Source organism: Herbaspirillum sp. GW822-FHT03A08 (genome assembly GCF_058801885.1).
Genome location: NZ_JBXANR010000003.1, coordinates 284,503 through 745,875 on the forward strand (window position 1 = coordinate 284,503; position 461,373 = coordinate 745,875).

Sequence of the window (461,373 nt, forward strand, 5' to 3'; positions counted from 1 at the left end):
CCGCCGTCACGGTACGGCCTGATTCCAGTAGTGCAGTAATGTGAAGTATTCAAGCCGGTTTCCCCCGCGGCGTGGCGGGGAGGCCGGCTGCTCAGGTTTTATCGCAGTACCCGTCATGGAATCGTCATGACGGCATTTTTAGTATGTTTATTAACCACGAAGACATTATGAAATCCATCAAAGTAGGTTTGCTCGGCATCGGCACCGTGGGTTCCGGTACTTTCAATGTATTGAAGCGCAATCAGGAAGAAATTGCGCGGCGCGCAGGGCGCGGCATTGAAATTACCATGGTGGCCGATCTGAACACAGAGCGCGCCACCGAGCTGACCAATGGACAAGTCAAGGTGGTTAACGACGCCAATCTGGTCGTCAACGATCCGGACATCGATATCGTCATCGAACTGATCGGCGGCTACGGCCTCGCCAAGGATCTGGTTCTGAAGGCGATCGCCAACGGCAAGCACGTGGTCACCGCCAACAAGGCGCTGATTGCCACACACGGCAACGAGATCTTCAAGGCAGCGCAGGAAAAGGGCGTCATGGTCGCGTTTGAAGCGGCAGTGGCCGGCGGCATCCCGATCATCAAGGCCTTGCGCGAAGGCCTGACCGCCAACCGCATTCAGTGGATCGCCGGCATCATCAACGGCACCACCAACTTCATCCTGTCCGAGATGCGCGACAAGGGTCTGGACTTCGACGTCGTCCTCAAGGAAGCACAACGTCTCGGCTATGCGGAAGCGGATCCGACCTTCGACATCGAAGGCGTCGATGCGGCCCACAAGCTGACCATCATGGCGTCGATAGCGTTCGGCATTCCAGTGCAGTTCGACAAGGCTCACGTGGAAGGCATCACCAAGCTGCAGGCAACCGACATCCGCTATGCGGAGCAACTCGGTTACCGCATCAAGCTATTGGGCATCACGCGTCAGACCGCTAGCGGCATCGAGCTGCGCGTGCATCCGACACTGATTCCATCGGGCCGTCTGATCGCCAACGTTGAAGGCGCGATGAACGCCGTCATGGTGCGCGGCGATGCCGTGGGTGAAACGCTGTACTACGGCAAAGGTGCCGGTTCCGAACCGACCGCTTCGGCCGTGATCGCCGATCTGGTCGATATCACCCGTCTGGCAACCGCCGATCCGGAACACCGTGTGCCTTATCTGGCGTTCCAGCCGCACGCCATGGCCAGCACACCGGTGCTGCCGATTCAGGACGTCACCACCAGCTACTATCTGCGCATGCATGTGGCCGACAAGCCGGGCGTACTGGCGGACGTCACACGCATCCTGGCGGACTCGTCGATTTCCATTGACGCCATGCTGCAAAAGGAACCATCGGAAGGTGAAACCCAGACCGACATCATCATGCTCACACACCAGACACAAGAGCGCAACATCGAGGCCGCCATCGCCAAGATCGAAGCCTTGTCGACAGTGGTCGGTACAGTGATGAAAATTCGACTGGAAGAGCTGGGCTGATCTGGCTGCTGTAGTAAGAAATAAAAAGGGAGTCCTCGGACTCCCTTTTTTATTCTCAGTCATCTTCGCGTGATCGGGGCGATTTCTCCATCGCCCCAGACGGGGCAAATAGAAACGGGTGCCACATGCCCCCGTTTCTATGGAAAGCCGGCATCAGCCAAAATTTTATTTTTTCGCGGCAGGAATCTCGTGGCCGCAGACCAGTTGCATCATCGCGTCGGCAACGGATAATGGTTTCGGTTTGGTGAACTGCATGTTCTTCAACGCATCGGAGTGATCGCGCTTGGCGCCCTTGCCGTCGTTTTCGGCGTAAATGATTTCTTTGGTCAACTTCATCGACTGATCTTTGCAGTTGTACTGATGCATGTCTTTATAGGACATCAGCGTCGGGAAAGACGTATCGTTATTGGGACGTGCTTCCTTGAAATTCCACAGAGACCATGCTTCACGGATGCCTTTGCTTTCCGTGATCGAATCGACATCGATTGATAATTCTGCTGCATCGGAGCTGCCGACACTTTGCCAGTTTTCTGCGTGCGCTGCACCGGCGCTGATCAGGCACAACATCAAAATCCATTTTTTCATCATGTATCCATTTCTCTTCGGAGTGGAGCGCGTGCATGGCATTACCGCCGGCGATCCGTGAGTAAATATGCAAAAAACCAAGGCTGCATACGCTTCAGGGCAGTCAGCATAGCGCGCCGGAAGGTTGCTTACAACCCTGGTAACGTTTTATTTCACTTCGTCTGAAAAGGAGGCAAGACGAGAGATGGGGCACAACGCAGCAGGCCTCCAAGAGATGCAGGCTTGCACGCCGGTACCGTTCTAGCAAAGTCTTCGACGGACGCCGATGCAGCGTCGGCTCGCTCATCCCCGAAAATCGTGGGTTCTGGCAGCGAGCCAGCTATAATGGCTGTCTTCGTGCAACCTGCTGCAAGACTTATCTCATATACGCTATGCAATACGTTTCCACTCGCGGTCACTCTGCAACACCTTCCTTTTCCGAAATCCTGCTGGGCGGCCTGGCTCCCGATGGCGGCCTGTACTTGCCTGCGGTCTATCCGCAAGTGACCGGCGACGAGCTGGACCAGTGGCGCAAGCTGTCATATGCCGATCTGGCGTATGAAGTGCTGAAAAAATTCGCAACGGACATTCCAGACGCCGATCTCAAAGCGCTGACGCACAAGACCTATACGGCCGACGTCTATCGCAACGCGCGCGCCGGCGAGGATGCCTCGCAGATCACGCCGCTGCGCACACTGGAAGACAAGGACGGCAAGAAGCTGGTGCTGCAAGGTTTGTCGAACGGCCCGACGCTGGCGTTCAAGGACATGGCCATGCAGTTACTCGGCAACCTGTTTGAATATGCGCTGGCGAAGAAGAGCGCTGAGCTGAACATCGTCGGCGCCACTTCGGGCGACACTGGCAGCGCGGCTGAATACGCCATGCGCGGCAAGAAGGGCATCCGCGTTTTCATGCTGTCGCCGCACAAGAAGATGAGCGCTTTCCAGACTGCGCAGATGTTCAGCCTGCAGGATCCGAACATTTTCAATCTGGCCGTGGAAGGCGTGTTCGACGATTGCCAGGATATCGTCAAGGCGATTTCCAACGACCTCGATTACAAGGCCACGCAAAAGATCGGCACCGTCAATTCGATTAACTGGGCACGCGTGGTTGCGCAGGTGGTCTACTACTTCCGCGGTTATCTTGCAGCGACAACGAGCAATGAGCAGAAGGTGTCTTTCACAGTCCCATCGGGCAACTTCGGCAACATCTGCGCCGGTCATATTGCACGCATGATGGGTCTGCCGATCGACAAACTGGTGGTCGCCACCAATGAGAACGACGTGCTCGACGAATTCTTCCGCACCGGTATCTATCGCGTGCGCAAGTCGGCCGAGACTTACCACACCAGCAGCCCGAGCATGGACATCAGCAAGGCGTCCAACTTCGAACGTTTCATCTACGATCTGCTCGGCCGCGACAGCGGCCGTGTGAAATCCTTGTTCCACAAGGTCGAGACAGCGGGCGGCTTTGACCTGACGGGCGCAGCCGGCAGTGATGGCAACGAATTCGCCAGCGTGATTCGTTACGGTTTTGCATCGGGAAAATCGACTCACGCCGATCGCCTGGACATCATCCGTTTTGCAGAAAAGACCTACGGCATTACCGTCGACACGCACACCGCCGACGGCATCAAGGTCGCGCGTGAAAATCTGACGGCAGGCGTTACCATGATCGTGCTGGAAACAGCGCTGCCGGCCAAGTTCAACGAAACCATCCGAGAAGCGTTGGGCCGCGATGCGGAGCGTCCGTCCGGTTTTGAAAACATCGAAGCGTTGCCGCAGCGTTTTGAAGTGATGCCGGCTGATGCTGCGAAGGTGAAGACTTTCGTGGCCGGACATACCGGGCTGTAATTTGTCGTTTGCCATGCGCCGCTGCGTCTTGATGAAGATCGGGACTCAGCGGCGTTTTCATTTCAGCGGCGAAAATCTCTTCGCTTAGCTGCGCCAGTAATTCGGCTGTGCATAAGCATGCCGCAAGAAATCCACGAAGGCGCGGATACGCAATGGCAGATGTCTGCGTTGAGCGAAGACAGCATAAATCGCCGGCGCCGGCGCGATGAACTTGTCCAGAACCGTCACCAGTTCGCCCGATTCAATCGCTGCACCGACTTCCCACATGGAACGCCAGGCGAGGCCTTTGCCGTTGAGCGCCCAGTTATGCAGTACCTCACCGTCGTTGCAGACCATGTTGCCGCCGACTTTGTACACACTGACTTTGCCATGTTGCTTGAGCGTCCAGCCGCGCTGGCTGCCTTCGCTGCTGATCGCCAGGCAATTGTGGCGGCTCAGGTCGTCCGGGGTTTGCGGCGTGCCGTGACGGCGCAGGTAAGTCGGCGCGGCGACGATTACGCGATCGTTGTCGGCCAGTTTGACGCTGATCAGATTGGAATCGGTCAGATCGGCAATACGTATGGCGACGTCAATGCCTTCGCCGATCAGGTCGACGATGCGGTCATTCAGGTTAAGGGTGAGGGTGACGTCGCGGTGTTCCGCCAGAAAAGAGGGCACCAGCGGCGCCACGTGCTGGCGGCCGAAGCCGGCTGGTGCGGAGATCAGCAGGCTGCCGCTGGCCTTGGCGCTGCGTTCTGAGACCGACGATTCGGCGTCTTCCAGATCGGTCAGGATGCGTTGGCAGTCTTCCAGGAAGGCTGTGCCTTCGTTGGTCAGCACGATCTTGCGCGTGGTGCGCTGAAGCAACTTGACACCCAGCCTCTCTTCCAGTGCATCGAGGCGGCGGCCGATCATGGCGGGGGCGATCCCTTCGGCGCGGGCGGCGGCCGACAGGCTGCCCTTGGCTGCTACGTCGACGAAGGTGGAAATTTGCTTGAACTGATCCATAGGGGTACTCTCGAAAGCACTTGGGTTGATTCCGTGATTATCCGGCCACTTGTGACTAAAACGCAAAGATAAAGTGATAAAACGTTTTACTCATAGCCATTTAGTTTAAATATACTGAGTGCACAAAAATACAATCTGACAATGAATTTTCTTACCTGAATTCTTTACTATTAGGAGCACAGCATGACGCAATTGACACTGCCGGCCGGGATGCAGATTTCTGGTGAAATCAAGCCTGGTTATGAACAGATCCTGACGCCCGACGCGCTGGCGCTGGTAGCAAAATTAAGCCGCGCTTTCGAGTCGCGCCGCCAGGAATTGCTGGCCGCCCGCGTTGAGCGTGTGAAGCGTCTGGACGCCGGCGAGCGTCCCGACTTCCTGCCGGAAACTGCGAACATCCGCAGCGGCGACTGGAAGATCGCCCCTATCCCTGAAGCGCTGAAATGCCGTCGTGTGGAAATCACCGGCCCGGTCGAGCGCAAGATGGTCATCAACGCCTTCAATTCAGGCGCCGACAGCTACATGACCGACTTCGAAGATTCGAACTCGCCGGTCTGGGACAACCAGGTCACCGGTCAGATCAATCTGTTCGACGCGATCCGCCGCACCATTTCGCTGGAATCGAACGGCAAGAGCTACAAGCTCAACGACAAGATCGCTACACTGGTTGTGCGTCCACGCGGCTGGCATCTGGACGAGAAGCACGTCACCATCGACGGCAAGCGCATTTCCGGCGGTATCTTCGACTTCGCGCTGTTCCTGTTTCATAACGCCAAAGAACAACTGGCGCGCGGCGCCGGTCCGTACTTCTACCTGCCGAAGATGGAATCGCATCTGGAAGCGCGTCTGTGGAACGACATCTTCGTGATGGCGCAAAACGAAATCGGCTTGCCGCAAGGCACCATCAAGGCGACCGTACTGATTGAAACAATCACCGCCGCTTTCGAAATGGAAGAAATCCTGTACGAACTGCGCGAGCACAGCTCGGGTTTGAACGCCGGTCGTTGGGACTACATCTTCTCTTGCATCAAGAAGTTCAAGAACGACAAGGATTTCTGCCTGGCCGACCGCGCCAAGGTCACCATGACCGCGCCGTTCATGCGCGCTTACGCCTTGCTGCTGCTGAAGACCTGCCACAAGCGTGGCGCGCCGGCTATCGGCGGCATGAGCGCGCTGATCCCGATCAAGAACGATCCGGAAAAGAATGCTATCGCGATGCAAGGCATCATCAATGACAAGCGCCGTGATGCGACCGACGGCTACGACGGCGGCTGGGTTGCTCACCCGGGCCTGGTCGAAGCATCGATGAAGGAATTCGTTGACGTACTGGGCGACAAGCCGAACCAGTTCGAGAAGCAACGTCCCGACGTCGACGTCAAGGCATCCGATCTGCTCGATTTCAAGCCGGAAACACCGATTACCGAAGCCGGTCTGCGTTATAACATCAACGTCGGTATCCATTATCTGGGCGCCTGGCTGGCCGGAAACGGTTGCGTGCCTATCCACAATCTGATGGAAGATGCGGCAACAGCAGAAATCAGCCGTGCGCAAGTCTGGCAGTGGATCCGCAGCAGCAAGGGCAACCTGGAAGACGGCCGTAAGGTTACCGCCGACATGGTGCGCGCGATGATTCCGGAAGAGCTGGCCAAGGTCAAGGAAGTCGCCGGCAACGGTCCGACCTATGATCGCGCTGCGAAGATCTTTGAAGAAATGTCGACTTCGGAAACCTTTGCCGAATTCCTGACATTGCCGCTGTACGAAGAGATCTGATGTAAGCAAAGAATGGCAGCGGCAGGGTGCATTGTCGCTGTGAATCAGGTCTGCAGAAATAAGAACGCCCGCTGCTTGCGGGCGTTTTTTATGGATTCCGAGCTTAACTAGTATGTATATTTAATACGTAATTATAGTTACGTCGCATCCAAGCGCGCCAATACGCAGCGATTGCTGCCGGCAGTTGCGTATTGCGGGAAGGATCACGAAACGTACAGACGAAAAAAATCCCCGACATGTCGGGGATTTTTTCTTCATCTAGCTTGCTAAGCGATGCTTAGATTGCTTGGATGTTCGAAGCTTGCTTGCCCTTAGGACCAGTAGTCACTTCGAAAGAAACGCGTTGGTTTTCTTTCAGGGACTTGAAGCCGTTCGATTGAATAGCCGAGAAGTGAGCGAACAGATCTTCGCCGCCTTCATCAGGAGTAATGAAGCCGAAGCCCTTCGAGTCGTTGAACCACTTTACGATACCAGTTGCCATGTTAATTCCTAAATAAGTTAATGTGGGCTTTGCCCGTTATTATCGTTTAAACCTAGAGAGGAATGACAGACTAATACCGCACTACCAGCTCGAATCTTAACGACCTTTTAATTATACCGATTAAATAGCCAATGCAAGTGGTTTTCACTCGCGAGGAACAATTTAATTTGCAGTCGGTTTGTATACCAAAACTACCGCCTCGGCGGCGATTCCTTCCTCACGGCCCAGATAGCCGAGCTTTTCATTGGTTTTGGCCTTGATATTCACTTGCTCGACGGCAATGCCAAGGTCTGCTGCAATGTTTGCCGTCATCTGCGGTATGTGGGGTGCCATCTTGGGTGCCTGCGCGATGATCGTCGCGTCAACATTGCCAATTGCGTAACCTACGGCGGCCACACGCTTGACGGCTTCGCGCAGCAACACGCGCGAATCGGCTCCCTTGAATTCAGCCGCGGTATCGGGAAAATGCCGGCCGATATCGCCCAATCCGGCCGAGCCGAACAGCGCATCGGTAATCGCATGCAACAGCACGTCGGCATCCGAATGGCCCAGCAGGCCGGTTTTATGCGGGATATCGACGCCGCCGATAATCAGTTTGCGGCCGGTGACGAGCGCGTGGCAGTCGTAGCCCTGGCCAATGCGGAAGGGAAAAGTCATGCTTGTCCTTGTAAAAATAATTCAGCCAGCGCGACGTCGTGCGCCAGCGTGACCTTGAAATTGCGCGGGCTGCCTTCCACCAGTTTCGGTCGCAGTCCCAGCATCTCGATGGCGCTGGCGTCATCGGTGATGTCGCCTACGCGCCCTTGCTGCTGCGCGGCATCCAGCGCGCGTTGCAGCAGAGAGTAGCGAAACATCTGCGGCGTTTGCGCCGCCCATAAATCGTTGCGCGGCACGGTTTCAACGACAAGTGAACCAGTGCTGCGCTTGAGCGTATCGACGATAGGCAAGGCCAGCAAGCCGCCGACTTCGTCGTCATGCAAGGCTGCGATCAGCTTGTCGAGCAGGGTGTCATTCAGGCCGGGGCGGGCGGCGTCGTGCACCAGCACCCAGTCGTCGTCGCCGACTTGCGCGCGGATTGCCAGCAGGCCGTTGCGCACGCTTTCCTGGCGCGTCTCGCCGCCGTGACGCAGGATCGTTACCTTGCCGGTCAGTTGCGGTTGTGCCGTGAGAAAGTCTTCGATATAGCCGTCTGCGGCGCTGACGACGATAAACGTGTGCGCAATGGCCGGATTGCCGGCGAAGGTGTCGAGCGCGTATTGCAGCATCGGTTTGCCGGCCAGCGGCATGTATTGCTTGGGAATTGCGCCTCCCAGGCGCGCGCCGACACCCGCAGCGGGGATCAGCGCGAAATGCCGGGCGGGGCGGGCGGTATTCTGTGAAATCGGAGCGCTCATGCAAGATGCGCCATGACAGCAAGAAGCAGGAAATGCCTGCCGGACACGCCCGAAGATGGGAAGGGTGCGACCTTGTCTGCAGAGGGCTTCGTTTATAATGTGAGGCTGAATTCTAAAGCTAAATTTGGCGCCTGATAACAAATCATTGTTAAGCAGGCCTTGGCTTGTCCAGCAGCATTTTGTCGTATTTTGCGCGCTTCGGTGCGCCTCCCAATCCAGCCAATGTCTTTTGACCTGAAAAAAATCCTCCCCAAGCCGGGCGTGCGTTTCGTTCCTCCTGCCGTGCACGGTTCCGCTGACGCTTATTTGCTGGCGCAGGCCGCCATTGCGCTCAAGGCCGACAAGCGCATGCTGACCGTGGTGGTCGCCAATGCTACCGACGCGCAGCGTTTGCTGGCGGAAATCCCTTGGTTCCAGCGCGATTCCGGTGATGGCAATGCCGAGAGCAAATTACGCTGCCATTTGCTGCCGGACTGGGAAACCCTGCCTTACGACGCATTCTCACCGCACCAGGACCTGGTGTCCGAGCGTCTGGCGACCCTGTATGAAGTGCAAAACGGCCAGTGCGACGTGCTCATCGTGCCGGCCACGACGGCTTTGCTGCGTATGGCGCCGCCGGGCTTTCTGGCGGCGTATACCTTCTTCTTCAAGCAGGGCGAGCGGCTTGATGAAGCACGCCTGAAAACGCAGCTTACACTGGCCGGCTACACCCACGTCACGCAAGTCATGTCGCCCGGCGAATATTCGGTGCGCGGCGGGCTGATCGACATCTTCCCGATGGGCTCCGCCTTGCCATACCGGCTGGATCTGTTCGGTGACACCATCGAAACCATCCGCACCTTTGACGCCGATACCCAGCGCTCGCTGTACCCCGTGCGTGAGGTGCGCTTGCTGCCGGGCCGCGAATTCCCGATGGACGAGACTTCGCGCACCGCGTTCCGCAGCCGCTGGCGTGAAGTGTTCGAAGGCGATCCATCGCGCTCGGCAATCTACAAGGATATAGGCAACGGCATCGCCTCGGCTGGTATCGAGTATTACCTGCCGCTGTTCTTCGAAGAGACAGCGACCTTGTTTCGCTATCTGCCTGACACCACGTTGTTCGCCACCGTCGGCGATATCGATCAGGCCATCAAGCGTTTCTGGAGCGATACGCGCTCGCGCCACAACTTCCTCAAGGCTGACCGCGAGCGTCCGGTGCTGCCGCCGGAACAGGTCTTCCTGACCGATGAAGATTTTTTCACGCTGGTCAAGCCATACGGTCGCCTCGCGTTACAGACCGACGATGCGCCGTCGGACTTGTCGGCGCCGATACCGAATATCGCCGTCAATCGCCGCAGCGAAGATCCGCTGATCAATCTGCGCGCCTATCTGCTCAAAACGGGCAAGCGCGTCATGCTCTGCGCCGAATCCAATGGCCGCCGGGAAACCCTGCAGCAGTATTTCAAAGAGTACGACCTGCATCCGGCACTATGCGACGGTTATGAGAGCTTCATCGCCAACAACGAGCCGCTGATGCTGGGCGTGGCGCCGCTGCATGCCGGCTTCGAACTGGCCGGCGCAGAAGTCAGCTTCATCACCGAGACCGAGCTGTATGCCGGCTCAGGCCGACGCGCAGGACGCAAGAAGCAGGAGGCCGTGACGCAGGTCGAGCACATGGTGCGCGATCTGTCAGAGCTGAAGATAGGCGATCCGGTGGTGCATGCCAATCACGGCATCGGCCGCTACATGGGTTTGCTCAGTATGGATCTGGGCGAAGGCGAGACCGAGTTCCTGCATCTTGAATACGCCAAGGAAACCAAGCTCTACGTTCCGGTATCGCAGCTGCATGTGATTTCGCGCTACTCCGGCGCTTCGCCGGACGATGCACCCTTGCACTCGCTCGGTTCGGGTCAATGGGAAAAAGCCAAGCGCAAGGCCGCACAGCAGGTGCGCGACACCGCTGCCGAATTGCTGAATCTGTACGCGCGCCGCGCCTTGCGCCAGGGCCACGCCTTCCAGTATTCGGCACGCGATTACGAAACCTTCGCCGAGAGCTTCGGCTTTGAAGAAACGCCCGATCAGGCCGCCGCCATCAACGCCGTTATCGGCGACATGACCAGCGGCAAACCGATGGATCGCCTCATTTGCGGCGACGTCGGTTTCGGCAAAACCGAGGTCGCCTTGCGCGCAGCCTTTGTCGCCGTCATGGGCGGCAAGCAGGTTGCGATTCTCGCACCGACGACCTTGCTGGCTGAACAGCACGCGCAGACCTTTGCTGATCGCTTCGCCAACTGGCCGGTGCGCATCGCCGAGCTGTCACGTTTCCGCAGCGGCAAGGAAATCACACAAGCGATCAAGGGCATGGGCGACGGCACGCTCGATATCGTTATCGGCACACACAAGCTGCTGTCCGACGACATCAAGTTCTCACGTCTCGGCCTGGTCATCATCGATGAAGAGCACCGTTTTGGCGTGCGCCAGAAAGAAGCGCTCAAAGCCTTGCGCGCCGAAGTCGACGTCCTCACGCTGACCGCCACGCCGATCCCGCGTACGCTGGGCATGGCGCTGGAAGGCTTGCGTGATTTTTCCATCATCGCCACCGCGCCGCAGAAGCGTCTGGCCATCAAGACCTTTGTGCGCGCCGAGGGCGAATCGACCATCCGCGAAGCCTGCCTGCGCGAGCTCAAGCGCGGCGGACAAGTCTACTTCCTGCACAACGAAGTCGAGACCATCGAAAACCGCAAGGCCATGCTGGAAGCCTTGCTGCCGGAAGCGCGCGTGGTCATCGCCCATGGTCAGATGCACGAGCGCGACCTGGAAAAGGTCATGCGCGATTTCGTGGCGCAGCGTTCCAATATTCTGCTCTGTACGACGATCATCGAAACCGGCATTGACGTACCGACCGCCAACACCATCATCATGCACCGCGCCGACAAATTCGGTCTGGCGCAGCTGCATCAGTTGCGCGGCCGCGTCGGCCGTTCGCATCATCAGGCCTATGCTTATTTGCTGGTCAACGACGTCAAGGGCCTGACCAAGCAGGCGCAGCGCCGTCTGGAAGCGATCCAGCAGATGGAAGAGCTGGGCAGCGGTTTCTATCTTGCCATGCACGATCTGGAAATCCGCGGCGCCGGCGAAGTGCTGGGCGACAATCAATCCGGCGAGATGCACGAGATCGGTTTCCAGATGTATTCCGACATGCTCAACGAAGCCGTGCGTTCGCTCAAGAACGGCAAGGAACCGGATCTCGCTGCACCGCTGGCCAGCACCACGGAAATCAACCTGCATGTGCCGGCGCTGTTGCCGAGCGACTATTGCGGCGACGTGCACGAGCGTCTGTCGCTGTACAAGCGCTTCGCCAATTGCACCTCGCAAGACACCATTGATGGCTTGCAGGAAGAACTGATCGACCGTTTCGGTAAGTTGCCGGAAGTGGCCAAGGCGCTGGTCGAAACGCATCGCCTGCGCATCGCCGCCAAGCCGCTCGGCATCATCAAGATCGACGCGCATGCCGAATCGGCTTTGCTGCAATTCGTGCCGAATCCGCCGGTCGACGCCATGCGCATCATCGAGCTGATCCAGAAAAACCGTCACATCAAGCTCAACGGTCAGGACAAGCTGCGCATCACCGCCAACATGCCGGATCTCAACGCGCGCGTGACCCAGATCAAGGCCACCATGCGCTCGCTGGTAGGATGACGATGAGTGATGATAAAGCGTGACGGCAGGACGATTTTTTGCTAACGATTTACGACATTAAAACAAGACTGAACATGAACCTGATTCTCCAAGGACTCCATACTGAACGCACCGCAGTTGAAGCCATCATTCAACTGGCGCAGCCTGCGCGCGTGGTCGATATCAATGCCCATGCCTGGCGTTGCGAAGGCGTGACGTACAGCGATGCGCTCAAGACTCAGATCGATGCGGCGTGCCTGGCGCAGCAGGTTGACTACGCCTTCGTCGAAGCCGGCCGTACGCTGGCCGACTTCAAGCTGGTGGCGATGGATATGGATTCCACGCTGATCACCATCGAATGCATCGACGAGATCGCCGACATGCAAGGTCTCAAGCCGCAGGTTTCCGAAATCACCGAAGCAGCCATGCGCGGTGAGATTGAATTCAATGAAAGCCTCACGCGCCGTGTCGCCTTGCTCAAGGGCTTAGATGCCGGCGCTTTGCAACGCGTCTATGACGAGCGTCTGCAATTGTCGCCGGGTGCGGAGAAGATGCTGAATGCAATTCAGGCTGCCGGTCTGAAAACCTTGCTGGTGTCCGGCGGTTTTACCTTCTTCACCGACCGCATGAAGACGCGCCTCAATCTCGACTACACCCATTCAAATCAATTGGAAATCATCGACGGCAAACTCACCGGCAAAGTCGTAGGCGGCATTGTCAACGCGGAAGAAAAACGTCTGACCGTCGAGCGCGTCTGTGCTGAACTCGGCGTGCCGGCATCGCAGGCCATCGTCATGGGCGACGGCGCCAACGATCTCAAAATGATGGGTGTCAGTGGTTTGTCGGTGGCGTTCCGCGCCAAGCCGGTGGTGCGTGCGCAAGCGAGCGTGGCATTGAACTTTGTGGGACTCGACGGCATCTTGAATATATTGGCATAACGCAAAGGAGAGGCGCATGAGCATGAGTCAAGACGTTGTTCTGGACGCAGACCTGCAGTCGACCAAGGATCTGGCATGGTGGCTGTACATCTTCCACGGCCTGAGTCTGGTGTTGTCGCTGGGCATGTTGTCGTGGCTGCCGCTGATCGTCAACTACATCAAGCGCGGCGACGCCGCCGATACCTTTGTCTACAGCCATCACCGCTGGCAGATCCGCTCGTTCTGGTGGTATCTGTTCTGGATGTTTGCCGGTGGCGTGATCTGGATGACCATCATCGGCATTCCGTTGGCAATCCTGATCTGGTCGCTGGCATGGATCTGGAAAGCGTATCGCATCATCAAGGGCTGGCTGGACCTGAACGATAACAAGGCCATGCCGGTATAACAGCACAGGAACGCTCTTGTCACATAGTTGGATTAGAATGTCCCGGCAGGTTTTCAGCACACCAGAAAGAAGAGAGGCGGCAGAATGAATAAAGTCTATCCCGACGCGTCCAGCGCGTTATCCGGCATCGTCAAGGACGGCCAGACGATTGCGGTCGGCGGCTTCGGCCTGTGCGGCATTCCTGAAGCGCTGATCGCCGCCTTGCGCGACTCCGGCGTACAGAATCTGACGGCCATCTCCAACAACGCCGGCGTTGACGGTTTCGGCCTCGGCCAATTACTCACAACGCGCCAGATCAAGAAGATGATCGCCTCCTATGTGGGTGAAAACAAAGAGTTCGAACGCCAATACCTGGCCGGCGAACTGGAACTGGAATTCACCCCGCAAGGCACGCTGGCAGAAAAGCTGCGTGCAGGCGGCGCCGGCATCCCGGCCTTCTTCACCAAGACCGGTGTCGGCACGCTGGTGGCCGAAGGCAAGGAAATCCGCGACTTCGACGGCGCCAGGTACGTCATGGAACGCTCTTTGGTCGCCGACATCTCGCTGGTCAAGGCACAGAAGGCCGACAAGGCAGGCAACCTGGTCTTCAACAAGACCGCGCGCAACTTCAATCCCAACGTCGCCATGGCCGGCAAGATCACCATCGTCGAAGTCGAAGAACTGGTCGAAGTCGGCCAGCTCGACCCGGACCAGATTCACACCGCCGGTATCTTCGTGCACCGCATCGTGGTCAACGCCACGCCGGAAAAGCGGATTGAACAACGTACGGTTTCTGCTGCGGCGAAATAAGGAGAAATAATCATGGCATGGACCAGAGACGAAATGGCTGCGCGCGCAGCCAAGGAATTGCAGGACGGCTTCTACGTCAATCTCGGCATCGGCTTGCCGACCTTAGTCGCCAATCACGTTCCCAACAACATTGAAGTCTGGCTGCAATCGGAAAACGGCCTGCTCGGCATCGGCCCGTTCCCGACCGAAGACAAGGTCGACGCCGACCTGATCAACGCCGGCAAACAGACCGTCACCACCATCCCGGGCTCGTCCTTCTTCAGCTCGGCGGACTCCTTCGGCATGATCCGCGGCGGCAAGATCAACATCGCGATTCTGGGCGCGATGCAGGTCTCGCAACAGGGCGACCTGGCCAACTGGATGATCCCCGGCAAGATGGTCAAGGGCATGGGCGGCGCGATGGATCTGGTGGCCGGCGTAGGCCGGGTGGTGGTGCTCATGGAGCATGTCGCCAAGGGCAAGGACGGCAGCATTTCGCAAAAGATCCTCAAGCAATGCAACCTGCCGCTGACCGGCGTGGGCGTGGTCAATCGCATCATCACCGACCTGGGCGTGATCGATGTGACGCCAAGCGGATTGAAGCTGATCGAGCTGGCCACGGGCGTGACCAAGGAAGAGGTGATCGCCAATACCGAGGCTGTACTGGACGTGAGCGCGGTGTAGATGTTGCAGTGAGCAACGGCAATGGCGTCGGCTGAAGAATCAGCCGACGCTTTTTTTATGATTTTTTCAAAAAAGCAAACAAGGAAACCCATGCGCGAAATCGCAAGCATCGAAGCACTCAATGAGCTGGTTGGGCAGGAAGTTGCCGTCAGCGACTGGATTGAAGTCACGCAGGAGCAGGTCAATTTGTTCGCCGATGCCACCGGCGATCATCAATGGATTCACGTCGACGTTGAGCGCAGCAAGCGTGAGTTGCCATTCGGAGGCACGGTGGCGCACGGTTTCCTGACGCTGGCGTTGCTACCTAAAATCATGGGACAGAGCATCTCCATGGGCAACGTCAAGATGCTGCTCAACTATGGTCTTAACCGCGTACGTTTCCCTTCACCGCTGCCAGTCGGAAGCCAGGTGCGCGGTCGCATCACTTTGCAGTCGGTGGAAGAGATTCCCGGTGGGGCCCAAGTGGTGTGGGAAATCACCATGGAACGCGAAGACAGCGAAAAGCCGGTGTGCGTAGCTGAGTTCATCGTTCGCCGCTATTGATCAGACTTCGTTGATCTTATTGTGCCGTCGCCGGCGATGCCGGTTCCGGCTCCGGGATCACCAGCGGCCCGCAATTGGCGTCGGCGACAAAGATGGCAAGCAGCTGTGCTGGTTTGACCGGATCCGGATTCCCGGCAAGCACGTGCAGGGCACGCGGCGCTTCTATCCAGGTTTCGCCTTGCTGGTAGTTGATGACAGGGCCGCCTTCCATCTGTGAGCGGACGACACCTTGCAATACGATCGCGGTAACCGATCCGGGATGGCGATGAGGCGCTGAGTAGGCCAGCGGCGGGAAGTCCACCATCATCGTCGTAATGGATTTGCCGGGAACGTTGGGCAGAGGTTCGCAAGAGATCACCTTGACCGAGGCCGCCGGGCGCGCGGCGGTTGAGGATGATGGCGAGACTGGTGACGATGCGGACATCATCTGCTTCGGACCGGAGAAGGGTAAGTCCCTCGCATCGCTTGTACGGCAAATGTCCGCCATCCATTGCACTGCGGCGTGCGGCACCGATGATTGCGTCAACAGGAGGCCAACTGCCAGGCTCAGTAAGAGCCGGCGATAACCAAGGCGGCGCGCTGACAAAGCCGGCACGGACAGATTCACGATCCGGCACCGTTTTTGGCAACTGGCTGCCGGCGAAATGCGGGATCCCACGCGAGTTGCTTGCGCGCTTTGGCACTGCTGACTTCCGTATTGTCTTCCGTGATATTGAATACGCCGACGGTTTCTTTTTGCAGCGCAAGCAATGTGGCTTGCGCCGCTGCGTCGACATGCACCGGGCTGACGCCTTTTGCTTCCGTGTTCCAGGTGCCGGGGCCGTACAGTTGGCCATAGCGTAATACCGTTCCCGTCAAGCCTGGCGTTTGCAGCACTTGCGTCTCCAATGCGACGACGCCGTCGATACTGATGCGTCGCGCCCCTTCGGCGTTGATATCCAGTGGGCTTTCTTCTACGTAAGGTTGGTTGCCGTTGGCATAAGCCCAGGCGATGCTTTGAGCGATCATGCGTTTGGCGCCTGCTGCGAGAGCGGCGGCAATCAGGTTGTGTGTGCCTGCGTTGCGTACGCGCGCATTGCGTTGCCCGGCCTCGGCCATGGCTTGCGGATCAAGCTGTTGCGGAAGATCGGTGAGCTGATGGATCACTACGGACGGTGCAATCCGCATCAGCTCAGCGGCAAGTGCTTTCGCATCGAAGACATCGACCACGACCGGAATCGCGCCCAGCGATTTCAGCTTCTCGGTGCGGGCCTGCTGGCGCGTGCTGCCGTACACCATATATCCTGCATTTACCAGTAGCGGAACCAGCACGGTACCGATGGCGCCTGTCGCGCCGGCCAGAAATATTTTTTCGCTCATCATGTTTCCTCGTCATTGGAGCGTTCAGTCTAAGGCGATGATTGGTTCTAAAAAAGAGCCAAAAATGCATTAAACGACTAGGCCATGATTGCAGATGGCGAGAAGCGTGAGCGAAGCTGTGGATGAGAAAGAGAAGGGGGCGGAGAAGGGAATGGACAAGGGAATGGAGAAGAGGACGGACAGCCCAGCCGGCTGTCCGCCAAAACGGTCAATGCGCGGGCATCAACGCTTCTGGTATTGCGTATTGCCGAACAAGATGTCTTTCGCCTTGTCGTCGGTCAGTGCCTTGCGTTTGTCAGCCAGCACGGTGACGCCGCGTTGCACGGCAGGGCGCGCGTCGATGGCGTCGAACCAGCGTTGTACGTTGGGGAAATCGCTCAGTTCGATACCCTGGTTTTTCCACGAGCGCGTCCAGGGAAAGCAGGCGATATCAGCGATGGTATATTCGTCGCCGGCGAGGTAAGCAGTTTTCGACAATTGCTTGTCGAGTACGCCATACAAACGCTTGGCTTCATTGCTGTAGCGATTGACGGCATATTCGATTTTTTCCGGCGCATAGATGCGGAAATGGTGTGCCTGACCGAGCATCGGGCCGAGGCCGCCCATCTGGAACATTACCCATTGCAGGACATTGAATTTTTCACGGTCGGTGGTGCCGAGGAACTTGCCGGTCTTGCCCGCCAGATAAATCAGGATCGCGCCCGATTCGAACATGGAAATCGGCTTGCCGTCCGGGCCGTCAGAATCGACGATGGCGGGGATTTTATTGTTCGGTGAAATCTTCAGAAATGCATCGGTGAACTGGTCGCCGGCGCCGATGTCGATGGCGTGTGCGCGATAGTCCAGGCCGCATTCTTCCAGCATGATGTGGACCTTGTGGCCGTTCGGCGTGGCCCAGCTGTAAACGTCAATCATGGTCTTCCTTTGTGTGTCGGATGAGTGTTCGGACGGCTGCATAAAAACGGCATCTGCCCGAGGGTTTAAATGTGCCGGGCTAGTGTAGCCGAAGGGATAAAAACGCGCAGAGAGGAGGCGATTCTCGGCAGGCGGATTTGGGGCCGGATTCTATTTTTTACGCGAGACGCGATGCATGACGGGATAGCTGCGCAGATGCGTGTAAGCCTTGAATAGGAAAGCGGAGCGCAGGCGCGGCGAAATCTGGATGGCGTTGTGCTGGATCGCCTCCAGCGGCTGCCAGCGCAGTTTGGACTGATCTCTGCCGGTGGACAGATTGACGCATTCTACGTCGTGTGCGATTGCCCATTGCATGATGTGGATCATCAGCGTGGTCATGATGCTGTATTTACCCCAGGCAGCGTCATAACCGGAATAGTAAAGATAGAGCTGGCGTTTGCTCAGGAAGCCGATCCGGCTGGCCACTACGGCGCCGTTCACGCTGAGCTGAAAAATGCGCAGTTGTCCTTGTGCCGATGCTGCGCCTGCATAGGACGATAAGAAGTGACGGCTTCTTCGGTCACGGAAAACATTGGGATGCGGAACGCCTGCCGGGTTTTTGGCACGCAGCTTGTGCAGCCGCAAAAACGTCATTAGCGCCGGCGCGACGTCAGCGGTGTGTTCGACGACAGAAAACACATGCTGATGCCCGTCACGCTTGAGTGAGTTGAAGCATTTACGGATTGCTTCTTTCATATTGCGCGACAAGCCGCTTTTGAGTTCTTCCCAGCTTTGCGGCAGCGGCAGATAGCACATCACGCGTGCCTTCGGTTGCGGCACGCCTGGTGCAGAAAGTTTTTCAGCCTGTACCGATGACAAGCCTTGCCACTCGATCCAGTCCCAGCATTGCCTGTGTTCTTCGAGATGCTTTCGTACTACCGCGATAGCGGCATCCGCGTGATCGGGATGGCAGATCATGCCGCGTATTTCGGTGATGTTGGGATCGGCGCCGAAGAACTGCAGCACCCTGACGCCGCAGTCGGCGATGCCGGGGCGGATGCTGACAATCATCGGTGCGATGGCGATGAGTTTTCCTTGCTGATCGCGCAGTACGAATACTTGCAGTCGATCACGAATCAGCATGCGTGCGGCGTGCAGATGCTGCCACCAGAGGACGTTCCATGACGCTGTCGCGAAGGGGACCTGAAAAGGCAGTATATCGCTCAATGCATCCCATTCCGGCGCCAACGCCGTCAGATCATCGGCGCTACGGATGATGTCCAGATGCAGCTGCCCGGCGGCAGGCGCGCCGAGGGGATCCGGCGCCTCGAGGTCAGGCTTCCGGTAATTGTCTTGCGCATTCTTCTGACTCATTGGGGACAATGCCGTCATCGTGAAGAAGGTGGAGACCAATATCGAAGTCAGCCTTTGATGCGTTGGTGCAGGCCGGATCCGGAAACGGGACTAAGCCGCGCCGGGGCGTTTTGTGAGCAAACGATGTCTTTCTGAAGAGAAAGACTCGGTCAGTGTAGTACCGGATGCATTGCCGAGCAATGTCTTGAGTTGTTCAAACGCGGCCGGAGAAGATGCCAGCGATGCCGACAGTTGTTCCGCCCAGGCCAGCGCCTTGTCCAGTGCGGTGCCGTCGGCGCTCAGCTTGTTGACCAGTCCGGCGGCGTGCAGCCGCGCTGCACCGAGCGGTTTTGCATCGAGCAGGATTTCTGCCACCCATTGTTGTGGCAGACGTTGCGGCAGGAGCCAGCCTGCACCGCCAACGGCCCAGGTGCCGATTTGTGCAGGCGAGACGCCGAAGCTGGCGTTCTGACCGGCGATGACCAGATCGCAGGCCAGCGCCAGTGAAAAGCCGGCATCGATGGCGACACCTTCGACTGCAGCGATGATCGGCTTGGGAAAGCTGCGCATGGTTTCGATCAGATTCTGCAGGTTTTCCAGAATGACAACTTGCGTTTCCAGATCTTTGCTTGCTTCCACTCCGTTGCAAAAGCACTGGTCGGCGCCGGTCAGCACCAGAGTGCTGACGGAATCGTCACGCTCGGCTTTGGACAGCGTCTCAATGGCGGCGGCGAGAACGCTGCTGTCGAGCGCATTCTGCTGGCCCGGATTGGCAAATGTCAGAACCAGTGTAGCGTCGTGGCGGCTTGCTTTGAGTTCGGCGGTCATGGAGTCGCGCTTTTCGTTGTTGTTATCGTTTTTGTGATGGTAATGGCAGCTTACAGTTTCGCCAGCCGGTCCAGTGCCAGGCGCAGGGTTTCGTCTTTCTTGGCGAAGCAGAAGCGCACGATGCCGGATTCTTTCGGCGTGTTGTAGAAGGCTGAAACGGGGATGGCGGCAACGCCGATTTCCGTGGTCAGCCATTTGGAAAATTCTGCTTCCGGCAAATCCGAGATCGCACCATATTCCACGCACTGGAAGTAAGTGCCTTCCGAGGGGAGCAGCTTGAAGCGCGTGTTTTTCAGCCCTTCGCGGAACAGGTCGCGCTTGTGCTGGTAGAAGGCCGGCAGCTGGACATAGGGCGCGGGATTTTTCATGTACTCCGTCAGGCCGTATTGCACCGGCGTGTTGACGGTGAAGACGTTGAACTGATGCACCTTGCGGAATTCTGCGGTCATGGCGGCGGGCGCAGCGACGAAGCCGACCTTCCATCCGGTGACGTGATAGGTCTTGCCGAAGCTGGAGTTGATAAAAGTGCGTGGCGCCAGTTCCGGATGGCGGCACAGTGACTCATGGCTCTGGCCGTCGTAGACCATGTGTTCATACACTTCATCGGACAGGATCAGGATGCCAGTGTTGCGCACGATGTCGGCCAGCGCGTTGATGTCGGCTTTCTTCAGGATGGAGCCGGTCGGATTGTGCGGCGTGTTGACCATGATCAGGCGCGTCTTGCTGGTGACCGCAGCGGCAACCTTGTCCCACGGTACGCTGTAGCCTTCGCTGCTGACCGTCATCTGGACGAACACGGGAATGCCGCCGGCCAGTTCGATCGCCGGCACGTAGCAGTCGTAGGCAGGTTCGATTACGATCACTTCGTCGCCGGCGTGAACCGCGCACAGGATCGAGGTCAGGATGCCTTGGGTGGCGCCGGCGGTGACCGTTATTTCACTGACCGGATCATAAGTATGGCCATGCAACGCCTGGATCTTTTTCGCAATCGCTTCACGCAGCACCGGCACGCCGGCCATTGGCGGATACTGGTTCAGGCCGGTCTTCATGGCATGCGTGACGGCATCGACCAGTGCCGGGTCGCAATCGAAGTCGGGGAAGCCCTGACCGAGATTGACCGCGCCTTTTTCACTGGCGAGCGCCGACATGACGGTGAAGATGGTAGTGCCGACGTTGGGCAGTTTGGAAACGATATTGACGGGCTGGCTCATTGCGGAAATCTGTGAAATAGATAAAAAAGCGAAGCGAACGGGATGGCAAACAGACAGAGTTGGCATTTTAGCCGGATTTGACGCGCTGTTCCGACTTGGTGCACGGTATGGCATTGATGTTGTTCGGGTATCCCGCTTTTATCCCGCTTAGGTCCTGCTTATGGCGCTGCCGCTTGCGTCGCACCGGCGGCAAGGGATGCGTGCCAGGTTTGCGGCGTCATGATGGCGAACATGCTCTTGCGGGCCGTTTTTTTCGCAAGCTTGAGCAGGGCCTTGTCCTTGGTGATGAGCACTTCGGCTTCGGCTTGCAGCGACAACTCCAGGAATTTCTGATCGTCGGGATCGGTGCAGATCGGCAGGCCAAAGGTATTGACGGCATCGTTCGGCAGACAGGTGATCAGGCGATCGAACTCGGCGCGGATGCCGGGCTTGTCCTCTTCCGTCAGCGGCAGGTGAGGGTAGTTGAGCACCACCAGCCATTCCATGCGGCAGTCTTCACGGGTGACGGCGTGGACTTCCCGGTTTTCCATGGCTTGCAGCAAACCGGCCCAGCGCGGATCGCGAAATACGAACAGGTCCAGGCAGACATTGGTGTCGAGGACGATGCGGGGCGTCTTGCCGGCAACGAAGGAGGCAGACACGCCGCCGGAAGAGGTGTTGGTTGTTTCTGTACTAATTGTCAAAACCGCGTGCTTTCGTTGTATCTGCCGGATTGGCGGGGGCATTCAGGTCATTGCCGGCGTCGAGGACGTCGTAACCCTGATCGCTGACGCGCCAGAATTGATGTATGTCGACGGCCACCAGGCCGCGGTCATGCAACAGGCGCAGATGGTGCAGGATTAACTCCGGCGGGGTGTTCTGGGTGGCGAGATTGCTCTGGATCTTTTCGACGTCGCCGTAAGACGTGCCGAACGAGGACAAGGTTTTAAGGATGTCCGCCATTAATGATTTGTCGCGTTTCATATCTCCTCCTGTGTGGTCGGGGTGTGCAGGAATTGTTCGTCAATTCACTTCGCCGCTTGTTATCGTTTTCACATTCCAGATGGTTCGTGTTGCGATAGTGTGGGCGAGGTGCGATTGCGTTCTTCCTTACGCTTTGGGTACGCGATTCCTGCATCGTTCCATAACCAGATACTAATCTATGTCCGCAGCATCTGCTTAACTGGAACGCCATCCTGCTTATCGGTTGCTTGCTGATGAATCTTCAATGCTGAATTGATTGCCGGCAGAAAAAGACCGCACTGGATTACGTGCGGTCTCGTTTAGGGCGGTAAAGAGAGGCGGGGAGGTCAGAATTGCTCCCAGGAGCCGCCATCATCTGTGGCGGGTTGTTTGATCTGGCGCGGTGTCTGCGGTTCGGGCGCACGTACGGCGAGCTTGGCCGGTTGTGTTGTCCTGACTGCGGTCGTCATTGGCTTGTGGGCTGTCGGTTTGACGATGGGGGAGGCCCTGACGTGCGAGCTGTCCAGTTTGAAGACGCTGACGACTTCGGCCAGTTTCGATGCCTGATCCTGCAGCGACTGCGCGGCAGCGGCGGCTTCTTCAACCAGTGCGGCATTTTGCTGGGTCACTTCGTCCATCTGTGTAATGGCTTGATTGACCTCGCCGATGCCGGTGCTTTGTTCCTGGCTGGCGGCGCTGATCTCGCCGACGATGTCGGTGACGCGTTTGACGCTGCTGACGACTTCGCTCATGGTGGAGCCCGCTTGCGCGACGAGCTTGCTGCCGGTGTCGACTTTCTCCACCGAGTCGTCGATCAGGGCTTTGATTTCTTTGGCGGCGCTGGCGGAACGCTGCGCCAGGCTGCGCACTTCCGACGCCACGACAGCGAAGCCGCGACCTTGCTCACCGGCGCGCGCTGCTTCGACGGCGGCGTTGAGCGCGAGAATGTTGGTCTGGAAGGCGATGCCGTCGATGACGCTGATGATGTCGACGATCTTCTTTGAAGAGTCGTTGATCGAGCCCATGGTGCTGACCACTTGTTCCACCACGCTGCCGCCCTGAATTGCTACTTCGGATGCAGAGACTGCCAACTGGTTGGCCTGGCGCGCGTTGTCGGCATTTTGCTTGACGGTGGAGGTGAGTTCCTCCATCGAGGAGGCGGTTTCTTCGAGCGAACTGGCTTGCTGTTCGGTGCGGCTGGACAGGTCCAGGTTACCGACGGCGATTTCATTGGAGGCGGTGGCGATGGTGTCAGTGCCCTGGCGAACCTGGCTGACGATTTTGAAGAGGCTGTCGTTCATGGCCTTGAGCGAGGTCATCAACTGGCCGGTTTCATCCTTGCTGGCCGGATGGATGTCGGCGGTAAGATCGCCATCGGCAACACGCTGGGCCACATCGACGGCCAGGCGCAGCGGATTGGAGACGATGCGCGCAACCCAGATCGCCATCAGCATGCCGATGACGATGCAACCCGCGAGCATGCCGACGATGAGCACGCGCGACGAGCGATAAGTGTTTTCGGCTGCCTGGTCGGCTTCCTTGGCGCCTTCCTGATTGACCGAGACAAGCTTGTCGGCGTTGGCGAACATGGCCAGGTAAATGGGAGTGGCTTCCTTCACGATGACATCGCGCGCTTCCTCATTCTTGTTGGCGCGCGATAGTTCGAGAATCTTCTTTTGCAGGATGAGGAAGGCGTCGAGGTTTTTGACGAACTGCGGGAAGACGGCTTTTTCAGCATCCGTGTCAACAAGTTTTTCATAGTCCGCCAGTTTCTTCTTGATGGCGGGGACCATGTCGTCGAGCAGCTTTTCATTGCTGACGAAATCGTCTTCCTTACTCGAGAGTACGTGCTGCAGCTGTACCGTGCGAATGCGCACCAGCAGCACCTTTAGCTCCAGGGAGGTCGTGACGCTGGGCATCCAGTTGGTGGCGATATCGGTAGAGGCCTGATTGACCTTGCCGAGCTGGACAATGGAGAAGATGCCGAGCGTGGTGGTCAGAGCGAGAACGATGATGAACGAGATCAACAGCTTCTTGGAAATCTGCAAATCGTAGAACCACTTCATAGAGCCTCCCTGTCAGTGAATATAGCGGCTTGCTTCGATGGAGCAATGCAATTCCTGTTGCTTTTGTTGTGCAGCAAATGCGGGAGCGGAGGGCTTGTTTGCTTGACTTGCTTTGATTGTTTGCCCCATACCGCGTATGACCGTGAACGACTATTCTATGAATAAGTTTAGGAAGCGGGAGAATTAGTTTTTGCTTTGGTGAATTAGCAACACTTCATTGTTGCTACCGGGGAGACGCCGGTTGGTGTAAGGGCAGCGCCTGTTTTATGCACGTTAAGACGGCTTGCGCCGGTTTCGGTATCATTACGAAAAATTCAAACGGATCCATTCATGCTCATCGTTTTATCGCCCGCCAAATCCCTCGATTACGACACTCCGCCAACCACAGACCTGCATACCAAGCCCGATTTCATCGCCCGCTCGGCTGAGTTGATCGAGGTATTGAAAGAAAAATCGCCGGCGCAGATTTCCACGCTGATGGGAATTTCCGACCAGCTGGCGGCCTTGAATGTCGAGCGCTACGTCTCATGGTCGCGCAAGTTCACGACCAAAAACAGCAAGCAAGCCGTGCTGGCGTTCAACGGTGACGTCTATGAAGGTCTGGACGCTGCCTCGCTTTCCGCCAAGCAACTTGACTATGTGCAAACACATGTGCGCATCTTGTCCGGCCTCTACGGCGCTTTGCGTCCGCTCGACCTGATGCAGCCCTATCGCCTGGAAATGGGTACCAGGCTGCCGAATCCGCGCGGCAAGGACTTGTACGCCTTCTGGGGCGAAGACGTCACCAAGGCGCTGAATGTCGAACTGGCGCAGCACAAATCCAAGGTGCTGGTGAATCTGGCCTCCGAGGAGTATTTCAAGGTGGTTAAGCCGAAGGTGCTTGACGCCAAGGTGATTTCGCCCGTGTTTGAAGACTGGAAGGGCGGCAAGTACAAGATCATTTCCTTCTATGCAAAACGTGCGCGCGGTCTGATGGCGCGATACGCGGCGCTCAAAGGAATCAATCAGGCGGAAAAGTTGAAGAACTTCGATCTGGATGGTTATGCTTTCGATGAGGCGGTTTCCAGCGAGACGTCATGGGTGTTCCGTCGTCGCATTGCGGAGTAAGGTTCTGCGGCGTTTCACCATGATCCGGATATCGCGCCGGAAATAAAAAAGCCTCGCAATGCGAGGCTTTTTCATGTCGGCAACCAGGAATGATTACCAGATTTTCCACCAAGGCTTGGCTTTGACGTCTTTCGGACCGCCGGTGTAGTACGGGCTGTTCGGGTAAGTCGCCTGAATGACGCGCTCGGTGTCTTCGCGCAATTGCGTCTGCCCCATTGCTTCGTAAGAACGCATCATGATGAACAGCGCTTCTTCGACTGCCGGCGCATCAGGGTAGTCCTTGATCGCAGCCTGGGAGCGATTGACCGCCGACACGTAGGCGCCGCGACGATAGTAATACTTGGCGACGTGGACGTCGTACTGCGCCATCGCATTGACCAGATACTTCATGCGGGCCATGGCGTCAGGGGTGTAAGTACTGTCAGGGAAGCGCTCCGCCAGCAGCTTGAACGAATCAAACGCATCGCGCACAGCCTTGGGGTCGCGCTCGGTGTTGTCCTGATCGGTGAAGGTATCGAAAATGCTGGTGCGGTCGTTGAAATTGATCAAGCCGCGCAGATAGTACATGTAGTCGACGTTAGGATGATTCGGGTGCAGCTTGATGAAGCGATCAACGGCTGCCAGACCCTGTGGCTGGTCGTTCAGGCGGTAGTAGGCGTAGGCGATATCCATCTGCGCCTGTTGCGCGTAGGTGCCGAACGGATAGCGCGATTCGAGTTTCTCAAAGTACTTGATTGACTTCTCGTAACCGCCGGCGGTCAGTTCTTCCTTGGCTTCCGAGTATAATTTGGACGCGGACCACCCAGCCGTCTCGTCTTTTTGTTCAGGCAGCAAGCCGCATGCGGACAAAGACAGGATGAATGCGACGGTAAGCAACTTCAATAAGATTTTTTGCATGACGTATGAGCAGTTTGAGCGGGTGCAAAGAAACAAGAAATTTCAATCCACTGATTATAGCTGATGTCACGTACCACTCCCCCTAAGGTTGTAAAAGCTTTTGCAACCGAACCTATCGAAACAGACGCGGGAGATGACGCGCTCGACGAAATCGTCGACGAGGTTGCCGAAGGCAACGAACCGATTACCCTCAAGCTGACCGACGACGACTGCGGCAGCAGGCTCGACAAGGTTGTGTCTTCGCTTGTGCCGCAATTTTCGCGAAGCCGCATCCAGCAATGGATTGAGGCTGGTTTTGTGACTGTGGACGGCAATCCTGCCCGCACCAAAATGACGGTGCTGGGCGACGAAGTCGTGGTCATTACACCCCAGGCCGCGCCGGAGGATACCGCCTTCCAGCCGGAGCCCATGGACCTGGACATCGTGCATGAAGACAAGGCGATTCTGGTGGTCAACAAGCCCGCCGGACTGGTGGTTCACCCCGCAGCGGGTAACTGGTCGGGTACGCTTCTTAACGGTTTATTACATCATTTTCCAGCATTGGGCGGGGTGCCGCGCGCCGGTATCGTGCACCGGCTGGACAAAGACACCAGCGGTTTGATGGTGGTCGCCAAGACTCTGGCGGCGCAGACCGATCTGGTGCGCCAGTTGCAGGCTCGTACGGTCAAACGCCGCTATCTGGCGCTGGTCTGGGGCACGCCACAGCTGTCGGGCACCATCGACGGCGCCATGGCCCGTCATCCGCGCGATCGCATCAAAATGGCGGTATCCGAAAGCATGAGCGCTAAACCGGCCATCACGCATTATCAGCGCGTTGCCGTGGGGGCATTGGACGGTCGTGCCGTCAGCCTGATGCATTGCCAGCTGGAAACAGGTCGTACGCATCAGATCCGCGTACATATGCAGTCGCTGGGTTTTGCATTGGTTGGCGATGCGTTGTACGGCAAGACCCATCTCATGCCATTTTTCCCGCGTCAGGCGCTGCAGGCTTGGCGACTGGGGCTGGTGCACCCGACCAGCGGCAAGGCATGCCAGTGGGAAGTCGCATTGCCGGAGGATTTCACCGAGCTGCTTGGTCGCGCAGGCATTAATGTCGACGCCCTCAAAGCATTGGACGAGTGAGTTTATGGAGCTGCTGATTCCGGACTGGAACGATCGGCCAGGCAATGTAGGCGCTCTGACGACCATGCGCCGGGGCGGCGCGAGCCTGGGGCCGTATGGTGATGGGCAAGGCGGTGGCGGACTGAATCTGGGCGTGCATGTGCAGGATGCGCCCGAACACGTTACCCATAATCGCCGTCTGCTGCGCAGTATTCTGCCGTCCGAGCCGGCCTGGCTCACGCAAGTGCACGGCGTCAACGTCGCCGATGCGGCTGACGTGCAAGGTGCTCCGGAGGCGGATGCCTGTGTGGCGACGCAAGTCGGTGCTGTTTGCGCGATGATGACCGCCGACTGTCTGCCTGTGTTGTTTTGCGATGCGGCCGGCACGGTGGTTGGTTCTGCTCATGCCGGCTGGCGCGGTTTAGCCTCGGGTGTGCTGGAGCGTACGGTGGATGCCATGCGCCAGCGAGGTGCCGGCGAGATACTTGCCTGGCTAGGTCCGGCCATTGGTCCGGAGAAATTTGAAGTGGGACAGGATGTGATCGACGCTTTTGTCTTGCATGATGCCGCCAGCCGCAGCGCCTTCGTCGCAATTGCCGATCGTGAAGGCAAATTCCTTGCCGATATTTATCAGCTTGCTCGTCTGCGGCTGGGGAAAGCTGATGTGACGCGCGTTTCCGGCGGTGGTTTTTGTACTGTCAGCGATAAGCGGTTTTATTCTTATCGCCGCGACAAAGTGACCGGCCGTATGGCCTCGCTTATCTGGCTTCGATAGCTGCTCAGGATCACGCTTGCTGCTGTAGCTGCTCCAACAATTGCCGTGTGTGCCCCGGTAGTTCCAGTTCATTTCTGACGCAAATCAAGAGTTGACGCTTCGCCCAGGCATCGCTGAGCGGGATGCACTTGATCTCCATCGTTTTCTGGCAGCGCAATGCCGCCGTGGCCGGAAGCACGCCAATACCCACTCCACGCTCCACCATGCGGCAGATGCCGTCGAAGCTGCGCAGGCGCACGCGGTACTGCAAGCGTTTGCCCGCGCGGACCGCATGTCCGGAAAGGTGTTCTTGCAAGGCGCTGCCGCCGCTCAGGCCGACAAAATTTTCCGCAACGATTTCTGTGAATGCCAACTGCTTGCGGCGTGCGAGCGCATGTTTGCGCGGTGTCACCACCATCAGGCGATCTTCGCGAAACGGCAAGGTTTGCAAATGCCCGGAATCGGCTGAATCGGCAACGATGCCAATGTCGGCAATGCCGTCGATGATCGCCTGGATGATTTCATGGCTGGGACGTTCTTCCAGATCGATGTCGATGTAAGGGTTTTGTTCCAGGAAAGCGCCAAGCGTGTCCGGCAGGAATTCAGTGATGGCGGCAGTATTGCCCAGCAGGCGGATATGACCTTTGAGGCCGTGCGCATATTCGCTGAGTTCATCGCGCATCCGATCCATTTGCTGTAGCACTGTGCGCGCATGGTGCTGTAAGGCGCGGCCGGCATCGGTCAGTTGCACGCCGCGCCGTTCGCGCGTCAGCAGTGCGACGCCCAGCGCATCTTCCATGCTGCGAACACGTGCGCTCGCTGACGCCAGCGCAAGATGAGATCGTTCTGCGCCGGCGGTGATGCTGCCGGTTTCCGCAACGTGCAGGAAGAGGCGCAGGTCATTCAAGTCGAGTCGAGTGCTCATCGTGTTTGCTATCCGGACAGATGGGGATGACGTATCAGCCTCAGGCACAGCCGAAGGCTGGCTCAGTGTATTCCAGATTTTCTACCGTGACGATAGCTGGCAGACTTGCGTCATGTTGAGAGGAGGAGCGATGCAGACAATCTTGTCTTTTGATGCTGCGCATGTGGCGTTGCTGTCGGCCGTGACGGCCATTTTCTTGTTGGCGGGCTTTGTCAAAGGCGTCGTCGGTCTCGGTCTGCCGACAGTCGCGGTCGGGTTGCTGGGGCTGTTCATGCCTCCGGTGCAGGCGGCGGCGTTGTTGATCGTGCCATCGCTGGTCACCAACGTATGGCAGTTACTGGCGGGAGGGCGTTTTGTCTGGCTGCTGCGTCGGCTCTGGCTGATGCTGATCGGCATCGTTGCCGGCACTCTGCTTGGGGCTCGCTGGATGACCGGAGATAACAGCGGGCAGGCGACGGCAGCCTTGGGGGCGGCGCTGATCGTGTATGCAGTGCTGGGATTGGCGGCGGTCAAGTTCTCGGTATCGGCCAGAACGGAAAAATGGCTGTCTCCTGTCATCGGACTGATAACCGGATTGGTCACTGCGGCGACGGCGGTCTTCGTCATTCCGGCGGTACCGTATTTGCAGGCGCTGAATCTGGAGAAGGACGAGCTGATTCAGGCGCTCGGCTTGTCGTTCACGATATCTACTATCGCGATGGCGATCGGTTTGGCGCAGGGAGGAGCGCTGCAGATGACGGGGGCGGCAGTGTCATTGATGGCGTTGGTGTCGGCCTTGGGAGGCATGTTCATCGGCCAGTGGCTGAGAGGGAAAATTTCGGCTGCACTGTTTCGCCGCTGCTTTTTCATCGGCTTGCTGCTGCTGGGTTTGCATCTGACATCGCATCTCTGGCTGTGAGTCCGATGCCGCAGCCGCTCCCGGGCGACTTGCGATTCGATCTCGAAAAGAGGGCGGATGGGATGCGGATTTACGCCAGATACGGCAATGAGGTCGTCGGAGGACTGGATGCCGAATCTTATGGAGCGTATCTGGCTATTTCAGCAGTCTACGTTGCGCCACTGTGGCGCAACATGGCAATCGAGGAAGCATTGCAGGTACAGTTTTTTCGTTGTCTCGAAATATCTTGGACGAATAAATAGTCTCGCCCGGCTTGATCAGGCCGGCAGCCGGGATAAACATCTAACCGAGCATTGGCCGGAAATTTCGAAACTCTTCTATTGGCGCTTTCTCGCCGTCATGTAATTCTCGCAACCCATTGATGGCCCCGCCAATTCAGGCGGTGTTTGCGATTCAGGACTCGCTTTTATTGTCGGCGCTTGCCTCGCTGACCGGCCCCGGTCCTGCGTCTTGCGCGGCTTTCAATTTTTCCTTCATTTGACGATTCCGCTTGCGTTGCGGTGTACCCATCAGGTATAAAACAATTGTCAACGGAAATACGCCGTACAGGAAAAACGTCACGATTCCAGCAATGGCGGACTGTTCGGTAATCGACATCATGAAGACGACATATAACCAAGCGATTGCGACGATGTACATTGTGGTTTCTGGTTTTTCAGACTGAGCGACAAACCGTAACAATACGCGAAAATTGTAGAAGCGAGCATGAATAAGCAGAACCCGCAGAATGTTCCTCCCGTCTTTTCAGCATGGCTAAACCAGTTGTCTGATCCCAAGGTGTGGCAATCGTGGCCGATGCCGACGGCGCCGCTCGATGCGTCATCGATACAGGCAAAACTGGGCGACCTTGGCGCCACGCTCGATCCCGCTGATGTTCTTCGCCTGCAGCAAGATTATGCTGATCAGTTTGCCGGTTTGTGGCAGACGGTCATGAGCTCCAAAGTTCCTTCCATCTCCGATCGGCGCATGTCGGCGCCGGCGTGGCAATCCAATCCGTTTTTTGCATTTCAGGCTGCGGCCTATCAGCTCAATGCGCGGTTTTTGACGTCGCTCGTTGATGCGGTGCAGTCGACGGACAAGGTCAAACAAAAATTGCGTTTTGCAGTGCAGCAAATGATCGATGCGCTGTCACCCGCGAACTTCCTTGCGACCAATCCGGAAGCGCAGCAAAAGATCATCGACACCAACGGCGAAAGCCTGACGCGCGGGATTGCGCAGTTGTTCACCGATCTGCAAAAAGGCCGCGTGTCTCAGACTGACGAAACAGCATTCGAAGTCGGTAAGGATGTGGCGACAACCGAAGGCTCGGTGGTGTTTGAGAATGCCCTGTTTCAGCTTATCCAATACAAGCCGCTGACCAAAACGGTGCACGCGCGTCCGCTGCTGATCGTGCCGCCCTGCATCAACAAGTTTTATATTCTTGACCTGCAGCCGCAAAATTCGCTGGTGCGCTACGCGGTGGAGCAGGGCAATACTGTTTTCCTGGTGTCCTGGCGCAATGCAGATGCGTCGTTGGAAACGACCACCTGGGACCAATATGTTGACGACGCCGTAGTGCGCGCGATTCACGTGGCTCAGGAAATCTCGGGGCAAGAACAGATCAATGCGCTGGGATTTTGCGTCGGCGGCACGATTCTTTCCTGCGCGCTGGCGGTGCTTGCTGCGCGCGGCGAAGAGCCTGTCGCAAGTCTGACCTTGTTGACGGCCTTCCTCAATTTTCTGGACACCGGCGCGATCGACGTCTATATCGACGACGTCCAGATCCAGATGCGTGAGCAGATGATCGGCAAGAGCGGCCTGATGTCCGGACGCGATTTCGCGACGGCTTTCTCCAGCCTGCGTCCGAACGATCTGCTGTGGAATTATGTCGAGTCGAATTACCTCAAAGGCGAGACGCCGCAAGCTTTCGATCTGCTGTATTGGAACGCCGACAGCACCAATCTGCCTGGGCCAATGTTCTGCTATTACTTGCGTCACATGTATCTGGAGAACGCGCTCAAGGATCCGGGCAAGCTGACTATCGCCGGCGAGAAGATTGATCTCTACAAGCTCAATGTGCCGTCGTTCATCTATGCATCGCGTGAGGACCACATCGTGCCGTGGGCGTCGGCATATGCATCGACCGCGATTCTGAATTCCAAGAAGCCTGCAAACAACCGTTTTGTGCTGGGCGCTTCCGGTCACATTGCCGGCGTGATCAATCCGCCGTCGAAGAACAAGCGCAGCTACTGGACCAACGACAAGATCGGCGCCGATCCTGACGCTTGGTTTGCTGGCGCCAAAGAACATCCCGGCAGCTGGTGGACGGAATGGTCAGCCTTCCTCGCCAAACATGCTGGCAAGCAAATTGCTGCGCCGAAGAGTGCAGGCAATGCAAAGTACAAAGTGATTGAACCGGCACCAGGGAGGTACGTCAAAGTCAGAGCTGAATAAAAAGACCCTGAAAGTTCAACAACAAAGAGGATGCGGTTGCATAAAGACTCCTGCATGAGCGAAGCAAGTGAAAGCGCGAAATAGCAGGTGGTCGTCATCCTTGGTAATTATCCACCCGACACAAATTAGGAGGCAGGACATGGTTAAGCGAATCGCATATGTGACAGGCGGCATGGGAGGTATCGGTAGTCCAATTTGTGCGCGTCTTTGCAAAGACGGCTATACAGTGGTTGCCGGCTGCGGCCCCAATTCGACGCGCAAGGACAAATGGCTGGCCTCCATGCGCGAACAAGGTTTTGACATTCACGCGTCTGAAGGCAATGTCGCCGATTGGGAATCAACCAAGGCGGCTTTTGAAAAGGTCCGCGCCGAAGTCGGCGAAGTCGATATTCTGGTCAACAACGCCGGTATTACACGTGACGGCCAGTTCCGTAAGATGACCAAATCCGATTGGGACGCCGTCATCGACACCAACCTGAACTCGCTCTTCAACGTGACCAAGCAGGTCATTGAAGGCATGGTCGACCGCGGTTGGGGTCGTATCATCAATATCTCTTCCGTCAACGGCCAGAAAGGCCAGTTCGGTCAGACCAACTATTCCACGGCCAAGGCCGGCATTCATGGTTTTACCATGGCGCTGGCGCAGGAAGTCGCCACCAAGGGCGTGACAGTCAACACCGTGTCGCCAGGCTATGTCGGTACCGACATGGTGCGCGCGATCCGTCCTGAAGTCCTGGAAAAAATCGTGGCAGGTATTCCGGTCAAGCGTCTCGCGGAGCCGGAAGAAATTGCTTCGATCGTTGCATGGATTGCCTCGCAGGAAGGTGGCTACGCTACTGGTTCCGACTTTTCGCTGAACGGTGGTTTGCACATGGGTTAAGTTGTCCGGACGGCGGGTCTTCCAATTCGCCATTCTTTTGGGACAGGTTTTAAGGGAAACTGCGTACTTGTATCTATTCGCAGTTTCCCGCCTATAATGCGATACGCCGGCGGGCCGCCATCACTACACAATAATATGAGCCCGTTTAATAGCTGAAAACAGACTGGAATTTCAGATGACAAGTGCAAAAAACTCTGCAGAGCGTTTAATTAAAAAATATCCTAATCGCCGCCTGTACGATACTCAAACAAGTTCTTACATTACCTTGACCGACGTGAAGCAACTGGTCCTCGACAACGAGGAATTTGCTGTCGTCGATGCCAAGAACGGTGACGATCTGACGCGCAGCATTCTGCTGCAAATCATCCTGGAGGAGGAGTCGCATGGCGCGCCCATGTTCTCCAGTGCGGCGCTGTCGCAGATCATTCGATACTACGGCCATGCGATGCAAGGCATGATGGGATCGTATCTGGAGAAAAACATCCAGGCCTTTATCGACATTCAGAACAAACTGGCGGAGAACTCCAAAGGTTTCTATGAAGGCAAGCCTTTCAGCCCCGAAATGTGGACCCAGTTCATGAATGTTCAGGGCCCGATGATGCAAGGCATGATGAGCAACTACATCGAACAGAGCAAGAGCCTGTTCATCCAGATGCAGGAGCAAATGCAAAGCCAGACCAAAAATATGTTTGGCACATTCCCGTTCGTTCCTACCGATCCGGGTAAAAAATAGACATTCTGTCAAGGTGGGCTGGCCGTTTTACGGTCGGTCTGCCTATCCAAGGGTACAATAGCGGCTTCGTCTGAATCTCGCTTTTACGCCCGTCTATCATGTCCAATGTTTCTTCCGTCGTACCCCCGGTTGCCCCCAAGGTCGGCTTCGTTTCGCTCGGCTGTCCCAAAGCTCTGGTGGACTCCGAACAAATCCTGACGCAATTGCGCGCCGAAGGCTACGATACCGCCAAGTCCTATGATGGCGCGGATCTGGTCATCGTCAATACCTGCGGCTTTATCGATGCCGCGGTGCAGGAGTCGCTGGACGCCATCGGCGAAGCATTGAGCGAAAACGGCAGAGTCATCGTGACAGGTTGCCTGGGCGCCAAGAAAGACGGCGACGGCGACGATCTTATCCAGAAGATCCATCCCAAAGTGCTGGAAGTTACCGGCCCGCACGCGGTCGGTGAAGTCATGCAGGCGGTGCACAAGCATCTGCCCAAACCACATGCGCCGTTCATCGATCTGGTGCCGGCCCAAGGCGTTAAGCTGACGCCCAAGCATTTTGCGTATCTCAAGATTTCCGAAGGCTGCAATCATCGCTGCAGCTTTTGCATCATCCCGTCCATGCGCGGCGATCTGGTGTCGCGCCCGATTGCCGACGTCATGCTCGAGGCAGAAAATCTGTTCAAGGCCGGCGTTAAGGAGTTGCTGGTCATTTCCCAAGACACCAGCGCTTATGGTGTAGACGTGAAATTCCGCATGGGCTTCTGGAACGGCAAGCCCGTCAAGACGCACATGACGCAGCTGGTCGAGGCCCTTGGTGAACTGGCTCGCCAATACGGTGCGTGGGTCCGTCTGCATTACGTTTACCCGTATCCACACGTTGACCACATCATTCCGTTCATGGCGCAAGGCCACGTATTGCCGTATCTGGACGTGCCTCTGCAGCACGCGCATCCTGACGTGCTCAAGCGCATGAAGCGTCCGGCAAGCGGTGAAAAGAATATTGAACGTATTCAGGCCTGGCGCAAGATGTGTCCGGATCTGACGATCCGCTCCACGTTCATCGCCGGTTTCCCGGGCGAGACAGAAGCGGAATTCGAGTATCTGCTCGACTTCCTGAAAGAAGCGGAAATCGATCGCCTGGGCTGCTTTGCCTATTCTCCGGTGGAAGGTGCGACGGCCAATCTGCTCGACAACCCGGTTCCGGAAGAAGTGCGTGAAGAGCGTCGCGCGCGCGTCATGCAGTTGCAGGAAGAGATTTCCAAGAAGCGCCTGCAAGCCAAGGTCGGCAAAACCCTGCGCGTGCTGATCGATGAAGTTGATCGTAGCGGCGGCATTGGCCGCTCCTACGCCGATGCACCGGAAATCGACGGCGTTGTCTACGTCAAGCCACCTTTCGAGCCGCACAAGAAGCTGGTCGTCGGCGAATTTGTTGACGTCGTGGTGACGGCTGCCGATGCGCACGATTTGTGGGCGGCGGCGCAATGAAGCTTGGCGTGCTGAAGTTAGTGCTGCCGCTGGTTCTGCTGATTTCCACACAAGCCAGTGCGCAACAGCCTGGCGCCGCAGCGGCGACGACTATCGTGGCGGGAAGCTTGCAGGATATCGTCCGCAAGCCCGTTGTATTGCGCGGTACGTTGGGCGACGACAAGATTCAACTCAGCCTGCACCCTAAGGTGGATGAGGACGGTCTGGAAGGTCAGTACTTCATTTTCGGACAGGGATCGCAGATCTTGCTGGCCGGCGAAGTCGATCAGAACGATTTGATGATGGAAGAATCTCATAACGGCAAAGACGTTTCAGGCCAGTGGGAAGGCAGTTTCAAGAACGGCGTGTTGAGCGGGACCTGGTCAACGCTGGATGGTTCGGTCACCAAGCCGTTTTCCCTTAAGGCCGGGGCGCAATAAGTCTTGTGCGATTGCCGTGCGATACTTAGAGTCAAAGAGCAATCAAAAAAACAATCCGAGGTAATTGAGGTAATTCGTGGCAGACAAACTCTCCCCGCAAACAGCGCTGGTGCACAGCGCTTATGTTCCTCCAGATAATTTTGGCGCGCTGCCGGTCGGTATTCACCATGCATCGACAGTGCTTTTTCCTAGCGTCGCCGCAATGCGCGCGCGCAACTGGAAAGAGAAGAGCGGCTACACCTACGGGCTGCACGGTACCCCGACCACGTTCACACTGGAAGCGCGTCTTGCCGAAATTGAAGGCGGCCGCCATTGCCGAATCGCGCCAAGCGGCCTGGCAGCAATTTCACTGGTTAATTTCGCGCTTCTTAAAACAGGCGATGATGTTCTGTTGCCGGACAACGTGTATGGTCCGAACAAGGACCAGGCTATGTGGCTGGAACGCGATTTCGGCGTGACGGCGCGTTTCTACGACCCGCTCATCGGTGCCGGCATTGCTGATCTGATTCAGGACAATACCCGCCTGATCTGGACGGAAGCGCCAGGATCAGTGTCCATGGAGGTTTCCGACGTACCTGCAATCTGCAAGGCCGCGCATGCGAAGGGCGTGCCGGTGGCGCTGGATAACACCTGGTCCGCCGGTCTGGCCTTCCCGGCCTTTGAACATGGTGTCGACATCGTGATGCAGGCGCTGACCAAGTATCAGTCTGGTGGTTCGGACGTGCTCATGGGCGCTGTCATCACGAATGACGATGACATTAATCACAAGATCGAGCTGGCGCACATGCGGCTCGGCTTGGGCGTCGGCATGGATGACGTCTATATGGTATTGCGCAGTCTCTCTTCGATGCGTCTGCGTTTCGACGCGCATGATGCCGCCGCACGCCGGGTTGCGACCTGGCTCAAACAGCGCCCTGAAATCAGTAAGGTGCTGCATCCTGCCTTGCCGGATTGCCCAGGGCACGATATCTGGCTGCGTGATTTCTCGGGTGCTGGTGGTTTGTTTTCCGTGACATTCGATCCGCGGTTCAGCGAAGAGCAGATCGATCGCTTCGTCGATGGTCTGCGCTTATTCAAGATCGGCTTCAGTTGGGGCGGAGCACACAGTCTGTGCGTGCCGTATCGGATGCAGACCATGCGCAAAACCTGGACGGAGCAGGGCGGGTTGGTTCGTTTTAATATCGGGCTTGAAACGGTGGAAGACCTGATTGCGGATATCGAACAAAGTCTGAAAGCGATGGCAACATAGTCGTCGATGTCATCAACTTGTTGACGGGAAATTCTTTGGTGACGTCTGCTTTACAAAAACACGCTGAGCTTAGGCAAGGCGTAATAAATTGTAAAAAATAAGGTATTCTTGGCGGGTTTCTTGTTACAAGGCTGTTACATGGCATCTTTTCACGGTTTTTGTAGTCGCTTGTGGACAACAAAGTAGGAAAACATGCCGATTTTTAAATGCGTAAAATATTAGTATAAATTCAATTTTTACTCTAATTTCTTTGCGGAAATTTTTTAAATCGATGTAATGCCAATCAGCTTAAGAATGAATGCCAGCAACGACCTTAGAAAAAAATCTTGATTTTCTGAATATTTTTGCGGTGTTTTTGTAGGACAAAATCCTACTTGTTACGTAGGTCGTTGCTGACGAAAAATACCGACAACCACTAATTTCCCGCCTTTCCTCGCCCCCTCAGAATCAGCCTTACCGGTAAGAAAAAGTAACCGGTTGTAAATTGATTTTGAGCGGGGGTGCAAATGAATACCAATGACATGATGGCTGAAATTCGGGATGCAAATCTGAGTTATTTGATGTTGGCTCAGCAAATGATTCGTTCTGACAAGGCTACAGCCATATTTCGTCTTGGTATCAGCGACGAAATTGCCGACCTGATTCAAGGGTTGAGCAACGCGCAGATCCTCAAGCTCGCCGGCACTAACATGATGCTGACGCGTTTTCGTTTCGACGACGGCGCCATCCTCGGTATGCTGACCAATTACAACAAAGATAAAGGCTTGGCGCAGTCTCATGCAGCCATTCTCATGGCTTGTCAGCCAGTCGAACAAATTTCCTGACGCTATTCGCATTCTTCGTGGTATGTTGGGGTTGCGAGGTCAACCCGGGAGAGTGACTCGGCGTTGACTGTTCGAAGTCGAGTTAGTAGGTTGATCAGGTCGTAACGAAAAAATATCGGGGGTTGTTCATGGCTAAGAAGAGCGTGATAACAGAGGCGCAAGAGATTCAATTGGCGATCGAGCTGATTAATCTGGGGGCGCGTCTTCAATTGCTGGAGTCTGAAACCTCCTTGTCGCGTGAGCGTCTTCTCAAACTTTATAAGGAGTTGAAAGGTGTGTCGCCGCCAAAGGGTATGTTGCCTTTCTCGACAGACTGGTTCATCACCTGGCAGCCGAACATTCATTCTTCGTTGTTCATCAATATCCACAAGTATCTCGTCGGGTACGCCAAAATTTCCGGTATCGAAGCAGTCATGAAGGCCTACAAGCTCTATCTGGAGCAGGCCGGACAGGTTGCGGAGGGCGATGAATCGGTATTGTCGCTGACACGCGCATGGACGCTGGTGCGCTTCTTTGAAAGCAAGATGCTGACGACGACGCCTTGCAGCAAATGCGGCGGCCATTTTGTCGTGCATCGTCTGGACTTGCATCAGGATTATCTCTGCGGTCTGTGCCACATGCCGTCGCGCGCCGGCAAGACCAAGAAGGCCAAAGACGCAATCGCTGCACCGATGGTCGAGGCGTTACCGATGGTTGCTGCCGTCGCCTGAATCTGAATCTGGTTTGATCGTCGTAAAATAGTCGGCTTTAATGAGGGCTTGGAGGCCGATATGGAGTCGGGGCAGCGCAGATCTCTGCTGCAGGCGCCCGCTGTACAAGCTTTAATCGTCTTATGCGCAGCGCTGGTTCTGGCGTTGCTGGCCAAGCAGGCGTGCGAGCATGCTTTCGGCATCGACGTATCTCCCATTCCTTTTGCTGTTCTGCATGGCGCGTTGGCGGCCGGTATTGCCTATGTCCGCCGCATGGCGTCCTGGTGGATGCCGATACTCTTCTTTTTTCCGCCTGCTGCCGTATTGGTCAACTCCTTGCAGTTGCCGCCGGCGCTGTTTCTGGTCATTTTCCTGTTTTTGTTGCTGCTGTTCTGGTCGACGTTTCGTAGTCAGGTGCCGTTTTATCCTTCCGGTCGTCCGGTGTGGGATGCGGTAGCTGAGCTACTGCCGGCGGGCAAGCCGCTGAAGGTCATCGATATCGGCAGCGGCTTGGGTGGCGCGGTTCTGTATTTGTCGCGTATTCGACAGGACAGCCGTTTTATCGGAATTGAGCTGGCGCCCTTGCCATGGTTGGTGAGTCATCTGCGAGCGTTGTTGACCGGCAGCCGCGGTGGTTTTATCCGCGGAGACTATACCTTGCTCGATTTTGCGGATTACGACGTGATTTTTGCGTACTTGTCGCCGGCGGCGATGACCGCCTTGTGGAACAAGGCGAGGGCGGAAATGCGCTCCGGAACTGTATTGCTGAGCTACGAATTCATTATTGAAGACGTGAAACCTGACATTGCCGTGCAGCCGAAAGAAAACGGCCCGGTTTTATACGGTTGGCATATGTGAAACAAAAAAGAGCTGTGTTACATTCAGCTCACGTTATCAAGTTTTTATCTTTGGTGTCGTAATTGAAAATGAAAGCCCTCTTTCGGTCATGTATTCCATCATTTGTTTGAGAAGATTGCATGTAATCTGATAGCAGGTAAAAAACACTGAACGCCACTGGGACGGGAGTAGGCACTTGTTAGTCATAATTGGATATGTGATCGTCATGGCGTCCGTCTTCGGCGGATTTGCAATGGCCGGGGGGCATCTAGGGGCACTCTTTCAACCTATCGAACTGCTGATGATCGGCGGAGCGGCAGGCGGTGCTTTTCTTGTCGGTAATAATAATAAGGCGATCAAGGCGACCATCAAGGCGTTGCCGACGGTGTTCAAGGGTTCGACCTACACCAAAGCTCTGTACATGGAGCTGATGTCGTTGCTGTTCGAAATTCTGACCAAGTCGCGTAAAGAAGGTCTGATGTCGATCGAAGGCGATATCGAAGAACCGGAATCCAGCCCGATTTTCAGCAAATATCCCGGCGTTCTGGCGGATCATCATCTGATCGAGTTCATGACCGACTACCTGCGCTTGATGGTGTCGGGGAATATGGATGCGTTCCAGATTGAAAATCTGATGGACAACGAAATCGAAACGCATCATCACGAAGGCGAAATCCCGGTCCATTGTATTGCCAAGCTCGGTGACGGTATGCCGGCGTTTGGTATTGTGGCGGCGGTGATGGGCGTGGTGCACACGATGGAATCGGTGGGTATCCCGCCATCCGAACTGGGTATGCTGATTGCGCATGCGCTGGTCGGTACCTTCCTCGGTATTCTGCTTGCATACGGCTTTGTGGGTCCGCTGTCGAGCTTGCTGGAGCAAAAACTCCATGAGTCGACCAAGATCTATCAATGCGTCAAAGTCACTTTGCTCGCCAGTCTGAATGGTTATGCTCCTGCCTTGTCGATCGAGTTCGGTCGTAAGGTCCTGTTCTCGACAGAACGTCCGTCCTTCCTCGAACTGGAAGAGCACGTCAAACAGGCAAAAAGCAAGTAATCCGACATGACCAGTAATCAGGGGGAGTAAGGCATGGCCGACGAAGGGCTACGTCCCATTATTGTAAAACGCATCAAGAAGGGCGGCGGCGGACATCACGGCGGCGCCTGGAAGATCGCCTATGCCGACTTCGTGACGGCGATGATGGCGTTCTTCCTGCTGATGTGGCTGCTTGGTTCGACCGCCAAGGGCGACCTCAACGGTATCGCCGAATATTTCAAGACTCCTCTCAAAGTGGCGATGGCCGGCGGTTCCGGTAGCGGCGACGCCAACACGGTGCTGCCTGGCGGCGGTAAAGATCTGACGCGTCAGGAAGGCCAGTTGCGCAAGGGCGAGAATGAAGTCGTCAACAAGCGCAGCGTGAGGGCTGCTCAGGCAGAACTTGAAAAGGCTGAGCGTCAGCGTCTTGACGAGCTGAAAAAGCGCATCGAAACCGCCATCGACAGTAGCCCGACCTTGAAGCAATTCAAGAATCAACTGTTGATCGACATCACCTCAGAGGGTTTGCGTATCCAGATCGTGGACGAGAAGAACCGCCCGATGTTTGCGTTAGCCAGCGCGCAGTTGCAACCGTATACGCGTGAAATTTTGCGTGAAATCGGCAAGACGCTGAACGACGTGCCAAACAAGATCAGTCTTTCCGGACACACTGACGCGACCCCGTATTCCAGTGGTGAAAAGGGATACAGCAACTGGGAATTGTCAGCTGACCGGGCTAACGCATCGCGTCGCGAATTGATTTCCGGCGGGATGGATGAATCGAAGGTGCTGCGCGTGGTGGGTTTGTCCTCAGCGGTACTTTTGGATAAGGAAGATCCTTTCAATCCGATCAACCGCCGTATCAGCATTATCGTCATGAACAAGAAGGCTGAAGAGCTGGTGCAAAATGGTGGGTCGTCATCTCTGGATGTAACGTCCGATTCGGACGTGAAAGATGGTCTCAGCGAGCAGCCTGCGAAGAATTAACTGGATTTTAAACACTAGGCCCAATTGAAAAGGAGGGCTTTGTATGTCGACACCTAAAATGCGGCAAGAACTTAAGCGCTTGTTGCTCGATACGGCAAGCGGCGGAAGCAGGCAATTGACGGAAGTCGAGACGGATCTGGTGCAGACCAATATCCTGCTCGGCGAAGCCATCGAAAAGCTGGGATCCAGCTTCATGGAATTGCACACCGCCGTCCTCGCGCAGCAAAAAGAACTCGAAGTCGTCATGGCCGGCAAGGGCACCTTGTCCGCCGACGATGTCGGCCGTCTTAAGGTGATGCAGGATGAGATCACCGTGCATGTCAACGCGGCAGTCACTGGCCTGCAATTCCAGGATATGACCAGCCAGCTGCTGGAGCGTATCGTGCGCCGTGTCATCGGCTTGCGTGATGCGCTGGGCGTGTTGAGCGCCAACAGTTTTGAAATTACTCCGGATAGTTCGCAATCGATTGAGGAGTTGGAAGGCCTGCTGAAAAATACTGTCGAGTCCATGGAGGAGCGTCTGACTGCGCTTGAAAATGGCCTGTGGAAAACAGTGCGGCAAACACGGATGGAGAGCGGCGATATTGAATTGTTTTGATGCGACGCCGCCTCAATATGCAGATTCGGCCAGATCCGCTGATGATCTGAGAAGTAAGCCGAATTTACACGTGTGATAGTAATTTTTGATAATGAATGCGGCATAATGAGTTGGCTAAACTCAGACCCGCAAACAAAGAACAGGGAGTAAAAATGTCTAAAACAATTCTTGCGGTAGACGACTCGGGGTCATTGCGCCAGATGGTGGTGTTCAGCCTGAAGGCAGCCGGCTATCAGGTTACCGAAGCGGTAGACGGGCAAGATGCGCTGGACAAAGCGAAGTTGCAGACGTTCGATCTGGTGTTGACCGATCAGAATATGCCGCGCATGGATGGTCTGACTCTGATTCGTTCCCTGCGCGCGCTGACCAGTTATCAACGCGTACCAATTCTTATGCTGACGACAGAGTTCAGCGACGAAATGAAGGCCAAGGGCAAGGCCGCCGGCGCCAATGGTTGGCTGGTGAAGCCTTTCGATCCGCAGCGTTTGACGGAAGTGGTTAAAAAAGTCATCGGCTAGTGTCAATAATCAACGATAAAAAATACACCTAAAGCATCTATGACGGAGCCCAATCATGACCATTGATATGAGCCAGTTTTTCCAGGTGTTTTTCGACGAGGCCGAGGAAGGCCTTGCCGAAATGGAAAAGCTTTTGCTGGCCGTTAATGTGTCGGATCCCGACGACGAAGATCTCAATGCGATCTTTCGTGCGGCCCATTCGATCAAGGGTGGATCGGCTACGTTTGGCCTGACAGACATTACCGAAGTTACGCACGTACTCGAGTCTTTGCTGGACCGTATTCGCCAGGGGCAGATGGCGCTGACCAGTCAGCACGTCGATGCATTCCTGGCCGCAAAGGACATTTTGAAGTCCATGCTTGACGGTCATCGCCATGGAGCGACCGTTGATCTGGATGCAGTCGCCGATGTCCGGATGCTGTTGCAATCCTTGTCTGAAGGCGCCGGTAAAAAAGCCGCTGCGCCGCAGGCACTGGTAGGTCCCGCTGGTGTAAGCCGCTTTCGCATTGAATTGCCGCAGTTGGCCGAGCGTGAGCTCGACGCCTTGCAGCAAGAGCTCGGCCTGCTCGGAAAAATCGAGAAGGCAGATGCAGAAGAAGGGCGCTGCGTCTTTATTCTGGATACTGCCAAAGGTGCGGACAGCATTCATGAAATTTGCTCCTTCCTGGTGAACGCCGACGATCTGAAGATTTCTCAGGCAGTTGCCGCACGTTCCAAAGAGGAAGAGCAGGGTTACGGGTTCTTTGCGCCATTCGTCCCGCAGGATGCGACCGATGAAGAGCGTGGTTATGGTTTCTTCGCGCCGTTTGTGCCGATGAATGCGACGGAGAAGGAGCGCGGCTACGGTTTCTTCGAGCCGTTCGTGCCGCAGGGCGATATTGAGCAAGCCAAGCAGGCTGCGGAAGCCGCTGCGCATGTCGATCATGACGAGCCTCCTGCGTTGGCCGTGACGGAACACGCAGGTGAAAAGAAGGCCAAGGGCGAAAAGCCGGCAGTCCATGAGTCGTCTTCCATTCGCGTCGGCATCGAAAAGGTCGATCAACTGATTAATCTCGTCGGTGAACTGGTCATCACGCAAGCCATGATTGAGCAGCGCACCGGCACGCTCGATCCGATGCTGCACGAACATTTGCTCAACAGCGTCAGCCAGCTCACGCGCAATACCCGCGATCTGCAGGAATCGGTCATGTCGATTCGCATGATGCCGATGGATTATGTGTTCTCGCGTTTCCCGCGCATGGTGCGCGATCTGGCCGCGAAACTGAACAAGCGCGTCGAGTTTGTCACGCATGGTGCAGCGACTGAATTGGATAAAGGTCTGATCGAGCGCATCGTTGATCCGTTGACCCACTTGGTGCGCAATAGTATCGACCATGGCATTGAAATTCCTGAAACTCGTCTTGCAGCAGGCAAGACGGATTACGGAACGCTGTCTTTGTCGGCCGAGCATCAGGGCGGCAACATCATCATCGAAGTGACGGATGACGGCGGCGGTCTGAACCGTGAGCGGATTCTGGCCAAGGCCAAACAGCAAGGCATGGCGGTGTCCGACAATCTCAGCGACAGCGACGTCTGGCAGTTGATTTTTGAACCCGGTTTTTCGACCGCCGAGCAAGTAACGGATGTTTCCGGTCGCGGCGTCGGCATGGACGTGGTCAAGCGCAATATTCTGGCCATGGGCGGCGCTGTCGATATTCGTTCCAGCAAGGGATTCGGTACGACGATTTCGATTTCCCTGCCGTTGACCCTGGCGATTCTGGATGGCATGTCGATTCGCATCGGTCACGAAATTTATATCTTGCCGCTCGGCTACGTGGTCGAGTCGTTGCAACCGGCAACGCAAGATGTCAAAGAGATCAGCGGGCAGGGCAAAGTCATTAAAGTTCGTGGTGAATATTTGCCGTTATTGCCGCTGTATCAGATCTTCAATATCGAATCGACGTTTACCGACCCATCAGAAGGTCTGGTGGTTATTTTAGAATCCGATGGCAAGAAAGCTGCACTATTTGTCGATGATTTGATTGGCCAGCAGCAAATTGTTGTCAAGAACCTGGAATCCAATTATCGTAAGGTTGCAGGGATTTCTGGTGCTACTATTCTGGGTGACGGCGGCGTTGCCTTAATCATAGATGTTGCCGCTTTGCTACGATCAACTCGTCAGCTGAGCGATGAATCCGTATTTTCCTGATTTTTTATAAGGGCCATTTATCATGTCAGACAACATGTCGAAAACAATTTCCGGCTTTGGCGAAAAAGCCGACAGCACTGGGAATGAATTCCTCGCCTTTACCTTGGGCAAGGAAGAGTACGGTATCGATATCCTGAAAGTTCAGGAAATCCGCGGTTACGAAGCAGTGACCCGCATTGCCAACTCGCCCGATTTCATCAAGGGTGTCGTCAATCTGCGCGGCATCATTGTTCCTATCGTCGACATGCGCATCAAGTTCCAGCTGGGCGAACCGACCTACGATCAATTCACCGTCGTGATCATCCTGAACATCTCCGGCCGCGTGGTTGGTATGGTCGTGGACAGCGTTTCCGACGTGATCACACTGTCGCCAGAGCAAATCAAGCCGGCGCCTGAAATGGGCACCACGTTTGACTCCGACTACCTGATTGGTCTGGGCACACTGGATGAGCGCATGCTGATTCTGGTCGATATTGACAAGCTGATGTCGAGCGCCGATATGGGTCTGATCGAGAAGCTGGCAGCGTAAGCACCAGTTATCAAGGCTCCGGATACGGGCACACGCCGCATGGCTCTGCGGCGTGTGCCCGTATTCTTTTGTGGGGCGGGAATTGACGAATTGCGTGATCCGAGATTGTTGGCGACGACTAGGATCTCAGGTCTCGACCGATATGCGCGGAAGATCTCGCACCTCGGTCGAGTAGGGCTGATGCTGCCGGCGGATGTCTGCGCAGCAGCAGTTTGACTCAATGGAAATGTTCGGTCGACGCGGGTGCGTCTTCCGGCATCTCCGCATGCACCAGATCACCGTCCGGCGCCGGGAACAACGGCGTGCCGCAATCGTCGCAGAATTCCATCGTGTAGCGTTCCGCATGCAGCTTGATGTTGACAATGCCGCACTCGCGCAAGACCTCCAGAATCTCTTCTATCGGTGTTTTCGCGCTGTCAGGCGTTGATAAGTCACGCACTTCATCGCCGTCTTCCTGCTCGTACAGCGGCCATACGATGCCGTAGACGATGCCGTCATCATCGGCCAGATTGAACCCAATGCGGTACTCGTCGATCTGGCCGTTGATGTTTTCGCAGAAGCTGCCGATGTTGGCATGCAGTTCCGACGATGCGACACCCAGCGTCTGCGTCAGGTAATGATCTGCAGCGCGAATGGCGGCGGGGCGGATGCGTTTGTCCGCTTCGCGGCATGCGAAATAGTAGGGCTGCGGCAGCAGCAGCTCCACATTGCAGCCGGGCAGAAAACGCGTCAGCAGTGGCGTCGCCTGTGTCGTCCAGGCCTTGAGTGCAGCTTCCTTTTCGTGAATGACTGAAGCGTTTTCGTCCATCTGCCAGCGGAACAACGGCGCACCCGAAGGCACCGCGACAGCAGCGATCATGTAGCGCGTGTCGGCCAGGAAAGGCGCGGTCGGTGTTTGCTCCAGCGAGAGCTGCGGCTGGCTTTGTTTCAGGGCGGCCTGGCCCATGCGTTGCGCCAGCGCGAAAACGTCTGCGTGATGACGGGGCAATTGCTCGATGGCGTACAAGGTGGGCGCCAATGCCAGATGGGCGTTGTCGGCCAGCACATGCGCGTGCAGGTGCGCGAACAGGCCGTTGCGTACTTCCGTCGGCAGGTTGCCGGAGGCAATGCTGAAGCGCGTCCAGGCCAGCACTGGCAGCGCCAGCAATTGCACGCTATAGAGCTTGCCGTCATATTCGAGCGCGCAGGCTTCGCTGTTGGCTTCAACAGCTTCGACCAGTACGTCGTAAGCTTCCAGATCGGATTTGAACAGGTGATCCAGCGCAGCATCAATCATGCCTTGATGGGCGCTTTTCAGTTGTTTGTGCAACAGCAGATCGAGGGATCGCTCCCAAGCTCTTTCTTCCAGGCGACTGGTGGAGCCGGCGACCGCTTGCGATGAATTGACCAGGCGCTGGCTTTCAGCGGACAACCTGGAGGAGGAACGTTTGGCGGGGCGGCGCATGATGAAATATTGACAATCAAATGGTAGGAATCCCTATTGTAGTTGATTCGACATCGCATCGGGGATTGCCTTCCGGCATCTGTCTTTGCTTAGATCAGAGCACGCTTTCACGATGTACCTTGACAATAAAAAACGCCGGTCGAAACCGGCGTTTTTTGTTTTCTGCACACCCCGCGCGCGAAGCGGAGAGTGGCATTTTTGCTGGAAGCTTATTGAAAGCTGATTAAGCAGCCAGCAATTGACGCAACACGAATGGCAGAATGCCGCCGTGCTTGTAGTAGTCCACTTCGATCGGTGTATCGATGCGCAGCAGCAGTTTGACTTCCTTGGTTTCGCCGTTCTTGCGGTGGATCACCAGGGTTGCTTCTTGCTGTGGCTTGATCTCGCCTTCCAGGCCCTTCAGGTCGAAAGTTTCTTCACCTGTGATGCCCAGAGTCTGGACGCTGTCGTTGCCGATGAATTGCAGCGGCAATACGCCCATACCGACCAGGTTCGAGCGGTGGATACGTTCGAAGGAGCGGGTGATCACAGCCTTCACGCCCAGCAGTTGCGTACCCTTGGCAGCCCAGTCACGCGAGGAGCCTGTACCGTACTCTTCGCCGCCGAACACCATGGTTGGCACGCCATCGTTGACGTATTTCATGGCTGCATCATAGATCGCCATTTGTTCGCCGGTTGGCTGGTGAACAGTCACGCCGCCTTCAACGCCTGGCACCATCAGGTTCTTGATACGCACGTTGGCGAATGTGCCGCGCATCATGATCTCGTGGTTACCGCGGCGCGAACCGTAGGAGTTGAAGTCAGCCTTCAACACGCCGTTGGCTTGCAGCCACTTGCCGGCTGGGCTGGAGTCCTTGATCGAACCGGCCGGGGAGATGTGGTCGGTAGTGATCGAGTCGCCGAACACGCCCAGAGCACGTGCGCCGGTGATGCCGGTTGCAGCAGCTGTCGGCACTTCGGTGAAGTTTTCGAAGAACGGTGGTTCAGCGATGTAAGTCGATGTCGGCCAGTTGTAGACTTCGCCCTTGGCGACGCCCTTGATGGCTTCCCACAGCTTGCCTGGTGCGCCCTTGACGTCGGCGTAGTTCTCTTTGAAGACCTTCGCATTCATCGCGAACTTCAACAGCTTTTCGATTTCTTGCGAAGTCGGCCAGATGTCGCCCAGGAAAATTTCCTTGCCGCCCTTACCCTTGCCGACCGGTTGCGTCATCAGGTCGACGTTGACGTTGCCGGCGATGGCGTAAGCCACGACCAGCGGAGGCGATGCCAGGAAGTTCGAACGGATGTTCGGGTGAATACGCGCTTCGAAGTTGCGGTTGCCGGACAGCACGGCGGAAGCCACGATGTCGTTCTTGACGATCGCTTCGTTCATTGCTGGTGTCAGGTCGCCGGCGTTACCGATGCAAGTGGTGCAACCGTAAGCGGTCACGCCAAAGCCCAGTTTTTCCAGATAGCCCAACAAGCCGGCTGCTTCCAGGTACTTGGTCACAACGCGGGAGCCAGGCGCCAGCGAAGTTTTGATGTGCGGAGCAACCTTCAGGCCGGCTTCAACCGCCTTCTTGGCCAGCAAGCCTGCTGCCAGCAGCACGCTTGGGTTCGATGTGTTGGTGCACGATGTGATCGCCGCGATCAGCACATCGCCGTTCTTGACATCGACGCCATCGGCATTGGTGTAGGCCTTTGGCAGATCTTCGATCTTCTTGTTGAAGCCGTTTTCAGCCACCGGCTTGACGAACAGGTCGGCGAAGGTCGATTTGACGTTGCCGATTTCGATGCGGTCTTGCGGGCGCTTGGGACCAGCCAGCGAAGGTGCAACGGTGCCCAGATCCAGCGACACTTCGCTGGTGTAGTCGATGTCGCCTGCCTTTGGAATGCCGAACAGATTCTGTGCCTTGAAGTAGGATTCGAACGCGTCGATTTCCGCCTTGGTGCGGCCAGTGCCCTTGAAGTAGTCGATGGTTGCTTCGTCGACCGGGAAGAAGCCCATGGTGGCGCCGTATTCAGGCGCCATGTTGGCGATAGTGGCGCGGTCGGTCAGCGACAGCGACTTGGTGCCTTCGCCGAAGAATTCGACAAACTTGCCCACAACCTTGGTCTTGCGCAGCAGTTCGGTGATGGTCAGAACCAGATCGGTTGCGGTGCAGCCTTCGCGCAGCGCGCCGGTCAGGTTCACGCCGACCACGTCAGGTGTCAGGAAGTAGACCGGTTGGCCCAGCATGCCGGCTTCTGCTTCGATGCCGCCCACGCCCCAGCCGACTACGCCGATACCATTGATCATGGTGGTGTGCGAGTCAGTGCCGACCAGGGTGTCTGGGTAGTAGACGCCGGTCTTGTTGTGCACGCCGCGCGCCAGGTATTCCAGGTTAACCTGGTGGACGATACCGAAGCCCGGAGGCACGACGCCGAAGGTGTCGAATGCCTGCATGCCCCATTTCATGAACTGGTAGCGCTCGTTATTGCGCTCGAATTCCAGTTTCATGTTCAGGTCCAGCGCTTTCTTTTCGCGGAAATGGTCGATTTGCACGGAGTGATCGACAACCAGATCCACCGGAACCAGCGGTTCGATGTTCTTCGGGTTCTTGCCCAGCTTGTTGGCGACGTTACGCATCGCGGCCAGGTCGGCCAGCAGTGGAACGCCGGTGAAGTCTTGCAGCACTACGCGTGCAACCACGAACGGGATTTCGTCAACGCGGGCAGCCTTGGCGCCCCAGCTCGCCAATTGCTTGACGTGCTCTTCAGTCACTTTTTGACCGTCGCAGTTACGCAGGACGGATTCCAGCACGATACGGATCGACACTGGCAGGCGGGAGATGTTGATCCCGAGTTTCTTTTCCAGGGCGGGCAGGGAGTAGAACTTGCCTTTCTTGGAACCAGAAATCTTGAATTCCTTTAGGGTGTTCAATGTGTTGCGGGACATGGCCTCTTCTCCTTAGATTACGGATGGTATAAGTGTTTGCTTGCGCTGCGAAACCTGTGAAACCAGCAAAACCAGGCTTCGCAGCAAATGCGGGACTGCTGTACTGATAAATTCGTGCTGAATCTTGTTACTGTTTGCTGCTTAGCTCTTCGGTGCCGCTGCTGCCGGCGCCTGAGCCGTCGGCAGTTCTACGTTCTTGCATTCGTTCGCCAGTTGCTGTCCCTTCTTGGAGTCCAGCAGGATGCCCTTGGCAGGAATACCGATCCAGACCAGGCCGACCTTGCGATTTTCAAAACGGTTGGCGCCGGTGGTGGTCACGACGCGAGTCAGGCGGTTGATGCGCTTGTTCCAGCGAATGGCGATGTGCTTGTCGTCATCGTCGTTTTTGTAGATGGTCAGCTTGTTGCCCATTTCGCAGTTGAAATCAGCCGACTTGGTACCGCCGATTTCCGGTTCGCTTTCATCGTCGTCGGCATCGGAAGAAAACGGCATTTTTTCAACAGGTGTGGCAGCAGCCTTGGCGGGCGCTTTCTTCTTGGCGGTCTTTTTTGCTTTTGTGGTGGCCGGTGCTGTTTCAGCAAATGCTTGCGGCATGCCGACAGCGAAGAGGGCGCTTACGAGTGTCAGGGCGGTCAGGTATTTTTTCATCGTGCGTCGATTTATATATTCAATGTTGCTGGGTGGTTGAAATCGGAGTGGCCGTTGTCGCTGTTTTGGTCTCTGCAAACCAGTCTGCAACTGCCGCGGGTAAGGCAGCGCCACCGGCATGGCCGCGCTGCAGAATGCTCCAGTAATAACGATAACTTGCTCGGTCGTGCAAGGTGCCGTCATGTTGTATCGGTCCCCATTGCACGTCCCTGGCTTTAAGCAGGATTTGTGCCGCTTCACCGATTTCATCGTCGGCCGGGGACAGGGTTTGCACGATCGCTTTGATCTGATTCGGATGGATGCTCCACATCCGGGTGTAACCGAATTCCTGCGCTGCGCGGCCGGCGTCTCCGGTCACCACGGCAGCATCCTTGATGTCGGTGGTGACGTTATGCGACGGCACTTTGCCGTGTGCGTGGCAGGCGGCGGAAATTTCAAGTTTGGCGCGCGCTACCAGCGGATGCGTGAACTGGCCGGGCGAGCGCATCGCGGCGCTCGGGATCGCACCGTAGTGCGCCGACACAAAATCCATCACGCCGAAGGACAGCGATTCAACCTGTGGCAACGCTGCGATCTGGTGCACGTCTTCCAGTGCGCCGTGAGTCTCGATCAGCACATGCAGCGGTGGCGTGCGGCGGCCGGTTTCGCTGGTGTGGCGAGAGATGGTGGCAATGGCGCGTTGCACGTCGGCCAGACCGTCCGCCTTGGGCAGCATCAGGTAAGCCAGTCGCGGCGCAGCGGTAGCGCAGATCGTCGCGACATCTTGTTCGAAAAAGGGGCTGCTCACATCATGCACGCGGGCGCCGATGCGGCCAAAGCGATTGTCATCGCCGGCGATCAAGGCGCCAACCAGTTGCGCGTGTTCGGCTTCGTTGCCGGCGCTGGCGCCGTCTTCGCAGTCGAGGGTGATATCAAAAATCGGGCCGAGCTCCTGTTGCAGGGCAATCGACTTGCGCATCAGCTTTTCAGAGCCGGCGTAATGATCGCAGACCGGTATCGAGACCGGTTGTCGGGTGCCTGGGAACAAGACCTGGGTGGGATGCATTGCTGCTGAATTCCGAATGTATGCAAAATGACGCGGCGGCTATGCAAGCCCGCCGCGTGCTGGTCAATTAGCCGACCAGGTGTTTGACGCCTTCGCGCTCTTCCGACAATTCCTTGAGCGTGATGTTGATGCGCTCTTGGGAGAATTCGTCGATTTCGAGGCCTTGGACAATCTTGTATTCGCCGTTTTCGGTAGTGACCGGAAAGCCGAACATGGTGCCTTCAGGAATGCCATAAGAACCGTCCGATGGAACGCCCATGGTGGTCCACTTGCCGTTGGTGCCCAGGATCCAGTCATGCACGTGATCGATCGCTGCATTGGCTGCCGAAGCTGCCGAGGACAGGCCGCGTGCTTCGATGATCGCTGCACCGCGCTTGCCGACTGTCGGCAGGAAAGTGTCTTTGTTCCAGACCTGGTCGTTGATCAGATCCTTGACTGCCTTGCCGTTTGCTGTAGCGAAACGGTAGTCGGCGTACATGGTTGGCGAGTGGTTGCCCCAGACGCACAGCTTTTCGATTGCCGAAACCGGTTGGCCGATCTTGGCCGCAACTTGCGACAGCGCGCGGTTGTGGTCCAGACGCAGCATAGCGGTGAAGTTCTTGGCCGGCAGATTTGGTGCCGACTTCATGGCGATGTAAGCATTGGTGTTGGCTGGGTTGCCGACAACCAGAACCTTGACGTCGCGCGAAGCAACTGCGTCCAGCGCCTTGCCTTGCACAGTGAAGATTTGCGCGTTGGCTTCCAGCAGGTCCTTGCGTTCCATGCCTGGACCGCGTGGGCGTGCGCCAACCAGCAGAGCAATGTCGGCATCCTTGAATGCTGTCATCGGGTCGCTGTGCGCGGTCACGCCGGCCAGCAATGGGAATGCACAGTCATCGATTTCCATGATGACGCCCTTGAGGGCCTTTTGCGCTTTTTCATCCGGGATTTCCAGCAATTGCAGGATCACTGGCTGGTCTTTACCGAGCAGGTCGCCGTTAGCAATGCGGAAGAGAAGGGAGTAACCGATTTGACCGGCGGCGCCGGTAACGGCAACACGCTTGGGGGCTTTAGCCATGTTGAATCTCCAAAGTGGTGATAGAAAGCGTTTAATGCTGCTATGAAGCCTCGAATTGATCCGAACTTCGCAGTTACGGCTGCTTCCGGGCTTCTTGTCGGCATCTCGGAAGACGCCGACAATTACTTCGTATTCTTTATAGAGACTGTAATCATACCGTCGAAAAGCGCAGGTGGTCAGCATGTTTTGCCGATTTTCGGCAGAGAACCGACAGTGCAAATCGCGTCGATGCCGTGCGCGGTGATGCAAGTGCCGGCCGCTCTGCTGATACATGTGCCTCTTCGGGGCGTGCTCGTCGCCGAATATGCCCGCGAGTGTAGGCTTGCCCGAGTGGTGTGTCAATCACTATCTTATGTCTTATATAAGACATCTTATTGAATACTTTTTGCTGGACGAGAGTAGGGTTTTTGTGGTCCAATTTGGGGTTATGAGCTCCAGCCTGCCTAATCTGAACAACAGCGACGCGCAAAGCGTGGGCACCAGTGTTGCCGGAGCCGCTCCTACCTTTAGTCCCCTCTATCAGCAAATCAAGGCTTTGATCACGCAGCGTCTGGAATCAGGCGAGTGGAAGCCTGGTGAATTGATTCCCAGCGAAGTTGAGCTTGGCAGCCGTTTCAAGGTGAGTCAGGGAACCGTGCGCAAAGCGATCGATGAGCTTGCCGCCGAAAATCTGGTCGTGCGCCGGCAGGGGAAGGGTACATTTGTTGCCACGCATCATGAAACGCATGCGCAGTTCCGCTTTTTGCGCCTGACGGCAGATGTGGAAGAGCCGCAACGTGCGGAAAACAAGATTATTGAAGTCAAGCGCATGCGTGCGCCCGCTGAAGTGGCGCGCCAGCTTGATATTAAATCGGGTGACTCCGTCATCTTTATCAAACGGGTAAAATCCTTTAACGGCGTTCCGACCATACTTGAAGATATCTGGTTGCCCGGTCTGATTTTCAAAGGGCTGACCGCGGAACGTTTAATGGAATATAAAGGGCCGCTGTACGGCCTGTTTGAAACGGAATTCGGGACACGCATGATTCGCGCTGCAGAGCAGATTCGTGCCGTGGGGGCGGATCCGGAGTCTGCGGGATTTCTGGGGGTCCCGCCCCAAACGCCTTTGTTGAGTGTCGATCGCGCCTCGTATACGTATGGCGACAAGCCTGTCGAAATGCGACGCGGCTTGTATTTGACGTTGAATCATCATTATCAGAGTGAGCTGAATTAAGCGGGCAGGAACTCTGTCTTTGCTCGCATCTGTCTGCTGTCTGGGAAAAAGCCTAATTTGCTGCGAAGCAGAATAAGTGTTGGTGAACGTTCATGAAATCGGCGAAAATTGCAGGATTGTTTTAAATCTGAGGAGAACCTTGTTATGTCTGAAGCCGCTAAACCACCACGGCCACAATTTCGTAACATTAATATTACCCAAATTGCTGGTTACCGTATGCCGCTGGCTGCTCTGGTGTCGATCATGCACCGTGTCAGTGGGTTGTTTTTGTTCCTGATGTTGCCGTTCATTCTGTATTTGCTGGATAACAGTCTGCTCTCCGAGGGCACCTTCGACTACCTGAAGGGCTTTGCTTCCAACTGGTTCGTCAAGCTGATCATTCTGGCCCTGTCCTGGGCTTATCTCCACCACTTCTGTGCCGGCATCCGCCATCTGATCATGGATAACCATATCGGTCTGGACAAGGACAGCGCACGCAAGTCGTCGAGCGGCGTTCTGGTCGTCAGCATTGCGCTGGTGATCGTCGTGGCATTGAAACTGTTCGGAGCATTCTAAAAATGGCAAACAATAATATCGGATCGAAGCGCCTCGTCGTGGGTGCTCACTACGGCATGCGCGACTGGCTGGCGCAGCGCGCTACCGCTGTCGTCATGGCTTTGTACACCGTCGTTCTGCTGGTGTGCTTTCTGACTTCCAGCGGTTTTTCTTACGACGGCTGGGCGGCAATGTTCTCGCATCAGTGGTTCAAGATGGCGACGTTCGCAGCCTTCATGGCCTTGTTCTACCACGCCTGGATTGGCGTGCGTGATATCTGGATGGATTATGTCAAGCCGGTCGCCGTGCGCCTGGTCTTGCAAGTTGCCACGATCCTGTGGCTGATCGTATGTGCCGGATGGGCGGCGCAGATTTTGTGGAGAATGTAATCGTGGCTGCTATCAAATCCACAATCCCTACACGCCGCTTTGATGCGGTTATCGTCGGCGCCGGCGGATCCGGTATGCGCGCTTCGTTGCAACTGGCTGAAGCCGGTCTGAACGTCGCGGTGTTGTCCAAAGTTTTTCCGACCCGCTCGCATACGGTCGCTGCTCAAGGCGGCATCGGTGCATCGCTGGGTAACATGTCGGAAGATAATTGGTACTGGCACATGTTCGACACCGTCAAGGGCTCGGACTACCTGGGCGACCAGGACGCCATCGAATTCATGTGCCGCGAAGCACCGAAGGCCGTCTACGAGCTGGAACACTTCGGTATGCCTTTCGACCGCAATCCGGACGGCACGATTTATCAGCGTCCGTTCGGCGGCCATACTGCAAACTTCGGCGAAAAGCCGGTGCAGCGCGCCTGTGCGGCAGCGGACCGTACCGGTCACGCACTGCTGCATACGCTGTATCAGCGCAACGTGCGCGCCAAAACGCATTTCTTCGTTGAATGGATGGCGATCGACATCATCCGCGATCAAGAGGGCACTGTCCTCGGCGTCGTCGCGCTGGAAATGGAAACCGGCGAAGTCATGATGCTGCAAGCCAAAACAACCTTGTTCGCCACGGGCGGTGCAGGCCGTATCTGGGCCGCATCGACCAACGCCTTCATCAATACCGGCGACGGCATGGGTATGGCGGCGCGTGCCGGTCTGCCGCTGCAAGATATGGAATTCTGGCAGTTCCACCCGACCGGCGTAGCCGGCGCGGGCGTGCTGATTACTGAAGGCGTGCGCGGCGAAGGCGGCATCCTGATCAACAGCAACGGCGAACGTTTCATGGAGCGCTATGCGCCGACGCTGAAGGATCTGGCACCGCGCGATTTCGTTTCGCGTTCGATGGACCAGGAAATCAAGGAAGGCCGCGGCGTTGGTCCAAACAAGGATCACGTGCTGCTGGATCTGCGCCATATCGGCGCCGACACGATTCAAAAGCGTCTGCCGTCGATTCTGGAAATCGCCCACAAGTTCGCCAACGTCGATGCGACCAAGGAACCTATCCCAGTCGTGCCGACCATTCACTATCAGATGGGCGGTATTCCGACCAACGTGTATGGTCAGGTCGTTGTGCCGAAGAATGGTTCGTACAAGGAAGTCGTGCAGGGTATGTATGCGATCGGCGAATGCGCTTGCGTGTCGGTCCACGGCGCCAACCGTCTGGGTACCAACTCGCTGCTGGATCTGGTGGTGTTCGGTCGTGCTGCCGGCAATCACATTGTCGAGAGCAAGCTGCAAGACCGTAGTCATCAGGACCTGCCGGCAGATGCTGCCGACCGTGCGCTGGAGCGTCTGGCGCATCTGGAAAACAGCACTGGTTCCGAACGCGTCCAGGATGTCGCCAACGATATTCGCGCCACCATGCAGAAGTATTGCGGCGTGTTCCGTACCGATGCATTGCTCAATGAAGGTCGTGAAAAGATCATGGAGCTGGACGAACGCCGCAAGCATGTCTCGTTCAAGGACAAGTCCAAGGTGTTCAACACTGCGCGCGTCGAAGCGTTGGAGCTGGGCAATCTGATCGAAACCGCCAAGGCCACCATTACATCGGCTGCCGCTCGCAAGGAATCCCGCGGCGCCCACGCGCACAGCGATTACGAAAAGCGCGATGACGAAAATTGGCTGAAGCACACACTGTGGTTTTCCGAGGGGAATCGTCTCGACTACAAACCAGTCAACATGCAACCGTTGACAGTCGAAACATTTAAACCTAAAGCACGTACTTTCTAAAAGGTCAGAACATGACACGTACTCTGAAATTTAAAATCTACCGCTACGATCCGGACAAGGACGAAAAGCCGTACATGCAAGATCTGACCGTCGAGTTGAAGCCGACCGACAAGATGCTGCTGGATGCTCTGCAACGTATCAAGTCCGACGTGGATGATTCGCTGGCGCTGCGCCGCTCCTGCCGTGAAGGCGTGTGCGGTTCCGACGCGATGAACATCAACGGCAAGAACGGTCTGGCCTGCACCACCAACCTGAACGAACTGTCGGAGCCTATCGTTCTGAAGCCGTTGCCAGGTTTGCCGGTGATTCGCGATCTGATCGTCGACATGACCAACTTTTTCAAGCAATACGATTCGATCAAGCCTTATCTGATCAACGACAGTATTCCCCCTGAAAAAGAGCGTCTGCAATCGCCTGAACAGCGTGAAGAACTCGATGGCGTGTATGAGTGCATCCTGTGCGCATGCTGCTCGACATCGTGCCCATCGTTCTGGTGGAATCCGGACAAGTTCGTCGGCCCGGCAGGTCTGCTGCAGGCATACCGCTTCATCGCGGACAGCCGCGACGAAGCGACCGGCCAACGTCTGGACGATCTGGAAGATCCGTATCGCCTGTTCCGTTGCCGTTCCATCATGAACTGCGTCGATGTCTGCCCTAAGGGTCTGAACCCGAACAAGGCGATCGGCAAGATCAAGGAGCTGATGGTTCGCCGCGCAGTATAAGAAGTAAGTTGTTGAAAAGGCGGGAGGTGTCTCCCGCCTTTGAATTGCACTTTCGTGCCGGTCTGATTTTTGGTCGCAAGTGTTGAAATTAGTGCTCGTTGTATCAGTCGCACCAGTTGTACTACTTAGAAGTGAATTGAATCCATGTCCCAAAGCCATCAAGACGATCCTGCCAAACGTGCACGCCTGCGCTGGCGCGCTCGTCGCGGATTGCTGGAAAACGATCTCATCCTGACGCGTTTTCTCGACGCGAACGAAGAGAGCATGACTGACGACGAAGTCGATGCATTTTCCCGTCTGATGGATCTTGGCGACAACGACCTGATGGACTTGCTCCTTGTGCGCAAGGAGCCTGAAGCAGCAGTGGACTTGCCTCAAGTCCATGCTTTGCTCAAAAAATTGCGTAGCGCCTGAACGTTCTCCAGAGTTCTGGCAATATTGGTTCAAAAGCGGCCGACGTTGTATTAGAGGCTGTTGCAAAGTGAAGTTGGCGAGCATCCGGAAGAGCAGGGTGCCGACAGTGCAAAGTTCATTTTGCAACAGGCTCTAAAGCGGTTGATTTGCGATTTTTGATTAACGATTCATCATCACAGCTGAAGGAAGAACTATGCCCACCTCAGATATCAAAGCGACCCTGTCGTTTTCCGACGGTACGCCATCCCTGGATTTCCCCGTCTACAAGGGCACGATCGGTCCGGATGTCATCGACATCCGCAAACTGTACGGCGCCACTGGCAAGTTCACTTACGACCCGGGCTTCATGTCGACAGCGGCATGTAACTCGTCGATCACCTACATCGACGGCGACAAGGGCGAGCTGCTGTACCGCGGTTACCCGATCGAGCAACTGGCCGTCAATTGCGACTTCCTGGAAACCTGCTACCTGCTGTTGCACGGTGAGCTGCCGACTGCAGCGCAAAAAGAAGAGTTTGTCGGTACTGTGACTCAGCACACCATGGTGCATGAGCAAATGAACTTCTTCTTCCGCGGCTTCCGTCGCGATGCTCACCCGATGGCTGTGTTGACCGGTTCGGTCGGCGCCTTGTCGGCGTTCTACCATGACTCGCTGGATATCAGCAATCCTGTGCATCGCGACGTTTCCGCGATTCGCATGATCGCCAAGCTGCCGACTCTGGTAGCCATGGCGTACAAGTACAACATCGGCCAGCCGTTCGTGTACCCGCGCAACGACCTGTCGTACAGCGCTAACTTCATGCGCATGATGTTCGCTAACCCGTGCGAAGAGTACAAGGTCAACGAAGTGCTGGTGCGCGCGCTGGATCGCATCCTGATCCTGCACGCTGACCACGAACAAAATGCATCGACATCGACCGTCCGTCTGGCTGGTTCGTCGGGCGCCAATCCGTTCGCCTGTATCGCTGCCGGTATCGCTTGCCTGTGGGGCCCTGCTCACGGCGGCGCCAATGAAGCGGCACTGACCATGCTGGAAAGCATCGGCTCGGTCGAGAAGATTCCTGAGTTCATCAAGCAAGTCAAGGACAAGAACTCCGGCGTCAAGCTGATGGGCTTCGGTCACCGCGTCTACAAGAACTACGATCCACGCGCCAAGCTGATGCGTGAAACCTGCTACGAAGTCCTGAATGAACTGGGACTGCACGACGACCCGCTGTTCAAGCTGGCCATGGAGCTGGAAAAGATCGCGCTGGAAGACGAATACTTCGTGTCCCGCAAGCTGTATCCGAACGTCGATTTCTACTCCGGTATCGTTCAGCGCGCGCTGGGCATCCCGACTTCGATGTTCACTTGCATTTTTGCAATGGCGCGTACCGTGGGCTGGATTGCGCAATGGAACGAAATGATCTCCGATCCGGAACAAAAGATCGGTCGTCCACGCCAGTTGTTCGTCGGCTCCGAAAAGCGCGACGTTCCAGCGATCGACAAGCGTTAACTGGTGTTGTCTGAAGTCGGTGGTGGCAGGTCCGGACGGGCTTGTCATCAAGTCGTCATCAGGCTGTCATCAACTTGTTGTTAGTTTCCCGGCGGCTATGGCAGTGCCTCGCCGCTGGTTACAACAAACAACAGAAATAAAAAAGCGAATCTTCAGGATTCGCTTTTTTATTGGAAATAAGGATATATAATTCCGGCTATGCTTACTGGATAACCCAAACGTTCAGGTAGACATGGTCCTTCCCCACAACTTGATGTGCAATCCGCTAATCGGTCAGGCCGTGTCGCGGAAGGTTAGATTAACCCGCTAATCTCGCGAAACGCGAAGAAAGGTGAGCAAGATATGACACAGCTCTACGAGCAATACAATCTCAATTCCTACCTTTTTGGTGGAAATGCGCCGTACCTGGAAGAACTGTACGAGGCGTACCTCAATAATCCCGGATCCGTACCAGACAATTGGCGTGCTTATTTCGACGCGGTGCAACACGTGCCTGCAGTTGATGGCTCCAATCGCCCTGATGTCGCCCATGCACCGGTCATCGCTTCGTTCGCCGAGCGCGCCAAGCAAGGTCCGATTCGCACCGTCGTCGCTTCCGCTGATACCGAAATGGGTCGCAAGCGCGTCGCTGCAACACAACTGATCGCCGGCTACCGCGATATGGGTTCGCGTTACGCCAACCTGGATCCGCTGCAACGCCAGGAACGTCCAACCATTCCAGAACTGGAGCCCAGCTTCTACGGTTTCAGCGATTCTGATATGGACATCGTATTCAATATCAGCAACACCTACTTCGGTGGTGAAACCGCGTCCCTGCGCGATCTGTTGCAATCGCTGCGCGATACATATTGCCGTTCGATCGGCGCCGAATTCACTTACATCAGCGACCCGGCCGAAGTGCGCTGGATCGAAGAACGCCTGGAGCCGACACGCGCGCTGCCGCAGTTCTCCACTGAAAAGAAAAAGCATATCCTCGACCGCCTGACCGCGGCCGAAGGCCTGGAGCGTTACCTCCATACTAAATACGTCGGCCAAAAGCGTTTCTCGCTGGAAGGCGGCGAGAGCTTCATCGCTTCCCTGGATGAAACCATCCAGCGCGCAGGTGAAAAGGGTGTGCAGGAAATCGTTATCGGTATGGCTCACCGCGGCCGTCTGAACGTCCTGGTGAACACACTGGGCAAGACTCCGCAAGAGCTGTTCTCGGAGTTTGAAGGCCATCATGCCGACGACCTGCCGGCTGGCGACGTCAAGTACCACCAAGGTTTCTCGTCCGACATCAGCACTCCAGGCGGCCCGGTCCACCTGTCGCTGGCGTTCAACCCGTCCCATCTGGAAATCGTCAACCCTGTGGTTGAAGGTTCGGTCAAGGCGCGTATGGATCGCCGCGGCGACAAGGACGGTTCGCAAGTGCTGCCTATCCTGGTTCACGGCGATGCCGCCTTTGCAGGTCAGGGCGTCGTGATGGAAACGCTGAATCTGGCGCAGACTCGCGGCTACGGCACCGGCGGTACCGTGCATATCGTGATCAACAACCAGATCGGTTTCACCACCTCCGATCCACGCGACTCCCGTTCGACTCTGTACTGCTCGGACGTGGTCAAGATGATCGAAGCACCTGTGCTGCACGTCAACGGCGACGATCCTGAAGCCGTCGTGTTTGCAACGCAGATTGCGGTTGATTACCGCATGCAGTTCAAGAAAGACATCGTCGTCGACATCATCTGCTTCCGCAAGCTGGGTCACAACGAGCAAGATACACCGGCGCTGACACAGCCGCTGATGTACAAGAAGATCGCGCAACATCCAGGCACACGTAAGCTGTACGCAGAACGCCTCGCAGCACAAGGCACTATCCCTGCAGATGGCGGCGACGCGATGGTCAAGGCCTATCGCGATGCGATGGACGCCGGCAAGCATACTGTCGATCCGGTCATCACCAACTTCAAGAGCAAGTATGCCGTCGATTGGTTGCCCTTCCTGAACCGCAAGTGGACCGACGCTGCCGACACTGCAGTGCCGCTGGCGGAACTGAAGCGCCTGGCAACACGCATCACGACAATCCCGGAAGGCTTCAAGCCGCACGCGCTGGTTGAGAAGGTCATCAACGATCGCGCAGCAATGGGTCGTGGCGATCTGAATCTGGACTGGGGCATGGGCGAACATCTGGCCTACGCTTCGCTGGTCGCATCCGGTTACGCGATTCGCCTGACTGGTCAGGATGCTGGTCGCGGCACCTTCGTTCACCGCCACGCTGTCTTGCATGATCAAAACCGTGAGCGTTGGGATGCAGGTACTTACATTCCTCTGCAAAACGTCGCAGAAAATCAAGCTCCTTATACCGTGATCGACTCGGTTCTGTCCGAAGAAGCGGTGCTGGGATTTGAATACGGTTACTCGACTGCAGAGCCAAACACACTGACTATCTGGGAAGCCCAGTTCGGCGACTTCGCCAACGGCGCTCAGGTTGTCATGGACCAATTCATCAGCTCCGGCGAAGTGAAGTGGGGCCGTGCTTCCGGTCTGGTGCAAATGCTGCCGCACGGCTACGAAGGCCAGGGTCCTGAGCACTCGTCGGCACGTCTGGAGCGTTACCTCCAGCTGTGCGCTGACAACAACATGCAAGTTGTTCAGCCAACGACCGCCGCGCAGATTTTCCACTTGCTGCGCCGTCAGATGATCCGTCTGTTCCGCAAGCCGCTGATCATCCTGACACCGAAGTCGCTGCTGCGTAACAAGGATGCCGGTTCGCCGCTGGCTGATCTGGCCAAGGGTTCGTTCCAGACCGTTATTCCTGAACTGGATGACAAGATCGACGCCAAGAAGGTCAAGCGTGTGATCGCTTGCTCCGGCAAGGTGTACTACGATCTGGTCAACGCCCGCAAGGAACGCGGTCAGTCCGATACAGCCATCATCCGCGTCGAACAACTGTATCCGTTCCCGCACAAGGCATTTGCTGCTGCGCTCAAGCAATTCCCGAACTTCCAGGAATTGGTCTGGACTCAAGATGAGCCGCAAAACCAAGGTGCATGGCTGCAAATCCAGCACAACATCTTTGAAAATCTGACTGACGGTCAAAAGCTTGCTTATGCAGGTCGTCCAGCCAGCGCATCGCCAGCGGTCGGTTACTACGACAAGCACTATGCGCAACAAAAAGCGCTGATCGACACCGCGTTTTCAAAGCTCAAAGGCTTTGTCCTGACTAAGTAATCAGATCTTGCACGGCGCGCATCGCGAGGGCGATGCGCGCTGATGTTTATTGAATAACCCGAATCGGAGAAGTTACATGGCACAAATCGAAGTAAAAGTCCCGCAATTATCAGAATCCGTTGCAGAAGCGACATTGCTGCAATGGCATAAAAAAGTGGGCGAAGCCGTCGCGCGCGACGAAAACCTGATCGACGTCGAAACTGACAAGGTCGTGCTGGAATTGCCGGCGCCTGAAGCGGGCGTCATCACCCAAATCATCAAGGCCGACGGTTCGACCGTGGTCGCTGGTGAAGTCATCGCGATCCTGGATACCGACGCATCCGCGCAAGTGAGCCCGCTGGAAATCAAGGCTGCTCCTGCGCCGCAATCGACCAATGAACCGACTCCTGTTGCCGCTCCTGAGCTGGCCAACAAGTCCAACGTCGCCATGCCGGCTGCCGCCAAGATCCTGGCAGACAACAATCTGTCGACCTCGCAAGTATCGGGCACAGGCAAGGACGGCCGCGTCACCAAGGGCGACGTGCTGGCTTCCCTGGCAACACCGAAGGCAGCTGCTCCTGCTGCCGCTGCTGCCAAGCCGGCGCTGCAACAAGTTGCAGCTCCTGGCAAGACAAGCCTGGAAAACCGTCCTGAAGAGCGCGTGCCGATGAGCCGTCTGCGTGCACGCGTGGCCGAGCGTCTGCTGCAATCGCAAGCAACCAACGCAATTCTGACGACTTTCAACGAAGTCAACATGCAACCTGTGCTGGACCTGCGCGCCAAGTACAAGGACAAGTTCGAAAAAGAACACGGCGTCAAGCTGGGCTTCATGTCCTTCTTCGTCAAGGCAGTTGTTCACGCACTGAAGAAGTACCCGATCGTCAACGCGTCGGTTGATGGCAACGACATCGTCTACCACGGCTACTTCGACGTCGGCGTCGCTGTCGGTTCGCCACGCGGTCTGGTGGTTCCGGTTCTGCGCGATGCAGATCAGATGTCCATCGCCGACATCGAAAAGAAGATCGGTGAATTCGGTCAAAAAGCCAAGGACGGCAAGCTGTCCATCGAAGAACTGACCGGCGGCACCTTTACCGTGTCCAACGGCGGCACCTTCGGTTCGATGCTGTCGACACCGATCATCAACCCACCGCAATCGGCGATTCTGGGCATCCACGCCACCAAGGATCGCGCAGTGGTTGAAAACGGTCAGATCGTCATCCGTCCGATGAACTACTTCGCCATGTCCTACGATCACCGCATCATCGACGGCCGCGAAGCCGTTCTGAGCCTGGTCGCGATCAAGGAAGCGCTGGAAGATCCAGCCCGCCTGTTGCTGGATCTCTAATCATCAGGACCTGAAACAAGGCGCAGGGAAAACAGAGAAGCCGGATCATCGTCCCTCTGTTCTCTCGGCGCCTTTTTTCTCTTTTGCATTGGTGCCGGACCGTGACCGGTCTGTGCACATTCAAAAACGCACTAGGATAAAACTATGAGCAAAAATTTTGACGTGGTCGTCATCGGCGGCGGCCCTGGCGGCTACATCGCTGCAATTCGCGCAGCACAACTGGGCTTCAACACCGCGTGTATCGATGAATGGAAAAACGAAAAGGGCGGTCCTGCACCTGGCGGCACTTGCACCAACGTTGGTTGCATTCCATCGAAGGCACTGCTGCAATCGTCGGAGCACTACGAGCACGCCAGCCACTCCTTTGCCGATCACGGTATCGAAGTCAAAGGTCTGGGTCTGAACCTGGAAAAAATGCTGGGTCGCAAGAACACCGTCGTCAAGCAAAACAACGACGGCATCCTGTACCTGTTCAAGAAGAACAAGGTCACCTTCTTCCACGGTCGCGGCAGCTTCGTCAAGGGCGATGCCAACGGCTACGAAATCAAGGTTGCCGGTGCAACTGAAGAGTCGATCACTGCCAAGCAAGTCATCGTCGCAACAGGTTCCAATGCACGCGCGTTGCCTGGCGCAGCGTTCGATGAAGAACTGATCCTGTCGAACACCGGCGCACTGGCGATCACTGAAGTGCCGAAGAAGCTGGGCGTTATCGGCGCCGGCGTGATCGGTCTGGAAATGGGTTCGGTCTGGCGTCGCCTGGGCGCGGAAGTCACCGTGCTGGAAGCACTGCCGACATTCCTGGGCGCAGTGGACGAACAAATCGCCAAGGAAGCGCAAAAGCTGCTGGCCAAGCAAGGTCTGGTAGTGAATCTGGGCGTCAAGATCGGCGACATCAAGGCTGGTAAAAAAGACGTTACCGTCGACTACACCGACGACAAGGGCAATGCGCAAAAGGCTGTGTTCGACAAGCTGATCGTATCGATCGGCCGTACACCGAACACCACCGGTCTGAACGCTGAAGGCGTTGGCCTGAAGCTGGACGAGCGCGGCTTCATCGCCGTTGACGGCGAGTGCAAGACCAACCTGCCGAACGTATGGGCAGTGGGTGACGTCGTGCGCGGCCCGATGCTGGCGCACAAGGCGGAAGAAGAAGGCGTTGCCGTTGCCGAGCGTATCGCCGGTCAACACGGTCACGTCAACTTCAACACCATCCCTTGGGTCATCTACACCTCGCCGGAAATCGCGTGGGTTGGCAAGACCGAACAGCAACTGAAGGCTGACGGCGTTGCGTACAAGGCTGGCACTTTCCCATTCCTGGCAAACGGCCGTGCGCGCGCACTGGGCGATACCTCGGGTATGGTCAAGTTCCTGGCGGATGCGACGACTGATGAAATCCTCGGCGTGCATATCGTCGGCCCAATGGCATCGGAGCTGATTTCCGAAGCCGTCGTGGCGATGGAATTCCGTGCCTCCGCAGAAGACATCGCACGTATCTGCCACGCTCACCCATCGTTGTCCGAAGCAACGAAGGAAGCCGCACTGGCAGTCGACAAGCGCGCGCTGAACTTCTGATGAATCGGGTTTACCTTTACTGGTAAACTCCGGTCATCATCGATGGGCGAGCCTGGCTCGCCCATTTTGTTTTAGCAGTCCCGTTTTCACAAAGTCGGCGTCATGTTTTATCTCGGCCGATTGCGCTCATTCCGGATGCTCCGGATGACCCGAACTAAAAATAAAGATCAACCATGGATGTCCGCGAATTCTACGATCATGCGCTAAGCGAGCGTGGTTTCAAATCAGACGAGGCACAGCAGCGCGCGATCGATCGCCTGCAGCGTGCCTACGAAGAATGGGTCGCGTTCAAATCGCAGCGCTCCAGCACCTTCAAGCGGCTGATCAATCGCCCTGACGTGCCGCGCGGCGTGTACATGTGGGGCGGGGTGGGGCGCGGAAAATCCTTCCTGATGGACAGCTTTTACTCAGTCGTCCCGGTGGTGCGCAAGACGCGTCTGCATTTCCATGAATTCATGCGCGATGTCCATCGGCAGCTCGATGAGCTCAAGGGCATCGCCAATCCGCTGGATGAAGTCGCGCGCCGCATCGCCAAGAAATATCGCCTGATCTGCTTCGACGAATTCCACGTCTCGGATATCGCCGATGCGATGATCTTGTATAACCTGTTGACCGGTTTGTTCGACAACGGCGTATCGTTCATCATGACCTCGAATTACCAGCCGGAGACGCTGTATCCGGACGGCCTGCATCGCGATCGCATGCTGCCTACCATCAGACTGCTCAACGACAAACTCGATGTGATGAACATCGATGCCGGCGTCGACTACCGCAAGCGCGCGCTGGAGCAGGTCAAGATTTACCATTCGCCGCTCAACGCCACGACCGACAGCGAATTGCGCGAAGCTTTCGCCGCCGTTGCAGAAACCGCCGACGAAGATACCCGTGTGCATATCGAGGCGCGCGAGATTCGCGCCTTGCGACGTGCGGGCAGCGCGATCTGGTTTGATTTCGCGACCTTATGCGGCGGTCCGCGCTCGCAGAATGATTATCTGGAAATCGCCAGCCGTTTCCAGACCGTGATCTTGTCAGGCATCCCGCGCATGTCAGCGGCAATGTCGTCTGAAGCGCGCCGTTTTACCTGGCTGATTGACGTGTTCTACGACCACAAGGTCAAGCTGATCATGTCCGCAGAGGTCGAGCCGGAAGAGCTTTACACCGCCGGCACGCTGTCAAATGAGTTCCACCGCACGGTTTCACGTATCATTGAAATGCAATCGCGCGAATATATGGATTCCGAGCGCCGTCTGGCCGCCGATAAGCTCGCTTGAATATGGATAAGGGTTACATGCAATTATTTTTTGAACATTCCTCCCGCAAATTGCTTGCCTGCGCCGCCGTGTTGCTGGCGCTGTTGCCATTTGCGGCGTCGGCAGCCGAGAAGGCCTACGGGACACCGGGACAGCCGACGTTCGATCAGCGTTATCCATCGGGATCGATTCAAACCGTGGACTCCGCCGACAGCATTCTTCTTGAAGCCGATAAGGAACGTCAGGTCATCAACGATCAATACATTGATGATCAGCGCGCTTGTTATCATCGATTTTTTGTGTCTTCTTGCCTGGAAGATGCCAAGGAACGCAATCGCGTCGCAGTGAGACAAGTGCGCGATGTAGAGGTGGAGGCGAATGCCTACAAGCGCCAGGCCAAGGCCGACGATCGCGACAAGTCGCTGGCCGAACAGCATGCGAATGATGAGCAGGAAGCCGCCCGACGTGCGCAGGATCAAAAGGAAAAGGCGGCAGCCTCGCAGCGCAAGATTCAGGAAAGCATGGCCAAGCAGAAGCAGGTCGCTGATCGTGAAAGCCAGAGTGAAGGCCAGGCGGATCTGCGCGTGAAGGCCCACGAAGCGCAAGTGCGCAAGACGCAAGCGGAAGAAGCAGCAAAGGCGCCACAGCGGGCAGCCAACGAGCAGGCCTACAAAGAAAAAGTAAAACAGGCAGAAGCTCATCGCAAGGAAGTCGAAGCCAAGAAGGCGGAGAAAGAGCGCGAGCGTGCCGCCAAGCAACAGCAGACACCTGCTGCGCCAACCGCTCCGGCTACGGCAGCACCGGTCACGACACCTGCCAGGTAAGCTCTTCGCCGCCGGTCGATGTCGGCAACGATTGTTGACCTGCGGCAGGTGGATTACACTGTCAGCAGTCCGTTTCCTTGGCAGCGGCCGTGAGTGCCAGCGCCAATTTTGCAATAGAAGCCACCATGACCATGACGCACCGCGAAGATATACAGCGCCGTATTATCGAATTGGAAGTCGAACATCGTGACCTTGACGCGGTGATCGACATGCTTTCGCAAGGAACCCGTCATGAAGAATTACAATTGCGTCGTTTGAAGAAGCGCAAGCTGCAATTGAAAGATCATATCGTGTTGCTGAAAATGCAATTGATGCCCGATATTCCGGCCTGAGTTCCGCCGCACGCTTCTGCTCGATTCGGCGTGTGAAGCAGCCGCTGCAGTGGCTGCGCGGTAAGTTTCGCTGGCGGCCCGTACTCTTCATGCTGACGATCCTCCGTCTGCGTTTCTTTTATTTATTCTTTTGTTGTCCGGTTTAACCTCTTTACAGGCGTCAGTCAGTGAGTTCCATCGAAGATACCGCAGCACCCGTTCCACATGGTATCCATGATGCCGAGGTTGAGCAGCTTTTTGGCGAAGGCGGCCCGCTGGGCGGCCAGGTAGGCAGTTACCGCCCGCGCCATTCGCAAACCGAAATGGCGAAGGCCATCGCCGACGCCATCGCCGGTCAGCGCACGCTGATCGCAGAGGCGGGTACCGGCACCGGCAAGACTTTTGCCTATCTGGTTCCAGCCTTGCTTTGGGGCGGTAAAGTCATCGTGTCGACCGGCACCAAGAACCTGCAGGATCAGCTTTACTTGCGTGACATCCCCACCGTGCGCAAAGCCTTGAGCGCGCCGGTATCAGTTGCGCTGCTCAAGGGGCGATCCAACTACGTCTGCCATTTCCATCTCGAACGCACGCTGCAAAACGGTCGCATGACTTCGCGTGATGACGTCGGCTATTTGCGCGAAATTTCGCGCTTCATGAAGACGACATCATCCGGCGACAAGGCCGAATTATCCAAGGTGCCGGAGACTGCTCTGATCTGGAATCTGGTCACGTCAACCCGGGATACCTGCTTCGGCGCCGAGTGCCAGTACTACCAGGACTGTTTCGTCATGAAGGCGCGCAAGGAAGCGCAGCAGGCCGATATTGTGGTGGTGAATCATCACTTGTTCTTTGCAGACGTCGCGCTCAAGGATACCGGCGTGGCGGAGTTGCTGCCCACCGCCAATACCGTGATCTTCGACGAAGCGCATCAACTGCCGGAAACCGCGACGATGTTCTTCGGCGATACCGTCTCGACTTCGCAAGTGCTGGAGCTGTGCCGCGATGTGCTGGCGGAAGGCTTGTCGCACGCGCGTGACGGCGCCGACTGGGCCAAGGTTGTGTCGCCGGTCGAGAAAGCGGCGCGCGATTTGCGTCTGGCTTTCCCGGAAGATATCGTGCGCCTGGCGGTCAATCAAATCGCTCCGTCGAGCGTTTTCTTTCCGGCACTGGAAACCTTGCGCGACAACATAGACGACATGATCGCCGTGCTGGAAAAGCAGGCCGAGCGCGCCGAAACCATCGAACAATGCCGTACCCGTGCCATTGAGTTATCAAATCAGCTCGACAACTGGAACGGCGCCCAGGACAAAGCCGCCAGCGAGGATGGGCAGACGTACGTGCTGTGGGTTGAAGCCTTCACCTCGTCGCTGCAACTGCATCGTACGCCGCTGTCGATTGCGCCGATTTTCAACAAGCAACGCGAAGGCGTGCCGCGCGCCTGGATCTTTACGTCGGCGACGCTGGCGGTGAAGAATGATTTCAATCACTATACCTCGCAAATGGGCTTGTGGGACGAGCCGGCGCAGTCATGGCCGAGTCCGTTCAACTATGAACAGCAAGGCTTGCTGTACGTGCCGAACAATCTGCCGCAACCGAATTCGTTTGAATACACTGATGCAGTGATCGATGCTGCCTTGCCGGCGATCATTGCTGCCGGCGGCCGTACCTTCCTGCTGTGCACGACGATACGCGCCGTCAATCGCGCGGCAGAACGTCTGCGCGAAGAGTTCGAAACGCGCGGCTTGCCTTTCCCTTTGATGGTGCAGGGCGAAGCGGGGCGAACCGAGTTGCTGGATCGCTTCCGCGCGTCCGGCAATGGCGTGCTGATCGGCAGCCAGAGTTTCTGGGAAGGCGTCGACGTGCGTGGCGATGCCTTGTCGCTGGTGATCATCGACAAGCTGCCGTTTTCGCCACCCGATGATCCAGTGCTGGCAGCGCGTATTGCAGAGCTGGAGAAAAAAGGCCTGAACGGCTTTGTACATCATCAGTTGCCATCGGCCATCATCAATCTGAAGCAGGGCGCCGGGCGCCTGATTCGGGATGAGAGCGATCGTGGCGTACTGATGATTTGCGACCCGCGCCTGATTTCCAAGGGATATGGCCGGCGCATCTGGCAGAGCTTGCCGCCGTTCAAGCGCACACGCGAGATCGCAGCGGTAGAAGAGTTTTTCCTTCGTCGTGCAGAGCTGGCGGCAGCCGCCGACGAAACTTGATTTGATCTTGAACGATCTGGAAATAACGATCGCACCGACGCGATCTGCATGGTGAATAACCCATACAGAGGATAGGCATGGCGAGTTTAAGCGCATCGACTGCATTAGTACCGGTACGTGCCAGCGAGCTCATTGTCGGGCAGCGTGCACCATGGCCGATTTACAACGAAGCCGGTGATTTGCTGCTGGCGCGCGGCAGCATGGTGGAAACACAAGGGCAGCTCGACGGCTTGCTGGAGCACGGCCTGTTTCGCAACGAAAAATGGGGAACGGAACCAGACACCGACTCGGTGCCGTTGCCGCAATCGCGCGATGTGCTGCAAAAGCGCCGCCGCTCTAAAGGTTTGCGTCCGCCTGCGCCAGGCCGCGGGCAGGAAAGTATCGTCAGCATGGATGAGGTGCGCTGGCGTATCGGCGACGCCTTGTCGCTACAACTGAAAGAGGCACCCGACGTCCGCTACAACATCAGCCTGATGGGTAGTCTCGCGGGTAAAAGCGTGCTGGTTTCGGCGCCGGTGAAAGACGGCAAATACATGCACATGCGCGATGGCCAGATCGTCGTGGTGCGCGCCTTGTCGGGACGGCGCGCTTACGCTTTCGTCGCCAGCGTTCTCAAGTACCAGAACCTGCCTTACCCCTATGTCCATCTGTCGTGCCCGCGTGAAGTGCGCTGCACCGTGATCCGCCAGGATGCACGGGTGGAAGTGGATGTCGACGCCTTCCTGACGATTGGTTCTGCGCCGCCTGCGGCACTCAACCTGCTCGATCTGAGCGTCGGCGGGGTGTCCGGCATCAGCAATTTCCTCGGCTGCACCAAGGATGCGAAGGGGCGACTCAAGTTCATCATCAATGTTGCCGGCGAAGAACGGGGATTGGACCTCGATGTCGTGCTGCGAACGGTTGAGGCCGACAGTGATCCCAGTTACGCCAAGTACGGTCTGGAGTTCATCGACGTATCCGCACGCGATCGCCTCATTTTGTCCGCATTCGTCTATCAGACCGTCAGCGAAACCGATTGATCTGCCGCTTGCGGCGGGGCGTAATTGCCGTTCGACTGCCTCTAAGTTTTACGATGCTTCGCCACATTTCTCTGCGAATTTGGCAGGGGGCTTCGGGTAAAATGGCGGGATGAAAATCTTAATCAGTAACGACGACGGCTATCAGGCTCCAGGTATCCTGGCGCTGGCTGACGCCTTGTCCGCCATCGCCGAGATCACGGTGGTGGCACCAGACAGCAATCGTTCAGGCAGTTCCAACTCGCTGACGCTTGATCGCCCTTTGTGGGTTGAGCGCGCCGGCAACGGTTTTTATTATCTCAATGGCACCCCATCGGACTGCGTGCACGTCGCCTTGACCGGTTTGTTGCCGGAGCGTCCGGACCTGATCGTCTCTGGCATCAACCAGGGGCAGAACATGGGTGACGACACGTTGTACTCCGGTACGGTGGCGGCGGCGACCGAGGGGTTCCTGTTCGGCATCCCGGCGATTGCCTTTTCACAGTTGCACAAGGGCTGGGCACATCTCGACAGCGCGGCACGCATTGCACGCGAAATCGTCGAGCGCCAGTTCGAAGAACTTGCCAAGCCCTATCTGCTGAACGTCAATATTCCCAATCTGCCGTACGAAGAACTCAAGCCTTGCACCGCTACACGGCTGGGCAAGCGGCACACCTCGGAGCCGGTCTACAAGATGCGCGATCCGCACGGCAAGGACATCTACTGGATCGGCCCGGCCGGTGCCGTCAAGGATGCCGGCGAGGGCACCGATTTTCATGCAACGGCACAAGGGCACGTATCGATCACGCCGCTGCAAATTGACCTGACGCATACGGCGCAGCTGGCCAATCTGAAGAAGGCATTGGCATGACCGGTAAATCCAGCCGTTTCCCCTTGTCCTTGTCTTCCGTAGTTGAGAAGAAAGGCAAGTCATCGGCGACAGCTTCCGGCCGGACGACCCCGCAGTTTGCTGCGCCGGCACGCACCGTCGTGACGCCGCAGACAGCAACCAGAAATGCCGCCCAGGATTCCGGCCGTCAGGCTGCCAAAGCACAAGCCGCACAATCTGCGCAGCCGGCCAGCAAACCTGCTGCGCGCAACGCCTTGCCGACACCGATCCCGACTGCCAATCGTCAGGCGTCTCTGGTATCGGACGCTGTTCGCAAAGCCATGGTGGCGCGCGTGGCCAAGCAGGGTGTGAGCGATCCCAAGGTATTGGCAGCGATGGAAGCGGTGCCTCGGCATATGTTCATGGATCCGGGGCTGTCGAGCCAGGCTTACATTGATGCTTCATTGCCGATCGGACATCATCAGACGATTTCACAGCCCTATATCGTTGCGCGCATGATCGAAATCATGCGCGACAACAATAAGGGCAAAGTGCTCGATCGCGTGCTGGAAATCGGCACGGGCTGCGGATATCAGGCCGCAGTGTTGTCGCTGGTGGCGAAAGACGTGTATTCGATTGAGCGCATCAAACCGTTGCATGAACTGGCCAAAATCAATTTGCGGCCGCTGCGTATTGCCAACATCCGCTTGCATTACGGAGATGGTATGCTAGGTCTGCCGCAGGTGGCGCCGTTCGACGGTATCATTCTTGCTGCGGCCGGCCTGGAAGTGCCTCAGGCTCTGTTGGAGCAGTTGGCGATAGGCGGGCGCCTGGTGGCGCCTGTCGGGGGACGTCAGCAAATGCTGCAGCTGATCGAGCGCATCAGCAAGTTTGAGTGGACCAGCGAAACCTTGGAAGAATGCCATTTCGTGCCGCTGCGTCCGGGCACGGTGTAACAAGAAATAGAATAAGCAGAGTAAGCAGCACAGCCAATGGCAACAAGGTGCATGATCAGGCCTTGCTTGTCCCGATGAACTTCTCGCGCAAGGCGCGGGTCAACGTTATCGTTGTACAAAATTAATGTAATGAGCATGAAAAAAATTCGTTTGGTGTGGTTGGGGATTACCGTCAGTCTGCTTGCAGCGTGTTCGACTACGCCGCGTACCGCGGCGCCTGTGGTGGACCGCACGGGGAATTCCTCCCAGCCTGTTGCCGATGCAAGCAAGTCCGCCGCAACTGTCGCAGCAGCGCGTCCGGATGGAAAAGGTTATTACACCGTGAAGAAGGGCGATACGTTGTACCGTATCGCGCTGGAGTCGGGGCAGAGCTATCGCGATATCGTCGCCTGGAACAATCTGACCAATCCGAATGACATCAAGGTCGATCAGGTGCTGCGCGTGTCGCCGCCTGATGGCGTGCAAACCGGCGCGGTAGTGGTCGGCGGCACATCGGGTGGTATCGAGGTCAAACCGCTGGGTGCGTCGACGGCGGCGAACAATGGCGTTGCGGCCCCGGTCGCCGGCGTCGGCAGCAACAAGATTGGTCCGCGCGGCGACAAGCGCGCTTATTCGGACAGCACGCTGGCCGAGATGGAAAAGCCGGATACGGCACCGACCAGTGCACCTGCTGCGGCAGCGCCGGCAGCAAACGCGCAAGCAGCGGTGGCGCCGGCCAAGACGGAGCCTGCACATGCGGCAGATAAGCCTGCACCTGCAGCAGCGGCACCTGCGGCTGACGACGACGCAGTCTCCTGGATGTGGCCTGCAGAAGGCAAGGTTGTGGGTACGTTTGACGGCGGCAAGAAAGGCGTCGACATCGCCGGCAAGAGTGGTCAGCCGGTACTGGCGGCAGGTGCGGGCAAGGTCATGTATGCCGGTAGCGGCATCCGAGGCTACGGCAATCTGGTGATCGTCAAGCACACGAATAATCTGCTGTCGGCTTATGCACACAACAAGACAATACTGGTGAAGGAAGGGCAAGCTGTAACCAAGGGACAGAAGATTGCCGAGATGGGGAATTCGGATAGCGACAGCGTCAAGTTGCACTTCGAAATTCGTCAGCAAGGCAAACCTGTCGATCCGTCGAAATACCTACCTCCACGTTAGCGTATGAGCCCACGCCCTCAAGATCACCTGCCAGATGACGAGTCCCGATCGGACGACCCAGTCGAGCCAATGGATGCTGCCGACGATCTGGAAGTGATTGATGAGGGCGATCCGGCAGAAGGTGACGGCGATGGCGAAGCGGAAGTTGTCGTCGCCGTCGAGGGCGTCGAAGAGCTGAAAAAGGTTCTCGCCGCAGAACTCTCCACCGACACTACTCAGCATTACCTCAATCAGATCGGTACCCGGCCGTTACTGACCGCTCCGGAAGAGCTGTACTTTGCCACGCTGGCTAAGCAGGGTGATTTCGCTTCCCGGCAAAAAATGATCGAACACAACCTGCGTCTGGTGGTGTCGATCGCCAAGCACTACATCAATCGCGGCGTGGCTTTGCTGGATCTCATCGAAGAAGGCAATCTCGGCCTGATGCGAGCTATCGACAAGTTCGAGCCGGAGCGCGGTTTCCGTTTTTCGACCTACGCCACCTGGTGGATACGCCAGAGCATTGAGCGCGCCATCATGAACCAGGCGCGCACGGTGCGTTTGCCGGTGCACATGGTGCGCGAGCTCAACCAGATTCTGCGCGCCAAATACCATTTAGAAGCGCAGCAGCACGACGGCCGCGATGCTACTGCCGAAGACATCGCCCATCTGGTGGATCGGCCGGTGGAAGACGTGCAGGACGTATTGACGCTGTCCGAACATGCCGCGTCGCTCGACACGCCGCTCGACAACGATCCTCAGGCCAGCCTGATTGACCTGCTGCCGGGGTCGACGGATGAAAATCCTGATACGCAGGCGGAATCGCATGAAATGTCGATCCTGATCCGCGACTGGCTCAAAAACTTGCCGGATAAGCAAAGAATCGTCATCACGCGCCGTTTCGGCCTGGACAACGATGACCCGTCAACGCTGGAGCAACTCGCTACGGAAATGGGCATTACCCGCGAGCGCGTACGCCAGGTCCAGCAAGAAGCGCTCATCAAGCTCAAACGCACTCTGGTGTCGCGCGGCGTCAGCAAGGACGCGCTGTTCTGATAGCGCTGGTGGCGTTTTAGCTTCCCTCAGCTCCCCGGATCGCCGACAATAGCGGTTTTAGTTTTTTAGGCTGCGACGGCGGCCGCATCTATAGTTTCTATGCAGCAAAATATTATCGATATCAAAGCTCTCGACATGGACGGGCGCGGCGTCGGCCATCTGGCGAACGAAGATGGCACTCAAGGCAAGGTCGTGTTCGTCGAAGGCGCGTTGCCGGGAGAGCAGGTCAGCTTCCATTCCTATCGCAAGAAGCCGAAGTGGGAAGCCGCGACGATGACGGCCTTGCATCGCGAATCGTCGTTGCGCGTCAAGCCTCAATGCGACTATTTCGGCATTTGCGGTGGCTGCGCCATGCAGCATCTGGAGCCTTCCGCCCAGGTAGCGATGAAGCAGCGGGTGCTGGAAGACAATCTCTGGCATCTCAGCAAACTCAAGGCCGAAACCATGTTGCGCCCGATTTATGGGCCAACCTGGGGCTACCGCTATCGTGCCCGGATTTCGGTCAAGAACGTGGTCAAAAAAGGCACCGTGCTGGTCGGCTTTCATGAGAAAAAATCGCCCTTCGTGAGCGACATGAAAACCTGCGAAATCCTGCCGCCGCATGTCTCCGCGATGCTGGTGCCGCTGCGCCATCTGATCGGTTCTCTGTCGATCATTGAGCGCTTGCCGCAGATTGAGCTGGCGATTGGCGAAGGCGATGACGGGCAGAAGACGACGGTGATGGTGCTGCGCGTGATGGAGCCGCCAAGCGCTGACGATGAGGTCAAGCTGAAGGCTTTCTCGGACGAACACAAGGTCGAGTGGTGGCTGCAGCCTAAAGGCCCGGACACCGCTTATCCATACTATCCGCCGCAGTCGAACTTGCACTACACCTTGCCGGAATTCGGCATCCGCATGCCTTTCAAACCGACCGACTTCACGCAGGTCAACCATCAGATCAATCGTGTGCTGGTGGCGCGCGCCTTGCGCTTGCTGGATGCGCAGCCGGAAGACCGTGTTGCCGACTTGTTCTGCGGCTTGGGCAACTTCACTTTGCCGATTGCCACAATGGCAAAAGAGGTGATTGGTATTGAGGGAAGTACTGCGCTGACTGAGCGTGCGGCTGAAAATGCCAAGGTCAACAATGTCGCCGAAAAGACGTCGTTCTATTGCCGCAATCTGTTTGAGGCGACGACGGAAGATTTCGTCGCATTGGGCAAGTTCGATCGCATGCTGATCGATCCACCGCGCGAAGGCGCATTGGAAGTGTGTAAGGCGATCGCCGGTCTTGGTGAGCAGCACGCGCATCTGAAGCCCAAGCGCATCGTGTATGTGTCATGCAATCCAGCGACGCTGGCACGGGACTCCGGTGAGTTGGTAAATGGCGGCGGTTACCGTCTGAAGCTGGCTGGCGTGGTCAACATGTTTCCACATACGGCGCACGTGGAATCGATGGCGGTTTTTGATTTGGACGAGTGTATCAATTCGTCGCGTGGTTGAATTGAGGGCGTAAAAAAAGCCGACCAGAAGGTCGGCTTTTTTATTGGAAATTTACGGATCAGTCGCGGTTGCCGCCAAAGATGCCGAGAATCGACAGCAGGTTGACGAACACGTTGTAGACATCCAGGTAAATGCGCAGCGTTGCCGAAATGTAATTAGTTTCGCCGCCGTTGATCACTTGCTGTACGTCAAACAGAATGTAAGCAGAGAAGATTGCGATAGCAACCACGGAAATCGTCAGTTGCAGTGCCGGCAATTGCAGGAAAATATTCGCCAGCGATGCGACGACAATCACTAGCAGGCCGGCAAACAGCCATTTGCTCATGCCAGAGAAGTCACGCTTGGAAACCGTGGCAACAGTCGCCATCACGCCAAAAATCAGTGCGGTTCCGCCGAACGCGGTCATGATCAGCGTTCCGCCGTTGGAAAATCCCAGCGTGTATTCAATCAGGCGCGACAGCATCAGGCCCATGAAGAAGGTGAAGCCGAGCAGTACGGCGACGCCCAGACCCGAATTCTTGGTTTTTTCGATGGCATAGAAGAAACCGAATGCTACCGCCATGAACACGACGAAGCCGATCATCGGGCTGCCGGCGAACATGCTGAAGTGCATTTGTACGCCCAGCCATGCGCCCAGTACGGTCGGGATCATGGACAATGCGAGCAGCCAGTAAGTGTTGCGCAGCACGCGGTTGCGCGCGACGACGCCGGTGCCGACAGTTTCAAATGCGTTTTGTGGGTATTGACTCATTCTTCCTCCAGTTGCGATAAATGCGAACCAAGCATAGCACGACAGTCCTGTGTAGGACAGGTTCCGGGTCACTAAGTTCGGCGGAGGATTTTCTCCTGCATTTGTCAAAATGGCATGCTTTGCAGCAAATTAGGCTGATAAATAGCCTTTTCGTGCTAGAATCAAAGGTTGATTGAATTGTTGATTAACGGCTTAACCCTTTCTTTTTATTGGAGTTTTTACACATGGCAATTGAACGCACCCTGTCGATTATCAAACCGGACGCAGTTGCGAAAAACGTGATCGGTCAGATTTATTCCCGTTTCGAAAACGCCGGCCTGAAAATCATCGCTGCGCGCATGATTCACTTGTCGCGTGCGGAAGCTGAAGGTTTCTACGCGGTTCACCGCGAGCGTCCTTTCTTCAAGGATCTGGTTGACTTCATGGTCTCCGGTCCTGTGATCGTGCAAGCTCTGGAAGGCGAAAACGCCATTCTGAAGCACCGTGACCTGATGGGCGCAACCGATCCGAAGAAAGCAGAAAAAGGCACAATCCGCGCCGATTTCGCTGATTCGATCGATGCTAACGCAGTGCACGGTTCCGACGCAGCTGAAACAGCCAAGGTTGAAATCTCGTATTTCTTCCCAGCGCTGAACATCTATTCGCGTTAATTTGTAGCAAGTTGTCCTTGATGTTTAGTGATCTATGCATCAAGGTTAACGAAAAGTGGTACATGTCATGACAACAGCTCTCACCAATCTGCTGGATCTGGATCCCGCGCAACTCGTCGCTTACTGTGGCGAGTTGGGTGAGAAGCCGTTTCGCGCCAAACAATTGCAACGTTGGATACACCAGTACGGTGTGGCCGACTTTGCCGAGATGACCGATCTCGCCAAATCACTGCGTGAAAAGCTGTCCACGCGCGCGTTCGTCGCTGCGCCGGCAATCATCAGTGATCACACTTCTACCGATGGCACCCGCAAATGGCTGGTGGACGTCGGCAACGGCAATGCCGTTGAAACCGTATTCATTCCCGAAGAAACCCGCGGCACCCTGTGTATTTCGACCCAGGCGGGCTGTGCGGTGAATTGCCGTTTTTGTTCGACCGGCAAGCAGGGCTTCAACCGCAATCTGAGCGTCGGCGAAATCATCGGCCAGCTCTGGATGGCCGAGTTTGAATTGCGTAAAACCAAAGGCATCGAGCCCGGCCCGAAAGGCGAGCGCCAGATCACCAATGTGGTGATGATGGGCATGGGCGAGCCTTTGTTGAACTTTGAGCCTACCGTTACCGCGCTGAAGCTGATGCTCGACGATAACGCGTATGGCTTGTCGCGCCGCCGCGTGACCTTGTCGACCAGTGGCGTGGTGCCGATGATCGACAAGTTGTCGCAGGAATGCCCCGTGGCCTTGGCTGTGTCGCTGCACGCATCGAACGATACCTTGCGCGATGGCCTGATCCCTCTGAATAAAAAATATCCACTGCACGAACTGATGGCGGCCTGCAAGCGTTATCTGGAATTCGCGCCGCGTGACTTCGTTACCTTTGAATATTGCATGCTGGATGGCGTCAACGACAGCGACGCGCATGCGCGTGAACTGGTTGCGCTGGTGCAGGGCGGTGGCGACAGCAAGGCTGCCGTGCCGTGCAAATTCAATCTGATTCCTTTCAATCCTTTCCCTGAGTCGGGACTGAAGCGTTCGCACAATCCCCGGATCAAGGCGTTTGCCCAGATTCTGATGGATGCCGGCATCGTGACGACCATTCGCAAGACGCGCGGCGATGATATCGACGCGGCATGCGGTCAATTGGCCGGCGAAGTGAAAGATCGTACACGCGTGCAGGAGCGCATGCAGAAGATGACCGAATACCAGCAAAAATTCGGCAAGGATTTCGGCCGCATCGTGGAGATATCCGGGTGAGGGGAAACTGGCAGAAAAGCGTTGTTGCTTTTGCGCTGGCGCCTGCTTTGCTGCTGACTGGATGTGCTTCTTCCAAATCGGACAAGGCTGCCGCTGTCGCTCCCGCTCCGGATAATTCTGTTTCCAGTCTTCCCCGTGTCGCGGTGCGTGCTGATGCGCAAACGCGTGCGGACATTCGCTTGCAACTGGCGATCGGCTACTACGATCAGCGTCAGTTTGGCGTGGTTGTGGAAGAGGCTGGGCTGGCTTTGCAGGCGGTTCCCGATTTTGCCGATGCCTATAGCATGAGAGCGTTGGCTTACATGGAAATGGGGCAGGGGAAGCTGGCGGAGAACGATTTTTTGCGGGCCATGAAGCTGGCACCGGGTAATCCGGACTTTGCCAACAATTACGGCTGGTTTTTGTGCAATGACGGACGCGCTGCCGAGGCGATGCCGTTTTTTGAATCGGCCATTGGCAATCGCTCGTACCAGTCTCCCGGCAAGGCGCTTGCCAATGCCGGCGCCTGCAGTATGAAACTGCAGGACGCGCAGGCTGCGGAGCGCTATTTTGCGCGTGCTTTTCAGTATGAGCCGGCCAGTCTTGCGACGAATGTGAATCTGACCAGATTGTATTTCGACCGGCATGAATTTGAGCGCGCTCGCTTTCATATCGGTCTTGCAGCAAAGAATAATGTCCTGGATGTTCAAGCACTATGGCTTGCCATCAAGATTGAACGTAAACTAGGCAATCAATCAGCCGAAAATGATCTGGCGGTGCAGTTGCGCCGCCGCTATCCGTCTTCGTCAGAATACGCGGCTTATCAACGTGGAGCATTTGATGAGTGATCAGCAGGGAAATGAAGCGCCAGTCCCCGAATTTGTATCGGGAACAGAAGAGGTAAAGCAGGTCGCATTACCCGGAGCGCTATTGGCGGCACAACGCCAGGCCAAAGGCTGGTCTGTAGAACATGCTGCCAGTCAGCTGAAGTTTGCAACCCGGCAAGTGATTGCCCTGGAAGCCGACAACTATGCTGCATTGCCGGGCCAGGTCATCGTGCGGGGTTTTGTCCGTGCCTACGCCAAATTGCTGGGGCTGGATGCCAATGCTCTGGTGGCGATGTTGCCGCAGGAAGGGCCGGCCCGCAACGAGCCAATCGTGCCGCAACGCACTTTGTCGACACCGTTTTCGGAATCGCCGCTGCCGCTGGGGAATCGCAGCACAGTATCGCCTGGATTGATCGTTGGTGGCATTTTGGCGGTCATTCTGGCCGGCGCAGCAATCGCTATCCATGAAACGGATTTGTTAAGCGGCGTGCCGCAAATGGCGTGGCTGAAGTCTGCGGCTAACAAGGCAGGCGCTGCAGATGAGCCGCAAGCGTCGGTACAGGGCCAGGCGGCAGAGACGCAGGATTTGCCTCCCGAAGTCCAGGATGGCTCGGACAAAAGCAAGCTGGAAAAAGTTGAGTCGGCAGTGGCAAGCGCAGCAAGTGCAACCAACTCGGCGATCACGAATGTGTCCGAGCGCGTGGCCAATGTAGTGTCGGCGCCGGCGTCTCAGCCTGAAACTGCTCCAGCAGAGAAGCCTGCTGCGTCTGCGCCACCTGCGCAACCTGCCGCAACAGTTGCCTCGGCGCCGGTGAATCCGACGTCTCCCGTGACCGGCGGGTTGAATATCAGCAACAGCAAAGATTTGCTGCGACTGACTTTCCGTGAAGACTCTTGGGTTGAGATTCGCCGCAACGACAAGACGACCATGATTTCCCGTCTGTTGAAGGCAGGCACTTCGGAGTCGTTCGATATTACGGAGCCGGTAACGCTGGTGATCGGCAATGCTGCCGGTGTTGATGCCAGCTTGCGCGGTTCCAGGCTGGATTTGCAGGCTGCCGGCAACAATGTAGCTCGTCTGAGTTTGAAATAAACACGTATGTCATCTTCATCTTTTCCGATTGCATCAGGCCCGCTGGCTCGCCGCCAGCGCCGTCGTGCCGTCATCAGCTATGGTGACCGGCAAGTTGTCGTAGGTGGCGGCGCGCCGGTCATGGTGCAGTCGATGACCAATACGGATACCGCCGATGCCATCGGCACCGCGATCCAGATCAAGGATCTTGCGCGCGCGGGGTCGGAAGTGGTGCGTATTACCGTCAATTCACCCGAGGCCGCAGCTGCCGTGCCGGCGATCCGCGAGCAACTGGATCGCATGGGCGTGGATGTGCCGCTGGTCGGCGACTTCCACTACAACGGCCATACGCTGTTAAACGACTATCCCGATTGCGCGCAGGCGCTGTCGAAGTACCGTATAAACCCGGGCAATGTAGGCAAGGGCGCCAAGCGCGACACCCAGTTTGCGCAGATGATCGAAGTCGCCTGCCGCTACGATAAGCCGGTGCGTATCGGCGTCAACTGGGGCAGTCTCGACCAGGCGCTGCTGGCGCGCATCATGGATGAAAATGCCCAGCGCAAAGAGCCTTGGCCGGCACAGGCGGTGATGTACGAAGCGCTTGTGACGTCGGCAATTGAAAATGCCCAGCGTGCCGAAGAACTCGGCATGGACGGCAACAAGATTATTTTGTCCTGCAAGGTTTCAGGCGTGCAGGATCTGATTGCGGTGTATCGCGAACTGGCCCGCCGTTGCGATTATCCTCTGCATTTGGGCTTGACCGAAGCCGGCATGGGCAGCAAAGGTATCGTCGCTTCGACTGCGGCCTTGTCGGTGTTGCTGCAGGAAGGCATCGGCGACACCATCCGTATTTCGCTGACGCCGGAACCGGGCGGCGACCGTACCCGTGAAGTCATCGTCGGTCAGGAAATTCTGCAGACCATGGGCTTGCGCAAGTTCACGCCGATGGTGATTGCTTGTCCCGGCTGCGGTCGGACGACATCGACGGTGTTTCAGGATCTGGCAGACAAGATCCAGACCTATCTGCGCGAGCAGATGCCGGTCTGGAAGGGCGTCTATCCCGGCGTCGAAAGCATGAACGTCGCCGTCATGGGTTGTATTGTCAACGGTCCAGGTGAATCCAAGCATGCAAACATCGGCATCAGTTTGCCGGGGACCGGCGAGTCGCCTGCGGCGCCAGTTTTCATCGATGGCGAGAAGCGCATGACGCTGCGCGGCGAGCGTATTGCAGAAGAATTCCAGTCCATCGTTCTGGAATACGTGCAATCGCATTACAGCAAACAATCCGCGGCCTGAGGTCGCACTGATCGTTGGTATCCCGGGCAAGCCTGTGTTAAAGCTCTTCCGTTGCCGGCGACATAACCTTACTGAATACAAGCATGTCTGAAAACAAGAAAATCGAAAAAATCGTCGGCGTCAAAGGAATGAACGACATTCTTCCTGCCGATGCGCCGTTGTGGGAACTGTTTGAGAACACCGTGCATTCGGTGCTGAAGAGCTACGGCTTCCAGCAAATTCGTACGCCTATCGTTGAACCGACCGCCTTGTTCTCGCGCGGTCTGGGTGAAGTCACCGACATCGTTGAGAAGGAAATGTATTCCTTCACAGATTCGTTGAATGGCGACAACCTGACATTGCGTCCGGAAAGTACTGCCAGTGTGGTGCGCGCGGCGCTTGAGCACAACCTGACTTATGACGGCCCCAAGCGTCTGTGGTACACAGGGCCAATGTTTCGCCACGAAAAGCCGCAACGTGGGCGTTATCGCCAGTTTCATCAGGTTGGCGCCGAAGCGCTGGGTTTTACCGGCCCGGATATCGACGCCGAGCTGATCATGATGTGCCAGCGCCTGTGGGACGATCTTGGTCTGGAAGACATCCGCCTCGAACTCAATTCCATCGGCAACGCCGAGGAGCGCAATAAGCATCGCACCGATCTGATTGCGTATTTCGAACAGCACAAAGAGCTGCTCGATACGGACGCGCAACGCCGGTTGCACTCGAACCCGCTGCGCATTCTGGATACTAAGAATCCAACGATGCAAGACATGGTCAATGCGGCGCCCAAGTTGCTGGATTATCTGGGTGAAGAGTCGCGCGCGCATTTCGAAGGCGTGCAAAAGATTCTGAACCATAACAACATTCCGTTCACCATCAATCCGCGCCTGGTGCGCGGCATGGATTATTACAACCGCACCGTGTTCGAATGGGTGACTGACCAGCTCGGCTCGCAAGGTACCGTTTGCGGCGGCGGTCGTTACGATCCGCTGATCGAAATGTTCGGCGGCAAGCCCACTCCGGCCTGCGGTTTTGCCATGGGTGTCGAGCGTCTGCTGGAGCTGATGAAAGCCAGCGGAGAGCAGTATGCACCGAACCAATGCGACGTCTATCTGGTCCATCAGGGCGAGGCAGCGCAATTGCAATCCTTTGTAATGGCGGAAAGATTGCGCGGTGCCGGGCTGGATGTTGTGCTACATTGCGCATCGGCGAGCGCCGGTGGCAGCTTCAAGTCGCAAATGAAGAAGGCCGATGCCAGCGGCGCGGCGTTTGCAGTCATCATCGGCGAAGATGAAATGGCAAATGCAACGGCAACGGTCAAGAGCTTGCGCGCGGAAGAAGGCGAAAGCCAGCAGGTCACGATTCCATTCGACGGCGTGCCCGACTATGTGGTGGACCAGATTGTCGGCGACCACGACCATGATCACGACCACGTTCATTATCACCCTTAATTTTTAGACATATTTCATGGCATACGATCTCGAAGAACAAGAACAGTTGGCTTCCATCAAGGCTTGGTGGAGCAAGTACGGCAATCTTCTGACCTGGGTATTGATCATCGCATTGGCAGCTTATGCAGCCTGGAGCGGCTGGAATATTTATCAGAACAAGCAATCCCAGCAAGCGTCGCAGCTTTACGATGAGCAGCAACGCGCCGTCGAAGCCAAGGATAACGCCAAGGTGTTGCGCGCAGCAACCGATATGCAGGACAAATTCAGCGGTACTGCTTACGCGCAGATGAGCGCGCTGGTGTCCGCCAAGGTTGCGTTTGACGCCAATGACACTGAAACAGCCAAGAAGCAATTGCAATGGGTGATCGATCACGGTCGCGATGCAGAGTACAAGGCGATTGCTTCGATTCGCCTGGCGGGTGTACTGCTTGACGCCAAGGCATACGACGACGCGCTCAAGCTGCTGGCCGGTGATTTCCCTGCGCAGTTTGCCGGCGCAGTCGCTGACCGCAAGGGTGACATTCTGGTGGCGCAAGACAAGCGTGATGATGCCCGTGCCGCATATCAGCTGGCGCTGGACAAAACCGACCAGCGCAGCCCGGGCCGTCAATTGATTCAATTGAAACTCGACGCTATCGGCGGCGCCCCAGTCAAGGCTGCGGCCTGATCATTGCGATAACCGCACTCCAACATCGTGAAATTCGGTAAGAGGAAAAACAATATGCGTCGTGAGTCACAAGTCGTTTCCATGCGTGCAGGTTCGTTGGCTGTCAAACTGAGCGCATTGGCTGCAGTTGCTCTGTTGTCGGGCTGCTCGCTGTTTTCCAGCAAGAAGGAAGTGAACCCGCCGGCAGCACTCGTTGAGTTCAAGCAAACCTTGCGCACCAAGACCGTCTGGACTGCTTCGGTGGGCAAGGCAGGCAATTTCGTGTTCAGCCCGGTTTATGCTGCTGACAGCGTTTTTGCTGCTGGTGCCGATGGCACGGTCACACGCCTGAATGCGGCGACTGGCCAGTCCATGTGGCGCATCAGCGCCGGTTCGCTGACCGCCGGTGTCGGCAGCGACGGAACCACGGTTGCTGTGGTCGGTGAGAAGGGCGTTGTTCAGGCTTTTGACGCCAGCGGCAAGTCGCTGTGGAAGGCTTCGGCGCCAACTGAGGTGTTGTCTGCACCCGCAGTCGGCTATGGTTTGGTAGTGGTGCGTAGTATCGATAACCGCATCACTGCCTTCGATGCGGAAAGTGGTGCTCGTCGCTGGAGTATCCTGCGTCCGCTGCCGTCGCTGACCCTGCGTACTGCGCCGGGTATTGTGCTTGACTCGCAGAGCGCCTACGTCGCCTTGCCGGGCGGTCGTTTGTCCGCACTGGCATTGAATAACGGTGGTCCGCGATGGGAAGTCGCGGTCGGCGATCCGCGCGGTACGACGGAGCTCGAGCGCATTGCCGATGTGTCCGGCGTGCCTGCTCTGGGCGTCCGTGACGTGTGCGCCGTGGCGTATCAAGGCCGTATTGGCTGCTTCGATGTCGGCAATGGCAACGTGCGCTGGGGCAAGGAATTCTCGAGCGACTCCGGTGTGACGCTGGATGACCGTTACGTTTTCTCCGCGGATGACAAGGGTGGTGTCACCGAATTTGCGCGCGATACGGGCGCATCCATGTGGCACAACACCAAATTGTCTTATCGCCGTCTGTCCGCGCCGATTGCTGTTGGCAAAGCGGTCGCAGTGGGCGATTATCAGGGTTACATCCATTTCTTGTCGCTTGACGATGGTTCTTTCGTCGCCCGTACAAGCACTGACGGCAGCCCGATTCAAGTGACGCCGATTGCCGCTGGGCAAAACGTCGTTTTTCAAACTCAAGCAGGAACACTGGTCGCCTTGGCGGCAGAATAATATTTAATGAAGCCGGTTATTGCACTTGTTGGTCGTCCCAATGTCGGTAAGTCGACATTGTTTAATCGGCTCACCCGTTCACGTGATGCGCTGGTCGCAGACTTGCCCGGGTTGACCCGGGATCGTCACTACGGCGAAGGCCGGGTCGGCGAACGCCCCTTTTTGGTGATTGATACCGGCGGTTTCGAGCCGGTCGCCAAAGAGGGCATCATGTATGAAATGGCCAAACAGACCAAGCAAGCAGTGGTCGAGGCCGATGTTGTGATCTTTATCGTCGATGGTCGCCAGGGGCTGACCCCGCACGACAAAACCATCACTGATTTCCTGCGCAAGTCCGGTCGCTCGGTCATGCTGGTGGTCAATAAAGCCGAGGGCATGAAGTACACCTCGGTGACCGCCGATTTCTATGAGCTTGGTCTTGGCGATCCTTACGTTATCTCTGCAGCGCATGGCGACGGCGTCGCCGATCTGGTCGATGAGGCATTGGATATCGCCGTTGCCCAGCGCCCTGATCTCGGTGAAGAAGTCGATGTCGCACGCGGCATCAAAATCGCCATCGTCGGTCGTCCGAACGTCGGTAAGTCGACGCTGGTCAATACCTTGCTCGGCGAAGAACGCGTCATCGCATTCGACATGCCGGGCACCACGCGCGACTCGATCGAAATTCCATTTGAGCGCGACGGCAAGCAATATACGCTGATCGACACGGCGGGTATCCGTCGCCGCGGTAAAGTATTCGAAGCGATTGAGAAATTTTCCGTCGTGAAGACACTGCAATCGATCTCGGAAACCAACGTCGTCTTGCTGCTGCTCGATGCGCAACAGGATATCTCCGAGCAGGATGCCCATATCGCCGGTTTCGTGTTGGAGTCGGGGCGCGCGCTGGTAGTTGGCGTCAACAAGTGGGACGGTCTGCAAAGCGATCGCCGCGACGAGATCAAGATGGATCTGGAGCGCAAGCTCAGTTTCCTGTCGTTTGCTAAATTCCATTTCATCTCGGCACTGAAGTCGACCGGTATCGGTCCGCTGATGAAATCCATCGATTCAGCCTACGCTGCAGCGATGTCCAACCTCACCACGCCGAAGCTTACGCGTGCACTGATTGAAGCGGTCGAACATCAGCAACCGCGCCGCAAGGGATCGATCCGTCCGAAACTGCGCTACGCGCATCAGGGCGGTATGAATCCCCCGGTCGTGGTGATCCACGGCAATGCGCTTGAAGGCGTGGATGAGAGCTACAAACGTTATCTCGAAAAACATTTTCGTGAAACTTTCTCGCTGGTTGGCACTCCACTCCGTATCGAGTTCCGCTCGAGCAAGAATCCTTTCATTCGCCAAGATAAATAGTCACGAATCTTGGCGGTAGGTAGGAAATCGTTTACATTCATAACGCATAGATTGGTAAAGCACTTGAAATTTTGTCAGGTGCCTCCAAATCCTAATCACAACAACACAGTGGAGCTGCCATGAGCAACAAAGGGCAATTGTTACAAGACCCATTTCTTAACGCCTTAAGAAAAGAACACGTCCCCGTTTCCATCTATTTGGTAAACGGCATCAAACTGCAAGGTCACGTGGAGTCGTTCGACCAGTACGTCGTCCTGCTGCGCAACACCGTCACACAAATGGTATACAAACACGCCATTTCCACCGTCGTTCCAGCCCGTGCCGTCAATTTGAGTCTCGATTCGGCAGAATCGGAATAATGGCTTATTCAGCCGGCTTTACGCCGTGTGCATTTTGATATGCGTGCCGCGCTAGTCGGCCTGGATTTCGGCAAGAGCGATTTTGCCGCTAGTCTGGATGAGCTGTTTTTGCTGGCAAAGTCCGCTGGCGCCGAGCCCGTTACCACCATTACGGGCAAGCGCGCCAGTCCGGATGCTGCTTTATTTGTCGGTTCTGGCAAGGCTCAGGAAGTCGCTGACGCCGTCGCCGATCTGCAACTCGACATTGTCATCTTCAATCACGCTTTGTCCCCCGCCCAGCAGCGCAATCTTGAGCGTGTGTTGAAGACGCGCGTGCTCGATCGCACCAGCCTGATTCTCGATATCTTTGCACAACGCGCTAAAAGCCATGAAGGTAAGGTTCAGGTGGAGTTGGCGCAGCTGCAACATCTGGCGACGCGCCTGATTCGCGGCTGGACTCACTTGGAACGGCAAAAGGGTGGTATCGGCCTGCGCGGCCCGGGTGAAACCCAGTTGGAAACTGATCGTCGCTTGCTCGGCGACAGGGTCAAGGCATTGCGCGGGCAGTTGGACAAATTGCATCGTCAGCATGCCACGCAACGCCGCGCGCGCGGTCGCAACGACACATTTTCCGTTTCCCTCGTCGGCTATACGAATGCGGGCAAGTCGACAGTCTTCAACGCCATGGCCAAGGCTGGGGTGTATGCGGCAAATCAGCTGTTTGCAACGCTGGATACGACCTCGCGCCGTGTTTATCTGGGCGAAGTCGGTCATGTCGTGATTTCAGACACAGTCGGCTTCATCCGTGAACTGCCTCACCAATTGGTGGCGGCTTTCCGGGCGACATTGGAAGAAACCATTCACGCCGATCTGCTGCTGCACGTTGTCGATGCGGCAAGCCCGGTCCGGATGGAGCAGATTGAGCAGGTCAACCTGGTACTCAAAGAGATCGGCGCGGATCATATTCCGCAGATTCTGATCTGGAACAAGATCGACGCTGCCGAGCTGGAGCCGGCGGTTGAGTATGACGAGTATGGTAGAATCCACCGGGTTTTTATTAGTGCGAAAACCGGTGCGGGCCTGGATTTGTTGCGGCAAGTAATTGCCGATTCACTCAGGTCTTCGATCGAGGCGCGCAGAGGTGCGCAGTCTCAGGTTGTCGATTCTCAAGATGTGCACGCGCATTAGGTCGCTGCAGTCGTTCGTCGGGCGCTTCAATCGGGCCTGATAAGCCAGATTAAGCAGTTCCCGAAGTTGGCGGGCATTCCCTTTTGATTCAATTTAATAATTAAGCCGGATCGCAACGCATGCTTGTTTCTCTATTCAAAAAACTCGGTTTGAAATTCTCGCTGAACGACCCTCAATGGGGGCGCGGTTCGCAAGACGACAACAACCGTCAAAATCAGAATAACGGCGGTAATGGCAACAAGAAGCCGGAAGACGGGCCTCCGGATCTTGATCAGCTCTGGCGTGACTTCAACCAGCGCGTAAGCCGTTTGTTCGGCAAACGCGGCGGTGGCGGTTCCGACAATGGCGACGGCAATTTCAATCGCGGCGACATCAAGGGCGCAGGCATCGGTGTCGGTGTCATCGCGGTGATCGTTGCCTTCCTCTGGCTGGCGAGCGGATTCTTCATCGTGCAGGAAGGTCAGACCGCAGTCGTCATGACCTTCGGCAAATACAGCCATACCACGCTGCCGGGCTTCAACTGGCGCTGGCCGTATCCGGTGCAAAGCCACGAAATCGTCAACGTCTCGCAAGTGCGTACGGCGGAAATCGGTTATCGCAGCAATGCCAAGAACAAGCAACTCAAAGAAGCGCTGATGCTGACCGATGATGAAAACATCATCGACATTCAGTTCGCAGTGCAATACAAGCTCAAGAACGCCGCCGAGTGGCTGTTCAACAATCGCGACCAGGATGAAACTGTGCGCCAGGTTGCTGAAACTGCGATTCGCGAAATCGTCGGCCGCAGCAAAATGGACTTCGTTCTCTACGAAGGCCGTGAAAAGGTGGCGCTCGATGTCGGTCAACTGATGCAACAGATTCTGGATCGTTACAAGTCCGGCGTGCAGATCACCAATGTCACCATGCAAGGCGTGCAACCGCCGGAACAAGTGCAGGCAGCATTTGATGATGCAGTCAAAGCTGGCCAGGATCGCGAGCGCCAGAAGAATGAAGGCCAGGCTTACGCCAATGACGTGATTCCGAAGGCCAGCGGCGCGGCATCGCGCTTGCTGGAAGAGGCTGAAGCTTACCGTTCGCGCATTGTCGCCAACGCAGAGGGTGACGGCGCGCGCTTTAAGCAGGTTTTGGACGAATACCAGAAAGCGCCGGCGGTGACGCGTGATCGTATGTATCTGGAAACCATGCAGCAGATCTTCACCAACACGACCAAGGTCATGGTAGACGCCAAGAGCGGCAATAATCTGTTGTATCTGCCATTGGACAAACTGATTCAGCAAACCGACAGCGCTAATGCCACCAATGCTGCCAAGCCCGCAACAGCGCCGGCCGCTGCAGGGGCCGCACCAACACTTCCAGGAAGCGATACAGTGTATTCAGTCGATGTTCAGCGTGATTCCCGCAACCGGGATGCACGTGATTCCCGTGATCGCGAGGTGCGCTAATGAGCCGCCTGATCACTAGCGTTATTGCCGTCATCGTTGCCCTGTGGCTGCTGTCTTCGACCATCTTCGTCGTCGAGCAACGCCAGTCGGCAATCGTGTTCGCCCTCGGTGAGGTCAAGCAGGTTGTGACTGAGCCTGGCTTGCATTTCAAGCTGCCGCCGCCGTTCCAGAACGTGATTTACCTCGACAAGCGCATCCAGACCCTGGATACGCCTGACGCCGACCGTTTCATCACGGCTGAGAAGAAAAACGTGCTGGTCGACTCCTTCGTCAAATGGCGTATCGTTGATCCACGTCTGTACTTCATCAGCTTCGGTGGCGATGACCGTCGCGCTCAGGACCGTTTGTCGCAGATCGTCAAAGCCGCCTTGAACGAAGAAATCACCAAGCGCACCGTGCGTGAAGTGATTTCCGGCGAGCGCGGCAAGGTCATGGATGCGATCCAGCGCAAGGTCGCGATCGAAGCCAAGCAGATCGGCGCCGAGATTATCGATGTGCGTCTGCGCCGCGTTGATTATGTCGACCAGATCAATAACTCGGTCTACGACCGCATGAAGTCCGAGCGCGCCCGAGTCGCCAACGAATTGCGTTCCACCGGCGCTGCCGAGTCGGAAAAGATTCGCGCCGATGCCGATCGTCAACGTGTGGTGATTCTGGCGGAAGCATATCGTGACGCTGAAAAGATCCGCGGCGCCGGCGATGCCAAGGCTTCGCAGATTTATGCCCAGGCGTTCGGGCAGAATCCCGAGTTTTACAAGTTCTACCGTAGTCTTGAGGCGTACCGCGCCAGTTTCAAGAACCGGCATGACTTGATGGTGGTGGATCCCAATTCCGAGTTCTTCAAATATTTCAAGGGTGTGGGAGGCATCAGCACCAAGAAATAAGGCAAGACCGAGAGCAAGATCGTAATATGTAGGGTTGGGATGTCGAGGACTGATGCTGCTTGTTGAGGGCATCTTTCCATTTTGTAGCCCGCATATTTGTTTCCCTGATTGAATGCGATTTTTACAAGGCATGCACGTCTTTTGACGTGTGTGCCTTGCCGCGTGTAAGAAGGGCGTTGCTTGAATGCATTGTTAAACACATTTTTCTGATTGATTTGTTTTATGCCGAACTGGCTTCTTCCTGAAAATATCGCCGATGTCTTGCCATCCGAAGCGCGCAAGATTGAGGAATTGCGTCGCCGCATGCTCGACAATTTCCGCCTGTACGGCTACGAAATGGTCATGCCGCCGCTGCTCGAATATCTTGAATCCCTGCTGACAGGCGCAGGACAGGATACTGATCTGCGCACCTTCAAGCTGGTCGACCAGCTGTCGGGGCGTACGCTGGGCGTGCGCGCCGACATGACGACGCAAGTGGCGCGCATCGATGCGCATTTGCTCAATCGCGATTCCGTGACCCGCCTGTGCTACGCCGGCAGTGTGCTGCATACGCGTCCTTCCGGCCTGCATGCGACGCGCGAGCCGTTGCAGATCGGCGCCGAGATCTACGGTCACGCCGGACTGGAAGCCGATGCGGAGATTCAGGAGCTGGCGCTGGCTTCGCTGGCGCTGGCCGGCATCGCAAAAGTCCGTCTGGATTTGTGCCACGTCGGTGTGCTGCGCGCGATCATCGCCAATGATGACAAGGCCAACAAGCAAGCGGCGCAACTGTTCGGTTTGCTGGAAGCCAAGGATATTCCCGGCCTGCAAGTATTGACCAAAGACTATCAGCCCGCCACGCGCGATGCCTTGCTCGCGCTGCCTGGCCTGTATGGCGACAGTGAAGTCATTGAGCGTGCGCGCAAGGCTTTGCCCTCGTTGCCGGGCATCACGCAGGCGCTGGACGAACTGCAAGCGCTGGCGAAACTGGCCGGCGAAGCCAACGTCACCATCGATCTGGCGGATTTGCGCGGTTACCACTATCACAGCGGCGTGATGTTTGCCGCTTATGTGCCGGGCCTGCCCAATGCGGTGGTGCGCGGCGGCCGTTATGACCACGTCGGCGAGGCATTCGGACGTGCACGTCCGGCGACCGGTTTTTCCATGGATTTGCGCGAACTGGCACGTCTGATGCCCGGCGCGGAAAGAAAACGTGCAATTCGCGCGCCATGGGGGACCGAGGCCGGTTTGCGTGAGAAAATAGCGGAATTGCGTCGGGCCGGGGAAATTGTGATTCAGAGCCTCCCCGGACACGAAAACGACCAGGACGAGTTTGATTGCGATCGCGCAGTGGAACTCAGCAATGGAAATTGGATTATCAAAAACTTAGGTTAAGCCATGTTACAGAAAAGCAATGCAAAGAACGTCGTCGTCATTGGTACCCAGTGGGGCGATGAAGGTAAGGGTAAGATCGTCGATTGGCTGACCGATCACGCGCAAGGCGTGGTGCGTTTCCAAGGTGGTCACAATGCAGGCCATACGCTGGTCATCGGCGGCAAGAAGACTGCTCTGCAATTGATTCCGTCGGGCATCATGCGTGCCGGCGTGGCTTGCTATATCGGCAATGGCGTGGTCCTGTCCGTGCCTGATCTGCTGCGTGAAATCGACAAGCTGGAAGCCGCGGGCGTTGAAGTGGCTTCGCGCCTGAAAGTGTCCGAAGCCTGTCCGCTGATCCTCCCTTACCACGTTGCATTGGATGTTGCGCGCGAAGCCGCCCGCGGCGCCGCCAAGATCGGCACCACCGGCAAGGGCATCGGCCCGGCCTACGAAGACAAGGTTGCCCGCCGCGCGATCCGCGTTGCCGATCTGCTCAACGAAAAGCGTTTTGCCGAAAAGCTGCTGGAAAATCTGGACTACCATAATTTTGTCCTGACCCAATACCTGAAGACCCAGCCGGTCGACTTCCAGAAGACCCTGGATGACGCGCTGGCCAACGTGCCGCGCCTGAAGCCGATGGTTGCCGACGTCTCCAACGACCTGCACATCGCCAATCAAAAGGGGGCCAACCTGCTGTTCGAAGGCGCGCAAGGCAGCTTGCTGGACGTCGACCACGGTACTTACCCGTTCGTGACCTCCAGCAACTGCGTGGCCGGTAACGCCGCCGCGGGCGCCGGCGTCGGTCCTGACATGCTGCACTACATCATGGGCATCACCAAGGCTTACACGACCCGTGTCGGCTCCGGCCCGTTCCCGGCAGAACTGCCTACCGACGCCGGCGTCGGCAAGCATCTGGCGTCCGTCGGCCACGAGTTCGGCACCGTGACTGGCCGCGCGCGTCGCTGCGGCTGGTTCGATGCAGCGCTGCTGAAGCGTTCGGTGCAGATCAATGGCGTGTCCGGCATGTGTCTGACCAAGCTCGACGTGCTGGACGGCCTTGAGTCGCTCAAGCTGTGCACCGGCTACACCCTCAACGGCAAGACCGTGGACATCTTCCCGGTCGGCGCTGAAGAAGCCGCCGCCTGCCAGCCGATCTACGAAGAAATGCCGGGCTGGAAAGAATCCACCGTCGGCGTACAATCGCTGGACGGCCTGCCGGCCAATGCACGTGCTTACATCAAGCGCATTGAAGAACTGGTCGGCGTACCTATCGACATGATTTCCACCGGCCCTGACCGCGAAGAAACCATCGTTTTGCGCCATCCGTTCAAGTAATCCAGTAATCCAGCAATTCAGTACGAACGGCGAACAACCTGTTGTTCGCCGTTCTCACAAGAAAAGCAATTCCGTAAGACGAGTACTCAAAAATGAAAATATCCGACGATAAAGACCTGTGGGTCTCCTGGGATGACTACAACCGCAGCATCGAAAAACTGGCCTTGAAAGTCTATGAATCGGGCTGGCAGTTCGATCAGGTGTTGTGTCTGGCGCGTGGCGGCTTGCGTCCCGGCGATGTGTTCTCGCGCATCTTCGACGTGCCGCTGGCGATCCTCTCGACCAGCTCCTACCGCGAAGCGGCCGGCACCATTCGCAGCAGCCTGGACATCGCCAAGTACATCACCATCACCAAGGGCAGCCTGTCGGGCCGCGTCTTGCTGGTGGACGATCTGGTCGATTCCGGCGTGACCCTGCAAAAGGTCCAGATGCACCTCAAGGAACACTATCCGGCCGTGACCGAAATCAAATCGGCCGTGCTGTGGTGGAAGGCGTGTTCCATCGTTGAGCCGGATTATCACCTCGACTATCTGCCGACCAATCCGTGGATTCATCAGCCGTTTGAAGACTACGACGGCCTTGGCCCGCATCAGTTGGCGGCATGGATCAAGAAGGGCGAGTCGAAGTAATTACTTCGCCGTTCTGCAGCAGCAAAGAAAAAGAGCTTACGCATTCACGTAAGCTCTTTTTTTATGTCTTCAGGATTTTGCCACGGCCTCAAGGAATGACTTTGCGTCGGCGGAAATCGTCAAAGATCGCCATGAACATCGCCTCGGTCTCCACATATTCATGAAATCCGAAACGCCGCGCCTTGGAGCCGTCGCCGAACATGTCGTAGTCCCAGGAGAAGACGAAATCGCCGAACTCCCACGACGACAGGTCGGCGAAGCTATGCGGCGACAGATCGTATTTCTCGACGATCTGTTGCCACAGGTCGGCCTTATCGGCCATGACCGAGCTCAGCGACAACGGTAGCGGCGCCACCACCTCCATATCGAAGTAACGCGCAATCTTCGGCCACATCTCGCTCCAGCGGAACAGGTCTCCGTTGCCGATGTTGAAGGCCTGATTACCGCAGCGTGGATCGGTCGCCGCCCACACCGTGGCCTTCGCCAGCAGTCCGGCATCGGTCATCTCCAGCAGTTTGTCATAGGCACCCGGTTTGCCGGGGAAGCGCAACGGCAGACCGAGTTCTTTTGAGACCGATGCATACACCGCAATCGCCAGCGCCAGATTCATCGGATTGCCCAGCGCAAAACCACCGACCACCGCCGGCCGGATGCCGGACCATGTCCACGATTTACCTATCTGGCGCTGCTCCAGACAGGTCTGCTGGTCGAACATGAATTCCGGCGGCATGAAATGCGCATCAGTTTCGCGCGCCGGTGTTTTGAATGGACCGAGATGACCGCCGTACACCTTGTAGCCCTGCATCAGGCTGACATGCTGCAAATTGTTCGCCGCGGCCTCAACGCTTTCCAGCGTATTCACCAGCATGGCAAGATTCGGCGCTACCAGCCCGGCCCAGGTCGGGCGATGCTGATAGGCAGCATAGAAGATGTGCGTGACTTGCGTCAGGCCGCCCAATTTGGCGCGGGCGTCGGCTGCGTCGAGCAGATCGACGGCGATGTGCTGCACACGTTCGTCCGACTCGCCCCCGCGGCGCGACAGGCCGATGATGTTCCAGTCTTCCAGGCCGCGCAGATGATCGATCAGATTGCGGCCGATGACGCCTTGGGCGCCGACTACCAGAGCTACTTTTTGAGTGTTCATGGCGGATACCCGGATCAGGTTTTCGTATGGAGGGTGCTTAGCAAACGTCGTTGGCCGCCTTCAGCGAGACCGCCGGGACGGCTTTGCGGTCCAGCTTCCAGCTGATCAGCGCCACCACCAGTCCGCCTGCGGTGATCAACGCTGCGACCAGCGACACCGAATGCAAGCCGGGACCGTGATCGATGGTGACACCGCCCAGCCATGCTCCCAAAGCGTTGCCCAGATTGAAGGCTGCGATGTTGACCGACGACGCCAGGTTCGGCGCGCCGGTAGCCTTCTCAAGCACCCGCATTTGCAGTGGCGGCACGGTCGCGAAGGCGGCGGCGCCGAGCAGGCCAACGGTGATCACGGCAGCGAGCTTGTAATGGCTGGTGAAGGAGAACAGCACCAATACGCCGGCCAGTAACACCAGACTTATCACGAGCGTCGGCATCAGATACTTGTCGGCAAATTTGCCGCCCAGCAGATTACCACCTACCAGGCCGACGCCGAACAGCAACAGGATCGGCGATACAGCGCCAGGCTGGAAGCCGGTGATGTCGGTCAGGATGGGGGCGATGTAGGTGAATGCGGCAAACACGCCACCGAAGCCCAGCACGGTCATCAGCAGGCCGAGCAACACTTGCGGACGACCCAGCACACGCAGTTCGCTGCTGAAATCGGCATCCTGCTTGTCATCCGAACGCGGCACCAGATACGCAGTTGCCAGCAAGGCCACAACACCGATGGCGCTGACCGCCCAGAAGGTCGAACGCCAGCCGTAAGCTTGGCCCAGCCAGGTGCCGAAAGGCACGCCGAGCACGTTAGCCACGGTCAAACCGGTGAACATCAGTGCAATAGCGGAAGCCTGCTTTTCCTTGGCGACCAGACCGGTGGCGACCACCGAGCCGACACCGAAGAAGGCGCCATGCGAGAACGAAGCAATGATGCGCGAAATCATGAGCGTGGCGTAGTCCGGCGCAATCGCACAGCCGACGTTACCGATGACGAACAGCACCATCAGGCTGACCAGCAAGGTTTTACGCGGCAATTTTCCGGTGGTGGCGGTGACCAGCGGGGCGCCGACGAACACGCCCAGCGCGTAGCCCGTGACCAGCAGGCCGGCCGAAGACAAGGTCGTGCCCAGATTGGCGGCGACCTCGGGCAACAGGCCCATGATGACAAATTCGGTGGTTCCTATCGCAAATGCGCTGATGGCCAGCGCCCATAAAGCAATCGGCATGATTCAACTCCTAGTAGTAGTTTGTTTGACGTGTGCCATTGTGACGGCTATCTTTGTTGAGAAAAATACCGTTAAAATCAAAAAATATTTGAATTGGAGTCAACAATGACCATGCAATCGGACGAAATGCGCATTTTCATCGCCGTTGTCGAGGCCGGCAGTCTGAGCGCAGCGGCAGAAGTGCTGGAACAGACGACATCGGGCATCAGCCGAGCGCTGACGCGATTGGAAGAGAAGCTTGGCACCAGCCTGCTGACGCGCACGACGCGGCGCATGGAGCTGACGGAAGAGGGGCAGGTATTCCTGGCGCAGGCGCGCGACATCATCGCCGCCATGGAGCGCGCCGAAGAGTCGATCCGCATCCGCAGCCAGAAGCCGGTCGGCAAGCTGCGCGTGGATGCCTCGGCACCGTTCATGCTGCACTGTATCGTGCCGCACGTCGCAGCCTTTCGCGAAGCCTACCCCGACATCGAGCTCGATCTGACGACCAATGACCGTTTCATCGATCTGGTGGAGCAGCGCACCGACATTGCGATTCGCATCGGCGAGTTGCAGGACTCGACCTTGCACGCCAAGCCGCTGACCTCGGCGCGGTTGCAACTGCTGGCCAGCCCGGAATATCTGCGCCGCCACGGCACGCCCAAGACGGTCAAGGACCTCGACAATCACCAGTTGATCGGTTTCACGCAGCCGGAAGGATTGAACCACTGGCCGCTGCAGCACGAAGACGGTGACCGCTATCCGATCAAGCCCGCATTCCGCGCTTCCAGCGGCGAGACGATCCGCCATCTGGCGCTCCACGGGCAAGGCATCGCTTGCTTATCCAATTTCATGTCGGATGCCGACGTAGCGGACGGACGCCTGGTGCGCGTGCTGGAAAAATCACACACGGCATTTCGTCAGAAGATTCATGCTGTGTATTATCGGAATACGCAAATTTCGAGACGCATCAGCTGCTTTCTCGATTTTTTGCAGTGCAAGCTATGAGTCCGGTCTGCAACGCAGAACCAACCGAGTCGCAATCTGTCTTGATCGTGTCACAAGGCTTCGTCACCATGAAGCATTGCCGAAGAACTGATTAAAAAGATAACGGAGCAAGCATGTCCCTGATTCCCCGGACTTCACAATGGATCTCAATGCTGGCAAATACCTTGGCCGCAGCAGTGGTGATCAGCGTGCCGTCGCTGTCGGTTGCCGCCAATGTTGCCGGCTTCTCGCCGCAAGGCGACGTCGCTCAGATTCGCCAGGCACGTGCGACGTTTTCCGAGCCGCTGGTCAAGTTTGGCGATCCCAAGGCCGCAGCGCCTTTCGACATCAACTGCGCCGTAGCCGGCACTTCGCGCTGGGCCGACGGCAAGAACTGGGTCTATGACTTCGAGCGCGATCTGCCGCCCGGCACGCGTTGTTCATTTACGCTGAAGCCCGGCGTCAAGGCCGTGTCCGGTGCTGCAATCACCGGCAAGAGCGTGTTCCAGTTCAACACCGGCGGACCTGCGATTGTGCGGCACATGCCCGAAGGAAATGAGATTGAGGAAGAGCAGGCTTTCATCCTGTTCCAGAACGGCGCTGCAAATCAGGACAGCGTGCGCGATCATGTGTATTGCGAGGCGGAAGGCATTCATGAACGCATTCCGGTCAAGTTCGTGAGCGATGCAATGCGCAAGGACTTGCTGAAGGAATTCGCCAGGAAAATCGACCCGTCGCTGGTCACCATCGTGCAATGCCAGCAGCGCTTGCCCAACGATGCCGCCGTCAAGCTGACCTGGGACAAGGGCATCACCACGCTCAACGGCATCGCGACGACGATCCCGCAAACCTTCACATTCAAGGTCCGCAAGGAATTCAGCGCCAGCCTCAGTTGCGAGCGCGAGAACGCCAATGCCGCGTGCTCGCCGATTCTGCCGGTGACGATGTCGTTCTCGTCCGCCGTGCCGCGCAAGCTGGCCGAAGCGGTAGAACTCAAGAGCAGTAACGGCAAGCTCAAACCTTTCTTCGAAAAGAACAATACGGATGAACTGGTCTATAACCTGATCTTCAAACCGCCGTTCCCCGAGAACGGCGAATTCACCATCAATCTGCCATCCGGCTTCAAGGACGAAAGCGGTCGCGCGCTCAGCAATGCTTCGGCTTTTCCGCTGAAATCGCGCACCGCTGGTTATCCACCACTGGCAAAATTCCCGGCGGCGCCGTTCGGCATCATTGAGCTCAATGCCGATGCCACCTTGCCCGTCACCTTGCGCCGCGTCGAAGCGAACATGGTGGTACGCGGTACCGATGGAAAAGCCTTGCCGGGCAAGGTCGCCAATCTCAAAGTCGATGGCGACAAAGGCGTGATCGCTTGGCTGACGCGTCTCAATCGTTTTCATGAACGCTGGGGCGACACGACGGGGAAAACGCCCGACACGCGTGCCATCGGTTTGCTGGCCAAAGAACCGGGCGTGAAGACTCTGAACCTGCCGGCCTTGTCGGAAGCGAAGGATGGCGAGCGGCCGTTCGAAGTGGTCGGCATTCCGTTGAAGGATCCGGGATTCTATGTGGTCGAACTGGAGTCGCAAAAACTCGGTGCTTCCCTGCTCGGCAAACCGGCGCCGATGTATGTGCGCACCAGCACGCTGGTGACCAACCTGTCGGTGCACGTCAAGCTCGGGCGCGAGAACAATGCGGTGTGGGTGACCACACTCGATACGGCCAAGCCGGTGGCGGATGCCGACGTACGCATCTCCAATTGCCGGGGCGATGAGCTATGGCGCGGCAAGACCAATGCGATCGGCGTGGCGATGATCGCCACACCGATTGAAGATAGTTGCGCCAGCCGGCAGAACGAGGACGGCGCCATCAACGGCTTGTTTGTCAGCGCGCGCAAGACCGATGAGAAGGGCCGCGCCGACATGGCGTTTGCGCTGACCTCGTGGAGTGACGGCATCGAATCGTGGCGCTTCAATCTGCCGACGGATCGCTCGTCCGGCGCCAACGCACGAGCACATACGATATTCGACCGCACCTTGTTCCGCGCCGGCGAGACGGTATCGATGAAGCATGTATTCCGCCTGGAAAGCATGACCGGTTTTGCGCTGGCCGGCAAAGACAAATTGCCGACACGCGTGCGCATCATCCATCAGGGCAGCGGACAGGAGTTCCAGTTTCCGCTCAAATGGCGCAATCAAAAAAATGCCGAGACTGTCTTTGCCATTCCGAAAGAAGCCAAACTCGGCAGCTATGACGTCATGCTCGACAGCGGTGCAGCAAAGAGCGGCAGCGACAGCAACAGTGAAGGTGACGGCGATGCTGAAGAAGGCGGTTCTGCGCAAGGTAGCTACAGCACCGGGAGTTTTCGCGTCGAAGAATTCCGCCTGCCGCTGATGCAGGGGCGTATTACGCCTGTGACCGGCGGCAAAGGCGCGAGCCTCGTCGCACCGAAAGAAGTTCCAGTCGACGTCCAGCTCAACTACATCAATGGCGGCGGCGCTTCAGGACAGGCGGTGCGGATCAGCAGCCTGATGCGCGCGAAGGCGGTCAGCTTTCCGGGCTATGACGGCTATTCATTCGGTGCCGGTAATTACGGCGGTGAAGATGGCGATACCGGTAGCGATGATCAGAAAATCGTTGCCGACAAATTGCCGGTGACGTTGGATAAGAATGGCGCCGGCCGCACCACGGTCAAGTCCATGCCTGTCGTCAAGACGCCGCGCGAGTTGCTGACCGAGATGACCTACAGCGATCCGAACGGCGAGATTCAGACCATCTCCAACCTGGTGACTGTGTGGCCGTCGGCGGTGGTCATCGGCATCAAGGGTGGCGACTGGGTTTCGGTGAAGAAGAAACTGGCCTTGAACATGGTTGTGCTCAACGCGGCGGGCCAGCCGCAAGCCGACGTGCCTGTGGAAGTCACTGCCCTGAGCAGGCAAACCAACTCGCATCGCAAGCGTATGGTTGGCGGTTTCTACGCGTATGAAAATACCCGCTCGTCGCAAAACCTCGGCACGCTGTGCAGCGGCAAGAGCGACAAACATGGTGTCCTGATTTGCGACGTATCGCTGTCGGAGGCCGGCAACGTTGAACTGACCGCCACTGCCAAAGACGGCAACGGCAACGCCTCGTTCGCACAGACCTCGGTATGGGTGACGCGCCAGGGCGAGTTGTGGTTCGATGGCGAGAATCAGGATCGCATCGATATCCTGCCGGAGAAGAAGACCTATCAAGCCGGCGAGACCGCCAAATTCCAGGTGCGCATGCCGTTCCGCTACGCGACTGCTCTGGTCGCCGTGGAACGTGAAGGCGTGATTGAAACGCAGGTCGTGCAACTGAACGGACAGGATCCGACCATCAGCCTGCCGATCAAGGGAGGCTTTGCGCCTAATGTCTACGTCTCGGTGCTGGCCGTGCGCGGCCGCATGCGCGAAGTGCCGTGGTATTCCTTCTTCAGCTGGGGGTGGAAAGAACCGATCAACTGGTGGCACGAGTTCAAGGAATATCAGGCGCCCGGCACCATGGTCGATCTGGCCAAGCCGGCCTACAAATTCGGCGTCGCCGAGATTTCCGTCGGCAGCGGTGCGCATCTGCTGAAGGTCGCGGTGACTGCTGACAAGCCGACGTATCCGATCCGTTCGACCGCCAAGGTCAGCGTGCAGGTTACGCTGCCTGACGGCAAGCCTGCCGCCGGCGCTGAGATCGCACTGGCGGCGGTGGATGAAGCCTTGCTGGAACTGCAACCCAACACCAGCTGGAATCTGCTCTCCGCCATGCTGCAACGGCGCAGCTATGGCATCGAGACGTCGACGGCGCAGATGCAGGTGATCGGCAAGCGCCATTACGGTAAGAAGGCAACGCCGGCAGGTGGCGGCGGCGGTAAATCGCCGACGCGCGAGTTGTTCGATACTTTGCTGCTGTGGAAGCCGTACGTGGTGCTCGACGCCAGCGGCAGGGCGCAGATCGATGTACCGCTCAACGATGCGTTGACCGCGTTCCGTATCGTTGCAATAGCGGAGAGCGGCGCCGGCCTGTTCGGCACCGGCTCGGCCAGCATCCGCTCGTCGCAGGACGTGCAGGTCATCTCCGGCCTGCCGCCGCTGGTGCGTGAAGGCGATCAGTTCAACGCCATGGTCACGGTACGCAACACCACCACGCGCGCCATGCAGCTTCGCCTGAACGCGAAAGCGACGGGGCCGACGCCATCTGCGACGATTGCCTTGCAGGATAAGGACGTCTCGATTCCTGCCGGCGAAGCGCGTGAAGTGATGTGGCCGGTGACGGTGCCCGCAGACATCTCGCAACTGAGCTGGGAGATCGGTGCGCAGGAGCAATCTGGCGCTGTCGCGAAAGATGCCATTAAATTCGTCCAGCGCGTCGTGCCGGCGATTCCGGTGACGGTGCAGCAGGCTAGCTTGTTCCAGCTCGACAAGGTGTCGTCGATCAGCGTCGCGCAGCCGGCCGACAGTTTGCCGGGACGCGGCGGACTGAGCATCTCCCTCAAGCCGAGTCTGGCCGGCGGTAGCGAAGGTATCCGCAAATATTTCGCCGACTATCCATTCTCTTGCCTGGAGCAGCGCACCTCCAAGGCCATCGGTCTGCGTGACGACGCAATGTGGCAGAAGATCGTAACCGACTTGCCGACTTATCTTGATGCAGATGGTCTGGCGTATTACTTCCCGCCGAGCGAATCCAATGCGCGGCGCGGCAGCGATACCCTGACGGCCTATCTGTTGGCGGCATCGAATGAAGCAGCCTATGTCTTGCCAACGCAGAGCCGCGACAAGATGCTCGACGGTCTGGCGGCGTTTGTAGACGGCAAGCTCACACGCGACTTCTGGTCACCGAAGAAGGATCTCGACGTGCGCAAGCTGGCGGCGCTGGAAGCGCTGTCGCGCTATCACCGCGTGCAGCCGTCCATGCTCGGGTCAATTCAAATCAATCCGAACGTCTGGCCGACGTCAGCGGTGCTCGACTGGATCGCCATCCTGCAGCGCGTCACGACGATCCCCGAACGTGACAAGCGTCTGGTGGAAGCTGATCAGATTATCCGTTCGCGCCTGAACTATCAGGGCACGCGCATGGGCTTCTCGGACGAGGCGAACGATTACTGGTGGTGGCTGATGGCCAGCGGTGACAGCAACGCCAATCGTCTTGTGTTGACCATGCTGAACAATCCAGCCTGGCGCGAAGACATGCCCAAGCTGATAAGCGGAGCCATCCAGCGTCAACAGCGCGGTCACTGGGGCACGACCACCGCGAACGTCTGGGGCAGCCTGGCGCTGGAGAAATTCAGCCGTGCATTTGAAGCGGAAAAGGTCGCAGGTACGACGCGCATCGTGTCCGATGCGGGCAGCAATGCCTATGCATGGAGCGGCGCAGGCGCAGCCGGCGGAAAAGTGCAGATTCCTTGGGGCACACCTGCGCCAGGTGCGCTGAAGTTCATGCAGGAAGGCAGCGGCAAACCATGGATCACCATGCAAAGCCTGGCAGCCGTGGCATTGAAGGCGCCATTCTCCAGCGGCTATCGCATCACCAAGACAGTCGTCCCGGTCGAACAGAAGCAGAAGGGTATCTATAGCCGCGGCGATGTGTTGCGTGTGACGCTGGATATCGATGCGCAGACCGATATGACCTGGGTCGTGCTGAACGATCCGATTCCTGGCGGCGCCAGTTTGCTGGGTTCCGGATTGGCGCGCGACTCGGCGATTACGCGTAGCGGCGAGGATGACGGCCGCTCGCGCAGCAGCGCGTGGTTGGCGTATGAAGAGCGCAGCTTCGAGGGCTATCGCGCTTACTACGAGCGTATGCCGAAGGGGCGTTCCAGCATCTCCTACACGGTGCGGCTGAACAACGCCGGCGAGTTCAGTTTACCGCCGACGCGGGTGGAGGCGATGTACGCGCCGGAAATGTTCGGCGAAATTCCGAACGCCAGGCTGAGTATCAAGGCGCCGTGATGGAGGCGACTGTGCGACGGTATATGGCAGCGGTATTGTTTGCTGCGACGACGGCGCTTCTGGCGGTAGTGCCGGACGTCGCACATGCGGTCCCAAGCTTTGGCGAGGTGCAGCAATCGTTTCGCTCATCGGACGCCACGATGTATGACCGGCATGGCGAGCTGATCCAGCAATTGCGGCTCAATCCCAATGAGCGCCGTCTGTCTTGGATCGCGTTGGAAGATGTGTCGCCGGCGCTGCGCAATGCCCTGATCGCTTCCGAAGACCGGCGCTTTTATCAGCACAGCGGCGTCGACTGGAACGCCGTGGCGGCGTCGGCATGGGGCAATCTGTGGAATACCAAAACGCGCGGCGCCTCGACCATCACGATGCAACTGGCGGGTTTGATCTATGACGATCTGCGCCGCAAGTCTTCGGCGCGGTCGATGACGCAGAAAGTGTCGCAGGTTTTCATCGCGCAATCGCTGGAGCGCAACTGGCGCAAGGATCAGATTCTGGAGGCCTATCTGAATCTGGTCAGTTTCCGCGGAGAGCTCGTCGGCGTGCATGCCTTGTCACGCGTGCTGTTCGGCAAACATCCCAGCGGCCTGAATCAGAGCGAGGCGGCCATTGCAGTGGCATTGATTCGCGCGCCCAACGCCAAACCGGCAAAAGTATCGGAGCGTGCCTGCGCCATCCTGAAAGAGCAGGGCGCGCCGCAGGAATGCAATGGCTTGCAGGGACGGACAGAACTGGTGCTGGCGCGCGCCACGGCCAAGGGCGAAATCAGCGGCGCTGCTACCGCGCCGCAACTTGCTCCGCATCTGGGGCGCAAGTTGCTCAAGGAAGCAGGCAAGCCCGTGTATTCGACCATCGATGCAGCGACGCAGCGTTTCGCCAGTGACGCTTTGCGTCGACAGTTATCGGCGTTGGTGGACAGAAATATCGAAGACGGCGCCGTGGTCGTGATCGACAACGTCAGTGGCGACGTCCTGGCCTGGATAGGGTCGAGCGGTTCACTTTCCGGTGCGGCGCAGGTCGATGGCGTGCAGGTTTTGCGTCAGGCCGGGTCAACCCTGAAACCGTTTCTGTATGAAATGGCGATCGAGAAAAAGTGGCTGACGGCAGCTTCGCTGCTCGACGATTCGCCGGTCAATCTGGCGACCTCTGCCGGTCTCTATATTCCGCAGAATTACGACCGGCAATTCAAGGGACTGGTGAGCCTGCGTACGGCGCTGGGATCCTCGCTCAATATTCCGGCGGTACGCACGCTGGTGACGGTGACGCCGGAGCGTTTCTTCCGGCGTTTGCAGGCGCTCGGTTTCAATCTGCGCGAATCGGGCGATTACTACGGCTACAGCCTCGCGCTCGGTAGCGCCGACATCAGTCTGCTGTCACTGACCAATGCCTATCGCGCCTTGGCGAATCAAGGGCGTTACAGCGGCGTGCGCACCACGATGAGCGATCCGCGCGTGATGTATCAGCAGGCGATGGATGGCGGCGCCTCTTTTATCGTCGGCGACATCCTGTCTGACCGCAGTGCGCGGGCGCGAACCTTCGGTCTGGAGAATGCCTTGTCGACACGCATCTGGACGGCGGTCAAAACGGGGACGTCGAAGGATATGCGCGACAACTGGTGCGTGGGATTCTCATCGCGCTATACCGTCGGCGTCTGGGTCGGCAATGCCTCCGGTGCGCCGATGTGGGATGTATCGGGCGTTACCGGGGCCGCTCCGGTCTGGCAGGAGGTGATGCAGTATCTGCACCGTCAATCAGGCTCGCAGGAGCCGGCGAAGCCGGCATCGGTGATCGCCCAGCCGGTGCAATTTGAAAATAATCTGGAGGCAACGCGCACTGAATACTTTTTGCCCGACACCAGTCAGCGCGTGTTGCAGGTGGCAAAGTCAGGCGAGATCGCGCCCATGATCACCTATCCCACGCCGGGCATGCTGGTCGCGATTGATCCGGATATTCCGCCGACGCATCAGCGCTTGCGCTTTACCGCACAAGGTGCGAAGCAGGGCGTGTGGCTGCTTGATGGGAAAACGTTGAAAACGGCAGGTAAAAAATCCGCCGATCTGGGGTTTGACTGGATGCCTTGGCCCGGGAAGCACAAGCTGGTTTTGCAGGATGTGAATGGTGCAGTGCTGGATCAGTTGCAGTTTGAGGTGCGTGGGGCGTTGGTGCGGCCGCCTGAGAGCAAACCTGTGAAAAGCAAGGTGAGTCTGCCCGCGAGATAAAAGCGGTCCCCAAAACGCAAAAGGTCGATTGATTTTCATCAATCGACCTTTTATGTTTTGGTGCCCACGGAGGGACTCGAACCCCCACACCTTGCGGCACATGGACCTGAACCATGCGCGTCTACCAATTCCGCCACGTGGGCCTAAAACGTCTTCACACAAAAGTGCGTAGCGCTTAGAAGGGCTGAATAATACTGATATTGAATCTGGTGGTCAACAAAATAATGCGTAAAAACGAAACATGATGAGAGGCTATTCGTTTGATCTGAATTTCATCGGTCATGATGAGATTCTGGGAATACGGAAAACAAAAAAGGGGCTTGCCCACGAAATTAGCAGGGTGATTCCACGCGAGATAAATACATGGAAATGCGCGAAGAAATGTATTCGAGTTCGCCGCGAAAGGCGCTCGGATTTTTTACGGCCTTAAAAAACGCAAAAATGGCCGGTTGATTGTCATCAACGGCCTCTTACGTCTTTGATGCCCATGGAGGGAGTTCGGTCACGTACCGCGACCCCGTTTGGCGTTGCAAGGCCGAACTTTCGAGTCCCACCCGCAAGGCGCACAGGCAGGCGCCTTGCTCGCGGTCCCCAAAACGCAAAAGGCCGATTGATTTTCATCAATCGACCTTTTATGTTTTGGTGCCCACGGAGGGACTCGAACCCCCACACCTTGCGGCACATGGACCTGAACCATGCGCGTCTACCAATTCCGCCACGTGGGCAATACCGCGAAAGAAAGAGATTATAGCCCATTTTCAGAACTTGTCAATCACTTGGGGTGCCGGCACCTATTTATTTTCGGACGGCGGTTGCTGACGGTGCTATCGGGGCCGCATGTTAGGTAAATACCGGGAACCTCCGTTACACTAGGGCATGTTGCACCCTGGGCCGAGGCCCTGTAGTCGTATTCCAGCAGCTCGCCAGACGGATCCGCTGTCGCGAAACTGATGAATAACAATTTACCTGATTACACTTTTGAGCCAATTTCCCTATACCATTCCCAGCCGCGAGGAAATTCTCGGCATCCTGCGCACCTCTTCGGGCGCGCAAAACGCAATGACACTGGCTTCTGCGCTCAGCGTCAAGCCGGAAGAGATGGATGGCCTGACGCGACGCCTGAATGCGATGGAACGTGACGGTCAGATCAAGCCGGACCGCGCCGGCAACTACAAGCTGACCCATTCCCCCGATTTCATCGAAGGCCGCGTCAGCAGCCACCGCGACGGTTTTGGTTTCCTTTTGCCGGAAGACGGCAGCGCCGACATTTTCCTGCCCGAGAAAGAAATGCAGAAGGTCTTGCATGGCGACCGCGTCCAGGCTCGCATCATCGGCACCGATCGCCGCGGACGTCCGGAAGGCACCATCGTTGAAGTGGTGTCGCGCGCCAATACTCACGTCATCGGCCGTTTGCTCAATGAGAATGGCGTCTGGGTAGTCGCGCCTGAAGACAAGCGCATCGGCCAGGATGTGATCCTCGCCGGTTCGCCGGGCAAGGCCAAGGCGGGGCAGGTAGTCAGCGTCGAGTTGACCGAACAGCCTTCTCGTTACACGCAGCCGGTCGGCAAGATCGCAGAAATCCTCGGCGATATCGACGATCCGGGTATGGAAATCGAAATCGCCGTGCGCAAGTACGGCGTGCCGCATGAATTTTCCGAAGCCGCCAAGAAGCTGGCCGCAAAGTTGCCGGGCGAAGTCAAGCCGGCCGACCTGAATGACCGGGTCGATTTGCGCGATGTGCCGCTGGTGACTATCGATGGCGAAGACGCGCGCGATTTCGACGATGCGGTCTATTGCGAACCGATCAAGATCGGCCGCGCCAAGGGTTATCGTCTGATCGTTGCGATCGCCGACGTCAGCCATTACGTGAAGCCGAACGACGCACTCGACGTGGATGCGCTGGAGCGCAGCACTTCGGTGTATTTCCCGCGTCGCGTGATCCCGATGCTGCCGGAAAAATTGTCGAACGGCTTGTGCTCGCTCAACCCCGACGTCGATCGTCTGACGCTGGTGTGCGATGCCGTGATTACCGCCAAGGGCGAGATCAAGGCTTACCAGTTCTACCCGGCGGTGATCCACTCCGCTGCGCGTCTGACGTACACCGAAGTCGCGGCAGTTCTGGCCAATACCAAGGGCCCCGAAGCCGCCAAGCGCGCCGGTCTGGTGCCGCATCTGCTGCATCTGTATGAAGTCTTCCAGGCGCTGTTGCAAGCGCGTCATGCACGCGGTGCGATCGACTTTGAAACGACCGAGACCTACATCGTCTGCAACGCCGTCGGCAAGATTGAAAAGATCCTGCCGCGCACCCGCAATGATGCGCATCGCCTGATCGAAGAATGTATGCTAGCGGCCAACGTCTGCGCCGCCGATCTGTTGAAGCGTCATGAGCATCCAGGTTTATATCGCGTCCACGCCGGACCGACCAAGGAACGTCTGAATCAGTTGCGTACCTTCCTCAAGCAAATCGGCCTGAGCCTTGGTGGCGGCGATAGCCCGAGCGCATCCGATTACGCCGAACTGATGCCGAAGATCAAGTCGCGTCCGGATGCTTTACTGATCCAGACCATGCTGTTGCGTTCCATGCAGCAAGCCGTGTACAGTCCGGAAAACATCGGTCACTTCGGTTTGTCCTATGAATCGTATGCCCACTTCACCAGCCCGATCCGCCGTTATCCGGATCTGCTGACGCATCGCGTCATCAAGGCGATCCTGCTGGGCAAACGCTATGATCCCAAGGGTATCGACACCAGCGTGCTCAACACCATGCTGTCGCCCGCTGCACGCAAGGCGCAGGCATTGGATCGTGCCAACGGCAAGAAGAAGCCGGAAAGCAGCGTCGCCATCTGGGAAGCGCTGGGCATTCACTGTTCCGCCAATGAGCGCCGTGCCGATGAAGCATCGCGCGACGTTGAGGCATGGCTCAAGTGCTACTTCATTCGCGACAAACTTGGTGAGGAATTCACCGGTACGATTTCCGGTGTGGCTACGTTCGGCATCTTCGTTCAGCTCGATGCCTTGTACATCGAAGGCATGGTCCACGTCACAGAACTGGGTGCGGATTACTTCCAGTACGACGAAGCACGTCACGAATTGCGCGGCGAGCGCACCGGAATCCGCTACCAGTTGACCGACCGCGTAACGGTGCAGGTCAGCCGCGTCGACCTGGATGCGCGCAAGATCGATCTGCGCCTGGTGACCGAGCCGGGCATTCGTACGATTCTGAAGAACGAAGCGCGTCGTGCTGAGAATGCGCAACAGGCGCGCAGCAAGACAGGCGCTGGCAAGGGCGCGCCAGCTGGCCGATCAGGTGGTGCTGCCAAGACAGCGCCAGCATCCGCGCCAGCGGCTACAAAAAACGCCAAGGGTGCGAAAACACCGAAGGCAGCAAGCAAATCCGGCAAGGCTTTGCCGCGTGTAAAGGGCGGGATTGAGTCGGACCGCAAGCGTCCGGCCAAGGGCTTTTCCCGGCCGAGTAAGAAAAATCGCTAACGCCGACGGCGCCGTGTTTTCTTGACGCGGCGTCCCGGCACCGGCGTTCTACATGCGCTGAAGGAGGCTGAGCCGTCAGGTTTAGTCTTTTCAGCGCCGACTTATTTGGTGAATTATTTAGTGAAGCAGTATTTAGTGAAGAAGCAGGGCACATGAAAAGTAAAATGATTTTTGGCTTCCACGCCGTCACCTCGCGTATTCGTCACGAGGCATCGTCGGTCGAGGAATTGTATGTCGATGCGGAGCGTAACGACGCGCGCATGCGCGATCTGCTGCACGCAGCCAAGGCTGCCGGCGTACGCATCATCCAGGCTGACGACCAGCGCCTGTCGAACATTGTCGGCACGCGCCGCCATCAGGGCGTTGTCGCCAAGGCCGGCGAGCTGTCGCTGGCGCGCAATCTGGATGAGCTGCTCGATGTCGTTGAAGGTCCGCCATTGCTGTTGATCCTCGACGGCATCACCGATCCGCACAACCTCGGCGCTTGCCTGCGGGTGGCTGACGGCGCCGGCGCACATGCCGTGATCGCACCGAAGGATCGCGCAGTCGGCCTGAATGCGACCGCCGCCAAAGTCGCCAGCGGCGCAGCCGAAACGGTTCCTTACATCACTGTGACCAACCTGGCGCGCACCATGCGCGACCTCAAGGACCGCGGTGTCTGGCTGATCGGCATGGCCGACGATGCGGACAAGGATTTGTACGCGGGCGATTTCTCCGGCCCGACTGCACTCGTGATGGGCTCGGAAGGCGAAGGTATGCGCCGCCTGACGCGTGAAACCTGCGATATTCTGGTCAGCATCCCCATGTTCGGTTCGGTCGAGAGCCTGAATGTCTCCGTCGCTTCCGGCGTCTGTCTGTACGAAGCGCGCCGGCAGCGTCTGCCCAAGTAATATCGGGCAAGCCCGCCGGGATCCTCGGCGGGTAACATCCCCTCGTGTGATCCCATTCTTGACGCCAGGAAAGCCAGTCTGTCTTCGGCAAGCCTGACGGTAAACGATTAAGATTGCACATTCCGTATTTACAGCCACATTATGTTTACTCAACTTCGAGAAGATATTTCCAGCATCATTGAACGCGATCCTGCTGCGCGCAACGCCTGGGAAGTCTTAACCTGTTATCCGGGCTTGCACGCGGTGGTATTTCACCGTATCGCTCATAGCTGCTGGAATAACGGCTTGAAGTGGCTGGGGCGCTTCATCTCCCAGCTGGCGCGCTGGTTCACCGGCATCGAAATTCATCCGGGTGCGACCATCGGCCGGCGTGTCTTCATCGACCATGGCTTCGGCGTCGTGATCGGCGAGACGGCGGAAATCGGTGACGACTGTACGATCTATCAGGGCGTGACGCTGGGCGGCACCTCGCTGAACAAGGGCGCCAAGCGCCATCCTACGCTGGGCCGCGGTGTGATCATCGGCGCTGGCGCACAGGTGTTGGGCGGCTTTACCGTCGGCGATGGCGCCAAGGTGGGTTCCAATGCGGTGGTTGTCAAAGAAGTACCTCCTGGCGCAACGGCGATCGGAAATCCGGCGCGCGTGGTGCAAAAGGCTGCGCAGGATCCTCGTGAACAAGCTGCTGCGCGCATGTTTGCAGCTTACGGCGTGACGCCGAACGGCGACGATCCTTTGTCGAAGGCATTACACGGCTTGATCGATCAGGCCGCTGCGCAAGAGCATCAGATTGAAGTGATTCTTGCCGCGATCAAATCAGCCGGCATTGGTTGTGAGAAGCTGAAGGAGTTGGAGAAATTCGACGCGGCGCAGTTGAATAAACTGGTGGAGTAGTCAGCTTAGAAGCGAGTCTGCAATCGAACGCAGGAATAAAAAAGAGGAGCAGATTTGCTCCTCTTTTTTTGTTCGTAACGACAGGGCTGACTTGCTCAGCAATACCTACTTCAACTCAGTACCGACAGCATCGAAGCGATGCAGCACGCCATCGGCAGTCAGACTCATCCAGCCGCCGCGTTCAGGTTCCACGTCGTACTCCCAATCCGGCAAGACATAACGCAGACGCGTTGCTGCGCCGGATTCATCGATATGCAGGGCGGGACGATGCGTGTGTCCATGAATCAGGGTCTGTGTGCCGGTCTGCTCGTACACTCCGCGTATGGCATCGGCATTGACGTCCATGATTTCGTAGGACTTCTCCTTGTTGGCGTCCTTGCTATTCTGGCGCACGCCTTCAATGATGGCTTTGCGCTGGGCCAGCGGCATGCCGAGAAATTGCTGCTGCCAGGCTGGTTGGCGCACCTGTGCGCGAAACGCCATGTAGGCCGTGTCGTCGGTACATTGCGCATCGCCATGCGCCAGCGTGATGTCGCGGCCAACGAGATGAATGACGTGCGGGTCTTCAAGAATCGTCAGCCCGGCGGCTTCTGCAAATGCGGGACCGACCAGAAAATCACGATTGCCCGCAATCCAGTAGACAGCCACGCCGCTGTCGCTGACGCGGCGCAGTGCATTGACGATGTCGCGGTTGTAGGGCGTTTCGATATCGTCGTCACCGGCCCAGTATTCGAAGATGTCGCCGAGCAGGTAAAGCTGTTCGGCCCGGCTCGCATGCTGGTCGAGAAAGTCGTAAAACGCCTGCGTCGTGCACGGCAGGCTGGCCTGCAAATGCAGGTCGGAAATAAAAAGCGCAACCGCTTGGGGTTGCGCTGCTTGTACAGATGAAGTGTTCGTCATCGGAGAAAGTGAAAGGCGCCGACTTAGACGACTTCAGCTTTTTCGATCACGACGTCTTCAACCGGCACATCGGCGAACATGCCGGAGCGTGTGGTCTTGACAGCCTTGATCTTGTCGACGATGTCCATGCCTTCGACGACCTTGCCGAATACACAGTAGCCCCAGCCGTCCTGGCCTGGGAAGTCGAGGAAGCTGTTGTTCTTGACGTTGATGAAGAACTGCGCCGATGCCGAATGCGGCGCCGAAGTACGGGCCATGGCCAGTGTATAAGGCTCGTTCTTGAGGCCGTTCTTGGCTTCGTTCTCAACCGGGTCGTTGGTTGGTTTTTGCTTCATGCCTGGCTCGAAACCGCCGCCTTGCACCATGAAGCCATCGATCACGCGGTGGAAAATGGTGCCGGTGTAGTGACCGGAATTGACGTAGGCGAGGAAATTTTCAACAGTCTTTGGCGCTTTTTCTGCGTCCAGTTCGACCTTGAAGTTACCGTGGTTGGTGGTGAAGAGAACAGCCATGAGAATCCCTTTTGTGTAGATAATAAAAATGAAATACTAAAAACCGGCGCAGAGGCAAACGCCTGTCTGAACTTGACCTAGCTTGCTTGAGCTTACTTCAGCACAGTCGCCGACTGGATGACGACCGGCGTCACAGGCACATCGTCAAACATGCCGCTGCTGCCGGTGCGCACTTGCTTGATCTTGTCGACCACGTCGGTGCCTTGCACCACTTTGCCGAACACCGCGTAGCCCCAGCCGTCACGGCTCGGATAGTCGAGCGGACGGTTGTTGGCGACGTTGATGAAGAATTGCGCGGCCGCGGATTGCGGGTCGGACGTGCGCGCCATGGCGATAGTATACGCCTCGTTTTTCAAACCGTTCTTGGCTTCGTTCTTGATCGGGGCCTGAGTCGGTTTTTCGCGCATGTTCTGGTCGAAGCCGCCGCCCTGGATCATGAAGCTGCCGATCACGCGATGGAAGATGGTGCCGTTGTACTGGCCGCTCTTGACGTACTTCAGGAAGTTGGCGACGGTGATCGGCGCCTTGTCCGCATCCAGTTCAAGGACGATGTCGCCCATGCTGGTCTTGAGCTGCACGCGCGGCGCGTCGGCGGCATGCGCCATCAGAGCAGCGCCGGACAACGACAGGGCGGCGATGCATTGCAGCAGCTTGCGGCGGGACAGGGCTTGAATCATGGTGCTTCCTTGCTAAGTGAATGTGGTGAAAGACGGCTTGGCTTGCCGTCAATGCGCGGATCGCTCTGGTGCGGCGACGATCCGCGATGACGCTGGCGTCCGGATATGCCGATCAGGCGGCGCCTTCGTAGACGATCTTCCATTGCGATCCCTCTTTTTGCCAGTACTGGCGCTTGCGGACCGCGTTCTTGTTCTTGCCCACGGAAGTTTCCTGAACGAAGGTGCTGACGATCATCTCGTCTTTGCCTGGATAACGGTACAGGCTCAGATCACGCACTTTGACACTGGAAGGGCGCGCGCCGTTCAGGTTTTTTTGCTGGCGGCCAAACCAGGTGCTCAGGCTTTCGCCGAGGTTGGAGCGGAAAGCCGGGGAATAATTTGTCAATACCTTGTCGGCGTCAGAGGCTTCCATGTCCTGCTGCCACTGATCCATGAACTTGCTGGCGAAGCTGCGCTCCTTGTCCCATTCCGACTTGTCGACGAACTGCACGCCGTCACTGATGACGACGACCGTCTTGCCGACTTCCGCCGTCGCATACAGGCTTTGCAGATCCGGGTTGGCCAGCACTACGCAGCCGTCGGACGACAGCGGCGGGCGGCTGAAATTGTCGGATGGCGTACCGTGCAGCCAGATGCCGGAACCGCTGCGGCCGTTACGCTTGTCCCATTCGTTCGGATAATTGAGCGGCAGGGCGCCGGTACCGTAGAAATCAGGCAGTTTCGGGCCGGGGATGCGTGCGTTGACGTAGTACACGCCGATCGGTGTGCGCTGATCGCCTTCACGCGACTTGTTGACGCCGTAGCGGCCCTGCGAAATGTAATAGTCGGTCATGAACTTGAGCTGACCGCCCTGATTTTCGTAGACGTACATGCGCGAACGCGAAGTGTCGACCACCAGCACGTTCTTCTGGTCGTCGCCTACCTGCAGGACCGGCTTGGGAATCAGGCTGGGATTGGGACGCTCCTGCAGCGAACGGATGCGCACCATGGCTTCGGCGCGCAGGTCTTTCAGCTTGTCGGCAGGCGCATCGGCGATGGCGCCGAAGCTTTTGACCGGGCGTACATGCATCATCAGCAGGTCGCCGCGTACCAGATGGCCCAGACGGAAGTGCGGATAAGCCGCAACCAGCGCATCAGCCTTGGCCTGCGCTTCCTGCAGACGGTTGTTGCCGAGGTCTTTATAAACTTCGATCAGCAAGGCTTCCGGGTCGGGCTTGCGCATCTCCGACTGCAAGGCTTGCGGCGGTATTGCCGAAGAGGAAGCAACGCTGCCTGCAACCGGCGTCAATGCCAGGCAAGCCAGAATCAGCCGTACAAGAGCTGATGGCAAGGGCAGACCCTTGCCTTGATGTGCAGCGAAACGAACCATTACCCTCCCGAGCGCTCCTGTTTGATCAGCCACTTATTGCCCTGTTTGACCAGGATCAGTGTCTTGCGGCTGTTTACTGTCAGACGGTTGGAATTATATATCTGACGGAAGCGGACGGTGGCGGTGTCGTTTTTAATCGTGACTTGCGGGACGTCGACCTTGACGCTGATATGGCCTTTTTCCTCGATACGGGCGCGGCGTTCGTCAGCCCATTCCTTGCGCGATTCACCCTTCGGCGTCTGGAAATCACCGGCGTAAGCCGCCAGGTAGGACTTCACATCCATATCACTCCAGGCTTTGGCCCAGTTATTGACGGCGCTGATGACGACAGCCTTGTCTTTGTCGGCACGGGCGGCTTCGGCGGCTTTTTCAGCTTTCTCGGCGGCCTTCTCAGCAGCTTTGTCTGCTTTGCTTGGCTTTTCCGTCTTGTCTGCCGGCTTTTCAGCAGGTTTCTCAACAGGCTTTTCGACCGGCTTCTCTACCGGTTTTTCAACTGGCTTCGGTTTTTCGACAGGAGCAGGCGCCGGTTTCACCGGGGCGACAGGCTCAGGTTTTGGTTCCGGCTTCTTTACTTCAGGCGCCGGAGCTGGTGTCGGCACCGGATTAACCGGATTAGCCGGTGCTGCAGGCGCAGTTGCAGCCGGCGACTTGCTGCCGTTTGTATTGGCGCTCGCCAGCTTGGGAATGGTGCCGCCGGTGATATTGCCGGTCAGGGTGCGCACCAGCGTCAGTTTCGGCTGCGGCACATTGCTGCCCGGATCGATCTGCAAGGCCTTGTCGTAGGCCTGGCTAGCCAGCTTGGCGTAGACGTCGCCGAGATTTTCCAGCGCCGTGGCGTACGTAGGGTTGGTGTGAATGGCCATGTCCAGCGTGGCGCGCGCCTTGTCGTACTGACCATTGGCAGCGTACAGCACGGCCAGATTGTTATACGGTTCGGGCAGATCGGGGAAGTCTTCGGTCAGCTTGCTGAAGATGGCGATTGCCTCGGCGGACTTGTTCTGTTCTGCTAAGATCAGGCCTTTCACAAAGCGCATTTGCGCGTCGCGCGGGTGCTTTGCCAGAACGGCGTCGGTTTTTGCCAGCGCTTCGGGGTATTGCCCTGCACGCATGAGTTTGCTGATGTCTGAGACTTCGCTTGCTTGCGCCGAGTAGATTGCGGCGATCAGGCCGGATAGAATGACGGTCTTGCTCAAAATGCCACGCAATGCATTGCGATATGGGTGCGGAGATGCAAGAAGCATGGTTTTCATCAATGCTATACTCAAACGAAAAGACGCATTTTATCAAAGAAGCACTACAAAAAGGGTTTTGGCAATCGTGTTGTATTCATGTTGTTTACCGCTATAAAAGAATAAGCGCGGGCGCATTGAACCGTGCTGGCCGATGGCGATCAGCGCCGTCCCCTCAGCATGACGAAATACACTACGAATAACTGCCGGAACCGATATTTCCCATCCATGAGCAATCTGAAAATCTACAACACGCTGGCGCGTGATAAGCAGGTCTTTTCCCCAATCGAACCAGGCAAAGTCCGTCTTTACGTGTGCGGCATGACGGTCTACGACTATTGCCACCTTGGCCACGCGCGCGTGATGGTGGTGTTCGACATGGTGCAGCGCTGGCTGCGCGCGACCGGCTTTGACGTAACTTATGTGCGCAACATCACCGATATCGACGACAAGATCATTCATCGCGCCATCGAAAATCGCGAAACCATCGGCCAGCTGACCCAGCGTTTCATCGACGCCATGGACGAAGACTCGGCCGCGCTCGGCGTGCAAAGACCGGATCACGAGCCTCGTGCTACTGCCTACGTGCCGCAGATGCTGGAATTGATCCAGAAGCTGCAAAAGAACGGTCTGGCCTATCAGGGGAGCGACGGCGACGTGAACTATTCCGTACGCGATTTCCCGGGTTACGGAAAATTGTCCGGAAAATCTCTGGACGACCTGCGCGCCGGCGAGCGCGTCGACGTCAACACCGGCAAGCGCGATCCGCTCGACTTCGTCTTGTGGAAAGCCTCCAAGGAAAACGAACCCGCCGAAGTGAAATGGGACTCGCCCTGGGGCAAGGGACGTCCGGGCTGGCATATCGAATGTTCGGCCATGGCCAACGATTTGCTGGGTGATCATTTTGACATCCACGGTGGCGGCCAGGATTTGCAATTCCCGCATCATGAGAACGAAATCGCCCAGTCGGAAGGTGCGCACCAGCACGGCTTCGTCAATTATTGGATGCACAATGGATTTGTACGTGTCGACAATGAAAAAATGTCGAAATCGCTCGGCAATTTCTTTACCATTCGGGATGTGCTGAAAAAGTATGATCCTGAAGTGGTACGCTTTTTCATCCTGCGCGCGCACTATCGCAGCCCGCTGAATTATTCGGATGCGCATCTGGATGATGCACGGGTGGCCTTAACCAGGTTTTACACGGCATTGAAAGATGTCGCCGTAGACGATGTGGCGACGGTGGATCAGACTGAAGTGCATGCAGTACGTTTTGCCGAAGCGATGAATGATGATTTCAATACGCCGGTCGCGATTGCGGTATTGTTCGATCTCGCCAATGAAGTCAACAAGACCAAATCGCCTGCGCATGCACGGCAATTGAAGGCATTGGCCGGCGTTATCGGGTTGTTGCAGCGTCCGGCAGAGGATTTTCTGAAGGCCCGTGTCGGCGGTAATGCAGACGGACTTTCCGAAGCGGAGATTGAAGAAAAGATCGCGGCGCGCGTCGCCGCCAAAAAAGCTAAGAATTTCGCTGAAGCAGACGGCATCCGTGCCGAACTCGCTGCGGCAGGCGTGATTCTCGAAGACAAACCAGGCGGTCTTACCGAATGGCGACGAGGCTGACAAGAATGACAAAAAACAATCCGGCTGATCAGGCGATCAGCGTACCGGCGTACTGGGAGGACGCCAAGGCCGAGCTGATGAAGCGCGATCGCATCATGCGCAAGCTGATTCCGCAGTTCGGAGACTTGCAGCTGACCGGTCGCGGCGATGCGTTTACCACGCTGGCGCGCTCCATCATCGGCCAACAGATTTCCACCAAGACCGCGCAAGCGGTGTGGCAGCGTTTCCTGGAAGAATGTCCAAAATGCACGCCGTTGCAGGTTTTAAAGGCAGGCCCTGAGAATCTTGTCGCCTGCGGCCTGTCCAAACGCAAGGCGGAATACATTCTCGACCTCGCCAATCACTTCAAGGCCAAGACCGTCCATCCCGACAAATGGGCGGAGATGGAAGACGAAGACGTCATTGCCGAGATGCTGCAGATCCGCGGCCTGGGCCGCTGGACAGCCGAGATGTTTTTGATATTTAATCTGCTGCGACCGAATGTCCTGCCTCTGGATGATCCGGGGTTGCTCAAGGGCATCAGCAACAGTTATTTTTCCGGCGAACCGGTGTCGCGCAGCGATGCGCGCGAAGTCGCCGCCAATTGGGAGCCGTGGCGCACTGTTGCCACGTGGTATCTGTGGCGCAGCCTGGATTCCACTGCCTCCTGAAGAACTAGCCAAGCGGCTGCTGCGATCGCCATGTTGACGATGCGGCAACGCGAATAGGGCGGCGAGGGCTGTTATACTCCCGCCTGTTCATGAAAATGCGTAAAGGAATACGATGAGCAAGTCGACAACGACATTTCTGGGTTTCGAGCAGGCAATTGCCGAGCTGGACGCCAAAATCGAGGAGTTGCGCTTTGTGCAAGACGACTCGGCAGTCGATATCTCGGAAGAGATTGAGCGCCTGGTCAAGAAGAGCCAGCAACTGACCAAAGATATCTACGCCAAGCTGACCCCATGGCAAGTGTCGCAAATCGCACGTCATCCGCAGCGTCCCTACACCATGGACTACGTGAATGAAATCTTTACCGACTTTCACGAGTTGCACGGCGATCGTACTTACGCCGATGACTTGTCGATCGTTGGCGGTCTGGCGCGTTTCAACGGCCAGGCCTGCATGGTGATCGGTCACCAAAAGGGACGCGATACCAAAGAACGCGCCATGCGCAATTTCGGCATGCCGAAACCAGAAGGCTATCGCAAGGCCATGCGCCTGATGAAGGTCGCCGAAAAATTCAATCTGCCGATCTTTACCTTCGTCGACACGCCGGGCGCATTCCCGGGCATCGATGCGGAAGAGCGCGGCCAGTCCGAAGCGATCGGCCACAACCTCTACGTCATGGCTGAACTGAAAGTTCCGCTGATCGCCACCATCATCGGTGAAGGCGGTTCCGGCGGCGCGCTGGCGATTGCCGTCGGCGACTCGGTCCTGATGCTGCAATACGCGACGTATTCGGTGATCTCGCCGGAAGGCTGCGCATCGATCCTGTGGAAGACCGCCGACCGCGCCTCCGACGCCGCCGAAGCGCTCGGTCTGACTGCGCATCGTCTGAAGGCCATGGGCCTGATCGACAAGATCGTCAACGAACCGCTGGGCGGCGCCCATCGCGATCCTAAGCAAATGGCGTCGCTGCTCAAGCGCGCGCTGGCCGACACGCTGCGTCAGTTCCAGGGCGTCAAGACCAAGGAACTGATGGCGGCTCGTCACGAAAAGCTGATGAGCTACGGCAAGTTCAAGGAATTGAATACGCAAGAGTAAGACGCGTATGGCCGTGCAGTGAGCTGAGAAGGCATCGCCGTTCAGCAAACGCAGCAGGCACAGCAACATCCGCATGGCGGCATAAACTCTGGTTTGTGCCGCCATTGCAGTTTCTAAGCAGTGCGAATTTGTTGGCTGCGTATTGATCGCCTCGCTTGCAATTTCCATCTTCCGTTTGCACGAAAGCTCTACATGTCTGCCTCTGCCTCCTCCGGCGCCAAGCTCACCCTCGGGCAAGAACTGACGCAAGCATTGCAGGCGCTGGTTTCGGCCGGCAACGGCGATGCAGAGTTCTCTGCCGCGTTTTCCAGCGCATTCCCGGCGATCGCCATTGCTTATAGCGGCGGCCTGGATTCCAGCGTGCTGCTAGATCTTGCTGCCGTCTTTGCGCGCGAGCAAGGCGTGCGCCTGTTTGCGTTTCATATTCATCACGGCATCAGCGTCAACGCCGACAGCTGGCAGGAACATTGCCGTCGCCAATGTGAACAGGTCGGCGCCGTTTTCGATACGCGCAATATCGCGCTCAAGGACCTCGACAAGAGCGGCGTCGAAGAGGCCGCCCGCATCGGTCGCTATCACGCGCTCGGCGAGCTGTGCCGCGTGCATGGCGTCACCTTGCTGCTGACGGCGCATCATCAGGACGATCAGGCGGAAACCATCTTGCTGCAGCTGTTGCGCGGCTCCGGGGTGGCAGGGATGTCGGGTATGGATCAGGCCAATGCCGCAGCGAACTTGCTCGGCAATGATCGGCTGTTGCTGGCGCGGCCGTTGCTCAATGCATCACGTGCGCAGCTGGAACACTACGCTGAGGTGCAGTCGCTGCCGTTCGTCGATGACGAATCGAACAACGACACGCGCTATGTACGCAATGCTTTACGGCATCGGATCATGCCGGCGCTGGCCGAACTGTTTCCCGGTTTTCAGGAGCGCTTTACGCGTTCCGCCAGTCACGCGCAATCGGCGCAGCGCTTGCTGGTGACGCTCGCGCAGCAAGATCTGGTTGCGTGTCTGGATGGTGAATACCTGAGCGTGCCGGCCCTGCGCAAGCTCGACATTGATCGAATCGACAATCTCTTGCGGCACTGGTTTGCCTTGCGCAATTTGCGTATGCCTTCATCGGCATGGTTGCTGGAATTGCGCACGCAATTGCTGGAAGCGAAGTCCGATGCGCAATTGTGCGTCACGCATCCGGATTGCCATATCCGGCGTTATCGTGATCGTGTCTTTCTGACGCCGCGCCGTCCGGCCTTTGACGAGAATGCGGATCCATTGGAATTCGTCTGGCGCGGTGAGCCGAAACTGCATTTTCCGCACTTTGCCGGCAGCTTGTTTTTCGATGTCGCCGATGTGGGATTCGATGCGGGGTGGTTGCGCGAGCAGCAGTTGTCCGTGCGCCTGCGCAGCGGTGGCGAGCGCGTCAAGCTGGCGTGGAATCGTCCGACCAAGAGCGTCAAGTATCACTATCAGGCGATGGATATTCCTGCGTGGGAGCGTCCGTATTTGCCAATGGTGTTTGTCGGCGAGCAGATCTTGTACGCGGCGGGCATCGGTATGGATTACCATGCACAGCGTGAAACGATAGGCGGAGAGAGTGCCCCTCAGGAGGCGCGCATCGCTTTGCGATGGCAGGCAGATCTGAACTGACGTCGTCACATCGGATGCGCACCGGTAAGCAAGCGCAAACAGCTAACCGCAGACAACAAAACGGCTTGCCATGTTCAGTGGCAAGCCGTTTTGTTTTTACTCCCTGAGCTTTTATTTCACGGCATTCACGCCATGAGGATGTCTACCCAGACTTACTTAGTCTTGGCAGGAGCAGCATCAGTTGCAGGCTTGGCCGCGGGTGCTTCTGCAGCCTTTTCCTTCTTGGCAGTGTGCTTCACTTTCTTATGCTTGGCCGCATGTTCAGCCTTTGGTGCGGCTGTTGTCGCTGCTGGCGCCGTAGTTGCGGCTGGTGTTGCCGGAGCCGCAGGCGCGCCGGTTTGGGCGAACACTGGCAGAGCCAAAGCGGAGAGCAGGGTAGCGACGATGATGGATGTCGATTTCATGGTGGTTTTCCTTTAATAAGTTTCTTGAATCAAGCTGTTAGTTCAGCTCATGCGTGTTTGGTTGAGACTGCTTGTGCTTACTTACTCTTAGTTGCTCTTACTTGGTCTTGGCTGGAGCAGCTTCACTTGTCGAAGCAGGTTTGGCGGCTGTCGTTTCAGCGGCCTTCGCCTTCTTAGCAGTGTGCTTTGCCTTGGTGTGCTTGGCTGTTGCCTTCGGTGCTGCGGTTGCAGCAGCAGGCGTGGTCGCAGCAGGAGCGGCTGCTGGTGCGGCAGGCGCGCCGGTTTGAGCGAACACTGGCAGTGTCAGAGCGGAGAGCAGAGCAGCAACGATGATGGATTTCGAGTTCATGGCAATTTTCCTTAAAGAGAAGTTTTTCAGTCTCGGCGTTTGCTTGATCAGCTTGTTTGCTGCGCCTTACTTCCATTAACGAACCTGCCACCGAAGCGACGACGTCAAAGTGTTTCAAAAGATGTCATATTTGTAAGCGTCTGTTGCTGACGTTTTTCACCGCTCATTTGTTACTGGACGCGCATCATGAAAACGGCCATCCATGTGAACCGAACAAGCCGACCAGCCCGATCACGATCAGGTAGATGGCGATGATGAAGTTGAGCAGGCGCGGCATCACCAGGATCAGAATGCCGGCAATCAGCGCCACCAGCGGGCCGAAGGAAAGATGGATGTTCATGTCGTACTCCTTATTGATTTATTCGGATTCATTTTTAAATGGAACAACGATATCCGTCAGATGACAATCCGGCCGCGGAGTTCAGATCAGGCGAGCAGGTGTTTAGCGAATTGCTGCCGTAGTCCTTATAATGCTGGTCTGATTATTTGCTGAAAGTAGGGCATGGCTTTTCAAACGTGGTTTGCATTTTTTCTGGCGGCTTGCCTGATTGCTATCTCTCCCGGCTCGGGCGCAGTCTTGTCAATGAGTCATGGATTGAACTACGGCGTACGCAGAACCAGCGCCACGATTCTCGGCCTGGAAATCGCGCTGGTGCTGATTCTCGTGATTGCCGGCGCCGGCGTCGGTTCGCTGCTGGTGGCATCGGAAGCTGCTTTCAACACCATCAAGATTCTTGGCGCGGCCTATCTGATTTATCTCGGCTGGTCACAATGGCGCGCGCCGGTGCATATCGATGAAAAGAAAGCGGTGCGTCCGGTGGTCGCCACGGCTTGGTGGCAGCGCGCCATGACCGGTTTCCTGACCAATGCCACAAATCCGAAAGGTATCGTTTTCATGGTCGCGGTGTTGCCGCAGTTCATTAATCATGACCAGCCGCTGTGGCTGCAATTGCTTCTGATGGCGATCACCATGGTTGCTGTTGATCTGGTGGTGATGCATGGCTATGCCTTCGCGGCGAGCCGCATGCAACGCTTCTTCCGCGATGCGAAGGCGGTCAAGGTGCAGAACCGCTTTTTCGGAGGTGTGCTGATGCTGGTTGGTGCAGGCTTGTTCTTTTTCAAGCGCAGCCAGTCCTGAGCGGCGATGGTGTGCGAGTAATCACGTCGTAATCGCGGTCGTAGTCGCTTGGACAAAAAAAGCCCGTATGAGACAGAGTCTGATACGGGCTTTTTGCTGTGCGCCCGGCAGGCGGGCGCTGGTGCTGCAGAAATACGTGCCGAAGTGCCGGCGACGTATCGCATTACTTGCACTTACTTGTCTTTTTTCAAGCATTCTTTCATGAAGGCTTTGCGATCATCGCCTTTCTTGCCGGTGGCGTCCTTGTTGCAGCTCTTCATCTTGTCTTGTTGAGTCACTGGTGCGGCTGGCGCAGCAGGCTTGTTGGACAAACAATCTTTCATGAAAGCTTTACGCTCATCGCCTTTTTTACCGGTGGCGTCCTTGTTACAGGAGGTCATTTTGCTCTGTTGGGCCGTTTGCGCCATGGCGACAGGGCTGAACAGGAAGACGGGAGCGATGATGGTGACGGCGGCGATGGCGGCGAGCAGCTTTTTCATGGGTTTCTCCAATAAGGGATAACGTGGTTGGTGCGATTCTGATACCGTGTTCTGCGCTTTGAGGCATTACAGCATGAAATGTATTGCCTGCCTATGAACGTTTGCCAAACCGCCTGCGTTGACAGCCTCCAGGGCTAGCGTGGGCAAGTGATGTCGCCCTCGGGGCAGGACGACAGTGCTTTGAGCTCCTTGGTGCGTTCCTGGGTCTTCTGGGTCAGGCAGGATTGCAGCGCCATGCCGTGCGCCGAGCTGCCGGTGCCGGAACTGGCATACTTGCAGGAAAGATCGCGGTATTTGATCCATGCCAGCTGGACATCGCGGATCTGGTTTTGCTGAGCCTTATTGAGGCGATTACGGTAATCGATGTAGGTCTGGTTCAGTTCGGCATCGGCTTTGTTCAGCGCTTGCGAGCTGCATGCATCCATATCGCTTTGCGTCGTGGCCTTGTCGCAATCGAGTGCGTGGGCGGCGATGCTCAGTGTCGATAGTGATAGCAGGGCGGCAATGCGCCATAAAGATAATTTCATTTCTTTCCTCAACTTTGACTGGTGATGAGTGTCTACCCGATAGGCGACATTGGCAAGTTGTCTGCGAGCTGCAACGTGTAAATGTACAGGCATGCAGACTGGCGTCGGTGTCACTTGTACGACGCGGCAGGTTCTTAGAAGGTTCGTACTGTATTGAGTTCAATCAAAGATGGAGCAGAGAAATGTCAATTAACTGGATCGCAGCGCTCAAACTGATACCTTGGTCGGACGTCGTGCAGGCGACCCCTACGGTCGTCCAAGGCGCAAAAGACTTATGGTCCCGCACCAAGAGATCAAAGGCCAAAGCTGTTCGCACCGAAGAAGAAAATCCGGTCAAAGCCGGCAGTATCGAGGATCTGGCGCAACGCGTCGCCCAGCTGGAATCCGAGCAACTGGAAGCATCCGCCCTGATCAATACGCTCGCGGAACAAAACGCGCAGCTGGTCGCTGCATTGGACAATCTGCGGACGCGAATGAAGACGTTGTACGCCATATGCGTCTTGCTGGCGCTGGGCGGCGTCGCGCTGTGGCTGCGATAGCCGGCGTGCGGCGCGTGCATCGCATGGTGCCCGTCAGCAAGGATTTTTCAACAGGATTACCATAGCCGGGCGTTGTTATCCGCATCATCACCTCAACTTTGATCACCGTCACTGTTTCTCCTCCGGCAGCAGACTCAGGCTGCAAACTCGGTTTTATAGAAATTGCAGCAGCGCTGCCGTATTGTGCATGTCTTCCATCGGCCTCCCGAACAGAAAGGATTCATCATGTTGACATCCCTAGGTTATGCAGCGAAAACCGCAGAGTCCGCTCTCGCGCCTTACAAGTTTGAACGCCGCGATCCCGGCGCCCACGATGTGCAAATCGAGATCATGTATTGCGGCGTTTGCCATTCCGATCTTCATACAGCACGCAATGAATGGCACAACACGGTCTACCCGGTCGTGCCCGGCCATGAAATCATCGGCCGCGTCACCAAGGTCGGTTCCCACGTCAAGCAGTTCAAGGAAGGGCAAGTGGTCGGTGTCGGCTGTATGGTCGATTCCTGTCAATCCTGCGCCAGCTGCGCCGAAGGGCTGGAGCAATATTGTGAGAACGGTTTCACCGGCACTTATAACGCCGAGGAAAAACACATCGGCGGCGTAACCTACGGCGGTTACGCCAACAACATCGTGGTCAGCGAAAAATTCGTGCTGCATGTTTCCGAAAAACTCGATCCGGCAGCCGTTGCGCCTTTGTTGTGCGCAGGCATTACCACTTATTCGCCGCTGCGGCACTGGAAGGTCGGCAAGGGCCACAAGGTCGGCATCGTCGGTCTCGGCGGTCTTGGTCATATGGGCGTCAAGATCGCCCACGCCATGGGGGCACATGTCGTGCTCTTCACCACATCGCCGGGCAAGGCCGCGGATGCGCTAAAGCTCGGCGCCGACGAAGTCGTGATTTCAAAAGACGCCGATCAGATGGCGCAGCATCTGAACAGCTTCGACTTCATCCTCAACACCGTGGCGGCCCCGCATGACCTCGATGCCTTCATGGTGCTGCTCAAGCGCGACGGCACCATGACGCTGGTCGGCGTGCCTGAGCTGCCGCATCCTTCGCCATCGGTCGGCAACCTGATCTTCAAGCGCCGCCATCTGGCCGGCTCGCTCATCGGCGGCATCAAGGAAACGCAAGAGATGCTGGATTTCTGCGCCGAACATGACATCACCTCCGAGATCGAGATGATCAAGATCCAGGATATCAACACCGCCTATGAGCGCATGCTCAAAAGCGACGTCAAGTATCGTTTTGTGATCGATATGGCATCGCTGGCCGCCTGACGAGTTAAGACAGGATAGTGCTGCGGTGATGTGGCATGCGCTATCCTGTCGACAAATTTGCTTTCACTTCATTTCCGTTTCTTTACTTTCCTCCCGGGCAGGACCTGCATGTTTTCTTTATCGTTGCGTATGACGCGCCGTGACTGGCGCGCCGGCGAATTGCGTTTCCTTCTGATTGCCTTGATCGTCGCCGTCGCGGCCTTGTCCTCGGTCGGTTTTTTTGTCGATCGCATGCGCGCAGGATTGGTCCGGGACGCACATCAACTGCTGGGAGCCGATTTGCTGGTCGGAGCGGATCAACCCCTGCGGCCCGAGTGGCAGGACAAGGCGGTGCAGTCCAACCTTCACATGGCGCAAACCGTGGTTTTCCCCAGCATGGCGATCGCGGGCGAGGGGGATGTGGCGCGTTCCATCCTGTCGTCGATCAAGGCGGTCTCAGATGCTTACCCCTTGCGCGGCCAGCTCAAACTTGCCGATGCGGCAGGTGGTGTGGACCGCGTCGCTGACGGCGTGCCGCCGGCAGGCAGCGTCTGGGTCGATCCGAATATTCTCTCCGCTTTGCAGGTCAAGGTAGGCGACATGCTCAAGCTGGGCGACAAATCATTTCGCATTGCGGCGGCTATTGCTGTGGAGCCGGACCGCGGGAGTGCCTTCGTCAACTTTGCGCCGCGCGTGATGCTGGCCATGCCTGACCTTGCGGCGACCGGTCTGGTGCAATACGGTTCGCGTGTCACCTATCGTCTGCTGCTGTCCGGCACACCTGCATCTGTGCAGTCGTATCAGCAGTGGCTGCAAAAGACTATCGACGACAGCAACATCAAAGGCGTGCGCATCGAATCGTTGGAATCCGGTCGTCCCGAAATGCGCGCTACGCTGGATCGCGCCGAGCAATTCCTCTCGCTGGTCGGTTTGTTGTCGGCGCTGCTGGCGGCAGTCGCAGTGGCGATGGCAGCGCGCCGTTTCATGCTGCGCCATCTCGATGCCTGCGCCATGCTGCGTTGTTTCGGCATGACGCAAAATCAGGTCACGCTGATGTACCTGCAAGAATTCATTCTGGTCGGTCTGGTCGGTAGTGCGCTGGGTGTGCTGCTGGGCTTTGCCGCCCATTTCGTCTTGCTGGAATGGCTGGGGCGTTTCATGCCGACAGCCTTGCCGCCCGCCAGCTGGTGGCCGGCAGTACAGGGGATCGCGATTGGATTGCTGCTACTGGTGGGCTTCGCCTTGCCGCCGCTTTTGCAGCTGCGCAACGTGCCGCACAACCGGGTTATCCGGCGCGAATCGTCGGCGCCCAAAGCAATGAGCATCGCGACCTATATCCTGGGCGTGGCCGTCTTCACTGGTTTGTTGCTGTGGCAGGCGGGCGACGTCAAGCTGGGCGCCATGACGGCAGCGGGTTTCCTCGGCGGTTTCGCTTTGTTTGCGTTGATCGCGTGGGCTTGCCTCAAGAGCGTGCAGTCGTTGCGCGGCTTGTTAGATAACCAGAGCTGGCGGTTTGCGATTGACGGCCTGCAGCGCCGTCCGGGCGCCACCACGATGCAGATCGTCGCATTGGGATTGGGTTTGATGGCACTGCTGCTGCTCACGGTGATCCGTGGCGACCTGATCGGCGCATGGCGCCAGTCGACGCCGGCCGATGCACCGAATCGCTTCGTGATCAACATCCAGCCCGACCAGAAAGACATCGTCGAGCAAAAGCTGGTGCAGGAAGGATTGCAAAAGGTGCAGCTGTATCCGATGATCCGCGGTCGTCTGGTGCAGATCAACGGCAAACCGGTGACCAACGACACTTATCAGGAAGACCGCGCCAAGCGTCTGGTCGATCGCGAATTCAATCTGTCCACCATGCGCGACGTGCCGGCGCAAAACACGATTGTCGGCGGCAAATGGTACGACGACAGCAAGCCGGAAGCCTCGGTGGAAGAGGGCCTGGCAAAGACGCTCAAGCTGAAGCTGGGCGATCAGTTGCAGTTCGATATCGCAGGCCAGTTGGCGACCGTGCCGATCACGAGCATTCGCAAGCTGGAGTGGGGTTCGTTGCGTGTCAATTTCTTCGTGATCATCAATCCGGCGGCGATGAAAGACATGCCGCAGACCTGGATCACCGCCTTCCATTTGCCAGACGCCAAGGCGGGTCTCGGCAATGTGCTCACGCGCGACTATCCCAATCTGACGGTTGTCGATATCGGCAGCGTGCTCAAGCAGATTCAGGACATCGTCGACCAGGTGATTGCCGCAGTGGAATTCCTGTTTTTGTTCACGCTGACGGCCGGTGTGCTGGTCTTGTATGCCGCGCTGGTCGGCACTCAGGATGAGCGGGTACGCGAGGCCGGCTTGCTGCGTGCGCTGGGCGCCACGCGCAAGGAGCTGGCGAGAGCGCAGCGCATCGAGGTCATGCTGATCGGCAGCGTGGCCGGTTTGCTGGCTTCCAGCGGGGCCGCCGGCATCGGCTGGGCGCTGGCGCATTACGTGTTCGACTTCGAATGGAGCTTCAGCCCCTGGCTGTGGGTTACGGGCGGTGCGATCGGGATTGCCTGCGCGGTGTTTGGCGGCTGGGCCGGATTGCGTAGCGTTCTGGCAAGACCGCCGCTTCAGACCTTGCGCGAAGCATAAATATCGCCCGCAAAGACCGGGCTGAACGGGCAGCCGGACGGCAGCTGCGCTATCATCTCGGTCTATGCAAATTGAAGACCCCAATCAACCGACTGTCTACGACATGATCGGCGGCGCGGACAAGCTGCGCGAAATGGTGGATCGTTTTTACGATCTGATGGACCTTGAGCCGGAGTTCGCCGGCATCCGCGCGCTGCACCCACTCTCACTGGACGGATCGCGCGACAAAACCTACTGGTTCTTGTCCGGCTGGAGCGGTGGCCCCAATCTGTATATTGAGCGTTTCGGCCATCCTTTTTTGCGGGCTCGTCATTTGCCGTTCGCCATCGGTATTTCTGAACGCGATCAATGGCTGCGCTGCATGGCGTGGGCGATGGAAGACACCGGTCTCGACGAAACACTGCGCACCAGGCTGATGGAGTCTTTCTTCCAGACAGCCGACTGGATGAGAAACAAGCCTGAATAAGCGTTATTTGAAGCAATAATCAGAAACATACATGACACAAACTGAACTGATCCTCATCGCCCTCATAGCTGTCGGCATCGTGCTGCAAGTGCTGATCCTGATGCGCAGCCGCGGCGGCGTTGATATCGCCACGCCCCTGCAGCAGGTGAAAAGCGAACTGCAACGCCACCAGCAAGACCTGGCCGAACGCAGCGAACGCGAATTGCGCGAGCAGATGCAGAGTAATGCACAGAACACGCGCCAGGAACTCGGCAGCAATTTCGGCCAGTTGCAACAGACGCTGGCGGCGCAGATGACCAGCGTGGCGACCTTGCAGAACAACCAGATCGACAGCTTTGCTCAGCAACTGGTCAAGCTTAACGAGACCAATGCGCAGCAACTCGACGGCATGCGCCAGACCATGAATTTGCAGGCGCAAGCCAGCCGCGAAGAGCAGGCCGCTTCGCTCAAGCGTTTCGGCGACACGCTCAATCAGACGCTGTCTACGCTGACCGAATCTAACGCGCAGCGCATGGCGGAAGTACGCGCGACGCTGGAAGCGAAGATCAAAGACCTGCAGCTCGACAACGGCAATCGCCTTGAAGAGATGCGCAAAACCGTCGACGAAAAACTGCACGCGACATTGGAACAGCGTTTGGGCGAATCCTTCAAGCTGGTGTCCGACCGTCTCGACAAGGTGCATCAGGGCCTGGGCGAGATGCAGCAGCTGGCCATCGGCGTCGGCGATCTGAAGCGCGTTCTGACCAACGTCAAGACGCGCGGCACCTGGGGGGAAGTCCAACTGGAAATGCTGCTGGAACAAATGCTCACGCCCGATCAGTACGCCAAGAACGTCGAGACCGTACCCAACACCGGCGAGCGCGTCGAATTCGCCATCAAGCTGCCCGGCAACGACGACGGCGGCACGCCGGTCTGGATGCCGATCGACGCCAAATTCCCGAAAGAACAGTACGAACGCCTGGCAGAAGCCGCTGATCGTGCGGATGCTGAAGGCGTGGCGCAGGCAGGGCGCGAGCTGGAACGGGCAGTGCGGGGCGAAGCCAAAACCATCGCCGAAAAATATCTGTCGCCGCCACTTACTACCGACTTCGCGATTCTGTTCCTGCCGACCGAAGGTCTGTATGCCGAAGTCATGCGTCGTCCCGGCTTGTCGGATGATCTGCAGCGCACCCATCGCGTCAGCATCGCCGGTCCGTCGACTTTGTCTGCCTTGCTGAATAGCTTGCAGATGGGCTTCCGCACACTGGCGCTGGAAAAGCGTTCGTCGGAAGTGTGGCAAGTGCTGGGCGCAGTGAAGACCGAATTCACCAAGTTTGGCGACGTGCTGGCCGCAACCAAGAGCACGCTGGAACGCGCCGCCAAAAATATCGAGCAGGCCGAAACGCGGACCCGCCAGATGTCGCGCAAGCTGAAATCGGTAGAGGCTTTGCCGAGCGACACTGCGCAGAAGTTGCTGGGTACGGCAGAGCCGGAAGTCGACGGCGACGGTCAGAGCGAATTGCTGTAACTACAGTCTGTCGTCCCAGCGAAGGCCAGGACCCAGTGTCGTATGGGCCTTGTGAGACCGATAAAGACTCAGCGAATCAACAACTTCATCAACAGCGCAAACGCCTTGCCATAAGGCGGGCTGAACAGCCGCATCGCATTGATGCGGCTCTGTCTGAACACCGGCTTCATGTGTGAAAAACGCCGGAAGCCTTCTTCCCCATGATACGCACCGATGCCGGACGCGCCGACGCCACCGAAGGGCAAGTCCTCCTGCGCTATATGCAGCAGCGTGTCGTTGACGGTGACGCCGCCGGAGACGGTTTGTTGCAGCACCCGGTCAATGATGCGTGAGTCCTGATCGAATACATACAGCGCCAGCGGGCGCGGCCCGGCGTTGACTGCAGCAATGGCGTCGCCGATCTTTTCATAAGTGACCAGCGGCAGCAGCGGGCCGAAAATTTCTTCCTGCATGATGCGCGCATCGGCTGCGGCCTGCATCACCACAAGTGGCGGCAGCAGGCGCGTCGATGCGTGCGGCGCGCGTTGGCTCAGTGGAGTCAGCACTGCGCCACGCTGCTGGGCATCGCTGCACAGCAATGCCAGACGGTCGTAGTGGCGCTGATTGACGATGCTGGTGTAGTCGTCGGTGGGCAGGCGTTCGTCATTGAGGGACGGATAAATCCGCGCCACCACATCGCGCGCGCAATCGATGAAGGCTTGCTCGCGCCCTTTAGGCAGGAGTACATAGTCGGGAGCGATGCAGGTCTGGCCGGCGTTCAGCAACTTGCCGCTGATGATGCGCGTGACCGCATGGCGGAAGTCGGCGGACGGCCCGATGATGGCAGGCGACTTGCCGCCCAGTTCCAGTGTCACCGGCGTCAGGTTGGCGCTGGCGGCGCGCATGACTTCACGGCCAACAGCCGTCGAGCCGGTAAAGACCAGATGGTCGAAGGGCAGGGTGCAGAATTCTTGCGCCAGCGCGACGTCGCCATCACCGTCTCCATGAATGACGGCGATTTCATCGTCGGAAAAGGATTGCCGGATCAACTGATCGAACAGCGCGCCGAATGCAGGCGTGTATTCCGACAGTTTGATCATGGCCAGATTGCCGGCCGCAAGCGCGCAACTGAGCGGACCGATGGTCAGCAGCAGCGGGTAATTCCACGGTGTGATAATGCCGACGACACCCAGAGGCTGCGGTAGCAAGGTATTGCGCGCGGGCTTGTACCAGATGGACGTGCGCCGCGATTGCGGCTGCATCCAGATATGGCCGTGCGCCAGCGCATGATCGATGGCTTGCAGGCTGGTGAAGACTTCCAGGAATTGGGTTTCGTGCTGCGAGCGGTTGCCGAAGTCATGGCTGATGGCTGTGGCGACATCGTGCTTGTGGCGGATCAGCAGATGGCGCAGGCGCTGCAATCTGTCGCGGCGCAACTCCCATGAGACAGTTAATTCGGCACGCGCATGGTCGTGCAGTTGGCGAAAGCGCAAGGGCAGCGACATCGCCGGCTCTCCTTACGTCAAGCCGTCGAACAGTACGACCTGCACCGCATCGCCGGCGGTCACGTCGCCTTGCGCATCGTCCAGCACGATGATGCAGTTGGCGTCCGACATGGAGCGCAAGATGCCAGAACCCTGGGCTCCGGTCAGCCGCACTTTCCATTCGCCGTCATCGCCAGCCGCCAGAATGCCGCGCTGGTATTCGGTGCGGCCCGGTTTCTTGCGGATGGCGGACAAGGATTTTACTTTCAGACGCGGCAGCGGACTGGCGTTGGCGCCCGACATGCGCAGCAAGGCGTCGCGCACGAAGAAATAGAAGCTGACCATGACTGCCACCGGATTGCCGGGCAAGCCGAACAGATAGGCGCCGCGGCCTTGCGAGGCGATGCGGCCGAAGGCCATGGGACGGCCCGGACGCATGCCGATTTTCCAGAACAGCATGTCGCCCAGCTTCGTCATGGTCGGCTTGGTGTAGTCGGCGGCGCCGACCGACACGCCGCCGGAGGTGATGACGGCGTCGGCATGTTCGCAGGCGCTGCGGAACGCTGCCTCCATCGCAACCGGATCGTCCTTCACCACGCCCATGTCGATAATGTCGCAACCCAGGCGCGTCAGCATGCCGTAGAGCGTGTAGCGATTTGAGTCGTAGACGCAGCCCGGTTCAAGCGGCTCGCCGACGGAACGCAATTCGTCGCCGGTGGAAAAGAACGCCACGCGCAGGCGTCGCTTGACGCCGATTTCGGCTACGCCCAGAGATGCCAGCAAGCCGATATCGGCCGGACGCAGGATCTTGCCGGCGCGCAGCGCGACCTGGCCATCGCGCAAATCTTCTCCGCGCAGACGGCGGTTGTCGCCGCGGCGTACGCGCCCGGCAGGAATGGTCACGGACGTATCGTCGGCGTTCTCGGTAAATTCTTGTGGGATCACCGTATCGCAATCGGCAGGCATGGCTGCACCGGTCATGATGCGTACGCATTCGCCGCTGGCGACGGCACCGTCAAAGCGCTGTCCGGCATGAACACTGGCAACAATGCGCAAATTCAATGTTTTACCGTCGGCCAGATCGTCGCCGCGCAGGGCGTAACCGTCCATGGCGGAATTGTCGTTGGCCGGCACATCGATGGTGGAGACGATGTCGGTCGCCAGCGTGCGGTCAAGAGCGCTGCGGATGGCGACTTGCTCGACCGATTCGATCGGCTGTACGAAGTCGTGGATGATCTTCTGTGCTTGCGGCACGGTCATGGCGTCGGGGTCGTAACCCGAAACGCAGCTGACGATGTCGGACAGGGAGAGTTGAGTCATTTATTCTGATTCCAGTTTTTCGATTTTGCCGTTCGATTCCAACTCAATTCCAAGGTCTGCAGTTCTTGCAAGGTGTTGACGTTGCTGAAGGCTGCTTCGTCATCGAAGTGGACTTCGGCGGTACGGATACAGGCAAACCAGCGTTCCATCTTGCGGCCGTCGTCTTGCAAAAATTGCGTCAGCGAAGGCAGCAGCGTTTTTTTCAGTAGGCAGAACACCGGATGGCGCTGTTGTTGGTCATGAAGGCCGGTAACGGCAAGCGCCGCATCGGCGTTGTTTTGTTCCAGTCCCTCAGCGAGTCTGGCAACCAGATCAGCGGGCAGTAACGGCGAATCGCACGGTACGGCAGCCAGGTAATCGGTAGCGCAATGCGTCAGGCCGCTGTGCAGCCCTGCCAGCGGGCCGGGGAAGTCTGCCAGCAGGTCCTTCCACACCGGGGCGTCAAAAGCAGCGCCAAGCGCTGCATAGTCGTTTTCATGGCGATTGGCATTGATGGCGAGGCGGTCAACCTGCGGAGAAAGGCATTCCAACGCATGTGCCGCCAGCGCTTTGCCATGAAACGTCTGCAAACCTTTGTCGACGTGCCCCATACGGCTGCCGCGTCCGCCTGCCAGTACCAGTCCCGTAATTTGTGGGGCGGCGATGGACACGGCCATCACCCGCCGATATACGACATTTCCACCTTACGGACTTGCGGCATCGATGTCGTGGATGTGTCCTTGTTCTCGCTACGCAGTTCAGAATAGCGATCGCCGCGCTGGCGCCACAGGCTGGCGATAGCGGAAGAGATTTCTGCATCGCTGCGCTCCCCGCGCAACAGGCCGCGCAGGTCGTGGCCTTCACTGGCGAACAGGCAGGTGTAGATTTTTCCTTCGGTGGAGAGGCGTGCGCGGCTGCAATCTTGGCAGAAAGCCTGCGTCACGCTGGAGATGACGCCGATTTCATTGCCACCCTTGCCGTTGCCGTCTTTGTAGCGCCAGCGCTGTGCAGTTTCGCCGGCATAGTTGGCGTCGATCGCTTCCAGCGGCATCTCGGCGTTGATGCGCGCGATCACCTCGCTGGAAGGCACGACTTCATCCATGCGCCAGCCGTTGGAGCTGCCGACGTCCATGTATTCGATGAAACGCAGGACAAACGGCGAGTTCTTGAAATACCGCGCCATCGGCAGGATTTCGTGATCGTTGACGCCTTTTTTGACCACCATGTTGATCTTGATCGGACCCAGGCCGACTTTGTGGGCGACTTCCAGTCCATGCAGGATTTGCGAGACTGATACGTCGACGTCGTTCATGCGTTTGAAGTTGGCATCGTCCAGCGAGTCCAGCGAAACAGTGACGCGCTTCAGGCCTGCGTCTTTCAAGGCCTGCGCTTTTTGCGCCAGCAGGGTGCCGTTGGTAGTCAGGGTCAGGTCGAGTTCGCGGCCATCGGGCGTTTTGATTGCATGCAGCATACCGATCAGGCGTTCCAGATGCTTGCGCAGCAGCGGTTCGCCGCCGGTCAGGCGGATCTTTTCAACGCCATGGGCGACGAACAGTGTGGCGAGACGGGTAATTTCTTCAAAAGACAGCAAAGAGGAGTGCGGCAGGAAGCTGTAGTCCTTGTCGAACACTTCCTTGGGCATGCAGTAGACGCAGCGGAAGTTGCAGCGGTCGGTGACCGAAATGCGCAGGTCGTGCAGCGGACGCATCAGGGCATCGCTCAGAAAGCCGGTCGGTGCTTCCAGCAGCGCGGGAATGGCTGCGAAGCCGCCGATCGGGCGTTCGTCGAAGATGGGGATGATGCGCTTGTTCATACTCGCTACGATAGCACGAGGCAAGGGATTAGACAGTGTACAGAACCAATATCCGCAACAAGGCACAGCGTATAGTTTGGCTGTATTTTTTGTTTCTGGCGGGAAAAACGCCGACTGCGGCAATTGTCCTGCGTGAGCGGCCTTTAGCTTGTTTTATTACCGAAACAGCAGACGAGAAAAAAGGGAGTTTTCACTCCCTTTTTTCATTCTGGTGCAACGTCGGCATCAGTGCATGCCGACGCGAGTGCATCAACGACGGGTTTCGACCTGAACCAGAGGCTCTGTCGATTGCGGCGGCAATGGCTTGCGTTCGCGCGGGACGCGTGCCGGCGGCACGATCTGGGCTGCGGCAGCTTGGGCGGCGCGCAGTTTTTCCGGATCGGTGCTTGCCAGGGTCAGACCGGCCGACGACAGCATGTCATGCAGGTCATTCCATTGCTGCTTGCCGTTGGCGGCTGGTGCGGTTGCCTGAGCCGGCGCAGGAGCAGCTGCAACCGGTGCCGGTTCCACGGCTGCCGGAGCGGCTGCTTCAGGCAGCAAGCTGATTTGTTGCGGTGCCGTAGCAGCTACCGGTGCTTCTGCAACGACAGGAGCCGGGGCAGGTGCGACTGGCGCGGTTTCAACAACAGGTTCTGCAATGACCGGAGCAGTAGCGACCGGCGCCGGAGCAGCAGGCGTTTCTGCAGCGATCGCGACTGGTTCCTGAACAGGAGCAGGTGCAGGTGTCGGGGCTGCTTCAGCTGCAGATGCTGCTGCAACAGGCTCGGCGGCAGGAGCTGCAACAGGAGCAACTGCGGGAACTGCCACTTCAGCAGCCGTATTCACCACTGCTGGTGCTGTCGGTGCTGCAGGTGCTGCGGGTGCTGCGGGTGCTTTTTCGTACCAGGGACGTTCTGCTGCATCGTCAGCCGGTGCTGCCGCTTGTGCTGCAACTGGAGCCGGCTCTTCGCCATCGGCCAGTTCGCCTTCAGCGTTTTCACCGCCGACGTTATCGCCTTGTTCGCGATCACGGCGATTACGGTTGCGGCCACCGCGACGGCGACGACGGCGTGGTTCGCCTTCTTCAGCCGCGCCTTCGACTTGATTGCCGACGACTTGTGCGGATTCGGCGCCTTCAACCGCGACGGCTGCGACACCGGTTGCCAGTGCGGCTTCCAATGGCAATGCCTCGTCAGCTTTCGGCAGATCCTTGCGTTCTTCGCGTGGTGGACGCGGCTGGCGTGGCTGACGCGGTTCGCGTGCTTCGCTTCCTTCGCGCGGCTCGCGGGTTTCACGGCCTTCGCGTGGTTGGCGAGGCTCGCGCGATTCACGCGGTTCGCGGTCGCCACGGCCTTCTGCGCCTTCGCGCGATTCACGTGGCTCGCGTGGTTCACGTGCTTCCTTCGGTTCACGTGGCGGGCGCGGCGGACGTGCTGGTTTGCCTTCGACGTCCTGCTTGCCGGACTCTTCGCGGGCATTTTTCTCCGGCGCTGCGCCGTCACGCTCTTCGCGCTCGTTGCGGTTGCGGCCGTTGCGGTTGCGGCCATTGCGGTTACGGCTGTTGCGGTCGGCGTGGTCGCGCTTTTGCGGTGTCTTGGTTTCGGCCGGGGCGACGACAGGAGCCGGTTCTGCCGGCTTGGCGCGGAAGAAGCTCCAGATCTTGCTGAAGAAGCCCGATTCCGGCGCCAGCGTCGGTACCGGTTCTGCCGGAGCGGCGACCTTGCGTTCGACGATAGGAGCAGGCTGGTCAGGGGTGATGCCCTTGACGACGGCTTCCTGACGCGGCTTGACGTCTTCCTTCTGGCGCTTGCTGTAACCGATGTCGGTTTCGGCTTGTTCGGCCATGGCGTAGCTGGCTTGCGCGTCGTCCAGGCGCGGATCGTCGTGCTTGATGCGTTCGAGCTTGTAGTGCGGCGTTTCCAGATGCTTGTTCGGAATCATGATGACCGTCACGCGGTGGCGTGTTTCGATCTTCAGGATTTCGCCGCGCTTTTCGTTGAGCAGGAAAGCGGCGACATCGACCGGTGCCTGCACGTGGATGGCGGCGGAGTTTTCCTTCATTGCTTCTTCCTGGATGATGCGCAGGACTTGCAATGCGGACGATTCGGTATCGCGGATGTGGCCGGTGCCGTTGCAGCGCGGGCAGGTCACGTGGCTGCCTTCGGACAGCGACGGACGCAGGCGCTGGCGCGACAGTTCCATCAGACCGAAGCGCGAAATCTTGCCCATCTGGACGCGGGCACGGTCGTGGTGCAGGGCGTCTTTCAGGCGGGATTCGACTTCACGCTGGTTCTTGGCGTTTTCCATGTCGATGAAGTCGATGACGATCAGGCCGCCCAGATCGCGCAAGCGCAATTGGCGGGCCACTTCGTCGGCAGCTTCAAGATTGGTGTAGAACGCGGTGGTTTCGATGTCGGAACCGCGGGTGGCGCGGGCCGAGTTGACGTCGACCGAAACCAGGGCTTCGGTATGGTCGATCACGATGGCGCCGCCCGATGGCAGCGGCACGGTGCGCGAGTAGGCGGTTTCGATCTGGTGTTCGATCTGGAAGCGCGAGAACAGCGGCACGTCGTCGTGGTAGCGCTTGACGCGGTGAACCATGTCCGGCATCACGTGCGCCATGAACTGCTGGGCTTGTTCGTGGATGTCGTCGGTGTCGATCAGGATTTCGCCGATGTCAGGCTGGAAATAATCGCGGATCGCGCGGATCACCAGCGAGGACTCCTGATAAATCAGGAAAGCGCCGGAACCGGACTGGCCGGCGCCTTCGATGGCGCGCCAGAGTTGCATCAGGTAGTTCAAGTCCCATTGCAGTTCGTCGACGTTGCGGCCGATGCCTGCAGTGCGGGCGATGACGGACATGCCGTTTGGCAGGTCCAGCTTGTCCATGGTTTCGCGCAGTTCCTGGCGGTCTTCGCCTTCGACACGGCGGGAGACGCCGCCGCCGCGCGGATTGTTTGGCATCAGGACCAGGTAGCGGCCTGCCAGGGAGATGAACGAGGTCAGGGCTGCGCCCTTGTTGCCGCGTTCTTCCTTCTCAACCTGGACGATGATTTCCTGGCCTTCGCGCAGGGCTTCCTTGATGGAAGCGTTGCGGACATCAATGCCTTCCTTGAAGTAGGTGCGGGCAACTTCCTTGAACGGCAAGAAGCCGTGGCGCTCTTCGCCGTAATTGACGAAGCAGGCTTCCAGGGAAGGTTCGATGCGGGTGATGACGCCTTTGTAAATGTTGGATTTACGCTGTTCGCGTCCGGTGGCTTCAATATCGATGTCGATCAGTTTTTGACCGTCAACGATGGCTACGCGCAATTCTTCCTGCTGCGTAGCGTTGAACAACATACGTTTCATGTTTCACTCCGTGGCACTGAGGCCGTAATGGCGCTTTTTAAAAGTACGCCATAAGTACAAGGATGTACGCGAGAACGAAGTGATTGGGGGAGGGAATTGCCTTAGTGTGTGAAGTGCGCCTTGATGGCGGCGGCACTCATGCACAACGGGGCGCGGATGCGGTGAACCGGGAAGCCGAGCAACTCCGTATCCACGCTTGCCGTTCCGCATGAGGCGGTCACGGTCGCTGTGGACGGTAAGTTGTCATTAAGAGCCAAACGAAGCATTTTTCTAAAAGTTGGCAAATCGGCGAATCGGGTTCAACTGCATCAACCGGCAAGCACTTCGTTTTTCAACTGAAGGTCTTGCCAGACTTTATCCTGATAATCCAAGCACATCTGTTCAACATCCAAGTGCGTTATCCGATTGCAACTGCGGTGCAAACTGGACTCGCGCAGGGATGATGCGTACACGTTTTTGAGGAACCGTCCAATCCGCGCGGAGAAATGTCGCGTCCACAATGTCTTCGTAGGGTGTACGAGGCTTGCCGACAGGACCCTGTCGCCGCATGCTGCGATTTTTCGTGGTTCCCCCCATCAAATTTGCAAATTAGCGAGGCTGATGAAGACGCCTCTGTGTAGAATGGTCTTTTTTATTCTTACACTGACACCGGTTTTCTGACCAGCGTCGAGCGATTATATATTCAAAATGAAGGACTTAGCGAGATTTTCTGGGAAGACGCCTGAAAAGCCTGAATCACCAGCGTCTACCCAATCTGCACCTGCTTCGCCGCAAGTCCAGCTGCTCACGATTTCGGAAGAGGAAGCCGGTCAACGCATTGACAATTTCCTCTTGCGCGTCTGCAAGGGCGTGCCCAAAAGCCATATCTACCGTGTCCTGCGCTCCGGCGAAGTACGTGTCAACAAGGGCCGTATCGACCAGACTTATCGTCTGCAAGACGGGGACGTCCTGCGCGTGCCGCCGATCCGCATTGCCGAAAAGGCGTCTGCCGCAGTCGCCCCCGGCGCAGAGTTTAAAATATTGCTGGAAGACAATCATCTGCTGGTGATCGACAAGCCCGCCGGCGTTGCCGTGCATGGCGGCTCGGGCGTCAGTTATGGCGTCATCGAGCAACTTCGGGCCTCGCGTCCGGACGCCAAATTTCTGGAGCTGGTGCATCGCCTTGATCGCGATACGTCGGGGATTTTGTTGCTGGCAAAGAAACGTTCTGCGCTGACCAACCTGCACGAGCAGATCCGCGACGGCCTGACTGACAAGCGTTATCTGACGCTGGTGCACGGCGACTGGAAGAATGCGCGCCAGCATATCAAGCTGCCGCTGCACAAATACAGCACCGCCGACGGCGAACGCCGCGTGCGGGTGCAGGAAGACGGCCAGGCTTCGCATACCGTGTTTTCGCTGATTCGCCGTTATGGTGAATTTGCCTTGCTGGAAGCGGAACTGAAAACCGGCCGCACACACCAAATACGCGTGCACTTGTCGGCCAGCGGTTTTGCGATCGTCGGCGACGACAAGTACGGCGATTTCACGCTGAATAAAGCATTGCAGAAGGCGGACGGCGAACGCGCCGCCTTCAAGCGCATGTTTTTGCATGCGCACCAGATCAGTTTCACGCATCCGGACAGCGGCAAGACGGTGACACTCAAGGCAGGTCTGCCGCCGGAATGCCAGCGCTTCCTGAAAAGCCTGGATGCAACTGACACCGGGGCGGAAACCTCCTGATCAGTACGATGGCCAGCCACCCGTACACCCATTTTGATTATGTTGAAAAGTGAAACATGGCAAGAAAGCAATTTGATTTAATCGTGTTCGATTGGGACGGCACGCTGATGGATAGCACGTCGACCATCGTCAGGTGCATTCAGGCAGCCGCCCGCGATCTGGGTTTGCCCATTCCCGACAAAAGCGCTGCTTCCTACGTGATCGGCCTGGGTTTGCAGGATGCCATGCAGGCGGCGATTCCCGATGTCGATCCCAAGTATTACCCGCGCATCGTGGAGCGCTATCGCCATCACTATCTCGGACAGGACAAGGATCTGACCCTGTTCGACGGCGTCAAAGAAATGCTGGACGACCTCGGGCAGCAAGGCTATTTTCTGGCGGTCGCTACCGGCAAGAGCCGCGTCGGCCTGAACCGCGCGCTCAACAGCACCAAGCTGCTGTCGATGTTCGATGCCACGCGTTGTGCCGATGAAACTTTTTCCAAGCCGCATCCTGCCATGCTGCAAGAACTCACGCGCGAGCTGGGGCAGGAGATGAGCCGCACACTGATGATCGGCGACACCACGCATGACCTGCAAATGGCCATTAATGCAGGTGCGGCCGGGGTTGCGGTAGAATTCGGCGCGCATCCGGTCGAGCAGTTGCAGGCGCTGAACCCGTTGTATAGCGCCGGTTCGATCAAGGTACTGCATCAGTGGCTCAATGAAAACGCGTAGCAACGCATAGAAACACCAGGGAAACCTCCAATGGACGAAGTGGCGATTCCGGTATGTGATTCGGCAGATATCGAAGAAGGCGGCAAGGGCAAGCGTTTTTCGGTGTCGGTGCACGGTGACGATGCCACCGGCTTCGTGGTGCGCTATGGCGGCGCTGTGTACGGTTATCTGAATCGCTGTGCGCACGTGCCGATTGAACTCGACTGGGCCGAAGGCGAGTTCTTCGAGTCCAGCGGTTTATACATCATGTGCGCTACCCATGGCGCCGTATATGCCCCCGACACCGGCAAATGCGAAGGCGGTCCTTGCCGCGGCGCGCGTTTGCGTAAGATCATGGTGTTTGAGAAAGACGGCGGCATCTTCTGGACGCCCGATGACTATGTAAGGCCCGCGCTGGCATAAGCCATGCGGGAACCCAGGCAGCCGAAGCCGGCACGTTGGCTTTCTTCGGGCTGCCTATCAGAGTGACGATATGAGCAATAACGAATTCGAAAATCCTCAGGCGCAACCGCCACAATCGCCGCCACCGGTGCCGCCGGCTGCCGTCCCGCCTACGACCGGCGCATCGGCCTCAGCCGATGACAAGAAGGGCGGCTGGGAACGCGACGTGCTGGAAAAGCTGGCGCTGTTCGCCGTCAAGGAGCAACGCGCGCGCCGCCGCTGGAGCATTTTCTTCAAAATCGCCGGGCTGGCCGTGTTTGTTTTCGTGATCTGGTCGGCATTCAACTACACCAAGTCGGATGCGGAGCCGGTCGGCACGCATACTGCGCTGGTTGAAATCAACGGCACCATCGAGGCCGAAGGCCGCGGTTCGGCAGCAGCCGTCATCCCGGCGCTGGATAAGGCATTCGCCGCCGACGATTCGATGGGGGTCATTCTCAAGATAAACAGCCCCGGCGGCAGCCCGGTACAAGCCGGCATGATCAACGACGAGATCGTGCGCCTGCGCAAGGAATACCCAAAGAAGCCGCTGTACGTGGTGGTGGAAGAAATGTGCGCATCCGGCGGTTATTACATCGCGGCGGCGGCAGACAAGATTTACGTTAACAAGGCCAGCATCGTCGGTTCCATCGGCGTGTTGATGGATGGCTTCGGCTTCACCGGTCTGATGGACAAGGTGGGCGTTGAGCGCCGTCTGCTGACTGCCGGCGAGAACAAGGGTTTCATGGATCCGTTCAGCCCGCAAAACGCCAAGCAAAAAGAATATGCCCAACAAATGCTGAGCGACATTCACCAGCAGTTCATCGATGCCGTGCGCAAGGGTCGTGGCCAGCGATTGAAGGAAACGCCGGAAACTTTCTCCGGCCTGTTCTGGATCGGCTCCAAAGCGGTTGAGATGGGCTTGGCCGATGGTTACGGCACCGTCGACAGCGTGGCGCGCGACGTGATCAAGGCGGAAGATCTGGTCGACTACACACAGACCGAAGGTCTGCCTGAGCGCGTGCTGAAGAAGTTCGGCGTGGCGGTCGGCAGCGGCGTCGCCAAGTCGATGCTGTCTGGCGGCGCGATTCAACTGCGGTAATTTGTTCGCAGGAAAAAATTAAAAAGGCGGCGGCTTCGTCGCCTTTTTTTATCGGTAATGACAATCGAGTGCGGGAGACGGCGATGCATGCAATCAGACACCCGGGAAATCTGATCTCTATCGTCTGGCGTGTAGCCAAGCGTGCGTTTCAAGCGCTCATCCTGAGCTTGTTGCTTGCACCGCTCGTCGTCGAGACGGCGTGGTCGCAGATAAATCCGGCGGTGCAATTTTCCCGACAGGTGGTCGACGTGCCGACGCGTCCCGGCGTCACGCAGCGCTTTGTCTATCTGGTTCCGCAGCATCCGCTCGCGACAGTGATTCTGTTTGCCGGCGGGCAGGGTGGATTACAGATTTCAGCCGAGGGCGACTTCAAGGGCGGTGGCGGTAACTTCCTCGTGCGATCGCGTCAGTTGTTTGTCGAGCACGGTTTTGCCGTCGCGGTCGTCGATGCGCCGTCAGACCGGCAATCTTTTCCGTTTCTCGGCGGCTTTCGCCAGACCTCCCAGCATGTGGAAGACATCAAGGCGGTGATGACGTGGCTACGGCAGCAGCCGGCAGGAATGCCCGTCTGGCTGATCGGCACCAGCCGCGGTACGCAATCCGCAGCTTTCATTGCAACGCAGCTAGACCGCGCCAATGGCGGGCCGGACGGGTTGGTGCTGACGTCGACCATTCTGCGCGACAACAAAGGCGGCCGCGCCGTGCCTGACATGCAACTCCAGCGCTTGCGTATTCCTGTGTTGGTCGTGCACCACGAGCAGGACGGATGCAAGCTGTGTGCGTTCAGTGACATCCCTCGCCTGATGGATGCGCTCAGTCCGGTGTCGCAAAAGGAGTTGATCAGCGTGCGCGGTGGAACAAGCCAGGGCGATCCTTGCGAGGCCATGGCCTATCACGGCTATAACGGTATCGAGCTGGAGGTGGTGACGCGCATCGCCGACTGGATCACCGCCAGTGTCGGCCGCAAGGAGTGATGTGTTTGCGACGGCTTAATCTGCCAGCAGCAAGAACACAGTTGGCTTCTTGTGAAAGTCGGGTGTCTTGCCGGCAGCGATATCGCTTTTCCATCTGCTCGCCGTTTGCGTTCTGATGGCTTCGCTGGCCAGCGTCAGATCGGTTGCAACGCTGATGAGCGTGGTGCCGTTGCAGGCATTGGCCAGCGCTTCCAGCATGGCGCCGTTGCGGTAGGGGGTTTCGATCAGCAATTGCGTCTGCTTTTCCTGGCGCGAGCGTTCTTCCAATTGCTTGATGCGCTTGGCGCGTTGCGCCGCGTCGGTCGGCAGATAGCCGTTGAAGGCAAAGCTCTGACCGTTCAGGCCGCTGCTCATCACCGCCAGCAACAAGGACGAGGGACCGACCAGCGGACGCACCTGTATGCCTTGCTGATGCGCCAGTCGAACCAGATTGGCTCCGGGGTCCGCCACTGCCGGTACGCCGGCTTCCGAAATCAATCCCGCATCTTGTCCCGCCAGCAATGGCGCCAGCAAGACCGGTAATGCGGCTGCTTCGGTGTTGACGTTGAGTTCGGCGATCTTGATTTCCTGTAAAGGTTTGGCCAAGGGATAATTGGCGTTGATCAGTTTCAGGAAGGCGCGCGTGGTCTTGGCGTTTTCCGCAACAAAATAATCGAGGCGGGCGGCAAGCGCCTGCACTTCGGCCGGCAGGATGGAGGCGAGCACGTCGCCGTCCACTGTGTCGGACGGACCCAGAGTATTGGGCACGAGATAAAGAATACCGGGCATGTTTAAATCGTTAAAATAAGGGCTGGCGCTATTAGACCTTATTTCACCGTTGACCGCGAGCATGTTTGTGTTGCCTGATGTATGCAAGGCCGTGTATTTGCAGGCTTTTCAAGATAACGAGAAGGTCTTTGGCGACGTGTTGTCAGATTCGTGCGGATGTCATGAAACTGTCATGCTAGGCAACTATTGTGTCAGTTCGTCAGCATTTTTAAAAATTTGCTAAATAATTTCCGGTAATACCCCCGATTGAAAGGGATTGAATGTTTGCAGCAGTAGATCTTGGTTCCAACAGCTTCCGTATGCACATAGGCAAGCATGAGGGCGATTCGATACGCGTGATCAAGAGCGCGCGCGACCCCATTCGCCTGGCAGCCGGCTTGGACAAGAACGGGAAGCTGACGCCGCAGGCGATTGCCAGCGCGGTCGATTCCCTGGCGCGTTTCCGCACGATCTTGCGCGATTACCAGCTGGATGCGGTACGCGTGGTGGCCACCAATACCTTGCGCGTGGCCAAAAATGCACACGAATTTTTGCCCGACGCTGAGCGCGCCATCGGCTATCCGGTGGAAATTATTTCCGGCGAGGAAGAGGGGCGCCTGATTTACATGGGGGTCGCCGGTGCTTTGGCGCTGCCGGATGAAGATCGTCTGGTGATCGATATCGGAGGTGGTTCCACCGAAGTCATTCTGGGTCGCGGTAGTGATATCAAGCGCGTGGAGTCCTTCGGCATCGGTACGGTGAATCAGAGTCAGGCGTTTTTCCCGGACGGCGTCATCAATGAAGAATCCTTTGAACGCGCCATTCTGTCGGCGCGCTCGCACGTGGAAGACGCTGTCGTACCATTCGGCGCACAGCATCGCAGCAAGGTCTATGGATCGTCGGGCACCATGCGCGCGATTGCCGATACGATTGCCCGCAATGGCATGGGTGATGGTCGCGTCACACCGGCCAGCGTCGAAGAACTGAAGCAGCGCCTGATCGCCTTCGGTCATGCCGGCAATATCGAGCTCGCCGGCATGAAGTCGGACCGCGCGCTAGTCATCATGGGTGGTCTGGCCGTGTTGATCGGTTTGATGCAGGAACTGAACATCTCCGTGATCACTCCGGTGGAAGCCGGTTTGCGCATGGGTGTGATGTGGGACTTGCAGTTGCGCGCCACGCAGCGTGATCGCCGCGAACAATCCGTGGATGATTTCAGCCGCCGTTTCCACATCGACGAGTTGCGCGCGCGTCAGGTTGCAGAGACGGCGCTTGGTTTCTTCGAAATGCTCAAGCCCGGCAACGAGGTCTACGCAAAGTACCTGAACTGGAGCGCCTTGCTGCACGAAGCCGGTCTGGTCGTGTCGCAAAGCAGCTATCACAAACATTCTTCCTACCTGATCGCCAACGCCGATCTGCCCGGCTTCACTACCCGCGAGCAGCGCGTGATGAGCACACTGATCCTCGGCCAGAAAGGCAATCTGCGCAAAATCGGGGAGGTGCTGTCCGATGCCGACTTCGCCAAGGCGGTGCTGGCTTTGCGTCTGGCGGTGATGTTCATGCACTCGCATATCACCCTGGACTGGGATGACATTCGCCTGAAGATGAAAAATCGCATCGATCTGGAAATCAAACGCGACTGGGTACGTGATCATCCGACCGTGTCGTACTGGATGCAGAAAGAGCAGGAATGGTGGAGCGGCATCGGCGTCGATTTCTCGATTCGCGTCAACGCTTGATGAGCACCTGATGCTTTGATTGTCTCGTACGTATCTCACCGGAAATAAAAAATCCCCGCATCTGGCGGGGATTTTTTATTGCAACACGGGCAGACCCGATGCGCTTAATCCAGCTTGGCAGCGTGTTCGCGTGTCGCGTGGAAGGTGACTTCCGGCCAGCGTTCCTGCGTCAGGCGCAGGTTCACACCCGAGGTCGCCAGGTACGCGAGGTTGCCGGCGGCATCATGCGCCAGGTTGAAACCGGCCGAGGATTTTTCGAAATCGGCCAGCATCTTCTTGTCTTCGCAGGTCACCCAGCGCGCGCTGCTGATGCTGGTGCCTTCGAACACGGCGTCGACGCCGTATTCATTCAGCAAGCGGCTGGCCACGACTTCAAACTGCAGCACGCCGACCGCGCCGAGGATGAGGTCGCTGTTGTTGGTCGGCTTGAAGACCTGCACCGCGCCTTCTTCGCCGAGCTGCTGCAAGCCCTTGTGCAATTGCTTGATCTTGAGCGGATTGCGGATACGCGCAACGCGAAAGAAATCCGGCGCGAAGTAGGGGATGCCGGTGAACTGCAGCAGTTCGCCTTCGGAGAAGCTGTCGCCGATCTGCATGTTGCCGTGGTTCGGCAAGCCGATGATGTCGCCGGCGTAGGCTTCTTCCACCTGCTCGCGGCTCGATGCCATGAAGGTCACGACGGACGACACCTTGATCTCGCGGTTCAGGCGCAGATGCTTGAGTTTCATGCCGCGTTCGAAGCGGCCGGAACACACGCGCAGGAAGGCGATACGGTCGCGGTGAGCGGGGTCCATATTGGCCTGGATCTTGAACACGAAGCCCGAGAATGGCGCTTCGTTCGGCTCCACGCTGCGCACGGTGGCGTCGCGTCCACCGGGACCCGGAGCCCAGTCGAGCAGGGCGTTGAGGATTTCGCGCACGCCGAAGTTGTTGATCGCCGAACCGAAAAACACCGGTGTCTGGATGCCGGCCAGGAAGTCTTCCAGGCTGAACGGATGTGATGCGCCATGCACCAGTTCGACTTCCATCTTGAGCTGTTCGATTTCCAGCGGGAACATTTCCACCAGCTTGGGATTGTCGATGCCCTTGATGATTTCAACGTTGCCGTCGGCGCGTTCCTCGCCTGCCTTGAACAGCATGATTTCGTCGCGCAGCAGGTGATACACGCCGCGGAAGTTCTTGCCCATGCCGATCGGCCAGGTGACCGGCGCGCATTGAATCTTCAGCACCGATTCCAGTTCATCCAACAGTTCAAGCGGGTCGCGTGTTTCGCGGTCCATCTTGTTCATGAAGGTGATGATGGGCGTGTTGCGCATGCGGCAAACGTTGAGCAGCTTGATGGTCTGTTCTTCCACACCCTTGGCGGCATCGATCACCATCAACGCCGAGTCGACCGCCGTCAGCACACGGTAGGTATCTTCCGAGAAGTCCTGGTGGCCGGGGGTGTCGAGCAGGTTGACGACGTGGTCGCGGTACTCGAACTGCATCACCGAGCTTGCCACCGAGATGCCGCGCTGCTTTTCGATTTCCATCCAGTCGGACGTCGCATGGCGGCCGCTCTTGCGCGCCTTGACGGTACCGGCCAACTGAATTGCTCCTGAGAACAGCAGTAGCTTTTCGGTCAGCGTCGTCTTACCCGCATCCGGGTGGGAAATAATGCCGAAGGTGCGGCGTCGCGCCACTTCGCGAGCGATCAGCTCAAGCGGAGCCTTGCTGCGCGAGCCAGTGTCTTCGTTCTCGGAATCGGAAGTAATGTCTTGCATCGTAATTCGGTGGGTCGTAAGGCGTTAGCGATGAGAGCCATGAGCGGACTGTGCGCTCATTGAGAGCGAGGTCGCCTGATGGATGTGACGGAAACGAAAAAGGGCTGGAAGATCCAACCCTTCGGATAGCGTCCGGTCACGTCTCGGAAGCCGAGATTATAGCGTATTCAGGGCCATATTCGGCCAAGTTCATGGATGCGCCGGACAGCCGGCCTGCCTATGTTGCAGCCAGGCATTGCTTATCCCTTACTTGTCGTCATGGCGATTGGGGCGCTCTTCACGTTGTTGAGGCCTTGGCTCCGGCCGGGGCGCCGACTCGTGTCTTTCAGGAGGACGCGGCGGCGCTGTGCGAACTTCCGGCGCGGGTCTTTGTTGTTGCTGTTGCTGCTGGATGTGTTGTGCCTGGCGTTCCTGACGATGTTCGTTTTCCTGGCGAACTGGGCGAACGACAGGCATCTGCGGCGCCGGTGGGGCTGCATGTACTTGCGGCACCGGTTGCGGACGCGGAACAGCTTGCTGCGGTTGCGGTGGATTGTTCGGCGCCATGAGCGCTTGTGGAGGCCGTGCCTGCGGTGGCCGTTGGTCGTTTTGTGGATTGCGGTCAGGGCGGTCGCGATGGTCACGATTGTCGCGATTGTTAGGATTCTCGCGCTCGGCGGCAACCGGCGGCTGGCCGGGGCGTTGTTCGGGACGCGGCGCAACTGCAGGTGCTACGGCCTGCATGGGTGCATTCTGGGCACGGGGTGCCGGCGCGGCAGGCGCGATATTGAGGCGCGACACATTGCCCACGTCCGGACGGCGATCATTCGGGCCATTGCGGCGATTGTGCTGCCACACGACGGGTTGATTGTTGACGGTGACATTTCTGGTCACGTTGTTGGTGACATTGACGTTATTGATGCGGACATTGTTGACTAGCACATGATGCTGCCGCCAGTCGGGACGTGCATCGCTGTAGACCGAGCGGACGATACCGGTTCCCGCGCCGAAGAAGATACCCGTATTGATCGATACGTTATAGCTGGGCGGACGATAGCGCGGCGGCGGCGCCCAATATACCGGCGGGCGTTGCGGCCACCACCAGCCGCCGTATACGATGGTCGGATTGTAATAAGGCACATAGATCACCTGCGGATTGACCGGCTCGATCACGATGACCTGATCCTGTTCCAGGATGCGTTGCTGATTAGTCGATTGCAGGTTGCCGGCGATTTGCGCTTTGACGCGCAGGTTTTGTACGGTATCCATCACATTGGCCTGTTGCGACAGAAAGGCATCACCCAGGCGCTGCGTCCAATCCAGCTTGTCATTCATCATCGCCAGCACGGAAGGAAATTGCGCCAGCGACTTGACGCTGGGATCCCACGGCATGGGTGCAATGGCGCGCGCAAGACCGTCGCCTTGCAGGCCAGGGCGGCTGTCCATGAAGCGGGCGGCTTGCACAACTTCCAGAGGATAAGTCGCCGCCATCAACACTTGCGCCAACAGAGAATCAGGGTACAAGGCGATCGGCGCCAGCATCTGATCAAGGTCTTCCTGGGTAAATACTGCCGGAGGACGATTCATGTCTTGTGCGGAGACTTGCGACATGCCTGACGCCAGCGAGAAAATTGCAGTGGCGATCCAGGCGAGGCTTTTTTTATTCACGATGTTTCTCCTGACGTTGCGGGTGGTGCGAAAGAATCAGTCATCCATTCATGTCTATTTCGGAAATTCGCGCAGCAAAAAATGCAGGAAGTTGCGGGGGTCGAAATCGAACAATGATTATTGATCGCATGCATGTACTTATCTTCGATCAGGAAAGCGAAACAAGGTGTAACCAAACTGCAAGGAGTGTTTCAGCTTTCAAACGTAGATGGAGATTGAGATTGCGCGGGATGAGGAATGTCGGAGATGTCTGACGGACAAACAAGTGAGGGGCTTGTGCAGAGAAAAAAGTAAAATATTTGAAGAAAAATGTGAAGAAGGTGTTGACCGAATACCCCTATCGGGATATTATCTCGCTTCTCGGAGTGTAGCGCAGCCCGGTAGCGCACCTGGTTTGGGACCAGGGGGTCCAAGGTTCGAATCCTTGTACTCCGACCACACATAAACGGGCTGTCGAAAGACAGCCCGTTTTCATTTCCGAAGACGATTTCAAGTAGTGTATTTTTACCTGGATCCTCTTGATCTGCCCTTAGCTCAACCGGATAGAGCAACGGCCTTCTAAGCCGTAGGTTAGGGGTTCGATTCCCTTAGGGCAGGCCACTTCACTTCTTCTAAATAATTTCCGGTTTTTATTCAATTCGACGCGTCCTGCGATTCGATTCTGTTTCTTCCTTTTATTTGTCCGGTGGCTGATTTTGTCAGCAACGCAGTTCAATTCGTAATCTTGTCCGTGGGATAGCGGAGCGAATCGCGCAGCATGTAACTCATCGGTATGTTCAGCGATTTGCGATCGGGCCCGATTGGTTGCATGAACCAGTGGTTATAAAGTTTGACGATTTCTCCACTGGCGACAAGTTTGGCCATCTGTTTGTCCACCATTTTCTTGAATGCGGGGTCATCTTTGCGAAGCATGATGGCATAAGGTTCGACGGAAAGCGCCGTCCCCGCAATAGCTAGTTTATCGGGTTTTTCAGCACTGGAGCGCGCTGCATATAGCAGAACTTCGTCCATGATGAACGCATCGGCCAGGCCGCGTTCCAGCATTTTTATGCAATCCAGATCAGACTCGAGTTCAGTGACGGCCAGATCAAGGGCTGCGATGTTGCTGTTCTTACTGATGACGTCGGTCATCGCGGTTCCCTTGGTTGTGACGACGCGTTTATTGCGCAGGTCACTCCAATTCTTGATACCTGAATTTGTGCGTACCAGCATGCGGACGCTCGTGAAAAAATGCGGAATGGTAAAAGAAACTTTCTTGCGCCGTTCGGCATTGTTGGTGCTGACGCTGCATTCAAGATCAGCGCGATTGTAGAGCAGGGCGGTGAAGCGCGTCCTGGTATTGACCGGCACAAATTGAATTTTGAGATTTGGAAGTCGCATTTCCTGTTTAATGCCCTGAACGATCTTCAGGCAAATATCGATGGAGTAGCCGCTGACTTCGCCATCAGGCTCGATTTGGACGAATGGAGACAAGTTGTCGATCATCCCCATGAATGCCACGTTCACGGTTCGATTGTCCTGGATTTTTTTGAGCGTTTCACTTGCGCCGGCAGGAACGGAAAGTGCGCCGACCGACAACAACCATGGAAGGATTTTGAGGCCAAATGAGGAACAGGGGATTGGAGTCTGACTGCGCATTTCAAAGACCATTTATTGACGAGATTGCCAATTGATCTTAGGGGGCGCATGTAAAATATTCAAGCCATGTGATGCTGATCGTGTCCCGAGTACAAAAACAAGTCTGATGATTAGAACTACTTCGAGACCAATGAGTTGTTTGTTTGCATCAATAGGCGCCGTTCGGTGCCCTTCCGCGACAGATGGCTGCAAAAATTGTTATCTGGGGTGAAGAAGCTTAGCGATAAACATCAAATAAAAAGCCGTGTCACTTTAAGTGAGCACGGCTTTGATCTGTATTGCTCTTTATATGGCGCTGCAGTTTTCCCTGCAGTTATTAACCGCGACCGGTCAGATGGCCATTGACGACACGGACCTGATCGCCGACGCGCCAGCCTTCACCCGATTGCGGGAACGAGCGGACGCTGCCGTTTTCCATACGCACGTCAACGACGTAGGTGGTTGTAGTGCGAGTGCGTTTTTCAACTTCGTTACCTGCGTAACCGCCTGCGCCAGCACCGGCGACTGTTGCGAGGGTGCGGCCGTTGCCGTTACCGATCTGATTGCCCAGAACTCCGCCTAGCACTGCGCCGGCAACAATGCCGACACCGCTGGCCTTTGGTGTGTGTTGAACGGCACGCACGGCCTGGACTTCGCCGCAGCTGGAGCAGCGTGCAACTGGCGCCGGGGCCGGTGTGCCGTAGCCGCTGCTTTGTTGCGGTTGTGCTGCATAGTTTGGTTTCGGTGCAGATTGTGGAATAGGTTGCGCATTATTTTGCGCTTGCTGCATTGCCTGTTGTGACTGCGGCGCTGCCGTGTCCAGCATGGCTTGTTGCGGCGCATTGTTGCTGTTCGATGTCGGAAGCAGGCCGGTAATGGCAGCGACGCCAACCAGACTGACCAAAGTGATGGCCACTGCTGCAGTGGCGACTAAGGGGTGAATGCGGCTGGGTGATTTGACGACTTCCATGATGGCCTCTTTATATTGGTGTTGTGATGTTGGTATGAGGCGATTATGGGGGGCAAAGTTCAGTGAAGAAATGCGGATAGTGTGTCAGTTGTAAAAACTTGTAAGGCGTTTGTAAGACAAAAGGAAACAGCCCGTAGGAACACGTGAAGTGCGCCTACGGGCTGCTGATCTGGCTGCTGATTTCTTGCCTGAATGCCCAGAAACATCTGCTTTCTGGGCGTCCCTTTTGGTGTTTAGTCTTCGCGGCGCAGGTGAGGGAAGAGGATCACGTCACGGATGTTCGGGGAGTCAGTGATCAACATCATCAGGCGATCGATGCCGATGCCGCAACCGCCGGCCGGCGGCATGCCGTATTCAAGTGCACGGATGTAATCGGCATCGTAATACATGGCTTCTTCATCGCCCGCATCCTTCGCGGCGACTTGCGCCTGGAAGCGTGCGGCCTGGTCTTCGGCGTCATTCAGCTCGGAGAAGCCGTTCGCGATTTCGCGGCCGGTGATGAACAGTTCAAAGCGTTCGGTGATGCCCGCAACGGTATCGGATGCACGCGCCAGCGGCGACACTTCGACCGGGTAGTCGATGATGTAGGTCGGTTCCCACAATTGCGATTCTGCGGTTTCTTCAAACAGCGCCAGTTGCAGCGCGCCGATGCCGGCTTTTGCCAATGGCGCCTGATCGGTCTTGACGCCGAACTTCTTCAGCGCAGTGCGCAGGAAGTCGATGTCGTTCAGTTGTTCGTCGGTGTATTCGGGTGCGTACTTCTTGATCGCGCCGGTGATGGTCAGGCGCTGGAACGGCTTGGCCAGATCCAGTTCACGGCCCTGATAGGTCAGCGTGGCGGTGCCGTGCGCATCGATCGCAGCCTGGCGGATCACTTGTTCGGTAAAAGTCATCAGCCATTGGTAATCGACATAGGCCGCATAGAATTCCATCATCGTGAATTCAGGATTGTGACGCGGCGAAACACCTTCGTTGCGGAAGTTGCGGTTGACTTCAAACACGCGGTTAAAGCCGCCGACCACCAAGCGCTTCAGGTACAGCTCAGGCGCGATACGCAGGAACATCTGCATGTCCAGCGCATTGTGATGCGTGATGAAAGGCTTGGCCGCTGCGCCGCCGGGGATGGTGTGCAGCATTGGCGTTTCGACTTCCATGAAGTCGTTCTTTTCCATGAAGCGGCGGATCGATGACATCGCAGCGGTACGCGCCTTGAAGGTGCGGCGTGTTTCCTCGCTCATGATCAGGTCGACGTAGCGCTGGCGGTATTTGGTCTCCTGGTCCGACAGGCCGTGGAACTTGTCCGGCAGCGGGCGCAGCGACTTGGTGATCAGGCGCAGGCCGGTTACCTTGACCGACAACTCGCCGGTCTTGGTCCTGAACAGCGTGCCTTCGGCACCGAGGATATCGCCCAGGTCGTAATGCTTGAAGGCGCCGTGCGCTTCCGGGCCGGTGACGTCGTTGGTGATGTAGAGCTGCATGCGGCCGTCGGCGCGCGGACCGGATGAGTCTTGCAGTGTCGCGAACGAGGCCTTGCCCATCACGCGTTTCAACATCATGCGGCCGGCGATCGAGACTTTGACCGGATTGGCTTCCAGCGCTTCGTTATCCAGCTCCCCATATTGCGCGTGCAATTCGGCGGCCTTGTGTTCAGGACGGAAATCGTTGGGGAAGGCGACGCCTTGCTCGCGGATCGCATTCAGCTTGGAGCGGCGCTCGGCGATGATGGTGTTTTCATCTACTGGCGGCTGTTGTTGCGCTGGCTGAGCGGCGTTATCGTTTTGTGTGGTCATGATGTCGAGAATTCGTTAATAAGCGTGGGTGCTGGAGGCGCTAAAAAGCCGGCTTCGATGATTGCATCCGGCGGCCATGTATGGACGCCGGATGCTACCGGAATCAGACGCCCTGTTTCAGCGAGGCGGCAATGAAACCGTCCAGATCGCCATCCAGCACTGCCTTGGTGTTGCCCATTTCAAAGTTGGTGCGCAAGTCCTTGATGCGCGACTGGTCCAGCACATAAGAGCGGATCTGGTGGCCCCAGCCGACGTCGGTCTTGGAGTCTTCCAGTTTTTGTTGTTCGCTCATGCGCTTGCGCAGTTCCAGTTCGAACAGTTTGGCGCGCAGCATGTCCCACGCTTCGGCGCGGTTGCGGTGCTGGCTGCGATCGTTCTGGCATTGCACGACGATGCCGCTGGGGCCGTGGGTCAGGCGTACCGCGGAATCGGTTTTATTGATGTGCTGACCACCGGCGCCGGAAGCGCGATAGGTATCCACGCGCACGTCGGCCGGATTGATGTCGATCTCGAAGGATTCATCCACTTCCGGATAGACGAACAAGCTCGAAAACGAAGTGTGGCGACCGTTGGCGGAGTCGAACGGCGACTTGCGCACGAGGCGGTGCACGCCGGTTTCAGTGCGCAGGAAGCCGTAGGCGTATTCGCCCTCAACCTTGATGGTTGCAGTCTTGATGCCGGCAACTTCGCCGTCGGACTGTTCCATGATTTCAGCCTTGAAGCCTTTGCGCTCGCAGTAGCGCAGATACTGGCGCAGCAGCATGGACGCCCAGTCTTGGGCTTCGGTGCCGCCGGCGCCGGCCTGGATGTCGATGAAGCAGTTGTTCGGATCCATCGGGTTGCTGAACATGCGGCGGAATTCCATGCCCTCGACCAGACCCTTCAGGGTTTCTGCATCGGCTTCGATGGCGATCAGCGTGTCTTCGTCTTTTTCCTCGCGCGCCATGGCGAACAGGTCGCGCGTGTCGCTCAGGTCGCCGTCAATCTTGATCAGCGTGTGGACGATGTTTTCCAGCGATTTTTTTTCTTTGCCGAGATCTTGCGCGCGCTTGGGGTCGTTCCAGACTTCCGGATCTTCCAATTCGCCGTTGACCTGGTCGAGTTTCTCTGACTTCACATCGAAGTCAAAGATACCTCCGTAATTCAGCTGCACGCACCGCGAGGTCGTCCAGCAGGGATTGGAGGGAATTGAGGCGTTCTGCTTCCATGATTATGTCTTTTGCAAACCAAACCTCGCATTATACAAGACTGGAAGGGCTATTCCTCTGTCACAAAGCGGTCATGTTGGTCGATTAGCATCACGCGATTGCTGTCAGGTATCTGTCAGCTTGAATTGTCAGCTCGTTATCTCAAAGGAAAAATCGCCATGAAACTCGCCAGAATTGCCTCTGAAGTCCAGCCAAAACGTCGCGATTTGCTCAAGGCCTTCGCCAGCGCGCCGCTGTTGCCATTGGCGCTGACCGCCTCCGGCCTGCTGGCAGGTTGCGCCACAGCATCCAATCGCAGTGGTTTCGCCTCGGCCACCTTCAGCAGCATGCCGGCGCCCTCGCTGGCGAATCCGGCGGCAATGGCGGCCACGACCGTGCAATCGAGCCTGGACGTGGTGTTCAACAGTGGGGCCAAGCAAAGCTATCAACTGGCTTATCAGCCGTTTTTCATGACCGGCGATATGGTGCCGGACGGCAAGGGCGGCAAGATGCTGGCCGGTGGTTACTACGACATCAACAATCAGCCGATCATCGATCGCTCGGTGCCCGGCAGAGAGCGTCACTTTTTCTCGGATTGTCCCGACGGCTCGTCTTTGCTGACAATGAAGGGGGCGCAAGTCGCCGGCGTTAAGGGTAATGCCGTGTTCGCCGTGGTCCAGTTCGAATACACCACGCGCGACCAGAAGCAGGCCGCCATGTACGGCCAGTTGCCGTCGCCGATTGCCGTGCTGACGCTGGATCAGGATCCGCAGACCGGCAAATTGTCGCTCGTTAAATATCACAACGTCGACACCTCGTCGGTCAATGGCCTGTGGATCACCTGCGGCGCCAGCCTGTCGCCGTGGAATACTCATCTGTCGAGCGAAGAGTACGAACCGGACGCTGCGGCCATTGCCAGCAACGTCCAGTTCCAGGCTTTCAGCAAGAACCTGTTCGGCGATGCCGCCAAAGCCAATCCTTACCACTACGGCCATCTGCCGGAAATCACCGTCCACGCCGACGGTAGCGGCAGCGTGGTCAAGCATTTCTGCCTCGGCCGCATTTCTCACGAACTGGTGCAAGTCATGCCGGATCGCCGCACGGTGCTGATGGGCGACGACGCCACCAACGGCGGATTGTTCATGTTCATCGCCGACCGTGAAGCGGACCTGTCGGCCGGCACGCTCTACGTCGCAAAATGGACACAGACTTCCGGTGTCGGCCCAGGTGCAGGTACGCTCAACTGGGTCAAGCTGGGCCACGCCAGCAGCGCAGAGATCAAAGCCCTGGCCGACAAGCTCAAGGTCGCCGACATCATGGACGTCAAGACCAGCGACCCGCAGGATGCTTCTTATACCAAGATCCCGTTCAACGGTAAAACCAACTGGGTCAAGCTCAAGCCAGGCATGGAGCAAGCCGCCGCTTTCCTCGAAACCCATCGCTATGCTGCGCTCAAAGGCGGCAGCCTCGGCTTCACCAAGATGGAAGGCACCACCGTCAACGCCAGAGACAAGATCGCCTACTCGGCCATGTCTTATGTGCAGACCTCGATGCTAGATGGTTCCGGCGGCATCAAGGTGCAAGGCCCGAAGGCCGGTGCCGTGTATGCGCTGAACATGAAGGGCGGCCAGAACGACCTGTCCGGTAGCGCCATCGACAGCGCCTGGGTGCCGGTCGACATGGCGCCGCCGGCAGCTCTGATCGGCGAGGACCTGAAGCAGCCCGACGCGCTGGGCAATCTGGCGCACGCGGACAGGATCGCCAATCCGGACAACATCAAGTTCTCGGAAAAGCTGCGCACGCTCTTCATCGGCGAAGACAGCGGCATGCACGTCAATAACTTCCTGTGGGCCTACAACGTCGACAGCAAGCAGCTCTCGCGCATCCTGTCCTGTCCGGCAGGGGCCGAATCGACCGGCCTGCACGCCGTCGACGAAATCAACGGCTGGACCTACGTCATGAGCAATTTTCAGCATGCCGGCGATTGGGAAAAACCGCTGCACGATAAGGTCAAGGATGCATTGGATCCGTTGGTGCGCGCCAACTACAAAGACCGCTTCGGCGCCACGGTCGGCTATCTGACCGGGATGCAATTGCCGGCGCAGGCCTGATCAGGCCGGTTGATTGAGCGAAGAAAGAGAGGCTGCGGCCTCTCTTTTTTACGTCCGTTTTTGCGTCCGTTTGCAGGGACAGCGGCAGATTTCCAAAAAAGTCAGCGAATTCTCAGCATGTCGTTATATGCTGGCGGACATTATCCGGCGAGAGTAAACATTTGCTTATGAGGCACAAGCGTTGCTCCGGCCGGCATGTCGATGGATGTTGCTTTCTGGAGTGCTGATCGCCACGGAGACAATCGCGGTCGAACTCCTTTCAGCATCCGATAGTCATAGCGGGATGCAAAAAATGAGACCAACCGCCGCCGCGCGCTCGTCCGTATTGTCCGTCGTTACGCTGATGGCTGCATTGGCGGCCATGTTAGCCGCCTGTTCTTCGGCGCCTACCAACCATGGCGAAGTCAAAGGCGCCTCCGCCAGCTCGCGAGAAATGGGACAGTCCGACGCCAACCGCATGGCGACATTGGCCATGCGCGACAACCTTGAGAGCCTCTATCTGCTGATGGACAAGCTCTACCGCCGCAATCCTGCCGAGTGGAAGAAGTCCGGCGCCAGCCGCGAAGAAGTCGTCAAACGCGTGCGCGAGGCCGTCGAAAAGCGCCAGACCTGGGTCGATCTGCAGGGCAAGCACGACATCGCCGCCATGTCGCTGGCCCTGTCGCCAGATTTCAAGGGGGATCGCGTGGCTGCGTTCATCTACGCCACGGCCGACATGATCATCACGGCCCATGGCGGCAAGATCGAATTCTTCCTCATCGACGGTCTCGACGCCCAATATCTCTACAATGCCGCGCGCAATATCGAAATCGCCGTCTGGATGCTCTCCAATCGCCGCAACACCGCCGGCCAGCCTTTGCTGCTGTCCGACGAGATCAATGCAACTGAGCGCAACCTCAGTTTTGAGCGCGAGTTCGGCAAGATAGTCGGCCGACTGGATCTGCTGGCGGAGTTCGTTACTGAAAAATACCGCCGTGCCGGCATCAGCTACGTGCAAAACCTGCTGGGCGGATCGTTTCTGCAGTTTCTGCCGGTGCGCTGATCCGGGCTGATCGGCTGGAGATCGGCGAACATCCGGCGCATATCGTTATGCGAAAAAATTTGTTTCGTATTTGACGCCCAGCCTCGACACTTCCGCTCACTGAAATTTGCCGAAAGCTTCGCCATGACCCATTGGACCCTGGACATCATTCACGCCGCCTTGCCGGCCATCGAAGAAGAGCTGGCGCGCACCGCCGCCGAGCGCGACAGGGCAGGCGGTCACGCAGCTGAACAAAAGGAGCTGCTGCGCCAGAACGGTTTGCTGCTGCTGGTGGTGCCGAAAGAATACGGCGGTATCGGCGCGTCGTGGAGCGAGACTTTCGCCATTGTGCGCCGCATCGCCCGCGTCGACAGCGCGATGGCGCATCTGCTGGCATTCCAGACCTTGCAATTGTCGGGCGTGCTGTCTTACGGCTCTGATGAACAGCGGGCGCTTTATCTGAGCGAAACGGTCGCCCTGAATCACTGGTGGGGCAATTCCGCCAATCCCGCCGACCCGCGTCTGACCGCCGCTGAGCAGGATGGTGGTCTGGTCCTGCAGGGCGTTAAAGGATTCTGTTCCGGCACGCTTGGCTCGCATCGCCTGCTGACCACTGCCTTGCACCAGCCCAGCGGAAAGATACTGATCGCCGTACTCCCGACTGCACGCAAAGGCATCTCCATCCATGATGACTGGGATCCGATCGGGCAACGCCAGACCGACAGTACTTCCGTCAGTTACGAGCAGGTGCGCCTGGAGTGGAGCGAGGTACTGTTCCGGCCCGACGGCGTATCAACGCCTTTCCTCTCGCTGCGTGGCGTGGTGGCGCAATTGATTCTGGTTAATCTTTATCTCGGCATGGCCGAAGGCGCATTCGAACAGGCGCGTGACTACACGCTCAATCAGGGGCGGCCATGGTTTGCCGCCGGCGTACAGCGCGCGGCGGACGATCCTTATGTGATTCATCGCTATGCCGAAATGCATCTGCAGATTCGCGCCGCCCGCGCGTTAGCCGATGAGGCCGGTGTGGAGCTGGACAAAGTGTGGCGCATCGGTCCGCAACTCGTCGCCGAACAGCGCGGCAGGGCGGCGCTGGCAGTTGCCGAAGCCAAGGTGCTCGCGCATCGCGCGGCGTTGGCGGTGGGGCAAGACGTGTTCGACGTTTGCGGCGCGCGCGCCACCAAGGCAAGCTTGGGATTGGACCGCTTCTGGCGCAACGCCCGCACGCATACCTTGCATGACCCCATCGACTACAAGCTGCGTGATGTCGGCCGCTACGCGCTTGAGCATCTGTTGCCGGAACCTACGCTGTACTCCTGATCCGCATAGAAATTGATTTTATGTGATGGCTGAATTTGTCCGGTCTTTGTCCTCGGCAGGCGTGGCTGGAGAGATGCACATGCGATACCATGGTTTCCTACGTCTCACCGGCAGAGGGAATCATGGAACAGACAGCAACTCGGGGCGCCACCATCCCGGTTTATTTCTTGCTGCGAGAATCAGCGCTCACGCTTGACCTGATCGGTCCGGCGGAAGTATTGCGCTACGCCAACCGCTTCGCCGAGAAATCCGATTGCCCACCATACTTCGATCTGCGTTTCATCAGCGCCCATCGTGAAGTGGCGACCTCGGTGGGTCTGACATTGACCGGCATCGAGCCCTTGCCGGACGGCTTGCCCGACAACGCCATGCTGGTCCTCAGCGGCTGTATCGACAAGGACGACGACTTCAGCAATCACGCCGATCAGGCCGCCGTACGCTGGTTACAACAGCACTACCGGCCGTATCACCGGCTGGTCTGTATCTGCACCGGTGCTTTGCTGGCGGCGTACGCGGGTTTGCTGGTTAAGCGCAAATGCACTACCCACCATAGCCATATCAACGAATTGCGCGGTTTTGCACCGCAGGCGGATGTGCTGGAAAACCGCATCTTCGTGGAAGACGGCCCTGTCTACACCAGCGCCGGGGTGACCACCGGTATTGACCTCGCTCTGCATATCGTCGCCCAGATTGCCGGCCACGCTTGCAGCGCATCGGTGGCGCGGTCATTGGTGGTCTACCTGCGCCGTACCGGCAGCGATCCGCAATTGTCGCCCTGGCTGACGGCGCGCAATCACTTGCACCCGGCGGTGCATCGCGTACAGAACGCCGTGATCAAGGATCCCGCACAAGACTGGAGCGTGGCGCAATTGGCCGACATCGCCTGCACCAGCGAACGCCATCTGACGCGTTTGTTTCGCGAACACACCGGCGACAGCCTGATTGACTACATCCATCGTATTCGCATTGCACTGGCGCGCGACCTGCTGGCGCAATCGCCGCTGGACATCGAGCGTGTCGCTGAAAAATCCGGATTCCATTCCGGTCGCCAGTTGCGGCGCGTGTGGAAGAAGTTTGAAACGCATTCACCGTCGGCACATCGGGAATTGGCCGGAGTACATGCCAGCTAGCAGGGGAGTTGGCGGGAAAGAATGCATTCCGGTGATCGCTGCATGACGATCACCGGATAGGATTGCGATTTCAAAAAAGAGACGTAAGCCTTATTCGTAAGCACTAGCGAGCTTGTCCGGCAGCGGCACATTAAGCCACTTCTTGACCAGTGCGTTGAGCTCGCCGGACTTCTTCGCCTTGGTCAGGATGTCGTTGACCTTGGCTTGCAAAGCCGGTTCACTCTTGTTCAGCCCGACCACGCAGCGTGATTCCTGGATGACGTACTTGAAGACCGGTTTGTGCGCCGGATCTTTTTCACCCAAGGTGATCGCCACGAAGTCGCCGGTGCCGATCAGCTTGACCTGGCCGGATACATAGGCCGAGATCAGCGTATTGTTGTCTTCATAGCGCTTGATGGTGGCGCTTGCCGGCACAGAAGCGGTCAGCTGAATATCTTCAAACGTGCCGCGCGCTACGCCCACGACCTGCGAGGCCAGATCGGCAGGGCCGCTGACCTTGATGTCGGCGGCGCCGAAAACGCTATTGTTGAAAGGCGCATACGGCTGCGAAAAGTCCAGTACCTTGTCGCGTTCCGCATTGCGTCCCAGCGTTGAAATCACCAGATCGACCTTGTGCGTCTGCAGATAGGGAATGCGGTTGGCACTGGCGACCGGAACCAGTTCCACTTTCACGCCCATGCCCTTGGCGATGAGCTTGGAGACATCAATATCCAGGCCTTGCAGCTGCATCTCGGAATTGACGGAACCGTAAGGTTGAAAGTCCTGAGGGACCGCAATGCGAATGGTCCCGGATTTGGTGATGTCAGTCAGCGCATCGGCGTTGGCGTTGGATGCGGCGAATGCAGCGATCATCAGTGTGGTAACAGAACAGCGCGCCAGGAATTTCGCAAATTTCATTTTCTCTCCCAATTAAACGTGTCGACTTGTATTGCGTATGCAGCGGATGGAGCAGGACGCACTCGTACGGACGTGCACGGATCGAACAAAGAATCGAACAAAGTAACGGAAGACGCAAACAGCGGAGGGCGCGTCAGGCTTCATGCTGATTGCGTCGGCAGCCTGAATAGTCTCATCACGGCCTGCTGCTTGCGTGCCGGACATCGGCTCTGCCGTCAAAAGTATAAGTCAGATTGCCCGGAAAGCTTTGTCCATACTGGAGAAAATGAGAATTAGACGTGCACCGTTTTATGCGGTTTTCACGTCTTTTTCTGTTCCATGTCAGTGCGTTTCAAGAGGGGCGTGCGATTGCTCTGCATCATTTTCAGGCGAGACCGAATTGCGGAGACGTTGCGATATGTCGATGTGGGTTCGTGGATACAGAAAGACATGCGGTGGGCGGTGATGACGATGCCCGGTAATCCGGTTTTATCGGTTGGCGGCGTGTCCTCGGTTTCAGGCTTCAGCTTCTTTCCCGCATCTTGACGAGGCATTTCGACTGGCGTTGCTTTGGTATGCAACGGTGAATTCCGCGACACCGTTTCCTCCTTGTTGCGCAAATTCAGACAGGTCTGTTGCTCGCAAGCCCTCTCGCCAGCGGGTGTATGAGTCATGCAACATAACGCGTAGAATTTAGTGGTTGAGAATGAAAATGGTAATTGTTATCAATTATAATTCGTGAAAACTCGTCAATTCCCATCCTCTACCGGCCTTCGCTCATCACGGAACGGTCAGTTCCAGAGGCCTCTCAAAGGATTTTATGTACCCACGTCTTTCCCCCATGGCTTTGGCCCTGGCGCTAGCTTTCATCGTTCCTGTGTCGCTTCCGCAATTCGCATCAGCACAGACCGCCGCTGCAGGTAACAGTGAGCCGGCCAAAGCGGAAGGGAGCTTGCCTTCCGTGACGGTGAATGCTTCTGCCGACGCTTCGGCGGCAGGTCTGTCGGAAGCGTATGCGGGCGGCCAGGTAGCCCGTGGTGGACGGGTCGGATTTCTGGGGACACAGGATTTTCTGGACACGCCATTCAAGAGCACCATTTACACGCAAGAGCTGATCAAGGACCAGCAGGCTCGCGGTGTCGGCGACGTGCTCAAAAACGATCCGGCGGTGCGCGTCACACGCGGCTTCGGCAACTATCAGGAGTCGTACATGATCCGTGGCTTCATCGCCAATTCGGATGACCTGTCCTATAACGGTTTGTACGGTATCCTGCCGCGCCAGTATGTCGCGGCGGAAATGGTCGAACGCGTTGAAGTCTTTCTGGGCGCCAGCGCCTTCCTGAATGGCGCAGCTCCCGGCGACGGCGGCCTCGGCGGTACGATCAATTTGCTGCCCAAGCGCGCCGGTTCGGAACCGGTGACGCAATTCACCACCGGCTATGAAACCGGCGGCCAGACCTACGTTGCTGCGGATATCGGCCGCCGTTTCGGTCCGGACGATCGCATCGGCATCCGTATCAACGGTGTGCGCCGCGAAGGCGGTACTGCAGTCAACGGCGAAAATCGCGAAGTCAATCTGATGACTGTCGGCCTCGACTATCGCGGCAACAGTTTCCGTCTGTCCGCAGACATGGGCTATCAGGAAAACAACCTGACCAATCCGCGACCGAGCGTCTCGGTTCCGACCACCTTGACCTCCGTGCCGAGGGCGCCAAGCGGCTCCACCAATTTCGGACAACCTTGGGTGTTTTCGAATGAGCGCGACAAGTTCGGCACGCTCCGCGGCGAATGGGATCTGAACGACAAGACCATGGCGTGGGCGGCGCTGGGAACGCGCTACGGCACGGAAAACAATTCACTCTCCGGTCCGACGGTCGCCAATCTGAATGGCGCGGCAACCGCACGCCGTTTCGACAATGCGCGTGAAGATACTGTGCGTACCGGTGAAATCGGCCTGCGCACCAAATTCAACACCGGACCGGTAGCCCATACGATCAGCTCCACGGCGTCGAGCTATTGGCAGGATTCCCGCAACGCCTTTGCCACCAGCACCACCGGCGGCTTGAGCACCAACATCTATTCGCCGGTCTACAGCGCGATACCGGTATTGACCTCGACCACCGGCGGTAATTTGTCCAGCCCGCAAACGACCAGTAAGACACAATTATGGAGTGTGGCGATCGCCGACACGATGTCCTTTTACGACGACATGATTTCGTTGACGCTGGGTGCGCGCAATCAGAATCTGAAGGCCAATGCCTATTCCTACGTCACAAAATTGTCGACCACGAGCTACAACCAAAGCGCCGTGACGCCGGTGGCTGGCCTTGTCGTGAAGCCGATCAAAAATCTCTCCCTGTACGCAAACTATATTGAAGGTCTGCAGCAAGGCAAACAGATCACCGATACGACAGCCGCCAATTTCGGCCAGGTCCTGTCGCCGTACAAGTCCAAGCAAAAGGAGATCGGCGCCAAATATGATGCCGGCAAGGTGGCATTGGGCGTGGCCTTCTTCACAACAACGAAACCGCTGGCGTACAAGGACACTACAACCAATATCGAAAGCACCAACGGCGAGCAGCGCAATCGTGGCGTCGAATTTACCGCAGTCGGCGAACCGCTCAAGAGCGTCCGTGTGCTGGCTGGCCTGACCTTCTTGCGAGCCAGGCAGGAACAGACTTCTGTCAGCGCCAATAACGGCAACTACGCCATTGGTGTTCCGAAGACGCAAGCCAATGTTGGTGCAGAGTGGGACATTCCAGGTGTGAAGGGCTTGACCATCAACGGCCGCACTACCTACACCTCCACGCAGTATCTGGATGCCGCCAACAAGCAGCAAGTGCCATCATGGGTTCGTTACGATCTCGGCGCGCGCTACATCACGCAGATCGCGGGGCAGGTTGTGACCTTCCGCGGTTCTGTGGAAAACCTGACCAACAAGAATTACTGGGAATCCGCCGGCGGTGCATCCAATTCCGGCTACCTGGTGTTGAGCACGCCGCGTACTTTCGTCACGACGATGTCGGTCGACTTCTGATGAATGCCTTGTAATACCTGATTTTTTCACACCGCCCCGGCATGTCATTGCGACGTGCCGGGGCGGTTTGCTATTGAGCGGCGTCTAAGGTTTTCCGGAAAAATCCGACCACCGACTGATTGAACATCGCATGAAATTCGCGCCGGTCAAAACCGGAAGCACTGCGGCAGATTTCCGGTACGCGTGCCGCCAGCACGTCGTTGCAAGGCGCCAGAAAATCGAAATGTCCTGCTTTGGCGACAACGTGATATTCAGGCGTCTGCGACAGCGCAAGGCGGACAGCTTCCGCGTACGACGGCTGAGGCAGGATGTCGTCGTCTTCGGCGCGCCACAACTGGATCGGAACATTAACATCGCGCAGGCCGTTGGGCGAGAAGGTGAACCCAAGGGCTGGTGCTGCGACCACGGCGGCTTTGATACGGACATCTTTTGATCCATTCTTGCTGACGGGCGCTGTATTCACATCTGCGGGATTGGTTGCATCACGACTGCGCGCGATCAACCGACAGGCGAAATCCATTGTGTGCGTCAGGCAGAACGGCGCGATTTTGGCCATGTCGGGATGGCCGCCGATACTGACCAGCGTCGTGAATCCCCCCGCGGAAAAGCCAAACATGCCGATCTTCTGCCCATCGATATGATCGCGTCCACTCCACGCAGTCAGCAGGTAGTCGAGCATGCGGCTGATATGGCGCGGACGTTCCATGATGAAAAGACTGCGACTCTGGTCGGCAAAATTGTCGCCCGTGTGTGTCACCGCCGCCACCACAAAACCGGCTTCGGCCAGCGCAATGGCCGTATCGTAATGTCCGAGATAGGAGCCGCCTGTTCCATGGGAAATGACGATCAGGGGAAACTTTGCGCCATCGACGGGGGCGTCGACGGCGACAGTCTGCGTCACTGCTCTCATGGAGACAGGCTTAGGTACAGCGGTGCTCGGATACCAGATGCCGACCTCCAGCGGCGCGCCATCTGGATCCGCCGCCGTGACATGCTGAAAGCCGACGGCGCCGGCATAAGGGGCGCAGCAGAGAAGCATGCCCGTGATGGAAATCAGCAGTGCGCGCAGCGGCGATATTGTCTTCATGGTTTTTATGTTCATGCGCGGGTGGAGAGGTGCAGGGGGCGAACAGGGATCAGCAAGCCGGTATGCAACGCAGCTGGTGCAACGGTGCGGGGATTGTTGCGATAACGCTCGATTAATGGCCGATCGTCCGGCTCGTAACCACTATAGGGCAGCCACAGTGAATACAGCGCGGAGATGGTGGCGTTGATCTGCGTGTACGGCCCCATCAGCGTATGCGAGGCATAGGGCCCGGCGGGAATATCCAGCTGCTCAAGCTCGCCGGAAATCAGACCGTCGTCGGCGAGCGCCGCAGCGGCAAAATAGACAAAGCCCTCGTCCGCCTCGGGGTCGCCGTAGCTGATCCCCAGCCATTGCGTGGCCTGCCTGCTTCCAACCAGTTGTCGCAGATGACGATGCGTATGAGGAATGGTGCCGGCCGGACCGTGATGCCTCAGGGCCTGAATGCGAAATGCCGCTTGTTCGACGAGCCGGGCTTCCGGGGTGCTCGATGTCCGAGAGTCTGGGGACGCGGCTTCTTTGTCGGCGATGACATGGATCTTTTTCTGGAATTCGCGCGGCGATATGCCGGCGTACTGGAGGAAGGCGCGCGTGAAAGCTTGGGGGCTTTCGTAACCGGCTTCAAGGCTGATATCGGTGACGCTGCGCCGGTTTTCGGCCAGCAAAGTGGCGGCATGGGCAAGCCGCATGCGGCGCACGGTGTCCATCACGGTTTCACCCATCAGGCTACGATAAATGCGATGGAAATGAAACGGCGAGAAATGCGCCATCGCAGCCAGGTCTTCGAGGCGGTGCTGCGCCATGGGATCTGCGGCGATCGCCGCGACCACCCGGGCCATGCGGCTCCGATAATTTTTTTCTGAATGCTCTCGTCTCATTGCCGCAGTTTAACCGGCTCGAAGGTGGCAAACTTAGCCGCATTTGCTGAATCGATGTTGGATCGTACGGCTGAATGGAGGGGGACGCGCATGCAAATGCGCGTGCAGTTTATTTTCCCTGTTTCAGAAGTTGTTCTCTGACCCAAGGAAGTTTGTCGCTGACGGCTTGCAGGGCTTCTTGCTCGCTGCGGTAGACCGTCTTTGAATAGTCGGTGACCAGCGTCCACTTTCCTTCATCTTCCGGATCCTTGCGAAAGGTCTTGAAGGAGAAGGCGCCGTCGGCATGCTGCGCAATGTCGACGCAGTGCATGCCGGTATCGTCTTCGATGCTATGTATGACAGCTTTATTCATGGCGTTCTCCGTGGCGGATCAGACGCAAGCGTTACCCGGAGCGATCACGTAGCAGCCGCGCCCCCGGCTTTTGGCGTCGTACATGGCCTTGTCTGCCGCCTGCAGCAAGGTGTCCGGATCGCAATCGCTGTCGCAGACGGCGATGCCGATGGAGACGCCCAGTTGATAATCGCCTTGCTGCAGTTTCAGCGGTTCGGCGACGACGTTGATGCATTTTTCTGCGAGTGCGCGTGCACCATGGGCGAGCGGGCTCCCCAGATCGGTCGCCAGTAGCACGAATTCATCGCCACCGACCCGGGCGAGGGTGTCGCTGTGGCGCGCCACGCGCAGGAGCCGTTGAGTGATTTCCTGCAGCACCTGGTCGCCGGCTTTATGACCCAGCGTGTCGTTGATCGGTTTGAACCCGTCCAGATCAAGGAACAGCAAGGCCACGCCGGTGTGATCGCGATTGGCGTGCGCAATGGCTTGTCGCATGCGGTCGGCCAGCATGACGCGATTGGGCAGGCCGGTGAGGATGTCATGGTGTGCCTGGTGCTGGAGCTCGGCCTGATGCACTTTCAATCGTGACAGCAGGCGATTGAACGCCATTGTCAGATCGCCGACTTCGTCCGCGCGCGCCACCGGCAACGGCGTCAGCGGCAAGTCGCCGCGTGTCATGCGTTCGGCCTGATCGGCAGCGCGTCGTAGCGGCTGGAAGAACCACACTACCACCAGGATGATCAGCAGGAAAATGACCAGCGCCTGCGCCATCCCGCCGCGCAAGATGAAGGCCTGCACATGTTCGACGGTCGGCAGGGCGGCCGAGACCGGCAGGCGCACGGCGACGAACCAGCCGGTGCTCGGCACCGGTGCGATGGCCTTGATTTCTTCGACGGTGCCGTTGCTGCCGATGCCGGTGCCGCGATAACCGGCGACGGCTTTATCCAGTACCGGGTCGACGCCAACTTGCGGCAACGGTTTGAGTACGGTGTGCGGATCATTGGCGGCAATGATGATGCGCCTGGCCGGGGACACGAGGATAAAGCTGCCGGATTCTCCCAGGCGCGCCTGCTGCAGATGGTCCAGGAAGCCGGCTGCGGTCAGTCCAGTGGTGCCGCCCAGGACGCCGACCAGTTTGCCGCTGTGATCCCTCAGCGGCGCCAGCATGGGGATGATGGCTTGCTGCGATGCCGGGCTTAGCAGCGGCTCGCCGATGATGAACTTGCCACCCTTGGCCAGATGAAAGTCGGGAAAGCCGCTGATCGACAAGCCGGTACGTCCAACGGTCGCGGGATAGTCGACGAGGATGACACCGTCTGCATTGGTGACGAACAATCCTTGCGAAAACAGCGGTTGCAACTCTTGCCGTTCGCGCAGCCAGTTGCCCAGTTTTTCCGGTTGAGCGATCAGTTCCGTCGGCAGCGAAGTGGCCAGTTGTTCCAGATAGTGGCGGCGCTCCATGATGCGGTGATTGATGTCTTGCGCCAGATAGCTGGCGATGGTGCTTTGCTGTTCGGCGGCGACTTCGGTCAGGTCTTCGTGCAGGAAATTGGTCAATACGTAATAGCGCGCAATGCCGCTGGCGAAGACGACGAGGGTGCCGAAAAGCACCAGGCGGGTGACGAGGCTGTTCGTGAAGCGTTTGAATTTCATTGCGTAGGCAGAGATGTTGTTGTTATTTCGCGTTGATGCGCGGCTTCACTGATGCGGTCACGGACTACGCGTATCGCTTGCTTGAGCGCGTAGACGTCGCCGTAGTAGCGCTGAGGAATATCGATCTGGTTGGCGTTGGCGTCGATCTCTTCGATTTCCTGATGCCACTCGGCGAGCTTGTCTTCCGAGGGCGATTCGGTATTCCAGATTTCTTCTTCCAGCAAATGGATTTCCTTGTACCAGACCACCAGCCGCTTTTTCATGCTGGCTTCATAGATGCGGGGCACGGCTTGAATCAGACCGAACAGCACCGCAATGAACGGCAGCAGGATCGTGAAGCGGCGCTCGATGAAGTTGGCCAGCCAGAACGGCAGGTAGCGTTGCAGGAAAGGACGGCCGGATTTGAAATAGCGGCGCGTCTCGTCGGAGATGGTGAAGTCTTCGATGTTTTGATTGGGGAAGTAATTGCGCGGCGTGAAAAAATCCGGCGCATTGTGGATCACGTTGGCGGCGTCCAGCAACAGATAGGCCAGCGCCGGGTGCAGACTTTCCTTGGACACCAGCATGGCTGTTGCCGCCAGCAGCGTGACGTCGCGCGACGGGTTGTCGTTGATCAGGCTGGTGGCGCCGCGCGGATAGATGATCTTCGACAGTGACGGGAATTTTTGCACCATCGCGTCGGCTTGCGAAAAGCTCATCAGCTTGATACCGCTGTTGAGCAGGGTATGGATCAGCTCACTGTCGGCGCGGCCGATGAAGAAGGCGGCATCGATCTTGTTGTTGAGCAGTTGTTCGTAGGCAGTGTTGCCGTTCAATTCCACCAGCGTGGAATTGTTTGTCGTGATGCCGTTTTCCGTCAGCAGATCGTTGGCGACGATACGCAGACCGCTTCCGGGCAATCCGAGCGAGATACGTTTGCCACGCAGTTGCGACAGGCGGTCATAGGTCGCTGAGCCCTGATAGAACACCCAGATCGGTTCGTAAGAGATGGCGGCGATGGTCTGGATGCCGGGAGCCTGTTCGCTGTTGCCGGTGCCGGACTGGATAAAGCCGACCTGGAATTCATTGTCTTCTTCGCGCAGGCGCTGGAAGTTTTCCACCGAGCCCGAAGACGGCCGGATGTCGAGCGTGATGCCGTCGCGTTTAAGAATTTGCGCGTAGCGCTCGGCGTAGTTGTAGTAGATGCCGCCCGGAGCGCCGGCGGTGACGACGATCTTGCCCTGAGTCGCGGGCTTGAGCATGGCCAGCACCGACCAGCAAACTGCCAGCAGCACCAGCGACCCGATCAGCATCAGGCGGCGCAGGCGTTGCGGCGTCATCGGCGGCTTTTGAATGCGATGGAGCGGAAGAGGTGTCTTGGACATAAGTTGCTGCTTGGTTTGCCTATGTTACCTGCGCTGCTGATTATGTTTTACGCCCCATGCATCCGGGCACTTCGTTTTATTCTGTCGCCGCCAAGCTGGCATCCATCCGCTTGCTGTCAGTTTGCTGACGGTTGGCGAATCGGCTAAGCCGGTTCCGCGTGTTCCACCATCAACTGTACCTTGGTTGTACCGTTATATTCGTTGGCATCCAATCTAAAAGCAACTGTAGCGTAATCGGGCAACGCATCGGCGTGGCCGAACCAGATCGCATCGTATTTCTGTCCGTCTTTTTCCAACAGCAGTTTAAGGTGTTTTTCCTTGAGTATGCGTTGATTCACCACGCGGAAGCGATCGCAGAACACCGGCGGCGCAAAACCCTGGCCCCAGACCTGCTCATCCATCAGGCTGATGAAATTGACCGAATAGTAGGCGTCTTCCAGTGCGCCGTCGGTTTCCACCACGCGCTCAAGCTGGTTCTGGCTTAACCAATCTTTACCTACTTCTTCAAATGCATCGGCAAAGGCGTCGAAGGCTTCGGCGCGGATCGTCAGGCCGGCGGCCATGGCATGGCCGCCGAATTTGGTGATCACCGACGGCGCGTGTTTGGATACGAGATCGAGTGCGTCGCGCAGGTGGAAGCCGGCGATCGAGCGGCCGGATCCTTTGATCAGGCCTTCGTCGCCGGGTGCAAAGGTAATGGTCGGCCGATAGAACTTGTCCTTCAGGCGCGAGGCCACGATGCCGATCACGCCCTGATGCCACGAAGCGTCAAACACGCTGATGGTGCGGCGATCCTGCGGGTTGAAGTCGTCCAGCAACAGCAGGGCGGTGTCTTGCATGCCGGCTTCGATGTCACGGCGCTCGCGATTGATGGCGTCGAGCTGCTGAGCAATCTCCCAGGCGCGGCCTTCGTCGTCGGTGGTCAGGCATTCGATGCCGAGCGCCATGTCGGCCAGACGGCCGGCGGCGTTCAGGCGCGGACCGACGGCAAAGCCGAGGTCGAACGGCGTGGCTCGGCGGGCTTCACGGCCGGCGGCGCGGAACAGTGCGGCAATGCCGGCGTGCATGCGACCGGCGCGCATGCGTTTCAATCCTTGCGCGACGAGAATGCGATTGTTGGCGTCGAGTTTGACAACATCGGCGACCGTGCCGAGCGCAACCAGATCGAGCAAGGTATCGAGTTTGGGTTGGGTCTGGGCGTCGAAGATGCCGCGCTTGCGCATCTCGGCGCGCAAGGCCAGCAGCACGTAAAACATCACGCCTACGCCCGCCAGATTCTTGCTGGGAAAGCCGCAGGACGGCTGGTTCGGATTCACGATCACGCGCGCGTCCGGCAGGCTGTCGCCGGGCAAGTGATGGTCGGTGACGACGACGTCAATGCCGCGCGCTTTGGCGGCGGCGACGCCGTCGATGCTGGCGATGCCGTTGTCGACGGTGACGATGATGTCGGGTGACTTTTCGCGGATGGTCAGTTCGACGATTTCCGGCGTCAGACCGTAGCCGTATTCAAAACGGTTCGGCACGATGTAATCGACCTGTGCGCCAAGACTGCGCAAGCCGCGCAGGCCGACCGCGCAGGCGGTGGCGCCGTCGCAATCGTAGTCAGCGACGATCACCATCTTCTTGTTGGCGGCGATGGCGTCGGCCAGATAGACAGCGGCGGCATCGATATGCAGCAAGCCGGACGGCGCAATCAGCGCGCCCAGTTCGCTCGACAGGTCTTTGGCGTTGAGCAGGCCGCGGGCGGCGTAGACACGCGCCAGCACGGGGTGGATGCCGCTGTGGATCAGGTCGTCCACATGGCGCGGGTCGTAGGAGCGGGTAGTGATACGGATCATGTGCTTAACCTTGCGCAGCCAGTTTGCTCAGCGAAGGCTTAATCCAGAGCCCCCGGAGCCGGCTCAGCGACGAGGCCGTGGCGGTCAGATGCAGCAGCTTGTCCTGGCCGGTCAGGATCAGCGACAGGCTGTCCAGACGTTTTTCTCGCAGCGCTTGCAGCAGCGGCGCGAACCAGGCGGAGTCGAGCGCTTCCACGCGCTGCAGCCAGACACCCCATTCATCGGCGAGGCCTGCTTCCAGCAAGTCATCCAGCATGAGCAGGCCACGTTCGACCGGTGCGGCGAGGATGGTTTCGGGAGTGATGTCGGCTGGCTGAGATGTGCTGGGCGCCAACGCTTGCGGCCAGCCATTCAGCTTAAAAGCGGCCTGATAAGCCGATGCTGCGGTGATCGCGGAAGTTGCCACTACATCGGCGCCGCCCCAGATCCACAAAGAGTTGACCGGTTTCTTGCCGCGCATTTCGCGCTCTTCGTTCAGAGATTCGGAGAACCACTGCATCTGCACTTCATTTTGCAGCTTGCGCCAGGCCAGTTCACCCGGGCCTTCGGGCATCCAGATATCGATGTTGCGGCCGCTGGCTGCTTGCGGAGACGAAGTGCGCAGGCCGGCCCAGTCGTCGGCCCGCATCATCCACGTCGCGGCATCGATGTAGATCAGCGTGCGGCCGATTTCTTCAAACAGCGGGAGGGCGGACTGGAACAGGCGGCGCGAGTGCGCCTCGTCCAGTTCCAGTTGGCCGATGTCGGTCAGCACCAGATGATCGCGGGCAATATGGATGTGCGCCGGTTGCAGGACAAACCAATGGCCTTCCATCGCTTGCTGGCCGTGCGCCTGCAACATCGCGGCAGACGCCGGCGGGCTGTTGCTGGGTTCATCCTTGCCGTCGGCCGCAGTCAGACCGTATTGACGGCTGATCCAGTGCTCATGCGGCAAGGCGCGTGAAAATGGATCAAGACTTTGCAGGGGGTAGAGATTCTTGCTGCGCGCCAACAACGTGGCAAGTGCGGGGGCTTTGCATTGGCGTGTCAGGTCGCGCGCCAGCTCGGCTTGCGGCAGGCCGAAAGGGATGAGGATGTCGAGATGATTCATGCCGCGATTGTAGGCGAAAACCCTCGGTTCGTTCCAAAAGCAGCTATGACCAAGCGTAACCGAAAGGTAAATAAACGCGTGCAACAAAACTAAGTCCGTGTTTCGCAATCTGAGTTGACGGCCCGGGACGCGGTGACAGGCCCTGAACGACAACAGTGAAAGATGCCGGAGAGTGTGGCAAACTGGCGCATTGTCGTTCGGCATCGTTTTTACCGTGTTTTCGCAGGTTTTTCTTGCGAACTTCCCCGTTTTGCATCGTTGTTGCCGCCGTTCCGGCAATCCTCCTTCGAGAAAAGTGAGTCAAAGTTTGAGTCTGATTAAAAATTTACCCTTCGAATGGCTGGTCGGCATTCGTTACACGCGAGCCGGCAAACGCAGCGGCCGCAATAGTTTCATTTCCTTCATTTCCCTGATTTCCATGGCCGGCATTGCGCTCGGCGTCGCCGCGCTGATCGTTGTGCTGTCAGTGATGAACGGCTTCCAGAAAGAGGTGCGCGACCGCATGCTGTCGGTGCTCTCGCATATCGAAGTATTTGATGCTTCCGGCGCCATGCCGGACTGGCAGTCGGTCGCGAAGCAGACTTTTCAGAACAAGGAAGTCATCGGCGCAGCGCCGTACGTGGCCGCGCAAGCCATGATGACACGCGACGACAATGTGCGCGGTGTGGTGATTCGCGGCGTGCTGCCCTCGGAAGAACCCAAGGTGTCGGATGTGGCCGGTCAGGTCAAGCAGGGTAAATTTTCCGATCTCAAGCCGGGCGAATTCAACATTGTGGTCGGAGGCGAGCTGGCTCGCAGTTTGCGCGTCGGCCTCGGCGACAAAGTCACGCTGATCGCGCCACAAGGGCAGGTGACGCCGGCCGGCGTGCTGCCGCGGTTGAAACAGTTCACTGTGGTCGGCATCTTTGAAGCGGGCCACTACGAGTTCGACTCGTCGCTGGCCTTCATCCAGATCGAGGATGCGGAGCGGCTGTTCCGTCTCGATGCGCCGTCCGGCGTGCGCTTGCGCATCAAGGACATGCTGCAGGCGCCGCAGGTGACGTATGAGCTGTCGAAGACGCTGAACGGCAATCTGTATTTGCGCGACTGGTCGCAGCAGAACAGCAACTGGTTTGCCGCGGTGAAAACCGAGAAACGAATGATGTTCATCATCCTGACGCTGATCATTGCGGTAGCGGCGTTCAATCTGGTCTCCACGCTGGTGATGACAGTGACCGACAAGCAGGCCGACATCGCCATCCTGCGTACGCTTGGCGCATCGCCGGGATCGATCATGAAGATCTTCGTGATTCAGGGGGCGCTGGTCGGGCTGATCGGCACCGGTCTTGGCGTTGGCTTTGGCGTGCTGGTGGCGTTGAACATCGACGTGATCGTACCCTTCATCGAACGCTTGCTGCACGTACAGTTCTTGCCCAAGAGCATCTACGTGATTTCCGAATTGCCGTCCGACCTGATCTGGTCGGACGTGTGGACCATAGGTGGCGTAGCGGTAGTGCTGGCCTTCCTGGCGACGCTGTACCCAAGCTGGGCTGCAGCGCGCGTCAAACCGGCGGAGGCCCTGCGCTATGAATAATCAGAATAACCCCATCATAAACAATCAGACGGTGTTGTCCTGCCGCGGACTGGGCAAGACTTTTACCCAGGGTAAATATTCGGTCAAGGTGCTCAACGGTGTCGATATCGACGTCAAGGCCGGCGAGCAGGTTGCCATCGTTGGCGCATCCGGCTCCGGCAAATCGACACTGCTGCATCTGTTGGGCGGCCTCGACACGCCGACCGGCGGCACCGTCACGCTGCAAGGCAAGGATTTTGCTACGCTCGGCGAAGCTGCACGCGGCGACCTGCGCAATGCGGCGCTGGGTTTCGTTTATCAGTTCCATCATCTGCTGCCGGAGTTTTCTGCACTGGACAACGTCGCCATGCCGCTTATGATCCGCCGCGTCAAGCGCGATCAGGCACAGGAACAGGCGCGCGAAATTCTCAAGCGCGTCGGTCTGGAAAATCGTGTACGCCACGTTCCGGGCGAACTGTCCGGCGGCGAGCGCCAACGCGTCGCCCTGGCGCGCGCGCTGGTCACCAAACCGGCCTGCGTGCTGGCCGACGAACCAACCGGCAACCTCGACCGCTCGACCGCGGACAAGACGTTTGAATTGATGATTGAATTGTCGCAAACCCTGGGTACGGCGTTTGTCATCGTTACTCATGACATCGAGCTGGCGCGCCGCTGCGGCCGCGTGTTGCGATTATCTGAGAATGGCTTGCAACTCTGGGAATAAGGGGAAGGCAGTGAATAAGAAAAATATCGGGGGAATGCTGGTCGCGAGCATGCTGTTGCTGAGTTCTCTGGCGCAGGCAAAAGAGACATTGCGGGTACAGGTACCGGCTGTGTTCGACGAACAGATGCCGATAGAGCCTAGCGTCAAGGAACAGTGTGCGGTCGACAGAATTCTGGGAAATCACGTCTTTCAGAAAGTCGCCGACAAGTACCCAGGCGCCTTGCAGGTGTCGGATCCGGCCAAGATGGAAAAGGGCAAGGTCCTGAAGTTGACCGTCTTGAGTGTGCAAGGCATCGGTGGCGGCGGGTGGACCGGTGCCAAAGCGGTCACGGTGCGCGCCGATCTGGTACAGGATGGAGAAGTCGTGCAGACCGTGGTCAAGCGAGAGCATTCGCGGGGAGGCGTCTTGGGCGGCATGCGCGGCACATGCTCGATTCTCGAAATCGTGGCAGAGTCACTGGGTCGCCAGGTCGCGACCTGGCTTGTGAAGCTGGACGGTACTGGTCCGATCGGGCAGCCGACGTCGGCAGCACAAATCGATCAAAGCGTGCAAACTAAGCAAATAACTGAGGCAGCGGACGAGGCAAAACCGAAGTCGGAAGCAAAGCCTGAAGCGAAGCCGGAATAATTCACGCCGCGAGGTTGAGTCACGCGGTGTTTTACCTATTTAACCCTTTATTGAAGTACTGAGATCATCATGAATACACGTCAATGGCTCGAAAAGCTGGTCGCCTTCGACACCACCAGCCGCAATTCCAATCTGGAACTGATCACCACCGTGCGCGACAGTCTGCAAGCGCAAGGAATCACACCCTGGTTTGCACATAACAAGGAGCGTACCAAGGCCAATCTGTTCGCCACGCTGCCGGCCACGCAAGGTCCGGAAGCCGGTAATACACAAGGCGGCATCGTGTTGTCGGGACACACCGACGTGGTGCCGGTCGACGGTCAGAACTGGGACAGCGATCCGTTCAAGCTGACCGAGCGTGATGGTCTGCTGTACGGTCGCGGCAGCTGCGACATGAAGGGCTATATCGCCGCTTCGCTGGCGCTGGTGCCGGAGTTCCTCGCGATGCCGCGCACCAAGCCGCTGCATCTGGCGTTTTCCTATGACGAAGAAATCGGCTGTGCGGGTGCGCCGTCGATGCTGGCGGAGTTGCAGGAGCGCGGCATCCATCCTGAAGGCTGCGTCGTCGGCGAGCCGACCAATATGCAAGTAGTGGTCGCGCACAAGGGCATCAATGTTTTCTCTTGCAGCGTACACGGCAAGTCGGCGCATTCGTCGCTGACGCCGCAGGGCTGCAATGCCATCGAATACGCGGCGCGCCTGATCTGCGCCATTCGCGATTTCGCCGATGCCTACAAGGTCAACGGTCCGTACGACACGCTGTATGACGTGCCGTTTTCGACCATGACGACCAACCAGATCCGTGGCGGCATCGCGATCAACACGATTCCGAATCTGTGCGAATTTACCTATGAGTTCCGCAATCTGCCGGGCATGTCGCCGGACAAGATTCAGGAACAGATCACGCATTATGTGCACGATCATCTGCTGCCGAAGATGCAAGCGGAATATCCGGAAGCCAAGATCGACATCGGCGTCATTGCCGGCAGCCCGGCGCTGGAAACAGCGGAGCAGGAAGCCATTACCTCGCTGGTGCGCGCCCTGACGCAGGACAACGAGAAGCGCAAGGTGGCCTATGCAACCGAAGCCGGCTTGTTCCAGCGCATCGGTATCCCGACTATCGTATGCGGCCCCGGCGACATCATCCAGGCACACAAGCCGAACGAGTTCGTTGCGATTGCTCAGCTCGAACGTTGCGAAGAGTTTCTGCGCAAGCTGGGACGTTCGATGCAGGCTGCCTGAGCGCGTTCTGAGCATGATATAAGGGACGTCGGACCCATTCGGGTCTGTCGTCATTGATCGTTCCTGAGCGCGGCTGTCATACCTATGTGGATCGATACGCACTGCCATCTTGATGCCGGGGAATTTGCCGGCGAAGAACTTGCTGTCGCCGACGAGGCGGCCGGGCAGGGCGTCGGCATGATCGTGGTGCCGGCGGTGGCCACGTTCAATTTTCAGGCGGTGGCGCATCTGGCGGCGCAGCGCAGCAATTGCGTCTACGCACTCGGGATTCATCCTCTGTACGTTCCCAAGGCGGAAGAGAGCGATCTGGACGCTTTGCGCCAGGCGATCGAAACGGCGCTGGAAGACAAGCGCTTCGTCGCCATCGGCGAGATCGGCCTCGACTTTTTCGTCCCAGAATTGAAAGAAGGCGTTCTGCGCGACAAGCAAGAACACTTCTACAGCGAGCAGCTCAAGCTGGCGCGCGAATACTCTTTGCCGGTGCTGCTGCATGTCCGGCGCTCGCAAGACATTATCCTCAAATACCTGCGCCGCATCACGGTGCCCGGCGGTATCGCCCACGCTTTCAACGGTAGCCACCAGCAGGCGCAGACTTTCATCGAGCTGGGCTTCAAGCTGGGATTCGGCGGTGCGATGACTTTCCCGCGCTCGCTGCAGATTCGCCGTCTGGCTGCCGAAATGCCGTTGGAAGCGATCGTACTGGAAACCGATGCGCCCGATATTTCCCCTGCCTGGCTGCATCCTGCGCGCAATACGCCGGACCAGATTCCGCGTATCGGCAAGGTGTTGGCTGAATTGCGCGGGATGAGCGCCGAGGAAGTCGCATTGGCGACGGCCGCCAATGCGCTTGCGGCGATGCCGCGTCTGGCCGCGGTCTCTGAGGTTTCTTAAGCGATGCGCAGCGCCATTCTTGGTTTTGCCGCAGGAATAGCCTTGCTGCAAATGCAGGCCGAGCTGCTGGCTTTCCAGTGGCATATGGGCTTGCTGGCGATGGCTACGGTATTACTGCTGATGGCCTGGCGGCTGAGGAGGACCGGCTTCGGTATGGTGTTGCGGATTGCTGTCTTCAATATCGCCGGAATTTGCATCGGCTTCGCCTGGGGCGGCTTGTACGCCCAGTACTATCTGGATCAGGAGTTGCCGCCGGCGTGGGAGGGGCAGGATGTCACAGTAGTCGGCACCGTCGATAGCTTGCCGTACCGTTTCGACCGTGGCGTGCGCTTTAACTTCCTGGTCGAAACGATTGCCCCGCAAGTCAACGGGATACCGCCGGTTCCTTCCCATCTGTCGCTGTCCTGGTATGCGGCAGGACCCTTTGAGAAAAAAGACGCGATCTCGCCGGCTGCCGTTCCCTGGATACAGCCGGGTGAGCGCTGGCAATTCACCATCCGATTAAAGCGTCCGCACGGCACGGCCAATCCCAATGGATTCGACTATGAAGTCTGGCTGCTGGAACAGGGAATACGCGCGACCGGCACAGTCCGTCCGGATGCTCAACTGGCTTATAAAAATCAGCGCCTGCAAGCGTTCGTCCAGACGCCGGGGAACATCGTCCAATATTGCCGCGGCTGGCTGCGCGATCGCATTCTGGCGGCTTTGCCCAAGCAGAAATATGCCAGCGTGATCGTTGCGTTGGTCATCGGCGATCAGCGGGCCATTGACCAGTCCGACTGGGAGATTTTCAATCGCACCGGCATCGGCCATCTGGTGGCGATTTCGGGGTTGCACATTACGATGATTGCCGGGTTGTTCGCGTCATTCTTCAGTTTCTTGTGGCGTCGTTCTTTCTTCACCAGAGCGCAGCTGCCCTTGATCTTGCCCGCGCCCAAGGTCGCCGTGCTGGCGGGTCTGGCAGCTGCCCTGATTTATGTCTTGCTGGCAGGTTTCGGCGTTCCTGCACAGCGCACGCTGTACATGCTGGCAGTCGTCGGCGTGGCGTTCTGGATGGGGCGGCTGACGCATATTTCGTATGTGATGTGCCTTGCGCTGGGCGTGGTGCTGCTGGCCGATCCCTGGGCTTTGCTGTGGCCGGGTTTCTGGCTGTCGTTCGGTGCGGTGGCTATCATTCTGTTTGCTTCGTCGGGGCGTGTCGGCAGCGATGCGGCTACCGAGCCGGTCGTGATGACTGCCGTCGAACGTCACCGTAAACCGTCGCGCGCGGTCATGCTGTGGCGGGCGATACGCGCCGGCGCTTACACCCAATATGTCGTGACGCTGGGCTTGCTGCCGCTGACTTTGCTGTTGTTTGGACAGTATTCGCTGGTGAGTCCGCTGGCCAATGCAATTGCGATTCCCCTGATTACGCTGGTGGTGGCGCCATTGTCGCTGCTCGGCAGTATTTTGCCGCCGCCCTTGTCTGACTGGGTATTGTGGTCGGCACACGCCATGGTCGAGTGGCTGGTCGGTGTGCTGAGCTGGATGAGCAGTCAGCCGTTTGCGGTCTGGCAAACGCCGCTGCCGGCGATGTGGATGTTCTTGCTGGCGCTGGCAGGAACCTTCTTGTTGCTGGCGCCGCGCGGCTGGCCGGCGCGCTGGCTAGGTTTGTTCGGCTGGTTGCCGTTGTTGTTGAATACGCCGGCCTGGCCGGAAGAGGGCAAGATGCAGGTCACCGCCTTCGACGTCGGACAGGGGATGGCGCTGCTGGTGGAAACGGCGGAGCACCGCCTGCTTTACGACACCGGCCCGGCTTATTCGCCGGAATCCGACGGCGGCAACCGCGTTATTGTTCCGTATCTCAAATCGCGCGGCATCAACCATCTGGACGTGATGGTGATTTCGCATAGCGACAGCGACCACTCCGGTGGCGCGTTGTCAGTGTTGAAAGACATTGCGGTCGACCGTGTGTATTCGTCCTTGCCGCTTGCCAGCCCCATTGTGCAGGCAGCGCCCGATCATCGGCGCTGTCTGGCAGGGCAGCACTGGCGCTGGGACGGGGCGGAGTTCAGCATGTTGTACCCGGTACAATCCATCTACGATAGCGATAAATGGAAGCCGAACGCACACAGTTGCGTGCTGAAAGTGGCTTTGGGCAAGAATTCCATCCTGCTGCCCGGCGATATCGAGGCGATACAGGAGGACGAGCTCGTCAACAGTCCTGCGGTCGCCAATCTGCGCGCCACCGTTTTGCTGGCGCCGCATCACGGCAGCGGCACATCGTCGACGGAGGCCTTCCTGCGCGCGGTCAATCCGGAGGTGGCGCTGTTCCAGGTCGGCTATCGCAACCGCTTCAATCATCCCAAGCCGGAAGTTTTTGAGCGCTACGCCAAGATGGGCATTCGCCGCATGCGCAACGATGAATCCGGCGCGGTTACCGTTTCTTTCGACAAGGGTGTCAGCGTGGCGGAATATCGGCGGGAGCATGCCAGGTACTGGTACGGGCGTTAAACGTTCCAGCGCGTGCTATTTTGGCCGCGGTACGGGAAGATACTCTAGAATTCCAGCATGAATACTAGTATCCGCTCAGCCCACACATGAACAAACCGATCTTGCATTTTGCCCACGCCAACAGCTATCCGGCGGGAACTTACGGCATGTTTTTCGACCAGTTGCGCGAGCACTATGATGTGCGCGCCTTGCCGATGCATGCCCATAATCCCAAATATCCGGTCGACGACGGCTGGCGCAAGCTGGGCAAGGAACTGGGTGAGGAGCTGGCGCAGCGCTATAACGAACCGGTGATCCTGGTCGGCCACTCCATGGGCGGGATCCTGAGTCTGCTGGCGGGGCGAAAGCGGCCGGATCTGGTGCGCTGCGTGGTGTTGCTGGACTCGCCTATCGTCGCGGGGTGGCGCGCTTCTGCGCTGCATCTGTTCAAACTGTTCAAGATCGAGAGCAAACGCTCGCCGGCGGTGGCGTCCATCAAGCGCCGCAACGCCTGGCCGGATATGGAAGCGGCCTATCAGCACTATGCCGCCAAGGCGATGTTCGCCGCCTGGCCGGAGCGCGTGTTGCGCGACTACGTCACTGCCGGTGTGGAGCCGGAACCATCCGGCGGCGTCAAGCTGCGCTTCACCCGTGAGACCGAGACTGCTGTCTATCGGACAATTCCGCATCACCTCGGCGCATTGACGCGCCGTCAATATCCGGTGCCGGTCGGCTTTGTTGGCGGCACCGAGTCGGTGGAGTGCCGCCTGGCCGGACTGGCGGCTACCAAAAGGCTGGTGGGGTCGCATTTCAGGCAGATTCCGGGCGGCCATCTGTTTCCCATGGAGTCTCCCGATGCCGCAGCGGGAGCCACCCATGAAATGATTCAGGCCTTGCTTTCCGGGAAATAAAATTACGGGTTTTCCGGCGGGAAATCTGGCGGCTCCTGAAAACAGGGGGATCAAAAGCGGGCGGTTTGGGGTATAATTTGAATTTCCCGCACGTGCCGTTCGGCACTTCTTTGTAATGACCAAGTTTGTATTTGTCACTGGCGGCGTCGTGTCTTCCCTGGGTAAGGGAATTGCCGCCGCGTCTCTCGCCGCGATCCTCGAATCGCGCGGCCTCCGAGTCACCCTTCTTAAGCTCGATCCCTACATCAACGTTGATCCGGGAACGATGAGCCCATTCCAGCACGGCGAAGTCTTCGTTACCGACGACGGCGCCGAAACCGATCTGGATCTCGGCCACTACGAGCGTTTCATCACCGCCAAGATGAAGAAGGTGAACAATTTCACCACCGGCCAGATTTATGAGTCCGTGATCCGCAAGGAACGCCGTGGCGAGTATCTGGGCAAGACCGTTCAGGTCATCCCGCATATCACCAACGAAATCCAGGATTTCATCCATCGCGGCGCCGAAGGTTTCGACGTGGCGCTGGTGGAAATCGGCGGCACCGTCGGCGATATCGAATCCCTGCCGTTCCTCGAAGCCGCGCGTCAGCTGAGCCTGCGCGCCGGCCGTAACGCTGCCGCTTTCGTGCATCTGACGCTGGTGCCTTACCTGGCTTCGGCCGGCGAGCTCAAGACCAAGCCGACCCAGCACAGCGTGCAAAAGCTGCGTGAAATCGGTATTTCGCCGGACGCCTTGCTGTGCCGCGCGGACCGCCGCATTCCCGACGACGAGCGCGACAAGATTTCGCTGTTCTCCAACGTGGTCGCCGACGCAGTGATTTCGGTGTGGGATGCAGATAGCATCTATAAGATTCCGCAGATGTTGCACGACCAGGGATTGGATAACATCATCTGCGAAAAATTGGCGTTGTCGCCGCAGCCGGCAGATCTGTCGGTCTGGGACAAGCTGATCCACGCACAAGAGAATCCGTCGCACGAAGTCACCATCGGCATGGTCGGCAAATACGTCGATCTGACCGAGTCGTACAAGTCGCTGACTGAAGCATTGCGCCACGCCGGCATCCATACCGGCAGCCGTGTCAATATCGAGTACCTGGATTCGGAAGAAATCGAAACCGCCGGTACCGCAGGACTGGCCAAGTACGACGCGATTCTGGTGCCGGGCGGCTTCGGCAAGCGCGGCGTGGAAGGCAAGATCGCCGCAGCGAAATTCGCGCGTGAAAACAAGGTGCCTTACCTGGGCATCTGCCTCGGCATGCAAGTGGCGTTGCTGGAATATGCGCGCAACAAGGCCGGCCTGACCAAGGCCAACTCCACCGAGTTCGATCCGGAAACGGAACAGCCGGTTGTGGCCCTGATTGACGAGTGGCAAAACCACGACGGCAAGGTTGAAAAGCGCGATGCCAATTCGGATCTGGGCGGCACCATGCGTCTGGGCGCGCAAACCTGTGACGTCAAGCCGGGTACGCTGGCGGCAGAGATTTACGGCAACAAGGTAACGGAGCGTCATCGCCACCGTTACGAAGCGAACAATTTCTACCTGCCGCGCGTTGAAGACGCCGGCCTGGTGGTGTCGGCGCGGACGCCGAGCGAAGATCTGTGCGAGATCATGGAATTGCCACGCACCGGCGGCGACAATGCGCACCCTTGGTATCTGGGCGTGCAATATCACCCGGAGTTCAAGTCGACTCCGCGCGATGGCCATCCGTTGTTCATTTCGTACATCAAGGCTGCGCTGGCGCACCATGACGCGACTGCAGCCAATGTCGCAAAAGGAAAAGCATGAAACTGTGCGGTTTTGACATCGGCCTCGATCAGCCATTCTTCCTGATCGCCGGCACCTGCGTGATCGAATCGGAACAAATGGCGCTGGATACAGCCGGCACCTTGAAAGAGATCACGACGGAACTGGGTATCCCGTTCATCTACAAGTCGTCCTTCGACAAGGCCAACCGTTCGTCCGGTACTTCGTTCCGCGGCCTCGGCATGGAAAAGGGTCTGGAGATCCTGGCCAAGGTCAAGAAGCAGATCGGCGTGCCGGTGTTGACCGACATCCATGAGATCGACGAAATCAAGCCGGTTTCGGAAGTCGTCGACGTGCTGCAGACACCGGCCTTTTTGTGCCGCCAGACTGACTTCATCCGCGCCTGCGCGCAGTCGGGTCGTCCGGTCAACATCAAGAAGGGCCAGTTCCTGGCGCCGCACGACATGGTCAACGTGATCGCCAAGGCGCGCGCAGCGGCCAAGGAAGCCGGCCTGCCGGAAGACAATTTCATGGCATGCGAACGCGGCGTGTCGTTTGGTTATAACAACCTGGTTTCGGACATGCGCAGCCTTGCGATCATGCGCGAAACCGGCGCACCGGTGGTGTTCGATGCGACCCACTCGGTGCAGTTGCCGGGCGGGCAGGGCACGTCCTCCGGCGGCCAGCGCGAATTTGTACCCGTACTCGCCCGCGCGGCGATTGCGGCAGGTATTGCCGGCGTGTTTATGGAAACACATCCGAACCCGGCCGAGGCCAAATCCGATGGCCCCAACGCTGTTCCACTGGCTCGTATCAAGGAGCTGCTGGGCACGATGATCGAACTGGATCGCATCGTGAAGAAGTCGGTTTTCCTGGAAAACGATTTTTCCTGAAGCTGAACGGGCGGCGTGTCTTACCGGTAGCCGGTGAGGCGCAAAGCCCGGACTTCTCTCTATAAAAATTTGCTAAAACCTTGCTTGATGGAGATGTTTGAATGAGTGCAATCGTTGATATTATCGGTCGTGAAATAATCGACTCGCGCGGCAATCCTACTGTCGAATGCGACGTCCTGCTGGAATCCGGCGTGTTGGGCCGTGCGGCCGTTCCGTCCGGCGCCTCGACCGGTTCGCGCGAAGCGATCGAACTGCGTGACGGCGACAAGAGCCGTTACTTCGGCAAAGGCGTGCTGCAAGCCTGCGAAAATATCAACACCGAGATCTCCGAAGCCATCATGGGCCTGGACGCCAACGAGCAGGCGTTCCTGGATCGCACCCTGATCGACCTCGACGGCACCGAAAACAAGGCGCGCCTGGGCGCCAACGCCACGCTGGCGGTGTCTATGGCTGTCGCCAAGGCTGCTGCTGAAGAAGCCGGCCTGCCCCTGTATCGCTATTTCGGCGGCAGCGGTTCGATGCAAATGCCGGTACCGATGATGAACGTCATCAACGGCGGCGCGCACGCAGACAACAATCTCGATCTGCAAGAATTCATGATCATTCCGGTCGGCGCACCGAGCTTCCGCGAAGCGATTCGCTACGGCGCTGAAGTGTTCCACACCCTGAAGAAGATCCTGCACGCCAAGGGCCTGGCGACTTCGGTCGGCGACGAAGGCGGCTTTGCGCCTAACGTGGCCAGCCACGAAGCAGCCATCCAGCTGATCCTGCAAGCGATCGAAGAAGCCGGCTACGAGCCGGGCACGCAGATCGCCCTGGGCCTGGACTGCGCTGCCAGCGAGTACTACAAGGACGGCAACTACCATCTGGCTGGCGAAAACATGGTGCTGACACCGGCGCAAAAGACCGGCCTGCTTGCATCGTGGTGCGACAAGTACCCGATCATCAGCATCGAAGACGGCATGGCTGAAAACGACTGGGCCGGCTGGAAGCTGCTGACCGAAACACTGGGCAAGAAGGTCCAGCTGGTCGGCGACGATCTGTTCGTCACCAACACCAAGATCCTGAAAGAAGGCATCGACAAGAACATCGCCAACTCGATCCTGATCAAGATCAACCAGATCGGTACGTTGACCGAGACTTTCGCTGCCATCGAAATGGCCAAGCGTGCCGGCTACACCGCCGTGATCTCGCACCGTTCGGGCGAAACCGAAGACTCGACCATCGCCGACATCGCCGTCGGCACCAACGCGCTGCAAATCAAGACCGGTTCGATGTCGCGTTCGGACCGTATGGCCAAGTACAACCAGTTGCTGCGTATCGAGGAAGACCTCGGCGATATCGCCAGCTATCCTGGCCGCTCGGCTTTCTACAATCTGAAGTAAGCAAGATGTCCGGCAGCATTCGCCTGCCGGACAATCACCCGGCATTCTTCCGATGCGCCTGATCATCCTCTGCCTCACAGCACTTCTTGTGCTGATCCAATATCCGCTTTGGTTGGGCAAAGGCGGATGGTTGCGGGTATGGGACCTGGACAAACAAGTCCAGCAGGCGCAAAAGAAGAATGACGAACTCAAGGCCCGCAACGCCAAGCTCGAATCCGAAGTGGAAGACCTGAAGCAGGGTACCGGTTCGGTGGAAGAGCGCGCGCGTTACGAGCTGGGCATGATCAAGCAGAATGAGGTGTTCATTCAGGTGCTGGACGGTAACCCTGCCGGCGCCAGAACGCCTCCCGCTTCGCCTGTTGCTTCCGCTCCCTCTGCTACCGTCGCATCAGGTTCGGTCGGTACCGCAAAACCGGCATCGTCGTCCTCTTCCGCTGTATCTTCCTCGTCGTCCTCCCGCTAGGACTGACAGTCTACATGTCGCTCAACGATAGTCTGCCGTTGCTCGGCTTCGTCACGACGCCGCTGGAGCTCATTTCATTTTTGCTGGCGATCATTACCGTCGCCCTCAACATTCGCCAGAACCATTGGGCCTGGCTGTTTTCGATCTTGTCCTCGGCGTTGTACGGCGTTGTTTTCGTCAACTCGCGCCTGTATGGCGACGCCGGCTTGCAATGCGTGTTTGTCGCGGTATCGGTGTGGGGCTGGTATCAATGGCTGCGCGGCGGCAACGAGCATCAGCCCTTGCAGGTGTCAGGCCTGGATAAGCGCAGCGTGTTGTGGTCTGCGCTGGCGTGGTTGGCGGGATTCGTCGTCTTGTCTGCTTTCCTGCATCGTTTTACCGATACGGACGTGCCGCACATGGACGGTTTCCTTACTGCGGGCAGTCTGGTCGGACAATTTCTGCTGTCGCGCAAGAAGATCGAGAACTGGCTGGTGTGGATCGCTGTTGACGTGCTTTACGTCGGCCTGTATCTCTACAAGCATCTGACGCTGACGGCGGTGCTATACGGCTTGTTCGTGCTGCTGGCGGTTGCCGGCTGGCGTGCGTGGCGCCAGCCTCAGATGGTGCAATCCGCTTAAACGTTTCCGATGGTCGTAACCGACTGAATCAGTCGGCGAGAATCACACGATTCTTGCCTGCGTTCTTTGCCTTGTAAAGCGCCACGTCCGCACGCTTGATCAGGTCGGCCTGTCCTTCGCCCGGGGCGCGATACGCGATACCGGCACTGAAAGTGATCAGCAGGCGTTGTGTGTTGTGCATGAAGATGCGCTTGGTCAGTTCACGCTGCACACGTGTGATGATCTGCATGGCTTCGGTCGGTTCTGTCTCCGGCAACAACACCAAAAACTCTTCACCACCGAAACGCGCAATCACGTCCAGCTTGCGCAGCGTTTCCTTGACCACATTGACCAGATGCACCAGCACTTCGTCACCGGTGGCGTGGCCATGGGTGTCGTTGATACGCTTGAAATCGTCAAGGTCGAGCAGGGCGATGCACAGCGGCGTATTACGGCGCTCGGCGTTGATGACTTCCCGCTCCAGCGATTCATCCATGCCGCGGCGATTCAGGCTGCCGGTCAGTTGGTCTTCGCGCACCAGTTCACCCATGTGCACCAGCTGCGACTCCAGCGCCTGGATGCGCGCTTCGGCCTTTTGCATTTCCTGACGCGCGTTGATCATCTCGTCGCGCGAGCGCAGGGCTTCGTCCTGCGCTTCCTTGGTGGCGTTCATGATGCCGGTCAGCACTGAGTTCAGATCGCTGATATCGGATGCCTGGCTGATCTGCTGCGAAAAGCCGGTAATCGTCTTGTGATAGTTGTCGGTTGTCGACACCATCGCGCTCAGGCGGTCGACGAAGGTCAGCATCAGATTCTTGGCCGTGACCTTTTCTTCGGACAGCGTGTTCTTCAGCAAGCCTTGCTTGTAGATGACTTCCTTGAGCGTCTTGGTGGCGTCGGCCAGCGACGTTTTGCTGATCGGGCCGGTAATCAGTTCCTGGACGGCGGTGATCTGGCTGCTCAGCCACGAACCTTTTTCCAGCAGTCCGTGGATGTTTTCCAGCAGCAGCTGGAACAGGCGCATCAGCAGTTCCTGCTGCTGGGCGATGTCTTCGCTTTTCAGCTCGATCTGGAAGCTCATCTGCTTGATGCGGCCGATGACGTCGTTCATGGCCTGTTCAGAGAAGGCTGTTTTCAGATCGTTGCCGAGGGTCTTGGCTTCGAGCACCAGATCGGGGGCATCCTGCAGCAAGGACGCCAGGTTGAAAATCAGCAGGCGCGCCAATACTTCGCGCAGCATCTTTTCTTTCTTGCTGTCGCGGATGAACTGGCGTTCCATATCGATGGGGACCAGTTCGCCGTGAGGCACCAGATTGCGCGAAGGAAAGTACTGTTCGACAAAGTGGTCCAATTCATCACCGTACTCTTTCCAGTCGCTGCTATCGATGGATGTGGAGAGGCGCTGTCCCAGCTTGCCGATATCACCGGGTTGCTGCGTCAGATGGACGGCGAAGGCGGCGAGCACCGTTTCGGGCTTGACGCCGGTATTGGTGCCGGCGATTTCTTCGTAGGCTTCGCGGTAAGCTTCAGGGGTGGGAGCAACGCGCCGCGTAGCAAGCTGCTGGAACGCTTCACGCGCGATATCGACGGGACTTTGAGCTGGCTTTTTGGACATGCCTGATGTGCGGCTTCTTATTCAAACGGATTGAGAATAGGGCTGCCGGAGCTCTGTCGCCATATCCTCCATCTTGTCATTCTTTACATCCGTCAAGAACGAGAGATGGTGCAGGATAGGGCAGGGTTTGAGGCTGCGGCCAGACGTCTTCCTTTAACGCATTTTACCGTCAGGTGGTGTACTCAGGGCGGGGCTTTATCCGCTTTTATTCAACTAAGTTGTTTTTCAATGCGTAGTGCGTCAACTCTGCGTTGTGGCGCAGTTTCATCTTTGCCAGCACGCGGGAGCGGTACATGCTGATGGTTTTGACTGACAGCAATAATTCCGAGGCAATATCGCTTACGGTTTTGCCCGAGGCGATCATGACCATCGTCTGATATTCACGGTCCGACAAGGTTTCATGCAGCGGTGTTTCGTGGTCGAATCCGATCTGGTTGGCGAGTTCCTGTGCCAGCGACGGACTGATGTATTTGCGGCCGGCAGCCGCCTGGCGGATGGCATTGATCAGATCGGCCGGCGCTGCCTGCTTGCTCAGAAACCCTGCCGCACCTGCCTTCAGCGCGCGGATTGCGTACTGGTCTTCGCGGTGGATCGACAGAATCAGTACCGGCAGCTTCGGCATTTCTTTCTTGATTTGCTTGAGCACATCAATGCCGGTGCGGTCCGGCAGCACGATGTCGAGCAGCAGCACGTCGCAGTTGCCCAGGCGGCAGAGCTTGATGGTTTCCAGACCGTTTTCGGCGCTGCCGACGACGACGATGTCTTTGGTGCTGCTGCAGATTTGTTTGAGGCCTTCTCGTACGATCGCATGATCGTCGGCGATGGCGACTTTAATGGCAGCACTGTTTTTTTTCGTCATGGGCTTAAGAAGCGTCTCTCGTCGGACTGAATGTGAGCGCTATTTTATAAGGTTAGCGGCCGATAGGACAGGAAGCGTTACACGGAGTTTTAAGCCGCCTTGCCCGGCAGGCAGCAGCGTCAGTGAGGCGCCGATGGCGGCGGCGCGATGCTGCATGCCGCGGATGCCGGATGATTCAGCCTTTGTTGCTGCGTCCGTGCCGTTTGCGAAGCCGACACCGTCATCGGCGATTTCCATGACGACCAATCCGGGCGTATGGAACAGACCGATGTCAACCTTGCTGGCGCCTGCGTGACGGCTGGCGTTGTGCAAGGCTTCGCGGGCGATGCGATAAAGGCTGATCAGTTGAAACGAATCGAGCAGCGTTTCGGGCAAGTCCTCTTCGGTGAGCATGCGATACGGAACGCCGGTTTGTCTGGAATATGTTCTGGCAAGCCACTCCAGCGCAGCACACAAGCCAAGATCCAGCACGGCAGGGCGCAAGTCGTCGATGATGTCGTGCATGGCGGCAATGGCGTCATCGATGAGTTGGTCGGCGAATTGCCGCTGTTCTTGTGCAGACGCTTCGCGCGACGCTGCGTCTTGTCCGAGCTGCGCCACCGCCATTTTGAGGGCAGTAAGGCGGCTGCCCAGTTCGTCGTGTAAATCCCTGGCGATACGTTCGCGCTCGGCTTCTTTGATGCGTTCCCCGGTGGAATCGGTCTGGCGCCCGGGTACGGTACTGTCGCTCATATCGGCAAGTTCCACGGTGGCGATGAATCAAGGTGAAATCATAAGATAGATAGGCCAGGGCAGGGCCTCAAGGGCCGTCTAAATGCCGAAAAGTTAATTACACGGGCCATTTTCGGAAGTTTTTGGGTGCGCCTCTTCCTTTTTGGTCTAAAGTGGTGCTATAATTTCATTTTTCGCGGCTGTAGCTCAGCTGGATAGAGTACTTGGCTACGAACCAAGGGGTCGTGGGTTCGATTCCTGCCAGCCGCACCAGATATAAAGGGTCCATCGCAAGATGGGCCCTTTTTTCTTTTCTACTCCCCCTAAAGCAAGTCATCACCTGTTCACAGTACTTTCGGGTAGGCTGGCGCTCGCCAAATAGATCGGAGAATCTTCGTCTTTCAAAGCTCTCGGTGTTATGGCTCTGACATTGCGAGACATGGTTTTAATTTTTATTCTTGACCCGGCTTTACTTTTGTTGCGCGATTTCCACCCCGGAATATCAAAGAAGATAGCCCAAATCATTCGCATAAAAAAATTGTTGATGTGGTTGGTAACACCGCCGTCACTTACAAGGGGAATGTCATGTCTATTTCAAAATGGCTTGTCGCCATCTATCTGTTTTTCATTTCGCTATCCAGTTTTGCGGAGGCCACTTGCAATGTCATTTCTCAAGATGTTCTGAAGACCTCGATCACTGCATGCGATAAAACGAAATGGAATGCCTGCATCCTCCAGATTCTGACGTGCGAATCCGGTAGGGCTCAGTCTCTGGCTTCTTCCATGGATATCAAAGCTCTTTTTTCAAATGCAAACAACAGCAGCTATAAGGAAGACGTTAACTATCTCAGGTTTATCGATGTCGAAAACGAGGATGGCATTTTCCGCGTCGGTGTCGGCTACGGCATCATTGCCAAGCAAAGTGCCGCCAAATTGGATGCCTCTGGTTCGGTGAACGGCATCGGCATAGAAGCCAAACCATCGGGGAGTGACACCGAAATTCGTCTGGATGTATTTGGAATTCACAGCGACAGCACCACTGAAATTTATCAGACGATGCCGTCAAGTATTGATGTTGACGACAAAGCGATTCGCAAAATTGTAGATAGCTTCGGTAAGGCGGTGAAAAAGCAAGTGGGATTGATTGGTGACGGGAGTGGCGATACCTCGAAGATGACCTTGTGTCCACAGGTAGTGAAAATCGTTGAAGATAAGAAGCCGGACAACGATCCTGACCACGACTTGAAGAAATCGATTGCTTTGCAGGCGCAAATAACTGCGAGTTCTCCCGACGCGACCAGTTCAATTGGTTGTAACAACAAATATCCGAATGCCACTTTACTTTTTCGAAATACCGACAGCGCGCTTGGCGGGGCGATAAGTGTGCCGGCTACCGCGACAGGAAAGGCAAATGGCGATGATAGACTGGTTACTCAGAGCTATCGTCGATATCGTTATATCCTGATTGGCCAAGCAGTCGCGATCGAAGGATCTGGCGCGGCGCTCTATCTTCGCGCAAGCGGGCTGGATGCGTCTGTAGACTCATTGATGAGTGCGCTATTTTCCATCAAGTATTCAAGGAAGGGGACCGGCGTTCAGTTTGACTATTTTGGCGGCGGCAATCCGGCATTTTTGATGGCGGATGTGATTGCCTCCGAGGCAATCGGCACTGCGACTTATTTTACCGACATGAGCGATCGCTTCAAGCAAGTGATGGCAAACATCAATGACGGAAAAGGTGTTCCATCCAAGATCGCCATTGGTGCGCCAGCCAATGCGCAAGCCGGAGCAGAGCCTGCAAAAACTACTGCGCTGATCGGGAAGCCGTCAGGTATAGAAGGAGCGCTTTCCGAGATTGTTGCGCCAAAATCACCATCCGGGCAACGTGCGCCTCTTGCTGCACCAAAAGCATCGCAACTACGTCTGTACTAATATTTTTCTCGTCTTGGCCGCGTGTTGCTTTGCTCAGTGGCATCGACACAGAGCTGCAACCGCAAAATCTTGGGTATGAAGATCTTGCAGCTTCAGGTAGCTCAGCGGATGCTGCCGCGGATGTGACTGCTGAGTTTCTTAGAAACAGGACTTTTCCGAATGATGTACTCGTGGATCAAAGCATTTCACATCGCATCCGTCATGACCTGGATCGGCGGCATGCTGATCATGGCGCTGGCGCTGAACATCACGCAGCGTTCCGCGCTCGACCGCTCGCGGGTGGAAATGCGTCTGCTGCAAGCCATCCGTCAATGGGATCGGCGCGTCACGTCGCCCGCAATGGGCCTGGCCTGGATGCTCGGTGTGGCACTGGTGTATTTCGGGCAATGGCATGCGGCCGGATGGCTGGTCGTAAAGCTGGTGATCGTGCTGATGTTGTCGGCATTGCACGGCATGCAGTCAGGCTATATACGCCGACTTGCCGACACGCCCGATCTGGAGGCTTCGGCGCTGTTGAAGCACTCAGGATCGCTGACCATTATTGGTGTGGCGGCGATTGCGTGCATGGTCGTGCTCAAGCCGTTTTAATGGCATGATGAGGGACGGATGAAAAAACACTTGCAGCAATCGAAAATCCCTATATAATCTCGCCTCTTACGCGGCTGTAGCTCAGCTGGATAGAGTACTTGGCTACGAACCAAGGGGTCGTGGGTTCGATTCCTGCCAGCCGCACCAAAACATGAAGGGTCCGTCGAAAGACGGGCCCTTTTGTTTTTTATCGTCGCATTTATGTGTAGTGCACGCGCCCGTACGCGGAATGCAATCAGTGGAGAATCACATGACTTCAGAACACAAACTGCCTTACAAGGGGCACGCCATCTTCCCGCAAGTCGTACTCCTGGAAAACGGCCAATACGCAGCTTGTTTCACCATCAAGGCCGGCTATGACGGCAGCGGTGAAGTTCGCTATGTGCGCGAATTGCCGACCACCGAGTTTTCGAACGAAGACGACGCGACTGCCTACATCCTCGACTTTTCCGCAGACTGGATCGATCAGAACATGATCTGATCGAGTGCCGGCGCGATTCTCTCTTCAGGCCAGCAGGACCATGTCCCGCGATGAAGACACTTTGAAAGTGTTGACCACCTTCACCAGCGAACCCGCCTGATCCAGCAGCGATTGCGCGGCGGCGGTTGCTTCTTCCACCAGCGCTGCATTGTGCTGCGTGACGTCGTCCATTTGCATGATGGCCTGATTGACCTGTTCAATGCCGGTGCTTTGCTCGGCGCTGGCGTTGCTGATGTCGGCGACGAACTGACTCAGAGTCTGAATGCTTTCCACCACCTGGCCGATGGTTGAGCCGGCTTCTTCCACCAGTGTCCGGCCGGACACGATCTTGCCGACCGAGTCGTCAATCAATCCCTTGATTTCTTTTGCTGCACTCGCCGAGCGTTGGGCGAGGGCGCGCACTTCAGTGGCAACGACGGCAAAGCCGCGGCCTTGTTCGCCGGCGCGCGCAGCTTCCACTGCTGCATTGAGTGCCAGGATGTTGGTCTGGAAGGCGATGCCGTTGATCACTGAAATGATGTCCACGATTTTGCGCGAGGATTCATTGATCGTCGCCATCGTTCCTACCATCTGATTCACCGCGTTGCCGCCGGCGATAGCGACTTGCGACGCGGATGCCGCCAGCTGATTAGCATGCTGGGCGTTTTCCGCATTCTTCTTCACCACCGAAGTAAGCTGCTGCATGACGGATGCCGTTTCCTGCAAAGATCCTGCCTGCCGTTCCGTGCGCGAAGACAGGTTGAGATTGCCGACTGAAATTTCCTTCGACGCCGTGCCGATGGTTTCCGCCGATTGCTTGATGTGATCGACCGAGTGCGCAAGGTTGGCCTGCATGGTCTTCATCGCATGCATCAGGCTGAAGTCGTCATTGGCGCCAAGCGGAATATGTTCGGTGAGATCGCCGGCAGCAATGCGGTCGGCGACGTGTACCGCATGAGCCGGTTCTCCACCCAGTTGCCGGAGCAGGCTGCGTGTCAGCAGCATTGCGGCAAGCAATCCGCACAACAGCGCTACACCGGTCAGCGTCAGCAAGATCAGGCGGCTGGAGCGATAGGTCGCATCAATGCCGACAGCGACGTCGTTGATGCCTTGTCTTTGCAGGCGCAGCAGTTTGTCGATGGAAGCCTGATAGCGTGTCGCGCTGGGAAGGTAATCCTTCTCGAAAGCGTTCTTCGCCTGAAACAATTTTCCTTCGGCGCGCAACGCCAGGATATTGCTGCCGGCAGCCTGATAAGCTTTGCGGCCGGCATCGATATCTGCGAACAGCTTTTGCTCTTCAGGGGTGCGTAGCAGGCCTTGTACTTTGCTTTGCAACTCGCCGGCGCGTTTGGCAGAGTCGCTGACGGCCGCTTCGAAATACGTGGCCAGGCTGAGATCGGTGCTGCGTGCAATGGCTGTCGTGCGTGTGATGGACGTGGAAATGTTCGAATACCAGTCGCTGATCAGGCGCTCCTTTGCCAGCGGCATTTGCATCATCGCGTTGGTGGCGTCGGCGACTGATTGCAAGCGCCAGATTCCCATCGCAGCGACAATCACCATCAATACAAGCACCACACCAAAGCCTGCGGCAAGGCGTGTCCCGACTTTCCAGTTTTTCATGCGTCTCTCGTTCCCATTTTTCGTTCTTGTGCCTGCCTGCTGCGACGAATCGCTCGCGCGTCGGCGTTGCGGCTATTGGACTGGAGGCGATGCTAGCACCGGCAAACGATCCCGAATAATGAAAAAAAACTGAAAGCCAATATCAAAACCGGCGAAATAATTTCCACTTTGCCAATATTGAATGTGTGTTGTCGGAAGAAAGGAACGGGCAAAAGAGCCTCGTACAGAAGAGGCTCTTTTTCTCAGGCATCAATCCATGGCTTGATGCCGTGCGAGCGCGGCTGGTCGCTGTTATGAAAATCGTTCGGAAGAGGTCGCAGCGTCGAAATGATCAGCGGCCGCTGCCGGCACCGCCACCCGCACCGCCGGCGTTGCCGCCCGACGCCGATCCTGCGCCTCCACCGGTGCCTGCGCCTCCACCGGTGCCGCTTGCACCGCTAGCGCCGCCGCCAGCGGAACCGCCGCTGGTCATGCCGCCATTGGAACCGTTCGGTGTCGTGGTGCCATTTATGCTGCCGTTGGTCTGGCCGGAGCGCTGGCTGTTGTTGTTCGATTTCGATTTCGATTTGCTGTTGCTGCCTGATTGATTCACAGAGCCGGAACTGTTTGTGCCTGTTGAATTGCTGCTGCCGGTAGCGCTGCTGGTACCGGACGAACCATTGTTCATTCCGCTGCCGGACTGGCTTGATGTTTGCGCATAGGCGGCCGTACTGAATGCGGCGACGGCGATGACGGCGATCAATTTATGTTTCATTGTCTGCTCCTTGAAGTAGGGTCGGCAGCCAGGCGGGCGACGTCTTCAAATCCTATGCTTTCGTTGTCGACATGGCAGTCGGAGGTCGCCGTGATATGGCGTCGGACAGCGTGACTAACACGTGTCGGCAGAGTGATGCGTTCAGGTAGGGAAGCGGGAAGAAGCGGGGGCGAAGCTGGAATAGGCAGGCGCAGGAGATGTCAGAGCACGTCAATATCGACGCAAAAGCTATAACCCTGGCCATGTTCGGTGCGCAGCGGGAGTTTCTCCCCGGTGCGGCTTTGCCAGCGGCGGCGCAAGCGGCTGACCAGTTGATCGAGATGGCGTTCGTCGTAGTCGATCCAGTTGCTGCCGAAGGCTTTGGCGATGGCAGGGCGGTGGACCACCTGGCCGGCATTGCGCGCCAATAATTCCAGCAGCGTCATCTCCAGCGCGCTCATGTTTTCCGCGTGGCCGCCGGGGGCGTACAGACAGCGTTCGATCAGATTCAATTGCCAGGTGGTGCGCGCGACACGGCGCACGATCGCGCCGACATAAGCAGAAAGTTCGCTGAGTCGTACCGGCTTGATCAGGTACTGATCTGCGCCTTTTTTTAAACCCTTGATTTTGTCGTCGATGCTGCCGCGTGCGGTCAGCATGATGGTGCCGATTTGCGGATGCGATTTGCGCAAATCTTCTGCGACATCAAAACCGTCGCCGTCAGGCAGGCCCACATCGATGATGGCGATATCCGCCATGTCGATCTGAGGGCAAAACTCCGCCACGTTGCCGGCTTCCAGTACCTGATGCCCTTCGCTATGGAGAAAGTCGGCCACCTCTGCACGCAGATCGGCCTCGTCTTCCAGCAGCAAAACCCTCGCCATATTCCTACCCCTGAGCTCCTAAGCGTCTCCGGCGTTTTCTCTTTATTTGGGGCGAATGTTACCACTGCCTGACCGGACGCGTTTGATCGCGTCAGGATTTGTCAGAAGTTGTCAGGGGGCGTCGGAATTTGTCAGAAAAATCTGAGGAATTTCTATCAGAATCCCGGCGTTCAGAAGTATTTGCATGTGCTGCGGCAACATGCTGCGCGAGGCTGCGGGACCGGACAACCGGAGGGATACGCAGCAGTCTATTTAATTAATAATAAAACATCAAGTTCGTCATGCGTCGTTTGTTTTTTGTCGGCCGATTTGCCGGCTTCCTTGGTTGCACGGATATTGCGAATAATGCAGGCGCCGTTGCTGAGCGCGGCATCGTCGCCGTGCGCACCTTTGCGTCGCTGGTGCTTGCGTTCGCCTCTTTGACCTTTGCCGGGCAGGCACAAGCGGCGCTCGATGTGTCGATGAACATCACGCCAACTTACGGCAACCCGATCAATCCCGGCGACGTGACGGCGTTCCGCATCACGCTGACCAACAGCAACCCCTTATCGGATGTGACGGGCGTCAGTTTTGTCGACACCATGCCTTCGCAAATCAAGGTCGCCGGCGTCGGCGTCAAGTCGATTACCTGCGTGGACGGCAACGGCGTGACCACGAATCCTCCGCTGAGTCTGGTGACGGCCCCTCTGGGCGGCAACACGATCGCTTTCGCCGGTGGCACGGTGCCGATTGCGCTGTCAGGTGGCAGCAGCGGCAAGTGCGACATCGATGTTGAAGTCACTTCGCTGGTGCGCAATAACGCATTCGTCAACACTATCGGCGTGCATGCGGTCACCGGCAACGACAATACCGGCGCCGTCGACAACTCCAGCGCGGCGCAACAGTCGATCACCATCAATGACATGGCGTTGCCGACCATCAGCAAGAATTTCTCCGCCGGCAGCGTTGTGCGCGGCAAGACGGTGCGCCTGAGCATGGTCATTGCCAACGGCAGCACTACGGTCAATCTGCCGCTCAACAGCGGCGGCGATACGCCGGCCTACGCCTTGCGCGACGTATTGCCTGCCGGACTGGAAGTCGCCGCCACGCCGAACGCCGCTGCGACATGTACGGGCGCCGGTGTGGCGCCGGCATTTGCACCGGCGGCCGGTGCGACCACACTGCTGGCCAGCGGCGGCACCGTTGCCGCCGGTGGATCATGTACGCTGGCGGTGGATGTGGTCGGCACCAGCACCAACGGCGTCTATAGCAATACGGTACAAAACAGAATCGACCGCACCAACGATTTCGGCAACAAGCGCGGACTGGTGCCGGGCGGCGATGCGACTGCCAACCTCGACATCAACTCCGTGCTGCGCGTATTTAAACGCTTTGTCTTGGGCACCGTCAGCGCCGGTCAGCAATCGACATTGCAGATTACGCTCGACAATGACGGGCTTGCGCCAATCACGCTGACCAGTTTGCCGGACAATCTGATCGATAGCATCGGCAACGCCGCCTACGGTCTGAAAATTACCGGCGCCCCCAGCAGCACCTGTGGCGGCACGTTCGTGGTCAACGGCGCCAATACCGGTTTCACCATGAACGGCGGCACTATTGCTGCCGGGGGCAATTGCCAGATCAGTGTACCGTTCACTGGTTCCTTGCAAACCGCAGGGCAACCGCAGACCTTCACCAATACCATCGCGCAAGGGGCGGTCACCACTACCGACAACACCATCATCAGCCAGCAGACGGCTGCCAGCGTCACCGTGGTGGATCAGTTGTTGATCAACAAGGATGTCAGCCCGACCAATGTTGCACCGGGCAATCCGATTCAGTACAGCGTCCGCATCAGCAACTACGCTGCACAAGTGCTGAACAACGTGGTGCTGACCGACCCCTTGCCGGCGGGGGTGTTCGCCTTGCCGACCCTGCCTTCGCCACCGGTCTTATCGGGTGCCGGATGTACCGGTTTGTCGAGCAATATTCCCGGCTTGCCGGCGTCGCAAACCAATCCGCAGTTCACGATCGGGACCGTGCCGGCCGGCACCGGCGCCGACGCAGCGGTGTGTACCGTCACTTTCTGGGCCATGGCGCCCAAGAACTCCGGCATTAACGTCACGCTGAACAACACGATTCCCGCCAACAACGCCGGCACCGGTGCAGTGAAAAATACGGCGGCTTCCAATGCGGCGGTATCGACCACCAACTCCGGCATCACCATCGCCAAGAACTTCAACCCGGCCACAGCAGGCGAGGGCACGGTCTCGCTGCTGACTCTCACGCTGACCAACATCACTGCGCAAGCCATCACCAACGCCGGCTTCACCGATAATTTGCCGGGTGCCGCCGGACAGCAGATCGTGATCGCCAACCCGGCAAGCGCTTCAACCACCTGTGCCGGCGCCACCCTGACGGCAACGCCCGGTGCGACCAGCATCACCATGAGCGGCGGAACGATTCCGGCACGTGCCGGCAATGGCACCGGCGCTTTCGGCACCTGCCAGGTGCAGGTCAAGGTGATCGGTCCTGCGGGAACCTACATCAATACCTTGCCGGCCGGTGCGCTGGCGGGCACGCAGACCTATGCGGACGGCAACACCGCCGCCATCAGCAGCCCAGGTCCGGTCAGCGCTAGTCTGACCTATACGTCGGCACTCAGCAGCAGCAAGTTTTTTACGCCCAATACGATTCGCTCCGGCGGCCGGTCAACGGTGCGCATTAATTTAAGCAACGTGGATACGGGTACGCTGAATAATGTCAGCGCAATCGATACGTTCCCCGCCGGCATGGTGGTGGCGACGCCGTCGAATGCCTATAACACCTGCGGCGGTTCGCCCGTCATTAGTGCAACAGCCGGAGCAAGTTCGGCATCGATCAGCGGCGTGGTGCTGCAAGGACATGGCGCCTGCGATTTGCTGTTCGATATCGTGGCGACAGGCAGCGGCAACTGGGTCAATACGCTTGCGGTGGGAGATGTGACCGCCACCGGCGGCGTGCGCAACGTACTGCCGGTGACGGCGACGCTGAACAATACGACGGCGGGTTCCGTGACCGTCACCAACAACACGACGCCGAACAATCTGCCGGCACCCGGTGCGACCAGCGTACTGACGGTGACGATCAATAACGGCACGCTGGCAGTCACCAATCTGAGCTTGTCCAACTACTTCACGGTCGATGGTTCGTCGGGCGGCGCCCTGACGGGGATGCGACTGGCCGCTTCTCCCAACCTTGCCACCACCTGCGCCAGCGGCATTGTGACCGGCGCTGCCGGCGGCACCACCGTGAATCTGACGAATGCATCGATTGCCGCCAGTGGTTCGTGCACGATCACCGCCAATGTCACCTTGAACACGTCGGGCACTGTGCAAGACACGATTCCTGTCGGCGCGGTGACGACCAGCCAGGGCATCAGCAACACCACCGCAACGGTGACCAGTCTTGCAGCCGGCGGCAACATCGGCGTGATCAAGAGCTTTAACCCTGCGGTCACCAAGCCGGGCGACCGTACGCGTTTACGCCTGACCTTCATCAATCCGGGTGCAATCGCGCTGACCAACCTGAGCGCGGTCGACAATTTCCCGGCCGGCATCACGGTGCCGGCCAGCGCCAATCCGTCGACGACCTGTACCGGCGCCATCGTCACTGCGCCGACGCCGACGACGCTGAGCATCACCGGCGGTACGCTGGCTGCAGCAGCCACCGGCACCTCGACGACGTGCGACGTCGAGATCGATGTGGTGGCGGGTACGGCAGGCAGCTTCGTCAATACGATTCAGGTTGGCGACTTCACCGGCGTTGTCGGCGGCAGCCCGGTCTCTAATCCGGTTGCCAGCTCAGCGACACTGGAAGTGCGCCAGCCGGTGACGGTCGTCAAGACGTTTTCACCGGCGTCGGTCCGGCCCGGTATACCGTCCACTGTCACGATCACCATGAGCAACGGCAACAACGTCGCGCTGACCAGCGCTGTGTTGACCGACGTGCTGCCGGCCAATCTCGTGGTCGCGCAAACGCCCAACGCTTCGGCCACCAACTGTGGCGGGGCATTGGTCTCGGCGCCGGTTTCCGCCACCTTCGTGGCACTGACCGGTGCGACCTTGCCGGCGACCGGCGGAGCCGTCTGTACCCTCAAGTTCGATGTCGTCAGCAATATCAGCGGCGTCTACGTCAATACCATCCCGGCAGGGACGATGACGACCGCGCAAGGCGTGACGAATACCGCACCGGCCAGCGCAACGCTGAGTCTGCTCGATCCGCCGACGGTCAACAAGCAATTCAATCCGGTGGCAATTGCCGCCAATGACAAGTCGACGCTGACCATCGTCCTCGGCAACACCAATCCGACGGCCGTCACATTGAGCTCGGCGCTGACCGACACCTTGCCGACATCGCCCGGCAACATCGTCGTGGCGGCGCCTAATAATCTGAGCGGCACCTGCACCATGGGCAGCGTGACCGCTGTCGCCGGCAGCGGCACGGTGACCTACGCGAATGGCGCCAGCATTCCTGCCGGCGGTTGCACGATCAACGTCGACGTCACGGGCGCCACGCTGGGCTCGTACAACAATTTCATTCCCAGTGGCGCGCTGACCACCAGCGTCGGCAACAGCGTGCAACCGGCGACGGCCAATCTGGACATCACGCCGCTGGGCTCGATCACCGGCAAAGTGTTCAAGGACAACAACGTCGTACCCAACGGCACCTTTGAGCTCGGTACGGACACTGCGCTGGCGTCGGTATCCATCACGCTGACCGGCACCAGCTACGGCGCCAATGGCGTGGCGGGCGGCGGCGATGACACTGCCATTGCGCCGCTGACCGCCACCACCGACGCGCTGGGCAACTATGTTTTCAATGCGCTCTCGGCAGGCAGCTACACCGTCACGGAAACGACACAGCCGGCCGGCACCACCAACGGCATCACAACCAGCGGCGCGCTGACCAATGCCGGTTTCGGCACGCCCGGCGTCGCCACTAATGTCGCCACCACGCCAAGCCGGATTGCCAACATCATCCTGCTCAAGGATGGCAGCGGCAAGGTGACGTCCTCGAACGGCAACAACTTCGCCGAAGTCGTGCTGTCGTCGATCAGCGGCAAGGTGTTTCTGGATCTGGACAACAATGGTGTGCAGGATCTGGCCGACACGGCCATCGCCGGCGTGACGGTTCAGCTGCTCAACAATCTCAGTGCAGTCGTAGCGACAACCACGACCGATGCAACCGGCGCCTACAGTTTCACCAATCTCGCGCCAGGGACGTATTCCGTCCGCGAACCGACGCAACCGGCCGGCACCGTCGGCGGACGCACCATTGCCGGCGCAGTCGGCAACGGCGGCACCGCCGGTACGCCGACCGCCGTCACCGTCGCCCCCAGCGTGATCGCAAATATCGTGCTGCCGCCGGCAACCAATAGCAGCGGCAACAATTTTGCGGAGGTGCCGAGCGGTCGTCAGGTGTCCGGCCGTGTATTCGGCGATGCCAATAATGACGGATTGTTCAATAGCGCCGACAGCGCTCTTGCCAATGTCACGCTGACGCTGACCGGCACCGATATCAACGGCGTGGCGATTGCTCCGCGCAGTATCGTTAGCGGCTCCGACGGCCGCTATACCTTTACCGGCCTGGCCGAAGGCACCTATATCGTTACCGAGCCGACGCAACCGGCGCGCACCACCAACGGCATTACCACCGCCGGATCGACCGGCGGTACGGCGACGGCAACCGGCGTAACGCCGTCGGTGATCTCGGCGGTCAACCTGACCGGCGCCAATACGATCTCCGTAGACAACAACTTCGGTGAAATTCCTGTCCTGATCGGCGTCGTCTCCGGCAAGGTCTATATCGATGCCAACAACAACGGTGCTGTCGATGCCGGGGAGCTGGGCATCGCCGGTGTGTCAATGGTGCTGAGCGGCACCGACATCAATGGCGCCACCGTCAATGTTGCAACCACTACGGCGGCTGACGGCAGCTACAACTTTGCCAGCCTGCAGCCGAGCAATGCAGCCGGTTATGTCATTACCGAAATACAGCCGTCGCTGTACAAAGACGGCCGCACCACTGTCGCCGGCGGCAACCCCGGCAGCGCATCCTCGGGCAAGCCGGTACTGTCGAGCAATATCGACGTCATTCGCAACGTGGTGGTCATCGCCGGCGACGTACTGCCTAATTACAACTTCGGCGAGTTGAGCGCGGCGACGGTGATGCAGCCTATCGTCAACGGCTATGTCTATCTGGACCGCGATCATTCGCGCAATCGTCCGATCGACGGCAGCGCAGCCGGCCAGTTCGGCTGGACGGTGCAGTTGTCGCAGGGCGGGGTGCCGATCTGTACCGTCACCACCGACGCCAACGGCTTCTATCAGTTCGACAATTTGCATTGCCCGGGTTACGAAACCAGCGGCTTGCCGACCGGCGCCAATTTCACAATCACTTTCAATAAGGACGGTAATCAGTTGCCGGCCGTGCCCACCTCCGGCGGCAATCGCGGCATCATCCCGGCCACCGGCGGCGCGATCACCAACATCACCATCGCGGCAGTGGATCAGGTGATCGAGCAAAACCTGCCGCTGGATCCGTCCGGCGTGATCTATGACTCTGTGACGCGTGTACCGGTTGCGGGCGCCGTCATCCGCATCACCGGTCCCGCAGGGTTCGACGCGAGCGTGCATCTGGTCGGCGGAACGGCGTTGCAGACACAGACCGTCGGCAGCGACGGCTTTTACCAGTTCTTGCTCCAGAATGCTTTCCCGAGCGGCGCCTACACGTTGACGGTGACAGCGCCACCGGGCTATCTGCCCGCGCCATCGACAGCCATGCCTCCTTGCACCGGTACGGCCATTGTCGGCGCCATCCCCAATCCAGCCGCCGTGCAGGCCAGTGGCACCGCGCCCGGGGTATCGGTGCCGACCGCCAATCCGGGGGCTTGCGTCGGCATTGTCGCGGGCGGTGCGGCGACCACGCAGTATTACTTCAGCTTCAACATCACCAACGGCGTATCGGCGCCGATCCTGAACAATCACATTCCGCTCGATCCGGGCAACACCAGCACGATACTGGTGACCAAGACCACGCCGCTGGTGAACGTCGCGCGCGGCGACCTGGTGCCCTATACCGTCACAGCAACCAATATGCTGTCGGGCGCGATCTCCAGCGTCGATATCCGCGACCAGATTCCTCCCGGATTCAAGTACCGCCTGGGCAGTGCGACCTTGAACGGCGCCGCAGCAGAGCCTGTCGTCAACGGTCGTCTTCTGACCTGGCCGCGGCAGAACTTCGCGCCCAAGGAGAAGAAGACCTATCGCCTGATTCTGACGGTCGGCTCCGGCGTCGGCGAAGGCTCGTACACCAATCAGGCATGGGCGCTGAGCAATCCCGGCAATCTGATGTTGTCGCAGCTGGCGACGGCGACGGTACGCATCGTTCCGGATCCTACCTTCGATTGTCCGGACATCATCGGCAAAGTGTTCGACGACCGTAACGCCAACGGCTACCAGGATCAGGGCGAGCCGGGCATTCCCTCTGTGCGCGTGGTGACGCCGCGCGGTTTGCTGGTGACCACCGATTCGGAAGGGCGCTTCCATGTGCCGTGTCCGGATATCCCGAACGAAGATCGTGGTTCCAATTTTGTGATGAAGCTCGACGAGCGCTCCTTGCCGACCGGCTATCGCGTCACGACCGAAAACCCGCGTGACGTCCGCCTCACGCGCGGCAAGGTCACGCGTCTGAATTTCGGCGCCACGATTCATCGCGTGATTCGTCTGGAACTCAGCGACAGCGCTTTTCAACCGGGCGAGACTGCTTTGCAGCCGCAATGGCAGAAGCAATTCGACGCCTTGCCTGCGCAACTCAGGCTAAAGCCATCGGTGGTGCGGCTTGCTTATCAGGCCGGCAGTGACGATGCCGCATTGGTCCGGCAGCGCATGGCGGCAATCCGTCAGCAACTGCGCAAACGCTGGGAGAGCCAGAAAGCCGAGTACACCCTCAACATCGAAACCGAGGGTGAGCAATGAAAACCAGACGCCGCTTTAATCTTCGCGCCAAGCGACTGGCGATCCTGTTGAGCGCACTGGGCATGACGTATCTGCCGATTCGCGCACAGGAAGTTGCGGGTACACAGGACGACACGCTCAATATTCGCGGCAAGATGATCGATCACAGCCGCGTGCGGGAAGTCGCAGTGTCGCCCAACAGTGAGAAACAGTCGGGAGTTTTCGACAACCTGCAACCGTCTGCGCTGAGTCTCGGCGAGCGCAAGCTCATGCTCGGCAACGCCGTGCCGGAAGGTGATGCGCAGCGCGCTGTCGTGATCCAGGATGCCGTCGAGTTCAGCTACTTCGAGTCTGGCAAAGCGGCCTTGCTGCCGCGTTCAAGAGAGGTGCTGGGCAGCCTGATCCAAAGCCTGCAGAACAAACGCGACATCCGTATCGCCATCGTCGGCCATACCGACAGCCAACGGATCGCGCCCGCGCTACGGCCTACGTATCGCGATAACCAGGCATTGTCGGAGGCACGTGCATTGGCCGTGGCCGCCTACCTGAAGCAAGGTTTGCTGATTCCGGCGGAAGCTTTTGCCGCCAGCGGCAAGGGTGAAACCGAGCCGGTCGCCGGCAATGATGATCCGGCGGGGATGGCAAAGAATCGCCGTGTGGAAATCCGTGTCTGGTACAGCGAAGCGGTTGAGCCGGCCATGCGTGAGCAAGCGGTGCAGCAGAACCCATGCGGAGTCAATCCGGCTGCCGGCGAGTTGCCGTTCTCTATTACGGTCGATGGCCAGCCGATGAATCTGGACGCCGGCATGCAAGAAGCTGATCGTCAACGCTGCGTCGATGTCGCGCTGGAAAAAGCCGATATCCAGATCAAGTTCGATCCGCTCAACGTGTCGCCGGCGCTCAACATCTGGGCCGTATCGGGCACGGCGGTACGCGGCCGGGAGATCTATTTCGGCAGCTACACCAACTACGCGTGGTGGCTGCGCCGCGCCGAGTTGCGGGTGTTCGTCAAAGGACAGTCCACGCAAGAGACGCCGCTGGCGGTTGTCCCGTTCAACGTGGGCGATGCCGTGCAATGGCAGGCACCGGATGATGCACCTGACGACCTCGTGTATCTGGTGCGTGTCTATGACGCCGGCGGCCGCTTCGATGAAACGCTGCTCAAGCCTTTGCACTTGCTGGACCGGGCCGATCCCTTGTTTGATGCCCAGCGCTTCGAGCGCGAAAAACTATCCGGCTGGGGCGAATCCAGCCTGCATCTGAAAAATATCGCAGCACGCGGCGGTGCCGTCACCATCAGCGGAGAAAAGATCAAAGCGGATGAAACCGTGACCGCGATGGGCATGCATGTGCCGGTCGACGACAAGGGCAAGTTCGTGTTGCGCCAGATTTTGCCGCCGGGACCGCATCAGGTCGAGGTGGCAGTCAGGAATGCCGCAGGCGAGGGCGCCAGCTTCCGCCGCAACCTGTCGATTGCGGACAAGGACTGGTTCTATTTCGCCGTTGCTGATCTCACCATGGGCCGGGATCGTACCAGCGGCCCGGCGCAGCTTGTCACCACGGATACCTCGCATTACAACAACGAGACCTGGGTCGATGGCCGTGGCGCGTTCTACCTCAAAGGCAAGGTCAAGGGCGACTACTTGCTGACCGCCAGCGCCGATACGCGCGAGCAGCCGTTGCGCGATTTGTTCAGCAACTTCCAGACCAAGGATCCGAACTATCTGTTGCGCCGCATTGATCCTGATCGTTACTATCCGGTCTATGGCGACGACAGCACCATCGTTGATGACGCGCCGACGCAGGGCAAGTTCTTCGTCAAGATCGAGAACGACAATTCCTACGCCATGTGGGGCAATTTCCAGACCGCATGGACCGGCACTGAACTGACGCAATACAGCCGCGGTCTGTACGGTGCGAATGTGCTGTGGAATGACAGGGAGACCACCAGTTACGGGGAGAAGCGCACCACGGTCAATGCCTTCGTGGCGGACCCCGGCACCTTGCAGTCGCGCGAAGAATTCCGCGGCACCGGCGGTTCGCTGTATTACCTGCATCATCTGGATGCGACCGAAGGCTCCGAGCGCCTGTGGATCGAAGTGCGCGACAAGGATTCCGGCCTTGCGATTCAACGCACGCCGCTGACGCCTGCGCAGGATTATGAGATCGATTACCTGCAGGGACGATTGACCTTGCGCGCGCCGTTGCCGTCGGTGTCGGACGGCAGCACGCTGGTCCAGACCGCAACTGCCAACGGCAATCCGGTCTATCTGATTGCGACCTATGAATACGTGCCGGGTCTGACGGAGGTCAGCTCCAGCGCGATCGGTTTGCGCGCCAGTCATTGGTTCAACGACAATCTGCGCGTAGGCACCAGTTTGTACCGCCAGGGCGAAAGCGGCCGCGACCAGAACCTCAAAGGCGTCGACGCCACGCTGCGTTATAAACCGGGCACCTGGCTCAAGGCTGAAGTGGCGCGCTCCAGCGGTCTCGGCACGACGGCGCTGACATCGCAGACCGGCGGTTACGATTTTGCTCAGAGCCTGATGAGCAGCCAGACCGCCAATGCCGAGCGTCTTGATGCTGCCGTCGATCTGGCCGACATCGGCGACATGAAGGGACGTTTGTCGGCGTACTGGCAGCAGCGTGGCGCAGGTTTCTCCGGTCCCGGGCTGGCGATGCCGGGCGGCGAGGCGACCAGGCAGCAGGGCTTTACCGGTACGGTGCCGGTGACGGATACTACGGAGGTGAGCGCCAAGGTTGATGACCGCAACGCCGCCAGTCAAAGCGCCAACGCCGCCGAAGCCGCGGTGCGGCACAAAATTGATGCGGAGTGGGGTATTTCGGCCGGCATACGCCGCGACCAGCGCGCCACGACCAATGCCAATGGCGTGATTCTCAACGCCAGTCCGCTGCTCAGCCAGAACGGTACGCGCAGCGACGTCATCGTCCGTGTGGACTATCGGCCGCTGGAAGATGGCGAGCAGGAAAAGCTGGTGGCGATGTTGGCTGCGCAGCCGCAGTCGCCTGCTTTCATGACAGTGCCGGCAGGGAGGTCTGTTCAGACTGTTGCTGCATCCGATGGCAATGGCGTGAAGATGCCGGCGCCGACGCCACCGGCCAGCAACGGCGTGTTGCCGTTGTCCGGCATGCAGACGGGGCCGGCATCGACCTTGCTGCCGTCGGGGAGCATTGGTACGGCGGAAACGCGGGCAACCGCCGATGCGGCGTCGGCCGCCGGTGTAGCCGCAGCGCGCGTGCCGGGATTGAAGTACAAATCCTGGGATAGCTACGGCTTCGTACAGGGAACGGTATCGCGTTCCGGCGATCGTGGCGAAAATGACCGCGCCGGCATTGGCGGCAGCTGGCAGGCTACCAATCGCTTGCGGTTGGGCGCGGAGGGGTCCGGCGGCAGCGGCGGTGTCGGTGGACGTCTCTCGGGTGATTATCAGGTCGATGACCGTAGCACGGTCTATCTGACCTATACGATGGAAACCGAGAGCAATGACAACAACTATGCAGGCAGGCAGGGCACACTGGCGGCCGGTACGCATTACCGCTACAGCGATCAGATCGGCATGTTCGGCGAAACACGCTGGTCCAGCGGTGCCGGTCCCAAGAGCCTGACGCACGCCTTCGGTGTCGATTTCTCGCCGGAAAAGCGCTGGACCTTCGGCGTCAAATACGAAACCGGCACCTTGTCCGATCCGGTGTCGGGCGATCTCAAGCGTGACGCCATCGGCCTGAGCGCGGCGTATAAAGATGATCGTCTGAAATATTCCACAGCGCTCGAATTCCGCAATGACAAGACATCGACTCTGGGGACGGCGGCGGGAACCTGTCTGACTACCGACATCAACGGCAACTGTGCCGGCGTTGCTACCGCCGGCGACAATAGCCGCCGCACCTGGCTGCTGAAGAATTCGGCGCAATACCAATGGACACCGGCATGGCGTCTGCTCGGCAAGTTCAACCTGTCGCGCAGCAGCAATAGCCAGGGGGCGTTCTACGATGGCGACTATACGGAAACCGTACTGGGTGCAGCCTATCGTCCGGTCAACAATGACCGCTGGAATACCTTGTTCAAGTACACCTACTTCTACAACCTGCCGTCGCCGGGGCAGGTCGACAGCGTCTCCGGAGGCGCGCTCGACTATTCGCAGAAGAGCCATGTGCTCAATATCGACACGACGTACGATGTGGTCAAATGGCTATCGGTGGGTGTCAAGTACGGTATGCGCCTGGGACAATTGCGGGCTTCCAAGACAGAAGGCGACTGGTTCTCCAGCCGTGCCGATTTGTGGGTGGTGCGCGCCGATCTGCATCTCGTGAAGGAATGGGATGCCTTGGTCGAAGCACGCCGTCTGCGTGTGAAGGAAGCCGGGGACGCGCGTTCGGGCTATCTGGTGGGGGTGTATCGCCACGTTGCGGAACACGTCAAAATCGGTGTGGGTTACAACTTCACCAACTTCTCGGACGACCTGACCGATATGTCGTATCGGAGCAAGGGCTGGTTCGTGAATGCGCTGGCGACGTTCTGACCGCAGACTTGCTATGATGCGGCGTTGTCTACTTCATGGACGGGCGCAAAGACCCGTCCCGTGGCGCTTCTTTTCGCTTTTTCGGCTCTTTTCGTGTGACTGGCTCTGTTCGTGAAACCCGGGCGTCGTCTTTTCCTGCTGATATTGTTTCTGGTGTGCTTGCCCTCCTGGGCGGCGGCGCCGGTCGTGCTCGACCACAGCCGGGAGGAACTGGCAGGGCATCTGGACATCCTGATCGACGCCGGCAAGAAGATGACTTTCGATGAGGTCTCGTCGCGGGCCAACAGCGACCGTTTTGTTCCCTTGCGCGGCGAACTCAACGAAGGCCTGCTCAAGGCCGACGTCTGGCTGCGCTTCGATGCGCGCCGCGCGCCGCGCCGGCAGGCGACCTGGCTGCTGGAAGTACAACCGGCAACGCTGGAACATCTGACGCTTTACATGCCCAATCCCGATGGCAGCTACAGCATCCGCGAAGCGGGCATGATGGTGCCTTTCGCGCAGCGCGAAGTTGCTTACAAAAATCCGGTGTTCCGTCTGAGTATTCCCATCACCGGTGCACAGACTTTCTATCTCAAGATTCGTACTCACAACACCGTAGCTGCACGCCTGACCCTGTGGCTGCCATCCGAATTCGTCGCTGCGGTGGGGCGCGAACAGATGATGCTTGGGCTGTTCCTTGGCGTGTACGGCATGCTCATGCTGGCCAGTCTGTGGTTCGAGCTGGCAGTGCGTGACGGCGTCTACCGCGCGTTCGGCATCTATGTGTTCAGCAGCATCCTGTTGACGCTGGGCGAGACCGGTTTGCTGTATCAATACATCTTCCCCGATCATCCTGAGTGGGCTGAGCCGATGCTGGGACTGGCGTTTGCTTTCAGCATGCCGGCCTGTATCGATTTCCTGTTCCGTTTTCTCGGCATGCCGCAGCAGTATCCCAAGCTGTCGCGGCGCTATGTGGGCGCCGTCCGTCTGTATGCGATTGTGCTGGCGGTCGCGATCCTGATGGGGCATAACGCTGCGGCGATGGCCAACATGCTGGTGGTGGTGACTTTCCTGGTCGCGCCGCTGACTTTCGGTGTATTGCTCAAGCCGGCGCTCAAGAGCACCAGCGAGATTCGCTACGCCTTCTTCATCACAGGGGTGTTGCTGTTTGCCGGATTGTTTGTACGCTTTTTGCAGGTTCTGGGTTATGTGGAACGCAGCGGGCTGACGGAATATTCGGTCTTCATCAGCTCCATGGTGTTCTTTCTGATCGTCTACTACGCAATCAGCCGGCGCTATTACGCCTTGCGCACGGCTAAAGATCAGGCGCAGAAGCAGTTGCTGGTAATGTCGCAGCGTGCCGAGCAGGAGCTGGAACGTGAAGTCGCCGCGCGCACCGACGACTTGTTGCAGGCCATGAAAACCGTCGAGACCGCGCTATCGCATGAGCGTGCCGCCTATGAGGAGCAGCGACAGTTCATCGCAACGGTATCGCATGAACTGCGTACGCCGCTGGCCGTGATCGACGCAACGACGCAGAACCTGTCGCGCGAAGCGATTGCCGGGAACGCGTCGGTAAAGACGCAGGCGCGGTTGGAGAAAATCCGCCAGGCGACGGATCGTCTTTCTTCCCTGTTCGACAACTACCTGAGCAGCAACCGGCTGGACATTTTTTCTTATGGCGTGCGCGCCGAAGAGACCTTGCTGCTGCCCTTGCTGGAAGACGCCATTGCTGCTGCGCAGCCGCTGGCGGACGGGCACATGTTCGTATTGAACAAGGAGAGTGTTCCTGAGTTCATCTGGGCCGATCGTGATTTGCTGCGCTTGTCCTTGCGTACGCTCGCAGACAATGCCGTGAAGTACACCCAACCGGATGCGGAAATACGCATTACCGCATTGACGGCGGAGGATGGCTGGACCATCGATGTTGCCGACAACGGTCCCGGCATTCCACCGGAAGAGCGGGCGCTGATTTTCGAGCGTTATTACCGTGGTCGCGCCGTATCCGGTCAATCAGGAACAGGCCTGGGACTGGCGCTGGCCAAGCGCCTGATCGAGATGCACAAGGGTACGCTGATGCTGATCGATACCGATGAAGCTGGATGCACCTTCCGCATCTGGCTGCCGCGTCCGATGGATGGGCTCAGGGGTTGAGTGCGCGCAGCACATCGTCGTGAATGGTCCCCGCGGTTGCCACAATTGAGGTTGCACCGATAGGCGTGCTGCCCTGCCAGTCGGTGATGCGTCCACCGGCGCCTTCGATGATCGGAATGAAGGACATGATGTCCCAGATCTTCAGTACTGGATCGAGCATGATGTCGGCGCCGCCGGTCGCCAGCTGAAAGTAGCCGTGGCAGTCGCCCCAGCCGCGATACAGACGGGCCTGCCGCGACAATGCTTCGAAGGCCGGCCCATTGTGATATTTGAAGATGTCCCAGTGATCGGTGGCCAGCAGCATGGCGTCGCCGATGGCGCTGCAGCGGCGCATGCCGACCGGCTTGCCGTTGAGCGTGGTGCCGGCAGCGGTGCCGATTAGCAAGTGCTCCATCAGCGGACTGTGCAATGCGCCGATGATCGGCCGTCCCCGGTACGTCAGTGAAATCAGTGTGCCGAAGATATAGCAGTTGGTGACGAAAGCCTTGGTGCCGTCGATGGGATCGAGGATCCAGCAATACTCCGCGTCCTGCTGATAGGGACCGAACTCTTCGCCGACAATGCCGTGCTGTGGATAGCGCGCCATGATTGCAGCGCGCAGCGCTTGCTCGGTCTCGCGGTCTGCGGCGGTGACCGGCGACTGATCCGGCTTTGATTCGACCGCAGTGCCGCTGAGGTAGTGGCTGCGAATGATGGCGCCGCTGATCTTGCTCAGTTCGGCAATGAAGGCGCTGAATTCTTGCAGTTGCGCGGCGTCGGCGGCCAGGGTGAACAGCGGGGCGGGCGGCAGGAAAGACATGATGCCTGGCGAGAAGAATTTATCGGAGCAGCATCAGACGCGCGCGCACTGCGCGACGTAGTGCGAGAAATGCGCATAGTCAGGCGTGACGTAGTCGGCTTTCTTGGCGAGGTCATCCCAGCGTCGTAGCCGTACGGCATCGGCGGCGTAAGGCATGGCGATGAAGTCTTGCGCCTGTTGCGCGTCGAAGATGCCGCCTTGCAGTTTCAGGCTGCGCACGGAGTCGGCCGACAGCGCAGAGAAATACGCCGGATCGACAGCGCACAGATAGCGCTTGGCGTCCACGTGCAAACGGATCGGCGCGAGTACATCTTCGTCGAACAGATGGCGCAGGAAGGGCAGGATGCGGTATTGATGCAAGTCGTCGATACCGGCGATGGTCGGCGTGCCGCCGTTGTCTTCCAGCATATGGCCGAGATCATGCAGGAAGCTGGCGACGATCAGGCTGGACGGCGCGTCTTCTTGTTCCGCCAGTGCGGCAGTTTGCAGCGCATGTTCCAGTTGCGTGACCGGTTCGCCGGTGTATTGCGTGTCGCCGTGCTGGCGAAAGAGGCGATCAATGTCTTCCAGATTTAGTGCCATAAAAACAACCTCATGCGGACAATGTCATGTGTGAGCAATTCTGACGAATCAAGCCGACGCTATCGTATCAGCAGTATCAATACGGGCGCCACTTCGCCATCATGCAGCGTTTCTTTTCTTTGTTGCGGCCGCGGCAACATGATTAAGCGCCAGATCGAAGGCATCGAAATTGCGCAGCCTGCGATTGCTGGCGACGCCTTCAACCTTGCGGTTCAGGATCAGCGGAACCTGTTGCTCCGACAGGCCGCCGTGCGAGCGCAGGGGGACGTCCAGGCCGGAGAGATCGTGGCGCGCCGCTGCCGTTCCCAACACGGTGTCGCGTTGCGAGACGATGACGATGTCGCCGATGCGATCTGGCGGCAGCTCAAAGCGCTGAGCGGCATCCGCGCGGTTCAATACGATTTCTACACCTGGCAATGCAGCCAGGCGGGCAATCAGCTCCTGTGCGTTGAGATCGCCCGGCAAATGGATCGTGGCATAGGAGCCAAGCGCGCCGTGATGCACAACATAGGGATCGGTGATCGGCAGGATCACGCGGGTTTTACCTTCACCCAGCCATCCGTCAAGCACGTCTTGCAGGTAGATCACGTTCGGTGACCCGTCGTTGGCATGCTTGGCGTTCATGCCGTGGTCGGCGGTCAATGCGATGACAGCGCCCATGTCGTTCAGCTGTTGCAGGTAGCCGTCCATCATCTGATAGAAGGCATTGGCGTCCGGCGTGCCGGGCGCAGCCTTGTGCTGAACATAGTCGGTGGTCGACAGATACATCAGGTCGGGGCGATAGCGCTGCATCAGCTTGACGCCGGAGGCAAACACGAATTCGGATAAGCCGGCGCTGTACACCGACGGTACCGGCAAGCCGACCATATCGAGCACATCGTCAATGCCATTCTCGGCCATGCTGACCTGATCCGACTTCTCTGACGAATAGCAGATGCCGTTCAGCTTGTGGCCGAGCAGTTTGCGCAGTTTGTCTTTGGCGGTGACGACGGCAACCTTGGCGCCGGCATCGGCGAAGGCGGCAAGCAGAGTGTCGGCGCGCAGATATTTCGGATCGTTCATCATCACTTCTTCGCCGCTGGCAGGGTCGAAGAAATAGTTGCCGCAGATGCCGTGCACGGCGGGTGGCGCACCAGTGACGATAGACAGGTTGTTCGGGTTTGTGAAGGTGGGCACCACGCTGTCGGCGATGAAACGGCTGCCGTCGCTGAGCATGCTGCCGATGAAGGGTGCTACGCCGGCGTCTACGGCTGCCGCCAGATAATCGAATGCGCAGCCATCGACGCACACCACAACTACCGGCGCATCGGGCCAGCGGTAGCTGCGGCGATTGACATTCACATTGTTGGGCATAACGTCTTCCTTAATTGGGTGAGCCGTTGGCCGCGCGATGCATGCGCGCGCGGCTCAACTCGGAATGGCGGCGCAGCATGGCGCCGGCCTTTTCCACATCGCGCGCGGCGATGGCGTTATAGATCTCGCGATGCTCCTTGCTGGAGACGTCCATGCCGCCGCCGGCCGAGAGACCGCGCAAGCGGAACAGCATTAACTCTTTGGTGAGTTTGCGATACACAGCAATCAGCTTGCTGTTGCCGGTGAAGCTCACCAGCGTGTCGTGGAATTGCAGATTGAGCGGATGGTAGAGCGCGGCGTCCTTGCCGGCAGAGACTTTTTCCATCTGTTCGACCTGGCGCTTGAGTTCGGCCAATTGTTCTTCTGAAATACGCTGGGCCAGCTTGCGGCCGATGAGGTCTTCCATGGCTTCGCGCAGGTCATAGATTTCATCCGCTTCGGCAACCGAGATCTCGCGCACAAAGGCGCCGCGATTTTTTTCCTGGCGCACCAGGCCGGATTCCTCCAGTCCGCGAAACGCTTCGCGGATCGGACCGCGGCTGATGCCGAAGTGCTGGGCCAGATCGCTCTCGTTCAGACGTCCGCCGGCGTTGATTTCGCCACGCAGGATCATTTTCTCCACTTCGCCCTGAATGATCATCGTCAGTGAGTTGGACTGCACGAGTTGCAGCGGGGTGAGTTTGTCCATGGTGTCTTGGCGGCGGAATCAAGGTGAGGTGATCCGCCAACTGGGTTTGAATGAACAGATTTTTGCACATGGACCATTAATTGTAAACTGTAGATTGTTAACAATTTAGATATTTGTGTTTAAATGTGGATATGAACCGTTCTTTATCGTTGAAATATCGGTTTGGGGAAAAGTGGGCCCGGCCGGCTAGACCGGCGTCCAGTCATCGACCTGGGAATCCCTCAGTAACGGCTACTGGTACGCTTGTGCACCGGTCGGCCCGGACATCAAGACTTGTTAATATCCGTAACACTTTGTAAGAGACCTAGAAGTGGGGCGAGGGCGGGTATATCTTTGCATCTCCCCCCTCTAATTCATCCCCTGAATTAGATTTAACCCGCGCCGCAAGGTGCGGGTTTTTTATTGCCCGTCGCTTTTTCAGCAGGACTTCCGGTCACTTGCTCGCTCAGGTTTTCTTATGCTTCTCATACGATGGTATGAGGTGCGTTACCTCAGATGATGCTATACTTTAATGGTAATCATTATCATCTAACGAGTCGGAGAGAAATCATATGATCGGTATCAAAAAAATCGCAGTCGCCGCCGCCATGTTTGCAGCCATGGCTGCTGCCAGCGCAGCCGAATATCCTATCGGCAAACCGCAGATTCAGGGCGGCATGGAAGTCAGCGCGGTGTACCTGCAGCCGATCAAGATGGAACCGGACGGCATGATGCGTAAAGCCGAAGAATCGGACGTCCATCTGGAAGCCGATATCCGCGCCGTCGCCAAGAATCCTAACGGCTTTGCCGAAGGCGACTGGATGCCTTACCTGAACATCAAGTTCGAACTGACCAAGGCCGGTTCGGCCAAGGTCATCAAGGGCGACATGATGGCAATGGTGGCCAGTGACGGTCCTCACTATGGCGACAACGTCAAGCTCGACGGTCCGGGCAAGTACAAACTGAAACTGACTATCGCTCCACCATCGGGGCATTTCGGCCGTCACGTCGATAAGGAAACCGGCGTCGGCCCATGGTTCAAGCCATTTGAACTGACGTATGACTTCACTTTCGCCGGCGTCGGCAAAAAGGGCGGTTACTAATCCGCAGTCCTGAGCTGAAAGAGACATGAGCAGGGCGCAAGTCCTGCCCATGCCATGCTGACCCGGTCCTTGCATCCGCCAAGCGCGGATGCGGGGCCTTGCAAATGCTACGTAGGAGCAAAGGATGTCTTTGCGTAAAACGCGTAAAACACAATTCGTGGCCGGTTTGATCGGTCTGGTATGCAGTTTGTTTGCCGCGGGCGTCTTCGCTGCAGACATTTTGACTTTCAAGCTTGAAATGCAGGACGGCAAGTTCATTCCTGCGCGCATTGATGTACCGGCAGGGCAGCGCATCAAGATCGAAATTCACAACATCGGTAAAACTGCCGCCGAATTCGAAAGCGTCGAGCTGCGCAAGGAGAAAGTCCTCGCGCCCGGCGCCCAGTCTTTTGTCGTGATTGCGCCGCTGCGTCCCGGCGAATACAAGTTCTTTGACGACTTCCATCTGAACATGCCGCAAGGCGTGATCGTCGCCAAATAAAGCGTAATTGAAAGGAAAGTAATGGGCCAGGTCCTGTTTATTGTCTGGCGCGAAAGCGTCGAGGCCTTGCTGGTGGTCGGTATTTTGTATGCCTGGCTGAACAACGGCGATGCCGCTGCGCGTCGCGGTTTGCCTTATCTGTGGGCCGGCGTGGCGGCAGGTATCGTCAGCGCCGTGGCGTTGGGTGCAGCTTTGCTGGGTTTCAGCGAATTGCTGTCCGGCGATGCGCAGACTTACTTTCAGATCGGCATGGTGCTGATCGCGGCCGTCCTGATCGTGCAAATGGTGTTCTGGATGCGCAAGCACGGCCGCACGCTCAAGAAGGATATGGAGTCGTCCCTCAAGGCCAGTACGGAAGCGGGCAACTGGTGGGGCGTGTTTGTACTGGTGGCGCTGGCGATCGCGCGTGAGGGGAGCGAGACTGCCGTTTTCCTGTACGGCATCGGCATGGGCGAGCAGGATGCCAGCCGCGGTGCGCTGATCTTTGCCGGCGTCATCGGTTTTGCTCTGGCGTTCCTGACCTTCTATCTGTTGCAGCTGGGCGGCAAGGTATTTTCGTGGCGCCGCTTCTTCCAGGTCACCGAAATCATTCTGCTGCTGCTGGCTGCGGGTTTGCTGCTGACCGGCGTCGAGAAGCTGCTCGATTTGCTGCTGGAAAGCTCGGACTGGTTCTCGTCGCTGAGTTTCGTTTCTTCGCTGACGGCGCCGGTGTGGGATACCAGTTGGCTGCTTGACGATTCGAGCACCTTCGGCAGCCTGGTGTCGACGCTGACGGGCTACCGCGCGCGCCCTGCATTGATGAGTGTTGCCATTTATGTCATTTACTGGCTTGTGGTATCCTCCGCGCTTGGCAAGATGAAGACAACGCAAGTTAACAAGCAAGCTGCATAAGACGATATGAGCACCTGTACGCTTCCCAACACCCGCCTGGCGCGTACGGGTGACTGGATGCGCCGCAATGGCGCATTGATCCGCGGTATCCAGTGGGTCGTCGTACTGGTGTATGCCATCCTCATCCTGGTTCCCATTTTTCTCCCGTTGCCGGACGAAACCGCGCACATCTGGTCCAACCTGACATTGATTTCGCAATTCTGTTTCTGGGGCATCTGGTGGCCGTTCGTGCTGGTCAGCATGGTCCTGATGGGCCGAGTCTGGTGCGGCGTGCTGTGTCCGGAAGGCGCGCTGACGGAATTCGCCAGCAAGTTCGGCCGCGGCAGGGCGATCCCGCACTGGATGCGCTGGGGCGGCTGGCCTTTCGTCGCTTTCGCACTGACGACGGTGTACGGCCAGATGGTCAGCGTCTATCAATATCCCAAGGCAGTGCTGCTGGTGCTCGGCGGTTCCACGCTGGGTGCAATGATCGTCGGCTATCTCTATGGCCGTGAAAAGCGCGTCTGGTGCAAATATCTTTGCCCGGTCAACGGCGTATTCGGCCTGCTGGCCAAGCTGGCGCCATTCCATTACAAAGTCAACGAAGACGCCTGGCGCGCCTCTTACGACACGCATGGCAAGAAGACGATTCCCGTCAATTGTGCGCCGCTGGTGCCGCTGCGTAATATGAAGGGCGCTGCCGATTGCCATATGTGCGGACGTTGCAGCGGTCATCGTGACGCCATCGCGCTGACATGGCGTCCACCGACCGTCGAGATCGTCAAGGTCGGCCGCAAGAACAACAACCTGTGGGAAAGCACTCTGGTGCTGTTCGGCCTGTTCGGCATCGCGATCGGCGCCTTCCACTGGAGCGCCAGCCCATGGTTCATCGAAGCCAAACAATTCATCGCCACCTGGCTGATTGATCGCGACATCATGTGGCCGTTCGATACCAATGCGCCATGGTGGCTGCTGACCAACTATCCGCAACAAAGCGATGTGTTCACATGGCTGGATGGCACGATGGTGGTGTCCTATATCATGACGACGGCCCTGGTGCTTGGTACGGCATTGACGGCCTTGTTCGCGATCAGCAACCTGATCCTGGGTAAATGGGATCGCTCCCGTTTCAACCATCTGGTGCAATCGGCGATTCCGCTGGCCGGCTGCGGCGTGTTCATCGGCTTGTCGGCGACAACCATCAGTCTGCTGCGCGCCGAACACTGGCCGGTGGACTGGGCCAACGATGTGCGTGCATCGTTGTTGAGCGTCATGACGATCTGGAGTGTCTGGCTGGCCTGGAAGGTTATCGGCGAGCATTCCAAATCACTCCCGCAGCGTTTGCTGGCGCTGGTGCCGGTCGTCGGTGCGCTGGCGCTGGTCAACTATGCCTGGCTGCTGATGTTCTGGATCTGGTAGGAAATTTCAAGTCGGATCCGGGTTTGGCGACCATGAAGTAATGCTTGCCTGGCAGTAGCAGTTCCACCTCTTTTGCTTGCCCATTGCGTCCGCGTCAGCAGACAACTCTGCCGAGTGGCGTAAAATAGCGGGTTTCGTCCGCCACGGACGGTAATCAGAACAACTCAGCAGATATCCCTATGGCCCGCCCTCGCTTTTTGCCCGACAACCTGACGCTCATGCTGCTGGCTGTCGTGATCACCGCCAGTTTTTTCCCCGCAACCGGTACGGTCGCAGTCGGTTTCGACTGGCTGACGACCTTCATGATCGGTTTGCTGTTCTTCATGCACGGCGCCAAATTGTCGCGCCAGGCCGTGGTGGCCGGCATGGTGCACTGGCGTTTGCATGTGACGGTCCTGCTGTGCACGTTCGCCGTTTTCCCTTTGCTGGGCCTGATTCTGAAACCTGCATTGCTGCTGGTGATTACGCCCGATCTGTATCTCGGCATTCTGTTCCTGTGCGTGTTGCCGTCGACGGTGCAGTCGTCGATCGCCTTTACCTCGGTCGCGCGTGGCAATGTGCCGGCGGCGATTTGCAGCGCGTCGGCCTCCAACTTGCTGGGCATCTTCCTGACGCCGCTGATGGTGAGCGTGATTGTGGTGGCGCATAACGCCCAGCATTCCTCGCTCGATTCCATTCTGAAGATCGTTTATCAATTGTTGCTGCCTTTCGTGGCAGGGCAGATCGCGCGTCCTTGGATCGGCGCCTGGATGGACAGAAACAAATCCTGGTTGCGCTGGGTGGATCAGAGCTCGGTACTGCTGGTGGTCTATGTGGCGTTCAGCGAGGCAGTCAATCAGGGTTTGTGGCGTCAGGTACCGGCGACGATGCTGATCAGCCTGATCGTGATCAGCGCCTTGCTGCTGGCGATCATCATGGCGCTGACGACATACGGCAGCCGCCGTATGGGTTTCAACAAGGAAGATGAAATCACCATCGTCTTTTGCGGGTCGAAGAAGAGTCTTGCAAGCGGTGTGCCGATGGCGAAAGTGTTGTTCGCCAGCCAGACCGTCGGCATGGTGTTGTTGCCGCTGATGTTGTTTCATCAGATTCAATTGATGGTCTGCGCCTTCCTGGCGCAACGTTACCGCAGCCGCCCGGAAGAGGGCGATGCGATCGCCCCGGCGAGCCAGGCACGATAATCCCGGCCTCCAAAAGACAAGAAAAGCCCGCAATCGCGGGCTTTTTTGTCAGCGCGAACCAACAGCTCTCAGGCTTTACGCCGATGCTTCGAGAAAAACGCCAGCATCAGCTTCCCCGCATCCGGTCCCTTGGCGTGAAACGGCAGCTTGTCGTCGCCACCGCTCCAGGCATGGCCGAGTCGGGCGATGTGGATCGAGCGGATCAGGACCGATTTGCCCGCGACGAAATCGCGGATCTGCATGGAATTTTTGCGTGGATGTTTTTTCGACACGCGTCCGAATTCTTTGACAACGAGAGGTAAGGGCGTGAGGTCGGCCGCATGGTTGAGCTGGATGAACTGTCCGACCAGTTGCACCTGATTGAGTGCTCGCACCACCTTGTCATCGTCGCCGGTGATGAGAATTGCAGGCATCGGAGGAAAGGCTGGAATCTTTTTCAATACGCTTGCAATCGGCGCCAGTGAATTTGCGCTGCCGTGTTGCATGACGCCGTAGGCACTCATCGCGGTCCTGCTGGTGCCGAATACCGGCCCGGAATGCATGCCGACCGCGGCGATCAGTTCCGGATGCGTGAGGGCCAGGATCTGCGCCATGGCCGCGCCCGCCGAGATGCCGCACGCATAGATGCGGCGCGGATCGATACCGTGCTCGGCGACGACATCGCGGATCATGCGCGCGATCATCGCAATATCGCCGCCGCCGCGCTGTGTGGCCGGGTCATACCATTTCCAGCAGCGGTTCGGATGCGCGCGCAGCGACTGCTGCGGATACAGCACGGCATAACCTTTGTCACCCGCAATCCGGTTCATGCGCGTTCCCTCGGCGATATCGGTGGCGCTTTGCTCGCAGCCGTGCAGCATCACGATCAGCGGCTTGCCGATAGCCGTTGCCGTCGCCATTGTCGATGTCGATGTCGATGCAGCCGGCGGAAGATAGAGCCAATAGCGCATCCGATGCACCGGCATCGTGTCGGTCGTGCAATATGCGCTGCTCCAGGTGCCGGGCAAGGCCGTCGCCTTTGCCTTCGCAGCAGCGGTCGTTTTGCGATGCGACGTGAGAGAGGACGTTTTTTTGGGCGCCGCCCTGGCGAGCTTGGCCGGCTTTGGTGTCGCCAGCATGGCCTTGAACATTTTCGTCGTTCGGGCTTGCTGCGCCTTGCCGGCTTTTCGGACGCCGCTGAGCCACAGGCGATTGAGTGTTTTTAACATATCGGCCTGTCGGGAAAGAGATATCTTGCTCGGTTATGTGCGGCTGCTTCAGGAAGACGCGGTGAATGCTTGAATGTTCCCCAAAAATTGCAGCGCAGCAGTAAGCCGCGGTTGCAAATAGTTAAATATGTATCAATACTTGCGAAATTATCGCTTCGCCAGCGATGTGCTATCGATATGTTGTCGATGCGGTGTCGATGGACTGTACTCGACGCCGTCGGAATGTCGCTGCGCCATCAATCACCAGTCAGGGAGACTTCGGATGGATCTGGTCATACGCAATGCAACGCTGCCGGACGGCAGCCGACACGTCAACATCGGCGTCGAGTCCGGGCGCATCGTTGCCCTCGGCACCGGTATCGATCTGCAGGCCGCGCAGGAAATCGACGCCGGCGGCGATCTGGTGACGCCGCCGTTTGTCGATGCGCATTTTCATATGGACGCCACGCTGAGCTACGGCCTGCCGCGGGTCAATGCGTCCGGCACGCTGCTCGAAGGCATTGCATTGTGGGGTGAACTCAAACCGGAGCTGACGCAGGAAGCGCTGGTTGAGCGTGCTTTGCAGTACTGCGACTGGGCCGTGGCGCGTGGGTTGCTGGCGATCCGCTCGCATGTCGATATCTGCGACGACCGCTTGCTGGCGGTCGAAGCATTGCTGCACGTCCGTGAAAAGGTCGCGCCGTATCTCGACCTGCAACTGGTGGCGTTCCCGCAAGACGGCGTGCTGCGCAGTCCGACCGCCTTCGCCAACCTGAAGCGCGCGATCGGCATGGGCGTCGACGTGGTCGGCGGCATCCCGCATTTCGAACGCACCATGGCCGACGGCGCCGAGTCGGTCCGATTGCTGTGCGAATTTGCCGCAGAAAAAGGCTTGCGAGTGGACATGCACTGCGACGAATCGGACGACCCGCTGTCGCGCCACATCGAGACGCTGGCCTACCACGCACAGCGGCTCGGCATGCAGGGCAGAGTGGCCGGTTCGCACCTGACCTCGATGCATTCCATGGACAACTATTACGTCAGCAAACTGCTGCCGCTGATCAAAGAAGCCGGCGTCGCCGCCATCGCGAATCCACTCATCAACATCACCTTGCAAGGCCGTCACGACACCTATCCCAAACGCCGTGGCATGACGCGCGTGCCGGAGATGCTGGCGGCCGGCATCGACGTCGCTTTCGGCCACGATTGTGTGATGGATCCGTGGTACAGCCTTGGTTCGGGAGACATGCTCGAAGTCGCGCACATGGGTTTGCACGTAGCCCAGATGACGGGGCAGCAGGCGATGCGAGACTGCTTCAACTCGGTGACCGAAACGCCGGCGCGCATCCTCGGTCTGGAAGGATATGGATTGCAGGTCGGCTGCCATGCCGACCTGGTGGTGCTGGATGCCGGCGATCCGGTTGAGGCGATTCGTTTGCGTGCAGCACGACGATTTGTCATTCGCCGCGGAAAAATCGTCAGCCAGGCGCCGGCATCACATGCACATCTGAGTTTGCCGGGACGACCGGATCGGGTGGACTTCAAGCTGCACGGTCCGGGCGGATGACTTTGGTCAGCCATCAAGTTCCGGCGAACGAATGATGTCGCATATCCATATCCATCCGGTCGGCAGGTTTCAGTGCCGTTGGCCTGTCCATATCGACAATTCGATGTCGTCGGCGAAAGCCATCGACAGGTAACCGCTGTCAGGCGAACGCACGCGCTGCAGGTAGTCGGGGCTGTAGTCAGCGTTGTCGGCAACGATGCATGCTCCCGGTCTCAGATGGTTTTCCACCAGGCTCAGGATGTCGGGGTAGAGCGCCTTGGCGCCGTCGAGCAGCAGCAGGTCGACGGTTTCCGGCAGATTGGCGCTCAGCGTCTGCAAGGCATCGCCCTCGCGGATTTCCACCAGATCGAGCAAGCCGCCGGCCATCAGATTGGCGCGCGCCTGCAATACCTTCGACGGTTCGAATTCGCTGGTGATCAATTGACCGCCGCCGTTGTCGCGCAAGGCTGCAGCCAGGTGCAGGGTGGAGATGCCGAACGAGGTGCCGAATTCGACGATGCTGCGTGCGCGGCAGTTGCGCGCCAACATGTAAAGCAGCGTGCCGGTCTCACGCGAGACCGGCAGTCCGACATGTCTGAAGCGCGCATACAGATCGCGGTATTCGGTTTTGCTATGCATCAGGCGGGTGCGTTCCGACTCGGAGAGATCTGCCACGGCGGCCATCACTTCTGTCGAAGCAGTTTTGGCTTCGTCAAACAGGCGGGACAGCAAGGGAGCAAGCGGGGTACTGGTTAAGGTCGTCATAGCGATAAATGTGGTTGAAATGGGAGTAGGTATAATACGAATAAGTCTTCAGGTTTTCTATTCGCATTGCCATTTCACTTATGACCGATCGCCGAAAATCCCAGCTCTCCTCTAGAAAACAGCCCAAGCAGGCGCGCTCGAACGACCTCGTTGCAGCGGTCCTCGAAGCAGCTATTCAGGTTTTGGCACAGGAAGGCGCACAGCGTTTCACGACCACGCGCGTGGCCGAGCGGGCCGGCGTCAGCGTCGGCTCGCTGTATCAGTATTTCCCGAACAAGGCGGCGATCCTGTTCCGGCTGCAAAGCGACGAGTGGCAGCAAACCACCGATTTGCTGCGCACGATACTGGAAGATGTCCGCAAGCCGCCGCTGACGCGTTTACGGATACTGGTGCACGCCTTTATCCGCTCTGAATGCGATGAAGCAGCCATGCGCGTGGCACTCAGCGATGCTGCGCCGCTGTATCGCGATGCTCCCGAAGTGCAGGCCGCAAAGGCTGAAGGCGAGCGCATCATTCAGCGCTTCATGCTGGAGGTGTTGCCTGATGCGTCGAAAAAGGCGCGCGCCATGGCCGGCGACCTGATCACCGCCACGCTGAGCGCGGTGGGCAAGGATTTTTCAGAAAGTGCGCGCACGCCGGCGCAGATCAAGGTTTACGCCGACGCCATGGCCGACATGTTTTGCGCCTACCTCCGCAGCTGCCAGGGTAGCGCATCATCGAAGTGAGCCCTGATATCAGCGATGCGCTTTCCACGGCACCAGCTTGTGCTCCAGACGGCGCATGACCAGATCGAACAGATAAGCCACGATGCCGATCAGCACGATGCCCATGATCACGATGTCGGTGCGCAGGAAGTTGGAAGCGTTCAAGACCAGTTGGCCGACACCGGCCGTGGCCGCCACCATTTCCGCGGCGACCAGCGTGGTCCAGCCGAAGCCGATGGCGATGCGCAGGCCGGTCAGGATGTCGGGCAGCGCAGCCGGCAGAATCACATGCCGCAACAGCTGCCAACGGCTGGCGCCCATCGACAGCGCCGCGTGCAATTGTTCCGACAGTACGCCCGTGACGCCCGCGCGGGTGGCCACGGCGATAGGCGCAAAGCAGGCGAGAAAGATCAGCAGAATCTTCGCCGTCTCATCGATGCCGAACCAGATCACGATCAGCGGCAGGTAGGCCAGCGGCGGCAGCGGACGATAAAACTCCAGCAGCGGATCGAAGATGCCGCGCACGATTCTGCTGGTGCCCATCAGCAGGCCGAGCGGCACGGCGGTCAAGGCCGCAAGCACAAAGGCGCCGAACACGCGCAGCAGGCTCCATGCCAGATGCTGCCACAGCGGCAAGCCGCCTTGCACGTTGCCGTTCCATGCTTGTACTGCGGCGTTCCACACCGCTGACGGCGACGGCAGGAACAGCGGCGGAATCCACGCCTGCGCAGTGATTGCCCACCATGCCAGAAAAAGAATCACGATGGTGGCGATGGTGACGCCCAGCGTCTTGCCGCTGCCGGGGCGTGGATACACTTTGGCAGCCGGCAGCAGCGTGGTTGCCGCAGGGAGTTGAGAAGGCGTCGGCGTGTCGCTCCAGACAGTATCGGGAACGGCAGGCGACGAGGAAGGAGGAGTCATGATCTGGAACCTGGGGTATTTTTGACTATCAGGAAGTGTGATGCACGAGCTGCAAAAGCCGTTCGCGCCACGCGATGAAATCCGGCGACGACTTGACGGCGCGGGCATCGCCGGAAGCCAGATAGTCCCGTGAAAATGGCAGCTCGAATTGATGGTCGACACGACCGGGACGCGGCGACATGACGATGACGCGAGAACCCAGAAACAAGGCTTCTTCCACGCTGTGCGTAATGAAGAAGATGGTTTTTCCGGTGCGCTGCCAGACCTTGACCAGCAGTTCCTGTATCGACTCGCGCGTCAAGGCGTCGAGCGCACCCATAGGCTCATCCATCAATAGCACGCGCGGATCGTTGGCCAGTGCGCGGGCGATGCCGACGCGCTGCTGCATGCCGCCCGAGAGTTGATATACCGGCGATTGCGCGAATTGCTCCAGCCCGACCAGGCGCAGTTTTTCCAGCGCGAGGGTGATGCGTTCGCTGCGCGCGATGCCGCGAAAGCGCAAACCAAGCGCAACATTGTCGACCACGTTCAGCCATGGCAACAAAGCATGTTTCTGAAACACTACGCCCAGTTCGGGACTCGGGCCGCTGATCGCCACGCCGTCAAGCAAGGCTTCGCCTTGCGACGCCTGCACAAAGCCGGCGAGGCAATTCAGCAGCGTGGTCTTGCCGCAGCCGGAAGGCCCCAGTGCGACCACGAACTCTCCCGGTGCGATAGCCAGATCGACATGGGATAAGGCCAGCGCCTCGTCCCGGGCCGCCGATGCAAAACGCACCGACAGCCGGCGTATGTCGAGCCGGCCGCCGGTCTGCGTCTGCACCTCAGCCGGAGGGATCAGCGTGCTGCTGCTTTGCGTACCCATGTGGCATTCACTCCTGTACTGTAATCCGGCAAGACGGTCTGGATGGTGCCCTGCGTTTTCAGGAACGCGGCAGTGGCAGCCAGCGATTTGGCTGCGCCGCCGCCCAGCCATTGGGCCGAGGCCTGTTGTTCCAGTGTGGGGAACTCATACAGCGCCAGGCTGGCAGGCACTTCCGCAGCTTCCGCGCCGGACCATTTCGCCACGGCTTTCACCTGGACTGAATCAGCTGTCCACGCCGCCTTGTTGCGGCGATAGCTTTCGTCGGTCGCGGCCAGCGTCTTCACAAATTCGGTCAGGAAGGCATCGTTCTGGCGGGAGAATGCCTTGCTCACAACGATGCCGTCAAAGGTGGCTTTGCCGGTTTGCCTGGCGATCTCGCCGGAGGTGATCAGCACCTGGCCATTCTTCTTTACCTTCGCCAGTACCGGATCCCAGATGAAGGTGCCGTCGATGTCGCCGCGCTCCCATGCTGCAGCAATTTCAGGTGGGCGCATGTTCAGAATCTTGACGCTCCGCGGATCGACCTTGGCGTTTTCCAGCGCCAGCAGAGTATGGAAGTGCGAAGTGGAAACGAACGGCACCGCGATACGCTTGTCCTTCAGATCCGCCAGGCTCTTGACGTTGCTGCCATTGCGTACGACCAGCGCTTCCGCGTCGTTGATGTTGTCGAGGATCCAGAACAGTTCGATCTCCAGGCCTTGAGACAAGCCGGAGGCAATCGGCGCCGAACCGGCTTCGCCGATCTGCACCGAGCCGGATGCCAGCGCGCGAATCACATCGGCGCCGCTGGCCAGCTTGCGGAAAGTGACCTTGTAGCCGGTCTTCTGCTCCAGCGTTTGCGCGTCCTGGGCGTAGCGCCATGGCACCACCATGTCCTGATAGGCGATGACCACTTCCTTGGTTTGTGCGACGGCATTTCCCGTCAGGACGGCGGAGGCGGCGATTGTGGAAATTGCGGTGAAGAGCAGAGCATGCAGAGTTTTTTTCATTTTTATACGTGACGAGGTGGATGGTTATCCGAGTATAAAAGTCGCGTTTGCGCGGCAATACGAATATTTCCGGCTATGCATATGCGACGGCTGCGCGAAGCGGCAACCTGCGTAGAATCTTATTGAAGGAAGAGCGGGGAGGAAATGCACAGGAATGAAAAAACGCGGTCACGTCCGGAGACATGACCGCGTCGAAAACAGACTGGAGTTCAGCCTGCTCGCCGTTGTGAGGCGAGCCTTCTGATGACCGTCGCAAGACGGTCGATTTCGTCGAAGGTATTGTAAAAAGCCAGTGACGGCCGCACCGTCGTTTCAACGCCGAAGCGGCGCAGAATCGGTTGGGCGCAATGATGGCCGGTACGCACGGCGATGCCTTCTTCGTTGAGCGCGTGGCCGACTTCCTCAGTGCTGTAGCCGGCCAGCACGAAGGACATAACACTGGCCTTGTCGTCGGCCGTGCCGATCAGGCGCACGCCTTTGATTTCGCGCAGTTGCTGCATGCCGTAGACCAGCAGGTCGTGTTCGTAGCGGGCAATGTTTTCGATGCCGATCTTGTTGACGTAGTCGATGGCTGCGCCTAGTCCCACCGCATCGGCGATGTTGCCCGTGCCTGCTTCAAACTTGTTGGGAATAGGCTGGAACACAGTTTTCTCGAACGTCACGTCGGCGATCATGTTGCCGCCGCCTTGCCATGGCGGCATGTCTTCCAGCACTTCGCGCTTGCCCCAGACTACGCCGATGCCGGTCGGGCCGAATACCTTATGGCCCGAGAAAACAAAGAAATCCGCGCCCAGATCCTGCACGTCGACGCGCATGTGCGACACCGACTGCGCACCGTCGACCAGCGCCTTGGCGCCGGCGCGATGGGCCAGTTCGACGATTTCCTTGACCGGCGTGACGGTGCCGAGCGCATTCGAAACCTGCGTGATCGCGACGATCTTGGTGCGATCGTTGAGCAGCTTGCGATATTCGTCGAGCAACACCTGGCCCGAATCATCCACAGGGATCACGCGCAGCTTCGCGCCCTTGGCGGCGGCCAGCTGCTGCCACGGCACGATGTTGGCGTGGTGTTCGAGATTTGACACGATGATCTCGTCGCCTTCGCCGACATGCTGCGTGCCCCAGCTCTTGGCCACCAGGTTGATGGCCTCGGTGGTGCCGCGCACGAAAATGACTTCGTTGACGTCAGGTGCGTTGATGAAGCGGCGCACCCGTTCACGCGCACCTTCGTAGGCATCGGTGGCGCGTGCGGCCAGTTCATGCGCAGCGCGATGGATGTTCGAGTTTTCGTGCTCGTAGAAATAACTGATGCGGTCGATCACGGATTGTGGCTTGTGCGTCGTTGCCGCATTGTCGAACCAGACCAGTTGGCGGCCGTTGACGCGCTCCTGCAGAATCGGGAAATCGCGCCGCACCGCATGCACGTCGAACGGCGGATGGCGATCGCCGCCTGCCAGCGGCACGGTCGCGTGCGGTTGTGCCTTGGCCGGCGTGACGTAGCCGCTCGGCAGCACCACCGAGTCCACGAAGTAATACTGGGGCGTCGTGGATGGTGGTGGCGACTGTGCCGGTGCAGGCGCAGACGTTGCACCGGGAATCCCGGTGGCCGGCGGTGCAGTCAGGCTGCGATGTTCCGGGATCGAGGGCGAGGGCAGATGCACTTCCGGCGTCGCCGTTGGTGCTGCGGCTGCACCGGGCTGTCCATAGGCATCGCTCAAAAAATAATACAGCGATGCGCCGGCTTGCGGTCGCGCGCTGCCTGCCGCTTCCGGTACGCCTAGCAAGGCGCCGCCGCTGCGTGGTTCATAGGCGGGAATGGCGCTGAGGATTTTGTCCGGGACGCCGTTGCCGGCCGGTGCAACAGGCGCCAGCGCCGGTGCGCGGTTGCCCAGCGACAGTACCTGCGTCGGTGATGCCGGGATCAGGTTGGTGCCGGGAATCTGTCCTTGCGGAATCGGCGTGCCGGGAACGCTGGGGCCGAAACCTGCCGGACTCACCAGTGGCGAACCCGGCGGCGCGATATTGCCGGGCGCCTGCACGCCGTGCGGCGCAAACGGCGGTGCCGGCGGGGCCGCAAAGAACTCGGTCGCCAGGCGCGCCAGCACGGCCGGATCGAACGGTGCGCCGGACGGCTCTGGAACGCCGGCAGGCTGGCTTGCCGGCAGGGAGGTGGAGGGCGAAAGTAGGCTCACGTCGCGGCTTATTTGTAGGTGTCAGGATAGTCGTGGTACTTGCCGATTTCGACATCGTCGAGCACCGCCAGCGCATCGGTGGTCAACACCGCCAGCGAGCAGTAGAGCGAGATCAGGTACGACGAAATCGCATGGTTGTTGATACCCATGAAGCGTACCGACAGACCCGGACTTTGCTCGCCCGGCAGACCCGGCTGGAACAGACCGACCACACCCTGGCGCTTGTCGCCTACGCGCAGCAGCAGGATTTTGCTCTTGCCGTCGGCAACCGGCACCTTGTCCGACGGAATCAGCGGGATGCCGCGCCAGGTGATGAATTGCGAACCGAACAGGCTGATGGTCGGCGGCGGCGTGCCGCGGCGTGTGGCTTCGCGGCCGAATGCGGCGATTGCCAGCGGATGCGTAAGGAAGAAGGCCGGTTCTTTCCAGACCTTGGTCAACAGTTCATCGAGGTCGTCCGGCGTCGGCGCGCCGGTCAGCGGGAAGATGCGCTGTTCGTCCGTGACTTGCGCCAGCAGGCCATAGTCGGGATTGTTGATCAGTTCGCTTTCCTGATTTTCCTTGATGGTCTCGATCGTCAGGCGCAACTGTTCCTTGATCTGGTCGTGCGGGCTGCTGTACAGATCGGAGACGCGGGTGTGCACGTCCAGCACGGTCGACACCGCATTGAGGTAATACTCGCGCGGATTTTCTTCGTAGTCGACGAAGGTGCGCGGCAGCTGGTTTTCTTCTTCGCGCGCGGTGCATGTGACCTTGATCGATTCGGGATTCTTGACCTTGTTGAGCCGATAGATACCGGCCTCGACAGGCACCCATTGCAACAGATGCGTCAGCCAGCGCGGGCTGATGGTTTCCAGCTGAGGTACGGTTTTGGTTGCGTTTGCTAGTTGCCTTGCTGCGTTATCGCCAAGCGCGGTGGTACCGCCAACTGTTGCCGACATCGTGACTCCAATTCATGTGGGTTAAGAAAAATAAGGCGGGAAAAGCATCCCGGAAATGACTTGCAGAGTGTGGCGTCTCAGTGCCTGTGCCTCAACATGCTATAGCCATCAACTTGATGCCGCGCACCAGATTCATCTGGCTGATGGCTTCGCCGCGCGTGACCAGGGCAGAGGGCGTGAGCTTGAGTGCGGAGGCCAGCTTCTCGACCGTCACCAGAGAGGCAATGGCGCAGCCGCGTTCTATTTCGCCGATATAGGAACGGTTCAGGTTCGAGTTTTCGGCCAGGCGTTCCTGTGACCACCCCTGCGCCTCGCGCAACTGCCTTACACCGATACCGAAGCTTTGCACCAGCGCGCTGGCGGCGCTGTCGCCGCCTTCGGGAAAGGCGGATTTCGGGTCGGCGGAGGGCGGCTTTCTGGAATAATTTTTCTCGCTCATGTCAGGCATTCCTCATCGCGTTGTTCAGGTTGCGCCGATGCTGTTGGCGAAGGCGCCTTCGCGCGATTCGGCCTGGGCAATCCGGCCGCCCGGCGGGACGTCATGCGTGAGCCAGACATTGCCGCCGATGACCGCGCCTTTGCCGAGCGTGATGCGGCCAAGGATGGTCGCGCCGGCATAGATCACCACGTCGTCTTCCACCACCGGATGACGCGGGAGGCCTTTTTGCAGGTTGCCTTCGGCATCGGTCGGGAAGCGTTTGGCGCCCAGCGTCACCGCCTGATACAAGCGCACGCGCTCGCCGATGACGGCAGTCTCGCCGATGACGACGCCGGTGCCGTGGTCGATGAAGAAGCCGGCGCCGATCCTGGCGCCGGGATGGATATCGATGCCGGTGGCGGCGTGCGCCAGCTCTGCGACGATGCGCGCCAGCAGGGGCAGACCGAGAGCGTAGAGCTGATGCGCCAGACGATAGTGAATCATCGCCAGCACGCCGGGATAGCACAGCAAGACTTCATCCACGCTGCGTGCGGCGGGATCGCCCTGATAGGCCGCCAGCACATCGCTGTCGAGAAGCGTGCGGATGGCCGGCAGGGCGGCGCCAAAAGTTCTGGTCGCAGCCAGTGCGTCTTCGTCGATGTTTCGATCCGTTGCAGCGTTCAGTCCGGCGCTGTACTTCAGTTCCAGATGAACCTGTTTCAACAGGGCATGCAGCGCGGCGTCGAGCGCATGCGCGACATGAAAGTCCTCGCTCTCCTGACGCAGGTCCGGCGGTCCAAGGCGCATGGGGAAAAGTACGCCCTTGAGGCTCTCGATGATGGCGGCGAGCGCGTCGCGCGAGGGAAACTCGCGTCCGCCCGGTTCGCTGGCGCGGCGTTGCGCCTGGCGCCAGCTGTGCCGTGCCTCGTGCAAAGACTGCACGATGTCGGTGATGTCAAAAGTTGCCACAGAATTCCTTTATGCAAAAACGGGTGTGCCGATCATGCGGCCGGTGTTCTCAAGTGCAGAGGTCTGTTGCAATCAGGCGGTCATGCCGGGAGCGTCATTAGTCCTGAACCCAAGGCAGACCATGAAAGCGCCAGCCGTCCGATTTGCCGCGCTGTTGCTGTGCATCGATCTCTCCTTCGAAACCTTCCAGCACATTGAAAATACAGGTGAAGCCCGCCTTGGTTGCCGCTTCAGCCGCCAGGGCGGAGCGCTTGCCGCTGCGGCACAGCAGCAGCGCGGGGATATCCTTGCCGCCGATCTTGCTTTCCAGTTCGCGCACGAAACGCGGATTGCGCGTGAGTGCAGTGCCGGTCGCCCAGGCGACGTGCAGGCTCTCCGGAATATGGCCGACGAACTTGCGCTCTTCATTCGAACGCACATCCACCAGTAATACCTTGTGTTCGGAAAAAAGCTTCCAGGCAAGCGCAGGTGGAACGCCGCCGGCAAAGGCCGAGCCGGAAGAGATTGCTTGAGATTGGATGGAGACGAGCTCTTCGGGCAGGGCGAGCGTATCGGCAAGCGCCGGTGCATCAAGGACAGGCATAGGGAAACCTCAGTGATTGTTCTGACAGTACGCAATTGCGGTCATTCTGATGGCGATAGACAACAGCCGACCGTGGATACGACTGTACGATTCGCCCAGTTGAAATAAAACGAATAAAAACGAGTTCGTAAAATCTGAAAACGAATAAGGAGGGAGGGGGCTCGGCTATTTCAACGTGCGTGAAAAAACGCAGAACTCTTATTACAAAACGAAATAAGCATCGACATATTTATGCGTTCACGCGCCATTTTGGGGCTGCTAGACTGGCGCCTATCTTATTTACTTATGCCCAGTCCCAGTGATCCGCATCGAGCATCTCCATAAAACTTATCACGTTGCCAACCGGGACATCACAGCACTGACCGACATCAACCTGCAGATCGAAGCAGGCGAAGTATTCGGCATCATCGGTCGCTCCGGCGCAGGGAAAAGTACGCTGATTCGTACGCTGAATCTGCTTGAACGTCCCACGTCGGGAAGCATCTTCATCGAAGACGAAGACATCACGCAATTCGACAGCACCGATCTGTACAAGCTGCGTCAGCGCGTCGGCATGATCTTCCAGCACTTCAACCTGCTCAACGCCAAGACCGTCGCCGCCAACATCGACTGGCCGCTGAAGGTTACCGGAAAATACACGCCTGAGCAGCGCCGCCAGCGCGTGGCGGAACTGCTGGAGCTGGTCGGCCTGAGCGAGCATCGCGACAAGTATCCCTCGCAGTTGTCGGGCGGACAAAAGCAGCGCGTCGGCATCGCCCGCGCGCTCGCCAACTATCCGCATCTGCTGCTGTGCGACGAGGCGACTTCCGCACTCGATCCGGAAACCACGCAAGCTATCCTGCGCCTGCTGCTTGACATCAATCGCAAACTGGGTCTGACGATTGTGCTGATCACGCACGAGATGCAGATCATTCGCACCATCTGCGACCGCGTCGCGGTCATTGACGACACCCGCATCGTGGAGACGGGGAAGGTGGCCGATGTCTTCCTGCATCCGCAGCATCCGGTGACGCAGAAGCTGGTGGCCGAAAGCCATACCTTCGACAATGAGTCCGGTCTTCAACCCGACCAGTTCAAAGGAAAACTGGTGCGCCTGACGTTTGTCGGCGACATCACTTATCAGCCTATCCTGACTAACATCACCGCCGCCACGCAGGCATTGATCACCATCCTGCAAGGCACGATCTCGCGCATCAAGGACACGCCCTACGGGCAATTACTGGTGGAACTCAACGGCAGCGAGGAAGACATCCGCCGCGTGTTCGCCCATTTCGATGAGTATCAGATTCATCATGAGGTGTTGTCATGATCGACTTTTCCGTTGTCGACTGGAGCGACGTCTGGCAGGCCACGCTGGAAACGCTTGTCATGACCGGTGCCTCGCTGTTCTTCACTGTGCTGATCGGCCTGCCGCTGGGGATCTTGCTGTTCATCACCGCGCGCCGGCAGTTGCTTCCGCAGCGCGGCGTCTACGTCGTGCTGTCTTTTGTGATCAACGTGCTGCGTTCAGTGCCTTTCCTGATCCTGCTGATCGTGCTGATTCCCGTGACGCTGGTGCTGGTCGGCACCTCGCTCGGCGTCGAAGGATCGATCCCGCCGCTGGTCCTCGGCACCGCGCCGTTCTTTGCCCGCCTGGTCGAGAATGTTTTGCGCGAAATCGACCGCGGCGTGATCGAAGCCTGCCAGGCGATGGGTGCGCGCACGTATCAGATCATCTTCGGCGCCTTGCTGCCGGAGGCGCTTCCCGGCTTGCTGGCAGCCGTTACGATTACCGCCATCACGCTGATGTCCTATGCCTCCATGTCGGGAGTGATCGGCGGCGGCGGCCTGGGCGACCTTGCCATTCGCTTCGGCTATCAACGGTTCCAGACCGAGGTGATGATCGTCACCGTCGCGGTCCTGGTAGTACTGGTGCAGTTACTGCAGTTCTTAGGCGATCGCCTGGTTCTGCATTTCACACGTAAATAAAAAAGGAGTCTTACATGTCCCGCAAATTATCCCTTCTGCTCGCAGCATCGTTGTCTTACCTCGCCATCAGCGGGGCACAAGCCGCCGACAAGCTGGTGATCGCCGCCACGCCGGTCCCACATGCCGAAATCCTGGAATTCCTCAAGCCGACTCTGGCCAAGGAAGGTGTCGATCTGCAGGTGAAGGTGTTCACCGACTACGTCCAGCCGGCCGCGCAAACCAATGAAAAGCAGGTTGACGGCAATTTCTTCCTGCATCAGCCTTACCTCAATGAATTCAAGAAGAGCCACAAGAACGATATCGAAGTGCCGATCACCAAGGTGCACGTCGAACCATTCGCGGCGTATTCGCTGAAATACAAGAAGACAGCCGACATCCCGGACGGCGCTACCATCGCGATCCCGAACGATCCATCGAACTCCGGCCGCGCATTGCTGCTGCTGGCGCGTAACGGCCTGATCAAGCTGAAGGACACCAGCAACATCTCCTCCACGCAAAAGGACATCACCGACAATCCGAAGAAGCTGAAATTCCGCGCACTGGAAGCAGCGACATTGCCGCGCGTGCTGAATCAGGTTGACGTGGCGCTGATCAATACCAATTACGCCATCGAAGCCAAGCTGAATCCGGTCAAGGATTCTTTGTTCATCGAAGATGCCAATTCTCCTTACGCCAACCTGCTGGTGGCGCGCGAAGACAACAAGGACAGCCCTGCATTCAAGAAGCTGGCCGCAGCGCTGAACTCGCCTGAAGTGAAGAAATTCATTGAAGAGAAATACAAGGGCGCTGTGGTTCCTGCGTTCTGATATCCAGCATCATCACCATCCGATGACGTGAAAAAGCCTGGCAAGCCGGGCTTTTTTTATTTCCGGACATGAACTGCGGAGAGGCCCTCGGTGCCGGTGGTGTGGATCACACATCGACAATCACCAGGCAACCGTCACTGCCGGGCAATACTGCATGGGCGACGCCAGCTTCGGCGATATAGAGTTCGCCGGCGCTGACGATCACCGTTTCTCCTGCGACTTCCAGCAACATGCGGCCGCTCACGACCAGCAGGCCTTCGTTGTAGTCGTGTACCTCCTCCTCATACGGCGTCTCGTTCATTCTGAGCACTTTAATACGTGCCGGACCGATCTGGCCGAGGATGGCGGACTTCCAGGGGGCCGATAGATCAGAGGCAATATTCGGTAAGTTAAAAAGGGGCATGACTTGTCGTTCCCGGGAAATGTAGATGATGCTGTTCAATGTAGATCAAGGCAGATTTCGCCCGATGAAGACAATCTGTCCGGGCAATCGTTGCTGATTACTGGGTAGTGTGGACGAAACCGCCTTTGACGAAGCGTACCGGCTCTGCATCCATCGCGGCGATCAGACTATCGAGACCACTGCTGGCGCCGGATGTCTTCATGGTTGCCGGGGCGCGACAGAGAATGTCGGACTCCGACCAGTTGCTATTACCGTCGTTCGCCAGCTTGCGCGCACGCAGCCAGCCGTCGCGATCGGTCAGCAGTTGCGTGCCAGCCAGCTTGTCGCTGTCGATGCCGGTGATGATGGACAGAGCCATCCATGCGTCGTCCGAGCGCATCATGCAATCGATGGCGGGCGTACCTGCCTGTGAGACCGGGAGGGAGAGCGCACCGTTAGCCAGGATCACGCTGCGCAAGCGGGGATCATCGAGGGGGAGGGACGCCGGTTGCCTTGCCGATGCCAGGATCAGGCGCACACGTTGGCCGCGCCATGAATCCCTATCGTTGCGTTGTTGCGCTGTCGATATTGATGATGTATGTAGGGCACGACCGCAGTCGACCGCTACGGACGGCAATGCCACCGGTTGATCCCACGCGCCAATCTCGCGGATGCTGGTGCCGGCGGCATTGGCTTTCATGAAATCGATGAGCGACCAGACATCGGCATCGTTCAATTGACGCGCGAAGCCGGGCATGGTCGCCGCGCCGTGCCGGTCGTGCATGCCGTAGGCGATCTTCCAGAACAGATCGCCGTCGGCGCGCCGCCAGAGCAACCCGCTTGCCAGGTTGGGCGGCGCCAGCGGCAACGACAGCGCCAGCGGTGTGTCGCCTTTGCCATCGGTGGCATGGCAGCGCGCGCAGCGCTGTGCGTACACTTCGCGTCCATGCACGATGGCGGCCGCGCTGAAGCCGGAGGACGAAACATGGAAACTGGTCGGCTCCGCAGGCGCGAGCAGCAGCTTGCTGTCCGGCCAGGGAGCGAAGAAAAGAAGGGCGGCGGCGGTCGGCAGCATCACGATGCGTCCACGCCGCCAGAGCAGGGCGATAATCAGCGAGAGCAGAGCCGCAGCAGTCAGTCCCAGCGCGTTCAGCAATTGCCGCGCCACGCCGCGATCGATCAGCAGTACGTCGCCGCTCAGGCGTTGGGCAAACGGCCAGGCCGGCTGGCCGTGACTGGTTTGCGCCAGCCCCAGCACCGCCAGCAGATGCAGGAAGCCCTCTTGCAGACTCTGGATCGAACTCAGCAGCAGATTGATCCAGTCGGACAGCGACAACAGACTCACCAGGAGGCATCCAATCCCAGATGGCGCAAGGCTTCATGGCGCAATTCCGCGAGCCGTGGATCGCCGCGATGGCGAGGATACGGCAGGTCAACCTTGATCTCGGTGCGGATGCGGGCCGGGCGGTCGCTGAAGACGATCACCCGGTTGGCGAGAAACAAGGCTTCCTCCACGTCATGCGTGACCAGCAGCGCAGAAAAACCGTTGCGTTGCCATAGCGAGACCAGTTCGCTTTGCATCTGCAGCCGTGTGAGCGAGTCGAGCTTGCCCAGCGGTTCATCCAGCACCAGCAATTGCGGATCATTGACCAGAGCGCGCGCCAGCGCCACGCGTTGCGCCATGCCGCCGGACAACTGATGCGGGAAGGCATCGGCAAATTCGCTCAGGCCGACCAGCGCCAGCGCATCGTCGACGCGCTGGCGGTGTTCCTTGAGCAGGCCGCGCGCTTGCAAGCCGAGCGCCACGTTGTCCCAGACTTTGCGCCACGGATAGAGCGTAGGATCCTGAAACACCACAATGCGCGACGGATCGGGATGCGTGATTTTTTCCGCGTTCTGCAGGATGTGTCCGGTGGTCGCCGGCTCCAGTCCTGCAACCAGTCGCAGCAAAGTGGATTTGCCGCAGCCGCTGGGACCTAGCAGGGCGACGAATTCGCCCGGCGCTACCGTCAGAGAAATATCGTCCAGCACCTGCAGCACACCATTGGGCAGCTTGAACCAATGGCTGACGTGTTCGATATCGATGCGGGCGCCGGCTTTGTTTTGTGATGCTGCCTGTGGCTGCGGGTTGTCCAGCGTTGCGTTTACCATTTGACGGTTCCTTTCTGCCATGACAGCGCGCGGTCGCGCACCTTGAACAACAGTGTGATCAGGCTTGAGCACAGGATCGCCATCACGATCAGCGCCGCATACATGTTGCTGTACGCCGCCCAGCCTTGCGCCCATTGCAGATACCAGCCGAGACCGGCTTTCACGCCCATCATTTCTGCGGTCACCAATACCGAGAATGCGGCGCCCAGTCCCATAAACAGGCCGACGAAGACTTGCGGCAAGGCGGCCGGAATCGCTACCCGCAGAATCAGGAAGCGCTCGGATGCACCCAGGGTGCGCGCCACGTCGTAGTAACTTTTGCTGACCGACGCCACGCCGGACCAGGTCAATACCGCCACCGGAAACGCCGTCGCCAGTGCGATCAGAAACACTGCCGCGGCATAGCTCGACGGCGCAAAGAAAAACGCCAGCGGCAGCAATGCCGAGGCCGGCACGGGGCCGAGAAAACGCAATACCGGATGTACCCAGTAGCCGGCGATGCGCGACCAGCCGATCGTCACGCCGACCAGAAAACCCACCAGTCCGCCGGCGGCAAATCCATGCACCAGAAGACGCAGTGAATAGCCGGTACTGATGCCGAGGCGACGCCAGTCTTCGCTGTACACCTCGATCAGGCTTTGCGGCGGCGCGAAAAACGGCGAGGGCAGCACACCGAGCTTCGCCGTCAGAATTTCCCATAGGGCCAGCAGCAAGGGTGCTGCGACCAGCCATTGCCCTGCAGGGCGCAATAGCTGGACGGTGCGGCCTGCGCGTTCGCCGGCGAGGGCAAGAACTGCCAGCAGTACGGCGATCGCGACCGTGGCGTAGCCAAATTCGTCGGTGAAGGCCCAGTCGCTGAAGCCGACTTCCTTGTTGGGCCAGCGCAGCGTGATCACACCCAGCAGCAGCCAGGTCGTCGCTGCCAGCAAGCCGGTGCGCCAGATGCCGAAGACGCGCACGCCGTCGAACAGACCGGCCTGATTGGCGCGGAGTAAAACATCGTTGGTCGTGGAAGTTGTCATGTTGAACTCCGTTTGCATTGCGGGTTATGTTGCATGTTCCATTGCAGACCGGGCCGGACTGGCCCGGGTTTAGTCTGGATTCACGCGAGCGGATCGAAGGTGACGTGATTAGCCAGCTTGACGGGATCAGTCGATTTCTTCAGCACGCCGGCGGTATGGAAATCGCGGGCGAAGAATTCGACTTCGTCGCGCAGCGGTTTTCCGGTCGGGTGATTGTGATAGGTCAGGCTGGTCAGCAAGGCGCGCAGATCTTCGACCGGTACTTTCGGTGAATACTTGGCGTAGATCTTGGCGGCCTCGTTGGGATTCTCGGCGACGTACTCGGATGCTTGCACGATGGAACGCACGACCGCCGCAGCAGCCGGTTTGTCGTTGCGCACCAGGTCGCCGCGGGCACCCAGAATGCAGCAGATCTTGTCCTTGTATTCGCCGACGGCGCTGTTGCCGATTTCAGTGAAGACACCCTTGTTGCGCTTCTCGATCAGGAAGATATTCGGATCGCCGTCGGCGATAGCCTGAATCTCGCCTTTCTTGACAGCGACGTCGAGCAGATCGGCAGGATAGACACGCCATTCCACATCCTTCTCGACATTGAAGCCTTTTTTGGCCAGATGGATGGCAAAGAAATTCTTGGCCGGGCTGTTCTGGTCCGACACGCCGATGACCTTGCCCTTGAGGCTGTTGATGTCCTTCACGCCGGCCTGATTGGCACCCACCATGCGCAGGCATCCGCCGTGTGCGCTGCCGACGATCTTGACGTCGAAACCGGCTTCCAGCGGTTTGAGCCAGCGATGGATCAGGCCGACGCCGACGTCGGCCTTGCCGGTCGCCAGCGCTTCGAGCAATTGATCGGTGGAGCCGCCCCAGTTCAGCAACTCGACATCGAGGCCGTTCTTCTCGAAGAAGCCGCGCTCCTGCGCGACCACCACCGGTGAGAGGCAGAATGAAATGGCGCTCCAGGCGAAGGTCAGCTTGCGCGGCGGTGCGGACCACGCGTTGCGCGAGGCGAGCGAAGCGCCTGCGCCAACCAGCGCGGCGGCTGCACCGGCACGCAATACGTCGCGGCGCGACCATGACGACAGGACATCGGACTCTTGCGAAATGCTATTTTTTTTCATTGTTGGTAACTCCCACTTGGTTGACCGGAGCGGCTGAATGAACTCTGCAGATGCCTTGGCAATGCAGATGCGCCGCTGACAAAACAAGTGAAGACTAATGACGCCGCTCAACGCGGTCAAAGAATAAGAATGCGTTTATTTATGCGCAGAGTGCGTGTTGCAGTGAGTGTCGGCCCGGTGAATATGGATATGTAAAAACCTTCGTTGCCGCGGGTCTCCGGCGGCGGGAGACTACGGATTGCTGACGCCATATCCGCGCGTCGAATCGGGATTTCCTCATTCAAAGAAAGAAACCATGACTACGCTCAACCACTATCTTTCCGAAAAGCGCAGCGCCGTGCTGGCGCGCGAAGCACTGATCAATGCAGGCGATGCGGGGCCTGCTGCGCTGACGGCAAAAGTCAGCGCGGAAGGACGCAGCGGCGTGCGCCGCATTCGCATCCGCGATCACCAGGTCATCAGCGATAGCCCGCCGGATTTCGCCGGTTACAACCTCGGGCCGAGTTCACCCGAGTTGCAACTGGGCGTACTCGGTTCCTGCGTGACACATATCTTTTTGATCCATGCGGCGCATCTGCAGGTGCCGGTCGATTCGCTCGAAGTGGAAGTGACGGGCAAGATAGATCCACGCGGTGGCAAGCCGGGATATGAAGATATTCCGATTTATCCCCACGACATCGGCTACACCGTTCATCTGGTGTCGCCGGCGAGCAAAGAGAGCGTGCAGGCTTTGTTTGAGACTGTCGAAAAGACTTGCCCGATTTTGAACCTGCTGAAGAATCCGCAAACGATTCGTGCAGAAATTCGCCATACCACCAGCACGTGGGACAAGCTGGAAGAAGAGCATGCGATCGCCGGATAAGGCCGCTTGATTCAGGTCAACACGTCCGGCTGCTCCATGCCCGCAGGGCGATGCGGAGTAGCCGGAGAGTGCGATCGGAAAGTCGCGACGGCGGTATTCAGAAGGCGTGCGCTTCGTGCAATTCCGACAGCGCTTCCGCCTTGAACGCGCCGAGGCGAGCATCGGTGCGTTGCCGCGGTTGCGGCAAGTCGACGCCGATGATGTTGCGGATGTTGCCGGGACGGCTTCCCATGACGAGTACGCGGTCGCCGAGATAGAGCGATTCGTCGATGTCGTGCGTGACCAGCAGCAGTGATATCTGATGTTGCCGTGCGAGGCTGAGCAGCAGGTCTTGCAGCTTCATGCGGGTAAAGGCATCGACCGCGCTGAAGGGTTCATCCAGCAACAAGACGCGCGGACGCGAATAGAGGCCGCGCGCGATGGCTACGCGTTGCGCCATGCCGCCGGAGAGTTGCTTGGGCAGACTGTTTTCCCAGCCGGCGAGTCCGACTTCCTCCAGAAGCTGCGAAATCCATTTCAGATCTGCGCGCTCGCCATCGGCAAAGCCGACGTTCTGCGCGACGGTCAGCCAAGGCATCAGGCGCGGTTCCTGAAATACAAAAGCGACACCGCCATTGCGCTGGCCGGCCAGATCCTGGTCGCGCGTGACGGAGCCTTTGAAGTCATTGTCCAGGCCAGCGGCAATGCGCAGCAATGTGCTTTTCCCGCAACCGCTGGGGCCGAGCAGGGCGACGATTTCGTGTTCCGCCAGCGTCAGCTCGACGCCTTGCAGCACAGTATCGCCGCCAAAGGATTTACGTTCGACCTTGATGTCGAGAATGGTGTTCATGATGTTCCCTTACTTGGCCTGCTCGCCCGTGAATGCATCGCGCCATGACAGGCTGCGGCTTTCCCAGAATTTGAGGATGGAGTCGCTTAGTTTTCCCATCACTGCCAGCGTGACGATCGCCACCAGAACAAGATCGGGGCGCGATACCTCGCGGCCGTCAGTAAGCAGATAACCAATGCCTTGTGTCGCGGCCAGCAGTTCTGCCGCGACCACGCATAGCCAGGCCATCGACAATCCATTGCGCAGGCCGGTGAACAGATAAGGTTTGGCTGCGGGAATGAAGATCTTGCGGATCAGTTCAATGCGGCTGAAACCATACATCGTGCCGACTTCCACCAGCTTGCGGTCGACATTGCGAATGCCGGCCACAAGATTCATGTAGACCGGAAAGAAGGATCCGATGGCGATCAACACGATCTTCGATGTTTCGTCGATGCCGAGCCAGATCAACAGCAGCGGCACCCATGCCAGTCCGGGCACCGCGCGCAGCGCCTGGAAAATCGGCTCGATATAGTCTTCCGCCAGCGTACTCAGTCCGACCCAGGCGCCGAATATCAACGCCAGCACCGCGCCGATGCCGAAACCTGCCGCTACGCGCAACGTGCTTGCAGTGATGTGTTTCCATAGAGGTCCTTCCGCCAGCTCCAGCAACGTCGCCAGCAGATCGCTGGGCATGGGCATCAGATAACCGGGAACCCAGCCGGCGCGGCCGGCAATTTCCAGCGCTGCCAGCAGCACAACCGGAATCGCAAAACCGCGCAGCAGGGCCGGGCGCAGTTTCAGACGTGTTCCGAGTCCCGTTGCTGCTGCATGCTCGATCTTGACCGAAGCGTCAAGCTTGCTGTCGATAGAGGCGGAACCCGGCATGTCTATTTCTCCGCGACGACTTCCGTCGCGATGCGTGCGTTGATGAGCGAATTCAACGGACCGTCCACTTCAGCGTTGCGGCGCAGGATGCCATCTTTCAGCAACAGCGGAATCACCGGCTTGATCGCATCCAGATGCGCGGCGCCCGGGATCGGACGGCTGAAATCGTAACGCGCCAGTTGCAGGCCGATGACATCTGCCGGCAGTTTGGTTTCTTCTGCAAGGAGCGCTGCAGTTTGTTGAGGATTGGCGATGATCCAGCGACGTGCGCGTTCATAGGCTTTGAGCACGGTGCGGACAGCTTCAGGGTGTTCGTTGAGGAAGGACTCGCTGGTGTTGAGGAAGGCCGCCAGTCCGAAAGACGGATTGCGATAAACGAAGCGTGCTCCGGCTGCCTGTGCACCAGCCATGTGCGGATCGAGACCCGCCCAGACGTCAACGCGGCCCTGTTCCAGAGCGACGCGCCCATCGGGATGCTGGAGATGGACAATTTCAACGTCGGACGGCTTCAGTCCATTTGCATCGAGCGCACGCAACAGGAAGAAGTAAGGATCAGTACCTTTGGTGGCGGCGATTTTCTTGCCTTTGATATCGGCCACCGTTTTGATCGGCGAGTTGTTCAGCACTACGAGTGCACTCGGTTCTGACCATAGATAGCTATAGACGGCTTTTACCGGTTGTCCGTTGACGCGCGCGACCAATGCCGAGATGCTGGAGGTGAGCGCAAAATTGGAAGCGCCGCTGTTAAGAAACTCGAGCGAATTATTGCTGCCGCGCGAGAACACCCATTGCACAGTCGTACCTTGCGCCTTGAAGGTTTCTTCAAGCCAGCCGTTGCGCTTGATGATCAGGCTTTCGGGTGAGTAGTAGGCATAGTCGAGCTTGATTTCTTTAAGTGGGGCGGCGTGAGCAGCATGACTGAAAGCACCTGCGGCGCCGACTACGCCAATGGCGAAGGTCAGGCCGGTCTTGAATTTCTTGAGAGTGGAGAGCATTGTTCTTGTCTTTATCGGGAAGTGGAATCAACGAAGTATCGTAATTCCAAAGCACAGCGCTGACAAAGATCGTTACTGTATATGCAAGCGCATTTTCCGCATGTGCAGAGAGCGTATGCAGATCAGTTCCGTGGGCGAAGAGACAGGAGTAAACTGGGTGCCATTGCTTGCCCATGTGGCTTTTTATTTTTTACCTCTCACATACCTGAAAATAATGAAGGATCTGAATGCCGCGTCAATTTCCGACGATTCGCACATCGATGACACGTCGATCCGCCGGCGCTCGCTGATCGCCGCTTGCAGCGCGCACGCCATCCATGACGGGCTGACGGATCTTATTTATGTGCTGTTGCCGATCTGGCAGGCGCAGTTTTCCATCAGCTATGCATTGGTCGGTTTGTTACGCGGTTCTTACTCCGGCACGATGGCGGCTTTTCAATTGCTTGCCAGCAGAATGGCAAAACGCTGGGGCAGGGAGCGCATGCTGGTGGGCGGCACGGCGCTGGCAGGCGTCGCGTATCTGATCGCCGGGCAGGCAGGTGGGCTCACCGTGCTGATGATTGCTCTGGTGCTGGGAGGCCTGGGAGCCAGTACGCAACATCCACTTGCTTCGTCGCTGGTGACGGACGCGCACCATGCCGGCGGCGGCGTCAAGGAAGCGCTGTCGCAATACAACTTTGCCGGCGACATCGGCAAGACCTTGATTCCGGGACTGGTGGGCCTGTCGCTCGTGGTGATGAGTTGGCAAACCAGCGTGACCCTGATGGGCTTGCTCGGGCTGGCTGCGGCGGGCCTGCTCTGGTGGCTGATCCCTGAGCGGGATGAGCAGGCATTGAGCAAGGCAAAAACGGCAAAGACCTCGATTGGTACAGGCTCTCGCAGCGGTCTGCGCGCCTTGCTGTTGACCGGCACACTCGATAGCTCGGTACGGATGGGCTTTCTGACCTTCTTGCCGTTTCTCTTGCAAAGCAAGGGCGCCGGCACGGCAGGTATCGGATTGGCGCTGTCGTTGTTGTTTGTCGGCGGGGCATTCGGAAAGTTATTGTGCGGTTATCTTGGCGCACGCATCGGCATGATGAAGACGGTGTGGCTGACTGAGACTGCGACTTCTGCGCTGATCGTGGCTGCGGTCTTTTTTCCGCTCTCCGGCGTCATGCTCATGTTGCCGCTACTGGGACTGGCTTTGAACGGAACCTCTTCCGTACTTTATGGCGTGGTGCCGGAACTGGCAGAGCCGGGCAAGCATGAACATGCGTTTGCGTTGTTCTATACCGGCACCATCGCCGGCGGCGCAGTGGCGCCTGTGGTGTTCGGCCGTTTGGGTGACGCTGCCGGGATTCCTTCTGCGCTGATGACCCTGGCGGTGATTCTGTTGCTCACCTTGCCGTTGTCATGGCAGGTGCAGAAAGGCTTGCATAACAGTCGCTAAAACAGCTGCTAAGCCAGGGGGCAGCGGCCTGCGAGCAGAATAATTTATAATGCCCGGCTACTGCGACCAAGCCGTCCTTACCCATAGAAAGATAAAAATGAAGCGAGCATTTGCCTGGATCTTGCCGGCGCTGACCGTTGTTTTATTCGGCATACAGCCCGCCATGTCGGCGCCGCTTGAAGTCGGTTATATGCCGATCCTTCCCGATGCCCAGTTGTTTATCGCGATGGAACAGGGGATTTTCCCGAAAGACGCCGGTGCGCCGAAGCTGGTGCAATTTCAGAGCGGGCCGGCCATGGTGCAGGCTTTGCTGGCTGGGCAGCTTGACATCGCTTATGTCGGCATCGGCCCGGCGCTGGTGGCGCGTGCCAAGGGCGCCGATATCAAGGTAGTGGCATCCAACATCGTTGAACAGGTCAGCTTTGTCGCGCTGGGCAATCTGGCGCCGTACTTCGCTTCGGGTGATCCCGCTTCTGCATTCACCCGCTTCGCCAAAGACAAGGGGCGTCAGGCGGTCATCGCCAGCTATCCGAAAGGGGCAGTGCCGGAGGCGGCTTTGCAGTATTGGCTGCGCAACCGCGTGCGTGCCGACACGTCTCAACTGAAATTGATTTACCAGGGCGAATCGCAGATTCAGGAATCCCTGCTGACCGGCGCTATCGACGGCGCCGTCATTCTTGAGCCGACGACGACCAATGTCCTGAACAAGTCGCCTAAATCCAAGGTGATTGCGCGTGGCTCCGATCTGTTCCCCAAGCAACCTGGCGCCGTGTTGCTGGTTCGTGAAAAGCTGTTGCGCGAACAGCCTGCGTTAGTGAAGTCTTTGCTGAGCGCGCACATTGCGGCAACCAAGATGCTGGACAACGATCCCGTCAAGGCCGCACCGATGGTGCAGAAATATGTGGGCGGCGGTCGCTTGCCGGTCAAGCTGGTGGAGCAGGCGATCCGCAATTCCAAAGGCCAGTTTGTGGCTGACCCGAATCTGATCATTCCTGCCACGCTGGCGTTGCAGAAATTCCAGGCCGAAACCGGCACCTTGTCCGGACCGGCGGTGGATGTGCCGAAGATGTTCAACACCACTTTCTATGACGCCGCAGCACACTGATATTTTCTTGCCGATACCGATACGCCGATGCTGACACGATCTTATTCTCTACCGGCGCGTATCGGCTATGGTGTTGCCGGCGTCGTCCTGTTCGTGCTGCTGTGGAAGGCAGTCGGCGTGTTCGGCTGGGTGAATCCCGGCATTCTTCCTGATCCGTTCCTGCTGCCAGAAACCTTTCTCCTCGAATGGCAAAGCGACCGGCTGCTGCCAGCCATCGGCTCCAGTCTGATTCACTATGTCTGGGGACTCGGGCTTGGTGCGGTGTGCGGCATTGTGGTCGGATTGGCTGCCGCGACGATACAACGCTTCGATATGTTGCAGTCGTATGTGTCGCGCATCTTGCGGCCGATTCCACCGCTGGCCTGGGTGGTGTTTGCGATTGCGTGGTTCAAGGTTAGTCACGCCGGTGCCGCGTTCGTGATCGCCATCGGCGTATTCTGGGTCAACTATTTCGCGACCTACAGCGCGGTGCGCAACATTGATCCGCGTTTCTACGAGTTGGCGCGCAGTTTCGGGCAGGGCGGCTATTGGCGCCGCTCCATCAGCATCACGTTGCCGGCGATTGCACCTGGGCTGTTGTCCGGGATCCGCACCGGCATCGGGCAAGCCTGGATGACGCTGATTGCGGCAGAACTGCTCGGCGTACCCGGCATGGGACAGGAAATGAACGCGGCAGCCGGCGTCGGCGCTTACGACGCGGTGGTGGTGTACATGCTTACCATCTCTGCCGTGTACGCCGCCACCGATCTTTTGTACACGCTGGTTGAAAGGAGGGTGCTGTCTTGGCGTCCGTAATCGAGTTCGATCGCCTCTCCTACACGCATCCCGGCGCCGCTGCACCGGTGATTCAGGACCTTTCACTGGATATCGAGGCGGGGAGCTTTATCGCCGTGGTCGGCGGCTCCGGCGTCGGCAAATCGACGTTGCTGCGAACCGCTGCCGGTCTGCTGATGCCGGGATCCGGCGAGATGCGTTTTAATCTGCCGCAACGGCCCGGCCGCCGGCGGCGCGCGATCGTCTTCCAGGATAGCCGTCTGCTGCCTTGGCGCACGGTAGAGGCTAACATCGCCTACGGCCTGGAAACGCTTGGCATCGATAAGACTCAAAGCGCTGCACGCGTGGCAGAGGCGTTACGGCTCACCGGCCTGGAAGAACTGCATGACCGTTGGCCGCATCAGCTTTCCGGGGGGCAGGCGCAGCGTGTCGGCATCGCACGGGCGCTCGCCGTCGAGCCGGATATTTTATTGATGGACGAGCCGTTCAGCGCTGTTGATGCGCTGACCCGGCGCAAGTTGCAGACCGAGCTGATCCGCATTTGGGAAACAACCCATACAGCAGTCATGTTCGTCACGCACGATATCGATGAGGCGGTGTATCTGGCGGATCGTGTTGTCGTGCTGGGGAACCGGCCTGCGACCGTCGTCGAGAATCTGAAAATCGATTTGCCGCGTCCACGGGACCGCAGCTCGACTCAGTTCGCGGACTACGTGACACATCTGTCGTCGTGGCTGGGCGTGGAATAGCGTTTTATCTCAGAGAACCACTTCTCATTATTTATTCAAAGTCCGATATGGAAACCTTGCGGCTACTCATTCATGCACCGACTGCAACAGCCCTTGAGCGCGGCCGCCGCAATCTCGCCAATTTGCTGAAGATGGCGCCTGGCGCCGAAGTGGAGTTGGTAGTCAATGCCGGCGCCGTAGCCGCAGCTCTGAGCCAGCCGGATGCCCTTGACGGATATCTGCGCGTTTGCCGTAATACGCTGACAGCCAACCAGCTCACTGCACCCGAAGGCATCGTAGTCGTGCCGGCAGCGGTGTTGCATATCGCGCAGCGGCAGGCCGAGGGTTGGAGTTATATGCGGGCGTGAAGGCAGAGTCTTGAATCGAGTCTCAAATAAAAAACGCCCGCGATTGCGGGCGTTTTTAGGATTCCGCAGTTAATCCGCAGTACGCCGAATTCCAGAAATAGAAAAGCGCCCCGAAAGGCGCTTAGCTATTAACTTCCACGAACTAAATCATTGGCGGAGACGGGAGGATTATGTGCGCTCCGCTGAATCGCTTGCAAGCGATTCCCTTCGGATTCCTCGCTATTGGAACTCGTATCCCCAAAGAAAAAGCCCCTGACTTGCGTCAGGGGCTTTGATCCTTTGGCGGAGACGGAGGGATTCGTATTTAGCTCGTAAGTAATTGAAAAATAAGAGTCTATTTCAATACGAACTTAATTTTAACCAACAATTTAACCAGCATTTAATAAATTGTCGCGTTCCAACTTTCTTTCCTGAATCCACTTGTCCACCTCGCTTTCGAGCCATCCCTTCGCTCGGTCACCGAGTGATATGGGGGCAGGAAACGTCTTTTCGCCGACCTTCTTGTACACGTTCGTCTTGCCGAGGGCAGTTCGCTTCATTACCTCGTTGATACGTAAAACGGCATCGGACATCATTGTACCCCCTTCGTCGATGCGACCTGTTGTGGCTGATCCTGCTTTGCATCGGCCAAGAGCGCAGACCATCTACTAAAGCCATGCCGACGAGCCAGTTCTTCAAGCGCCTGGCAGTGGCTCAGGGTCGAATTCTTGCTCATGTGGCGCGCTTCGAGTTTTAGGGATTCGATTTGTTGGGGCGTCATGGTTTATTCTCCGTTGTGGAGCTTTTCTTGGCTGCTGCTACCAGCTCACGGGTAGTCAAGACCATGGCATCGATATGGTGGCGCTTGTTTCTGATCGTGCCATCAAACGCAATCAGTTCGCGCTCCCACGCCCTCGCATACATTTCCGCACTGGCATCGCAACTCTTGACCGTCTCTCTCAGATCCGCGTTGTCCCTCTTGAGAATTGCAATTTCCCTCTTAAGCGCGTCGGTTTCAGGTAGCGCCACGTTGCGAACAGTGACATGCTGAATTTGTGTCGAGGGCGCGGCGATGGCCAGCCTGACCATGGCATCAGCGTGTTTTTGAGCGTAGAAATGCATTTCCAAGCGGTCCCACATAGGACCGAGCTTTGGGTGCTTGAAGACCGATAGCGGCATTTCTGGGAATACGCGCTCCGCTACCGACCTCGCCTCGTGTGCAATTTCCGCAGAATCTTGCACACGTTCCGCCGATGTGTTCGCGGCGCATACATCTGGCTTCGCCTCTTGGGTCGCCGCTGCAACATCGTCTTTGCTACCGCTTCCGCCGCAATGCTGGCAGTATTCATCTTCGGGCTGCGAGCCGTCATTGCGCAGGACGATTGGCTGCGCCGTTGGTGCGTCAGTGCCGGTTGGAGTCTGTCTTGCCAGAGCGATCAACTTCATCACCATGTTTGGCGAGAACAGCGATATGAACTCGTCCTGCGCTTGCGTCAGGTCTGCGACGGAAAAATAGCCTTTGTCCCTTGGCGGATGTGACGGGATTTTGCTGGTTGCCCGCGCAGCTTCCTCAAGGGCGTCCAGCAGCGCCGGGGTAACGGAGTCATCCCATTCGTCTTCAGGATCCTGCGATTCGGTTGCTGTTGCGATTGACACCACCAGCTGCGTCTCAACCGGCTCTCGACCCAGAGCGACGCGAATGAGGTCGCGCTGCGTCTTCGTAGATGCGAGTCCGAGATCCTCTGGGTTGAGGATCCGTGAGAGAGCTTCCTCGATGCGATTGTCGTTGCTCATTGCGCGGCCTCCTGTACTGCGCGGGACAGGCCGTCCGCGTGGTTAAGGGTCATGCGCAGCGATTCGCTGCGCAGCAACGGCAAAGACTCGCGGACAAGCTCGGCATCCGAAGGGAAGATCATCACACCATACTTGAATTTATTCGCCAACTGACGCAGCGGGGCAGTGGGCATGTCACGCCCGACAGTCTCGGCGTGGAGCTCGAAAAAGCGTGCTGTGCCTTCCAATGCGGGCGCGATGTCAAACCACTCGTGACGGTCGGGCGCTTGAAATACCGGCTCGCCCTTGATCGTGTCGATGTCGCCGGTCGATTCAAGGCGCTTAAGAATCCCTTCGATCATGCTGAACGTCTTGTCGACTTTCCAAGGCATCGTGGCGAGCACTGCGTTTCCCAAGTCGAGGCGTTTGTGGGAGCGTCGGTCGGAGCGGCGATGGCGACTCATTTCGCATCCTTTCCTGTTGCGGTCTTAGCGGCAGGGGCGGTCTTCGTGGCAGCAGCCTTTGGCTTGGCGGTCTTGGGAGTTGCCTTCGATTTCGCCTTTGGCTTGGCCTTCGTATCGCCAGTAGGAACCGTGAAAGGCCATGCCTTTGCTGGCGGCGTCTTCGGCGCAGGAGGCGCGACCGGCGCGAGCTCGAAGTGCTCCGCGCCTTGGGTGCGTTCATGAGCAGCGCGGCGAGCGCGGCCCACGTTCCAGTAGTCGTGCTCGGATTCGTTCGATGGGTACGGGTTCGCGGTGGTCATGTCGACGCATGCGTAGCCTTCTTTGTACGCAGGCTGTTCTTGTACGTCGCCTGTAGACTGCGGGGCATCAGAGACTGACACCGGGGCGGGCGTCGCGGTAGGTGTAGTCGTGGGCTTTGCCTTTGGTCGCGCAACGGATTTCGCCTTGACGCTTGGCGCAGTCTTGGTAGGTTTCTCTGCTTTTGCGGGTGCGGCAACTTTCTTCTCTGCCTTTGGTGTCGGCGCTGGTGTCTTTGCCTTTGCGGTCGCGACTGCCTTCGCTTCGGCGGTGATTTCTGCTTTCACTTCTTTTGCGTCGACGCCGTGCCGCTTTGCGGCGGCATGCAGCTCTGGCGCTTCATTGGTGTAATGGACTGCTACCAGTGAGGAGCTGAACAGTGACACGGTAAAGATGATGTCCGCGAGCTCGACCGCACTCAGGCCCTTGAGCTTTTCGGCGCGAGCGGCCTTGCCATCGTACGCGGCAAGGCCAATGTCCCATCCAAGGAATGGCAGGAGCTTGCGCATTGTGTTGTTGTCGCAGCGATGGAGGGCGTGTGCGGCAATCATTTGCCAGTCTTCGAGTGTCAGGCCACCTGCCTGCGCATTGGCCCTGACGCGGGTCAGCAGCTCAACGTGATATTGATTGGCGAACTTCGCCTTCTTTGCCGCCTCGCGGTCCTGTTCGCTCATGCTCGTGGCTTTGGCGATGCCCAAATCCTTCAGCGCGGTTTTGAGGTCATCTTCGCCAAGCACTTCAACGAGCACTTCCTGAGTGGGATGGACGATGGCGATGGGATTCACGCCCGCTGCCTTGGCGATCTGCCGGTATGTGCGGCGTTTGCTATCTTGATGACAAGTCGAGTCAAGGAGTTCATAGTTCCCATTGGGTGACGAATGGGCGTATGGGAAGATCTTCTTTGCCTCTGCGTCGGCGATGACCTTGATGCCGTTCTCCTTGGCTTTGGCGATGCCGTTTGCCGTCCATGTGGAACGCTTTGCACTGAAGCACGCGGTATCAGTGCAGACGTCTGCACTGGTGACGTCTGGGTAGTCCGCCTGATTATTGCCGGAGCGCTTGGGGCATGTTGTGCATGGACCGGCTTCGGGCAGCAAAAACGCATCCGCTTGATCGAATGGTGCGTCTTTCAGCTTGGTCATGAAGTTGCGCTGAATGTGAGCGATGGCAGTACGCTGCGACATTGCATCGGTGGTATCGGTGGCGCTGATCTCTACGCACGCTTGCGTTTGGAGTTTTTGCCCCGGAATCCGCGCAATCAGGAGCGCCAGAGATGTCGTGATCTTCTCATCGTAGAACGCCTTGCGCGCTGCCTCGCAGAGATTGAGGAGTTTCAGGCTTGAGTAGATATACGACTTACTCTTATTGGCCTTTTCTGCCAACTGATCCGCCGTATAGCCGAAGCGCTTCATCATTTGCTCGAAACCCTCGGCTTCTTCCAGCTCGTGGAGGTCGCGGCGCTGAAGGTTTTCGAGCACCTGGATCTCGTATGCCTCCTGATCGCTCATGGCGCGCACCAGCACCGGAATGTGCGTCATGCCAGCAATGCCGGACGCACGCCAGCGCTGCTCTCCGGCGACGACCTCAAGGTCTTCAGGCTCCTCCGGCGTCGGCGTCACGGGACGCATGAGGATGGGCTGCACGATGCCCTTATCCTTCGCGCTTCCGGCGAGTTCTTGCAGGAATTTTTCATTGAATCGCTTGCGTGGATTTGTCTTTGACGGGCGGGTGCGGCTACGTTCGACGATCAAAAATTGAGATTCGTTGACGAGTTCGAATTTGCCGTCGATAACGGCGTCTGTTGTTGCAATGTTCATGGCGATAGGTCCTTGTGATGTGAGAGATGGAGCGATTAGCAAGCGTCTTCAGGGAGAGAAAAAAGGAGTTCGAACGACACGCCCGCGTGGGCGACGGGAACAACCCAAGCGACCCAGCCGGGGCGCGTGGTCAGAGGGGATTTTTTGGGATCGCCGAAGGTGTAGCCGTCCTTCGTCATGCGCTCCGCGATCTGTTTAAAAGTCAGACGATTGGAGTTGGGAAGGAGGGCCGAGCGAGTCAGGCCGCGCTCTATGGCGTCGCCGAGCGATGCGAGGGAGAGCGTCACGTTTGCGGGGATATGGGTCGCTGGCGATGTTGCTCGGCTCATAGCGGGCTCCCCGACGATTGGCGGGGGCCGCAGGCAACGCGGCGAGCTTGAGCGCCTTGGAGTGTGTCGGGCCATGGTTGACCGCAAATCTCGCGGATCTGCGCGCTAGGCGTGCGGCGCTCCGGCTCCGCAGCAGACAGCGCCGCATCCAAGCCATGCTGATATGCGTCGGCGAAATCCGCTGCCGCGTTGTCCGATGAGCTGGCGACGACATACGCCGCCACTAGCGTGATGCTGCCAAGGAAGGCAGAGAGGAGGGGGTGCTTTCCGAGAAGAGTCATAGAAGCCTCACGAAGATTGCGCACACGCCGAATCGATCAAGTGCAGACGTGTGCACTTCAAAGCTGGAATGGGCGATTTGGGAATACGACAGGCGGTCGCCGGTCGCGGTGGTGACGTTGATGTGAAACGCTTTCATGCTGCCTCGCGCTCTTTGGCGGGCGAGGCAACGCGGAGCTCGCACGCATTGCAATGGCCGTAGCGGGTGAGCTCCTTGGTAGTCACCTGCTTGCCGCACGCGCACGACTTGCGCCGGAGGACGATAGGGGGCTTCATCGCGTGGGTGATCTCGCGATAGCGTTCGATGTTGAGCTCGGCGAACAGGGTCATTTCTGACCCCCGGAAAGCTTTTTCAGGTCGCGCCGTGTGGCGGTGCGGGTTGGTTTGAAGTGGACAACGGTGAAGCGGCGGTCCGAGCTAAGGAATGGATCTCCTTTGCCGGGTGTCTCTAAGAAGTTGATTCGCCGTGGCGTCTGGAATGCTGCGGCTTTGGTTTTTACACGTGGCATTTTCGCTCCGATGGTTGAATGCATCGGAACGAAGTATCACTCCAGTGTTTTTTAGTGTCAACACTAAAGTGATATTGACAGTGATAATTTTAGCGAAATGAAGTGATTTCGCCCGTACTACTTAGTACGCCGCCCCTGCGTGAGCTCTTCGATTAGTTCAGAGTTGGCGTGTTTCGTATCTTCAAGACGTCTGAAGTATTCGTCTTGCTGTTTTTTTGTTAGGCCATCAAATAGTTGTAATAGTGCCTTTTGTCGTTCGGATAACGCTTCCCCCGTGCCGTGATTCTCATCATTTGCCGCAGGGAGGAGGGCGTCGCTTTCGCAGCGCAAATACTCTGGTGTTACCTCCAGTGCATTGGCAATATCTACAAGACTTTCCCCATACCCCCGAATTCCCGATTCGATATTACCGATCGTCCCTTGAGATACGCCTGCTTTTTGGGCGAGCTGCGCCTGCGTGAGTTTTTTATTCTTACGCGTATCCCTGAGTCTTTTTCCGATGATGTTTTCGGTCATGAGGAATTAAATCACTTATGTGAATCACTTAGGTGTTGACGCAAATATCACTAGAGTGATTAAATGCGCGTATGAAACCTTTAGACATCGCGATCAACTATGCGGACGGAGTGACGAAGCTCGCGCTCGCTATTGGCGTGCGTCAGTCGGTGGTTAGTAACTGGCGTGCACGCAATACCGTCATCGAAGCCATTCATTGCACTGCGATTGAGCAGTTCACAAAAGGGAGAGTGACGCGTATCGACCTGCGGCCCGATGACTGGTGGCGCATTTGGCCTGAGCTCATGCCTGCTAACGCGCTGTTTCCTGCCACGCATTCAAGCCTCGATGCGAGGTTGCAATGCGACCGCCGATCTCAATGACGCTCAGGTTGTCGCCGTTCCGAAGCCCTGTCGCGATGGCATGGAAGAGCCGCGGAGGGTCTTGGTCGGATGTTCCAGCCATGGCAATCGCGTTCTCGGAGGTCAGTACCGCCTCTGCGCCGTCGATGTTCTGGCGAATGGCGGCAGCCACGTTCCCCGCAACAGTCGAAAGGTTTCCGCGAGTGAGTTTTGAAGCGAAATGAACCAGCACCAGATATCTGTTCGTTTTCATGTGCGTCCTGGGGATGTGTTTGAACGAAGCATAGGTATTCCGGCTGGATTTGAAAACCACAACAAAAAGGAGAAGTTGTGAACATACGGCAGGCTGTATTGAAAATGATCCGGGCATTTCCCGGCGGTTGGGACGGATGTGTGGGCGCGCTAGCGACGACGCGGGACCGGCTGGAAAATCGCATCTACGAGCGAAAAGGGCAGCAACTGCATATCGAGACCGCAATGATCATGCAGAAGCTGACGGGGACAACGTACTTCGCCGAGGCCGTAGCCGTCGAGTCGGGAGGCGTCTTCGTCAAACTCGCCCAACACGATGAGGTCGATAACGATGTGCTGCACGAGAAGTTTCAGGAGCTCTATAAGGAGCTTGGGCAGTTATCGGCAACGTACAGCGCGGCAATTCAAGACAACGATATCAACAAGCGGGAACGTGCCGAGCTGGAAGCCATCAGCCACGAGATTCAGCGAATCATCCAAGAGCTGATGACCCTGATGTTCCGCATCTATTGCCGTGACGCGGCTACGTCTTCTGCGGGAGCTGCCGAGGCATGACAACAGCTTCAGAAGTACTCGCCATGATGAAGGCGTACGACATGCCCTCGCTTCCCGCAGGGCATCCGATATTTGATGGAAAGTACAAGCGGTTCGGGCCGAAGAAAAAGGGCTGGTACGTGCTCCGCGAAATGACGCTGAAATCGGGGCGGAAGGTCGTAACCGGCGCCTTCGGTTTTTTTCAAGGCGATAACCGGAACACCGTCCCTGTCACGATGGACCTCGAAGGCATGTCCGAAGAGGAGTGCGCCGAGGCGCTGGCGACGCAGCGCGCCTATGAGAAGGCTGAGGCCGAGAAGAAGCTGGAAGAAGCTCGCCTCGCCGCCAATCGCGCTACCGATCAATTGAGTAAGGCGAAGGCGGACCCGAATCAACACCCCTACATTCTTCGGAAGAAGATCACAGCCGAGGGGGTGTCTGCCAGTGAGGGCGGGCTTCTGCTCGTTCCAATGCGGCATTACAGCCTTGATGCGGCGAAACTTGTAGGTCTGCAAAAGATCAGCGAGAAGGGCGCAAAGTTCTACAACGAGGGGATGGACAAGATCGGCGCGGGTCTGTTACTCGGCGCGGCTGACGACCCAAAGATCATCGCTGTGGGCGAGGGCTACGCAACGTGCCGCACGGTGCGCATGGTCCCTGACTTGCCGGTCGACCTGCCCGTGATGGTGGCGTTCGATGCTGGCAGCATTATGCAGATTGCGCGTAACCTGCGCCGCGACTTCCCGAACGCGCATCTGCTGTTTCTGGCAGACGACGATTATCTGATCGAGGAGCGCTTCGTCGAGCGGCTTCTCGAAGACTTTGAAGTCGCCGCGCACGTTCCTGTTGACGGAGCGAGTCATCGCGTTACGAGCGAAAAGGGCGAGACTGTCGATGTGCTTGCGACGTGGAAGGAAGATGCCAACGGAGTGCCATACATCGAGGCAGACGTCCGGGCAGGTCGCCGGCTCAAAACCTACAAGTTCGAAAATGCAGGCATGTCGAAGAGCAGGGCAGCGGCAAAGGAAGTCGGAAATTCATCAGTCGTGGCTCCTCGTTTTGCGGATCGGCGCGGCAACAAATGGACGGACTTCAACGATCTGTATGTCGAAGAGAGTATGAGCGCCGTCGCCGAGCAGATCGGCGCAGCGGTGTCCGACGCGCTGTTCGCCGCCGCCGTTACGGAGCTGGCCGAAGCTCCGCCATGGGATGAAGATCCTGCCCTTCAGCGAGATCCCCCCCGCCCCCCGGAGGATATTGAAGCGTCGGGGGGAGTGCCCCCCGAAGAGAAAAAGCAGGAAAACCCGTCTGCCTTGGCAAGCGCTGTCGATGTCCCGCCCGGCGAGCCGGAGGGCTCTAGCAACGCAGCCGGGGGCGGGGGCGGCGGCAAGAAGCCAAAAGGTAAGGTCGTGCGGACGCAGGAATTCTGGGACTCTCTCGAATTCATGATGAAGCACTTCGTCCTACTGTATGGAACGAACACTGCATGGGATTCAGCGAACCGCATGCAGATTCTTATTCCCAATTTGCGCTATGCCTACGGAACGGACGTTCTCAAATTTTGGCTCGGTAATCCGGGCCGAAAGATGGTGAACGCGAAGAACCTCGTGTTTGACCCAACGGAATCGGTCGATGACGAAACCCACGTGAATATGTTCGCGGGATTCAAGGTCAAGCCAAAGCAAGGGAGCTGCGAGAAGATCCTCGACCTCTTGTCGCACCTCTGCGGCGGCGATCAGGCGTTGATCGACTGGATTCTTCGGTGGACGGCGTATCCCCTCCAAAATCCCGGCGCGAAGATGGCCTCGTCGATCATCATGCATGGCGACGAAGGCTCCGGCAAAAACCTGTTCTGGGAGCACGTGGTTCGCAAGGTGTATGGCGAATATGCGGGTGTCATCGGCAATGCTCAGATCGAAGCTCCGTTCAACGAGTGGGCGTCCCAAAAGCTGTTCCTCGTCTGCGATGAGGTCGTTACGCGTAACGAGCTGCGGCAATTGAAAGGGAAGTTGAAGGGGTTGATCTCCGGAGAAGAGATCCGCATCAATCCGAAAAATTTCCCGGAACGAAGCGAAGCGAATCATCTGAACATTGTATTCCTGTCGAACGAGCTCCAGCCGCTCGCGCTCGACAAGACGGACCGGCGTTACCTGGTGATTTGGACGCCGCCCAAGCAGTCGCAGGAATACTACGAGGCCGTGGCAAACGAAGCGGACAACGGGGGAGTGGAGGCGTTCTATCACTACCTTCTGCACGAGGTCGACTGTTCTGATTTTTCGCCGCACACGAAGCCACTGGATACCAAGGCGAAGCAAAACCTGATCTCGCTGGGCCTGTCTGCGCCAGAGCGCTTCTATCGCGAATGGGAGGCGGGCGGTCTTCCGCTGGCTTTTATCAATTGCACGGCTATGCAGCTTTATGCCGCGTTCCTCCGGTGGAGCCACTTGAACGGGGAGCGGTTCCCTCCGTCGCAGACCCTTTTCGGTCGAACGGTGGACCGCATGGCGGCAGGGAAGATGCGCCGCAAGACGGTGAAGTTCGGCGTCGGCCATGCCTGCAAACAGAAGACCGTCTACCTCGTCACGGATCCGCCCGAAGGCAAGACTCTAGCCGATTGGGTTACTGAAGGCTCCGAGGTGTTTGAGAAGGATCTGAGAGCGTACAGGCATGTCTACGACCAGCCGCAGACGATGGGTGAATAGTTACTGTCCACACCGCGCCGCAACCGTGTGCATCTGAAATCCGCGCCGGGCAAGGCTTGTGAGCAGTATTGATAGTAGTAACGGTTTTTTGAGCCTTACATGCACACGCGCGCGCGAGCAGATAAAGAAGCCAATGAATTTATCTCTCGGATACTTATTTTAACTATTAAAACTATTAACACTATTCACAAAGTCGGTAAGTAAAAGGCTTTCGAATGTGAATACTAATGTTGATGGTGTTGACACTTGCAAAGGTGGAAAGAATGACGAAGCCAGTTCGCGAGCAAATGCCGAAAACAGCGGAGTGGGTGGAAGGTCTGCGCCGCCAATACGGTCTTCTACCTGTCGACCGACAGATACGCCGAGCCATGAAGGGTGAGCCGGTTTTCTACGCAAAGGAAAACGGGCAGGAGGTAGGAACAAGGGCGCGAACGGGAACGGTCGCTGTCAGATGGGACGAGAGAGGGATTAGCTATGTCACACCAATAGATCAGGCCTATTCAGAGCCGCCAACAGTTTTTCAATTCACGTTACCGGGCGCTTTGCCCAAGGGGAAAATTTAAGATGTTCATGGAGCCAAGAATGCGAGAAGAGTATGTAGAAGTTCTGGGGCAAAGCGGGCCAGTCGTCGCGGCAAAACCTGCCGCTCATGTAGCGCAAGAGAATCCAATCGAGGAGCTTGAATTCACGAAGCGCATGGATAATTGGCGACGCGTCTTACTCGGCTCGTCAAGCGGAAGCGACGCTGCATATTGCGCAGGATGGGCGCGCTTGTATGTCGCTCAGCGTATGGCACGCGAGGAGGAGCTGAAGATTGCTGTTGGGTTGATCGTGCCGCAAGGGGCAGTCACTCGACAGACCGTGGACGAGCTAGACGGCTGGCTGGTCGAAGCTGCGATGCGTCGGCTGTCGGACTTCAATGAGCGCAAGATTTTGCAGTATCACTATGTCTGGCAATACCCAGAGCATCGTATAAAGATGAAGCTCATGCTGCGACGGTCGGGAGTAAAGCTGGTGCTAGGCCGGGCGCGGACGAACCTGAAAAAGATTTTGCAGAATCTGGATTCTGCTGCTAATATCCTCACGAACAATTTACATGCCGGTGTAGATCCGCGCCCAGAGTCGATAGACGCCCCTTAGTGGGGGCGCTTGACTCTGGAAAACGTGAAGGGCCTTTTCGAGAGATCGATCAGGCCCTTTTTCATTTGTGCAAACGTCTGCACATCCGGCTCAGTGAGGCATACATGCGCGTCGACTTCCGCTCAAACATCCGTGAGGTAGTGGGCTGGATGGAAGACTTCAAGACCGAACAGATTCCGTTCGCTGTTGCCAAGGCCCTGACCGACACGGCAAAGGATGTCGCCGGTGTCGAGACATCGGAGATCGCCAAGGTCTTCGACAAGCCGACGCCATTTACTCGCCGAGCAGTGGGATTCTCGCCAGCGCGCAAGACAAGCCTCACGTCCGTGGTATTCCTGAAGGACGCGCAAGCAAGGTATCTGATCTCAGAGATTGATGGCGGTAAGCGTGACGTGAAGCGCTTCGAGCAGAAGTTCGGTTCCATATCCGGTGCGGCGGTCGCTGTGCCGGGAGCTGGAGCTTCAGTCAACCAGTACGGCAACGTCAGCCGCGCACAGATCCTCAAGCTCGCCCGCGACCTCAATAGTTCTGGCGATCATAAGCGCCTATTCAAAGGCACGCCGCGAGGGAGCTCTCTTCCTCCTGGCATCTACGCACGGGTCGACAACAATACAAAGATTGTTCCCGTCCTCGTCTTCATACAGAGCGCAACGTACAAGCGCCGCTTCGAGTTCTCGGAGCTCGCAGAGCACACGGTCAATGAAAGATTCCTACGCAATCTTTCTGATGCGTGGGACTTGGCTCTGCGTTCGGCGCGATAAGCAACAAGGTCAGGCCCTTCCGGGCCTTGGGTCCTTCCCGGAGTTCTTGGCTCATGGGTAATTTGCAGCACGTGCTTTCGATTCTTACTGATTTTTTTTAGGGTGGTCACTTGGTGGTCGGTGGTCACTTGGGATTTTGACGATGAATTCAAACGAGACTCCAGCAGTCGACATCAGCCTGCGCGCCTACGCAAGACATCGCAACGTGGCGCTCAGCGCAGTTCAGAAAGCCATTGCGACCGGGCGGATCAAAAAAACACCTCTGGGAAAGATCAACGTCGCCGAGGCGGACCGCGCTTGGGCGCTGAACACCGACATCGCTCGGCTACCGCCAGACGCTCGGCTTCGTCCTCCTGCTGATGAGGGGGAGGATGACCCGGAGGAGGGCGACGCGGGCTCGTCGGGGGCTGAGTACCAGCGCCACCGGGCGAACCGCGAGCGGATCCGCGCCGAGAAGGAACAGATCGAGCTCGACATGCTGTCGGCTCGCACGCTCGATCTCGCGGAGGCAAAGCGCATGGTGTTCACCGCCTTTCGCACGATTCGCGACGCTGTTGTGAATGTATCGCCGCGCATCAAAGATGCGCTTGCTGCTGAGACTGACCCGCTAAAGATTGAAAAAATTTTGGAAACCGAACTTACGAACGCACTGCTCGCCATTGACTTGAGCACAGTGCTCAACGACAACGACGACGAGGACACGGAGGATGGGGGCGACTGACGATTTTCTGCGGACAATAGCGGCGGCAATCCGCCCTGACGAGAAGATCGGCATCGCCGAGTGGTCGGCCCGTCATCGTGTCCTTCCGGCTGACACCCCGGAGCCGGGCAAGTGGCGCAACGAACGCACCCCGTACTTGGTCGGCATCATGGACGCGCTGACCGGCTCGCCGAGCGCGACCACGCGCCGCAGTCATGACGACACAACGCTGTTCGACAACAGCAATGTGCGCTGGGTCGGCTTCATGAAAGGCCACCAGCTCGGCGGCTCTGCCTTGGGCGAGAACTTCGTCGGCCATAGCATCACCAGCGCCGCCGGGAACATGCTCGCGGTGTTCGCAACGAAGGATGACGCCGACAAGTGGGTGCTCGACCGCTTTGAGCAGATGCGCGCTTCGACCCCTGAGCTGCGCCGACGCGTGCGCGACCCGGACAAGAAGGGTAGCGAGAACACGAAGCTGCGCAAGAAGTTTCCGGGCGGGATGCTGAATCTCATCAGCGCGATGAAGGCGGGTCGATTGAAGTCGACCACTATCCGCTACGTCCTGCTCGAAGAGATCGACGAGTATCTGATGAACGTCGACGGGCAGGGTAATCCACTCGATCTGGCGGACAACCGGACGAGCAACTTCGGCAAGCGCGCCAAGATCTTTGCCAACAGCACGCCCACCATCGAGGGGCGTTCGCAGATCGACAAGCTGTACAAGCGCGGCGATCAGCGCCGTTACTTCGTGCCTTGCCCGGACTGCGGGCATCCGCAGTACTTCGAATGGCGGCAACTTCGTTGGGCGAAAGACGATCCTGACAGCGCCGTCTATCACTGTATCGACTGCGGATCCGGCAACCCGGAGCATCTTTGGAAGGCGGGATACACCTCGGCTTATTGGATGCCGACTGCTGTCGGCGACGGCGAGACCGCGAGCTTCCATCTGAGCGCAATGTATGCACCTCTTGGCTGGCGTCCGTGGGTCAAGGCGGTACGTGACTGGATTGCGGCGCAGACGGATATTCCGAAGCTCATCGCGTTCACGAATAACTTTCTCGCCGAGTGCTGGAAGGACCGAAGCAATGAGGTTCGCTGGCAGAAGATTCGTGATCGGGCAGGCGGCTATGAGCTTCGCACCATTCCGAAGGGATGCTTGATCCTGACGGCGGCGGTCGACACGCAGGGTGATCGCTTGGAGCTGACCATAGACGGCTGGGGACGCAACATGCAGAACTGGACCATCGACCACGTGGTTATCAACGGCGATCCGTCGACCTCGGCCCCATGGGAAGAGTTGGACAAGCTGCTAGATCGTCCGCTGACCAACACGTTCGGCATCGACATGCGCATTCAGCTTATGGCCGTTGACTCAGGGGGGCATCACACGCAAGAGGTGTATGACTACTGCCGCATGCGTCAGCATCGCGGAGTGTTCGCCGTCAAAGGTGCGAAAGAGCAGCATCGCCCTGTCATCGGTCGCCCCACTCAGCAGGACGTGACCATTAATGGCAAGACGTACGCCAACGGCGTGCAGCTCTGGTCAGTCGGAACCGACACGGCGAAGCAGCAAATCTTCGCGGCGATTGTTGCCGATGAGGATCCTGAAGCGACGATTCGACGCATGCACTTTCCAACAGGGCTCGACGACGAGATCTTCCAGCAGCTCGTTTCCGAAGCATACAACCCGTCAAAGGACCGATGGGAAAAGCTGCGTCTGCGTAACGAGTTTTTGGACAACAAAGTCTACAACCGGGCTTGCGCGTATCACCCACGCTTGCGGATCAATCTGAATAGCGAGCGCGACTGGATGATTTTGGAATCGGTGCTTGAGCCTCGGATTGGAGACCTGTTCGCTGCGCCTCTGCCAGTGGTTACGGAGTCTTCGGCAGACCCTATTGCGGCGGAAGAAGAGCTGGAAGTGGTCGGTGAGGTTGCCGTCGCAGTAGAAACGGCGCCTGTTGTTGCCCCGCAGCGCTCGCAGTCGTCGGATTGGATCCCACGTAGAACAAACTGGATAGGAAATTAACTATGGCTTTTTCACAATCGCAGCTCGATGCCTTGGACGATGCAGTCGCCAGTGGCGAGCTCATCGTCGAGTATGACGGAAAGAAGATCACGTACCGCAGCATTAATGAGCTTGTTCGAGCTCGTAATCTGGTTCGGGCGGAACTCGCAGGCGGGAGCGGTCGGCGCGGTGCGTCGGTTGCTGTCGTAGAGGGGCTTTGAGATGAACTACCTCGACAAAGTGATCGGATACGTCTGGCCCGATACGGGGGTGCGACGAGCAAAAGCGCGAGCGCTCCTGGGAGCGGTCAGTCGTGCATTCAACGGCGCACAGCGTGGGAGTCGCGGTAGCGGCTGGAAGGCCGGGAGCGGCAACGCGAACGCGGAGCTCGGTGACTCGCTGACGATCATGCGAAATCGTTCGCGAGATCTCGTTCGCAACAACGGCTATATCAAGTGGGCAATCAAGGTGCTTGTGTCGAACATTGTCGGCACGGGCATTGTGCCGAAATTCTCGGACGCAAAGGCTGCAGCGTTGTGGAAGCGGTGGTCGCGGGTGAAGTGCGACGCTGCTGGCCGGCTCAACTTCGCCGGGATTCAAGCGCAGATTGCCCGCGCCATTTGGGAGAGCGGAGAGATCTTGGTTCGGCTGCGAACGCGGCGGCTTGACGATGGTTTCGAAGTGCCGTTTCAGTTGCAGGTGCTGGAAGCGGATCATCTGGACAGTAGTAAGACGTATCAGTTTGACGGCGGATTTTGCATTACCGGTGTGCAGTTCGACGCGCTTGGGCAGCGTACGGGTTACTGGCTGTTCGATCAGCATCCCGGCGAAGTCGGTGGGATAGCGAAATCTCTTGTCAGTCGATTTGTTCCGGCAACGGACGTGCTTCACATATTCGACTCCACCGGCAGGCCGGGGCAAGTTCGCGGCTTCCCGGAACTGGCTGTCAGTATCTGGAAGGCTCGCGATGTTGACATGTATCAAGAGGCCGAGCTCATCCGAAAGAAAATCGAAGCGTGCTTCGCCGTGTTTGTTACCTCGTCCGACAATCAATTCAGTTTGGGACAAGCCAAGGCCAATGAGCAGGGGGCGGGGAAACACCGCGTGGAAGCGATCAGCCCCGGCATGATCGAATACTTGCAGCCCGGCGAGGAGGTCAACTTCGCGTCGCCCTCAAGCAATGAGGGGCATGAGAGCGTTCTTCGTGTCGATCTCCGGGCGATTGCGATGGGGACCGGCGTGACATATGAGCAGTTGACCGGCGATTACTCGCAAGTCAATTTCACCAGCGGGCGTATGGGCAAGATGGAGCATAAGGGCGTCATCGAGCAATTCCAGTGGCTGACCTTTATCCCACAGGTATGCGAGCCAATTGCAGATCGTTTCGCATTGGTCGGATTCCTGTCTGGCAAGCTAGCGTCGCCATACGTCGCCCCAGACGATTGGACTGCGCCTCGCATCCCGTTGCTGGATCCTTTGCGCGAGGGGCAGGGTTACAAGATCCTGATGGAGTCTCGCGTCATGAGTCGTCGGGAGGTGATCAGGCAGCTCGGCTATGACCCGGATCTTGTGGACGAGGAGATCAGAGAGGATGAACTCCTTCCTCCGATTACGCCTGAGCAGACCAAACGGTCTGAGGATCAGACCTACCGCTTGCTAAACGAAATCGTCTAGTTGTCTCGGCAACCAGAACATAACCACGCCCGCATATGCGGGCTTTTTTATTAGAGGCCAATATGCCGCAACTTGTACGTACGACCGAGCAACAACAGCATCCGCTGTCGACGAGGGCGATGCCCCTCGGCGCTGTGGATGACGCCAATCGCACGGTAGAGGTCACATGGACAACCGGGGCGCTCGTGCAACGCTACGATTGGGCGCGTGACCGCCCCTATATGGAGCAATTAAGCCAAGAGCCCGGTGCGGTCCGCATGCAGCGCTTGCAATCCGGCACCTCGCCGGTGCTCAACTCTCACAGCTCCTACGACATCGGCGATGTCCTTGGTGTTGTGCAGTCCGCTGAGGCACCTAGCGATGGCGGAGGCGCAGTCTTGCGATTCTCCAAGCGGCCCGATGTGGAGCCGATCTATCAGGACGTGAAGGACAAGATCCTCACGAACGTGTCACTCGGCGCGCGGATTTATCAGATCGAGATGATCGCACCCGGTGTCGAAGGTAACGCGATCTGGATCTATCGCGCTACGGATTGGGAGCCTTATGAAATTTCGATGGTTCCGATCAACGCCGACGCAGGCGCTATTACCCGCAGCGCCGACGACCCAAACCAGCCCAAGTTATACCCCTGCGAGTGCACGATTGTGACTCGCGGTCTCGCAACCAATGACATCCCGTCAAACAGCCCGGCAGCCGCCGTGCAACAAACCTCGAAAGGAAGTGAAATGTCCGGAACCACAACTCAGGCGGCTCCAAACGCCGTCGCCCCACAAGTAGCGCAGACAACGCAAGCGAACCCGGCACAAGTGCAGACGTCTGCACAAGCGCCGGATGTCACGCAAAACGCTGACCACGCGAACGCAATCCAAGCCGAACGTACTCGCGTGCAATTGATTACCACGTCCGTCCGCGCCAGCACCCTCGAAGATCAGAACGGCCTCATCGACGGCTATGTGCAGCGCGGTGTGAGTGTCGAAGCTGTCAACGCCGACATTCTGGGCCGCATGGCGCAGCGGAGCGCTGCAAGCAACGTACAAGGTCAGCGCATCGAAACAGTTCGCGATGAGACGGAGGTTCGTCGCGAAGCCATGACCAACGCCTTGCAGAATCGCGTAGCGCCGTCACTGGTTCAACTCACAGATGCCGGTCGCGCTTATCGCGGCATGACGCTGCGTGAATTGGCCCGTGAAGGTCTGGAAGCTGTCGGTATCTCTACTCGCGGCATGTCGACCATGGAAATGAGCGGCATTGCGCTGGGCCTGACGCACCGTGGCGTGGCAACCTCAGATCTGCCGCTGATTTTCGGCGCGGTGATTACACGCACACTGCGCCGCGCTTATCAGTCCGCACCGAAGACCTTCACAAGCTGGGCTACCCCGGGTACGCTCAGCGACTTCCGCGCCGTCACACGTGCGAATTTCGATGCCGCCACCAAGTTCGAACGTGTCGGCGAGAACGGCGAATACAAGTATGGTCAGCTGACTGCGGGTGGTGAAGTCATTCAGCTCGGCACGTACGGCAAGATCGTGGCGTTTACCCGACAAATGATCATCAACGACGATCTGTCCGCGTTGCAGCGTGTGCCGCAGTTCTTCGGTCGCGCCGCCGCAGACATGGAATCAGATCTGGTTTACGGCGTTCTGACTGGCAATGGCAACATGTCCGATGGTGTTCCGTTGTTCCATTCCAAGCATGGAAATCTGATGGATCCGGGCGGCGCTATTGGTATGGACACGCTGTCCGCAGGGCGCGCCGCGATGCGCGTCAAGCAGTCGCCGGGCGGTAGTACCCTCAACCTGGCACCGCGCACGCTGCTCGTTCCCGCTGCGCTCGAAACGCTGGCGTACCAGTACACCAGTAACGCCTACTTGCCAGTGGCCGGTGAAGTCAGTGGGATCCAAGGTTCCATGACGAACCCCTTCCAAGGCGTTCTGACCCCGGTCGTAGAGGCTCGCCTCGATGCGAACAATCCGAAGTCGTGGTATCTGATCGCGGACCGTGATCAAATTGATACCGTGGAATTCGCACACCTCGACGGCGAAGAAGGCTTGTTCACTGAGCAGTGGACCGACCCTGATGTCGAAGGTCTCAAGGTGAAGGGGCGCATCGACTTTGCAGCAAAGGCGATTGATCATCGCGGGCTGCAAAAGAACAAGGGCGGCTAAGGCCCTGCGGTTTGGCAGGCGGTAAGTCTGAACAATGCGGTCCGCTAGTGCGGACCGTTTTCTTTTTCTTTTTCAAGGATCTCAAAAATGCAGAATCTCATTCAAGATGGTAAATCGCTGTCGGTCGCCTTGGGCGTTGCAGTTAACTCCGGCGATCTGCTGATCATCGGCGCAATCGCTGCGATTGCAACCGGCACGTACGCAGCCAACGAGCAAGGCGAATACAAAGTGCGTGGTGTGTACGAACTGCCTGCGCTGGACACTTCTGTCGCAGCTATCGGTTCTCGCGCCTATTGGGACAACACGAACAAACGCATCACGGATGTCGCCCTGAACAACATTCTCGTGGGCGTTTTCTGGCGTGACAAGGTCGCGGCAGATAAGACTGCTGCCGTTGCTCTGTCTGGCATCCCTGCGCCCGCTTAAACCATGGGTTTCGACGCGAGGAGATTCGCCAAGGTGTTTGCCCGGCACAAGATGATGGGAACGGCGACGGTAACAGTCGACGGAAGCACGTTCGACATCATTGCGGCGTTGTATCAGCCTCAGTCCCTCGTGCTGGGCGACGCGGTGGTCGATACCGGCTATCAGCTTGAATCGGACGATCCCCGGTTCGCCGGTATCAAGCTGGACGCACCTGTCGTGGTCGACGGGGTGACATACCTCGTCAGCCAGCCACCGGAGGCTGATCGTATCGGTGTGTTTCGAAAAGCAGAGCTGAGGAAGCAATGACCATCACAGTTACAGAGCGAATCTACGTCGCCGCGCTCGCAGCGTTGCAAGGTATCGCAGGAGTCGTTGAGGTTCATGACCGGGAGCGCATCGCTGCTTTCAACCGAGAGGATATGCCGTGCGTCCGCTTGCTCGATAGCGACGATGTTCTGCTCCAGTCGATAGGGGAGGTTGAGGATCTACGAGAGCTTGAGCTCAGTGTCGAGATCTACGCGCACGGCATCGAGCAAGTTCGCCTGATCGACGGTCTGCGGCAGGATGCCGTGTCACGAATCTGGGCCTCTAAAACAATCCAGTCCCTTTGCGGCGTCATTACTACGGGCGACCGAGCGAAACCTGACCGGCGCGAGAGCGACGGACTATTGATTCGCGAGGAACAAACCATTCGCATCAGTTATCCCGTGCGGCGCGACGACTTATCTAAGCCCGTCTAGCGCACCACTCATTCAATACAAGGAGTTTTTATGAACGACCAACAGGTAAATTCGAACATCGTGTTCCATACGGGCGCGTTGTACGTCAGCGGGGCGAGTGGTCAGCCCCGTCGCATCATGACGATGCAAGAAACCAGCTTCGATTTCAAGGGCGATTCAAAGAAGTTGATGGGCGAAAACCAGTTCGCTGTCGACACCGCGACGGGTACAGTCGACATCACTGGTAAGGCGAAGTCCGGCCAGCTGGACCCCGAAGTCGTCAATGAACTGTTTCTGGGGCAGCAAAAGACGACCGGCGCGACGCTCCTGGAAGAAGGTGAGCAGGGCGTCGTGACAGACGGCAAGTATGTCGTCAAGGCTGGCGTAAAGTTTCAGGAAAACCTCGGTGTGCGTGATGGTGCCACCCTGCGCTATTTGACGCTGGTCACTGGCGTGCCTGAAGCCGGGCAGTACGCGGTTCAGCCGTCGACCGGCACGTACCTGTTCCATGCAGGGCAAGAAGACAAGACAGTGGTCGTAGATTACTTGGCGACCGATTCCACGGGCGAGAAGATCATCGTCACTAACCAGCTGGCCGGTGCGACGGTCAACTTCCGAGGGATCTTCTCCAAGCAGTATCGTGATGGTCGCAAGATGACAATGATCTGCCCTCGTTGCACGTGCGATTCTACGCAGTTCGGCTTCAAGCAGAACGACTACTCGATGCCCGACTTCTCGTTCTCGCTCGCCGCCGATGGTCGCGGCGTCCCGTTCGAGTGGCACTGGTCGACCGTGCCGACACAGGCGGGGGCGTAATGGGAGCGACAGTAAAAACGCCTATCGGCCTGAAGGTGGAGTTCACGCGGGAGAAAGTGCTGTGTGTCCATCCCATTACGCGGGCGCTCATCAATAAGCATAAAGACACCTTCCGCAAGCTGGAAAAGGGCGAATTCACCTCGTCCATTGATGTGTTCGAAGCGCAGGCGGAGTTGATCTTCGAATGCGTCAAGTTGAATTACCCAGACCTATCCGAGGCAGAGTTCAACGAGCTGCTTAACAGCGCGAATCAGCCTCTCGCATGGTTGGCCCTGAACAGTGACTTCCAAACGCTGGAGGCGTCAAAAAAAGCGATGGCGGCGTTCCAATCTGGGAGCTTGACTGGAACAGAGACACCGCCGACCTAGCTTATCTGAGCGGACAGCCTATGAGCGAAGTATGGGGCTGGACGCTTGGGGAGTCGTGGGCGATGTACGACTCGCTCACTCGCAATCTTCCGATGCAGATTGCGATGGGCGTCTTGCTGAGGAACCTGTTTGGAGTTTCACCATCGGCGAGCGCCGATGGTGGAGGAGGGGAAGAATCGGGAGGGAGTCGTCAGCAGAGGGTCGATGACCCGGAAGAAGATGAAAACATACTGCGGCGTTTTTCGCGTTAGCTACCAAGCCCGCCAGTCGATGCCCATCGCACGCTGTTGCCCCTTCTCGAAGTCTGCCTGCTCCTTCGTGCGCATCGGGAGCATGGAGCCAGAACGCTGCCAAGCGCGCTCTTCGGCAGAGCGCATCGGCTTGCCATCGTCGTCGAACGCTGCGCATCCAAGCGTCAGAAATCCGGTAACAACCGATAGGAATATTGCCTTCATTTTCAGTCCTTGTAGTTAGTTGTGGTGGGCTGCGAGCGGCAATTCTGACATAAGTTTTCACATTCAAGTCGGTATGTCGAACGACTCCATTCTCACCAAGGCCCGCCATAGAAATATCGGCGGGCCTTTTTTATTGAGCACCGAACATGACGGATAAGAAAGTCAATTTTGAGATCACCGGCGATGCCGCAAGTCTGACCTCCGCACAGGCAAAGGGGATTGAAGGCTTCAAGCAGATGAGCAGTCAGGCAGCTGATAGCGCCGGAAAGATCAACACCGCTTTCGGCACCATGCATGCTCAGACCGCGGGTAAGCTCAATGACCTATCGAAGGGCGCGAACGGACTCGTCGATAGCGTCATGAAGGCGTCGAACGTGTTGGGGTTCCTCGGCACGGCGATGGCAGGAATCAGCTTTGTGAACAAGATCCACGACCAGATCGAGCTGGCGGATCAAATGAACAAAATGTCTCAGAAGGCGGGGATGGCCGTCGAGACATTATCGTCACTGTCCTATGCTGCGAAGCTGGCAGATGTTGGCACGGAGGCTCTGACGGGAGGCATGGCAAAACTGTCGAAGACAGTCTTGGATGCCGCGACCGGGGGCAAAGAAGGCGTTGCAACGTTCGATGCGCTGAAGGTCAGCGTCCGCGATTCGGCAGGGCAGGTCCGGGCGAACGACGCCATTCTGCTTGACCTGGCTGATCGCTTCGCGGGCATGGAAGATGGGGCGACAAAAACGGCGCTTGCCATGCGCGTTTTCGGTAAGTCTGGCGCGGATCTGATCCCCTTCCTGAATCAAGGGAAAGAAGGTATTCAGGCTCTGCAAAAAGAGGCCGAGAAATTCGGCGTGGTGATCAGCACCGAAGCGGCTCGCGCATCTGAGGAGTTCAACGACAATCTGACCCGCTTGCAATCAGCGGGGCAAGGCCTCGCCATGCGGCTGGCGAACGATGTACTGCCGACGCTAGTGGCGTTCACTTCCGGGATGGTGGATGCACGCAAGGCGGCGGCGGGCCTTAGCGATACGACGAAGGGAGCGAGCGCCGATTCTGCGTATATCGAATGGCTGGACGACGCAGCGATGGGCGCAGCGCGTCTCGGCGACGTGTTGAAGGTCATCCCGTCGACGCTTGCGGCGATTGGTGGCAGCTTCGCCTCCGTTGGTGCGGATGTGCGCTACTTTGCAAAGATGGCTGTAGAGGGCGCTCAGTTGCCCTACAAGGCTACCTTGGGAGGGCAGGGCAACGACAAGCATATCTTGGATGGTCTGAAAGCGATTGCGGAAGAGCGTAATCGCGTTGTGGAGGCAGCGAATCAAAAGTACGCGGACCTCTGGAACAAGCCCGCGAACAACATGGAGCGGTTCGTCGGCCAGTCCATGGCGGCGATGAAGGCGCAGCGTGATTGGGCCGCGAATGCAGACCCACGCGATGCCATGGCTATGCGCGCTAAGAAAACTGAGCAGGCGCCGTCCTTCGTTCCGAATATGAGCGCGCTTACGAAGGCGAACAAAGAGGGTCGCGACACCTCTCGCGTGTCCGAGTGGCAAAACGAACTGGAGAAGCAGAAGCTCGCGCTGCGCGAAAAAAATGCACTTGAAGGAACGGACATCCAGTTCAGCCTGGAGCGTGAGGCGCAGTTCTGGCAGAGCAAGAAATCTCTGACTGAAGCAGGCTCGCAAGAGCGCTACGCCGTCGAGCACAAATACTACGACGCGCAAGAGAAGATCAGCCGCGAGTCGTTCGCTGCCCAGATTGCCGCGCAGAAGACCGCGATGGCGGACATGCAAAAGAACTATGAAGGGGCCTTGGCGATTGCCGAGAACATCGCGGCGCAGACGAGGGCGCGCTATGGGGCTGATTCGAAAGAGTACGCGAACGCACAGCGCGAAGTGATTGCTGTGCAAAAGCAATTCCGAGAGCAGCGCCAGCAGTTGCTGGACATCCAAATCGGCGACGAACGCAGCGCTCTCGAAACCACGCTGGCTATTCAAAAGGAGCAAGCTCAGCTCCAATACAGTCTTGGCGGCATGACCCGCGAGCAGTTGCTTCAGCAAGAAGTGCAGTTTCAAGCGCAGATGCACGATATCGCGGTGCAGGCGTTAGAGCAAAAACGGAGCGTCATCGACCCGACAAAGGATCCCGTCGCATACGCTCAGCTCAATGCGCAGTTGCTGGAGCAGGAGCGCTCGTATCAAGTGGCTAAGAGCCGTTTGGCAAGCGAGATTACGACAGAGAAAAATCTGCCTGCGACGAACTTCTTCCAGAGCATGAATCAGCAGGGTGTCGCCTTCTTCAACAATATGGTGACGCGCTCGATGTCGATGAAAGCGGCATTAGGTTCGGCGTTCAAGTCGATAGGTATGACGTTCGTGCAGGAGGCTGTCACGAAGCCGCTGGTCGCGTGGCTCATGAAGGAGACGGGAATGACGGCGGCGACGACGGCGGGCGCTGCTGTGCGCACGACGACTGAACTCGGCGCGGCGGCGGTGTCCGTGGGTACAACGGGGGCGACCGCAACGGCGAATATCACCACCTCGGCATATGAAACAGCAGCGAATGTCTACAAGTCCATTGCAGCGATTCCGTACGTGGGTCCGTTCCTGGCTCCAGCAATGGCGATTGCAGCGACCGGGACGGTGCTGGCGCTCGTCGGCAAGATCGCGTCAGCGTCTGGCGGCTATGACATTCCGTCCGGCGTGAATCCGCTCGTGCAGGCCCATGCCGAGGAAATGATTTTGCCTGCCAAGTATGCGAACGGCTTCCGAAACATTATCGAAGGCGGTGGTGATGGCGGCAGCGGTGGTGGCGGTCCCTCGATCACGTACAACGATCATTCCGGGCGACTCACTGAGCATGACATCCGGCGAAATATCAGGGTCATTGCCAGCGAGCTTAAAAACTATTCGAAGCGATCAACATGAGCAACGTAATTTTTCCGAAGTTTCCGGGTCTCGCTTTGGGGACCCTGTGGACGCCGAATTTCAGAACCGACATTCAGACAGCCGTCAACGGCAAGGAGTATCGGACTGCATTTATGGCGTCGCCGGTCTACGACTTCTCTCTCAAGTACGAATTCCTGCGCAATAGGCCGGACGCCGATGAGCTCAAGCCGCTCATCGCATTCTTCCTTGCGCGCAAGGGATCGTTCGACAGCTTTCTCTATGAGCATCCTGAAGATAATCGTGTAGAGGACCAGCTAATCGGTGTGGGCGATGGGAGTGTGACAGCGTTCCAGCTGCTGCGCGGGTTCGACTTGGAGTCAGTCGAGCCCGTGATGAATATTAAGCAGATCGAAGCGGTCAAGGTCGGTGGTGTGCCGAAGAGTGTCGGCGTCGACTACGCGGTGACCGATACAGGGGTCATCGTTTTCATTAATCCGCCAGCGGCGGGGGCAATCACGTGGACGGGTTCGTACTACTACCGGGCGCGCTTCTTGGACGATGCGGTCGATTTCGAGAAGTTCTATCTGAACTTGTGGCGCAACAACAAGGTGGGGCTGAAGGCTAGTCTTGGGAGAAAGATATGAGAGCAAGCACAGCGAATTTGCGAGACATTTTGTCCGGCCAGCAGGCGATTCGCAGTCATCTGTTTACGTTTCGTCTGGGCAGTGGCGCGGAGTACAACTGGACGAATGCGGACGTGGATATCTACGCCAATGGCACGCTGTTCAGCAGCTCCGGGCCGAGCATCACCGGGGCGAGAAACAATCTGGTGCGCGGCATGCAGGTCAGTACGTTGGACCTCAACATCAAAGTCAATGACAGCGATATGGTGTCGGGCGTCTCGTGGCCCACAGCGGTTCGCTCTGGCGCATTGGACGGCGCGGTCGTGACGATCTATCGCGCATACATGCGGGCGTGGGGCGAGCCCGCCGAGACGATCGTTATCTTCAAAGGCAAGGCAGCGGACGTACAAGACAATAAGCCCACCATTCTCATGAAGGTAAATTCGGACGCATCGCGCTTTGATACAAAGATCCCTTGCGAGACGTTTCAACCCGGCTGCAGCCGACGCTTGTACTCGCCGGGATGCGATGTAAGCCGCCAGCAGTTCTCGCGCAACGGTGCTGTGCAGGAGGTTCTGAGCCGCTATCAGTTCCGTACCTCCCTATCTATGGCTGACGGTTTCTTCGCGCTTGGGGACTTGCTGTTCACCAGCGGCTCCAACACTGGTGTTCGCCGTTCGATAAAAGGCTACGTCGAGGATCACGGTTTGATCACGCTGTCCTTTCCTCTGAATTTCGATGTGCATATCGGCGACAGTTTTATCGCCGCAGCAGGTTGCGACCGAACGCGGGAGGTGAGTGGCTGTGCGAAGTTTGGACCCGGCGTCGAGCTGCGCTTCAAGGGCACGCCGTACGTACCAGCACCGGAGACTATCGTATGACGCCGCAGGATCAGAGGCGCGTAGTGTCCGCCGCGATGAGCTGGATGGGAACGCCGTATCACCACATGCAGGCAGTGAAGGGCGCAGGGGTTGATTGTGCCATGCTGCTTGTAGCAACGTTCCAAGAGTGCGGGCTGGTCCCGATGGATTTGGACCCGCGCCCTTACCCGCACGACTTTCATTGTCATCGAGACGACGAGCGGTACTTGCAGTGGCTCGAAGCCTACGCTGATGAGGTCGTGGGCGATGCGCAGCCAGGTGATGTTGCGACGTTCAAGTTTGGGCGTTGCGTCAGCCATGCGGCAATCGTCGTGGAGTGGCCGGTAGTTGTGCATTCGTATCTGGAGCACCGCAGCGTGATCTTGACGGATGTGTCGAAGAGTGAGGCATTGTCCTCGCGATTGAGAAAGTTCTACAGAATAAGGGTGTAAGAGAATGAGCGGACTATTCGGCGGCAACAAGATGATGGACACTTCGGCCCCGGTCATATCGTCGCTGAAGTTGCAGACATCGTGCTATGGGCGTCCGAAGCCATGGGTGTTCGGGACGAACCGGGTTTCACCGAACGTCATCGACTATGTGGATTTCACGGCGACGCCGCACACGTCCCGTCAAGAGAGCGGCAAGGGCGGCGGCAGCGCTCCGACGAATACCACCTATACCTATACAGTCGCAACCATCATGGCGCTTTGTAGCGGCCCGATAGCGGGCATAGGGCGCGTCTGGGCCGATAAGGACATCGTTACGATGTCCGGGCTGCGGCTGGATCTGTATACCGGCGACCGGGTGCAGGCCCCGTGGCCTTACATGGGATCGAGGCATCCCGACAGGGCGCTGTCGTATCGCGACACCGCGTACGTGGCGTCAGGAAACTTCGATTTGGGCGATAACGCCTCCTTTGGCAATCATTCGTTAGAGGTCGTCGCAACGAATACCATCGGCGCGAAGTATCCCGGATCTACCGTTGCAGATGCAGAGGTCGCGGACGTAGTGTTCTCGATCTTGACGGATCAGGACCAAGGGCTAGGCTTCGATCCGTCGACCATTGACGGATTGGAGCAGTTCCGAGCCTTCTGTCTGGCAAGTAGTATCTGGATCAGCCCGGCCTATACCGAGCAAAAGGCCGCCTCAGAGTATCTGAGAAACCTGCTGGACATCGGCTTTTCGGATTGCGTCTATTCGGGCGGGATATTCAAGATCGTTCCCTACTCGGACGTGCGGGTCTTCAACGGGCTGGCGGACTTTAAGCCTGCCTTGGCTCCGGTCTACGCACTGACAGAAGACCATTTCTTGGGCGATGGTTCAAGCGACGCCGTGACGGTGAAGCGGCGCGATCAGGCTGAGTGTTACAACAGCATTCCGGTAAGGTACTCGGACCGAGGGCTCGACTACAACGACAACGTAGCGACAAGTCAAGATCAGGCGGATATTGAAAACTCTGAGCTGCGCCAGAAGGACGTGGTCGATATGCCGGAGATTGCGGAGGCCAGTGTCGCGCAGAAGGTTGCCGATTTCATCAAGCATCGCAGTCTGGGCGTGCGCAATGAGTACGAGTTCAAATTGCCTTGGAACTTCGCGCTGTTGGAGCCGATGGATGTCGTCACGCTGACTTATCCGCACCGAGAGCTCAACGGCGTGCCTGTTCTGATCACCCAGATCGACGAAGATGAAGAAACGGGTGCATTCACGGTGTATGCGGAGGATTACCCGCTCGGCACGAACACGCCGTCATTGCAGGCACCTCCGACCGTCGAGGGGAACATTCCGAACTTCGCCATCGAACCGGGTAACGCTACGGTTCCGGTCTTGTTCGAAGCGCCATTGCAATTGACCCAGAACGCACCGCAGATCTGGATGGCGACAGCCGGCGGAGTTGATTGGGGTGGCGCTGATGTCTGGGTGTCGACGGATAACGCCACCTATCAGCGTGTCGGTCGGGTGCAAGGCCCTGCGCGCTATGGGTCATTGTCGCAGCCGCTAGGACTTGGCGCGGCGGTCGACACGCTGAATGTTCTGTCTGTCGATTTGTCGGCGTCGCGGGCGACGGTACTTGGAGGGACAGAAGACAATGCGCGAGATCTGCTGACGCTTTCGTACGTCGACGGCGAGTACATGGCATATGCAAATGCCACACTGACCGGCATCAACACCTACGATCTGTCGTACTTGGTCCGAGGTGCTTACGGGACAAACGTTGCTGAGCATGCTATCGGCTCTCCGTTTGTGCGACTGGACGAAGCGGTCTTCAAGTACACCTATCCGACTTCGTGGCTCGGCAAGTTGATCTGGGTGAAGCTGGTCAGCTACAACAAGTACGGCGGTGGATTGCAGGACATTTCCAAGGTCAGCGCACATCGTTATCTCATCGAGGGCGCGCCACTCGGAGCAGTCGAAAACCTGCGCATGTCGGGCGAGTGGATCGGATCTGACTCGGCGATCTCGTGGGACCTGTTGGAAGGTGCGGACAGTTACGATGTTCAGATGATGGCGGGAACGCCGATTGAGCTCGTTCGAACCGCTACTGCCGTGTCTGGAAATGCGTTTACCTATTCGGCTTCGGACATGCGTGCGGATGGAGGCCCTTGGCGGCAACTGGTGTTCCGCGTACGCGGTCGAGCAATCACTGGAAAGACAGGACCATGGGCGCAGGTCCTTGCGACCAATGAACAGGTTGGTGCGCTCGAAGGGATCCGTATCGACGTGGGATATCAGTCTATCGTCTTCAAGTGCGCTCGTCCCCTTGATGCCGACTACGCGGGCCTATTGGTTTGGGCAAGCAAGGATCCGGCCTTCGTGCCTACCGTCGAAAGCGCCGACTTCGATGCTCCTGGCACCATGGCATTTTTGGGAGAGGCGCAAGGGGCCTCGTTGGTGCAGGGAGATACCTACTATCTGTACGCGGCGGGCTACGACGATTTCGGCAAGGATCAGTTGACGCTGACTCCGAGCATTGTCGTCGTCATTCCGAAGAACGTCGCCAGCGAAGTGGCCGATGGTGTCATCAAAGAGTCGAATTTGACTGCTGAGCTCGGCGGCAAGATTGAGTATGTCGCCGATCTCGCCGAGAAATTTCCCGAAGCCGCGGTCGCTCAGTTGATGGCGCAACAAAGGAATGCAACAGGAGATAAGGACGCGCTCGCAACGACTCAGCTTCTAGCCATGGCGAAAGGAGATCGAGAAAATCGCGTGATGGCGGAACTCGTAACTACGGTGCAGACGACTGTCGGGGGCAACACTGCCGCCGTGCAGCAGATCATGCAGAGTATCGACGGGACGAGCGCCAACATCTTCTTCAAGGCCAGTGTGAACAAGAAGGTCGCAGGCATGGCCATTGGCGTCAATGGTGATGTATCAGAGGTCGCGTTTTTGGCGGATAAGTTCTTCGTGGCCGCAAGCGACGATGAGAATGCATCTGCGATGTTTACCATCATCACCGCGAAGACGACCATCGGCGGGTTAGAGGTAGAGCCCGGCGTGTACGTCAACGCGGCATTTATCAATGCCGCGACCATTGCGCAGGCCATCGTCGGGCAGGCAATCATCGACAGTGCAAACATCAAGGATGCGGCAATCGGAACGGCACACATTGCCGATGCGGTGATCACGATGGCGAAGATATCAGACACGTTGGCGTCGGATAACTACGTTGCGGACGTTGCTGGCTGGAAGATATGGCGAAACGGCAACGCGGAGTTTCGCGGTGTGAAGATCACTGGAGACATCAAGGGCGGTTCGATCAACATCAACGATAAATTCATCGTTGACGGCGATGGGAATGTCACGATTAAAAGTGCGAAGACGGGGGCTCGCACCGAAGAATCGGGCGGGCTCAAGATTGTCTATGACGTCAACGGCGTGATGCGCATGCGCGAAGGGGTCTGGTGATGCCGGTAGGTACTCAGTTCTTTGATGAGAACGGCAAGCTCACGCTCGATTTCACCGATAAGGTGGGGCGGGTGCTGGGCTCCATTGAGACGGGGCTGATCGCAGGTAGCATCAACGAGCCGCGCTTCCTCACTGGCCGCCCGTTCTTCATTTTTCGTGGATACAACGTGCCGGGCGCTCGCGGTCGGCCAGCTCCGGTGATCTCGATTTCCGGGACCACCTTGAGCTGGACGGCGGCAAATGATGCCGACGTCGGTGTCCCAAACGTCAACGGTCTTATTGTCTATGGAGTCTATTAGATGGATGGAGGTTTTGAGAACTACGGAGCAGATGGAGTGCTTCAAGTCAGTCACAATTTTTTCAACTATTCACTCAAGGCGAAAGGACTTTTTACGACGAGTGCGGACCCCTATTATTTTGCGTTGGAGCTACCAGTTACGGCAAAGCATCCCCTCCTGGCATTCCGCTCGGATACTGTATGGGTTGGTGTGCAGAGCGTTGTCCGCAATGGTGATAGCTACAGCTATCGCTTGGTGACATCTGGCGTCGGCACGTTTCAGTGGATCCTCTTCGATAAGATCGGATCCGCGCTCTCGCCATCGGGCAATCGGTACGGACGGCAGATTTGGGGGCCGGACGGAACGCTTGCGTTTGATTCGGGGATTCCTGTGATGAAGATCGCAGGTGTTATCCCTGCCGGACTCGGCCTCCCACCCGACTATAAGCTCGCGGACATCCCGCAGGGGGAGTATGCGTTCATGTTGACGGACTCCGCTGTTGTTGGCGCACCGGGCAGCGGCGGTGGAAATCCTATTCTTACCCTCGATGGGGCAAAGGTGTCATCAAACGCGGTGTACCGACGACGCATCCAGCTGCCGGGCGGACTGGTGATCAGTCCACGCCCCGTTGCGGTGGAGGTGCTGCTAATCGACGTGCGAAACATTCCTTGGGGATGAACGTTCTTATTTTATTTGCTGACTGGCCGTCATAGTTGACGGCCATTTTTATTTTTGGGGTGCACATGGGTTGGTATAGAACAGGGCGTATTTCAATCGACGCGGGCAGCAAGAGTGTTACAGGGATAGGCACCGATTTCATCGGTCAAGTGTCTCCTGGCTTCGCGCTTCTGGGGCCTGATCTGAGCGTGTACGAAGTTGAGTCCGTTACACGGTCCGACGCGCTCAGCTTGGTGGAGGCGTATCGCGGCGCTAGTGTTGTAGGTGGGACGTTCGCGATCTGGCAGACGCAAGGAGAAATCTTCGCGTTAGTGCAGGAGACCGCCGAACTCCTCAATACGTTTGGGGCGCTGCGGCAGGCATTCCAAAGCGGAGCACTGGTCGGCGAGGGGCTGAAGTTGAAGGGCGTCCTCAGCTCGCCATCCGAGCTTCCTGCGGCGGGCCAGCAGGTCGGCGATGCGTATCTGATCGGAACGAGCATCTACGTATTTTCTGGGGCGGGCGGATGGAAGCATAGCGATATTGCCGGGGTCATCCCGCGAGGCATGTGGGATCCCGCCGTCGAATATGAAGTCGACGATCTCGTCCTTGATGGCGGATCGCAGTGGCGACGGCTTGTTAAGGGCATGTCGGCGGCAGCGCCGGGCGGCGACGCTGCGAACTGGATGTTGTTTGCGGCACAAGGCGCGAGAGGCCCTGCGGGTGTCCGATTGCGAGGAGAGTGGAGCTCGGTCGATGCATATCTTGAGTATGACCTTGTCGAATTCGGTGGCGCTCAGTACTGGCGAAAGATCGGCGGGACAACGGCGAGTGCGCCAGATGTGGATCTCGCCAATTGGGGCTTGTTTGCCGAAAAGGGGCGGGACGGTCTAGGTGCTGTTGATACTGTGAACGGAAAAGCGCCAGATTCGAACGGCAACGTCGCTATCGAAAGTAATGTGCAGACGTCTGCAAATCGTGCGGCGTTCCCGGCTGCGGGTATCGATAAGACGCTGTACGTAGCAAACGATACGGGGCTGGCATACCGATGGGATGTCAGTACAGCGGCGTACGTCCCGGTCGGTGGGCAGGCAGGCACATTCCCATTCTTTCTCGCAGATGCTTCTCGGAGCAACATCGTGCTGACGAGTGACAACAAGCTGCCGTTTACCTTGGCAAACGGTACAACCAGCAACATTCCACTGAGTACTTAATATGGCAAAGCAAACAGCAATCAAGGCAAAGAAGGTCGGGAGTAACGTAGTCGCACTGGCGGAGTTCGACGACACGGACTACCTCGGAGTGGAGAATGGTGGAACGGGCGCGATCACGCCGCAAGGTGCTCGGACAAACCTTGTAGTTCCGGGATTGGCAACTGCCAATAGCTTTACAAAGGCTAACCGTGGGGTTGTGATTCCCTTGGTAGATGGGGCGACGATCACCCCAGACTTCGACGCGGGGAATAACTTCTCGGTGACGCTGGGTGGAAATCGGCAGCTTGCCAATCCATCGACCGTGATCGTTCCCGGCCAATCTGGAGTGTTTACCGTTACGCAGGATGCCACGGGAGGTCGTACGCTTACGCTCGGCTCGATGTACAAAACAAAGAGCGGTCAGGCCATCAACCTGACGTTGACCGCGGGTGCGACAGATGAGCTTCCATACTATGTCGATAGCGCAAGTCGTATCGTCTTAGGCTTTCTAGGGGATGTTCGATGATTCTCGGCGGCGTCAACCCAATCTTCTTAGGTCTGGATAGTCAGACCCAGATCCAGCGGTCGCTTGTGTTCCGGGGTGCGAGTCAAAACACGTTGACTCGTACCGTATCGGCCGCAGGCGATTACACAAAATGGACGTTCAGCGCCTTCGTAAAAATAGGTGATATCAGCGGTAACACCTTCGGTTTGCTCAGTGCAGGCGGAGACGCGAATAACTTCGGGTCATGTCGTATCAGCGCCAACAGATTTGAGGTATTCCTGTACACAAGCGGGTCGATTCAGTGGCGGGTAGCATCGTCAGCCCTGTTCCGAGATCCGGCCCAGCATGCTCATCTGGTGATTCATTTTGACTCTTCCAATGCGACACCAGCGGATCGCGTAAAGTTGACCCTCAATAACAAGCCAATTGTGCTGAGTCCAATCGAGGGTTATTGCTCAGGTGGCGGCATGTACATAAATACGGCATACCCGCACGTTATCGGAGCGACTGTCGGGTATGTGCCGACCTCTGCATTTGATGGGCTATTGTCCAATGTCCGCTTTATCGAAGGACAAATTGTTCCGGCTTCGGCATTCGCTGAAGTCGATTCGGTCACAAATCAATGGGTTCCAAAAAAGTACATCGGTACATACGGTGGACTCGGCTACGCCCTTGATTTTGAGGACATCAGCGGCTTGACGGCGGCTACGCTTGGCAAGGACACCAGTGGGAACGGGAATGGTTGGACGCCTAATAATTTCTCGCTCACGGCGGGCGCTGGCTACGCGGGCTCGTTCGATGTGCCGACAGACTATGCCGATGGTGGAAATGGTCGCGGCAATTATGCCGTGATGAACCCATTGAGCAAGCAATCGACCATCACGCTATCGAATGCGAATCTTACGGTCACTAGCTCCGGGCATGGCACAGTGGTCTCGACAATCCCTATGGTCACGGGGAAGTGGTATGGCGAGTTTGTGTGGAGCTCGTGGGGCGGCGCGGGCGGTCTGGGTTTCACTGCAAACCAGATGGAGCAATCGGGCGCGTCTGCGATGGCCGGTAAATATTGGGTGTACGACAACACTGGTTCATTCAATTTCTTCAACGGCCCTGCAAATACCTCGCCGGGCGGTGGCCGGATGGCTACCGGCCAGATATGGCATTGGGCGTACGATTGTGCGACTGGCAGCGCGTGGCTCGGCTTCAATAATCAGTGGTTGGATTCGGCGGGGACGTATACCGGCAATCCTTCGACCGGAGCCAATCCAACCTTCAATATGTCGGCGTTCGTCGGCTCGATGATATTTCCGATGGTTGAAGGTGGTGGCAGCGGGACGCTTGGAGTCAACTTTGGGCAGCGCGCATTTACCTACACTCCTCCGACAGGGTTTAAAGCCCTCAATACCCAAAATCAAGCGGATCCTGCCATCAAGATTCCGGCGAAACATTTCGGCGCGTATGTATACGCGGGCAACTCTGTTGTGGGGCGTTCGTTAGCGGGCCTGGGATTTCAGCCGGATCTGGTTTGGATAAAAGGGAGAAACGGCGCGATTCACCATCAATGGCAGGACGTTGTGCGCGGTCCTACGCAAGCGCTGGCGTCATCTTCAAACGGTATCGAAGGCAACAATGGCGTGTCGGGGCTGACCTCGTTCAATGCGGATGGCTTCACAGTGGGCGCGGGTTCGGCGTACAACGCGACAGGAACGAACTATATCGCGTGGAGCTGGAAGGCGGGTGGTGCGGCAGTCGCAAATAACTCTGGGAGTGTGTCGTCTCAAGTATCAGCCAATCAAGTGGCGGGAATTTCCGTAGCTACGTTTGCCACTCCCGCGTCCGGCAATTTCAGTGTGGGTCACGGCCTCAACCAGCAGCCTGCATTTCTGATAGTGAAGGACAGGGCTGCGGCAGCTAACTGGTGCTTGTACCACAAGGGAATGCCGAGCCCGGCAGCTTCGTACATGCAGATCAGCACGACCGTTGCAAGCACTGCGAACACGGCGATCTGGGCGAACGCTGGACCGACATCTTCTGTGATGAATTTTGGCAGCAACTCATCAATGACGGTGTCGTCGACCGCTGTGATGTACTCGTTTGCTGAAATTCCCGGATTCTCCCGTTTCGGCTCGTATGTGGGGAACTCGTCGGCGGACGGGCCATTTATTAATTGCGGATTTCTCCCGAAATTTGTTCTTACGAAAAGGACCGATGCTGCAAATGATTGGATCTTGCATGACACCACTCGATCAGCTTCGAATCCGAGCAGCCTAGAGCTCTATCCGCATTTGCCAGATGCGGAAGGCTCTGTCTTGCGGTTTGACATCGTAAGCAATGGGTTCAAAGTGCGCGACAGCGGGGCAAATACGAATGCCTCTGGCGGTACGTATGTCTATATCGCATTCGCTGAATATCCTTTTAAATATGCAAGGGCAAGATAATGTTTTTACTCAATGGAAAGCAGTTACCACTCGATACGCCATTCACCACCGGCGCGGACGAGAATCTTTTGCAGTATCCCTCTCAATGGTTACGCCATGCCTCGCCGGAAGAGCGGGAGGCTATCGGCATCGTCGAGATTCAGCCGCAGGCTCGGCCTGATGATCGCTTCTACTTTGTCGCCGACAACGGCGACGGGACTTATAGTGCCGTTGAACGATCGCTAGATTCGGTAAAGTCCTTTTTGATTGCGCAAATCAAGGACTCGGCTCGCTCTTATCTCGCTCGCACAAGCTGGTATATCGAACGATTGATGGACCCGACGAGCAACGACAAGGCGGTCCCGCAGGAGGTGCTCGATCAGAGGGCAAGCATACGGCAGCGGGCTGACGAGCTCGAAAGCCAAGTTAATGACTGCGCGTCGATCTCGGAGCTGGAGGAGGTAAAAATCACCTGGCCCTCAGTTGATGATTTCGCGCCAGCGTAGCAAAAAACAATTCAAGTTCAAGCCGCCTTCGGGCGGCTTTTTTTATGGGGGAATTAATGTCGGAACCATTTTCGTCGTCGACCATTGCCGGCTGGTGGATGGTTGGCGGAATCAGCATGGCAAGCGCTCTTGCGGGCGTTGACGGCAATGCGCTGATAGGTGCATTCGCAGGCGCCGCCGTCTTTGTTTTGCGAGCTCAGGACATGGGGTTGGCGAAACGCTTCGGTTACTTCGCAACAGCCATCGCAGCGGGCTACATCGCTTCGCCGGAGCTGATGCGTTGGTTGCCGATTCAGGAACGCGGCGTCGCCGCACTCATGGCCTCTGCTGCGGTGGTGACCTTTGCAAATCGTCTGTTGGACATGATGGCGACCACAACGGTAGGGGATTTTCTCTCTCAAGTTGGAAACTGGCTAAGCCGGAAGGGACCGTCTAAATGAATGTAGGGATTTATCACCCCGTATTTGGAATGCAGCCGTTGTCTATTTTGCTGCTCGTGATCTGCATCGGCATTTTCTTGCGCCTGATGCTCTACCGAAAGCGCTATGCCCGGCACAAAGTCAGCATGTCGGTAGTGGCCTATCTGCTGATCGTGGCATACGGCTGGATGGCAATTCGAATCGTTACTTCGCGTTACGCCTCGATCATTGATCCGTCAGAGCTGGCAGTGCACACGTCTGTACTTTTTGCAGTCATCAGGGCGCGAGGAAATATAGCCCGCTTTTTATTAATCCAGCAATCGCAGGAGAAGAAATGCTGAAACTGTTACTACAACGCGGCATGAGCTCCGCGAAAAGCACGCCGGGAAAATTGTTCGTCGACGGCAAGTTCGAATGCTACACGCTCGAAGATATCGTTCGCGCCCTTGGGGAAAAGGTCTACGGTCAGACCGCGATTCCTGCGGGCATCTACAAGGTCGTACTGACCTACAGTCCGAAGTTCAGCCCGAAGTATGGCGGCAAGCCTATTCCGCTGCTCGTTGCCGTTCTGAATTTCGAGGGCGTCCGCATTCATTGGGGGAATACCGCCGAAGACACAGACGGCTGCATTTTGGTCGGGGATGCACCGACGCCTGATTTTTTGGGGCAGAGCCGTGTTGCGTTTGACCGCTTATACGCGAAGCTGGCTGGCGCGACAGAGATCTTGCTTGAGATCCGGGAGGCAGAATGAACTTCAAGGCTATAGGGGCGATGCTGAGCATTGTCCCGTCATGGTGCTGGTGGTTGTTGTTCGCGCTGGCGATCTTCCTCGCGGGGGATCTGCGCGGCAGCAGTCGTAAGCAGGCGGCTTGGGATAAAGCCGACGAAGCGCGTAACGAGCTCGTGCGAGAGGTCGGACGGGCGCAAAAGTCGGTGGTCAAAAACACGGAGATCGTCTACCGCGATTTCCTTCAACGAATCTATGTGCAGGGGGAATCAAATGAAAAGCGGGTATCCGAATTTATTACTGATGGGGATGATCAGCGTTACGGCGTCAATGCTGGCTTTGTCAGGTTGTACAACGCCGCCTGGAGTGGTTCCGATGCCGGACCTTCCGCCGATTCTGACCGAGGACCCGCCGCCATTCCGTTATCTGAAATTGCCGCCACAGAGTCCCACAACGCCACCAGTTGCCTCGGATGGCAAAAGATTGCCATCGGACTGAGGGAGAACTATCAGAAGCTCCAACAGGCGCAGAAAGCGCCTTAGCGGATTCATGAAGAAGTAAAAGACAGAGCGCCCGCTCCGATTGCGCTAACAATCGGGACGGGCCTCAATGCACTGATGCGACCAGTGAATCAAGCAAAGGCTACTGCCACCTCGCGAGGCGGGCGTATCCTAGCACAACTTACAGGTTCACTATGGCAACACCAACACCAATCATCCCTTGGCTGGGCGGCAAACGTCGCTTGGCAGACATCATCCTTCCTCGCTTTCCCGCGCACGACTGCTACGTCGAGGTCTTTGCGGGCGGAGCGGCATTGTATTTTTTGCGGCCGCAGGCGAACGTAGAAATTATCAATGACATCAACGGCGATCTGATTCGACTCTACCGGGTGATCAAGCACCACATGGAGGAATTCTATCGGCAGTTCAAGTACGCGCTGAGCTCGCGTGAAATGTTCAAGTGGATTCAGGACACGCCCCCGGAGACGTTGACGGATATTCAGAGGGCGGCGCGCTTCTTCTACTTGCAGCATTGCTGCTTCGGCGGGAAGGTCGATAATCAGTCATGGGGAACGCGGACAAGCGCGCCTCCGGTGAATTTCTTGCGCATCGAGGAGATGCTGTCTGCTGCGCATTTGCGTCTGTCATCCGCTTACATCGAGAACGTCGACTGGATGAAATGCATGCAGACCTACGACCGCGACCATACTTTGTTCTATTTGGATCCGCCGTACTTTGAGACGGCGGGTTACGGCGTCGAGTTCGGAGTCGAGGAATACGTGAAAATGGCGGCGTTGATGAGGGGGCTGAAGGGAAAGGCGATTCTGAGCATCAACGACCATCCGCGGATTCGCGAGATCTTCGGTGGCTTTCAGTTGGAGGAAGTGAAAATTGATTATCAAGTTGGCGGCGGGGGCAAGGCAGTGCGCCGGACTGAGCTGATTATCTACAGTTGGGACCGCGAAGCGGAACCTGCTGGCCTGTTCTGACGGGATAGTACGTGCGGGCGTCTGCGAGTGCAGATGTCCGCACTTTTTTTACGTCTGTCGAACGCTGGTATATACTGGATATTCATACAGTATAAGTTTCTGCCATGAAAGTTGCTATTTATCAAATGCGTAGGCATGGAGTTCGCATCCCGAAGCACGCGCTCTCACGCGAGGTGGCGCATGACGGGGAGCTATCCATCAACACGACTCAAGATAACCGCCTGAATCGCGTATCGAAGACGGCGAAGCTCGTGAGTACGTACGACACTACCTACGAGCTGATGGACGTCGATATCCTCTGGGCAACCGATGATAATTTCGTCCTGTCCGGCTTCGAGCAGTACAAGAACGGGGCAGGTGAGATTGTCGACTATGCGCAGTCTTGGCTATGCCTCCTTGGTGTAGGGCGGCGCTTGAAGACTGAAAGCGAGCTCTACGAAGAGCAGCAGGCGCGAAGGAACAAAAAGTCGACAGCGCCGGAGCCGTTCCTCGATTGGGCGGCAGCGTCGGCAAGAGTGCGAGGCGGATAGCGGAAATCTTTTTGGGCGGATGGCATCATATGAACCTCTGACAGGAGGTAGCGGCAATGTGCATCGACTTTAATGGGGCGACCGAAGAGGAAATTCTCGAAATGATCGACGGGCTCGATGTCGACGATATCGAACCGATGTCGTGGCCGGGCGAGACATGGCAAGACGATCCAGCCCCGATTGTGCGAGCGGTCGACGGCAAGCCGCAGTTGATTGTCGGGACTTATGGTTTCCGCCCGCGCAGCAAGTTCAAAGAGGGTGACAAGTTCTATCCCACCATGAATGCGCGTGCGGAGACTATCGGCGAGTTGCGCACTTATTCCAAGGCTTGGCGCGAGGGCCAGCTTTGCCTCCTGCCCACTAGACGGTTCTACGAGCCGAATTGGGAGACCGGCAAACATGAACGATGGGCAATTGGGATGGCGAACGATGCGCCGTTCTGCGTGGCGGGAATGTGGAGGCAGTTAAGAGACGAGGGCGGCGGCTTTCACTTTGCATTTACTCAGATCACTATCAATGCAGCCGATCACCCTCTAATGAGCCGGTTCCATAGGCCGGGAAAAGAGAAGCGCAGCCTGGTGATTGTGCCGCGCGATTCTTATGACGACTGGCTTACCTGCAAGGATCCCGAATTTGCCAGATCAATGCTTGTTCCGTACCCGGCTGAGCTCATGAAGGGCTGGCCAGCGCCGAAGTCGTCGAGTCGATCGGCTGCCGAATCTTCGTTGTTTTGACAGCCGGCTAGTAGTGTCGATGCGGTCGGTTTAGTCGTCGTCCTCGGTAAGGGTCTCGTCCCAGTTCTCGATGTGCGCGCCTGCCATGCTCCATGTATCTGATTCGAACCAGCAGTTGAATACTTTTGCGGTGGGCGATAGTTGGGCGGAGATCTGTCTAAGTAAATGAATGACTGTCTGGCGGTCATGCGCCGAGCGTAAGCCAATGTACACTTCTGCAATCGCTTCTCTGCGAATAGGTAGTAGATGCGTTGTGCCACCATACGCCCACAGCTCACCCGGCAAAACAGTGCCGCCAGCGGCGCTGATCGCATCGACGCGTTTAACGACGCGAACCTCCTCCTCGTAGTGCCATTCGGCGCTTTTATACAAGAACATTCGTTGAAGCGCTTCGAGATACTCAGGGGAAAAGGCTTGAAGCTGGCCGCCGCGTACCACGTCATCGGTCGACCTCAGATACGAATGTCTCGGTTTGGAGAGCGTGTAGATTACGCTCCCATACTTGGCGGGTAAAACGCATCGCGTTTCGTCATTTAAGTCTGTTGCATCGAGCTCGATGCCGACGACTATGCCTGTATGGTTCTTTGCATAGTGCGACCACATGATCGGACTTAATGGATTGCGGGTTAGTGATAAAACGCCGTAGTTTGCAGCAATTGCGAATCGCAGGTTGAGGCCGCGATATGGGTCGCTCTCGTCGCCGGGGTGCGCGGAAGCGCTTGACTCTGATGGGTCATTTAGCGCTGACATTTGAGTGAACCCTAGCGTCGCCGACGTCAGCAGCTTCATCGCAGAATCGAGTTGCATATACTTGTATAGCACCATCTTGTTTCCCTCCCCCTTCGAAGAAGTGCTACGCCGCGAGCTGAAGGCGTCCGGTGTTAGCCTCGATGACGAGCTTGTCGATATAGTCGGACCAATCCTGCATCATGGCCGTGCGCTCGGCGAGAAACTTTGCGCGATCATAGGCTTTGTCGGTCTTGTCTTTCTTGACGTGCGCCAGTTGCAGATCCGCGACCTCGAATGAATAGCCGAGCTCTTGCATCAAGACGCCCATGGCGAGTGAGCGGAACCCGTGGCCGGTCATTCGCCCTTTGTAACCAAGACGCTCTAACGCTTTCAGGACTGCATTGTCGGACATATGCTCCTTCGGCTTACGCTGGTTCGGAAAAATGTAATAGCTGCGCCCTGTAAGGGCCTGTATCTCGCGTAGGAGCTCGATGCACTGCCTGGACAGTGGAACCACGTGGTCGCGCTTCTTCTTCATGCGCTCGCCGGGGATGATCCATTGTTCTTTTTCGAAGTCGATCTCATGCCATGGTGCGGCGATCAGTTCGGTCGTACGAACGAAGGTGCGCATCATCAGCCAGAATGCGACGCGTGTTGCCAGAAACATGCGGTGCGGCGTCGTAACGACCGTCCGTATGAATTCCGGGAACTCTTCGACCTCGATGGAGGCAAAGTGTCCCTTGACCGGCACCTTCAGCACGTCCTTAAGCGAGTCAGCGGGATTCATCGTTATGTGACCGCACGCGATGGCATAGTTAAACACGCGTGAGCAGATGCCGCGTGTACGAGACGATACTTCCAGAGCGCCGCGCTCCTCAATCTTTCTGAGTGCCTTCAGGACCTGCTGCGGAGTGATCGACGAGATCGGCGCGGATCCGAACTCCGGGAAGATGTCTGTTTCTAGTCGATGGATATTGTCTGAAGCGGTGTTGTCTGCCCAATCGTTTCGTTTGACCTCATGCCATTCGCGGGCCGTGAGCTCGAAGGTCTGTTGCGCGGCGGTGAGCTGCTGTGCCTTGGCAATCTGTTTGGCGACGTTGGGGTCGATGCCGTCTTTGAGCTTTTTGCGAGCGGCTTCCCAGATCTCGCGAGCCTCTAACAACTTGACGCCGGGATAGACGCCCATGTTAAAAGACTTTTGCTTCCCTGCGAAACGATACGCACCAATCCAGTATTTGCTGCCATTCGGATGCACCAAGAGGACGAGGCCCCGGCCATCGGATAGCTTGTATTGTTTTTCAGTGGGCTTTGCGTTCTTGCAGGCGGTGTCTGTAAGGGCCATGGTGCGAAATGTTGGTTAAAGAAATTAGGCCGTTTTTTTTGACCAACGGATTAACCATCATTTTCGCTGGCTGCTAACGAACGGCAACGAACGATAATAAACTAAAAAAGCCGGGTTCTCATAGAGAGAACCCGGCTTTCTGAACGTTAGCGAACACTAACGAACGTGTTCTTGGCGGAGACGGAGGGATTCGAACCCTCGATACAGGTTTAAGCCCATATGCTTCCTTAGCAGGGAAGTGCCTTCGACCACTCGGCCACGTCTCCACGCTGTAGACAGATACTGCGCTGCCTCAGCAAAGAAGTTCCGCATAATATCTTTTCATGCGGATTTGGTCAATGAAACTCTGCAATTTTGAAGGAATTATTTTTCCATCCGGCAGAATTTCAAAGACGTATGCTACGGCTTACTTACCGCGCACTTGTCGCTTACTTGCCATTTTCCAGATCAAAGGCCTTATGCAACGCGCGTACGGCCAGTTCCATGTATTTTTCGTCGATCAGGACCGAGATCTTGATTTCGGATGTGGAAATCATCTGGATGTTGACGCCTTCTTCGGACAGCGTGCGGAACATTTGCGATGCGATGCCGACGTGGCTGCGCATGCCGACGCCGACCACGGAGACCTTTGATACCTTGGTGTCGCCGACGATGCTGGCGGCGCCGATGTGGGCCTTGACGCTGGCGTTCAGGACTTCAACTGCCTTGGCGTATTCGGCGCGCGGCACGGTGAAGGTGAAGTCGGTTTTGCCTTCGACGGACTGATTCTGGATGATCATGTCCACTTCGATGTTGGCGTCGGCGATGGGGCCGAGGATCTGGTAGGCGATGCCTGGACGATCTGGTACGCCGAGTACGGTGATCTTGGCCTCATCGCGGCTGAATGCGATGCCGGTAATGGTTGCTTGTTCCATCTTGGTGTCTTCCTCAAACGAAATCAGTGTGCCGGACTTGGTTTCTTCTTCCAGCGACATTAGTGGGTCGGTCAGCGATGACAATACGCGCGTCGGCATCTTGTAGTTGCCGGCAAATTCAACCGAGCGGATCTGCAAGACCTTGGAGCCCAGGGATGCCATTTCCAGCATTTCTTCAAACGTCACGGTGTTCAGGCGGCGTGCTTCGCTGACTACGCGCGGATCAGTGGTGTAGACGCCATCGACGTCGGTGTAAATCAGGCATTCTGCCGCTTTGATGGCAGCAGCAACTGCTACAGCCGAGGTGTCGGAGCCGCCACGGCCCAGCGTCGTGATGTTGCCGTCGGCATCAACGCCCTGGAAGCCGGTAATGATGACGATCTTGCCTGCGTTCAGGTCTTTGCGCACCTTGGCGTCGTCAATCGAGCGAATACGGGCTTTGGTGAAAGCGGAATCGGTCTTGATCGGCACTTGCCAGCCGGCGTAGGAGACGGCTTCTTTGCCGATTGCCTGCAGCGCCATTGCCAGCAGAGCAACGGAAACCTGCTCGCCCGTGGAGGCCAGCATGTCCAGTTCGCGGGAATCGGGCTGGGCCATAATTTCCTTGGCCAGACCCAGCAAGCGATTGGTTTCACCAGACATTGCGGAAGGAACAACAACGATCTGGTGGCCTGCGTCGTGCCACTTGGCAACGCGCTTGGCGACGTTCTTGATGCGCTCTGTCGAGCCCATCGAAGTGCCGCCGTATTTGTGAACGTATAAAGCCATAGGAAAGGTAGGTCTGAATTGCGTGACTGAGTACTGCTATTGGCGCTGCTATTTGTTGCCGGGATTGCCAGAATCTGCACAAAAGGCCGGAGGAAACAAACCCTCAACTTTACAGGCAGAGGCTCAAAATAACAAGCAAAAGGCACTGAAAATGGGCGTTTTCGGGCGATTCCGGGGCGGTTTTACGGAATTTGATGCAGAAGGGAAATGCGCAGGAGGATGTTGAACACGCCATCCACCATGGTGCTGCCGTGTGGCAGTCCGACCAAGGTAGACGGTGGTTGCGGGCGGAGCCGCAGGATTGCTTGCTGCTTACAGCGAGTAACGCAGGGTACTGATTAAATTAAGCACCGGCGTAGACGCTGCTGTCGATAGCCGACTTCGATTGGCTGACGACATCCGAACGTGTCAGCGGGCTGCGCGCCTGGATGACGATCGGATAGTTGTTGCCGTTGGTGATCAGGCCTTGGGCTTGAGCTTGTTGCAGTTCTGCAGTCACTTCAGCGCGAGTCTTGGTCGACACGAACTTGGTTTCTGGTGGAAATGGCGATTCGGCCATGGCGGCGCCGGCAGCGGCAAAGAGGACGATAGCGGCAGTGATTTGCTTGGTGTTCATGGTAATTCTCCCTATAACAGTAAATGAAAGTTGCACGTCGATGAGCGGGTGATTTGGCTTGTGACTGCATGTCCGTCATCGATGGAGCAAGTGTATCTATTGCTTAGGTCGAGAAAAATGGGTTTAATGGCAATGCACTATTTCGATTAAAGAAACAATCAGGGGCTTGAAATGGATCGCTTGCACTCAATGAAAGTGTTTGCCAAGGTGGTTGAGCAGGGGAGTTTTGTCCGGGCGGCAGAAATCATGTCGCTGTCGAATGCGGTGGTGACGCGTTATATCGTCGATCTGGAAAACCACCTCGGCACGCGTTTGCTGAACCGCTCGACACGTCGTCTGTCGCTGACGGAGTCGGGGCAGGCTTTCCTGGAGCGCGTCCGGCACATTCTGCCAGAAATTGAAGAAGCCGAAGCGATTGTGGCGATGGAGACCAAAAAGCCGGCCGGGACGCTCTCGCTTTATTCGCACGTGAGCTTCGGGCAGGGACAACTGGGCAAGTTGCTGCCGGAGTATTCGAAAACTTATCCTGATGTGATGCTCGATATCACCTTGTCCGAACGCACCATGGACCTGGTCGAAGAAGGGATGGATATTGGCTTTTTCAGCAGCTTGCAGAAGTTTGACGCCAGCATGGTGGTGCGCAAGATCGGCGTGGCCGAAGTGGTGCTGTGTGCTTCGCCGTCTTACATCGCCAAGCACGGCGCGCCGGATACGCCGGACGATCTGACGCGCCACGCGTGCCTGAATTTTTCACATGAGCATTTGCGCCATTACTGGCACGTCAAAACCGATGAGGGGATTCGCGACATCCCGATTACCAGCAAGCTGGTGTCCAACAGCGCCATCCTGCTGCGCGACTTTACACTGGCAGGCATGGGCATCACGATGCGGCCGTCTTTCAGTCTTGGCGACGATCTGCGCTGCGGCAAGTTGCAGCGGGTGCTGGCGGATTATCAGATGGGGCAGGTTGCGGTGATGATGGCCTATCCGAGCCGACGTTTGCTATCGGCCAAGGTGCGCAGTTTCGTGGACTTCATCATGGAGAAATTTCCGCAGCCGGAGTTGGATCCCTGGCTGTAATAGGGATAGCACGGACAACACGGACCGGCTTCAGTCGGCGTCGGAAAGGGCGTTGAGCCGCTTTTGCAGATCGCATTCCTGCCAGCTGCGGCGTTCGTCGCTGCTATGTGCTTCGCGTTCCAGTTCTTCCCCGGTTTGGGTCGTCAGCGCTTGCAGCAGACGCTCCGACTGGCGCGTATCCGGCTCCATGGCGCCGAAGAAGCTGACCGTTGATCCTTGTTGCATCAGCAGGGTCGGGAAGTTGTCGATGTCGAGGTCGCCCACGAGGTCGGCCTGATCTTCGATATCGATCCAGACGAAATGGTGCTCCGGGCGACGTTCCGCCCATGCAGAAAAATTGACAGCATATTCGCGGCAGCTGCCGCACCAGCCGGCGCACAGGCATGCGACAACCCACTTGCCGCTGCGCAGGGCGGCGGCGAGCTCTTCACGATTGTTGTTGGAATAAATCTGATAGGACATAAGGCGGCCTATTCTACTCCGGATGCAAAAAACCGGCGCAAAGGAGGGCAGTGCAGCAATTCAGCCCCGAAAAGTGATTTTCTCGCAAGGCCGGCTCTGTCCCGGCGCGGTAAAATAGCGGGATGTCTATCATTCTTGCCATTGAAACCTCCACCGAACTCGCCTCAGCCGCTTTGCTGCATGGCGACGAACTGATCGCCCGCGAATCGCTGGGCGTGCAAACGCATTCCGAAACCATTTTGCCGATGATTCAGCAATTGCTGGCCCAGGCTGGTATTGCCTTGTCGCGCTGCGATGCGATTGCTTTCGGCGTCGGTCCAGGTTCCTTCACCGGCGTGCGCACGGCTTGCGGCGTGGTGCAGGGACTGGCGTTCGGCAGCGACTTGCCGGTGATCCCGGTGGTTACGCTGGAGGCGATGGCGCAAGCGTGTTTCGAGACCGCGCAGTCGGCTGATGTGCTGTCGATTCTCGATGCGCGCATGGGCGAAGTATATTGGGCGCAATATCGCCATCACGCCGAGGGCTGGCAGATCGTGGTGGAGCCGACTTTGTCGGCCGCTGTGGACGTGCAGGCGCAAGGTGCCGTGCAGGCTTGCGGCAATGGATTGAAGGCTTACGCGCAGGATTTTTCCGCGCAGGCATTTGCAGCGACCGGCATGGCGCAATGGATGCCGCATGCGTCGCAGGTCGCAACGCTCGGCGCCAAGGCTTTTTCGCAAGGACGGATGATTCCATTGCAGGATGCGCAGCCGCTTTACCTGCGCAACAAGGTCGCGCTGACGACTGCAGAGCGGCAGGTACGTGATTCGGGAAAAAATCTGGCGAAAGGTGCGGCGTGAACGACGCCTTGCTGCACACGCTGGAGAGCAAATTCGGCAAGCTGGAGTTCGGGACCATGCAAGTTGCCGACATGGACGAGGTGGTGCAGATCGAGGACCAAATTTACGCGCATCCCTGGACGCGCGGCAACTTCCTCGATTCGTTATTCAGCGGTTATCAGACGCAGACCATGCGCGATCCGTCCGGGCGGCTGCTGGGATATTTTCTGGTGATGGAGGCGGTGGATGAGGCGCATCTGCTCAACATCAGTGTGGCAGAAGATGTGCAGGGTGAGGGTTTTGGACGCTTGCTGCTGGATTGCGCCGTCGATCTGGCGCGCAAGCACAAGATGACGATCATGCTGCTGGAAGTGCGGGTGTCTAACCTGCGCGCGCTGCATGTTTATAAACGCTATGGTTTCGTTGAAATCGGCCGCCGCAAGAATTACTACCCGGTCGATCAACATACGCGCGAAGACGCGATCGTGATGAGTTTACCGCTATGAGTCAGCATACATTGGCCGCTTCGGCCCGGGTATTGGAAGAAATCGGTGTCGGCCCCGTCTGGGTCCGGCGGCATCTGCCTGTCGAAGCCGTCGACGCTGTGGCAATGGAAGAGGCTGTGCCGGCAGAAGTTGCGCAGGCATCCGCAGCAGCACCGGTAGCGGTGGCGTCGCCGGCATCTGTGCCGGCCGCGCAGCCGGAGCGCGTCATTGTTTCCAAACGCGACGCCATCCTCGCTGCTGCGGCGGCCATTCAGCAGCGCCCCTCTGCGCCCGCACAGCCATCTTCAGCAGCATCGGATGACGGTCTGCCGCCATGGCTGAGTGAGATGGATGGCGCCGACATGGTCTCGGGCGGCTTCATGCCATATGACGACGAGGAGGATGACGAGCCGGTAGTGCGGATTAATCCCGCCATCGCCACGATGGATTGGGGCAAGCTCAAGGAAACTGTCGCCGATTGCCAGCAATGCGGTCTGTGCAAAGGGCGCAAGAAAACGGTGTTCGGTGTCGGCGACGAAAAGGCCAAATGGCTCTTCATCGGCGAAGGTCCGGGGCGCAACGAGGATATGCAGGGTGAGCCCTTTGTGGGTCCGGCCGGCAAGCTGCTGGACAACATGCTGGTCGCCATGGGGCTCAAGCGCGGTGAGAACGCCTACATCGCCAACATCGTCAAATGCCGTCCCACCGACGAAAACGGCAAGGACCGTCCGCCGTCGCCGCAGGAAGTGGCATCGTGCATCCCGTATCTGCAACGCCAGATTGATCTGATACAGCCTACCGTGCTGGTCGCGCTGGGCAAGACAGCGGCCTTGTCGCTGCTGGGGCTGGACCCGGCAACGCCGGTCTCGAAATTGCGCGGCACCGTCCATCGCTATCGCGACTTGCCGCTGGTTGTTACCTACCACCCGGCTTACCTGTTGCGGCAGCTTGGCGACAAGAGCAAGGCCTGGGCCGATCTCTGCCTTGCCATGACCACTTATGCCGACACTACAAACGCAAACTGAGCAGTCTCTCGAATCAAGCAGCCGGGCCGCCTCGTCCGGCCGGACCTATCAATCGCAGTTTCATGAACGCTGGGGCAGTTTGCGCGATCCGCATGTGCGCGCACTGGCCTGGCTGCTGGAAGCCCCCGATCTGCTGGACGTGCATGCCGCGCGCTGGAGCGGTCGCATCGCGGCGCTGGGGCCGCTCAGCGAAATGGACATCACCTGGCTGCATGCCCTGGATCGTAATCCGCGTGCCCTGTATATGCTGATCAACGCTCAGCCATCGGCGCGACTGGGACGTTATGCCGAGAAACTGCTGACCTTTTATCTGCAGCAAGCGGGACGGCTGATCGCGCACAACGTACAGGTTCGCAACGGCCCGAACGACACCATCGGCGAGTTCGATTTTCTGGTACATGACGAAAATCGCACCGGCGCCGTACATTGGGAATTTGCGACCAAGTTCTATCTGCTGGAATCGCATCAGGCACAGATGCAGGCCGAAGCCTTCGTCGGGCCAAATCTGGCGGACTCGCTGGGCGCGAAGATGGACAAGATCATGCAGCAGCAACTGAAGTTGGCGGAGCACCCGGCTGCCGCTCAGTATCTGCCGCAGCCGGTGACGCATGCGCAGGCGCTGGTGAAGGGATGGCTGTTTTATCGTGATGCCGTTGCTGCCGCCACATCGTTGCCGGCAGGGTTGGGGATTGCCCCGGCGCATTGCCGTGGATTCTGGTGCGAACTGTCCGCCTTGGATTTGGCGCTCGCCGAGCACTATCTGGTGCTGCCGCGCCTCGAATGGCTGGCGCCTGCGCGTGCACCGGCTGCAAAGGCGTTGTCGGCGCATCAGCTGCATGAAGCCGTCTCTATGTGTTTTGCCGAAACCCTGGCGCCGGTGATGATCGCCGTCTGTGATCGACACGGCGATATCGTGCTCGAGCGTCACCGCGGTTTTATCGTGCCGGATGACTGGCAGGAGAAGGCGGCGCAGCGTGTGCAGCATGCTGTCGTCAAATACTGAGGGCGCCGTCCTCATTTTGGGAGCGAGACTGAAAAGCAAAAAAGCGCGTTTGAAGACGCGCTTTTTTACTTTTGAGGCAAGAAATGCAAGAAATGGATCTATCCCATCATTGCAGATCCGGACGCAATAAGAGCAATGTCGCCGGTGGAACCGGGCCCTGCAACGAGCAGGCAATGCGCGTGCCGGGATACGCTGCCTGGTCGGACTTGTCGATGATCAGGATGCGTTCTGCCGTGTCCGTCGGCATGCCGTGAAAACTGGATGGATTCGACATTCTGCGCCAGTTGGTGCCGTCCCAACGATCAAGCCGCACATACGCGCCATCCTTGTCGGCGCGCAGGCGTTTGAGTTCGGGCAGGCGCAGCGACAGGATGCGAAAGGTTTCTCTCGGCGACAGCGGAGTGAAGAAGCCCCACCAGTAGTTCGGGCTGCTCGCGGTTCCCAGTGTCATCACTTCATCGAAGTAGCCGCTGACGGGCAGATTAAGCATGGTCGGGTTGTTTCTGGCCGCGACGAAGTGCTTGTCCGGAGAGCCGCGATCGGGAACCAGGATATTGCCGATGTCGCCCCTGGTGGCAATCGGCCAGTGTGGTGAGAGTTCGTTCTTGTACTGACCGGCGATTTTGAACATCGCACCGTCGCAGTTGGCGAAGGCTTTGAGCAGTTCGTCGGGCGCGGCTTTTTGTCTGGCGGCGGGATCGGTTACTGCCTGATCTTTTTTATCGTTGGCGCGATCAACGATCCGCTGCGCTTTTTGCTGCTGGCGCTCCAGTTTCAATTGCCGTTTGGCGGCGCGTTCTTCCGGTGTGGCGCAGGCGCCGAGCAGGGCAAGAAGCGAAATGGACAGCAGCAGTCGTTGTGTAATTTGTGCAATATGCGGCAGGGGCATGGTTCCTCTGTTTTTGTTGTGGCAGAAACGGTGCGATGCTGCTGGTGTTGCCATAGACCGGGAGAAGTCCCCACTTCACCCGGAGGGCAAGTCGATCAGTCGGACAATCTTCAGTGCTTGTGCTCGCCGATCAGGGCCAGCGAATCGTGGTCGCGCTGATTGGCTGCGTGACGGCGCATGATCAGATACATGATGCTGGCGACGAACACGCCGAAAATGATGATCACGATGTTGACATTGAGATTAAGCCTGACCATCAGCGCATACAGCACCAGCATGGTCAGTACGGACAGGTTTTCATTAAAATTCTGTACCGCAATGGAATGGCCTGCGCTCATCAATACGTGGCCGCGGTGCTGCAGCAGCGCATTCATCGGCACCACGAAGTAACCCGACAGCGCGCCGATGATGATTAGCAGCGGATACGCGATCCAGATTGAGGTCACCATGGTCATGGCCATGACGACCAGGCCCATGATGATGCCCAGAGGCATCACGGTCAGCGACTTGCGCAGAGGGACGAAACGCGCTGCGCCAACGGCGCCCAGCGCCACGCCGAGTGCCACGATGCCCTGCAGAATGGCGGCCTTGTCCAGCGCCATATGCAGGGACTTTTCGGCCCATTTCAGGACGATGAATTGCAGCGTGGCGCCTGCGCCCCAGAACAAGGTGGTTACCGCCAGCGAGATCTGACCCAACTTGTCTTTCCACAGCGTGGTGAAGCAGTTGGAAAAGTCGGCGATGAGTTTGATGGGGTTGTGCTGCTGATGGGCGTAACGGGCGCCGGTGTCGGGGATGTTGAGGTTGAAAATGGCGGCGACGATGTAGATGACGGTGATGACGCACAGGGCCGCTTCGGTCGGGGTATTGATACTGAAATCGAAAACCGGGAAATCAAACGCGAGCAGCACGGAGGCGATGTGCGGATTGACCAATGCGCCACCCAATACCGTGCCGAAGATGATGGAACAGACCGTCAGTCCTTCGATCCAGCCGTTGGCTGCGACCAGTTTTTCAGGTGGCAGCAGTTCGGTCAGGATGCCGTATTTGGCCGGCGAATACGCCGCAGCGCCGAAACCGACGACGGCATACGCAATCAGGGGATGAACGGTAAAGAACATCAATGCGCATCCGACAACCTTGATCAGGTTGGTGATGAACATGACCTTGCCTTTGGGGAAGGCATCGGCAAAAGCGCCCACGAAGGCTGCCAGCAGCACATACGACAGGACGAAGAACAATTTCAGCAGCGGCGTCATCCATGCCGGAGAGTGCATCTCCGCAAGGAGTGCAATAGCAGCAATAAGCAGGGCGTTATCGGCAAGCGACGAAAAAAACTGCGCCGCCATAATTGTGTAGAAGCCGCGATTCATCCGTATCCAAGATGTGACAAATTATCTCCGGCTTGCTTTATACCATGAAAAGATGACATGCCAGTGATAAGTATGATGGGTGAATATAAGGGCAGGAAGCGTAACCAGGAGCAATTCGGCTTTGGTGCATTCGCTTCATAGAAACAAGTTGGTCCGGTAAAATGAGTTCTTGTTCCCGAATGGCCCGATTTCTGTCGCTGCCATCGCGTTTGTATTCACAATCAGCCCTTTATTTGCCCTTATCTGCTTCCATGCCAAGACCAATCGTAGCCACCATTGACATTTCTGCACTACAACACAATCTCGCGGTCGCGAAGTCGCGTGCTCCTCGCGCCAAGGCGTGGGCGGTGGTCAAGGCGCAGGCATACGGCCACGGCTTGTCGCGTGCGGTACGCGCGTTTGCCGATGCAGATGGTCTGGCGCTGATTGAAGTCAACTACGCCGTGCAACTGCGCGAACTTGGCTGGAAGAAGCCGATTTTGCTGCTGGAAGGTTTTTTCGATGCGGACGATATTCCCGTCCTGGAGCAGCACCAACTGCAATTCGCCGTGCATTGCAATGAGCAGATTCAGATCCTGGAAGCTGCGAAGCTTGCTGCCGATACGCAATTTGACGTGCATCTGAAAATGAACAGCGGCATGAATCGCCTCGGTTTCAAGCCGGAAGCCTACCGTGCCGCTTATGAGCGGCTGCAGAAACTGGCCTGCGTGCGCAGCATCACCATGATGACGCACTTTGCCAATGCCGACGATGCATCCAATCCCGACTTGCCGCTGGCGGAACAGATCAAACGCTTCAAGGCAGCTACGCAGGGGCTGGCCGGTTCTTGCAGCGTCTCGAACTCCGCCGCAGATTTGCTGCACGCCGAGCTGGCGTATGACTGGGTGCGGCCGGGTGTGATGTTATATGGCGGTACGCCGGGTGGCGGCACTGCCAAGGACTTCGGCCTGCGTCCTGCGATGACGCTGGAAAGCGAGATCATCGCCGTGCAGGAAATCGGCCCAGGGGACGCGGTCGGCTACGGCAGCCGTTTTGTCGCGGACAAGCCGATGAAGATCGGCATCGTCGCCTGCGGTTATGCAGACGGCTATCCACGCCATGCGCCGAATAACACGCCGGTCGTGGTCGATGGCGTCAACACCGGTACTGTCGGTCGCGTCTCCATGGACATGCTGATCGTCGACCTGACCCACATTCCGAATGCCGGCGTCGGCAGCCACGTTGTTCTGTGGGGTGAGGCTTTGCCGATTGACGATGTCGCTTTTGCGGCTGGCACCATAGGCTATGAATTGATGTGCGCTCTGGCGCCACGCGTGACCGTGCGGGAAAAGAACTGACATGGCAAAGGCCAAAACCAACTACACCTGTACCGAATGCGGCGGCATCAGCAATAAATGGGCAGGGCAGTGCCCGGCCTGCGGTCAATGGAACACGCTGGTGGAAACGCTGGTCGAGCCGGCCGGCGCCAATCGCTATTCGAACCAGCATCAAGGCCTGGCGCAGACTGCGCCGGTGTTGTCGCTGGTCGATATCGAGGCAATCGACGTGCCGCGTTTCGGCACCGGCATTGAAGAATTCGACCGCGTGCTGGGCGGCGGCCTGGTGCCGGGCGGCGTGGTGCTGATCGGCGGCGATCCAGGGATCGGCAAATCGACACTCTTGCTGCAAGCGCTGGCAAATATTTCCAAACTCAAGCAAGTCCTGTACGTCAGCGGCGAAGAGTCCGGTTCGCAGATCGCCTTGCGCGCCAAACGTCTCGCAGTCGACGCCAAGGATCTCAAGCTGCAGGCCGAAATCCAGCTGGAAAAGATTTTGTCGACGCTGGCCGAACACAAGCCGGATGTCGCCGTCATCGATTCGATTCAGACTGTTTACTCCGATGCTTTGACCTCGGCGCCCGGCTCGGTGGCGCAGGTACGCGAATGTGCGGCGCAACTGACACGGTTTGCCAAGACCTCCGACACCACCATCATCATGGTTGGTCACGTTACCAAGGAAGGCGCCTTGGCCGGTCCGCGGGTGCTGGAGCATATCGTCGACACGGTGTTGTATTTCGAAGGCGACACGCACTCCAGTTTTCGCCTGGTGCGGGCGTTCAAGAACCGCTTCGGCGCGGTCAATGAGCTGGGTGTATTCGCCATGACGGAAAAGGGACTCAAGGGAGTCTCTAATCCATCGGCGCTGTTCTTGTCGCAGCACGACAGCCAGGTGCCGGGTTCTTGCGTCATGGTGACGCAAGAGGGAACACGTCCTCTGCTGGTGGAAATTCAGGCGCTGGTCGACAGTTCGCATGTTCCCAACGCGCGCCGCTTGTCGGTCGGTCTGGAACAGAATCGCCTGGCGATGTTGCTGGCGGTGCTGCATCGGCACGCCGGTATTGCTGCGTTCGATCAGGATGTTTTCATTAACGCCGTCGGCGGCGTGAAGATCACCGAGCCGGCAGCCGACCTTGCGGTGTTGTTGGCGATCAATTCGTCCATGCGCAACAAGCCCCTGCCGCGCGGCCTGGTGGTATTCGGTGAAGTCGGGTTGGCGGGCGAGATTCGTCCGGCGCCGCGTGGTCAGGAGCGCTTGCGTGAAGCGGCCAAGCTGGGCTTTTCGATCGCCATGATCCCGAAGGCAAATGCGCCCAAGCAAGAGGTCGAAGGATTGAAAGTCGTCGCGGTGGAGCGTATCGACGAAGCCTTGCAAAAAATTCGCAATATCGACGAATAGGCCCACGAATAAGCAGAAGAACCAAGCCATGAATAAGCGCCCTGGACCGGGCGCTTATTTTTTAGCTGTTGCCGTACGCAATGGTCATGGCAGATCGTAGGTCACAATGATCTGATTCATTTCGCCCTGCGCCGGTGGTCCCAGCGGGCCGCTTCCTTTGACCCGATAGTGCAGCGTGAATGGCTGAATGGCATCTTTGCCATTGAAGGCCACGGTGCTGCCACTGGCATTGTTGGTGACGTTCCAACAGCGTTGTTGATTATTCCAGCACAGCACGGCTTCAAATCCAACGGGTTTGCTCGACACGCCATAGCGCCAGGACACATTGCTGATCGTGCTGCCGGCGGGTAGAGGCGCATTGATCCTGAATGTGGTCTCGTAGTCGGCATTTTTCGCCAGGATGCTTGCGCCCATTGCGTCGGCTACGTAAGAGCCGCTGGGACGGTTGTGGTTCGGTGCCGGAGGGCGGTAGCCCGGCGCCGCCGCGACTGGCGCCGGACTTGTTGCAGCGGCAGGTAATTCGCCGATGGTCGGCGTCGTTGCCGGTTGTACGCTGAATGTGCGATCGACGCGCGCCTGAGCAAACGCCGTGGTACTGAAGCAGACCGCAACGAACATCAAGGCTGATCGGCCGGAACATCGCATCCTCATCATTCAGCTTACTTGCGCGGATGCGCGCTGCGTGGCGGCTGAGGGAAAATCATTTGCACTACCAGCCCGCCGCCTTCGCGATTGCGCAGGTGCAGCTTGCCGTTGTGGCGAATCACGATCCGGTTCACGATGGCCAGCCCGAGGCCGGAGCCGTTGGCCTGGCCGCGTGCGGTATCGAGACGGGTGAAGGGGCGCAGCAGGCGCTCCAGTTCGCTCTCCGGCGCACCGGCGCCATGGTCGGCGATCTCGACCTTGACGTTGTGGCCTTCCAGTTTGCACAGGATGTCGATATCTGCGACGTCGGTATCGGGCGTCTTGCCGTAGCGGCGCGCGTTCTCGATCAGATTGCCGATCGTGCGTTCCAGTTCGACGGTGTTGCCCATGATTTCCAGGCCCGGCATGATCGCTGTTGTGACACGGACTTCGTTCTGCCGTTTGCTGTGATTGGCGGCGTCTTCCAGCAGGCCGGACAGATCGACAGGCGTAAAACTGCTGCTGTCGAAGGGCTTGGCGTAGTCGAGGAACTGGCCGATGATGGCGTCCATCTGCGCCAGGTCCGAGTGCATGCCATCACGCGCTTCGTCGGATAGATGGGCCATTTCGACTTCAAGCTGCATGCGCGCCAGCGGTGTGCGCAAGTCATGTGAGATGCCGGCAAGGATCACGGCGCGATCGGATTCAATGCGGTTGAGATCTTCGACCATCTGGTTAAAGCTGCCATTGGCTTCCCTGATTTCGGTCGGCCCGGATTCCGGCAGCGGGTCAGGTTGCTTACCCTTGGCGATAGCGCGTGCAGCAGCCGTCAGACGCGCCAGCGGCTGGTTGATCAGCGTCGAAATGAAGACCGCGCCGATCAGCGACAACACCAGCGCAATCGAAGCCCATCCCAGCCATTGCAGGCTGGAAGTGCGATCGAGACGCCCGCGGTCAAGCATCAGCCAGTATTGATCTTCATCGATCTTGAAGCTGATCCAGAAGCCGTCGACATCGTTGACGCTCGATGAAAACTGCGTGTCGTCGCCCATCGATTGCTTGACGTAGTACTCGAGTTCAGGAAGGACAGGTGAGTCATCAGGCGGCGAAATCTTGTCCGATTTTTCCAATGGATAGATGCGGATGCCTTCGTTGCTGGCTAGGTCGAACAGAAGTTCGCGGCGCATTTCCGGCGCAGAGTGCGTCAGCGCCGCACGCGTGATCGTGACCACGGAAACGATTTGGGCCGCCAGCTGCTCTGCACGCGGACCGCGCTCGACCATGCGGAAACTGGCCACCCACGCCACCATGCTCGCAGTGATCAGGAAAGTCAGCAAAAAGAAGGTGCGCCAGAACAGTCCATTGCTGAACCATCGTTGGCGCGCTTGATCGCTCATAGTGTGAACCCCGGTCAACGGGCTTGAAGAATCCGACAGGCTTGGCAAGCGCATCAGCGCGGTTTGCCCTCAGGGATGAAGACGTAGCCGAGACCCCACACGGTTTGAATGTAGAGAGGATTTGCCGGATCGGGTTCGATCAGTTTGCGCAGGCGCGAGATCTGCACGTCAAGGCTGCGGTCGAATACTTCATACTCGCGGCCGCGCGCCATTTCCATCAGCTTTTCACGCGACAGCGGTTGGCGCGCATTGCGGGCAAAGACCTTGAGCACCGAGAATTCGCCCGTAGTCAGTGGCACGGTTTCGCCTTTTTTCTTCAGCGTGCGTGTGCCCAGATCGAGGACGAATTCGCCGAACTCGAAAGACTCCGGCGATTCTGAAGGCGCACCCGGCAATTCATCCGGACCCTTACGGCGCAGCACGGCGTTGATGCGTGCCACCAGTTCTCGAGGATTGAATGGTTTCGGCAGATAATCGTCGGCGCCCATTTCGAGACCGATGATGCGATCGACATCTTCGCCCTTGGCGGTGAGCATGATGATCGGCGTTTGATCGCCGGCGCCGCGCAAGCGGCGGCAGATCGCCAGACCGTCTTCGCCGGGCAGCATCAGATCCAGTACCAGCAGATCGTAGCGTTCGCGAATCCAGAGCTTGTTCATCGCCTGCGCATTTTCAGCCGTGACCACGTTGAAGCCCTGTTCGGTCAGATAGCGGCGCAGCAGATCACGCAGACGGATGTCGTCATCCACCACCAGGACTTTGGATTGGTGGGCCGGAGTAGCGGGGGAGCTTGTGTTGGTCGTATTCATGGCGTTATGGTAGCGTCTTCACAGAGATCAGCAACATGTAAGGAGCCAAAGATTACAAACTGTTACATACCTTACCTTAATCATCTTATACCATCCGGCCAAGCAACCTACACTGGGTACATCGATGAATGCACTTTGTCGTTGGTCCAAAATGTGGAAAAATGCCGTTATGGATATTGCAGTTTTTAAAAAACTTGGTGTTGCTGCAGCGTTTGTATTACTCGGCGCTACCGCCGCGTTTGCGCGTCCTCCCGAACCTGGGCGCGGAATGCCGAACCAGCCGACCGATTATCGCCATCAGGGCGGAAACGGTTTTGGCAGCGGTGGCGGGCGTCCGCCGCCTGATCAGGACGCCAACCAGCGTCGCGGAAAATTGAGCCCCGATGAGCGACGCGAATTGCGGCGTCAGATTGATGAAGCGGGGCAGGATATTTACCGCGTCAAACGTTGATATTCTTCTGATCTTACTTCTCTGAATAAAAAAGCCCGGACCTGATCGCCCGGGCTTTTTTCATTGTCGGCTGCTCACTGATGCGCGCGCTCAAGCCGACGTTCCAGGCGGTGTTGCAAGGCTTCGAAGCAGATGCTGAGAAACCAGTAAACCATGGCCGCCGCGATGTACAGCGGCAAAGGACGGAACGTCACCGCAATGATTTCCTTGGTCGACAGCATCAATTCCGTGACAGTGATGACGGACACCAGCGAAGTGTCCTTGATCAGGCTGATCAGGGTGTTGCTCATCGACGGTACGGCGATACGGATGGCCTGTGGCACCACGATATGGCGCAAGGTCTGGATGTAAGTCAGGCCGAGACTGTAACTGGCGCTCCATTGGCCCTTGCCGACGCCGAGGATGGCGCCGCGCAGGCTTTCCGACAGATAGGCGCTGGCGTTCAGGCTCAGGGTCAGTACGCCGGCCATGAGCGGCGAGAATTCGATGCCGACGCTGGGCAGGCCGTAGTAGACAACGAAAATCTGTACCAGCAGCGGCGTGCCGCGCATCAGGCTGACGTAGACGGCCGCCGGCCAGTGGACGAACTTCCACGGCACGATGCGCGCGACTGCCAGCAAAAATCCCAATACCAGGCCGCCGACCATCGAGGCCAGGGCGAACAGCAGTGTGTAGCCCGTGCCCTTGAGCATGATCGGCGCTGCCTGATGCAGCAAATCCCAAATTTCCATTTTTCGTCGACGCAATAAAAATATCCCCGCATTGATGCGGGGATATCGGTTTCAAGAGAACTCAGTGACTTATTGTGCGGCTGGGGGCTTGCTCACGTCAATGCCAAACCACTTGATCGACGCTTGCTTGAAGCTGCCGTCCTTCTGAATATCAGCCAGCGCCTTGTTCAGGGCAGCCTTGAATTGCGGGTTGCCCTTTTGGAACGGAATGCCGATCTTGTCGACTGTGCCGATAGGCGAGCCGCCCTTAAGCGGCAGATTTGCCGATTTCAGCAGGTAGCCAACCAGCAGGCTGTCATTCAGTGCAGCGTCGATGCGGCCGCTGGCCAGATCGGCCAGGTATTCAGGCGAACCTGGATAAGTTTTGACGTCGATGCCAGGAACACTCTTGGCTTTTTGTTCAAAATTGGTCCCCTGGCCCAGACCCAGTTTCTTGCCCTTCAGATCTTCCAGGCTGTTGAACTGGCGCTTTTCGTCCTTGCGCACGATCAGCTGTGCGCTCGACAGGGTGTACGGATCGGAGAAGTCGAATGCCTTCTGGCGCTCATCGGTGATGCCGACCTGATTGATGATGACGTCATACTTGCCGGCGCCCAGACCTGCCAGAATACCGCTCCATTCCGTCGTCGTGAATTCCGGCTTCAGGCCCAGCTTGGCTGCCAGCAACTTGGCGACATCGACTTCAAAGCCGGTCAGTTCGCTGGTCTTGGGATCTTTGAAGTTGAACGGCGGATAGTTGCCTTCCAGGGCGACTTTCAGCGTGCCGCGCGCCTTGACGGTATCCAGCAGGTCGGCAGCATGGGCGCCGACGGTCGCGCCAACGAGCAGCAGGCCGGCCAGCAACGGGGACAGTTTGCGGAGTGTTTTGGATGTCATTGTCTGTTCCTTTGGCGATATTTATATTGATCGGTGGAAATCCGATATGCGAGTAGCTTAATCGTTTTACAAGCTAAGACCAAAGACATCTATGTAAGAAGTTTATATGGCGAGGCTGGATAAAGACGATCTGGCGTCGTTGCATCTCCTTGCCGTGTTCTGGTACTCGCGCGTACTGTCTGTGTCGATACGCCTAGCCGGCTCGCCTTTTATTCAGCCTCTTGGCGCCCGGGTATTGCGCAGCGAGCATCAAAAGCGTTAAGCCTGCAACTGCTCCAGCGCTTCCTGCTGACCCAGCCAGTCTTCTTCCAATTGCTCCAGTTCCTTGGTGCAATACGCCTGGTCGGTGATCAGCTTCTTCAGTTCTTCCTTGTTGGCGGCGTCGTAGATGCTCGGATCGGCCAGTCGGGCGTCGATGACGGCCTTCTTTTCGTTGCATTTTGCGATCTGCTCTTCCAGCCGCTTGATGCGCGACTCGATCGGTTTCTTCAAACCGGCCAGGCGCTGGCGTTCTTCGGCGTCGAGGCGCTTTTGTTCGCGGCGATCGCCGACCGGAACAACGGTCGCAGTAGCTGCAACCGGCTCCGGTGCTTTCTTTTCGACCTTTTGTTCCACCTTCGGCTTGGACGCAGCGGCCTGGGCTGCTTCTGCAGCGCTGTTCTTGGCGGCCAGCTTGGTCTTGAACAGCCAGTCGCGGTAGTCGTCAAGGTCGCCGTCGAACGGCTGCAACTTGCCATCGGCGACGATCAGGAATTGGTCGGTGGTGGCGCGTAGCAGATGGCGATCATGGGACACCAGGACCAGCGTGCCTTCGAATTGCGCCAGCGCCATGGTCAGCGCTTCGCGGGTTTCCAGATCCAGATGGTTGGTCGGTTCATCGAGCAGCAGCAGGTTGGGGCGTTGCCAGACAATCAGCGCCAGCGCCAGACGGGCTTTTTCACCGCCGGAAAACGGCGCGATGCTGGACGACGCCATGGTGCCGTTGAAGTTGAAGCTGCCGAGGAAGTTGCGCAGTTCCTGCTCGCGCACGTCGGGCGCGATGCGTGCCAGATGCCACAGCGGCGACTCATCGTGACGCAGCATTTCCACCTGATGCTGGGCGAAGTAGCCGATCACCAGGCCCTTGCCGAACTGCGCAGTGCCGGCGATAGGATTGAGTTCGTTGGCGATGGTTTTGATCAGCGTCGACTTACCGGCGCCGTTGACGCCGAGCAAGCCGATGCGCTGCCCGGTCTGCAGCGAAAAGTCGATGCCGCCGACGATGACTTTTTCGCTGATGGCATAGGTTTCGGGATCTTCAATGCGATAACCGGCGTTGACCTTCTCCATGACCAGCAGCGGATTCGGCGCCGACAGCGGTTCGCGGAATTCGAATGAAAACTCCGCCGCCGCGCGCAGGGGCGCCAGTTCTTCCATCTTCGCCAGCGCTTTCATGCGGCTCTGCGCCTGTCTGGCTTTGCTGGCCTTGGCCTTGAAGCGGTCGATGAAGGAATGCAAGTGCGCACGCTGGCGCATCTGCTTCTCGATCATGCCGGCCGCCAGTTCCAATTGCGCCGCCCGCTGACGCTCGAATGCGGAGTAATTACCGGAGTAGCGCTTCAGCTTGCGTTCGTCGATATGCACGATCACGTTGACCACGCCGTCGAGGAAGTCGCGATCATGGGAAATGATGATCAGTGTGCCGGCATAGCGTTTGAGCCAGTCTTCCAGCCAGATGATGGCGTCCAGATCCAGGTGATTGGTCGGTTCGTCAAGCAGCAGCAAATCGGAGGGGCACATCAGCGCCTGCGCCAGATTCAGGCGCATGCGCCAGCCGCCGGAGAAGCTCGCGACCGGACGCTCCATTTGCTCCAGCGTGAAACCGAGGCCGATCAGCAATTGTTCGGCGCGCGAGCGTACCGTGTAGACGTCGGCATCAGCCAGCGCGCCATACAAGTCGGCGATACGGATGCCGTTTTCGGCGCTTTCCGGTTCGGCTTCTGCAGCCGCCAGTTGCGCTTCCAGGCGGCGCAGGGTGACGTCGCCGTCAATCGCATATTCCACGGCAGCGCGGTCAAGCGCAGGGGTTTCCTGGGCGACGTAGGCGACCCGCCATTTGGTCGGATAGTCGATGTTGCCCTGATCGGCATGCAGTTCGCCGCGCAGCATGGCGAACAGGCTGGATTTGCCGGCGCCATTGGCGCCGATGAGGCCGATCTTGTCGCCCGGGTTGAGCGTAACGTCGACATTCTCCAGCAGCGGCTTGACGCCGCGGGCCAGGGAAACTTGCTGAAAACGAATCATCGTGGAACTGCAATCAAAGAAGAAAAATCAGGTTGAAACGAAAGATAGGCGAAACAAAAACGACGCCGGCAACTAAGGCAGTAACTAAGGCAGTAACTAAGGCGGCAACTAAGCCAGATGCTGCAACTGGTCTGCCGTCAGCAGGAACACCATGTCGTCGCCGGCGCTGGTCGAGACCCAGGTCAGTTCCAGGTCAGGGAAGGCGGCTTCGGCGTAGGCGCGTTCGTTGCCGATTTCGACAATCAGCACGCCGTTTGGCGTCAGACGTTGCGCGGCGCCCTTGACGATCTTGCGCACCAGATCCATGCCGTCCTTGCCGCCGGCCAGCGCGATTTGCGGCTCCTGCAGGTATTCCTTCGGCAGCTTGCTCATCGAGTCGGAATTGACGTACGGCGGATTGCTGATGATCAGGTCGTACTTGCGTGCCGGCAGCTTGGTGTACAGATCCGATTCGACCAGATTGATGCGGCTGCCCAGTTCGTAATCCTCGACGTTGCGACGCGCCACTTGCAGCGCTTCGGCCGAGATGTCGACGGCGTCAACCTGCGCCTGCGGGAAGGCATCCGCCAGCAGGATCGGCAGGCAGCCGGAGCCGGTGCACACGTCGAGGATATTGGCGACTTGTGCGGGGTCTTGCACCCACGGCGAAAAGTGTTCGGGAATCAGTTCCGCGATGAACGAACGCGGCACGATCACGCGCTCATCAACGAAGAAGCGATAGCCGCCCAGCCAGGCTTCGTTGGTGATGTAGGCGGCGGGCACGCGGTCTTCCGTGCGGCGCATGATGACGCGCAGCAGATTGTCGATTTCGCCTTGCAGCAGGCGCGCATCGAGGAAGGGCTCCAATTGGTCCAGCGGCAGCTTCAGCGTGTGCAGGATCAGGTAGGCGGCTTCATCGAAGGCATTGTTGGTGCCGTGGCCGAAGAACAGCTTCTCGGTATTGAAGCTCGTGATGGCATAGCGCAGGATGTCGCGCACGGTAGCGAAATTGTTTGGTGTCATGATCGATATTCTCGGTCTGTACATGGATAAGGTCCTGCTCGGTTTGGTTTGCTGCTGTTGATCAAGGTTTACAGCAACAGGTTTTCCATGGTGCGGCGATAAATGTTTTTCAGCGGATCGATGTAGCGTACTTCGATGTATTCGTCGATCTTGTGGATGCTGTCGTTGGGCGGTCCGAACTCGATCACCTGCGGGCAGATCTGCGCAATGAAGCGGCCGTCGGAAGTGCCGCCGGTAGTCGATAACTCGGTGTCGAGGCCGGTTTCCGCCTTGATCGCCGACGACAAGGCATCGCTCAGGTTGCCGCGCGGCGTCAGGAAAGGACGGCCGCCGACTGTCCATTTCAGGTCGTAGTCAAAGCCGTGCTTGTCGAGGATGGCGTGCACACGTTGCTGCAAGCCTTCCACTGTGCTGGCGGTCGAGAAGCGGAAGTTGAAGTCGATCACGACTTCGCCGGGGATCACATTTGACGCGCCGGTGCCGCCGTGGATGTTCGACATCTGCCACGAGGTTGGCAGGTAGTATTCGTTGCCCGCATCCCATTGTTCGGCGACCAGTTCGGCCAGTGCCGGCGCCGCCAGGTGGATGGGATTCTTCGCCAGTTGCGGGTAGGCGATGTGGCCCTGGATGCCCTTGACCGTGAGCTTGCCGGACATGGTGCCGCGGCGGCCATTCTTGATCATGTCGCCCAGCTGTTTGGCCGACGTCGGTTCGCCGACGATACAATAGTCGAGTTGCTCGCCGCGTGCCTTGAGCTTGTCGCAGACGATCACGGTGCCGTCGGTCGCCGGACCTTCTTCGTCGCTGGTGATCAGGAAGCCGATCGAGCCTTTGTGATCAGGATGCGCGGCGACGAATTCTTCGACCGCGACTACCATCGCCGCAATCGAGGTTTTCATGTCGGATGCGCCGCGACCGAACAGCTTGCCGTCGCGTTGCGTCGGCACGAACGGCGGGGACTGCCATTTGTCGACCGGGCCGGTCGGCACCACGTCAGTGTGTCCTGCAAACGCCAGCAGCGGCTGTGCCGTACCCTTGCGCGCCCACAAGTTGGTGACGTCGCCGGACTGGATGGTTTCGCAGACGAAGCCAAGCGGCGCCAGCAGTTCAGCCAGGCGCGCCTGGCAGCCTTTGTCTTCCGGCGTCACGGACGAGAGGGCGATCAGTTCCTGGGTCAGGGCAAGGGTTTTGCTCATGATGAATCCGTGCAATCAGTTCTTGAAAATCTGTTGATAAAGGTCTGCGGTAAAGCCAACATGCGTGGGCTGGCCGCTGGCGTGCAGTACCGGGCGTTTGACGATGGAGGGCAGCTCGACGATCAGCGCCGTGGCGCTGGCGTTGTCGGTGATGCTGGCCTTGCGCTCGTCGGACAGGCCGCGCCAGGTCGTGCCTTTGCGATTGACCAGCGTATCCCAGGGGATGTCCTTGAGCCAGGCTTTGACCAGGCTGGCGTCGAGGCCTGCCTTCTTGAAATCGTGGAAGGTATACGCGACGCCGTTGGCATCGAGCCAGGTACGCGCCTTCTTGACCGTGTCGCAATTCGGGATGCCGTAGAGGGTTACTTGCGTGCTCATGGAGTTAAATCATCCTGTCGTACAAAAAGTGAGGCCGGCATCTTGCCGTGCCGGCCGTGATTCTTATCTTGCTGCAAACTCGCTGCAAACAAAATTGCCGGCGCAGGCCGGCAACTCGTAACGCTGATTAAGCGCCGCGCAGCAGTTCGTTGATCGATGTCTTCGAACGGGTTTGCGCGTCAACCTTCTTGACGATGATCGCAGCGTACAGGCTGTACTTGCCATCTTTCGACGGCAGGTTGCCCGGCACCACGACGGAGCCGGCCGGAACGCGGCCGTAATGCACTTCGCCGGTTTCGCGATCGTAAATCTTGGTCGATTGGCCGATGTACACGCCCATCGACAGCACCGAGTTTTCTTCGATGATCACGCCTTCAACAACTTCCGAACGTGCACCGATAAAGCAGTTGTCTTCGATGATGACAGGGCCGGCTTGCACTGGCTCCAGCACGCCGCCAATGCCGACGCCGCCGGACAGGTGGACGTTCTTGCCGATCTGTGCGGCGGAACCGACGGTGGCCCATGTGTCGACCATCGCGCCTTCATCGACGTAAGCGCCGATGTTGACGTAGGAAGGCATCAGCACGACGTTCTTGCCGATGAAGGAACCGTGACGGGCAACTGCCGGCGGCACCACGCGGAAACCGCCCTTGGCGAAATCTTCAGCTGTGTAGTTGGCGAACTTGGTCGGAACCTTATCGTAGAACTGCGGATAGCCGGGGATGCCGGAACCGACAGGCACGTTGTCTTCCAGGCGGAACGACAGCAGGATGGCTTTCTTGACCCATTGGTTGACTTGCCATTGGCCGACGCTTTGGCGATCCGCCACACGCAGGGTGCCTTCGTTCAGGCCGGCGATGACTTCCGCCACGGCGTTACGGATGTCGGCAGGTGCGGTCTTCGGCGACAGGCTGGCGCGGTCTTCCCACGCCTGATCGATGATTTGCTGAATGGATAGTGTCATCTTTTTAGATCTCAGTTGGACTCAGTTGAAAATAAATAAAACCGGGCGCGCGTTTCTTCGTGTGCTTGCACGCCGAAGAAGGCGTCCCGGGATGGCAGAGACGCTTAAGCGCCTGCCAGTTTGCGAGTGAAGGCGACGATGCGTTGCGCCGCTTCCAGGCATTCCTCCACTTCAGCGACCAGCGCCATGCGAATGCGTTGTTGGCCCGGATTGACGCCGTTGGCTTCGCGCGCCAGATAACTGCCGGGCAATACCGTGACATTATATTCGGCATAGAGGCGCTTGGCATATTCCGTATCGCTGATCGAGGTGAGTTTATCGACCTTGGCCCACAGGTAGAAGCTGGCATCCGGCAGGGATACATCCAGCACTTCCTGCAGCAGCGGCGTCACCTGGCTGAACTTCTTGATGTATTTGGCGCGATTTTCCTGTACGTGGGTTTCATCGTTCCAGGCGGCAATCGACGCATTCTGAATCGACGGGCTCATGGCGCCGCCGTGATAGGTGCGGTACAGCAAGAATTTTTTCAGGATCGCAGCATCGCCGGCGACGAAGCCCGAACGCATGCCGGGCACGTTGGAGCGCTTCGACAGGCTGGAGAAGGCGATCAGGCGATCGTAGCCGCGCCCCAGCTTGTGCGCCGCTTCGAGGCCGCCCAGCGGTGCTTCTTCCTTGAAATAGATTTCCGAATAGCACTCGTCGGAGGCGATCACGAAGCCGTAACGGTCGGACAGTTCGAACAGCTTCTTCCAGTCTTCCAGCGACAGTACGGCGCCGGTCGGATTGCCCGGCGAGCACAGGAAAAGCAGCTTGACGCGCGGCCAGACATCATCCGGCACCTGGCTGAAATCAGGTGCGAAGTTGCGCGCCGGATCCGAGTTGACGAAATAAGGCTGCGCGCCCGACAAATAGGCCGAGCCTTCATAGATCTGATAGAACGGATTCGGGCACATCACCAGCGCATCTTTTTGCGATGGATCGACCACGGTTTGCGTGAGCGAGAACAAGGCTTCGCGCGAGCCGTTGACCGGCAGCACCTGTGTGGCCGGATCGATTTTCGGCAAGTCGTAACGGCGTTCCAGCCAGCCGGCGATGGCGGCGCGCAGGGCTTCCGAACCAATGGTGCTCGGATACGATGCCAGGCCACCCAGGTTATCGGTCAGCGCTTGCTTGATGAAGGCCGGTGTCGGATGTTTCGGTTCACCGATTCCCAGGCTGATGTGACGATAGTCGGGGTTGGGTGTGACGTCGGAAAACAGGTTCTTCAGTTTTTCGAACGGGTAGGGTTGCAGCTTGTCGAGTAATGGATTCACGGAGGGATTTACGCAAGAAGAGCGCCAGTGGATGAGAACAGTTTCTGAAACCTCGCCATTATAGCGCCCAGCGTCGCTTTTCTTCGAGATGCGCCGTGGAGGATTGGCTAGTCGACAAGTGTTTCGTCAGTAATTTGTCAGTGTTGCGCTGCAAAAGCGACAATCGAATGATGGATACCGCCTTGTTCCCCGGATGTGCTTTCTGCAAAGTAAGTTATCGTCATCGGTCAAACAAGAAATCTCCCATTTAATTTGCTCGGAACGGAGTTGCAACAATGAAAACACTAAGGGCGAAACTGCTGCTGGCCTTGGTCGTCATGTGGATAGGCCTGCTGGTGCTGGCAGCATGGTCGGCGCTCAATACTCGCCAAAATATGATCCACGAGCGCGAAGCGGGTCTGAAACGTGTCGTCGAAACGGCTGAAGGCATACTCAAGAGCTATGCCGCCGAAGTCGCCGCCGGCCACACGACGGTCGAAGACGCCAAGAAGCATGCGTTGGCCCGGATTTCTGCAATGCGCTACGACAACGACAACTACATTTTCGTCTTCGACTCCAAGCCGGTGGTGCTGATGCACCCAACCAACAAGAGTGTGGTCGGCAAGAATGTCTCCGACCGCAAGGATAGCGACGGCAAGCTCTACTACGTCGAAATGGTCAAGGTCGGCAAGGCGCAGCAACGCGGCTTCGTCAACTACATGGGCCGTCTGCCGGGCGCCGACGACACCAACCGCACGGAGAAGGTCAGCTATCTGATTTATTACGAACCATGGGACTGGCTGCTGGTGTCGGGCGTGTTCCTCAATGACGTGCAAAGCGACTTCTATCAGAATCTCATGAAGCTGGCGGCGATCCTGATCGTCATCGGCGTGGTGGTGTCGGCGATGATGCTGGCGATCATCCGCAACATCACGCGCAGCCTCGGCGGCGAGCCGGCGTACGCAGTCGGGGTGGCCTCCGCTATCGCTTCCGGCGACCTGACCATGGATATCAAGACGCGTCCGGGCGACAAGCGCAGCCTGCTTTATGAAATGAGCGTCATGCGCGAGCGCCTGTCGACGGTGATCAGTGGCATCCGCACCGGCACCGAATCGATCGACACCGGCGCCAAGGAAATCGCCGCCGGCAATCTCGATCTGTCTTCGCGCACTGAGCAGCAAGCCGCGTCGCTGGAAGAAACCGCTTCCAGCATGGAAGAGTTGACCTCGACCGTGAAGCAGAACGCCGACAACGCGCGCCAGGCAGGGCAACTGGCGCATACCGCCTCCGACATCGCTCGTCGCGGCGGCGAAGTGGTCGGGCAGGTGGTCGACACTATGCAAGGCATCACGGAAAGCTCGCGCAAGATTTCAGACATTATCGGCGTCATTGATGGCATTGCCTTTCAGACTAATATTCTGGCACTGAATGCGGCAGTGGAAGCGGCACGGGCCGGCGAGCAGGGGCGCGGCTTTGCCGTGGTCGCCAGCGAAGTGCGCAGTCTGGCGCAACGCAGCGCGCAAGCGGCGAAAGAGATCAAAGATCTGATCGAAGTTTCCGTCACACGAGTGGACAGCGGTTCGGAGCTGGTGCAGCGCGCCGGTCAGACGATGGGCGAAGTGGTCGATGCGGTGCAGCGCGTGACTGACATCATGGGCGAAATTTCGTCGGCCACTGAAGAGCAAAGCAGCGGCATCGGCCAGGTCAACATGGCGATTACGCAAATGGATCAGACCACGCAGCAGAATGCAGCGCTGGTTGAGCAGGCGGCAGCGGCGGCCGGTTCGCTGGAAGAGCAGGCGCGTCGACTGAAGGAGGCGGTTGCTTTCTTCCAGGCCGGTGACATTGCTCCGGCAGCGCCGGCATTTGCCAGCCGTCCCGCGGTGAATGCGGTCAAGCCTGTTGCCAAAGTTGCTGCAGCACCGGTAGCCCGTAAGCCGGCGCCAGCGCCTGCTTCGGCGCCGACACGCAAGGCAGCTCCGGTTCGCGCATTGCCTTCCGCGAATGCAAAGCCGGCAGCGCCGAAGTCATCGGCCGGCGATGATGGCGATTGGGAAACGTTCTGATCAGCAGAAATTGTCTGAACATTGACTTTAATGTCTGACTTGAACGGCTTGCCAGAGTGATCGGGCAGGCCGTTTTTATTGATGGCCGCCGCGAGGGCAGCCTGACATGTGTTCGAGATGCGTTTGAGGTCTTGATTTCAGCGGTTTTCCCTCCCGGAATGTTATGATACCGGGCTATTGCGGGCGAATTTGCCTGCTTCCGTCAAACTCTGTGAAATTGTAGATAACGTGCGCTTAAATTCCATTAAATTGTCAGGATTCAAGTCTTTCGTCGATCCGATGAATTTCCAGGTGCCGGGGCAGTTGGTAGGTGTGGTAGGCCCTAACGGCTGCGGCAAGTCCAACATTATCGATGCGGTGCGCTGGGTACTGGGCGAATCCAAAGCCTCCGAGTTGCGCGGCGAATCGATGCAGGACGTCATCTTCAACGGTTCCACCAACCGCAAACCGGCCGGCCGCGCTTCGGTCGAACTGATTTTCGACAACGCCATGGGCAAGGCAGCAGGTCAATGGGGCCAATACGCCGAGATCGCCGTCAAGCGCACGCTCACGCGCGACGGTACGTCTTCGTATTACATCAATAACCAGGCGGTGCGCCGCCGCGACATTCAGGACATCTTCCTGGGTACCGGCCTGGGTCCGCGCGCTTACGCGATCATCGGGCAGGGCATGATTTCGCGCATCATCGAGGCGCGTCCTGAAGAGCTGCGCATTTTCCTGGAAGAAGCTGCAGGCGTGTCGAAGTACAAGGAGCGCCGCCGCGAAACCGAAAACCGTCTGCATGACACGCGCGAAAATCTGACGCGTCTTGAAGACATTCTGCGCGAACTCAACAGCAATCTGGAAAAGCTGGAAGCGCAGGCCGCTGTCGCCAAGAAGTTCAACGAACTCACCGCCGATCAGGAAGAGAAGCAAAAGCTGCTGTGGCTGCTGCGCAAGAACGAAGCCAAGGCCGAGCAGGAAAAATACTTCCGCGAAATCGAGCGCGCACAGATCGATCTCGAAGAACAAACCGCCAAACTGCGCCACGTCGAAACCGAGCTGGAACACATGCGCCAGGCGCACTATGGCGCCGGCGACCGCTTGCACACGGCGCAAGGCCATTTGTACCAGACCAACTCCGAAATCGGCAGCCTGGAAGCGCAGATCAAATTCGTCATCGAATCGCGCAGCCGTCTGCAAACGCAACTGAATTCGCTGACCGCGCAACGCGATCAATGGCAGCGTCAGGGCACGCAGCATCAGGACGATCTGGCTGAGGCCGAGATCCAGCTGGAAGAGCAAGGCATGCGCGTCGAACAGGCGCAGCAAGCCGTGCAGGATGCCACCGACAAGGTGCCGACGCTGGAACAAGCCTGGCGCGAAGCGCAACTCAAGACAACTGAGTCGCGCGGCAAGATCATGCAGATTCAGCAGCAAATCGAACTGGAGTCGGCGCATCAGCGCAATGCCTCCAACATCCTGTCCGGCCTGAGCGTGCGCCGCGAGCGTCTGGTGCAGGAAAAGAACGGCCTCAACCTGCCGGACGACGCGCACCTGTCCAATCTCAAACTGCAACTGGAAGAGAAGCAAGCCTCGCTTGAAGAAGCGTCGATGTATCTCGAAGAAGCGCAGGAGCAGTTGCCGAAGCAGGAAGAAGAACGCCGCACTGCCCAGGAACTGGTCAGCAAGGAAACCACCGAGCTGGCGCAACTGGAAGCGCGTCTCTCCGCTCTGAAGCAATTGCAGGAAAGCGTGCAGACGCAAGGCAAGGTTCAGCCGTGGCTGGAAAAGCACGAGCTGGCCAATCTGCCGCGTTTGTGGCAAAAGCTGCACATCGACGCCGGGTGGGAAACCGCGCTGGAATCCGTGCTGCGTGAACGCATGTCGGCGCTGGAAGTATCGAATCTGGATTGGGCCAAGGCATTCTTCAACGATGCGCCGCCGGCCAAACTGGCGCTGTTCGCACCGAATCCGGCTGGCTTGCCTTCCGAACCGGCGCCAAATGGCCTGAAGCCCTTCATCAACCTGCTGCAGCTGAATGATCCCGGCCTGCGCACGCTGATGCAGGATTGGTTGCACAACATCTTCATCGCTGACGATACTGCAAGCGCCTTCGTCGACCGCAGCAAGCTGCCGAACGGCGCTCTGTTCGTGACCAAGCAAGGCCATGTCGTGAGCCAGTCGAGCGTGCGTTTTTACGCCTCGGATTCGGAGCAGGATGGCATGCTGGCGCGCCAGCAGGAAATCGAAAACATCACCAAGCAGCAGCGTGCGCAATACATGCTGTCGGAAGAAGCCAAATCGCGCGCCGTACGCGCCGATGCGGCCATGACCAGCGCCACGCAGCGCCTGCAGGAACTGCGTCAGCGCGTTGCCGGCTTGACGCAGGCTGCACACAGCCTGCAGATCGAAGTGATGAAACTGTCTGAAGTACAGGAGCGCTTCAACCAGCGCAGCACGCAGATCGTCGCCGACCTGGCCGAAATCGAAGCGCAGGAATCCGAGCAGCAGCAAATCAAGACAGAATCCGAAGCCAAGTTCGAACAACTCGATATCGAACTGGCTGAACTGCAGGAATCGCACGAGAACGGCCAGACCGATTATCTCGGCAAAGAGCAGCAGCTGAACGATGCCCGCCAGCGCCTGCGCGAGCTGGAACGTGCTGCGCAGGAGACCGAATTTTCGGAAAAATCCCAGCGCAACAAGATCGACGAACTCAAGCGCAACATCGCCACCGCGTTGGAACAGGCGGCGCAATTGTTTGCCAGCATGCAACAAGGCAGCCTGGAACTGGAAAGCCTGGACGACCAGGCCGCGCAGGCCGGGCTGCAATCCTTGCTGGACAAGCGCACCGACCAGGAGCGCGCGCTGGCCGATGCGCGTCACGAGCTCGATCAGTTGTCGCAGAAGCTGCGTCAGCACGAAGAAGCGCGTTTGCAAAATGAACGCAGTCTGCAGCCGCAGCGCGACCGCATTACCGAACTGCAGTTGAAGGAACAGGCCGCGCGCCTGAATCAGGAGCAATTCACGGAAGCGCTGGCCAGCACGCAGGCCGACGAAGCCGCGTTGTCGGAGAAGCTGACCGACGACATGCGTCCTTCTTATCTGCAAGGCGAAGTGACGCGCCTGACCAATGCGATCGCTGCACTGGGCGCCGTCAACCTTGCTGCGCTGGATGAACTGGCGACCGCCTCCGAGCGCAAGAACTTCCTCGACGCTCAGCACGCCGACCTGAACGAAGCGATCACCACGCTGCAGGATGCAATCCACAAGATCGACATCGAAACCCGCGGCTTGCTGCAGGACACCTTTGACAAGGTCAACGGCCACTTCGCCGAGCTGTTCCCGATTCTGTTCGGCGGCGGCCAGGCCAAGCTGATCATGACCGGCGACGAAATTCTGGATTCCGGCGTGCAAGTCATGGCGCAACCCCCAGGCAAGAAGAATGCGACGATTCACCTGCTGTCCGGCGGTGAAAAGGCGCTGACCGCAACGGCGCTGGTGTTCTCGATGTTCCAGTTGAATCCCGCACCGTTCTGCTTGCTGGACGAAGTGGATGCGCCGCTGGACGACGCCAATACCGAGCGCTTCTGCAATATGGTCAAGCGCATGTCGTCGAACACGCAGTTCCTGTTCATCTCGCATAACAAGATCGCGATGGAAATGGCCAATCAGCTGATCGGCGTGACCATGCAGGAGCAGGGCGTGTCGCGTATCGTTGCGGTGGATATGGAAGCGGCGGCCAATTTCACCTCCGAGGTGCAGGCTGCCTGATGCCATAGCGATGGCGGCTTGAACGGGTAGGCAGGAAGGCGGTGCAAGTTTGATTTTTTTGACTTGCGCCGGTATTTTGCAGGGCTTGTGCAGCTTGACAAGCCTATAACGGAACACTACCCTGAACAGCTTGTCATACAAGGGCTTTAGCGCGCCGCTTTCTAAGCGATTCAGGCAAAAAATAACAAGATGGTAACGACAGGGGTGTATCGGTTTTATTGCAGCACCCGTGCAAACACCTGTCGACTCTCAGGAATCCATAAAGACCAGCTATGACCAGTTTTATCGAACCGAACATGTTTGATCGTATTGATCTGGCGCCTTGCGCCGGTCCAGTGATGAGCCGCGCCGCTGCGCGCGTCACTTTCAAGAATAATTCCAAGGTACATTCGGCATGACAGATCTCCAGACCAGTCTGATCGTCATCGGCGGCGTGATCGTCGTCGGTGTGATTTCCTATAACAAATGGCAAGAGCATAAGACGCGCAAGACCGTCGAGCGCGCGTTTTCGTCGGATCATGACGATGTGCTGATGAACGCCGATACGCAGTCGCAGCCTTTGCCGCCTGCACAAAAAACTTATCAGGCGCCTGTGCCGGCAGCGTCGGCGCCTGTGCAGGCATCTGCTGCTGCCATGCCTGTAGCAGCACCGGTCCAAACCGCACCGATGGCGAAATCGCCGGCCTCCATGTATGAAGACGACAGACTCGAGCCGGAGCTGTACGAACGGCCGAAGCCGGTGCCAGGTCCACAGGTCAATCAACAGATTGAGCCGCAATTCTCCGCATCCGACGAGCCGATCGAGCCGTATTTGTCGCTCGATACGCCGATCGACAGCCACTCTGACTATCCGGCAGACCCGCTGGGCACAGATGAGCTGGAAGCCGATTTAAGCCACGTGGAAGCTTCTCTCGCCGATCAGGGTATGTACGCCGGTGAGCCGGGCGCAGAACCTGCCGCGATTCAACCGCAGCGAGAGCTGCCGGTGGATGAGCTGGTCGATTGCATCATTCCGATTGCGCTCGATTTGTCGGTACGCGGCGAAAAGATTCTGCCGGGTGTACAAAATCTACGCCATGTCGGCAACAAGACCGTCAACTTCGTCGGTCGCACCGTCAACGGCGAATGGGAAGCAATCACCCATGGCAGCGTGTACAACGCCTTGCTGGCCGGTGTGCAACTGGCCAATCGCAACAATGCGCTGAATGAGCTGGAGTATTCCGAGCTGATCATGCGCTTGCGCGAGTTCACCGACTCCATCGGCGCCGAGCCGGAAGTTCCGGACATGGTTGATGTAATGAAGACGGCGCAAGCGCTGCACCAGTTCATCATGGACCATGACGTGCAACTGGGCGTGAATGTTCGTTCCAATGGCGCGCCATGGAATGTCAGCACTTTGCTGGCCGCGCTTACACGTCAGGGTTTCGACCGCCGCACCGACGGCCATCTGGTGATGCAGGACGGCGAGGGCGAAGTCTTGTTCTCGATGTCGACCAATGCCACCGGCGCAGCAGAAACCACTGATCGCCTGACCTTGTTGCTGGATGTGCCGCGCGTCGGCCCGGCTCGCGATGGTTACGGCGCCATGATTGCCTGTGCGCGTTCCCTGGCGATGCGCCTGGGCGGCACTGTGGTTGACGACAGCGACCAGTTGTTGTCGGATGCCGCACTGAGCGATATCGCAGAGCAGGTCAGCGCGTTTTACAGCGCGATGGAATCGGCTGAGATTCCTGCTGGTTCCAAGCGCGCCATGCGTCTGTTCAGTTAAGCCTGAGCGCTTCCCTACAAAGCGCACCTCACCATGTATCCAGATTCATTTTCAGCACCCGCGCCGGCAGACGACTGGCGTGCGCGGGCGGCTAGCCTCAAGGCGGCGTTGGACCGCCACAATCACGCCTACTACGTTCTCGACGACCCGAGTATTCCCGATGCGGAATACGACAAGTTGTTCCATGAGCTGCAGGCGCTTGAGCAGCTGCACCCCGAGCTGGCGACGGCGGATTCGCCGACTCAGCGCGTGGGTGGAACCCCGCTGCCGCAGTTTGAGCAGGTGCGTCATGCCATACCGATGTTGTCGCTGGGGAATGGATTTGACGATGAGGACATCGTTGCCTTCGACAAACGCGTCAAGGACGGCTTGTCGTCGCTGGTGGAAATCGCTTACGCCGCGGAGTTGAAGTTTGACGGCCTGGCGATCAGCCTGCGCTATGAAAACGGCGTGCTGGCAGGTGCCGCCACGCGTGGCGACGGCGCCACCGGTGAAAACGTTACGGCAAATATCCGCACCGTGCGCGCCATTCCGCTGCGCCTGCATGGCGATAACCCGCCGCAAGTGCTGGAAGTGCGCGGCGAAGTGCTGATGTACAAGAATGATTTCGCTAAACTCAATCAGCGCCAGCGTGATGCAGGACTGAAAGAATTCGCCAATCCGCGCAATGCGGCCGCGGGCAGTTTGCGTCAGCTCGACTCCAGGATCACGGCGCAGCGCACCTTGCGCTTTTTCGCCTACGGCATTGGTGTGCTGGAAGGCATGGACATGCCAGCCTCGCATTCGGCCTTGCTCGACTGGTATTCGTCGCTGGGCCTTCCCGTATGCAAGGAAAGAGCTGTGGTACACGGCGCCGACGGCTTGCTGAAGTTCTACAACGGCATCGGTGCCAAGCGTGGCGAACTACCCTACGAAATCGACGGTGTGGTGTACAAGGTCGATCGCCTCGATCAGCAGCAGCAACTTGGTTTTGTTTCGCGCGCGCCGCGCTTTGCATTGGCCCACAAGTTTCCGGCGCAAGAAGCGCTGACCGTGGTGCAGGGCATCGAAGTCCAGGTCGGCCGCACCGGTGCGATCACGCCCGTGGCGCGGCTGGTGCCTGTATTTGTCGGCGGTGTGACGGTGACCAATGCAACGCTGCATAACGAAGACGAAGTGCGCCGCAAGGATATTCAGATCGGCGACACGGTCATCGTGCGCCGCGCCGGCGACGTGATTCCCGAGGTTGTGGCCTATGTGCCCGAATCGCGTCCCGCTGATGCGAAGCCGTTTGAGATGCCGACAGAGTGTCCGGTGTGCGGTTCGCCCATCGTGCGATTGGAAGAGGAGGCGATCGCACGCTGCTCCGGCGGCTGGGTCAAATGTTCGGCGCAGCGCAAGGGCGGTTTGCAGCATTTTGTGTCGCGCCGTGCGATGGATGTCGACGGTCTCGGCGATCAGTTGATTGATCAGCTGGTCGACAAAAACGTCATCACGACCGCCGCTGATTTGTATCGCCTGGGCCTGACTTCGCTGGCCGAACTCGACCGCATGGCTGAAAAATCGGCACAGAACGTGCTCGACGCACTGGAAAAATCCAAGTCGACGACGCTTGCACGTTTCATCTATTCGCTGGGCATTCGTCATGTCGGCGAGGCGACCGCCAAGGAACTGGCGCGCCACTTCGGCAATATGGATGCCGTCCTGGCGGCATCGGAGGAGCAATTGCTGGAAGTCGCCGACATCGGCCCGGTGGTCGCGCGTTCCATCACCAGCTTCTTTAAAGACGGCCTGAACGTCGAGCTCGTCAATCAATTACGCGCCGCCGGCATTCACTGGACCGAAGGCGCAGGCGTTGAAATCCAGGCCAAGACGCTGGCCGGCAAGATTTTTGTGCTGACCGGCACATTGCCGACCATGTCGCGCGACGATGCGGCGCAAATGATCGAAGCAGCCGGTGGCAAGGTGAGCGGATCGGTATCGAAGAAAACCAATTATGTTGTTGCCGGCGCTGAAGCCGGCAGCAAGCTGACTAAGGCTGAAGAGCTGGGTATCGCCATCCTCGACGAGGACGCGCTGGTGGCGCTGGTGCAGAGCGGTCCGCCAGATGAGGCCGATGCAGTTGGTGCGGACGTAGCAGCTGGGTAAGCGGCGGGTATGGCAATAGTGGGTGATAATGCCGACAGACGCCAAAGGGATGTATTCATTTTTTATCGGGAGCTGCAATGACTAAACGAATCAAGAAAGCCGTATTTCCTGTTGCAGGCCTGGGCAGCCGCTTTTTGCCGGCAACCAAGGCGCAGCCGAAGGAAATGCTGCCCATCGTTGATAAGCCCCTGATTCACTATGCGGTGGAAGAAGCGGTCGCTGCGGGTATTACCGAGATGGTCTTCATCACCGGCCGCAACAAGCGTGCCATCGAAGACCATTTCGACAAGGCCTACGAACTGGAAGCCGAGCTGGAAGCAGCCGGCAAGCAACAGTTGCTGGATATCGTCCAGAACGTCATTCCCAAAAACGTGACCTGTATCTTCATCCGCCAATCCGCGCCACTGGGCCTGGGTCATGCGGTGCTGTGCGCGCGTCCGGTAGTCGGCGACGAGCCTTTCGCGGTGTTGCTCGCAGATGACTTCATGGACGTGGGCGTCGGACAGAAACCCGTCATGGCGCAGATGACGGAAGTCTACGAACGCGAAGGCCTGAGCTTGCTGGCTGTGCAGGATGTGCCACGCAGCGACACCAAGCAATACGGTATCGTCAGCGCGACGGCGTATCAGCCGAATCTTGAACGCGTCAATGGCATCGTCGAAAAGCCGGCGCCGGATGTGGCGCCATCGACATTGGCGGTGGTCGGCCGCTATGTGCTGAACAACCGGATCTTCGACTATCTGGAAACCATCGGCAAGGGCGCCGGCGGCGAGATTCAGCTCACCGACGGCATTGCTGCGCTGATGCACGCGCAGACCGTGCTGGCGTATCGCTACGAAGGGCAGCGTTACGACTGTGGTTCGAAGTTGGGCTATCTCAAGGCGATGGTCGCGATGGGGATGAAGCACTCCGAGACTGGGGCTGCCTTTACCGAATACCTCAAACAACTCGATATCAACGCTTGAGCATGGCGTAGAAGCAGCAAGGAGAGCAGGAATGGCAATACGCGAAATTCTGAAAATGGGCGATCCGCGCCTGCTGCGCCAGGCCGAGCCTGTGCAGCAGTTCGGCACGCCGGAGATGGATACGCTGATTGCCGACATGTTCGAAACCATGCGCGCGGTCAATGGTGCCGGACTGGCGGCGCCGCAGATCGGTGTCAATCTGCAACTGGTGATTTTCGGTTTCAAGAAAAACCTGCGCTATCCCGACGCGCCGGAAGTCCCTGAAACCGTACTGATCAATCCGACGCTGACCCAACTTGGTGACGAGACGGAAGAAGGCTGGGAGGGTTGTCTGTCGGTGCCGGGTTTGCGCGGTGTGGTGCCGCGATGGAGCCGCTTGCGCTATGAAGGATTTGATGAGACCGGTGGCCGTATCGACCGGACTGTGGATGGCTTTCACGCGCGCGTGGTTCAGCATGAGTGCGATCACTTGTGGGGCATTCTCTATCCGATGCGTATCAAGGATTTCTCGCGTTTCGGATTCACGGAAATTCTGTTCCCTGAGTTGGATCCGAATGACGATGACTGAATGACGAAGTCATGCTCGCAGTCCGGATCGGATGGCGAGCAGCCAATAAAAAATCGCGTGTGAAGCCTGACTTCAACACGCGATTTTTATTTTTGCGATGACTTCGTTACGTTGATCAGCCTTCCGCAACGCGCTTGGCAATATGTTCCAGCGCTTCTTCGATCTGATCGATCAGAATCAGACACAGGTCACCTTCCTTCAAAGATGCCAGTGCTGTGTCGATTGCCAGGAATTCACCAAAGACTTCCTTGGTTTCCTTGGTGCGGCGCGCATTGACCAGGCCTTGGCGGAGCAGGGCAAGCACTTCGCCATCGGCGCGGCCGCGCTGGCACTGATCCTGATACAGCACGACTTCGTCGAAAGCATCGCCGAGGATTTCCGTCTGTTGACGAATATCGATGTCGCGGCGATCACCGGCGCCGCTGATGACGACCGATCGGCGTTTGGCGGGAATGCTTTCCACCGCCTTGACCAGCGCGTTGATGGCGTCCGGATTGTGGCCGTAGTCGGCGATCAGTGTCGCGCCGCGGTAGTCGAACATGTTGAAGCGGCCGGGCGCGGTGCCGACGTCGCTGATGAAAGTGCGCAAGCCGGCGCGGACAATTGTCCAGTCCAGATTCAAAGCCCAGACCGCGGCAACCGAGGCCATGGTGTTTTCCACCTGGAAGCCGATGTCGCCGCCGCGCGTCAGTGGGATGTCGCCGAGTGCGAGACGGTATTCCTGATCGCCTTGCGCCGCGACGATGTCATTGCCGTCGCGGAAGACGACTCGGCGGCCTTGCGCGCGGTGCGTTGCCATGATCGGATGCTGCGGATCGAGCGCGAAGAAAATCACGGCGCCGGGGCAGGATTGCGCCATGCTGGAGACCATCGGATCGGCCGCATTCAATACGGCGTAACCGGTTGGTGCGACGTTTTCCACGATCACGCGTTTGACGACTGCCAGGTCTTCCACTGTGCTGATGTAGCTCAGGCCCAGATGGTCGCCCATGCCGATGTTGGTGACGACGGCAACGTTGCAGCGATCGAAACCTAGGCCTTCGCGCAGGACGCCGCCACGGGCGGTTTCCAGCACGGCTGCGTCGACGTCGGGATGGAACAATACGTTGCGCGCGCTGCGCGGGCCGCTGCAGTCGCCGGTATCGATACGTTGCTTGTCGATATAGACGCCATCGGTATTGGTCATGCCGACGCGCAGGCCTTTTTGCGCGAGCAGATGGGTGATCAGGCGAACGGTGGTGGTTTTGCCGTTGGTGCCGGCAACTGCGACAACTGGAATACGCGCATCGTCGCCGTCAGCGAACATGGTCGAGATGATGGCGTCGCCGACTGCACGGCCCTTGCCGTAAGACGGCGTCAGATGCATGCGCAGGCCGGGTGCGGCGTTGACTTCAACCACACCGCCTTCCTGTTCTTCCAACGGCTTGTGTACGCTGTTGCAGACGATGTCGACGCCGCAGATATCCAGACCGACCATTTGCGCCGCCGCAATCGCGCGTGCCGCCAGTTCGGGATGGACATCGTCCGTCACGTCGGTGGCGGTACCGCCGGTGGAGAGGTTGGCGTTGTTGCGCAGAACGATGCGCGCGCCTTGCGGCGGGATCGATTCGGCATCGTAGTTTTGCTTGGCCAGGGTCGCGAGTGCGATGTCGTCGAAGCGGATCTTGGTCAGCGAAGTTGCATGGCCATCGCCGCGCAGAGGATCGCTGTTGACCTTGTCCACCAACTGACGAATGGTATGCACGCCGTCGCCGATGACCTGCGGCGGATCACGGCGGGCGGCAGCAACCAGATGCTTGCCGATGACCAGCAGGCGATAGTCGTGGCCGGGCATGTAGCGTTCGACGATGATTTCGTCGCTGATTTTGACGGCAGCGTTGAATGCAGCGGTGATCTGGTCTTGCGTGCTGATGTTGACGGCGACGCCTTTACCCTGATTGCCATCGCGCGGCTTGACGACGACCGGTGCGGCGATTTCTTGCGCTGCGGCCCAGGCATCTTCGACGGTTTCGACCACGCGGCCGTTAGGGACGGGGACGCCTGCTGCGTGCAGCAGCATCTTGGTCAGTTCTTTGTCTTGGGCAATCGATTCGGCAATGGCGCTGGTGTCGCTGGTTTCAGCTGCCTGGATGCGTTTCTGGCGGCTGCCCCAGCCGAACTGCACCATACTGCCATCGGTCAGGCGGCGGAAAGGAATGCCGCGCTTGAGTGCAGCAGTGACGATGGAACCCGTGCTCGGTCCAAGGCGGACGTCTTCGTCGAGTTCTCGCAGGCGGGCCAATGCATCGGCCAGGTCGAAAGGTTTGTCTTCGGCAGCGGCCAGGCAGAGTTCACGCGCCAGTTCAAAGGCGAGGCGGCCGACGGCTTCTTCGCTGTATTCGACGATGACCTGATAGACGCCGGTTTCGACAGTCGGGACGGTGCGGCTGAAGGTGACCGGGCAACCCGCTTGCGACTGCAATCCCAGTGTCGCAGCTTCCAGCGCATGCGCCATGGAGACGGCCTTGGCTTCGCCGGCCGGTTGCAGGAAACCGATATGTGGGAAGCGCGCGCGCAGGCGTACTTCAAAGCCTGCGATGCCTTCAATGGCGCGTTCGGCCTCGGTGCAGGAGACGATAGCTTCTATCGCAGTGTGTCTGCTCCAGAGATTAGGGCCGCGCAGTACGCGAATACGAGAAACGTCCATCAACAAGTCTTCCTGAATGTGTCTTGGGCCATGCCGGCCGATTGTAGATCGTAGTTACGGTAAAGAGGTAACTGCGCCTGATCGTTAATGCAGAAGATCAGGCGGTCTGGGCCTTGCGCTTCTTGTCTTGTTCTTCTGCCTGCTCGGTGCCGAACAGCTCAATGCCGGCGCGAATCAGGTCGGCGGAGATGCCCAGTGCCCATGCTGCGGCAACTGCAGCCAGAACGTTCTCGATCTGAAAGCTGACGGCGCCGCCGCCGGTAATCGGGATCGCTGCCACGGCGCTGACGAGGATTTCCTTGTCGCCGCTGGCGAGGATGACGTCGCCGTTGCGCACGAATACGCCGCGCTTGCCTTGCTTCAGATGGCCGGCCATGACCGCACCTGCGGCGTCTGAACCAAAGAAAATGACTTCGCCATCGCACAGGCTCGCCATGTCTGCGACCAGCGGGTCTTCCGCATTGAGGACGGCTACGCCGTCCGGCAACACGACGTCGACCTGCGTGCGCTTGACCTTGGTCGCCATTTGCTCGGCATTGTCGATGTAGTACTCCGGCAGGCTGTCGGCCGGATCGATATTGGCGACGACGCCGACCTGGCAACGGTCATAGGCCAGGCCTTCGGACAGGATGGAGACGCTGCCGTTTTCAAATACGGCAGCTTCTACGGCGCGGTTGAGCAGGACACGGTGGGCTGCGCCCCAGGTTGCGCGATTACCTTTTTCGACCAGACGCTGGCCGAAGTAGAGTCCGTCGCCGCAGGCCAGGCCTACGTGCTTGCCGCTCAGGTGAATGATGCGGGCGACCAGACGAGCAATGGTGGTTTTGCCGTGCGTGCCGGTGATGCCGACGATAGGGATGCGGCCGGTGTCTTCCGGCTTGAACAGATGCTCGACGATGGCCTGGCCGACCGGGCGTGGCGTGCCTTCGGAAGGCTTCAGGTGCATCAGCAGGCCGGGGCCGGCGTTGACCTCGACAATGGCGCCGCGTTGTTCATCAAGCGGCTTGGAGATGTCTTCAGCCACCAGATCGACGCCGGCGATATCCAGGCCGACCACGCGTGCAGCCAGCGATGCAGTTGCGGCGACGCTTGGATGGACCTGATCGGTGACATCGATGGCAACGTTACCATTGCGGAGCAATAAGACCTTCTTGCCGCTTGGCGGTACCGAATCGGCGGTCAGGCCCTGGCGTTCCAGTTCTAGACGGGCAGCCGGCTCGCGGTCGAGGATGACCGGGTTCAGCGGATGCTCTTCCAGATCGCCGCGACGCGGATCCATATTGACCACATCGATCAGTTGCGAAATGGTCGACTTGCCGTCGCCGATGACGAAGATCGGTTCGCCGCGTGCGGCCGCAGCCAGCTTGCCGCCGACGATCAGCAGGCGATGCTCGTTACCGCGAATGAAACGTTCCACCAGCACGCTGCTGCCTTCTTCCAGCGCAGCTTTGTAGGCGGTTTCCACTTCGGCTTGTGTATTGAGGTCGATGAAGACGCCGCGGCCATGGTTGGCGTCGGACGGTTTGACAACCACCGGCAGGCCGATGTCTTCAGCGGCTTCCCACGCGTCTGCCGGGCTGTCGACGACACGGCCCTCGGGAATGGCGACGCCGCAGGACTGCAGCAATGTCTTGGTCAGATCCTTGTCGCGCGAGATGCTTTCGGCGATGGCGCTGGTCTGGTCGGTTTCGGCAGTCCAGATGCGGCGTTGCTTGATGCCGTGGCCGAGCTGGACCAGATTGCCTTCGGACAGGCGAATCGAAGGGATGCGGCGCTCGTCGGCGGCATCCACGATGCAGGCAGTGCTGGGGCCGAGGCACAGCGAGTCAACCATGTCGCGCAGTTTTTCAACCGCAGCGTTGACGTCGAAGGGTTTGTCTTCAATGGCTGCCATCACGAGATCACGACCGGCGTACAAGGCGGCGCGGGTGACTTGTTCGTGGCGGGCGCGGACGACGACTTTATAGACGCCGCGCACGGAGGTTTCACGCGCCTTGCCGAAACCGCCGGGCAGGCCGGCCATGTTTTGCAGCTCCAGCGTGACGTGTTCCATGATGTGGCCGGGCCAGGTGCCTTCTTTTAGGCGCTGCAGGAAACCGCCGCGTTCTCCATAACTGCAACGGTGCTCGACCAGTGACGGGAGCCAGCTTGTCAGGCGTTCATTGAAGCCGGGAATGATGTTCGACGGAAAGTCTTCCAGTTCTCCGATGTCGATCCAGACTTCCAGCGCCGGCCGATAGGTCCAGATGTTGGGGCCATGCAAGGGGAGGATACGGAGAAATTCTATATTTTTCATGGGTAAGCAGGTTTGCCGCTAAGCGTTGTCTGTTCTGTCGATCCAAGCATGAATAACGCATAAAGCCGTGATTGGTTTACTTGGCTTCAATAAAATGCGGACTATATGCGGACTAAATAAGCTGACAGCGAAGAGCCTCACAGCCAGGGCACACAAATATTGGCCGGAATTTTTGTTATTTATGCACGTTCCATCTGGATTTGGTCACCGGCCCCTTCCCTAAGTTGCCGATTTACACAAAATGTAACGATATTGTCGCAGAGTGTTTCCGGTCTTGCATGCAAAATAATCAGGATTTCGTCAGCTTGAAGCGCGGAAAGAGATAGTGCCTGTCATCGCCAAGGCAGCCTTGCGCGTTGTCGGGGTGGCAAAGCCATACGATATAATATGCGCGGCATAGATTGTCGGCAAAAAGTTGCCAACAAAACCATTCTTCACTGTCCGCACAGGACATACATGCCGTCTAGATGAACAAAGAATCCCTCATTCCAAGCTCTACCAATTTGCCCGCGCCATGGCGCGCGGAAGTGCAGGCCCAACTGGCGGCTGATGAAAAAATCGTCGCCTGGCTGGAGCTTGATCTCGATATTTCTCTGAAATTCACGCGCGGACTGGTGCTGGTCACCGATCACCGATTGCTGGCCATCAATGGTAGTGGTCAAGGGTGGACTACCTGGGACTACCGCTCGGATGCCGTTCTGAAGCACTACGATCACGCCGGTGTCGGCAGCCTGGAATTGCAGGATGGTTCGTCGCGCCTGGCGTACTGGCGTTATACCCTGGCGCAAAATCCGCAAGCGCTGCGCCTGATCAATCAGTTCGAGTTGCAACGCGATACGCACGTATCCGGTCAGCAAGTGGTGCAAGAAGAGCTGGACGTATGTCCGCAATGCAAGGCGCCGATCCCGGAAGGCCAGGAAACCTGCGCCATTTGCCCGGAAGCCAAGGAAGCGCCGCCGTCAACCTGGGCACTGTTCCGTCTGACGCGTTTTGCCAAACCATACAAGGGCTCCTTGCTGCTGGGTTTCCTGCTGACGCTGGCATCGACTGCCGCCACGCTGGTGCCGCCATACATGACCATGCCGCTGATGGATAACGTGCTGATTCCGTTCCAGAATGGCGCACCGCTGGATTCTCATCTGGCGGGACTGTATCTGAGCGGCTTGCTCGGCTCGGCCATGGTGGCCTGGATTCTGGGCTGGGGACGCACCTATATCCTGGCGCTGGTCAGCGAGCGCATTGGCGCCGATCTGCGCACGACTACCTATGAGCATCTGCTGCGCCTTTCGCAGGAGTATTTCGGCGGCAAGCGTACCGGCGACCTGATGGCGCGCATCGGTTCGGAGACTGACCGTATCTGCGTCTTTCTGTCGCTGCACTTGCTGGATTTCATCATCGACGTCCTGATGATCATCATGACCGCGGTGATCTTGATTTCGATCAATCCGTGGCTGGCATTGGTGACTTTGCTGCCGCTGCCGTTCATTGCCTGGATGATCCATGTAGTGCGTGACCGCCTGCGCCACGGCTTTGAAAAGATCGATCGCATCTGGTCCGAAGTGACCAACGTACTGGCCGATACGATTCCCGGTATTCGCGTGGTCAAGGCGTTTGCGCAGGAAAAGCGCGAAGCGGCACGCTTCAAGGAAGCCAATCGCCACAACTTGGTGGTCAACGACCGCGTCAACAAGATCTGGTCGCTGTTCACGCCGACCGTAACCATGCTGACGGAAATCGGGTTGCTGGTTGTGTGGGTCTTCGGTATCTGGCAGGTCTCGCATAATCAGATCACGGTCGGTGTGCTGACGGCCTTCCTGGCGTACATCAGCCGCTTCTACACGCGCCTGGATTCCATGAGCCGCATCGTGTCGGTGACGCAAAAGGCGGCCGCCGGCGCCAAGCGGATTTTCGATATTCTCGATCACGTTTCCAGCGTGCCTGAGCCGGCCAATCCCGTGCATATCGAACACGTGAAGGGTTCGATCGAACTGCGCAATGTCGGTTTCCGCTACGGCAATCGCTCGGTGATGCGCGGTGTCGATCTGGCCATAGCTCCGGGCGAGATGATCGGCCTGGTCGGTCACAGCGGTTCCGGCAAGAGCACGATGGTTAATCTGATCTGCCGTTTTTATGACGTGTCGGAAGGCTCGATTCGTATTGACGGCGTCGACATCCGTTCACTGCCGATCTCGGAATATCGCCGCAATATCGGTCTGGTGCTGCAGGAGCCATTTCTGTTTTTCGGCACTATTGCCGAGAACATCGCCTATGGCAAGCCTGACGCTACGCGTGCTGAAATCATTGCTGCCGCACGCGCCGCGCATGCGCACGAATTCATCCTGCGTTTGCCGCAAGGCTACGATTCACTGGTGGGCGAGCGCGGGCAGGCGTTGTCGGGGGGCGAGCGCCAGCGTATTTCGATTGCGCGCGCCTTGCTGATCGATCCGCGCTTCCTGATTTTGGACGAAGCAACCTCGTCTGTGGATACCACGACCGAGAAAGAGATCCAGAAGGCGCTCGACAATCTGGTCAAGGGACGCACCACCATCGCGATTGCTCACCGTCTGTCCACGTTGCGCAAGGCAGATCGCCTGGTCGTGCTGGATCGCGGACAAGTGGTTGAAGTCGGTCCGCATGAAGAATTGATGGCCAAGCAAGGCGCGTACTATCGTCTGTATCAGGCCCAGGCGCGCAATCCGGAGGGGGAGGTTCCGGGTAGTGACGATAGCGGCGATGATGGCGATGAAGAGAAGGGCGGCTGAGAATGGATACGCAAATGAATGAAATGGCAAAAACGCCGGCGCACAATTTCAGTCTGCGCCATAACGGCCTCGGTCGTCTGGTGTTTGTCGACGCGGATGGCGGCGAACATGAGGGCGCGATTCCTGTGCGCGCATTTCCGATCGGCGCACCGGACGAAGGCATTGCATTGGTGAGTGCGGATGGGCACGAGCTGGCCTGGATTGATCGATGGTCGGACGTATCTCCCGAGATCCGCAAGGTGATCGAGGCGGAACTGGCGACGCGCGAATTCATGCCGGAGATCGGCCGCATCGTCGGCGTCTCCAGTTTTGCGACGCCTACTGTCTGGGAAGTGGAAACCAATCGCGGCAACACCTCTTTTACGCTCAAGGGCGAAGAGGATATTCGCCGCTTGCCACAATCAGCCTTGCTGATTTCGGATAGCCACGGCATTCAGTTTTTGGTGCGCGATACCAAGGCGCTGGACAAACACAGCAGGAAGATTCTGGATCGCTTCCTCTAGTTCGTCGAGACAGCATTGCATTACTTCAAATAAGAAACCGGTTGGGGCCAAAGGCTGCAACCGGTTTTTTCATGTGGGCTCGGGAATCAGAACTGCTCGTCAGGACGCAGGTAACGCCATTGTCCCGGCGGTAAATCTCCCAGCTTGACGCCGCCGATGCGCACGCGTTTGAGACCGACGACTTTCAGGCCGACCAGTTCGCACATGCGGCGGATCTGGCGCTTTTTGCCTTCGTTCAGCGTAAAGCTGAGCTGATCATCATTTTGCCAGCGCACCTTGGCGGGCTTGAGTGCTTTGCCGTCAAGAGACAGGCCGTGGTTGAGACGCTTGAGGTCGCTGTCGGGCAACTTTCCGGGTTTCGTATACTGCACGCGCACCAGGTATTCCTTGTCGACGCTGGTGTCTTCGCCGATCAGTTGCTTGGCGATGCGACCATCCTGCGTCAGCACCAGCAGGCCGACAGAGTCAATATCGAGGCGTCCGGCCGGCACCAGACTGCGCAGCTGGGTCGGGTGGAATTGCGTGTCGACCTGATCTTCTGCCCAGCGCGTCGCCGCTTCCACCAGGGCTACGGCGGGTTTGTAGCCATCTTCCGCCTGGCCGCTGACGTAGCCGACCGGCTTGTTGATCAGGATCGTCACGCGCTTCGATTGCTCCGCTGCAGCCTGACGTTCAACCGTCACGCGCTGATGCGGCAGCACCTTGCTGCCCAGTACGGAGACGACTTTGCCGTCGACGCGCACCCAGCCTTTTTCGATCCACTCGTCCGCTTCGCGGCGCGAGCAAAGGCCGAGTTCGGACATGCGTTTGGAAAGGCGTACTGGTTCAGTCATGATGGCAATCGGATAAATTCAGCAGGGTCAGTGCAGTGTTGAAGAAAAATAGGTGACAACGTGGAAGGTGTTGGAATTGCAGCGCGTCAAATGCGCAAGGCTTTGAGCAAATCGGTTTCCAGCATGATCTGATTGCGTGGATGGTTGAGCGCGGCGCCATCGACCAGGAACACGTCTTCCACGCGCTCTCCCAGCGTCATGACTTTGGCGGTGTGCAGATTGATCTTGTATTTGGCCAGAACGTTGGAAATCGTATAGAGCAAGCCGTTGCGATCATTTGCCGACACCGACAGGAGGTAATACTGGCCGCGCTCATCGGGGCGCAGATCCACTGAGGGATTGATCGGGAACGTGCGCGACAGGCGTGACAGGCGTCCTCTGGTGGGCGCCGGCAGCGGGCCGTCGGATTGCAGTAAATGCGCGAGTTCGTGTTCAATCAGGTTGATGATGTCGCGATAGTTTTTAGCGAATACCGGCGCGCTGATCAGGAAGGCATCAAGTGCGTAGTTGAGTTTGGTTGTGTGAATTTTGGCATCGAGAATGCTGAAATTCTTTTCGTCGAAATAGCTGCAGATGCGTGCAAACAAATCGGGACGGTCGGGTGTGTAGACCGCGACTTGCACGCCTTCGCCGATCGGCGCCAGACGGCATTTCACAACCGGTACGGTGCTGTCGATCTTGTCGTAGAACGAGCGTGTCTGCCACGCGATATCCGAAGCATCGAGTCGCAGGAAGTAGGCCACGTCCAGCTGTTGCCAGAATTTTTCGTGCGCATCGGCGGGCAGGCCATACAGACGCAAGGTCTTGATGGCTTCTTGCTGCGTGTTTTTCAGTTCACGGTCCGCAGACGGCGCTTCGCCGCCCAGCACGCGCAAGGTCATGCGGTAAAGATCTTCCAGCAGCTTGCCTTTCCAGGCGTTCCAGACCTTCGGGCTGGTGCCGCGGATGTCGGCGACGGTCAGCAGATACAGCGCGGTCAGGTGGCGTTCGTCTTTGACCGTATTGACGAATTGCTGGATCACGTCCGGGTCGGAGAGGTCCTGCTTTTGCGCGACTTGAGACATGGTCAGGTGATGCTCGACCAGGAATACCACCAGTTCGGTGTTTTCTTCCGAGATGCCATGCTGCACGCAGAACTGGCGCGCATCGGCCATGCCCAGCTTGGAGTGGTCGCCGCCGCGGCCTTTGGCGATGTCGTGAAACAGCGCCGCGACATACAGGATCCACGGTTGCGCGAAATTGGCCATCAGCTGGCTGCAGAACGGATATTCGTGTGCGTGTTCGCTCATTGTGAAGCGGCGCACATTGCGTACTACCATCAAGATGTGCTGGTCGACCGTATAGACGTGAAACAGGTCGTGCTGCATCTGGCCGACGATACGGCGGAAGTTTGGCAAATAGCGTCCGAGCACGCTGGTCTGGTTCATGCGCCGCAGCGCGTGCATGATGCCGCGCTTGCTTTGCAGGATCTGCATGAACAGCGCGTGATTGGCGGGATTGGCGCGGAAGGCGTTGTCGATTTTGAAGCGCGCATGCCACAGTGCGCGCATGGTGCGCGCCGACATGTCCTTGAGCTCCGGATGCTGAGCCAGGGTCAGGAAGACTTCCAGCATGGCTGATGGCGTGTCTTCAAAGACGTTGTCGTGGGCGATGTCGAGGAAGCCGTTGAGTTCGTTGAAACGCTCGTTGATTTTCTGCGGTACGACTTCTTGCGGGAACAACTGCGCTTCGATGTTCTGCAGCAGGATGGTGTTGAGCTGTGTAACTGCTTTGGCGGCCCAGTAGTAGCGCTGCATCAGGTATTCGCTGGCGCGGCGCGTGTCGGTGCTTTTGAAGCCGAAGCTTTCCGCAATCGGGGTCTGGATGTCAAAGACCAGCCGGTCTTCGCGGCGGTTGCTGTAGATGTGCAGGCGGATGCGGATGTCCTTGAAGGCGCGCTCCTTCTGCGTCAGCTGGCGTGCTTCTGTTGCGGTCAGCAGACCGCGTTGCGCCAGCTTGCTCCAGGAATCGCCTAGTCCGGCTGCTTTCGCAACCCACAGGATGACTTGCAGGTCACGCAAGCCGCCGGGGCTTTCCTTGCAGTTCGGCTCCAGGCTGTAAGGCGTGTCTTCGTATTTGACATGGCGTTGCTGCATTTCCAGGGTTTTGGCCTGGAAAAAGGCGCGCGGGTCCATCGCGCTATTGCAGCGCAGCTGCAGCAACTGAAACAGTGTTTTGTTGCCGGTGACCAGGCGCGCTTCCAGCAGGCTGGTTTGCACGGTGATGTCGGCCGCCGATTCGGCCAGGCATTCGTCTACGGTGCGGATGCTATGACCGATTTCCAGACCGATATCCCAGAAGAGCTGAACCAGCGATTCCAGTTTTGTCTGCATGGCTTTGTCTGGCGCCTGATCGAGCAGGATCAGCACGTCGACATCCGAATGCGGAAACAGCTCGCCGCGTCCGTAGCCGCCGACCGCCACCAGCGCGATATCGTGGGGCAGGGCGCATTTTTCCCAGGCTTCGGTCAGGGCGGCGTCGACGTTGCGGCGCAATTGGGTTAATAAATGCTCGGTCTTGCCGTCGGCCTGAAAGGCCTCAATGGCCTGCTGGCGTGCTGCTTTTAGTTGTTTTTTGAGATTGACGGCAAGAGAGGGCATAGATGATCGGCGAAAGAGATCAGGCGGCGACGGCGGCCTGTTGCTGGATAAATGCCGGCGGTGCAGGCATGCCCGGAGAAATCGTCAGGACTTCAAAGCCGGTTTCGGTCACCAGCACGGTATGTTCCCATTGCGCCGAGAGACTGCGATCCTTGGTTTTGATGGTCCAGCCGTCGCCCATTTCGCGAATGTCGCGGCGACCGGCGTTGATCATCGGCTCCACGGTGAAGATCATTCCGGCTTCCAGTTTTTCCAGCGTGCCGGGGCGGCCGTAGTGCAGCACTTGCGGTTCTTCATGGAAAACCTTGCCAATGCCGTGGCCGCAAAACTCGCGGACCACGCTGTAGCCGGCCTTTTCTGCGTGCTGCTGGATTACGTGGCCGATGTCGCCCAGATGTGCGCCGGCTTTGATCTTGGAGATGCCCAGCCACATGCATTCGTAGGTGATTTCCGTCAGGCGGCGTGCAAGGATTGACGGTTCGCCGATGTAAAACATGCGGCTGGTGTCGCCGTGGTAGCCATTCTTGATGACTGTAATATCAATGTTCAGCACGTCGCCGTTTTTCATCACTTTGTCGCCGGGAATGCCATGGCAGATGATGTCGTTCAGCGAGGTGCAGATGGCCTTGGGATAAGGCGTGTAGCCCGGTGGGCAGTAATTCAGCGGCGCCGGAATGGTATCTTGCACATTCGTCATGTATTCATGGCACAAGCGGTCCAGTTCGCCGGTAGTTGTGCCTGCCTTGACGAAGGGGGCAATGTAGTCGAGTACTTCTGCCGCCAGCTTGCCGGCAACGCGCATGCCTTCGATATCTTCGGCGGTTTTGATGGAAATGGAGCCCATAAAATTGTCGCAATTCGCTTAAAAATCATTAAGTAGAGATTATAGACGAGGGAGGGCGGTTCTGTCGGCGGCGATTAGGCCGCATCGGTCGGCAAAAGCTAATGAAAACAATGCTTTCGGCGCTTGAATGGATTCTCAGGATGAGGTACAATGCTCGGCTAACTTGAGTTGCTCAGGTTGGAAGGCGAGTATCGGGGTGGTTGCAGGTAGTTTTTGTGTTCGTTCCGGTCTTGTCTTGAAGTAATAAGAGTTGTTTATTTGAAACTGAGTTGAATCGCGAATCCGTTCGCCAAAGGGTGTTTGGGCCGGCAGCTTCATGTGAAGCGCTATGCAGGCTTGAATGACCGAATGGATTCCAGACCCTAACCCTGGAGAAATTTATGTCCGTAACTATGCGCGAAATGCTGGAAGCCGGTGTCCACTTTGGTCACCAAACACGCTTCTGGAACCCAAAGATGGCCCCGTTTATCTTCGGTCATCGTAACAAAATTCACATCGTCAATCTGGAAAAGACCCTGGGCATGTATCAGGAAGCGCTGAAGTACGTGCGCCAACTGTCGTCCAATCGCGGCACTATCCTGTTTGTCGGTACCAAGCGTCAGGCACGTGAGACCGTTGCAGCAGAAGCGCAACGCGCAGGCGTTCCTTACGTCGACCAACGTTGGTTGGGCGGCATGCTGACCAACTTCAAGACCATCAAGACATCGATCAAGCGTCTGAAGGACATGGAAGCGGCAATCGCTGACGGTTCCAACGAAAAGCTGAGCAAGAAAGAAGCTCTGCTGTTCAGCCGTGAACAAGAAAAGCTGCAAAAGGCAATCGGCGGCATCAAGGATATGGGCGGCATTCCTGACGCTATTTTCGTGATCGACGTCGGCTACCACAAGGGCGCCATCACTGAAGCAGCCAAGCTGGGTATCCCTGTTATCGGCGTGGTTGATACCAACCACTCCCCAGAAGGCGTGACTTACATCATTCCTGGTAATGATGACTCCGCAAAGGCGATCGCTCTGTACGCTCGCGGTGTTGCTGACGCAATTCTGGAAGGCCGTGCCAACGCAGTGAACGAAGTTGTTGAAGCCGTCAAGAACGGTGGCGACGAGTTCGTGGAAGTCAACGAGCAGGCTTAATCCGCTTGCAATACGTCATTCGCAGCCACTGTTTGCTGCGAATGATGATGAAAAAGGGGTAACAGCGAGAGTAAGCGCAGTTCGCCCCTTTTTTTTGAATAAATTGATCGAATTTTCGATGCTTCATTGATGTCTGTAGTGTTCGATGAAGTATCTACTCAGTTAGGAGAAACATATGGCGGCAATTACCGCAGCACTGGTAGGCGAACTGCGCGCGAAGACCGACGCGCCGATGATGGAATGCAAGAAGGCACTGACAGAAGCTGATGGCGATATGGCGCGTGCTGAAGAAATTCTGCGCGTCAAGCTGGGCAGCAAGGCATCCAAGGCTTCCTCCCGCGTGACTGCTGAAGGCGTTGTAGCAACTTATATCGCTGGCGGCGTTGGCGCCCTGGTCGAAATCAACTGCGAAACCGACTTCGTTACCAAGAACGATGAATTCATCGGTCTGGCAAACTCCGTCGCCAAGCTGATCGCAGAAAAAAATCCTGCTGATCTGGCTGCATTGGCCGCACTGCCACTGGGCGAAAAGACAGTTGAAGAAACCCGTACTGAACTGGTTGGCCGTATCGGCGAAAACATGTCGATCCGTCGTTTTCAACGCTTTGAAACAGCCGGCAAGCTGGTTTCCTACCTGCACGGCACGCGTATCGGCGTTGTTGTCGACTTCGATGGCGCTGACGAACAAGTCGGTAAAGACGTTGCGATGCACATCGCAGCGATGAAGCCGGTTGCACTGTCGTCGGACCAGGTTCCTGCCGATCTGATCGAAAAAGAGCGTTCGGTGGCAACACTGAAGGCTGCTGAATCCGGCAAGCCTGCTGACATCGTTGCCAAGATGGTTGACGGTTCGGTGCAGAAGTACCTGAAGGAAGTGTCGCTGTTCAACCAGTCTTTCGTGAAAAACGACAAGCAAACTGTTGAACAAATGCTGAAGGCCGCGAATACTTCGGTCAAGTCGTTCACCATGTATGTGGTGGGTGAAGGCATCGAGAAGAAGCAGGATGACTTCGCAGCAGAAGTGGCAGCCCAGGTTGCTGCCGCCAAGCAAGCGCAGTAAGAAACAGGAAAGCGGGCCGAGAGGCCCGTTTTTTTAAGCCTCTCGATTTGGGGAGGCGGCGGGGCTGGCAGGAAATAGTTGGAAATGTCTGTGTCAGCAGGCATTTCAAAATGTAAGCAAGTCCCCGGCGGTAGAGTACGGCAGCATACAATAACGTCCTCGCCTGTGTAGTACCTCGCTGAAGCAGTAGGCGGTGAGCTGCAGGCAGTAAGCAGGACGGACAGAATCAGTTAATCGGATAGCAAACGGAGCCCAGCACATGACGACACCAGCCTATAAGCGCGTACTCCTCAAACTTTCCGGCGAAGCCCTGATGGGCGATGATGCCTACGGCATCAACCGCGCCACCATCGAGCGCATGGTCGCCGACGTGGCGGAGATCAGCCAGTTGGGAGTCGAGCTGGCCATCGTCATCGGCGGCGGCAACATCTTCCGCGGCGTAGCGCCCGGCGCACAAGGCATGGATCGCGCCACAGCCGATTACATGGGCATGCTGGCAACGGTCATGAACTCCCTCGCGCTGGCCGATGCCATGCGCCAGGCCGGCCTGACTGCCCGTGTCATGTCGGCGATCGGCATTGAGCAGGTCGTGGAACCCTATGTTCGGCCCAAGGCCCTGCAATACCTGGAAGAAGGCAAAATCGTCGTATTTGCCGCAGGTACCGGCAACCCATTTTTTACGACCGATACCGCAGCGGCATTGCGCGGCTCGGAAATCGGCGCACAGATCGTTTTGAAGGCCACCAAGGTGGATGGCGTTTATACTGCCGATCCGAAGAAGGATCCTTCAGCGACGCGTTACAGCACCATCACGTTTGACGAAGCAATCGCCAAGCATTTGCAAGTCATGGACGCAACTGCATTCGCGCTGTGCCGCGATCAGAAGCTGCCGATCAAGGTGTTTTCCATCGTCAAGCCCGGCGCGCTCAAGCGCGTCGTGTTGGGTGAAGACGAAGGTACTTTGGTGCACGTGTAAATAATTAAGTTTTTCGAATACTGTAAGATAGTTTCAAATGATAGGAGAGCAGCATGACCATCGCTGACGTTAAAAAGAGCACCGAACAAAAAATGACCAAGTCGATCGAGTCGCTGCGCGCCGATCTGGCTAAAGTACGTACCGGTCGCGCCCACACAGGTATCCTGGATCACGTCCAGGTCGACTACTACGGTTCGCCGACGCAATTGTCGCAAGTCGCCAATCTGACGCTGATCGACGCCCGCACCATCGGCGTACAGCCTTATGAAAAGAAGATGCTGGCCGCCGTCGAGAAGGCGATTCGGGAAGCCGATCTGGGCCTGAATCCTGCCACACAGGGCGAATTGATCCGCGTACCGACGCCGCCGCTGACCGAAGAGCGCCGCAAGGAAATGGTCAAGCTGGTCAAGGGCGAAGCGGAAGATACCAAGATTTCGATCCGCAACATCCGCCGTGATGCCAATGAAGGTTTGAAGAAGCTGGTCAAGGACAAGGTTTGTTCGGAAGACGACGAGCGTCGCGGACAGGACGATATCCAGAAGCTGACCGACAAGTTTGTCGCCGAAGTCGACAAGCTGGTGGCAGAAAAAGAAAAAGAAGTTCTGACGGTGTAGGCGCGTTGTCGCTGCAGCTTATGCGATGATTCATTCGATGTGGCGCCGCCAGGCTGGTCAGGCCGGCGCCGGCAACATCGCTCACCCGGATTTTTACACTGTATGACTCATAAAAGCTCAACCCAGGCGGTGCCGCCGGTTTCCGCGGTGCCGCGCCACGTTGCCATCATCATGGATGGCAATGGGCGTTGGGCGACCAAACGCTTTTTGCCGCGCGTGGCAGGGCACGTCAAGGGGGTCGAGGCCGTACGCACGATCGTCGAGGCATGTTCGCAGCGCGGCGTGGAATACCTGACGCTGTTTGCGTTCAGCTCTGAAAACTGGCGTCGTCCGGCCGATGAAGTCTCGTTGCTGATGCGTTTGTTCATGACGGCGCTGGAGCGCGAAGTCAGCAAGATGCACGCAAACAACATTCGTCTGCGTGTGGTGGGCGACCTCGGTCGATTCGATGCCAAGCTGCAGGATATGGTCGCCAAGGCCGAGGCGCAGACTGCTGGCAATACGAGGCTGACGCTGACGATTTGCGCCAATTACGGCGGTCGCTGGGACATCATGCAAGCCGTTGGCAAGATGCTTAAAGAGCAGCCTGGCGCTACCGATTTTTCCGAAGAGCAATTGACTCCCCATTTGGCGATGGCTTATGCTCCCGAGCCGGATTTGTTTGTCCGTACCGGTGGCGAAGAGCGCATCTCCAACTTCCTGCTGTGGCAACTTGCCTACAGCGAACTGTATTTTACTGAGACCTATTGGCCCGATTTCGATGGGGTGGAGCTGGACAAGGCGATCGATTCCTATCGCCAGCGCGAACGGCGTTTCGGTCGCACCAGCGAGCAATTGGTCGAGCAGAAAAAGGCCTCCTGATGCTAAAAACGCGTGTCATCACAGCGTTGGTTCTCCTGGCAATTTTGTTGCCTATCCTCTTTTTGAATAATTTCTTTGCGTTTGCAGCGGTGACGTTGGCGTTTTTTGCTGCCGGCACATGGGAAGGGCTGCGCTTGTTCCGCCTCTCGCGGCCGCAGGTCTGGGCGGGCTTTTGGGCTGTCGGCTATGCGATCATCGTTTTCGTGTACGGCTTGCCGAGTGTGCGTAGCGTGTTCGCTTTGTGCGTGGCATTGTGGGTTATCCGCTTTGTGCCAGCGTTGAAACTCGGCCTGCCGGCGCTGGGGACTTCCGGAAACCGCCTGCTCAGCGTGACTTATACGCTGGCGCTCATGGGTTGTTTTATTGCCATTGTTTCCCTGTTTCAACATTCTCCTTTGTATCTGTTATCGGTCATGGCAATCGTCTGGGTAGCGGATATTGGTGCTTATTTTGCCGGCAAGGGATTCGGCCGGCACAAGCTGGCGCCATCGATTTCTCCGGGAAAATCCTGGGAAGGCGCTGTCGGCGGGTGGCTTGCAGTTCTGGTGATTGCTGCTGCTGTTGTCATGTATCTCGACGGCGATACGTTTTCTGGACGTTTGTATGAGCGCTTTGGCTGGCCCGGTTTCATCGTCGTCATGACTTTGCTGGTCGCTGCCAGTGTTGTCGGTGATTTGTTTGAGTCGCAATTGAAGCGCCGCGCCGGGTTCAAGGACAGTAGCAATTTGTTGCCTGGTCACGGCGGTGTATTGGATCGGATCGATGCCTTGATCCCGGTTTTGCCGCTGGCGGCACTGATCGATCTCTGGTTGTAGGAATTTCATGCAGGCAATTGCCGTTCTCGGTTCTACCGGTTCTATTGGCGTTTCTACGCTGGATGTCGTTGCGCGCCATCCCGATCGTTATCGTGTCTATGCCTTGACCGCCCATTCACGTGTGGATGAGCTGGCAGAGCAGTGCGCGCGTTTTCATCCCAAGTTGGCCGTGGTAGGTACGGCGCAGGCAGCGCAGGAGTTGCAGCAAAAGCTCAGGGCCAGCCAGTTGCGCACGGAGGTGTTGTACGGGGCGCAAGCGCTATGCGACGTTGCCAGCGCTGCGGAGTGCGACATTGTCATGGCGGCAATCGTCGGTGCGGCAGGTTTGGCGTCCACGCTGGCAGCCGCGCGCACCGGCAAAAAGATTCTGCTGGCCAACAAGGAGGCGCTGGTCATGTCGGGCCAGTTGCTGATTGATGCTGTGGCCCAGCACAAGGCGACTTTGTTGCCCATTGATAGCGAGCACAACGCTATTTTTCAGTGTTTGCCGCACGACTATCGTCGTTCGCTACCAGGCGCCGGGATCTCCAAGATTCTGTTGACCGCCTCAGGCGGCCCGTTCCTCAAGCGTGACGTTGCTACGCTGGACAGCGTGACACCGGAAGAGGCGGTGGCGCATCCGAAGTGGGTCATGGGGCGCAAGATTTCGGTGGATTCCGCCACCATGATGAACAAAGGGCTGGAAGTCATCGAGGCGCACTGGCTGTTCGGCGCGCCGGCCGACAAGATCGAGGTCATGATTCATCCGCAAAGCGTGATTCATTCGATGGTGTCCTACATTGACGGCTCCGTATTGGCACAACTGGGCAACCCGGATATGCGTACTCCCATTGCCAATGCGCTGGCCTACCCGGAACGGATCGAATCCGGGGTCGCGCAGCTGGATCTGGCCCAGATCGGGCAGTTATTTTTCGAGCGTCCGGATTTCGGGCGTTTTCCGTGTCTTAAACTGGCGTATGATGCACTGCAAGCCGGGGGCAGTTCGGCGGCGATTCTCAACGCCGCCAACGAAGTTGCTGTCCAGGCATTCCTGAATCAAGAAATCGGATTCCGCATGATTGATCAAGTGATCGCCCGCGTCATGGACAAACTTCCCCATGGCCCTGTTGTCGATATCGATGCCCTGATTGAACAAGATCAGCAAGCACGTTCGATCGCGCACTCCCTCCTGTTGTCATGAACCTGCTGCACACTCTGCTGGCCTTCGCGGTCGCGCTTGGTACGCTTGTTGTCGTTCATGAGCTGGGGCATTACTGGGTCGCGCGCTTGTGTGGCGTCAAGGTCTTGCGTTTCTCCGTCGGTATGGGGCGTGTAATCTATTCACGTCGCTTTGGCCGGGATCAGACCGAATGGGCCTTGTCGATTTTGCCGCTGGGCGGCTACGTCAAGATGCTCGATGCCCGCGAGCAGGATGTCAGCGAAATGTCCGCGCAGGATCTCAAGCGCGAATTCACCCGGCAGTCCGTCTGGCGCCGTATTGCGATTGTTGCTGCCGGCCCGGTGGCCAATTTCATTCTGGCCATTCTTCTGTTTGCCGGCTTGTTCATGCATGGCATTCCTGAGCCAGTCCCCAAGCTGCGTCCGATGGCGGAGCAGACTGCGGCTTATCAGGCGGGCCTGCGTGGCGGCGAGACCATTACTGCGATTAACGGAGTGCCTGTTCAGGCGTGGTCGGAAGTGCGCTGGGAACTGATGCAGCACGTGCTCGAAAAAGCGCCGGCACGCCTGGATGTGGAACGTGTCAACAACGGGCTTAACGGCGGCAAGTTGCTGGATTCGGTCAATTTGACGCTAGATGGTGTATCCAGCAAGGATCTCGAAAGTGACTTCCTGGCGAAACTTGGTCTGACGCTGGCGCGTCCTCCTGCCATTCTTGGCAAGATTATGGATGGCCCTGCGATGCAGGCGGGCTTGCAAAAAGGCGATCTGATTCTCGACGTGAACGGTACGCCGATCAAAGACGGTCTGGCGCTGGTCGAACTGGTGCGGTCTTCTCCCGGTAAGCCCTTGCTGCTGCACGGTATGCGTGGTCAGAGTGAATTCCGCATTCAGGTGACGCCTGATACGTTAAGTGACAATGGGCAGACGATAGGCCGCATCAAGGTGGAAGTGCCGTTGGCGCCGGAAATGATTGTCGTCAGCGATGCACCATGGACGGCGATTGCCAAGGGTGCTCAGAAGACCTGGGACACCAGCACAATGACGCTGAAGATGATCGGAAAAATGATCGTCGGCCAGGTTTCATGGAAAAATATTACCGGCCCGATTACCATAGCCGATTACGCCGGGCAGACCGCCAAAGTCGGGTTGGTGAGCTATCTGAGCTTCATTGCGTTTATCAGCATTAGTCTCGGTGTAATGAACCTGCTTCCCATCCCGGTTTTAGATGGCGGCCATTTGCTGTATTATTCGCTGGAGATTTTGACCGGACGTCCTGTTTCTGAGCGCTTTGGGGAAATTGCTCAACGTGCTGGTCTGGGTATTTTGATGACATTGATGATCGTTGCGGCATTCAACGACATTGTTCGTCTGATGTTTTAAGGATTCGTCGCAAGCCGTCCTGATGGCAAGGATGGCTTTTGACTTTACATATGTTCGACGATTGTAAAAAATTGTCGGCAAAAACATAGTTAATAAACGATAGCTAATGAACTTACATTCCGCGCATTTCCCTGCACCGACCTTTTCCCGTAGCCTGATCGCCGTTGCTGCGCTTGCCCTTTGCAATCAGGCATTCGCCGTCGAACCGTTCGTGGTCAAGGACATTCGTGTCGAAGGCATTCAACGTACCGAAGCAGGCACCGTGTTCAGCTACTTGCCGGTGCGAGTGGGCGACACCTTCACTGATGAAAAAGGCACGGCTGCGATCAAGGCGCTGTACGCTACCGGTTTCTTCAAGGACGTGCGTGTTGAGGCTGAAGGCGATGTGCTTGTGGTGCAAGTGGAAGAGCGTCCGGCGATTGCCAGCGTCGACTTCACCGGTATCAAGGAATTCGACAAGGAACAACTTACCAAAGCGCTGAAGGAAATCGGCGTTGCGGAATCGCGTATCTTCGACAAATCGCAAGTCGATCGTGCAGAGCAAGAACTCAAGCGTCAATATTTGTCGCGTGGCTTGTACGGCGCGAAGGTCACTACGACCATTACACCGGTTGAGCGTAACCGTGTCGCGGTGAGTTTCGCTGTGGATGAAGGCGACGTCTCGCGCATCAAGCAAATCAACATCGTTGGCAACAAGGCGTTCTCCGACGGCAATTTGCGTGATCAACTGAAGTTGACGACACCCGGCTGGTTTACCTGGTACACCAAGGCCGACCAATACTCCAAACAAAAGCTGTCTGGCGATATCGAGTCCCTGCGCTCCTATTATCTGGATCGCGGCTATCTCGAAATGCAAATCGAGTCTACTCAGGTCTCGATTACGCCTGACAAGAAAGACATCTACATCACCATCAATATCAATGAAGGTGAAAAGTACACTGTCTCCGACATCAAGCTTGATGGCGAAATGTTTGGTATGCAGGACGATCTGAACGCTTTGGTTCAGCTGAAAAAAGGCGACGTGTATTCCGGTACCAAGCTCACAGACAGCACCAAGAAGATCGGCGAACGTCTGGGCAATTTCGGCTACGCGTTTGCCAACGTCAATGCAAATCCGAACGTCGATCGCGAGAAGAAAGAAGTCGCGTTTACCATCATGGTCGACCCTGGCAAGCGTGTGTATGTTCGCCATATCAATATCGCTGGCAATACCAAGACCCGCGACGAAGTCATTCGCCGTGAGTTCCGTCAATTTGAAGACTCTTGGTACGACGGCGAGAAAATCAAATTGTCGCGCGACCGTGTCGACCGTCTTGGCTATTTCAAGGAAGTCACCATTGAGACGCCGGAAGTGCCGAATAGCACCGACCAGATTGACGTCAATATGAAGGTGGAAGAAAAGCCAACCGGTAACATCATGATCGGTGCCGGCTTCTCGCAAACCGACAAGCTGAGTCTGACGGGTTCGATTTCTCAGGAAAATGCGTTCGGTAGCGGTAATACCGTCGGTATCGAAGTCAATACAAGTTCGCGTTATCGTACGATCGCTGTTTCTCAGACGAATCCCTACTTTACGGATGATGGCATCAGCCGCACGTATGAAGTATTCCTGCGTACGATTCGTCCGTCTGCGTACACTACCGGTGATTACCGCGTGAAAACCATTGGCGGCAGCGTCAAGTTTGGCGTGCCGTTTTCTGAGCTGGATCGCGTTTTCTTCGGCGTCGGTGTTGAAAATACCAAGGTTGATACTGACAGCACGAGCCCAAGCTTGTATCGTCAATATGTACGCGACTTTGGTTCAGGCCCCGGTAGCGTTGCTGGTTGTGATGTCATCAATGACGCCAATTGCGGTATCGGTACTGCTACTACCACCAGCTTCCCGCTGACCGTCGCATGGCAGCGCGACAGTCGCGACAGCGCATTGGTCCCGACCAAAGGCGTCTACCAGCGCGCCAATCTGGAAGTGTCGGGCATCGGCACCTTGCAGTACTATCGTGCGACCTATCAGCACCAGTACTTCCAACCGTTCTGGAGCAACGCTGCGACGCTGGCATGGAATGGCGAAGTGGATTACGGTAAGGGCTTTGGCGGCAAGCCTTATCCAATCTTCAAGAACTACTACGCAGGTGGTATTGGTACCGTCCGCGGATACGAGGCCTCCTCTTTGGGTAACCTGAAAGACCAGTATGGCGACTCCATGGGTGGCGCATCGCGTCTGGTTGCCAACGTGGAATTGCAATTCCCATTCCCTGGTTCGGGTCAGGACCGCAGTTTGCGCTGGTTTACCTTCGTTGACGGCGGTAACGTGTTTGCCGATGGAGAGCGTATTAAAATCAACGATCTGCGCTATTCGACTGGTTTTGGTATCAGCTGGATCTCGCCGATCGGTCCTCTGAAGCTTAGCTATGGTAAGCCGTTGAACGCGAAGACCGGCGATAAGGCGCAAAACTTCCAGTTCCAACTGGGAACCGGGTTCTGATCAGCCGATCAGCTCATGGCATAATAGAAATCTGTATTACGGAGAATGATCTTGAAGTTTATTACTAAATCATTGATGTCGATCCAAGCTGCGACTCTGGCTGTCGGCATGTTGTCGTTTGCAAATGTGCAGGCACAAGAATCGAAAATCGCTTTCGTCAGCACCGAGCGTATCTTCCGTGAAGCCGTGCCTGCTAAGGCCGCACAAACCAAGTTGGAAGCTGAGTTTGCCAAGCGCGAAAAAGATATCGCAGACATGGCTGCACGCCTGAAAGCGCAGTCCGACAAGCTGGATAAGGATGCGGCGGTTTTGTCCGAGTCGGAGCGCGTCAAACGTCAGCGCGACCTTGGTGATATCGACAAGGAGTTTCAACGCAAGCAACGTGAATTCCGTGAAGACCTGAATCAACGCCGCAATGAAGAGTTGTCGGTTGTTCTGGAGCGCACCAACAAGGTGATTCGCCAGATCGCTGAAGCAGAAAAATACGATATCGTCTTCCAGGAAGCCGTCTATGCCAGCAAGCGTATCGATATCACCGACAAGGTTCTGAAAGAGCTGGCGAAGTAAGCCGGTTCAAATATCATGCTTACCCCAGGCACGCAGATTGTCCCGAAGAGAAATCGCCAATCTGCGCTGCTTGAGCAGGTAGTGCAATAATCTAAGAAGGCCAAAATGAGTATTCGGCTAGAACAGTTGGTCGAACGCTTGGGTGGCCAGCTAAAAGGCGATGCACAGATTGATGTCAGCGGCATCGCGCCTTTGGATGGTGCGACATCGTCGCATGTCACCTTCCTCTCCAATCCCAAGTTCCGATCCCAGGCAGAGCAGACGCAAGCTGCGGTCTTGATTTTGTCTGAAGTGGATGATGCAGCTGTCGCCGGCTATTCGGGCGCACGCATTGTCGTCAAGAATCCCTACGCCTATTTTGCCCGTGCAGCGCAGTTATTTGCGGCACAGGCTGCTGTGCCAGTGACAGCCGGTGTCCATCGCAGCGCTTGTGTGGATGATACGGCGCAAGTGGCGGCAAGTGCGACCATCGGGCCGCAAGTCGTCATCGAGGCCGGTGCGATCATTGGCGAGCGCGTCGTGATAGATGCCGGCAGCTATGTGGGACGCAATGCGCGCATTGGCGCTGATACGCACTTCTATGCACGCGTGACGTTTCACGCCGGCTGCGAAATCGGCGAGCGCGGCATCGTGCATTCAGGAGTCGTGATCGGTGCGGACGGTTTCGGTTTTGCCAACGAAGGCGGCGCCTGGATCAAAATTCCTCAGGTGGGCAGAGTCGTCATTGGCAATGATGTCGAAATCGGCGCCAATACGACTATAGATCGCGGCGCTTTATCCGACACCGTACTGGAAGACGGGGTCAAGCTAGACAACCAGATTCAGATCGCGCACAACTGCCATATCGGCGCGCATACAGCGATTGCGGCCTGTGCCGGTATCGCCGGCAGCGCCAAAATCGGCAAATATTGCTCGATCGGCGGTGCTGCAATGATTCACGGCCATATTACGATTGCCGACAAGGTGCACGTCTCTGCGGGCACGCTGGCGCTTCGTTCCATCCTGGAGCCAGGGCAATATACCGGCTTTTATCCTATCGCCAAGCACGGAGAATGGGAAAAATCCGCAGCATTGGTGCGCAATCTGAGCACAATGCGTGAGAAAATCCGTGCGTTGGAAAAAACGATCAAATCGCTTACAGAGCCGCATACTGAGCAAAATACTGAGCAAAAAAATGACTAGTCTCGATATCAATCAAATCAAAGAATACCTCCCGCACCGTTATCCGCTGTTATTGGTGGATCGCGTCCTCACCTGGGAAAGCGGCAAGGACATCACCGCCATCAAGAACGTGACCGTCAACGAAGAGTTTTTCAACGGCCATTTTCCACACAAGCCAGTGATGCCGGGCGTATTGATGATCGAAGCGCTGGCGCAGACCGCGGCTTTGCTGTCTTTCCTGACCGAAGGTCGCAAGCCGGACGCCAATACTGTCGTGTATTTCGTCGGTATCGATAACGCGCGCTTCAAGCGTCCGGTGGAGCCGGGCGACCAGTTGAAGATGCACGTGGAAATTACCCGTCGTGCCCGCGGTATCTGGAAGTACAAAGCGGTCGCGACCGTTGACGGTCAGGTTGCAGTCGAAGGCGACCTTATGTGCACCATGCGCAACGCCAACGACGCCAGCCAGGCAGGCTAAGCCATGTCGCGTATTCATCCTACCGCCGTCATTGAGTCGGGCGCTCAGCTCGATTCAACGGTCGAGGTCGGGGCCTATTCGGTGATCGGCGCCAACGTGCGCATCGATGCGGGTACGAAAATCGGTCCGCACGTCGTGATCGAAGGCCATACAACCATCGGCCGCGATAATCAGATTTTCCAGTTTGCTTCCCTGGGTGCTGCGCCGCAGGATAAGAAATATGCGGGTGAACCGACCCGTCTGGAAATCGGCGATCGCAACACCATTCGCGAATTCGTCACCTTTAATCTGGGAACCACGCAGGATGCGGGTGTGACCCGCATTGGCGACGACAACTGGATCATGGCGTACGTGCATATTGCACACGATTGCCAGTTGGGAAACAACATCATTCTGGCAAACAACGCCACGCTTGCAGGTCACGTGCATCTGGGCGACTGGGTATTTCTCGGCGGCTTTACGTCTGTGCATCAGTTTTGCCACATCGGTGCGCACGCCATGACGGCGTTTACGGCGGCGGTAAGCCAGGATATCCCGCCGTTTGTGACGGCAGCAGGCAATCGCGCCGTGCCTGCCGGCATTAATAGCGAAGGCCTGAAGCGCCGTGGTTTTACGCCGGAGCAGATCGCAGCAATCAAGCGTGCGTACAAAGCCATCTATCGTTCCAGCCTGCCGCTGGAAGAAGCCAAGCAGGAATTGCTGCTGCAAGAAGAAAAATCCCCCGAGTCCGCCGCACACATCCGCCAGATGCGTGAATTCATCGCATCCTCCTCTCGTGGCATCATCCGATAAGATGTCGATCGCCATGGTCGCCGGCGAAAGCTCGGGTGACCTGCTGGCGAGCCGGTTGCTGTCCGGCCTGCGTCCGCGTTTGCCGGATGCACGCCTGCATGGCATCGGCGGTCCGCATATGGCAGAGCAGGGTTTCATCAGCGACTGGCCGATGGACAAACTGACTGTCCGCGGCCTGTTCGAAGTCATTCCGCGCTACCGTGAAATCAAGGGGATCCAGAACGCCTTGCGCGATCAACTGATGGCAGAACGTCCGGCGGTTTTCATTGGCGTCGATTATGGCGGCTTCAATCTGGGGCTTGAACAGCAGTTGCGCGAGGCCGGCATTCCGACCATGCATTTCATCGGGCCGCAAATCTGGGCCTGGCGTGGTGGACGTATCAAAAAGATTGCACGTGCGGTGTCGCACATGCTGGTGATTTTTCCGTTCGAGGAAGAAATCTACCGTAAGGCCGGCGTGCCGGTGACCTATGTCGGACATCCGCTGGCGGAAGTTATTCCCATGGAGTCCGATCAGGCCGCGGCGCGTACAGCCTTAGGCTTGCAGCAGGATCGTCGCGTAGTCGCCATTCTTCCCGGCAGCCGCATGTCGGAGCTCAAGTACAACACAGCGAGTTTTCTTGGCGCCGCCCGCTTGCTCAGGCAGCGCGAACCGGAATTGCAATTTGTCGCGCCCATGGCTGGTGAAAAGCAGCGTGCGTATTTCGAGCAATTGATCATAGAAAATAATTACACCGAGCTGGACATCCAGATCATCAATGGACAATCACATGCGGCAATGGCAGCGGCAGACGCGGTCCTGGTCGCCTCCGGTACGGCGTCGCTCGAAGTCGCGCTCTACAAGAAGCCGATGGTGATCGCCTACAAGATGATGCGTGCCTCCTATGAAATCATGCGGCACATGAATTATCAGCCTTGGGTCGGTTTGCCGAATATCCTGGCGCGCGAGTATCTTGTTCCTGAATTGTTGCAGGGCGCTGCCACGCCGCAAGCGCTGGCGGATGCACTGTGGAAGCAGCTCGACGATCCTGCTCACCTGCAAAGCCTGCGCCAGCGGTTTACCGATATGCATCATTCGTTGTTGCGAGATACCGCCAGCCTCAGCGCTCAGGCTGTCTGTACATTGCTGGATCGTCAGCAGACGCGTTTTGCGCAAGGAACTTAGGCGATATGGCCAAGAAAAACGATACAAATTTGTCCTTGTTCGCGCTTGACGACTATGCCGGCGAAATTGTCTGCGGCGTCGATGAGGCCGGCCGTGGCCCCCTGGCGGGACCGGTCTTCGCTTCTGCAGTCATTCTCGATCCTGCACGTCCTATCATCGGCTTGCGGGACTCCAAAAAACTGAGTGAAGCCAGCCGTGACGCATTGGCGCTTGAAATCAAGGAATATGCGATCGCCTGGGCGATTGCGGAATGTTCTGAAGATGAAATCGATCAGCTCAATATTCTGCATGCCAGCATGCTCGCCATGCGCCGGGCGGTAGAGGCATTGCGGACCATTCCTACGCTTGCCCTGATTGACGGTAATCGCTGTCCGGTGATGGCGATCCGTTCCGAGGCCATCGTCAAGGGCGATGACAAAGTGCCTGCAATTTCGGCTGCGTCGATTCTTGCCAAGACCGCTCGTGACACTGCTTTGCGAGTGTTGCATGACCAATATCCGCACTACGCTTTTGATCAGCACAAGGGATATCCGACCGCCTTGCACCTGGAACGCCTGCGCTTGCACGGCGTGTCGCCGGTGCATCGCAGGTCTTATGCGCCGGTGCGAGCCTTACTGGTCAAGAACTGAGGATTGCCGATGAAGTCGATTTCCTCTCGCGACAATGGGCTGTATAAGGAACTCAAGCAGCTCGCCACCAGTGCACAGGCGCGCCGCAGATCCGGGCGCAGCCTGCTTGATGGCGTACATCTCGCGGAGGTGTATTTACAGCAAGCGGGTATCCCCGAGTTGTGCGTTGTCGCCGAGAGTGCGCTTTATCATGCCGAGGTTGCGCCGGTGCTGGCGCAATGTGAAGCTGCCGGTAGCCAATGTATTTGTCTGCCGGATGCGTTGTATCAGGCCTTGAGCCAGGTAGAAAATGGCGTTGGTTTGTTGCTCGTGATTGCGACGCCGCAGCCGCAGGCACCGGCAATGCTGACGACGTCGGCAGTTTTGCTCGACGGCCTGCAGGATCCAGGCAATCTCGGATCAATCTTGCGCAGCGCCGCCGCCGCCGGCATTCGCCAGGTATTCTGTTCGGCCGGTACGGTCGCGGCCTGGTCACCGAAAGTACTGCGTGCCGGCATGGGCGCGCATTTCCTGCTTCAGATTTTTGAAGGCGTCGATTTATTGAGCTTGAGCAAGGCCAGCAAGATTCCGGTACTTGCGACCAGTTCCTATGCAGAGGAAACCATCTATCAGATCGATCTCACGCAAGAAGTCGCCTGGCTGTTCGGTCACGAAGGGCAGGGCGTCGCTGATGATCTGATGGACGCAGCCGGCGTCAAAGTAGTGATCCCCCATCTTGGGCAGATGGAGTCGCTCAACGTCGCCGCAGCGGCTGCCGTATGTTTCTTTGAACAAGCCCGGCAAAGGCAGGGCGGCCGCTGAGCGCGGTTTGCCCGGTCAGTATTGATGGCGCAGAAGGAGGCCTGCATGCATCCTGATCTCCATTCTTATTTCAAAGGAAACTGGCGCTTCACGCGCAGCATGCTTGGCGTCGACAAGATTGTCATTGGCGAAGCTGACGGCAAGGCCGAATTCCATCCCGGCGAAGAACATCGTTTGCACTACAAGGAGTCAGGACAGTTGCGCCTGGCTGCCGATCAACGTGTGGTGTCGTTCTCACGGCGCTTCGACTATCAGGTAGCCGACGACATCGTCCATGTCGCATTTGCTGATGGCATGCAGGCGGGGCAGGCTTATCAGAGCTACCGATACGATCCGGCGCAAAAAGCGCTATTGCCGCTGGAGGCGCATCTCTGCCTTCTCGATCGTTATGACGGCCATTATGTGTTGATTGATACGGACCGCTTCGACCTGCATACGCGCATCGAAGGGCCGCATAAAGACTATCTGCTATACACGCAGTTCACGAGAGTAACCGGCTGATCTGCGCGGGCTTCAAGCGAGCCGGGATTAGCGCGTTTCCGGTTTGATTTCCTGCAGAATCGTGGCCGCAATTTCTTCGATCGATTTGGCGGTGGACGACATCCATCGTATGCCTTCGCGTCGCATCATTTTTTCGGCTTCGTTGACTTCATAACGGCAATTTTCGATGGCAGCGTACTTGCTGCCCGGACGGCGCTCGTTACGCACTTCTGACAGCCGTTCCGGGGCAATCGTCAGGCCGAAAATCTTCTTCTTGAAATTCACCAGCCCGCTCGGCAGTTTGTCACGTTCGAAATCTTCTGGAATCAGTGGATAGTTTGCGGCTTTGATGCCGTATTGCATGGCGAGATACAGGCTGGTCGGCGTCTTGCCGGAACGTGACACCCCCACCAGGATGACGTCGGCGCTGGCCAGATTCTTGTTCGATTGACCGTCGTCGTGCGCCAGCGAAAAATTGATCGCCTCGATGCGGTTTTTGTATTCCTCCGAATCGGCCGTATTGTGGCTGCGGCCGATGGTGTGTGTCGACTTCACGCCAAGCTCCTGCTCCAGCGGTTCGACGAAGGTTTGGAACAGGTCCATGTGCATCGCCTTGGACTGGCGGATGACTGCCGACAGGTCGGCCTTGACGAGTGTCGAGAAGACGATCGGCGCCTTGCCATCGTTTTCAGCCACTTCATTAATACGGCGAGTGGCGTCGTAGGCCTTGTCCAGCGTGTCAACGAAAGGCAGGCGAACTTGCTTGAAGCGCAGCTCGAACTGGCTGAGGACGGAGTGCCCCAGAGTTTCCGCCGTGATGCCGGTACCGTCAGAAACAAAGAAGACGGTACGGTTGGCCGGTGGCAATGGAACAGGGCAGGCAGGCGGTGCGAGATCGAGCATAGTGTTGTTGGAAAGAAAACAATAAAAAATAACGGGTCAGATGAAAAATTTGCTGGCTACCCTGTAAAATGCCATGCAACAGATTGAGAAGCTAGCTCAAAATGATCCTGACAGTGCTGCGCAAGTTGACCGAATCCCTCTGGATGTTTGCCTTTGCAAACACCGCCGGAACTGCCGCGCGCCAATTATGTCAGCTCATGTATCAGAACCTGCATCAGATGTTGAGCCCAGCCGCTGTATCGATTATGTCGCCTTCGTCCAAAAATAACAAAGAACAAATGACGACTGCCGGCCGCGCGAAGATTTCTTATCATCAAACTAGAGGTTGTTATGTCCAACGCAGTAAATATGGGTTCTACCCAGGGGGCAGCATACGTAGTCTCCTTTGAAAATCTTCGCATGACGGATGTCGAGTCCGTCGGCGGCAAGAACGCGTCGCTGGGTGAAATGATCAGCCAGCTGGCCGGTGCCGGAGTCCGCGTGCCAGGTGGTTTTGCCACAACGGCGCAGGCTTTCCGCGACTTTCTGGAACACAGTGCAAATGGCGGCGCAACGCTGGCCCAACGCATTGCAGATCGTCTCGTAACGCTGGATATCGAAGATGTGCGTGCATTGGCGCAAGCCGGTGCGGAGATTCGTCAATGGATTATCGACACGCCTTTCCAGCCCGCACTGGAACAGCAGATCAAATCCTTCTACGATCAACTGGTTGCCGATTCCACCGGCGAGATGTCTTTCGCCGTGCGCTCGTCCGCTACTGCTGAAGATTTGCCGGACGCATCCTTTGCCGGTCAGCAAGAAACTTTCCTGAACGTGGTCGGCATCGACAACGTGCTCGAAGCGATGAAACACGTGTTCGCTTCGCTGTACAACGACCGTGCGATTTCGTATCGCGTCCACAAGGGTTTTACCCATGCAGAAGTCGCGCTGTCGGCCGGCGTGCAACGCATGGTGCGCTCCGACGTTGGCGCTGCTGGCGTGATGTTCACCATCGACACTGAATCGGGCTTCAAGGATGTGGTCTTCATCACATCCAGCTATGGTCTGGGCGAAACAGTGGTGCAGGGCGCGGTCAATCCGGACGAGTTCTACGTCCACAAGCCGATGCTGGAGCAAGGCAAGCTGCCCATCATCCGCCGCAACATCGGCTCCAAACTGATCAAGATGGAATTTACCGGTGAAGCCAAGGCCGGCCGCTCGGTCAAGACGGTTGATGTGCCGGTTGAAATGCGCAACCGCTATTCGCTCAACGACGCCGAAATCGTCGAACTGGCGAAATACGCCACCATCATCGAGAAGCACTATCAGCGCCCGATGGACATCGAATGGGGTAAGGACGGCCGCGACGGCAAGCTGTACATCCTGCAGGCGCGTCCGGAAACCGTGAAGTCGCAGCAAAAGGCGACCGACGCGCAGCAACGTTTCAAACTCAAGGGTTCCAGCGCTGTGCTGGCAACCGGCCGCGCTATCGGTCAGAAGATCGGCGCCGGTCCGGTGCGCGTGATTCGCGACGCTTCCGAAATGGAACGTGTGCAACCCGGCGACGTGCTGGTCGCCGATATGACCGACCCGAACTGGGAACCGGTCATGAAGCGCGCTGCCGCCATCGTCACCAATCGAGGCGGCCGTACCTGCCACGCGGCGATTATTGCGCGTGAACTGGGTGTGCCGGCAGTGGTTGGTTGTGGCGACGCCACCGATATTCTGAAAGACGGCAACCTGGTCACCGTTTCCTGCGCTGAAGGCGACGAAGGCAAGATCTATGACGGTCTGCTGGAAACCGAGATCACCGAAGTCGCACGCGGCGAGCTGCCTCCGATTCCGTTGAAGATCATGATGAACGTCGGCAATCCGCAACTGGCATTCGACTTCCAGTCGATTCCAAATGGCGGCGTCGGTCTGGCGCGTCTGGAATTCATCATCAACAACAATATCGGCGTGCATCCGAAGGCGATTCTGGAATACCCGAACATTGATGCCGACCTGAAGAAAGCTGTTGAATCCGTCGCACGCGGTCACGCATCGCCGAAGGCGTTCTACGTCGACAAACTTGCGGAGGGCATTGCGACTATCGCGGCAGCGTTCTGGCCCAAGCCAGTCATCGTGCGCTTGTCCGACTTCAAGTCGAATGAGTACAAGAAACTGATCGGCGGTTCGCGCTACGAGCCGGACGAAGAAAATCCAATGCTGGGTTTCCGCGGCGCTGCACGTTATCTGGCCGCCGATTTCGCCGAAGCATTCGAAATGGAATGCCAGGCCATGAAGCGCGTGCGTAACGACATGGGTCTGACCAACGTCGAGATCATGGTGCCGTTCGTCCGTACTCTGGGACAAGCGGAAAAGGTCATCAACCTGCTCGGCAAGAACGGTCTGACACGCGGCGAAAACGGTCTGCGCGTCATCATGATGTGCGAAGTGCCGTCCAATGCGATTCTGGCCGAACAGTTCCTGGAATTCTTTGACGGCTTCTCGATCGGTTCCAACGATCTGACGCAGCTGACGCTGGGCCTGGACCGCGACTCCGGCATGGAATTGCTGGCAGCGGATTTTGACGAACGTGATCCGGCGTTGCAAGCGTTGTTGACCAAGGTGATTTCGACTTGCCTGGCCAAGGGCAAGTACGTCGGTATCTGCGGTCAAGGACCTTCGGATCATCCGGACTTTGCGGAATGGCTGATGAAGCAGGGTATCGAATCGATTTCGCTGAATCCTGATTCAGTTATCGACACATGGCAGAAACTGGCTGGCACTAAGTAAGCGCCAATAAGGTCTAACCCAGACAAGTTCGCTTGTCTGGTCTCAAAAAAACGCGGGCTTTATGCCCGCGTTTTTGTTTTTGAGCAATATCGGCCAATAGGCTGTTAAAGTCTTGCCAGCAAGCAGCGGCTTGCGTCACATAAAAAGGAAAACCAACATGATGGACTGGGCGATATGGTTCGTATTGGCCGGACTGGCAATCGGGGTGGAACTCTTTACCGGAACATTCTATTTGCTGATGATCGCCATCGGCCTGGCCGTTGGCGGCGGCGTTGCCTTGCTTGGAGGTTCGGTTGAGTGGCAGCTTCTGATGGCGGCGGTAGTCGGCTTCGCCGCGGTAGGTTTGCTGCGCCGCAGCCGCTTTGGAAAAATGAACAAGGAGACCGCCGCACGCGATCCAAACGTCATCCTGGATATCGGGCAAAGCGTACGGGTCGATCAGTGGAACGAACTTGACGGCACACCGACATCGCGCGTGCGCTATCGCGGCGCGGAATGGGATGTTGAACTGGCGCCGGGCAATACTGCCCAGGCAGGTCAATTCATCATCCGGGAAATACGCGGCAGTCGTCTGATCGTCGCACACGCAGTTGCGCCGTAAGCTTTACTCAGCTTCAGATGCAATCAAGCTTTATTCACAAGGGGAATTTCTATGTTCGGTAGCGTAACGCTGGTTATCTTTTTCATTGCGATCATCTTTGTCGTCAAGACCATCAAAGTCGTACCGCAGCAGCATGCCTGGGTGGTGGAGCGACTCGGTAAATATCACGCGACACTCGGACCAGGGCTCAATATCGTGGTGCCATTCATCGATCGCATCGCCTACAAACACATCCTCAAGGAAATCCCGCTGGACGTACCGCCTCAGGTCTGCATCACGCGCGACAATACGCAATTGCAGGTTGACGGCATTCTCTATTTCCAGATTACCGACCCGATGCGCGCCTCTTACGGCTCATCCAATTACATTGCGGCGATCACCCAACTGGCGCAAACCACCTTGCGCTCGGTGATCGGCAAGATGGAGCTCGACAAGACCTTTGAAGAGCGCGACCACATCAACACCACCATCGTCAGCGCCATCGACGAGTCGGCGGAAAACTGGGGCGTCAAGGTGCTGCGCTATGAAATCAAAGACCTGACGCCGCCGAAGGAAATCCTGCATGCGATGCAGGCGCAGATCACCGCGGAACGTGAAAAGCGCGCCCTCATCGCCGCATCGGAAGGCCGCAAGCAAGAACAGATCAATATCGCAACCGGCGAACGCGAAGCCTCCATCGCCAAGTCGGAAGGTGAAAAGCAGGCATCGATCAACCGTGCTGAAGGTCAGGCTGCCGCCATTCTGGCGATTGCCGAAGCCAGCGCCGAAGCCTTGCGCAAGACGGCCGCTGCGATTCAATCTCCCGGCGGAGCAGACGCGGTCAGCCTTAAAGTCGCAGAGCAATATGTCGCCGCTTTTTCGCAGTTGGCCAAGACCAATAATTCCATCATCGTGCCGGCCAATCTCGGCGACATGAGCACACTGATCGCCAGCGCCATGCAGGTTGTGAAGGCGCAGCAGAAATAAGCGGGGAATCCGGCCGGCGATATGCTTGCCGTAGAAATGGTCAATGAAAAAGCGCCCGAAGAGAGATCGTCGGGCGCTTTTTATTTTCGATTTGCTCAGATGTCGTTTTTCAAGCGATTCTCACGCGATGCTGTCATCGCCGCACGCAGACGGCGGTACGGCATCGACGCTGTCGTAAGGCAACATGATATTCACGCATAAACCACCATCGATTCGATTTAGCGCGCGAATGGTGCCGCCATGCGCCTCGATGATGCGGCGTGCGATAGTCAGGCCGAGGCCGTAGCCGTGCGTGTTTTTCTGTGAGCGGGTGCTACGGAAGAACGGCTCAAAGATCAACTGCAACTCATCTTCCGGCACGCCGGGTCCACGGTCGATAACAGAAATCAAGACCTGCTGTTTGTTTGTGACGACGCGGGTGTTGATAGCAACCACGGTATCGACGGCCGTCTGCTTGATGGCATTGCGCACGACATTCTCGATGGCGCGGTAAAGAAGCTCTGCACCGCCCTTGAGGACAGCATTGCTGCTTACCTGGCCTTCCACATGGCGATCGATGGATTCGGCTTCGAAGCGCGCATCGTCGATGATTTCTCCAAGCAGGTCTTCAATGCGAATGTAATCTTCCATCGCGCCGGTGACGCCGGCTTCCAGACGCGACAGGGTGAGCAATTCACCAACCAGTTTGTCCATGCGCACGCCTTCGCGTTCGATGCGCTCCAGCGTGGCGGCCGTTTTTTCCGGTTGCAAACGAGCCAGGCCGATCGATGCCTGCAGTCGCGCAATCGGCGAGCGCAATTCATGGGAGACGTCATGCAGCAAGCGGCGCTGGCTTTCCATCAGTGCGCGCAACTTGTCGGTCATGCTGTCGAAGTCGCGACCCAGGTCGGCCAGCTCGTCGCTGCGCTTGCTCATCAGTGGCGCCAGACGGTCATTCAGATTGCCCGAGGCGGCGTTGGCGAAGGCAGATTTGAGCTGACGGATCGGCTGCGAAAAATACCAGGCCAGCAACATGGCGAAGAACAGGCTGGCGACGGTCGATACCAGCATCGGCATCATCGGAAAGAAGAACGGAGGAGGAGGCTGCATTTGCGGATTGTCATGGCGCGGCTCTGGGGCATTGCCCATGCGCAAAGGCGATGGCAGAAATAGCAGGTAGGTATGTCCATCCGCAGCCTTGACTTCTTCCACCACGCGGCGACGGACCTCTGTGCTCAGCAGCTCACGCGCTTCTTCAATCAGGCGCGGACTGACTGCGCGGCCCAGCAGCTCCTTCTTGTTTTCATCGACGGCATAGACCTGATGGCGTTCTGCATTGAGGATCAGCTTGCGCAGCGCCTCCGTGCCGCCATACTGCAGTGTGGCGGCGGCGGAGCGGATGGTGAAGACGGCCGGCGGACTCAGGTCCAGGTCGGTGGAGCGTTGATTGCGTTCGCGGTTCTCGAACGAAAACATGATGCCCACGCCAATGATGGCGGTCAGCTGCGCCACCATGATGAAGAAAAAGAACTTCCAGAACAGCCGGCCCACCGATTACTCCTTGATGAACTGGTAACCCAAGCGATAGACGGTCTGGATACAGGATTTGTCGCTGCCGAGCGTGGAGATTTTCTGGCGGATGCTGCTCAGGTGTACGTCGATATTACGGTCGAAGCGCGCCAGCGGCCGGCCGAGGCCTTGCTCGGAAAGGTGTTGCTTGCTCACTGGTTTGCCGGCGTTGCGCGCCAGCACTTCCAGCAGATTGAATTCGCTGCTGGTCAGTTCCAGCGGCTGGCCGGACCACGTGGCGCGGCGTTGTTCCGGCCACATCGAGAGTGCACCGACTGCCAGCGGCGAGTAAGGGCTGTGATCAGGACTATCGATGACGGTGCGGCGCAGGATGGCGCGTACGCGGGCAGTCAGTTCGCGCGGCGTGCACGGTTTGGGAACGTAGTCGTCGGCACCGAGTTCCAGGCCGATGATGCGATCGGTGTCGTCTCCCTTGGCTGTCAGCATTAAGACAGGAAGGTTGCTCTTGGCGCGGATGCGGCGTAATGTTTCCAGTCCGTTCAGGCGCGGCATCATGACGTCGAGCACCACAATGGCGTATTGATTGGACAAGGCTTCGGCGACGCCCGATTCGCCGTCGTAGGCGACGCGGACTTCAAATTTTTCCTGCTCAAGATATTCCTTGAGCATATCAACGAGTTCAACGTCGTCGTCTATCAGTAGTACTTTTGACATCGTTGTTTGTTTCTCTTTCTCTGGTTGCTGCAGCATTTCGGATTTTTCAATCATATGCGCAAAACGCCCGCGGACGGTACAACGGTAACGATTAGTCTCCGCATCTTTACACACTTTTACTTGCAATCCGGAGGCATTTGGCCGAGGGAAACAGAACTGTTTCATTGATGTTAAAACGTCGGGCAGACGAGATAATAACGGGCCGGCCCGGCATCTTCACGGGCCCACGAAAAAGTGCCCCCGATCAACTTAAATTTACTCCAATTTACACTCATGGGCCGGGCTTTACAGGGGCGTATCGCCGATACTTGTCAAGCGGGCAGATAACACCTTCCGGGTTTTTGCTGCGAGGTGCAAATGACGGTAAAGAATGAGGTCCGTCTATGCAAGGGGCAACTTGTCAGAGGGAGAACAATATGAGTATCAGCGGCGTATCCAGCAATAGTCTTTTTTCCTTGGCCGATCTGAGCGGTTCCAGTGGCGTCGACCAGACCAGCGCAACGGTCAGTTTTTCAGATTTCCCGTCGCCGCCACCGCGGCATCACGGAGGTGGCGGCGATTTTATCGGCGCCATCAAAGAAGCGCTGGCATCGCTCGAGGCAGATACGGCGACGTCCAGTACTGTGTCGACCTCGTCTGCCGATGGTACGACCTCGACACAAAATGCCGATGCGGCGCTGAACAGTTTCCTGCAAAATCTGCTGACTGCCTTGCATTCGGAGAGCGCCTCGAATTCGGCGACCGATAGCAGTACCGACAACGACAGCATCACTTCGGCCTCGGCGGTTGCGGCAGCGACGGCTTCTTCCGCAGCTGCAGCGGCCAACCGTCCGCCACCACCGCCACCAGGCGGACGTCTTGAGGACGATCTTACAAAACTGGTCCAGTCGCTATCGGCGTCGGAGTCCAGCACGTCCTCGACTGACACGGCCTCCGCCAGTGACTCCAGCACCTCAGGCAGCGCAAGTTCGTCATCAACGAACACGGATCTGGAAAGCAGCTTTGCCAATCTGCTGAGTGCGTTAGGCGACTCGGGCGGTACTTCGCTGAGCAGTTTCCTGCAGAGCATTACAACCAAATTGCATGCAACGCCGTCCAGTGGCAACATCATCAATACCACGGCATGAACCGGACAACGGATGGGAAATCGGATGGAAGATTGGATGGCGCGTCAGTTGAATCGTGGCGCACCGGCATGGACTGGATGGATCTGATACATGCTGCATGACAAGCTTTTGCAAGACCCTGCGCATCTGCAAGAGTTGATGCATCTTCTGACGCAGAGCATTACCGCGGATGTGCAGGGGAAATCCGACGAAGCGATGACTTTCCTGGAACTCGCCATCAAGCTTGATCCGGGCTTCGTGCCTGCATTGATGCGTCGTGCCGATCTGCTGTTGTCGCAGGAGCGATATGACGAGGCGATCGCCGTCTATGACGATTGCCTGAAACGTTTTCCGACGTTGTTGGAAGCGCGTCAATCGCGGCAGCGGGCGCTATTCCTGGCGCTGGAGCAATCCACCATGGCGTTGGAAGAGCACCCGCAGGACGCCGACCTGTGGTGCCGGCAAGCAGCATTGCTGATCCATCTCGATCGTTTCGACGAGGCGCTGTCTTCCCTTGATCGCGTACTGGCATTCGCGCCGTCCCATCAGCAAGCGCTGAATCAGCGCGGCAACGTTTTACTCCATCTGAATCGCCATGAAGAGGCCGTGCTGTGCTACGACCGCATTCTTGCGTACTCCGCTGCCAATGCGGCAGCCATCTTCAATCGCGGCAACGTCCTGCAAAAAATGAACTGCCTGAATCAGGCGCTCTGGTGTTATGAGCAGGCACTGACATTACAGCCCAATTTCCCGGAGGCGGAGATGGCGCAAAGCCATTGTCTGCTGCAGCAAGGCGACTTCGCGGGAGGCTGGCCGCGGCATGAAGCGCGTTGGAGAACCCCTCAGTTGCAAGGACAGGAAATGTTTCCGGAAATACCGGCATGGTTGGGCGAGCCTTCGCTGGAAGGACGCAGCATCTTGCTTTGGGCTGAGCAGGGACTGGGGGATACGATACAGTTCGCGCGCTACATTCCCCTTATCGCAGAGAGTGCTGCAAAAGTAACCGTATGTGTGCCGGAGGCCTTGCGCCGCTTGCTGTCATCGTTCGAAGCTTTACCTAACGTCGCTATCGTCGTAAGTGATCTGAAGCTTGCGCCGCATGACTTCCATTGTCCGTTGATGAGCCTGCCGCTGGCGCTGAGCTGGAAGCTGGCGACCATCCCGGCAAGTGCGCCATATTTGCGTGCCGGTGCCGAGTCGATACGGCAATGGTCGGTGATGATCGACGGCGAGCAGGCTGAGCCTTCAGGACGCCTCAAAGTCGGCATGGCATGGGCCGGCAGGCAAATCGGCGAGTTGAATCGTACGCGCGATATTCCCTTGCGCTATCTGCGGCCGTTGTCGGACATTCCCGTGGAGCTGATCAGTCTGCAACGCGATATTCCTGAGGGCGATGTCGCTGAAGCCAGCGGCTGGCAAAGCATGCGCCGCTTCGAAGCATCCATGAGCGACATGGCCGAAACGGCGGCGCTGATCAGTCATCTTGATCTGGTTATCAGCGCCGACACCGCCGTTATTCATCTGGCCGGCGCGCTGGGGAAGCCCGCCTGGCTGCTCCTGCGCTATGAAAGCGAATGGCGCTGGGGATGGCAAACCGGCAACTCCCGCTGGTATCCGACGGTCAAGGTATTCCGTCAGAAGGTCCGTGGCGATTGGTCTGGTGTGGTAGAGGAAGTTGCCGAATGCCTGCGATTGGCGGCCGGCAAATAAGGTAGGAGATGCGCCGCCGATCAGCGGCGGTGCGTCTTCATGGCAGCCTGGATTTCACGCTGGCTGTCGCGTTGCTTTTCGGTCTCTCGCTTGTCGTGCTGCTTCTTGCCCTTGGCCAGGCCGATTTCGCATTTGATGCGGCCTTTGCTGAAATGCAGGTTCAGCGGCATCAGCGTATAGCCCGAACGCTCCACTTTTCCGATCAGTTTGGCGATTTCTGCCGAGTTGAGCAGCAGCTTGCGCGTGCGCGTGGTTTCCGGATGGACGTGCGTGGAGGTGCTGGTCAGGGCGCTGATATGCGCACCGAACAGAAAAATCTCGCCGTTGCGGATCGTCACATAGGCTTCCTTGATCTGCGCCTTACCAGCGCGGATGGCCTTGACTTCCCAGCCTTCAAGGACGATACCGGCTTCAAAACGCTCCTCGACGAAGTAATCGAAAAACGCCTTTTTATTATCAACAATACTCATCTAATCGGAAAATCCGTGGTGTCGGTTAAAATTTCAACTTTGCGATTTTATCAAACGGACCACCTTTCATGGCAGTCGTACATAAAACAGTCCTGATCAATTACAGCGCGGAGCAGATGTTCAAGCTCGTCGACCGCGTCGAAGATTACCCTGAATTCTTGCCCTGGTGCGGCGGCGTCGACGTTGAAGAGCGTCAAGGCGACAAGCTCAAGGCCAAGCTCAAGATCAACTATCACGGCCTCAAGCAATCCTTCACTACCGAAAACACCAACGTGCCGCCAAGCAATATGACGATGCATCTGGTGGAAGGACCTTTCAAGCATTTCGAAGCGCGCTGGAATTTCAAGGCGCTGCGCGATGATGCCTGCAAGATCGAATTCGACATGCAATACGAGTTTTCAAGCCGCATTCTCGAGTCGGTGATCGGGCCGGTATTCAGCATGATCGCCAACAGCTTCGTCGATTCTTTTTGCAAGCGTGCAGAACAGATATATGGCTGAAGCGGAACAATTGCAAGAAGATCAGTTGCAAGTCGAGATCTGCTACGCCACACCGGAGCTGGAGATCCGCAAGGCGGTTTGCGTCGATGCCGGCGCTACCGTGCAGCAAGCCATCATGCAAAGCGGTCTGCTGCGGGAGTGTACAGCAATCGACCTGACCGTTTGCCGCGTCGGCATCTACGGCAAGCTGAAAACCCTCGATACCGTGCTGCGCGAACATGACCGCATCGAGATTTACCGGCCGCTGATTGCCGACCCGATGGATTCGCGCCGGCGCCGGGTGCAGAAGAAGGGCGGCTGAACCGCTACATCGTGTACTGTGCAGCATGCGTGGGTTGCAACTTTTGACAACAAGTGCAGCCGCGCCACACCTTGAGTGCATATTTAATGGAAAAATCAAGGTCTCCGCGACGAGCGCAAAAGTTTTCTGTATAATTCGCTTTTGCGCCTATAGGAAATGCTATGCGTCTTCTCCAAAAAGCACTCACATTCGATGACGTGCTCCTCGTCCCGGCTTATTCGGACATCCTCCCTAAAGATACTTCCCTTGCCACGCGTCTGACGCGCAACATTCGCCTGAACATTCCGCTTATTTCTGCGGCAATGGACACCGTGACTGAAGCGCGCCTGGCAATTGCCATCGCACAAGAAGGCGGTATCGGTATTGTTCACAAGAACCTGACGCCGAAGGAGCAAGCGCGCGAGGTTTCCAAGGTCAAGCGTTTTGAATCCGGCGTGGTGCGTGATCCGATCACGATCCCGCCAACCATGAAGATTCGTGAAGTTATCGCTCTTTCCGAATTGCACGGCATCAGCGGCTTCCCTGTTGTTGAAGGCACCAGCCTGGTCGGCGTGATCACCAACCGCGACCTGCGCTTTGAAGAAGACCTCGACGCCGAAGTGCGCGCGAAGATGACGCCACGCGACAAGCTGGTCTACGTCAAGGACGGCGCCGATCCGGAAGAAGCCAAGCGTCTGATGAACAAGCACCGCCTTGAGCGCGTCATGGTCATCAACGATAACTTCGAACTGCGCGGCCTGATCACTGTTAAAGATATTCAAAAATCCACGGCTCACCCGTTCGCCAGCAAAGACAGTCAGGGCAAACTGCGCGTCGGCGCTGCCGTCGGCGTCGGTCCTGACAATGATGAGCGTATCGAACTGCTGGTCGCAGCCGGTGTGGACGTGCTGGTGGTCGACACTGCCCACGGCCACTCGGCTGGCGTTCTGAATCGCGTCAAATGGGTCAAGACCCGTTATCCGCACGTTGACGTCATCGGCGGCAACATCGCCACCGGTGCAGCTGCCAAGGCGCTGGTCGAACACGGTGCTGACGCGGTCAAGGTCGGCATCGGCCCAGGCTCGATCTGCACTACGCGTATTGTTGCAGGCGTCGGCGTGCCGCAGATTTCCGCCATCGCCAACGTCGCCAAAGCACTCGAAGGCACCGGTGTACCGGTCATCGCAGATGGCGGCATCCGTTTCTCGGGCGACGTCTCCAAGGCACTGGCTGCTGGTGCATCCAGCGTCATGATGGGCAGCATGTTCGCCGGCACGGAAGAAGCGCCAGGCGAAGTGATCCTGTTCCAGGGCCGCAGCTACAAGTCATATCGCGGCATGGGCAGCGTTGGCGCCATGACCGATGGTTCGGCTGACCGCTACTTCCAGGATGGTGAAAACAACGCCGAAAAGCTGGTGCCGGAAGGTATCGAAGGCCGCGTCGCCTACAAGGGCAGCGTACTGGCGATTCTGTATCAACTGGTTGGCGGCGTGCGTTCTTCCATGGGCTACTGCGGTTGCGCCACTATCGATGAATTCCGCGAAAAAGCCGAGTTCGTCGAAATCACCTCGGCGGGTATGCGCGAATCGCATGTCCACGACGTGCAGATCACCAAGGAAGCTCCTAACTACCGCGCCGACTAAGCAGGGTGACGATAGTGAAAAAAGGCCGCGCCACTTAGTTTTGGCCGCGGCCTTTTGACTTATTTTTGCCTCTGAAATAATTTCAAACTTGCCTACCTCCAATGCCATGCACTCAAAAATTCTGATCATCGATTTCGGTTCCCAGGTCACCCAGCTGATCGCGCGTCGCGTGCGCGAAGCCGGCGTGTTTTCCGAAGTCTTTCCTTATGACGTGAGCGACGAATTCGTCCGCAACTATGGCGCTTCCGGCGTGATTCTGTCCGGCGGTCCGAACAGCGTGACCGAAGGCGATACGCCACGCGCGCCATTCGCGGTGTTTGAGCTGGGTGTGCCGGTGCTGGGTATCTGCTACGGCATGCAGACCATGGCTGAGCAACTGGGCGGCAAGGTTGAAAACGGCAAGCTGCGCGAGTTCGGTTACGCTGAAGTGCGCGCCCATGGCCACACCGCACTCCTGAAAGATATCTCCGACTTCACGACCGCTGAAGGCCATGGCATGTTGAAGGTCTGGATGAGCCACGGCGACAAGGTCAATGAAATGCCGCACGGTTTCAAGCTGATGGCCTCGACCGGCAATTGCCCGGTTGCCGGCATGGCCGACGAAGACCGTCGTTTCTACGCCGTGCAATTCCACCCGGAAGTTACGCACACCGTGCAAGGCAAGGCGCTGCTGGGCCGTTTCGTGCACGACATCTGTGGCTGTAAATCGGACTGGAACATGCCCGACTACATCGCTGAAGCGGTCGAATCGATCCGTCAGCAAGTCGGTAGCGACGAAGTCATTCTCGGCCTGTCCGGCGGCGTCGACAGCAGCGTTGCCGCAGCGCTGATCCATCGCGCCATCGGCGATCAGCTGACCTGCGTATTCGTCGATCACGGCCTGTTGCGCCTCGACGAGGGCAAAATGGTCATGGAAATGTTCGGCAAGAATCTCGGCGTCAAGGTCATTCACGTCGACGCAACCGATCAGTTCATGGGCCACCTGGCCGGCGTGACCGATCCGGAAGCCAAGCGCAAGATCATCGGCCGCGAATTCGTGGAAGTGTTCCAGGCCGAATCCGGCAAGCTCAAGAACGCCAAATGGCTGGCGCAGGGCACGATTTACCCGGACGTCATCGAAAGCGCCGGCAAGGGCAAGAAGGGCGCGCACACCATCAAGAGCCACCACAATGTCGGCGGCCTGCCGGAGACGCTCAACCTGAAGCTGCTGGAACCGCTGCGCGAACTGTTCAAGGACGAAGTGCGCGAACTGGGTGTGGCGCTCGGTCTGCCGCACGAGATGGTCTACCGTCATCCATTCCCGGGCCCGGGCCTGGGCGTGCGCATCCTCGGCGAAGTGAAGAAGGAATTCGCCGACCTGCTGCGCCGCGCGGATGCGATCTTCATCGAAGAACTGCGCAACACCAAGGAAGGCGACGGCCAGAGTTGGTACGAAAAGACCAGCCAGGCATTTGCGGTTTTCCTGCCGGTCAAGTCGGTCGGCGTGATGGGCGATGGCCGCACCTACGAATACGTGGTGGCATTGCGCGCCGTGCAGACGCAGGACTTCATGACGGCGCACTGGGCGCATTTGCCGCATGAACTGTTGGGCCGCGTGTCCAACCGCATCATCAATGAAGTACGCGGCATCAACCGTGTGGTCTACGATATTTCTGGCAAGCCGCCAGCAACGATCGAGTGGGAGTGATATCTCCTTTCAGGAAATATCATTCGCTAGTGGATTGATTATCGAACTGTCGGACTATCAAAGCCCTGTTTTTACAGGGCTTTGTATTCTGGGCGCCAGTGCGGTGGCGGACAATAACGGCAACTAGCAGCGACATCATTTAGGGCATCATTTTTGGAATTCCATCATGGAAATTAAAGTCAATTTTCTCGATAAGCTGCGTCTTGAAGCCAAGTTCGACGACTTCACCGTCATCGCCGATCAGCCTATCCGCTACAAGGGCGATGGTTCTGCGCCGGGCCCATTCGATTATTTCCTGGCGTCGTCGGCCTTGTGCGCGGCTTACTTCGTGAAGTTGTACTGCAACACGCGCAACATCTCCACCGAAAATATCCGCCTGTCGCAGAACAATATCGTTGACCCGGAAAACCGTTATAAGCAGATCTTCAAGATCCAGGTGGAGTTGCCTGCGGATATCGAAGAGAGTGACCGTCGCGGCATCTTGCGCTCCATCGAGCGCTGTACCGTAAAGAAGGTCGTGCAGGAAGGTCCGGACTTCATCATCGAAGAAGTCGAGAATCTGGATGCCGATGCGCAGTCCTTGCTGACGCTGAAACCGGATTCCGACGCCAGCACCTTCATTCTGGGCAAGGATCTGCCGCTGGAGCAGACCATCGCCAATATGTCGGGCATGTTGGCTGACTTGGGCATCAAGATTGAAATCGCGTCGTGGCGCAATATCATTCCCAACGTGTGGTCCTTGCATATTCGCGACGCGCACTCGCCGATGTGTTTCACCAATGGCAAGGGTGCAACGAAGGAAAGCGCGCTGGCGTCGGCCTTGGGTGAATACATCGAGCGGATCAACAACAACCATTTCTATGCCGGCGCGTTCTGGGGGGAAGACATCGCCGAGGCGGAATTTGTCCATTATCCGAACGAGCGCTGGTTCAAGCCCGGCCGCAAAGATGCGTTGCCGAAAGAGATCCTGGATGCGTACTGTCTGGAAATCTACAATCCTGATGGCGAGCTGCGCGGTTCGCATCTGATCGACACCAACTCCGGCAATGTAAAGCGCGGCATTTGTTCGTTGCCGTACGTGCGGCAGTCGGACGGCGAGGTGGTGTATTTTCCGTCCAACCTGATCGAAAACCTGTTCGTCAGCAATGGCATGAGCGCCGGCAACACGCTGGCGGAAGCGCAGGTGCAATGTCTGTCCGAAATTTTTGAGCGTGCGGTCAAGCGCGAAATCCTGGAAGGCGAAATCACATTGCCTGACGTGCCACAAGAAGTGCTGGGGAAATACCCCGGCATTCTGGCCGGCATCCGGGGCCTGGAAGAGCAGGGCTTTCCGGTGCTGGTCAAGGATGCGTCGCTGGGCGGGATTTACCCGGTGATGTGCGTCACCCTGATGAATCCGCGCACAGGCGGTGTCTTTGCCTCATTCGGCGCGCACCCGAGCTTCGAAGTGGCGCTGGAACGCAGCCTGACGGAATTGTTGCAAGGCCGTAGTTTTGAAGGCCTGAATGACTTGCCTCAGCCTACCTTTGAAAGCAACGCGGTGACGGAGCCAAACAACTTCGTTGAACACTTTATCGACTCCAGCGGCATCGTGTCGTGGCGTTTTTTCAGTGCCAAAACGAATTACGAATTTGTCGAATGGGATTTCTCCGGCCAGGGTGAAAATTCCAATGCCGAGGAAGCCGCTGCCTTGTTCGGTATTCTCAAAGACATGGGCAAGGAAGTTTACGTCGCGGTGCATGACCAGCTGGGCGCCGTCGCTTGCCGGATTCTGGTGCCCGGTTATTCGGAGGTCTATCCGGTAGACGATCTGGTCTGGGACAACACCAACAAGGCGTTGTTGTTCCGCGAGGATATTCTGAACCTGCATCGTCTGGACGATAGCGCTCTGGCGGCCCTGCTGGAACGCCTGGAGAACAACGAGCTGGATGAGTACTCCGATATTGCCACCCTGATCGGCATCGAGTTTGACGAAAATACGGAGTGGGGCCAACTGACCGTGCTCGAGTTGAAACTGCTGATCAATTTGGCCTTGCAGCAATTCGAGGACGCGCAGGATCAGGTGGGCGCGTTCTTGCAGTACAACGACAACACGGTTGAGCGCAGATTGTTTTACCAGGCATTGAATGTAGTGCTGGAGGTCATGCTCGATGACGATCTGGAACTGGACGACTATGTGCTCAACTTCCGCCGGATGTTTGGCGATGCGCGGATGGACGCCGTAGTAGGTTCTGTCGACGGCAATGTGCGCTTCTTCGGACTGACGCCAACGAGTATGAAGCTGGAAGGCCTCGACAGGCACCATCGCCTGATCGACAGCTACAAGAAATTGCATAATGCGCGCGCCAAGGCAGCGGCCAACAGCTAGGATGGTGAGCCATGGCTGAACAGGATCTGTTTGGAGAGGTTCCCGCACCTGTGGCGCGTCCGCGTCAGTCGCGCTCACGCCCGGCGGTGGCGCCGCCGCAGCACACCTGGTTTTTTGCATTGCGTCCTGCGGTTGCCGACGCGGTGCGTCTGGATGCGTTTGCTGAGAAATTGCTGGCGTCTCACGGCGTCACCGGCAAACGTGTCGGGCCGGATCGGCTCCACATCACTCTGGAATTGGTCGGGCATGACAGCGACGCGCGCGTGGTGGAGGCGGCATGCCGTGCTGCCGATGCCGTGCGTTTCCCTGCAATCGACGCCCGTTTCGATGCTGCCGTGACATTTTCCGCACCTAGCGGGCCATTCGTGCTGCTGGGCGGCGACGGGCTCAATGGTGTACGGGAGCTGCGTACTGCAATCGGTTGTGCATTGGCCGAGCATGGTTTCAACCCATCTCGCGCCTATGAGCCACATATGACCCTCGGCTACGACCCCCGTCATCGAGTGGAGCACATTGCCATCGATCCCATCGGTTTTCAGATTGCCGAATTCACGCTGGTCAAAAGCCATATCGGACTGTCCCGGCACGAAGTCCTGCGCGTGTGGCCGCTCAGCGGCTGATCATATCCGCCGCCCGACGAGCGCTACCGTTCCAGTGAACCAGCGCAGCAACAAGTCCCAGCACGATGCCGAAGATCACGATGCCGGTCCAGCCGTAGCGCGCCATCAGCCAGCCGCTGATCATGACGCCAAGCGCACCGCCGGAGAATGTCGCGGTCATGTACAGGCTGTTGATACGGCCTTGCGCTTTCGGATCGACAGCGAAGGCGCGGGTCTGGTTGGACACCAGGCCCGACTGCACGCCGATATCAAGCACGATGACGCCGATCACCAAAAACACCAGCGAGGTTTCTGCGCCGGCCAGCAGCAGGAAGGCTGTTGTCACAATGGCGATACTGGCTCCGATGACTCTGCGCGGTCCCTGCTTGTCGGTGGCGCGGCCGCCGAGCGACGCAGCCAGTGCTCCGGCCGCACCGATGACGCCAAAGCCACCGGCCCAGGCGCTCCCGAGGTGCCAGGGACCACTCGCCAGCAATGCCGCCAGGTTGACCCAGAACGCATTGAAACACGCCCACAACAGTGCTTGCACCATCATCGATTCTCGAACCGGACGATGATCACGGGCCAGCGGCCACAATGACGCCAGCAGACGTCCATAGGACAGATTGGTGCTCGGCACGCCGCGCGGCAGCAACTTCGCAGCCGCAATCCATACCGGAATCATGAACGCCGCTTCTACGCCGTATACCGCGCGCCAGCCATAGGCAGAACCAACCACGCCGCTGATGGTGCGGCCCAGCAGGATGCCGACCATGATGCCGCTGACGACGGTGCCCACGGCGCGGCCACGGTCTTTCGGCAATGACATGACGGCAGCGAAAGGCACCAGTTGCTGAGGTACGCAACTGACAATGCCGAGCCCGAACGAGGCCGTGATGAGTGCCCAGATGCCTGGGGCCAGCGCTGCCATCGTGGCGAAGACGAAGGCGCCGATGATCTGGCCCAACACCAGCTTGCGGCGGTCGAAGCGATCGCCCAGCGGCAGCAGCAATGCCAGTCCGACGGCAAAGCCGAGCAGCGCGGAGCCGGCGACGAGATCAACCGTGGCGACATCCACGTCCATACCCGATGCAATCAAAGGAAGGATGGGCTGGGTGCAATAAATATTGGTGATCACCGCTCCGGCGATGACCGCCATCATGACGATCTTGCCGCGCGATGCGACTGCGGGTGCCGGGGGACTATCAGATGTTATAGGCTGGCCGTTCATGGCATTCTCCTTAAGATGAGCTGCCGGGTGCGACGGAATATCGCGCTCCGGCGAGGAATGGCCTAGCTTACTTGTTTGCATTTATAAAGAGAATTCCATAAGATCGGGAATCATCCTTCCAAAATTTGGTAATAACGAATGAATCGTCTCGACTCCATGTCCATTCTCATTGCTGTCGTCGACGCGGGCAGCTTGTCGGCCGCCGCGCGTTTCCTCGACATGCCGCTGGCGACGGTCAGCCGCAAGGTGGCGGAACTGGAGACACATCTGAAAACGCGTTTGCTTCATCGTTCAACGCGGCAACTATCGTTGACGGAAGCGGGTATCTCCTACGTGGCTGCCTGCCGGCGCATCCTGGAAGAAATCGGGGAAGCCGAGCGCGCGGCGACGGGCGAGTACGCGTCACCCAAAGGTGAACTGGTAGTCACCGCGCCCGTCGCGTTCGGACGTTTGCACGTTGTGCCGGTGGTCGCCGAATTTCTCGCTCACTATCCGGAGATCGGCGTCAACCTGATGCTCACTGACCGTGTCGTGCACCTGATGGACGAGCATGCCGATGCGGCGATACGGATCGGCGATCTTCCCGACAGCACACTGATGGCAACCGGCGTCGGGACGGTGCGACGTGTGGTCTGCGCCAGTCCTGCCTATCTGGCGGCGCATGGCACACCCGCCAGGCCGCAGGATCTGGCGCAGCATGCGTGCATTACATTTGAAGTTCTCGCTTCCATGCGTGCCTGGGTGTTTGGTACGGAGAAGTCTGAGTTGTCGGTGCCGGTTCAATCGCGGTTGACGGTCAACACGGCCGAAGCTGCCATCACCGCTGCCACGCTGGGCGTCGGGCTGATACGCGTGCTGTCTTACCAGGTTGCAGATGCTGTTCGCGAGCAGACGCTGAGGGTCGTGCTGGATGAATTCGAGTCGGCGCCATTGCCCATTAGTCTGGTGCACACGGGACAGGCGCCATTGCCGTTGAAGTTACGCGCCTTCCTGGACTTTGCGACCCCACGCCTGCGTGCCCTCACTGCGCACATCCTGTAAAAAATAGGCAAGAATCAGAGCAGATGGATCTTGCCGGCTAGGCGGCTGATTTCCGTTGTCGAGTGAGTAGCGGCAAGCCGAGATCGGCAGTCAAGGCAATGGCGATCGCCGCAGCACCGATCAGAAAGAGCAGGCGATGATTTCCGCCAGTCGCATTGAAGATCGCTGAATAGGTATAGCCTGCAACCGCCTGAAATGCAGCGAATACGGTGGTAGCACGACCCCAGGTGGCATTTTGTTGTTCGGCGTGACCAATGACCGTTTCGCGCACACGAGCCAGCATCAGCGGCACGACGCCGGGAGGGAAGGCGCCGATCAGCAAGGTCAGCGCAGCAATGCACCAGTGATTGTCCGTCACGCAGATCCCTATGACAGCCAGCAGTTGCGTCAACAGCACGTAGCGCATAGTCGGACGCGCACCGATGCGATCGGCGAGGAAGCCATAGACCGGCGGTCCGAAGATTGCGCCGACGCCATACAGAATCCAGAACAGCGAACCCAGATGCGCACCGGCACCGAGGCCGCGTGCGATGAAATCCACGAAAAACACCATCGCCGGCACCAGACCGACTGCCATTAATGCGTACTGGAGGTAGAGCAGGCCGGTACCGGAAACTGCCTTTTCACCCGAGGCGGAGGCATGCGCAATATGCGTTGCCGGTGCTGGTGCGGACGACGGCCACCAGAACCAGCTGACCGCTGTCAACGCTGCCGATACAAGGCCAAGGCCGAACCAGGTCTGCCACAGACCAAGGTTCAGAAGCAGCGGCACCAGCGTACCCGAGCCGGCGATGCCCAAGCCCAGCCCAAGGAATATTGCACCGCTGGCAGAGCCCCTGCGCTCGGCAGGAACATGCGGCAGGATCGTCGCCGCCACCAGCACCATGATGGCGCCGCCGGCAATACCCGACACCAGTCGCCAGCCGAAGAACCAGCTCACCGACAGCGGCATCGCGCACGCCAGGAAGGCAAGCGTCACCAGCACCATCATCAGCCGCAGAGTGGTGACGTTGGAAAGCCGGCGCGCAATCGGGCGGCCGAGCAGTGCGCCCAGCAAGTAGCCGGCCAGATTCGCGGCGCCCAGATAGACAATGTCGGCCGCCGAAAACCAGTGTGCCTGGATCAGCGGAGGAATCAGGGGCGTATAAGAAAAGCGCGCCAGGCCAATACTGACCAGGCTTGCGCACAGCCCGGCAAGAATGTGACGCCAGACCGCATTGCGCTCTGAGGCGGGGAGTTGTGAAAGCGTCGTATCGGCAGACATAAAAAATTCCTTTGGGGAAAATATTTGCGGTGGAGTGATTGCCTATGTTTGACATTGATGTCAATAATGCGCAATCCTAATCATCATTGACATATGTGTCAATGATGATTTACAGTCATCTTCAAAAGCACAACACAGTGGAGCAAGGTATGGCGGGCGTTCGGCAATTTGATGAAGAAGCAGTCTTGGACAAGGCCATGGGCCTGTTCTGGAAAAAAGGCTATGCCGAAACCACCATGCAGGAATTGGCGGCGGTGACCGGCGTGCAGCGCGGATCGCTGTATCACGCTTATCAGGGCAAGGACGCTTTATTCCTCAAGGTTTTTGATCTGTATATGGAGCGCTTCATGGAAAGCGTCGTCAAGACGCTGGACCAGCAGGACATCTCGGGCGCTTTAACGGATTTCTTTGAATTCGTCATCGATTCGATGACGGCAGGAGAGCCGACCAGAGGTTGCCTGACCAGCAAAACCGCATTAAGCGGCGAAGTGATTGAAGAGCCGATACGCCAGGTTTTGCAAAAGCTGATCGACAGGCTGGAGCAGGCTTTGCTGGAGCGTCTGTCCCGACCGGGAGATACGGCACGGTTGATGACCTCGCCGGCAGAGGCTGCGCGTCTGATCACGACCTTTACACGGGGACTGGTGGTGATGGAGCGGGTTTATCAGAGCAAGGCGCGTTTGCTTGATACGGCAGCCATGCTGGTCAAGCTGTTATTGGGTGCGGCAGCGAAATAACCACAGCGGTAGGTATTCGTCTATTTCCTGTTTTTATTTCCGGCTGATCGACAGGCGCAGGCCGACCAGTCCCAGCAGCTTTTGGCGGTGCTGTGCGCCTTTCCCAGCGGCTTGCACGCCGGACAGGCTATAATGCCGCTTTACGGAAAACCGGAGCAGCAGGCTCTGTGACTGCCGCTCAGGCAAACTCCGAAACCCGCGGCACCCACGCCGCCAGCGCTTCCTATCATTGTGACTTACAGCATCAAAGAAATTTTCTATACCTTGCAAGGCGAGGGCACCCACGCCGGTCGTCCGGCGGTGTTTTGCCGTTTCAGCGGCTGCAATCTGTGGACCGGCCGCGAGGAAGATCGCAGCAAGGCGATTTGCCAGTTCTGCGACACCGACTTTGTCGGCACGGACGGCGAGGGTGGCGGCAAGTTCAAGACCAGTGACGAACTGGCGCAGACCATCAACAATCTCTGGCCGGAATCGTATGCCGCCAGCAAATATGTCGTGTTCACCGGCGGCGAGCCTCTGCTGCAACTGGACGAAGCGCTGATTGCCAGCATGCACGCGGTCGGCTTTGAGATCGCGATTGAAACCAACGGCACGATCCCCGTTCCGCCAGGCGTCGACTGGATCTGCGTGAGCCCGAAGATTGGTTCCGAGCTGAAGGTGTTCAAGGGCAGCGAACTCAAGGTGGTGATTCCACAGCAGGCGCAGGTGTTGTCCGACTATGAAAAGCTGGACTTCGAGCATTTCCTGCTACAGCCTATGGATGGTCCCGACGCCGCGCGCAATACCAAGATGGCGATCGAACTGGTGAAGAACAATCCCAAGTGGAAGCTGAGCATCCAGACGCACAAGTTGCTGCAGATTCCCTGATCGCGCCATTGGGCACTATTTCGGCCATTTGTCTTTGCACATTGGCTTACACTGCACACGAATACCCGCTATAGCCGACGGCGACACCGCCGCGTTATGCGTTTGTTTACAATCTGACCCCGTTTTCAACATTACCGAGCATTCATGCTGACCATTACCCGTAAACTCGAATTCGATGCCGGCCACCGCATCCCCGATCACAAGAGCCAGTGCCGCAACCTGCACGGCCATCGCTATACGCTGGAGATCACGCTGGTCGGCAAGGTCATCGAAGTCGAAGGCAGCTCCGACAACGGCATGATCATGGATTTCTCCGATATCAAGACGTTGGCCAAACAGCATCTGGTCGATGTCTGGGACCATGCTTTTCTGGTGTATGAAAAAGACAAGCCGGTGCGCGACTTCCTGGCCAGTCTGCCGGATCACAAGACCGTTGTGATCGATCGCATTCCTACCGTGGAAAATCTGGCGCGCACGGCATTCGACATCCTCAATGCAGCGTACAAGGATGCTTACGGTACGGGGCTGCATCTGCAAAAACTGGTGCTGCACGAGACGCCCAATTGCTGGGCCGAAGTGACGGCAGACTAATTGCATAGCTGACGCAGATCATGAGCGACGCCATCGAACTACAGCACATGCGCCTGGCCTTGTCGCAGGCGCAAAACGCCTGGGACCTGGGCGAGGTGCCGGTGGGCGCCGTGGTGGTGAAAGACGGCGAAGTCATTGCAGTAGGTTTCAATCAGCCGATCGGCAAACACGATCCCACTGCGCATGCCGAAATCATGGCCTTGCGTGCCGCAGCCGAAAAACTTGGCAACTACCGTCTGCCCGGTTGCGAGTTGTACGTCACGCTGGAGCCGTGCATCATGTGTGCCGGAGCAATGATGCATGCACGGCTGGCGCGGGTTGTATACGGCGCGGCAGATCCCAAGACCGGCGCCGGAGGCTCGGTGGTCAATCTGTTCGAAGAGGAGCAATTGAACCATCACACTGAGCTGGTCGGCGGTGTGATGGCTGATGCGTGCGGCCAGTTGCTCAAGGATTTTTTTGCTGAACGGCGCGAGCGCCTGAAGCAGGAACGATTGCAGCGCCAGGCAATCGCCCATGCACAGTTAACCGATGAAGAACTTAATGACTGAATTAGTGACTGAAGCCGTGACTGAATCCATGCTTCCTTCCGATATCCGCATCCCGCCGGGCACCTGTGTCGCCATCGTCGCGCCAGGCGGCTATGCGCCTGACGAAGCTGCTGTCGTTCGCGGTATCGCCTTACTGGAAGCGCAGGGATGCAAAGTCAAAAGTTATTATGATCATTCGGCGCGTCACCAGCGTTTCGGCGCCACCGATATCGGCCGCGCTGCGCATATTCAGCAGGCGGCTGCTGATCCGGAAGTGCAGATCGTCATGGCCTTGCGCGGCGCCTATGGCGTGTCGCGCATCCTGCCCGCGTTGAATTATCGTGCGCTGGCTGCCAGCGGTAAATTCTTTATCGGTTACAGCGACATCACGGCTTTACATCTGGCCTTGCTCGCACAGACTGGTGCGCCCGGATTTGCCGGACCGATGCTGTGCAGCGATTTCGGTACCGAGACGCCGAGCGCGATGACGATGAACAGTTTCTGGCGCACCATGACGCAGCCGACCCAGACCATCAAGGCCGTATCTGCCGGCAATCCGACGCTCAAGGCCTCGGGCATGCTGTGGGGCGGCAATCTGGCGATGATCGTGCATCTGCTGGGGACGCCGTATTTTCCGCAGGTCGACGGCGGCATCCTGTTTATCGAAGACGTCAACGAACATCCTTACCGTGTCGAGCGCATGCTGCTGCAACTGGAGCATGCAGGAGTACTGGCGAGACAGAAAGCGGTGTTGCTGGGTGATTTTTCCAATTACCGCTTGTCGGACTACGACAACGGCTACAACTTCGAGCAGATGCTGGCCTACGCGCGCCAGCACCTGTCGGCGCCGTTGGTGACCGGTCTGCCGTTCGGGCACATTCCCGATCGCGTCACGCTGCCGGTGGGTGGTCGTGCCGAGCTGCAGGCGGATGACGATGGCTTTGTGCTGACGCTCAGCGGCTATCCGACTTTGTCACCTGTATCTGCCGCGGGAAAGCTTACTGAGGCTTGATTTCCACCTTGACGCCATCGCTGAGGACTGTGATGGCGCCGGGTTCGAAGCGCTTGCCATTCATTTCAAGCTGCTCCGGCTTGAAGGTATAGACCGGATAATCCTTTAAGACCTGTTCCGCGGCGGCATTGCCGATGGCGTTCAATTGCGGCGCATACTGTGCCGGAACGCCGGCGATGTCGACTTTCTCCACTGCCGGTGAGTCCAGTTTGACTGCGCGTGCGGCCGGATCGTACTTGAGCGCGCTGCTCATCGATAGTGTGCCGGTGACGGGTTTGTTCATCAGCAGCTTGTTGTCGATCTGGGCGTCGACGGTGGTGATCAGGCGGTTGGTCTTTTCGTTCAGGCTCAGGCGTGGATTGGTCAGGTTGACGTCGAACATTTCCATGTAGCGCAGCTTGCGCGGAAACTGGGTGGCGATGGCGTTTTGCAGATCGGCCCGTGCAAAGGTGTATTCGTTGGTCCAGATGTTGTAGGCGGCCCAGCTGGCGCCGGTTGCCGCCAGCGTGCTCCAGGCCAGGGCGGCAGCGGTAAGGCCATGGCGCCAGCCCTTTGCCGGGGCGCGTATTGTCTTCATGATCATAAGTTGTTCGATGTTATTCATTTGTTACCGAAATTGTTAGAGCCGGACTGCGCGTAAATGATTCAAAACCATTTTCTCGAGTTCACCGCAGCGGGGCAGAGTCACGCGGGACTTGGCTCACAATGGTAAAATCACGCGTTTACACCTGGCTCCAGGCAATTTCCATACGTAAAGGCTTTTTTCAGTGTTATCCACAGCAAACATCACGATGCAGTTCGGCCCGAAGCCGCTGTTTGAAAACATTTCCGTCAAGTTCGGCGACGGCAACCGCTATGGCCTGATCGGCGCCAACGGCTGCGGCAAGTCGACGTTCATGAAAATCCTCGGCGGCGATCTCGAACCATCGGCCGGCAATGTCAGCCTGGATACCAACGAGCGCCTGGGTAAGCTGCGCCAGGATCAGTTCGCCTACGAAGAAATGCGCGTGCTGGACGTCGTCATGATGGGCCACACCGAAATGTGGGCAGCGATGGCCGAGCGCGATGCGATTTACGCCAATCCGGAAGCCACCGACGACGACTACATGAAGGCTGCCGACCTGGAAGCCAAGTTCGCCGAATACGACGGCTACACTGCCGAAGCACGCGCCGGCGAGCTGCTGCTGGGCGTCGGCGTCGCGATCGAACAGCACCAGGGCCCGATGAGCAACGTCGCGCCGGGCTGGAAGCTGCGCGTTTTGCTGGCGCAGGCGCTGTTCTCGAATCCGGATATCCTGCTGCTCGACGAACCGACCAATAACCTCGACATCAACACCATCCGCTGGCTGGAAGACATGCTCAACGAGCGTAACTCCACCATGATCATCATTTCCCATGATCGCCATTTCCTGAACCAGGTCTGTACGCACATGGCCGACATGGACTACGGCACGCTGAAGGTGTATCCGGGCAACTACGACGAATACATGCTGGCGTCTTCGCAAGCGCGTGCGCAGCAGTTGTCGGTCAACGCCAAGGCCAAGGAAAAAGTCGCCGAACTGCAAGACTTTGTGCGCCGTTTTTCGGCCAACAAATCCAAGGCGCGCCAGGCCACATCGCGCGCCAAGCAGATCGACAAGATCAAGGTCGAAGACATCAAGCCGTCCAGCCGCGCCAATCCTTTCGTCCGTTTCGACGGCGAGAAGAAGCTGCATCGCCTGGCGGTGGAAACACAAGGCATCAGCAAGACCTACGACCGTCCGATTTTCAAGAACTTCAGCATCATGGTTGAAGCCGGCGAGCGCATCGCCATCATCGGCGCCAACGGCGTCGGCAAAACCACGCTGTTGCGCAGCATCGGCGGCGACATCGCCGGCCTGCAACCCGACAGCGGCCTGGTCAAATGGGCGGAAAACGCCAATGTCGGCTACATGCCGCAGGATCCGACCGAAGAATTCGCCAAGGGCGAGACGCTGACCGACTGGATGGGCCAATGGACGCAGGAAGGCGACGACGATCAGGCAGTGCGCTCAATCCTCGGCCGTCTGCTGTTTTCCGGCGACGACGTCAAGAAATCGGTGAAGGTGCTGTCCGGCGGGGAAAAGGGCCGCATGATGTACGGCAAGCTGATGCTGGGCCGTCACAACGTCCTGCTGATGGATGAACCGACCAACCATATGGATATGGAGTCGATCGAATCGCTCAATATCGCACTTGAAAAATATGCCGGCACACTGATCTTCGTGTCGCACGACCGTGAATTCGTTTCGTCGCTGGCGACGCGCGTTCTGGAAGTGAAGGAAAACGAGATCGTCGATTTCCAGGGCAGCTACGAAGACTATCTGGCCAGCCAGGGCATTCAGTAAATCTTTTCAGGCGCTTTGGCGCCACACAAAAGCCATGCAAGCAACCGCAATGAAGGTCGTCGAATTTGAACGGCCGCAGATGGAGACAGGCAGCAGCTGTACCGCCAACGCGTGGGCCAAGGTTCCGGCCACGCCGACGGCGGAGGAGCGCCAGACACTTAAGGCGCGCATCAGGCAATTGCTGAAGGAAAAGAACGCGGTGCTGGTCGCCCATTACTATGTGGACGGAGACCTGCAAGACCTCGCCGAAGAAACCGGCGGCTGCGTCTCCGATTCACTGGAAATGGCGCGCTTCGGGCGCAGTCACGAGGCGCAGACGCTGGTGGTTGCCGGCGTGCGCTTCATGGGCGAAACCGCCAAGATCCTGAGTCCTGAAAAACGCATCCTCATGCCCGATCTCGACGCGACGTGCTCGCTCGATCTGGGTTGTCCCACCGACGAGTTCACCGCATTCTGCGATGCCCATCCCGATCGCACGGTGGTGGTCTACGCCAACACCAGCGCCGCCGTCAAAGCGCGCGCCGACTGGATGGTGACGTCGTCGATCGGTCTCGACATCGTCAAGCACCTGCACGAACAAGGCAAGAAAATCCTCTGGGCCCCCGACAAGCATCTGGGCGGCTATATCCAAAAGCAAACCGGCGCCGACATGCTGCTGTGGCAGGGCTCCTGCCTGGTGCACGACGAGTTCAAAGGCGTCGAGCTGGAGCTGTTGCGCAAGGAATATCCGAAGGCGCTGATTCTGGTCCACCCGGAGTCGCCGGAAGCCGTCGTTGCGCAAGCCGACGTCATCGGCTCGACCTCGCAACTGATCGCCGCCGTGCAGTCGTCTGACGCTAAGGAGTTCATCGTCGCCACGGACAACGGCATCCTGCACAAGATGCGCATGGCTGCGCCGGGCAAGATCTTCATCGATGCGCCGACTGCCGGCAACAGCGCCACCTGCAAGAGCTGCGCGCATTGCCCATGGATGGCGATGAACGGTTTGCAGAACCTGCTGCACGTACTGGAAACCGGCAGCAACGAAATCCACGTCGATCCCGCCATCGGCAAGAAGGCTGTGGTGTGCATTGACCGCATGCTGGACTTCGCGGCGCAGAAGAAAGCCAATGTGCGCGCGACCGGCACATTGGAAAACGAACAAAAACTGTTTGCAGGAATCGGCCCAGCATGAGTCTCACCGTCAGCAGCACCAGCAACCTGCGCAATCCGTTTGCGCCTTTCGATCCGGCCTTGTCTGCGGCATTCGACGCCAACGTCAACCTCGCTATTGCAGAAGACGTCGGCAACGGCGACCACACCGGCAAGCTGGTGCCGGAGAACGAACACGTCAAGGCGCGCGTTATCGTGCGCGAACAAGCCGTGCTCTGCGGGGCCCCCTGGTTTGAAGCCGTCATGGCGCGTCTCGACCCACGTCTGCGCGTCGAGTGGAAGTTCGGCGAAGGCGATCTGATGCAAGCCAACGACGAAGTCTGCCGCATCGAGGGCCCGGCGCGCGCCTTGCTGACCGCAGAACGCGGCGCCTTGAATTTCCTGCAACTGTTGTCCGGCGTGTCGACGGCGACGCGCCGCTATGTGGACCTGATTCGCGACACGCGCGCACGCATCCTCGATACCCGCAAAACCTTGCCGGGTTTGCGTCTGGCGCAGAAGTACGCAGTGCGCGTCGGCGGCGGCATGAACCAGCGTCTGGCGCTGTATGACGGCATCCTGATCAAGGAAAACCATATCGCCGCAGCCGGGGGTATCACCGCAGCAGTCACCGCCGCCATCAAGCTCAACGCCGGCGTCACCATCCAGGTCGAAGTGGAAAGCATCGATGAGCTGGGCGAAGCACTGGCTGCCGGCGCGACTTCCATCCTGCTCGACAACTTCTCGCTGGACATGATGCGCGAAGCCGTCATGATTACAGCGCGTCGCGCCGTGCTGGAAGCCTCCGGCGGCATCAACATGGAAACCGTGCGCGCCATCGCCGAGACCGGCGTGGATCGCATCTCGGTCGGCAGCCTCACCAAGGATATTCAGGCGATCGACTATTCGCTGCGTATTATTGAGTGACATCATCGGCTGAAAAACGCCGGTTCAGATCTTGAGGCGCAGTTCTTGAAACAGCCCGCATTTTCTTAGGAAATGCGGGTTGTTTTACATTGGGGGCCGGCATGGGCGAGCCTGCTAAAATGCGCCATCCAGTCGTTCCCGGTATGCGATCTGCATCGCAATTCTTTTGCCGGACGAGCGAGAGCAGGTAAGAACGGCAGTAATCCTCGGGGAATCCATCGTGAAATCAAATAATCTCGTCGCACCCTTGCTCTGGGCCGCACTGTACTTTGTGTTCGGCTACGTGTCGCATGCGTTGAACGGTTCCTTCGTCGCCACGGGATACATCTGGCTGCCGGCGGGGATCACGGTCAGCGCCTTGCTGCTGATGCCTACGGCACGCTGGTTCCCGTTGCTGGTGCTGCTGTTTGCCGCGCAGATTTTGCTGGGTTGGCTGGAGCATCGCGAACTCTGGCGCATGGCCTTGTTCTGCCTCGACGAAATCGGCGTTGCCGCGATCGCGGTCTGGCTGGTCAGGCGCGCACCTTTTCCGATGGAAGGGCTGTACTTCGTTCGCGGTTTGCTGATGGTCGGCGTCGGCGCCAGCGTGGTCAGCGGAATCTTTGGCGCAGCCTGGTTCGTGATGACGCAAGACACGCCATTCTGGCCGACCTTGCGCGTCTGGGCGCTGTCCGATCTGGTCGGCATTCTGATCATGACGCCGGTGCTGGCGAGCTGGTCTCAGTTCCGCGCGACGCGTTCGGGTGGAATTGCCCGTACTGAATTTCTGCTGGGGCTGGCGGCCTTTATCGCAGTGATTGTGACGGGCTACCTCGCCTTCGACAGCGAACTTGATCGTGTCATTTTCGATATCGATTTTTCATCGACCTATTTGCCATTGTTCTTCATCGCGCTGGTTGCGCTGTTGTGGGGCGGTCGCGGCGGCGCCTTGTCGGTGGCGGTATTGTCGTTGATGGCGTTTGTCTACAACTCGCTGGGGCGTGGACCGTTCGTCGAACTGGTCCAGCTGCATTCCAGCAATGCCTTGCTCGAATTGCAGGTCTATCTGGCGGTGGCCTCTCTGCTATCGTTGCTCATCAGTGCCTTGAAAACCACGCGCGAACAATTGCATGAAGATGTGGCGCGCTGGAAAAATGAAGTCGAGCTGGCGCTGACGGTAAGTCGTCAACTTGTCTACAGCATCAACCCGGAAAAGAAGACCATCGCCTGGAGCGGCGATGCGCAGAGTCTGTTGGGCCTTTCGCCGGACAAGTTTGCGACATTGGATGATGCGCTCAAGCTGGTGCATCCTCTGGATCAGCACCGATTGCGCCAGCGCTGGCTGGAAGATGATCGCAGCGATCACGATGATAGCGATGTGAATGATGATGTGCGTGAAGATATGCCGTTCCGCCTGTTGCTGGCCGATGGGCGCATCATCGGTGCGACCGATATGAGCCGCAGTCTGCGCGATCCGGACGACAGTCTCGTGATGGTCGCGGGCACCTGGCATTTCGATGCTGCCGATCTCGCACAGGGCCGGAGCGAAAAATGACAGCCAAGGTTGGCGTCATACTGATTCACGGGCTGGGCGGCACGCAATACGATCTGGGGTCGATGCACAAGATCCTGCAAAAAGCCGGCGCCGATACCCATGCCGTTACCTTGCCCGGACACGGGACCAGGCCGGAGGATCTCATCCCGATTCGCGCCGAGCAATGGATAGACATGATCGTTGGGCAGTATCGTGAATTGCAGCCTCAGTACGAGCAATTGCATGTCATGGGCATGTGCATGGGGGCATTGCTCGCGCTCGCGGTATGCGAGCGCGTCGACCACACGGTGCAGCAAGGCAAGCTGGTTACGCTGGCGCCGCCGATCTATATCGACGGCTGGTCGACGCCCTGGTACGCCAACTTGCGACCGCTGTTCTATCTGATTCCCGGCGTGGCTTCGCGCATGAAGGTGGAAGAGGGCGAACCCTTCGGCATCAAGAACACGCTGGTGCGCGCTGTCGTGAAAGCCAAGTTTGAGCGCGGCGACAATTTTCATTATCGCTGGGTACCGATGGCCTGCATTCGCCAGGTGGATCGTTTGCGGAAATGGGCGAGCGCGGGAGCAAAGAACATCAAGGCGCCGACTCTGATCGTGCACGCACGCGAAGACGAACTGACCAGCCTCCGCTCTGCGGAGTATCTGCAGGCGACGATTCCGGATGCACGCACCGTCGTGCTGGAGAACAGCTATCACATGATTTGCGTCGACAACGACCGCGATCAGGTGGCCAACAGCGTGCTGGAGTTTTTCGGTTTCCCTCCGGTGCCTGAGCGCACGCGCAATCGCATGCGCGGTGCTGCCGCAGCAGAGAAGAGCGACAACGCGTAGTTCAGATGCGCTGTCTTTTGGCGCTGCCTAGAACACGCGTCCCAGCTGCAAATACAAATTCCAAACGCCTTGCTGGCCGAGCGCTGCGCCAAAATAAACCGGGCCGACCGGGCTGTTGCCGCCCAGGAAAAGACTGAGGCTCTTCTTGTACGGCCCGTCGCCGAAAGCCTCCCTCTGTTGCCAGACATTGCCGGCCTCCAGGCTGGTGCCGAGCACCGGACTGCGCAAGCCCAGCAGGCTGTAGTCGGTCAGATCGCGCAGATAGGTCAGGCGGCTGTAGAGCAAGTAGTTGCCGTAAAACTGATCGGGCGCATAAGCCGACAGGCGCTGAAATCCGCCGAGGAAAAATCCCGGTCCCGCATTGTTGCTGGACAGATTGCTGGCTGCCTCTACCGCCACATTGAAGGTGTTGCGACCTCGGCTGAAAGCCCACAGCGTTTTAAGCTGTGCATCGCTATAGCGATTGTCCACTTGGCCGAAGCCGCGATTGACTTCTGAATAGATGTAATAACCCTTGCGCGGGAACAGCGGATCGTCGAGCTGATCGATAGTCAGGCGCGCACGCGCGACTGGTTGGCTGGATTGGCTGGCTTCGAACAGCGATCCAAAGCTATCCAGGGAGACGTTATAGGTCGGTGTGTACTTGGTATGCTGGTAGCTGACACCCAGCCGCAGATCACCCAGCCGCGCCAGCGGCATGCCGAGGTCAACGCCGGCAATGGCGGTATCGATGCGATATTGGGTGACCGGCGATGCTTTGGCATCGCTGCCATCCAGATAGGCGTCGACATAGCGGCGGCCGATGTCGACATAAGGTGAGACATACAGGCCCGACGCACCGAAAACCGGCTGCCGCAGCTCGCTATGCAGGCTTGCTCGCTTGTTGCCGAGAACAAGATCATTGCGCCATTCCAGACCGCTCTGATTCATCCATGGGTAACGATGGCCGATCTGCAGGTTAACGCTGCCACGTCCGTCGAAAGTGTTGGAGATGCCAAGCCCGAACAGCAGATATTGCGGACCCCATGATTTTTCTTCGGCATCGATCAGCAGGACATTGCGGCCGTCCTTGCTCACTATTTCCTGCGTCAAGGCGTTGAAATCGCCATTGGTCGACAGTTGCGATAACTGCTGGTTGATCTGATCGGCATCGTAGACGTCGCCTTCCTTGACGCTCAGGCGGCTGCGCACGTAGGCGGCGGGAATACGGCCGGTGGTCTTGATCTCGATGGCGTCGACCCGCGTGTCCTTCGCCAGCGCCATATCGGTATGGCGCGCCGCCAGATAGGTTTTCCATTCTTCCGGCGGCAGCGAGAGTTCGGTGAGCCGCTTGCTTTGCGCCTGTGCAGCGTCCCAGCCGGCATTGACGCCATCTCTGCCGCGCGCAAAATCAGTGAATGACATGCCTGCCAGTTCCGGCTCGATGAGAATGTCGTTCTTGCCGAGCAGCGCTTTTTGCGATTTGACGTTTTGCTGGATCAGAATGCCGACCATCTGCTGTGCCACCGCCGTCGGCGATTGCAGATTCGCCGGATCCTGCAGCGGCGTGGCGATGTTGACGGCGATGATGATGTCGGCGCCCATGTCGCGTGCTTCCTGCACCGGCAGATTACTTACCAGGCCGCCGTCGACCAGTGTGCGATCATCGATCTGATACGGCGCAAACAGACCCGGCACGGCCATGCTGGCGCGCATCGCGCGTGGCAAGGAGCCATGGTCGAGAATGACGGCCGTGCCTTTGCCGAGATCGGTGGCGACGGCGCGGAAAGGAATCGGCAAGCGGTCGAAGGAGATATTTCCCGGTAACTGTGCAGTCCAGTTTTGCAGCAGGGTCAGCAGGTTGTTGCCTTGCACGAGTCCGGGCGCCAGCTTCAGTTTGCCGTCGTCGTAACCGACCGCGATCGAAATCGGATACTGGAAATCATCTTCGCGTTGCGACTGCGGCAGCTTGGCACGTTCGTTGCGGTCGAAGGCAATATCGCTGAGGTTGGTCTGCGACAGGCGGTGTTCCAGTTCTTCCGCGGAGATGCCGCTGGCGTACAGGCCGCCTACCAGCGCACCCATGCTGGTGGCGGCGATGTAATCCACCGGAATGTGCAGCTTCTCCAGATATTGCAGCACGCCGAGGTGGGCATAGCCGCGCGCGCCGCCGCCGGACAGCACCAGGCCGATGCGCGGTCTTGGTTTGGCGGTAACGCCCCTGGCCGGCGTGTCGGTATTCCCGGCGGACAGCGCAGACTGCGTGAATAGCGCCGCCAGTGCAACTCCCGCGACAAGACGGGGCAGATTGAAGAAGGGAGTGCGTGTCACGATAGAGAGAAAAAATGGCAATGCCGCAATGGTAAATCGCTCCATGCCTTGTGGGCAATGCGAAGCGCGCGAGAAAGACAGGAAGAAACAGCGATTCAGCCGCGAGCCGGCAGATTCCGGCCGGCGAACGCGACACCGTCTTTGCCGCAGCCGTCGGCTTTATTGGTAGTAGCCGCCCACAGGCGCTGCCGCCAGCATGGTTTTGACTTCTTCAATACTGGCCTTGGAGACGTGCTGCAGCGAGTCGTGATGCGCTTCGATGCTATCCCAGACTTCGATAATGACCATGCGCGATGGAATGGTCTGGTCTTGCAGCAACTGGCAGGATTGGCAACCGACCGAGGCGCGTATGGTCGGCAGCAGCGCCAGCAGGAATTTCTTCAAATCATCGACACGATCGTCGAGCGCCCGGAATGTATTGATACGCGTGATGCTCATCATTTCCTCCTTCAGCAAGTCTGATTTGTATTGCCTGTTTTTATACCCGCGTTTTTTTGCCGATACCTTCGGCTGCCACTGTCCATTATTATCCCGAACCGGCGTTCCGGCGCGTTTATTTTTGTGGCGACAGCACTGTCGGCAAGGCCTTCGCCAGCGTGTCCGGATAGTCCAGGCTGTAGTGCAGGCCGCGGCTTTCCTTGCGCGCCAGCGCGCTGTTGACGATGAGGGATGCCACCTCCACCAGATTGCGCAGTTCCAGCAGGTCGCGCGTGATGCGGAAGTTGGCATAGTACTCGTCGATTTCTTCGCGCAGCAGACGAATGCGGTGTTGTGCGCGTTCCAGGCGCTTGTTGGTGCGCACGATGCTGACGTAATTCCACATGAAGCGGCGCAGCTCGTCCCAGTTGTGCGAGATCACGACTTCTTCGTCGGCATTAGTGACGCGGCTTTCATCCCAGGCCGGCAAAGCAAGTTCGGGCGCGGCGGTCTGCTGTTCGATGTATTGCGCGGCGGCGCGGCCCAGCACCAGGCATTCCAGCAGTGAATTGCTGGCCAGGCGATTGGCGCCGTGCAGGCCGGTGTAAGCTGTTTCGCCGACGGCATACAGACCGGGCAGATCGGTGCGGCCGGACATGTCGGTGACGACGCCGCCGCAGGTGTAATGTGCGGCCGGCACGACCGGGATCGGCTGTTTGGTGATGTCGATGCCGAACTCGAGGCAGCGCGCCTGAATGGTCGGAAAATGTTCCTTGATGAATTCCGGCGGCTGGTGGCTGATGTCGAGGTCGACGTGATCGAGGCCGCGTTTTTTCATTTCAAAGTCGATGCTGCGGGCGACGATGTCGCGCGGCGCGAGTTCGGCGCGCTCGTCATGTTCGGGCATGAAGCGCGTTCCTGCAGCTGCACCGGCACCGGCCGGCAGCTTCAGCAAAGCGCCTTCGCCGCGCAAGGCTTCGCTGATCAGGAAGGACTTGGCATACGGGTGATACAGGCAGGTCGGATGGAACTGGATGAACTCCATGTTGGCCACGCGGCAACCGGCACGGGATGCCATTGCAATACCGTCGCCGGTAGCGGAATCTGGATTGGATGTGTAGAGATACACCTTGCCCGCGCCGCCGGTGGCCAGCACGGTGTGATCGGCGGCGATGGTGACGACCTTGCCTTGTTTGACGTCTTGCACGTAGACGCCGACGCAGCGTGGCGTACCTTTGGCGGAAGGGTCGAGTTTCTTCGTCGTGATGACGTCGATGGCGCAGTGATGCTCCAGCAGGGTGATGTTCGGATGGGCGCGTACGCGCTGCTCCAGCGTAACTTGTACGGCATGGCCGGTGGCGTCTGCGGCGTGGATGATACGGCGCTGGCTGTGGCCGCCTTCGCGGGTCAGGTGATAGCCCAGCTCGGCGCTGTCGTCGCGGGTGAACGGTACGCCTTGCTCAATCAGCCATTCGATCGCTTCGCGGCCGTGCTCGACGATGAAGCGGGTCGAGCCTTCGTCGCACAAACCGGCGCCGGCGATCAAGGTGTCGTCGATATGCTGCTCATGGCTGTCGCCTGAGTCGAGTACCGCAGCGATGCCGCCTTGGGCCCAGTTGCTGGCGCCGTCGAGCAGTTCGCCCTTGGAGATCACGACTACGTTTTTCTTTTCGGCAAGGTGCAGGGCGACAGACAAACCGGCAAGTCCGCTGCCGATGATGGCGACATCGAATTTCATGGGAGCTGAGGAAGATATTGAAAGGAATGCACGATTATAGCCGCCAATCGCGGTCGGCAATCGCACGGGCAACGTCAGGGGGGAGTCAGGAGAGAGCGGCGGGGAAGGATGCATCGCTGCACGAATGCGCAGCGATGCCAATACAGCAGATACAGCAGAGATTAGCTGGTTTTGACCGGCTTGACCTTGGCGGCAGCCTGCTTGGCGCGGATACGTGCGTCGCTGACGTTGTCGGCGGCGGCCAGCGCCACGCCCATGCGGCGGCGTTCAAACGATTCCGGCTTGCCGAACAGGCGGATGTCGGCGCCCGGGATGCGCAGCGCATCGGCCACGCCTTCAAACGCGATGGCCTTGGCGTCGTGCTGGCCGTAGATCACGGCGGAAGCGCCCGGCGTGCGCAGCGCAACGTTGACCGGCAGGCCGAGGATGGCCTTGGCGTGCAATTCGAACTCGCTCTGGATCTGGCTGACCATGGTGACCATGCCGGTGTCGTGTGGGCGCGGGCTGACTTCGGAGAACCAGACCATCTCGCCCTTGACGAACAATTCCACGCCAAACAGGCCGAGGCCGCCGAGATTTTCTGTGACCTTGCGGGCGATGTCGCGCGCCTTGTCCAGCGCGGTCGGGTGCATGGGGTGCGGCTGCCAGGATTCGACGTAGTCGCCCTTGACCTGCACGTGGCCGATCGGCTCGCAGAAGCTGGTGACGGTGTCGCCGTTTTCGTTGAGCGAGCGTACGGTCAGCAGGGTGATTTCGTAGTCGAAATCGATGAAGCCTTCAACGATGACGCGACCGGAATCGACGCGGCCGCCGGCTGCGGCGTAGTTCCATGCTGCTTCGACTTCGGCGGCGCTGTCGATCTTCGACTGGCCCTTGCCCGAGGACGACATGACCGGCTTGATCACGCACGGGAAACCGATCTGTTCGGTGGCGGCTTTCAGTTCTTCCAGGCTGTCGGCGAAGCGGTAAGGGGACGTCGCCAGGCTCAGCGTTTCTCCGGCCAGGCGGCGGATGCCTTCGCGGTTCATGGTCAGCCAGGCGGCGCGGGCGGTCGGGATGACGCGCGCCTTGCCGGCCTTTTCCAGCTCGACCAGGGTTTCAGTGGCGATGGCTTCGATTTCCGGCACGACCAGATCCGGTTGCTCCTTTTCGATCAGTGCCGCCAGTGCTGCGCCGTCGGTCATGTTGATGACGTGCGCGCGGTGCGCCACCTGATGGCCCGGCGCATCGGCGTAGCGGTCCACGGCGATCACTTCCACGCCCAGCCGTTGCAGGGCGATGATCACTTCTTTGCCGAGCTCGCCGGAGCCGAGCAGCATGACTTTGGTGGCGGAAGGAGAAAGCGGAGTGCCGAGGCGGACAGGTGTCTTCATGGAGGTCAATGCAGATAGGAAAGTCGAGGAATCGCGCGACGATACCAAATCTTGACTGTTTTGGACAGCCAAAATTGCGCCGCCGTTAGCATTAGGGAAAGGTCTTGAGACAATACTTGAAGAAAGGCGGATAAGTGCAAAGGAATGGCGATGGGCCGCGCTTATCCGTCCTTGTCCGCTTTCGGCATGGCTGGTCAGCGGTCAGGCAATTGCATGGCCAGCATGGCGCCGCTGAGGCTCTTGCCGTGGGCATCGAGCGCCAGCGAACGGGTGACGCCGCCGCCCAGCGCCTGCTTCATCACGAAGTTGAGCGCACCCAGATGCGGCAGCGCATAGCGTACTACTTCGCCATATACAACGCCGGCAAAATGCGCCTTCACGCGCTCCGCCGTCAAATGCTTTTCCAGCATGGCGTAGTCGTTGATGTCGTAGGCAATGACAGAGATATTGGAGATGTCGCCCTTGTCGCCCGCGCGCGAATGCGCGATGTCACGCAGCAGCATGTCAGCTCTCCTCAAAATGGATGGTCGGTTTGATCAGATCGCGCGGCACCAGTGCCGACAGCACGGCGATGATTTCCTTCGCCGATTTGGTCGCGCCGCCGCCGCCGGCAGGACCGCAGGTGTAGAGCGTTTCGACTTCGTTGCCGATGCGTACTGCTTCGCGCATGCTGGCTGTGCGGCCGGCCACGCGTGCGCGGACTTCGTATGGTTCGTTAGCTGGGGCAGACATCTGCGCACCGTGGATGGCGTTGACGCCGATCAGGTCGTAGCGCATTTCATCGTTTTGCACGCCCATGATGGCGAGGCGCTCCCTGATGATGTCGAGCGCCAGCTGTCCGCGTGCCTGCGCGCCGGGGCCGGCGTAGGAAATCTGGCCTTCGCCGATGTAGCTGTCGACATAGCCGAGCGTGGTCTTGAGCGTGTCTGGCCGGGCGCGTCCGCTGCCGCCGGTGACGGCAACACGGTCCGGGCCGATTTCGGTGATGACGACCTGCGAAAAATCGGCGATGACATCGGGCGTTAAGTAGCTGCGCGGATCGTGGATTTCATACAGCAATTGTTCCTTGCAGGTTGCTGCGGTGACTTGTCCGCCTGAACCTGCGACCTTGGTGATGACGGCGCTGCCGTCTTCTGCAACTTCGCCGATGGGGAAGCCGAGGCGCGCGAGGTCTTTGACGTCTTTCACACCGGGATCGGCGAAGTAGCCGCCGGTGATTTGCCCCGCGCATTCCAGCAGATGGCCGATCAGCGTGCCTTGTCCCAACAGTTTCCAGTCATCCGCAGCCCAGCCGAATTCATGGATCAGCGGCCCGAGCACCAGCGCCGGGTCGGCGATACGACCGATGATGACGACATCGGCGCCGGCTTTGAGCGCATCAACGACAGGCTGCGCGCCGAGATAGGCGTTGGCGGATACCAGCTTGTCGCCGAGCGATTTCACCGGCAGGCCGTTGTCTTCAATGCGGTAGTCGCCGCTCTGCAAGATATCGAGCACGTCGTCGCCGCTGACGGCAGCGATCTTCAATTGCGGCAGGCCGAGTTCCATCGCGATTTCGCGGACCTTGGCAGCGCCCGCCAGTGGATTGGCTGCACCCATGTTGGTGACGATCTTGATGCCTTTTGCGGCGCATAATTTCAGCACGGCATGCATGCGCTCGGCCAGCAGCGGGTCATAGCCTTTTTGCGGATCGGCGCGGCGCGCCTGCTGACCGATGGCGATGGTGCGCTCGGCCAGGCATTCGAAGATCAGGTAGTCGAGATCGCCTTTTTCGGCGAGTTCGACGGCGGGTTCAATGCGGTCGCCGGAATAGCCTGCGCCGGCGCCGATGCGGATATGTTTCATGGCAACTCTTTACAGCAAGGGGAACAGTCCTAGCAGCACGCAGGCAATCGTCATGACCACCGATGCGCCGAACAGGAAAGGAATGGTGTACTTCTGATGATCGGCCAGTTCGATACCGGCAAGGCCGCACACCAGGAAGGTCGCGGGCGTCAGCGGGCTGACCGGAAAACCGGTAGTCATCTGGCCCAGCAACGCCGCTTGTGCAACCTGAATCGAAGGCACGCCGAGGATGTGGCTGACTTCTGCAATCACCGGCAGCACGCCGAAGTAGAACGAATCGGGATCGAACAGCAGACTCAGCGGCATCGATAGCAAGCCGAGTACGACCGGAATATGCGATGCCATCGACGGCGGTACGAAACCGACGGCCATCTTCGCCATTGCAGTCAGCATGCCGGACTTGGTCATGATGCCGGTGAACACGCCTGCGGCAAACAAAATGCTGGCCATCAGCAGCGCCGCTTTGGCATGCGCATCGATACGGGCGCGCTGCATATTGACGTCGGGATAGTTGATCATCAGCGCCAGCACCACGCCGATCATGAACATCACGACCGGATCGACTTTGCCGCTGATCATCACGCCCAGCACGAACACGGTGAGGATGATGTTGATCCAGAAATTGCGCGGACGGCGGATCTTCTTTTCGTCTTCGGTAAGCGTATGTTCCTGCACAAAACCGGCTGCGGCACTGGAGCTCAGACCGAGGCGTTTTTCTTCTCGCAGGCCGAGCACGTAGGACGTGATGAAGACGAATGCCAGGCCGACCAGCTGCACCGGAATCAGCGGCGTGAAGATGTTGCTGACAGGGATATGCAGCGCGGCCGAAGCGCGGATCATAGGACCGGTCCACGGCAGGAAGTTGACCCCGGCCGCCAGCGAGGCCACACAGGCAAGGATGCGCTTGTCGATGCCGAGGCGGTTGTACAGCGGCAGCATCGCGGGGATGGTGATCAGGAAGGTTACCGCGCCGGAGCCGTCCAGATGGATCAGCAGCGCGAGCAAGGCCGTGCCCGGCACGATGCGGCTGGGGCGGCTGCCGACGGTGCGCAGGATGCGGCTGATGATCGGGTCCAGCATGCCGGCGTCGGTGACGATGCCGAAGAACAGGATCGCAAACACGAACATGCCCGCTACCGGTGCGATCGAGGTGACACCGGAGACGATGAATTTCGACGTCTGCATGCCGAAGCCGCCGATCAATGCAGCGGCGATAGGGATGGCGATGAGGGCAACCAGCGGCGACATCTTCTTGGTGAGGATGGCCGTGAATAGCAAAACGATCGTGATAAAGCCGAGCAGGGCGAGCATGCGTGTCTCCGGTGTTTTTTGTTTGGCGGAATACCGGCTGGCGGTTTCCGAGGATTCTTGTCGATCCGTCTGGATGGGTTTATAGGTCTGATCCAGACGCTATGTCATTGCAGGGCGAGTTTAGGCGGCGTGCAATTTTGTTGTAAAGTGCATTTTTCCGATTGATTAATCGGTTTTATGAATGAATTGCCATGCAAGCAAATATCTCGACCAAGCTGTTGCAAGGATTTCTTGCGCTCAATGATTGCCGTCATTTCGGCCACGCGGCCGAACGCTGCCACGTGTCGCAATCGGCCTTCAGCGTCATGATTCAAAAATTGGAAGCCGCCGCCGGCGCCAAGCTTTTTGAACGCGATACCCGCAACGTGACGCTGACGCCGGAAGGAGAGTTGTTCGTCGAAGTGGCGCGGCAACTGATGAGCGATATCGAGGCTGCGTTTTCAGACATGAGCGACTACGTTGCACGCCGCAAGGGAAAAGTCTCGATCGCCGCGTTGCCGTCGCTGGCGGCGGGTTGGCTGCCACCGGTGCTGGCGGCATATCGCGCGCAGCATCCGGGCGTGACGGTGGAGCTGTTCGATGCGATTTCAGATCATTGCCTGAACTATCTGCGCCAAGGCAAGGCCGACATTGCGCTGACGGCGCCAGGGCCGAATCTGATGGAATTTGACACACAGCCACTGTGTGAAGACCCGTTTTATCTGGTGTGCCGGCGCGATCATAAATTGGCGAAAAAGCGCATCATCCAGATTCCGCAACTGGCCGGTTGCGAACTCATCCATCTGGCGCGTTCGACCAGCGTGCGTCAGCATCTCGACGCGTTGCTGCAGCCGATTGGCGTGATCAATACGGGATTGGAAGTGGAGCATCTGGCGACCGTCGCCGGTCTGATTGAAAGCGGGCTGGGCGTGAGTCTGGTGCCGGAACTGACGCTGTTTCAGTTTCGCCATCCGAATCTGGTAGCGATTCCGCTGAACGCACCCGATCTGGTGCGGCCGCTGCTGATCGTCAAAGCCAAGGAGCGCAGCCTGTCGATCGCCGCGCAAGGTTTGCTGGAATTGATACAAGAAAAAAGCCGGTCAGGATTTGCACCCTGACCGGCTCGACGTACTCTCTCACTTGTACTTTCAGACTTCTTGCAAGCGAGGGAGCCGTCTGGCTTCCCCCTCTTGATACTTTTAGTTTTCGGCGTTGATGTCGTTGTCTTTCGACTCTTTGACGAAGAACAGACCGATGACGAAAGTCGCCAGGGCGATCACGATCGGATACCACAGACCGTAGTAGATGTCGCCCTTGTACGCCACCAGTGCGAACGCTGTGGTTGGCAGCAGGCCGCCGAACCAGCCGTTACCGATGTGATAAGGCATGGACATCGAGGTGTAGCGGATGCGAGTCGGGAACATTTCGACCAGCGCGGCAGCGACCGGGCCGTAGACCATGGTCACGTAGAGCACCAGGATGAACAGCAGCAGCAGGACCATCGGCTTGTTCATCTGATCAGGATCGGCCTTGGTCGGATAGCCGGCCAGCTTGATGTCGTCAGCCAATTCCTTGGAAAGCGCCTTGTCTTTTGCAGCAGCATCTTCCTTGGACAGGCCGGCGGCGTCATACGATGTGATGATCTTGTCGCCGATCTTGATGGTGGCAACGGTGCCGGGTGCAGCAGCCACGTTTTCGTAGTTCACCGAAGCAGCCGACAGCTTGGCCTTGGCGATATCGCAAGACGAAGTGAACTTCTTGGTGCCGGTCGGGTTGAACTGGAATTGGCAAGTTGCAGGATCGGCAGTGACGATCACCGGTGCTTTTTGCAGTGCTGCTTCCAACGCTGGGTTGGCGTAATGGGTCAGGCCCTGGAAGATCGGGAAGTAAGTCACCGCAGCGATCAGGCAGCCACCCAGGATGATAGGTTTGCGGCCGATCTTGTCGGACAGCGAACCGAAGATCAGGAAGAACGGTGTCGCCAGCAGCAGCGCCAGTGCGATCAGGATGTTGGCCAGCGGACCGTCAACCTTCAGCGTTTGCGTCAGGAAGAACAGCGAATAGAACTGACCTGCGTACCAGACCACGGCTTGACCTGCAGTCATACCGATGAGCGCCAGGATAACCAGTTTCAGGTTTTTCCAGCGGCCGAATGCTTCGGTCAGCGGCGCCTTGGAAATCTTGCCTTCGGATTTCATCTTCAGGAAAGCCGGGGACTCATTCATCGACAGGCGGATCCAGACGGAAATGCCCAGCAGGATGATCGAGACCAGGAAAGGAATGCGCCAGCCCCAGTCTGCGAATGCTGCTTCGCCGACGGCGGTGCGTACGCCCAGGATCACCAGCAGCGACAGGAACAGGCCCAGCGTCGCTGTGGTCTGGATCCATGCAGTGAAGGAGCCGCGTTTGCCTTCCGGCGCGTGCTCAGCGACGTAAGTCGCTGCGCCGCCGTACTCACCACCCAGCGCCAGGCCTTGCAGAATGCGCAGGATGATCAGGATCACCGGCGCGGCAATGCCGATGGAGTTGTAGTTCGGCAGGATGCCGACGATGAAGGTCGACGCACCCATGATCAGGATGGTCACCAGGAAGGTGTATTTACGTCCGACCAGGTCGCCCAGGCGGCCGAACACCAGCGCGCCGAACGGACGCACGATGAAGCCTGCCGCGAATGCCAGCAAGGCGAAAATGAATGCAGTGTTGGGATCTGTGCCGGCAAAGAATTGCTTGGCGATGATCGCTGCCAGCGAGCCGTACAGATAGAAGTCGTACCATTCAAACACAGTGCCCAGCGAAGAGGCAAAAATAACTTTGCGCTCTTCAGGCGTAATGGTGTGCGCAGTGGAAGCTGTCGCCATGCTTGTCTCCTTGATTATTGATGTAATTGAGCATACAAACGGGCGACCCAAACTGCGCAGGCGCCATTTGTGCACGCATGGAGTGTGCGACGCGAAACTTACGCAATACTTGCTTGAAACTTACATAAGCTTACAGGCGCAATCCGGGATCCGGAGCGGATTCGCAGGCTTTGTGGTGGGTGCGGTGCAGCAAAAGTCAGGCGGTTTGTTCTTGCAGGAAGCCGGGGACTCTGGCGGCGGGAAGACGATTGATCGCGACCAGCAAACCGGGATCGATGTGCGGGCATTTGTAGTGACCGCGCAAACGGTCGCTCAGGTGCAGCAGCAATTCGGCAGACACTTCGGCATCGGCTTCGGCCCGGTGGGCGTGACCGCTGAAGCGAATGCCAAGGCTATCGGCCAGGCTCGACAGACGGTAGCTGGAGAGCCCCGGCAGCAGCCGGCGCGACAGCAGCAGCGAGCAGACCAGTTCGGAGTAGCTTGCCTGCATGTCCAGACGTTCAGCTTCGGCGGTCAGGAATTTGGAGTCGAAACTGGCGTTGTGCGCTGCAAGAGCATCGCTGCCGATGAAGCGCAACAGCTCCGGCAGGACGCGCTCCACCGACGGCGCCGAATCGACCATTTCTTGCGTGATACCGGTCAGCGCCGTGATCTCGTAAGGAACTTCGACGTCGCAATTGATCAGCGACACGAAACGCTCAACGATACGTCCGTCGACGATGCGCAGCGCGGCGACTTCGGTGATGCGGGCGCCTTGAGCAGGGCTCAGGCCGGTGGTTTCGAAGTCCAGCATGACGACAGGTTGATTGATCACGGTAACGCTAATCCAAAAAAGAAAATGACAACGAATGACGGCAGAAAGGCGTCATTTTAATACGCGGCGGCTTCTCTGCTGAAAACCGGGAGACGGCGTTGCCTGCTTGCGTGGCTGCCTTCGCTTATCATTACGGCTTTGCGATTCATCATTCACCCATTTGCAGTCAGGAGAAACACCGTGCTTAAACATATCGTCATGTGGAAACTCAAAGACCAGGCCGAAGGCGCCGACAAGGCCGCCAACGCGCGCAAGATGAAAGAGCTGCTCGACGGCTGTGCCAATCTGGTGCCCGGCATCCTGAAGTTTGAGGCAGCGCTGGCGCAGCCCGGTCTGGAAGCCACCTACGATGTGGTGCTGTATTCCGAGTTCGAATCCAAGGCCGCACTGGACGCGTATCAGGATCACCCGGACCATATCGCCATCAAGCCGTTCATCGGCGCGATCCGTGAAGGACGCCAATGCATGGATTACGAAGTCTGAGTTTGCACCGACATGACCTATTTACTCTCTGAAGTTTTCACCAACGGCAATCCGTATCTGGAGAGCCTCGGCGTCGAAGTCCTGGAATATGGTGATGGCAAGGCCGTCATGGCGCTCAAGCTGCAGCCCGAATTCATGAACAGCTGGGCAGTCGCGCAAGGCGGCATTTCCATGACGCTGATGGATGTTGCAATGGGACTGGCGGCACGCACCGCCATTCCGGACGCCAAATCATCGGCGACGGTCGACATGAGCACCAGTTTTCTGCAACCGGCAGGCAAGGCGGGTGAAACTATTATCGCGCGCGGCAAGGCGTATCACCGTTCCACGACGATGTGTTTTTGCGAAGCGGAGCTGTGGAACGGCGACAAGCTGGTTGCCAAATCGATGGGAACATTCAAAGCCATCAAGCGCGTCGACATCGCCAAGAAGCTGACGCACGACACAAGTGAGACAAATGAAACACAGGCTGCCCCGGCAGCACCGCAACAGGACTGAACATGAAACACAACATCAAAATCGCTGCGTGGAATGATCTGCGCGAAGACGCCGCATTGATCCGCAATGAAGTTTTTGTCGTCGAGCAGAACGTGCCGGCGGAACTGGAAATGGACGAGATGGACGCCGTCTGCGTGCATGCCGTCGCTTATGACGAAGGCGGCACACCGATCGCCACCGGTCGTTTGCTGCCAGACGGTCACATCGGTCGCATGGCGGTGCGCAAGCCCGGCCGCGGTCAGGGCATCGGCGGCGCTGTATTGCAGGCGCTGATGGCGGCGGCGCGCCAACGTGGTGATCATGAAGTGGCGTTGAATGCGCAGACGCATGCCGCATCCTTTTACGGTAGCCACGGTTTTGCCCAAGAGGGCGACGAGTTCATGGAAGCAGGTATACCCCATATCCACATGCGGGCCACACTGGCCTGATCAGGCTTGATTGAAGCGAAGGAAGGGCGGCTTCAGAAGTCGTCCTTGTTTAACGCGTCTTCCCACTAGCAACGGCTTTGCCGGTGCTTTGCGCCTTGCGGCTATAGGGCTGCACATATATAACTGCGATTTTCGCATTGCAGCAATGTGATGAATTGCCCGGTGCGGCCATTGCCGCGGGCATCCAGAAGTTTTTCCGTTGCCTTCTGGCCATGTTTCGACGTTTTGTTGTGGTTTCCCACAATATCTAGGGGTATGCTGGTAATGCATACTTGCGCCCGCAGTGACAGTTGCGGCTTTATTCTTTGGCAATGTCGACTGCACGACAAGTTTCCTAAGATCTTAGAATAAACGGAGAACCGCATGGGCAAAACGCCACTTTATAAATCCCTCTACTTTCAGGTGTTGGTGGCAATTGTCATCGGCGTCCTGCTGGGGCATTTCTATCCGTCATCCGGCGAGGCAATGAAGCCGCTCGGCGACGGTTTCATCAAACTGATCAAGATGATCATCGCGCCGGTGATCTTCTGCACTGTCGTGCTCGGTATCGCCGGCATGGAAGACATGAAGAAGGTCGGCAAGACTGGCGGCCTGGCGCTGCTGTACTTTGAAGTCGTCAGCACGCTGGCGCTGATCGTCGGCCTGGTGCTGGTCAATGTGCTGCAGCCTGGCGCCGGCATGAACATCGATCCGAACACCATCGACACCAAGAGCATCACGGCTTACACCGGTCCGGGCAAGATGACCAGCACGATCGATTTCGTGATGAATATCATCCCGGTCAGCATGGTGGATGCGTTTGCCAAGGGCGACGTTCTGCAGGTGTTGCTGATCTCGGTGCTGTTCGGCTTTGCGCTGCATCGCTTCGGTGGCCGTGGCACAATGATTTTTGATTTCATCGAAAAAATCTCCCACGTCCTGTTCGCAGTTGTCGGCACCATCATGAAGGCCGCTCCTGTCGGCGCATTCGGTGCAATGGCGTTCACCATCGGTAAGTACGGCGTCGGTTCGCTGCTTTCGCTGGGCAAGCTGATGGGCACTTTCTACCTGACTTGCCTGATCTTCATCTTTATCGTGCTGGGCATCATCACGCGTCTGCATGGCTTCAGCGTGTGGAAGTTCGTCAAATATATCAAGGAAGAGCTGCTGATCGTGCTGGGTACCTCGTCTTCGGAATCGGTGCTGCCACGCATGCTGGCCAAGATGGAAAACCTGGGCGCGAAGAAGACAGTCGTCGGCCTGGTGATTCCGACCGGTTATTCGTTCAATCTGGACGGTACGGCGATTTACCTGACCATGGCGGCGGTGTTTATCGCTCAGGCGACCAATACGCCGATGACGCTGACGCAAGAACTGACTTTGCTGGCGGTCTTGCTGCTGACATCGAAGGGAGCAGCAGGTATCACCGGCAGCGGCTTCATCGTGCTGGCGGCGACTTTGTCGGCGGTGGGGCACGTGCCTGTCGCAGGTCTGGCCCTGATCCTCGGTATCGACCGTTTCATGTCTGAAGCGCGCGCCCTGACCAACACCATCGGCAACGGCGTGGCAACCATCATCGTGGCGAAGTGGAGCAATGAACTGGACGAGAAGCGTCTGCATGCTCAGCTGAACAACGAGACTTCAGAAGAAGCGAACTCGCCGGAAGCGGTGCTGGATCGTACGGAAGCCAAGATTCATCACTGACGATTGACGCGCATATCCGGCTTGCCGGATTGCGTAAAAAAAACGGCGGCGGGACTTGATTGTCCTGCCGCCGTTTTTTATTTGCCGAAGCAGAGATAAAGTGCGCGCACAAAAGAAAAGACCCATAACGAAGGGGGGAACGTTACGGGTCTTGGTCTCCTCACAGCCTCTCAAGGACTGGATTTATTTGAAGCTATTGTGTTCCCTTTGTGCGCAATAGTCATTCTGCGGTGCAGCATGCTATTTCGATAAGATTTATCGGGGCGCGAGGAAGTGTCAGGGATGCGGATCGAACGAAGCGGCGGGCGGAGCAGGCTGCCGCAGCTGGATATCGAGAGGCGAAAAAAAAGCCCGCGGCCTTGCGGCGCGGGCTTAAATCCAATTCTTTAAGGAGGAAATTGGAGGAGACAGGTGTAACTTTAATGCTCCGCACAAAATCCGACTACTTTATTTCTCAAATATCAGTTATCTGTTTTGCTTATATCTTGTCATATTTCGGTCTTCAACCCGATGATCATCAACTCGGGCTCTCAGCATCCGGTTTGATTTTCATCTTGCATGGCGAAGTCTTCTTTTGCTGCTCGGTGGCAGGTTCGGCCTGGCAAGATGTAATCGGATCGACGACGTGTTCGCTTAAGACAGGCTCGCCGACGATGGGAACCCGTACGACGGTCGATGCCCGTGTGCCGTAATCGGGGGAGCAGATGAAAATCGATGAGAGCGTGCGTTCCCATTCCAGACTGACGCCGGTGCTCGGCAGGCGGCAATCATTGGCCCGCGTGCTGTCGCTGAGCAGTTCGAAGAAGGTTTCTTCCGGCGCACCCTGGCACAGCAGGCTGGCGAACTGCGCTTTGGCGCGTGTCACCTTGGGCCACGGCGTGTCGAGCAGGGCATTGGATAAGCCGTAGACGCCATAGCCAAGCGGTTTGCCGTTGCGCGGATCGTCGTCGCCCTTGTTGGAGTACCAGAGCAAGGTTTCGCGGTCGCCGACTACGAGATTGAAGCCGTTGTATTCCGCCGCGCCCGGACGGATATGGTCAACGTATTGTTCCGGCGTGAAGGCGCCTGACAGATAGTCGGAGACCAGTTTGCCGCGCGTCGGCGCGTCGGGACGCTTTTCCGACGGCGCGCGCACATTGGTCAGCGCCGCAAAACGGCCGTCGCGGGTGACGCCGAGCCAGGTGCCGCCAGCTTGCAGGTCGCGGCCGGCATAGACATCCGGGCGATCTTCCCACCAGCCTGCGGCACTGGCCGGGCGTTGATAGAACTCGTCGCGGTTGGCGGCAGCGATCAGCGGCATGCCGGGAATGACTTTCCACGCAAAAATGATCAGGCACATGGTGAAAAGTCCAGAAAGTGTTCGGTGTGGCGCGGGCCGTCAATCAGCTTGTCCAACTGACTGGCGGCGATACTTTGTTTCAGCACGGACTCAAAGCCGTCGGGCACATCCAGATATACCTCCATCCAGGTGTGCTTGCCATCCTGATCTTGCGGACGGCGTTTGAGTTCCGTGGCGACCTTGTATTGCTGTGACAACTGCGCCTGCATGGCGGTAGCCTGTTTTTGCAGCTGTTCGCTGTCGCTCAGGAGCACGCGGTAATAGATGTAGAGATCCATCGACAATCCCGTCGCTTATTGCGGTTCCGCCAGTTCGTAGGGCAGGGGCTGCAATTGCAGCACGGGGCCATCGACGGCGCCGAGATGGATGGTGCCGTTGTCGCTCGCCGCCAGCTTGATTTCCACCAGGCAGGCTGATTTGCCAGCTCCTGCCGGTTCTGCATTGACGACCATGCCGCACGGCTGGCCAGGATCTTCACTGGAAAACACTTCTGCACCGGCGCGGACATTGGTCGCATCGACCAGCGCCAGCACGCTGCGGCGCTTGAGTTTGCCCAGATATTGGCTGCGCGCGACGATTTCCTGGCCGGGATAGCAGCCTTTTTTGAAATTGACGCCGCCGATCAGCTCGAAATTGATCATCTGAGGAACGAATTGCTCTTGCGTCGGCTGCGTAATGACCGGCACGCCCGCATAGATATCAGTCAGGCGCCAGGCGTGGGTGCCGACGGCGCTCAGTGTTTGCGTCAAAGCCGGCCACGCGGCCATCGCTTGCTCAACCGAAGTAATCCATTGATAGCGCGGCGCCTGACGGCTGTCCGCGACACGCACCAACGTGCCGTTTTCGTTGTCGGTCTTGGTATAGGCTTGCGACGGCAATTGCGGAAACCATTGCTGCAGGGCTTCGGCGGCGGCATTGCCGGCCAGCCCGAGCGCAACGTATTGTTCGCTGACATCGGCCAGCTTGGCCTTGGAACGCATCACGAACATCTGCAGGCGCTTCTGGATAGCAGGCTGGATGGCGCGCGGCAACTGTAAAACGATTTGGCCCGAGTCCTTCCACATCAGAAAGGTCGCCAGCAGACGGCCCTTCGGCGTGCAATAGCCGGCCAGACGAACGGTCGCGAGGTCGAGTTTTTCGACGTCGTTGGTAATCTGGTTATGCAGGAAACTGGCGGCGTCGTCGCCGCTCAGCGAGATCAGGCCGAGATCGGTCAGCGGCGCAACAAAGTTGTCAGGCAACTCTGCCGTAGCGGCTGCGCCGAAATAGCCTACTTCCGCGCCGTTTGCGGCCTCGATATGGGCGCCGTGCTGTTCGAGAAATGCCTGCCAGGGCGCGGATGCTTGAGTCGATTCGGTCATAAATTAGGTTACTGAGCTATACAGCGATTATCATTGATGCCTCGATTATAGTGGCGCTGGAAAAACGCGTCGGATTGCGCCGGATTTTGCCTCAACAATGAAAAAAATATTTAACACTCTCCTGTTGCTCTGCGTCGCCCTTGCATGCGGGGGCGCCTATTGGCTGAGCCAGCCGATCATCGAAGAGGGGCAGAAGCCGGTCGAATTCACCATCACGCCGGGAGCGGGCATCAACGGCGCCGCCCAGCAGATCGCGGATGCCGGCGCGCCCGTTAATCCGATTTTGTTCGCCTTGCTGGCGCGCGGCAGCGGCAAGGGCAGCCGCATTAAAGCCGGGAGCTACGAGCTGAAGCCCGGCTACACGCCATTGCGCCTGCTGGAACAACTGGTTCGCGGCGAATTCGCCCAGGAATCGCTGACCATCATCGAAGGCTGGAGCTTCCGGCAGATGCGCCAGGCCATCGCCGAACACAAGGGGCTCAAACACGATACGGCGGCGCTCTCCAACAATGAGTTGCTTGCCAGGCTGACCACTGAATTCGCCGCGCCGGAAGGCTTGTTCTTTCCGGACACCTATCTGTTCGCCAAAGGCGCCAGCGACATGCAGATCTATCGCCAGGCATTTGCCCTGATGAACAAGCGTCTGGCCGAGGCCTGGAGCAAGCGCGACCTGTCGTTGCCTTATAAGACGCCGTACGACGCCCTGATCATGGCCTCCATTGTCGAAAAGGAAACCGGACAGAAATCCGAGCGCGGCATGGTTGCCGGTGTCTTCGTCAATCGCCTGAAAACCGGCATGCTGCTGCAAACCGACCCAACCGTCATCTATGGCATGGGCGAGCGCTACCAGGGCGTGATCCGCAAAAGCGACCTGCTGACCGACACGCCGTACAATACCTACACCCGCAAAGGCATGCCGCCGACACCGATCGCCTTGCCGGGTGCGGCGTCGCTGGCAGCGGCGATGAATCCGGACAAGACCGACGCGCTGTACTTTGTCGCCCGTGGCGACGGCACCAGCCATTTTTCCAGCAACCTGAGCGAGCACAATCAGGCGGTCAACAAATATCAACGTTGACCTGCGGCGCAGGAACTTCACGCTGAATCACTTTTTATCTGACGAAGACGGACCACATGGCATCAGGCAAATTCATCACCTTTGAAGGCATCGACGGCGCCGGCAAGTCGACGCACATCGCTTTCGTCGCCGACCTGCTGCGCACACGCGGATTGACCGTCGTCACCACGCGCGAACCGGGCGGCACCGAACTGGGCGAAAGTCTGCGTTCCATGGTGCTGCATCAGAAGATGCATCTGGAAACCGAGGCGCTGCTGATGTTCGCGGGCCGTCGTGAGCACCTGGCGCAAGTTATCGAGCCCGCATTGGCGCGCGGCGACTGGGTGATTTCGGACCGTTTTACCGACGCGACTTTCGCCTATCAAGGCGGAGGCCGCCATCTGTCGCTGGACAAGCTCGACGCCCTGGAGCAATGGGTGCATCCGCATCTGCAGCCGGATCTGACGCTGTTGTTCGACGTACCGCTGGAAGTGGCGCGTGCACGTCTGGACGCTGAGCGGACATTGGACAAGTTTGAGCAGGAAAAGGCCGACTTCTTCGCCGCCACGCGTGCCGAGTATCTGCGCCGGGCCAAACAGTTCCCGCAGCGTTTTCGCGTCATCGATTCGACGCGTTCCATTGCCGACATCCAGCAAGACATCGCGCAGTTGCTGGCGAATGTCTGAGAAACAAAATTTTCCGATCAACGCTTCATTCTTGATTGATCACGCATGAGCAATACCGTTTTTCCCTGGCTGCAGGACAGCTGGCTGCAACTCCAGCAGTTGCGGGCCCGCTTGCCGCACGCCATTTTGTTTTATGGCCCGGAAGGCATCGGCAAGACCGACTTCGTTGAATCGTTCGCCCAATCGCTGCTGTGCGAAAACGTGCAGCCCGACGGCCATGCCTGCGGCGCCTGCGCGTCCTGCGGCTGGTTCTCGCAATACAACCACCCTGATTACCGCCGCGTGCGCCCAGAAATCCTCGATGGCGAGGACGCTGCCGACGACGGCGAGGGCGAAGAGAAAAAAACTGCGAAGGCCAGCAAGACTCCTTCGAAGGAAATCAAGATCGACCAGATCCGCGCCTTGTCCGATTTCATGAACGTGTCGACACACCGTTCGGGCATGCGCGTGGTGGTGCTGTATCCGGCCGAAGCGCTCAATACCGCCGCCGCCAACTCCTTGCTGAAAACCCTGGAAGAGCCGCCGCCGAGCACCATGTTCCTGCTGGTCTCCAATCGTCTCGATCGCTTGCTGCCGACCATCCTGTCGCGCTGTCGTAAATTTGCGCTGGCGTTGCCGTCGCATGACGAAGGCCTGGCCTGGCTGAAGCAGCAGAATGTGAAAGACGCCGACGTCTGGCTGTCGGAGCAGGGCGGGGCGCCGTTGGCAGCATTCAATGCCTCCCAGGGCGATAGCCGCGAAACGATGGACGAGTTCCTGCGTTCATTGAGTCATCCTGGCATTGACGTTGCCCTGAAGACTGCCGAGCGGCTGCAAAAAATTCCGGTTGCCGATCTGGTGGGCTGGCAACAGCGCTGGCTCTACGATTTGTTTTCACTGAAGTCCGGCGGCCCGATTCGCTACTATCCGCGCTACAGCAAAGAACTGGGCGCACTGAGCGGCCGCGTCGATACCGTGACGATTGCTTCTGCGCTGAAAGCTGCCAACGATCGGCGCGCGATTGCGGACCATCCTTTGTCGGCGAGGCTGTTCATTGAAGAAATGCTGATCGAGTATTCGACCTTGTTTGCCTGAGGCGGGCGATAGTCGATATTTGCAAACGATCGCTTAACAAACCAATAACCTGATTCATTCACTCCGTTTTCACCATGCGCTTTACCTATACTCATCGCCTGGCGCGCCAGGAAGACCTCAACGCCATCGTCGCCATCTATAACAGCACTGTCGCCTCGCGCGAAGTCACCGCCGACACCGAACCGGTATCCGTGGAGTCCCGCCAGGCCTGGTTCGATGAACATACCCCCGGCAAGCGTCCGCTGTGGGTGGCCGAGCGCGACGGCGAGATTATCGGCTGGCTGTCATATTCCAACTTCTATGGCCGTCCTGCATATTCCGGTACTGCCGAGCTGTCGGTCTATATCCACGAAAAGGTACGCGGCCAGGGGCTCGGCAGTTATTTCCTCGAACAGGCGATTGCTTTCGCACCGTCGATCAAGGTACACACGCTGCTTGGCTTCGTGTTCGGTCATAACCAGCCGAGCCTGAAGCTGTTTGAGTCATTTTCGTTTGAGCGCTGGGCCGACATGCCGCGCGTGGCGACGCTGGATGGAATTGAGCGGGATCTGGTGATTCTGGGCAAACGCGTGGCCTGACCGAAATGTATAGTCGGGGCATAAAAAAAGCAGATCCTCGGATCTGCTTTTTTCTTGCGGTTTCAAACTGTCGATTTTGCAGATTGTGCGATCAGAAATCGACGGCTGCCGACAGCACGAACGTCCGCGGCGAACCCAGCACCAGATAACCGCTGCTGAACGAACCGCCGGTAGACGCCCAATAGTTCTTGTTGGCGACGTTGTCGACGCGACCGCGGATGGTGATGGTTTGGCCCCCGATTGCAGTGACGTAGCGTGCGCCGAGGTCATAACGTACCCACGATGGGATCTCCTGCGTATTGGCGGCATCGGCATATTGCGAGCCAGTGTAGACTGCGCGCGCATTGACACTGAGACCCTGAACGCCCGGAATATCCCATTCGATGCCTGCATTGCCCTGAGTCTTCGGCACGCCAATGGCGTATTTGCCGTCGGTCAGGCCACCGGAGGTGCGCGTCTGTTTCGCATCGAGAAAAGTCAAGCCGGACAGCAGGCGCAGACCGCGCATTGGCGTACCAAAGGCAGAAAGCTCGACGCCGCGGTTGCGTTGCTCACCGTTCGGACCATAGTAGTGCGATGCCGGATCTTCATACACATTTGGTTGTGTAGTTGTGAATACTGCGGCAGTCAGGCCAACTTTACCGGCATCGTATTTGACGCCGATTTCTTTTTGCTTTGACTTGTACGGTGCAAACATCTGCCCGAAATTAGTGGCCGTGGCGCTGGTAGCCCGTGCACCGGTTTGCAGACCCTCGACATAGTTGCCGTATACAGACAAGTCCTTGAGTACTTTGAACACAATCGCCGCCATTGGCGTCACGGCGCTGTTGTTGTAGTAACCGTTTTGGATGCCGGTGGCATAGTCGTAGCCGGTGTCCTTGACGCGTTGATTTCGTACGCCGAAAGTGATCTGAACGCGATCATCCATGAACGAGGCGGTGTCGGCGATGGCGACACTGGTGAGTTCTTGTCTTTCCGTTGTCAGAGGGGCCGATAAGTTGCCGCCGCCGGTCGATGTGATGGCCGGGATCGCATAGTTTGCCGGGCTGTAGATGTTTGTTGGCAGCGCGTTGTAGTCGCTGGTGCCGTAAGCTGCGCGCTTGTCGAGTTGGTAGATCGACGCCGTCGCGCTCAGCTCGTGCTTCACCGGGCCGGTGTTGAACTTGCCGCGGATACCGACTTCGCCTGTGTTGACGTTGTCTTCGCGTGTATTGTCGAAGCGATAGGTGGCGGCCGCGCCATTTGCGCCTGTGATGGTCGGATTGGCCAGCGAGTTGCTTTCGTTGCCGCGGCGCATGCCATAGGCGGCCCAGGCGGTCACATCCGAGGTGATATCCCATTCACCGCGCAAGGTACCGAACAGATCGCGCTCATTCGAATACGACCAGGCCTGACCAAAATTGCTGGAAGCATTTGGTGCCGACGGAATGGCGATGCCAAAGCCTGGGGTAACGCTCGGCCGAGCGTTGGTCAGCTTTTGCTCTTGATATCCAAGATCGGCCGACAGGCGGAAGTTGTTGCCACGATAATCGAGACCGACCGATGCCAGACCCAGTTCGCGGTTTTCGTTATCGATGCCGGTGCCGCCTTCGCGACGGGCTGCGTTGATGCGTATGCCGATGCGATCATCGGGGCCGAAGCGGCGTCCGAGGTCGGCGGCATAGTAGCCTTGACCACCGGTTTCCCAGCCTGCGGTCACTTGCGAAATCGGATCGCTGGTCGCACGTTTCGGCAATAAATTGATGGTGCCCCCGATGCCGCTGCTTCCAGGAGTCATGCCGTTGAGGAAGGCGCTGGCGCCGCGCAGCACTTCGACGCGCTCCAGCAATTCGGTCGCCACATACTGACGCGGCAGCAGACCGTACAAGCCGTTGTAGGCCAGGTCATCGGAGTTCAGCGACATGCCTCGGATGACGTACAGTTCCTGATAGTTGCCATATCCGCGAGCGACGCGAATCGAGGGGTCATTTTGCAGCACGTCGCCGACGCCGCGCGCTTGCTGATCCTTGATCAGTTCCTGAGTGTAGCTGGTGGTGCTGAACGGCGTTTCCAGAAAATCCTTGTTGCCCAGAAAGCCCACCCGACCACCGCGCGCCACCTGGCCACCTGCATACGCCGGTGGCAAACCTTCCGCAGACGCGTCAGCCGATGCATTCACGGTCACCGACGGCAACGCCTGATCGGTTCTCGCTTGTGCGGCGTCAGCCGGCGCTGTTTGCGCGCGGGTTGGGTTGGAGTATGTCAACGGCACGATGAAAGCAACCGTCAGGGCTGCTGCAATAGGGGTGAGGCGGTATTGCATGGAATCCTTTGATATAGGGACTTGATCGAAAACCTTGGCGCTCCGGGGTTGCAACAACTGAATGCTGGACTTGCAAATGCCTGAGGCAGGAGCCGGGGAGCGGAGTGATCGAATTATAATTAAGAATCGTTATTGTTTGCATTCGTAATTTCTTGCTGGGGTCATAATTTATGTAAATTTTTGCTCATGTGTTGTGTATTTGCTCAAAAATTGTTTTTTTGGAAATGAATGTTCATTTGCTTCGATTTCAGGAATACGTGTACAGGCGCTGCGATTCGATCAGGCTGCGTTACAGGCCTCGCGACATATAATTCCAACATGCCGATACTTTCCCTTTCTCGCCCTTTGCCGCAGCATCAACTCCTGCTGCGTTTGTTCTGGATGCGTTGCATCGCGACGCTGGCACAGGCGTTGTTGGTTGCCGGCGCTTATCTTGGGATGGAACTCAATCTGCCGTTGACGCCGCTGTGCGCGGTGCTGGCATTGATGCTGGCATTTAACGGACTGACCTGGTGGCGCATGCGCCTGACGTATCCAGTGCGCGAGCTGGAATTGTTCTTTCAACTTTTCGTCGATGTCAGCGGCTTGTCGGCTTTGTTGTACCTCACGGGCGGAGCGACCAATCCTTTTGTTTCTTTTTATCTGCCCGCGCTTGCAGTTGCTGCGGCAGTCCTTTCGCCGCGCTATGCGTTTGTGCTGGCCCTGTATTCCTTCGCATGTTATTCCGGCCTGACTTATCTCTACCAGCCGCTGCACGTCCATGATCACGATCAGGCGATGGCTTACCATTTGGCCGGCATGTGGGTCAATTTCCTTGTATCGGCGGCGTTGATTACCTGGTTCGTAACGCGTATGTCGGCGACGGTGCGCGCCCGCGACGCGCAATTGGCACAGGCGCGCGAGCAACAGTTACAGGATGAGCGCATCGTCGCACTAGGCACGCAGGCCGCCAGCGCAGCGCACGAGATGAGTACGCCGCTGGCGACTGTCGCTGTGATTGCCGGCGAGTTGCGTATTGAAGCAGGGCGCAACGATGCGCTGACGATGTACCGGGACGATCTGGCGATCGTGGAGGAACAGATTGCTGCGTGCAAGACTGCATTGGATCGCATGGGGATGGATGTGCAGGTACGGCGCGCGGAGAGTTCGGCGCCGGTGCGGCTGACGGACTGGCTGCGGCATTTCGTCGACGCCTGGCGCTTGCGTCATCCGGCTGTGTCCATACATCTGTCTTTGCCGTCTGATACGGGACCGGTGAAGAATCAGCAACTGATCGGGCAGATATTGCTGACATTGCTCGACAACGCTGCGCAAGCCGTCCATGAAGGCGGAAAGATAGACATGGCGTTGAACGTGCAGCGCAATGAGGCTACGATTCGCGTCGTCGACGACGGGCCGGGTATTGCTCCTGATCTGCTCAAACGCCTGGGCTACGAGCCGGTGCGCAGCAGCACCGGCGGCAAGGGTATCGGCCTCATGCTCGCCTTTGCCACGGCGCGGCAACTCGGTGCGAAACTGGCGTTGGCTTCTGCTGGCATGCGCGGTGTCAGTGCGACTTTGACGATTCCTTTATAAGCCGGTTTTCGGCAGAAAAACAGATAATGAGCGCAGCTTTTCTGATCCTCGATGACAACGACGTCTTTGCCTCAACGCTGGCGCGCTCGCTGTCGCGCAGAGGTTTTTCGGCGACGGTGGCGCATAGCGGCGAAGAGGCGATGAAGGCCGCCGCCGCGACCGATTTCGCTTACGCCACCATCGATCTGCAATTGCAGGAGGATTCGGGCTTGCAGTGGATTGCGCCCCTGCGGCAGCAACTGCCTCACGCGCGTTTGCTGGTGTTGACCGGCTATGCGAGCATCGCCACCACGGTGCAGGCGATCAAGGCGGGCGCCGACAATTATCTCGCCAAACCGGCCAACCTGGATTCCATCCTCTCCGCATTGGAACATAGCGCCAACGATGCCGGCGGCGACATCGCGGACAATACCACGCCGCTGTCTGTGGAACGTCTTGAGTGGGAGCACATCCAGCGCGTGCTGACCGAACATCAGGGCAATATTTCTTCAACTGCGCGCGCCCTGAACATGCATCGCCGTACATTGCAGCGCAAGCTGGCCAAGCGCCCGGTCGCGAAGTAGCTCGCCCTGGCGAAGCGACTACCTCGCCGAACCGGAGTTCCAAGGGGACTGTCCTGGAGCGATGGCGTAAAATAGCGCCCATCATGTATATCGATTCCCACTGCCATATCAATTTCCCCGAGCTCGTTGCGCGTCTGCCGGATATCCTCGGCAAGATGGCCGAAAACCGCGTGAGCCATGCCTTGTGCGTATCTGTGAACTTGCCCGAGTTTCCGCAAGTTCTGGCGTTGGCGGAGCAGCATCCGCATATTTACGCCTCCGTCGGTGTGCATCCCGACTATGAAGACACGCCGGAGCCGACCGTCGAGCAACTGGTTGAATTGGCCGACCATCCGCGCATCGTGGCCATCGGTGAAACCGGCCTTGATTATTTCCGCCTGCAGGGCGATCTCGAATGGCAGCGCGAGCGTTTTCGCACGCATATCCGCGCCTCGCGCATCACCGGCAAGCCGCTGATCATCCACACCCGTTCAGCCTCGGAAGACACCATCCGCATCCTGCGCGAAGAAGGTGCAAGTCCTGAAGCCGGCGGTGTTGCAGGCGTCATGCATTGCTTCACGGAATCGCAGGAAGTGGCCGATGCCGCGATTGCGCTGGGGTTCTACATTTCCTTCTCCGGCATCGTCACCTTCAAGAGCGCCAAAGCCTTGCAGGAAGTGGCGCGCACCATCCCGCTGGAACGCATGTTGATCGAAACCGACTCTCCCTACCTGGCGCCGGTGCCCTTCCGCGGCAAGACCAACGAGCCGGGACTGGTGCGTCACGTCGCGGAATTCATCGCCGACTTGCGCGGTATCCCGGTGGAAGAGGTGGCGCGCCACACCAGTGAGAATTTCTTCACCTTGTTCAAGATGGCCAGATAAGGATTGCTGCATGCTGAAACAGATCAAGCCGTTTGTTACGCGTTTTCTCGCAATCGCCGGACTGGCAGTGACAGCGCTGGCATCGCCTGTTGCACAGGCCGGTTCTTATGAAGATTACATCACCGCCGTCAAGATGGACGCGCCGCGCGAATTGCAGGAACTGATCAAGCGTGGCCTCGGACCGAATGTGATTGAGCCGCAGCGTGGTTATTCAGCCTTGACCTTGTCCATCCGCGAAGATTCGATGAAGGCATTCGACGTGCTGTTCAACACGCCGGGCATTGATCTTGAAGTCAAGGCAAAGAATGGCGATACCGCCCTGATGATTGCCGCGTTTTACGGTAATCAGCGCGTGGTCAAGCTGTTGCTGGACAAGGAGGTGGAAGTCAATCGACCCGGCTGGACGGCCTTGCACTACGCCGCCATCAACGGCAATCCCAACATCATCAAGCAACTATTAGATGCTTCCGCCTACATCGATGCCGAGTCGCCCGACGACAAGATGACGCCGATCATGCTAGCGGCAGTGCGCGGGCGTTTGTTCGCCGTGCGGTTGCTGAAAGAAGAGGGCGCGGATGTCACGCTGAAGAACGTCGATGGCATGACGGCCCTGGATCTGGCGCGCCATTTCGATCAGAAGGAGGTCGTCGAAGAGTTAACCGGCCAGCACACGCCGTGGTCACAACAGCGGCCCGGACAGTAAGTCGTATCTCCATCATTGCGGCAGTCATGAAAAAATCCCGGCCACGTCAGACGTGAGCCGGGATTTTTCTTTGTTGCAGGTATTGCTATCAGCGACGCGGAATCAGAATTTGCGGGCCGACATCCTTGATGTCCTTGGTGCCGGTCAGCGCCATGCTCACATCCAGTTCCTTCTGCAGGATTTGCAGCATCTTGGTCACGCCTTCCCCGCCCATCGCGCCCAGGCTGTACAGGAAGGCGCGGCCGATCATCGTGCCCTTGGCGCCCAGCGCGGTGGCCTTCAGGATGTCCTGGCCGGTGCGGATGCCGCCATCGAACCAGACCTCGATCTGGTCGCCGACTGCTTCGGCAATCGCCGGCAGCGCTTCGATCGACGACATCGCGCCGTCCAGCTGGCGGCCGCCGTGATTGCTGACGACCAGCGCATCCGCGCCGGTTTGTGCCGCGAGCTTGGCGTCTTCCACGTCGAGGATGCCCTTGAGGATCAGCTTGCCGCCCCATTGCTCCTTGATCCAGGCAACGTCGTCCCAGTTCAGGGTCGGGTCGAACTGGCTGGCAGTCCACTGGCTCAGCGTCTGGATGCCGCTGCCGCCACCGGTGATATGGCCGGCCAGGTTGCCGAAAGTCTTGCGGCCGGTCAGCGCGCGCAGCGCCCAAGCCGGTTTGCCGGCCAGATCCATGAGGGTGTCCAGCGTCAGCTTCGGCGGCACCGACATGCCGTTTTTCAGATCTTTGTGGCGTTGGCCGAGGATCTGCAAGTCCAGCGTCAGCACCAGCGCCGAGCATTTCGCTGCCTTGGCGCGGTCGATCATCGACTTCACGAAACCGCGGTCGCGCATCACATAGAGCTGGAACCAGAACGGCTTGGTGGTCACGCTGGCGACGTCTTCAATCGAGCAGATGCTCATGGTCGACAGCGTGAACGGGATGCCGAATTTTTCCGCCGCAATCGCGCCCAGCATTTCGCCGTTGGCCCATTGCATGCCGGTCAGGCCGGTCGGCGCAATCGCCACCGGCATGGTGACGTCGTGGCCGATCATGGTGGTGCGGGTGGAGCGCTGGTCAACGTTGATGGCGACGCGCTGGCGCAGCTTCAGCGCAGCAAGGTCGTCGCTGTTGGCGCGATAGGTGCTCTCAGTATAGGAGCCGCTGTCGGCATAGTCGTAAAACGCCTTGGGTACCCGTTTTTTTGCCAGAACGCGCAAATCTTCGACACAGGTGATGACGGGCATGTTTATTCTCCGAAAAAGGGAATCCGTAAATAGGGATACGTGTTTGCTGAATTTTGACCGTATCGTAGAACAAACAGGCCGGTCATGGGGTGAATCCCTTTGGCGGCAAAGATGAAAAGTTTCGCTGAATTAAATTGAGTTTACATTCCGCGACGGCCGGGCTGCTTATAAAAACAGTTCGGCAGCTTTGATGCCGCTTTGCGCGGCGGCTTCCAGCGTGGCGGGATAGTCGCCGGCAACATAGTCGCCGGCCAGCGCCAGCCCGGGCGGCATGGCGCTATTGTCCGGGCGTAACAGGCCCGGCGTGCAGGAAAAGGTCGCGCGCTTTTCCGAGATGACCTTGCTCCACAGTGGCGTTTTCAATAGCGGATTTTGCAACTGTTGCGCCAATTGAATGGTAATACCTTCGGTCAATGCCGGATGTCCTTGTGCAAGGGCATCGCCGGCGGCGCTGACCACGACGGCGAGCAGGCCCGCGTCGTCGGGATGGTTGGCGTTGAGCTGGCCGCGATCAAAAACAAATTGTCCCCACGCTGCTTGCTGCGGATCGTCCAGTAAAGCGTAGAACGCCTGATCGAGGCGCACTTGCGCCGGGTATTGCAGATAGCAAGTGGTGATCGGTTCGTAGTTCAGTGTGCGCAGCGCGGCGGTGTCGCTAATGCCTTCCAGCAGATCGGCGGCGGCTTCCGGTCCGGTGGCAATCACGACGCCGTCGAACGATGCAGTCTGGCCATCTTGTTTGAAGCGGATTTGCCAGCGTCCTTGCTGCGAGGTGACCGAATCGACGGCCTGACCGCAACGGACATCGCCGCCACGCTGCTCGACGAACGCCGCCGCCTGCCGAGGAAACAACGAGGTCAGATCGGTGCGCGGAATCAGCATGTCCGACGCCGCACGGCGTGCGCCGAGACTGTCGCGCAGTACATTCAGAAAGACTTGCGCCGAAGCGCGCTGCGGCGGCGTGTTCAGTGCGGCGATACACAGCGGCGTCCACATCAGCCGGGTCAGGCGCTCGGTCTGCTCATAGCGCGCCAGTAATTCGGCGACGCTGCAATCGTCGTATAGCTGCCAACCCATCCAGCGCGCGGTGGTGGAAAAACGCGCCAACGCCATTTTGTCGTCGCGCGTCAGGCCTTTTGCTCTGATCAGTGCGAACAAGACGTGCAGGGGCGCGGGCAGGCGTGGTGCAATGAAATCCATGCCGTCCGTGGGCGCCGGATAGCGTATTTGCAGCGGCAGACGTAGCAAGGCTTGGCCGGCATCAATGCCGACGGTTTTCATCAGTTGCAAGGTGGTGCGGTAGGCACCGAGCAGGATGTGCTGGCCGTTGTCCAGCGTACGGCCATCGATCTCTACGCGGCGCGCACGGCCGCCCAGAGTGCGGCTGGCTTCAAACAGGCTGACGCGTCGTCCGGCTTGCGCCAGTCTGACGGCTGCGGCGCAACCGGCCCAGCCGCCGCCGATGACGGCGATGTGATCGTTGCTGTTGTTGTTGTCAGGGGATGTTCCCATTCTTGATCCGGTCCGGTAATTCCTGCTGCTGCACTTCTTCCCAGGCCGTGACTTGATCGGCTGAGGACACATAGAGGCGCACATACGTATCGAGCGACAATTGTTTGTCCGAGGTAAAGGTCAGCGTTTTCTGCATGCCGCTTTCGTCCATTGCCGGAAGGCGGTATTCGTAGCGCTGCCGCGTAGCGGCGCTGGACAAGATGCGTTTGCCGGCATCCACCACGTAGACATAAAACTCTTCCTTGCCCCAGCGCTTGACGACATCGTTGAACGCCGGGTTGAAAACCATGCTGGCGACAAAGGCGATGCCGGCAAACAAGGCGAGTGCATAAATTCGTTTCATCGTTCAGCTAGTCAAATCCGGAAAGCGGATTGACGTTCTGCCGGTATGAAAGTTCAGCCGTGCCGGCAGCTGTTACAAGTCTGTTTCTCTGGTTTGTTTCAGCCGCGGATATAGGTCTTCCAGGCCAGCCACAATTTGCGTATCGGCGTGAGTGAAATGCGCTGATTCAGTACATGGAAACCGTCGCGCTCGATCTCGCTGAGCAAGGTGCGGTAAATCGCCGCCATCATCAGGCCGGGGCGCTGGGCGCGGCGGTCTTCTTTTGGCAGAAGAGCGAAGGCTTCGTCGTACACGCGCTGGGCGCGTTCGACCTGGAAGCGCATCAGCTTCTCGAAGTTTTCGCTGTGGCGGGCATTGAGAATGTCGGCGGCGGTGACGTTGAATTGCTGCAATTCATTGACAGGCAGATAGATGCGCCCCTTGCGTCCGTCTTCTCCGACGTCGCGGATGATGTTGGTCAGTTGAAATGCGAGTCCGAGTTTTTCCGCAAACAGCAGCGTACCGCCTTGGGTGACGCCGAAGATGCTTGCCGACAAAATGCCCACCACGCTGGCGACGTGCCAGCAATAGCGCTGCAGGCCGGGGAAGTCGAGGTAACGGGTCTGGTCCAGATCCATCTCCATGCCGTCGATGATCGATTGCAGATGCTCGCCCTTGAGGTTGTAGGTCGCCACATGCGGATGCAGCGCCAAGGTCACCGGGTGGCTGGGATTCCCGTTGAGCATCGCAGCAATCTCCTTGCGCCACCACATCAGTTTGGTGCGGGCGACACCGGTGTCTTCTATTTCGTCGACGGTATCGTCCACTTCGCGGCAGAAGGCGTACAGTGCAGTAATGGCGCGTCGGCGCTCAGGCGGCAGGAACAAGAAACTGTAGTAAAAGCTGGAGCCGCTTTGGGCAGCTTTCTGCTGGCAATATTCGTCTGGAGACATGAAGTGGGATGGCGATGAAAGCGGGCGCAATGCGCGAAGCCGCTATGCTAGCCGACTGAGGAGCGAAGGGCAATCTGCTTTGCAGGTGGTGTTCGTGCAAAGCCTCGAAAATAGAGGGAAAAAGCCTCGATATATATGGTTGCAGCAGCAGACTTTGTACATTAAGCTGGGGGCAACGAGGCATGACTGGCGGCAATGGCTTCATCGCTGGCAGGTACGCAAGCGCTGTTGGTAAAAAAGCAAAATAAGGCAGCGTGGCGGTAGCAACGGCAGGACATAGCAGCAACGACACGACAAGAAGCCGGATCGGTGTAGAAGCTTCCGACGGAAGCGATCACCGGATGCGGCAGGGGTGAGCAGCTCATATCAAGGCGAGGAGACTAATTCTTCATGAACAGACTGGAAGCTTTCAGAAGCATTGCAACGCAGGCCGGTCGCGGCGAACTGGTATTTCCTACCAACGTCAATGCATCGATCAAACTGCAGCAAGCGCTTAACGATCCGAATTGCCATCTCGAGGCTGCTGCCAAGCTGGTGATGGCAGAGCCGCTGCTATCGGCGCGTACCGTAGCGATCGCCAATTCGGCCGCATATAATCGTTCCGGCGGCGAAATCAACAACGTCCGCACGGCCGTCATGCGTCTCGGGTTCAAAACCCTGAACGCGATCACGACCGCCGTCATCGTGCGCCAATTGGGCCGCAACATCTCCGATCCGGAAATGCGCGTCAAGGCGGCGCAGTTGTGGGAGCACACGGCCAACGTCGCCGCAATCGCCCAGGTGATTGCGCTGAAGCTGACGCGACTGGATCCGGAAACCGCGATGTTCGCCGGCATCGTCCACGAAGTCGGCGGGTTTTACCTGTTGTCGCGTACGGATGAATTCCCCGGCCTGCTCGACGGCAATTCCGAAGACTGGGCTGAATACGGCGAAAAAATGATCGGCCGCGCTGTGTTGAAGAAGCTTGGCATTCCTGAAGCTGTTGTTGCGGCAGTGGAGTCCTTGTGGCATGGCATCCGCGTGTTGCCGCCGGAGACCCTTGGTGACGTGCTGTTGCTGGCCAAGGAGTTGTCGCCGGTGCCGTCGCCGTTCCAGAAGAGTCTGCTGGAAACCGGTCGCGGGCCCGACACCATCGTCGACGAATTCATCGGCGATGATTCATTGCGCGACGTGCTGGAAGATTCTGCCGATGAAATCCGTTCGCTGACCCAGGCTTTGCTGATCTGACGCCATTCCGCGAATTGGGAAATAGTGGGAAATAAAAAAGCAGCCTTCGAGGCTGCTTTTTTTATGCGCTGCAAGTTGGCACTCAGGCGGTGCGCATCAGGCGCATCTTGAAGTTGCGGCCCTTGATGTTGCCTTCGCTCAGGCGGGCATAGGCTTTCTCTGCAATGCGGTAGTCCAGCGCCACATAGGTTGAAAACTCGAATACATTGATCTTGCCGACCTGTTCCTTGGTCAGGCCGACGTCGCCGGTCAGCGCGCCTAGCAAGTCACCGGGACGCAGTTTGTCCTTCTTGCCGCCCTGAATGCACAAGGTCCGCATCGGTGCGCGCAGCACTTTGTCTTCATTAGCGTCCAGCGCATTGAGGTCAAACCATTGCACCGGCGCCTTTTGATATTCCTCGATCAGTTTTACCCAGCGCTTTTCAGTCGGGATGCACAGGTTCAGCGCCAGGCCCTTGTCCTGGCCACGGCCGGTGCGGCCGATACGATGGATGTGGACTTCGGTATCGCGGGTGACGTCGACGTTGATGACGGCGCTCAAATTGGCAATGTCGAGCCCGCGTGCGGCGACGTCGGTGGCAACCAGTACCGAGCAGCTTTGATTGGCGAACTGCACCAGGATTTCATCGCGTTCACGCTGTTCCAGATCCCCATACAGAGCGAGCGCGCTGAATCCTTGCGCGCGCAATTCTTCGGCCAGCTCGCGGCAGTGGATCTTGGTGTTGCAGAAGGCCAGTGTCGAGACAGGCTGATAATGTTGGAGCAGGCGCGCGACGGCGAAATTGCGCTGCTCGGCCGAGACTTCGAAGAAGCGTTGTTCGATTTTTTCGCCGTCATGCTGAGCCTCGACCTTGATCTCCACCGGCTCGTGGAGGAAGCGGGCGCTTGCTTTGCGGATGTCGTCCGGGTAGGTCGCAGAAAACAGCAAGGTCTGGCGGCGCGAAGGGCAGGCGCTGACGATGCCTTCAATGTCTTCGTAGAATCCCATGTCGACCATGCGGTCGGCTTCGTCCAGCACCAGCGTCTGAACGGCTTTGAGGTTGATGGTGTCGCGCCCGATGTGATCGCGGATGCGGCCGGGTGTGCCGACGACGATATGGCAGCCATGTTCCAGTGACGCAATTTGCGGGCGCATGGCGGTGCCGCCGCACAAGGTCAGGATCTTGATGTTTTCGGTGAAGCGCGCAAGGCGGCGCAATTCATTCGATACCTGATCGGCCAGTTCGCGCGTCGGGCAGATGACCAGGCCCTGGATCGCAAAATATGATGGATTGAGCCGATGCAGCATGGCAATGCCGAACGCTGCGGTCTTGCCGCTACCGGTCTTGGCTTGCGCAATCAGGTCGCGGCCTTCCAGTGCTGTGGGCAAACTTTCTGCCTGGATCGTCGTCATTTCGCGATAGCCGAGGGCGTCCAGATTGGCGAGCATCGCCGGCATGAGCGCCAGGTTCGAAAAAGGAAGGGGGGGCGAGGGTGTCGTGTTCACCATGATTGGACCTGAGCGCTAACGGAAGTGAGGGAAGTCTAACAGAGCGGCATCAGGAGCGGCCTTCAGTTCTGGCTGAGGCGGCAGGCGATGAGTCCGCCATAGAAAAACAGAACAGAAAACAAACAGAAACCAAAGCAAAAGGGCCTGCACGATGTGCAAGCCCTTATGGTATTTGGTTGCGGGGGCAGGATTTGAACCTACGACCTTCGGGTTATGAGCCCGACGAGCTGCCAGACTGCTCCACCCCGCGTCTGAGGGACCGAAGTCTACAGAGGATCGATTTGAATAGCAAGCGCTCATTTTCATTCTCTACCAAATATATTTGCAGGAGGCGATAGACTTGCAGGGCGAGGGGCGCATACACTGCGCCGTTCGGCAGAAGCGCGAGCAACTGAGTATTGAGAAGAGGAGAAGCAAATGACTTACGAAGAATATCTGGATGAAGTGACCACGCTGATTGCGGAACTGTATGACGTCAACGACGCCGATGCCATCAAGATGGTGGTGAAGGCGCAGGCCGATGAGTTTTTCGTCAAGCATGACGACTTCGAAGCGATGCGCACGCAGGAGCGCGCACAGCAAGATGCCAAAACCATCTACAAGCTGAGCAGGACAAAGACTTTCAAACGCTGAATTGACTGATGTGCAAACCGGCCTTGAAGCAAGGTCTTTAACATTCGGTTGCAAATCCCGCGAACCATTGTGAATTTCTGATCTCTACTAAAGCATGCCCCTCGCAAAGCCTTGATGGGAGCGGTGTCCGGCGATGTCTGACAGACATCGCGCCACTTCTTTCTCCGCGATGGATTTATTGAAAAATGTAGAAGGAGATTTACACATGAAGACACGTCAACTCGTTATTACAGCCGCACTGCTGGCCATGACTGGCGGCGCCATGGCGCAACAACAAAGCACGACAGATGTGCCTGCCTCGCCGGGCATGATCGCTCCGGCTTCGTCGGCCAACGGCGTCTCCAACGATCCGTATGTGCAGAAGCGCCAGAATGACGCCGATGCCAGGGCGGAGTACAAGGCGCAGAAAAAGGCTGTGAAGCAGCAAGCCAAGGCTGACAAGAAGGCCGCCAAGCGAGATCTGAAGACGGAAAAAAAGGAATCCACCGCCGAGCGTAATGCGCAGTTGGCGCAACCTCAGCCCAAGAGCGATCTGAACAAGGGCCAGTAATCGAAGGCTGGCAGTCGACGTCAGTAGCTCGACATTGAAAACGAAAAAGCCTCTTCATCGAAGAGGCTTTTTTATCGCCGTCATGGGCGTTGTCACATGACAAGTGCTCGCCACAAAATCACGCACCAGTCCATCGTTCCCAACTTCGGCCGATGTCTGAACACGTCGCCGTCTACTTGTTCAAGACGATCGAGGATGCGCAGCCCGCCTTGCACGACCATGCGCAATTCCCAACCTATGCGCCCCGGCAAGCGGTGCGCCAATGGTGCTGCCGACAGCATGATGGCGCGCGCGCGATCGATTTCGAACTGCATTAATGCACGCCACGCCGGACCGCTGGCGGCGTCGGCGATGTCTTGTTCACTGACGCCGAAGCGTTGCAGGTCTTCCTGCGGCAGATAGATCCGCTCTTTTTCCCAATCGATGGCAACGTCCTGCCAGAAGTTGATCAGTTGCAGCGATGAGCAGATGGCGTCCGAGTCGCGTACGTTGTCAGGCGTCGCCGCCTGGTACAGGTGCAGCATCAGCAGGCCGACCGGATTGGCGGAGCGGCGGCAATAGTCGAGCAGACTGTCGGCATCCTGATAGCGTTTGGTCACGACGTCTTGTTTGAAGGCCGACAGCAGGTCGCGAAAGGGTGTCAACGGCAACTGATATTGGCGAATGACTTGTGCCAGTGCGACGAATATCGGATGGGATACGGGCGCGTTAGCCTCAATTTTGTCCAGCTCCTGTTCGAAGGAGGTCAACGCGGCAAGCCGTTGCGCCGGTTCTGCATCGCCTTCGTCGGCGATGTCGTCGGCGCTGCGCGCGAAGGTGTAGATGGCTTTGACTGCCGGGCGCAGATGGGCGGGCAGCAGGATCGACGCGACGGGAAAGTTTTCGTAATGGTCAACGGCCATGCAACGGATATCCAGTGGAATAGGTGAGGGCAGGTGTGGTGATGCAAAGATGGTGTGGCCTGCTTTTTCTGTCCCGAATAGTAATGGAAAAATCCGTTGGCGCCGATTTCCGGGGCAGTTGCATAGCCGCCCAGGCGGATTGCCGTTACGGGTTTGAGGCGACCGCTTTGGCAATGCGCTACGAATCGGCGACCTCGTAAAAATTGCATCACGGCTCTACAAAAACGCAGACAGTCTGGCAAGCTTGCAGTAGAATAGCGGGCTGCAATAAAAATGCTACCTCATTGACAGGGCTTGGTTTTCCGGCAAATACACCGAAAAGTCCCAATGCAGTCCGGTCGGTGATGCACCTTTCAGCGAGGGTGGCGAAATTGGTAGACGCACCAGGTTTAGGTCCTGACGCCAGCAATGGTGTAGGGGTTCGAGTCCCCTCCCTCGCACCAACATTCCCTTTGTTTATGTTGTTATGTTCGCCCGGCAAGAATGTGCTGACTTCGGTCGCATCTTGTTCCGGGCGTTCTCATTTTGGTCATTCTGGTCATTCAATTTTCTATTGAGGGTTCGCATGCGCTATCAACATTACAAGGGCGGTATTTACGAGTTTCTCCACGACGCGACGCTGGAATCGGATTTGACGCCTATGGTTGTCTATCGTGCCGCCAACGGCACGGTCTGGATTCGTCCCAAAGAAGTTTTTCACGAAATCATCGAAGTTGACGGCAAGCGCGTGCCGCGTTTTGCGCTGATGAACGAGGCCGGCTGATTCCCGTAAATCCGGCGATTCTTCGAGGGGGCCGGCGCGCGTGATAATGTCATGGCTTCGTTGTTTTTCTTCTTCAGGCAGGGAACCTTATGCGTAAAGTATTGAATCTGGCCGTTGCGGTGTCGCTGGCGTCCGCGTTTGCGGCTTTGCCGGTAAAGGCACAAGAACTCGGCGACGTCAGCACCGCGTTTCGTTGGTTGGGAAAGAACGATCGCATCGCAGTCGAAGCTTACGATGATCCCAAGGTGGTCGGCGTAACGTGCTACGTCTCGCGTGCACGCACCGGCGGGGTCAAAGGCACGGTCGGTCTGGCCGAGGACAAGGCCGAGGCTTCCATCGCCTGTCGCCAGGTGGCGGCAACGGTAACGTTCAAGGGAACCGTACCGCAGCAAGAGGACGTGTTCTCCGAGCGGATGTCAATTCTGTTCAAGCGTCTGCACATCGTGCGGCTGGTCGATGTCAAGCGCAACACCTTGGTATATTTGACCTATTCCGACAAGCTGATCGACGGTAGTCCGATGAATGCGATCACCGCCGTTCCCGTCGCCGCATCCACTCCTATTCCGGTGAAATAAAAAGCATGAAGACAATCAGGGCACTCGCGACAGAATTGCAGGCAGGGCAGACGACCAGCGTCAAGCTGGTGGAGCAGGCGCTGGAACGCATCGCCGCGTATCGAGAGCAGGGCGGTGCCGCTTACATCAGTGTCGACGCGGATCAGGCGCTGGCCTCGGCGCGCGCCAGCGATGCAGCACGTGTTGCCGGCAATGTGCCGTCGCTGCTGGCCGGCTTGCCGGTCTCGATCAAGGATTTGTTCGACGTGCAGGGGCAGGTTACTGCTGCGGGATCGAAAGCGCTGGCAAATGCACCTGCGGCAAAAGCCGATGCGCCTGCGGTGGCGCGTTTGCGGAATGCCGGCGCGATTTTGCTCGGCCGCACGAATATGAGTGAGTTCGCATTTTCCGGCCTCGGTCTGAATCCGCACTACGGCACGCCGCGCAATCCTCTGGATGCACAGCGTGTGAGCGGCGGTTCGACGTCCGGCGGCGCGGTGACTGTGGCGCTGGACATGGCCGTGGCGGCGCTCGGCACGGATACCGGCGGTTCGATCCGTATTCCGTCTGCTTTTTGCGGATTGACCGGCTTCAAGCCGACTGCGCGGCGCGTGAGTTTGCAGGGGGCGGTGCCGTTGTCGACGACTTTGGACTCTGCCGGGCCTTTATCGCGCAGCGTGGATTGCTGCACCATCGTCGATGCCATTTTGTCAGGCAAAACGCTGGAAACGGATGCTGTGCCGCTGGCAGGCTTGCGATTCGGTGTCACGGATGATTTCGTCGGCGACGGCATGGATGCAATGGTGCGCGCCGCTTTTGATGCGGCGTTGTCGCGTTTGCAAAATGCGGGAGCGGTAATCCAGCGGTTTTCATTTCCTGAATTGAAAGAGTTGCCGGGGATTAATGCCGGCGGCGGGTTCAGCGCGGCGGAATCCTGGACCTGGCATCGCAAGCTGCTGGAAAGCTCTGCCGATCAGTATGACCAGCGCGTGGCGGTACGTATCCGTCGCGGTGCACAGCAGACAGCAGCCGATTATTTAGATCTGCTTGAGGCACGCCGACGCATCATTGCGCAGGCTCAGCGCCGCTTGTCGGTATTCGATGCATGGCTGATGCCGACCGTGCCGGTGGTGCCGCCGCTGGTGCAGGCTTTACAAGATAGCGATGAAACTTTCTTTGCTATCAACGGATTGGTGTTGCGTAATCCAAGCGTGATCAATTTTCTTGATGGCTGCGCATTGAACTTGCCGTGCCCGTCGGCTGATGGCTTGCCGGTCGGCATCAGCATCTGCGGCCAGCATGGAGACGACGCCCGCGTGCTGGCAATCGGCCGCGCGGTAGAGGCGCTTTTGTGTGCGCGGCAAGGCTGACAGATAGGGGGCGCAGGCAGAGCGGGCAGCAGCTTTGCGGGTAGTAGCCTCCGTTTTTATTAACAGAACCGGGGCGTTTTGGCGCAACGGCATCTTTTCCGTATAAAATAGCGGACTTTAGCGCGGCCGGGCAGGGCAAAAGGCATGGTTTTCATGCATGTTCTTTCCGGGCCGCACCACGGAATTTATTAATTTTTGGACGATTCACATGGCAACTGCAGTCGAAACTCTGAGCAAACTTGAGCGCCGTATCACCCTGACATTCCCACTGGCCGACGTGCAGGCTGAAGTTGAAAAACGCCTGAAAGTGCGCGCTCGCACTGCCAAGGCGCCAGGCTTCCGCCCAGGCAAAGTGCCAATGAAGATGGTTGCCGCTCAATTCGGTTACCAGGTCGAAACCGAAGTGCTGAACGACAAGGTCGGTCGCGCATTCAACGACATCGCAGTTGAAAATAATTTACGCGTTGCCGGCTATCCGAAGATCGAACCAAAGACCAGCGAAGGCGTTGCTGAAGGTTCACTGGCATTCGACGCAACATTCGAAATCTATCCTGAAGTCGTGATCGGCGATCTGGCCTCGGCTGAAGTCGAGAAGACCACATCGGCTGTTTCCGACACCGAAATCGACAAGACACTGGACATCCTGCGCAAGCAACGCGTGCATTACCACGTCAAGGGCGAGCAAGGCGCGCACGGTGACGGCGGTGAGCCAGTTGCACAAAACGGCGACCGCGCCACAGTTGACTTCGTCGGCAAGATCGACGGCGTTGAATTCCAGGGCGGCAAGGCTGATGCCTTCCCGTTCGTACTCGGCGAAGGCCGTATGCTGCCGGAATTCGAAGCAGCCACAATCGGCCTGAAGGTCGGCGAATCCAAGACTTTCCCGCTGGCATTCCCGGCTGACTACCACGGCAAGGACGTGGCAGGCAAAACTGCAGAATTCACCATCACGCTGAAGAAGCTGGAATGGGCGCATCTGCCGGAAGTCGACGCAGAATTTGCAAAATCGCTGGGTATCGAAGACGGCGACCTGACCAAGATGCGCGAAGACATCAAGCGTAATCTGGAACGTGAAGTCAGCGCCCGCACCAAGGCCAAGACCAAAGACAGCGTCATGGATGCCCTGATCAAGGTCAGCGAACTGGAAGTGCCGAAGGCATTGGTTGAGCAAGACATCGAGCGCCTGGTTGAAATGGCGCATCAGGACATGGCGCAACGCGGCATGGATCCTAAGGGCATGCAACTGCCACGCGAACTGTTCGCTGCACAAGCTGAGCGTCGCGTCCGTCTGGGCCTGATCCTGGCTGAAGTCGTCAAGACCAACAAGCTGGAAGCCACTGAAGAACAAGTCAAGGCGCAAGTCGAAGACTTCGCACAAAGCTACGAAGACCCGCAACAAGTCCTGAAGTACTACTTCAGCGACCGCCGCCGTCTGGCTGAAGTCGAAGCCCTTGTTTTGGAAGAAAACGTCGTCAATTACGTGTTGGGTAAATCCAAAGTTTCCGAGAAATCGGTCGCGTTCGACGCCTTGATGGGCAATCAGCCGCAAGCGTAATTCGACCTTCTCGGGTAACATCAGAGAAGACTTACTACGCATAAGGAAATGCACATGACAGGTTTCATCAAGCAGTCTGCACTGGATACAGAAATGCTCGGCATGGTCCCGATGGTGATCGAGCAGAGCGGCCGCGGCGAGCGTGCGTACGATATTTATTCGCGCTTGCTGAAAGAGCGCATCATTTTCCTGGTTGGTCCGGTCAATGATGCGACCGCCAATCTGGTGGTGGCGCAGCTGCTGTTCCTGGAAAGCGAAAATCCTGACAAGGATATTTCGCTGTACATCAACTCCCCGGGCGGTTCGGTTTCGGCCGGCATGGCGATTTTCGACACGATGCAGTTCATCAAGCCGGACGTCTCCACGCTGTGTACCGGTCTGGCTGCCTCGATGGGTGCTTTCCTGCTGGCCGCCGGCGCCAAGGGCAAGCGTTTCTCGCTGCCGAACTCGCGCATCATGATTCACCAGCCTCTGGGCGGTGCGCAAGGTCAGGCATCGGACATCGAGATCCAGGCACGCGAAATTCTGTATCTGCGCGAACGTCTGAACGCCATCCTGGCTGAAAAGACCGGTCGTACGATCGATCAAATCGGCAAGGATACTGATCGCGACAATTTCATGTCGGCTGCTGCTGCCGCTGAATATGGTCTGATCGATCAGGTATTGGAAAAACGCGCGTAATGGCGTAATGAGCGGTTTTGAACGGACGCTTGCAGTCCTTTCCTGACTGACTTGTTTCTTGTGTTTTCAGCAAATGCCCGAACTTCGGTTCGGGCATTTGCTTTTTGCACTGCATCAACGCCAATCGCGTAAATAATTGTCAATGCCGCGCGTCAGAGCTGCATCTCAATGCTGAGATTAAGGCCTGATTTCCACCTTATTGCTTTTTTTGTTTGCGGACCTATATAGAGTAGGCTAGAACCTGCTTTTACTGGCGCGCAAATATGGCGATTCCGTGACGAATCATGAAATCGCAGGTATGATCAAGCCGAACTCTATTCACATTTGCCCTATATGTCCGAGAAAAAATCTTCCAGTGGCGAAAAGCTGCTTTATTGCTCGTTTTGCGGCAAAAGCCAGCATGAAGTCAAGAAACTGATCGCAGGTCCGTCGGTCTTCATTTGCGACGAATGTATCGATCTGTGTAATGACATCATTCGCGACGAAGCTTCCAGCGTTGAGTCGGTTGCGGGTGCCAAATCGGATCTGCCGACGCCGCAAGAAATTTCTGAATTGCTCGACCAGTATGTGATCGGCCAGCAGACTGCCAAGCGCATTCTGTCGGTTGCCGTGTATAACCACTACAAGCGTCTGAAGCATCTCGGCAAGAAGGACGATGTCGAACTCGCCAAGAGCAACATCCTGCTGGTCGGTCCAACCGGCTCCGGCAAGACCTTGCTGGCACAGACGCTCGCGCGCATGCTGAACGTGCCGTTCGTGATCGCCGATGCGACCACGCTGACCGAGGCCGGCTATGTCGGTGAAGACGTCGAGAACATCATTCAGAAGCTGCTGCAGAACTGCAATTACGAAGTCGAGAAGGCCCAGAAGGGCATCGTCTATATCGATGAAATAGACAAGATCTCGCGCAAGTCCGACAATCCGTCGATCACCCGCGACGTGTCCGGCGAAGGCGTGCAGCAGGCGCTGCTGAAGCTGATCGAAGGCACCATGGCGTCGGTGCCGCCACAAGGCGGCCGCAAGCATCCTAACCAGGACTTCGTGCAGATCGACACCACCAATATCATGTTCATCTGCGGCGGCGCATTTGACGGTTTGACGAAAATCATCTCCGAACGCTCCGAAAAGAGCGGTATCGGTTTCGGCGCAAGCGTCAAGAGCCAGACTCAGAAGACCGCCAGCGAAGTGTTGCTGCATGCGGAGCCGGACGATCTGGTCAAGTTCGGCCTGATTCCGGAACTGGTCGGTCGTTTGCCGGTGATCGCAGCCTTGAACGAGTTGAACGAAGAAGCGCTGATCCAGATCCTGCTGGAGCCGAAGAATGCGCTGATCAAGCAATATTCCAAGCTGCTGCAAATGGAAGGCGCCGAACTCGAGATTCGTCCGGCTGCTTTGCAAGCCATCGCCAAGAAGGCGCTGGCGCGTAAAACCGGCGCGCGCGGTCTGCGCTCCATCCTTGAACATGCGTTGCTGGACGTGATGTACGAGCTGCCAAGCCAGCAAAATGTTGCCAAGGTGGTCATCGACGAAAACACCATCACCAACGGCGCCAAGCCATTGCTGATCTACCACGAACAGCCCAAGGTTTCGGGCGGCTGATCAAAGGCGGAAGCCATCCGGGAGCAAAAAATACCGGATGGAATCCGTTGGAACTAAAAGCGGTACAATAAACCGCGAACATCACTTCGGCTTCCATCGTAAAGCCACCCGAGGGCGACTTCGTGTGTGGCTTTTTTTGTTTGCGGAATTGTTGCCTTGTTCATCACTTATTTTGTCACTTTATCAACCGTAGTTTTTACTTTGCCAAGTGCATTTCGCCAAAAAGTTGTCGTGTTTTTATTTCAGTTTGGGCTTGTGTTTTAGCAGCTCGCGCCAACATCACTAACAGTAACTTTTGATAAGGCTCGCCATGACGACTTCTACTCTCACAGAACAAACGCAATTGCCTCTGTTGCCGTTGCGGGATGTTGTTGTCTTCCCGCATATGGTGATCCCTTTATTCGTCGGTCGTCCAAAGTCGATCAAGGCTCTGGAAGCCGCAATGGAGCAGGGCAAGAGCATCATGCTTGCCGCCCAGAAAGCCGCCGCCAAGGATGAGCCGTCGGCTGACGACATCTATGAAATCGGCTGCGTCGCCAATATCCTGCAAATGCTGAAGTTGCCTGACGGCACTGTTAAAGTGCTGGTCGAAGGCGCGCAGCGTGCACGCATTCATCACATCAGCGAGCTGGACACCCATTTTGTTGCCGATCTGACTCCAGTCGAATCCGAACTGGGCGATGAAGCCGAAGTGGAAGCCATGCGCCGCACCATCGTTCAGCAATTCGACCAATACGTCAAACTGAACAAAAAGATTCCGCCTGAAATCCTGAGTTCGCTGGCAGGCATCGACGACGCCGGCCGTCTGGCCGATACCATCGCTGCGCACTTACCGCTCAAGCTCGAGCAAAAACAGGTCATCCTGGAAATCTTCAACGTCGCCAAGCGCCATGAGCATCTGCTCGGCCAACTGGAAGGCGAACTGGATATCCTGCAGGTTGAAAAGCGCATCCGCGGCCGCGTCAAGCGCCAGATGGAAAAGTCGCAGCGCGAGTACTACCTGAACGAACAGGTCAAGGCCATCCAGAAGGAATTGGGCGAAGGTGAAGACGGCGCCGATCTGGAAGAGCTGGAGAAGAAGATCCTCTCTGCCAAGATGCCGAAGGAAGCGCTGGAAAAGGCGCAGTCCGAGCTGAAGAAACTCAAGCTGATGTCGCCGATGTCTGCTGAAGCGACAGTCGTGCGTAATTACATCGACACGCTGGTCGGTCTGCCATGGAAGAAAAAATCCAAGGTCAACAATGATTTGCCGAATGCCGAGAAAGTCCTTGAAGGCGACCATTACGGCCTCGACAAGGTCAAAGAACGCATTCTGGAATACCTCGCCGTGCAACAGCGCGTCGACAAGCTGAAAGCACCGATCCTGTGCTTCGTTGGTCCTCCAGGCGTGGGTAAGACCTCGCTGGGCCAATCGATCGCTCGTGCAACGAACCGCAAGTTCGTCCGCATGGCTTTGGGCGGTGTGCGTGACGAAGCCGAGATCCGCGGCCATCGCCGTACCTACATCGGCTCCATGCCAGGCAAGATTCTGCAAAGCCTGGCCAAGGTCGGCGTGCGCAATCCGCTTTTCCTGCTGGATGAGATCGACAAGCTCGGTATGGACTTCCGCGGCGACCCGTCGTCGGCATTGCTGGAAGTGCTGGATCCTGAACAGAACCACACGTTCTCCGATCACTACATCGAAGTCGATTTCGACTTGTCGGATGTGATGTTCGTGGCGACATCGAACTCTTTTAACATCCCGCCGGCGCTGCTGGACCGCATGGAAGTCATTCGCCTCTCGGGTTACACCGAAGATGAAAAGACCAGCATCGCGCAACGTTACCTGCTGCCGAAACAGATCAAGAACAATGGTCTGAAAGAAGGCGAGATCAGCGTCGCTGAATCTGCACTGCGCGACATCATTCGCTACTACACCCGCGAAGCCGGCGTACGTTCGCTGGAACGCGAAGTGTCCAAGATCTGCCGCAAGGTCGTGAAAATGCTGCTGCTGAAGAAGCAGGAGAAGAAGGTCACCGTGACTTCGCGCAACCTGGATAAATTCCTCGGCGTGCGTCGTTTCGATTTCGGCATTGCCGAAAAAGAAAATCAAGTCGGCCAGGTCGTTGGTCTGGCATGGACCGAAGTGGGTGGCGATCTGCTGACCATCGAAGCCGTGACCATGCCGGGCAAGGGTGGCGTGATTCGCACCGGTACCTTGGGCGACGTGATGAAAGAGTCGATCGAAGCAGCGCGCACCGTCGTGCGTAGCCGTGCGCACAAGCTCGGTATCAAGAGCGATGTGTTCGAGAAGCGTGACATCCACATTCACGTTCCTGAAGGCGCTACACCGAAAGACGGTCCTTCGGCAGGTATCGCGATGACGACAGCAATGGTGTCGGTATTCACCGGTATTCCGGTTCGCGCCGATGTGGCAATGACAGGTGAAATCACTTTGCGCGGCGAAGTATTGCCGATCGGCGGTTTGAAGGAAAAACTGCTGGCGGCGCATCGCGGCGGCATCAAGACGGTTCTGATCCCTGAGCAAAACGTCAAGGATCTGACCGAGATTCCCGACAACGTGAAAAACAAGTTGGAAATCGTACCGGTGCGCTGGATCGACAAGGTGCTGGAAATTGCGTTGGAGCGTCAGCCAACCCCTTTGGTTGAAGATGATGCAGTTGTTGCAGCTGTGACACCTAAGGAAGAATCGACAGATCCGACCGTCGTGAAACACTGATGTTGTTCTGATTGCCCGACAGATCTTTGGTTTGTCATGCAAGATAAAAAAGCGCTCTTCGGAGCGCTTTTTTTACGCTATTGGTAAAAGACAAAAATGTTTTACGTATTTGATAAAACCGTTTTTTAGATGATCGGATGTCGCTGTAAACCGCTTGACACAAGGGTTTGCGGCTTGTTTAATACCCTTTGCAGATTTTTCTGCATTGCGTGTGATGAGCGTCTTGCGTTATTCACAGAGGAAGACGCCGTTGCGAAATCCAATCTTTGTCTAAAGGGGCGTAAGTGAACAAAACCGAGTTGATCGATCACATTGCCAAGTCTGCGGATATTTCCAAAGCAGCTTCGGCCCGAGCGCTGGACGCCGTCATCAGCGCAGTAAAAATCACATTGAAAAAGAACGGCAGCGTTACGCTGGTTGGCTTCGGCACCTTTTCCGTCGGCAAGCGCGCGGCGCGTACGGGGCGAAATCCGCGTACCGGTGACGCGATCAAGATCAAGGCTGCGAAAGTACCCAAATTTAAACCTGGCAAAGCTTTGAAAGATGCGCTAAACTAGCGGTCTTTCGTCATTGACAGATGGCGAGTGATTGTTTGAGTTAGGTGCGGGTGCTTAGCTCAGTTGGTAGAGCAGCGCCCTTACAAGGCGCGGGTCGGGAGTTCGAGCCTCTCAGCACCCACCAAGATCTCAAACGGTCAGCAATAGTTTAGGAGTGGTAGTTCAGTTGGTTAGAATACCGGCCTGTCACGCCGGGGGTCGCGGGTTCGAGCCCCGTCCACTCCGCCAAATTAAAAAAGGTCTGCTCAATGAGCAGGCCTTTTTTCTTTTGCGAAGCAAAAGTGGGGAGTGGAGGGAGCCGCCTGCGCCGGTGTAGGAGAGCCCTGCCCACTCCGCCAAAATAAAAAGCCTGCTTAGGAAATTTAGCAGGCTTTTTATTTGTATTTTTGTGTTCTGTCGAACGCGAATATCCGTCGCGGAGTGCTTCCATCAAATCCAGGTGCGAGGATGAATTCCAGTCGCAAAGCTTAGTAAGTCAGTGTGACGGTCACCGTGTCCGTATAGACGCCAGCCAGTGGAGTCTGTGCGCTGGCGATACGGCCATACACGGTCAGATTCTGGATCAGGCCGTTGCCGGTGCCTGCCTGGGTGTCGGTGCCGATGGTCGAACCCCAGTTATTGGTGTGGCCGGAGTCGCGATACAGCGCGTAGTTCAGCGTGCCGCCCAAGGAGCCGGTCAGTTTGCGAACGGTAGTGGTAGCGCCGGTGCCGGCACCGGCATCCAGGCCGATGGTGTACGAGGTACCGTTGGTGCAGAGTACGGCCACATTGCCGGTTTGATCGACTTGCGAACTGGTGTAGTTGCCGAAGGCGATGGTGGAGCCCACCACAGTGCAGGAAGCCAGCACAGTCGCAGTATTGATCAGCGAACCTGTTGCAGTGGAAACGGCGAAGACCGGAGCGCTGGAAGCCAGCAGGATAGCGGCGGTCGCGGCACTGATAACACGATTTTTCTTGGATGCAAACATGGCAATTTCTCCTGAGTTACCGTTTCTATCCTCGTCCCATTACGAGGATTTCGAGTTCGGTGGGTACAGGTGAACTTTATATTTTTGAAGCATCCGCCAAAATCAGGAGATTCCTGAATGTGATGTAATTTGCCTAAGGAATTTCCCGAGATGAGACAAAACAAGCGTATTTCCGCTAGCTGGCATACCGTGCGCCGAAGTCGGTGACGGCGATTAGTGCGTCAATATGTCAGCGTAATGGTGACGGTATCGGTATAAGTCCCCGTTTGCGGCGTTTGTCCACTGGGAATCCGTCCGTAGACCGTCAGGTTTTGTACGATGCCGTTGCCGTTGCCCGATTGTGTATCGCTGCCTATGGTTGAGCCCCAATTGCTGGTACGGGCGGCATCCCGGTACAAGGTGTAATTCAGCGTACCCCCCGAGGAACCCGTCAATTTGCGTACGGCAGTCGTAGCGCCGGTACCGGCCCCTGCATCCAATCCTATCGAGTACGAAATGCCATTTGTGCACACCACCGCAATGGTGCCGGTCTGATCTACCTGGGTCGATGAGTAAGTGCCGAACGCGATGGCAGACCCGACAATAGTGCAGGTTGCAAGCACCGCAGCCGACGAATTGACACCGCTGGTGCTATTGGCATAAGCGCCCATTGGCATGCTTGCCGCTGCAATGGCGATAGCCGCAGCGGCGCAACAAATGTGGTGCTTCTGTACAAAGAACATGGTTCTCTCCTTATCCCGTCCCTGCGTTTTGGTGTTATGAACAGCATGCAGACAGCGGCGGGTACAAGCGAACTTCTGGTGAACCTGAGGTAATTCTTGCAGCTTCTCAAGCAGCGGAGAGGATATGCAAAGAGCAATTGCCTTTACTTTTTCCGATCCGCAAAACCGGCGTCATCCAACCGTCGCACAAGCAGCGGCGGACTTGATCGATACCGGAGGAAAATTAATAGGTCAGGGTGACGGTCACTGTGTCCGTATAGACGCCGGCCAGTGGAGTCTGGCTGCCGGCGATGCGGCCGTAGACGGTCAGATTCTGGATCAGGCCGTTGCCGGTGCCGGCTTGCGTGTCGGTACCGATGGTCGAACCCCAGTTGTTGGTACGGCCGGAATCGCGGTACAGCGCGTAGTTCAACGTGCCGCCGAGTGAGCCGGTCAGCTTGCGCACGCTGGTGGTAGCGCCGGTGCCGGCGCCTGCATCCAGGCCGATGGTGTAAGAAGTGCCGTTGGTGCAGAGCACGGCAACGTTGCCGGTTTGATCGACTTGCGAACTAGTGTAGTTGCCGAAGGCGATGGTCGAACCGACCACGGTGCAGGATGCCAGCACAGTTGCAGTGACGACCAGCGATCCGGTTGATGTTGCGGCAAGGACCGGCGCGCCGGAAGCCAGCATGGCGGCAGCGAGGGTGGCGCAGATGACACGATTTTTTTTGCTTGTGAACATGGTATCTCTCCTGGATTCGGCAGTTTTTTTTCTTGTCCCATTACAAGAATGTCGAACTCGCCGGGTACAGGTGAACTTTATGTTTTCGACAGCTTTTACAAAATCAGGGGAATCCTGAAATGGTGCTCTATGGCATCAGGAAATTCCCTAAGAGTTACAAAAACAACGTAATTTTTTGCTTACAGAACAACAAAGGTCTCTTCAGGAACGCTTTTCCTAATACGTCACCAGAATCGTCAACGTGTCCGTGTAGGCACCCGCATAGACATTCTGTAGCGCCGTGATGCGGCCATAAGCCGTGTAAGTGGTCGTCACCGGGACCAGCACAGACAGCAAATAACCGCCGATGTTGTAGCTGCTGCTGCTGGTGCCGTCGCCCCACACGATGGTGCGCGCGGCATCCGTATAGATCTGATAGCCCAGCTGCGAGCCGGAGGTGTTCATCTTGCGGGCGCCGATGCTGCCGCTGGAACCACCGTTGAGTTTGATCGAATAAGCCACCAGCAAGGCAACGGTGGCCTGGCAGACCACCGTGATGCTACCCGTGGTTTCGCTGGGCAATGCGCTCTTGGGATCATAAATGCCGAATGCGACCGGTACTGACGAGGCCGTGCAAGCCTGTGCCTGGGCATTGCCGATACTGCAAAGACTGGCAAGCAGCAGGGCCGAAATCTGAAGCAGGGCGCGTAAGTTCTTCATATCAGTGACATTCCAATGTGCTGCTGCTCATGCCGCCGTCCAGATTGCGGTCGGGAATCAGCACCGCCTGGCAAGTTGCTCCCGACGGCATGACGATATCAAGCGTATTGACCGGACCAAGCTCGGACAAATACGCCGCTCCTTCGTAACCGACAGGAGCTTGCTGGCCGTTTTCACGGATCTTGACGCTGGAGCCGACCGGAACGTATTCACCGTTGGGCATCTTGAGGACCAGATTCACGTCGGAAGTTCGCTTGGTCTTGAAACTGATGACGACGCCCGAACGGTCGCGCGGTTTGACGTATCGCTCGTTCTGGTCCATCTGCAGCGTCAGCGGCAAGTCCAGTACGTCAACCGACACTTTGTTGACGTCATAGGCGCGCAGGTCGGTCAACATCAACTGTCCGTTGCTGTCTGTCTTTCCGGCAAAGCGATTTTCGGTGTAGATGCCGACATTTTTGGCGCCTTCCGTATTGACGATGGCAAAGCTGTCGTCCACCCAGTTCGACATGAACAGCGAATTGTCCATCCATGCCACCGCGCCACGAAGACCGGCACGCTGGCTGGTCGTGTCGTTGCTTTGCGCCACGGTATAGCTGGCGCGCCCCTTGGTGCCTTTGTAGTCGACTTCGCCGTAGCGTTGCTTGTAGGAGCCTTCCGAAGTCTGCAGTTGCCAACCAATGTCGCCGGGAGAAATGGTAGGGCGGCTGGCTTGCAACGAGGTTGTCTTCATGCCGTTGTTGTTGTTCACGCTGACGCCGCCAGCGCTGTTGTCGCCAAACGGCATGATCAGGCCGATCGATGCGCCGTAACCGCCGTTGCGGAAATCCCGGAAGCCGGTCATATAAAGATTGGCGCCACGCGATACCGATTTGAAATAGGAAATGGTTACGCTCTCGCTGTTGCTGATGCCGATATTGCCCGCAGTCGACAGAATCACGGGACTCTTCACCATCGTATAGGCCAGACTGATGGAGCCCAGAATGCCCAGATTGAGCCCGAGGGTGCCGATAGTGGAAGAGCGCGACGTCGGCGATCCTTCCATGGCGCCGATGTCGCGGTAATTGGGGCCCGATTGCGTACGCAGCAGCGACATGCTGAACAGACTGGTGCTGCGCTCGAAGCCTACCGCCAGCTGCTGGCCGGGGCCAGCGTCCGAGTTGCTGCCTGATACCGCGCCGGTCAATACACCGAAGTTGTCGATGTTATAGACCAGGCCGCCGCCAGCCAGGACCATGCCTCTCATTGCCTCCGCATGCGTCTCCAGCGTCAGCATCTTGCTGAAGCCGTGGCGAGCCGTTCCGGCGATGGCGAATTCACCGTAATTGTTGCTGCGTAAGCCGTAATTGCGGCGTACGAAGCCGCCTTCCGCAGTGTAAGACGACAGATTCTCCGCCAGGAGCTTGTCCGTGGCGTAGAACGGTATGGTGCGAAATGTCTGGCGTCCCAGTTCATCGGTAACTGCCACTGCAATCTGTCCCGCGCCAGTGGCGATCGGCGCCTGCCGGATTTCAAAAGGTCCCGGCGGCACCGGCTGCGAAAGCTGACGCACGCCATTGACGAACAGATCGACGGTCGAAGGCACCACCGCTTCGCCACCCAGGCTCGGTGTCGGATACTTGATCAGATCGGGGCGTAGCGAAAAGTCGGTGCCGAACTGCGCGCCGCCGAATCGCACCGGACGCGTCCACGACAAGCCGCTGGTGATGAAGTCGCCGACCCGGTAACGAATCAGCTCTCGCGGATTGGAATAGGTATAGGTGGTTTCCAGGCGGGCTGATTTGGCCGGGCTGCCGGCGAAGTAGGCCAGGCCGGTCGAACTGAACACGCTGCTGCCGGAAAAATAGCGGCCGTCAAAATAACCACCCAGGCTATGCACGCCTTCGCTCGTGGTAGCGAGCAAATCGTAGTTCAGCAGCGCACCACGCGCGTTTTCAGTCAGCGGCACGTTGTCGGCTGATTTTCCTGACGTTGCGATATCCGTGGTGTTCAGAAAAGTCATGGGCACTTCCATGTCGATTTTCAACGCCGTCTGGTTCAGATCGATTTTGCTGGTGACGCCCGTGATCGGCACCAGATCATCGTCCTTTCCCGGTACTTTGATGCCAAGGCTGCGCAGTTCTCCTGCGGTGGCGAACAAGCCGTCCTGCCGCTTGGTGAACTGCGCCACCAACTCCGTCGATCGTCCGTTGATGGACACTTCCAGCAACAAAGTTTCAGCGGAATTCTGGTCCGCGCCATACGCATAAGCAGTGGCGGTAAAAAGCAGTAAGCCGATCCATGTTGTGGGTCTTCTCAAGGCGTCACGGTGAGCTCGGTGTCAATAGGGCCGGAGTCCGAGTTCGCGGTCATTTTTACCAGCGAACCGGCGGGCAGGGGCGACTCAACGTCAAAGGAATACTGCCGGGTCATGCCTGCAAGCGTGTATGGATTGGCGCCTGCCGGAGGTGTGATTTTTTTCCCATTGGGTAGCGTCAGCACCAGATTGAGCAGACGTCCGCGCCGGTTGCCGGTGTTGGTGACGACCAGCCTGGGTGTTTTTCCTGCGCTGAGGGTCCAGCCCATTTTCAGATTTGCCGCCGCATTCGGGGCGATGAAGATCGGCATGGAAATGCGGAATTTGAAATTGATCGCCGGACCGGCTGCAGCCGTCGGAATTTCATCGACCAGCAGGCGATAAGCGATCTCATTGATTTCAGCCGGACGCTTGGAAACGATGCGGATCGTCTGCGATGCGCCAGGGGCCACGGTGAATACCGGAGGGCTGATGATCAGACTCTGGGTCGGTTCGAGACTGTCCTGGCTGTCTTTTTGCGTCCAGTCATAGGCGCGGATCTGCAGCGATACATCATGCGTATCGTTATTGACGATCTTCACCACGCCGGCGGTTCGGGCGGAAGACAATTCCAATACTACCGGGGATATTTCGAAGTTCGAGGCAAACGCTGCTTGGAAGATTAGCCCGTAAGCTAAACCAGGGATAAGAAGGAGACGTGCAAGGTAGTAAAAAATAATTTTCCCCCGTGACGACGAAAGAACGCTAATTCAACTACGACAATAAATATGGCAGCACATGACTGCCGTGGACGTGACTGTTAATTAAGCTGAAATGTTACTTTTGGTTACGAGCGTATCAGAAATACACCAAAAGTAGAACGTATTAATACGAGAGTGTGATCCCTACAACATCGTTGTAGCTACCCGCTTTAACATTTTGGCCGCTTGGGATATACCCATAAACAGGCAGGTTTTGTTGGGAGCCGTTACCGACGTTGGTGACTGTGTCCGAACCGGAAGCATTGCCCCAGTTCTTGCTGCGAGCCGGATCCTGATACAGGGCGTAGCTTAGTGTGGCGTTGGAATCGCCGACCAGTTTGCGGTCGGTTGCGGTGGCGCCGGGTGCTGCGCCGGCGTCGAGACTGACGGTATAGCTGGTGCCGTTGGAGCAAACTACGCCGACTTGCGCCGACTGTTGTACTGCGGAAGAGTTGTAGTTACCAAATGGCAAAGCGGCGCTTTGCACGCTGCACGTCGAAGCGACGATAGCAGACACTGCCAGGTTTCCTGTCGATGTTGCAGCCTGACCCAGGCTACTCACACACAGTACTCCTGCCCCCAGTGCAAATACGATTTTTTGTTTTGTTTTCATTTGAATAAAATGCCGTTTGGTAACGTCAGATGTTTGAGGCTATTATAAAATAAATTCTAAGGAAAACCCTGACTTGACTTCCGGATTTGGTGTCTTGGTCGAGAAAATGTCAGAAGAAGGCCACATTTAGTGTTTGAATGAAAACATTTAATGCCATACGGGAAATTTTCCTGCGGAGAGAAATGCCAGAAAAACAAGCAGATTGGGCATTTTCCTCCATTAATATTGAAGAGTGATACGAAGTCGAATGTGGCTTGAGTACGGATGCCGTCAGGACAGAAGCTCGGACAATAAGAAAAACATAATATTCCGGGGCGCAGGACGAACACAGCGAACCACGCAACGAACATAACGAATAGAACAATCAGTTTTTGTAATTCGATTTTCAGCGAACAAGAAAATCAATGCAGGGCGCCGACGCCTCAGTACAGAGCGTCCCCGACAGACTGTTTAAGCTACATCGAGATTCCTCGTTACGATGCCGATATTAAACAAGAGAAAATCATCCATCGCGAATACCGGCGCCTTTTTCTTTTTCGCCATGCTGCTGTCGGTTGGCGTCACGGTAGTCTCTTATCGCAGCGTACGCAGTTTTGAAACGAGAGGGGTCGCAGTCCAGCATACGCATACGGTTCTGCAGCGTCTTGAGGAGACGCATTCGACCTTGCGCGATCTGGTTGCCAGCGCCCGCGGCTATGCGCTTTCCGGTCAGCACGACGATCTTCTCCGCTTCGAGACGGATCGTACGGCCTTGTTCGACATGCTGGGCGGCTTGCGCGCTCTGCAACTCGACGATCCGGCGCAACTGGAGCGACTCGCGCAGCTGAGCGAAAGCATTGCCAAACGCGTCGAGCTGGCGCGCACCTTGCTGGAAACCGACAAGGCTGCCCGGATCGACAATCTTCATGCGCATGGACGTGACCTGAGCGAAGATATCCGGTTGCAGTTCATGCAGCTCAAGGAGGCGGAAAATGCTTTGCTCGCGAAGCGCTCGATTGAGACGAAGAAAAGCATCGACTGGAGCATCGCCGCCATCGTCTGCGGCAGCATTGTCAGTCTGGTGCTGTTGCTGATGGTCTATCTGCGGCTCAAGCGTGAGATGCAACGCCGCAAGGTGGCGCAGATGAAAGAGCGTATCTATGCGGCGGAGCTAGCGGATCTCTATAATCACGCGCCGTGCGGCTACCATTCCATCGACGAAGAAAGCGGATTGATCGTGCAGATGAACGACACCGAATTGGCATGGCTTGGCTATACCCGCGAACAGGTGATCGGCAAGTTGAAGCAAGCCGATCTGCTCACGGCGGAGAGCGCCGAACGCTATCGTCTTGAGATCTGGCCGCGTTTCCGGCGTGACAAATCGATCAGCAACATCGATCTGGAGTATCGTCGCGCCGATGGCACACACTTTTCGGCATTGATGAGTGCCGGCACCGCGCAGCACCCTGAGAGCGGGCACATGGTCAGCCGCAATATGATCTACGACATCTCGGCGCGCAAGCAGACCGAGCGTGAAATTGAAGAGCTCAACGCCGACCTCAAACGGCAAGCCAAGCATCTGAGCGATATCAACAAGGAGTTGGAAAGCTTCTCATATTCAGTTTCGCATGATCTGCGCGCCCCGTTGCGCGCCATTTCCGGCTACGCCATGATGGTCGAAGAAGATTATGCCGAGGCGCTCGATGAAAAAGGACGGGAACTGCTGCAAGTCATCGGCCGAAACGTCAAGAAAATGGATGGGCTGATCAACGACCTGCTGCGATTGTCACGGTCAAGTACCGGCGAGCTGACGTTGGGCAGTGTTTCCATGCATGACATCGTCACGCAAACCGTCAAGAAATTACAGCGCGAATACGGCGGCGTCGAATTCGTCGTCGCCCCGATGGGCGACGTGACCGGCAACCGCGCCCTGATTGTCGAAGTATGGGAAAACCTGCTCGGCAATGCCGCCAAATTCAGCAGCAAAACAGCAGGGGCTGTCGTTAAAGTCGGCATGACAGAAACGCCGGAAGAAACGATCTATCAGGTGACCGACAATGGCGCCGGGTTTGACATGCGCTACGTACATAAACTTTTCGGCACGTTTCAACGCCTGCATAAACAGGAAGATTTCCCCGGCAGCGGTATCGGCCTGGCGCTGGTGCAGCGTATTGTGGTCAGGCACGGTGGCCGTGTCTGGGCCGAGAGCAAGCCGGGCGAAGAAACCAGTTTTTATTTTTCCCTGCCGAGAAAAGAATCAGAACTTGCATGAATTGACCGCCGGCGGCGCCGTTGCGCTGCGCCGGTGACGACTTTTTACGAAAGCCGAATTTATGAGCATCCCACTCCGGGTCTTGTTTGTCGAAGATATGGAAGAAGACGTGATCCTGATGGTTCGCGAACTCAAGCGCGGCGGTTTCGAGCCTACCTGGAAGCGGGTCGATACCGAACCTGACATGGAAGCTGCCATGCGCGACAAATGGGACATCGTCATCTCCGATTATTCGATGCCGATGTTCAGCGCAATGGATGCATTGAGCCTCGTCAAGCGGCAGAACGACCAGATTCCCTTCATCATCGTTTCCGGGGCCATCGGTGAGCAGACCGCGGTGGAAGTGATGAAGGCCGGTGCGCAGGATTACTTCCTCAAGAGCAGCATTGCGCGTCTGCCGATTGCTGTCGAACGCGAATTGCGCGATGCCCTGGTACGGCGCAAGCAACGCGCCAGTTCTGCCGCGTTGCGCGAGATGCAGGCGCGCTTCTACGCCTTCATGAATGCGGCGCCGATGCCGGCCTGGATCAAGGATGCCGAGCTGCGCTATTTGTACGTCAATCCGGCGCAGTCTACGTTCTTCGGCATGACGCCCAGCGACATGATCGGCCTGAGCGATTTTGACCTGATGTCCAGCGGCGCGGCGCAAAATGCCCAGGAACATGACCGCTTGGTGCTGGAGACCAAGCGCGAGATGCATACGCAGGAAACCGTCTTCGACGCCAACCATAATCCAAAGATCATGGACATGGTGCGTTTCCCCATCGGCAGCGACGGCAAAAGCCTGGCTGCCGGACTGGCGATGGACGTCACCGAACGCGTCAATTCCCAAAAAGAGCTGGAGCAGGCAATGGAACGCCAGAAGATGCTGGCCAGCCGCGTCATCGAAGTGCAGGAGCGCGAACGCCAGCATCTGGCGCGCGGACTGCACGACGATGTCGGCCAGTCGCTGACCGCCTTGAAGATCAATCTGGAAACCATCAAGAAGACCGGTTCACTGGAAGGGCCATCGCTGCAGAACGGCATCGACATCGTGGCTTCCGTGCTGTCACAGGTGCGTAGCCTGTCGCTGGATCTGCGGCCGCCGCAGCTCGACAATCTGGGCCTGATCGCGACCTTGCGCTCTTACGTTGAAAACAAGTCGACGCTGGCCAATGTAAAGGGCTGGTTTGAAAGTTCGCCGATATCGGTTGAACTGCATCACGACATCGAGAACACCTGCTTTCGCATCGTGCAGGAAGCCGTCACCAACATCCTGCGCCATGCCAAGGCTGAGAATATCTGGGTCAAGGTCAGCCAGCGCCAGGATCAGCTGAACGTAAGCATCCGCGACGACGGCAAAGGTTTCGACATCGAGACGGCGCGCAGCAATGCCATCTCCGGTACCAGTTTCGGATTATTGAATATGGAAGAGCGTGCCGTGCTGGTGGGCGGCACCATGGACATCGCCTCTGCGCCCGGAGAGGGCGTGGAGATCGTTTTGCAACTGCCTGTTACACCAGTCATGCGGAGGGTTTGAACATGTTGACACGAATTTTGCTGGCGGACGATCATGCACTGGTGCGCAGCGGCATTCGCTCGCTACTGACAGCGATGCCCGGGATTGAGGTGGTAGGCGAGGCCGACGATGGCAACGCCGCCATCGAGCTGACGGAAAAGCACAAGCCTGACGTTGTCGTGATGGATATCGCCATGAAAGGGATGAACGGATTGGAAGCGGTGCGGCGCCTGCGCGCCGATCACCCGACTATCAAATTTCTGATGCTGTCGATGTACGGCAGCGAAGAGTATGTGATGCAGGCGCTCAACGCCGGCGCCAACGGCTACCTGTTCAAGGATTCTGCGGCCTATGAACTGGAGAAGGCGCTTATCGAAGTCATCCACGGCCGGCAATATCTCGACTCGCACATTTCCAAGGAGGCGCTTGATCTTTACATGAAGAAAGTCGCGCAGGACGGCACGCCGGTAGAAGTCCTGACGCCGCGCCAGCGTGAAATCCTGCAACTGATTGCGGAGGGCAACAATACCAAGGAAATCGCCTACCGCCTCAACGTCAGCGCCAAAACCATCGAGACCCACCGCGCCCAATTGATGGAGCGTCTGGAGATCCGGGACGTTCCGGGCCTGGTACGTTATGCCATCCGCACCGGTCTGACGACCTCCGATAAATAAGGGTGAATGTCGGGAAAATCCTGATAGCGGCCGTTGTCGCTTATGCCATAATTAATTCGCCGACCTGATACTGCGAATGTAGTAGTTAGCCTGATACTAGCCTGACACATGCAGATAAATTCAACGTCGATCAAGGCTGCCACCGCGCCTGATCTGCCATAAGCAGGTCGTGTTGCAATGTGGTGCAGAAACTGATGATGTTTAGAGCCGCAAGAAAGTGATCTGCATATGGAGCAAATGGATATCATGCTGGTGGACGACAGCCCGGAAGTAGCCGAGCTGACACGCATTGCTTTGGAGACCAAAAAACTCTCCGACAAAATGACCTGGTTCAGCGATGCTGAAGAAGCCGCCGATTTCATGTTCGCCGACAACGGTTATGTCGACCGCAAGGACCTGCATCCGCGTCTGATTTTGCTGGATCTGCATCTGCCGCTGATGAGCGGTCACGATTTTCTCAAGATGCTGAAATCGAATGTTGCCACAGCGCACATTCCGGTGGTGATGTTCTCTTCGTCGGATGATCAGCGTGACATCGTACAAAGCTACCAGCTCGGCGCCAACGGTTATCTGATGAAGTCCGCCGATCCGCGCGAGTTCATTGGAACGGTTGCCGATGCCGGCATGTACTGGGTCACGCGGAATAAGCCGGTACGTTGAACGCTATGCGGAAATGCCGACGCTAATAAAAAATGCAGGCACGGGCCTGCATTTTTTATTGGGCCGCGGACCGGCATCAGGCGGGAAACTGGCGTAAGCCATCCAGATCGAGAATGGTGATGCTGCCGTAATCGACCTTCAGCAGGCCGGCTTTTTCCAGCACCTGCAATGCCTGGTTGGCGCGTTGGCGGGAGGCGCCGGAGAGGTTGCCGACTTCTTCCTGGGAAATCTGCAGCTCCAGTCCGATGCCGGGATTCAGATAAGGATTGAACAGCGCCGCCAGACAACGCGCCACGCGTGCATCGGGTTCCAGCATGCGATCGTATTCCACCAATGAAATGAACAGCGCCAGGCGTTCATTCAACTGCGTCACGAGAAAACGGTTGAACGGGATGCTGTTGTCGAGCAGCCAGAGGTAAGTCGCTTTCGGCATGTACAGCAACTCGCTGTCGCGCAGCGCCACCACGTCATATTTGCGCGGCTCGTCCTTGAGCAGCGAACCTTCTCCCAGCCAGCCGCCATTGGCCATGCCCGCGAAAGAAACGGTCTTGCCTTCCGGCGAAACGCTGCTCATCTTCAGCAGGCCTTCATGCACGCCTATCCAGTGCGTAACCGGGTCGCCTTTGTGGCACACGAATGCGCCGGCGGAAAACTTGCGGCTGAATACTTCTGCCTGGACGCGCGCCAATTGCTCAGTCGTCAGCGATTGCGCCCAGATGGTCTTGCCCAGCATGTCCTTAATCGATGTGTCTCTTGTCATTGGAATGAGTTCTATGATGCGTCGCAATATCAAAAGTTTGGCAATTGTTCTGCAATTGTCCGTGAGATGACAACCATGCCACTCAACTCACACTACTATCATCGCACAAAAGCAGCGCAATACCGGCTCGCTTACGAGGGCGGACAAGCAGAAAAACAGATGGCGCCCCAGTAAGTGCGACGTAAGCATCCCGGTTCAGACTGACTTGACACTAATAGAGACCCCAAACGCTTCGCGTGCAGGCCATACCCGGCGGCAACGAACGTTTATAAATAAAGGTGGGACGATGGTGGAGACAACACAACGTCCAGGAGCGCAGACATTTCCGCAGTTGCTCCTGATGCATGCACAAGCACGCCCGGATCGCCCGGCATTCCGGGAAAAGGATCTCGGCATCTGGCAAACCACAACGTGGGCGCAGGTTGCCGACGAGGTGAGAGCGTTTGCCTGCGGCCTGGCGGCACTCGGTTTCAAACGCGGCATGAGCCTGGCGATCATCGGCAACAATTGCCCGCGCTTGTATTGGGCAATGTCGGCCACGCAGTGCCTGGGCGGCATGCCGGTGCCGCTGTATCAGGACGCGCCGGCGGCCGACATGTCCTATGTGCTCAATGATGCGGAAATCGATTTCGTCGTCGCCGAAGATCAGGAGCAGGTCGATAAGGTCTTCGACATCAAACTGAATTTCTCCGAAGGCAGCGAACGTCCGACACATATCATCTATGACGATGAGCGCGGCATGCGCAATTATCGCCAGCCGGAACTGTCGTCGTTTGCCAGCGTGCAAGAACTGGGACGCGCCTACGACAAAGCCAATCCATCCTTCTTTATGGATCAGGTCAACGCGCTGACAACAGATGACATCGCCATCATTCTGTACACCTCCGGCACTACCGGTAAACCAAAAGGCGTCTGCCACTCACATGCTGCGATGATCGCTACGGCGACCACGCTGGTGGAGTTCGATCAGCTCAATGATCGCGACGATGTGCTGTGTTATCTGCCGCTGGCCTGGGTGGGCGACTTCCTGTACTCGTTCGCACAGACGCATGTCGCCGGCTTCTGCCTCAATTGTCCGGAGTCGCCGAGCACCGTCATGACGGACTTGCGCGAGATCGGTCCGACTTATTATTTCGCACCGCCGCGCATCTACGAAAACATCCTCACCCAAGTGATGATCCGCATCGAAGATGCCGGCTGGGTCAAGCGCAAGCTGTTCCACGGTTTCATGAAGATTGCACGCCGCGTGGGCATGCGTATTCTGGATAAGAAGCCGGATGTTTCGCTGGGCGACCGCCTGCTGTACGCGATCGGTCATCTGGTGATCTACGGTCCGCTGAAGAATGTGCTGGGGATGTCGCGCATCCGTGTGGCGTACACCGGGGGTGAAGCCATCGGTCCCGATCTGTTCGACTTTTATCGTTCGCTGGGCATCAACCTCAAGCAGCTGTACGGTATGACCGAGACCTGCGTGACGGTGTGCATGCAGCCATCGGGCGACGTCAAGCTCGATACCGTCGGCCGTCCGATGAAGGGCGTGGAGGTGCATATCGATGGTAACGGTGAAGTGCTGGTGCGTTCGCCGGGCTTGATGAAGTCTTACTTCAAGCGTCCCGATGCAACGGCCGAAGCGATTGATGAAAACGGCTATTTCCATACCGGCGACGCCGGCTTCTTCGATGCCGACGGCCACCTGAAAATCATCGATCGCGCCAAGGATGTCGGCAAGATGGCCTGCGGCACGATGTTTGCGCCCAAGTACATCGAGAACAAGCTGAAGTTCTTTCCCTTCATCAAAGAGGCGGTCGTCTTCGGCAACCAGCGCGAGCAGTGTACGGCCTTCATCAATATCGACATGGATGCCGTCGGCAACTGGGCCGAGCGCCGTAATCTTGCCTACAGTGGCTATACCGATCTGGCCGCGCACGCCAGCGTGTACCAACTGATCGCGGAGTGTGTCGAGAAGGTCAACGCCGATCTGGTGCAGGATCCTTTGCTGGCCGATTCGCAGGTCCATCGTTTCCTGATCCTGCACAAGGAACTCGATCCGGACGATGACGAACTGACGCGTACCCGCAAAGTACGGCGCGGTTTCATCGCCGAGAAATACAGCGTACTGATCGAAGCGCTCTACGCGGGCAAGCAGTCGCAGTACATTGAGACGCAGGTGAAATTCGAAGACGGCCGCCAGGGCATGATCGCGGCCGACCTGAAGATCGCCGACGTCAAGACGTTCGCCAACCTCAATCAAGCGGCATAGGCCTGCATGACCACCATGAAAAGACATATCACGGAAGAAATGCAGCCGATGGAACCGCTGCGACAGGATGCGCCGGCAACTGAGGACGGCGGCCGCAAGATCGGCGAAGTCGTGCTGGACTTGCAGAATATTTCGCTGTCCTTCGGCGGCGTCAAGGCGCTGACCGACATCTCGTTCAACGTGCGAGAACATGAGATTCGCGCCATCATCGGCCCCAACGGCGCCGGCAAGAGTTCGATGATCAACGTCATCAACGGCGTCTACCATCCGCAGAAAGGCAGCATCGTTTTCCGCGGCGAACAGCGCCACAGCATGCATCCCAGCAAAGTGGCGCGCCAGGGTATTGCGCGCACCTTTCAGAACATCGCGCTGTTCAAGGGCATGACTGTTCTCGACAACATCATGACCGGCCGCAATACCAAGATGCATTCCAGTTTTCTCGCCAATGCGATCTGGTGGGGCAAGGCGCGCAATGAAGAAATCCAGCATCGCCATAAAGTCGAAGAGGTGATCGACTTCCTCGAAATCCAGCACATCCGCAAGACGCCGGTGGGGCGCCTGCCGTACGGCCTGCAAAAACGCGTCGAGCTGGCGCGCGCACTGGCGGCTGAACCGAGCATGCTGTTGCTGGACGAACCGATGGCCGGCATGAACGTGGAAGAGAAGCAGGACATGTGCCGCTTCATCCTCGACGTCAACGAACAGTTCGGTACCACCATCGTGCTGATTGAGCATGACATGGGCGTAGTGATGGATATTTCCGACCGCGTGGTCGTACTCGACTACGGCAAGAAGATCGGCGACGGCACCCCGGATGAAGTGATGGCCAATCCGGAAGTGATCAAGGCCTATCTCGGTACATCACACTAATCCAGCGAACAGAACAAGCGGAGAACGCAGATGCAATTTTTCTTTGAAGTGACGCTCAGCGGTTTGCTGTCCGGCCTGATGTATTCACTGGTGGCGCTGGGCTTCGTGCTGATCTACAAGGCCTCGGGCGTCTTCAACTTTGCCCAGGGCGCAATGGTGTATTTCGCCGCGCTGGCCGTGGTGGGTCTGATGGACAAGGGCATGCCGATGTGGGCGGCCATCATCGGCTCGTTCGTGGTGATGATTCTGGTGGGACTGGCGACCGAGCGTTTCGTCTTGCGCAAGCTGGTCAATCAGCCTCCGATTACCTTGTTCATGGCGACCATCGGTCTGGCATTTTTCCTGGAAGGTCTGGGGCCGTTGCTGTTCGGCAGCGAAGTGCGCGCTATCAATCTGGGCATCGTCGACGAGCCGATCATGTCGATCATGGACAGCATCGGTATCGGCATCTCCAAGTTCGACTTGTTTGCCTCGGGCATGGTGATTGCGCTGGTGTCGCTGCTGGCCTTGTTCTTTCAACGTACCAAAGTCGGCCGCGCGTTGCGCGCTGTTGCCGACGATCATCAGGCGGCATTGTCGCTGGGCATCCCGCTGCAACATATCTGGGCGGTGGTGTGGGGCGTCGCCGGGTTTGTGGCGCTGGTGGCCGGTCTGCTGTGGGGTTCGCGCAATGGGGTGCAGTTTGCGCTGACGATGACGGCACTGAAGGCATTGCCGGTGCTGATCCTGGGCGGCTTTACCTCGATTCCGGGCGCGATTGTCGGCGGCCTGATCATCGGCGCGTCCGAGAAGCTGGCTGAGATCTATATCCCGCCCGTCTTACAGGATCTCTTCGGCGGCAACTTCGGCGGCATCGAAGGCTGGTTCCCTTACGTGTTCGCGCTGTTGTTCCTGCTGGTGCGTCCGGAGGGATTGTTCGGCGAGCGGCATATCGATCGGGTTTAAGGAATACGTAAATAACACCCTGGTCATTCCTGCGGACGCAGGAATCCAGCGTCGTTCTAAGCATTGGAGTGATTGGGTAAAACGGACACTGGGTCCCAGCGTGCGCTGGGACGACAGAGATAAAAATAAAGATGGTGAGACGCATCGCTGAGTTGATGACTGCGAGCGCCACATCTGGCGGAGACACAGGAGAAACACTATGCTTTATCGTGAGGCCGGGCAGTTCAAGACGTCGTACATTGCCGACAGCCAGATTTTCCCGATCCGGCAGGATCGTATCGGCATGGCGATACTGTTGGCGATCGCCTTTGTCGGTATCCCGCTGATCGGCAGCGAATATTGGTTCTCTGCGATTCTGATCCCGTTCCTGGTGTTTGCACTGGCGGCGCTGGGGCTGAATATCCTGACGGGTTATGCAGGCCAGCTGTCGCTTGGCTCTGCCGCCTTCATGGCCGTGGGCGCCTATGCCGCGTATAACTTCCAGCTGCGTATCGAGGGTATTCCCATCGTGCTGTCCTTTATCCTTGCCGGCGGCTGCGCTGCGTTGGTGGGTATCGTGTTCGGTCTGCCTTCGCTGCGCATCAAGGGTTTCTATCTGGCTGTGGCGACGTTGGCGGCGCAGTTCTTTGTGGTGTGGGCGCTGACTAAGTTTTCCTGGTTCTCCAACAACAGTTCGTCGGGCGTGATCAGCACGCAGAAGATCGATTTCTTCGGCATCGACATTAATTCGCCGGTGAAGAAATATCTGTTCGTGTTGGGCATCGTGTGCGTGATGGCGATGCTGGCGAAAAACCTGGTGCGCTCGTCGACGGGCCGCGCCTGGATGGCGGTGCGCGACATGGACGTGGCGGCGGAAGTGATCGGCATCCAGCTGATGCGCACCAAGCTGCTGGCGTTTGCTGTGAGCTCGTTTTTCTGCGGTGTGGCGGGTGCGCTGTATGCATTCTGCTATCTCGGTTCGGTGGAGCCGGACGGTTTCTCGCTGGACTTGTCGTTCCGTATCCTGTTCATGATCATCATCGGCGGCGTGGGCAGCATACTCGGCGCTTTCCTAGGATCGGCCTTCATTCTGCTGCTGCCGATTTTCCTCGATAACGTATTGCCGCCGCTGGCGTCTTTACTGCATCTTCCGTTCACCAATGCGACGGTCTCACACATCCAGCTCATGCTGTTCGGCGGGCTGATCATTTTCTTCCTGATTGTTGAGCCGCACGGGCTGGCGCGCCTGTGGCAGATTACCAAGGAGAAGCTGCGCCTGTGGCCGTTCCCGCACTAATGCACTTATGTACTGACCGCTTTGCAGAAGTAAAACGATGCGCACGCCACAAGTGCGCACATGGGTAAAACTACACAAGGAGACACGTATGAAAAATATCAAACAGCTGGTGCTTGCTGCGACCGTTGCCGCAAGCTTCCTGGTTCCGGCGCTGCCGGCGATGGCGCAGGCCAATGATCAGTTCATCGCGATCCCGAGCTATCGGGTCGGCCCTTACGGCACCAACGGCCAGTCGTATTACGGCGGCTATGTCGACTATCTCAATTACGTCAATCTCAAGGACGGCGGCGTCAACGGCGTCAAGCTGTCGTGGGAAGAGTGCGAAACCGAGTACAACAACGCCAAGGGCGTGGAGTGCTACGAGCGCATGAAGAACAAGAACACCGTCACCAAAGGCACCGCCATCAATCCGATGGCGACGGGCATTTCTTATGCGTTGATCGACAAGAGCGCAGAGGACAAGGTGCCGCTGCTGATGATCGGCTACGGCCGTACCGATGCGGTGGACGGTTCGGTGTTCCCTTACGCCTTCCCGCTGGTGACGACTTACCAGATGCAGGTGTCGGCCATCGTCAAATACCTGTCCACCAAAAACGGCGGATCGCTGGTTGGCAAGAAGATTGTGTTCCTGTATCACGATTCGGCTTACGGTAAGGAACCGATCGTTGCACTGGAAGCGGAAGCCAGTATCGGCAAATTCAAGCTGGTGGAAATTCCGGTTGCTCATCCAGGCAACGAGCAGGGGGCGCAATGGCTGAAGATCCGCCAGGAAAATCCCGACTATGTGATTTTCTGGGGCTGGGGCGTGATGAACCAGACCGCGCTGAAGGCGGCGCAAAAGGTCGGCTTTGCACGCGACAAGATCATCGGCTCGTGGTGGGCAGGCTCTGAGGAAGACACCATTCCTGCCGGCGATGCCGCCAAGGGCTATCTGAGCGCGACGTGGAACGTGGCCGGCAAGGGCGTGCCGCTGATTGCCGATATCGAGAAGGTGGTTTACGGCGCCGGCAAGGGCAATCTGCAGGACAAGAACAAGATCGGTTCGGTGCTTTACAACCGCGGCGTCTCTGCAGCGTTGGCGACCGTTGAGGCGGTACGCACCGCGCAAGCCAAGTTCGGCAAAAAGGTCATGAGCGGCGAAGACGTGCGCTGGGGTCTGGAAAACCTGAACATCACCAACGCTCGTCTGCAACAACTGGGCGCGACGGGTCTGCTGCCTGAGATCAAAACTTCCTGCGACAACCATGAGGGTTCGGGCAAGGTCAAGATCCAGCAATGGGATGGCAGTAAATGGGTGCTGGTGTCGGACTGGATCGAAGGCAACAAGAACCTGATCCACCCGCTGTTCAAGGCATCGGCTGCCAAGTATGCAAAAGAAAAGGGTATTACCCCAGCCTGCATGAAATAAGTTCAGGCCTTGGCGTCGGCGTGTTGATGTGTGTCGGGCGCGCCGACGCTTTTTTGAACAAGTTTGCATGAGATTGCACAAGATTGAGCAAGCAGATCCGAACAAAGCAGGCAAAGCTGGAGCGAGCATGGGTACAGCACTGAACATCAACAATATCGAAGTCATTTACGACCATGTGATCCTGGTCCTCAAGGGCGTCTCGCTGGCGGTGCCGGAAGGCAAAATCGTGGCGCTGCTGGGCGCGAACGGTGCGGGCAAGAGCACGACGCTCAAGGCGATTTCCAACTTGCTGACGGCCGAGCGCGGCGACGTCACCAAAGGCAGTATCGAGTTCAAGGGCGAGCGGGTCGATCAATTGACGCCGAACGATCTGGTCAAGCGCGGCGTGATTCAGGTGATGGAAGGGCGGCATTGTTTCGGCCACCTGACGGTGGAAGAGAATCTGCTGACCGGCGCCTATACGCGCAACATCAGCAACAGCGAAGTGAAGCAGGAACTGGAAAAGATCTACGATTATTTTCCGCGCCTGAAAGTACGCCGCAAGTCGCAGTCCGGTTACACCTCGGGCGGCGAGCAGCAGATGACCGCTATCGGCCGCGCCATGATGGCCAAGCCGTCGATGATCCTGCTCGACGAACCATCGATGGGGCTGGCGCCGCAGATCGTGGAAGAAATTTTCGAGATCGTCAAAGACCTCAACACCAAGGAAAACGTGTCCTTCCTGCTGGCGGAACAGAACACCATGGTGGCGCTGCGCTACGCTGATTTCGGCTACATCCTGGAGAACGGCCGCGTAGTGATGGAAGGCGCCGCCAACGATCTGGCCAGCAATGAAGACGTCAAAGAGTTTTATCTCGGCGTCTCGGCCGCGGGACGCAAGAACTTCCGCGACATGAAATTCTACAGACGCCGCAAGCGCTGGCTGGCCTGACGCCTGCTCGACATGCATCTTTGCCGCACTTTTTCTTTCCGCTTACGCATACGGTACTTTCATGTCTGACATTCTTGATTCTCTGGAACAACGCGATCCGCAACAGCGCGAGAAAGCGCTCATGCAGGCTTTGCCGGATCTGGTGGCGCGCGCACAGGGCGCTGAAGGCTGGAATCGCATTCTCAAAGGCGTCAATGCCGGGGACATTCGCGACCGTGCTGCATTGGCGCAATTGCCGGTCACGCGCAAATCGGATCTGAAAGATTTGCAGAGTGCCGCGCCGCCGTTCGGAGGACTCAACACCACGCCGCATCGCCAGTTGCGCCGCTTGTTCGTGTCGCCGGGACCGATCTTCGATCCGGAAGGGCATCAGCTGGACTGGTGGCGTTTCGAGCGGCCGATGCGCGCGCTGGGACTGCGTGCGGGGCACATCATCCAGAACTGTTTTTCTTACCACTTCACGCCGGCGGCTTTCATGGCCGAAGGGGCCGCAGCCAAGATCGGCTGTGCCGTGATTCCATCGGGCATCGGACAGACTGAGTTGCAGGTGCAGACGATTGCATCGCTCAAACCGGACGCCTATGTCGGCACGCCGTCCTTCCTGAAGATCATCATTGAAAAAGCGCAGGAAATGGGTGTCGCTCTCGACAGTCTGCAACGCGCCCTGGTCAGCGCCGAAGCCTTGCCGCCGTCATTGCGCAGCTGGTTTCACGAGCATGGCGTACCCAACGTCCTGCAACTGTATGCGTCGGCCGACATCGGCAATATCGCCTATGAGTCGATCAGCGACGGCAAGGTGAATCCGGGCATGATCCTCGATGAGGACCTGATCCTGGAAATCGTGCGTCCCGGCACCGGCGATCCGGTCAAGCCGGGCGAGGTCGGTGAGGTGGTGGTGACATCCTTCAATCCCGACTATCCGCTGATCCGTTTCGGCACCGGCGATCTTTCAGCGGTGCTGGAAGGATTTTCGCCGTGCGGACGCACCAATACGCGCATCAAGGGCTGGATGGGACGGGCGGATCAGACGACTAAAGTACGCGGCATGTTCGTGCATCCGTCGCAGGTGGCGGAGATCACGCGCCGTCACGCGTTGATTTTGAAGGCGCGCCTGGTGGTCAGCGGCGAAATGGCGAATGACAGCATGACGCTGCATTGCGAAACCATGGACATGGACAGCGCGGTGGAGCAGGCGGCGGCGATTGCCGAGAGTGTGCGCGATATCACCAAATTGCGTGGAGAAGTACTGTTTGCGGCGCCGGGTAGTTTGCCTAATGACGGCAAGGTCATTGAGGACGCGCGCAAATATGAGTGAGATGATTGAGGCCGTTTAGTCCGGATCGGTTTTGACGACGGTCAGGCGAGCGATCAGGAATTCGCCATCGATCACCTTGCGAAAGGGTACGCCGGTCGCTTCGAATCCGGGGCCGCCACGTTCTATCCAAGTTTGAGCGACGGTATCAAAGGTGGCAAAGTCCATGCCCAGCATTTGCGCCGACAGCACGAATTGCGCACCGTGTTTCTGTCTTTTGACGATATCTTCCAGTTTTGCCATCTTCGTTCCTTTTGTGCCAGGGCGTGCTTTGGGCGGGATGATAACGTAAGCGCTGGCGTGAAAGCGGTAATTTCGAGGTATTTCCCGGCGGCAGTATCGGTGACTTGGCCCGGCTGGCTGTGTATAATGACGCGCGGGTGTTGCCAAGGCGGCATCCTCCAGGGCAGGCCACGGTCTGCCCCGCCAAGCGGTAGCATTGCTATAAATTGCTATAAGGCGAACGTGAGTTCGCCTTTTTTCTTATTTGATGTCATTTGTTTGTGATTTCGTGATCGGCTGACCAATGTTTGAATTTATCCGTAACCATCAGCGCTTGATGCAATTCCTGCTGCTGCTGTTTATTTTCCCGTCTTTCGCGTTCTTCGGCCTGGAAGGTTACAGCCGTCTGTCGGATGGCGACAATGCCGTGGCCAAGGTGGCCGGACAGACCATCACCAAGGAAGAATGGGACGCCGCACAGCGCCAGCAACTGGAGCGTCTGCGCCAGATGTCCGGCGGCCAGATCGACGCCAAGGTGTTCGACACGCCGGAAGCGCGCCGTGACGTACTGGAAAGCCTGATCGCCCAACGCGCGCTGGCAGCGGAAGTCGTCAACGACAAGCTGACCGTGACCGATCAGGCGCTGCAACAGAACATCATGCAGATCCCGGGCCTCATCAAGCCGGACGGCAAGTTCGACAATGAACAGTACACCATGCTGCTGGCAGCACAAGGTCTGACGCCCAAGGGTTATGAAGCCAGCCAGCGCCGTGCATTGGCGCTGCAGCAGCTCAATTTCGCCGTGCAAGGCACCGCATTCGCGCCGAAGGCCGTTTCGGCCCGTCTGTCGGATCTGAACGATCAAGAGCGTTCAGTGCAGGAATTGAGCTTCAAGGCTGCTTCCTACATCGGCCAGGTCAAGGTCACCGATGACATGGTCAAAGCGTACTACGACAAAAACGGCAGCAAGTTCGAAGTGCCCGAGCAAGCCAAAATCGAATACGTGATCCTCGACAGCGCCGCCGTGGCTGCGCAAGTCAGCGTGTCCGATGCCGACATCAAGTCGTACTACGATCAGAACCTCAAGCAATACTCGACCGACGAACAACGTCGCGCCAGCCACATCCTGCTGGAAGTCAAGAAAGGCGCATCTGCTGCCGACAAGACTGCCATCAAGGCAAAAGCGGATGAGCTGGTTGCGCAACTGCGCAAGAATCCGGGCGACTTCGCCAAGCTGGCCAAGGCCAATTCCCAGGATCCAGGCTCCAAGGATCAGGGCGGCGACCTCGGTTTCTTCGGCAAGGGTGCGATGCTCAAGTCTTTCGAAGATGCCGCTTACAAGCTCAAGCAAGGCGAGATCAGCGATCCGGTCGAGTCCGATTTCGGCTATCACATCATTCAGCTGACCGGCATCAAGCCTGGCAGCGTCAAGCCGCTGGACGAAGTCAAAGGCGAAATCGCCGGCGATATCAAGAAGCAACTGGCCGCCAAGAAGTATGCGGAACTGGCCGATACCTTCAACAATACCGTCTACGAACAAGGCGACAGCCTGAAGCCGGTGGCCGACAAGCTCAAGCTGAAGATCGAAACGGTTGCCGGTGTCACCCGCCTGCCGAATCCTGCGCTGGCGCCGAATACGCCATATAACAATCCGAAATTCCTGAAGGCGCTGTTCACGGACGACACCATCAAGGGCAAGCACAATACGGAAGCAGTGCAAGTCGCGCCGACCACGCTGATGGCCGGTCACATCGTCGAATACAAGCCGGTCACCAAGCGTCCGTTTGATGAAGTCAAGAGCATGGTGCGCGAGCTGGTGACGCAAGACGAAGCCATGGCGTTGGCCAAGAAAGCCGGCGAAGCCAAGCTGGCAGAGCTGAAGGCCAAGGACGATGCAGCCGGTTTCGGCGACGTCAAGGTGGCTTCGCGCGTGAAGACTCAAGGGTGGAATCAGGATGCGTTCCTGGCCGTCATGAAGGCCGACACCGCCAAGTTGCCTGCCTATACCGGAGTGGAATTGCCGGGCCAGGGTTACAGCGTGTTCCGCGTGACCAAGGTGGCGCAACCGGCAACGCCTGATGCCGCCCGCCGCAAGACCGAGCAGGAGCAGATCGCCAACGTGCTGGCTGAGCAGGAAATGCTGTCTTATATCAATTTCGTCAAAGAAAAGGTCAAGACCAAGATCCTGAAGGGCGGCGAGGCGATTACTTCAGGCGCATCGACCAGCAAGCCGGCTGATACTGCCAAGTAAAGCGATTACCGGATGTGGAAAATGATGTAAATCATTTGTCAGGTTTTTCAAAAAAATAGACAAATTGATAAACATTGGATGTGTAAGAGATAAAAAAGGCCGCTTATGCGGCCTTTTTTTATGCACTGCGGCATGCGGCGGAACGTACAATGGATTCTCATCCTTGTCTTTGAAGCTTGCGCCAATGTCTGCCTCAGCTACCGCCTCAACCTCTGCGTCGCTATCCAATTCAGCTCCAGTCCTGATCATCCACACGGGTGACCCCAACGACGATCTCAAGCATTCTTACGGCAGCTATGCCGTGCAATTACAGCGGGCTGCCGGCCTGGCGGATGACGAGACCGAGATCGTTTCCGTGTTCCAGGGGCAGTATCTGCGTGAGCCGGAGCAATATCGCGCGGTCCTGATTACCGGCTCGCCGACCATGGTGACGGATCTGGTGGAGTGGAGCGAGCGCACTGCGGAGTGGTTGCGCCGCGCCGCGCAACAGCAGTTGCCGATGTTCGGCGTGTGCTACGGACACCAATTGTTGTCGCATGCCTTTGGGGGCAAGGTGGGTTACAACCCGGCGGGACGCGTGGCAGGGACCATGACAGTCAAAAAACACCCGGTCGCTGCCGGAGAACATTTGCTGCATGAGGCGCCGGAGAGTTTTCCTGCGCACATGCTGCACTCCCAGGTGGTGCTGGAGCCGCCTGCAGGCGCGACGATTCTGGCCAGTTCGCCGATGGATCCGCATCATATGCTGCGTCTGGCGCCGAATATTTTTTCAGCGCAATTCCATCCGGAATTCAGCAGCGACTTCGTCAAGGCGCATCTGGCCTGGTATCGCGAGATCTACAGCAAGTGCGGTATCGACACCGACGTCATGGCCGAGCAGGTCAGCGACACGCCGCAATCGGCGGCGATCTTGCGCCGCTTCTTGTTCCTGCACGCCTAATTACTTCAACAGCGGTTTGAGATAAGGCCAGACGTTGTCCAGCAGGTTGGCTTGCGCCTGTTCGTTCGGATGCATGCGATCGGCCTGGAACATCGCCGGCTTGTCGGCGATATCCTTCATGAAAAACGGTACCAATGCGGTCTTGTTCTGTTTGGCGGCGGTCGGGAACAATTGGGCGAACTTGCCCGCATAGTCGGCGCCATAGTTCGGCGGAATCTGCATGCCGACCAGCAGCACCTTGGCTTTGGCCTGGCGCGACATGTCGATGATCGCCTGCAGGTTGGTTTGCGTGGCGCTCAGTTGCAAGCCGCGCAGCGCATCGTTGGCGCCGAGTTCGATGATCACGATGTCCGGCGTGTGTTTGCTCAGCAGGGCGGGCAGGCGGGTTTTGCCGCCGATGGTGGTTTCGCCGCTGATGCTGGCGTTGACGATAGTGGCGCCGGCCTTTTCTTGCTGCAGGCGCTTATCAAGCAGGGCTACCCAGCCGCTGCCGCGTGTGAGACCGTATTCGGCCGACAGGCTGTCGCCGAGCACAAGCAGGGTTTTTGGTGCAGAATAGGCGCTCGCCGCCAGCATCAGCAAGGGTGTCGCCAACAGCGCAGCGCACAGGCGACGCCATATCTTGTGTTGCATTGGCTGCATCGCCATGTTGTACTTGCCGATGTATTCCTTTAGCCGCTGACCCATCCACCTGACGCCATCGTATTGCATGCCTGATTCCTCTGAATTTTCTGCTACCGGCGCTGCTGTTACCGCCACCGCCGCCATCGAAGTTGTCCAACTGTCTAAACGCGTCGCCGACGCAGCCGCTCCGGCTACTGCTGTGAGCAAGGCCGGTGAGCTGGCGATTTTGCGTGACGTCAATTTTAACGTGCAGGCGGGAACGACGCTGGCCATTGTCGGCGCTTCCGGTTCCGGCAAGTCGACCTTGCTCGGTTTGCTGGCCGGATTGGACACGCCGTCGGACGGCACGGTCAAGATCGATGGCGTCGACATCTTCGCACTCGACGAAGACGGCCGCGCGGCGCTGCGCAAGCATAAGCTGGGATTTGTCTTCCAGTCTTTCCAGTTGCTGGGGCATCTGAATGCGGTGGAAAACGTCATGTTGCCGCTGGAGTTGCGCGGTGACACGCAGGCTCGTCCCAAGGCTGAGAGCATGCTGGCGCGCGTCGGCCTGGGCAGCCGTCTGAAGCACTATCCCAAATATCTGTCCGGCGGCGAACAGCAACGCGTGGCTTTGGCGCGCGCTTTCGTCACACAGCCGCCATTGTTGCTGGCCGATGAACCCACCGGCAGCCTCGACGCGACGACCGGCGAGGCAGTGATTCAGTTGATGTTTGAGTTGAATCAGGAGCATGGTTCCACGCTGGTGCTGGTCACGCATGATCCATCCATCGCGGCGCGCTGCGCCCGCACGATCACGATTGCAGCGGGACGTCTCGTTTAAGAGCGTTTGAAGATATTCAGGCAGGTTTTTGTATCGCCTTGCGCAGCGGATGCGCGCGCCGGTGCTCGACCCAGGCAATGCCCATGCCGCTGGCGCAGATGATGGCGACACCAAGAATGGTGACGGCATCCGGAAACTGGCCGAACACCAGCCAGCCCATCGTGGTCGCCGAGATGATCTGCGTATAGGCGAACGGCGTCAGCACGGAAGCTTCTGCATGCTTGTAGGCCGTGTTCATGCATAAGTGGCCGATGGTGCTGGTGATGCCGGTGGAGGCCAGAATCAGCCATTCGGTCACGTCCGGCGTATGCGGCGACCAGAAGAACGGCACCATCAGGGTACTCAGCACCATGCCTATCAATCCCCCATAAAACAAGGTCACCATCGGATCGTCAGCCCGGTTGGCTTTGCGATTAAGGATGGACACGGCGGCATAGGTTGCAGCCGACAACAGGCCCAGCACCACACCGTGCGCAGGGATATCGCCGCCCGGGCGAATCACGATCAGCATGCCGGCAAAACCTACCGCTACGGCGATCCAGCGCGAGATGTAGGTGGTTTCTCCCAGGAGCCAGGGCGACACGGCCAGCACGATCAGCGGCGCGCAAAAGTTCATCGCCGTTCCCTCTGCCAGCGGGACAATCTTCAACACCGAGAAAAACATCAAGGTCGACAGCAGCAGCGCCACCGCGCGAATGAATTGCAGGCGCGGATTGTTTGAATGCAGGATGCTGCGGCCATGGCGTCGTTTGTAGAGCGGCATGAGCGTTGCCGCCATGAAAACGGTATTGATGGTGTAGCGCATCCAGGCAATCATCACCACGTGGTAGCCGGCCATGCCGAGCAGCTTGCCAGCCGTGTCCAGCAAGGACAGCGTCCACAAACCGGAAATCAGAAAGAAAATGCCCAACCAGAGTTGCGGATGTGTCGCGACGTTAACGGGCATGGTCTCGGATGATCTGGTTTAAGAGGGCGCGGATGGCAGGAACGACTTCGCTGGCGGTCAGGCCGACCGGGCCGACGCCGAGATCGACCAATTGATCGGCAGCCTTGCCGTGCATCCAGACCGCCGCCAGCGCTGCCTGCGTAGCCGGCCAGCCCTGCGCCAGCAAGGCGCCGCACAGGCCCGACAGGACGTCGCCGGTGCCGGCAGTGGAGAGCGCCGGATTGCCGGTGGTATTGATGACGATTTCGCCGTCCGGAAAAGCGATGACGGTGCCGGCGCCTTTGAGGATGGCGATGCTTTTGAAATGGCGTGCCAGCAAGCGCGCCGCCTGCGGCCGGTCATGCTGGATCTCCGCGGTGGTAGCGTCGAGCAGGCGGGCGGCTTCCAACGGATGCGGCGTGATGATGCTGGTGTGTTGGACACGGTCCTGCAGCTTGTGCTGCAAGCCGGGCTCGGCGGCGATCAGGTTAAGCGCATCGGCATCGACCACGATGCGGCCTTGCGCATCCAAAGCGCGCGACAGCACGTCATGGGCGTGACGTGAGGTGCCGAGACCTGGGCCGACCACAACCGTGGCGGTACTGAATTCGACACGGTCGGCCTGGCGCATCATCAGTTCGGGATGCACGCTGTCATACGCCGGAGCGTCGTCGACGAAAGCGATGAACACGCGGCCGCTGCCGGCATGCGCAGCCATGCGCGCTGCCAGCACCGGTGCGCCGCCCATGCCGTGGGCGCCGCCGACGACGATGACGTCGCCATAGCTGCCTTTGTGGGTGTTGCCGGCCCGAGGCTTTAATGCAGAGCTGAACAGCGACAGCTCATTGAGGCGTGCGTGCGGTGTCACAAAACAGGTTTCTTCGATGTCGAGCGATTCCAGCAGGATATCGCCGCTGAAGTCCTCGCCGTCGCAGGTGTGCATGCCCGGCTTGTTGCCGATGAAGCTCAAGGTATGGGTGGCGCGCACGGCAACACAGCCTGCGCCTCCGATCACGCTGCCGGTGTCGGCGTGCAAACCGCTGGCGATATCGATGGACAGTACTGGGCAACGCAGCGTGTTCACATAATCGACGCAGGCGCGCAATTTTCCGACGATGGGGCGAGTCTGGCCGATGCCAAACAGGCCGTCGACGACCAGCGTCCAGCGCTGAGAGGCAAGATGGCCGGGATCGGTGATGTCCAGGAATTCCGCTTCAGATTCGCGCGCCCGTGCCAGCGCGCGGCGTGCGTCTTCGGGCTGCTTCGTTTCATCGGCGTGCAAGGCGACAGCGACGTGCAGATCGAATTGCGACAGGTAATGTGCGGCTTCCAGCGCATCGCCGCCGTTGTTGCCGGGACCGGCCAGGATCAGCACGTGTACTTCGTCTTCGCCGGCCACCAGGCTCAGCGCGCGCCGGGCGCAGGCTTCACCGGCGCGTTGCATCAGGGTGTAGGAGGGCAGCTCTGCCTTGGCGGCATTTTCGATCTGGCGGATTTCAGCAATCGAATAAAGCGCACTCATGGTCGATGCGGCCCGGTAAGGTCAAAAGGATGAAACGGAGGGAATGAAAGAATGGTGCAGGCGCATTCATTCTAAGTCAATTGAAAAAAATCCGCAGACATGAAAAGAGCCGTACCGGGGAGGGCGTGGTGCGGCTCCCCGGGCGGTGACACTGCAAGTGCCGGCCGGCCCGATGGCGTCATCGCTTACGAAGAAACCGCTGACAGCAGCAAACCGTCGCTGTCGATCTCCGTTTCGCGTCCCGCCATTGCGTCAGCCAGCAGTTTGGCCGAACCGACTGCAGCGGCCCAGCCATGGGCGCCGTGGCCGGTGTTGACGAAGATGTTGCCGTGCGTGGTGGCGCCCGTCAGCGGCATGCCGTTGGGTTGCAGGGCAAAGGTGTTGCTCCAGAAATTGGCCGTATTGAAGTTGGCCGCATTCGGGTAGTAATCGTTGGCGACCTTGAGCAAGCTGCTGATGGCTTTTGCGTGCGGCTGATCGGACTTCGGCAGGAAGCCGAGCAGGCCCGACACGCGGATGCGGTTGCCCACGCGCGCAATGGCGACCTTATAGGTTTCGTCGAACAGGGCAGTATTGGGCGCTTCGTCGAGGTTCTTGACGGCGGCCATGGCGTTGTAGCTTTGAATCGGGCACAGCGGCAGCGACATGCCCAGCGGTTTGAGCAGATGCATGTTCTGCATGCCCGCCGCCAGCACCACGCCGTCGACCGTCAGCGTGCTGTCCGCCACATCGTCGCCGACGACATCAATCGAGACGCGTCCGCCGAACTCGGGCCGGATCGCTTTGACGGATTGCGAAAAATGAAACTGCACGCCGAGCGACTGTGCGATGGCGCGCAATTGTTTGACGAACAGGACGCAGTTGCCCGCGCCGTCCTTGGGGTAATACATCGCACCGGCGATTGGCGCGGCCGACTGAAAGGCCGGCTCCACCTGACTGATGGCGTTCTGGCCTTTGATGCTGTGTCGCGGCAGTTCGAATTGCTTGAGGCTGTCCTGAATGCTGGCGCAACGATCCGCATCGGCTTGGTGGCGGAACAGATGCAGCAGGCCCTGGCTGTTTTCCTGCTCCAGCGCGTATTGATCCTGAAGATGCTGCGTAAGCATCTGACCGTACGCTGACAGGCGTGTCAGGCGTTGTTTGTTAAGCGAAAAATAGTCCTGATACTCGCGGCGCGACTTGCGGACCCAGCGCCAGCGCGCAGGATTGAAACCGGATTTGACCAGAATCGGCGGATCGTTCTTGAACAGGTTGGAGAAGGCGGTCCTGGTGATGCCCGGCAATACCAGCGGTTGCACTACGCACGGCGCCAGCAGCCCGGAATTGCCGAACGTCCCTTCTTCGGCAACATTGGCGCGGCGCTCCAGAACGGCAACTTCGAAGCCGGCGCGCGCCAGGAAATAAGCAGTGCTTACTCCGGACAAGCCGCCGCCGACAATGGCAATCTGTTTCAGTGTTTTGTTATGCGTCACTATATCGTCACTAATTCTATGAAACCGAAAAGGTCGCTCCCCATGCAGACCTGTATTGGCGGGCACTGTGGATGTCTGCCAGCACGCTGTCTGGCGCTTTGCCTCGGTAATGCGGCCTGAATGATACCAAATCGGCATGCTCACAGCGCGTGCCGCCGTTTTTTTTGTGATGAGCGGATGGGATAGCGTGAATTTAGCGATGAATTACCGAAGACGAAAATGAATCTTGTCGTAGTTTTTTGATTCTTCCCAATAAACAGCGGGATTTCGGTGGGTCCCAGGAACTTGAAAATCGCAAATTCCTCTCAAGAAGGCTTGTTATTCCATGGGGGAATTGGCTACAGTGCGGTGTGCCGGAATATCTGTTCCATACCCGATCTTTCTGTTCCCGTTCGAACCCCGGCGAAGCTGGCGTTCTACATTAATTCTTATAAAGGTGAACTTATGACAATGTCCAAACGTTTTGCTGCATTTTTCTTCGCGCTGTTCATGCTGGCACTGGCCGGTTGTACATCGACTCCTCAGCAAGCCAGCACCGGGCAGATCATTGACGATTCCGTGATCACAACCAAGGTGAAGGCGGCGATTTTCGAAGAGCCGAACCTGAAGTCGTTCCAGATCAGTGTTGAAACCTACAAGGGCATCGTGCAACTGAGCGGTTTCGTCAATTCCAGCGCAACCTCGCTCAAGGCTGCCGAAGTGACACGTAAAGTGGAAGGCGTCAAAGGCGTCAAGAACAGCCTTGTTGTGAAGTAAAACCTTCGCTTAGCAACTCTCCAGGCCATCGGCCCGGATCGACCACAAGTTGATCCGGGCCGATTTTATTTCGGTTTCACATTTTTTGACCTCAGGTTTTCACGTTCCAGCGCATCAAAGCGGGTGCGTAAAAATTGCAGCAAGGCGCGCACCGTCGGCGACGCGCTGTTGCGATGCGGATAGACGGCGTTGAGCGGAATCTCTTCTTGGCAATACTCATCCAGCACCGTTGCCAGCCGTCCGGCGCGCACATCCTCCCGAACGTCTATCCATGATTTGTAGGCAATCCCGGCACCTGCCACCGCCCATTGGCGCGCGATGGAAGCGTCGTCAGTCATGCGGTCGCCTTGCACCTTGATATCGACATGCTGTTTGCCGTTCTGAAAACGCCATTGATTGAACAAGCCTTGCTTCAGATAAAACAGCAGGCAGTTGTGATCGAGTAAGTCGTCCGGTGTCGCGGGCGTTCCATGTTGCTCAAGATAGTCCGGCGAGGCCACCAGCACGCGCCGCCCGGTGGCAAGTTGCTGCGATACCAGCGTTGAATCGCTGAGCTTGCCCGAACGGATCGCAACGTCGACAGCGTCACGAAACAGATCCGCCATACGATCCGAGAACTGCATCGTGAACTTGACGTCAGGATGCTGCGTCTGAAAGTCGTTGAGCCAGGGAAGCAGCACATTGCGTCCGATGTCCGACGGCATGGACAGGCGGATGTGGCCCTGAATGGCGTCCTTGCTGCTGCTAAGCAGGGATTCGCCTTCCTGCAGCAAGGCCAGCGCGTCGCGGCAATATTCCAGAAAAATTTCACCCTCCGGCGTGAGCCGCATGCTGCGCGTGGAACGGGCGAACAGGCGGGTGTTGAGCCGCTGCTCAACGCGTTTCAGGCTGGCGCTGGCAGTGGCCGGAAGAATGCCGAGAATGCGTGCCGCCTGCGAGAGGCTGCCGGTGTCGGCGGTATGAATCAGCAACTGCAGATCGGAGGTGGCGTACATGATTCAGATTTCATTTTCAAATTAAATTTGTAAGTAATTCAATTTTAAGTCTATTTATCTGTTTTTGTGAGGCTGTGATAATGCATCAACTCCCGGACATTGCCGGGCGCCTGAACCCGAACGAAGCACATAAGGAGAAAGACCATGAAAGCCGTCGCCGTAAAGCGCTACCTGCCCATCGACAACCCCGAATCCCTGCTGGACGTGGAATTGCCGCGCCCAACACCGCAAGGCCGCGACTTGCTGGTGGCCGTCAAGGCCATCGCCGTTAATCCCGTCGACACCAAGGTGCGCGCACCTAAGGACAAGGTGGAAGACACGCCACGCGTACTCGGCTGGGATGCTGCCGGTATCGTGGAAGCGGTCGGCGCCGATGTGACCGGCTTCAAGGTCGGCGACAGGGTGTTTTATGCCGGCGACATTACCCGTCCCGGCAGCAACAGCGAGTTTCAACTGATCGACGAACGCATCGTCGGGCATGCGCCGGTTTCGTTGTCGGTGGAAGAGGCTGCTGCGCTGCCCCTGACTGCCATCACAGCCTGGGAAGCTCTGTTTGAACGCCTGCGCGTACC

General features: G+C 57.8%; 411 protein-coding genes and 11 tRNA genes (2 of these 422 cut by a window edge). 261 read left to right on the top strand and 161 right to left on the bottom strand.

Translation table 11 applies throughout. The features are described 5' to 3' along the window. On the top strand, positions 1-22 hold the 3' portion of the coding sequence (locus AC1RN6_RS10495) for a pyridoxal phosphate-dependent aminotransferase (protein ID WP_493005163.1). It extends 1,208 nt beyond the left edge of the window; 22 of the gene's 1,230 nt are visible here — the last part of the coding sequence; the start codon falls outside the window, past its left edge; the stop codon is at positions 20-22. 145 nt (positions 23-167) lie between these two features. Continuing rightward, positions 168-1,478 carry a homoserine dehydrogenase gene (locus tag AC1RN6_RS10500; protein ID WP_493005165.1) on the top strand — a complete coding sequence of 437 codons (1,311 nt, stop codon included), beginning with the start codon at positions 168-170 and terminating at the stop codon, positions 1,476-1,478. Positions 1,479-1,643: 165 nt separating this feature from the next. Here AC1RN6_RS10500 and AC1RN6_RS10505 read toward each other — a convergent pair whose 3' ends face one another. Beyond that, on the bottom strand, positions 1,644-2,066 hold the full coding sequence (locus AC1RN6_RS10505) for a surface-adhesin E family protein (protein ID WP_493005167.1): 423 nt from the start codon (positions 2,064-2,066) through the stop codon (positions 1,644-1,646). 368 nt (positions 2,067-2,434) lie between these two features. On the opposite strand from AC1RN6_RS10505, the gene thrC reads away from it, so the two are divergent. After that, the gene (thrC, locus tag AC1RN6_RS10510; RefSeq protein WP_493005168.1) at positions 2,435-3,895 is read left to right on the top strand and encodes a threonine synthase; all 1,461 of its coding nucleotides are present in this window, start codon (positions 2,435-2,437) and stop codon (positions 3,893-3,895) included. Between the two features lie 84 nt (positions 3,896-3,979). Here the strand turns inward: thrC and AC1RN6_RS10515 are convergent, their stop codons facing one another. Then, positions 3,980-4,882: a LysR family transcriptional regulator gene (locus tag AC1RN6_RS10515; RefSeq protein WP_493005170.1), complete on the bottom strand. Its 903-nt coding sequence runs from the start codon at positions 4,880-4,882 to the stop codon at positions 3,980-3,982. Between the two features lie 183 nt (positions 4,883-5,065). Here AC1RN6_RS10515 and aceB point away from each other — a divergent pair, with 183 nt between their 5' ends. After that, on the top strand, positions 5,066-6,652 hold the full coding sequence (aceB, locus tag AC1RN6_RS10520) for a malate synthase A (protein ID WP_493005172.1): 1,587 nt from the start codon (positions 5,066-5,068) through the stop codon (positions 6,650-6,652). A 277-nt stretch (positions 6,653-6,929) separates the two neighbouring features. Here aceB and AC1RN6_RS10525 read toward each other — a convergent pair whose 3' ends face one another. The 3 genes from AC1RN6_RS10525 to ispD form a co-directional block, all read right to left on the bottom strand. Continuing rightward, positions 6,930-7,133 carry a cold-shock protein gene (locus tag AC1RN6_RS10525; protein ID WP_007878889.1) on the bottom strand — a complete coding sequence of 68 codons (204 nt, stop codon included), beginning with the start codon at positions 7,131-7,133 and terminating at the stop codon, positions 6,930-6,932. Positions 7,134-7,295: 162 nt separating this feature from the next. Then, on the bottom strand, positions 7,296-7,790 hold the full coding sequence (ispF, locus tag AC1RN6_RS10530; protein WP_493005174.1) for a 2-C-methyl-D-erythritol 2,4-cyclodiphosphate synthase: 495 nt from the start codon (positions 7,788-7,790) through the stop codon (positions 7,296-7,298). Then, entirely contained in the window at positions 7,787-8,527 is a 741-nt protein-coding gene (gene ispD, locus AC1RN6_RS10535; protein WP_493005175.1) for a 2-C-methyl-D-erythritol 4-phosphate cytidylyltransferase, read from the bottom strand. Before ispD ends, ispF begins: the two co-directional genes overlap by 4 nt. Positions 8,528-8,749: 222 nt before the next feature. On the opposite strand from ispD, the gene mfd reads away from it, so the two are divergent. The 6 genes from mfd to AC1RN6_RS10565 all read left to right on the top strand — a co-directional run bounded on the left by mfd (position 8,750) and on the right by AC1RN6_RS10565 (position 15,502). After that, positions 8,750-12,205: a transcription-repair coupling factor gene (mfd, locus tag AC1RN6_RS10540; RefSeq protein WP_493005176.1), complete on the top strand. Its 3,456-nt coding sequence runs from the start codon at positions 8,750-8,752 to the stop codon at positions 12,203-12,205. A 74-nt stretch (positions 12,206-12,279) separates the two neighbouring features. Further along, positions 12,280-13,122 (top strand): phosphoserine phosphatase SerB, encoded by an 843-nt coding sequence (gene serB, locus AC1RN6_RS10545; protein WP_493005177.1) that lies wholly within the window; start codon positions 12,280-12,282, stop codon positions 13,120-13,122. 22 nt (positions 13,123-13,144) lie between these two features. Continuing rightward, positions 13,145-13,507, top strand: coding sequence for a DUF4870 family protein (locus AC1RN6_RS10550; RefSeq protein WP_493005882.1), 363 nt, complete (start codon positions 13,145-13,147; stop codon positions 13,505-13,507). A gap of 84 nt (positions 13,508-13,591) precedes the next feature. Next, the gene (locus AC1RN6_RS10555; RefSeq protein WP_493003711.1) at positions 13,592-14,296 is read left to right on the top strand and encodes a CoA transferase subunit A; all 705 of its coding nucleotides are present in this window, start codon (positions 13,592-13,594) and stop codon (positions 14,294-14,296) included. Positions 14,297-14,308: 12 nt separating this feature from the next. Continuing rightward, on the top strand, positions 14,309-14,959 hold the full coding sequence (locus tag AC1RN6_RS10560; RefSeq protein WP_493005178.1) for a 3-oxoacid CoA-transferase subunit B: 651 nt from the start codon (positions 14,309-14,311) through the stop codon (positions 14,957-14,959). A gap of 90 nt (positions 14,960-15,049) precedes the next feature. Beyond that, positions 15,050-15,502 carry a MaoC family dehydratase gene (locus AC1RN6_RS10565; protein ID WP_493005179.1) on the top strand — a complete coding sequence of 151 codons (453 nt, stop codon included), beginning with the start codon at positions 15,050-15,052 and terminating at the stop codon, positions 15,500-15,502. Positions 15,503-15,518: 16 nt separating this feature from the next. Here the strand turns inward: AC1RN6_RS10565 and AC1RN6_RS10570 are convergent, their stop codons facing one another. The 9 genes from AC1RN6_RS10570 to AC1RN6_RS10610 all read right to left on the bottom strand — a co-directional run bounded on the left by AC1RN6_RS10570 (position 15,519) and on the right by AC1RN6_RS10610 (position 24,155). Beyond that, positions 15,519-16,109 carry a cupin domain-containing protein gene (locus AC1RN6_RS10570; RefSeq protein WP_493005180.1) on the bottom strand — a complete coding sequence of 197 codons (591 nt, stop codon included), beginning with the start codon at positions 16,107-16,109 and terminating at the stop codon, positions 15,519-15,521. Continuing rightward, positions 16,106-16,861, bottom strand: a complete 756-nt coding sequence (locus AC1RN6_RS10575) for an NAD-dependent epimerase/dehydratase family protein (RefSeq protein WP_493005883.1) — start codon at positions 16,859-16,861, stop codon at positions 16,106-16,108. The genes AC1RN6_RS10570 and AC1RN6_RS10575 overlap by 4 nt, the downstream gene beginning before the upstream one ends. 222 nt (positions 16,862-17,083) lie before the next feature. Continuing rightward, positions 17,084-17,776 (bottom strand): glutathione binding-like protein, encoded by a 693-nt coding sequence (locus AC1RN6_RS10580; protein ID WP_493005182.1) that lies wholly within the window; start codon positions 17,774-17,776, stop codon positions 17,084-17,086. Positions 17,777-17,926: 150 nt separating this feature from the next. Then, the gene (locus AC1RN6_RS10585) at positions 17,927-19,129 is read right to left on the bottom strand and encodes a GNAT family N-acetyltransferase (protein WP_493005183.1); all 1,203 of its coding nucleotides are present in this window, start codon (positions 19,127-19,129) and stop codon (positions 17,927-17,929) included. Positions 19,130-19,219: 90 nt separating this feature from the next. After that, on the bottom strand, positions 19,220-19,936 hold the full coding sequence (locus tag AC1RN6_RS10590; protein WP_493005184.1) for an enoyl-CoA hydratase-related protein: 717 nt from the start codon (positions 19,934-19,936) through the stop codon (positions 19,220-19,222). A 50-nt stretch (positions 19,937-19,986) separates the two neighbouring features. Next, positions 19,987-21,147, bottom strand: coding sequence for a pyridoxal phosphate-dependent aminotransferase (locus AC1RN6_RS10595; RefSeq protein ID WP_493005185.1), 1,161 nt, complete (start codon positions 21,145-21,147; stop codon positions 19,987-19,989). Positions 21,148-21,305: 158 nt separating this feature from the next. Further along, complete coding sequence (locus AC1RN6_RS10600) at positions 21,306-21,788, bottom strand: putative toxin-antitoxin system toxin component, PIN family (RefSeq protein WP_493005884.1); 483 nt, start codon at positions 21,786-21,788, stop codon at positions 21,306-21,308. Between the two features lie 31 nt (positions 21,789-21,819). After that, a complete protein-coding gene (locus AC1RN6_RS10605; protein WP_050477278.1) occupies positions 21,820-22,110 on the bottom strand; it encodes a hypothetical protein in 291 nt (96 codons plus the stop codon). Positions 22,111-22,436: 326 nt separating this feature from the next. Next, entirely contained in the window at positions 22,437-24,155 is a 1,719-nt protein-coding gene (locus tag AC1RN6_RS10610; protein WP_493005186.1) for a methyl-accepting chemotaxis protein, read from the bottom strand. 330 nt (positions 24,156-24,485) lie between these two features. Between AC1RN6_RS10610 and yaaA the strand changes: the two genes are divergently transcribed. Next, positions 24,486-25,262, top strand: a complete 777-nt coding sequence (gene yaaA, locus AC1RN6_RS10615) for a peroxide stress protein YaaA (protein ID WP_493005187.1) — start codon at positions 24,486-24,488, stop codon at positions 25,260-25,262. 93 nt (positions 25,263-25,355) lie between these two features. Here yaaA and AC1RN6_RS10620 read toward each other — a convergent pair whose 3' ends face one another. After that, positions 25,356-26,159 (bottom strand): outer membrane protein assembly factor BamD, encoded by an 804-nt coding sequence (locus AC1RN6_RS10620; protein WP_493005189.1) that lies wholly within the window; start codon positions 26,157-26,159, stop codon positions 25,356-25,358. Between the two features lie 63 nt (positions 26,160-26,222). Here AC1RN6_RS10620 and AC1RN6_RS10625 point away from each other — a divergent pair, with 63 nt between their 5' ends. Next, positions 26,223-27,281 carry an RluA family pseudouridine synthase gene (locus AC1RN6_RS10625; RefSeq protein WP_493005190.1) on the top strand — a complete coding sequence of 353 codons (1,059 nt, stop codon included), beginning with the start codon at positions 26,223-26,225 and terminating at the stop codon, positions 27,279-27,281. Positions 27,282-27,285: 4 nt separating this feature from the next. Then, complete coding sequence (gene pgeF, locus AC1RN6_RS10630; protein ID WP_493005191.1) at positions 27,286-28,035, top strand: peptidoglycan editing factor PgeF; 750 nt, start codon at positions 27,286-27,288, stop codon at positions 28,033-28,035. 10 nt (positions 28,036-28,045) lie between these two features. Here the strand turns inward: pgeF and AC1RN6_RS10635 are convergent, their stop codons facing one another. Next, positions 28,046-28,939: a LysR family transcriptional regulator gene (locus tag AC1RN6_RS10635; RefSeq protein WP_493005192.1), complete on the bottom strand. Its 894-nt coding sequence runs from the start codon at positions 28,937-28,939 to the stop codon at positions 28,046-28,048. Between the two features lie 130 nt (positions 28,940-29,069). Between AC1RN6_RS10635 and AC1RN6_RS10640 the strand changes: the two genes are divergently transcribed. Further along, entirely contained in the window at positions 29,070-29,837 is a 768-nt protein-coding gene (locus AC1RN6_RS10640) for a sulfite exporter TauE/SafE family protein (RefSeq protein WP_493005194.1), read from the top strand. A gap of 393 nt (positions 29,838-30,230) precedes the next feature. Here the strand turns inward: AC1RN6_RS10640 and AC1RN6_RS10645 are convergent, their stop codons facing one another. Beyond that, positions 30,231-30,476, bottom strand: coding sequence for a hypothetical protein (locus AC1RN6_RS10645; protein ID WP_493005195.1), 246 nt, complete (start codon positions 30,474-30,476; stop codon positions 30,231-30,233). Between the two features lie 66 nt (positions 30,477-30,542). Here AC1RN6_RS10645 and phaC point away from each other — a divergent pair, with 66 nt between their 5' ends. From phaC to AC1RN6_RS10720, 15 genes are all read left to right on the top strand, one after another. Next, positions 30,543-32,270 (top strand): class I poly(R)-hydroxyalkanoic acid synthase, encoded by a 1,728-nt coding sequence (gene phaC, locus AC1RN6_RS10650; protein ID WP_493005196.1) that lies wholly within the window; start codon positions 30,543-30,545, stop codon positions 32,268-32,270. Between the two features lie 139 nt (positions 32,271-32,409). Further along, entirely contained in the window at positions 32,410-33,150 is a 741-nt protein-coding gene (locus AC1RN6_RS10655; protein WP_493005197.1) for a 3-ketoacyl-ACP reductase, read from the top strand. Positions 33,151-33,325: 175 nt separating this feature from the next. Next, positions 33,326-33,883 (top strand): polyhydroxyalkanoate synthesis repressor PhaR, encoded by a 558-nt coding sequence (phaR, locus tag AC1RN6_RS10660; protein ID WP_007876444.1) that lies wholly within the window; start codon positions 33,326-33,328, stop codon positions 33,881-33,883. 98 nt (positions 33,884-33,981) lie between these two features. Continuing rightward, the gene (rimO, locus tag AC1RN6_RS10665) at positions 33,982-35,358 is read left to right on the top strand and encodes a 30S ribosomal protein S12 methylthiotransferase RimO (protein WP_493005198.1); all 1,377 of its coding nucleotides are present in this window, start codon (positions 33,982-33,984) and stop codon (positions 35,356-35,358) included. Positions 35,359-35,366: 8 nt separating this feature from the next. Beyond that, entirely contained in the window at positions 35,367-35,777 is a 411-nt protein-coding gene (locus AC1RN6_RS10670) for a hypothetical protein (RefSeq protein ID WP_493005200.1), read from the top strand. A 76-nt stretch (positions 35,778-35,853) separates the two neighbouring features. Then, on the top strand, positions 35,854-37,026 hold the full coding sequence (locus tag AC1RN6_RS10675) for a cystathionine beta-lyase (protein WP_493005201.1): 1,173 nt from the start codon (positions 35,854-35,856) through the stop codon (positions 37,024-37,026). Between the two features lie 506 nt (positions 37,027-37,532). Further along, the gene (gene flhD, locus AC1RN6_RS10680; RefSeq protein ID WP_050477261.1) at positions 37,533-37,850 is read left to right on the top strand and encodes a flagellar transcriptional regulator FlhD; all 318 of its coding nucleotides are present in this window, start codon (positions 37,533-37,535) and stop codon (positions 37,848-37,850) included. Between the two features lie 128 nt (positions 37,851-37,978). After that, entirely contained in the window at positions 37,979-38,560 is a 582-nt protein-coding gene (gene flhC / locus AC1RN6_RS10685; protein WP_094563376.1) for a flagellar transcriptional regulator FlhC, read from the top strand. 60 nt (positions 38,561-38,620) lie between these two features. Continuing rightward, positions 38,621-39,397 (top strand): class I SAM-dependent methyltransferase, encoded by a 777-nt coding sequence (locus AC1RN6_RS10690; protein ID WP_493005885.1) that lies wholly within the window; start codon positions 38,621-38,623, stop codon positions 39,395-39,397. 175 nt (positions 39,398-39,572) lie between these two features. Continuing rightward, entirely contained in the window at positions 39,573-40,433 is an 861-nt protein-coding gene (gene motA / locus AC1RN6_RS10695) for a flagellar motor stator protein MotA (RefSeq protein ID WP_050477258.1), read from the top strand. A gap of 33 nt (positions 40,434-40,466) precedes the next feature. Then, a complete protein-coding gene (motB, locus tag AC1RN6_RS10700) occupies positions 40,467-41,399 on the top strand; it encodes a flagellar motor protein MotB (protein WP_408165837.1) in 933 nt (310 codons plus the stop codon). 43 nt (positions 41,400-41,442) lie between these two features. Continuing rightward, positions 41,443-41,997 carry a chemotaxis protein gene (locus AC1RN6_RS10705; protein WP_408165839.1) on the top strand — a complete coding sequence of 185 codons (555 nt, stop codon included), beginning with the start codon at positions 41,443-41,445 and terminating at the stop codon, positions 41,995-41,997. A gap of 152 nt (positions 41,998-42,149) precedes the next feature. Next, complete coding sequence (locus AC1RN6_RS10710) at positions 42,150-42,515, top strand: response regulator (protein WP_007876463.1); 366 nt, start codon at positions 42,150-42,152, stop codon at positions 42,513-42,515. Positions 42,516-42,570: 55 nt separating this feature from the next. Next, positions 42,571-44,703 (top strand): chemotaxis protein CheA, encoded by a 2,133-nt coding sequence (gene cheA / locus AC1RN6_RS10715; protein ID WP_493005203.1) that lies wholly within the window; start codon positions 42,571-42,573, stop codon positions 44,701-44,703. A 34-nt stretch (positions 44,704-44,737) separates the two neighbouring features. Next, positions 44,738-45,232, top strand: coding sequence for a chemotaxis protein CheW (locus AC1RN6_RS10720; protein WP_369828864.1), 495 nt, complete (start codon positions 44,738-44,740; stop codon positions 45,230-45,232). Between the two features lie 217 nt (positions 45,233-45,449). Here the strand turns inward: AC1RN6_RS10720 and AC1RN6_RS10725 are convergent, their stop codons facing one another. From AC1RN6_RS10725 to AC1RN6_RS10745, 5 genes are all read right to left on the bottom strand, one after another. Next, positions 45,450-46,676 carry a DUF2863 family protein gene (locus AC1RN6_RS10725; protein ID WP_493005204.1) on the bottom strand — a complete coding sequence of 409 codons (1,227 nt, stop codon included), beginning with the start codon at positions 46,674-46,676 and terminating at the stop codon, positions 45,450-45,452. A gap of 223 nt (positions 46,677-46,899) precedes the next feature. Next, a complete protein-coding gene (gene acnA / locus AC1RN6_RS10730; protein ID WP_493005205.1) occupies positions 46,900-49,593 on the bottom strand; it encodes an aconitate hydratase AcnA in 2,694 nt (897 codons plus the stop codon). A 141-nt stretch (positions 49,594-49,734) separates the two neighbouring features. Further along, positions 49,735-50,241: a hypothetical protein gene (locus tag AC1RN6_RS10735; protein ID WP_493005206.1), complete on the bottom strand. Its 507-nt coding sequence runs from the start codon at positions 50,239-50,241 to the stop codon at positions 49,735-49,737. Between the two features lie 19 nt (positions 50,242-50,260). Next, positions 50,261-51,286, bottom strand: a complete 1,026-nt coding sequence (locus tag AC1RN6_RS10740) for an HpcH/HpaI aldolase/citrate lyase family protein (RefSeq protein ID WP_493005207.1) — start codon at positions 51,284-51,286, stop codon at positions 50,261-50,263. A 67-nt stretch (positions 51,287-51,353) separates the two neighbouring features. Further along, positions 51,354-52,343, bottom strand: coding sequence for a malate dehydrogenase (locus tag AC1RN6_RS10745; protein ID WP_053197355.1), 990 nt, complete (start codon positions 52,341-52,343; stop codon positions 51,354-51,356). 427 nt (positions 52,344-52,770) lie between these two features. Here AC1RN6_RS10745 and AC1RN6_RS10750 point away from each other — a divergent pair, with 427 nt between their 5' ends. The 20 genes from AC1RN6_RS10750 (at position 52,771) to rlmD (ending at position 76,035) form a co-directional block, all read left to right on the top strand. Further along, positions 52,771-53,556, top strand: a complete 786-nt coding sequence (locus tag AC1RN6_RS10750; protein WP_050477249.1) for a GntR family transcriptional regulator — start codon at positions 52,771-52,773, stop codon at positions 53,554-53,556. A 144-nt stretch (positions 53,557-53,700) separates the two neighbouring features. Beyond that, positions 53,701-54,111 carry a succinate dehydrogenase, cytochrome b556 subunit gene (gene sdhC, locus AC1RN6_RS10755; RefSeq protein ID WP_050477248.1) on the top strand — a complete coding sequence of 137 codons (411 nt, stop codon included), beginning with the start codon at positions 53,701-53,703 and terminating at the stop codon, positions 54,109-54,111. Positions 54,112-54,113: 2 nt separating this feature from the next. Then, positions 54,114-54,479 carry a succinate dehydrogenase, hydrophobic membrane anchor protein gene (sdhD, locus tag AC1RN6_RS10760; protein WP_050477247.1) on the top strand — a complete coding sequence of 122 codons (366 nt, stop codon included), beginning with the start codon at positions 54,114-54,116 and terminating at the stop codon, positions 54,477-54,479. Between the two features lie 2 nt (positions 54,480-54,481). Then, on the top strand, positions 54,482-56,260 hold the full coding sequence (sdhA, locus tag AC1RN6_RS10765; protein WP_493005208.1) for a succinate dehydrogenase flavoprotein subunit: 1,779 nt from the start codon (positions 54,482-54,484) through the stop codon (positions 56,258-56,260). Positions 56,261-56,271: 11 nt separating this feature from the next. Beyond that, positions 56,272-56,982, top strand: a complete 711-nt coding sequence (locus AC1RN6_RS10770) for a succinate dehydrogenase iron-sulfur subunit (RefSeq protein WP_007876492.1) — start codon at positions 56,272-56,274, stop codon at positions 56,980-56,982. Positions 56,983-57,126: 144 nt separating this feature from the next. Next, positions 57,127-57,396, top strand: a complete 270-nt coding sequence (locus tag AC1RN6_RS10775) for an FAD assembly factor SdhE (RefSeq protein ID WP_493005209.1) — start codon at positions 57,127-57,129, stop codon at positions 57,394-57,396. Between the two features lie 193 nt (positions 57,397-57,589). Continuing rightward, positions 57,590-58,891: a citrate synthase gene (gene gltA, locus AC1RN6_RS10780; protein WP_493005210.1), complete on the top strand. Its 1,302-nt coding sequence runs from the start codon at positions 57,590-57,592 to the stop codon at positions 58,889-58,891. Positions 58,892-59,233: 342 nt separating this feature from the next. Further along, positions 59,234-62,098 carry a 2-oxoglutarate dehydrogenase E1 component gene (locus AC1RN6_RS10785; protein WP_493005212.1) on the top strand — a complete coding sequence of 955 codons (2,865 nt, stop codon included), beginning with the start codon at positions 59,234-59,236 and terminating at the stop codon, positions 62,096-62,098. Positions 62,099-62,174: 76 nt separating this feature from the next. Next, positions 62,175-63,422 (top strand): 2-oxoglutarate dehydrogenase complex dihydrolipoyllysine-residue succinyltransferase, encoded by a 1,248-nt coding sequence (gene odhB / locus AC1RN6_RS10790; RefSeq protein ID WP_493005214.1) that lies wholly within the window; start codon positions 62,175-62,177, stop codon positions 63,420-63,422. 144 nt (positions 63,423-63,566) lie between these two features. Continuing rightward, entirely contained in the window at positions 63,567-64,994 is a 1,428-nt protein-coding gene (gene lpdA / locus AC1RN6_RS10795) for a dihydrolipoyl dehydrogenase (protein WP_050477241.1), read from the top strand. A 173-nt stretch (positions 64,995-65,167) separates the two neighbouring features. Then, entirely contained in the window at positions 65,168-66,265 is a 1,098-nt protein-coding gene (gene zapE, locus AC1RN6_RS10800; RefSeq protein WP_493005215.1) for a cell division protein ZapE, read from the top strand. Between the two features lie 17 nt (positions 66,266-66,282). Then, a complete protein-coding gene (locus AC1RN6_RS10805; RefSeq protein ID WP_493005216.1) occupies positions 66,283-67,068 on the top strand; it encodes a hypothetical protein in 786 nt (261 codons plus the stop codon). A 125-nt stretch (positions 67,069-67,193) separates the two neighbouring features. Continuing rightward, positions 67,194-67,400 (top strand): YdcH family protein, encoded by a 207-nt coding sequence (locus AC1RN6_RS10810; RefSeq protein WP_493005886.1) that lies wholly within the window; start codon positions 67,194-67,196, stop codon positions 67,398-67,400. 167 nt (positions 67,401-67,567) lie between these two features. After that, complete coding sequence (yoaA, locus tag AC1RN6_RS10815; protein WP_493005217.1) at positions 67,568-69,592, top strand: DNA repair helicase YoaA; 2,025 nt, start codon at positions 67,568-67,570, stop codon at positions 69,590-69,592. Positions 69,593-69,669: 77 nt separating this feature from the next. Continuing rightward, entirely contained in the window at positions 69,670-70,611 is a 942-nt protein-coding gene (locus AC1RN6_RS10820) for a flagellar brake protein (protein ID WP_493005218.1), read from the top strand. Positions 70,612-70,720: 109 nt separating this feature from the next. Next, positions 70,721-71,458 carry a 5'/3'-nucleotidase SurE gene (surE, locus tag AC1RN6_RS10825; protein WP_493005220.1) on the top strand — a complete coding sequence of 246 codons (738 nt, stop codon included), beginning with the start codon at positions 70,721-70,723 and terminating at the stop codon, positions 71,456-71,458. Continuing rightward, entirely contained in the window at positions 71,455-72,372 is a 918-nt protein-coding gene (locus AC1RN6_RS10830) for a protein-L-isoaspartate(D-aspartate) O-methyltransferase (RefSeq protein ID WP_493005221.1), read from the top strand. The genes surE and AC1RN6_RS10830 overlap by 4 nt, the downstream gene beginning before the upstream one ends. A 135-nt stretch (positions 72,373-72,507) precedes the next feature. Beyond that, positions 72,508-73,521 carry a peptidoglycan DD-metalloendopeptidase family protein gene (locus AC1RN6_RS10835; protein ID WP_493005222.1) on the top strand — a complete coding sequence of 338 codons (1,014 nt, stop codon included), beginning with the start codon at positions 72,508-72,510 and terminating at the stop codon, positions 73,519-73,521. A gap of 3 nt (positions 73,522-73,524) precedes the next feature. Beyond that, on the top strand, positions 73,525-74,556 hold the full coding sequence (gene rpoS / locus AC1RN6_RS10840) for an RNA polymerase sigma factor RpoS (protein ID WP_493005223.1): 1,032 nt from the start codon (positions 73,525-73,527) through the stop codon (positions 74,554-74,556). 99 nt (positions 74,557-74,655) lie between these two features. Continuing rightward, on the top strand, positions 74,656-76,035 hold the full coding sequence (gene rlmD / locus AC1RN6_RS10845) for a 23S rRNA (uracil(1939)-C(5))-methyltransferase RlmD (protein ID WP_493005224.1): 1,380 nt from the start codon (positions 74,656-74,658) through the stop codon (positions 76,033-76,035). A gap of 58 nt (positions 76,036-76,093) precedes the next feature. Here rlmD and AC1RN6_RS10850 read toward each other — a convergent pair whose 3' ends face one another. Beyond that, positions 76,094-76,786 carry a Bax inhibitor-1/YccA family protein gene (locus AC1RN6_RS10850; RefSeq protein WP_493005225.1) on the bottom strand — a complete coding sequence of 231 codons (693 nt, stop codon included), beginning with the start codon at positions 76,784-76,786 and terminating at the stop codon, positions 76,094-76,096. A gap of 224 nt (positions 76,787-77,010) precedes the next feature. Between AC1RN6_RS10850 and ndk the strand changes: the two genes are divergently transcribed. The 16 genes from ndk (at position 77,011) to AC1RN6_RS10930 (ending at position 93,699) form a co-directional block, all read left to right on the top strand. Next, positions 77,011-77,436 (top strand): nucleoside-diphosphate kinase, encoded by a 426-nt coding sequence (gene ndk / locus AC1RN6_RS10855; protein WP_007877268.1) that lies wholly within the window; start codon positions 77,011-77,013, stop codon positions 77,434-77,436. A gap of 67 nt (positions 77,437-77,503) precedes the next feature. Further along, positions 77,504-78,685: a dual-specificity RNA methyltransferase RlmN gene (gene rlmN / locus AC1RN6_RS10860; protein ID WP_493005226.1), complete on the top strand. Its 1,182-nt coding sequence runs from the start codon at positions 77,504-77,506 to the stop codon at positions 78,683-78,685. Beyond that, positions 78,682-79,512, top strand: a complete 831-nt coding sequence (pilW, locus tag AC1RN6_RS10865; RefSeq protein ID WP_493005227.1) for a type IV pilus biogenesis/stability protein PilW — start codon at positions 78,682-78,684, stop codon at positions 79,510-79,512. Before rlmN ends, pilW begins: the two co-directional genes overlap by 4 nt. Next, a complete protein-coding gene (locus AC1RN6_RS10870) occupies positions 79,505-80,584 on the top strand; it encodes a RodZ domain-containing protein (protein ID WP_493005228.1) in 1,080 nt (359 codons plus the stop codon). The genes pilW and AC1RN6_RS10870 overlap by 8 nt, the downstream gene beginning before the upstream one ends. A 6-nt stretch (positions 80,585-80,590) precedes the next feature. Then, complete coding sequence (gene ispG, locus AC1RN6_RS10875; protein WP_493005229.1) at positions 80,591-81,859, top strand: flavodoxin-dependent (E)-4-hydroxy-3-methylbut-2-enyl-diphosphate synthase; 1,269 nt, start codon at positions 80,591-80,593, stop codon at positions 81,857-81,859. An 83-nt stretch (positions 81,860-81,942) separates the two neighbouring features. Then, entirely contained in the window at positions 81,943-83,289 is a 1,347-nt protein-coding gene (gene hisS, locus AC1RN6_RS10880; RefSeq protein ID WP_493005230.1) for a histidine--tRNA ligase, read from the top strand. A 16-nt stretch (positions 83,290-83,305) separates the two neighbouring features. Next, positions 83,306-83,956 (top strand): tetratricopeptide repeat protein, encoded by a 651-nt coding sequence (locus AC1RN6_RS10885; RefSeq protein ID WP_493005231.1) that lies wholly within the window; start codon positions 83,306-83,308, stop codon positions 83,954-83,956. Between the two features lie 54 nt (positions 83,957-84,010). Then, entirely contained in the window at positions 84,011-85,180 is a 1,170-nt protein-coding gene (gene bamB, locus AC1RN6_RS10890; RefSeq protein WP_493005232.1) for an outer membrane protein assembly factor BamB, read from the top strand. A gap of 6 nt (positions 85,181-85,186) precedes the next feature. Continuing rightward, on the top strand, positions 85,187-86,527 hold the full coding sequence (gene der, locus AC1RN6_RS10895) for a ribosome biogenesis GTPase Der (protein ID WP_493005233.1): 1,341 nt from the start codon (positions 85,187-85,189) through the stop codon (positions 86,525-86,527). 119 nt (positions 86,528-86,646) lie between these two features. Then, positions 86,647-86,886, top strand: coding sequence for an RNA chaperone Hfq (gene hfq, locus AC1RN6_RS10900; RefSeq protein ID WP_007877286.1), 240 nt, complete (start codon positions 86,647-86,649; stop codon positions 86,884-86,886). Positions 86,887-86,925: 39 nt separating this feature from the next. Next, positions 86,926-88,053: a GTPase HflX gene (gene hflX, locus AC1RN6_RS10905; protein WP_493005236.1), complete on the top strand. Its 1,128-nt coding sequence runs from the start codon at positions 86,926-86,928 to the stop codon at positions 88,051-88,053. Positions 88,054-88,172: 119 nt separating this feature from the next. Further along, on the top strand, positions 88,173-89,495 hold the full coding sequence (hflK, locus tag AC1RN6_RS10910) for an FtsH protease activity modulator HflK (RefSeq protein WP_493005238.1): 1,323 nt from the start codon (positions 88,173-88,175) through the stop codon (positions 89,493-89,495). Next, positions 89,495-90,379, top strand: a complete 885-nt coding sequence (hflC, locus tag AC1RN6_RS10915; protein WP_493005239.1) for a protease modulator HflC — start codon at positions 89,495-89,497, stop codon at positions 90,377-90,379. The genes hflK and hflC overlap by 1 nt, the downstream gene beginning before the upstream one ends. A 222-nt stretch (positions 90,380-90,601) precedes the next feature. Further along, on the top strand, positions 90,602-91,753 hold the full coding sequence (locus AC1RN6_RS10920; protein WP_493005240.1) for an ATP phosphoribosyltransferase regulatory subunit: 1,152 nt from the start codon (positions 90,602-90,604) through the stop codon (positions 91,751-91,753). A 3-nt stretch (positions 91,754-91,756) separates the two neighbouring features. Beyond that, the gene (locus AC1RN6_RS10925) at positions 91,757-93,070 is read left to right on the top strand and encodes an adenylosuccinate synthase (RefSeq protein WP_050477221.1); all 1,314 of its coding nucleotides are present in this window, start codon (positions 91,757-91,759) and stop codon (positions 93,068-93,070) included. Between the two features lie 92 nt (positions 93,071-93,162). Then, positions 93,163-93,699, top strand: a complete 537-nt coding sequence (locus AC1RN6_RS10930; protein WP_007877294.1) for a phosphoribosyltransferase — start codon at positions 93,163-93,165, stop codon at positions 93,697-93,699. An 88-nt stretch (positions 93,700-93,787) separates the two neighbouring features. On the opposite strand, the gene AC1RN6_RS10935 is transcribed toward AC1RN6_RS10930, so the two are convergent. Next, on the bottom strand, positions 93,788-94,843 hold the full coding sequence (locus AC1RN6_RS10935) for an SDR family oxidoreductase (protein ID WP_493005241.1): 1,056 nt from the start codon (positions 94,841-94,843) through the stop codon (positions 93,788-93,790). A gap of 37 nt (positions 94,844-94,880) precedes the next feature. Continuing rightward, positions 94,881-96,065 carry an MFS transporter gene (locus tag AC1RN6_RS10940; RefSeq protein WP_493005243.1) on the bottom strand — a complete coding sequence of 395 codons (1,185 nt, stop codon included), beginning with the start codon at positions 96,063-96,065 and terminating at the stop codon, positions 94,881-94,883. Positions 96,066-96,170: 105 nt separating this feature from the next. On the opposite strand from AC1RN6_RS10940, the gene AC1RN6_RS10945 reads away from it, so the two are divergent. From AC1RN6_RS10945 to pbpC, 3 genes are all read left to right on the top strand, one after another. Continuing rightward, on the top strand, positions 96,171-97,052 hold the full coding sequence (locus AC1RN6_RS10945) for a LysR substrate-binding domain-containing protein (protein WP_493005244.1): 882 nt from the start codon (positions 96,171-96,173) through the stop codon (positions 97,050-97,052). Between the two features lie 113 nt (positions 97,053-97,165). Further along, positions 97,166-102,988 (top strand): alpha-2-macroglobulin family protein, encoded by a 5,823-nt coding sequence (locus AC1RN6_RS10950; RefSeq protein ID WP_493005245.1) that lies wholly within the window; start codon positions 97,166-97,168, stop codon positions 102,986-102,988. Positions 102,989-103,011: 23 nt separating this feature from the next. Next, positions 103,012-105,207 carry a penicillin-binding protein 1C gene (gene pbpC / locus AC1RN6_RS10955; RefSeq protein ID WP_493005887.1) on the top strand — a complete coding sequence of 732 codons (2,196 nt, stop codon included), beginning with the start codon at positions 103,012-103,014 and terminating at the stop codon, positions 105,205-105,207. A 58-nt stretch (positions 105,208-105,265) separates the two neighbouring features. On the opposite strand, the gene AC1RN6_RS10960 is transcribed toward pbpC, so the two are convergent. Both AC1RN6_RS10960 and AC1RN6_RS10965 read right to left on the bottom strand, forming a co-directional pair. After that, a tRNA-Leu gene (locus AC1RN6_RS10960) sits at positions 105,266-105,350 on the bottom strand. Positions 105,351-105,847: 497 nt separating this feature from the next. Next, a tRNA-Leu gene (locus tag AC1RN6_RS10965) sits at positions 105,848-105,932 on the bottom strand. Positions 105,933-106,185: 253 nt separating this feature from the next. Here AC1RN6_RS10965 and rnr point away from each other — a divergent pair. From rnr to cysE, 3 genes are all read left to right on the top strand, one after another. After that, positions 106,186-108,696 (top strand): ribonuclease R, encoded by a 2,511-nt coding sequence (gene rnr / locus AC1RN6_RS10970; RefSeq protein ID WP_493005247.1) that lies wholly within the window; start codon positions 106,186-106,188, stop codon positions 108,694-108,696. Positions 108,697-108,848: 152 nt separating this feature from the next. After that, entirely contained in the window at positions 108,849-109,586 is a 738-nt protein-coding gene (rlmB, locus tag AC1RN6_RS10975) for a 23S rRNA (guanosine(2251)-2'-O)-methyltransferase RlmB (protein ID WP_007877313.1), read from the top strand. A 141-nt stretch (positions 109,587-109,727) separates the two neighbouring features. Next, on the top strand, positions 109,728-110,477 hold the full coding sequence (cysE, locus tag AC1RN6_RS10980) for a serine O-acetyltransferase (protein ID WP_493005248.1): 750 nt from the start codon (positions 109,728-109,730) through the stop codon (positions 110,475-110,477). 105 nt (positions 110,478-110,582) lie between these two features. On the opposite strand, the gene AC1RN6_RS10985 is transcribed toward cysE, so the two are convergent. From AC1RN6_RS10985 to AC1RN6_RS11005, 5 genes are all read right to left on the bottom strand, one after another. Beyond that, the gene (locus AC1RN6_RS10985) at positions 110,583-111,377 is read right to left on the bottom strand and encodes a UDP-2,3-diacylglucosamine diphosphatase (protein ID WP_493005250.1); all 795 of its coding nucleotides are present in this window, start codon (positions 111,375-111,377) and stop codon (positions 110,583-110,585) included. A 23-nt stretch (positions 111,378-111,400) separates the two neighbouring features. Continuing rightward, positions 111,401-111,889, bottom strand: coding sequence for a peptidylprolyl isomerase (locus AC1RN6_RS10990; protein WP_050477211.1), 489 nt, complete (start codon positions 111,887-111,889; stop codon positions 111,401-111,403). Positions 111,890-111,981: 92 nt separating this feature from the next. Then, on the bottom strand, positions 111,982-112,566 hold the full coding sequence (locus AC1RN6_RS10995) for a peptidylprolyl isomerase (RefSeq protein ID WP_493005251.1): 585 nt from the start codon (positions 112,564-112,566) through the stop codon (positions 111,982-111,984). Positions 112,567-112,678: 112 nt separating this feature from the next. Further along, positions 112,679-113,935 (bottom strand): L,D-transpeptidase family protein, encoded by a 1,257-nt coding sequence (locus tag AC1RN6_RS11000; protein ID WP_493005252.1) that lies wholly within the window; start codon positions 113,933-113,935, stop codon positions 112,679-112,681. Next, entirely contained in the window at positions 113,935-115,185 is a 1,251-nt protein-coding gene (locus tag AC1RN6_RS11005) for a tetratricopeptide repeat protein (protein WP_493005253.1), read from the bottom strand. The genes AC1RN6_RS11000 and AC1RN6_RS11005 overlap by 1 nt, the downstream gene beginning before the upstream one ends. Before the next feature lie 207 nt (positions 115,186-115,392). On the opposite strand from AC1RN6_RS11005, the gene cysS reads away from it, so the two are divergent. The 4 genes from cysS (at position 115,393) to tilS (ending at position 120,177) form a co-directional block, all read left to right on the top strand. Further along, positions 115,393-116,790: a cysteine--tRNA ligase gene (gene cysS, locus AC1RN6_RS11010; protein ID WP_493005254.1), complete on the top strand. Its 1,398-nt coding sequence runs from the start codon at positions 115,393-115,395 to the stop codon at positions 116,788-116,790. 5 nt (positions 116,791-116,795) lie between these two features. Continuing rightward, positions 116,796-117,440, top strand: a complete 645-nt coding sequence (locus tag AC1RN6_RS11015) for a DNA-3-methyladenine glycosylase family protein (protein WP_493005255.1) — start codon at positions 116,796-116,798, stop codon at positions 117,438-117,440. Positions 117,441-117,552: 112 nt separating this feature from the next. Continuing rightward, on the top strand, positions 117,553-118,533 hold the full coding sequence (locus tag AC1RN6_RS11020; RefSeq protein WP_050477205.1) for an acetyl-CoA carboxylase carboxyltransferase subunit alpha: 981 nt from the start codon (positions 117,553-117,555) through the stop codon (positions 118,531-118,533). A 192-nt stretch (positions 118,534-118,725) separates the two neighbouring features. Beyond that, positions 118,726-120,177, top strand: a complete 1,452-nt coding sequence (gene tilS / locus AC1RN6_RS11025; protein WP_493005256.1) for a tRNA lysidine(34) synthetase TilS — start codon at positions 118,726-118,728, stop codon at positions 120,175-120,177. 152 nt (positions 120,178-120,329) lie between these two features. Here tilS and AC1RN6_RS11030 read toward each other — a convergent pair whose 3' ends face one another. The 3 genes from AC1RN6_RS11030 to AC1RN6_RS11040 form a co-directional block, all read right to left on the bottom strand. Further along, positions 120,330-120,581: a hypothetical protein gene (locus AC1RN6_RS11030; RefSeq protein ID WP_493005258.1), complete on the bottom strand. Its 252-nt coding sequence runs from the start codon at positions 120,579-120,581 to the stop codon at positions 120,330-120,332. 97 nt (positions 120,582-120,678) lie between these two features. After that, entirely contained in the window at positions 120,679-120,930 is a 252-nt protein-coding gene (locus AC1RN6_RS11035; protein WP_493005260.1) for a hypothetical protein, read from the bottom strand. A gap of 184 nt (positions 120,931-121,114) precedes the next feature. Beyond that, positions 121,115-121,270 (bottom strand): DUF3096 domain-containing protein, encoded by a 156-nt coding sequence (locus tag AC1RN6_RS11040; protein ID WP_007877342.1) that lies wholly within the window; start codon positions 121,268-121,270, stop codon positions 121,115-121,117. 162 nt (positions 121,271-121,432) lie between these two features. On the opposite strand from AC1RN6_RS11040, the gene AC1RN6_RS11045 reads away from it, so the two are divergent. Further along, positions 121,433-122,068, top strand: coding sequence for a LysE family transporter (locus AC1RN6_RS11045; protein ID WP_493005262.1), 636 nt, complete (start codon positions 121,433-121,435; stop codon positions 122,066-122,068). Between the two features lie 173 nt (positions 122,069-122,241). Here AC1RN6_RS11045 and AC1RN6_RS11050 read toward each other — a convergent pair whose 3' ends face one another. Both AC1RN6_RS11050 and AC1RN6_RS11055 read right to left on the bottom strand, forming a co-directional pair. Further along, entirely contained in the window at positions 122,242-122,547 is a 306-nt protein-coding gene (locus tag AC1RN6_RS11050) for a PsiF family protein (RefSeq protein WP_493005263.1), read from the bottom strand. Positions 122,548-122,681: 134 nt separating this feature from the next. Further along, positions 122,682-123,074 carry a lysozyme inhibitor LprI family protein gene (locus AC1RN6_RS11055; RefSeq protein WP_493005264.1) on the bottom strand — a complete coding sequence of 131 codons (393 nt, stop codon included), beginning with the start codon at positions 123,072-123,074 and terminating at the stop codon, positions 122,682-122,684. Between the two features lie 182 nt (positions 123,075-123,256). On the opposite strand from AC1RN6_RS11055, the gene AC1RN6_RS11060 reads away from it, so the two are divergent. The 5 genes from AC1RN6_RS11060 to AC1RN6_RS11080 all read left to right on the top strand — a co-directional run bounded on the left by AC1RN6_RS11060 (position 123,257) and on the right by AC1RN6_RS11080 (position 129,474). Next, on the top strand, positions 123,257-123,613 hold the full coding sequence (locus tag AC1RN6_RS11060) for a hypothetical protein (protein WP_493005265.1): 357 nt from the start codon (positions 123,257-123,259) through the stop codon (positions 123,611-123,613). A 225-nt stretch (positions 123,614-123,838) separates the two neighbouring features. After that, a complete protein-coding gene (locus AC1RN6_RS11065) occupies positions 123,839-124,891 on the top strand; it encodes an NAD(P)-dependent alcohol dehydrogenase (RefSeq protein ID WP_493005267.1) in 1,053 nt (350 codons plus the stop codon). A 108-nt stretch (positions 124,892-124,999) separates the two neighbouring features. Then, entirely contained in the window at positions 125,000-127,501 is a 2,502-nt protein-coding gene (locus AC1RN6_RS11070; RefSeq protein WP_493005269.1) for an ABC transporter permease, read from the top strand. Positions 127,502-127,565: 64 nt separating this feature from the next. Beyond that, positions 127,566-127,967, top strand: coding sequence for a group II truncated hemoglobin (locus AC1RN6_RS11075; protein ID WP_493005270.1), 402 nt, complete (start codon positions 127,566-127,568; stop codon positions 127,965-127,967). 31 nt (positions 127,968-127,998) lie between these two features. Beyond that, complete coding sequence (locus tag AC1RN6_RS11080; RefSeq protein ID WP_493005272.1) at positions 127,999-129,474, top strand: DNA recombination protein RmuC; 1,476 nt, start codon at positions 127,999-128,001, stop codon at positions 129,472-129,474. Positions 129,475-129,542: 68 nt separating this feature from the next. Here AC1RN6_RS11080 and AC1RN6_RS11085 read toward each other — a convergent pair whose 3' ends face one another. From AC1RN6_RS11085 to AC1RN6_RS11105, 5 genes are all read right to left on the bottom strand, one after another. After that, a complete protein-coding gene (locus tag AC1RN6_RS11085) occupies positions 129,543-130,958 on the bottom strand; it encodes a coniferyl aldehyde dehydrogenase (RefSeq protein ID WP_493005274.1) in 1,416 nt (471 codons plus the stop codon). A gap of 12 nt (positions 130,959-130,970) precedes the next feature. Continuing rightward, positions 130,971-132,257, bottom strand: coding sequence for a molybdopterin molybdotransferase MoeA (moeA, locus tag AC1RN6_RS11090; RefSeq protein WP_493005276.1), 1,287 nt, complete (start codon positions 132,255-132,257; stop codon positions 130,971-130,973). Next, complete coding sequence (mobA, locus tag AC1RN6_RS11095) at positions 132,254-132,913, bottom strand: molybdenum cofactor guanylyltransferase MobA (RefSeq protein WP_493005277.1); 660 nt, start codon at positions 132,911-132,913, stop codon at positions 132,254-132,256. Before mobA ends, moeA begins: the two co-directional genes overlap by 4 nt. After that, a complete protein-coding gene (moaA, locus tag AC1RN6_RS11100) occupies positions 132,913-134,049 on the bottom strand; it encodes a GTP 3',8-cyclase MoaA (RefSeq protein ID WP_493005279.1) in 1,137 nt (378 codons plus the stop codon). Before moaA ends, mobA begins: the two co-directional genes overlap by 1 nt. Before the next feature lie 249 nt (positions 134,050-134,298). Then, on the bottom strand, positions 134,299-137,376 hold the full coding sequence (locus AC1RN6_RS11105; RefSeq protein ID WP_493005280.1) for an Rne/Rng family ribonuclease: 3,078 nt from the start codon (positions 137,374-137,376) through the stop codon (positions 134,299-134,301). 687 nt (positions 137,377-138,063) lie between these two features. Here AC1RN6_RS11105 and AC1RN6_RS11110 point away from each other — a divergent pair. The 5 genes from AC1RN6_RS11110 to AC1RN6_RS11130 all read left to right on the top strand — a co-directional run bounded on the left by AC1RN6_RS11110 (position 138,064) and on the right by AC1RN6_RS11130 (position 142,310). Beyond that, complete coding sequence (locus tag AC1RN6_RS11110) at positions 138,064-139,098, top strand: RluA family pseudouridine synthase (protein ID WP_493005282.1); 1,035 nt, start codon at positions 138,064-138,066, stop codon at positions 139,096-139,098. Between the two features lie 56 nt (positions 139,099-139,154). Beyond that, on the top strand, positions 139,155-139,814 hold the full coding sequence (locus AC1RN6_RS11115) for an HAD-IA family hydrolase (protein ID WP_493005284.1): 660 nt from the start codon (positions 139,155-139,157) through the stop codon (positions 139,812-139,814). 30 nt (positions 139,815-139,844) lie between these two features. After that, positions 139,845-140,216: a Rieske (2Fe-2S) protein gene (locus tag AC1RN6_RS11120; protein ID WP_493005285.1), complete on the top strand. Its 372-nt coding sequence runs from the start codon at positions 139,845-139,847 to the stop codon at positions 140,214-140,216. A 70-nt stretch (positions 140,217-140,286) separates the two neighbouring features. Then, positions 140,287-141,336, top strand: a complete 1,050-nt coding sequence (locus tag AC1RN6_RS11125; RefSeq protein ID WP_493005287.1) for a S49 family peptidase — start codon at positions 140,287-140,289, stop codon at positions 141,334-141,336. A gap of 83 nt (positions 141,337-141,419) precedes the next feature. Next, entirely contained in the window at positions 141,420-142,310 is an 891-nt protein-coding gene (locus tag AC1RN6_RS11130) for an alpha/beta hydrolase (RefSeq protein ID WP_493005289.1), read from the top strand. Positions 142,311-142,325: 15 nt separating this feature from the next. Here the strand turns inward: AC1RN6_RS11130 and AC1RN6_RS11135 are convergent, their stop codons facing one another. Continuing rightward, a complete protein-coding gene (locus tag AC1RN6_RS11135) occupies positions 142,326-143,078 on the bottom strand; it encodes an SAM-dependent methyltransferase (RefSeq protein ID WP_493005291.1) in 753 nt (250 codons plus the stop codon). 260 nt (positions 143,079-143,338) lie between these two features. On the opposite strand from AC1RN6_RS11135, the gene AC1RN6_RS11140 reads away from it, so the two are divergent. Beyond that, entirely contained in the window at positions 143,339-144,796 is a 1,458-nt protein-coding gene (locus AC1RN6_RS11140; protein ID WP_493005293.1) for a Ppx/GppA phosphatase family protein, read from the top strand. A gap of 104 nt (positions 144,797-144,900) precedes the next feature. Here AC1RN6_RS11140 and AC1RN6_RS11145 read toward each other — a convergent pair whose 3' ends face one another. Both AC1RN6_RS11145 and AC1RN6_RS11150 read right to left on the bottom strand, forming a co-directional pair. Continuing rightward, positions 144,901-146,559, bottom strand: a complete 1,659-nt coding sequence (locus AC1RN6_RS11145) for a peptide chain release factor 3 (RefSeq protein ID WP_493005294.1) — start codon at positions 146,557-146,559, stop codon at positions 144,901-144,903. A gap of 246 nt (positions 146,560-146,805) precedes the next feature. Beyond that, entirely contained in the window at positions 146,806-148,206 is a 1,401-nt protein-coding gene (locus tag AC1RN6_RS11150; protein ID WP_493005295.1) for a DUF3300 domain-containing protein, read from the bottom strand. Between the two features lie 361 nt (positions 148,207-148,567). On the opposite strand from AC1RN6_RS11150, the gene AC1RN6_RS11155 reads away from it, so the two are divergent. Both AC1RN6_RS11155 and AC1RN6_RS11160 read left to right on the top strand, forming a co-directional pair. Continuing rightward, positions 148,568-148,644, top strand: a tRNA-Pro gene (locus AC1RN6_RS11155). A gap of 85 nt (positions 148,645-148,729) precedes the next feature. Further along, positions 148,730-148,806, top strand: a tRNA-Arg gene (locus tag AC1RN6_RS11160). 111 nt (positions 148,807-148,917) lie between these two features. Here the strand turns inward: AC1RN6_RS11160 and AC1RN6_RS11165 are convergent. The 4 genes from AC1RN6_RS11165 to prfB all read right to left on the bottom strand — a co-directional run bounded on the left by AC1RN6_RS11165 (position 148,918) and on the right by prfB (position 153,791). Further along, positions 148,918-149,844 (bottom strand): amino acid ABC transporter substrate-binding protein, encoded by a 927-nt coding sequence (locus AC1RN6_RS11165; RefSeq protein WP_493005298.1) that lies wholly within the window; start codon positions 149,842-149,844, stop codon positions 148,918-148,920. Positions 149,845-150,160: 316 nt separating this feature from the next. Further along, the gene (locus tag AC1RN6_RS11170) at positions 150,161-150,793 is read right to left on the bottom strand and encodes an outer membrane lipoprotein (protein ID WP_493005300.1); all 633 of its coding nucleotides are present in this window, start codon (positions 150,791-150,793) and stop codon (positions 150,161-150,163) included. A 233-nt stretch (positions 150,794-151,026) separates the two neighbouring features. After that, positions 151,027-152,583 (bottom strand): lysine--tRNA ligase, encoded by a 1,557-nt coding sequence (gene lysS / locus AC1RN6_RS11175; protein WP_493005302.1) that lies wholly within the window; start codon positions 152,581-152,583, stop codon positions 151,027-151,029. 103 nt (positions 152,584-152,686) lie between these two features. Beyond that, positions 152,687-153,791 (bottom strand): peptide chain release factor 2 gene (gene prfB / locus AC1RN6_RS11180; RefSeq protein WP_493005303.1). Its coding sequence is split into 2 segments (ribosomal slippage): positions 152,687-153,709 and positions 153,711-153,791, totalling 1,104 coding nucleotides; the frame shifts between segments, so codons are not numbered across the junction. Between the two features lie 158 nt (positions 153,792-153,949). On the opposite strand from prfB, the gene AC1RN6_RS11185 reads away from it, so the two are divergent. The 4 genes from AC1RN6_RS11185 to AC1RN6_RS11200 all read left to right on the top strand — a co-directional run bounded on the left by AC1RN6_RS11185 (position 153,950) and on the right by AC1RN6_RS11200 (position 159,352). Continuing rightward, positions 153,950-155,881, top strand: a complete 1,932-nt coding sequence (locus AC1RN6_RS11185) for a PhoX family protein (RefSeq protein ID WP_493005304.1) — start codon at positions 153,950-153,952, stop codon at positions 155,879-155,881. A gap of 292 nt (positions 155,882-156,173) precedes the next feature. Further along, the gene (locus tag AC1RN6_RS11190; protein ID WP_493005305.1) at positions 156,174-156,923 is read left to right on the top strand and encodes a hypothetical protein; all 750 of its coding nucleotides are present in this window, start codon (positions 156,174-156,176) and stop codon (positions 156,921-156,923) included. 123 nt (positions 156,924-157,046) lie between these two features. Then, complete coding sequence (locus AC1RN6_RS11195) at positions 157,047-158,222, top strand: acyl-CoA dehydrogenase family protein (protein WP_493005306.1); 1,176 nt, start codon at positions 157,047-157,049, stop codon at positions 158,220-158,222. Positions 158,223-158,344: 122 nt separating this feature from the next. Then, positions 158,345-159,352, top strand: coding sequence for a GlxA family transcriptional regulator (locus AC1RN6_RS11200; RefSeq protein ID WP_493005307.1), 1,008 nt, complete (start codon positions 158,345-158,347; stop codon positions 159,350-159,352). Positions 159,353-159,442: 90 nt separating this feature from the next. Here the strand turns inward: AC1RN6_RS11200 and AC1RN6_RS11205 are convergent, their stop codons facing one another. Together AC1RN6_RS11205 and AC1RN6_RS11210 are read right to left on the bottom strand one after the other, a co-directional pair. After that, positions 159,443-160,249: a transporter substrate-binding domain-containing protein gene (locus AC1RN6_RS11205; protein WP_493005309.1), complete on the bottom strand. Its 807-nt coding sequence runs from the start codon at positions 160,247-160,249 to the stop codon at positions 159,443-159,445. Positions 160,250-160,548: 299 nt separating this feature from the next. Further along, positions 160,549-160,902: a hypothetical protein gene (locus AC1RN6_RS11210; protein WP_493005310.1), complete on the bottom strand. Its 354-nt coding sequence runs from the start codon at positions 160,900-160,902 to the stop codon at positions 160,549-160,551. Between the two features lie 287 nt (positions 160,903-161,189). Here AC1RN6_RS11210 and AC1RN6_RS11215 point away from each other — a divergent pair, with 287 nt between their 5' ends. After that, positions 161,190-163,265, top strand: coding sequence for a TonB-dependent receptor (locus tag AC1RN6_RS11215; protein ID WP_493005888.1), 2,076 nt, complete (start codon positions 161,190-161,192; stop codon positions 163,263-163,265). A 70-nt stretch (positions 163,266-163,335) separates the two neighbouring features. Here AC1RN6_RS11215 and AC1RN6_RS11220 read toward each other — a convergent pair whose 3' ends face one another. The 7 genes from AC1RN6_RS11220 to AC1RN6_RS11250 form a co-directional block, all read right to left on the bottom strand. Then, a complete protein-coding gene (locus AC1RN6_RS11220) occupies positions 163,336-164,367 on the bottom strand; it encodes an alpha/beta hydrolase family protein (RefSeq protein WP_493005313.1) in 1,032 nt (343 codons plus the stop codon). After that, complete coding sequence (locus AC1RN6_RS11225; protein ID WP_493005315.1) at positions 164,364-165,188, bottom strand: AraC family transcriptional regulator; 825 nt, start codon at positions 165,186-165,188, stop codon at positions 164,364-164,366. The genes AC1RN6_RS11220 and AC1RN6_RS11225 overlap by 4 nt, the downstream gene beginning before the upstream one ends. A 148-nt stretch (positions 165,189-165,336) precedes the next feature. Beyond that, a complete protein-coding gene (locus AC1RN6_RS11230) occupies positions 165,337-165,579 on the bottom strand; it encodes a hypothetical protein (protein ID WP_493005316.1) in 243 nt (80 codons plus the stop codon). Between the two features lie 18 nt (positions 165,580-165,597). Then, entirely contained in the window at positions 165,598-167,211 is a 1,614-nt protein-coding gene (locus AC1RN6_RS11235) for a diguanylate cyclase domain-containing protein (protein WP_493005317.1), read from the bottom strand. After that, the gene (locus AC1RN6_RS11240; protein ID WP_493005318.1) at positions 167,208-168,575 is read right to left on the bottom strand and encodes a TAXI family TRAP transporter solute-binding subunit; all 1,368 of its coding nucleotides are present in this window, start codon (positions 168,573-168,575) and stop codon (positions 167,208-167,210) included. Before AC1RN6_RS11240 ends, AC1RN6_RS11235 begins: the two co-directional genes overlap by 4 nt. Positions 168,576-168,718: 143 nt before the next feature. Then, positions 168,719-170,413 (bottom strand): single-stranded-DNA-specific exonuclease RecJ, encoded by a 1,695-nt coding sequence (recJ, locus tag AC1RN6_RS11245; RefSeq protein ID WP_493005320.1) that lies wholly within the window; start codon positions 170,411-170,413, stop codon positions 168,719-168,721. 4 nt (positions 170,414-170,417) lie between these two features. After that, positions 170,418-171,503: a hypothetical protein gene (locus AC1RN6_RS11250; RefSeq protein ID WP_493005321.1), complete on the bottom strand. Its 1,086-nt coding sequence runs from the start codon at positions 171,501-171,503 to the stop codon at positions 170,418-170,420. A gap of 307 nt (positions 171,504-171,810) precedes the next feature. On the opposite strand from AC1RN6_RS11250, the gene AC1RN6_RS11255 reads away from it, so the two are divergent. The 12 genes from AC1RN6_RS11255 (at position 171,811) to pnuC (ending at position 185,028) form a co-directional block, all read left to right on the top strand. Further along, complete coding sequence (locus AC1RN6_RS11255) at positions 171,811-173,076, top strand: lipoprotein-releasing ABC transporter permease subunit (RefSeq protein ID WP_493005324.1); 1,266 nt, start codon at positions 171,811-171,813, stop codon at positions 173,074-173,076. After that, positions 173,069-173,779: a lipoprotein-releasing ABC transporter ATP-binding protein LolD gene (gene lolD / locus AC1RN6_RS11260; protein ID WP_493005326.1), complete on the top strand. Its 711-nt coding sequence runs from the start codon at positions 173,069-173,071 to the stop codon at positions 173,777-173,779. Before AC1RN6_RS11255 ends, lolD begins: the two co-directional genes overlap by 8 nt. 10 nt (positions 173,780-173,789) lie before the next feature. Then, a complete protein-coding gene (locus AC1RN6_RS11265; protein ID WP_493005328.1) occupies positions 173,790-174,407 on the top strand; it encodes a hypothetical protein in 618 nt (205 codons plus the stop codon). A gap of 69 nt (positions 174,408-174,476) precedes the next feature. After that, the gene (argE, locus tag AC1RN6_RS11270; protein WP_493005329.1) at positions 174,477-175,649 is read left to right on the top strand and encodes an acetylornithine deacetylase; all 1,173 of its coding nucleotides are present in this window, start codon (positions 174,477-174,479) and stop codon (positions 175,647-175,649) included. A gap of 84 nt (positions 175,650-175,733) precedes the next feature. Next, a complete protein-coding gene (locus AC1RN6_RS11275) occupies positions 175,734-176,540 on the top strand; it encodes a TatD family hydrolase (RefSeq protein ID WP_493005331.1) in 807 nt (268 codons plus the stop codon). Positions 176,541-176,543: 3 nt separating this feature from the next. Further along, positions 176,544-179,033 carry a DNA internalization-related competence protein ComEC/Rec2 gene (locus AC1RN6_RS11280; RefSeq protein ID WP_493005332.1) on the top strand — a complete coding sequence of 830 codons (2,490 nt, stop codon included), beginning with the start codon at positions 176,544-176,546 and terminating at the stop codon, positions 179,031-179,033. A gap of 86 nt (positions 179,034-179,119) precedes the next feature. Continuing rightward, positions 179,120-179,923, top strand: coding sequence for an alpha/beta fold hydrolase (locus tag AC1RN6_RS11285; RefSeq protein WP_493005333.1), 804 nt, complete (start codon positions 179,120-179,122; stop codon positions 179,921-179,923). 115 nt (positions 179,924-180,038) lie between these two features. Then, positions 180,039-181,709 (top strand): CTP synthase, encoded by a 1,671-nt coding sequence (gene pyrG / locus AC1RN6_RS11290; protein ID WP_493005334.1) that lies wholly within the window; start codon positions 180,039-180,041, stop codon positions 181,707-181,709. Next, positions 181,706-182,560 carry a 3-deoxy-8-phosphooctulonate synthase gene (gene kdsA, locus AC1RN6_RS11295; protein ID WP_007879117.1) on the top strand — a complete coding sequence of 285 codons (855 nt, stop codon included), beginning with the start codon at positions 181,706-181,708 and terminating at the stop codon, positions 182,558-182,560. The genes pyrG and kdsA overlap by 4 nt, the downstream gene beginning before the upstream one ends. Positions 182,561-182,661: 101 nt before the next feature. Next, a complete protein-coding gene (gene eno / locus AC1RN6_RS11300) occupies positions 182,662-183,945 on the top strand; it encodes a phosphopyruvate hydratase (protein ID WP_007879116.1) in 1,284 nt (427 codons plus the stop codon). A gap of 52 nt (positions 183,946-183,997) precedes the next feature. Continuing rightward, the gene (gene ftsB, locus AC1RN6_RS11305; RefSeq protein WP_493005335.1) at positions 183,998-184,408 is read left to right on the top strand and encodes a cell division protein FtsB; all 411 of its coding nucleotides are present in this window, start codon (positions 183,998-184,000) and stop codon (positions 184,406-184,408) included. A gap of 14 nt (positions 184,409-184,422) precedes the next feature. After that, positions 184,423-185,028, top strand: coding sequence for a nicotinamide riboside transporter PnuC (gene pnuC / locus AC1RN6_RS11310; RefSeq protein ID WP_493005336.1), 606 nt, complete (start codon positions 184,423-184,425; stop codon positions 185,026-185,028). Positions 185,029-185,056: 28 nt separating this feature from the next. On the opposite strand, the gene AC1RN6_RS11315 is transcribed toward pnuC, so the two are convergent. From AC1RN6_RS11315 to AC1RN6_RS11325, 3 genes are all read right to left on the bottom strand, one after another. After that, positions 185,057-186,622: a GGDEF domain-containing protein gene (locus tag AC1RN6_RS11315; protein WP_493005338.1), complete on the bottom strand. Its 1,566-nt coding sequence runs from the start codon at positions 186,620-186,622 to the stop codon at positions 185,057-185,059. A gap of 205 nt (positions 186,623-186,827) precedes the next feature. Beyond that, complete coding sequence (locus tag AC1RN6_RS11320; RefSeq protein WP_493005339.1) at positions 186,828-187,481, bottom strand: response regulator; 654 nt, start codon at positions 187,479-187,481, stop codon at positions 186,828-186,830. A gap of 39 nt (positions 187,482-187,520) precedes the next feature. Then, on the bottom strand, positions 187,521-188,213 hold the full coding sequence (locus AC1RN6_RS11325) for a sensor histidine kinase (RefSeq protein ID WP_493005340.1): 693 nt from the start codon (positions 188,211-188,213) through the stop codon (positions 187,521-187,523). 175 nt (positions 188,214-188,388) lie between these two features. On the opposite strand from AC1RN6_RS11325, the gene AC1RN6_RS11330 reads away from it, so the two are divergent. The 5 genes from AC1RN6_RS11330 to AC1RN6_RS11350 all read left to right on the top strand — a co-directional run bounded on the left by AC1RN6_RS11330 (position 188,389) and on the right by AC1RN6_RS11350 (position 191,193). Continuing rightward, positions 188,389-188,465: transfer RNA gene (locus tag AC1RN6_RS11330), tRNA-Arg, on the top strand. Between the two features lie 312 nt (positions 188,466-188,777). After that, positions 188,778-190,124 carry a hypothetical protein gene (locus AC1RN6_RS11335; protein WP_493005342.1) on the top strand — a complete coding sequence of 449 codons (1,347 nt, stop codon included), beginning with the start codon at positions 188,778-188,780 and terminating at the stop codon, positions 190,122-190,124. A gap of 159 nt (positions 190,125-190,283) precedes the next feature. Next, a complete protein-coding gene (locus tag AC1RN6_RS11340) occupies positions 190,284-190,712 on the top strand; it encodes a CopD family protein (RefSeq protein WP_493005343.1) in 429 nt (142 codons plus the stop codon). 70 nt (positions 190,713-190,782) lie between these two features. After that, positions 190,783-190,859, top strand: a tRNA-Arg gene (locus AC1RN6_RS11345). Between the two features lie 103 nt (positions 190,860-190,962). After that, positions 190,963-191,193 (top strand): hypothetical protein, encoded by a 231-nt coding sequence (locus AC1RN6_RS11350; protein WP_493005345.1) that lies wholly within the window; start codon positions 190,963-190,965, stop codon positions 191,191-191,193. A gap of 24 nt (positions 191,194-191,217) precedes the next feature. Here the strand turns inward: AC1RN6_RS11350 and AC1RN6_RS11355 are convergent, their stop codons facing one another. The 3 genes from AC1RN6_RS11355 to AC1RN6_RS11365 form a co-directional block, all read right to left on the bottom strand. Then, positions 191,218-192,792 (bottom strand): methyl-accepting chemotaxis protein, encoded by a 1,575-nt coding sequence (locus tag AC1RN6_RS11355; protein WP_493005347.1) that lies wholly within the window; start codon positions 192,790-192,792, stop codon positions 191,218-191,220. Positions 192,793-193,123: 331 nt separating this feature from the next. Continuing rightward, positions 193,124-193,546: a hypothetical protein gene (locus AC1RN6_RS11360; protein WP_493005348.1), complete on the bottom strand. Its 423-nt coding sequence runs from the start codon at positions 193,544-193,546 to the stop codon at positions 193,124-193,126. A gap of 200 nt (positions 193,547-193,746) precedes the next feature. After that, a complete protein-coding gene (locus AC1RN6_RS11365) occupies positions 193,747-194,409 on the bottom strand; it encodes a response regulator transcription factor (protein WP_493005350.1) in 663 nt (220 codons plus the stop codon). A gap of 281 nt (positions 194,410-194,690) precedes the next feature. Between AC1RN6_RS11365 and AC1RN6_RS11370 the strand changes: the two genes are divergently transcribed. The 3 genes from AC1RN6_RS11370 to AC1RN6_RS11380 all read left to right on the top strand — a co-directional run bounded on the left by AC1RN6_RS11370 (position 194,691) and on the right by AC1RN6_RS11380 (position 209,059). Further along, entirely contained in the window at positions 194,691-202,406 is a 7,716-nt protein-coding gene (locus AC1RN6_RS11370) for a DUF7933 domain-containing protein (RefSeq protein WP_493005352.1), read from the top strand. After that, positions 202,403-206,926, top strand: a complete 4,524-nt coding sequence (locus AC1RN6_RS11375; protein ID WP_493005354.1) for an OmpA family protein — start codon at positions 202,403-202,405, stop codon at positions 206,924-206,926. Before AC1RN6_RS11370 ends, AC1RN6_RS11375 begins: the two co-directional genes overlap by 4 nt. 111 nt (positions 206,927-207,037) lie before the next feature. Further along, positions 207,038-209,059: a sensor histidine kinase gene (locus AC1RN6_RS11380; protein ID WP_493005356.1), complete on the top strand. Its 2,022-nt coding sequence runs from the start codon at positions 207,038-207,040 to the stop codon at positions 209,057-209,059. Here the strand turns inward: AC1RN6_RS11380 and AC1RN6_RS11385 are convergent. From AC1RN6_RS11385 to AC1RN6_RS11400, 4 genes are all read right to left on the bottom strand, one after another. Continuing rightward, positions 209,049-209,858: an inositol monophosphatase family protein gene (locus tag AC1RN6_RS11385; protein ID WP_493005357.1), complete on the bottom strand. Its 810-nt coding sequence runs from the start codon at positions 209,856-209,858 to the stop codon at positions 209,049-209,051. The two genes, AC1RN6_RS11380 and AC1RN6_RS11385, sit on opposite strands and share 11 nt — an antisense overlap. Before the next feature lie 33 nt (positions 209,859-209,891). Continuing rightward, complete coding sequence (locus tag AC1RN6_RS11390) at positions 209,892-210,440, bottom strand: phosphonate degradation HD-domain oxygenase (protein WP_493005358.1); 549 nt, start codon at positions 210,438-210,440, stop codon at positions 209,892-209,894. 99 nt (positions 210,441-210,539) lie between these two features. Beyond that, positions 210,540-211,793: a phosphonoacetate hydrolase gene (gene phnA / locus AC1RN6_RS11395; protein ID WP_493005359.1), complete on the bottom strand. Its 1,254-nt coding sequence runs from the start codon at positions 211,791-211,793 to the stop codon at positions 210,540-210,542. Positions 211,794-211,803: 10 nt separating this feature from the next. After that, positions 211,804-212,481: a phosphonate utilization associated transcriptional regulator gene (locus AC1RN6_RS11400; RefSeq protein ID WP_493005361.1), complete on the bottom strand. Its 678-nt coding sequence runs from the start codon at positions 212,479-212,481 to the stop codon at positions 211,804-211,806. A gap of 551 nt (positions 212,482-213,032) precedes the next feature. Here AC1RN6_RS11400 and AC1RN6_RS11405 point away from each other — a divergent pair. The 5 genes from AC1RN6_RS11405 to AC1RN6_RS11425 all read left to right on the top strand — a co-directional run bounded on the left by AC1RN6_RS11405 (position 213,033) and on the right by AC1RN6_RS11425 (position 217,514). Further along, positions 213,033-213,563, top strand: coding sequence for an iron transporter (locus AC1RN6_RS11405; protein ID WP_493005363.1), 531 nt, complete (start codon positions 213,033-213,035; stop codon positions 213,561-213,563). Positions 213,564-213,687: 124 nt separating this feature from the next. Then, a complete protein-coding gene (locus tag AC1RN6_RS11410; protein WP_493005365.1) occupies positions 213,688-214,044 on the top strand; it encodes a cupredoxin domain-containing protein in 357 nt (118 codons plus the stop codon). A 21-nt stretch (positions 214,045-214,065) separates the two neighbouring features. Beyond that, complete coding sequence (locus AC1RN6_RS11415) at positions 214,066-214,935, top strand: FTR1 family iron permease (protein WP_493005367.1); 870 nt, start codon at positions 214,066-214,068, stop codon at positions 214,933-214,935. A gap of 57 nt (positions 214,936-214,992) precedes the next feature. Then, positions 214,993-216,333 (top strand): 4Fe-4S binding protein, encoded by a 1,341-nt coding sequence (locus tag AC1RN6_RS11420; protein WP_493005889.1) that lies wholly within the window; start codon positions 214,993-214,995, stop codon positions 216,331-216,333. Positions 216,334-216,512: 179 nt separating this feature from the next. Beyond that, positions 216,513-217,514: a bile acid:sodium symporter family protein gene (locus AC1RN6_RS11425; protein WP_493005369.1), complete on the top strand. Its 1,002-nt coding sequence runs from the start codon at positions 216,513-216,515 to the stop codon at positions 217,512-217,514. A gap of 68 nt (positions 217,515-217,582) precedes the next feature. Here AC1RN6_RS11425 and AC1RN6_RS11430 read toward each other — a convergent pair whose 3' ends face one another. Beyond that, on the bottom strand, positions 217,583-218,722 hold the full coding sequence (locus AC1RN6_RS11430; RefSeq protein WP_493005370.1) for an extracellular catalytic domain type 1 short-chain-length polyhydroxyalkanoate depolymerase: 1,140 nt from the start codon (positions 218,720-218,722) through the stop codon (positions 217,583-217,585). 262 nt (positions 218,723-218,984) lie between these two features. Here AC1RN6_RS11430 and AC1RN6_RS11435 point away from each other — a divergent pair, with 262 nt between their 5' ends. Then, on the top strand, positions 218,985-220,268 hold the full coding sequence (locus AC1RN6_RS11435) for an amidohydrolase family protein (RefSeq protein ID WP_493005371.1): 1,284 nt from the start codon (positions 218,985-218,987) through the stop codon (positions 220,266-220,268). 69 nt (positions 220,269-220,337) lie between these two features. Here AC1RN6_RS11435 and AC1RN6_RS11440 read toward each other — a convergent pair whose 3' ends face one another. Next, complete coding sequence (locus tag AC1RN6_RS11440; protein ID WP_493005372.1) at positions 220,338-221,012, bottom strand: O-methyltransferase; 675 nt, start codon at positions 221,010-221,012, stop codon at positions 220,338-220,340. 80 nt (positions 221,013-221,092) lie between these two features. Between AC1RN6_RS11440 and AC1RN6_RS11445 the strand changes: the two genes are divergently transcribed. Further along, complete coding sequence (locus tag AC1RN6_RS11445) at positions 221,093-221,737, top strand: TetR/AcrR family transcriptional regulator (RefSeq protein ID WP_493005375.1); 645 nt, start codon at positions 221,093-221,095, stop codon at positions 221,735-221,737. A gap of 9 nt (positions 221,738-221,746) precedes the next feature. On the opposite strand, the gene AC1RN6_RS11450 is transcribed toward AC1RN6_RS11445, so the two are convergent. The 8 genes from AC1RN6_RS11450 to AC1RN6_RS11485 all read right to left on the bottom strand — a co-directional run bounded on the left by AC1RN6_RS11450 (position 221,747) and on the right by AC1RN6_RS11485 (position 229,591). Continuing rightward, a complete protein-coding gene (locus AC1RN6_RS11450; RefSeq protein ID WP_493005377.1) occupies positions 221,747-222,637 on the bottom strand; it encodes an ABC transporter permease subunit in 891 nt (296 codons plus the stop codon). Between the two features lie 28 nt (positions 222,638-222,665). Continuing rightward, positions 222,666-223,499, bottom strand: a complete 834-nt coding sequence (locus AC1RN6_RS11455) for a taurine ABC transporter ATP-binding protein (RefSeq protein WP_493005379.1) — start codon at positions 223,497-223,499, stop codon at positions 222,666-222,668. Further along, on the bottom strand, positions 223,472-224,488 hold the full coding sequence (gene tauA, locus AC1RN6_RS11460) for a taurine ABC transporter substrate-binding protein (RefSeq protein WP_493005380.1): 1,017 nt from the start codon (positions 224,486-224,488) through the stop codon (positions 223,472-223,474). Before tauA ends, AC1RN6_RS11455 begins: the two co-directional genes overlap by 28 nt. A gap of 209 nt (positions 224,489-224,697) precedes the next feature. Next, positions 224,698-226,680, bottom strand: coding sequence for a family 2A encapsulin nanocompartment cargo protein cysteine desulfurase (locus AC1RN6_RS11465; RefSeq protein WP_493005381.1), 1,983 nt, complete (start codon positions 226,678-226,680; stop codon positions 224,698-224,700). A gap of 8 nt (positions 226,681-226,688) precedes the next feature. Then, entirely contained in the window at positions 226,689-227,621 is a 933-nt protein-coding gene (locus tag AC1RN6_RS11470) for a family 2A encapsulin nanocompartment shell protein (protein ID WP_094563511.1), read from the bottom strand. A gap of 91 nt (positions 227,622-227,712) precedes the next feature. Continuing rightward, positions 227,713-227,973 (bottom strand): helix-turn-helix domain-containing protein, encoded by a 261-nt coding sequence (locus tag AC1RN6_RS11475; RefSeq protein WP_493005890.1) that lies wholly within the window; start codon positions 227,971-227,973, stop codon positions 227,713-227,715. Positions 227,974-228,084: 111 nt separating this feature from the next. Beyond that, complete coding sequence (epsC, locus tag AC1RN6_RS11480) at positions 228,085-229,008, bottom strand: serine O-acetyltransferase EpsC (protein WP_493005384.1); 924 nt, start codon at positions 229,006-229,008, stop codon at positions 228,085-228,087. Between the two features lie 97 nt (positions 229,009-229,105). Next, on the bottom strand, positions 229,106-229,591 hold the full coding sequence (locus tag AC1RN6_RS11485) for a rhodanese-like domain-containing protein (RefSeq protein ID WP_493005385.1): 486 nt from the start codon (positions 229,589-229,591) through the stop codon (positions 229,106-229,108). A 298-nt stretch (positions 229,592-229,889) separates the two neighbouring features. On the opposite strand from AC1RN6_RS11485, the gene AC1RN6_RS11490 reads away from it, so the two are divergent. The 3 genes from AC1RN6_RS11490 to AC1RN6_RS11500 are packed head-to-tail and all read left to right on the top strand — an operon-like array spanning position 229,890 to position 232,365. Then, positions 229,890-230,900: a methionine ABC transporter ATP-binding protein gene (locus AC1RN6_RS11490; RefSeq protein ID WP_493005387.1), complete on the top strand. Its 1,011-nt coding sequence runs from the start codon at positions 229,890-229,892 to the stop codon at positions 230,898-230,900. Next, positions 230,897-231,559, top strand: a complete 663-nt coding sequence (locus tag AC1RN6_RS11495) for a methionine ABC transporter permease (RefSeq protein WP_493005389.1) — start codon at positions 230,897-230,899, stop codon at positions 231,557-231,559. The genes AC1RN6_RS11490 and AC1RN6_RS11495 overlap by 4 nt, the downstream gene beginning before the upstream one ends. A gap of 14 nt (positions 231,560-231,573) precedes the next feature. Beyond that, complete coding sequence (locus AC1RN6_RS11500; protein ID WP_094563501.1) at positions 231,574-232,365, top strand: MetQ/NlpA family ABC transporter substrate-binding protein; 792 nt, start codon at positions 231,574-231,576, stop codon at positions 232,363-232,365. 106 nt (positions 232,366-232,471) lie between these two features. On the opposite strand, the gene AC1RN6_RS11505 is transcribed toward AC1RN6_RS11500, so the two are convergent. The 5 genes from AC1RN6_RS11505 to AC1RN6_RS11525 form a co-directional block, all read right to left on the bottom strand. Beyond that, on the bottom strand, positions 232,472-232,768 hold the full coding sequence (locus AC1RN6_RS11505) for a cupin domain-containing protein (protein WP_493005391.1): 297 nt from the start codon (positions 232,766-232,768) through the stop codon (positions 232,472-232,474). A 97-nt stretch (positions 232,769-232,865) separates the two neighbouring features. After that, positions 232,866-234,092 (bottom strand): c-type cytochrome, encoded by a 1,227-nt coding sequence (locus tag AC1RN6_RS11510; RefSeq protein ID WP_493005392.1) that lies wholly within the window; start codon positions 234,090-234,092, stop codon positions 232,866-232,868. Further along, on the bottom strand, positions 234,089-234,898 hold the full coding sequence (locus AC1RN6_RS11515) for an ABC transporter ATP-binding protein (RefSeq protein ID WP_493005393.1): 810 nt from the start codon (positions 234,896-234,898) through the stop codon (positions 234,089-234,091). The genes AC1RN6_RS11510 and AC1RN6_RS11515 overlap by 4 nt, the downstream gene beginning before the upstream one ends. Beyond that, complete coding sequence (locus AC1RN6_RS11520) at positions 234,892-235,920, bottom strand: ABC transporter permease (RefSeq protein ID WP_493005394.1); 1,029 nt, start codon at positions 235,918-235,920, stop codon at positions 234,892-234,894. Before AC1RN6_RS11520 ends, AC1RN6_RS11515 begins: the two co-directional genes overlap by 7 nt. 80 nt (positions 235,921-236,000) lie before the next feature. After that, positions 236,001-237,038, bottom strand: a complete 1,038-nt coding sequence (locus tag AC1RN6_RS11525) for an ABC transporter substrate-binding protein (protein WP_493005395.1) — start codon at positions 237,036-237,038, stop codon at positions 236,001-236,003. Positions 237,039-237,333: 295 nt separating this feature from the next. Here AC1RN6_RS11525 and AC1RN6_RS11530 point away from each other — a divergent pair, with 295 nt between their 5' ends. Then, on the top strand, positions 237,334-237,900 hold the full coding sequence (locus AC1RN6_RS11530) for an OsmC family protein (RefSeq protein WP_493005396.1): 567 nt from the start codon (positions 237,334-237,336) through the stop codon (positions 237,898-237,900). Positions 237,901-237,997: 97 nt separating this feature from the next. Here the strand turns inward: AC1RN6_RS11530 and AC1RN6_RS11535 are convergent, their stop codons facing one another. Genes AC1RN6_RS11535 through AC1RN6_RS11545 form a run of 3 tightly spaced genes read right to left on the bottom strand, consistent with a single transcriptional unit; the run spans position 237,998 to position 240,591 of the window. Then, entirely contained in the window at positions 237,998-238,729 is a 732-nt protein-coding gene (locus AC1RN6_RS11535) for an ABC transporter ATP-binding protein (RefSeq protein WP_493005397.1), read from the bottom strand. Positions 238,730-238,738: 9 nt separating this feature from the next. Further along, positions 238,739-239,596 (bottom strand): ABC transporter permease, encoded by an 858-nt coding sequence (locus tag AC1RN6_RS11540; protein ID WP_493005398.1) that lies wholly within the window; start codon positions 239,594-239,596, stop codon positions 238,739-238,741. Between the two features lie 2 nt (positions 239,597-239,598). Next, positions 239,599-240,591 carry an aliphatic sulfonate ABC transporter substrate-binding protein gene (locus tag AC1RN6_RS11545; RefSeq protein WP_493005400.1) on the bottom strand — a complete coding sequence of 331 codons (993 nt, stop codon included), beginning with the start codon at positions 240,589-240,591 and terminating at the stop codon, positions 239,599-239,601. A gap of 214 nt (positions 240,592-240,805) precedes the next feature. Here AC1RN6_RS11545 and AC1RN6_RS11550 point away from each other — a divergent pair, with 214 nt between their 5' ends. The 5 genes from AC1RN6_RS11550 (at position 240,806) to AC1RN6_RS11570 (ending at position 244,995) form a co-directional block, all read left to right on the top strand. After that, positions 240,806-242,020 carry an MFS transporter gene (locus AC1RN6_RS11550; RefSeq protein ID WP_493005401.1) on the top strand — a complete coding sequence of 405 codons (1,215 nt, stop codon included), beginning with the start codon at positions 240,806-240,808 and terminating at the stop codon, positions 242,018-242,020. A 97-nt stretch (positions 242,021-242,117) separates the two neighbouring features. After that, positions 242,118-243,125, top strand: a complete 1,008-nt coding sequence (locus AC1RN6_RS11555; protein WP_493005403.1) for an ABC transporter substrate-binding protein — start codon at positions 242,118-242,120, stop codon at positions 243,123-243,125. A gap of 27 nt (positions 243,126-243,152) precedes the next feature. After that, complete coding sequence (locus AC1RN6_RS11560; RefSeq protein WP_493005406.1) at positions 243,153-243,920, top strand: ABC transporter permease; 768 nt, start codon at positions 243,153-243,155, stop codon at positions 243,918-243,920. Beyond that, positions 243,908-244,648: an ABC transporter ATP-binding protein gene (locus AC1RN6_RS11565; RefSeq protein WP_493005408.1), complete on the top strand. Its 741-nt coding sequence runs from the start codon at positions 243,908-243,910 to the stop codon at positions 244,646-244,648. The genes AC1RN6_RS11560 and AC1RN6_RS11565 overlap by 13 nt, the downstream gene beginning before the upstream one ends. 47 nt (positions 244,649-244,695) lie before the next feature. Then, entirely contained in the window at positions 244,696-244,995 is a 300-nt protein-coding gene (locus tag AC1RN6_RS11570) for a DsrE family protein (protein WP_493005410.1), read from the top strand. A 368-nt stretch (positions 244,996-245,363) separates the two neighbouring features. Here AC1RN6_RS11570 and AC1RN6_RS11575 read toward each other — a convergent pair whose 3' ends face one another. The 8 genes from AC1RN6_RS11575 to AC1RN6_RS11610 all read right to left on the bottom strand — a co-directional run bounded on the left by AC1RN6_RS11575 (position 245,364) and on the right by AC1RN6_RS11610 (position 250,958). Then, positions 245,364-245,570: a helix-turn-helix transcriptional regulator gene (locus tag AC1RN6_RS11575; protein ID WP_493005412.1), complete on the bottom strand. Its 207-nt coding sequence runs from the start codon at positions 245,568-245,570 to the stop codon at positions 245,364-245,366. Then, positions 245,567-245,755 carry a glyoxalase superfamily protein gene (locus AC1RN6_RS11580; protein WP_493005414.1) on the bottom strand — a complete coding sequence of 63 codons (189 nt, stop codon included), beginning with the start codon at positions 245,753-245,755 and terminating at the stop codon, positions 245,567-245,569. Before AC1RN6_RS11580 ends, AC1RN6_RS11575 begins: the two co-directional genes overlap by 4 nt. After that, positions 245,752-246,768: a hypothetical protein gene (locus AC1RN6_RS11585; RefSeq protein ID WP_493005416.1), complete on the bottom strand. Its 1,017-nt coding sequence runs from the start codon at positions 246,766-246,768 to the stop codon at positions 245,752-245,754. Before AC1RN6_RS11585 ends, AC1RN6_RS11580 begins: the two co-directional genes overlap by 4 nt. Beyond that, complete coding sequence (locus tag AC1RN6_RS11590; protein ID WP_493005418.1) at positions 246,765-247,211, bottom strand: hypothetical protein; 447 nt, start codon at positions 247,209-247,211, stop codon at positions 246,765-246,767. The genes AC1RN6_RS11585 and AC1RN6_RS11590 overlap by 4 nt, the downstream gene beginning before the upstream one ends. Continuing rightward, positions 247,208-249,325 carry a ParB/RepB/Spo0J family partition protein gene (locus tag AC1RN6_RS11595; protein ID WP_493005421.1) on the bottom strand — a complete coding sequence of 706 codons (2,118 nt, stop codon included), beginning with the start codon at positions 249,323-249,325 and terminating at the stop codon, positions 247,208-247,210. The genes AC1RN6_RS11590 and AC1RN6_RS11595 overlap by 4 nt, the downstream gene beginning before the upstream one ends. A gap of 35 nt (positions 249,326-249,360) precedes the next feature. Next, on the bottom strand, positions 249,361-249,654 hold the full coding sequence (locus tag AC1RN6_RS11600) for a hypothetical protein (RefSeq protein WP_493005423.1): 294 nt from the start codon (positions 249,652-249,654) through the stop codon (positions 249,361-249,363). 414 nt (positions 249,655-250,068) lie between these two features. Continuing rightward, positions 250,069-250,263 (bottom strand): hypothetical protein, encoded by a 195-nt coding sequence (locus AC1RN6_RS11605; RefSeq protein ID WP_493005425.1) that lies wholly within the window; start codon positions 250,261-250,263, stop codon positions 250,069-250,071. A gap of 296 nt (positions 250,264-250,559) precedes the next feature. Next, the gene (locus AC1RN6_RS11610) at positions 250,560-250,958 is read right to left on the bottom strand and encodes a helix-turn-helix domain-containing protein (protein ID WP_493005427.1); all 399 of its coding nucleotides are present in this window, start codon (positions 250,956-250,958) and stop codon (positions 250,560-250,562) included. A 71-nt stretch (positions 250,959-251,029) separates the two neighbouring features. On the opposite strand from AC1RN6_RS11610, the gene AC1RN6_RS11615 reads away from it, so the two are divergent. Next, positions 251,030-251,320 (top strand): transcriptional regulator, encoded by a 291-nt coding sequence (locus AC1RN6_RS11615; protein WP_493005429.1) that lies wholly within the window; start codon positions 251,030-251,032, stop codon positions 251,318-251,320. Here AC1RN6_RS11615 and AC1RN6_RS11620 read toward each other — a convergent pair. Further along, positions 251,250-251,552 carry a hypothetical protein gene (locus AC1RN6_RS11620; RefSeq protein WP_493005905.1) on the bottom strand — a complete coding sequence of 101 codons (303 nt, stop codon included), beginning with the start codon at positions 251,550-251,552 and terminating at the stop codon, positions 251,250-251,252. The genes AC1RN6_RS11615 and AC1RN6_RS11620 overlap by 71 nt on opposite strands. Before the next feature lie 77 nt (positions 251,553-251,629). Between AC1RN6_RS11620 and AC1RN6_RS11625 the strand changes: the two genes are divergently transcribed. From AC1RN6_RS11625 to AC1RN6_RS11690, 14 genes are all read left to right on the top strand, one after another. Continuing rightward, positions 251,630-252,106 (top strand): YmfL family putative regulatory protein, encoded by a 477-nt coding sequence (locus AC1RN6_RS11625; protein WP_493005431.1) that lies wholly within the window; start codon positions 251,630-251,632, stop codon positions 252,104-252,106. Beyond that, positions 252,103-254,787: a DUF5906 domain-containing protein gene (locus tag AC1RN6_RS11630; protein WP_493005433.1), complete on the top strand. Its 2,685-nt coding sequence runs from the start codon at positions 252,103-252,105 to the stop codon at positions 254,785-254,787. The genes AC1RN6_RS11625 and AC1RN6_RS11630 overlap by 4 nt, the downstream gene beginning before the upstream one ends. A 582-nt stretch (positions 254,788-255,369) precedes the next feature. Continuing rightward, entirely contained in the window at positions 255,370-255,927 is a 558-nt protein-coding gene (locus AC1RN6_RS11635) for a hypothetical protein (RefSeq protein WP_493005436.1), read from the top strand. Between the two features lie 104 nt (positions 255,928-256,031). Beyond that, complete coding sequence (locus AC1RN6_RS11640) at positions 256,032-256,688, top strand: hypothetical protein (RefSeq protein WP_493005438.1); 657 nt, start codon at positions 256,032-256,034, stop codon at positions 256,686-256,688. A 142-nt stretch (positions 256,689-256,830) separates the two neighbouring features. Next, positions 256,831-257,409, top strand: a complete 579-nt coding sequence (locus tag AC1RN6_RS11645) for a hypothetical protein (protein ID WP_493005441.1) — start codon at positions 256,831-256,833, stop codon at positions 257,407-257,409. Beyond that, a complete protein-coding gene (locus AC1RN6_RS11650) occupies positions 257,396-259,420 on the top strand; it encodes a phage terminase large subunit family protein (protein ID WP_493005443.1) in 2,025 nt (674 codons plus the stop codon). Before AC1RN6_RS11645 ends, AC1RN6_RS11650 begins: the two co-directional genes overlap by 14 nt. A 2-nt stretch (positions 259,421-259,422) precedes the next feature. Next, the gene (locus tag AC1RN6_RS11655) at positions 259,423-259,620 is read left to right on the top strand and encodes a phage head-tail joining protein (protein WP_493005445.1); all 198 of its coding nucleotides are present in this window, start codon (positions 259,423-259,425) and stop codon (positions 259,618-259,620) included. 1 nt (position 259,621) lies between these two features. Further along, positions 259,622-261,073 (top strand): phage portal protein, encoded by a 1,452-nt coding sequence (locus AC1RN6_RS11660; RefSeq protein ID WP_493005447.1) that lies wholly within the window; start codon positions 259,622-259,624, stop codon positions 261,071-261,073. A 62-nt stretch (positions 261,074-261,135) separates the two neighbouring features. After that, complete coding sequence (locus AC1RN6_RS11665; RefSeq protein WP_493005448.1) at positions 261,136-263,238, top strand: prohead protease/major capsid protein fusion protein; 2,103 nt, start codon at positions 261,136-261,138, stop codon at positions 263,236-263,238. Between the two features lie 87 nt (positions 263,239-263,325). Next, positions 263,326-263,664, top strand: coding sequence for a capsid cement protein (locus tag AC1RN6_RS11670; protein ID WP_493005450.1), 339 nt, complete (start codon positions 263,326-263,328; stop codon positions 263,662-263,664). 3 nt (positions 263,665-263,667) lie between these two features. After that, on the top strand, positions 263,668-263,970 hold the full coding sequence (locus tag AC1RN6_RS11675; RefSeq protein WP_493005452.1) for a hypothetical protein: 303 nt from the start codon (positions 263,668-263,670) through the stop codon (positions 263,968-263,970). Further along, on the top strand, positions 263,967-264,404 hold the full coding sequence (locus AC1RN6_RS11680; protein ID WP_493005454.1) for a hypothetical protein: 438 nt from the start codon (positions 263,967-263,969) through the stop codon (positions 264,402-264,404). Before AC1RN6_RS11675 ends, AC1RN6_RS11680 begins: the two co-directional genes overlap by 4 nt. Positions 264,405-264,434: 30 nt before the next feature. After that, positions 264,435-265,199, top strand: a complete 765-nt coding sequence (locus tag AC1RN6_RS11685) for a hypothetical protein (RefSeq protein ID WP_493005456.1) — start codon at positions 264,435-264,437, stop codon at positions 265,197-265,199. Further along, positions 265,199-265,567: a hypothetical protein gene (locus AC1RN6_RS11690; RefSeq protein ID WP_493005459.1), complete on the top strand. Its 369-nt coding sequence runs from the start codon at positions 265,199-265,201 to the stop codon at positions 265,565-265,567. Before AC1RN6_RS11685 ends, AC1RN6_RS11690 begins: the two co-directional genes overlap by 1 nt. Positions 265,568-265,818: 251 nt before the next feature. On the opposite strand, the gene AC1RN6_RS11695 is transcribed toward AC1RN6_RS11690, so the two are convergent. Next, positions 265,819-266,022, bottom strand: a complete 204-nt coding sequence (locus AC1RN6_RS11695; RefSeq protein WP_493005461.1) for a hypothetical protein — start codon at positions 266,020-266,022, stop codon at positions 265,819-265,821. A 146-nt stretch (positions 266,023-266,168) separates the two neighbouring features. Between AC1RN6_RS11695 and AC1RN6_RS11700 the strand changes: the two genes are divergently transcribed. The 18 genes from AC1RN6_RS11700 (at position 266,169) to AC1RN6_RS11785 (ending at position 283,751) form a co-directional block, all read left to right on the top strand. Next, entirely contained in the window at positions 266,169-268,946 is a 2,778-nt protein-coding gene (locus tag AC1RN6_RS11700; protein ID WP_493005462.1) for a hypothetical protein, read from the top strand. Beyond that, on the top strand, positions 268,943-269,551 hold the full coding sequence (locus AC1RN6_RS11705; protein WP_493005463.1) for a DUF2460 domain-containing protein: 609 nt from the start codon (positions 268,943-268,945) through the stop codon (positions 269,549-269,551). The genes AC1RN6_RS11700 and AC1RN6_RS11705 overlap by 4 nt, the downstream gene beginning before the upstream one ends. Further along, positions 269,548-270,411 (top strand): DUF2163 domain-containing protein, encoded by an 864-nt coding sequence (locus tag AC1RN6_RS11710; protein ID WP_493005465.1) that lies wholly within the window; start codon positions 269,548-269,550, stop codon positions 270,409-270,411. Before AC1RN6_RS11705 ends, AC1RN6_RS11710 begins: the two co-directional genes overlap by 4 nt. Continuing rightward, positions 270,408-270,842 (top strand): NlpC/P60 family protein, encoded by a 435-nt coding sequence (locus AC1RN6_RS11715; protein WP_493005466.1) that lies wholly within the window; start codon positions 270,408-270,410, stop codon positions 270,840-270,842. Before AC1RN6_RS11710 ends, AC1RN6_RS11715 begins: the two co-directional genes overlap by 4 nt. Positions 270,843-270,846: 4 nt before the next feature. Beyond that, the gene (locus tag AC1RN6_RS11720; protein WP_493005468.1) at positions 270,847-274,296 is read left to right on the top strand and encodes a phage tail protein; all 3,450 of its coding nucleotides are present in this window, start codon (positions 270,847-270,849) and stop codon (positions 274,294-274,296) included. Beyond that, complete coding sequence (locus tag AC1RN6_RS11725; protein ID WP_493005470.1) at positions 274,296-274,595, top strand: hypothetical protein; 300 nt, start codon at positions 274,296-274,298, stop codon at positions 274,593-274,595. Before AC1RN6_RS11720 ends, AC1RN6_RS11725 begins: the two co-directional genes overlap by 1 nt. Next, a complete protein-coding gene (locus AC1RN6_RS11730; RefSeq protein ID WP_493005472.1) occupies positions 274,596-275,252 on the top strand; it encodes a hypothetical protein in 657 nt (218 codons plus the stop codon). Positions 275,253-275,287: 35 nt separating this feature from the next. Continuing rightward, positions 275,288-276,445, top strand: a complete 1,158-nt coding sequence (locus AC1RN6_RS11735) for a hypothetical protein (RefSeq protein ID WP_493005474.1) — start codon at positions 275,288-275,290, stop codon at positions 276,443-276,445. Position 276,446: 1 nt separating this feature from the next. Further along, the gene (locus AC1RN6_RS11740; protein ID WP_493005476.1) at positions 276,447-276,950 is read left to right on the top strand and encodes a hypothetical protein; all 504 of its coding nucleotides are present in this window, start codon (positions 276,447-276,449) and stop codon (positions 276,948-276,950) included. Continuing rightward, positions 276,947-279,367: a DUF7483 domain-containing protein gene (locus AC1RN6_RS11745; RefSeq protein ID WP_493005478.1), complete on the top strand. Its 2,421-nt coding sequence runs from the start codon at positions 276,947-276,949 to the stop codon at positions 279,365-279,367. Before AC1RN6_RS11740 ends, AC1RN6_RS11745 begins: the two co-directional genes overlap by 4 nt. Next, the gene (locus AC1RN6_RS11750; protein ID WP_493005480.1) at positions 279,367-279,852 is read left to right on the top strand and encodes a hypothetical protein; all 486 of its coding nucleotides are present in this window, start codon (positions 279,367-279,369) and stop codon (positions 279,850-279,852) included. The genes AC1RN6_RS11745 and AC1RN6_RS11750 overlap by 1 nt, the downstream gene beginning before the upstream one ends. 56 nt (positions 279,853-279,908) lie before the next feature. Beyond that, entirely contained in the window at positions 279,909-280,292 is a 384-nt protein-coding gene (locus tag AC1RN6_RS11755; RefSeq protein ID WP_493005482.1) for a putative holin, read from the top strand. Continuing rightward, entirely contained in the window at positions 280,289-280,612 is a 324-nt protein-coding gene (locus AC1RN6_RS11760; protein WP_493005484.1) for a phage holin family protein, read from the top strand. Before AC1RN6_RS11755 ends, AC1RN6_RS11760 begins: the two co-directional genes overlap by 4 nt. Then, positions 280,606-281,022 (top strand): DUF5675 family protein, encoded by a 417-nt coding sequence (locus tag AC1RN6_RS11765; protein ID WP_493005485.1) that lies wholly within the window; start codon positions 280,606-280,608, stop codon positions 281,020-281,022. Before AC1RN6_RS11760 ends, AC1RN6_RS11765 begins: the two co-directional genes overlap by 7 nt. Further along, the gene (locus tag AC1RN6_RS11770) at positions 281,019-281,540 is read left to right on the top strand and encodes a hypothetical protein (protein ID WP_493005486.1); all 522 of its coding nucleotides are present in this window, start codon (positions 281,019-281,021) and stop codon (positions 281,538-281,540) included. Before AC1RN6_RS11765 ends, AC1RN6_RS11770 begins: the two co-directional genes overlap by 4 nt. 152 nt (positions 281,541-281,692) lie before the next feature. Continuing rightward, positions 281,693-282,487, top strand: coding sequence for a DNA adenine methylase (locus AC1RN6_RS11775; protein WP_493005487.1), 795 nt, complete (start codon positions 281,693-281,695; stop codon positions 282,485-282,487). A 104-nt stretch (positions 282,488-282,591) separates the two neighbouring features. Beyond that, positions 282,592-283,017, top strand: a complete 426-nt coding sequence (locus tag AC1RN6_RS11780; protein WP_493005488.1) for a hypothetical protein — start codon at positions 282,592-282,594, stop codon at positions 283,015-283,017. A 56-nt stretch (positions 283,018-283,073) separates the two neighbouring features. Next, on the top strand, positions 283,074-283,751 hold the full coding sequence (locus tag AC1RN6_RS11785) for an SOS response-associated peptidase family protein (RefSeq protein WP_493005490.1): 678 nt from the start codon (positions 283,074-283,076) through the stop codon (positions 283,749-283,751). A gap of 30 nt (positions 283,752-283,781) precedes the next feature. Here AC1RN6_RS11785 and AC1RN6_RS11790 read toward each other — a convergent pair whose 3' ends face one another. The 5 genes from AC1RN6_RS11790 to AC1RN6_RS11810 all read right to left on the bottom strand — a co-directional run bounded on the left by AC1RN6_RS11790 (position 283,782) and on the right by AC1RN6_RS11810 (position 288,120). Further along, positions 283,782-284,576 carry a DUF2971 domain-containing protein gene (locus AC1RN6_RS11790; RefSeq protein WP_493005492.1) on the bottom strand — a complete coding sequence of 265 codons (795 nt, stop codon included), beginning with the start codon at positions 284,574-284,576 and terminating at the stop codon, positions 283,782-283,784. 28 nt (positions 284,577-284,604) lie between these two features. After that, positions 284,605-285,822, bottom strand: a complete 1,218-nt coding sequence (locus AC1RN6_RS11795) for a tyrosine-type recombinase/integrase (RefSeq protein WP_493005494.1) — start codon at positions 285,820-285,822, stop codon at positions 284,605-284,607. A gap of 172 nt (positions 285,823-285,994) precedes the next feature. Further along, positions 285,995-286,088: transfer RNA gene (locus tag AC1RN6_RS11800), tRNA-Ser, on the bottom strand. A 162-nt stretch (positions 286,089-286,250) separates the two neighbouring features. Beyond that, positions 286,251-287,504 (bottom strand): aspartate kinase, encoded by a 1,254-nt coding sequence (locus AC1RN6_RS11805; protein ID WP_050477119.1) that lies wholly within the window; start codon positions 287,502-287,504, stop codon positions 286,251-286,253. A gap of 343 nt (positions 287,505-287,847) precedes the next feature. Then, positions 287,848-288,120: a DUF4148 domain-containing protein gene (locus AC1RN6_RS11810; RefSeq protein ID WP_493005495.1), complete on the bottom strand. Its 273-nt coding sequence runs from the start codon at positions 288,118-288,120 to the stop codon at positions 287,848-287,850. A gap of 171 nt (positions 288,121-288,291) precedes the next feature. On the opposite strand from AC1RN6_RS11810, the gene AC1RN6_RS11815 reads away from it, so the two are divergent. After that, complete coding sequence (locus AC1RN6_RS11815) at positions 288,292-289,200, top strand: LysR family transcriptional regulator (protein WP_493005496.1); 909 nt, start codon at positions 288,292-288,294, stop codon at positions 289,198-289,200. A 30-nt stretch (positions 289,201-289,230) separates the two neighbouring features. Here the strand turns inward: AC1RN6_RS11815 and AC1RN6_RS11820 are convergent, their stop codons facing one another. Next, positions 289,231-289,662, bottom strand: a complete 432-nt coding sequence (locus AC1RN6_RS11820) for a thioredoxin family protein (RefSeq protein WP_493005497.1) — start codon at positions 289,660-289,662, stop codon at positions 289,231-289,233. Between the two features lie 122 nt (positions 289,663-289,784). Between AC1RN6_RS11820 and tsaB the strand changes: the two genes are divergently transcribed. From tsaB to AC1RN6_RS11840, 4 genes are read left to right on the top strand one after another with little or no spacing between them, the layout of a single operon-like run. Then, the gene (gene tsaB, locus AC1RN6_RS11825) at positions 289,785-290,501 is read left to right on the top strand and encodes a tRNA (adenosine(37)-N6)-threonylcarbamoyltransferase complex dimerization subunit type 1 TsaB (RefSeq protein WP_493005499.1); all 717 of its coding nucleotides are present in this window, start codon (positions 289,785-289,787) and stop codon (positions 290,499-290,501) included. 56 nt (positions 290,502-290,557) lie between these two features. After that, positions 290,558-290,986, top strand: a complete 429-nt coding sequence (gene rimI, locus AC1RN6_RS11830; protein ID WP_493005891.1) for a ribosomal protein S18-alanine N-acetyltransferase — start codon at positions 290,558-290,560, stop codon at positions 290,984-290,986. Continuing rightward, a complete protein-coding gene (locus AC1RN6_RS11835; RefSeq protein ID WP_493005500.1) occupies positions 290,983-291,990 on the top strand; it encodes a uracil-DNA glycosylase in 1,008 nt (335 codons plus the stop codon). Before rimI ends, AC1RN6_RS11835 begins: the two co-directional genes overlap by 4 nt. Beyond that, the gene (locus AC1RN6_RS11840) at positions 291,965-292,993 is read left to right on the top strand and encodes a DUF1853 family protein (protein ID WP_493005502.1); all 1,029 of its coding nucleotides are present in this window, start codon (positions 291,965-291,967) and stop codon (positions 292,991-292,993) included. The genes AC1RN6_RS11835 and AC1RN6_RS11840 overlap by 26 nt, the downstream gene beginning before the upstream one ends. A gap of 106 nt (positions 292,994-293,099) precedes the next feature. Here AC1RN6_RS11840 and AC1RN6_RS11845 read toward each other — a convergent pair whose 3' ends face one another. Both AC1RN6_RS11845 and lplT read right to left on the bottom strand, forming a co-directional pair. Further along, a complete protein-coding gene (locus AC1RN6_RS11845; protein ID WP_493005504.1) occupies positions 293,100-293,882 on the bottom strand; it encodes a hypothetical protein in 783 nt (260 codons plus the stop codon). Between the two features lie 110 nt (positions 293,883-293,992). After that, the gene (gene lplT, locus AC1RN6_RS11850; RefSeq protein WP_493005505.1) at positions 293,993-295,255 is read right to left on the bottom strand and encodes a lysophospholipid transporter LplT; all 1,263 of its coding nucleotides are present in this window, start codon (positions 295,253-295,255) and stop codon (positions 293,993-293,995) included. Between the two features lie 251 nt (positions 295,256-295,506). On the opposite strand from lplT, the gene alr reads away from it, so the two are divergent. Beyond that, complete coding sequence (gene alr / locus AC1RN6_RS11855; protein ID WP_493005506.1) at positions 295,507-296,592, top strand: alanine racemase; 1,086 nt, start codon at positions 295,507-295,509, stop codon at positions 296,590-296,592. Between the two features lies 1 nt (position 296,593). Beyond that, entirely contained in the window at positions 296,594-297,970 is a 1,377-nt protein-coding gene (gene radA, locus AC1RN6_RS11860; protein ID WP_493005508.1) for a DNA repair protein RadA, read from the top strand. A gap of 84 nt (positions 297,971-298,054) precedes the next feature. On the opposite strand, the gene AC1RN6_RS11865 is transcribed toward radA, so the two are convergent. The 3 genes from AC1RN6_RS11865 to ompR are packed head-to-tail and all read right to left on the bottom strand — an operon-like array spanning position 298,055 to position 300,800. After that, positions 298,055-298,588 (bottom strand): flagellar protein FlhE, encoded by a 534-nt coding sequence (locus tag AC1RN6_RS11865; protein WP_493005510.1) that lies wholly within the window; start codon positions 298,586-298,588, stop codon positions 298,055-298,057. A gap of 41 nt (positions 298,589-298,629) precedes the next feature. After that, positions 298,630-299,991 carry a sensor histidine kinase gene (locus AC1RN6_RS11870; RefSeq protein ID WP_493005511.1) on the bottom strand — a complete coding sequence of 454 codons (1,362 nt, stop codon included), beginning with the start codon at positions 299,989-299,991 and terminating at the stop codon, positions 298,630-298,632. Positions 299,992-300,044: 53 nt separating this feature from the next. Next, complete coding sequence (gene ompR, locus AC1RN6_RS11875) at positions 300,045-300,800, bottom strand: osmolarity response regulator transcription factor OmpR (RefSeq protein WP_050477106.1); 756 nt, start codon at positions 300,798-300,800, stop codon at positions 300,045-300,047. Between the two features lie 169 nt (positions 300,801-300,969). Here ompR and AC1RN6_RS11880 point away from each other — a divergent pair, with 169 nt between their 5' ends. Further along, the gene (locus tag AC1RN6_RS11880; protein ID WP_493005513.1) at positions 300,970-301,251 is read left to right on the top strand and encodes a hypothetical protein; all 282 of its coding nucleotides are present in this window, start codon (positions 300,970-300,972) and stop codon (positions 301,249-301,251) included. A gap of 74 nt (positions 301,252-301,325) precedes the next feature. Here the strand turns inward: AC1RN6_RS11880 and AC1RN6_RS11885 are convergent, their stop codons facing one another. The 8 genes from AC1RN6_RS11885 to dapC form a co-directional block, all read right to left on the bottom strand. After that, complete coding sequence (locus AC1RN6_RS11885) at positions 301,326-301,982, bottom strand: amino acid ABC transporter permease (RefSeq protein ID WP_493005515.1); 657 nt, start codon at positions 301,980-301,982, stop codon at positions 301,326-301,328. Between the two features lie 69 nt (positions 301,983-302,051). Beyond that, positions 302,052-302,858 carry a cystine ABC transporter substrate-binding protein gene (locus AC1RN6_RS11890; RefSeq protein WP_094563566.1) on the bottom strand — a complete coding sequence of 269 codons (807 nt, stop codon included), beginning with the start codon at positions 302,856-302,858 and terminating at the stop codon, positions 302,052-302,054. Positions 302,859-303,116: 258 nt separating this feature from the next. Then, complete coding sequence (locus AC1RN6_RS11895; protein ID WP_493005517.1) at positions 303,117-305,141, bottom strand: ATP-binding cassette domain-containing protein; 2,025 nt, start codon at positions 305,139-305,141, stop codon at positions 303,117-303,119. Positions 305,142-305,249: 108 nt separating this feature from the next. Further along, the gene (gene prmB, locus AC1RN6_RS11900) at positions 305,250-306,143 is read right to left on the bottom strand and encodes a 50S ribosomal protein L3 N(5)-glutamine methyltransferase (protein ID WP_493005519.1); all 894 of its coding nucleotides are present in this window, start codon (positions 306,141-306,143) and stop codon (positions 305,250-305,252) included. Positions 306,144-306,211: 68 nt separating this feature from the next. After that, positions 306,212-307,339, bottom strand: coding sequence for a succinyl-diaminopimelate desuccinylase (gene dapE / locus AC1RN6_RS11905; protein ID WP_050477290.1), 1,128 nt, complete (start codon positions 307,337-307,339; stop codon positions 306,212-306,214). A gap of 15 nt (positions 307,340-307,354) precedes the next feature. Beyond that, positions 307,355-307,717, bottom strand: a complete 363-nt coding sequence (locus AC1RN6_RS11910; RefSeq protein WP_493005522.1) for an ArsC family reductase — start codon at positions 307,715-307,717, stop codon at positions 307,355-307,357. 127 nt (positions 307,718-307,844) lie between these two features. Then, positions 307,845-308,681, bottom strand: coding sequence for a 2,3,4,5-tetrahydropyridine-2,6-dicarboxylate N-succinyltransferase (gene dapD / locus AC1RN6_RS11915; protein ID WP_493005524.1), 837 nt, complete (start codon positions 308,679-308,681; stop codon positions 307,845-307,847). A gap of 104 nt (positions 308,682-308,785) precedes the next feature. Next, positions 308,786-309,994, bottom strand: a complete 1,209-nt coding sequence (gene dapC / locus AC1RN6_RS11920; RefSeq protein WP_493005525.1) for a succinyldiaminopimelate transaminase — start codon at positions 309,992-309,994, stop codon at positions 308,786-308,788. A gap of 275 nt (positions 309,995-310,269) precedes the next feature. Between dapC and AC1RN6_RS11925 the strand changes: the two genes are divergently transcribed. The 6 genes from AC1RN6_RS11925 (at position 310,270) to def (ending at position 321,223) form a co-directional block, all read left to right on the top strand. Then, positions 310,270-312,039, top strand: a complete 1,770-nt coding sequence (locus tag AC1RN6_RS11925; RefSeq protein WP_493005527.1) for a methyl-accepting chemotaxis protein — start codon at positions 310,270-310,272, stop codon at positions 312,037-312,039. Positions 312,040-312,267: 228 nt separating this feature from the next. Then, the gene (smc, locus tag AC1RN6_RS11930; RefSeq protein WP_493005528.1) at positions 312,268-315,795 is read left to right on the top strand and encodes a chromosome segregation protein SMC; all 3,528 of its coding nucleotides are present in this window, start codon (positions 312,268-312,270) and stop codon (positions 315,793-315,795) included. Positions 315,796-316,189: 394 nt separating this feature from the next. After that, positions 316,190-317,563: a cell division protein ZipA C-terminal FtsZ-binding domain-containing protein gene (locus AC1RN6_RS11935; protein WP_493005530.1), complete on the top strand. Its 1,374-nt coding sequence runs from the start codon at positions 316,190-316,192 to the stop codon at positions 317,561-317,563. Between the two features lie 33 nt (positions 317,564-317,596). Then, positions 317,597-319,690, top strand: a complete 2,094-nt coding sequence (gene ligA / locus AC1RN6_RS11940) for an NAD-dependent DNA ligase LigA (protein WP_493005531.1) — start codon at positions 317,597-317,599, stop codon at positions 319,688-319,690. Positions 319,691-319,767: 77 nt separating this feature from the next. Continuing rightward, positions 319,768-320,655, top strand: coding sequence for a UTP--glucose-1-phosphate uridylyltransferase GalU (galU, locus tag AC1RN6_RS11945; RefSeq protein ID WP_493005532.1), 888 nt, complete (start codon positions 319,768-319,770; stop codon positions 320,653-320,655). Positions 320,656-320,686: 31 nt separating this feature from the next. Then, complete coding sequence (gene def / locus AC1RN6_RS11950; RefSeq protein WP_493005533.1) at positions 320,687-321,223, top strand: peptide deformylase; 537 nt, start codon at positions 320,687-320,689, stop codon at positions 321,221-321,223. A gap of 115 nt (positions 321,224-321,338) precedes the next feature. On the opposite strand, the gene cphA is transcribed toward def, so the two are convergent. Together cphA and AC1RN6_RS11960 are read right to left on the bottom strand one after the other, a co-directional pair. Beyond that, on the bottom strand, positions 321,339-323,909 hold the full coding sequence (gene cphA, locus AC1RN6_RS11955) for a cyanophycin synthetase (RefSeq protein ID WP_493005535.1): 2,571 nt from the start codon (positions 323,907-323,909) through the stop codon (positions 321,339-321,341). 97 nt (positions 323,910-324,006) lie between these two features. Further along, complete coding sequence (locus AC1RN6_RS11960; RefSeq protein ID WP_493005537.1) at positions 324,007-326,205, bottom strand: cyanophycin synthetase; 2,199 nt, start codon at positions 326,203-326,205, stop codon at positions 324,007-324,009. A 467-nt stretch (positions 326,206-326,672) separates the two neighbouring features. On the opposite strand from AC1RN6_RS11960, the gene AC1RN6_RS11965 reads away from it, so the two are divergent. Next, a complete protein-coding gene (locus AC1RN6_RS11965; RefSeq protein ID WP_493005539.1) occupies positions 326,673-328,967 on the top strand; it encodes a cyanophycin metabolism-associated ABC transporter in 2,295 nt (764 codons plus the stop codon). A gap of 23 nt (positions 328,968-328,990) precedes the next feature. Then, positions 328,991-329,470: a cyanophycin metabolism-associated DUF1854 family protein gene (locus tag AC1RN6_RS11970; RefSeq protein WP_493005892.1), complete on the top strand. Its 480-nt coding sequence runs from the start codon at positions 328,991-328,993 to the stop codon at positions 329,468-329,470. 86 nt (positions 329,471-329,556) lie between these two features. Here the strand turns inward: AC1RN6_RS11970 and AC1RN6_RS11975 are convergent, their stop codons facing one another. The 3 genes from AC1RN6_RS11975 to map all read right to left on the bottom strand — a co-directional run bounded on the left by AC1RN6_RS11975 (position 329,557) and on the right by map (position 333,786). Beyond that, entirely contained in the window at positions 329,557-330,303 is a 747-nt protein-coding gene (locus AC1RN6_RS11975) for a pseudouridine synthase (RefSeq protein ID WP_050477087.1), read from the bottom strand. A gap of 86 nt (positions 330,304-330,389) precedes the next feature. Further along, complete coding sequence (locus AC1RN6_RS11980; protein WP_493005540.1) at positions 330,390-332,942, bottom strand: [protein-PII] uridylyltransferase; 2,553 nt, start codon at positions 332,940-332,942, stop codon at positions 330,390-330,392. 19 nt (positions 332,943-332,961) lie between these two features. Further along, positions 332,962-333,786, bottom strand: coding sequence for a type I methionyl aminopeptidase (gene map, locus AC1RN6_RS11985; protein WP_493005541.1), 825 nt, complete (start codon positions 333,784-333,786; stop codon positions 332,962-332,964). A 380-nt stretch (positions 333,787-334,166) separates the two neighbouring features. Here map and rpsB point away from each other — a divergent pair, with 380 nt between their 5' ends. The 17 genes from rpsB (at position 334,167) to AC1RN6_RS12070 (ending at position 350,359) form a co-directional block, all read left to right on the top strand. Next, a complete protein-coding gene (gene rpsB / locus AC1RN6_RS11990) occupies positions 334,167-334,916 on the top strand; it encodes a 30S ribosomal protein S2 (protein WP_050477084.1) in 750 nt (249 codons plus the stop codon). 175 nt (positions 334,917-335,091) lie between these two features. Next, positions 335,092-335,976, top strand: coding sequence for a translation elongation factor Ts (gene tsf, locus AC1RN6_RS11995; RefSeq protein WP_493005542.1), 885 nt, complete (start codon positions 335,092-335,094; stop codon positions 335,974-335,976). Between the two features lie 259 nt (positions 335,977-336,235). Further along, positions 336,236-336,952: a UMP kinase gene (pyrH, locus tag AC1RN6_RS12000; protein WP_050477082.1), complete on the top strand. Its 717-nt coding sequence runs from the start codon at positions 336,236-336,238 to the stop codon at positions 336,950-336,952. Positions 336,953-337,005: 53 nt separating this feature from the next. Further along, positions 337,006-337,566: a ribosome recycling factor gene (frr, locus tag AC1RN6_RS12005; protein WP_007875766.1), complete on the top strand. Its 561-nt coding sequence runs from the start codon at positions 337,006-337,008 to the stop codon at positions 337,564-337,566. A gap of 102 nt (positions 337,567-337,668) precedes the next feature. Beyond that, entirely contained in the window at positions 337,669-338,427 is a 759-nt protein-coding gene (gene uppS / locus AC1RN6_RS12010) for a polyprenyl diphosphate synthase (protein ID WP_493005546.1), read from the top strand. After that, on the top strand, positions 338,427-339,242 hold the full coding sequence (locus tag AC1RN6_RS12015) for a phosphatidate cytidylyltransferase (RefSeq protein WP_493005893.1): 816 nt from the start codon (positions 338,427-338,429) through the stop codon (positions 339,240-339,242). Before uppS ends, AC1RN6_RS12015 begins: the two co-directional genes overlap by 1 nt. A 7-nt stretch (positions 339,243-339,249) precedes the next feature. Further along, a complete protein-coding gene (gene ispC, locus AC1RN6_RS12020; protein WP_493005548.1) occupies positions 339,250-340,422 on the top strand; it encodes a 1-deoxy-D-xylulose-5-phosphate reductoisomerase in 1,173 nt (390 codons plus the stop codon). Continuing rightward, positions 340,419-341,783: an RIP metalloprotease RseP gene (gene rseP / locus AC1RN6_RS12025; RefSeq protein WP_493005550.1), complete on the top strand. Its 1,365-nt coding sequence runs from the start codon at positions 340,419-340,421 to the stop codon at positions 341,781-341,783. The genes ispC and rseP overlap by 4 nt, the downstream gene beginning before the upstream one ends. Before the next feature lie 106 nt (positions 341,784-341,889). Beyond that, positions 341,890-344,265, top strand: a complete 2,376-nt coding sequence (bamA, locus tag AC1RN6_RS12030; RefSeq protein WP_493005551.1) for an outer membrane protein assembly factor BamA — start codon at positions 341,890-341,892, stop codon at positions 344,263-344,265. Between the two features lie 45 nt (positions 344,266-344,310). After that, complete coding sequence (locus AC1RN6_RS12035) at positions 344,311-344,832, top strand: OmpH/Skp family outer membrane protein (protein WP_493005553.1); 522 nt, start codon at positions 344,311-344,313, stop codon at positions 344,830-344,832. A gap of 105 nt (positions 344,833-344,937) precedes the next feature. Further along, positions 344,938-346,014: a UDP-3-O-(3-hydroxymyristoyl)glucosamine N-acyltransferase gene (lpxD, locus tag AC1RN6_RS12040; protein WP_493005554.1), complete on the top strand. Its 1,077-nt coding sequence runs from the start codon at positions 344,938-344,940 to the stop codon at positions 346,012-346,014. Then, a complete protein-coding gene (gene fabZ / locus AC1RN6_RS12045; protein ID WP_050477075.1) occupies positions 346,007-346,471 on the top strand; it encodes a 3-hydroxyacyl-ACP dehydratase FabZ in 465 nt (154 codons plus the stop codon). Before lpxD ends, fabZ begins: the two co-directional genes overlap by 8 nt. 3 nt (positions 346,472-346,474) lie before the next feature. Then, positions 346,475-347,263, top strand: coding sequence for an acyl-ACP--UDP-N-acetylglucosamine O-acyltransferase (gene lpxA / locus AC1RN6_RS12050; RefSeq protein ID WP_493005556.1), 789 nt, complete (start codon positions 346,475-346,477; stop codon positions 347,261-347,263). A gap of 13 nt (positions 347,264-347,276) precedes the next feature. Then, positions 347,277-348,428 (top strand): lipid-A-disaccharide synthase, encoded by a 1,152-nt coding sequence (lpxB, locus tag AC1RN6_RS12055; RefSeq protein WP_493005894.1) that lies wholly within the window; start codon positions 347,277-347,279, stop codon positions 348,426-348,428. A gap of 5 nt (positions 348,429-348,433) precedes the next feature. Continuing rightward, positions 348,434-349,057 (top strand): ribonuclease HII, encoded by a 624-nt coding sequence (rnhB, locus tag AC1RN6_RS12060; protein WP_493005558.1) that lies wholly within the window; start codon positions 348,434-348,436, stop codon positions 349,055-349,057. A 9-nt stretch (positions 349,058-349,066) separates the two neighbouring features. After that, a complete protein-coding gene (locus AC1RN6_RS12065; RefSeq protein WP_493005560.1) occupies positions 349,067-349,858 on the top strand; it encodes a TrmH family RNA methyltransferase in 792 nt (263 codons plus the stop codon). Between the two features lie 45 nt (positions 349,859-349,903). Then, complete coding sequence (locus AC1RN6_RS12070) at positions 349,904-350,359, top strand: DUF6314 family protein (RefSeq protein ID WP_493005562.1); 456 nt, start codon at positions 349,904-349,906, stop codon at positions 350,357-350,359. Positions 350,360-350,386: 27 nt separating this feature from the next. Here AC1RN6_RS12070 and ppsR read toward each other — a convergent pair whose 3' ends face one another. Then, positions 350,387-351,241: a posphoenolpyruvate synthetase regulatory kinase/phosphorylase PpsR gene (gene ppsR, locus AC1RN6_RS12075; protein WP_493005563.1), complete on the bottom strand. Its 855-nt coding sequence runs from the start codon at positions 351,239-351,241 to the stop codon at positions 350,387-350,389. 399 nt (positions 351,242-351,640) lie between these two features. On the opposite strand from ppsR, the gene ppsA reads away from it, so the two are divergent. The 3 genes from ppsA to AC1RN6_RS12090 all read left to right on the top strand — a co-directional run bounded on the left by ppsA (position 351,641) and on the right by AC1RN6_RS12090 (position 355,565). Next, complete coding sequence (gene ppsA, locus AC1RN6_RS12080) at positions 351,641-353,998, top strand: phosphoenolpyruvate synthase (RefSeq protein ID WP_493005895.1); 2,358 nt, start codon at positions 351,641-351,643, stop codon at positions 353,996-353,998. 157 nt (positions 353,999-354,155) lie between these two features. Continuing rightward, positions 354,156-354,599, top strand: coding sequence for an NfeD family protein (locus AC1RN6_RS12085; protein WP_493005565.1), 444 nt, complete (start codon positions 354,156-354,158; stop codon positions 354,597-354,599). A 51-nt stretch (positions 354,600-354,650) separates the two neighbouring features. After that, complete coding sequence (locus AC1RN6_RS12090) at positions 354,651-355,565, top strand: SPFH domain-containing protein (protein ID WP_050477066.1); 915 nt, start codon at positions 354,651-354,653, stop codon at positions 355,563-355,565. A 120-nt stretch (positions 355,566-355,685) separates the two neighbouring features. Here AC1RN6_RS12090 and AC1RN6_RS12095 read toward each other — a convergent pair whose 3' ends face one another. Beyond that, the gene (locus tag AC1RN6_RS12095; RefSeq protein WP_493005566.1) at positions 355,686-357,095 is read right to left on the bottom strand and encodes an ATP-binding protein; all 1,410 of its coding nucleotides are present in this window, start codon (positions 357,093-357,095) and stop codon (positions 355,686-355,688) included. Positions 357,096-357,098: 3 nt separating this feature from the next. Beyond that, on the bottom strand, positions 357,099-357,788 hold the full coding sequence (locus AC1RN6_RS12100) for a response regulator transcription factor (protein ID WP_493005568.1): 690 nt from the start codon (positions 357,786-357,788) through the stop codon (positions 357,099-357,101). Between the two features lie 416 nt (positions 357,789-358,204). Here AC1RN6_RS12100 and AC1RN6_RS12105 point away from each other — a divergent pair, with 416 nt between their 5' ends. Beyond that, positions 358,205-358,915, top strand: a complete 711-nt coding sequence (locus AC1RN6_RS12105; RefSeq protein WP_493005570.1) for a hypothetical protein — start codon at positions 358,205-358,207, stop codon at positions 358,913-358,915. Between the two features lie 90 nt (positions 358,916-359,005). Beyond that, positions 359,006-360,604 (top strand): tetratricopeptide repeat protein, encoded by a 1,599-nt coding sequence (locus AC1RN6_RS12110; protein ID WP_493005572.1) that lies wholly within the window; start codon positions 359,006-359,008, stop codon positions 360,602-360,604. A 20-nt stretch (positions 360,605-360,624) separates the two neighbouring features. Here AC1RN6_RS12110 and smpB read toward each other — a convergent pair whose 3' ends face one another. Next, positions 360,625-361,074 carry an SsrA-binding protein SmpB gene (gene smpB / locus AC1RN6_RS12115; protein ID WP_493005574.1) on the bottom strand — a complete coding sequence of 150 codons (450 nt, stop codon included), beginning with the start codon at positions 361,072-361,074 and terminating at the stop codon, positions 360,625-360,627. Between the two features lie 68 nt (positions 361,075-361,142). Between smpB and AC1RN6_RS12120 the strand changes: the two genes are divergently transcribed. The 6 genes from AC1RN6_RS12120 to AC1RN6_RS12145 all read left to right on the top strand — a co-directional run bounded on the left by AC1RN6_RS12120 (position 361,143) and on the right by AC1RN6_RS12145 (position 368,172). Further along, positions 361,143-361,574: a type II toxin-antitoxin system RatA family toxin gene (locus tag AC1RN6_RS12120; RefSeq protein WP_050477062.1), complete on the top strand. Its 432-nt coding sequence runs from the start codon at positions 361,143-361,145 to the stop codon at positions 361,572-361,574. Further along, a complete protein-coding gene (locus AC1RN6_RS12125) occupies positions 361,567-361,875 on the top strand; it encodes an RnfH family protein (RefSeq protein WP_493005575.1) in 309 nt (102 codons plus the stop codon). Before AC1RN6_RS12120 ends, AC1RN6_RS12125 begins: the two co-directional genes overlap by 8 nt. A 161-nt stretch (positions 361,876-362,036) precedes the next feature. Beyond that, on the top strand, positions 362,037-363,497 hold the full coding sequence (gene guaB / locus AC1RN6_RS12130; RefSeq protein ID WP_493005576.1) for an IMP dehydrogenase: 1,461 nt from the start codon (positions 362,037-362,039) through the stop codon (positions 363,495-363,497). 106 nt (positions 363,498-363,603) lie between these two features. Beyond that, the gene (gene guaA / locus AC1RN6_RS12135; RefSeq protein WP_493005577.1) at positions 363,604-365,184 is read left to right on the top strand and encodes a glutamine-hydrolyzing GMP synthase; all 1,581 of its coding nucleotides are present in this window, start codon (positions 363,604-363,606) and stop codon (positions 365,182-365,184) included. A 166-nt stretch (positions 365,185-365,350) separates the two neighbouring features. Continuing rightward, the gene (locus tag AC1RN6_RS12140; RefSeq protein ID WP_493005578.1) at positions 365,351-367,552 is read left to right on the top strand and encodes an OsmC domain/YcaO domain-containing protein; all 2,202 of its coding nucleotides are present in this window, start codon (positions 365,351-365,353) and stop codon (positions 367,550-367,552) included. An 11-nt stretch (positions 367,553-367,563) separates the two neighbouring features. Then, positions 367,564-368,172 carry a 2'-5' RNA ligase family protein gene (locus AC1RN6_RS12145; protein WP_493005580.1) on the top strand — a complete coding sequence of 203 codons (609 nt, stop codon included), beginning with the start codon at positions 367,564-367,566 and terminating at the stop codon, positions 368,170-368,172. Here AC1RN6_RS12145 and AC1RN6_RS12150 read toward each other — a convergent pair. Beyond that, positions 368,162-369,382 carry an MFS transporter gene (locus AC1RN6_RS12150; protein WP_493005582.1) on the bottom strand — a complete coding sequence of 407 codons (1,221 nt, stop codon included), beginning with the start codon at positions 369,380-369,382 and terminating at the stop codon, positions 368,162-368,164. The two genes, AC1RN6_RS12145 and AC1RN6_RS12150, sit on opposite strands and share 11 nt — an antisense overlap. A 138-nt stretch (positions 369,383-369,520) precedes the next feature. Between AC1RN6_RS12150 and AC1RN6_RS12155 the strand changes: the two genes are divergently transcribed. Then, positions 369,521-370,423, top strand: a complete 903-nt coding sequence (locus AC1RN6_RS12155) for a LysR family transcriptional regulator (protein ID WP_493005583.1) — start codon at positions 369,521-369,523, stop codon at positions 370,421-370,423. Between the two features lie 37 nt (positions 370,424-370,460). Here the strand turns inward: AC1RN6_RS12155 and AC1RN6_RS12160 are convergent, their stop codons facing one another. After that, positions 370,461-371,687, bottom strand: coding sequence for a YbfB/YjiJ family MFS transporter (locus tag AC1RN6_RS12160; RefSeq protein ID WP_493005585.1), 1,227 nt, complete (start codon positions 371,685-371,687; stop codon positions 370,461-370,463). Between the two features lie 185 nt (positions 371,688-371,872). Between AC1RN6_RS12160 and AC1RN6_RS12165 the strand changes: the two genes are divergently transcribed. From AC1RN6_RS12165 to ldcA, 5 genes are all read left to right on the top strand, one after another. Next, positions 371,873-372,424, top strand: coding sequence for a TetR/AcrR family transcriptional regulator (locus AC1RN6_RS12165; protein WP_493005587.1), 552 nt, complete (start codon positions 371,873-371,875; stop codon positions 372,422-372,424). 231 nt (positions 372,425-372,655) lie between these two features. Continuing rightward, positions 372,656-373,291: a 7-carboxy-7-deazaguanine synthase gene (gene queE, locus AC1RN6_RS12170; protein ID WP_493005589.1), complete on the top strand. Its 636-nt coding sequence runs from the start codon at positions 372,656-372,658 to the stop codon at positions 373,289-373,291. Between the two features lie 144 nt (positions 373,292-373,435). Further along, positions 373,436-373,882: a 6-carboxytetrahydropterin synthase QueD gene (queD, locus tag AC1RN6_RS12175; protein WP_094563610.1), complete on the top strand. Its 447-nt coding sequence runs from the start codon at positions 373,436-373,438 to the stop codon at positions 373,880-373,882. Between the two features lie 20 nt (positions 373,883-373,902). Beyond that, a complete protein-coding gene (gene tadA, locus AC1RN6_RS12180) occupies positions 373,903-374,433 on the top strand; it encodes a tRNA adenosine(34) deaminase TadA (protein WP_493005590.1) in 531 nt (176 codons plus the stop codon). Next, positions 374,426-375,424 (top strand): muramoyltetrapeptide carboxypeptidase, encoded by a 999-nt coding sequence (ldcA, locus tag AC1RN6_RS12185; RefSeq protein ID WP_493005592.1) that lies wholly within the window; start codon positions 374,426-374,428, stop codon positions 375,422-375,424. Before tadA ends, ldcA begins: the two co-directional genes overlap by 8 nt. On the opposite strand, the gene AC1RN6_RS12190 is transcribed toward ldcA, so the two are convergent. Next, positions 375,411-376,007 carry a DUF1439 domain-containing protein gene (locus AC1RN6_RS12190; protein WP_493005593.1) on the bottom strand — a complete coding sequence of 199 codons (597 nt, stop codon included), beginning with the start codon at positions 376,005-376,007 and terminating at the stop codon, positions 375,411-375,413. The genes ldcA and AC1RN6_RS12190 overlap by 14 nt on opposite strands. 184 nt (positions 376,008-376,191) lie before the next feature. Here AC1RN6_RS12190 and AC1RN6_RS12195 point away from each other — a divergent pair, with 184 nt between their 5' ends. From AC1RN6_RS12195 to AC1RN6_RS12215, 5 genes are all read left to right on the top strand, one after another. Beyond that, entirely contained in the window at positions 376,192-377,790 is a 1,599-nt protein-coding gene (locus AC1RN6_RS12195; protein ID WP_493005594.1) for an ABC-F family ATPase, read from the top strand. A 34-nt stretch (positions 377,791-377,824) separates the two neighbouring features. After that, entirely contained in the window at positions 377,825-378,964 is a 1,140-nt protein-coding gene (nadA, locus tag AC1RN6_RS12200; RefSeq protein ID WP_493005595.1) for a quinolinate synthase NadA, read from the top strand. After that, positions 378,961-379,848, top strand: a complete 888-nt coding sequence (gene nadC / locus AC1RN6_RS12205) for a carboxylating nicotinate-nucleotide diphosphorylase (protein WP_493005597.1) — start codon at positions 378,961-378,963, stop codon at positions 379,846-379,848. The genes nadA and nadC overlap by 4 nt, the downstream gene beginning before the upstream one ends. A 220-nt stretch (positions 379,849-380,068) precedes the next feature. Further along, positions 380,069-381,382 (top strand): MASE1 domain-containing protein, encoded by a 1,314-nt coding sequence (locus tag AC1RN6_RS12210; RefSeq protein WP_493005598.1) that lies wholly within the window; start codon positions 380,069-380,071, stop codon positions 381,380-381,382. Beyond that, entirely contained in the window at positions 381,379-382,212 is an 834-nt protein-coding gene (locus AC1RN6_RS12215) for an alpha/beta hydrolase (protein WP_493005600.1), read from the top strand. The genes AC1RN6_RS12210 and AC1RN6_RS12215 overlap by 4 nt, the downstream gene beginning before the upstream one ends. 27 nt (positions 382,213-382,239) lie before the next feature. On the opposite strand, the gene AC1RN6_RS12220 is transcribed toward AC1RN6_RS12215, so the two are convergent. The 7 genes from AC1RN6_RS12220 to AC1RN6_RS12250 form a co-directional block, all read right to left on the bottom strand. After that, positions 382,240-384,567: a patatin-like phospholipase family protein gene (locus tag AC1RN6_RS12220; RefSeq protein WP_493005601.1), complete on the bottom strand. Its 2,328-nt coding sequence runs from the start codon at positions 384,565-384,567 to the stop codon at positions 382,240-382,242. Between the two features lie 114 nt (positions 384,568-384,681). Further along, entirely contained in the window at positions 384,682-384,963 is a 282-nt protein-coding gene (locus tag AC1RN6_RS12225; RefSeq protein WP_493005602.1) for a putative quinol monooxygenase, read from the bottom strand. 112 nt (positions 384,964-385,075) lie between these two features. Next, entirely contained in the window at positions 385,076-386,677 is a 1,602-nt protein-coding gene (nadB, locus tag AC1RN6_RS12230; protein ID WP_493005603.1) for an L-aspartate oxidase, read from the bottom strand. Between the two features lie 161 nt (positions 386,678-386,838). Next, complete coding sequence (gene purT / locus AC1RN6_RS12235; protein WP_493005605.1) at positions 386,839-388,050, bottom strand: formate-dependent phosphoribosylglycinamide formyltransferase; 1,212 nt, start codon at positions 388,048-388,050, stop codon at positions 386,839-386,841. Positions 388,051-388,244: 194 nt separating this feature from the next. Continuing rightward, the gene (locus AC1RN6_RS12240; RefSeq protein ID WP_493005607.1) at positions 388,245-388,553 is read right to left on the bottom strand and encodes an AtuA-related protein; all 309 of its coding nucleotides are present in this window, start codon (positions 388,551-388,553) and stop codon (positions 388,245-388,247) included. A 1-nt stretch (position 388,554) separates the two neighbouring features. Further along, positions 388,555-389,895, bottom strand: a complete 1,341-nt coding sequence (locus AC1RN6_RS12245; protein WP_493005609.1) for an acyclic terpene utilization AtuA family protein — start codon at positions 389,893-389,895, stop codon at positions 388,555-388,557. A gap of 9 nt (positions 389,896-389,904) precedes the next feature. After that, a complete protein-coding gene (locus AC1RN6_RS12250) occupies positions 389,905-391,206 on the bottom strand; it encodes a CitMHS family transporter (RefSeq protein ID WP_493005611.1) in 1,302 nt (433 codons plus the stop codon). 191 nt (positions 391,207-391,397) lie between these two features. On the opposite strand from AC1RN6_RS12250, the gene AC1RN6_RS12255 reads away from it, so the two are divergent. Then, positions 391,398-392,303, top strand: a complete 906-nt coding sequence (locus AC1RN6_RS12255) for a LysR family transcriptional regulator (protein WP_493005612.1) — start codon at positions 391,398-391,400, stop codon at positions 392,301-392,303. Between the two features lie 81 nt (positions 392,304-392,384). Here AC1RN6_RS12255 and AC1RN6_RS12260 read toward each other — a convergent pair whose 3' ends face one another. Both AC1RN6_RS12260 and AC1RN6_RS12265 read right to left on the bottom strand, forming a co-directional pair. Beyond that, entirely contained in the window at positions 392,385-394,043 is a 1,659-nt protein-coding gene (locus AC1RN6_RS12260; RefSeq protein WP_493005614.1) for an MFS transporter, read from the bottom strand. Between the two features lie 196 nt (positions 394,044-394,239). After that, positions 394,240-394,857 carry a 3'-5' exonuclease gene (locus tag AC1RN6_RS12265; RefSeq protein ID WP_493005616.1) on the bottom strand — a complete coding sequence of 206 codons (618 nt, stop codon included), beginning with the start codon at positions 394,855-394,857 and terminating at the stop codon, positions 394,240-394,242. Between the two features lie 180 nt (positions 394,858-395,037). On the opposite strand from AC1RN6_RS12265, the gene AC1RN6_RS12270 reads away from it, so the two are divergent. From AC1RN6_RS12270 to AC1RN6_RS12285, 4 genes are all read left to right on the top strand, one after another. Continuing rightward, positions 395,038-395,340, top strand: coding sequence for a Dabb family protein (locus tag AC1RN6_RS12270; protein WP_493005618.1), 303 nt, complete (start codon positions 395,038-395,040; stop codon positions 395,338-395,340). Positions 395,341-395,352: 12 nt separating this feature from the next. Continuing rightward, a complete protein-coding gene (locus AC1RN6_RS12275; protein ID WP_493005620.1) occupies positions 395,353-395,838 on the top strand; it encodes a PaaI family thioesterase in 486 nt (161 codons plus the stop codon). A 2-nt stretch (positions 395,839-395,840) separates the two neighbouring features. Beyond that, entirely contained in the window at positions 395,841-396,266 is a 426-nt protein-coding gene (locus tag AC1RN6_RS12280) for a GNAT family N-acetyltransferase (protein WP_493005621.1), read from the top strand. A 363-nt stretch (positions 396,267-396,629) separates the two neighbouring features. Then, positions 396,630-397,949: a dicarboxylate/amino acid:cation symporter gene (locus tag AC1RN6_RS12285; RefSeq protein WP_493005622.1), complete on the top strand. Its 1,320-nt coding sequence runs from the start codon at positions 396,630-396,632 to the stop codon at positions 397,947-397,949. A 517-nt stretch (positions 397,950-398,466) separates the two neighbouring features. Here AC1RN6_RS12285 and AC1RN6_RS12290 read toward each other — a convergent pair. The 3 genes from AC1RN6_RS12290 to ygfZ are packed head-to-tail and all read right to left on the bottom strand — an operon-like array spanning position 398,467 to position 400,649. Continuing rightward, positions 398,467-399,288: an NRDE family protein gene (locus AC1RN6_RS12290; protein ID WP_493005624.1), complete on the bottom strand. Its 822-nt coding sequence runs from the start codon at positions 399,286-399,288 to the stop codon at positions 398,467-398,469. Beyond that, positions 399,279-399,566, bottom strand: a complete 288-nt coding sequence (locus tag AC1RN6_RS12295; protein WP_493005625.1) for a DUF4936 family protein — start codon at positions 399,564-399,566, stop codon at positions 399,279-399,281. Before AC1RN6_RS12295 ends, AC1RN6_RS12290 begins: the two co-directional genes overlap by 10 nt. Before the next feature lie 15 nt (positions 399,567-399,581). Further along, positions 399,582-400,649 carry a CAF17-like 4Fe-4S cluster assembly/insertion protein YgfZ gene (gene ygfZ, locus AC1RN6_RS12300; RefSeq protein WP_493005627.1) on the bottom strand — a complete coding sequence of 356 codons (1,068 nt, stop codon included), beginning with the start codon at positions 400,647-400,649 and terminating at the stop codon, positions 399,582-399,584. Between the two features lie 97 nt (positions 400,650-400,746). Here ygfZ and mltG point away from each other — a divergent pair, with 97 nt between their 5' ends. The 4 genes from mltG to AC1RN6_RS12320 all read left to right on the top strand — a co-directional run bounded on the left by mltG (position 400,747) and on the right by AC1RN6_RS12320 (position 404,044). Further along, positions 400,747-401,727 (top strand): endolytic transglycosylase MltG, encoded by a 981-nt coding sequence (mltG, locus tag AC1RN6_RS12305; RefSeq protein WP_493005628.1) that lies wholly within the window; start codon positions 400,747-400,749, stop codon positions 401,725-401,727. 56 nt (positions 401,728-401,783) lie between these two features. Beyond that, the gene (gene tmk / locus AC1RN6_RS12310) at positions 401,784-402,392 is read left to right on the top strand and encodes a dTMP kinase (protein ID WP_493005629.1); all 609 of its coding nucleotides are present in this window, start codon (positions 401,784-401,786) and stop codon (positions 402,390-402,392) included. Positions 402,393-402,437: 45 nt separating this feature from the next. Beyond that, positions 402,438-403,466, top strand: a complete 1,029-nt coding sequence (locus AC1RN6_RS12315; protein WP_493005631.1) for a DNA polymerase III subunit delta' — start codon at positions 402,438-402,440, stop codon at positions 403,464-403,466. Positions 403,467-403,540: 74 nt separating this feature from the next. Then, on the top strand, positions 403,541-404,044 hold the full coding sequence (locus AC1RN6_RS12320; RefSeq protein WP_493005632.1) for a GNAT family N-acetyltransferase: 504 nt from the start codon (positions 403,541-403,543) through the stop codon (positions 404,042-404,044). A gap of 91 nt (positions 404,045-404,135) precedes the next feature. On the opposite strand, the gene AC1RN6_RS12325 is transcribed toward AC1RN6_RS12320, so the two are convergent. Continuing rightward, on the bottom strand, positions 404,136-406,346 hold the full coding sequence (locus tag AC1RN6_RS12325) for a TonB-dependent receptor (protein ID WP_493005635.1): 2,211 nt from the start codon (positions 406,344-406,346) through the stop codon (positions 404,136-404,138). 318 nt (positions 406,347-406,664) lie between these two features. On the opposite strand from AC1RN6_RS12325, the gene AC1RN6_RS12330 reads away from it, so the two are divergent. From AC1RN6_RS12330 to AC1RN6_RS12345, 4 genes are all read left to right on the top strand, one after another. Continuing rightward, positions 406,665-407,921, top strand: a complete 1,257-nt coding sequence (locus AC1RN6_RS12330; protein ID WP_493005637.1) for an ATP-binding protein — start codon at positions 406,665-406,667, stop codon at positions 407,919-407,921. A 26-nt stretch (positions 407,922-407,947) separates the two neighbouring features. Beyond that, positions 407,948-408,484, top strand: coding sequence for a response regulator transcription factor (locus AC1RN6_RS12335; protein ID WP_493005638.1), 537 nt, complete (start codon positions 407,948-407,950; stop codon positions 408,482-408,484). Positions 408,485-408,567: 83 nt separating this feature from the next. Beyond that, positions 408,568-409,347 carry a TatD family hydrolase gene (locus AC1RN6_RS12340; protein WP_493005640.1) on the top strand — a complete coding sequence of 260 codons (780 nt, stop codon included), beginning with the start codon at positions 408,568-408,570 and terminating at the stop codon, positions 409,345-409,347. A gap of 10 nt (positions 409,348-409,357) precedes the next feature. Further along, a complete protein-coding gene (locus tag AC1RN6_RS12345) occupies positions 409,358-410,050 on the top strand; it encodes an ankyrin repeat domain-containing protein (RefSeq protein ID WP_493005642.1) in 693 nt (230 codons plus the stop codon). A gap of 88 nt (positions 410,051-410,138) precedes the next feature. Here the strand turns inward: AC1RN6_RS12345 and AC1RN6_RS12350 are convergent, their stop codons facing one another. The 4 genes from AC1RN6_RS12350 to hpnD all read right to left on the bottom strand — a co-directional run bounded on the left by AC1RN6_RS12350 (position 410,139) and on the right by hpnD (position 414,068). Then, the gene (locus tag AC1RN6_RS12350) at positions 410,139-411,281 is read right to left on the bottom strand and encodes an alpha-hydroxy acid oxidase (RefSeq protein WP_493005644.1); all 1,143 of its coding nucleotides are present in this window, start codon (positions 411,279-411,281) and stop codon (positions 410,139-410,141) included. A 165-nt stretch (positions 411,282-411,446) separates the two neighbouring features. Continuing rightward, complete coding sequence (hpnE, locus tag AC1RN6_RS12355) at positions 411,447-412,793, bottom strand: hydroxysqualene dehydroxylase HpnE (protein ID WP_493005645.1); 1,347 nt, start codon at positions 412,791-412,793, stop codon at positions 411,447-411,449. Then, a complete protein-coding gene (locus AC1RN6_RS12360) occupies positions 412,777-413,136 on the bottom strand; it encodes a YxeA family protein (protein ID WP_493005647.1) in 360 nt (119 codons plus the stop codon). The genes hpnE and AC1RN6_RS12360 overlap by 17 nt, the downstream gene beginning before the upstream one ends. 98 nt (positions 413,137-413,234) lie before the next feature. Next, on the bottom strand, positions 413,235-414,068 hold the full coding sequence (gene hpnD / locus AC1RN6_RS12365) for a presqualene diphosphate synthase HpnD (protein ID WP_493005648.1): 834 nt from the start codon (positions 414,066-414,068) through the stop codon (positions 413,235-413,237). Between the two features lie 390 nt (positions 414,069-414,458). On the opposite strand from hpnD, the gene AC1RN6_RS12370 reads away from it, so the two are divergent. Continuing rightward, positions 414,459-415,295, top strand: a complete 837-nt coding sequence (locus tag AC1RN6_RS12370) for an HDOD domain-containing protein (RefSeq protein ID WP_493005650.1) — start codon at positions 414,459-414,461, stop codon at positions 415,293-415,295. Between the two features lie 82 nt (positions 415,296-415,377). Here AC1RN6_RS12370 and dbpA read toward each other — a convergent pair whose 3' ends face one another. Both dbpA and AC1RN6_RS12380 read right to left on the bottom strand, forming a co-directional pair. Further along, positions 415,378-416,784, bottom strand: a complete 1,407-nt coding sequence (dbpA, locus tag AC1RN6_RS12375) for an ATP-dependent RNA helicase DbpA (protein WP_493005651.1) — start codon at positions 416,782-416,784, stop codon at positions 415,378-415,380. A 173-nt stretch (positions 416,785-416,957) separates the two neighbouring features. Then, positions 416,958-417,034, bottom strand: a tRNA-Met gene (locus AC1RN6_RS12380). Between the two features lie 167 nt (positions 417,035-417,201). Between AC1RN6_RS12380 and AC1RN6_RS12385 the strand changes: the two genes are divergently transcribed. Continuing rightward, positions 417,202-417,417: a hypothetical protein gene (locus AC1RN6_RS12385; protein WP_493005653.1), complete on the top strand. Its 216-nt coding sequence runs from the start codon at positions 417,202-417,204 to the stop codon at positions 417,415-417,417. 205 nt (positions 417,418-417,622) lie between these two features. Further along, positions 417,623-417,967, top strand: a complete 345-nt coding sequence (locus tag AC1RN6_RS12390; protein WP_493005654.1) for a hypothetical protein — start codon at positions 417,623-417,625, stop codon at positions 417,965-417,967. Positions 417,968-418,059: 92 nt separating this feature from the next. Here the strand turns inward: AC1RN6_RS12390 and hpnC are convergent, their stop codons facing one another. Continuing rightward, positions 418,060-418,869 (bottom strand): squalene synthase HpnC, encoded by an 810-nt coding sequence (gene hpnC / locus AC1RN6_RS12395; protein WP_493005656.1) that lies wholly within the window; start codon positions 418,867-418,869, stop codon positions 418,060-418,062. Between the two features lie 356 nt (positions 418,870-419,225). Here hpnC and AC1RN6_RS12400 point away from each other — a divergent pair. From AC1RN6_RS12400 to AC1RN6_RS12450, 11 genes are all read left to right on the top strand, one after another. Next, a tRNA-Leu gene (locus AC1RN6_RS12400) sits at positions 419,226-419,312 on the top strand. Between the two features lie 122 nt (positions 419,313-419,434). After that, positions 419,435-419,632: a DUF1653 domain-containing protein gene (locus AC1RN6_RS12405; RefSeq protein WP_493005657.1), complete on the top strand. Its 198-nt coding sequence runs from the start codon at positions 419,435-419,437 to the stop codon at positions 419,630-419,632. Positions 419,633-419,721: 89 nt separating this feature from the next. Beyond that, positions 419,722-420,207 carry a CreA family protein gene (locus tag AC1RN6_RS12410; RefSeq protein WP_493005659.1) on the top strand — a complete coding sequence of 162 codons (486 nt, stop codon included), beginning with the start codon at positions 419,722-419,724 and terminating at the stop codon, positions 420,205-420,207. A 5-nt stretch (positions 420,208-420,212) separates the two neighbouring features. Then, positions 420,213-421,556, top strand: coding sequence for an amidase (locus tag AC1RN6_RS12415; RefSeq protein ID WP_493005660.1), 1,344 nt, complete (start codon positions 420,213-420,215; stop codon positions 421,554-421,556). Positions 421,557-421,764: 208 nt separating this feature from the next. Beyond that, positions 421,765-423,111 (top strand): trigger factor, encoded by a 1,347-nt coding sequence (gene tig / locus AC1RN6_RS12420; protein ID WP_493005661.1) that lies wholly within the window; start codon positions 421,765-421,767, stop codon positions 423,109-423,111. 54 nt (positions 423,112-423,165) lie between these two features. Then, on the top strand, positions 423,166-423,792 hold the full coding sequence (clpP, locus tag AC1RN6_RS12425; protein WP_050476999.1) for an ATP-dependent Clp endopeptidase proteolytic subunit ClpP: 627 nt from the start codon (positions 423,166-423,168) through the stop codon (positions 423,790-423,792). 333 nt (positions 423,793-424,125) lie between these two features. Further along, entirely contained in the window at positions 424,126-425,391 is a 1,266-nt protein-coding gene (gene clpX / locus AC1RN6_RS12430; RefSeq protein ID WP_050476998.1) for an ATP-dependent Clp protease ATP-binding subunit ClpX, read from the top strand. A 310-nt stretch (positions 425,392-425,701) separates the two neighbouring features. After that, positions 425,702-428,110, top strand: a complete 2,409-nt coding sequence (lon, locus tag AC1RN6_RS12435; protein WP_493005665.1) for an endopeptidase La — start codon at positions 425,702-425,704, stop codon at positions 428,108-428,110. A 284-nt stretch (positions 428,111-428,394) separates the two neighbouring features. Beyond that, positions 428,395-428,667, top strand: coding sequence for an HU family DNA-binding protein (locus AC1RN6_RS12440; RefSeq protein WP_493005666.1), 273 nt, complete (start codon positions 428,395-428,397; stop codon positions 428,665-428,667). Positions 428,668-428,715: 48 nt separating this feature from the next. Beyond that, positions 428,716-428,791 (top strand) — tRNA-Val (locus tag AC1RN6_RS12445). A gap of 27 nt (positions 428,792-428,818) precedes the next feature. Then, positions 428,819-428,895 (top strand) — tRNA-Asp (locus tag AC1RN6_RS12450). 239 nt (positions 428,896-429,134) lie between these two features. On the opposite strand, the gene AC1RN6_RS12455 is transcribed toward AC1RN6_RS12450, so the two are convergent. The 7 genes from AC1RN6_RS12455 to AC1RN6_RS12485 form a co-directional block, all read right to left on the bottom strand. Further along, positions 429,135-429,635 carry a Csu type fimbrial protein gene (locus tag AC1RN6_RS12455; protein ID WP_493005667.1) on the bottom strand — a complete coding sequence of 167 codons (501 nt, stop codon included), beginning with the start codon at positions 429,633-429,635 and terminating at the stop codon, positions 429,135-429,137. A 221-nt stretch (positions 429,636-429,856) separates the two neighbouring features. Next, complete coding sequence (locus tag AC1RN6_RS12460; RefSeq protein ID WP_493005669.1) at positions 429,857-430,357, bottom strand: Csu type fimbrial protein; 501 nt, start codon at positions 430,355-430,357, stop codon at positions 429,857-429,859. A 223-nt stretch (positions 430,358-430,580) separates the two neighbouring features. Then, positions 430,581-431,078 (bottom strand): Csu type fimbrial protein, encoded by a 498-nt coding sequence (locus AC1RN6_RS12465; protein WP_493005671.1) that lies wholly within the window; start codon positions 431,076-431,078, stop codon positions 430,581-430,583. Positions 431,079-431,294: 216 nt separating this feature from the next. After that, positions 431,295-431,777, bottom strand: coding sequence for a Csu type fimbrial protein (locus AC1RN6_RS12470; protein ID WP_493005672.1), 483 nt, complete (start codon positions 431,775-431,777; stop codon positions 431,295-431,297). Position 431,778: 1 nt separating this feature from the next. Then, positions 431,779-434,076 (bottom strand): fimbria/pilus outer membrane usher protein, encoded by a 2,298-nt coding sequence (locus AC1RN6_RS12475; RefSeq protein ID WP_493005674.1) that lies wholly within the window; start codon positions 434,074-434,076, stop codon positions 431,779-431,781. Then, positions 434,073-434,822 carry a fimbrial biogenesis chaperone gene (locus tag AC1RN6_RS12480; protein WP_493005896.1) on the bottom strand — a complete coding sequence of 250 codons (750 nt, stop codon included), beginning with the start codon at positions 434,820-434,822 and terminating at the stop codon, positions 434,073-434,075. The genes AC1RN6_RS12475 and AC1RN6_RS12480 overlap by 4 nt, the downstream gene beginning before the upstream one ends. A 115-nt stretch (positions 434,823-434,937) precedes the next feature. Continuing rightward, positions 434,938-435,375: a Csu type fimbrial protein gene (locus tag AC1RN6_RS12485; protein ID WP_493005676.1), complete on the bottom strand. Its 438-nt coding sequence runs from the start codon at positions 435,373-435,375 to the stop codon at positions 434,938-434,940. Positions 435,376-435,904: 529 nt separating this feature from the next. On the opposite strand from AC1RN6_RS12485, the gene AC1RN6_RS12490 reads away from it, so the two are divergent. The 4 genes from AC1RN6_RS12490 to AC1RN6_RS12505 all read left to right on the top strand — a co-directional run bounded on the left by AC1RN6_RS12490 (position 435,905) and on the right by AC1RN6_RS12505 (position 440,509). Next, positions 435,905-437,677 carry a sensor histidine kinase gene (locus AC1RN6_RS12490; RefSeq protein ID WP_493005677.1) on the top strand — a complete coding sequence of 591 codons (1,773 nt, stop codon included), beginning with the start codon at positions 435,905-435,907 and terminating at the stop codon, positions 437,675-437,677. A 61-nt stretch (positions 437,678-437,738) separates the two neighbouring features. Then, on the top strand, positions 437,739-439,196 hold the full coding sequence (locus AC1RN6_RS12495; RefSeq protein ID WP_493005679.1) for a hybrid sensor histidine kinase/response regulator: 1,458 nt from the start codon (positions 437,739-437,741) through the stop codon (positions 439,194-439,196). 2 nt (positions 439,197-439,198) lie between these two features. Continuing rightward, positions 439,199-439,849, top strand: coding sequence for a response regulator (locus AC1RN6_RS12500; protein ID WP_050478831.1), 651 nt, complete (start codon positions 439,199-439,201; stop codon positions 439,847-439,849). A gap of 228 nt (positions 439,850-440,077) precedes the next feature. Next, a complete protein-coding gene (locus tag AC1RN6_RS12505) occupies positions 440,078-440,509 on the top strand; it encodes a response regulator (RefSeq protein ID WP_493005681.1) in 432 nt (143 codons plus the stop codon). Positions 440,510-440,585: 76 nt separating this feature from the next. Here the strand turns inward: AC1RN6_RS12505 and AC1RN6_RS12510 are convergent, their stop codons facing one another. Then, positions 440,586-441,242 (bottom strand): Crp/Fnr family transcriptional regulator, encoded by a 657-nt coding sequence (locus tag AC1RN6_RS12510; protein ID WP_493005897.1) that lies wholly within the window; start codon positions 441,240-441,242, stop codon positions 440,586-440,588. Between the two features lie 313 nt (positions 441,243-441,555). Between AC1RN6_RS12510 and AC1RN6_RS12515 the strand changes: the two genes are divergently transcribed. From AC1RN6_RS12515 to AC1RN6_RS12545, 7 genes are all read left to right on the top strand, one after another. Continuing rightward, positions 441,556-443,529 (top strand): AMP-dependent synthetase/ligase, encoded by a 1,974-nt coding sequence (locus AC1RN6_RS12515; RefSeq protein WP_493005683.1) that lies wholly within the window; start codon positions 441,556-441,558, stop codon positions 443,527-443,529. A 15-nt stretch (positions 443,530-443,544) separates the two neighbouring features. Continuing rightward, positions 443,545-444,399 carry an ABC transporter ATP-binding protein gene (locus AC1RN6_RS12520; RefSeq protein ID WP_493005684.1) on the top strand — a complete coding sequence of 285 codons (855 nt, stop codon included), beginning with the start codon at positions 443,545-443,547 and terminating at the stop codon, positions 444,397-444,399. 30 nt (positions 444,400-444,429) lie between these two features. Next, positions 444,430-445,344, top strand: coding sequence for a branched-chain amino acid ABC transporter permease (locus tag AC1RN6_RS12525; RefSeq protein WP_094563681.1), 915 nt, complete (start codon positions 444,430-444,432; stop codon positions 445,342-445,344). Between the two features lie 199 nt (positions 445,345-445,543). Continuing rightward, positions 445,544-446,620: a branched-chain amino acid ABC transporter permease gene (locus AC1RN6_RS12530; RefSeq protein ID WP_493005685.1), complete on the top strand. Its 1,077-nt coding sequence runs from the start codon at positions 445,544-445,546 to the stop codon at positions 446,618-446,620. 88 nt (positions 446,621-446,708) lie between these two features. Then, positions 446,709-448,028, top strand: coding sequence for an ABC transporter substrate-binding protein (locus AC1RN6_RS12535; RefSeq protein ID WP_493005687.1), 1,320 nt, complete (start codon positions 446,709-446,711; stop codon positions 448,026-448,028). Between the two features lie 127 nt (positions 448,029-448,155). Further along, the gene (locus tag AC1RN6_RS12540; protein ID WP_094566251.1) at positions 448,156-448,959 is read left to right on the top strand and encodes an ABC transporter ATP-binding protein; all 804 of its coding nucleotides are present in this window, start codon (positions 448,156-448,158) and stop codon (positions 448,957-448,959) included. A gap of 61 nt (positions 448,960-449,020) precedes the next feature. After that, positions 449,021-450,274 carry a phenylacetate--CoA ligase family protein gene (locus AC1RN6_RS12545; protein ID WP_493005689.1) on the top strand — a complete coding sequence of 418 codons (1,254 nt, stop codon included), beginning with the start codon at positions 449,021-449,023 and terminating at the stop codon, positions 450,272-450,274. 15 nt (positions 450,275-450,289) lie between these two features. Here AC1RN6_RS12545 and AC1RN6_RS12550 read toward each other — a convergent pair whose 3' ends face one another. Then, on the bottom strand, positions 450,290-450,514 hold the full coding sequence (locus AC1RN6_RS12550; RefSeq protein WP_493005690.1) for a hypothetical protein: 225 nt from the start codon (positions 450,512-450,514) through the stop codon (positions 450,290-450,292). A 283-nt stretch (positions 450,515-450,797) separates the two neighbouring features. On the opposite strand from AC1RN6_RS12550, the gene AC1RN6_RS12555 reads away from it, so the two are divergent. After that, entirely contained in the window at positions 450,798-452,744 is a 1,947-nt protein-coding gene (locus AC1RN6_RS12555) for a SurA N-terminal domain-containing protein (protein WP_493005692.1), read from the top strand. 184 nt (positions 452,745-452,928) lie between these two features. Next, positions 452,929-453,684, top strand: a complete 756-nt coding sequence (locus AC1RN6_RS12560) for a glutamine amidotransferase (RefSeq protein ID WP_493005693.1) — start codon at positions 452,929-452,931, stop codon at positions 453,682-453,684. Here AC1RN6_RS12560 and AC1RN6_RS12565 read toward each other — a convergent pair whose 3' ends face one another. Continuing rightward, on the bottom strand, positions 453,685-454,317 hold the full coding sequence (locus tag AC1RN6_RS12565) for an arylesterase (protein ID WP_493005898.1): 633 nt from the start codon (positions 454,315-454,317) through the stop codon (positions 453,685-453,687). Positions 454,318-454,393: 76 nt separating this feature from the next. On the opposite strand from AC1RN6_RS12565, the gene AC1RN6_RS12570 reads away from it, so the two are divergent. Then, positions 454,394-455,131: an ABC transporter ATP-binding protein gene (locus AC1RN6_RS12570; RefSeq protein WP_493005695.1), complete on the top strand. Its 738-nt coding sequence runs from the start codon at positions 454,394-454,396 to the stop codon at positions 455,129-455,131. 16 nt (positions 455,132-455,147) lie between these two features. Here AC1RN6_RS12570 and AC1RN6_RS12575 read toward each other — a convergent pair whose 3' ends face one another. The 3 genes from AC1RN6_RS12575 to AC1RN6_RS12585 all read right to left on the bottom strand — a co-directional run bounded on the left by AC1RN6_RS12575 (position 455,148) and on the right by AC1RN6_RS12585 (position 459,050). After that, positions 455,148-456,077, bottom strand: a complete 930-nt coding sequence (locus tag AC1RN6_RS12575) for a DMT family transporter (RefSeq protein WP_493005696.1) — start codon at positions 456,075-456,077, stop codon at positions 455,148-455,150. Then, positions 456,067-457,578 carry an NAD(P)H-hydrate dehydratase gene (locus AC1RN6_RS12580; protein ID WP_493005698.1) on the bottom strand — a complete coding sequence of 504 codons (1,512 nt, stop codon included), beginning with the start codon at positions 457,576-457,578 and terminating at the stop codon, positions 456,067-456,069. The genes AC1RN6_RS12575 and AC1RN6_RS12580 overlap by 11 nt, the downstream gene beginning before the upstream one ends. A 185-nt stretch (positions 457,579-457,763) precedes the next feature. Next, entirely contained in the window at positions 457,764-459,050 is a 1,287-nt protein-coding gene (locus AC1RN6_RS12585) for an FAD-dependent oxidoreductase (RefSeq protein ID WP_493005700.1), read from the bottom strand. Between the two features lie 444 nt (positions 459,051-459,494). Here AC1RN6_RS12585 and AC1RN6_RS12590 point away from each other — a divergent pair, with 444 nt between their 5' ends. Next, positions 459,495-459,806 carry a BON domain-containing protein gene (locus AC1RN6_RS12590; protein WP_493005701.1) on the top strand — a complete coding sequence of 104 codons (312 nt, stop codon included), beginning with the start codon at positions 459,495-459,497 and terminating at the stop codon, positions 459,804-459,806. A 65-nt stretch (positions 459,807-459,871) separates the two neighbouring features. On the opposite strand, the gene AC1RN6_RS12595 is transcribed toward AC1RN6_RS12590, so the two are convergent. Beyond that, positions 459,872-460,801 carry a LysR family transcriptional regulator gene (locus tag AC1RN6_RS12595; protein WP_493005703.1) on the bottom strand — a complete coding sequence of 310 codons (930 nt, stop codon included), beginning with the start codon at positions 460,799-460,801 and terminating at the stop codon, positions 459,872-459,874. 144 nt (positions 460,802-460,945) lie between these two features. Between AC1RN6_RS12595 and AC1RN6_RS12600 the strand changes: the two genes are divergently transcribed. Then, a protein-coding gene (locus AC1RN6_RS12600; protein ID WP_493005704.1) for a zinc-binding alcohol dehydrogenase family protein crosses the window boundary here: on the top strand, positions 460,946-461,373 show its 5' end (the start). 592 nt of this gene lie beyond the right edge of the window; 428 of the gene's 1,020 nt are visible here — the first part of the coding sequence; its start codon is at positions 460,946-460,948; its stop codon lies beyond the right edge, outside the window.

Bases quoted from the DNA above. Each gene is read 5' to 3' on its own strand.
- AC1RN6_RS11515 (WP_493005393.1), bottom strand. From the start codon at position 234,898: ATGGTAAACGCAACGCTGGACAACCCGCAGCCACAGGCAGCATCACAA.
- AC1RN6_RS11445 (WP_493005375.1), top strand. From the start codon at position 221,093: ATGACCGATCGCCGAAAATCCCAGCTCTCCTCTAGAAAACAGCCCAAG.
- AC1RN6_RS11590 (WP_493005418.1), bottom strand. From the start codon at position 247,211: ATGAGTCGCCATCGCCGCTCCGACCGACGCTCCCACAAACGCCTCGAC.
- AC1RN6_RS12260 (WP_493005614.1), bottom strand. From the start codon at position 394,043: ATGGCGACAGCTTCCACTGCGCACACCATTACGCCTGAAGAGCGCAAA.
- AC1RN6_RS12215 (WP_493005600.1), top strand. From the start codon at position 381,379: ATGACAGCCAAGGTTGGCGTCATACTGATTCACGGGCTGGGCGGCACG.
- cheA (WP_493005203.1), top strand. From the start codon at position 42,571: ATGACCATTGATATGAGCCAGTTTTTCCAGGTGTTTTTCGACGAGGCC.
- AC1RN6_RS11835 (WP_493005500.1), top strand. From the start codon at position 290,983: ATGAGTCAGCATACATTGGCCGCTTCGGCCCGGGTATTGGAAGAAATC.
- AC1RN6_RS12330 (WP_493005637.1), top strand. From the start codon at position 406,665: ATGCCGATACTTTCCCTTTCTCGCCCTTTGCCGCAGCATCAACTCCTG.
- tmk (WP_493005629.1), top strand. From the start codon at position 401,784: ATGGCATCAGGCAAATTCATCACCTTTGAAGGCATCGACGGCGCCGGC.
- AC1RN6_RS11750 (WP_493005480.1), top strand. From the start codon at position 279,367: ATGTTTTTACTCAATGGAAAGCAGTTACCACTCGATACGCCATTCACC.
- AC1RN6_RS11635 (WP_493005436.1), top strand. From the start codon at position 255,370: ATGCGAGAAGAGTATGTAGAAGTTCTGGGGCAAAGCGGGCCAGTCGTC.
- AC1RN6_RS12390 (WP_493005654.1), top strand. From the start codon at position 417,623: ATGAAGACACGTCAACTCGTTATTACAGCCGCACTGCTGGCCATGACT.
- AC1RN6_RS12335 (WP_493005638.1), top strand. From the start codon at position 407,948: ATGAGCGCAGCTTTTCTGATCCTCGATGACAACGACGTCTTTGCCTCA.
- AC1RN6_RS11315 (WP_493005338.1), bottom strand. From the start codon at position 186,622: ATGTCCAAAAAGCCAGCTCAAAGTCCCGTCGATATCGCGCGTGAAGCG.
- AC1RN6_RS11420 (WP_493005889.1), top strand. From the start codon at position 214,993: ATGCGCCGCAATGGCGCATTGATCCGCGGTATCCAGTGGGTCGTCGTA.
- AC1RN6_RS12385 (WP_493005653.1), top strand. From the start codon at position 417,202: ATGACTTACGAAGAATATCTGGATGAAGTGACCACGCTGATTGCGGAA.
- sdhC (WP_050477248.1), top strand. From the start codon at position 53,701: ATGTCTGAAGCCGCTAAACCACCACGGCCACAATTTCGTAACATTAAT.
- AC1RN6_RS10560 (WP_493005178.1), top strand. From the start codon at position 14,309: ATGGCATGGACCAGAGACGAAATGGCTGCGCGCGCAGCCAAGGAATTG.
- AC1RN6_RS12570 (WP_493005695.1), top strand. From the start codon at position 454,394: ATGCCTGATTCCTCTGAATTTTCTGCTACCGGCGCTGCTGTTACCGCC.
- AC1RN6_RS11435 (WP_493005371.1), top strand. From the start codon at position 218,985: ATGGATCTGGTCATACGCAATGCAACGCTGCCGGACGGCAGCCGACAC.
- AC1RN6_RS11645 (WP_493005441.1), top strand. From the start codon at position 256,831: ATGAATTCAAACGAGACTCCAGCAGTCGACATCAGCCTGCGCGCCTAC.
- AC1RN6_RS12460 (WP_493005669.1), bottom strand. From the start codon at position 430,357: ATGTTCTTTGTACAGAAGCACCACATTTGTTGCGCCGCTGCGGCTATC.
- AC1RN6_RS11285 (WP_493005333.1), top strand. From the start codon at position 179,120: ATGAACAAACCGATCTTGCATTTTGCCCACGCCAACAGCTATCCGGCG.
- AC1RN6_RS12155 (WP_493005583.1), top strand. From the start codon at position 369,521: ATGAATCGTCTCGACTCCATGTCCATTCTCATTGCTGTCGTCGACGCG.
- smpB (WP_493005574.1), bottom strand. From the start codon at position 361,074: ATGAGTATTGTTGATAATAAAAAGGCGTTTTTCGATTACTTCGTCGAG.
- AC1RN6_RS10820 (WP_493005218.1), top strand. From the start codon at position 69,670: ATGGCGAGTTTAAGCGCATCGACTGCATTAGTACCGGTACGTGCCAGC.
- AC1RN6_RS11340 (WP_493005343.1), top strand. From the start codon at position 190,284: ATGATGTACTCGTGGATCAAAGCATTTCACATCGCATCCGTCATGACC.
- ispC (WP_493005548.1), top strand. From the start codon at position 339,250: ATGCAGGCAATTGCCGTTCTCGGTTCTACCGGTTCTATTGGCGTTTCT.
- AC1RN6_RS10555 (WP_493003711.1), top strand. From the start codon at position 13,592: ATGAATAAAGTCTATCCCGACGCGTCCAGCGCGTTATCCGGCATCGTC.
- AC1RN6_RS10770 (WP_007876492.1), top strand. From the start codon at position 56,272: ATGACACGTACTCTGAAATTTAAAATCTACCGCTACGATCCGGACAAG.
- AC1RN6_RS12455 (WP_493005667.1), bottom strand. From the start codon at position 429,635: ATGTTTGCATCCAAGAAAAATCGTGTTATCAGTGCCGCGACCGCCGCT.
- rlmD (WP_493005224.1), top strand. From the start codon at position 74,656: ATGCAGCAAAATATTATCGATATCAAAGCTCTCGACATGGACGGGCGC.
- AC1RN6_RS11125 (WP_493005287.1), top strand. From the start codon at position 140,287: ATGAGCAATAACGAATTCGAAAATCCTCAGGCGCAACCGCCACAATCG.
- AC1RN6_RS10575 (WP_493005883.1), bottom strand. From the start codon at position 16,861: ATGAGCGAAAAAATATTTCTGGCCGGCGCGACAGGCGCCATCGGTACC.
- AC1RN6_RS11700 (WP_493005462.1), top strand. From the start codon at position 266,169: ATGACGGATAAGAAAGTCAATTTTGAGATCACCGGCGATGCCGCAAGT.
- AC1RN6_RS11965 (WP_493005539.1), top strand. From the start codon at position 326,673: ATGAACAAAGAATCCCTCATTCCAAGCTCTACCAATTTGCCCGCGCCA.
- AC1RN6_RS10985 (WP_493005250.1), bottom strand. From the start codon at position 111,377: ATGACGAACACTTCATCTGTACAAGCAGCGCAACCCCAAGCGGTTGCG.
- AC1RN6_RS10505 (WP_493005167.1), bottom strand. From the start codon at position 2,066: ATGATGAAAAAATGGATTTTGATGTTGTGCCTGATCAGCGCCGGTGCA.
- cysS (WP_493005254.1), top strand. From the start codon at position 115,393: ATGAGCAATCTGAAAATCTACAACACGCTGGCGCGTGATAAGCAGGTC.
- AC1RN6_RS10990 (WP_050477211.1), bottom strand. From the start codon at position 111,889: ATGGCTGTTCTCTTCACCACCAACCACGGTAACTTCAAGGTCGAACTG.
- frr (WP_007875766.1), top strand. From the start codon at position 337,006: ATGACCATCGCTGACGTTAAAAAGAGCACCGAACAAAAAATGACCAAG.
- AC1RN6_RS12545 (WP_493005689.1), top strand. From the start codon at position 449,021: ATGTCTGACATTCTTGATTCTCTGGAACAACGCGATCCGCAACAGCGC.
- AC1RN6_RS12515 (WP_493005683.1), top strand. From the start codon at position 441,556: ATGGTGGAGACAACACAACGTCCAGGAGCGCAGACATTTCCGCAGTTG.
- AC1RN6_RS12350 (WP_493005644.1), bottom strand. From the start codon at position 411,281: ATGCCCGTCATCACCTGTGTCGAAGATTTGCGCGTTCTGGCAAAAAAA.
- AC1RN6_RS12340 (WP_493005640.1), top strand. From the start codon at position 408,568: ATGTATATCGATTCCCACTGCCATATCAATTTCCCCGAGCTCGTTGCG.
- AC1RN6_RS11485 (WP_493005385.1), bottom strand. From the start codon at position 229,591: ATGCCTGTCCTTGATGCACCGGCGCTTGCCGATACGCTCGCCCTGCCC.
- AC1RN6_RS11640 (WP_493005438.1), top strand. From the start codon at position 256,032: ATGCGCGTCGACTTCCGCTCAAACATCCGTGAGGTAGTGGGCTGGATG.
- AC1RN6_RS10940 (WP_493005243.1), bottom strand. From the start codon at position 96,065: ATGCCGATTGCTTTATGGGCGCTGGCCATCAGCGCATTTGCGATAGGA.
- AC1RN6_RS11960 (WP_493005537.1), bottom strand. From the start codon at position 326,205: ATGAAAAATATAGAATTTCTCCGTATCCTCCCCTTGCATGGCCCCAAC.
- AC1RN6_RS10830 (WP_493005221.1), top strand. From the start codon at position 71,455: ATGACCGGTAAATCCAGCCGTTTCCCCTTGTCCTTGTCTTCCGTAGTT.
- AC1RN6_RS11865 (WP_493005510.1), bottom strand. From the start codon at position 298,588: ATGTTCGTTGCGGTCTGCTTCAGTACCACGGCGTTTGCTCAGGCGCGC.
- tadA (WP_493005590.1), top strand. From the start codon at position 373,903: ATGAGCGACGCCATCGAACTACAGCACATGCGCCTGGCCTTGTCGCAG.
- AC1RN6_RS11080 (WP_493005272.1), top strand. From the start codon at position 127,999: ATGACACAAACTGAACTGATCCTCATCGCCCTCATAGCTGTCGGCATC.
- AC1RN6_RS12550 (WP_493005690.1), bottom strand. From the start codon at position 450,514: ATGGCAAAACTGGAAGATATCGTCAAAAGACAGAAACACGGTGCGCAA.
- hpnC (WP_493005656.1), bottom strand. From the start codon at position 418,869: ATGGCCGTTGACCATTACGAAAACTTTCCCGTCGCGTCGATCCTGCTG.
- AC1RN6_RS10550 (WP_493005882.1), top strand. From the start codon at position 13,145: ATGAGTCAAGACGTTGTTCTGGACGCAGACCTGCAGTCGACCAAGGAT.
- AC1RN6_RS11500 (WP_094563501.1), top strand. From the start codon at position 231,574: ATGTCCCGCAAATTATCCCTTCTGCTCGCAGCATCGTTGTCTTACCTC.
- AC1RN6_RS11405 (WP_493005363.1), top strand. From the start codon at position 213,033: ATGATCGGTATCAAAAAAATCGCAGTCGCCGCCGCCATGTTTGCAGCC.
- AC1RN6_RS11455 (WP_493005379.1), bottom strand. From the start codon at position 223,499: ATGGGTACGCAAAGCAGCAGCACGCTGATCCCTCCGGCTGAGGTGCAG.
- AC1RN6_RS11400 (WP_493005361.1), bottom strand. From the start codon at position 212,481: ATGGACAAACTCACCCCGCTGCAACTCGTGCAGTCCAACTCACTGACG.
- odhB (WP_493005214.1), top strand. From the start codon at position 62,175: ATGGCACAAATCGAAGTAAAAGTCCCGCAATTATCAGAATCCGTTGCA.
- yaaA (WP_493005187.1), top strand. From the start codon at position 24,486: ATGCTCATCGTTTTATCGCCCGCCAAATCCCTCGATTACGACACTCCG.
- AC1RN6_RS11935 (WP_493005530.1), top strand. From the start codon at position 316,190: ATGACAGATCTCCAGACCAGTCTGATCGTCATCGGCGGCGTGATCGTC.
- AC1RN6_RS11670 (WP_493005450.1), top strand. From the start codon at position 263,326: ATGCAGAATCTCATTCAAGATGGTAAATCGCTGTCGGTCGCCTTGGGC.
- hflC (WP_493005239.1), top strand. From the start codon at position 89,495: ATGAGCCGCCTGATCACTAGCGTTATTGCCGTCATCGTTGCCCTGTGG.
- AC1RN6_RS11350 (WP_493005345.1), top strand. From the start codon at position 190,963: ATGACTTCAGAACACAAACTGCCTTACAAGGGGCACGCCATCTTCCCG.
- AC1RN6_RS11020 (WP_050477205.1), top strand. From the start codon at position 117,553: ATGAGCAAGTCGACAACGACATTTCTGGGTTTCGAGCAGGCAATTGCC.
- lpxA (WP_493005556.1), top strand. From the start codon at position 346,475: ATGTCGCGTATTCATCCTACCGCCGTCATTGAGTCGGGCGCTCAGCTC.
- AC1RN6_RS12255 (WP_493005612.1), top strand. From the start codon at position 391,398: ATGCAAGCAAATATCTCGACCAAGCTGTTGCAAGGATTTCTTGCGCTC.
- AC1RN6_RS11665 (WP_493005448.1), top strand. From the start codon at position 261,136: ATGCCGCAACTTGTACGTACGACCGAGCAACAACAGCATCCGCTGTCG.
- AC1RN6_RS11720 (WP_493005468.1), top strand. From the start codon at position 270,847: ATGAGCGGACTATTCGGCGGCAACAAGATGATGGACACTTCGGCCCCG.
- kdsA (WP_007879117.1), top strand. From the start codon at position 181,706: ATGAAACTGTGCGGTTTTGACATCGGCCTCGATCAGCCATTCTTCCTG.
- AC1RN6_RS12505 (WP_493005681.1), top strand. From the start codon at position 440,078: ATGGAGCAAATGGATATCATGCTGGTGGACGACAGCCCGGAAGTAGCC.
- serB (WP_493005177.1), top strand. From the start codon at position 12,280: ATGAACCTGATTCTCCAAGGACTCCATACTGAACGCACCGCAGTTGAA.
- AC1RN6_RS10745 (WP_053197355.1), bottom strand. From the start codon at position 52,343: ATGGCTAAAGCCCCCAAGCGTGTTGCCGTTACCGGCGCCGCCGGTCAA.
- AC1RN6_RS11980 (WP_493005540.1), bottom strand. From the start codon at position 332,942: ATGCCCTCTCTTGCCGTCAATCTCAAAAAACAACTAAAAGCAGCACGC.
- AC1RN6_RS10775 (WP_493005209.1), top strand. From the start codon at position 57,127: ATGTCCCAAAGCCATCAAGACGATCCTGCCAAACGTGCACGCCTGCGC.
- nadA (WP_493005595.1), top strand. From the start codon at position 377,825: ATGCAAGCAACCGCAATGAAGGTCGTCGAATTTGAACGGCCGCAGATG.
- AC1RN6_RS12500 (WP_050478831.1), top strand. From the start codon at position 439,199: ATGTTGACACGAATTTTGCTGGCGGACGATCATGCACTGGTGCGCAGC.
- AC1RN6_RS11610 (WP_493005427.1), bottom strand. From the start codon at position 250,958: ATGACCGAAAACATCATCGGAAAAAGACTCAGGGATACGCGTAAGAAT.
- AC1RN6_RS11075 (WP_493005270.1), top strand. From the start codon at position 127,566: ATGCAAATTGAAGACCCCAATCAACCGACTGTCTACGACATGATCGGC.
- AC1RN6_RS11770 (WP_493005486.1), top strand. From the start codon at position 281,019: ATGAACTTCAAGGCTATAGGGGCGATGCTGAGCATTGTCCCGTCATGG.
- AC1RN6_RS11390 (WP_493005358.1), bottom strand. From the start codon at position 210,440: ATGGCACTAAATCTGGAAGACATTGATCGCCTCTTTCGCCAGCACGGC.
- bamA (WP_493005551.1), top strand. From the start codon at position 341,890: ATGAACTTACATTCCGCGCATTTCCCTGCACCGACCTTTTCCCGTAGC.
- AC1RN6_RS12345 (WP_493005642.1), top strand. From the start codon at position 409,358: ATGCTGAAACAGATCAAGCCGTTTGTTACGCGTTTTCTCGCAATCGCC.
- lolD (WP_493005326.1), top strand. From the start codon at position 173,069: ATGAATAATCAGAATAACCCCATCATAAACAATCAGACGGTGTTGTCC.
- AC1RN6_RS10605 (WP_050477278.1), bottom strand. From the start codon at position 22,110: ATGAAACGCGACAAATCATTAATGGCGGACATCCTTAAAACCTTGTCC.
- AC1RN6_RS11050 (WP_493005263.1), bottom strand. From the start codon at position 122,547: ATGAAAAAGCTGCTCGCCGCCATCGCCGCCGTCACCATCATCGCTCCC.
- AC1RN6_RS11200 (WP_493005307.1), top strand. From the start codon at position 158,345: ATGGAACAGACAGCAACTCGGGGCGCCACCATCCCGGTTTATTTCTTG.
- AC1RN6_RS12560 (WP_493005693.1), top strand. From the start codon at position 452,929: ATGTCTGCCTCAGCTACCGCCTCAACCTCTGCGTCGCTATCCAATTCA.
- clpX (WP_050476998.1), top strand. From the start codon at position 424,126: ATGTCCGAGAAAAAATCTTCCAGTGGCGAAAAGCTGCTTTATTGCTCG.
- rnhB (WP_493005558.1), top strand. From the start codon at position 348,434: ATGGCCAAGAAAAACGATACAAATTTGTCCTTGTTCGCGCTTGACGAC.
- galU (WP_493005532.1), top strand. From the start codon at position 319,768: ATGACTAAACGAATCAAGAAAGCCGTATTTCCTGTTGCAGGCCTGGGC.
- AC1RN6_RS11580 (WP_493005414.1), bottom strand. From the start codon at position 245,755: ATGACGCCCCAACAAATCGAATCCCTAAAACTCGAAGCGCGCCACATG.
- AC1RN6_RS11675 (WP_493005452.1), top strand. From the start codon at position 263,668: ATGGGTTTCGACGCGAGGAGATTCGCCAAGGTGTTTGCCCGGCACAAG.
- rseP (WP_493005550.1), top strand. From the start codon at position 340,419: ATGAACCTGCTGCACACTCTGCTGGCCTTCGCGGTCGCGCTTGGTACG.
- AC1RN6_RS10950 (WP_493005245.1), top strand. From the start codon at position 97,166: ATGTCCCTGATTCCCCGGACTTCACAATGGATCTCAATGCTGGCAAAT.
- AC1RN6_RS10620 (WP_493005189.1), bottom strand. From the start codon at position 26,159: ATGCAAAAAATCTTATTGAAGTTGCTTACCGTCGCATTCATCCTGTCT.
- AC1RN6_RS11815 (WP_493005496.1), top strand. From the start codon at position 288,292: ATGGATCGCTTGCACTCAATGAAAGTGTTTGCCAAGGTGGTTGAGCAG.
- AC1RN6_RS12325 (WP_493005635.1), bottom strand. From the start codon at position 406,346: ATGCAATACCGCCTCACCCCTATTGCAGCAGCCCTGACGGTTGCTTTC.
- ppsA (WP_493005895.1), top strand. From the start codon at position 351,641: ATGACGGATGTCGAGTCCGTCGGCGGCAAGAACGCGTCGCTGGGTGAA.
- flhD (WP_050477261.1), top strand. From the start codon at position 37,533: ATGAATACCAATGACATGATGGCTGAAATTCGGGATGCAAATCTGAGT.
- AC1RN6_RS10710 (WP_007876463.1), top strand. From the start codon at position 42,150: ATGTCTAAAACAATTCTTGCGGTAGACGACTCGGGGTCATTGCGCCAG.
- AC1RN6_RS12035 (WP_493005553.1), top strand. From the start codon at position 344,311: ATGATCTTGAAGTTTATTACTAAATCATTGATGTCGATCCAAGCTGCG.
- AC1RN6_RS12150 (WP_493005582.1), bottom strand. From the start codon at position 369,382: ATGAACGGCCAGCCTATAACATCTGATAGTCCCCCGGCACCCGCAGTC.
- AC1RN6_RS11065 (WP_493005267.1), top strand. From the start codon at position 123,839: ATGTTGACATCCCTAGGTTATGCAGCGAAAACCGCAGAGTCCGCTCTC.
- AC1RN6_RS11730 (WP_493005472.1), top strand. From the start codon at position 274,596: ATGGATGGAGGTTTTGAGAACTACGGAGCAGATGGAGTGCTTCAAGTC.
- AC1RN6_RS10645 (WP_493005195.1), bottom strand. From the start codon at position 30,476: ATGTACATCGTCGCAATCGCTTGGTTATATGTCGTCTTCATGATGTCG.
- AC1RN6_RS11335 (WP_493005342.1), top strand. From the start codon at position 188,778: ATGTCTATTTCAAAATGGCTTGTCGCCATCTATCTGTTTTTCATTTCG.
- pnuC (WP_493005336.1), top strand. From the start codon at position 184,423: ATGTCGCTCAACGATAGTCTGCCGTTGCTCGGCTTCGTCACGACGCCG.
- AC1RN6_RS11910 (WP_493005522.1), bottom strand. From the start codon at position 307,717: ATGAGCACGCAAGTAACCCTCTACGGCATCCCGAATTGCGACACGGTC.
- AC1RN6_RS11365 (WP_493005350.1), bottom strand. From the start codon at position 194,409: ATGGCGAGGGTTTTGCTGCTGGAAGACGAGGCCGATCTGCGTGCAGAG.
- tauA (WP_493005380.1), bottom strand. From the start codon at position 224,488: ATGAAAAAAACTCTGCATGCTCTGCTCTTCACCGCAATTTCCACAATC.
- AC1RN6_RS11600 (WP_493005423.1), bottom strand. From the start codon at position 249,654: ATGAGCCGAGCAACATCGCCAGCGACCCATATCCCCGCAAACGTGACG.
- AC1RN6_RS12590 (WP_493005701.1), top strand. From the start codon at position 459,495: ATGACAATGTCCAAACGTTTTGCTGCATTTTTCTTCGCGCTGTTCATG.
- AC1RN6_RS11820 (WP_493005497.1), bottom strand. From the start codon at position 289,662: ATGTCCTATCAGATTTATTCCAACAACAATCGTGAAGAGCTCGCCGCC.
- AC1RN6_RS11585 (WP_493005416.1), bottom strand. From the start codon at position 246,768: ATGAGCAACGACAATCGCATCGAGGAAGCTCTCTCACGGATCCTCAAC.
- AC1RN6_RS11760 (WP_493005484.1), top strand. From the start codon at position 280,289: ATGAATGTAGGGATTTATCACCCCGTATTTGGAATGCAGCCGTTGTCT.
- AC1RN6_RS11320 (WP_493005339.1), bottom strand. From the start codon at position 187,481: ATGACGAAAAAAAACAGTGCTGCCATTAAAGTCGCCATCGCCGACGAT.
- AC1RN6_RS11145 (WP_493005294.1), bottom strand. From the start codon at position 146,559: ATGCAAGACATTACTTCCGATTCCGAGAACGAAGACACTGGCTCGCGC.
- AC1RN6_RS12410 (WP_493005659.1), top strand. From the start codon at position 419,722: ATGCGTAAAGTATTGAATCTGGCCGTTGCGGTGTCGCTGGCGTCCGCG.
- AC1RN6_RS12490 (WP_493005677.1), top strand. From the start codon at position 435,905: ATGCCGATATTAAACAAGAGAAAATCATCCATCGCGAATACCGGCGCC.
- AC1RN6_RS10740 (WP_493005207.1), bottom strand. From the start codon at position 51,286: ATGCATCCCACCCAGGTCTTGTTCCCAGGCACCCGACAACCGGTCTCG.
- radA (WP_493005508.1), top strand. From the start codon at position 296,594: ATGGCAAAGGCCAAAACCAACTACACCTGTACCGAATGCGGCGGCATC.
- AC1RN6_RS11055 (WP_493005264.1), bottom strand. From the start codon at position 123,074: ATGAAATTATCTTTATGGCGCATTGCCGCCCTGCTATCACTATCGACA.
- guaA (WP_493005577.1), top strand. From the start codon at position 363,604: ATGCACTCAAAAATTCTGATCATCGATTTCGGTTCCCAGGTCACCCAG.
- AC1RN6_RS12125 (WP_493005575.1), top strand. From the start codon at position 361,567: ATGGCTGAAGCGGAACAATTGCAAGAAGATCAGTTGCAAGTCGAGATC.
- AC1RN6_RS11105 (WP_493005280.1), bottom strand. From the start codon at position 137,376: ATGAAACGTATGTTGTTCAACGCTACGCAGCAGGAAGAATTGCGCGTA.
- uppS (WP_493005546.1), top strand. From the start codon at position 337,669: ATGACTCATAAAAGCTCAACCCAGGCGGTGCCGCCGGTTTCCGCGGTG.
- AC1RN6_RS11220 (WP_493005313.1), bottom strand. From the start codon at position 164,367: ATGAACATAAAAACCATGAAGACAATATCGCCGCTGCGCGCACTGCTG.
- AC1RN6_RS12595 (WP_493005703.1), bottom strand. From the start codon at position 460,801: ATGTACGCCACCTCCGATCTGCAGTTGCTGATTCATACCGCCGACACC.
- AC1RN6_RS11250 (WP_493005321.1), bottom strand. From the start codon at position 171,503: ATGAATCATCTCGACATCCTCATCCCTTTCGGCCTGCCGCAAGCCGAG.
- AC1RN6_RS11795 (WP_493005494.1), bottom strand. From the start codon at position 285,822: ATGGCCCTTACAGACACCGCCTGCAAGAACGCAAAGCCCACTGAAAAA.
- AC1RN6_RS11685 (WP_493005456.1), top strand. From the start codon at position 264,435: ATGAACGACCAACAGGTAAATTCGAACATCGTGTTCCATACGGGCGCG.
- AC1RN6_RS12065 (WP_493005560.1), top strand. From the start codon at position 349,067: ATGAAGTCGATTTCCTCTCGCGACAATGGGCTGTATAAGGAACTCAAG.
- AC1RN6_RS11030 (WP_493005258.1), bottom strand. From the start codon at position 120,581: ATGAAATCGACATCCATCATCGTCGCTACCCTGCTCTCCGCTTTGGCT.
- AC1RN6_RS11115 (WP_493005284.1), top strand. From the start codon at position 139,155: ATGGCAAGAAAGCAATTTGATTTAATCGTGTTCGATTGGGACGGCACG.
- AC1RN6_RS12160 (WP_493005585.1), bottom strand. From the start codon at position 371,687: ATGTCTGCCGATACGACGCTTTCACAACTCCCCGCCTCAGAGCGCAAT.
- AC1RN6_RS12510 (WP_493005897.1), bottom strand. From the start codon at position 441,242: ATGCTGGGCAAGACCATCTGGGCGCAATCGCTGACGACTGAGCAATTG.
- AC1RN6_RS12085 (WP_493005565.1), top strand. From the start codon at position 354,156: ATGATGGACTGGGCGATATGGTTCGTATTGGCCGGACTGGCAATCGGG.
- ldcA (WP_493005592.1), top strand. From the start codon at position 374,426: ATGACTGAATTAGTGACTGAAGCCGTGACTGAATCCATGCTTCCTTCC.
- AC1RN6_RS12145 (WP_493005580.1), top strand. From the start codon at position 367,564: ATGGCTGAACAGGATCTGTTTGGAGAGGTTCCCGCACCTGTGGCGCGT.
- guaB (WP_493005576.1), top strand. From the start codon at position 362,037: ATGCGTCTTCTCCAAAAAGCACTCACATTCGATGACGTGCTCCTCGTC.
- AC1RN6_RS11725 (WP_493005470.1), top strand. From the start codon at position 274,296: ATGCCGGTAGGTACTCAGTTCTTTGATGAGAACGGCAAGCTCACGCTC.
- AC1RN6_RS11140 (WP_493005293.1), top strand. From the start codon at position 143,339: ATGTTTGCAGCAGTAGATCTTGGTTCCAACAGCTTCCGTATGCACATA.
- AC1RN6_RS11415 (WP_493005367.1), top strand. From the start codon at position 214,066: ATGGGCCAGGTCCTGTTTATTGTCTGGCGCGAAAGCGTCGAGGCCTTG.
- AC1RN6_RS11540 (WP_493005398.1), bottom strand. From the start codon at position 239,596: ATGCCGGGTTCCGCCTCTATCGACAGCAAGCTTGACGCTTCGGTCAAG.
- ispG (WP_493005229.1), top strand. From the start codon at position 80,591: ATGTCATCTTCATCTTTTCCGATTGCATCAGGCCCGCTGGCTCGCCGC.
- AC1RN6_RS11655 (WP_493005445.1), top strand. From the start codon at position 259,423: ATGGCTTTTTCACAATCGCAGCTCGATGCCTTGGACGATGCAGTCGCC.
- tig (WP_493005661.1), top strand. From the start codon at position 421,765: ATGGCAACTGCAGTCGAAACTCTGAGCAAACTTGAGCGCCGTATCACC.
- zapE (WP_493005215.1), top strand. From the start codon at position 65,168: ATGGATGTCCGCGAATTCTACGATCATGCGCTAAGCGAGCGTGGTTTC.
- flhC (WP_094563376.1), top strand. From the start codon at position 37,979: ATGGCTAAGAAGAGCGTGATAACAGAGGCGCAAGAGATTCAATTGGCG.
- AC1RN6_RS10580 (WP_493005182.1), bottom strand. From the start codon at position 17,776: ATGATTGACGTTTACAGCTGGGCCACGCCGAACGGCCACAAGGTCCAC.
- lplT (WP_493005505.1), bottom strand. From the start codon at position 295,255: ATGAATCGCGGCTTCTACACAATTATGGCGGCGCAGTTTTTTTCGTCG.
- AC1RN6_RS11185 (WP_493005304.1), top strand. From the start codon at position 153,950: ATGAAACTCGCCAGAATTGCCTCTGAAGTCCAGCCAAAACGTCGCGAT.
- AC1RN6_RS11845 (WP_493005504.1), bottom strand. From the start codon at position 293,882: ATGCCCCTGCCGCATATTGCACAAATTACACAACGACTGCTGCTGTCC.
- AC1RN6_RS10805 (WP_493005216.1), top strand. From the start codon at position 66,283: ATGCAATTATTTTTTGAACATTCCTCCCGCAAATTGCTTGCCTGCGCC.
- AC1RN6_RS10885 (WP_493005231.1), top strand. From the start codon at position 83,306: ATGGCATACGATCTCGAAGAACAAGAACAGTTGGCTTCCATCAAGGCT.
- pbpC (WP_493005887.1), top strand. From the start codon at position 103,012: ATGGCAGCGGTATTGTTTGCTGCGACGACGGCGCTTCTGGCGGTAGTG.
- AC1RN6_RS11210 (WP_493005310.1), bottom strand. From the start codon at position 160,902: ATGACTCATACACCCGCTGGCGAGAGGGCTTGCGAGCAACAGACCTGT.
- AC1RN6_RS11630 (WP_493005433.1), top strand. From the start codon at position 252,103: ATGACAACAGCTTCAGAAGTACTCGCCATGATGAAGGCGTACGACATG.
- AC1RN6_RS12415 (WP_493005660.1), top strand. From the start codon at position 420,213: ATGAAGACAATCAGGGCACTCGCGACAGAATTGCAGGCAGGGCAGACG.
- AC1RN6_RS12465 (WP_493005671.1), bottom strand. From the start codon at position 431,078: ATGTTCACAAGCAAAAAAAATCGTGTCATCTGCGCCACCCTCGCTGCC.
- ispF (WP_493005174.1), bottom strand. From the start codon at position 7,790: ATGACTTTTCCCTTCCGCATTGGCCAGGGCTACGACTGCCACGCGCTC.
- AC1RN6_RS10835 (WP_493005222.1), top strand. From the start codon at position 72,508: ATGAAAAAAATTCGTTTGGTGTGGTTGGGGATTACCGTCAGTCTGCTT.
- AC1RN6_RS11425 (WP_493005369.1), top strand. From the start codon at position 216,513: ATGGCCCGCCCTCGCTTTTTGCCCGACAACCTGACGCTCATGCTGCTG.
- AC1RN6_RS11975 (WP_050477087.1), bottom strand. From the start codon at position 330,303: ATGACTGAACCAGTACGCCTTTCCAAACGCATGTCCGAACTCGGCCTT.
- AC1RN6_RS11325 (WP_493005340.1), bottom strand. From the start codon at position 188,213: ATGAGCGACAGTACCGTACCCGGGCGCCAGACCGATTCCACCGGGGAA.
- AC1RN6_RS11615 (WP_493005429.1), top strand. From the start codon at position 251,030: ATGAAACCTTTAGACATCGCGATCAACTATGCGGACGGAGTGACGAAG.
- AC1RN6_RS11680 (WP_493005454.1), top strand. From the start codon at position 263,967: ATGACCATCACAGTTACAGAGCGAATCTACGTCGCCGCGCTCGCAGCG.
- AC1RN6_RS12070 (WP_493005562.1), top strand. From the start codon at position 349,904: ATGCATCCTGATCTCCATTCTTATTTCAAAGGAAACTGGCGCTTCACG.
- AC1RN6_RS10595 (WP_493005185.1), bottom strand. From the start codon at position 21,147: ATGAGCCAGCCCGTCAATATCGTTTCCAAACTGCCCAACGTCGGCACT.
- AC1RN6_RS11190 (WP_493005305.1), top strand. From the start codon at position 156,174: ATGAGACCAACCGCCGCCGCGCGCTCGTCCGTATTGTCCGTCGTTACG.
- AC1RN6_RS12520 (WP_493005684.1), top strand. From the start codon at position 443,545: ATGAAAAGACATATCACGGAAGAAATGCAGCCGATGGAACCGCTGCGA.
- alr (WP_493005506.1), top strand. From the start codon at position 295,507: ATGCCAAGACCAATCGTAGCCACCATTGACATTTCTGCACTACAACAC.
- AC1RN6_RS11000 (WP_493005252.1), bottom strand. From the start codon at position 113,935: ATGGTTCGTTTCGCTGCACATCAAGGCAAGGGTCTGCCCTTGCCATCA.
- AC1RN6_RS12110 (WP_493005572.1), top strand. From the start codon at position 359,006: ATGCTGCATGACAAGCTTTTGCAAGACCCTGCGCATCTGCAAGAGTTG.
- hpnE (WP_493005645.1), bottom strand. From the start codon at position 412,793: ATGGGAACATCCCCTGACAACAACAACAGCAACGATCACATCGCCGTC.
- AC1RN6_RS10640 (WP_493005194.1), top strand. From the start codon at position 29,070: ATGCAGACAATCTTGTCTTTTGATGCTGCGCATGTGGCGTTGCTGTCG.
- gltA (WP_493005210.1), top strand. From the start codon at position 57,590: ATGCCCACCTCAGATATCAAAGCGACCCTGTCGTTTTCCGACGGTACG.
- AC1RN6_RS11545 (WP_493005400.1), bottom strand. From the start codon at position 240,591: ATGCTCTCCACTCTCAAGAAATTCAAGACCGGCCTGACCTTCGCCATT.
- lysS (WP_493005302.1), bottom strand. From the start codon at position 152,583: ATGACCACACAAAACGATAACGCCGCTCAGCCAGCGCAACAACAGCCG.
- AC1RN6_RS12105 (WP_493005570.1), top strand. From the start codon at position 358,205: ATGAGTATCAGCGGCGTATCCAGCAATAGTCTTTTTTCCTTGGCCGAT.
- AC1RN6_RS10935 (WP_493005241.1), bottom strand. From the start codon at position 94,843: ATGAACACTCAAAAAGTAGCTCTGGTAGTCGGCGCCCAAGGCGTCATC.
- AC1RN6_RS10785 (WP_493005212.1), top strand. From the start codon at position 59,234: ATGACACAGCTCTACGAGCAATACAATCTCAATTCCTACCTTTTTGGT.
- AC1RN6_RS11430 (WP_493005370.1), bottom strand. From the start codon at position 218,722: ATGTTAAAAACACTCAATCGCCTGTGGCTCAGCGGCGTCCGAAAAGCC.
- AC1RN6_RS11745 (WP_493005478.1), top strand. From the start codon at position 276,947: ATGATTCTCGGCGGCGTCAACCCAATCTTCTTAGGTCTGGATAGTCAG.
- argE (WP_493005329.1), top strand. From the start codon at position 174,477: ATGAATACACGTCAATGGCTCGAAAAGCTGGTCGCCTTCGACACCACC.
- AC1RN6_RS11755 (WP_493005482.1), top strand. From the start codon at position 279,909: ATGTCGGAACCATTTTCGTCGTCGACCATTGCCGGCTGGTGGATGGTT.
- AC1RN6_RS11695 (WP_493005461.1), bottom strand. From the start codon at position 266,022: ATGAAGGCAATATTCCTATCGGTTGTTACCGGATTTCTGACGCTTGGA.
- AC1RN6_RS10610 (WP_493005186.1), bottom strand. From the start codon at position 24,155: ATGAAGTGGTTCTACGATTTGCAGATTTCCAAGAAGCTGTTGATCTCG.
- AC1RN6_RS12565 (WP_493005898.1), bottom strand. From the start codon at position 454,317: ATGCAACACAAGATATGGCGTCGCCTGTGCGCTGCGCTGTTGGCGACA.
- rlmN (WP_493005226.1), top strand. From the start codon at position 77,504: ATGACAACAGCTCTCACCAATCTGCTGGATCTGGATCCCGCGCAACTC.
- dapD (WP_493005524.1), bottom strand. From the start codon at position 308,681: ATGACACTATCCATTCAGCAAATCATCGATCAGGCGTGGGAAGACCGC.
- AC1RN6_RS11775 (WP_493005487.1), top strand. From the start codon at position 281,693: ATGGCAACACCAACACCAATCATCCCTTGGCTGGGCGGCAAACGTCGC.
- AC1RN6_RS11620 (WP_493005905.1), bottom strand. From the start codon at position 251,552: ATGAAAACGAACAGATATCTGGTGCTGGTTCATTTCGCTTCAAAACTC.
- AC1RN6_RS11790 (WP_493005492.1), bottom strand. From the start codon at position 284,576: ATGGTGCTATACAAGTATATGCAACTCGATTCTGCGATGAAGCTGCTG.
- AC1RN6_RS11660 (WP_493005447.1), top strand. From the start codon at position 259,622: ATGAACTACCTCGACAAAGTGATCGGATACGTCTGGCCCGATACGGGG.
- AC1RN6_RS11925 (WP_493005527.1), top strand. From the start codon at position 310,270: ATGAAAACACTAAGGGCGAAACTGCTGCTGGCCTTGGTCGTCATGTGG.
- AC1RN6_RS12580 (WP_493005698.1), bottom strand. From the start codon at position 457,578: ATGAGTGCGCTTTATTCGATTGCTGAAATCCGCCAGATCGAAAATGCC.
- AC1RN6_RS11070 (WP_493005269.1), top strand. From the start codon at position 125,000: ATGTTTTCTTTATCGTTGCGTATGACGCGCCGTGACTGGCGCGCCGGC.
- AC1RN6_RS11715 (WP_493005466.1), top strand. From the start codon at position 270,408: ATGACGCCGCAGGATCAGAGGCGCGTAGTGTCCGCCGCGATGAGCTGG.
- lon (WP_493005665.1), top strand. From the start codon at position 425,702: ATGACGACTTCTACTCTCACAGAACAAACGCAATTGCCTCTGTTGCCG.
- AC1RN6_RS10750 (WP_050477249.1), top strand. From the start codon at position 52,771: ATGAGCTCCAGCCTGCCTAATCTGAACAACAGCGACGCGCAAAGCGTG.
- AC1RN6_RS10945 (WP_493005244.1), top strand. From the start codon at position 96,171: ATGACCATGCAATCGGACGAAATGCGCATTTTCATCGCCGTTGTCGAG.
- AC1RN6_RS10655 (WP_493005197.1), top strand. From the start codon at position 32,410: ATGGTTAAGCGAATCGCATATGTGACAGGCGGCATGGGAGGTATCGGT.
- AC1RN6_RS10930 (WP_007877294.1), top strand. From the start codon at position 93,163: ATGAAAATATCCGACGATAAAGACCTGTGGGTCTCCTGGGATGACTAC.
- AC1RN6_RS11970 (WP_493005892.1), top strand. From the start codon at position 328,991: ATGGCAAAAACGCCGGCGCACAATTTCAGTCTGCGCCATAACGGCCTC.
- ispD (WP_493005175.1), bottom strand. From the start codon at position 8,527: ATGAGCGCTCCGATTTCACAGAATACCGCCCGCCCCGCCCGGCATTTC.
- AC1RN6_RS11805 (WP_050477119.1), bottom strand. From the start codon at position 287,504: ATGGCTTTATACGTTCACAAATACGGCGGCACTTCGATGGGCTCGACA.
- pgeF (WP_493005191.1), top strand. From the start codon at position 27,286: ATGGAGCTGCTGATTCCGGACTGGAACGATCGGCCAGGCAATGTAGGC.
- AC1RN6_RS12530 (WP_493005685.1), top strand. From the start codon at position 445,544: ATGCTTTATCGTGAGGCCGGGCAGTTCAAGACGTCGTACATTGCCGAC.
- surE (WP_493005220.1), top strand. From the start codon at position 70,721: ATGAAAATCTTAATCAGTAACGACGACGGCTATCAGGCTCCAGGTATC.
- lpxB (WP_493005894.1), top strand. From the start codon at position 347,277: ATGGTCGCCGGCGAAAGCTCGGGTGACCTGCTGGCGAGCCGGTTGCTG.
- dbpA (WP_493005651.1), bottom strand. From the start codon at position 416,784: ATGGTGAACACGACACCCTCGCCCCCCCTTCCTTTTTCGAACCTGGCG.
- AC1RN6_RS11550 (WP_493005401.1), top strand. From the start codon at position 240,806: ATGAAGGATCTGAATGCCGCGTCAATTTCCGACGATTCGCACATCGAT.
- pyrH (WP_050477082.1), top strand. From the start codon at position 336,236: ATGACGACACCAGCCTATAAGCGCGTACTCCTCAAACTTTCCGGCGAA.
- AC1RN6_RS12495 (WP_493005679.1), top strand. From the start codon at position 437,739: ATGAGCATCCCACTCCGGGTCTTGTTTGTCGAAGATATGGAAGAAGAC.
- AC1RN6_RS11240 (WP_493005318.1), bottom strand. From the start codon at position 168,575: ATGTCCAAGACACCTCTTCCGCTCCATCGCATTCAAAAGCCGCCGATG.
- AC1RN6_RS11230 (WP_493005316.1), bottom strand. From the start codon at position 165,579: ATGAATAAAGCTGTCATACATAGCATCGAAGACGATACCGGCATGCAC.
- phaC (WP_493005196.1), top strand. From the start codon at position 30,543: ATGAATAAGCAGAACCCGCAGAATGTTCCTCCCGTCTTTTCAGCATGG.
- AC1RN6_RS12250 (WP_493005611.1), bottom strand. From the start codon at position 391,206: ATGCTCGCCCTGCTCGGCTTTATCACGATCGTTTTGCTATTCACGGCC.
- AC1RN6_RS12245 (WP_493005609.1), bottom strand. From the start codon at position 389,895: ATGAAACATATCCGCATCGGCGCCGGCGCAGGCTATTCCGGCGACCGC.
- AC1RN6_RS11170 (WP_493005300.1), bottom strand. From the start codon at position 150,793: ATGGAAGTCGTCAAATCACCCAGCCGCATTCACCCCTTAGTCGCCACT.
- AC1RN6_RS12140 (WP_493005578.1), top strand. From the start codon at position 365,351: ATGGAAATTAAAGTCAATTTTCTCGATAAGCTGCGTCTTGAAGCCAAG.
- acnA (WP_493005205.1), bottom strand. From the start codon at position 49,593: ATGTCCCGCAACACATTGAACACCCTAAAGGAATTCAAGATTTCTGGT.
- AC1RN6_RS10585 (WP_493005183.1), bottom strand. From the start codon at position 19,129: ATGAGTCAGAAGAATGCGCAAGACAATTACCGGAAGCCTGACCTCGAG.
- AC1RN6_RS11410 (WP_493005365.1), top strand. From the start codon at position 213,688: ATGTCTTTGCGTAAAACGCGTAAAACACAATTCGTGGCCGGTTTGATC.
- lpdA (WP_050477241.1), top strand. From the start codon at position 63,567: ATGAGCAAAAATTTTGACGTGGTCGTCATCGGCGGCGGCCCTGGCGGC.
- rpsB (WP_050477084.1), top strand. From the start codon at position 334,167: ATGTCCGTAACTATGCGCGAAATGCTGGAAGCCGGTGTCCACTTTGGT.
- AC1RN6_RS11440 (WP_493005372.1), bottom strand. From the start codon at position 221,012: ATGACGACCTTAACCAGTACCCCGCTTGCTCCCTTGCTGTCCCGCCTG.
- def (WP_493005533.1), top strand. From the start codon at position 320,687: ATGGCAATACGCGAAATTCTGAAAATGGGCGATCCGCGCCTGCTGCGC.
- AC1RN6_RS11355 (WP_493005347.1), bottom strand. From the start codon at position 192,792: ATGAAAAACTGGAAAGTCGGGACACGCCTTGCCGCAGGCTTTGGTGTG.
- clpP (WP_050476999.1), top strand. From the start codon at position 423,166: ATGACAGGTTTCATCAAGCAGTCTGCACTGGATACAGAAATGCTCGGC.
- AC1RN6_RS11005 (WP_493005253.1), bottom strand. From the start codon at position 115,185: ATGAAAACCATGCTTCTTGCATCTCCGCACCCATATCGCAATGCATTG.
- mobA (WP_493005277.1), bottom strand. From the start codon at position 132,913: ATGGCCGTGTCCATCGCCGCCCCACAAATTACGGGACTGGTACTGGCA.
- AC1RN6_RS11505 (WP_493005391.1), bottom strand. From the start codon at position 232,768: ATGCCCCTTTTTAACTTACCGAATATTGCCTCTGATCTATCGGCCCCC.
- moeA (WP_493005276.1), bottom strand. From the start codon at position 132,257: ATGACTCAACTCTCCCTGTCCGACATCGTCAGCTGCGTTTCGGGTTAC.
- AC1RN6_RS11555 (WP_493005403.1), top strand. From the start codon at position 242,118: ATGAAGCGAGCATTTGCCTGGATCTTGCCGGCGCTGACCGTTGTTTTA.
- AC1RN6_RS11705 (WP_493005463.1), top strand. From the start codon at position 268,943: ATGAGCAACGTAATTTTTCCGAAGTTTCCGGGTCTCGCTTTGGGGACC.
- AC1RN6_RS10725 (WP_493005204.1), bottom strand. From the start codon at position 46,676: ATGCGCCGCCCCGCCAAACGTTCCTCCTCCAGGTTGTCCGCTGAAAGC.
- fabZ (WP_050477075.1), top strand. From the start codon at position 346,007: ATGACTAGTCTCGATATCAATCAAATCAAAGAATACCTCCCGCACCGT.
- AC1RN6_RS11765 (WP_493005485.1), top strand. From the start codon at position 280,606: ATGCTGAAACTGTTACTACAACGCGGCATGAGCTCCGCGAAAAGCACG.
- der (WP_493005233.1), top strand. From the start codon at position 85,187: ATGAAGCCGGTTATTGCACTTGTTGGTCGTCCCAATGTCGGTAAGTCG.
- ppsR (WP_493005563.1), bottom strand. From the start codon at position 351,241: ATGCTCGATCTCGCACCGCCTGCCTGCCCTGTTCCATTGCCACCGGCC.
- purT (WP_493005605.1), bottom strand. From the start codon at position 388,050: ATGAAGACACCTGTCCGCCTCGGCACTCCGCTTTCTCCTTCCGCCACC.
- aceB (WP_493005172.1), top strand. From the start codon at position 5,066: ATGACGCAATTGACACTGCCGGCCGGGATGCAGATTTCTGGTGAAATC.
- bamB (WP_493005232.1), top strand. From the start codon at position 84,011: ATGCGTCGTGAGTCACAAGTCGTTTCCATGCGTGCAGGTTCGTTGGCT.
- moaA (WP_493005279.1), bottom strand. From the start codon at position 134,049: ATGAACAAGCGCATCATCCCCATCTTCGACGAACGCCCGATCGGCGGC.
- hpnD (WP_493005648.1), bottom strand. From the start codon at position 414,068: ATGTCTCCAGACGAATATTGCCAGCAGAAAGCTGCCCAAAGCGGCTCC.
- AC1RN6_RS11045 (WP_493005262.1), top strand. From the start codon at position 121,433: ATGGCTTTTCAAACGTGGTTTGCATTTTTTCTGGCGGCTTGCCTGATT.
- AC1RN6_RS11360 (WP_493005348.1), bottom strand. From the start codon at position 193,546: ATGAAACATAAATTGATCGCCGTCATCGCCGTCGCCGCATTCAGTACG.
- hflK (WP_493005238.1), top strand. From the start codon at position 88,173: ATGCTTGTTTCTCTATTCAAAAAACTCGGTTTGAAATTCTCGCTGAAC.
- AC1RN6_RS12240 (WP_493005607.1), bottom strand. From the start codon at position 388,553: ATGCTGCTGCGTGACATCGCGCATTCGCGCGCGGGCGACAAGGGCGAC.
- AC1RN6_RS11785 (WP_493005490.1), top strand. From the start codon at position 283,074: ATGTGCATCGACTTTAATGGGGCGACCGAAGAGGAAATTCTCGAAATG.
- AC1RN6_RS11375 (WP_493005354.1), top strand. From the start codon at position 202,403: ATGAAAACCAGACGCCGCTTTAATCTTCGCGCCAAGCGACTGGCGATC.
- ygfZ (WP_493005627.1), bottom strand. From the start codon at position 400,649: ATGACCGAATCGACTCAAGCATCCGCGCCCTGGCAGGCATTTCTCGAA.
- rpoS (WP_493005223.1), top strand. From the start codon at position 73,525: ATGAGCCCACGCCCTCAAGATCACCTGCCAGATGACGAGTCCCGATCG.
- cysE (WP_493005248.1), top strand. From the start codon at position 109,728: ATGTTTACTCAACTTCGAGAAGATATTTCCAGCATCATTGAACGCGAT.
- thrC (WP_493005168.1), top strand. From the start codon at position 2,435: ATGCAATACGTTTCCACTCGCGGTCACTCTGCAACACCTTCCTTTTCC.
- tsf (WP_493005542.1), top strand. From the start codon at position 335,092: ATGGCGGCAATTACCGCAGCACTGGTAGGCGAACTGCGCGCGAAGACC.
- AC1RN6_RS12360 (WP_493005647.1), bottom strand. From the start codon at position 413,136: ATGAAACGAATTTATGCACTCGCCTTGTTTGCCGGCATCGCCTTTGTC.
- AC1RN6_RS11015 (WP_493005255.1), top strand. From the start codon at position 116,796: ATGACAAAAAACAATCCGGCTGATCAGGCGATCAGCGTACCGGCGTAC.
- AC1RN6_RS10625 (WP_493005190.1), top strand. From the start codon at position 26,223: ATGTCACGTACCACTCCCCCTAAGGTTGTAAAAGCTTTTGCAACCGAA.
- AC1RN6_RS10870 (WP_493005228.1), top strand. From the start codon at position 79,505: ATGAGTGATCAGCAGGGAAATGAAGCGCCAGTCCCCGAATTTGTATCG.
- tsaB (WP_493005499.1), top strand. From the start codon at position 289,785: ATGTCTATCATTCTTGCCATTGAAACCTCCACCGAACTCGCCTCAGCC.
- AC1RN6_RS12120 (WP_050477062.1), top strand. From the start codon at position 361,143: ATGGCAGTCGTACATAAAACAGTCCTGATCAATTACAGCGCGGAGCAG.
- AC1RN6_RS11885 (WP_493005515.1), bottom strand. From the start codon at position 301,982: ATGGAAATTTGGGATTTGCTGCATCAGGCAGCGCCGATCATGCTCAAG.
- AC1RN6_RS12280 (WP_493005621.1), top strand. From the start codon at position 395,841: ATGAAACACAACATCAAAATCGCTGCGTGGAATGATCTGCGCGAAGAC.
- AC1RN6_RS12275 (WP_493005620.1), top strand. From the start codon at position 395,353: ATGACCTATTTACTCTCTGAAGTTTTCACCAACGGCAATCCGTATCTG.
- rimO (WP_493005198.1), top strand. From the start codon at position 33,982: ATGTCCAATGTTTCTTCCGTCGTACCCCCGGTTGCCCCCAAGGTCGGC.
- AC1RN6_RS10525 (WP_007878889.1), bottom strand. From the start codon at position 7,133: ATGGCAACTGGTATCGTAAAGTGGTTCAACGACTCGAAGGGCTTCGGC.
- dapE (WP_050477290.1), bottom strand. From the start codon at position 307,339: ATGAGCAAAACCCTTGCCCTGACCCAGGAACTGATCGCCCTCTCGTCC.
- AC1RN6_RS10850 (WP_493005225.1), bottom strand. From the start codon at position 76,786: ATGAGTCAATACCCACAAAACGCATTTGAAACTGTCGGCACCGGCGTC.
- AC1RN6_RS11595 (WP_493005421.1), bottom strand. From the start codon at position 249,325: ATGAACATTGCAACAACAGACGCCGTTATCGACGGCAAATTCGAACTC.
- AC1RN6_RS11535 (WP_493005397.1), bottom strand. From the start codon at position 238,729: ATGAACACCATTCTCGACATCAAGGTCGAACGTAAATCCTTTGGCGGC.
- AC1RN6_RS10735 (WP_493005206.1), bottom strand. From the start codon at position 50,241: ATGAAAAAATACCTGACCGCCCTGACACTCGTAAGCGCCCTCTTCGCT.
- AC1RN6_RS11385 (WP_493005357.1), bottom strand. From the start codon at position 209,858: ATGTCTTTCCTGCCGCCCGCCCCGCTGTTCACCCTGGCCGCCGACGCC.
- AC1RN6_RS11470 (WP_094563511.1), bottom strand. From the start codon at position 227,621: ATGTCGGCAACAGTTGGCGGTACCACCGCGCTTGGCGATAACGCAGCA.
- AC1RN6_RS11110 (WP_493005282.1), top strand. From the start codon at position 138,064: ATGAAGGACTTAGCGAGATTTTCTGGGAAGACGCCTGAAAAGCCTGAA.
- AC1RN6_RS11370 (WP_493005352.1), top strand. From the start codon at position 194,691: ATGCGTCGTTTGTTTTTTGTCGGCCGATTTGCCGGCTTCCTTGGTTGC.
- AC1RN6_RS11650 (WP_493005443.1), top strand. From the start codon at position 257,396: ATGGGGGCGACTGACGATTTTCTGCGGACAATAGCGGCGGCAATCCGC.
- ligA (WP_493005531.1), top strand. From the start codon at position 317,597: ATGTATCCAGATTCATTTTCAGCACCCGCGCCGGCAGACGACTGGCGT.
- AC1RN6_RS11780 (WP_493005488.1), top strand. From the start codon at position 282,592: ATGAAAGTTGCTATTTATCAAATGCGTAGGCATGGAGTTCGCATCCCG.
- AC1RN6_RS11560 (WP_493005406.1), top strand. From the start codon at position 243,153: ATGCTGACACGATCTTATTCTCTACCGGCGCGTATCGGCTATGGTGTT.
- tilS (WP_493005256.1), top strand. From the start codon at position 118,726: ATGTCTGCCTCTGCCTCCTCCGGCGCCAAGCTCACCCTCGGGCAAGAA.
- phnA (WP_493005359.1), bottom strand. From the start codon at position 211,793: ATGCCCAACAATGTGAATGTCAATCGCCGCAGCTACCGCTGGCCCGAT.
- AC1RN6_RS12575 (WP_493005696.1), bottom strand. From the start codon at position 456,077: ATGCCCGTTAACGTCGCGACACATCCGCAACTCTGGTTGGGCATTTTC.
- lpxD (WP_493005554.1), top strand. From the start codon at position 344,938: ATGAGTATTCGGCTAGAACAGTTGGTCGAACGCTTGGGTGGCCAGCTA.
- AC1RN6_RS11135 (WP_493005291.1), bottom strand. From the start codon at position 143,078: ATGCCCGGTATTCTTTATCTCGTGCCCAATACTCTGGGTCCGTCCGAC.
- AC1RN6_RS12555 (WP_493005692.1), top strand. From the start codon at position 450,798: ATGTTTGAATTTATCCGTAACCATCAGCGCTTGATGCAATTCCTGCTG.
- cphA (WP_493005535.1), bottom strand. From the start codon at position 323,909: ATGGACGTTTCTCGTATTCGCGTACTGCGCGGCCCTAATCTCTGGAGC.
- AC1RN6_RS12320 (WP_493005632.1), top strand. From the start codon at position 403,541: ATGCGCTTTACCTATACTCATCGCCTGGCGCGCCAGGAAGACCTCAAC.
- AC1RN6_RS12540 (WP_094566251.1), top strand. From the start codon at position 448,156: ATGGGTACAGCACTGAACATCAACAATATCGAAGTCATTTACGACCAT.
- sdhD (WP_050477247.1), top strand. From the start codon at position 54,114: ATGGCAAACAATAATATCGGATCGAAGCGCCTCGTCGTGGGTGCTCAC.
- AC1RN6_RS11225 (WP_493005315.1), bottom strand. From the start codon at position 165,188: ATGGCCCGGGTGGTCGCGGCGATCGCCGCAGATCCCATGGCGCAGCAC.
- prmB (WP_493005519.1), bottom strand. From the start codon at position 306,143: ATGACACCAAACAATTTCGCTACCGTGCGCGACATCCTGCGCTATGCC.
- map (WP_493005541.1), bottom strand. From the start codon at position 333,786: ATGGGCTCCATTTCCATCAAAACCGCCGAAGATATCGAAGGCATGCGC.
- AC1RN6_RS11085 (WP_493005274.1), bottom strand. From the start codon at position 130,958: ATGTCGCTGCCCTTGCGCTTTCGCCAACTGCACGACCATGCGCGTGCC.
- queD (WP_094563610.1), top strand. From the start codon at position 373,436: ATGCTGACCATTACCCGTAAACTCGAATTCGATGCCGGCCACCGCATC.
- AC1RN6_RS12525 (WP_094563681.1), top strand. From the start codon at position 444,430: ATGCAATTTTTCTTTGAAGTGACGCTCAGCGGTTTGCTGTCCGGCCTG.
- AC1RN6_RS11890 (WP_094563566.1), bottom strand. From the start codon at position 302,858: ATGACATCCAAAACACTCCGCAAACTGTCCCCGTTGCTGGCCGGCCTG.
- AC1RN6_RS11810 (WP_493005495.1), bottom strand. From the start codon at position 288,120: ATGAACACCAAGCAAATCACTGCCGCTATCGTCCTCTTTGCCGCTGCC.
- hflX (WP_493005236.1), top strand. From the start codon at position 86,926: ATGCGTGCCGCGCTAGTCGGCCTGGATTTCGGCAAGAGCGATTTTGCC.
- ndk (WP_007877268.1), top strand. From the start codon at position 77,011: ATGGCAATTGAACGCACCCTGTCGATTATCAAACCGGACGCAGTTGCG.
- AC1RN6_RS11840 (WP_493005502.1), top strand. From the start codon at position 291,965: ATGCCGACACTACAAACGCAAACTGAGCAGTCTCTCGAATCAAGCAGC.
- AC1RN6_RS12285 (WP_493005622.1), top strand. From the start codon at position 396,630: ATGGGCAAAACGCCACTTTATAAATCCCTCTACTTTCAGGTGTTGGTG.
- AC1RN6_RS10920 (WP_493005240.1), top strand. From the start codon at position 90,602: ATGCCGAACTGGCTTCTTCCTGAAAATATCGCCGATGTCTTGCCATCC.
- pyrG (WP_493005334.1), top strand. From the start codon at position 180,039: ATGACCAAGTTTGTATTTGTCACTGGCGGCGTCGTGTCTTCCCTGGGT.
- AC1RN6_RS12370 (WP_493005650.1), top strand. From the start codon at position 414,459: ATGAACAGACTGGAAGCTTTCAGAAGCATTGCAACGCAGGCCGGTCGC.
- AC1RN6_RS11570 (WP_493005410.1), top strand. From the start codon at position 244,696: ATGGAAACCTTGCGGCTACTCATTCATGCACCGACTGCAACAGCCCTT.
- AC1RN6_RS12470 (WP_493005672.1), bottom strand. From the start codon at position 431,777: ATGAAGAACTTACGCGCCCTGCTTCAGATTTCGGCCCTGCTGCTTGCC.
- rimI (WP_493005891.1), top strand. From the start codon at position 290,558: ATGCAAGTTGCCGACATGGACGAGGTGGTGCAGATCGAGGACCAAATT.
- mltG (WP_493005628.1), top strand. From the start codon at position 400,747: ATGAAAAAAATATTTAACACTCTCCTGTTGCTCTGCGTCGCCCTTGCA.
- AC1RN6_RS11450 (WP_493005377.1), bottom strand. From the start codon at position 222,637: ATGACTCCTCCTTCCTCGTCGCCTGCCGTTCCCGATACTGTCTGGAGC.
- AC1RN6_RS10590 (WP_493005184.1), bottom strand. From the start codon at position 19,936: ATGACCGCCGAACTCAAAGCAAGCCGCCACGACGCTACACTGGTTCTG.
- ftsB (WP_493005335.1), top strand. From the start codon at position 183,998: ATGCGCCTGATCATCCTCTGCCTCACAGCACTTCTTGTGCTGATCCAA.
- AC1RN6_RS11690 (WP_493005459.1), top strand. From the start codon at position 265,199: ATGGGAGCGACAGTAAAAACGCCTATCGGCCTGAAGGTGGAGTTCACG.
- AC1RN6_RS11495 (WP_493005389.1), top strand. From the start codon at position 230,897: ATGATCGACTTTTCCGTTGTCGACTGGAGCGACGTCTGGCAGGCCACG.
- AC1RN6_RS10810 (WP_493005886.1), top strand. From the start codon at position 67,194: ATGACCATGACGCACCGCGAAGATATACAGCGCCGTATTATCGAATTG.
- AC1RN6_RS10995 (WP_493005251.1), bottom strand. From the start codon at position 112,566: ATGATTCAAGCCCTGTCCCGCCGCAAGCTGCTGCAATGCATCGCCGCC.
- AC1RN6_RS12190 (WP_493005593.1), bottom strand. From the start codon at position 376,007: ATGATCATGAAGACAATACGCGCCCCGGCAAAGGGCTGGCGCCATGGC.
- AC1RN6_RS11525 (WP_493005395.1), bottom strand. From the start codon at position 237,038: ATGAAAAAAAATAGCATTTCGCAAGAGTCCGATGTCCTGTCGTCATGG.
- AC1RN6_RS11275 (WP_493005331.1), top strand. From the start codon at position 175,734: ATGTGGATCGATACGCACTGCCATCTTGATGCCGGGGAATTTGCCGGC.
- AC1RN6_RS12295 (WP_493005625.1), bottom strand. From the start codon at position 399,566: ATGGATCTCTACATCTATTACCGCGTGCTCCTGAGCGACAGCGAACAG.
- AC1RN6_RS11195 (WP_493005306.1), top strand. From the start codon at position 157,047: ATGACCCATTGGACCCTGGACATCATTCACGCCGCCTTGCCGGCCATC.
- AC1RN6_RS11120 (WP_493005285.1), top strand. From the start codon at position 139,845: ATGGACGAAGTGGCGATTCCGGTATGTGATTCGGCAGATATCGAAGAA.
- AC1RN6_RS11040 (WP_007877342.1), bottom strand. From the start codon at position 121,270: ATGAACATCCATCTTTCCTTCGGCCCGCTGGTGGCGCTGATTGCCGGC.
- AC1RN6_RS11035 (WP_493005260.1), bottom strand. From the start codon at position 120,930: ATGAACTCGAAATCCATCATCGTTGCTGCTCTGCTCTCCGCTCTGACA.
- AC1RN6_RS11165 (WP_493005298.1), bottom strand. From the start codon at position 149,844: ATGCGCAGTCAGACTCCAATCCCCTGTTCCTCATTTGGCCTCAAAATC.
- AC1RN6_RS12225 (WP_493005602.1), bottom strand. From the start codon at position 384,963: ATGATGAGCATCACGCGTATCAATACATTCCGGGCGCTCGACGATCGT.
- rlmB (WP_007877313.1), top strand. From the start codon at position 108,849: ATGAAAAGTAAAATGATTTTTGGCTTCCACGCCGTCACCTCGCGTATT.
- AC1RN6_RS11710 (WP_493005465.1), top strand. From the start codon at position 269,548: ATGAGAGCAAGCACAGCGAATTTGCGAGACATTTTGTCCGGCCAGCAG.
- AC1RN6_RS11880 (WP_493005513.1), top strand. From the start codon at position 300,970: ATGGATATTGCAGTTTTTAAAAAACTTGGTGTTGCTGCAGCGTTTGTA.
- AC1RN6_RS12405 (WP_493005657.1), top strand. From the start codon at position 419,435: ATGCGCTATCAACATTACAAGGGCGGTATTTACGAGTTTCTCCACGAC.
- AC1RN6_RS10720 (WP_369828864.1), top strand. From the start codon at position 44,738: ATGTCGAAAACAATTTCCGGCTTTGGCGAAAAAGCCGACAGCACTGGG.
- ompR (WP_050477106.1), bottom strand. From the start codon at position 300,800: ATGAATACGACCAACACAAGCTCCCCCGCTACTCCGGCCCACCAATCC.
- AC1RN6_RS11575 (WP_493005412.1), bottom strand. From the start codon at position 245,570: ATGATGTCCGATGCCGTTTTACGTATCAACGAGGTAATGAAGCGAACT.
- AC1RN6_RS11605 (WP_493005425.1), bottom strand. From the start codon at position 250,263: ATGACCCTGTTCGCCGAGCTCAACATCGAACGCTATCGCGAGATCACC.
- AC1RN6_RS11530 (WP_493005396.1), top strand. From the start codon at position 237,334: ATGACTACGCTCAACCACTATCTTTCCGAAAAGCGCAGCGCCGTGCTG.
- AC1RN6_RS10635 (WP_493005192.1), bottom strand. From the start codon at position 28,939: ATGAGCACTCGACTCGACTTGAATGACCTGCGCCTCTTCCTGCACGTT.
- AC1RN6_RS12535 (WP_493005687.1), top strand. From the start codon at position 446,709: ATGAAAAATATCAAACAGCTGGTGCTTGCTGCGACCGTTGCCGCAAGC.
- AC1RN6_RS12100 (WP_493005568.1), bottom strand. From the start codon at position 357,788: ATGTCAAAAGTACTACTGATAGACGACGACGTTGAACTCGTTGATATG.
- nadC (WP_493005597.1), top strand. From the start codon at position 378,961: ATGAGTCTCACCGTCAGCAGCACCAGCAACCTGCGCAATCCGTTTGCG.
- AC1RN6_RS12315 (WP_493005631.1), top strand. From the start codon at position 402,438: ATGAGCAATACCGTTTTTCCCTGGCTGCAGGACAGCTGGCTGCAACTC.
- AC1RN6_RS12090 (WP_050477066.1), top strand. From the start codon at position 354,651: ATGTTCGGTAGCGTAACGCTGGTTATCTTTTTCATTGCGATCATCTTT.
- phaR (WP_007876444.1), top strand. From the start codon at position 33,326: ATGACAAGTGCAAAAAACTCTGCAGAGCGTTTAATTAAAAAATATCCT.
- hisS (WP_493005230.1), top strand. From the start codon at position 81,943: ATGTCTGAAAACAAGAAAATCGAAAAAATCGTCGGCGTCAAAGGAATG.
- motB (WP_408165837.1), top strand. From the start codon at position 40,467: ATGGCCGACGAAGGGCTACGTCCCATTATTGTAAAACGCATCAAGAAG.
- AC1RN6_RS11740 (WP_493005476.1), top strand. From the start codon at position 276,447: ATGGCAAAGCAAACAGCAATCAAGGCAAAGAAGGTCGGGAGTAACGTA.
- AC1RN6_RS11280 (WP_493005332.1), top strand. From the start codon at position 176,544: ATGCGCAGCGCCATTCTTGGTTTTGCCGCAGGAATAGCCTTGCTGCAA.
- AC1RN6_RS11060 (WP_493005265.1), top strand. From the start codon at position 123,257: ATGTCAATTAACTGGATCGCAGCGCTCAAACTGATACCTTGGTCGGAC.
- mfd (WP_493005176.1), top strand. From the start codon at position 8,750: ATGTCTTTTGACCTGAAAAAAATCCTCCCCAAGCCGGGCGTGCGTTTC.
- AC1RN6_RS11130 (WP_493005289.1), top strand. From the start codon at position 141,420: ATGCATGCAATCAGACACCCGGGAAATCTGATCTCTATCGTCTGGCGT.
- recJ (WP_493005320.1), bottom strand. From the start codon at position 170,413: ATGATCCGTATCACTACCCGCTCCTACGACCCGCGCCATGTGGACGAC.
- AC1RN6_RS12290 (WP_493005624.1), bottom strand. From the start codon at position 399,288: ATGTGCCTGATCATTTTTGCGTGGAAAGTCATTCCCGGCATGCCGCTG.
- eno (WP_007879116.1), top strand. From the start codon at position 182,662: ATGAGTGCAATCGTTGATATTATCGGTCGTGAAATAATCGACTCGCGC.
- AC1RN6_RS10690 (WP_493005885.1), top strand. From the start codon at position 38,621: ATGGAGTCGGGGCAGCGCAGATCTCTGCTGCAGGCGCCCGCTGTACAA.
- AC1RN6_RS10925 (WP_050477221.1), top strand. From the start codon at position 91,757: ATGTTACAGAAAAGCAATGCAAAGAACGTCGTCGTCATTGGTACCCAG.
- AC1RN6_RS11520 (WP_493005394.1), bottom strand. From the start codon at position 235,920: ATGACAACTTCCACGACCAACGATGTTTTACTCCGCGCCAATCAGGCC.
- AC1RN6_RS11235 (WP_493005317.1), bottom strand. From the start codon at position 167,211: ATGAAATTCAAACGCTTCACGAACAGCCTCGTCACCCGCCTGGTGCTT.
- hfq (WP_007877286.1), top strand. From the start codon at position 86,647: ATGAGCAACAAAGGGCAATTGTTACAAGACCCATTTCTTAACGCCTTA.
- AC1RN6_RS10515 (WP_493005170.1), bottom strand. From the start codon at position 4,882: ATGGATCAGTTCAAGCAAATTTCCACCTTCGTCGACGTAGCAGCCAAG.
- AC1RN6_RS10500 (WP_493005165.1), top strand. From the start codon at position 168: ATGAAATCCATCAAAGTAGGTTTGCTCGGCATCGGCACCGTGGGTTCC.
- AC1RN6_RS11205 (WP_493005309.1), bottom strand. From the start codon at position 160,249: ATGAAATTTGCGAAATTCCTGGCGCGCTGTTCTGTTACCACACTGATG.
- AC1RN6_RS11870 (WP_493005511.1), bottom strand. From the start codon at position 299,991: ATGAGCGATCAAGCGCGCCAACGATGGTTCAGCAATGGACTGTTCTGG.
- nadB (WP_493005603.1), bottom strand. From the start codon at position 386,677: ATGAAATTCGATGTCGCCATCATCGGCAGCGGACTTGCCGGTTTGTCT.
- AC1RN6_RS11895 (WP_493005517.1), bottom strand. From the start codon at position 305,141: ATGATTCGTTTTCAGCAAGTTTCCCTGGCCCGCGGCGTCAAGCCGCTG.
- AC1RN6_RS10565 (WP_493005179.1), top strand. From the start codon at position 15,050: ATGCGCGAAATCGCAAGCATCGAAGCACTCAATGAGCTGGTTGGGCAG.
- AC1RN6_RS10705 (WP_408165839.1), top strand. From the start codon at position 41,443: ATGTCGACACCTAAAATGCGGCAAGAACTTAAGCGCTTGTTGCTCGAT.
- AC1RN6_RS12220 (WP_493005601.1), bottom strand. From the start codon at position 384,567: ATGGAGCGATTTACCATTGCGGCATTGCCATTTTTTCTCTCTATCGTG.
- AC1RN6_RS12015 (WP_493005893.1), top strand. From the start codon at position 338,427: ATGCTAAAAACGCGTGTCATCACAGCGTTGGTTCTCCTGGCAATTTTG.